The organism is Pseudomonas sp. HK3, assembly GCF_052920985.1.
This window is the reverse complement of the sequence record NZ_JBREXD010000003.1, coordinates 1090709-1503688: the sequence shown is the minus strand read 5'-3', so window position 1 is coordinate 1503688 and position 412980 is coordinate 1090709. Positions and strand designations below refer to the sequence as shown.

Annotated in this window: 342 protein-coding genes, 13 tRNA genes, 13 pseudogenes and 1 riboswitch (1 of these 369 running past the window's edge); of the genes and pseudogenes, 222 read left to right on the top strand and 146 right to left on the bottom strand. The window is 41.1% G+C overall.

Translation table 11 applies throughout. The annotated features are described in order from the left end of the window. A partial coding sequence (locus ACU6U9_RS22555) for a substrate-binding periplasmic protein (RefSeq protein ID WP_446737183.1) occupies positions 1–471 on the top strand: 471 nt, incomplete at its 5' end. Positions 472–606: 135 nt separating this feature from the next. Here the strand turns inward: ACU6U9_RS22555 and ACU6U9_RS22550 are convergent. From ACU6U9_RS22550 to ACU6U9_RS22535, 4 genes are all read right to left on the bottom strand, one after another. After that, a complete protein-coding gene (locus ACU6U9_RS22550) occupies positions 607–990 on the bottom strand; it encodes a RidA family protein (protein ID WP_446737217.1) in 384 nt (127 codons plus the stop codon). A gap of 198 nt (positions 991–1188) precedes the next feature. Then, positions 1189–2748 carry a BCCT family transporter gene (locus ACU6U9_RS22545; protein ID WP_446733694.1) on the bottom strand — a complete coding sequence of 520 codons (1560 nt, stop codon included), beginning with the start codon at positions 2746–2748 and terminating at the stop codon, positions 1189–1191. Between the two features lie 92 nt (positions 2749–2840). Beyond that, complete coding sequence (locus ACU6U9_RS22540; protein ID WP_446733695.1) at positions 2841–3833, bottom strand: dipeptidase; 993 nt, start codon at positions 3831–3833, stop codon at positions 2841–2843. A 13-nt stretch (positions 3834–3846) separates the two neighbouring features. Continuing rightward, positions 3847–5292, bottom strand: a complete 1446-nt coding sequence (locus ACU6U9_RS22535; protein ID WP_446733696.1) for an aldehyde dehydrogenase family protein — start codon at positions 5290–5292, stop codon at positions 3847–3849. 93 nt (positions 5293–5385) lie between these two features. Here ACU6U9_RS22535 and ACU6U9_RS22530 point away from each other — a divergent pair, with 93 nt between their 5' ends. The 5 genes and pseudogenes from ACU6U9_RS22530 to ACU6U9_RS22510 form a co-directional block, all read left to right on the top strand. Further along, positions 5386–6279, top strand: coding sequence for a LysR family transcriptional regulator (locus ACU6U9_RS22530; RefSeq protein WP_446733697.1), 894 nt, complete (start codon positions 5386–5388; stop codon positions 6277–6279). 239 nt (positions 6280–6518) lie between these two features. Further along, positions 6519–8240, top strand: coding sequence for a hypothetical protein (locus ACU6U9_RS22525; RefSeq protein ID WP_446733698.1), 1722 nt, complete (start codon positions 6519–6521; stop codon positions 8238–8240). After that, positions 8240–8986, top strand: coding sequence for a DUF3726 domain-containing protein (locus ACU6U9_RS22520; RefSeq protein ID WP_446733699.1), 747 nt, complete (start codon positions 8240–8242; stop codon positions 8984–8986). Before ACU6U9_RS22525 ends, ACU6U9_RS22520 begins: the two co-directional genes overlap by 1 nt. Positions 8987–9023: 37 nt before the next feature. Then, positions 9024–9758, top strand: coding sequence for a sulfite exporter TauE/SafE family protein (locus tag ACU6U9_RS22515; RefSeq protein WP_446737182.1), 735 nt, complete (start codon positions 9024–9026; stop codon positions 9756–9758). Between the two features lie 33 nt (positions 9759–9791). Beyond that, positions 9792–10072, top strand: a pseudogene (locus tag ACU6U9_RS22510) (integrase core domain-containing protein); the annotation flags it as partial. A gap of 93 nt (positions 10073–10165) precedes the next feature. Here ACU6U9_RS22510 and ACU6U9_RS22505 read toward each other — a convergent pair. The 4 genes from ACU6U9_RS22505 to ACU6U9_RS22490 form a co-directional block, all read right to left on the bottom strand. After that, positions 10166–10804 (bottom strand): single-stranded DNA-binding protein, encoded by a 639-nt coding sequence (locus tag ACU6U9_RS22505; RefSeq protein ID WP_446733701.1) that lies wholly within the window; start codon positions 10802–10804, stop codon positions 10166–10168. A 294-nt stretch (positions 10805–11098) separates the two neighbouring features. Continuing rightward, positions 11099–12307 carry a CDP-archaeol synthase gene (locus ACU6U9_RS22500; protein WP_446733702.1) on the bottom strand — a complete coding sequence of 403 codons (1209 nt, stop codon included), beginning with the start codon at positions 12305–12307 and terminating at the stop codon, positions 11099–11101. A 48-nt stretch (positions 12308–12355) separates the two neighbouring features. After that, positions 12356–12769 carry a hypothetical protein gene (locus ACU6U9_RS22495; RefSeq protein WP_446737181.1) on the bottom strand — a complete coding sequence of 138 codons (414 nt, stop codon included), beginning with the start codon at positions 12767–12769 and terminating at the stop codon, positions 12356–12358. Continuing rightward, positions 12706–13422: a DUF3413 domain-containing protein gene (locus ACU6U9_RS22490; RefSeq protein WP_446737180.1), complete on the bottom strand. Its 717-nt coding sequence runs from the start codon at positions 13420–13422 to the stop codon at positions 12706–12708. The genes ACU6U9_RS22495 and ACU6U9_RS22490 overlap by 64 nt, the downstream gene beginning before the upstream one ends. 349 nt (positions 13423–13771) lie before the next feature. On the opposite strand from ACU6U9_RS22490, the gene recA reads away from it, so the two are divergent. The 13 genes from recA (at position 13772) to ACU6U9_RS22425 (ending at position 41360) form a co-directional block, all read left to right on the top strand. Beyond that, on the top strand, positions 13772–14845 hold the full coding sequence (recA, locus tag ACU6U9_RS22485; protein ID WP_446733061.1) for a recombinase RecA: 1074 nt from the start codon (positions 13772–13774) through the stop codon (positions 14843–14845). Positions 14846–15264: 419 nt separating this feature from the next. Further along, complete coding sequence (locus ACU6U9_RS22480) at positions 15265–17106, top strand: Hint domain-containing protein (protein WP_446737179.1); 1842 nt, start codon at positions 15265–15267, stop codon at positions 17104–17106. 171 nt (positions 17107–17277) lie between these two features. After that, positions 17278–19188, top strand: coding sequence for a hypothetical protein (locus ACU6U9_RS22475; protein WP_446737178.1), 1911 nt, complete (start codon positions 17278–17280; stop codon positions 19186–19188). Next, complete coding sequence (locus ACU6U9_RS22470) at positions 19175–20188, top strand: hypothetical protein (RefSeq protein ID WP_446737177.1); 1014 nt, start codon at positions 19175–19177, stop codon at positions 20186–20188. The genes ACU6U9_RS22475 and ACU6U9_RS22470 overlap by 14 nt, the downstream gene beginning before the upstream one ends. A 1-nt stretch (position 20189) precedes the next feature. Continuing rightward, a complete protein-coding gene (locus tag ACU6U9_RS22465; protein ID WP_446737176.1) occupies positions 20190–22625 on the top strand; it encodes a hypothetical protein in 2436 nt (811 codons plus the stop codon). Positions 22626–22631: 6 nt separating this feature from the next. After that, entirely contained in the window at positions 22632–24086 is a 1455-nt protein-coding gene (locus ACU6U9_RS22460) for a hypothetical protein (RefSeq protein ID WP_446737175.1), read from the top strand. Next, a complete protein-coding gene (locus ACU6U9_RS22455) occupies positions 23977–26376 on the top strand; it encodes a hypothetical protein (RefSeq protein WP_446737174.1) in 2400 nt (799 codons plus the stop codon). The genes ACU6U9_RS22460 and ACU6U9_RS22455 overlap by 110 nt, the downstream gene beginning before the upstream one ends. A gap of 48 nt (positions 26377–26424) precedes the next feature. Continuing rightward, entirely contained in the window at positions 26425–26682 is a 258-nt protein-coding gene (locus tag ACU6U9_RS22450) for an MBL fold metallo-hydrolase (protein WP_446737173.1), read from the top strand. A 157-nt stretch (positions 26683–26839) separates the two neighbouring features. After that, on the top strand, positions 26840–27565 hold the full coding sequence (locus ACU6U9_RS22445; protein ID WP_446737172.1) for a hypothetical protein: 726 nt from the start codon (positions 26840–26842) through the stop codon (positions 27563–27565). 6 nt (positions 27566–27571) lie between these two features. After that, positions 27572–39577 carry a hypothetical protein gene (locus ACU6U9_RS22440; RefSeq protein WP_446737171.1) on the top strand — a complete coding sequence of 4002 codons (12006 nt, stop codon included), beginning with the start codon at positions 27572–27574 and terminating at the stop codon, positions 39575–39577. A gap of 144 nt (positions 39578–39721) precedes the next feature. Then, positions 39722–40195 carry a regulatory protein RecX gene (locus ACU6U9_RS22435; RefSeq protein WP_446737170.1) on the top strand — a complete coding sequence of 158 codons (474 nt, stop codon included), beginning with the start codon at positions 39722–39724 and terminating at the stop codon, positions 40193–40195. A 214-nt stretch (positions 40196–40409) separates the two neighbouring features. Beyond that, entirely contained in the window at positions 40410–40703 is a 294-nt protein-coding gene (locus ACU6U9_RS22430; protein ID WP_446737169.1) for a hypothetical protein, read from the top strand. A gap of 93 nt (positions 40704–40796) precedes the next feature. Beyond that, positions 40797–41360: a CBS domain-containing protein gene (locus ACU6U9_RS22425; RefSeq protein WP_446737168.1), complete on the top strand. Its 564-nt coding sequence runs from the start codon at positions 40797–40799 to the stop codon at positions 41358–41360. Positions 41361–41404: 44 nt separating this feature from the next. On the opposite strand, the gene ACU6U9_RS22420 is transcribed toward ACU6U9_RS22425, so the two are convergent. The 4 genes from ACU6U9_RS22420 to ACU6U9_RS22405 form a co-directional block, all read right to left on the bottom strand. Then, on the bottom strand, positions 41405–42703 hold the full coding sequence (locus ACU6U9_RS22420) for an NAD(P)/FAD-dependent oxidoreductase (RefSeq protein WP_446737167.1): 1299 nt from the start codon (positions 42701–42703) through the stop codon (positions 41405–41407). A 143-nt stretch (positions 42704–42846) separates the two neighbouring features. Then, positions 42847–43233 carry a hypothetical protein gene (locus tag ACU6U9_RS22415; RefSeq protein WP_446737166.1) on the bottom strand — a complete coding sequence of 129 codons (387 nt, stop codon included), beginning with the start codon at positions 43231–43233 and terminating at the stop codon, positions 42847–42849. A gap of 184 nt (positions 43234–43417) precedes the next feature. Beyond that, complete coding sequence (locus ACU6U9_RS22410; RefSeq protein ID WP_446737165.1) at positions 43418–43867, bottom strand: hypothetical protein; 450 nt, start codon at positions 43865–43867, stop codon at positions 43418–43420. 101 nt (positions 43868–43968) lie between these two features. Then, positions 43969–44172 carry a YgaP family membrane protein gene (locus tag ACU6U9_RS22405; protein WP_446737164.1) on the bottom strand — a complete coding sequence of 68 codons (204 nt, stop codon included), beginning with the start codon at positions 44170–44172 and terminating at the stop codon, positions 43969–43971. 218 nt (positions 44173–44390) lie between these two features. Here ACU6U9_RS22405 and alaS point away from each other — a divergent pair. From alaS to ACU6U9_RS22330, 15 genes and pseudogenes are all read left to right on the top strand, one after another. After that, positions 44391–47019: pseudogene (gene alaS / locus ACU6U9_RS22400) on the top strand (alanine--tRNA ligase). A gap of 147 nt (positions 47020–47166) precedes the next feature. Further along, positions 47167–48393: an aspartate kinase gene (locus ACU6U9_RS22395; protein ID WP_446737163.1), complete on the top strand. Its 1227-nt coding sequence runs from the start codon at positions 47167–47169 to the stop codon at positions 48391–48393. Positions 48394–48649: 256 nt separating this feature from the next. Further along, positions 48650–48835 (top strand): carbon storage regulator CsrA, encoded by a 186-nt coding sequence (gene csrA, locus ACU6U9_RS22390; protein ID WP_446737162.1) that lies wholly within the window; start codon positions 48650–48652, stop codon positions 48833–48835. A gap of 76 nt (positions 48836–48911) precedes the next feature. After that, positions 48912–49001: transfer RNA gene (locus ACU6U9_RS22385), tRNA-Ser, on the top strand. A 96-nt stretch (positions 49002–49097) separates the two neighbouring features. Further along, positions 49098–49174 (top strand) — tRNA-Arg (locus tag ACU6U9_RS22380). Positions 49175–49250: 76 nt separating this feature from the next. After that, positions 49251–49327 (top strand) — tRNA-Arg (locus tag ACU6U9_RS22375). Between the two features lie 292 nt (positions 49328–49619). After that, a complete protein-coding gene (locus ACU6U9_RS22370) occupies positions 49620–50201 on the top strand; it encodes a hypothetical protein (protein ID WP_446737161.1) in 582 nt (193 codons plus the stop codon). A gap of 122 nt (positions 50202–50323) precedes the next feature. Then, entirely contained in the window at positions 50324–51532 is a 1209-nt protein-coding gene (locus ACU6U9_RS22365) for an IS256 family transposase (RefSeq protein ID WP_446737160.1), read from the top strand. A gap of 596 nt (positions 51533–52128) precedes the next feature. Beyond that, the gene (locus ACU6U9_RS22360; RefSeq protein WP_446737159.1) at positions 52129–52758 is read left to right on the top strand and encodes a YjfI family protein; all 630 of its coding nucleotides are present in this window, start codon (positions 52129–52131) and stop codon (positions 52756–52758) included. 19 nt (positions 52759–52777) lie between these two features. Further along, positions 52778–53464, top strand: coding sequence for a PspA/IM30 family protein (locus ACU6U9_RS22355; protein WP_446737158.1), 687 nt, complete (start codon positions 52778–52780; stop codon positions 53462–53464). 127 nt (positions 53465–53591) lie between these two features. Continuing rightward, entirely contained in the window at positions 53592–54323 is a 732-nt protein-coding gene (locus ACU6U9_RS22350; protein ID WP_446737157.1) for a hypothetical protein, read from the top strand. 46 nt (positions 54324–54369) lie between these two features. Continuing rightward, positions 54370–56319: a hypothetical protein gene (locus ACU6U9_RS22345; protein WP_446737156.1), complete on the top strand. Its 1950-nt coding sequence runs from the start codon at positions 54370–54372 to the stop codon at positions 56317–56319. A gap of 59 nt (positions 56320–56378) precedes the next feature. Then, positions 56379–61719, top strand: a pseudogene (locus tag ACU6U9_RS22340) (DNA repair ATPase). After that, positions 61716–62249, top strand: coding sequence for a hypothetical protein (locus ACU6U9_RS22335; protein ID WP_446737155.1), 534 nt, complete (start codon positions 61716–61718; stop codon positions 62247–62249). Before ACU6U9_RS22340 ends, ACU6U9_RS22335 begins: the two are co-directional and overlap by 4 nt. A 33-nt stretch (positions 62250–62282) precedes the next feature. Next, positions 62283–62522 carry a hypothetical protein gene (locus tag ACU6U9_RS22330; protein ID WP_446737154.1) on the top strand — a complete coding sequence of 80 codons (240 nt, stop codon included), beginning with the start codon at positions 62283–62285 and terminating at the stop codon, positions 62520–62522. A 78-nt stretch (positions 62523–62600) separates the two neighbouring features. On the opposite strand, the gene ACU6U9_RS22325 is transcribed toward ACU6U9_RS22330, so the two are convergent. Together ACU6U9_RS22325 and ACU6U9_RS22320 are read right to left on the bottom strand one after the other, a co-directional pair. Further along, positions 62601–63179 (bottom strand): Maf family protein, encoded by a 579-nt coding sequence (locus tag ACU6U9_RS22325; protein WP_446737153.1) that lies wholly within the window; start codon positions 63177–63179, stop codon positions 62601–62603. Positions 63180–63278: 99 nt separating this feature from the next. Further along, entirely contained in the window at positions 63279–63863 is a 585-nt protein-coding gene (locus ACU6U9_RS22320) for a superoxide dismutase (RefSeq protein WP_446737152.1), read from the bottom strand. Between the two features lie 234 nt (positions 63864–64097). On the opposite strand from ACU6U9_RS22320, the gene ACU6U9_RS22315 reads away from it, so the two are divergent. Continuing rightward, complete coding sequence (locus tag ACU6U9_RS22315; RefSeq protein ID WP_446737151.1) at positions 64098–64832, top strand: hypothetical protein; 735 nt, start codon at positions 64098–64100, stop codon at positions 64830–64832. Positions 64833–64880: 48 nt separating this feature from the next. After that, entirely contained in the window at positions 64881–65780 is a 900-nt protein-coding gene (locus tag ACU6U9_RS22310; RefSeq protein WP_446737150.1) for an acyl-CoA dehydrogenase family protein, read from the top strand. Here ACU6U9_RS22310 and ACU6U9_RS22305 read toward each other — a convergent pair. Then, positions 65764–66204, bottom strand: coding sequence for a hypothetical protein (locus tag ACU6U9_RS22305; protein WP_446737149.1), 441 nt, complete (start codon positions 66202–66204; stop codon positions 65764–65766). The genes ACU6U9_RS22310 and ACU6U9_RS22305 overlap by 17 nt on opposite strands. A gap of 38 nt (positions 66205–66242) precedes the next feature. Further along, positions 66243–66770, bottom strand: coding sequence for a hypothetical protein (locus tag ACU6U9_RS22300; protein WP_446737148.1), 528 nt, complete (start codon positions 66768–66770; stop codon positions 66243–66245). Positions 66771–66882: 112 nt separating this feature from the next. Here ACU6U9_RS22300 and ACU6U9_RS22295 point away from each other — a divergent pair, with 112 nt between their 5' ends. From ACU6U9_RS22295 to ACU6U9_RS22285, 3 genes are all read left to right on the top strand, one after another. Next, positions 66883–67578 (top strand): DUF2846 domain-containing protein, encoded by a 696-nt coding sequence (locus tag ACU6U9_RS22295; RefSeq protein ID WP_446737147.1) that lies wholly within the window; start codon positions 66883–66885, stop codon positions 67576–67578. A gap of 85 nt (positions 67579–67663) precedes the next feature. Further along, positions 67664–69178 (top strand): fumarate hydratase, encoded by a 1515-nt coding sequence (locus tag ACU6U9_RS22290; protein ID WP_446737146.1) that lies wholly within the window; start codon positions 67664–67666, stop codon positions 69176–69178. 75 nt (positions 69179–69253) lie between these two features. Further along, positions 69254–69589, top strand: coding sequence for a 4a-hydroxytetrahydrobiopterin dehydratase (locus tag ACU6U9_RS22285; RefSeq protein ID WP_446737145.1), 336 nt, complete (start codon positions 69254–69256; stop codon positions 69587–69589). Here ACU6U9_RS22285 and ACU6U9_RS22280 read toward each other — a convergent pair. Continuing rightward, positions 69586–69879, bottom strand: a complete 294-nt coding sequence (locus ACU6U9_RS22280; RefSeq protein ID WP_446737144.1) for a hypothetical protein — start codon at positions 69877–69879, stop codon at positions 69586–69588. The genes ACU6U9_RS22285 and ACU6U9_RS22280 overlap by 4 nt on opposite strands. Positions 69880–70062: 183 nt before the next feature. On the opposite strand from ACU6U9_RS22280, the gene ACU6U9_RS22275 reads away from it, so the two are divergent. From ACU6U9_RS22275 to ACU6U9_RS22190, 18 genes and pseudogenes are all read left to right on the top strand, one after another. Continuing rightward, on the top strand, positions 70063–71175 hold the full coding sequence (locus ACU6U9_RS22275) for a hypothetical protein (RefSeq protein WP_446737143.1): 1113 nt from the start codon (positions 70063–70065) through the stop codon (positions 71173–71175). Between the two features lie 10 nt (positions 71176–71185). Beyond that, positions 71186–71815, top strand: a complete 630-nt coding sequence (locus tag ACU6U9_RS22270) for a tetratricopeptide repeat protein (protein WP_446737142.1) — start codon at positions 71186–71188, stop codon at positions 71813–71815. 9 nt (positions 71816–71824) lie between these two features. Next, positions 71825–73765, top strand: coding sequence for a FliG C-terminal domain-containing protein (locus ACU6U9_RS22265; protein ID WP_446737141.1), 1941 nt, complete (start codon positions 71825–71827; stop codon positions 73763–73765). Then, positions 73762–74559: a motility protein A gene (locus ACU6U9_RS22260; protein WP_446737140.1), complete on the top strand. Its 798-nt coding sequence runs from the start codon at positions 73762–73764 to the stop codon at positions 74557–74559. The genes ACU6U9_RS22265 and ACU6U9_RS22260 overlap by 4 nt, the downstream gene beginning before the upstream one ends. Then, complete coding sequence (locus ACU6U9_RS22255) at positions 74552–75232, top strand: OmpA/MotB family protein (RefSeq protein WP_446737139.1); 681 nt, start codon at positions 74552–74554, stop codon at positions 75230–75232. The genes ACU6U9_RS22260 and ACU6U9_RS22255 overlap by 8 nt, the downstream gene beginning before the upstream one ends. 426 nt (positions 75233–75658) lie before the next feature. After that, a pseudogene (locus ACU6U9_RS22250) lies at positions 75659–77291 on the top strand (CTP synthase). Positions 77292–77340: 49 nt separating this feature from the next. After that, positions 77341–78633 (top strand): phosphopyruvate hydratase, encoded by a 1293-nt coding sequence (gene eno, locus ACU6U9_RS22245; protein ID WP_446737138.1) that lies wholly within the window; start codon positions 77341–77343, stop codon positions 78631–78633. A gap of 237 nt (positions 78634–78870) precedes the next feature. Beyond that, complete coding sequence (locus tag ACU6U9_RS22240) at positions 78871–79182, top strand: FtsB family cell division protein (protein ID WP_446737137.1); 312 nt, start codon at positions 78871–78873, stop codon at positions 79180–79182. Continuing rightward, positions 79175–79870, top strand: a complete 696-nt coding sequence (gene ispD, locus ACU6U9_RS22235) for a 2-C-methyl-D-erythritol 4-phosphate cytidylyltransferase (protein WP_446737136.1) — start codon at positions 79175–79177, stop codon at positions 79868–79870. Before ACU6U9_RS22240 ends, ispD begins: the two co-directional genes overlap by 8 nt. Continuing rightward, the gene (gene ispF, locus ACU6U9_RS22230) at positions 79867–80361 is read left to right on the top strand and encodes a 2-C-methyl-D-erythritol 2,4-cyclodiphosphate synthase (protein ID WP_446737135.1); all 495 of its coding nucleotides are present in this window, start codon (positions 79867–79869) and stop codon (positions 80359–80361) included. The genes ispD and ispF overlap by 4 nt, the downstream gene beginning before the upstream one ends. A gap of 10 nt (positions 80362–80371) precedes the next feature. Next, entirely contained in the window at positions 80372–81433 is a 1062-nt protein-coding gene (truD, locus tag ACU6U9_RS22225; protein WP_446737134.1) for a tRNA pseudouridine(13) synthase TruD, read from the top strand. 6 nt (positions 81434–81439) lie between these two features. Beyond that, positions 81440–82178: pseudogene (surE, locus tag ACU6U9_RS22220) on the top strand (5'/3'-nucleotidase SurE). Then, positions 82175–82840, top strand: a complete 666-nt coding sequence (locus tag ACU6U9_RS22215; protein ID WP_446737133.1) for a protein-L-isoaspartate(D-aspartate) O-methyltransferase — start codon at positions 82175–82177, stop codon at positions 82838–82840. Before surE ends, ACU6U9_RS22215 begins: the two are co-directional and overlap by 4 nt. Positions 82841–82896: 56 nt before the next feature. Further along, entirely contained in the window at positions 82897–83793 is an 897-nt protein-coding gene (locus tag ACU6U9_RS22210; RefSeq protein ID WP_446737132.1) for a DUF368 domain-containing protein, read from the top strand. 263 nt (positions 83794–84056) lie between these two features. After that, complete coding sequence (locus tag ACU6U9_RS22205) at positions 84057–84791, top strand: peptidoglycan DD-metalloendopeptidase family protein (protein ID WP_446737216.1); 735 nt, start codon at positions 84057–84059, stop codon at positions 84789–84791. Positions 84792–84915: 124 nt separating this feature from the next. After that, a complete protein-coding gene (gene rpoS / locus ACU6U9_RS22200; RefSeq protein WP_446737131.1) occupies positions 84916–85905 on the top strand; it encodes an RNA polymerase sigma factor RpoS in 990 nt (329 codons plus the stop codon). 294 nt (positions 85906–86199) lie between these two features. Further along, the gene (locus tag ACU6U9_RS22195; RefSeq protein ID WP_446737130.1) at positions 86200–86577 is read left to right on the top strand and encodes a DUF3127 domain-containing protein; all 378 of its coding nucleotides are present in this window, start codon (positions 86200–86202) and stop codon (positions 86575–86577) included. A gap of 164 nt (positions 86578–86741) precedes the next feature. Next, positions 86742–87179, top strand: a complete 438-nt coding sequence (locus tag ACU6U9_RS22190; RefSeq protein ID WP_446737129.1) for a RebB family R body protein — start codon at positions 86742–86744, stop codon at positions 87177–87179. A 124-nt stretch (positions 87180–87303) separates the two neighbouring features. On the opposite strand, the gene ACU6U9_RS22185 is transcribed toward ACU6U9_RS22190, so the two are convergent. Both ACU6U9_RS22185 and ACU6U9_RS22180 read right to left on the bottom strand, forming a co-directional pair. Beyond that, a complete protein-coding gene (locus ACU6U9_RS22185; protein ID WP_446737128.1) occupies positions 87304–88248 on the bottom strand; it encodes a sodium-dependent bicarbonate transport family permease in 945 nt (314 codons plus the stop codon). A gap of 524 nt (positions 88249–88772) precedes the next feature. Next, complete coding sequence (locus ACU6U9_RS22180) at positions 88773–89072, bottom strand: hypothetical protein (protein WP_446737127.1); 300 nt, start codon at positions 89070–89072, stop codon at positions 88773–88775. A 558-nt stretch (positions 89073–89630) separates the two neighbouring features. On the opposite strand from ACU6U9_RS22180, the gene mqo reads away from it, so the two are divergent. The 6 genes from mqo (at position 89631) to ACU6U9_RS22150 (ending at position 96137) form a co-directional block, all read left to right on the top strand. Continuing rightward, positions 89631–91115 (top strand): malate dehydrogenase (quinone), encoded by a 1485-nt coding sequence (gene mqo / locus ACU6U9_RS22175; protein ID WP_446737126.1) that lies wholly within the window; start codon positions 89631–89633, stop codon positions 91113–91115. A gap of 56 nt (positions 91116–91171) precedes the next feature. After that, complete coding sequence (locus ACU6U9_RS22170) at positions 91172–92308, top strand: Re/Si-specific NAD(P)(+) transhydrogenase subunit alpha (RefSeq protein ID WP_446737125.1); 1137 nt, start codon at positions 91172–91174, stop codon at positions 92306–92308. 5 nt (positions 92309–92313) lie between these two features. Beyond that, a complete protein-coding gene (locus ACU6U9_RS22165; protein WP_446737124.1) occupies positions 92314–92598 on the top strand; it encodes an NAD(P) transhydrogenase subunit alpha in 285 nt (94 codons plus the stop codon). A 12-nt stretch (positions 92599–92610) separates the two neighbouring features. Continuing rightward, positions 92611–94020: an NAD(P)(+) transhydrogenase (Re/Si-specific) subunit beta gene (locus ACU6U9_RS22160; RefSeq protein WP_446737123.1), complete on the top strand. Its 1410-nt coding sequence runs from the start codon at positions 92611–92613 to the stop codon at positions 94018–94020. Positions 94021–94275: 255 nt separating this feature from the next. Further along, entirely contained in the window at positions 94276–95130 is an 855-nt protein-coding gene (locus tag ACU6U9_RS22155; RefSeq protein ID WP_446737122.1) for an SDR family NAD(P)-dependent oxidoreductase, read from the top strand. Beyond that, positions 95127–96137 carry a zinc-binding dehydrogenase gene (locus tag ACU6U9_RS22150; RefSeq protein WP_446737121.1) on the top strand — a complete coding sequence of 337 codons (1011 nt, stop codon included), beginning with the start codon at positions 95127–95129 and terminating at the stop codon, positions 96135–96137. Before ACU6U9_RS22155 ends, ACU6U9_RS22150 begins: the two co-directional genes overlap by 4 nt. 281 nt (positions 96138–96418) lie before the next feature. On the opposite strand, the gene ACU6U9_RS22145 is transcribed toward ACU6U9_RS22150, so the two are convergent. The 4 genes from ACU6U9_RS22145 to ACU6U9_RS22130 all read right to left on the bottom strand — a co-directional run bounded on the left by ACU6U9_RS22145 (position 96419) and on the right by ACU6U9_RS22130 (position 100717). Continuing rightward, positions 96419–98167, bottom strand: a complete 1749-nt coding sequence (locus ACU6U9_RS22145; protein ID WP_446737120.1) for a ricin-type beta-trefoil lectin domain protein — start codon at positions 98165–98167, stop codon at positions 96419–96421. Positions 98168–98305: 138 nt separating this feature from the next. Next, positions 98306–99754 (bottom strand): phosphatidylinositol-specific phospholipase C domain-containing protein, encoded by a 1449-nt coding sequence (locus tag ACU6U9_RS22140; protein ID WP_446737119.1) that lies wholly within the window; start codon positions 99752–99754, stop codon positions 98306–98308. 416 nt (positions 99755–100170) lie between these two features. Beyond that, complete coding sequence (locus tag ACU6U9_RS22135) at positions 100171–100542, bottom strand: hypothetical protein (protein ID WP_446737118.1); 372 nt, start codon at positions 100540–100542, stop codon at positions 100171–100173. Positions 100543–100641: 99 nt separating this feature from the next. After that, positions 100642–100717 (bottom strand) — tRNA-Arg (locus ACU6U9_RS22130). A 178-nt stretch (positions 100718–100895) separates the two neighbouring features. Between ACU6U9_RS22130 and arsS the strand changes: the two genes are divergently transcribed. From arsS to ACU6U9_RS22110, 4 genes are read left to right on the top strand one after another with little or no spacing between them, the layout of a single operon-like run. Beyond that, on the top strand, positions 100896–101858 hold the full coding sequence (arsS, locus tag ACU6U9_RS22125) for an arsenosugar biosynthesis radical SAM (seleno)protein ArsS (protein ID WP_446737117.1): 963 nt from the start codon (positions 100896–100898) through the stop codon (positions 101856–101858). Positions 101859–101864: 6 nt separating this feature from the next. Beyond that, on the top strand, positions 101865–102194 hold the full coding sequence (locus ACU6U9_RS22120; RefSeq protein WP_446737116.1) for a glycosyltransferase: 330 nt from the start codon (positions 101865–101867) through the stop codon (positions 102192–102194). Next, positions 102157–102540: a hypothetical protein gene (locus ACU6U9_RS22115; protein ID WP_446737115.1), complete on the top strand. Its 384-nt coding sequence runs from the start codon at positions 102157–102159 to the stop codon at positions 102538–102540. The genes ACU6U9_RS22120 and ACU6U9_RS22115 overlap by 38 nt, the downstream gene beginning before the upstream one ends. Before the next feature lie 35 nt (positions 102541–102575). After that, the gene (locus ACU6U9_RS22110; RefSeq protein WP_446737114.1) at positions 102576–103202 is read left to right on the top strand and encodes a TIGR04282 family arsenosugar biosynthesis glycosyltransferase; all 627 of its coding nucleotides are present in this window, start codon (positions 102576–102578) and stop codon (positions 103200–103202) included. Positions 103203–103258: 56 nt separating this feature from the next. Here ACU6U9_RS22110 and ACU6U9_RS22105 read toward each other — a convergent pair whose 3' ends face one another. The 4 genes from ACU6U9_RS22105 to flgA form a co-directional block, all read right to left on the bottom strand. Continuing rightward, entirely contained in the window at positions 103259–104032 is a 774-nt protein-coding gene (locus ACU6U9_RS22105) for a flagellar brake protein (protein WP_446737113.1), read from the bottom strand. Between the two features lie 58 nt (positions 104033–104090). Next, complete coding sequence (locus tag ACU6U9_RS22100; protein WP_446737112.1) at positions 104091–104576, bottom strand: flagella synthesis protein FlgN; 486 nt, start codon at positions 104574–104576, stop codon at positions 104091–104093. A gap of 12 nt (positions 104577–104588) precedes the next feature. Next, positions 104589–104894, bottom strand: a complete 306-nt coding sequence (gene flgM, locus ACU6U9_RS22095) for a flagellar biosynthesis anti-sigma factor FlgM (protein ID WP_446737111.1) — start codon at positions 104892–104894, stop codon at positions 104589–104591. 97 nt (positions 104895–104991) lie between these two features. After that, on the bottom strand, positions 104992–105699 hold the full coding sequence (gene flgA / locus ACU6U9_RS22090) for a flagellar basal body P-ring formation chaperone FlgA (RefSeq protein ID WP_446737215.1): 708 nt from the start codon (positions 105697–105699) through the stop codon (positions 104992–104994). A 169-nt stretch (positions 105700–105868) separates the two neighbouring features. Here flgA and ACU6U9_RS22085 point away from each other — a divergent pair, with 169 nt between their 5' ends. From ACU6U9_RS22085 to ACU6U9_RS22060, 6 genes are all read left to right on the top strand, one after another. Further along, positions 105869–106807, top strand: a complete 939-nt coding sequence (locus tag ACU6U9_RS22085; RefSeq protein WP_446737110.1) for a chemotaxis protein CheV — start codon at positions 105869–105871, stop codon at positions 106805–106807. Position 106808: 1 nt separating this feature from the next. Beyond that, positions 106809–107621 carry a CheR family methyltransferase gene (locus ACU6U9_RS22080; RefSeq protein ID WP_446737109.1) on the top strand — a complete coding sequence of 271 codons (813 nt, stop codon included), beginning with the start codon at positions 106809–106811 and terminating at the stop codon, positions 107619–107621. Positions 107622–107881: 260 nt separating this feature from the next. After that, entirely contained in the window at positions 107882–108274 is a 393-nt protein-coding gene (flgB, locus tag ACU6U9_RS22075; RefSeq protein ID WP_446737108.1) for a flagellar basal body rod protein FlgB, read from the top strand. Between the two features lie 49 nt (positions 108275–108323). After that, complete coding sequence (gene flgC / locus ACU6U9_RS22070; RefSeq protein WP_446737107.1) at positions 108324–108770, top strand: flagellar basal body rod protein FlgC; 447 nt, start codon at positions 108324–108326, stop codon at positions 108768–108770. 254 nt (positions 108771–109024) lie between these two features. Next, positions 109025–109813, top strand: coding sequence for a flagellar hook assembly protein FlgD (locus ACU6U9_RS22065; RefSeq protein ID WP_446737106.1), 789 nt, complete (start codon positions 109025–109027; stop codon positions 109811–109813). Between the two features lie 36 nt (positions 109814–109849). Next, the gene (locus ACU6U9_RS22060; RefSeq protein ID WP_446737105.1) at positions 109850–113605 is read left to right on the top strand and encodes a flagellar hook-basal body complex protein; all 3756 of its coding nucleotides are present in this window, start codon (positions 109850–109852) and stop codon (positions 113603–113605) included. A gap of 204 nt (positions 113606–113809) precedes the next feature. Here ACU6U9_RS22060 and ACU6U9_RS22055 read toward each other — a convergent pair whose 3' ends face one another. Next, entirely contained in the window at positions 113810–115018 is a 1209-nt protein-coding gene (locus ACU6U9_RS22055) for an IS256 family transposase (protein ID WP_446733082.1), read from the bottom strand. A gap of 384 nt (positions 115019–115402) precedes the next feature. Here ACU6U9_RS22055 and ACU6U9_RS22050 point away from each other — a divergent pair, with 384 nt between their 5' ends. The 19 genes from ACU6U9_RS22050 (at position 115403) to ACU6U9_RS21960 (ending at position 135214) form a co-directional block, all read left to right on the top strand. Then, positions 115403–116152, top strand: a complete 750-nt coding sequence (locus tag ACU6U9_RS22050) for a flagellar basal body rod protein FlgF (protein WP_446737104.1) — start codon at positions 115403–115405, stop codon at positions 116150–116152. A gap of 95 nt (positions 116153–116247) precedes the next feature. Further along, the gene (flgG, locus tag ACU6U9_RS22045; protein WP_446737103.1) at positions 116248–117033 is read left to right on the top strand and encodes a flagellar basal-body rod protein FlgG; all 786 of its coding nucleotides are present in this window, start codon (positions 116248–116250) and stop codon (positions 117031–117033) included. Between the two features lie 154 nt (positions 117034–117187). After that, a complete protein-coding gene (gene flgH, locus ACU6U9_RS22040) occupies positions 117188–117853 on the top strand; it encodes a flagellar basal body L-ring protein FlgH (RefSeq protein ID WP_446737102.1) in 666 nt (221 codons plus the stop codon). Positions 117854–117953: 100 nt separating this feature from the next. Further along, entirely contained in the window at positions 117954–119054 is a 1101-nt protein-coding gene (locus ACU6U9_RS22035) for a flagellar basal body P-ring protein FlgI (RefSeq protein ID WP_446737101.1), read from the top strand. A 30-nt stretch (positions 119055–119084) separates the two neighbouring features. Further along, positions 119085–119411: a hypothetical protein gene (locus ACU6U9_RS22030; RefSeq protein WP_446737100.1), complete on the top strand. Its 327-nt coding sequence runs from the start codon at positions 119085–119087 to the stop codon at positions 119409–119411. 128 nt (positions 119412–119539) lie between these two features. Further along, entirely contained in the window at positions 119540–120646 is a 1107-nt protein-coding gene (gene flgJ, locus ACU6U9_RS22025; RefSeq protein WP_446737099.1) for a flagellar assembly peptidoglycan hydrolase FlgJ, read from the top strand. A 2-nt stretch (positions 120647–120648) separates the two neighbouring features. Then, a complete protein-coding gene (gene flgK, locus ACU6U9_RS22020; RefSeq protein WP_446737098.1) occupies positions 120649–123627 on the top strand; it encodes a flagellar hook-associated protein FlgK in 2979 nt (992 codons plus the stop codon). A 45-nt stretch (positions 123628–123672) separates the two neighbouring features. Then, on the top strand, positions 123673–124911 hold the full coding sequence (gene flgL / locus ACU6U9_RS22015) for a flagellar hook-associated protein FlgL (protein ID WP_446737097.1): 1239 nt from the start codon (positions 123673–123675) through the stop codon (positions 124909–124911). Between the two features lie 77 nt (positions 124912–124988). Continuing rightward, positions 124989–125990 (top strand): UDP-N-acetylglucosamine 4,6-dehydratase (inverting), encoded by a 1002-nt coding sequence (gene pseB, locus ACU6U9_RS22010; protein ID WP_446737096.1) that lies wholly within the window; start codon positions 124989–124991, stop codon positions 125988–125990. After that, on the top strand, positions 125987–127114 hold the full coding sequence (pseC, locus tag ACU6U9_RS22005; protein ID WP_446737095.1) for a UDP-4-amino-4,6-dideoxy-N-acetyl-beta-L-altrosamine transaminase: 1128 nt from the start codon (positions 125987–125989) through the stop codon (positions 127112–127114). The genes pseB and pseC overlap by 4 nt, the downstream gene beginning before the upstream one ends. After that, positions 127095–127772: a class I SAM-dependent methyltransferase gene (locus tag ACU6U9_RS22000; RefSeq protein WP_446737094.1), complete on the top strand. Its 678-nt coding sequence runs from the start codon at positions 127095–127097 to the stop codon at positions 127770–127772. The genes pseC and ACU6U9_RS22000 overlap by 20 nt, the downstream gene beginning before the upstream one ends. Further along, positions 127753–128646 carry an aldo/keto reductase gene (locus ACU6U9_RS21995; protein WP_446737093.1) on the top strand — a complete coding sequence of 298 codons (894 nt, stop codon included), beginning with the start codon at positions 127753–127755 and terminating at the stop codon, positions 128644–128646. Before ACU6U9_RS22000 ends, ACU6U9_RS21995 begins: the two co-directional genes overlap by 20 nt. Continuing rightward, positions 128636–129391 (top strand): cytidylyltransferase domain-containing protein, encoded by a 756-nt coding sequence (locus tag ACU6U9_RS21990; RefSeq protein ID WP_446737092.1) that lies wholly within the window; start codon positions 128636–128638, stop codon positions 129389–129391. Before ACU6U9_RS21995 ends, ACU6U9_RS21990 begins: the two co-directional genes overlap by 11 nt. Beyond that, the gene (locus ACU6U9_RS21985; protein WP_446737091.1) at positions 129388–130656 is read left to right on the top strand and encodes an aminotransferase class III-fold pyridoxal phosphate-dependent enzyme; all 1269 of its coding nucleotides are present in this window, start codon (positions 129388–129390) and stop codon (positions 130654–130656) included. Before ACU6U9_RS21990 ends, ACU6U9_RS21985 begins: the two co-directional genes overlap by 4 nt. Positions 130657–130670: 14 nt before the next feature. Beyond that, positions 130671–131696 (top strand): UDP-2,4-diacetamido-2,4,6-trideoxy-beta-L-altropyranose hydrolase, encoded by a 1026-nt coding sequence (gene pseG, locus ACU6U9_RS21980; protein WP_446737090.1) that lies wholly within the window; start codon positions 130671–130673, stop codon positions 131694–131696. Continuing rightward, entirely contained in the window at positions 131650–132120 is a 471-nt protein-coding gene (locus ACU6U9_RS21975) for a GNAT family N-acetyltransferase (protein ID WP_446737089.1), read from the top strand. The genes pseG and ACU6U9_RS21975 overlap by 47 nt, the downstream gene beginning before the upstream one ends. After that, a complete protein-coding gene (gene pseI, locus ACU6U9_RS21970; protein WP_446737088.1) occupies positions 132117–133163 on the top strand; it encodes a pseudaminic acid synthase in 1047 nt (348 codons plus the stop codon). The genes ACU6U9_RS21975 and pseI overlap by 4 nt, the downstream gene beginning before the upstream one ends. 24 nt (positions 133164–133187) lie before the next feature. Continuing rightward, positions 133188–134498, top strand: coding sequence for an FAD-dependent oxidoreductase (locus ACU6U9_RS21965; protein ID WP_446737087.1), 1311 nt, complete (start codon positions 133188–133190; stop codon positions 134496–134498). Between the two features lie 2 nt (positions 134499–134500). Next, positions 134501–135214, top strand: a complete 714-nt coding sequence (locus ACU6U9_RS21960; RefSeq protein ID WP_446737086.1) for a class I SAM-dependent methyltransferase — start codon at positions 134501–134503, stop codon at positions 135212–135214. Here the strand turns inward: ACU6U9_RS21960 and ACU6U9_RS21955 are convergent. Then, positions 135204–136100 (bottom strand): methyltransferase domain-containing protein, encoded by an 897-nt coding sequence (locus tag ACU6U9_RS21955; RefSeq protein WP_446737085.1) that lies wholly within the window; start codon positions 136098–136100, stop codon positions 135204–135206. The two genes, ACU6U9_RS21960 and ACU6U9_RS21955, sit on opposite strands and share 11 nt — an antisense overlap. A gap of 9 nt (positions 136101–136109) precedes the next feature. Next, complete coding sequence (locus ACU6U9_RS21950) at positions 136110–138164, bottom strand: 6-hydroxymethylpterin diphosphokinase MptE-like protein (RefSeq protein WP_446737084.1); 2055 nt, start codon at positions 138162–138164, stop codon at positions 136110–136112. A 192-nt stretch (positions 138165–138356) separates the two neighbouring features. On the opposite strand from ACU6U9_RS21950, the gene ACU6U9_RS21945 reads away from it, so the two are divergent. From ACU6U9_RS21945 to ACU6U9_RS21920, 6 genes are all read left to right on the top strand, one after another. Next, positions 138357–138680 (top strand): flagellin N-terminal helical domain-containing protein, encoded by a 324-nt coding sequence (locus tag ACU6U9_RS21945; protein ID WP_446737083.1) that lies wholly within the window; start codon positions 138357–138359, stop codon positions 138678–138680. Next, complete coding sequence (locus ACU6U9_RS21940) at positions 138673–140694, top strand: hypothetical protein (RefSeq protein ID WP_446737082.1); 2022 nt, start codon at positions 138673–138675, stop codon at positions 140692–140694. Before ACU6U9_RS21945 ends, ACU6U9_RS21940 begins: the two co-directional genes overlap by 8 nt. 22 nt (positions 140695–140716) lie before the next feature. Beyond that, complete coding sequence (locus ACU6U9_RS21935; protein ID WP_446737081.1) at positions 140717–141973, top strand: flagellin; 1257 nt, start codon at positions 140717–140719, stop codon at positions 141971–141973. Between the two features lie 79 nt (positions 141974–142052). Then, complete coding sequence (locus ACU6U9_RS21930) at positions 142053–142451, top strand: flagellar protein FlaG (protein ID WP_446737080.1); 399 nt, start codon at positions 142053–142055, stop codon at positions 142449–142451. A gap of 217 nt (positions 142452–142668) precedes the next feature. Beyond that, positions 142669–146625: a flagellar filament capping protein FliD gene (fliD, locus tag ACU6U9_RS21925; protein ID WP_446737079.1), complete on the top strand. Its 3957-nt coding sequence runs from the start codon at positions 142669–142671 to the stop codon at positions 146623–146625. Positions 146626–146720: 95 nt separating this feature from the next. Then, complete coding sequence (locus ACU6U9_RS21920) at positions 146721–147482, top strand: substrate-binding periplasmic protein (RefSeq protein WP_446737078.1); 762 nt, start codon at positions 146721–146723, stop codon at positions 147480–147482. A gap of 33 nt (positions 147483–147515) precedes the next feature. Here ACU6U9_RS21920 and ACU6U9_RS21915 read toward each other — a convergent pair whose 3' ends face one another. After that, a complete protein-coding gene (locus ACU6U9_RS21915) occupies positions 147516–147878 on the bottom strand; it encodes a hypothetical protein (RefSeq protein ID WP_446737077.1) in 363 nt (120 codons plus the stop codon). A 185-nt stretch (positions 147879–148063) separates the two neighbouring features. Here ACU6U9_RS21915 and ACU6U9_RS21910 point away from each other — a divergent pair, with 185 nt between their 5' ends. Continuing rightward, positions 148064–149041 carry an LLM class flavin-dependent oxidoreductase gene (locus ACU6U9_RS21910; RefSeq protein ID WP_446737076.1) on the top strand — a complete coding sequence of 326 codons (978 nt, stop codon included), beginning with the start codon at positions 148064–148066 and terminating at the stop codon, positions 149039–149041. Between the two features lie 55 nt (positions 149042–149096). Here the strand turns inward: ACU6U9_RS21910 and ACU6U9_RS21905 are convergent, their stop codons facing one another. The 6 genes from ACU6U9_RS21905 to ACU6U9_RS21880 form a co-directional block, all read right to left on the bottom strand. Further along, the gene (locus ACU6U9_RS21905; protein ID WP_446733082.1) at positions 149097–150305 is read right to left on the bottom strand and encodes an IS256 family transposase; all 1209 of its coding nucleotides are present in this window, start codon (positions 150303–150305) and stop codon (positions 149097–149099) included. A gap of 192 nt (positions 150306–150497) precedes the next feature. Beyond that, positions 150498–150875, bottom strand: a complete 378-nt coding sequence (locus ACU6U9_RS21900; RefSeq protein ID WP_446737075.1) for a hypothetical protein — start codon at positions 150873–150875, stop codon at positions 150498–150500. Between the two features lie 269 nt (positions 150876–151144). Continuing rightward, positions 151145–153856, bottom strand: a complete 2712-nt coding sequence (locus ACU6U9_RS21895) for a beta strand repeat-containing protein (RefSeq protein ID WP_446737074.1) — start codon at positions 153854–153856, stop codon at positions 151145–151147. 296 nt (positions 153857–154152) lie between these two features. Continuing rightward, the gene (locus ACU6U9_RS21890; RefSeq protein WP_446737073.1) at positions 154153–154719 is read right to left on the bottom strand and encodes a two-partner secretion domain-containing protein; all 567 of its coding nucleotides are present in this window, start codon (positions 154717–154719) and stop codon (positions 154153–154155) included. After that, positions 154664–154999: a two-partner secretion domain-containing protein gene (locus ACU6U9_RS21885; protein WP_446737072.1), complete on the bottom strand. Its 336-nt coding sequence runs from the start codon at positions 154997–154999 to the stop codon at positions 154664–154666. Before ACU6U9_RS21885 ends, ACU6U9_RS21890 begins: the two co-directional genes overlap by 56 nt. A gap of 1 nt (position 155000) precedes the next feature. Beyond that, on the bottom strand, positions 155001–156728 hold the full coding sequence (locus tag ACU6U9_RS21880) for a ShlB/FhaC/HecB family hemolysin secretion/activation protein (RefSeq protein WP_446737071.1): 1728 nt from the start codon (positions 156726–156728) through the stop codon (positions 155001–155003). A gap of 800 nt (positions 156729–157528) precedes the next feature. On the opposite strand from ACU6U9_RS21880, the pseudogene ACU6U9_RS21875 reads away from it, so the two are divergent. From ACU6U9_RS21875 to ACU6U9_RS21860, 4 genes and pseudogenes are all read left to right on the top strand, one after another. Further along, positions 157529–158695, top strand: a pseudogene (locus tag ACU6U9_RS21875) (AAA family ATPase); the annotation flags it as partial. Between the two features lie 35 nt (positions 158696–158730). Then, positions 158731–159570: an AAA family ATPase gene (locus ACU6U9_RS21870; RefSeq protein WP_446737070.1), complete on the top strand. Its 840-nt coding sequence runs from the start codon at positions 158731–158733 to the stop codon at positions 159568–159570. Next, a complete protein-coding gene (locus ACU6U9_RS21865; protein WP_446737069.1) occupies positions 159570–160475 on the top strand; it encodes a hypothetical protein in 906 nt (301 codons plus the stop codon). The genes ACU6U9_RS21870 and ACU6U9_RS21865 overlap by 1 nt, the downstream gene beginning before the upstream one ends. Positions 160476–160605: 130 nt before the next feature. Next, positions 160606–161574 (top strand): annotated as a pseudogene (locus ACU6U9_RS21860) (IS30 family transposase). A gap of 83 nt (positions 161575–161657) precedes the next feature. Here ACU6U9_RS21860 and ACU6U9_RS21855 read toward each other — a convergent pair. From ACU6U9_RS21855 to ACU6U9_RS21840, 4 genes are read right to left on the bottom strand one after another with little or no spacing between them, the layout of a single operon-like run. Then, a complete protein-coding gene (locus ACU6U9_RS21855; RefSeq protein ID WP_446737068.1) occupies positions 161658–162386 on the bottom strand; it encodes a hypothetical protein in 729 nt (242 codons plus the stop codon). Between the two features lie 20 nt (positions 162387–162406). Further along, positions 162407–162778: a hypothetical protein gene (locus ACU6U9_RS21850; RefSeq protein ID WP_446737067.1), complete on the bottom strand. Its 372-nt coding sequence runs from the start codon at positions 162776–162778 to the stop codon at positions 162407–162409. Then, a complete protein-coding gene (locus tag ACU6U9_RS21845) occupies positions 162779–164701 on the bottom strand; it encodes a hypothetical protein (RefSeq protein ID WP_446737066.1) in 1923 nt (640 codons plus the stop codon). After that, positions 164670–165368: a contractile injection system protein, VgrG/Pvc8 family gene (locus ACU6U9_RS21840; protein ID WP_446737065.1), complete on the bottom strand. Its 699-nt coding sequence runs from the start codon at positions 165366–165368 to the stop codon at positions 164670–164672. The genes ACU6U9_RS21845 and ACU6U9_RS21840 overlap by 32 nt, the downstream gene beginning before the upstream one ends. Positions 165369–165597: 229 nt before the next feature. Here ACU6U9_RS21840 and ACU6U9_RS21835 point away from each other — a divergent pair, with 229 nt between their 5' ends. Next, positions 165598–165822, top strand: a complete 225-nt coding sequence (locus ACU6U9_RS21835) for a hypothetical protein (RefSeq protein ID WP_446737064.1) — start codon at positions 165598–165600, stop codon at positions 165820–165822. A gap of 6 nt (positions 165823–165828) precedes the next feature. On the opposite strand, the gene ACU6U9_RS21830 is transcribed toward ACU6U9_RS21835, so the two are convergent. From ACU6U9_RS21830 to tssA, 18 genes and pseudogenes are all read right to left on the bottom strand, one after another. Beyond that, positions 165829–166233 carry a DUF4150 domain-containing protein gene (locus ACU6U9_RS21830; protein ID WP_446737063.1) on the bottom strand — a complete coding sequence of 135 codons (405 nt, stop codon included), beginning with the start codon at positions 166231–166233 and terminating at the stop codon, positions 165829–165831. 7 nt (positions 166234–166240) lie between these two features. Further along, positions 166241–166855 (bottom strand): DUF3540 domain-containing protein, encoded by a 615-nt coding sequence (locus ACU6U9_RS21825; RefSeq protein WP_446737062.1) that lies wholly within the window; start codon positions 166853–166855, stop codon positions 166241–166243. A gap of 7 nt (positions 166856–166862) precedes the next feature. Further along, a complete protein-coding gene (locus ACU6U9_RS21820; RefSeq protein ID WP_446737061.1) occupies positions 166863–167948 on the bottom strand; it encodes a pentapeptide repeat-containing protein in 1086 nt (361 codons plus the stop codon). Beyond that, on the bottom strand, positions 167939–170686 hold the full coding sequence (locus tag ACU6U9_RS21815; RefSeq protein WP_446737060.1) for a DUF2169 domain-containing protein: 2748 nt from the start codon (positions 170684–170686) through the stop codon (positions 167939–167941). Before ACU6U9_RS21815 ends, ACU6U9_RS21820 begins: the two co-directional genes overlap by 10 nt. 3 nt (positions 170687–170689) lie before the next feature. Continuing rightward, entirely contained in the window at positions 170690–171670 is a 981-nt protein-coding gene (tssG, locus tag ACU6U9_RS21810) for a type VI secretion system baseplate subunit TssG (RefSeq protein ID WP_446737059.1), read from the bottom strand. Further along, on the bottom strand, positions 171643–173346 hold the full coding sequence (gene tssF, locus ACU6U9_RS21805) for a type VI secretion system baseplate subunit TssF (protein ID WP_446737058.1): 1704 nt from the start codon (positions 173344–173346) through the stop codon (positions 171643–171645). Before tssF ends, tssG begins: the two co-directional genes overlap by 28 nt. A 4-nt stretch (positions 173347–173350) precedes the next feature. Beyond that, positions 173351–173767: a GPW/gp25 family protein gene (locus ACU6U9_RS21800; RefSeq protein ID WP_446737057.1), complete on the bottom strand. Its 417-nt coding sequence runs from the start codon at positions 173765–173767 to the stop codon at positions 173351–173353. Further along, the gene (gene tssD / locus ACU6U9_RS21795; RefSeq protein WP_446737056.1) at positions 173767–174249 is read right to left on the bottom strand and encodes a type VI secretion system tube protein TssD; all 483 of its coding nucleotides are present in this window, start codon (positions 174247–174249) and stop codon (positions 173767–173769) included. The genes ACU6U9_RS21800 and tssD overlap by 1 nt, the downstream gene beginning before the upstream one ends. Before the next feature lie 16 nt (positions 174250–174265). Then, positions 174266–175960, bottom strand: coding sequence for a type VI secretion system contractile sheath large subunit (gene tssC, locus ACU6U9_RS21790; protein ID WP_446737055.1), 1695 nt, complete (start codon positions 175958–175960; stop codon positions 174266–174268). 7 nt (positions 175961–175967) lie between these two features. Next, positions 175968–179144, bottom strand: coding sequence for a type VI secretion protein IcmF/TssM N-terminal domain-containing protein (locus ACU6U9_RS21785; protein WP_446737054.1), 3177 nt, complete (start codon positions 179142–179144; stop codon positions 175968–175970). Between the two features lie 22 nt (positions 179145–179166). Further along, on the bottom strand, positions 179167–179391 hold the full coding sequence (locus tag ACU6U9_RS21780) for a hypothetical protein (protein ID WP_446737053.1): 225 nt from the start codon (positions 179389–179391) through the stop codon (positions 179167–179169). A gap of 1 nt (position 179392) precedes the next feature. Continuing rightward, positions 179393–180064, bottom strand: coding sequence for a DotU family type IV/VI secretion system protein (locus ACU6U9_RS21775; RefSeq protein WP_446737052.1), 672 nt, complete (start codon positions 180062–180064; stop codon positions 179393–179395). A gap of 9 nt (positions 180065–180073) precedes the next feature. Then, positions 180074–181453, bottom strand: coding sequence for a type VI secretion system baseplate subunit TssK (gene tssK, locus ACU6U9_RS21770; protein ID WP_446737051.1), 1380 nt, complete (start codon positions 181451–181453; stop codon positions 180074–180076). Between the two features lie 29 nt (positions 181454–181482). Then, the gene (gene tssJ, locus ACU6U9_RS21765) at positions 181483–182085 is read right to left on the bottom strand and encodes a type VI secretion system lipoprotein TssJ (RefSeq protein ID WP_446737050.1); all 603 of its coding nucleotides are present in this window, start codon (positions 182083–182085) and stop codon (positions 181483–181485) included. 48 nt (positions 182086–182133) lie between these two features. Beyond that, positions 182134–182646, bottom strand: a complete 513-nt coding sequence (locus ACU6U9_RS21760) for an Hcp family type VI secretion system effector (RefSeq protein WP_446737049.1) — start codon at positions 182644–182646, stop codon at positions 182134–182136. Between the two features lie 60 nt (positions 182647–182706). Next, positions 182707–184177: pseudogene (gene tssC / locus ACU6U9_RS21755) on the bottom strand (type VI secretion system contractile sheath large subunit). Between the two features lie 12 nt (positions 184178–184189). Beyond that, positions 184190–184672 (bottom strand): type VI secretion system contractile sheath small subunit, encoded by a 483-nt coding sequence (gene tssB / locus ACU6U9_RS21750; RefSeq protein WP_446737048.1) that lies wholly within the window; start codon positions 184670–184672, stop codon positions 184190–184192. Between the two features lie 14 nt (positions 184673–184686). After that, entirely contained in the window at positions 184687–186345 is a 1659-nt protein-coding gene (gene tssA, locus ACU6U9_RS21745; RefSeq protein WP_446737047.1) for a type VI secretion system protein TssA, read from the bottom strand. Positions 186346–186782: 437 nt separating this feature from the next. On the opposite strand from tssA, the gene ACU6U9_RS21740 reads away from it, so the two are divergent. The 12 genes from ACU6U9_RS21740 to ACU6U9_RS21685 all read left to right on the top strand — a co-directional run bounded on the left by ACU6U9_RS21740 (position 186783) and on the right by ACU6U9_RS21685 (position 210645). After that, positions 186783–188702 carry a Calx-beta domain-containing protein gene (locus ACU6U9_RS21740; protein WP_446737046.1) on the top strand — a complete coding sequence of 640 codons (1920 nt, stop codon included), beginning with the start codon at positions 186783–186785 and terminating at the stop codon, positions 188700–188702. Next, complete coding sequence (locus tag ACU6U9_RS21735; protein ID WP_446737045.1) at positions 188605–197499, top strand: hypothetical protein; 8895 nt, start codon at positions 188605–188607, stop codon at positions 197497–197499. The genes ACU6U9_RS21740 and ACU6U9_RS21735 overlap by 98 nt, the downstream gene beginning before the upstream one ends. A gap of 79 nt (positions 197500–197578) precedes the next feature. After that, positions 197579–199660, top strand: coding sequence for an integrin alpha (locus ACU6U9_RS21730; RefSeq protein ID WP_446737044.1), 2082 nt, complete (start codon positions 197579–197581; stop codon positions 199658–199660). Positions 199661–199819: 159 nt separating this feature from the next. Continuing rightward, positions 199820–201835 (top strand): integrin alpha, encoded by a 2016-nt coding sequence (locus ACU6U9_RS21725; RefSeq protein ID WP_446737043.1) that lies wholly within the window; start codon positions 199820–199822, stop codon positions 201833–201835. A 12-nt stretch (positions 201836–201847) separates the two neighbouring features. Further along, a complete protein-coding gene (locus tag ACU6U9_RS21720; RefSeq protein ID WP_446737042.1) occupies positions 201848–202588 on the top strand; it encodes a hypothetical protein in 741 nt (246 codons plus the stop codon). A gap of 289 nt (positions 202589–202877) precedes the next feature. Beyond that, positions 202878–203882: a hypothetical protein gene (locus ACU6U9_RS21715; RefSeq protein WP_446737041.1), complete on the top strand. Its 1005-nt coding sequence runs from the start codon at positions 202878–202880 to the stop codon at positions 203880–203882. Then, complete coding sequence (locus tag ACU6U9_RS21710; RefSeq protein ID WP_446737040.1) at positions 203879–204535, top strand: PGRP and LysM peptidoglycan-binding domain-containing protein; 657 nt, start codon at positions 203879–203881, stop codon at positions 204533–204535. The genes ACU6U9_RS21715 and ACU6U9_RS21710 overlap by 4 nt, the downstream gene beginning before the upstream one ends. Positions 204536–204568: 33 nt before the next feature. After that, on the top strand, positions 204569–206209 hold the full coding sequence (locus ACU6U9_RS21705; protein ID WP_446737039.1) for an OmpA family protein: 1641 nt from the start codon (positions 204569–204571) through the stop codon (positions 206207–206209). Then, positions 206169–207797, top strand: coding sequence for a hypothetical protein (locus ACU6U9_RS21700; RefSeq protein WP_446737038.1), 1629 nt, complete (start codon positions 206169–206171; stop codon positions 207795–207797). Before ACU6U9_RS21705 ends, ACU6U9_RS21700 begins: the two co-directional genes overlap by 41 nt. A gap of 16 nt (positions 207798–207813) precedes the next feature. Continuing rightward, positions 207814–208704 carry a formylglycine-generating enzyme family protein gene (locus tag ACU6U9_RS21695; protein WP_446737037.1) on the top strand — a complete coding sequence of 297 codons (891 nt, stop codon included), beginning with the start codon at positions 207814–207816 and terminating at the stop codon, positions 208702–208704. Positions 208705–208722: 18 nt separating this feature from the next. After that, the gene (locus tag ACU6U9_RS21690; RefSeq protein WP_446737036.1) at positions 208723–209607 is read left to right on the top strand and encodes a formylglycine-generating enzyme family protein; all 885 of its coding nucleotides are present in this window, start codon (positions 208723–208725) and stop codon (positions 209605–209607) included. Positions 209608–209775: 168 nt separating this feature from the next. Then, positions 209776–210645 carry a BspA family leucine-rich repeat surface protein gene (locus ACU6U9_RS21685; RefSeq protein ID WP_446737035.1) on the top strand — a complete coding sequence of 290 codons (870 nt, stop codon included), beginning with the start codon at positions 209776–209778 and terminating at the stop codon, positions 210643–210645. Positions 210646–210658: 13 nt separating this feature from the next. Here the strand turns inward: ACU6U9_RS21685 and ACU6U9_RS21680 are convergent, their stop codons facing one another. Continuing rightward, positions 210659–211816, bottom strand: coding sequence for an IS3 family transposase (locus ACU6U9_RS21680; RefSeq protein WP_446737034.1), 1158 nt, complete (start codon positions 211814–211816; stop codon positions 210659–210661). 179 nt (positions 211817–211995) lie between these two features. On the opposite strand from ACU6U9_RS21680, the gene ACU6U9_RS21675 reads away from it, so the two are divergent. Then, a complete protein-coding gene (locus tag ACU6U9_RS21675; RefSeq protein WP_446733082.1) occupies positions 211996–213204 on the top strand; it encodes an IS256 family transposase in 1209 nt (402 codons plus the stop codon). 134 nt (positions 213205–213338) lie between these two features. Continuing rightward, positions 213339–214448 (top strand): sterol desaturase family protein, encoded by a 1110-nt coding sequence (locus tag ACU6U9_RS21670; RefSeq protein ID WP_446737033.1) that lies wholly within the window; start codon positions 213339–213341, stop codon positions 214446–214448. A gap of 34 nt (positions 214449–214482) precedes the next feature. Here the strand turns inward: ACU6U9_RS21670 and ACU6U9_RS21665 are convergent, their stop codons facing one another. Continuing rightward, positions 214483–215289, bottom strand: a complete 807-nt coding sequence (locus ACU6U9_RS21665; protein ID WP_446737032.1) for a hypothetical protein — start codon at positions 215287–215289, stop codon at positions 214483–214485. A gap of 230 nt (positions 215290–215519) precedes the next feature. Here ACU6U9_RS21665 and yegD point away from each other — a divergent pair, with 230 nt between their 5' ends. The 4 genes from yegD (at position 215520) to ACU6U9_RS21645 (ending at position 219329) form a co-directional block, all read left to right on the top strand. After that, positions 215520–216887, top strand: a complete 1368-nt coding sequence (yegD, locus tag ACU6U9_RS21660; RefSeq protein ID WP_446737031.1) for a molecular chaperone — start codon at positions 215520–215522, stop codon at positions 216885–216887. 409 nt (positions 216888–217296) lie between these two features. Then, entirely contained in the window at positions 217297–217755 is a 459-nt protein-coding gene (locus tag ACU6U9_RS21655) for a hypothetical protein (protein ID WP_446737030.1), read from the top strand. Next, on the top strand, positions 217731–218864 hold the full coding sequence (locus ACU6U9_RS21650) for a hypothetical protein (protein ID WP_446737029.1): 1134 nt from the start codon (positions 217731–217733) through the stop codon (positions 218862–218864). Before ACU6U9_RS21655 ends, ACU6U9_RS21650 begins: the two co-directional genes overlap by 25 nt. Before the next feature lie 24 nt (positions 218865–218888). Next, on the top strand, positions 218889–219329 hold the full coding sequence (locus ACU6U9_RS21645) for a hypothetical protein (RefSeq protein ID WP_446737028.1): 441 nt from the start codon (positions 218889–218891) through the stop codon (positions 219327–219329). A gap of 251 nt (positions 219330–219580) precedes the next feature. Here ACU6U9_RS21645 and ACU6U9_RS21640 read toward each other — a convergent pair whose 3' ends face one another. Then, the gene (locus ACU6U9_RS21640) at positions 219581–222514 is read right to left on the bottom strand and encodes an EAL domain-containing protein (RefSeq protein WP_446737027.1); all 2934 of its coding nucleotides are present in this window, start codon (positions 222512–222514) and stop codon (positions 219581–219583) included. Positions 222515–222851: 337 nt separating this feature from the next. Between ACU6U9_RS21640 and ACU6U9_RS21635 the strand changes: the two genes are divergently transcribed. Continuing rightward, positions 222852–223433: an acyloxyacyl hydrolase gene (locus ACU6U9_RS21635; protein ID WP_446737026.1), complete on the top strand. Its 582-nt coding sequence runs from the start codon at positions 222852–222854 to the stop codon at positions 223431–223433. A 25-nt stretch (positions 223434–223458) separates the two neighbouring features. Here ACU6U9_RS21635 and ACU6U9_RS21630 read toward each other — a convergent pair whose 3' ends face one another. From ACU6U9_RS21630 to ACU6U9_RS21620, 3 genes are all read right to left on the bottom strand, one after another. Then, the gene (locus ACU6U9_RS21630) at positions 223459–224385 is read right to left on the bottom strand and encodes a DUF2279 domain-containing protein (protein ID WP_446737025.1); all 927 of its coding nucleotides are present in this window, start codon (positions 224383–224385) and stop codon (positions 223459–223461) included. A 236-nt stretch (positions 224386–224621) separates the two neighbouring features. Beyond that, positions 224622–224909 carry a YkgJ family cysteine cluster protein gene (locus ACU6U9_RS21625; RefSeq protein WP_446737024.1) on the bottom strand — a complete coding sequence of 96 codons (288 nt, stop codon included), beginning with the start codon at positions 224907–224909 and terminating at the stop codon, positions 224622–224624. A gap of 235 nt (positions 224910–225144) precedes the next feature. Continuing rightward, positions 225145–226131, bottom strand: coding sequence for a hypothetical protein (locus ACU6U9_RS21620; RefSeq protein ID WP_446737023.1), 987 nt, complete (start codon positions 226129–226131; stop codon positions 225145–225147). 531 nt (positions 226132–226662) lie between these two features. Between ACU6U9_RS21620 and ACU6U9_RS21615 the strand changes: the two genes are divergently transcribed. Beyond that, complete coding sequence (locus ACU6U9_RS21615; protein ID WP_446737022.1) at positions 226663–227013, top strand: nuclear transport factor 2 family protein; 351 nt, start codon at positions 226663–226665, stop codon at positions 227011–227013. Positions 227014–227020: 7 nt separating this feature from the next. Further along, entirely contained in the window at positions 227021–227464 is a 444-nt protein-coding gene (locus tag ACU6U9_RS21610; protein WP_446737021.1) for a MarR family winged helix-turn-helix transcriptional regulator, read from the top strand. A gap of 119 nt (positions 227465–227583) precedes the next feature. Here the strand turns inward: ACU6U9_RS21610 and ACU6U9_RS21605 are convergent, their stop codons facing one another. Next, positions 227584–227862: a hypothetical protein gene (locus ACU6U9_RS21605; protein ID WP_446737020.1), complete on the bottom strand. Its 279-nt coding sequence runs from the start codon at positions 227860–227862 to the stop codon at positions 227584–227586. A gap of 268 nt (positions 227863–228130) precedes the next feature. Here ACU6U9_RS21605 and ACU6U9_RS21600 point away from each other — a divergent pair, with 268 nt between their 5' ends. From ACU6U9_RS21600 to ACU6U9_RS21585, 4 genes are all read left to right on the top strand, one after another. After that, positions 228131–230173, top strand: a complete 2043-nt coding sequence (locus ACU6U9_RS21600; RefSeq protein ID WP_446737019.1) for a bifunctional 2',3'-cyclic-nucleotide 2'-phosphodiesterase/3'-nucleotidase — start codon at positions 228131–228133, stop codon at positions 230171–230173. Between the two features lie 101 nt (positions 230174–230274). Next, a complete protein-coding gene (locus ACU6U9_RS21595) occupies positions 230275–232458 on the top strand; it encodes a DUF6359 domain-containing protein (protein ID WP_446737018.1) in 2184 nt (727 codons plus the stop codon). Between the two features lie 480 nt (positions 232459–232938). Next, the gene (locus tag ACU6U9_RS21590) at positions 232939–233757 is read left to right on the top strand and encodes a 2OG-Fe dioxygenase family protein (protein ID WP_446737017.1); all 819 of its coding nucleotides are present in this window, start codon (positions 232939–232941) and stop codon (positions 233755–233757) included. Between the two features lie 3 nt (positions 233758–233760). Then, the gene (locus ACU6U9_RS21585) at positions 233761–234684 is read left to right on the top strand and encodes a lysine exporter LysO family protein (protein WP_446737016.1); all 924 of its coding nucleotides are present in this window, start codon (positions 233761–233763) and stop codon (positions 234682–234684) included. Between the two features lie 85 nt (positions 234685–234769). Here ACU6U9_RS21585 and ACU6U9_RS21580 read toward each other — a convergent pair whose 3' ends face one another. From ACU6U9_RS21580 to ACU6U9_RS21555, 6 genes are all read right to left on the bottom strand, one after another. Next, on the bottom strand, positions 234770–235651 hold the full coding sequence (locus ACU6U9_RS21580) for a mechanosensitive ion channel family protein (protein WP_446737015.1): 882 nt from the start codon (positions 235649–235651) through the stop codon (positions 234770–234772). 379 nt (positions 235652–236030) lie between these two features. Continuing rightward, positions 236031–236513 carry a 6,7-dimethyl-8-ribityllumazine synthase gene (locus ACU6U9_RS21575; protein ID WP_446737014.1) on the bottom strand — a complete coding sequence of 161 codons (483 nt, stop codon included), beginning with the start codon at positions 236511–236513 and terminating at the stop codon, positions 236031–236033. A 119-nt stretch (positions 236514–236632) separates the two neighbouring features. Beyond that, positions 236633–236781: riboswitch (FMN riboswitch) on the bottom strand. A gap of 272 nt (positions 236782–237053) precedes the next feature. After that, positions 237054–237821 carry a substrate-binding periplasmic protein gene (locus tag ACU6U9_RS21570; protein ID WP_446737013.1) on the bottom strand — a complete coding sequence of 256 codons (768 nt, stop codon included), beginning with the start codon at positions 237819–237821 and terminating at the stop codon, positions 237054–237056. 80 nt (positions 237822–237901) lie between these two features. Continuing rightward, entirely contained in the window at positions 237902–239191 is a 1290-nt protein-coding gene (locus tag ACU6U9_RS21565) for a sensor domain-containing diguanylate cyclase (RefSeq protein WP_446737012.1), read from the bottom strand. A gap of 736 nt (positions 239192–239927) precedes the next feature. After that, positions 239928–240023 (bottom strand): hypothetical protein, encoded by a 96-nt coding sequence (locus tag ACU6U9_RS21560; protein WP_446737214.1) that lies wholly within the window; start codon positions 240021–240023, stop codon positions 239928–239930. 27 nt (positions 240024–240050) lie between these two features. Next, a complete protein-coding gene (locus ACU6U9_RS21555) occupies positions 240051–240632 on the bottom strand; it encodes an HD domain-containing protein (protein ID WP_446737011.1) in 582 nt (193 codons plus the stop codon). Positions 240633–240950: 318 nt separating this feature from the next. Here ACU6U9_RS21555 and ACU6U9_RS21550 point away from each other — a divergent pair, with 318 nt between their 5' ends. Next, a complete protein-coding gene (locus tag ACU6U9_RS21550) occupies positions 240951–241136 on the top strand; it encodes a hypothetical protein (RefSeq protein WP_446737010.1) in 186 nt (61 codons plus the stop codon). Between the two features lie 6 nt (positions 241137–241142). Further along, positions 241143–241406, top strand: coding sequence for a hypothetical protein (locus ACU6U9_RS21545; protein ID WP_446737009.1), 264 nt, complete (start codon positions 241143–241145; stop codon positions 241404–241406). A 158-nt stretch (positions 241407–241564) separates the two neighbouring features. Here the strand turns inward: ACU6U9_RS21545 and ACU6U9_RS21540 are convergent, their stop codons facing one another. The 9 genes and pseudogenes from ACU6U9_RS21540 to ACU6U9_RS21500 all read right to left on the bottom strand — a co-directional run bounded on the left by ACU6U9_RS21540 (position 241565) and on the right by ACU6U9_RS21500 (position 255185). Continuing rightward, positions 241565–243940 carry an FG-GAP repeat protein gene (locus ACU6U9_RS21540; RefSeq protein WP_446737008.1) on the bottom strand — a complete coding sequence of 792 codons (2376 nt, stop codon included), beginning with the start codon at positions 243938–243940 and terminating at the stop codon, positions 241565–241567. Positions 243941–244016: 76 nt separating this feature from the next. Further along, positions 244017–246919 (bottom strand): annotated as a pseudogene (gene gcvP / locus ACU6U9_RS21535) (aminomethyl-transferring glycine dehydrogenase). A 194-nt stretch (positions 246920–247113) separates the two neighbouring features. Beyond that, positions 247114–247656, bottom strand: a complete 543-nt coding sequence (locus ACU6U9_RS21530; RefSeq protein ID WP_446737007.1) for an APC family permease — start codon at positions 247654–247656, stop codon at positions 247114–247116. Beyond that, positions 247649–248347, bottom strand: coding sequence for an APC family permease (locus tag ACU6U9_RS21525; RefSeq protein ID WP_446737006.1), 699 nt, complete (start codon positions 248345–248347; stop codon positions 247649–247651). The genes ACU6U9_RS21530 and ACU6U9_RS21525 overlap by 8 nt, the downstream gene beginning before the upstream one ends. A gap of 98 nt (positions 248348–248445) precedes the next feature. After that, complete coding sequence (locus tag ACU6U9_RS21520) at positions 248446–251142, bottom strand: response regulator (protein ID WP_446737005.1); 2697 nt, start codon at positions 251140–251142, stop codon at positions 248446–248448. A 163-nt stretch (positions 251143–251305) separates the two neighbouring features. Beyond that, positions 251306–251689, bottom strand: a complete 384-nt coding sequence (gcvH, locus tag ACU6U9_RS21515; protein WP_446737004.1) for a glycine cleavage system protein GcvH — start codon at positions 251687–251689, stop codon at positions 251306–251308. A gap of 120 nt (positions 251690–251809) precedes the next feature. Continuing rightward, positions 251810–252901 carry a glycine cleavage system aminomethyltransferase GcvT gene (gcvT, locus tag ACU6U9_RS21510; protein ID WP_446737003.1) on the bottom strand — a complete coding sequence of 364 codons (1092 nt, stop codon included), beginning with the start codon at positions 252899–252901 and terminating at the stop codon, positions 251810–251812. Positions 252902–253014: 113 nt separating this feature from the next. Continuing rightward, positions 253015–253812 carry a hypothetical protein gene (locus ACU6U9_RS21505; RefSeq protein WP_446737002.1) on the bottom strand — a complete coding sequence of 266 codons (798 nt, stop codon included), beginning with the start codon at positions 253810–253812 and terminating at the stop codon, positions 253015–253017. A 341-nt stretch (positions 253813–254153) separates the two neighbouring features. Continuing rightward, positions 254154–255185: a DUF3080 family protein gene (locus ACU6U9_RS21500; protein ID WP_446737001.1), complete on the bottom strand. Its 1032-nt coding sequence runs from the start codon at positions 255183–255185 to the stop codon at positions 254154–254156. 63 nt (positions 255186–255248) lie between these two features. Here ACU6U9_RS21500 and ACU6U9_RS21495 point away from each other — a divergent pair, with 63 nt between their 5' ends. Further along, entirely contained in the window at positions 255249–255839 is a 591-nt protein-coding gene (locus tag ACU6U9_RS21495; protein ID WP_446737000.1) for a 2-hydroxychromene-2-carboxylate isomerase, read from the top strand. A gap of 3 nt (positions 255840–255842) precedes the next feature. Next, on the top strand, positions 255843–256502 hold the full coding sequence (locus tag ACU6U9_RS21490; protein WP_446736999.1) for a class I SAM-dependent methyltransferase: 660 nt from the start codon (positions 255843–255845) through the stop codon (positions 256500–256502). A gap of 2 nt (positions 256503–256504) precedes the next feature. Here the strand turns inward: ACU6U9_RS21490 and ACU6U9_RS21485 are convergent, their stop codons facing one another. Further along, complete coding sequence (locus tag ACU6U9_RS21485) at positions 256505–256870, bottom strand: Hpt domain-containing protein (protein ID WP_446736998.1); 366 nt, start codon at positions 256868–256870, stop codon at positions 256505–256507. 159 nt (positions 256871–257029) lie between these two features. Here ACU6U9_RS21485 and recC point away from each other — a divergent pair, with 159 nt between their 5' ends. From recC to ACU6U9_RS21450, 7 genes are read left to right on the top strand one after another with little or no spacing between them, the layout of a single operon-like run. Beyond that, the gene (gene recC, locus ACU6U9_RS21480; RefSeq protein WP_446736997.1) at positions 257030–260302 is read left to right on the top strand and encodes an exodeoxyribonuclease V subunit gamma; all 3273 of its coding nucleotides are present in this window, start codon (positions 257030–257032) and stop codon (positions 260300–260302) included. Continuing rightward, positions 260299–261249: a UvrD-helicase domain-containing protein gene (locus ACU6U9_RS21475; protein ID WP_446736996.1), complete on the top strand. Its 951-nt coding sequence runs from the start codon at positions 260299–260301 to the stop codon at positions 261247–261249. The genes recC and ACU6U9_RS21475 overlap by 4 nt, the downstream gene beginning before the upstream one ends. Next, positions 261188–263902: an exodeoxyribonuclease V subunit beta gene (recB, locus tag ACU6U9_RS21470; RefSeq protein WP_446736995.1), complete on the top strand. Its 2715-nt coding sequence runs from the start codon at positions 261188–261190 to the stop codon at positions 263900–263902. The genes ACU6U9_RS21475 and recB overlap by 62 nt, the downstream gene beginning before the upstream one ends. Continuing rightward, positions 263899–265848 carry an exodeoxyribonuclease V subunit alpha gene (recD, locus tag ACU6U9_RS21465; RefSeq protein ID WP_446736994.1) on the top strand — a complete coding sequence of 650 codons (1950 nt, stop codon included), beginning with the start codon at positions 263899–263901 and terminating at the stop codon, positions 265846–265848. Before recB ends, recD begins: the two co-directional genes overlap by 4 nt. 12 nt (positions 265849–265860) lie before the next feature. Next, complete coding sequence (gene msrA, locus ACU6U9_RS21460; protein ID WP_446736993.1) at positions 265861–266481, top strand: peptide-methionine (S)-S-oxide reductase MsrA; 621 nt, start codon at positions 265861–265863, stop codon at positions 266479–266481. Continuing rightward, a complete protein-coding gene (locus ACU6U9_RS21455; RefSeq protein ID WP_446736992.1) occupies positions 266481–267197 on the top strand; it encodes an RlmF-related methyltransferase in 717 nt (238 codons plus the stop codon). The genes msrA and ACU6U9_RS21455 overlap by 1 nt, the downstream gene beginning before the upstream one ends. Further along, entirely contained in the window at positions 267172–267396 is a 225-nt protein-coding gene (locus ACU6U9_RS21450) for an RlmF-related methyltransferase (RefSeq protein WP_446736991.1), read from the top strand. The genes ACU6U9_RS21455 and ACU6U9_RS21450 overlap by 26 nt, the downstream gene beginning before the upstream one ends. 5 nt (positions 267397–267401) lie before the next feature. Here the strand turns inward: ACU6U9_RS21450 and ACU6U9_RS21445 are convergent, their stop codons facing one another. From ACU6U9_RS21445 to ACU6U9_RS21435, 3 genes are all read right to left on the bottom strand, one after another. Continuing rightward, a complete protein-coding gene (locus ACU6U9_RS21445) occupies positions 267402–268190 on the bottom strand; it encodes a glucosaminidase domain-containing protein (RefSeq protein ID WP_446736990.1) in 789 nt (262 codons plus the stop codon). 41 nt (positions 268191–268231) lie between these two features. Then, complete coding sequence (locus ACU6U9_RS21440) at positions 268232–268954, bottom strand: tRNA1(Val) (adenine(37)-N6)-methyltransferase (protein WP_446736989.1); 723 nt, start codon at positions 268952–268954, stop codon at positions 268232–268234. Between the two features lie 130 nt (positions 268955–269084). Further along, on the bottom strand, positions 269085–269459 hold the full coding sequence (locus tag ACU6U9_RS21435; protein WP_446736988.1) for a hypothetical protein: 375 nt from the start codon (positions 269457–269459) through the stop codon (positions 269085–269087). A gap of 268 nt (positions 269460–269727) precedes the next feature. On the opposite strand from ACU6U9_RS21435, the gene ACU6U9_RS21430 reads away from it, so the two are divergent. The 6 genes from ACU6U9_RS21430 (at position 269728) to ACU6U9_RS21405 (ending at position 274580) form a co-directional block, all read left to right on the top strand. Continuing rightward, the gene (locus ACU6U9_RS21430; RefSeq protein ID WP_446736987.1) at positions 269728–270495 is read left to right on the top strand and encodes a TatD family hydrolase; all 768 of its coding nucleotides are present in this window, start codon (positions 269728–269730) and stop codon (positions 270493–270495) included. A gap of 375 nt (positions 270496–270870) precedes the next feature. After that, the gene (locus ACU6U9_RS21425; protein ID WP_446736986.1) at positions 270871–271197 is read left to right on the top strand and encodes a hypothetical protein; all 327 of its coding nucleotides are present in this window, start codon (positions 270871–270873) and stop codon (positions 271195–271197) included. Positions 271198–271249: 52 nt separating this feature from the next. Further along, entirely contained in the window at positions 271250–272224 is a 975-nt protein-coding gene (locus ACU6U9_RS21420; RefSeq protein WP_446736985.1) for a DUF1329 domain-containing protein, read from the top strand. Between the two features lie 91 nt (positions 272225–272315). Beyond that, positions 272316–273413, top strand: coding sequence for a murein transglycosylase domain-containing protein (locus ACU6U9_RS21415; protein WP_446736984.1), 1098 nt, complete (start codon positions 272316–272318; stop codon positions 273411–273413). Then, positions 273410–274051 (top strand): class I SAM-dependent methyltransferase, encoded by a 642-nt coding sequence (locus ACU6U9_RS21410; protein ID WP_446736983.1) that lies wholly within the window; start codon positions 273410–273412, stop codon positions 274049–274051. The genes ACU6U9_RS21415 and ACU6U9_RS21410 overlap by 4 nt, the downstream gene beginning before the upstream one ends. Before the next feature lie 73 nt (positions 274052–274124). Beyond that, positions 274125–274580 (top strand): hypothetical protein, encoded by a 456-nt coding sequence (locus ACU6U9_RS21405; protein ID WP_446736982.1) that lies wholly within the window; start codon positions 274125–274127, stop codon positions 274578–274580. Between the two features lie 200 nt (positions 274581–274780). Here ACU6U9_RS21405 and ACU6U9_RS21400 read toward each other — a convergent pair. From ACU6U9_RS21400 to ACU6U9_RS21380, 5 genes are all read right to left on the bottom strand, one after another. Next, positions 274781–276128, bottom strand: a protein-coding gene (locus ACU6U9_RS21400; protein ID WP_446736981.1) for an IS1182 family transposase whose coding sequence is annotated in 2 segments (ribosomal slippage) — positions 274781–275563 and positions 275565–276128 — 1347 coding nt in all. Because the reading frame shifts where the segments join, the coding sequence is not laid out codon by codon here. A 74-nt stretch (positions 276129–276202) separates the two neighbouring features. Continuing rightward, the gene (locus ACU6U9_RS21395) at positions 276203–277183 is read right to left on the bottom strand and encodes a LysR family transcriptional regulator (RefSeq protein ID WP_446736980.1); all 981 of its coding nucleotides are present in this window, start codon (positions 277181–277183) and stop codon (positions 276203–276205) included. Between the two features lie 183 nt (positions 277184–277366). Next, the gene (locus ACU6U9_RS21390) at positions 277367–278635 is read right to left on the bottom strand and encodes an SO2930 family diheme c-type cytochrome (protein ID WP_446736979.1); all 1269 of its coding nucleotides are present in this window, start codon (positions 278633–278635) and stop codon (positions 277367–277369) included. Positions 278636–278727: 92 nt separating this feature from the next. Continuing rightward, positions 278728–280416 (bottom strand): parallel beta-helix domain-containing protein, encoded by a 1689-nt coding sequence (locus ACU6U9_RS21385; RefSeq protein ID WP_446736978.1) that lies wholly within the window; start codon positions 280414–280416, stop codon positions 278728–278730. Positions 280417–280508: 92 nt separating this feature from the next. Beyond that, positions 280509–281591, bottom strand: a complete 1083-nt coding sequence (locus ACU6U9_RS21380) for a helix-turn-helix domain-containing protein (RefSeq protein WP_446736977.1) — start codon at positions 281589–281591, stop codon at positions 280509–280511. A gap of 310 nt (positions 281592–281901) precedes the next feature. Between ACU6U9_RS21380 and tcdA the strand changes: the two genes are divergently transcribed. From tcdA to ACU6U9_RS21365, 3 genes are all read left to right on the top strand, one after another. Then, positions 281902–282681: a tRNA cyclic N6-threonylcarbamoyladenosine(37) synthase TcdA gene (gene tcdA, locus ACU6U9_RS21375; RefSeq protein ID WP_446736976.1), complete on the top strand. Its 780-nt coding sequence runs from the start codon at positions 281902–281904 to the stop codon at positions 282679–282681. Positions 282682–282690: 9 nt separating this feature from the next. Next, the gene (locus ACU6U9_RS21370) at positions 282691–283410 is read left to right on the top strand and encodes a spermidine synthase (RefSeq protein ID WP_446736975.1); all 720 of its coding nucleotides are present in this window, start codon (positions 282691–282693) and stop codon (positions 283408–283410) included. 407 nt (positions 283411–283817) lie between these two features. After that, positions 283818–285026, top strand: coding sequence for an IS256 family transposase (locus ACU6U9_RS21365; RefSeq protein WP_446733082.1), 1209 nt, complete (start codon positions 283818–283820; stop codon positions 285024–285026). 56 nt (positions 285027–285082) lie between these two features. Here the strand turns inward: ACU6U9_RS21365 and ACU6U9_RS21360 are convergent, their stop codons facing one another. Then, on the bottom strand, positions 285083–287011 hold the full coding sequence (locus ACU6U9_RS21360) for a VacB/RNase II family 3'-5' exoribonuclease (protein WP_446736974.1): 1929 nt from the start codon (positions 287009–287011) through the stop codon (positions 285083–285085). Positions 287012–287141: 130 nt separating this feature from the next. Continuing rightward, on the bottom strand, positions 287142–288983 hold the full coding sequence (locus tag ACU6U9_RS21355; protein ID WP_446736973.1) for a hypothetical protein: 1842 nt from the start codon (positions 288981–288983) through the stop codon (positions 287142–287144). Between the two features lie 81 nt (positions 288984–289064). Between ACU6U9_RS21355 and ACU6U9_RS21350 the strand changes: the two genes are divergently transcribed. The 3 genes and pseudogenes from ACU6U9_RS21350 to ACU6U9_RS21340 all read left to right on the top strand — a co-directional run bounded on the left by ACU6U9_RS21350 (position 289065) and on the right by ACU6U9_RS21340 (position 291256). Next, positions 289065–289817 (top strand): HesA/MoeB/ThiF family protein, encoded by a 753-nt coding sequence (locus ACU6U9_RS21350; protein WP_446736972.1) that lies wholly within the window; start codon positions 289065–289067, stop codon positions 289815–289817. Between the two features lie 20 nt (positions 289818–289837). Next, positions 289838–290516 (top strand): annotated as a pseudogene (gene can, locus ACU6U9_RS21345) (carbonate dehydratase). A 92-nt stretch (positions 290517–290608) separates the two neighbouring features. Next, positions 290609–291256, top strand: a complete 648-nt coding sequence (locus ACU6U9_RS21340) for a DsbA family oxidoreductase (protein WP_446736971.1) — start codon at positions 290609–290611, stop codon at positions 291254–291256. 54 nt (positions 291257–291310) lie between these two features. Here the strand turns inward: ACU6U9_RS21340 and trhA are convergent, their stop codons facing one another. Beyond that, a complete protein-coding gene (gene trhA, locus ACU6U9_RS21335) occupies positions 291311–291952 on the bottom strand; it encodes a PAQR family membrane homeostasis protein TrhA (protein WP_446736970.1) in 642 nt (213 codons plus the stop codon). Positions 291953–292113: 161 nt separating this feature from the next. Between trhA and mobA the strand changes: the two genes are divergently transcribed. Continuing rightward, positions 292114–292686 carry a molybdenum cofactor guanylyltransferase gene (gene mobA, locus ACU6U9_RS21330; RefSeq protein ID WP_446736969.1) on the top strand — a complete coding sequence of 191 codons (573 nt, stop codon included), beginning with the start codon at positions 292114–292116 and terminating at the stop codon, positions 292684–292686. A gap of 49 nt (positions 292687–292735) precedes the next feature. Here the strand turns inward: mobA and ACU6U9_RS21325 are convergent, their stop codons facing one another. The 8 genes from ACU6U9_RS21325 to ACU6U9_RS21290 all read right to left on the bottom strand — a co-directional run bounded on the left by ACU6U9_RS21325 (position 292736) and on the right by ACU6U9_RS21290 (position 309543). Beyond that, a complete protein-coding gene (locus ACU6U9_RS21325; RefSeq protein WP_446736968.1) occupies positions 292736–298855 on the bottom strand; it encodes an OmpA family protein in 6120 nt (2039 codons plus the stop codon). A 6-nt stretch (positions 298856–298861) separates the two neighbouring features. After that, on the bottom strand, positions 298862–300010 hold the full coding sequence (locus ACU6U9_RS21320) for a hypothetical protein (protein ID WP_446736967.1): 1149 nt from the start codon (positions 300008–300010) through the stop codon (positions 298862–298864). 112 nt (positions 300011–300122) lie between these two features. Continuing rightward, positions 300123–300584: a hypothetical protein gene (locus ACU6U9_RS21315; protein WP_446736966.1), complete on the bottom strand. Its 462-nt coding sequence runs from the start codon at positions 300582–300584 to the stop codon at positions 300123–300125. A 10-nt stretch (positions 300585–300594) separates the two neighbouring features. Next, complete coding sequence (locus ACU6U9_RS21310) at positions 300595–301599, bottom strand: isopeptide-forming domain-containing fimbrial protein (protein ID WP_446736965.1); 1005 nt, start codon at positions 301597–301599, stop codon at positions 300595–300597. Positions 301600–301651: 52 nt separating this feature from the next. After that, on the bottom strand, positions 301652–305185 hold the full coding sequence (locus ACU6U9_RS21305) for a hypothetical protein (RefSeq protein ID WP_446736964.1): 3534 nt from the start codon (positions 305183–305185) through the stop codon (positions 301652–301654). 1186 nt (positions 305186–306371) lie between these two features. Continuing rightward, a tRNA-Met gene (locus ACU6U9_RS21300) sits at positions 306372–306448 on the bottom strand. A gap of 76 nt (positions 306449–306524) precedes the next feature. Beyond that, positions 306525–306601: transfer RNA gene (locus ACU6U9_RS21295), tRNA-Met, on the bottom strand. A 170-nt stretch (positions 306602–306771) separates the two neighbouring features. Continuing rightward, positions 306772–309543: a DUF349 domain-containing protein gene (locus ACU6U9_RS21290; RefSeq protein WP_446736963.1), complete on the bottom strand. Its 2772-nt coding sequence runs from the start codon at positions 309541–309543 to the stop codon at positions 306772–306774. Positions 309544–309618: 75 nt separating this feature from the next. Here ACU6U9_RS21290 and ACU6U9_RS21285 point away from each other — a divergent pair. Together ACU6U9_RS21285 and sbcB are read left to right on the top strand one after the other, a co-directional pair. Continuing rightward, positions 309619–310756 (top strand): annotated as a pseudogene (locus tag ACU6U9_RS21285) (alpha/beta fold hydrolase). 88 nt (positions 310757–310844) lie between these two features. Next, the gene (gene sbcB, locus ACU6U9_RS21280; RefSeq protein ID WP_446736962.1) at positions 310845–312287 is read left to right on the top strand and encodes an exodeoxyribonuclease I; all 1443 of its coding nucleotides are present in this window, start codon (positions 310845–310847) and stop codon (positions 312285–312287) included. Between the two features lie 70 nt (positions 312288–312357). Here the strand turns inward: sbcB and ACU6U9_RS21275 are convergent, their stop codons facing one another. Both ACU6U9_RS21275 and ACU6U9_RS21270 read right to left on the bottom strand, forming a co-directional pair. Then, positions 312358–313248, bottom strand: a complete 891-nt coding sequence (locus ACU6U9_RS21275) for a hypothetical protein (RefSeq protein ID WP_446736961.1) — start codon at positions 313246–313248, stop codon at positions 312358–312360. Further along, positions 313175–314071 carry a hypothetical protein gene (locus ACU6U9_RS21270; RefSeq protein ID WP_446736960.1) on the bottom strand — a complete coding sequence of 299 codons (897 nt, stop codon included), beginning with the start codon at positions 314069–314071 and terminating at the stop codon, positions 313175–313177. Before ACU6U9_RS21270 ends, ACU6U9_RS21275 begins: the two co-directional genes overlap by 74 nt. Before the next feature lie 736 nt (positions 314072–314807). Here ACU6U9_RS21270 and ACU6U9_RS21265 point away from each other — a divergent pair. Further along, positions 314808–316178, top strand: coding sequence for a hypothetical protein (locus tag ACU6U9_RS21265; protein WP_446736959.1), 1371 nt, complete (start codon positions 314808–314810; stop codon positions 316176–316178). A gap of 23 nt (positions 316179–316201) precedes the next feature. On the opposite strand, the gene ACU6U9_RS21260 is transcribed toward ACU6U9_RS21265, so the two are convergent. After that, complete coding sequence (locus tag ACU6U9_RS21260) at positions 316202–316690, bottom strand: arylesterase (RefSeq protein ID WP_446736958.1); 489 nt, start codon at positions 316688–316690, stop codon at positions 316202–316204. After that, the gene (locus ACU6U9_RS21255; RefSeq protein WP_446736957.1) at positions 316677–316826 is read right to left on the bottom strand and encodes a hypothetical protein; all 150 of its coding nucleotides are present in this window, start codon (positions 316824–316826) and stop codon (positions 316677–316679) included. Before ACU6U9_RS21255 ends, ACU6U9_RS21260 begins: the two co-directional genes overlap by 14 nt. Before the next feature lie 178 nt (positions 316827–317004). On the opposite strand from ACU6U9_RS21255, the gene ACU6U9_RS21250 reads away from it, so the two are divergent. Beyond that, a complete protein-coding gene (locus tag ACU6U9_RS21250; RefSeq protein WP_446736956.1) occupies positions 317005–317895 on the top strand; it encodes an alpha/beta fold hydrolase in 891 nt (296 codons plus the stop codon). A 24-nt stretch (positions 317896–317919) separates the two neighbouring features. On the opposite strand, the gene ACU6U9_RS21245 is transcribed toward ACU6U9_RS21250, so the two are convergent. The 10 genes from ACU6U9_RS21245 to ACU6U9_RS21200 form a co-directional block, all read right to left on the bottom strand. After that, a complete protein-coding gene (locus tag ACU6U9_RS21245; RefSeq protein WP_446736955.1) occupies positions 317920–318381 on the bottom strand; it encodes a thioesterase domain-containing protein in 462 nt (153 codons plus the stop codon). A gap of 1 nt (position 318382) precedes the next feature. Then, positions 318383–319336, bottom strand: a complete 954-nt coding sequence (meaB, locus tag ACU6U9_RS21240) for a methylmalonyl Co-A mutase-associated GTPase MeaB (protein ID WP_446736954.1) — start codon at positions 319334–319336, stop codon at positions 318383–318385. A gap of 62 nt (positions 319337–319398) precedes the next feature. After that, entirely contained in the window at positions 319399–321537 is a 2139-nt protein-coding gene (gene scpA / locus ACU6U9_RS21235; RefSeq protein WP_446736953.1) for a methylmalonyl-CoA mutase, read from the bottom strand. Between the two features lie 139 nt (positions 321538–321676). After that, positions 321677–322081: a methylmalonyl-CoA epimerase gene (gene mce, locus ACU6U9_RS21230; protein WP_446736952.1), complete on the bottom strand. Its 405-nt coding sequence runs from the start codon at positions 322079–322081 to the stop codon at positions 321677–321679. A gap of 27 nt (positions 322082–322108) precedes the next feature. Continuing rightward, positions 322109–323413, bottom strand: coding sequence for a mechanosensitive ion channel family protein (locus tag ACU6U9_RS21225; protein WP_446736951.1), 1305 nt, complete (start codon positions 323411–323413; stop codon positions 322109–322111). A gap of 80 nt (positions 323414–323493) precedes the next feature. After that, positions 323494–324198: an acetyl-CoA carboxylase biotin carboxyl carrier protein gene (locus ACU6U9_RS21220; protein WP_446736950.1), complete on the bottom strand. Its 705-nt coding sequence runs from the start codon at positions 324196–324198 to the stop codon at positions 323494–323496. Next, the gene (locus ACU6U9_RS21215; RefSeq protein ID WP_446736949.1) at positions 324158–326374 is read right to left on the bottom strand and encodes an ATP-binding protein; all 2217 of its coding nucleotides are present in this window, start codon (positions 326372–326374) and stop codon (positions 324158–324160) included. The genes ACU6U9_RS21220 and ACU6U9_RS21215 overlap by 41 nt, the downstream gene beginning before the upstream one ends. Before the next feature lie 123 nt (positions 326375–326497). After that, positions 326498–328150 carry an acyl-CoA carboxylase subunit beta gene (locus tag ACU6U9_RS21210; RefSeq protein ID WP_446736948.1) on the bottom strand — a complete coding sequence of 551 codons (1653 nt, stop codon included), beginning with the start codon at positions 328148–328150 and terminating at the stop codon, positions 326498–326500. Between the two features lie 520 nt (positions 328151–328670). After that, positions 328671–328829, bottom strand: a complete 159-nt coding sequence (locus tag ACU6U9_RS21205) for a hypothetical protein (RefSeq protein WP_446736947.1) — start codon at positions 328827–328829, stop codon at positions 328671–328673. A gap of 153 nt (positions 328830–328982) precedes the next feature. Beyond that, positions 328983–330368, bottom strand: a complete 1386-nt coding sequence (locus ACU6U9_RS21200) for an MFS transporter (RefSeq protein ID WP_446736946.1) — start codon at positions 330366–330368, stop codon at positions 328983–328985. A 294-nt stretch (positions 330369–330662) separates the two neighbouring features. Between ACU6U9_RS21200 and ACU6U9_RS21195 the strand changes: the two genes are divergently transcribed. Together ACU6U9_RS21195 and ACU6U9_RS21190 are read left to right on the top strand one after the other, a co-directional pair. Beyond that, on the top strand, positions 330663–331523 hold the full coding sequence (locus ACU6U9_RS21195) for a DUF817 domain-containing protein (protein ID WP_446736945.1): 861 nt from the start codon (positions 330663–330665) through the stop codon (positions 331521–331523). A 48-nt stretch (positions 331524–331571) separates the two neighbouring features. Further along, a complete protein-coding gene (locus tag ACU6U9_RS21190; protein ID WP_446736944.1) occupies positions 331572–331994 on the top strand; it encodes a hypothetical protein in 423 nt (140 codons plus the stop codon). A 225-nt stretch (positions 331995–332219) separates the two neighbouring features. On the opposite strand, the gene ACU6U9_RS21185 is transcribed toward ACU6U9_RS21190, so the two are convergent. Further along, on the bottom strand, positions 332220–333410 hold the full coding sequence (locus tag ACU6U9_RS21185) for a hypothetical protein (protein ID WP_446736943.1): 1191 nt from the start codon (positions 333408–333410) through the stop codon (positions 332220–332222). A gap of 43 nt (positions 333411–333453) precedes the next feature. Then, the gene (locus ACU6U9_RS21180; protein WP_446736942.1) at positions 333454–333903 is read right to left on the bottom strand and encodes a type III secretion system chaperone; all 450 of its coding nucleotides are present in this window, start codon (positions 333901–333903) and stop codon (positions 333454–333456) included. A 421-nt stretch (positions 333904–334324) separates the two neighbouring features. On the opposite strand from ACU6U9_RS21180, the gene ACU6U9_RS21175 reads away from it, so the two are divergent. The 7 genes from ACU6U9_RS21175 to ACU6U9_RS21145 all read left to right on the top strand — a co-directional run bounded on the left by ACU6U9_RS21175 (position 334325) and on the right by ACU6U9_RS21145 (position 338322). Further along, entirely contained in the window at positions 334325–334816 is a 492-nt protein-coding gene (locus ACU6U9_RS21175; RefSeq protein ID WP_446736941.1) for a DUF523 domain-containing protein, read from the top strand. A 27-nt stretch (positions 334817–334843) separates the two neighbouring features. Next, positions 334844–335215: a MerR family transcriptional regulator gene (locus tag ACU6U9_RS21170; protein WP_446736940.1), complete on the top strand. Its 372-nt coding sequence runs from the start codon at positions 334844–334846 to the stop codon at positions 335213–335215. Positions 335216–335274: 59 nt separating this feature from the next. Next, positions 335275–335661, top strand: a complete 387-nt coding sequence (locus tag ACU6U9_RS21165) for a carboxymuconolactone decarboxylase family protein (protein ID WP_446736939.1) — start codon at positions 335275–335277, stop codon at positions 335659–335661. Between the two features lie 180 nt (positions 335662–335841). Then, the gene (locus tag ACU6U9_RS21160) at positions 335842–336768 is read left to right on the top strand and encodes a glutaminase (protein ID WP_446736938.1); all 927 of its coding nucleotides are present in this window, start codon (positions 335842–335844) and stop codon (positions 336766–336768) included. Between the two features lie 76 nt (positions 336769–336844). After that, complete coding sequence (locus ACU6U9_RS21155; RefSeq protein WP_446736937.1) at positions 336845–337294, top strand: GNAT family N-acetyltransferase; 450 nt, start codon at positions 336845–336847, stop codon at positions 337292–337294. Positions 337295–337377: 83 nt separating this feature from the next. Further along, positions 337378–337749 carry a VOC family protein gene (locus ACU6U9_RS21150; protein WP_446736936.1) on the top strand — a complete coding sequence of 124 codons (372 nt, stop codon included), beginning with the start codon at positions 337378–337380 and terminating at the stop codon, positions 337747–337749. A 9-nt stretch (positions 337750–337758) separates the two neighbouring features. Next, complete coding sequence (locus ACU6U9_RS21145) at positions 337759–338322, top strand: hypothetical protein (protein WP_446736935.1); 564 nt, start codon at positions 337759–337761, stop codon at positions 338320–338322. Between the two features lie 40 nt (positions 338323–338362). Here ACU6U9_RS21145 and ACU6U9_RS21140 read toward each other — a convergent pair whose 3' ends face one another. Next, a complete protein-coding gene (locus tag ACU6U9_RS21140; protein ID WP_446736934.1) occupies positions 338363–338536 on the bottom strand; it encodes a DUF6435 family protein in 174 nt (57 codons plus the stop codon). A 183-nt stretch (positions 338537–338719) separates the two neighbouring features. On the opposite strand from ACU6U9_RS21140, the gene ACU6U9_RS21135 reads away from it, so the two are divergent. The 9 genes from ACU6U9_RS21135 (at position 338720) to ACU6U9_RS21095 (ending at position 345308) form a co-directional block, all read left to right on the top strand. Next, the gene (locus tag ACU6U9_RS21135) at positions 338720–339214 is read left to right on the top strand and encodes a deoxyribodipyrimidine photo-lyase (protein WP_446736933.1); all 495 of its coding nucleotides are present in this window, start codon (positions 338720–338722) and stop codon (positions 339212–339214) included. Next, positions 339183–340076, top strand: a complete 894-nt coding sequence (locus ACU6U9_RS21130; protein ID WP_446736932.1) for a DASH family cryptochrome — start codon at positions 339183–339185, stop codon at positions 340074–340076. The genes ACU6U9_RS21135 and ACU6U9_RS21130 overlap by 32 nt, the downstream gene beginning before the upstream one ends. Beyond that, positions 340073–340249: a DUF2256 domain-containing protein gene (locus tag ACU6U9_RS21125; protein WP_446736931.1), complete on the top strand. Its 177-nt coding sequence runs from the start codon at positions 340073–340075 to the stop codon at positions 340247–340249. The genes ACU6U9_RS21130 and ACU6U9_RS21125 overlap by 4 nt, the downstream gene beginning before the upstream one ends. Further along, positions 340246–341829 (top strand): cryptochrome/photolyase family protein, encoded by a 1584-nt coding sequence (locus tag ACU6U9_RS21120; protein WP_446736930.1) that lies wholly within the window; start codon positions 340246–340248, stop codon positions 341827–341829. The genes ACU6U9_RS21125 and ACU6U9_RS21120 overlap by 4 nt, the downstream gene beginning before the upstream one ends. A gap of 330 nt (positions 341830–342159) precedes the next feature. After that, positions 342160–342888: a MipA/OmpV family protein gene (locus ACU6U9_RS21115; protein ID WP_446736929.1), complete on the top strand. Its 729-nt coding sequence runs from the start codon at positions 342160–342162 to the stop codon at positions 342886–342888. Between the two features lie 125 nt (positions 342889–343013). Beyond that, positions 343014–343319: a hypothetical protein gene (locus ACU6U9_RS21110; protein ID WP_446736928.1), complete on the top strand. Its 306-nt coding sequence runs from the start codon at positions 343014–343016 to the stop codon at positions 343317–343319. 30 nt (positions 343320–343349) lie between these two features. After that, positions 343350–344039: a helix-turn-helix transcriptional regulator gene (locus ACU6U9_RS21105; RefSeq protein ID WP_446736927.1), complete on the top strand. Its 690-nt coding sequence runs from the start codon at positions 343350–343352 to the stop codon at positions 344037–344039. A gap of 290 nt (positions 344040–344329) precedes the next feature. Then, positions 344330–344698, top strand: a complete 369-nt coding sequence (locus ACU6U9_RS21100) for a hypothetical protein (protein WP_446736926.1) — start codon at positions 344330–344332, stop codon at positions 344696–344698. A gap of 82 nt (positions 344699–344780) precedes the next feature. After that, positions 344781–345308, top strand: a complete 528-nt coding sequence (locus tag ACU6U9_RS21095) for a GGDEF domain-containing protein (protein ID WP_446736925.1) — start codon at positions 344781–344783, stop codon at positions 345306–345308. A 147-nt stretch (positions 345309–345455) separates the two neighbouring features. On the opposite strand, the gene ACU6U9_RS21090 is transcribed toward ACU6U9_RS21095, so the two are convergent. After that, positions 345456–345836: a VOC family protein gene (locus ACU6U9_RS21090; protein ID WP_446736924.1), complete on the bottom strand. Its 381-nt coding sequence runs from the start codon at positions 345834–345836 to the stop codon at positions 345456–345458. A gap of 178 nt (positions 345837–346014) precedes the next feature. Here ACU6U9_RS21090 and ACU6U9_RS21085 point away from each other — a divergent pair, with 178 nt between their 5' ends. Next, positions 346015–346911 (top strand): AraC family transcriptional regulator, encoded by an 897-nt coding sequence (locus ACU6U9_RS21085; RefSeq protein WP_446736923.1) that lies wholly within the window; start codon positions 346015–346017, stop codon positions 346909–346911. 304 nt (positions 346912–347215) lie between these two features. Here the strand turns inward: ACU6U9_RS21085 and ACU6U9_RS21080 are convergent, their stop codons facing one another. The 3 genes from ACU6U9_RS21080 to rlmE form a co-directional block, all read right to left on the bottom strand. After that, on the bottom strand, positions 347216–348862 hold the full coding sequence (locus tag ACU6U9_RS21080; RefSeq protein ID WP_446736922.1) for an FMN-binding glutamate synthase family protein: 1647 nt from the start codon (positions 348860–348862) through the stop codon (positions 347216–347218). Positions 348863–348887: 25 nt separating this feature from the next. Next, entirely contained in the window at positions 348888–349910 is a 1023-nt protein-coding gene (locus ACU6U9_RS21075; RefSeq protein ID WP_446736921.1) for an AraC family transcriptional regulator ligand-binding domain-containing protein, read from the bottom strand. A 190-nt stretch (positions 349911–350100) separates the two neighbouring features. Further along, complete coding sequence (rlmE, locus tag ACU6U9_RS21070) at positions 350101–350721, bottom strand: 23S rRNA (uridine(2552)-2'-O)-methyltransferase RlmE (RefSeq protein ID WP_446736920.1); 621 nt, start codon at positions 350719–350721, stop codon at positions 350101–350103. A 378-nt stretch (positions 350722–351099) separates the two neighbouring features. Here rlmE and ACU6U9_RS21065 point away from each other — a divergent pair, with 378 nt between their 5' ends. From ACU6U9_RS21065 to ACU6U9_RS21045, 5 genes and pseudogenes are all read left to right on the top strand, one after another. Then, entirely contained in the window at positions 351100–352713 is a 1614-nt protein-coding gene (locus ACU6U9_RS21065; RefSeq protein WP_446736919.1) for an NAD(P)/FAD-dependent oxidoreductase, read from the top strand. 13 nt (positions 352714–352726) lie between these two features. After that, positions 352727–353486 (top strand): annotated as a pseudogene (locus tag ACU6U9_RS21060) (TrmH family RNA methyltransferase). 785 nt (positions 353487–354271) lie between these two features. Further along, positions 354272–355207 carry a retron St85 family effector protein gene (locus tag ACU6U9_RS21055; RefSeq protein ID WP_446736918.1) on the top strand — a complete coding sequence of 312 codons (936 nt, stop codon included), beginning with the start codon at positions 354272–354274 and terminating at the stop codon, positions 355205–355207. Further along, positions 355208–356143, top strand: a complete 936-nt coding sequence (locus ACU6U9_RS21050; protein ID WP_446736917.1) for a retron St85 family RNA-directed DNA polymerase — start codon at positions 355208–355210, stop codon at positions 356141–356143. A gap of 732 nt (positions 356144–356875) precedes the next feature. Next, a complete protein-coding gene (locus ACU6U9_RS21045; protein WP_446736916.1) occupies positions 356876–357490 on the top strand; it encodes a hypothetical protein in 615 nt (204 codons plus the stop codon). A gap of 93 nt (positions 357491–357583) precedes the next feature. Here the strand turns inward: ACU6U9_RS21045 and ACU6U9_RS21040 are convergent, their stop codons facing one another. Further along, positions 357584–358504 carry a patatin-like phospholipase family protein gene (locus ACU6U9_RS21040; protein ID WP_446736915.1) on the bottom strand — a complete coding sequence of 307 codons (921 nt, stop codon included), beginning with the start codon at positions 358502–358504 and terminating at the stop codon, positions 357584–357586. 227 nt (positions 358505–358731) lie between these two features. Then, a complete protein-coding gene (locus ACU6U9_RS21035) occupies positions 358732–359763 on the bottom strand; it encodes a metallophosphoesterase (protein ID WP_446736914.1) in 1032 nt (343 codons plus the stop codon). A gap of 737 nt (positions 359764–360500) precedes the next feature. On the opposite strand from ACU6U9_RS21035, the gene ACU6U9_RS21030 reads away from it, so the two are divergent. Beyond that, complete coding sequence (locus ACU6U9_RS21030; protein WP_446736913.1) at positions 360501–361040, top strand: NUDIX hydrolase; 540 nt, start codon at positions 360501–360503, stop codon at positions 361038–361040. Between the two features lie 185 nt (positions 361041–361225). On the opposite strand, the gene ACU6U9_RS21025 is transcribed toward ACU6U9_RS21030, so the two are convergent. After that, on the bottom strand, positions 361226–361822 hold the full coding sequence (locus ACU6U9_RS21025) for a TetR/AcrR family transcriptional regulator (protein WP_446736912.1): 597 nt from the start codon (positions 361820–361822) through the stop codon (positions 361226–361228). 122 nt (positions 361823–361944) lie between these two features. Here ACU6U9_RS21025 and ACU6U9_RS21020 point away from each other — a divergent pair, with 122 nt between their 5' ends. The 3 genes from ACU6U9_RS21020 to ACU6U9_RS21010 all read left to right on the top strand — a co-directional run bounded on the left by ACU6U9_RS21020 (position 361945) and on the right by ACU6U9_RS21010 (position 364244). Beyond that, entirely contained in the window at positions 361945–362583 is a 639-nt protein-coding gene (locus tag ACU6U9_RS21020; RefSeq protein WP_446736911.1) for an HD domain-containing protein, read from the top strand. 161 nt (positions 362584–362744) lie between these two features. Beyond that, positions 362745–363062, top strand: a complete 318-nt coding sequence (locus ACU6U9_RS21015) for an MAPEG family protein (RefSeq protein WP_446736910.1) — start codon at positions 362745–362747, stop codon at positions 363060–363062. A 297-nt stretch (positions 363063–363359) separates the two neighbouring features. Further along, the gene (locus ACU6U9_RS21010) at positions 363360–364244 is read left to right on the top strand and encodes a lysophospholipid acyltransferase family protein (RefSeq protein ID WP_446736909.1); all 885 of its coding nucleotides are present in this window, start codon (positions 363360–363362) and stop codon (positions 364242–364244) included. A gap of 42 nt (positions 364245–364286) precedes the next feature. Here ACU6U9_RS21010 and ACU6U9_RS21005 read toward each other — a convergent pair whose 3' ends face one another. Together ACU6U9_RS21005 and ACU6U9_RS21000 are read right to left on the bottom strand one after the other, a co-directional pair. After that, positions 364287–365603: a DEAD/DEAH box helicase gene (locus ACU6U9_RS21005; RefSeq protein WP_446736908.1), complete on the bottom strand. Its 1317-nt coding sequence runs from the start codon at positions 365601–365603 to the stop codon at positions 364287–364289. 555 nt (positions 365604–366158) lie between these two features. Next, a complete protein-coding gene (locus ACU6U9_RS21000; protein ID WP_446736907.1) occupies positions 366159–367292 on the bottom strand; it encodes a GNAT family N-acetyltransferase in 1134 nt (377 codons plus the stop codon). A gap of 50 nt (positions 367293–367342) precedes the next feature. On the opposite strand from ACU6U9_RS21000, the gene ACU6U9_RS20995 reads away from it, so the two are divergent. Beyond that, positions 367343–367789: an HIT domain-containing protein gene (locus ACU6U9_RS20995; RefSeq protein ID WP_446736906.1), complete on the top strand. Its 447-nt coding sequence runs from the start codon at positions 367343–367345 to the stop codon at positions 367787–367789. 22 nt (positions 367790–367811) lie between these two features. Here the strand turns inward: ACU6U9_RS20995 and ACU6U9_RS20990 are convergent, their stop codons facing one another. From ACU6U9_RS20990 to ACU6U9_RS20975, 4 genes are all read right to left on the bottom strand, one after another. Beyond that, positions 367812–368558 (bottom strand): SGNH/GDSL hydrolase family protein, encoded by a 747-nt coding sequence (locus tag ACU6U9_RS20990; RefSeq protein ID WP_446736905.1) that lies wholly within the window; start codon positions 368556–368558, stop codon positions 367812–367814. Between the two features lie 2 nt (positions 368559–368560). Continuing rightward, entirely contained in the window at positions 368561–369139 is a 579-nt protein-coding gene (locus ACU6U9_RS20985; protein WP_446736904.1) for a uracil-DNA glycosylase family protein, read from the bottom strand. 63 nt (positions 369140–369202) lie between these two features. Then, entirely contained in the window at positions 369203–369643 is a 441-nt protein-coding gene (locus ACU6U9_RS20980) for an HU family DNA-binding protein (RefSeq protein WP_446736903.1), read from the bottom strand. 86 nt (positions 369644–369729) lie between these two features. After that, positions 369730–370836, bottom strand: coding sequence for an HD domain-containing phosphohydrolase (locus ACU6U9_RS20975; RefSeq protein WP_446736902.1), 1107 nt, complete (start codon positions 370834–370836; stop codon positions 369730–369732). Between the two features lie 316 nt (positions 370837–371152). Here ACU6U9_RS20975 and aspS point away from each other — a divergent pair, with 316 nt between their 5' ends. Together aspS and ACU6U9_RS20965 are read left to right on the top strand one after the other, a co-directional pair. Continuing rightward, positions 371153–372922 carry an aspartate--tRNA ligase gene (gene aspS, locus ACU6U9_RS20970; protein ID WP_446736901.1) on the top strand — a complete coding sequence of 590 codons (1770 nt, stop codon included), beginning with the start codon at positions 371153–371155 and terminating at the stop codon, positions 372920–372922. Between the two features lie 191 nt (positions 372923–373113). Next, positions 373114–373995 (top strand): M43 family zinc metalloprotease, encoded by an 882-nt coding sequence (locus ACU6U9_RS20965; RefSeq protein WP_446736900.1) that lies wholly within the window; start codon positions 373114–373116, stop codon positions 373993–373995. Between the two features lie 82 nt (positions 373996–374077). Here the strand turns inward: ACU6U9_RS20965 and ACU6U9_RS20960 are convergent, their stop codons facing one another. Beyond that, on the bottom strand, positions 374078–374617 hold the full coding sequence (locus tag ACU6U9_RS20960) for a hypothetical protein (protein ID WP_446736899.1): 540 nt from the start codon (positions 374615–374617) through the stop codon (positions 374078–374080). Positions 374618–374737: 120 nt separating this feature from the next. Beyond that, positions 374738–375442: a spondin domain-containing protein gene (locus tag ACU6U9_RS20955; protein WP_446736898.1), complete on the bottom strand. Its 705-nt coding sequence runs from the start codon at positions 375440–375442 to the stop codon at positions 374738–374740. Between the two features lie 129 nt (positions 375443–375571). Between ACU6U9_RS20955 and ruvC the strand changes: the two genes are divergently transcribed. The 13 genes from ruvC to nadA all read left to right on the top strand — a co-directional run bounded on the left by ruvC (position 375572) and on the right by nadA (position 384396). Next, positions 375572–376099, top strand: a complete 528-nt coding sequence (ruvC, locus tag ACU6U9_RS20950) for a crossover junction endodeoxyribonuclease RuvC (RefSeq protein WP_446736897.1) — start codon at positions 375572–375574, stop codon at positions 376097–376099. Positions 376100–376184: 85 nt separating this feature from the next. Continuing rightward, complete coding sequence (gene ruvA / locus ACU6U9_RS20945) at positions 376185–376796, top strand: Holliday junction branch migration protein RuvA (RefSeq protein WP_446736896.1); 612 nt, start codon at positions 376185–376187, stop codon at positions 376794–376796. 28 nt (positions 376797–376824) lie between these two features. Further along, positions 376825–377844 carry a Holliday junction branch migration DNA helicase RuvB gene (ruvB, locus tag ACU6U9_RS20940; RefSeq protein ID WP_446736895.1) on the top strand — a complete coding sequence of 340 codons (1020 nt, stop codon included), beginning with the start codon at positions 376825–376827 and terminating at the stop codon, positions 377842–377844. A gap of 2 nt (positions 377845–377846) precedes the next feature. Continuing rightward, positions 377847–378269, top strand: a complete 423-nt coding sequence (gene ybgC / locus ACU6U9_RS20935; protein ID WP_446736894.1) for a tol-pal system-associated acyl-CoA thioesterase — start codon at positions 377847–377849, stop codon at positions 378267–378269. Positions 378270–378279: 10 nt separating this feature from the next. Further along, complete coding sequence (gene tolQ / locus ACU6U9_RS20930; RefSeq protein WP_446737213.1) at positions 378280–378996, top strand: protein TolQ; 717 nt, start codon at positions 378280–378282, stop codon at positions 378994–378996. Beyond that, positions 378983–379417 (top strand): protein TolR, encoded by a 435-nt coding sequence (gene tolR / locus ACU6U9_RS20925; RefSeq protein WP_446737212.1) that lies wholly within the window; start codon positions 378983–378985, stop codon positions 379415–379417. Before tolQ ends, tolR begins: the two co-directional genes overlap by 14 nt. After that, a complete protein-coding gene (locus ACU6U9_RS20920) occupies positions 379417–380145 on the top strand; it encodes an energy transducer TonB (RefSeq protein ID WP_446736893.1) in 729 nt (242 codons plus the stop codon). The genes tolR and ACU6U9_RS20920 overlap by 1 nt, the downstream gene beginning before the upstream one ends. After that, a complete protein-coding gene (tolB, locus tag ACU6U9_RS20915; RefSeq protein ID WP_446736892.1) occupies positions 380142–381431 on the top strand; it encodes a Tol-Pal system beta propeller repeat protein TolB in 1290 nt (429 codons plus the stop codon). Before ACU6U9_RS20920 ends, tolB begins: the two co-directional genes overlap by 4 nt. A gap of 27 nt (positions 381432–381458) precedes the next feature. Then, positions 381459–381992: a peptidoglycan-associated lipoprotein Pal gene (pal, locus tag ACU6U9_RS20910; protein ID WP_446736891.1), complete on the top strand. Its 534-nt coding sequence runs from the start codon at positions 381459–381461 to the stop codon at positions 381990–381992. Continuing rightward, positions 381992–382744: a tol-pal system protein YbgF gene (gene ybgF / locus ACU6U9_RS20905; protein WP_446736890.1), complete on the top strand. Its 753-nt coding sequence runs from the start codon at positions 381992–381994 to the stop codon at positions 382742–382744. The genes pal and ybgF overlap by 1 nt, the downstream gene beginning before the upstream one ends. Before the next feature lie 200 nt (positions 382745–382944). Then, positions 382945–383020 (top strand) — tRNA-Lys (locus ACU6U9_RS20900). A gap of 75 nt (positions 383021–383095) precedes the next feature. Beyond that, positions 383096–383171, top strand: a tRNA-Lys gene (locus ACU6U9_RS20895). A 145-nt stretch (positions 383172–383316) separates the two neighbouring features. Then, positions 383317–384396: a quinolinate synthase NadA gene (gene nadA / locus ACU6U9_RS20890; RefSeq protein WP_446736889.1), complete on the top strand. Its 1080-nt coding sequence runs from the start codon at positions 383317–383319 to the stop codon at positions 384394–384396. Between the two features lie 20 nt (positions 384397–384416). Here nadA and ACU6U9_RS20885 read toward each other — a convergent pair whose 3' ends face one another. Beyond that, on the bottom strand, positions 384417–385844 hold the full coding sequence (locus ACU6U9_RS20885) for a M48 family metalloprotease (RefSeq protein WP_446736888.1): 1428 nt from the start codon (positions 385842–385844) through the stop codon (positions 384417–384419). 80 nt (positions 385845–385924) lie between these two features. On the opposite strand from ACU6U9_RS20885, the gene ACU6U9_RS20880 reads away from it, so the two are divergent. The 8 genes from ACU6U9_RS20880 (at position 385925) to ACU6U9_RS20845 (ending at position 391628) form a co-directional block, all read left to right on the top strand. Next, on the top strand, positions 385925–386164 hold the full coding sequence (locus ACU6U9_RS20880; protein WP_446736887.1) for a sulfurtransferase TusA family protein: 240 nt from the start codon (positions 385925–385927) through the stop codon (positions 386162–386164). A gap of 13 nt (positions 386165–386177) precedes the next feature. Then, a complete protein-coding gene (locus ACU6U9_RS20875) occupies positions 386178–387260 on the top strand; it encodes an AI-2E family transporter (protein ID WP_446737211.1) in 1083 nt (360 codons plus the stop codon). A 120-nt stretch (positions 387261–387380) separates the two neighbouring features. Continuing rightward, on the top strand, positions 387381–388259 hold the full coding sequence (gene dapA, locus ACU6U9_RS20870) for a 4-hydroxy-tetrahydrodipicolinate synthase (RefSeq protein WP_446736886.1): 879 nt from the start codon (positions 387381–387383) through the stop codon (positions 388257–388259). A gap of 20 nt (positions 388260–388279) precedes the next feature. Then, entirely contained in the window at positions 388280–388918 is a 639-nt protein-coding gene (bamC, locus tag ACU6U9_RS20865; protein ID WP_446736885.1) for an outer membrane protein assembly factor BamC, read from the top strand. Continuing rightward, a complete protein-coding gene (locus tag ACU6U9_RS20860) occupies positions 388918–389715 on the top strand; it encodes an MBL fold metallo-hydrolase (protein WP_446736884.1) in 798 nt (265 codons plus the stop codon). The genes bamC and ACU6U9_RS20860 overlap by 1 nt, the downstream gene beginning before the upstream one ends. 134 nt (positions 389716–389849) lie before the next feature. Further along, positions 389850–390623: a TIGR04219 family outer membrane beta-barrel protein gene (locus tag ACU6U9_RS20855; protein WP_446736883.1), complete on the top strand. Its 774-nt coding sequence runs from the start codon at positions 389850–389852 to the stop codon at positions 390621–390623. 84 nt (positions 390624–390707) lie between these two features. Then, complete coding sequence (locus ACU6U9_RS20850) at positions 390708–390929, top strand: hypothetical protein (protein ID WP_446736882.1); 222 nt, start codon at positions 390708–390710, stop codon at positions 390927–390929. An 18-nt stretch (positions 390930–390947) separates the two neighbouring features. Next, positions 390948–391628, top strand: a complete 681-nt coding sequence (locus ACU6U9_RS20845) for an FKBP-type peptidyl-prolyl cis-trans isomerase (protein ID WP_446736881.1) — start codon at positions 390948–390950, stop codon at positions 391626–391628. A 155-nt stretch (positions 391629–391783) separates the two neighbouring features. Here ACU6U9_RS20845 and ACU6U9_RS20840 read toward each other — a convergent pair. From ACU6U9_RS20840 to ACU6U9_RS20815, 6 genes are all read right to left on the bottom strand, one after another. Next, positions 391784–391860: transfer RNA gene (locus tag ACU6U9_RS20840), tRNA-Pro, on the bottom strand. Between the two features lie 64 nt (positions 391861–391924). After that, positions 391925–392001: transfer RNA gene (locus ACU6U9_RS20835), tRNA-Pro, on the bottom strand. Positions 392002–392005: 4 nt separating this feature from the next. Further along, positions 392006–392081, bottom strand: a tRNA-Asn gene (locus tag ACU6U9_RS20830). Between the two features lie 272 nt (positions 392082–392353). After that, positions 392354–392430, bottom strand: a tRNA-Pro gene (locus tag ACU6U9_RS20825). A 4-nt stretch (positions 392431–392434) separates the two neighbouring features. Further along, positions 392435–392510 (bottom strand) — tRNA-Asn (locus ACU6U9_RS20820). A gap of 133 nt (positions 392511–392643) precedes the next feature. Further along, a complete protein-coding gene (locus ACU6U9_RS20815) occupies positions 392644–393855 on the bottom strand; it encodes an HD-GYP domain-containing protein (RefSeq protein ID WP_446736880.1) in 1212 nt (403 codons plus the stop codon). 104 nt (positions 393856–393959) lie between these two features. Between ACU6U9_RS20815 and ACU6U9_RS20810 the strand changes: the two genes are divergently transcribed. From ACU6U9_RS20810 to ACU6U9_RS20785, 6 genes are all read left to right on the top strand, one after another. Next, entirely contained in the window at positions 393960–394787 is an 828-nt protein-coding gene (locus ACU6U9_RS20810) for a prephenate dehydratase domain-containing protein (protein WP_446736879.1), read from the top strand. Positions 394788–394830: 43 nt separating this feature from the next. Next, the gene (locus tag ACU6U9_RS20805) at positions 394831–396150 is read left to right on the top strand and encodes a deoxyguanosinetriphosphate triphosphohydrolase (RefSeq protein ID WP_446736878.1); all 1320 of its coding nucleotides are present in this window, start codon (positions 394831–394833) and stop codon (positions 396148–396150) included. 92 nt (positions 396151–396242) lie between these two features. Then, entirely contained in the window at positions 396243–397034 is a 792-nt protein-coding gene (lepB, locus tag ACU6U9_RS20800) for a signal peptidase I (RefSeq protein ID WP_446736877.1), read from the top strand. A 232-nt stretch (positions 397035–397266) separates the two neighbouring features. Then, entirely contained in the window at positions 397267–397647 is a 381-nt protein-coding gene (locus ACU6U9_RS20795) for a glutathione S-transferase N-terminal domain-containing protein (protein ID WP_446736876.1), read from the top strand. A gap of 83 nt (positions 397648–397730) precedes the next feature. Continuing rightward, a complete protein-coding gene (locus ACU6U9_RS20790; protein WP_446736875.1) occupies positions 397731–398627 on the top strand; it encodes an ABC transporter substrate binding protein in 897 nt (298 codons plus the stop codon). Positions 398628–398716: 89 nt separating this feature from the next. Beyond that, on the top strand, positions 398717–400522 hold the full coding sequence (locus ACU6U9_RS20785) for a response regulator (RefSeq protein WP_446736874.1): 1806 nt from the start codon (positions 398717–398719) through the stop codon (positions 400520–400522). A 14-nt stretch (positions 400523–400536) separates the two neighbouring features. Here ACU6U9_RS20785 and ACU6U9_RS20780 read toward each other — a convergent pair whose 3' ends face one another. The 6 genes from ACU6U9_RS20780 to ACU6U9_RS20755 form a co-directional block, all read right to left on the bottom strand. Beyond that, on the bottom strand, positions 400537–401217 hold the full coding sequence (locus ACU6U9_RS20780; protein ID WP_446736873.1) for a nitroreductase family protein: 681 nt from the start codon (positions 401215–401217) through the stop codon (positions 400537–400539). An 89-nt stretch (positions 401218–401306) separates the two neighbouring features. After that, positions 401307–401774, bottom strand: coding sequence for a hypothetical protein (locus ACU6U9_RS20775; protein WP_446736872.1), 468 nt, complete (start codon positions 401772–401774; stop codon positions 401307–401309). Further along, on the bottom strand, positions 401761–402969 hold the full coding sequence (locus ACU6U9_RS20770; protein ID WP_446736871.1) for a transglycosylase SLT domain-containing protein: 1209 nt from the start codon (positions 402967–402969) through the stop codon (positions 401761–401763). The genes ACU6U9_RS20775 and ACU6U9_RS20770 overlap by 14 nt, the downstream gene beginning before the upstream one ends. A 138-nt stretch (positions 402970–403107) precedes the next feature. Further along, a complete protein-coding gene (locus ACU6U9_RS20765; RefSeq protein ID WP_446736870.1) occupies positions 403108–404361 on the bottom strand; it encodes an ABC transporter substrate-binding protein in 1254 nt (417 codons plus the stop codon). Between the two features lie 96 nt (positions 404362–404457). Beyond that, positions 404458–404826 (bottom strand): hypothetical protein, encoded by a 369-nt coding sequence (locus ACU6U9_RS20760; protein ID WP_446736869.1) that lies wholly within the window; start codon positions 404824–404826, stop codon positions 404458–404460. Next, positions 404819–405370, bottom strand: coding sequence for a DUF416 family protein (locus ACU6U9_RS20755; RefSeq protein WP_446736868.1), 552 nt, complete (start codon positions 405368–405370; stop codon positions 404819–404821). Before ACU6U9_RS20755 ends, ACU6U9_RS20760 begins: the two co-directional genes overlap by 8 nt. 298 nt (positions 405371–405668) lie before the next feature. Here ACU6U9_RS20755 and ACU6U9_RS20750 point away from each other — a divergent pair, with 298 nt between their 5' ends. From ACU6U9_RS20750 to ACU6U9_RS20720, 7 genes and pseudogenes are all read left to right on the top strand, one after another. After that, the gene (locus ACU6U9_RS20750; RefSeq protein WP_446736867.1) at positions 405669–406340 is read left to right on the top strand and encodes a YEATS-associated helix-containing protein; all 672 of its coding nucleotides are present in this window, start codon (positions 405669–405671) and stop codon (positions 406338–406340) included. A gap of 49 nt (positions 406341–406389) precedes the next feature. After that, positions 406390–409098 (top strand): VWA domain-containing protein, encoded by a 2709-nt coding sequence (locus ACU6U9_RS20745; protein ID WP_446736866.1) that lies wholly within the window; start codon positions 406390–406392, stop codon positions 409096–409098. A gap of 2 nt (positions 409099–409100) precedes the next feature. Beyond that, positions 409101–409537, top strand: a pseudogene (locus ACU6U9_RS20740) (nucleoside deaminase). Positions 409538–409722: 185 nt separating this feature from the next. Then, complete coding sequence (locus ACU6U9_RS20735; RefSeq protein WP_446736865.1) at positions 409723–410559, top strand: AAA family ATPase; 837 nt, start codon at positions 409723–409725, stop codon at positions 410557–410559. 4 nt (positions 410560–410563) lie between these two features. Next, positions 410564–411748, top strand: a complete 1185-nt coding sequence (locus tag ACU6U9_RS20730) for a vWA domain-containing protein (RefSeq protein ID WP_446736864.1) — start codon at positions 410564–410566, stop codon at positions 411746–411748. Positions 411749–411963: 215 nt separating this feature from the next. Beyond that, complete coding sequence (locus ACU6U9_RS20725) at positions 411964–412491, top strand: AraC family transcriptional regulator (RefSeq protein WP_446736863.1); 528 nt, start codon at positions 411964–411966, stop codon at positions 412489–412491. Between the two features lies 1 nt (position 412492). Continuing rightward, on the top strand, positions 412493–412980 hold the 5' end (the start) of the coding sequence (locus tag ACU6U9_RS20720) for a hypothetical protein (protein WP_446736862.1). Its footprint extends 1405 nt past the window's final position; the window shows 488 of its 1893 coding nt (coding positions 1–488); it begins with the start codon at positions 412493–412495; its stop codon lies beyond the right edge, outside the window.

The following is a 412980-nucleotide window of genomic DNA, read 5'->3' as shown; positions in this document are numbered from 1 at the left end:
GATCCCGTGCTAAATGAGCAGTTCGTTTTTTTTCATCTAAAAACCACCCCTTTTGATTGGAACACGTTAGAGGATTTACAAGGCGTCATGATTGGTGGCGGTAGTGAATATAGCTACGGTGTCGCTTTTGATGAAGCGCTTGAATCTGGTAAAATCGTCATCGAACGAGTACCAACACAATATCAAAACTGGAGAAAATTATTGCTGGGGCGTATTCAAGTTTTCCCTGAAGAAATGAACGTAGGTTACTCATCATTAAAACAGCACTACCCTGAAGAGAAAGTATCCCTTGTCACGCATCACCCCAAACCGCTTTTGAATAATTTAAGTTATCTGCTGTTCCCTAAAAGCGCAAATAACAGCCCAGTGCTCATGAAAAAATTCAACGCAGCACTTAAATCATTTCGCGAAAGCGGCCGCTATAACCTCTATTTTAAATCTTTTCATAATGGCTATTATGACGAGAAATGACCCCAGCCCATCATATCGCTCGCAGGGGCAAACTCGTGCGATATTGAATCTGCTATTAAATATACTTTTGTAATCGGAAGCAGTGTTAGCTTTATTTCGATATTTTTTCACTAAAATACCGTGTGTTTTAGAGCGTTAATTTTGATTAGGTACCACCGCATAAGCGACAACTTCGCATAACATTTCTTCTCTTGCCAAACCTGCCACTATCATTGCAGCACGGTTTGGGAAAGGAGCTGCAAAGTACTCTGCATAAACCTTATTAAATACTGGAAGTTGAGACCTATCGGTAACATAGATAAGCACTTGAGTGACATGGTCCATTGTCAATTCAGCCGCTTCAATCGTATGCTTTAGGTTATCCATTGTTTGGCGTGCTTGGGCTTCTATACCGCCTTCAACAACTTTACCTTCTTGGTCAATTGGAATTTGAGCTGTCGATAGTTGCCCGTTAGCAATGACAGCCCATTCAAGTGGTGCTTTGGATGCGAAAAGGTCTGTTTTAACGGGTGTTTTGATTGGCTGAGCCATGGTCTTGGTGTGTCCTATGTGTTTTCTATAAATAGTGAACTCTGAAAACTGCAGAGTTTGCACCTAGAAAGGGAGCCGAGGCTCCCTTCTATTTATTGCTGTGCTTGTTATTGCCCTACCCAAAGGGCAAGGCTAAGCATTAATGGCTAGGCTCTTATAACTAGGCTCTCATAATTAGGTAATAGGTTATAAACCTTGTTCGTCTGCCATCTTCTTCGCAATTTGTGGTGCTGTCCAAAGTGATGGCAGTAGTACCAAAGAAACCGGTACGGCTGTGATCACGATGAAAGATTGCAAGGCTGAAATACCACCCGATCCAATCGATATAAGAAGTGCTGCGACAACACCCATCATGATGCCCCAGAAAACACGGATAGAGCTCTGTGGTTGGTCTGTCCCTGTCATAACCATAGATACTGCATAGGTCATAGAGTCACCTGTTGTTGCTACAAAGATAGTCGTCAAAATCAGGAACAATACAGAGATCAAGAAGCCCATCGGCAATTGTTCTGTGATAGCCAATAGTGCCGCTGGTAGGTTGAAACCTGTGAAAGGTTCAGAGATTACTCCAGGGTTTGCAATTTCAAACGCTAAGCCACTACCACCCACTATGGTGAACCAGAATGTTGTGATGATAGGTGCAACCACTGAGATCAATAGCACCATTTGACGAATGGTTCGACCACGTGAAATACGTGCAACAAACATGGCCATAAGTGGGCCGTAACCTAGGAACCAACCCCAAAAGAATACTGTCCACCAATCTAACCAACCAGGGCTTGCACGGAAGGTTGCCATTGGAATGAATTTATCAAGATAGATACCAAAAGACTGGATGTAGCTATCAATAATAAAGGCGGTTGGGCCAAACAAAAGAATGAAAGTCATCAAGACAACAGCAAGAATAACGTTGGCACGACTTAGAATTTGGATGCCTTTAGTCACACCACTTACCGCTGATAGGGTATAGATACTAATCAAAGATAATAGGATAACTAATTGCGTTGTGTAGGTATCAGGAATACCAAACAATTTTTCTAGACCGAAACTCACCTGTAGACCTAAAAAACCAATCGGACCAACTGTGCCCGCAACAACTGCTAATACGCAGCAAGAGTCAACAATGGCACCAAAAGGGCCGGTCATGACTTTATCGCCAAAGACAGGGTAAAGTAGGGTTCTTGGTTTAAGCGGTAGCCCTTTTTCATAATGAAGATACATAAAAACAATACCGGTTAAGCTACCCAGAATTGCCCATGCTAAAAAGCCCCAGTGCATAAAGCTTTGTGCCAATGCGTTGTAAGCAGCTTGTGCGCCCTCTGCTTCACCAAACAAGGGTGGTGCAGAGGTGAAATGAGCCATAGGTTCAGCTGCAGCCCAAAATACACCACCGCCTGCAAGCAGGGTACACATGATGATAGAAATCCACCTAAACGTAGATATTTCTGGCGCTTTGATACCTCCAAGTACAACCGCACCTGTGCGGCCAATGGCGAGGAATAAGCCAATAATAAAGGTGAGTAACAGCAGTATTTGCCAATAAGCGCCAAACAATTTGGTTGAAACAGCGAATGCTGAATTCACCCATGCCGACACCGTAGTGATGTCATATAATGCTGCAATTACAAAAAGTGCTAGGCCGCCACCACTGATAAAAAATACGGGTAAGTCTACTCCTGTGAGTAAACCAGTACCGCTGTTAGCAGGTTGATTAGACTGTAGGCCATCTTGAGAAACTCTACTCATGGTACTCTCCTGAAGGATATTTATTTTTATATTTATTGGGTTTATCCGTCGTTATTGAGCACGAATATCATGCTCAATAACTAGGGCTACCTTTAAGAGGCCTGAGGTGTTAACCCTTCATCAAAGAATCGTAACCAATTCTGGCCCATTATTTTTGCTACCTCAGTTTGATTAAAGCCTCTATTTAATAGGCCTTTAGTGAGATTTGGAAAATCTCGGCTATCCCTAAACCAAGTAAGAGGCTCCGGCCAATCCGCATTGGATTTAGACCCTTCTCCGTAATCCTTTGTTTTTGACCAACGACCATTTCGCATCCATTCAAGAATAGAAAGTGGTTGTTGCTGGCAAAGATCTGTCCCTATGCCAATATTGTCTATTCCCATTAAATCCGCTGTGTTAGCTATCATGTCGCAGAACTCATCAAGGCGGCAGTCTGATCCATTCTTAAGGTGGAAAGGATATAAACTGAAACCTAGTAAACCACCTGACTCAGCAAGGTTTTTAAGAACTAGATCTGACTTGTTGCGTTTTGCTTCATGGAAACTCAACGGATTAGCGTGGGAAATCACAATAGGTCGCTCTGATATTTCTATCGCATCAAGGGTGCTGCGTTCGCCGCTATGACTCATGTCGACTATCATGCCAACACGGTTCATTTCCTTGATTGCTTGTTTACCAAAGCGGGTGACACCGCTATCGACGGCCTCATAGCAACCGCAAGCCAGCAGACTTTGGTTGTTATAAGTCAGTTGCATGATCATAAGATTCAGCTCGCGCATTATCTCGATCATGGCAATGTCGTCTTCAATCGGTGAGCAATTCTGAGCGCCAAACATGATGCCAACACGGCCTGTTTGTTTGGCGATTCGAATATCATCAGCACAGCGAACCGGCATAATTAGGTCAGGATTACGCTCAAAATGCGTGTTCCACTCACCAATACGCAATAGGGTTTCGCGAATTTGTTCATGGTAAACAATGGTCGCATGTACCATGGTGACACCACCTTCTTTAAGCTGTAAGAAGATGTTTCTGTCCCAATTTGAGTATTGCAAACCATCGATGACGATAAGATCCTGATGCATGGTTCACCCCTTGTTATGCGCGCATATAAGTGGTTTTAACAACGGTGTAGAACTCTTTTGCGTAAGTTCCTTGCTCACGTGGACCAAAGCTTGAATCTTTACGTCCGCCAAATGGCACATGGTAATCTGTACCTGCTGTTGGCAGGTTGATCATGACGCAACCTGTTTTAGCATTGCGTTTAAAGTCGTTAGCGTATTTGAGAGAGGTTGTGCAAATGCCACCCGTTAGACCAAAGTTTGTATCATTCAGTGTGTTTAGTGCTTCTGCGTAATCAGCCACCTTGATGATGCAAGCGATAGGCGCAAACGCTTCTTCACGGTTGATTGTCATTTGGTTCGTAGTGTTAGTGAAAAGCGCTGGTTGCATGTAGTAACCATCTGCTTCTTCTGTTAATACTTCACCACCGTATGCCAATTCGCCGCCTTCTTTCTTAGCAAGCTCAAGGTAAGATAGGTTCTGTTCCATTTGACGAGCATCCGCAACTGCGCCGATATGAACACCTTCTTTAAGAGGATGGCCCACAACCAGTTTCTTCATGCGCTCAATCATTTTGGCAACAAACTCGTCATGAATACCTTCAGTGACGATTAGACGTGAAGAGGCTGTACATTTTTGACCTGTGCCACCGTAAGCACCACCAACAGCGCATTCAACCGCATTATCAATGTCAGCATCATCTAGAACGATCAGCGCATTTTTACTGCCCATTTCTAGTTGGCATTTGATCAGGTTAACCGCTGTTGCTACTGCAACTTTTCGTCCTGTTTCAAGTGAACCTGTGAATGTCAGTGCGTTGATATTTTTAGAGTGGATAAGCGTATCGCCTACTTCAGCACCGGGACCCATTACTAGGTTTACTGTGCCTGCTGGCAGACCTTGGCGAGAAAGGATTTCTGTCAACGCCCAAGCGCTCGCGGGTACTTGGCTGGCGGGTTTCCAAACGACTGAGTTACCGTATGCAAGTGCTGGTGCAATTTTCCAAGCGCCTGTAGCAGTCGGGAAGTTCCAAGGCGTGATGATACCCACCACCCCCACTGGCTCACGGCGAGTTTCGATTTCAACACCAGGGCGGACTGAATCAGCTGTTTCACCCATTTGACGAAGTACTTCAGCCGCGTAGTAGTGGAAGAATTGACCTGAGCGATATGTTTCGCCAGCGCCTTCTGCCAGTGTCTTACCTTCTTCACGGGCAAGCAATTCACCTAACTCGTCTTTACGAGCAATCAATTCATCACCAATGGCCATCAAAACTGAATATCTTTGTTCTAGACCACTTTTTTCCCATTCAGCTTGGCCTTGCTTAGCCGCTTCGATAGCAACCAGTGTTTGTGCTTTATCTGCCTGAGCATAAGTACCAATGATATCTTTGGTGTCGGCTGGACTAATGTTGTCTATATTATCTTTATTGCCATCAACCCATTCACCGGCGATGTAATTACGAAAAACTGAATCGGACATGATCTACTCCTATGCGGTATTGGCTTCATATTAGTGCTCATGGTTTAATAATAAAAATTAATAATTAATATTAAGTGATAAGATTTTTTTATTATGATGCCAGAACTTAAGATTACTCAACTGCGTCACTTTGTATGGGTTGCTGAACTCAAAGGCTTTCATGTGGCGGCTGAACGAGCCCATAGAACTCAGCCGGCGATTTCTTTGTCGATAAAAGATTTGGAAGCAAAGCTGGGTGAACCGGTGTTTGAGAAACACAAAACAAAATCGGCCAAAGCTGAACTGACACCATTTGGTAAATTGTTTTTACCTAAAGCAAAAGAGCTAATTGCTCATCATGATCGTATTACGCAGGACATGATGTTGATGGCAGATCATAAAGCAGGCCATATTCGATTAGCGTCTGTACCGTCCATTGCTAGTCAGGTATTGCCTGAACTATTGCTTGAATTTGTTGCAGATGCCCCAGAATTGAATGTCAGCTTTTTTGATGATAATTCAGATGCCGTGCTTAAAATGGTTGAAAAACAGCAGGTCGATTTTGGTATTGCCAGTTTGTTTCACGAAGAGGAGCACCCAGATAAAACCTTTAATGGTATTTGGGAAGACCAAATTGGCGTTGTTTGCCCTAAAGATCATCCGTTAGCAGAGCATAAAGGGGTTCACTGGAAAACCTTGTTAGAGCACCGATTTATTCGTAACGGAACCTCTCGTCTTTTAGAAGACACCGAAGCAAGCCCTTTATTAGGTCGCTCACAGTTTTACATTTCGAATATGATTTCTTTAATTGCCATGCTAGAAGCCGGTGTGGGAATTACGACCTTACCTCGATATGCCTTCCCGAAAGAGAGTAGCACTTTATGCTTCATTCCTTTGGATACCCCCTTTGTTGTACGAAAAATTGGTTTAGTACAGCTTAATAATAAGTCGTTATCGCCTGCAGCGAGTGCCTTGGTTGATTTCATTTTAAGCAAGGCAAAGCGCTAGTTGGCGAGGTTTGCTTAATACTAATCGAAGAAATGAAATAAGCGCATTTTAAAAAAAAGGCTCAAAGCTAGTAAAAGTAATGGTTTAAATGGTTTTGATTAGAAAATCTTATCTAACGATAGAGCTTTTTGATTTGATGACATAGGTTGCATGGTCAATGATGCAGAACATAAAGTGAAACATAAATGTCCATTCATAAGGACATATAGTGCAACCAATTCATATAGAGAGTGTTCACCATGACGACGCCTGCTGCAATTGAATTCTCATTAAAAGGGAACAATGCGTTGCCACTTAGGCCAATAGATCAAGTGATGAACTTGGAGCGCTTAGGCGCAATGCACCAAAGCCGCTTGAGCTTTATGCGTATTCTTGTTCGCCATGTCATGCGTGAGCGTTGGCAGATACATATGACGACTCAAGACCTGAATGACGAAGGTTATGGGACGGTTATTTATGAAGTTCAAACTCCTCATGATTTGTTTAGCTTTGTAATCTTCTCCGACTACTTATCCGCGGATGAACGAAATGACAGAGTAATTGCCTCAAAATGGGACTTAACCATGGCGTTGGTCGCAGGCAAGGTCGATGAGATGTATGTCGAAAATTTGCGTCAAAATGTTCCTAAGCAAGAAGCTGGCCGCGTTGATTCACGTGTGTTTGTCCTTTCTCGTGCTAACCGAAGCGCACGTAATTTTGATTATGTGGTTGATCAATTAGCAACAGGCGGCCAACCAGACATCAAAAAAATTGCCAAAGTAGGCTATCTCTATCGTACTACAGCTGTATATGGCAGCGGTAAATTGGGGATGGCAGATTGGGAGAAGGTCTCGACTCGCTGGCCTGATTTTGCAAGGCCTTTTTCTGCTGAGATGTTTGTTTGTTTTATGCTAAGAAATTTTAGCCTTTTTCAAGCAGATCATATTGCTCAAAAACGATCTCCCCAACACTATAACCCAATGAAACCAGAGATTAAGCGCTCTTTTGGTATTGGTAATTCGACGGGTTTAGGCATGGCACCTTACCTGATGAACCATCCATTGTTAATTAACCAATGGGTTGAAATGAGAGAACTTGCCTTGGCAAGGGTTAGGCAATTAGGCCTTTATGATGAGCAAGCTAAAGATAAGCTTAATCGTTTAATTAACCGTGTTCAGAATCATATGGCTGAAACCGAAACGGAAGACGAATGGCAAAGTCAGAATAATATTGATGTTTTAGCTGACCTTGATTTATTAAAGCAGCGCTTAGACGTTGGCTTAGACAGCTGGAATAGTTTGATACTTTGGAGTGAAGATAAATGCTCCTTACAAGGGCAAGAACTTTTAGTGTCATTATTACTTGAGCTTTACCCTGAGTTAGTGGATGACCTTGAAAATTATCATGGCTCTGAAGAGTTTTTAGATTTAGATCCGGTCATGCCCGTTCAGACGCTAAAGCAAGTAATAGAAACCCGTTATGCTTGGGCGCTTAAAATTGATTTTAGTGAGAGTGGTTCTCGCGATATTTTTTGGTATCGCTCAGAAGAAAAGATGGAACCACGTTTAGGTCAAGCAGCATCTGAAAAAGGCAAAGACAAACAAATGGCATTAGGGGTGGGTTATGCCGTGCGTAAATGTTACGACCAATTATGTGAATACATCACTGTTTACCCTGAACATTCAACTGCTCGTTTCATGGTAACGAAACCAAAGCTTAGGGGTATTGTTAGACGCATACAAAGTATGAACCGTTGTGTCTATGGTGATATTCAAGCCAATTTATTAGACAAAAATGTCCTACCTATGCATCTTCTGAGAGCTAAATTAGCCTTCTTTGGCGTAAGTAAGTTTGACCCAAGATCCAAGCTTTGGGTGCGTAATACCATGTTTCAAGGCGCCCCTCTTTTAGAAGATATCGGTACCAGTTTTAACGATGATTGGTTTATGCCCTTTTCGGCAAAAGCAGAGGAGAGTCTCTAATGCATGTTTCTATGAATGAGTTAAAAGCCGCATTGCGCCGCTGTTTTGAAGCGGCTAACTATTTTGTTGGTAACTATGAAGATGCTGCCAATATGATTTTATGGTTAGAAAAGCACGGGTTAAATGGTCTTCAAGAATTACAACGCACTTTGCACTATATAAAAGAAGATAGAAGCAAAGATATGAGTACTGTGATTTATGAAGACAGCACATCTGCCATTATTGATAGCCATGGACGCAGTGCTTTGAATTGTATTGCTTCTGCTGTGGACCTTGCTCATGCTAAAGCCCTTGAGTGTGGTATTGCCACTATCAGTGTACATAACTGTCATAACCGTAAATTTATTCTCAAAGCCCTAACAGATTGCGGACGTCGTGGTATCAGCGTGGTCGCTTATTGGCGTAACGGCAGTGATTCAGTCACTGAATACACTGCCGCCATTAATGCGGGCGCACGTTATCCTTCTTTTAGCCAAGCAATTACGAATCTTGAAAGCAATGATCAGGATAAGCAGGCTTTAACCATTATTTGTAGCTCTCGTGTAGACCTTACCTCATCGCTACAAAACTCAAGTGATCATCAATCTAGATTTCATATGAGCGCAAAAGAAATTGCTAAGATGAAAGAAAAAAGCATAGATAATGGTATCGAGATAGACGCTAAACTTTGGCAAGAAATTAACCAAATTGGTGCCGAAGTTTTGGTTGAGAATTCTGATCAATCAAGACAAGGTGCAGGTGCTTGACCTTTATAACTTATTAGCCAGTAAAAGAGTGTATTAGATGCTCTCTTTTGCTTCTCTACATTATGCGTCGATAGATTGTGTTTCACTTGTTATTGTTGCGTTAGGGATTCTTGTTCAAGCAAGAGTTGGTATAGGCTTTGCGCTAATTAGCGCGCCGATACTCTTTCTTATTAATCCTGCTTTTATGCCAGGACCAATATTAATCTTAGGCTTTGTTTTATCCCTATTGTTATTTTTGAGTGAGAAACAAGCTCTTTCCCTCGCTTTAGTACTGCCTGCTGTCATTGCTCGATTACCAGGTTCTTGGGTGGCTATCTTGGTATTAGCATACCTTCCTCAATGGTTATTAAGCCTGATGATAGGTTTAAGTCTTTTATGTGCTTCATTTTTTTCTCTCATGAAGGTTTCTATCACTTTAAACCGATTTAATTTGTTCTGCGCAGGGTTTATTTCGGGTTTTACCGGCACGATTACGTCAATTGGTGGGCCAGTGATGGCGCTAATGTATCAAAACCAAGCACCATTAAAGGCGAGACAAGCCTTGATTAGCTTTTTTCTAATTGGAACACCTATCTCAATTATCTTGTTGATTCTATCGGGCTCAATGAGCCAGGAAGCTTATATTTTGAGTATCAAAATGCTGCCTGGTGTTTTAATCGGTTTTTTATGTTCGCGTTATCATAGGTTCGCTTCAATTTTACCTTCTAAGAAAGTATTAATATTACTGTCGAGTATTTCTGCTCTCGTTATTATTTTTAAAAGTATCATTTGATTTTTTAAAAATCAGAAAAATGACTTTACGTCCGCTTTTGAAACTAGAGGCAGACCAAAAGGTTTAATGTTTCACTCAGATCAAGACTGTCATTACACCAACTTAAAGTACCAACAAACATTATGACCCTTACAAATTAAGCAAAGCATGAGTCATCGCGGAAACTGCTGGGATAATGCGCCTATGGAAAGATTTTTCGAAACGTTAAAACAGAATGGATGCTATCGACAGGTTATCAATCATTTTCTGAAACAAGAACAGAAGTGTCTCGATACATAACCGGTTATTACAGTCGTTACAGACCACATACTTTTACCTTTACACTCTTATTTTAAAGCACATACAAAAAAGCCCCATTTAATAGGGGCTTAGTAGCTATTCTTTACAAATTAAGTCTTAGGTAATTCCTAGAAAGGAATATCGTCATCAAAATCATCAAACGCATTGCTAGGCTGAGCTTGCGGCGCTTGTTGAGGAGCCTGTTGTGGGGCTTGGCGAGGCGCTTGTTGCGGCATACCTTGTGGCTGACCATAAGGTGCTGCAGGTGCTTGTTGTGGTGCCTGACCATATGCCGGGGCCGCTTGAGGCTGGGCATATTGTGGTTGCGCTTGCTGTGGCGCCTGTTGAGGAGCAGCTTGTTGAGGCGCTTGCGGCTTCATACCTTGGTTGGGTGCATAACCGCCACCCATGTTATTGCTATCGCCTGAGTTACGGCTGTCTAGCATGGTCATTTCGTTAACAATGATTTTGGTTGAGTAACGCTTAATGCCGTCTTTTTCGTATTCGTCGGTGCGTAGCTTGCCTTCAACGTACACTTTAGAGCCTTTTTTCAGGTATTCGCCCATAACTTCGGCTAAACGGCCAAACGCTTCAACGCGGTGCCATTCAGTCTTATCCACTTGTTGGCCCGTGTTACGGTCTTTGTAACCTTCATCGGTGGCAAGGCTTGCGCTGCACACTGCATTACCGTTTGGTAAGTAACGCATTTCAGGATCACGTCCTAATGTGCCAATGATGATGACTTTGTTGATAGACCCACGTGCCATATTTTTCTCTCCGTCAGTGTTCATGGGGCTTTCAGCCCGAACAACACATTAAATTCTGTTAGTCGCTGCAAAAAGCGTCCTGTCATAGCCACATATATGACGACAATCGGCGTTAACTTAGAGCGATTTGTGGGCTGATTATACGTGGCAATTTCATTTTTCGCGATGCCTATTCTAGGATCACATGCAGACCATCCCTCATATTGTCCACTCGCCTCAAAAAACCCTTATTCCATCAGGGTTACACTTAACAGCCCATTAGTTAAGCACTGACGATGAGCCCACTCACCTCACTCAAACAGAGGTGGTTTTTAGCTTTTTATTGAATAGCCACTGTTTAACCAGTAGTGCCGTAATAGGGAACGTGATGACATACAGCCACACCACATCAAATGCGATATCAAATACCAGCCAATAAGCGAGTGTTACTCCAATAGCGGAATCCAACTGATCCAGTGCGATGAACCAGTACTTTTTGTCTGCCGGCACATGCCCGGCTTCGATGCCAATGCGGCGCTTAAAAAAGGAATTGGGGAGTTCACCCAAAATATAGCCCACACCCGCAACAAACCCCAATAGCACTAGATGCCAGCCACTCAATAAAAGCGGCCCCAATAAACCTTGCCCAAATACAAATTCAAACAACATCTCTAATGGGTATAAACAAGCACCACCCAATGCCGTTAATGTCGGCACCAGTATTACACCGCGCCATGTTTTGTTGGCGCCAAACCAGTTACGCTGAATCGGAATAGCCAGCATGCTCAAATCATTGCGAGTAACCATCAGCATGTGCAAAACACCGCCAATAACCACAGGGATCTGTAAATACAGAGCCAGCAGTAATATATTTAAAGGCGACTGCCCACCAAACTGCTGTAACTCAAGTAAAGCAAAAACGGCAAAGCCTGTTATGGTCAAACATAAAATTTGGGCTAAAGAGCGGAATTTAAAAAAGGGCTTAGAGACCACCATATAAAAACTAAACACAAACAGCATGATCGCCAATAATATGTGGGCAACATACAAACCAAATACTGTTTCGCTCAACATTGCTCCTGCTAAAATAAAGACACTCCAAAAAACAGGCATGCCCAAATAGCTCAAGCTTTTATTACCATCATCACTATTGGTTTCAACATTACCAATTTGATTAAATACCGATAACCGCACACTGCCTGCTGCGATCATTAATAATATAAAGGCACAATAGTAACCATCGAATCCCCATTGCAGCATCATCACTGTCGGTGCCACTAAGTAAATGAGCATATCCATAAAGCCATCAAGGTAACGGCCAAATTCTCGCTCTAAGCCATATTTACGCGCCAGCATGCCATCAAGCGCATCTGCCGTCATGGCCACAAACAATAGCGCCATGGCAAAATAGAGGTGATATTTCATCGCGCACATTATCGAAAAAAATGTGGTGATCACACTCGACAGCGTTAGCAGGTCAATTCGATTCAAGCGCACGATAAATAAGGGGGACTTACTACTCATAATTTTTAACTACCAACACAGAGCACAACTTAAAAATGTTTTTCATCTTTAGCGGCTGGTTTTTTGTAATGTATTACGTAACGTAACGCGATCTATTTTACTATTATGTCGGCCGTCCACGGACATACATGCAATAACGTTCACATGAATATCAACAATACCGGCTGACGTTAATACGTTATCAACTTTGTTTTGCATTACACCTGAAAGTGGTTGTATACGTTGCTGTGTTGTTTCAACAAAAAGATGCAGTTCATCATCAACACTGATTAATGCCGTACGCGATATGCCTTCGATGTTGTCCAGTGCTTGCTCTAGTGGATAAGGTTGTATGATATTGCCATCAATTGATAACGTATCATTTACTCGTCCCGTTAACCAAAGCCGCCCTAGCCCATCTAAAAAACCAGAATCGCCTGTGCGATGCCAAACCGAATATTGATTACTTTGAACACCTGCCACACGTTGAATCTTGTTTTCCGCATTGTGCCTGTTGCAGGAGAATACATGGGAACATGACGAACCAATGAGGTAATACGTTGGTCGTATTGAGCATCGGCATAAAGGTGCAATATGTTGCTGCCTAAAAGTGCAATGAAAAATACTAGGAAGTAATATTTCTTGTGTTGACTAAAAATAGGGCGATGCGTGTTTAACCAAACCCACTTATCAATGTAAAAATATAGTGCATAGATACCCACTAAAAACCCGACAACAATTAACCAAGTAAACCAAGATAATTCAATGATTTGATTACCGCCTTGAATCAGCATTTCGAAAACAAAGCCTGTAATATGAAATCGATATTGGGCATATACAAAGGTATCTGCAATTAATAACACCGTGCCAATTGTGGCGACAATAATGGCCATATGACGAATGGCTTTGCTGGCTTTGGGAATAATTAAACCTAGCGGTAAGATAAGCAGAAGAAAAAACAACAAACTCATTAATGTAAAATGGCTAAATATCCCAGTAGAGATAAAAAATAAGGCTTTTACACTATCAATGGAAGGCATGTAGTGAATAAAACGCGTTGCGATAAGGCTCAGAATGATGCCTGTGATTGCACTGAACCCAACGCCCCAGTTTATGACCGTTTTTCGTTCGCCCATGGTGATCCTTAAAAATTTAATGACGGTTATATGAAAAGTGGGTGAATATTATAGATTTTTGCAGATATCTGCAGTGCTTTGTCTAACGTTAGGCTGAAATAATCTGTTTGTGAAAAGGGTTTGGGGTTTTGTATGTATGAGTTATGTATGAGCCTTGCTTACGGAACGTATTTTGATGAATTTAGTTTACTGGTGAGTGAAAAACATACAAATCTTTCTATGCTAAATCGTTCTAAATTAATTCTTGCGAAAATTAATCCATGTGTTTAAATACTGGTTATATTTACAGTAATTTAAAATTCTGCCTCGCAGACCTAAAACGGATAACGATAATAAGGTGAAGAAAAACATGGATCAAAATCGCCAAAAAGCCCTAGACGCCGCCCTTAGCCAAATTGAACGCCAGTTCGGTAAAGGCGCCATAATGAAAATGGGTGATCAACCACGTGAAGCTATTCCTGCAGTTTCGACGGGTTCTCTTTCTTTAGACATTGCGTTAGGCATAGGCGGTTTACCATACGGCCGTATTGTTGAGATCTATGGACCTGAATCTTCTGGTAAGACGACCATGTGTCTTTCTACCATGGCACAGGCACAAAAACAGGGTAAAACAGTCGCTATCGTCGATGCAGAGCATGCACTTGATCCGCTATATGCAGAAAAACTAGGCATCGATTTAGATAGCCTACTTGTTTCTCAGCCAGATACTGGCGAACAAGGACTAGAGATTGTTGATAGCTTAGTACGTTCCGGTGCTGTTGATATGATCGTAGTGGATTCGGTTGCGGCATTAACCCCAAGAGCCGAAATTGAAGGCGACATGGGTGACCACCACGTAGGTTTACAAGCACGTTTAATGTCACAAGCGCTTCGTAAATTAACTGCCAATGTTAAAAATGCTAATTGCATGGTTATCTTCATTAACCAAATTCGTATGAAAATTGGTGTGATGTTCGGTAACCCTGAAACCACAACCGGTGGTAATGCACTTAAATTCTACTCCTCTGTTCGTTTAGACATTCGCCGTACAGGCTCGGTAAAAAATGGCGATGAAGTGACCGGTAATGAAACACGTGTGAAAGTGGTTAAAAATAAAGTGGCACCGCCGTTTAAACAAGCTGAATTCCAAATCATGTATAACCAAGGTATTAACCGTGGTGCAGAAATTATTGATCTGGGTGTTAAGCTTGGCTTGGTTGATAAGGCCGGTGCTTGGTATGCATATAAAGGCGATAAGATTGGCCAAGGTAAAGCAAATGCTTGTGTTTATCTTCAAGAAAATCCAGCAATCCAAGAAGAAATTGAAGCCCAGATTCGCTCTCAATTATTAGTCGTGGCAGATACTAAAAAACCAGACGATAAAGAATCGAAGCCTAAAGCAAGTAAAAAAACTGAAGAGCCAGAAGTGAGTGAAGAAGCTTAATTGAGCTTTTCAAATCGTATAAAAAGGCCAGCAATGCTGGCCTTTTTATTTCATGAGATTTTATTTAATACATATAAAATAAGCACTTATAACGCTAGGTTTCCTCATAGCGTCCTCTCTTTCCTCCATTTTAGTATTTCTATAAAATTAATACCAAAGAACTAGATAGCTTAAGCATTGTTATAAGTGCTTTCTTTGGCATATGAATTTCTGCTAGTGTGCAAATCGTTCCTGCATCTAAGTGTTGCTTCCTCAGTAGTCATGTCTTTTCGACTTGTGATCTTATGCTTAAGGTTTCTACTTTCCTCTCGTACGCAATAGCGTGTACTGAATTGTAAATGGATGTGTTTGGTTGCTCTTTGAGTACACATCAAAAATGAACTTTATCAATATACGAAAATGACAAACAAGGAACCCTTATGCGCACAGTTCTGTTTTTATGTGGCCTTTTAATAACGATTAGTGCCTGCTCGAGTGGTGATTCAGCGGATGAGCCCACACTTAAATCCAGTGCAGGATCATCTCAACAAGTAACGAGCGTCCCAAAAAATGGAGGCAGGCCTTTTACACAAGAAGAAAAAGCAGACATAGCGTATCTGCAAAAACATGCAAAACCGTCCGCGCCTTACCAATTAGATATGACTCATCCTCAACAATATCGCCATGTGATCAATACGTTTAAGCGCAGTGGGATAACCGCTGATACTCACCCTCATCTTATGAGTCTATTAGCAAAAGCGAACAAGATGAAGACAGATGAACCTAGTCATCCTGTGTTGGCTGTTAATGAAACATTAGGTACACCACAAACCCTTAATTACATTAATTCGATGAATTTAACCGCTTCATCACCGAATACGTTTGATGCTAACGGTCTATCATCAGCAAATGGGGGAACAGATACCAGTACGGTAGTAATGGAACTTTATCTTACTGAAACGGGCCATGTGTATGCGACAAATCAAGATTCGCAGCATGCCGCTGGGGTTAACTTTAATGTACCGGTTAATGGTGCAGTGCCTACGGGAACGACAAATTCAACGACTAAAGCACAGGCTACTTTTGCATATGTGCCAAAGGGCAGTGCACCAGGTACGCCACCGATTGTCAGTTATTTTTATTCTGAAGATAGCGTTGACCCTACTACGGCCTGTATGACAAAACCGAATTATTGCGTGCGTGATAACGCAAACAACTGTGTTGTTGGAGAATATGAAACAAGTTGTACCAATACAAATCCAAATAATGCGACAGCTATTAAGGTTTGTTATTCCCGAGGTGGTCAGGGTGAGTGTGATTATTATAATCAGACGCCTAATCATCCAACAAACTTTATTTTTCCTTTAGAGGGAAGTGCCACATTTGCAAATGAGGTTGTGAGTCCTCCTGTTGGTATTGTAACGATAACGTTGCAAAATCCATCCCAGGGGGGCGGTTGTTATTTGGTTTTCCAAGAAGCGCAGCCTCTTGATTCAACTATTTGGACCGTGAGTGATCAAACCTTAAATTGGAATTACGCGGCAGCTTCATTCCCTGATCCTAATAGTTGTCTTGAATACTATAACAGCACAACAACATTATTAAATGTTTCCGTTGATGGCGTTGCTCTACAGGGAAGCGGTAGCGGTGCCCCACCGATTGGTGGCTTTCGTTTCACAAGCGATCGCAATCAAATAGGGCAGGATGGAATATATATTGTGCCCCCTATTGAAATTCAGCAAGGGTGTTTTGCCGAAGGGGCTGACATCTTAATGGCTGATGGTAGCTTAAAAAAAGTAGAAGACTTTACTGCTGATAAAACAGAGTTAGTGCGAGGTGCCGAAGGCAGTGTTCTGACTGTATTAGGAACGAGTAAGGGAATTGAATCAAAGCCAATGGTGCGTATCAAAACAGATGGCGGTCATGAATTATTAGTAACAGAAACTCATGCAATTGTACTCATTGATGGCGCCAAAGTGGCAATGGACGTTGTTGTTGGAGATAAAATTAATGTGCAAAAGGGCACTGCAAACGTTAGTCATGTTAGTCGCGAAGATTATGATGGAAAAGTCTATCATTTGATTTTAAGTGAGCGAAAAGCATCGTTAGCGGCGTCAGGGACGTTATACGCAAATGGAATATTGACAGGTGACTTACGCATGCAAGAGGCATTAATAGCCGCTGAATACGAGAAGCTATCCAGTGATCCTGATCATGTATACAAGCGTCTTCCAAAAGAATGGCATGAAGATTATCGACTTCATTTAGAAAGAAAAAAATAAGATCGATTTATATATCAAAGCGTAAAGTTGTTACGCGCTGATAGTGCTTACCTATGCAATCAAAATTGCAGCTTGTTGGGCCAATCATTTTTTGAATGATAAAAAGCTCTGAATTACAGAACCGTATGACTTTACACAGCGATCAGTCCCTAGATAAAGCGGAGAATGCTTATGGGAATGGATGTCCCCGTTGTTAATAAAGTGAGCTATGACGGTACGCAGGTTAAAGTTTGGTGGAGCAGTGTCACGTCTAGCAATGTTACCGGTTATAAAATATTGGTGGCGTCTAGTGATAGCGGAACTGTTTATGAGAGTGATTTAATCTCAGGTCGTCAATCAAATTTTGGTATGTTGTCTTTTTTGAAACCGCTCGATACTAATATTGTGTATACGCTTCAGGTGCAGTCACAGACTGCATCCGGGTCTGATCTTGCCAGTCTACAAGTGGCAATGTTAACACGGTTACCTGTTTTGCGTAGAGCTGTGTATAACGGGAAAAGTTTAGATTTTGAATTTGATCCTGTGCCAGAGACGGCGTCTGGCGGATATTCGTTACGAGTGACCTCTCAGAACACAGGTTCTACTTATACTGGATTAATAACTAACCCAAATGCTACTCAAGGAAAAATTGGTGCGGATGTTTTACCTCAAGGAGGATTAGATCGCGCTCAGCAGTGGGTTGTTACTGTGTGTGCAGAAGGGGCCGATTCCTGTGAAGCATGTACCGTCGATTCAGATCTCCCAATGCCCTTAACTGAATTGAGTGTTAATAATGTTTCTTATCGAGAAGATGGATCTTTGCTTGCAAGTTGGCAGGCATTGTCAGGTATTGATAATTATGTGATTCAAGTGGCTTCGTTTGCTGATGGCAGTGTTTATGAATTATTGGTGGCGGGTAGTGCTGCTACAGATGGAGCAATATCATTCCCTTTTCCACTTTATACCGAGCAAAATTATACATTTCAATTGTTGGGTTTAACGAATGGTGGTGTGGGTGTTGCCACATTAATGCAAAGTATTATTACGTCGGCTCCTCAAATTCAAAATGGGAACTATGATGGTTCATCTATTCATTTAACGTGGCTGGCATCGAGCAATATAGCTGTGACGGCATACCAGTTAAAAATAATATCCTTATCAACAGGTCAGACATTTGAAAATACGGTGTCAGGTTTAACCACGGCAACGGGCAGCGTGGAAACATCAGCCTTGGATGCGTCACAAGAATGGGTTGCTATAGTAAGTGCCACGGCTGATGGAATGATTGAAGGGCAAAGTAAGCAATATTCATTATTAGTATTGCCCATTACAATTAATGCCGTGTCTTATGATGGCACTCAGCTAATAACACAATGGACGAATCAGGATAATAGTGCAGTAATTGCATATAGGGCATCTTTGCTACGTGGCAACGATGTTGTGCAATCGGTTGAGGTGAATAATTCCTTAGCAAGTTCCACCGTCATCTCATTAATATCGGCACTGGTTGATTCCACTTACACTATTAAGATTTATGCCCTTGCTAACAACGGTGCATCAACCTCATCAATAAGCGATTCTTTATTGACACAAATGCCCGCCATTCAATATGCCGTCTATGAGGGTAATAAAGTGGTTGTTGCATGGGATACTTATAGTGGTGCTAGTCAATTTACGGCGGCTGTTTTTTCAAAAAAAGCAGAAACCTACTACGCAAAAACAGAAAATAGTGGCGCGGCTGTTAGTACAACAATAGATGTTCCTGGAACCTTAGGTGATCAAGCTGATTATTTATTTCAACTATCAGTCAGCACAGATAACGGCATCGTTATTCAAACACCTGTTACCGCATTATCAACCAATCTTGTTTCGCTTAATTCACTCGTATATGACGGAACCGTGATTACGGGTCAGTGGGACCCTGTGACTGATGCAGTAGCGACGATTATCGGTTATCAATTAAAAGTGGTTGCGCAAGGCTCTGGTACCACGTTTAAAGCTGAAAGTCATAACCCTCAACAAAGTACGTTAACAATTAATGATTTAGGTGGTGGTTTGTCTCCTGCAGAAACCTATAAAGGATTTTTAGTTGTCAGAAAATGAAAATAATACGAGCGCATGGGGTCTTAATAAAACATTACCTGCAGCTGTGCCGATATTATCTTATGCCAGTTATGATGGTGATAGTATTCAAGCGGGCTGGCAAGCCGTATCAGTAAGCGAAGATACGGTATCAGGTTACCTGATGCAGGTTGCATCAATTCAAGATGATGTGAATTATCAAATATTCATTCCTAATGTTGCGGCCACCTTGGGTGTGTTACCAATACCTCAACGCTTAAACCCTCAACAAAGTTACTATTTTTCTGTATCGGCTATTAGTGTTGATGGCGCAAAAGGCATGAGTACAGTTCAAGGTGTTATTACGACTCGCCCAGAAATTCACAGCGTTAACATTGACAGTGACAGTATTCATTTGACATGGAGCATGGCTCAGAACGTGATCGTGACAGGTTATAAGATAAAACTGATTTCGTTAAATAGTGGAGCAGCTTATCAAGCAAGTATAGAGGGGGGAACCAGTACTAAAGGTAGTATTTCAGTGCCTGCAGGTGGACTCGATCCTGATCAAAAATGGATTGTCCAAGTATGGACAAATACAAATAAAGCGATTGACTCGATTAGTGATTCCGTTGAACTTGTTGTCGAAACGCCAGTGATCACTCAATTACGTTATGACAGCTTAACGGTGGTAGCACAATGGACACCAGCCAAAAATAAAGCAATTAGTGGTTATATGTTAACAGTAACGGCGACGATGTCAGGTGCTGTAAATAGTGTCGTGGTTGAAGGCGCTCTTACTAATAGCGCGACGCTTTTACTTGGCGCGGCGTTACCTGCTGGTGATACATACTCAGCAGTGGTGATCGCATTAGTGAATTATGGGGTCGTTGAGAATAACACTGCAATCGTAATGACGACCAATAGTGATGAATTAGAGCTGGATATTGCAATACCAGTTATGACATCTGTTATTTATTCCGACGGCACGGTAGCGGCATCATGGACGCAAGTAAGTAACACAAACGTGACGGGGCTATAGTTTGGTTGTAACATCCGATATATCAGGAAAGGAATTTTCAGCGGATGTTAATGGGCGCAGTACTGTAAACGGAACGGTGTCTGTAGAGGGTTTGTTAGCAACAGATGAACGTTATCATTTTAGTTTACGTACAATTAACCCTAATGGTGTGTTGGCTTGTAGTGAAAACGCGGCCATTATTACCTGCTTACCTACCTTTATTGATGTCAGTTATGATGCTGGTGTCTTAGAGGCAAGTTGGGACGCAAACGCAGACGCATCGGCTATTTTAACAGGATTTATTTTAGCGGTTCGCCCGCCTGAAGTAATCATTCCCGTTAGTTCAAAAACGTTTCAAAACCCAGCTACAAGAGATGGCAGTTTTGATGTAACCACTGTTGCGTCTGGTAGTATGGTTGATATACGCGCAATAGCCGATAGCGGTGTTATATCAATTGGTGACAGCACCCTAATCGTGACGGATCAACCTGTTATTAATAGCGTTGTATATGACTCAGGTATTGTGTTCGCACAGTGGAGTGCAACAACGGATACCCATTATTTGTTAAATATAATGGATGAAAATGAATCGTGTATTGCGTCAATTCATACCATTGGTGGGCAGGTAACGATCGATGTCGAATTAGAGACATCTTCTACTTATAGCGCAGTGTTATATATTATTGACGCTGATACTGTTACGAGCATCGGGCCAGCGAGTGATCCTGTCGATATTATTTCAGGAATAGTCACCATAACAAGTGCAACCTATAATGGTAGTACGGTTACGGTTGATTTTTCTGCGCCACCTCAGTCGAGTATTACGTCAGGCTATGTTGTATATCTATATAAAAACGGTAACGATCCGGTTCTCGGTACGGTCACTGATACACAAGCCGTCTTTGCCGAAGTATTGGATGTTACGAAACAATATACTGTAACGATTCAAGCAACGGGTACAAATACATCGGGTCCAATTACACATCCAGCTCCTATTATTGCATCAATACCTCGTTTACTTTCTGCACGTTTGAACGGTGCAATATTAGATGCTTCGTGGGAATTATTGGAAGGTTTTAACGTAAGTGGCTATCACGTTCAATTACGTCAAGGCAGTAGTACAGTCGCCACGTTTGATTCGGTGCATAGTGCTCTTCAAGCAAGTGTCACCTTGGCCGCAGGCGAGCCTTATACTGTAAGAATAAAAGCAATTTCTGGTCCGACTTCTGGCCCATTTAGTGATGACTTTTCAGTAGAGAGTGATGGTTTTCAATATTACATTGAAAACGCCCAAGACACGGTTCAACCGTATGTATTTCGCACATTGAAAGGCTCACCACCATCCACACCCGCTGAAGCCATTTCTTTGTACCTGCCTGAAATATTTAATACCACACAAACTAATACGATTAACCCTGCTGGGCCTTTTACATTAACGCCAACAACCAGTACGCCGTATGTTTATGTGATTGAATTTTCAGATACCAGTGATATTTGGACATTTAATAACAATGCAATAAGGGGCCCATTACAAGAAAGTTATAAGCTTTTTTTACAAGCATTAGAGGCGGTTGAAGGTGGCATGACTGAATTTGGTCTTGACCTAGTGCGCGAAGTCATTGCGTTAGGAGTCCCCATGACATTCGATGAAACACTATTTTATCGTTACGGTTTTGATCCTGCTGATGGTTACTGTGATTTACAACCGGGCATGGCGCTGCGCTTAGACTCTGAAATTTATCAGTTTGTTGGGACATCAGGCAGTGCGACTCAGGTCAGTGGTTTTGTTTCTTCTGGTAGTAGTACTTATGAAATAGGCGCTTATATGGCCTCTAACGGTGAGCGTGAAACAGGGATGAATGCTTTTCTGTCTGCGGCAGGGCGACCAAATGTTTCCCCAAATAGCCGTGGTTCCGGAGGCGTGATTGACTTATATGCAACCAGTTTTCGCCGACGTTACTATCGCTTATTTTATCCTCAAAACCTTGTCTCCAGTGATAGTGAAGGTCAGGTAGGTATTGGCAGTAACGTTGCTGTTTTGGGGTGCAATAGTTGGACGGTGCTAAATGATGCGACGGTAAGCTATTTAGCCACGGGAAATTTTGACTCGGTGACAGCGGATATATCATACACTTTCTTTCGTGGGCGAATGGTCAGTACACCAATGTTATCGGTATTGCTAAATGATGTACCCCAGCAATTACCTGTAGGCACAACTGTGCGTGAATTAGTACAGCGTTATGCGCATATGCCAATGGCGCAAGGAACGCAGGTCAACAATGTTTACCTTGAGCGTTTGACTGGAAACCTAGTAAGCGCGGCACAATCAGACTTGGTACTAGATGTATCGCAGCGAGACCCCATATGTTTGACTGTTAATCCTTTTACTATTGTATTGCAGCATAAGGATGCCTATGACTTACCATTGTTAACTGGCGATCGTCTCACGATAGGTTGACACGTAATGACTACGATTCTTTTCAATAATGAAACGCCAGGTGATCCACTTTATTGGTCTGATGTTTCTGACGTTTTGCCATTAGTAAGCAACTATGCGCTTGGTTATTGGGTTGTCGGAACGGATATACCTAGTGAATTAACATTGGCTCAAAGTTGGAATGATTATCATGATGGTGTGTATCTTTTTTTAAAAAATAGGCCAAGTGATTTAGATAAATTCGAAACACAATTGTCGGCTTACCTTTCTTCTCCGGGCATGAATGCGGTTCGTTTTTTATGGATTGATAACCCCTCAGATGCTCGGTCTACATGGCAAAGCGCTGCATTGAGTGCGTCATTTACTAATAATAATTGGATTGTAAAAAATTTAATTAATTTTGATTTTATTAATTATGGTTTGACAATTGGGCGTGGTTGTTCAATAGCATTAAATGATACCGGATTTATATTTCAAGCGGTTAATAATATACCGGCGTCTTTAAGGTTTACCGCAGGGAATGGTGCTTATTCGTATAATGAAACGCGAGGTCAAATATCATTAAGTTTTTCTGGACTCAATACAGGTGCTTTTAATTTTAAAATTGCATTGGATTTCGATGTTCATGATGCCGATAAACCGTTACGAGAACTTGACGCAGGATTACGATATTTTGTTGATAATGTCGATTTTCCTGATACTGACTTATTGACCAGCTTTCGTTATCCAGTACTTGCCCCGGTTAATGATTTTTTTCTGTACGGTCAAATTGATGTTGTCAATTTAACGGTTGCCTCGCGTAGCTTTTTAGCATTTCAGGAGAATGAAGGACAAGACATCGCAATTCCTTCTTATTGGCGTACAGCACTGGGTCATACTTTGTATTTAACCCCTAAAAGAACACCTGATACATCTGGTGCTGCATTGGTATTTACATTGTTACCCAACGGAACAGGCTCGGTGGCAAGTGCACCTTGCTACCTTAGTTATGAGGGGGATTTTGGTGTAACAACGGCCTTATTACAGTCTGCGGTTGACGATGATGTGCTTGAACCTAAGGAGCGTTTAATGCCTGGAGCTTCGGGAATTGAATACCTCGGGTTTATGGATGTGGGAGATTATAATATTAGCTTTGTTTCGGGTCAGGCGGCCTATGCACCTAATTATATTTTACCCATTCAGGATATAGAACCCGTTTCATCATCAAGTATTGTTGGCCTGGAATCAAAAAACGGTTTATTAACCACATCATGGATTAACTTAACCGGCCCTGCTAATAATTCAGTTTATTATTTTGCTCAGCCTCATGATTCAGAATTTTATCAAGCACCACCACAAGGCAGTGGTCAAATCTCCATGGCTAGAGTGGCGGATGACGTTATTGACGATACCGATAGCCCTGTATTATGGCTACTTGAAATACCCCGCAAAAATATTAGCCCAGCCATTAGCCAGAGAAAGTTTCCCATCAGTTCCTTATAGTGGGTTACAAGAAAAAAGCTTGGAAGCTTTTCGTGCATTGGAAGCTCAGGTATTGAGCCCAGTGCGTCGCTCAGAAATTAATAATTTTACGAGTGCCACATCAAATAAAAAACGCACATTATTGGATATTTCAGATGCAGAGCCTGTCGGTGTTACACCACAAGGTTTATTAGGTAAATTTAGTGCTGACTTATTGAATTGGCACCAGTTAATATTGGCGCAGACCCCAAGAGTGATCCAGACAGCCTCATCGACATTAGAGAATATCGAACAGAAGCTTGAATGGGTTAATGTTGTTGGTCCGTTAAAAAGTGCATTCCAGAGCAATCAACTTTTTCTAGTTTTAAATGATCCAGTTAAGGTACTTGATAATGCATCTGTCACCTTTCGATTAACAGTAAGCGCTTTTACTGAGTTTTCTGATTCGGATGGGCCTGATCATCAACCAATACCCGATCATGTTATCACTGCAATCGAAAGTTCTGGCATTATTGATCAATATTATCAGGATGCATCTTCCTATGAGGCAGCATTGCAATCCGCATTACAACCCGCTGATTATCAGCAATATCGATCTTTGTTATTGTACTTTGGTGCGTTTGCTGACTTAAATGTAGATGATTGGACATTTCATGTCTCGCCTTATCACTGGTTATGGAGCACTGATGAAAGTAAAAACACCATTGCTGTTTTTAAATTTGGCGATCGAAGCTTATTAGATATGGCGGCGGATCTTTCTGCATGGACATGGCTGGACGGCGCTGGCGGAGATACAGGTGCAGCAAAAACACAAGAATCTTTATTAAGTATTATTAATAGCGGCATAGAGGACTCAAACTTAGGTCGAACAGAGTTAGATAATTTTAAAAATGTCGTCAGTAGTCCCTCTTGGAATGGCATCATTTTTCTAAATGTACCCTTTAATCTACAGGAATTACCACCACAGCTAGAAGGTCTCGCAGCAGGCATTGCTGCAGATGATTTTTTTGTGCATCACGTTGGGATTAATATCTCACCCGTGCATACGGAGTCAGGCACATTGGCGTTACAAAATAGTACGTTATTTGGTTTGATTGATTACCAAAGCTATGACGATATTAATTATACGGGTGTAGATTACGACTTTAAAGTACAGCGATTGTCTGTGTTGTTTGAAAACTCTCATATCCAAACGTTTAATTCTCTTGTTCAAGTTCAATTAAATACTCTATTTGGAGAGTCTTCGACACTGCGCTATGCCGATAATGGTAATAATATTGTTCTTAGCGGTGTTTATCAACGACATGATGATTCATCAAGTTATATTTTTGTGCAAAACGAGCCTAATATTTTCGATATGAAAAGTTTTGTGCTAGCAGAAATTGATATACAGAGGGTGCAATTTTTTACAGTAACGGACGATGCACCAAAAGACTCTGATCAAGACTCTACAAGTGTTAGTACTCAGTTTATTTTTAGCGGAATGATACGTTTTCAAGCATTAGAAGGCTTCGATGTTTTTTCATATGGCTCAGTAGATAACATTTTAGGCGGTTTAAGTTTTGATAGCTTAACATTGTCCATGTTGTTTGACTCTCAAATACCAGAAATAAGGCAATTTGTTTTTTCTGCGAACGATATCAATATTAATGTTAGCCAAAGTTTAGCTCGGGCTACCTCTATCGTGAATCACTTTCCTCTTGTTTTTAATTCTTTTATTCAGGGTTCATCATCAAGTACGCCTGGTGATTTAGGTTATATGGACGTGAGTTCCCCTCTTAATCAGGGGCGTATGGAAGAACCTTGGTATGGGCTGTCGTTTGACCTTGATCTTGGTACCTTGGGTGCATTAGCGTCCAGTGCAGGTCTAAATGTAACGTTAATGGCCGCATGGTCTACCGCTGGATTAATACAAAATGTCTATGTCGGTTTGAAATTACCAGGCTCTGTTAGTTCTCAAACTCGTATTCCGATCGAAGGGTTATTAAGCCTGAATTTTAAACAGATTGAACTGGTGGTGATCGAGCCAAAATTGATACCTGATAATGTACTACCTATTGGTGAATTTATTGAAAGTCATACCAATGATAAACATCTAAGTAGTCGGCGTATTTCAGAATCGATTGTAAATAAAGTATCAGGGCCATCGCCCGAAGGCACATCTTATATGCTTAAGTTTCGCGGAGTGTCATTTAATTTTTTAACATTAGCATTTCCACCTGGCGATATAGAGGTGTACTTATTTGGAAATCCAGACGATGGCGATGCAAATCTACTGGGTTGGTACGCCGCTTATGTTAACGAAAGTTAAGTTGTATATCGTTTCTTGAATTTTAGTAACCGTTAAGGGTGAATTTATATGAGTAATGCCAAGGTTTATTTTATTTGGGTTGGTCAAGGAGACTGTACCTTAATCCGATCTGATGACGATACCTTGGTACTAATAGACTGTGGGACCAGTGATAGCTTCGCTATTTATGAAGATAATGTAAAGACGTCAATTCAAGATGTATTGACAGAAACGGGTAAAACCCAAATTGATTATTTAATTCTTACCCATAGCGATAAAGATCACTGTAATTTAGTGAGTAAATTATTCGATATTACCAGTTTTTAAAACGACTTACTACGGTGGAACAATATCTCAATATAAGTCATATATCTATGATAAAACAACAAAAAAACCAAGTACAAAATTAGGTTTAATTAAAGACTTAAAACCACATTTCTTAAATCTATATGAAGATACTATTATTGACAGTACTGATTTTAAAATGTGGATTATCGGTGGTAATTACCCATATAGCCATGATGCTCCTGATACCCCTTTCAAACGTGATATTAATCTTTATCACAATACTAAGAATACAAGAACAATTTTTGATAATAATGGCAACAGCCTCATGGTTGTTATTAACGCCAATGGTTTTTTGATGATGTTTTTGGGTGATGCAACCAATGTTCAACAACAGTTTATTTATGATAAATCAGTAGAAAAAAGTGTGTCATTAAGTACCCGCTTGCTCAAAATGAGCCATCATGGTAGCCCAGATTCATTTAATTCTGATATGACAAATAAAGCTGTAAAGCCACTGGGGGTGAGTGCAAGTGCCGGTGTTACATTTGGTCACCCATCCCAACAAACCATCGATAGTATAACAACTGTCGGTAAGAGTGGTTTATTAAAGCATAACCTCGTGATGTACGATGATGATGAGGAGCAGTACGATAATTATGCTGATGTGAATGAATTTATTTTCAATACTATGCAAAAATTTCAAGAGAGTTCTATTTCAGTTCCTACATTAACTAAATCTGGTAAGCGTAATCGTGATTCTCATTCGGGAGAGCCTTATCTTGAAATGATCGGATCAAATTGGATTTTTGAGATCACCTCAAGTACGGCTGCAACAATCACTAAAGGAACAGATGCTGTGATTCTGACAACAAAAGGAACAACAGCAGTAACGTCAAGAAAGAAAAAGAGACGGGGGACGTAATACATTATGGCTACGGTAATTGATGATTTTCTTGAGAAAGTGCAGCTTGAGTATAATGCGAATCTAAAAACGATTACGCTGGGTGTTGATATTAACCAGCTAGTAGCCGATCTTTTAGAATATGCACAACAAGGCAATATGCCATTGATACAGGCGAATGTTGTATCCACCTCTACTCAGGTAACGATTACTGGGAATGGCTTTTTTGATAATTTAGGCGGTGAGGAGAACGGACAGCAACATGTTATTTTGATTGCTGATTTAATTAATGGAGGTTTAGGTCTTACCTTAACGGCTACACCACTTCAAACGGTTAATCTTAAACAAATATTCTCCGACCTTGCTGGCACCACTCAAGCTGAAGGTATGTACTTAGAAAATAATGACTCTCTATTTTATCAGCTTGATTATGAAACTCCGCAGTGGTTACTTACCGATATTACACCGGAAGAGGGTGTTGTTTACCCATCTATTGGGTTAAATTTTTCAGCTGATATAAATCTTAATAATCAATTTACACATATCGTCAATTTGACGGGTATTACAACGGTTCGCCTTGCTGGCCCGGTTTCTTTTCCTCGTGGCGGTGATACTCAGCTTTATCTTGATGCTGTCATTGCAGGCTTTTCAATGGCGCTGGGCACGATGAAAATGAATGACTTTCATTTGCTCATTCGTACTGTCTATTACTCCGATGACGCTTCACAAAATTTTACGGGAACTATTTTTACGGGTGTATTAGAAATAAGCGAAAGTGTGACAGCACGCATCGGTGTTGATACCCAGTTAACCTCATCAAGCGACCCGTCAGCTTCAATTTGGGCATTCTTTTCAGATTTCAATAAACCTTTAACGCTTTCAGATGGCTTGTCGGCCCTATCGGGGTTTGTGGGTGGCAATGCTAGTAATTTTGATATGCCTGACTCCGTTAGAGTATTGGGAGACTTTGGTTTAACCAGTGTTAATGTGGGTGTGAATCCTTTTGACCCTACAGATATTGAATTTGTATTTTTAGAGGTCGGTTCTGATAAGGTTTGGGATCCTCCTATTCCCTATGTAACCGTAGAGGACTTATTTGTACAGTGGCAAATACAACGACCATTTAATAATCTTACCCGCAGTCAATCGGGCGGGGTGGGTGGCAGCTTAGTATTTGGTAAAACAAATCCCGTGCACCTTGATGTGGTGGCTTTAATACCTGAATATATTATTAATGCGAATTTACGTGATGGGGATCAGATCTCTGTAGTGGATGCGTTATCTGAGTGGTTTCCAGATGCGGGTAATTTATCGCAAGACTTAATAATTGATGATCTTCAAATAGTTGCCAATTTTGATACCAAGGTTTATGAATTCGAAGGGAGTATACGACCGGTTCCCGCTTTTACGCTGAACCTTATTATTACTGAGTTGACACTAGATCGTGTCACATTAAGCACAAATTATCGTCAAGATAAACTGTATGGCACGGTGATGGCCGAGCTGCAGCTTTTTAATGCCCCTTGGGTTGTATCCGCATCTTATTTACCACCGCTTGATACTGGCTCAGGTAATTGGAGTTTTCTGGTGCAACTTGCATCCGGCAATGTAGTCGCATTGAGTGATCTGGTTGCGCAGTTCTTAAATTTTAATCCTGCTGATATTCCGGCCGTGAATATGACCGAATTGTATTTTAAATATAATTTGTCAGATTCTACGTATGATTTTAAAGGTGCGGTGGCGGGCAGTTGGACGCTGGATATTATTCCGGGTAAGCCTGCATTAAATGTGACAGCTGCAGTAGCTGTCTCAAGTTTTGTTGAGAACCAGCAAACAAAATATAAAGGAGAAATTGATGGCACTCTGGCCATTAATTCTTTAAACGTAGGTGTGGGTTATGCGTTTGATCCTACTAACACAAATTATAGTTTTATCATTGCTTATAAAAAATTAGCACTTTATGCCACGCTAAGCCGTACTACCAAAAAAATAGATAATGTAAATACGACCGTTAGTATTTTAAAAGTTAATTTAGGTGACTTATCGGTCGGGGATATTATTGAATATCTAGTAAATTTGGCGAACCCATATTCTACTTTTCAACTTACGACGCCTTGGGATATTCTGAATTCACTTAATTTTAAAAATCTACAATTGGTTGTGGATTTAACAAATAATACCGTTGGTGTCGAGTACCGGTTCGATCTTGAATTACTCTTTATTTATATCGAATCAATCGGTATTACTTATATTAAACGTAGCGATGGAAAAAGCGGCGTAGTAGTAAGTATTAAAGGCCGCTTTCTCGATATTAGTTTTGGTGATGAAGCAGGCGAGGATGACTTAACATGGGATTTATTGAATGATCCCGCCCCCGCAGTACCTGGTCGAGGTAATCAACTCTTTGATCTTAAGTACCTAGGATTAGGGCAGCATATTTCAATGACGGACTCTGCCAGTTTTGAATCGGTAGCGGATGTTATCGATGCATTAGAGCTAAACATGCTGCCTGTCGTTAATGATAATGAAAACCCTTTAAGTCAGCCAGCACAACATGGTTTGGTTTTTGATCAAGATAGCCATTGGTTATTTGGTACTCGTTTTACCATACTAGGCGGCATTGATTTCTCAGCAGTATTTAATGACCCCTATTTATATGGCTTATTACTGGAATTAAGTGGCGATGTGTCCGGTTCATTGTCAGGTTTGAAATTTGAATTATTGTATAAACGCATTACAGATAATTTAGGTGTGTATAAAGTTGTATTGCGTGTACCAGAAGCGTTTCGTCAATTAGAATTTGGCGAAGTGTCCGTCACGTTACCTGTTATTAAAGTTGATATTTATACCAATGGTAATTTCAAAGTTGATTTGGGCTTTCCTACGAGTGATGATTTTACAGAGTCGTTTGGCCTGCAGGTTTTCCCATTTATCGGCAAAGGTGGTATTTATTTTGGATACTTAGTGGGTGTCGCATCAAAAAGCGTTCCTAAAATCACCAATGGTGAATTTTCACCTGTTATTGAATTAGGCTTAGCGCTGGCTATTGGTGTTGGTAAAGAAATTAATAAAGGGCCGTTACGTGCTGGTTTATCTTTAACCGTGCAAGCAATATTGGAAGGTTCGTTAGCGTGGTTTCATGCGTATAACGATGACAAAGAGGTAGCACAGTATTACTGGGTACGCGGGACAGCAGCCATAGTTGGTAAACTGTACGGGGCCGTTGATTTTAAAGTTATTAAAGTGAGTGTATCCGTTACTGCAAAAGCCAGTGTCACACTCACTATTGAAGCCCATATGCCCTCTGATGTGTACCTAACGGTTGAGGTTAGTGTTAAAGCCAGTGTTAAAGTATTGTTTGTACGCATACATTTTAGTTTTAATTTGGATTTAGATTTATCATTTACAATTGGTAGTCATTCCTATGCGCCCTGGGTGGTTAATCCTGACGCGCCATTGCCTCATAGCACTCAATCAACGTTACGCCAGAACCATGCATTGCCATTAGGGCGTAAACAAAGTCTACATAAACGCGCTATACACTCCTTAAATCGATTGCAATGGCATACGCCTTTGAATCGTATTCCGGCCAAACATTTATCCTGTGATATGAATAAAGCTATAAAAGGTCGATTACGCGAACATCATATTGAAACATCAGTAATGAGCTTTCTTGCGGTCACTAAATATCTAGTAAGCCCAACACCAAGCCTTAATTGGGAACCGGTGTCAGTTTTTAATGAAATTCAACCCATACCGGTTTTAGTTTTACCTATGTTATCGGTTGCACAAAACAGTGATTTATTACCAGAAGATCGCGGTGAGGGTGATGTGTCAAATCAGGTTGTTTTAACATTTATGGTTGAAAATGGTATTCACCCTGATGCAAAAAACTTAAACGCGCAGAGCTTACAAAGCGCTGACCATGCTCACAGCACCAATAGCACAGAAAGTTTGCCTTTCAATTTATTAATTGAAGGTATGTTAGCTTGGTCTATTACAGCGATGATGAATGATTCGACGGTCTTAAGCGGCAATATTGATCGTGGTGAGCTACAAACCCTGAATATGATTTTAAATAATACAGATATAGAAGGTGATGGTTTTAGTATTGCCCAATTGCAACAATTTTTAGATAAAAATTATCTTTTTTCTATTGGCAGCTTTACCGCAGATACCGCGCATGTAAGTTCCACCAGTGGCACATTTATACCAGTGCTACCTCCTTTGACCTTAATACAAACGGGTCGTCCTGATATTGATTTTTCAAGCTATCGTGAAGTTGGGAATAAATACGAAGATGCGGTAGCGGAATATTTCTCACAAATGGAAATTAATTACGGTGTTGATAACGCGGTCGATCCGTTTTCTTTACTGACGGTTACACCTAGTTCCAATAGCCCAGAATCGCTTGCACAAATGGTGCAGCGTGATTATTTCATGATGGTTGCACGTAATGGAGCGCAAACAGCATTAGATTTAATGGACTCTCTACCTATGCCTGTATTGGCAGTAGATAGCCTTGCAAGTATTGCCGACGAATATTCCCGCATCGAAATGCAACATACAGTGGTGGCTGGTGAAACCGTTGTCACTCTTATGGAAACATATGATATGACTTTAACTCAGCTAAAGGATGTCAATCCAAGTATGAATTTTGATATTCCTCTTTTACCTGGAGTCATCATTATGGTACTTGAAGGCCCTACTGTTAATAGTATTGTAGATGCCAACCGTCATTTATCCGGGTTATTAAAGTCCGGTTCAATATTGCGTATTGACGGCGCTAATATCCAAGCAGAAAAAGAAATAAGCTTGAATGATATTGCTTCGAATATGGGTGTTAGTTTGTTTAATTTGGTATCAAACAATACACAATCAAAAAAATTATTGGCACAAAATTATGAATTTATATTGCCTGCTTTTACTTATCAAAGTGTGATCAATGATACTTTGAATTTTGTAGCGGCTTGGTTATTGGTGCGTAATGGCGAAATCCCAGCAGTAGAGTCTCAGCAATGGTTCTCCCTCGATTTTTTCGCTTGGTATGAGCAAGCGATAGCCGCACTTAATTATGAAGGTAATGATTACGTTGATTTTTCAAAAGAAATCTCAGTGGGAACGACCATTCTTGTACCACCTGTTTATTTACAGTCAGACTCATCACAGGCATTAACGTATATTAGCCGCGATGGCGACACCTTAAAACAAATTGCGGGTTATTTTTCCCTGATGCAAAACCCGACGCTTGGCTTTACTCAGTTTCGTGATCAATTATCCGTGACAGGTAGCCCTACATTTGAAGCTGTTTTACCAGTAGGTAGCGAAATTGGTGTACCACAATGGCAGCATCGAATTCAGAATATAGATTCATTTTCATTATTCACTGCTTCATTAGGCTTGGAAATTGATCAGATTATGAGTTCGCCATCGTTATCTGAAAGTGATTTATTACAAGCCCTTGCGGTAGTGAGTCTGCCCTTGGTGGAGTACACAATTCCTGATGCACAGCAAACGTTTGCAACGGTGGCATCAACATTTAATATGGACTTAGATGCATTAGCTCAGTCGATTGCGCCGCAAACAGGTTATTTTAATGAGTCCATTATTAAGGTGCCAAACGTTGCGACACTGCCCGTATCAGACTTGCTACTGCTGGTGAAGCAATACACGAATGAAGCAGCATCAACGTGTTCACGTTTTATGTTGCATGGTTTACGCTTGCCTTTACCCCCAGAGGATCCAAATACTGCACCGAATATGGAAAGCTTATATGGTATGTATGAGATGATCGGCCAACAAATTTCTATTGATCAATTTACATTACCTTATACGTTTTCTTTTACCTCACAGGATACCGTCAGCGACCCCATATCACCTAGCGGCATCAAACTCTTTAACACATACTTGGTTCAAGAGGGCGATACGCTAGCGTCTTTACTCGTGCAGTATCCAAATTTATTAGAGTATAATCCGGGTCTTGTTGCTGCAGATATTAAAGCGGGTTTATTGCTGTTTGTTACGTTAGTCGATGAGCTAAGTATCACAATTGATCAGACGTTCTTAGATGCTAATAAGGCATCACCTAACCTAAATTTACAGTGGCAAAATCCGGTATCAGCATTGCCGTTATCCGAGTCTAATCCGGTGCGGCATTCGTTAACACAGCCTATTCATTGGCAATCCCCCACAACCCCACCATGGGCAGGACAAGTAAGTAATGACAATGCTTCGCCGGGTGAGCCTACTTTGTGGTTATTTCCTAATAAATTATTAACAAATATTTCTAAACCAGTATGGGCTGCTAACAACTATCAATTGTTACTTGGTGACGTTGACGACTCGGGTGTTATGATAACTAGCCCGCTTGATTATTATGATTGGGCAACTGTGGTTGATGTCGCTATACAAAAAGTACCCGACACACCAGAACCCATTGACGTTAGTCAGTCCGTAAGCCAATCCCCACAAGGTAATACAAGTGGATTTTTATCACATACTTATCAGCTATTAGCAGGAGGCAACGGTACACAACAAACATTATTAAGTTTGTGGCAATACATCATTGATAATCCCGCAGAAGAAGCTGCACAGGTTGCATTACTTATTACGCCGAGCAATCAAAGTGATAACCCATCAGGTTTTGAATCACAAACGCTAGATCCGAATAAAACATTTGTGATTAAGGGCAATCTTTCCACATTATCAACAAGTGGTGGTAGCGGAGCAGTAACAGCAAAAGAGACATCGTTATTACGTGATGTTAATGGCGCACCTGTGGCGGCTTCTATCGACAATGTAGGTCAATTTTTACAAATGTTGTGGGAAGCCAGTGTTGTGGGCAGTGGTGGATATTTTCTTAATTATATTGCGGCAGATCAAGGGTTGCCGGCTGATATTTTTGATAACAATAATATAGCTAATTTACGTGTATTAGTGATATTGCCTTCACAAAGTGCACAGGTGAATCCGGTGCGCTCGTTTTATAATTTTAATAACTGTGCAGTCATGGGTGATAATATCACACTGGATTCGGCCAATGTATTTGTTGAACGCATTGATGGTTCTGAAACCATTACTGCGTCTACCGTACCTGCCGGTGTATATGCATTTGAAGGCAGTCTTTTAAATCCAGGTACAACACAACTGGCAATCGGTGCAGATGAATGGCGAACTAAAACATTATATAGCATGCTGGGTTACTCAATAGAAGGAGGTGGCCAATTTATACAAAGCAATGATGCCTTACCTGTCGGCCCAGCTGTACCACCTGAAAACCAGCAACAATTTAAACAATCGGCTGATGATGACGACTACCCTTGGTATTACCAGCAAAGTATTCCTGCTTATGAATTTGTCACACACTATAGCCTTTCACAAGCACCGCACTTACCTTTGGCGCATCAAAATCCTTACGCAGGCATTGCGCCTAATGCAAAATTAGCGGTTGATTTTTCAATGCATGATATTTATGGCAATGTGCTAACGCCACAGAATTCAATTGATAACTTGTCGTTGGACATTGGTTATACGGATGATCTTATTGCGGTATCGCAATGGCCGGGGACAACAAGTAGCTATGTGTTTACAGCTGATCCTTCACCAGTAAACAATGCAAATGTACGTTTAACATTAGCACTTCAAGTTGCAAACTATGTTATTGGTGCGGGCAGTAGTTATGCTGTTGCTCATAGTTGCGTGAGTGCCCATAAACTTAAATACAGCCAAATTTATTATCAGATAGAGCAAGCAGGTGTGAGTCTGTCTCTGATTAATTCTATTAAAGCAAATCCAGACTCAAGTGATGGTAGCTTTGCGTTAAACGTAACCATAGCGCGCCAATATATACAGTCGGTGTATACGTTTTTGTCTGCTGCTGCAAACATTATTCAGGCGTCTGCAATAGTATTAGATACTACCACGAGTTTGAATCGCCTAACCTCTACGTATCCCGTGACGGTATCTGAGCTTGGCAGTGTCAATCAGTATAATAATTTGGTAACACTTTTTGCAGACGTTCAAATACCTGCTTATACCGTATTTCCTCAACAGGGAACATTGGCATCGGTTGCAGTTAAAGCTGGGTTAACGGCTGCAAATATAGCTTCGCAAAATACAACCGTGGCTTTAAATGTCGGCGTGCAATTGATCACTCCTCTTCGCCAGTTTGATACCGAAGCGCATCAAACATTATTAGAGATAGCCACTAGGGCCTATACCAGTGTAGAAAATATCGGTATCAGTAACGCATCTACAAACGGTATTTTAACGGAAGGTGCAACAGTCGCTGTCGATGGTGTGACATTGACGGTGCAAAATAATGAAAACTTAAATGACTTAGTCACACGGTTTGCAGCGGAAGACGTTATGACTAATCCACAAACCATATGCGCGTCTAATGAAGCCGTGAAAAGCTTGATTGTTGATAGTAGTCAGCTCAACACAAATGTTTATGTTGTCCAAGCCGGTGATAATTTCGCTAAAATAGTAACCATGTTTACGCACTGGAGCGTTGATCAGCTAGGAACCGATTCACAATCTGTACGTAATATCTTTGTACAAGGTGCAAGTCTTTATTTGGGAGTAGGGACTTCTATTATTCCGCTTACTGGAGGTAGTTTTGCGTCCTATGCCTCTACGTATAATTTAACGGTAGAGCAGTTGGCCGAAGCGAATAAAGATAAAATACTGATAAACGGAGCATCTGTTTTATTACCCAATATGGCCGCGATTGATTCAGGTAGTGGTACTATTTCTGTGCCTTATAGTATTCCGCTGGGAGAAAGTTGGAATCATATTACTTCGAATCTAGGTTTAAATGACGCTGATGCAGTGGCGATGATGACCGCAAATCAATATACCCCTAATGTATTGAATGCCAATATCACGATTACCATTGGGACGGATTCAACCACTACAGGTTCAGATTCAACATTCTCTACAGTCTTAGCGGCATTAAATGAAAATGGCGCTCAATACGGATACGCCGATCTTTCGTTAGTGATAAAAGATGTTCAAAATTTAATGAGTGAGTGGGGGTGTTTAGCGGTCGCCATGCCATTGATTCCAGCGTCAAAATCATGGAACGATACAGCCGCTTATTTTAACGTTAAACCGGACTCGTTAGCGGTTGCCAATGCGGCTATGCAGCATCTTATTCAAGCCGGTCAATTAATTAGTATTGATGGTGTTGATGTTAGTACGGTATCTGGCGATACGTTTGCTAGTATTGTTGCCCGTTTTCAAGTAGAAAAAAATATAACGATCTCGATTGAACAAATCATAGCGTCTATTGGCAACGAATCTGCCTTTTTGATTTCAGGCAGTCCTGTAATATTACCGCCAAAAACAACACACTTAGACGCAATCTTGTATTCAAGTATGCCGGATCCTATTACTTACCCTTCATCTGTGTTTGAAATTAATACCCAAGTGATATTTGCACGTCAGAGTGACGAGTTACACCCTGACTTCTCTCCTGGATCGGCAGTTCAACAAGTGACAAGCAGTATCGCTCCACAACTTGGAGTTGATAACACAGGCAGCTACAGAGCAACCGGTTTTGCCTTAACCACTGAAACTATTTTCAACGGTTTAAAAGTAGCCGTCGGCCATGATATGGGGTCACAGTCGGCAAGTCATCTGCCTCATTTATTCGCCGTTAATTTTGCTTCTAATGGTTTCTCTCAGGTTTCTATTACGCCACAAGCCCCTGCCGTATTTGCAGTGAAACCGATTGTGAATAAAGAAGTGAGCGTTTCTAATGTGGCTGTTAGTCCTTTAAATAACGACGCTACCTTAGGAGTGGCGGTGCAAAAAGATTTTAAATCGGTCGATTTAGATTTATATGCCCAAGACTTAATGGGTGCCATAGAATGGATTTTATCTGCTGGTGCTGCGATACCCAGTTATGAACTTAATTCGACAGCTTATGAAAATATCATGGCGACAAAATCATTATTAGCCAATACGATTTCTCAAGGTTTAGCGGCTGTGTTAGAAGGGACAGACTCTTCGGGCTTACCTAATGCACAAGAGCGTTTACGACAATCATTAATGACTAACCTCAATGATGGCTTTGCAGTGAATGCAGTATTGCAGTACCCAACAATGGCACACTCGTTAGCATCGACTCGTGCTAATTTGTCAGGTAAACCCGTATCTGTTTTGAAGTCCAAATCACCTGGGGAGACCGACGGCGTATTTACATTAGTGTTAACGGCTACATCTAGTTTTGAAAGCATAGAATCCTTTTTTGGGGTTGACCTTGCCGATATTGTTGAGCAATTGTCGATTGTAACACCCCTTTTAAAAGTGGGAGCTACTTTGTACTACCCTGATCACGAGGCTTTTGTTGTACCCGATGAAAGTACAACTCTAAATGATGTAGCACAGTTTTTTGGCTTAAGTGATGCCACGCAAGTGGCACAATATAATCGTCAGATCCCTGGATTATTTGTGGCCAATACCGAAATATCCATCACGATGCCAGTCCCTGATTTTACGATTAGCAGTGGTAAAGTTTCATTAGATAGTGAGTTAGGGTATGTAAACTTTTTATTGACGGTGCCACAAGAAAAACATCATAAAGCGTTGTTGATGAATTTAGATTACCAAATTAATGAATTGGAATATGATATTACACCCGTTCAAGGCAGTGGCGGATTTTCTAGTTCTCAGTGGTTAAGTTTTGTCATACCCATCACAAACTTGAATAAACCCGCTGCGGTTGGTACCACGATGCTAGGGCAAGCAGATATTCCAATGGTATTGCGTGCTGTACCCGAGTCACCAATATTTAAAAATCAATCATTTGATGTTGGTGTTAAAGATTTACCAAGTGAGTTCCCTGATAATTTATTAGCGGCTAAGCGCTGGGTTTATCACCTTGAATTTGAACAAAATGTAGCGGCTCAAGATAGCAGTTTTATCATGGTTAATGTAAACCAGCTTGCTGTTGATACTCAGTCTGAATTGTTATCCCCAGAGCTAATGAATCTATTTAGAGATTTTGCTCAATTTAATACGGTGTATGCTTCGCTGCAAAACATATTATTAGACCTACTTGATCCTGCTGCTGTTTTATTGAAACAGCCGGTTTTAATTAATGCACTCAATACCTTTGATAGCTTGGTCGCTAATATTGCCCAAAGTTGGAGCGCTTATTGGACACATACCAATAACACTGCACTTGGACGAGTAGGGGGCGTCGAAGAAGAGCGTTCATTTGAAGTTATCCAAGTAGTGGATCCTCTAGTGATGCCGATTACATTACGGTCGTTAATCTTAACCTCTAAAAATAACAACGATGGTTACCCCTATGAGCAATACCCTGATATTGGTATTTGGGATAACGAAACACTCACCTACTTACCACTGATCAAGTTGCCAGTCGCGCAGGAGAATCCTACAGAGGTTGTCTATAACTACCCTGATAATATTAAAGCGTTTATGTTGTCTCGTTATCGTTATGGATTTAATGATCTAGACGCAGTAGACCAACAAAATATTTGGGCACAAATGGTGGTTAAGCGTAATCTTGAATTGTTACCAGCAAGGGCTGCCGAGGACGAGTTTGTGTATCAAACACCCGTCGTTAGTTTTTTGAAGGCACTTTATCCTGCGATGGTGAGAGAAGATATTATCAATACGCGAACCAATGCCACAGAAACACTGTCACAAGCCTTAACTTCAATATTTGATAACCTATTAGGGAATACGCCTGACGGGTTTTATGTAAAAACCACGGTGCGTTACGGTTATACTTTAGCTGTTCCTTCTGAAGCGTCTTCTAATACAGTTTTAACTGATCAAGCCATAACGAGTGAGCTACCGGTGCTTTATTGGCCTAAACGTCTTTATGATGCCAATTATCAAACGACATTACTGACTTCGATTGATACGTGGTTTAGCCACCATAGTCCTTCTCAAAATAATGCGGCTTATATTTTCGAGGTGACAGTTTATTCAAACCTCAATCCCAATTTGGCTCAGCCAGTGTTAGTACTTGACCGTGTCGCTTTTCCAATTTAGTTCTAGAAATACAGACTATTAGCTCGTGCCAAATCAAATGGCAGCAGGTATTATTGTTATGACTAGTAGCGTTGTGGCTTGTGGACTTAAGTCTTTCAATCTAAGTTTTCGGGTTGTTGTATATTTGAAAGTGGTTATGTATCTATGTTTCAGAGTAATAAAAAAAAGCCAGCGCAATTACTTGATGAAAAGGGTTTACGGCATAAAGTGATTGAGTTATTAGCCAGACGTGAATACAGCTATGGTGAACTTGAGCAAAAATTAATACCAGTTGCAGAAAATGAAGTGGCCATCTATACCGTGCTCGACTGGACGATAGAGATGGGCTTACAAAGTGATACACGATTTACTGAAATGTTCATTCGCAGTAAGGCGTTATCGGGTTATGGCCCTGTACGTATCCGTATGGAACTTAAACAAAAATACATACCAAGTGATCTTATTGAGCTAGGGTTTGATGAAATACAAGATCAAATCAACTGGTCTGAAGAGGTTGATCGCTTAATTGAAAAGAAAGCCAAAAACTTAGATTTAAGTGATATGAAGAATAAAAATAAAGTTATGGGTTTTCTACAGCGTCGTGGTTTTAATTTGGATCAAATTTTATGCTGGATTTGATCGCCTTTCAGAAGATTATACTTAGCCCCACTTTTATTACTGATAATCATATTAATCTTACTTCAAAAATAGACATCTGGGCGAGCTTAATCCTTTGGCTTTAATCATCAGTATTATTTTGATGAAACGTAATGAAGAGTAAAGATGTGGGAATACTCTTGATTTCAGTTTAGATAGGCCCAATATTGACTACATGAGTGAGGGGCTGAGTCGAATGAAGCTTTTATTATTTACATTATTATATTCGTTTTCTGGCATATTGTTTGCCGGTAACTATGTTGTTTCTGATGTCGCTATAAGTGAATCACTAAGTGCTGCATGCGCTAATGATGCTCTGACAGCCAAAGGAGATAAGCAAGATAGCAATGATGTAGATGATGTTAAAAGCCAGCAGATTGACACTCATTTATGGACCTTTCATTTTATTCAATTAGTGAGTGTTTACACTAAAACCAACCGTCAATTCCACTATTTCTATCATACTCGCGCACCGCCTTTCATCGCTTAAGCATCAATATATTTTTTATTTAATTGTAAGTACGGCCTGCATTTATTAATTGTGCAAGACTCTGTGGGCCGTAAAAATGTGTATATGAGGTTTATGATGAGACATTTAGAATTTAGCGAAATGGATAAGGTTAATGATTTTTCTTGGCCTGTCGAAAAAAATGATATTTCTATGGCATCGCCTGCAACATTGTTTTTTACTGATTTTGAAAAGACAGAGCCATTGGTAGTAGATGCATCTACCAGTGCAGACTTAGCAAGGCTTTTAATGTTAAAAGCGCATGTTAAGTTAAAACTAGTGGTTGATAGTGATTATAAATTCCTAGGCATTATTAGTCTTGAAGAGGTGAGTGATCAGCGTATTACGGCACAAATGACTAAAAATATTAAGCGAGAGGATATTACCGTTGCTGATTTGATGGTGCCTAAGATAAAGGTTAAAGGTTTTGATTTTTCTGACATTGCGCATACCGATATAGAATCGGTTATTTATCATCTAAAAGATAATGGGCAGCAGCATTGTTTAGTTTTGGACAAACAAACAAATAAAATAAGAGGGATATTCTCTGCAAGTGATATATCTAGAAAGCTTGGATTACCAATCAATGTGCAGGATAAATCAAACTTTTACAGAGTCTTTTCGGCTATTGCATCTTAAAATCTCAACCAGAGCATAGCGCGGCTATGCTCTGGTTGAGCCGTTTAATGTAATTTTAAACGGGGGCGAATAATTTTATTGATGCGTCCAGATAAACTCATTAATGCCGTTTTAAAATAGCCGTGCAAAGCCACTTGGTGTAAGCGATAAAGCGAAACGTATACAATGCGTGCAATTTTTCCTTCTACCATCATGCTGCCACTGCTTAAGTTCCCCATTAAGCTACCAACGGTACTATAGCGGCTTAAGTTCACTAGTGACCCCTTATCTCTGTAAACGTAATCTTTTGTGTCCCGTGCTTCACTAATACGGACTAGATTTTTGTAAACATGAGATGCCTGTTGGTGCGCAGCTTGCGCGCGAGGAGGCACAGGGTTGCCGTCTTTTTGTAGCATAAATGAACAATCACCGATTGCAAAAATACTGTCGTCACGAGTAGTTTGTAGAGACGGCTTAACCAAAAGTTGATTGGCTCGGTTAGTTTCAAGCCCAGATAAATCCTTCATCCAGTCAGGGGCTTTTACGCCCGCTGCCCAGATTTTTAATTCGGCTTTAATTAGATGACCTTCGTTTGTAATAAACCCGTCTTCTGTAACTTCTTTGATGAACGTATTTGTTTTAACTTGAATATTAATTTTTTCTAATTCGCGATGAGCCGCAGTTGATATGCGAGGGGGCAGTGCGGGTAAAATGCGATCGCCGGCTTCAATAATACTGACCAGTAGTTGATCTTCACCTAACTTATCTAAACCATAAGCAGATAACTCTGATGCAGTGTTGTGCAGTTCAGCCGCTAATTCAACCCCAGTGGCGCCCGCGCCAACGATGGCAATATTTAATTTATAATTGCCTTTTTGTGTTGCGGTATTATTTGCCTTTAAATATGTATTCAATAACTTTTGGTGAAACTTATCAGCTTGTGCGCGACTGTCTAAGAAGGAGCAAAACTCTTTAGCACCCGTTGTGCCGAAGTCGTTGGTTTGACTTCCTATGGCCAAAATTAAAGTGTCGTACTGTAAGCGGCGCTCAGGTAATACTTCGATCTGGTTCTCGTCATAAATGGGAGAAAGAATGATCTCTTTTGTATTACGATCAAGATTACTCATTCGTCCGATATGAAAATAAAAATGATGATTATAAGCTTGTGCTCGATAGCTAAGCTCATCTATTCCGCTGTCTAAGGAGCCTGTTGCGACTTCATGCAGAAGGGGTTTCCATAAATGAGTATTGTTCGCATCTACTAGTCGAATGTTTGCATGACCACGCTTACCAAATGTGTCGCCAAGTTTGGTCGCCAGCTCTAAGCCGCCGGCGCCGCCACCTACAATGACAATGTTTTTCATGGGGGAGTCCAAATAAAATAGTTTTAGAATGAACCCAGAGTTAGACTCATTCTAGAAATATCTTCGATGGTTACAATTGTAGCTCAATTGAAGCCCGCATTATAAACAATGGCTACTATTTCACAAACATGACAGAAATGAATTTATTTCACGAATTCAAAAACAACACAGGCAATAAGGAAGGCAATAAGGCCACTTACCCATATTTTATTTTCACGCTTAAATTCTGGTGCAGGCTGTTGCGAGTCGACCATTTGACCAAGCATATTTAGGTCATCCGAAGAAACCCATGCTCGGCAATAGCGATCACCCGTAAGATTGATTCTTATTTTTGAGTGTTTCTTTTTGTTTTGGCTTTCTTCAATTTCATAATTGAGTACTTGATCAGGCCCAATACGAAATTCGTTGTGGCGGTTGAATGGTTGCATGTGGGCTAATACAGTTATGCCGTCAATGCTTTTAAAGCACCAGTTCCCTGAACCTAAATGTCCCGATACAACTTCAATCACGCAAATACCCCAATAATCCACAGGCTACACAATATACTTAGAATAGTGGCTGAGAATAAAATAATTTTTTGAACAAGGCGGTTTAATTGCTTGAAATTCAAGTGGGCACGAAAAAACGGCTCATTAGCAAAGGGCCCCACTGCAAAACTAATCATGAGAAGCAATACACAAAGGGTCAGAGTGATACAAGCAATCACAGTCATCGTTACATGTCCGTTGGTATAGCAAGCTGAACTTCAGCACCGATAATTTTGTCTTTTTCGTCTCTGAATATCTGCCCTTTGACCGATGCGCTGTTAGATCCAGGCTTTACATCGAAAAGGTTTGGCAACAGAGTGCTGGGTAAAATACTGCCAGATTCTCCATTGGCAATTTCAGTAGAGCCCTCAAAATCAGGTTCGTAGCTTAAGTTGAGCTCTTCACTTGGTAATAGATTTTGCAGTTTTTCATCGAAAGTTTCTTCGCTTGTGTCATCAGTTGTAGGTTCACTTGGTGTATCTGACTTAAATGAGGAAAAGACGCTAGCGGTATCTTGGAACAAAGCTGCAGATTGTTTGGCCCAGTCATCAATGTGCTGTTCGGGGTCAGTATTGCTTGAAAATAGGTAAACTGCAGCCAGTGCACTCATAATCAATAATACAAAAAATACTTTCACAGATACCCACAATTTTCAGTTCGACAAGCCTCCATTATGAGTGTTGCCATGCTGTGTTTCAATAGAACAAGTGTGAGTAAATGTAAGCTATCACTCAGTTTTTAGTTAAATGCCGGCCCCGGAGAGACACCTAAGGCTTTTAACGTTTTTGCAAGAGGACAAAAACCAGTAAAAGCAGCTTGAAACATATTGATGCCGACAAATGCAGTGAACCATAGCCAGTTTTGGTTGTGGACTTGTGAAAGCCCAATGCTGAGTAAAATAAAGACACCGGCAATCGCAAACACAAGACGATCAATGGACATGGTTAGCTCCTAATATTAACTTAAGTATTATCTAAATTAGTACTTACTAATATATATTGCAAGATTATTTGCATAAAAACTGAAAACTGGATTTTCATTTCCACCACTATTCGCGGTCAGCTCTCGTCTGGCGTGAGGATTGCCGTTATACTAGCGCCCTTTTTTATTTATAATAATCAGCACTTAGCTCAATGCAGGTGCAGCCTGATGGACGAAGTATGAAAACCGCAGAAATAAGACAATCGTTTCTTGACTACTTTGCAAGCAAGCAGCATGACGTTGTTGCCAGTAGTTCTCTCATTCCAGGTAACGATCCTACATTGATGTTTACCAACGCGGGCATGAACCAATTTAAAGATGTGTTTTTAGGCCAAGATAAGCGCCCTTACACGCGTGCAACCAGCAGTCAGCGCTGTGTGCGAGCAGGTGGTAAGCATAATGACCTCGAAAATGTAGGCTATACCGCACGCCACCACACCTTCTTTGAGATGCTGGGTAACTTCAGCTTTGGTGATTATTTCAAGCAAGAAGCCATCAAGTTCGCATGGGAATTCTTAACCAGCAAAGAATGGTTGGGTCTACCAGAAGATAAGCTGCTGGTGACAGTTTACGCAGACGATGACGAAGCTTTCGATCTTTGGCACAAAGGTATGGGGTTGCCAAAAGATAAAATTATCCGCATAGGCGATAAAAAAGGCGAAAAATACGCATCCGATAACTTCTGGCAAATGGGTGATACCGGCCCATGCGGCCCTTGTAGTGAGGTTTTCTATGATCATGGAGAGCACATTTGGGGTGGCAAGCCAGGCACGCCAGAAGAAGATGGCGATCGTTTCATCGAAATCTGGAATATTGTTTTCATGCAGTATAACCGTCAGGCCAGCGGCGCTATGGATCCGTTACCTAAGCCGTCAGTTGATACCGGTATGGGTCTTGAGCGTATTTCTGCAATTATGCAGGGTGTGCATGCAAACTATGAAATTGACTTATTCCAAGGGTTAATTAAAGCCGCTGCAGACGTAACGGGCACCAAAGAATTAAGCAGCAAGTCTTTACTCGTAATTGCCGATCATATTCGTTCATGCAGTTTTTTGATTAGCGATGGTGTTATGCCGTCAAATGAAGGGCGTGGTTATGTACTGCGTCGAATCATTCGTCGTGCTTTGCGTCACGGTCATATCTTGGGTGCAAGTGACCTTTTCTTTTACAAGTTGGTGTCGGCATTAGTAACAGAAATGGGTCAGGCTTACCCAGAGCTTGCCAAAAATCAGCCTCATATTGAAAAAATTCTAAAACTAGAAGAAGAGCAATTTGCCAAAACCCTAGATAACGGCATGAAGTTATTAGAAAGCGCAATTGCCGATTTGAAAGGCGATACGATTCCCGGCGAAACCGTTTTTAAGTTATACGATACCTACGGCTTCCCTGTTGATTTAACCGCTGACATTGCCCGTGAAAAAGATTTAAAAGTAGATGAAGCAGGTTTTGATGCTTGTATGCAAGAGCAACAAGAGCAAAGCACGTGCGGCCTCTAACTTTAAAGTGGATTACACCGACACATTAAATCTTGACGGTGAAACCGATTTTACCGGTTATGACAGCCTCTTAAATCAAGGAAAAATCATCGCTTTATTTAAAGACGGCACACAAGTGGAAAGCTTGGCCGCTGGTGATGCGGGTATGGTGGTATTAGATAGTACGCCTTTCTATGGTGAATCAGGTGGGCAAGTTGGCGACAAAGGATTACTAACCGGCAGCGGTATTGAGTTCATTGTGACCGATACCACAAAAGAGCAGAAAAACCACTTACATCACGGTGAAGTGAAGACAGGTACCTTAAACGTAGGCGATACATTAAGTGCCAGTGTTGATGAGCATAAACGTCAGCAGACAGCGCTTCACCATTCGGCGACGCATTTATTGCACGCAGCATTACGTGAAGCATTGGGCGAGCATGTGCAGCAAAAAGGATCATTGTGCACATATGATCGACTGCGTTTTGATTTTGCCCACTTTGAAGCCATGACGGCACAAGAAGTATCAGCCGTTGAGAAAAAAGTGAATGAACAAATTCGTATCAATACACTCGTAAGTACAGAGCTTATGGATATTGAAGCGGCAAAAGCGAATGGTGCAATGGCATTATTTGGTGAAAAATACGATGACGAAGTGCGCGTATTAAGCATGGGCAGTGATGGCTTTTCGGTTGAGCTATGTGGCGGTACCCATGCAAAACGTACGGGTGATATTGGCTTCTTAAAAATTGTCAGTGAAAGTGGTGTTGCAGCGGGTGTGCGCCGTGTTGAAGCTGTGGTAGCCGAAGCGGCATACGATTACATCGCCAACATGGAAAGCACCATTACGGCCATTGCGACCCAAGTAAAAGGCAATCGCGATAGTGTATTGGATAAAGTAGAGGCGGCGGTGAGTAAAAACCGTCAGCTCGAAAAAGACGTACAACAGCTTAAAGCCAAGTTAGCATCGGGTGCTGGTACCGATTTAGCCGCAGGCGCAAAACAAATTAATGGCATTAATGTATTAGCGGCTCAATTGGATGGTGCAGATGTACCGGCCATGCGTGGCGCAATGGATCAATTGAAAAACAAATTAGCCAGTGCCGTTATTTTGTTGGCCAGCAGTGAGGGTGACAAGGTCACCTTAATTGCGGGTGTCACAAAAGACTTACTAGGTAAGGCAAAAGCCGGCGATATTGTAAAAGAGTTGGCTCCTTATGTTGATGGCCGTGGTGGCGGTAAGCCTGATTTGGCGCAAGCTGGTGGTAAAAAACCAGAAGGTATTCCGGCTGCATTGGCTGCATTTGAGCAGTGGGCAGAAGCAAACCTGTAAAACATGGGCGGTTTAATAAAAGAAAGACATCTTTTTTTGATTAAACGGTTCTTATGGTTTGCTGAGCTATTTTGCATAGTTCCAATACGGCGTTAATTAGTGTCTAATTAGCGCCCAAATTTTGTACCCTTATGAGAGCCTGAAACCATGGCATTGTACGTACACAAATACGGTGGCACCTCGGTAGGTAGCGTAGAGCGAATCGAAGGCGTTGCTAAGAAAATTAAAAAATTCAAAGATGACGGTCACGATGTTGTGGTTGCGGTCAGCGCCATGAGTGGTGAAACCAATCGTCTTATTGAGCTTGCCAATGGCATTACTGACCAGCCTACACCTCGTGAGATGGATGTATTGGTCAGTACGGGTGAGCAAGTTACAATTGCTTTATTAAGCATGGCATTAAATAAACTGGGTGTACCTGCTCGTTCGTATACGGGTTCTCAGGTGAAGATATTGACAGACAGTGCTCATATGAAAGCACGTATTCAAGATATCGACACACAAAAAATTAAAAGTGATCTTGCTGAAGGCCGAGTCGTTATTGTTGCAGGCTTCCAGGGTGTTGATGGTGAAGGTAATATCACCACACTTGGTCGTGGTGGCTCGGACACTACAGGTGTGGCGTTAGCGGCTGCGCTAAAGGCAGATGAGTGCCATATCTACACGGATGTTGATGGCGTATATACAACGGATCCTCGTGTTGTTGAAAAAGCCCGTCGCATGGACAAGATTACTTTTGAAGAAATGCTTGAAATGGCCAGCCTTGGGTCGAAAGTATTGCAAATTCGCTCTGTGGAGTTTGCTGGTAAATATAAAGTGCCACTGCGTGTTTTACACAGCAGTAAAGAAGGCAATGGCACCCTTATTACAATAGAGGATGATGAATCAGTGGAACAGCCAGTTATTTCCGGAATTGCGTTTAACCGTGACGAAGCCAAATTAACCGTATTGGGTGTGCCTGATATTCCTGGTGTGGCGTCTAAAATTTTAGGGCCTGTGAGCGCTGCGAATATCGAAGTTGATATGATTGTGCAAAATGTGGCGGCAGATAAAACCACTGACTTCACTTTCACCGTACACCGTAATGATTTTGTGAAAACAGAATCAATATTACGCGAAGTGGCTCAAAGCTTGGGTGCTCGTGAGGTATCGGGTGATAAAGGCATTACTAAATTATCGCTGGTGGGTGTTGGTATGCGCAGTCATGCTGGTGTTGCTAGTAAAATGTTTGATGTTTTGGCGCAAGAGAATATCAATATTCAGATTATCTCCACGTCAGAAATTAAAATATCGGTTGTGATTGATGAAAAGTATCTAGAGCTGGCCGTGCGTGCATTGCACACAGCCTTTGGACTTGATGACAACGATAAGTAAGTAGTTAAGAAGAACGTCAAGGATTAGGCACCTTCTAGTAAGAACGCGTTGGAAACCCATCGCACCCTAGGTCGTCGGCCAGTAAGCCTCTAATTTAGCGCTTTCCATAACTAAATATTCTGGAAAGGTTCGATATGAGGCTTTTAATTTTTCAAAGCTGGTCAATAATAAATCTTATGGATGCTCGTTTTGTATACAAAGCGGGGATTAAAGTGGTCAGCGTAAGCTGTACTGATCACATGTTCAGGAGAATAGAATGCTTATTTTAACGCGTCGTGTTGGTGAAACTCTTATGGTTGGTGACGAGGTAACAGTCACTGTTTTAGGGGTTAAAGGTAATCAAGTTCGAATTGGTGTGAATGCGCCAAAAGAAGTCGCTGTTCACCGTGAAGAAATTTACCAACGTATCCAAAAAGAAAAAGATCAACCGTCTGAAGACTGATTTTGCGCTAATGTATTAATTTCATTGAAATTTTTCTTTTAATTTCTCTGTAAAGTGGTAACATACGCCGCGTGTTGGAGAGATGGCCGAGTGGCTGAAGGCGCACCCCTGCTAAGGGTGTATAGGAGAAATCTTATCGAGGGTTCGAATCCCTCTCTCTCCGCCATCACAACTCTTTTTATTAATACCTTCGAGTAAAAATAAAAAGTGGCGATAGTTGACTAATATTTTAGTTTATCTATAATTCGCCGCCCCAAACGATGCGCTCATAGCTCAGCTGGATAGAGTACCTGGCTACGAACCAGGCGGTCGGAGGTTCGAATCCTCCTGAGCGCACCATCTTTTAGAACAGTAACTGATTCTGTTTTCAAGAGAGTTTGAAAGGTTATTTAATAATCTTAAATTTATCAGTCTTGCGCTCATAGCTCAGCTGGATAGAGTACCTGGCTACGAACCAGGCGGTCGGAGGTTCGAATCCTCCTGAGCGCACCAGATTCAAGAAAAACCCAACTTTAATAGAGTTGGGTTTTTTTATGCCTGAAATTTAACAGTAGGAAAAATTCGTGCTCAGGTAGGACAAGAACCTCCGGTAGGTTTGATCCGAGCGAAGCGAGTGTAGGCTCTAAATCGACTTTGTAACTTTCTTATAATTGTTGGTGCTATGGATTTAGATTGTAGATAATGAGTTTTTAGTACCTTGCAAGGTAGGGAAGCTTGCAAGGTCTTATGAATAAAATGTTATGTTTGAAATAGCTAGAATTTGAATTACTAAATAGGAAGAGGCATGAAAATTAGAATTGGACTCATTACTGCGGCATTAATTATTTTACAGGGTTGTTCTGCTGCATTAGTACCTTACACAAGTGACCCCGATAAGAAATTATCCTACGCATACTCTCTGATGAATCAAGGGCGCATACATCCGGCAGAAAGGCTTGGAAAGGAATCACTCAATGATTTCACTGAGCTAAATAATGAATTTGGAATGGCCGAATCACACGTGTTTTTAGCTAGTTTGTATAAAGGAACTGCAAATGCAACTAATCCAAAGTTTCATGTTAAGTTCCCTGATCACGACCCTAAAAACGGTAAAGCAATTTTACACGCAACTAAAGCGATTGAATTATTCACGAAATTAAATAAATTAATGCAAGTATCAAAAACTCAATTTGTATTAGCAAACTTTTATCTAGGACAAGAGTTAAAAGAGAAGGGTTGTAACCTCTATGATGCCAGTATAATCAATTACAATAAGGGGGTCGCATTAGACCCTAATACGGGATTTGCTATAAACAACCCAAATTTCAAAAACTTCCCGGATATGGTTGCAGCTTTCAAATTAGATTATTGCAATCAAGGGAGTTAAACATAACAAGGCCATCTACGGGATAAAACCCGTAATGGCAGGCGTTAAATTTAAAAGAGGCTGTAGATAAATCTGTGTAACTGCTTATCATCAAAGCCAGAAATGGCTAAGGATAGGCATCAATGAACAAAGAAGCACTAGAAGCCTTTGCCCGCGAAGCGGCAAAGGGTATTAAAACAGAACAAGACCTTAATGAATTTCGTCAGATGCTCACTAAAGTGACAGTTGAGCGGGCTTTAAATACTGAGCTTGATGAGCACCTTGGTTATGAACGGAATGAAGAATCCTCTAACTCCAATAGCCGCAATGGCACCACCAGTAAAACTTTACGCACCGAAGATGGCCAGTTTCAACTAGATACCCCTAGGGATCGCGAAGGCTCTTTTAATCCTAAATTAGTAAAGAAAAATCAGACTCGGTTTACCTCGATGGACGATAAAATTTTATTTTTATACGCCCAAGGCATGACCACACGAGAAATCGTTAAAACGTTTAAAGAACTGTATAACGCAGATGCCTCTCCAAGCCTAATTTCAAAAGTCACTGATGCGGTCATTGAAGAAGTGATTGAATGGCAATCTCGTGAATTAGATGCGGTGTATCCCATTGTTTATCTTGATTACATCGTGCTTAAAATTCGTCAGGACAAACAGGTGATCAATAAATCAGTTTACCTTGCCTTAGGCGTCAACATGGAAGGCCACAAGGAGTTATTGGGCATGTGGCTATCTGAAAACGAAGGGGCTAAGTTCTGGCTAAATGTTCTGACTGAGCTGCAGAATCGTGGTGTGAAAGACATTCTCATTGCTTGCGTGGATGGCCTGAAGGGCTTTCCAGATGCTATCAATGCCGTCTATCCAGAAACGCAAATTCAGCTGTGCATCGTGCACATGGTGCGTAACTCAGTGAAGTACGTTCCTTGGAAAGATTACAAAGCCGTCACCGCTGATTTAAAGAAAATTTACCAGGCCGCGACTGAGGAAAGTGCCTTGCAATCACTGTCTGATTTTAGTGAGAAGTGGGATGGTCAATATCCACAAATCAGCCGATCTTGGCGTAATCACTGGGAGAATTTAAATACGCTTTTTAACTATCCTGCTGATATCAGAAAAGCCATTTACACAACCAATGCCATTGAATCTCTGAACAGCGTTATTCGAAAAGCGACGAAAAAACGAAAAGTATTTCCAACAGAAGAGTCGGCTAAAAAAGTGGTTTACCTTGCGGTACGACAAGCTTCGGAAAAGTGGACTATGCCGATAAGAAACTGGAAAACGGCCTTGAACCGATTTATGATCATGTTCGAAGACCGTTTGAAAGATTACATTTAAAACTGGCGGTTACACAGAATGGCTTACATCCTCTACTTAATCCCCTGCATTTTGTCTAACGTCTAACGTCTAACGTCTAACGTCTAACGTCTAACGTCAAATCACATGTCCAATACCCTAATTAACGCCAAGCCAATCAAGTATTAGGATTACCTCCCTCAAGCGCTCAAACACACTAACTGCCAAGCCTTCAGATTTTAAACGGCCTGCACAGCATGCGGCTCTTCTTTTTTAAGGTAATTCTCAATTTTGCGGCCCGTTCGTTCGCGGAAATACAGATAAAGTGTGTTCAGCAGTTTCTGAGTAATCAAAGCGATATCAGGTCATAGTCTGATCTGTATCTAACAGAATTCCGATGTCATCATTGGGGTTGCTGCATTCTTGTATTAATCTATTCGGCCTGAAAGCGGGTGTGGCCTGCAATGATCAATTATCTGGCAGGCCCTTGTGAGTTCAAATCTGTGAGGCCTTTTAGATTGATAGTGGTGTATTAGCCTGTAGAAGGTTGGATTTCCTCAAAATGAGTGTTCCATGTAACATAGAAAACATTACATGTAATACTTGCTATGTTACATGTAAGTAGGTAAGGTGGGCCTATGAATATTAAATCATCAGCACATTATCAGCGTGAGTATCGCAAGCGTTTACGAGATCAAGGTCTAGTAAAGAAGGAAGTTTGGATACTTCCGGAGAATGCGCGGCAGTTGTCTTTTTATGAAAAGCGATTGCGTGAGCTCATTAAGGGAAATGAAAATAAAGGGGTAGAAGATATGATGGTCAATGGAAGTAGGTGGGAAACACCTAGTTTGTATAAAGCATTGTCTGAAGACGTTTTGTTTCATTCAGGTAAGGCGAAAGTTGAGCTGATTGAAGGCGTTGAGCAGGCGTTGTATATAACGATGGGAGAATATGGTGATTTACCCGTTTTTTTGACGGTATCCGGTGATCAACTCGTGGTAGAAGCTGTTTTATGGCCAGTCGCAGAAGTTAAGGACTTGGATGCGTTCAATGATGCCATTTTAAGAACTCAAAAGTACTTCCCTTTATCGTCTATTAGTCTGGATGGCGTTGAAGGAGACAATGATTATTACTATATGTTCGGAGCATTAAGCTCAAAATCGTTGCTGACCAATGTTGTTTTTGAGATTGAAATGTTAGCCACCAATGTTATACAGGCAGCTGAAGTGTATGGCGAATTCTTAAGCGAAGAAATTGAAACCGTGTAATAACCATTAGGGGAAAAAAATGAAAATTTGGATGAAAATGATTACCGTCCTACGTGGTGGAGCAAATGAGTTGGGCGAGGCAGCGGTAGATGCGCAGGCTCTTCGTATTCTTGATCAAGAGATTCGAGATGCCTCAGAAGAACTGAAAAAGTCAAAAGACAGCTTGGCTGATATAATCGCAAGACAAAAGCTGGCTCAAGAAAAAGCCAATGTTGTCAAATTAGAAATTGAAAAATATGAAGGTTATGCAATACAGGCTCTAGAGAAAAATGATGAGAGCTTGGCATTAGAAGTGGCAGAAAAAATAGCTGGGTTAGAGGCTCAGTTTGAGCAGAATCAAAATTCAGCAACTGAATTTCTGGCCAGTGCTGAGAGTCTTCGATCTGCAATCAATCAAGCGGATCATAATTTGAAGCATCTTAAGCAGCAAATTGATACGGTAAAGGCAACGGAGTCTGTTCAAAAGGCGCAGGCTGCGGTTGCTCAAAGGCACAGTGGTTCTAACTCAAAAATGCGGACAGCAATGGACTCTCTTGAAAGAATTAAAGAGCAGCAGGCATTAAAGTCGGCGAAATTGAGTGCTGCTCAGGAAGTATCCAGTGATAATCCTAGTGATTCATTGCAGGCTAAACTAGAAGAGGCGGGCATCGTGTCGGGTAGTAATACAGCGGCGGATATCCTAGAAAAGCTAAAGAATCGAAAGTAAATAATAGAATGACTGTCTATTTTATCGTATAAAAAATAGACAGTCATATTGTAAGATCAAAACTGTGAATTACGTGACCTAATTCTAGCTTAGAGACTGGTGAGCCTTTACGGTATCAGGTATTCTCTTGCCGGAAATAATACAGCATCATAAAATTCATGCTTTTAATACAGGAGGTATAAGAGTGTTTGCGATTTTATTAACGGAAGGCATGGACCCTTTCTATCAAAATATAACATCTTTCCCCACTGTTATTTTTACATTTCTCTTAATCATTGCTGCATTTTATTGGGCTATCGCGGTATTAGGCGTGGTATCACTCGATATTTTGGATTTTGATTTACCAGAAGCCGAAGCTGACACTGGTTTTGATAACGCCAGTGTACTGGCCGGCGTGATGATGAAATTTGGTTTATATGGCGTACCCGTTACAATCATACTGTCTTTCGTTGTCTTATTTGGCTGGTTGATAAGCTACTACAGTGCCTATCTAATCTTTAGCATAATCCCCAGTGGTTTTTTAGAATTCTTAGTTGGGATTCCCATATTTATTGGCTCTTTATATTTGGCTGTCTTAATAACCTCTGTGCTTATTAGACCGATGAGATCGTTATTCAAAAATGCGATTCAGGAAACCGCTAAATATGTTCTAGGGCAAACAGCAGTAGTAAGAACATCAAGAGTGGATGAGAACTTTGGTGAGGCTGTGATGCAAGATGGTGGCGCAGGCTTAATACTAAAGATAAGAAGTGAAAAAGGCACAACGTTTACCAAAGGTGAAAAGGTTGTTGTTTTTGAATACATAGCAGAAAAAAATGTTTACCGAGTGATTTCTCAAGAAGAGTTTAACGGTAAATAGCATAACTCATAATTAATTTTAATATTATAAAAAAGGAAGTAATGAAATGGCCGATCTAACAGTGCTTATGCCTATTTTGACGGGTGCCTCAATAGTATTCTTAGTTTTAATGGGAATGGCTATATTATTTAAATCATTTTATGTGAAAGTCGATCAAGGTACCGCTTTGATTGTCAACGACATGAGTTCATCACCTAAAGTGCATTTTACAGGTGCGTTGGTTTATCCAATTATCTATAAAAAAGAATTAATGAAAGTATCATTAATCACACTTGAAGTAGACAGACGTGCCAAAGACGGGTTGATCTGTGCCGACAATATGCGTGCCGATATTACCGTTGCATTTTATTTGCGAGTTAATGAAACAACTGAAGATGTTCTTAAAGTAGCCAAATCAATCGGTGCGAGCAGAGCATCTGATAAAGAAGCGGTAAACCAGTTATTTAACGCTAAATTTTCAGAAGCATTGAAGACAGTTGGTAAGCAAATAGAGTTTGTGAGCCTGTTTGAAAACCGTCAAGAATTTCGTGAGAAAATTATTGAAGTCATCGGCGATGACCTTAATGGCTATGTTTTAGAAGACGTGGCAATTGACTATTTAGAGCAAACGCCAAAATCATCATTAGACCCTTCTAATATCTTGGATGCTGAAGGCATCAAGAAAATCACTGAGCTAACGGCAAGACAAAATGTTCATACGAATAATCTTGAACGCGATGAAGAATTAGCGATTAAGAAAAAGAATGTTGAAACCGTAGAGGCCATGCTAGAACTAGAGCGTCAGCAGTCAGATGCAGAAGCGAAGCAAGAGCGTGAAATTACCACCATTCGTGCTCGTGAAGAAGCCGAAACCAAAAAAGTTCAGGAAGAAGAGCGCTTAAAAGCGGATGCAGCAACCATTCAAGTTGATCAAGAATTAGCGGTTAAAACTGAAAATCAACAACGTGAAATTCAGGTTGCGGAGCAGAACCGTCAACGTGCCGTAGCAATCGAAGAAGAAAAAGTAACTCGCGCACGAGACCTTGAAATCGTTTCTCGTGAGCGTGAAGTGGATCTTCAAAAAATTGAAGCTGAAAAAGCCATTGAGATAGAAAAGAAAGAAATTGCCAATGTGATTCGAGAGCGTGTAGTGGTTGATAAAACCGTTGCCATTGAAGAAGAGCGCATTAAAGAAGTTCGTGAAGTTTCTGAGGCGGATCGTGATAAGCAAACCAAAGTACTAGCAGCAGAAGCAAAAGCAGAAGAAGAAAAAATCAAGCAAGTTAAAGCGGCAGAAGCAGAAGAGGCGTCTGCGAAACACAAAGCAGTTGAAATTACGACGTTAGCACAAGCAGACTTAGAAGCCGTCACCAAAGAAGCGGATGCTAAGAAGAAAATGGCTGAAGGTGTTCAAGCTGAACGAGCAGCACCTGGACTGGCGGATGCTAAAGTTCAAGAAGCGAAAGCAGATGCACTAGAAAAAGAAGGTTTAGCTGAAGCGAATGTCATTATCGCAAAAGGTAATGCCGAAGCCGATGCACTGCTAGGCACAGGTAAAGCAGAAGCAGAAGTAACGTCGGCACAAGGCGATGCCGATGCTAAAGCCGCACGTGAAATTGGTTTGGCTAATGCAGAAGTGACTCGTGAGCAATTTAAAGCAGAGGCCGATGGCCTAGTTGATAAGTTCGAAGCGATGAACAATATGAGTGATGATGCTCGCTCCCATGAAGAATTCAGAATGGGACTTGAAGTCGCGCTGAAAGAAGCACTTGCAACGATCGAAGCTGGCAAAGAAATCTCGAAAGAAAATGCTTCTGTTCTAGCCACTGCGTTACAAAAAGCGAAAATTGACATCGTAGGCGGTGAAGACCACTTCTTCGATAACTTTGCTAAATCACTATCTATTGGTAAAGCTGTAGATGGTCTTGCACAAAAAAGTAATGTGATATCGAGCTTGATTAATAAAGTTGTTCAAAATAGTCCAAAAGCCACGAATGAAGATGAAGTGAAAGCTTAAACAGCATTTACGGCGCAATTATGCGCCTTTCATTCTATTAGCGAATAAAGGATTTTGAAATGGATCAGTCTGTTAAAGCAGGCGGCATCGACACGGGTGTAGTGGATGATGCTGTCGCTCAAGGAGGCGCATATGAAGTGATTCGTAAGCGTCTTGTTGAACAGGGTAAAAAATTAGAGCAGGAGACCACTGCTTTAAATGAATCTCGCCTTCAAGAGTTCGGTAATTCTGAACTAAATGTTGTTGCCAGAGTACGAGTTCGAACTGAAAATAACTGTATCGCTAGAGATATAGTACAAGTTGGCAACCAGTTACTGTTTGGCTATAACGTTTTTATCGGATTAAAAAAAGAAACCAAAATTGAAGATGTATTTTCATTGTTCAGCGTTACGCAGAATGATGAAAGTTATGAGATGACACCTGTTTCACTGGATAAATCTTTTTTACGCGAAAGCAGCTTCGTCAACGACTTTGATGAGTTGTATCGTTATTACAAGCATACAAAACTAGTACAGCTATCAGTAAAAGATGGCAAATTATTAGCCGCTTTTCAGATAGGTGAAAGACCAGAAGATTTACGTGTTTTCCGCTGGTCTGTTTCGGCCGATGGCACTGATATTCGTTACATTGATAATCGTGGTGAAAGAGACATTAAGCTACCGCCTTCTTATGATTTCGAATGGCTTGAAACTGCTCGTGAAGATACCGTTTTAGGCCGTTACCCACATGTTAATATATTAGATCAAATTTTTGTTGAAACCATTAATGGTGATTTAACGATAAAAATTGAGAATAACACTGAAAATGGTGCCGGAATTTACAGCGAACCTGTCGATGATGATACTCAGTCGATAGATGATGCATCTATATTTTATTCTAAAGTTGGCAGCTTAATTTTACTTAAAATTAAGCCATATAGAGAAGATATTTGGCGCTATTTTATTTTTAATACACTGACAGATGCGGTGCTAAGAATAGATGCGTTGGGTGAAGCATGTGTTCAACTGCCAGAAGACCACGGTGTAATATTTCCAGGCGGTTACTATTTACAAACGGGTGAGTTTAAAACGTTTGAAAATGAAATAGACAAATTAAAGTTTAAAAGGGCCATTAAGTCTCCTAATGGTGAGGATATCTTGTATGTATTCTATGAGCCTAACGAAGGGGCCGTGGGATTATTTGCATACAATTTAATCGAAAAAGAATTAAAGAATCCTATCTATGGGCATGGTTATGCGCTGGCTGAGAATGGTCAATTAATAATCTTTACGTCTGAGCATGAGCCCACTCGTGTGCATCCGATGCAAATTTGGCAAACCCCTTATATCAGTGATGAATTTGCAAGCCATGCGCCTGTTAGTCAGTCGTTTTTAGGAAAAATTGGTAATGCAGAGCTGGTGCGTGGTGTATCTGATTTGTATACCATATATAGGATGCTTGAAAAGCAGAGCGTATCGTCAAAGTTATATGAAGAAATCAGCAAAAGTGTTTCGAAAATATTCGATGATCATTACTGGCTTGAAAGTAATGAAACCAAAGAGTTAGCTGATATTGTTCGAGATATACTGAAAACATCTGAACTTGTGCTGGATGAATTTGAAAAAGTACAAAGTATACAAAAGCAGTCAGTGAAAACACTGCAGTCTGCACAGAAAAAACAGACAGATTTAATTCAAACAATTCGGCCAGATAACTGGCAGACGGCAGAAGAATTTGTAAATGCGTTAAGTGAAATTCGCCGTCAACGCGGTCACTTAATTACGATCAAAGAGCATCGTTATATCGATGTTGATAAAATTGATGCCTTAAATAAACAACTAGATGAAACAGAAGGCTCCTTGAGTCAAAAAACAGTTGATTTCCTTTCTGATGAAAAAGCGATAGAGCCGTATTTAGAAAAAATTGATAACTTGAATAAAGAAGTCGGTCTAGCAACTACAATATCTCAACTTAATCCATTAATAGAATCAATAGAGTCAACGGCGTCAGGCTTAGATCTACTGTCTGAATTAATGAGTAGTTTGAAAGTTGAAGATCCAACAGTACGAACTCGTATTATTGAATCGGTTTCACAGGTTTATTCAAAGTTAAATCAAAGTAAAGCCAATGCAAAACACAAACAAAAAGGGCTGGGCTCTGAAGAAGCGATTGCCCAGTTTGGTGCTCAGTTTAAGTTGTTTTCACAAAGTATTACAAATGCCTTAGGGTTATCCACTACGCCTGAGAAATGTGATGAGCAGCTATCTAGGTTGCTGGTACAGCTAGAAGAATTAGAAAGTCAATTTAGTGAGTTTGATCAATTTCTTTCCGATATCATGGATAAGCGTGAAGAAATTTATGAGTCATTTGAGGGGCACAAGCAGAGATTACAAGATGCCCAGCAAAGAAAGGCACAATCCATTTCAGATGCCGCTAATCGAATACTAGCAAGTATTGAAAAACGCTCACTGAAATTTACCAAGCCAGATGAATTAAATACGTATTTTGCTTCTGATGCATTGGTAATCAAAGTTAGGGAGCAAGCACAGCAGCTTCGTGAGCTATCTAACGCAGTAAAATCAGATGATATTGAATCACAGTTAAAATCTATTAAAGAGCAAGCATTACGTGCACTGCGTGATAAAACCGACATTTATGAATCTGGTGGTAATGTTATTAAATTGGGGCCAAGGCATCGCTTCTCAGTTAACACACAAGATTTAGATTTAACGATTATCCCCAGAGACGGTGAATTAAATGTACATTTAACCGGTACCAGTTATTTTGAACCAATATTAAACGAAGCGCTTTTATCACTGCGCCAATATTGGGATATTTCATTAGAATCTGAGACAAAAGAGGTTTATCGGTCTGAATACCTCGTTTCATCAATACTAACCTCTGCTAACGCCAGTGGTTCTGAAATCAATCAAGCTGACTTAGTGGGTAGTTTAATCGACCCCATTAAGTTAAATAAATTAGTCAGCGTTTTTGCATCCCCACGCTATAAAGAGGGTTATGAAAAAGGCATACATGATCACGACGCAGCAAAGATACTGGCAGAGTTAATCCCAGCGATTGATCGTGCGGACTTACTTACGTTTGATCCATTGTGCCGGGCGATTGCACAGATATTTTGGGTCAATCAAAAAAATACTGAGCGTACGCTTTCTGTATCCGATAAGCAGTCTAATACGATGCTCTCTGGTGACGATAAAAATAGTCGGTTACCGCTTGCCGGTTGGATAGAGCGAGCTCAGTCTGCAGAAAAAATGAAAACTGTTTTTTCAAATGATAAAGCTTTTACGTTACTTGCTGAAGAAGTGGCTGGTTGTATTGCAGAGTTTATTGATCAGCATCCGATTGATGTGACGCCATTAGATATTGATAGAGCATCAAAATATTTGGTGTCAGAGCTAGCAAGAGAACGACTTGAATTTATTGGCAGTAAATATGCAGTCCAACTGATAGATGAGCTAAAGCGCTCAATGGACGATAGCAGCTGGCGACAATACCAGACGTCATTAACAAAAATGATAGGATGGCCCGCTCAACGTTGGCAGGTATCAACGGCATGGTTAAATGCTCTGATTGAAAATAAAAACTTGCAGCATCTGTCTCGATATGTGCCTGAAGCCGTTGCGCTTTTAAACGCCGATGAAAGAATATCTAGGCGCTTTAGCGAAGTTGATCTTGAATTGAAAATAGAAGGATTACTGGGTGATCACTCGCGAATTGTGAATCAATGTTTATCATTTTCAATTGATGAATTTTTGCTCAGAATGGATCATCACTCAAAAGTGGTGATACCTGCTTATAAACATTATTTAAAATTAAGACAACAAATTATCAATGATGAAAGGTCTGCGCTTAAGCTCGATTCCTTTAAAGCAAAACCGCTCAGCTCGTTTGTGCGCAATAGATTAATAAACGAGTCTTACTTACCATTAATCGGTGATAACTTTGCGAAACAAATGGGCACAGTGGGCGATGAAAAACGAACAGACCTAATGGGTTTGTTAATGATGATCTCCCCCCCTGGTTACGGTAAAACAACGTTAATGGAATATGTTGCCAACCGACTGGGCTTGATTTTCATGAAAATAAATTGCCCGTCTTTGGGTCATGATGTGATGTCGTTAGACCCTGATCAGGCGCCTAATGCCACAGCAAGGCAAGAATTAGAAAAGCTCAACCTAGCACTGGAAATGGGTGAGAATGTCATGCTGTATCTTGATGATATTCAGCACACTCATCCAGAATTTCTTCAGAAGTTTATATCACTTTGTGATGGCACACGACGTATTGAAGGTGTGTGGAAAGGGCAAACAAAGACTTACGACATGCGTGGTCGTAAATTTAGTGTGGTCATGGCCGGTAACCCTTATACCGAGTCAGGCGAAGCGTTTAAGATTCCTGACATGCTTGCTAACCGTGCTGATATTTATAACTTAGGTGACATTTTAGGTGGGATGGATGAGCAGTTTTCATTGAGCTATATTGAAAACTCTTTAACATCGAACCCTGTTCTTGCGCCGTTAGCGACACGAGAAATGGCAGATATCTACAAATTGATTGATATGGCGAAAGGGATGAACGTAGCGGCTACGGACCTTAGCCATCAGTACAGTGGTGCTGAAATCAATGAAATCACCGAAATTTTCAAAAAAATGTTTGTGATTCAAGATGTTGTCTTAAAAATTAATATGCAATATATCGAATCAGCTGCACAAGATGATAAATATCGGGTTGAACCTGGGTTTAAGCTTCAAGGCAGTTACCGAAATATGAATAAAATGACGGAAAAAATATCGGCCGTCATGAATGAAGCTGAATTGATGCAAATGATTAAAGATCATTATTTGGGCGAAGCGCAGCTTTTAACCAACCGGTGCAGAAAGCAATTTATTAAAGCTCTCTGAGTTACGCGGAAACATGACTCAAACGGAACGTGCTCGTTGGGATCAAATTAAAAAAGACTTCCTTCGTAATAAATCACTCGGTGGTGATGACTCTGATGTGGGCGCTAAGGTAGTGACTCAGCTTGCAGATTTGGTTGAAGGCATTGGCCAGATCGGCAATGTAGCGTCAGCCAGTCTCCATAAGCAAAGTAATGTAGATTCTAATAACGCACTAACGGTTAAATCGATTAATGCTGCGGTTATGAATGCCCTTAATAAAATTCAGAAGATAACTGAGAGTAATCAGCCTTCAATTGAAATCGTGAATCAACCTGTACCAGGTATTGATAAAATACTAACCGTTTTGGCCAATACCATTGAACATAGTATTTATCCAATTGTTAAAAGTATGGATAAAAAAATAGATATAGACCTTAAAACCCATGAAAAAATGACGGATATATCTCGTCAATTACGGATGCTAGAGTCTGAGCTTTCTGTACCTAAGGTGAAAAAATGAATTGCCCAAAATGTCAGGGTTATATCTTAGAGCCCACAGAGTTAGAACCCGGTTTGATTGCGTGCGAATGCCCTAAGTGCAAAGGCAGTATTCTACCGCTTATGAACTACCGGTTTTGGTTAGACCAGACGGAATCCCATACAGCAGTGCAATCACCACTGCCTGTTACCGAGGATAATCAGCAAGCCATTGGTTGTCCTAAATGCAGCCGTTTGATGTCTAAATTTAAAATCGGTACGCAAACAAGTCATCGGATTGATGTTTGTAATAATTGTGATGAAGCTTGGTTGGATCAAGGGGAGTGGCATCTACTCAAACATTTAGACTTACACGATAAATTGCCTAAAATTTTTACAGATGCTTGGCAAAGAAATATTCGTATTAAACGCCAGGAAGAATTTGTAAATAATAAGTATATTGATTTATTAGGCGAGCAGGATTTCAATAAGCTATCCGGTTTTAAACAATGGCTTAATGATCATGAATACAAAGAACAAATGAAACAATATTTAATAAATAAAATCAATTAACAAACTAATTTTACTGAATAGTGAGAGTATCTTATGAGCAACAGTAATGATTATTTAGAAATGTCATTTCGTTCAATCAATTGTTTCGCTAATGACGGAAAACTTGATGTTTACGAATTAAATGAAATTGTCGGTATAGCACTTAAAGATGGTGTGGTAGATGATAATGAAAAACGTGTATTGGCCAGTATCATTGCAAGGTTAAATGCAGAAGAATTAGTCGGCGAGCTTGCAGACAACGTGGCCGAATTAAGAGCCGAGCACGGTTTTTAATCCTATTGTTTATCGAATAGTGGTTACAAAAAAGCCAGCATTAGCTGGCTTTAAATTGAGTAGGGGTCAGTTGTGAGGTTAAATCACATGTACTCCAAACTCACCCAACATTTTAATCAACTGAATTAAGGGTAAACCAATCAAAGTATTGGGATCATTACCTTCTAAGCGTTCAAACAAGCTAATACCTAAGCCCTCTGACTTAAAGCTGCCTGCGCAGTTGTAAGGCTCTTCTTTTTTTAGATAGTTTTCGATCTGCCCATCGGTTAATTCTTTAAAATAGACATAGAAGGGCTCAACAGTCTCTTTGTATTGATTTGTGCCGGCATTGAATACACATAAACTCGTATAAAAAGTCACCGTGCGGCCGCTGGCATTTTTTAGTTGCTCTATGGCACCTTCATGATTACCGGGCTTACCAATAATATGGCCATCTAAGGTGGCACATTGGTCACTGGCAATAATAATAGACTGTGGATGGCGCTGTGCTATGGCTTGTGCTTTTGCTTTTGCTAAGCGGGCAACCATGTCTTTGGGTTGTTCATCTTTTAACGGGGTTTCGTCGATGTCAGGACTGTCACAATCGAAGCTTAAATCCAGCTTTTCTAAGAGGACTTTACGGTAAGGTGAGCTTGAGCCTAAAACTAAACGGGCCATAGGAATCTGCCAAAAATGAAATTTGGCTAAGTGTACGGGATTTTGAGCAAAAAAAAACAGGCCCAAAGGCCTGTTCTTCTTTTTAGACTGGGGTCTAAATTACTTAGCCAAGTTTTCGTTCGCGAAGTCCCAGTTTACTAGTGCCCAGAAGCCTTTTAGGTAATCAGGACGTACATTGCGGTAATCAATGTAGTAAGCATGTTCCCAAAGGTCAACGGTCATAAGTGGCGTTAGGCCAGCTTCAGTGATTGGAGTTGCTGCATTAGACGTGTTTACGATGTCTAAAGAGCCGTCTGCTTTTTTAACTAACCAAGTCCAGCTAGAGCCGAAGTTGTTTACAGCAGAGTCGTTGAACTTAGCTTGGAATTCTTCAAAAGAACCAAATGCTGCGTTGATTGCATCTGCAATCGCGCCAGTAGGTACGCCGCCGCCGTTAGGGCTTAGGCTGTTCCAGTAAAAAGTGTGGTTCCAGATTTGAGCAGCGTTGTTGAAAATGCCGCCAGAAGACGTTTTAACGATTTCTTCTAGAGACTTGCTAGCAAGCTCAGTACCTTCAACTAGGCCATTTAGCTTAGTTACGTAGGTGTTGTGGTGTTTACCGTGGTGAAAATCAAGGGTCTCAGCGGAAATATGTGGCTCTAAAGCATCTTTTGCATAAGGTAGTGCTGGTAGTTCGAACGCCATGTTGGGCTCCCGTTATTATGGTTGGACTCTCATCATCAATACTTACGAGGTGTTATTCGTAAGTACCTAAAAATAGGTGAGTGAATAATAGCACTAGAACCACAGGCTTTCTATTGATCTGCTGGACTAATGAATTGCTCATTGTGAACAAATTAACCAAAACAGTGACACTGACTTGCCAAATATCAACTAACTGCCACAATAGCCAAAATTCAAGATAATTTTATAGCCCTTATGAATAAAGACAAAGAACCAGAACAGTTAGCATCCATAGCAATGAGCCGCGAAGAAATTGCGAGTCGTCAGCGTTCGACGGGTAAATTTAAAGCCCCCGCGTCCAGCGGTGGATCGTCCGGTGCCTCAAAAGTCTTATGGGCATTATCGGTCTTTTCCCTGATTTTTTGTGTGGGTTTATTGGTCGAACTTTATAACGTAAAAAAACAGTCTGAATTACAATTACAGGCACTCACGATTTTACAAGATAAATTAACATCGACGGATGAGCAGGCAAACTTATCTGTGGATGCAGTGAAAATTTTACTTAGAGAGCAAGACCATGAAATAAGAAAATTATGGGACCTTGCCAATAAGCGTAACAAAGTTGATATCAGTAAAAATACAGGTCGTCTTACAGCGCAAAGTAAACTGATAACCAAGCAAAGCAGTAAAATGGATGCCCTTAATAAAAACGTAGCTCAACTAGAAAAAAATACAGCCAAACAAATTCAAACGGGTTTAAAACCGATCAGCGCAGAAATGGAACAAACAAAAACCAATGTCTTATTACTTGAGACAAAATTGGATTCAGGTTTATCAGGCTTACCAAAAAACATTAGCAAAACACTTGATGAGCACGGTAAGGGCATCAAAGCAATGGATGCGACACGCTTGCAATTGATGCGTCGAATACAAGCACTTGAAAAAGAAATAAAATCACTTCAAACCCCCGCACCTGCTGCTCAGCCTTAATTGAGCAGTATGAAATAAAGCCCTAATAGGGCTTTTTTTGGATTTAATATGCATATGTCTTTCGAAGATCAGTTAGCTCTGCCCTGTTATAGCGATTTTGATGAATTCTCACGTGTGGTTTTATCCTATGATAAAACCAAGAGTCTTGAGGCGGTATTAATGCTCGGATTACGTTGCTCTAATTTGTCTCAGGCATTTGCGTTAGCTTATCGTTGTGCTTTGCAATCTTTGTTGCCGCAATTAAATCAAAGCCAGTGGGCCGCTATGTGTGTCACCGAAAGCCAAGGTAATCATCCTAGAAATATCCAGGCTCATATTAATCAAGATGGCAGTGTCACTGGCGAAAAGAGTTTTGTCACCATGGCAGGCTTGGCCGAGCAGTTGTTAGTGATCGCTAAAGCACAGGGTGAGCAAAAAGATGATTCGCGCCCAGTATTAAAAGCCGTGTTAGTCGATTATCAGCAAGCAGGGGTAAGTGTTGCGCAAATGCCCGCCATGAAAATGTTGTCTGATATACCCCATGGCATATTAACGCTGAACAACGCTGCGTGCGATATTTTAACGGGTGATGGCTATTCGGATTACAGCAAACTTTTTAGAGTATTAGAAGATGCCCATATTTTAATGGCAGCCAGTAGTTTTATCTTAAATCAAGCGTATCGAGCAGGGCAGGTTGATGTGGTGGCAAAAGCTTTGGCCATGGTTGGTTTACTTAATGGAATACCACTGGTATCAAATCCTTGGGTGCACTTGCAGCTTGCGCAGGGATTTGATCAGTTTTTACAGTTATGTGAGATGTTTGAGCAAGAACTCCCTAAATATAATGGGGCTGTTTCTGATGCGTGGTTTGTGGATAAAAAATTATTTTCGATTGCATCAGGTGCACGAAAAACGCGTACAGAAAAGGCATTGCATTGGGTAGCCGCTAAGTCTAGGGGCGAGGTGTAGAGACTAAACCACCTTGGTTTATGACGCCATTTGTATAATGGCTACCGTAGCTTGACTCATAATAGGTATTAACAGGAATATTATTTTGCACTTGTATGGTGGGGGCTCGGCGCTCTTCTAGCGTATTTTGATTCTCTTTTAACGACAGAATCTCTTCTTCACGGGCATCGGGAATAAGTGCAGTCGTTTCTCCCTGCATATCTAAACGAGTTTCATCCAGCTCATTCAAGTCTAAGCGGTTTAGCTCAATGCTTTGTGCCGTGGTGCGCTTATAGCGATAAGTGCTGCTGTAGTCATAATGATGTGGGCGTTCTTTTGCTTGATTAACGGCATCAATTAAATCATTGGCATAATAATTATCCATAGGTTCAACGCCATGGCTGTTTATACTGATGAATATTAAAATAAATAATAACGTCTTCATAAATATCTATTCTTATTGTTTGGTTAGATGCTAAACAGCTACGGCCTTGGTGTGCTGGTAATTGTACCATTCGTGGTTAAGTTATTCGTTCTTACTGTATCGCCACGAGGAAATTCGTGAAAAATTTCAGCTGTGAACTTTGCATTACTCTCTGGGATAGCTGGTGGGGCTTGTCGCGTTATTTGTGTTTCTTGATTCGGTTTTGTTTGCTCTAAATTCTTTTGCAAAGTTTGCGCTTGCGCGTCACCTGGAATATTGTCAGGCGTGCTGACTTTACCCGCGGCAGTAGGTTGCAGTGCGCCTTCTAGGCGTTCTTGTTCAAGTGCTTGGCTGCCAAGCTTAGGCAAATCAAATGACTGCGATGTAGTGCGGTTGTACCAATAACGATTGGCATAATTAACGTTCCGATCATTTTGCTTTGCCTCTAAAATAGCGGCGTTAATGTCATTGCCATAATAATCTTCTCCCATACGAATGCTGTCTTCAGCCAAAGCAAAGGGAAGTAATAAGCATATTGGGAAGAACAACAGCAATATCTTGCCACTTTTGATTAAAATTCGTTCCATGATGTGAAATTCCAGTCGCACTTATTTTGTTATTTTTTGTAATTATGTCATCATACCGGAATATTTAAAGCGTGTTACCTCTTCGCTAGTAAGAGGCGCATAGAGTCTAAAAATGATAAAAATAATAACGACCATTTTTGCAACACTCGTACTAATTTCTACGTCTGGCTGCTTACACATATACCAATCCATCGGACATAACTTTGGGGCTTATATCGCCACGGTTTCTGGTAAGGAGTATTCCCAAGTGGGCAATCGCTGGGATTATGAAAACAAAGCCTTGTTGTATGTTTATCGCCCTAATAGCGAATGGGCTGCCGACGAAATTGAAGCGCCAAGCTTTTATTTAGAAGACGAGCGTGTCTTTAATATTCGTGCCAATGGTTACACTTGGTTTGAACTTGAGCCGGGTGAATATGAAGTGGTCATGCGCCGCCCATTAATGGGCTTAGAAGGCATTGCAACAGATAGCTTTGAATTTGACCTTAAGCGGATTGCTCAAATGAACTTAGCGGTTGAAGCCGATAAAGTATATTTCTTACGTTACAGCGAAATTGACCCGCCACAACCCGAGCATCAAACCATAAAAGAAGACATCCCCTTAGGCGATGGCCCGCTCATGCTGGTATCAACAGAGTTAGCCCATACCGAATTAGCGGTGACTCGCATGCTGCCAGAAGGAGGGCGTTTCATTAAATCGAAAGGCCCACTTAGTGAAGATGAGCTTGAAGAAGTGTTCGATAGCCGTGTTATTGATTTAAGTAACGAAGAGCCAGAAGACACAAATACAATGAAATGGTGGTGGTAATCGCTTCTGCGGTTACGTCATTTTAAGCCACCATGCTACAATATCCCCACAACTATTATTAAATTGATTATTGAGAGACCCTGCCATGACTGTGATCAAGCAAGAAGATCTGATCCAGAGTGTTGCTGATGCCCTTCAGTATATTTCGTACTATCACCCACTCGACTTCATTAAAGCAATGGAAGAAGCCTACGAGAAAGAAGAGAGCCAAGGCGCGAAAGATGCCATTGCTCAAATTCTAATCAACTCCCGTATGTGCGCCATGGGCCACCGCCCAATCTGTCAAGATACCGGTATTGTGACCGTATTTTTGACCATTGGCATGGATGTAAGATTTGAAGATGCCACCATGGATGTAGAAGCCATGGCCAATGAAGGCGTGCGCCGTGCTTACTTGCTGCCGGATAATATTTTACGTGCATCTGTATTAGCGGACCCTGATGGCAAACGCGAAAATACCAAAGACAACACACCAGCCGTTATTCATACCAAGTTAGTACAAGGTAATACGGTTGATGTACATGTGGCAGCCAAAGGCGGCGGCTCTGAAGCTAAGTCAAAATTTGCCATGTTGAATCCATCTGACTCAGTGGTTGATTGGGTATTAGAACAAATTCCTAAAATGGGTGCCGGTTGGTGTCCACCAGGTATGCTTGGCATCGGCATTGGCGGTACGGCTGAAAAAGCCATGATGATCGCCAAAGAAGCACTGCTTGAGCCAATCAATATCAAAGAGTTGCAAGCTCGTGGTGCGCAAAACCGTTCTGAAGAATTGCGCTTAGAATTATATGAAAAAGTAAATAAGCTCGGTATTGGCGCACAAGGTCTTGGCGGTTTAACCACTGTTTTAGATGTAAAGGTTGCTGACTACCCAACGCATGCGGCAAATAAGCCCGTGGCGATCATCCCAAACTGTGCAGCAACGCGTCATGCACATTTTGAACTAGATGGCTCAGGCCCGGCTCAATTAGAGGCGCCAAAACTAGAAGACTGGCCTGAAATCACGTGGGAAGTAGGCGAAAGCGTACGTCGTGTTAACTTAAACACCATTACCCGTGAAGAAATGAAAGAATGGAAGCCAGGCGAAACGATTTTATTGAATGGTAAAATGTTAACTGGGCGTGATGCGGCTCATAAACGCATGGTCGATATGATCGAAAAAGGCGAAGAGTTGCCAGTTGATCTTAAAAACCGTTTTATCTATTACGTAGGCCCAGTTGACCCTGTTCGTGATGAAGTGGTGGGACCAGCTGGCCCAACGACTGCAACACGCATGGATAAGTTTACTCGTACGGTATTAGAAAAAACGGGCTTAATGGGCATGATTGGTAAAGCTGAGCGTGGCCAAATTGCGATCGATGCCATTAAAGACAATCAAGCGTCTTATTTAATGGCCGTTGGTGGTGCCGCCTACTTGGTATCACAAGCCATTAAAAACGCCGAAGTGGTTGGTTTTGCAGACCTAGGTATGGAAGCCATTTACGAATTTGACGTAGTGGATATGCCCGTAACGGTTGCCGTTGATGTGAACGGTACGTCTGTTCATAAAACAGGGCCGCAAGAGTGGTATGCAAAAATTAATGCGAAAGAAGTGAGCTAAACTTTACTGACATCGTATCAAGAAAGGGGCTTACGCCCCTTTTTTATTGGGCATTTAAAATCCAAGGAGCAAAAGATGTTATCGCAAGAAAGTTGTGAAGCGTGTCGTGCGGATGCGCCAAACGTGACGGATATTGAATTAACCGATTTTATGCCGGCCATACCTGAATGGCTTAATATAAATGAAGAAAGCGTTGCGAAGTTGCGCCGTAGCTTTGCTTTTAAAAGCTACAAGCAAGCGCTTAGTTTTACCAATGATCTGGCTTATTTAGCCGAGCAAGAAGATCATCATCCCGATATTTTATTACAATGGGGGAAAGTAACCGTTACATGGTGGACGCATAAAATTAATGGGTTACACAAAAACGATTTTATCATGGCTGCCAGAACAGACGCATTATACAAACACTAACGGCTGAGTCTTAATGTATCGACTTTAAGTACTCGACCTTCACAGCCGCTTGTGATTACGGTGAGTAACAGCCCACTTTTAAGTGCTTCAATCGCCATTAAAAAGCGTCTTTGCGCGACCGTGTCATACTCACTGTATACGCGATAAACATTAGATGGCTTACCGCCACAGTTGTGTATCTTATTAGCCGAATGAATATCAAACGGCGCTTCTTCATCATCGACTCTTTGTTCTAAGCCGCTCACTGACAAGCCTTTTACTGCACGTTCATTTCCCCAAGCATTGGTCATAAAAGCGCAGACGCAGAGAATAATCATTAGTCGATGTAAAAACATTGTTGTCCTAATTTCAAGTCATCTTATCCTTATCTAAGTATCGACGTAAAAGCTGAAAACTAAAGGATTTTAACAACTAAACATAGCGTGTACTCATGCTTGAGCTATGCTTTGTAATTGAGTGTATGGCGAAAATGGATGATGCCAAGGATGAAGCAGGACAACGGACTTTACTCGAATAAATATGTAATTTTATCGGCGCTATTCTTTATATTATGCGCCATATTTTCGTCGTATGCCTTTTCTGAAACCCGAGTAGTGACATCAGATGTTCCCGGTTTTGGATTGCCCCCTACCATGTATGCTGGCTTTTCTCGTCTATTAGATGACGAAAGTATCCTTGTACCCGAAGAGTTATTAGATGTTGATAAAAACATCAAACGTATCGCATTTTATTTTAATGGCGATCGCCTGCATCGAAAAATCCCAAAACAAGTTCACTTAATGATTGAGAATAAATTGCTTGGCAAGTTCATGGGGTTAGGCCGATTTGAAGTGATCGATTGCATTGAGTGTCGTACTACCCGCGTTAATTTCGAAGACTCTCGTATGCTGATTAGCCAGAGTGCGCAAAGTAATCAGGACTTACGTGATTTATCTAAAGATGTGCGAGCGGATGCTTTTTTGTTATGGAGCGCCAGTGTGCATGAAGACAAATTCACTATTAATTTACGATTAGTCAGCGCAAAGAGTAATGAACTGGTTTGGTTAAAAGAATATGCGAAAAAAACCACACGTGAACAAGAAGAGCTTGAATTTGAAAGTATCGAAATGGAAATGGTGGTCAGCTCATGGGGATTGGCCGCAGAGCGTGATGGCGTTGGAGCTGTCGAAGATGCCACGCTCAGTGGCGTGACCGCTTTTGGAATTCGACGCCGAGAATACACCACTTTAAATAAGGATGTGGAATACAGTTTGGGCGTTGAATATTTTAGGAACTTCTCAAGCAGTGATGAATTTGATGTCAGTGGTTTTAATTTAGAAGGGCGAATATTTGTTAATATTTCTGCGTTAAAGGATTGGGTTAATACCAAGGCCTACGTAGGAATCGGCCAAGCCTTTTTCAGCGGCAGTCACGGTTTGATGATGAAATTCGGTTTAGAGTTTCCATTTGTGACTAATGGCTTTATGGCGATTGGAGCCGTGTACTTGGTTAAAGAAGATGTTGAATGGGATAGTAATGCCGATTATGAAGACAGCTCTGAATTTGGTGGTGCTGGTTTGGACTTAACCCTCGGCTATCGGTTCTAAGGAATAAAATATGAAAACCATTTTATTACTCCTGTTTATAATGGTCACTTGTTTAAGTGGCTGCTCGATTGAACAGCTGGCCATGGAAAAAGATCCATTTATGGAGCAAAAACCAGCAGAAGACATCGATCCTTTAAATTCAGAGAGTGCGGAATACGCAAAAAACAATCATGGTGTTGTCAACATACACCGCCATGGTCCTGGTTATGATGTCATGATGATGCTGAATGCAGGCGAAAGCGATATTATCTTCAGCATGGATTTACCTGTAGGTGGCGCAACCTATATGCCAGAAATTTCAGAGCAAATGAAAGCACATCGAAAAAAAGGCAAGGGTTCTGATAACGCTGAAGAAGAGAATGATTTTTTTAATGAAAAAGCCTTATCACTTTTCTCTGATGCGACAAAACATATGCTCAGTGCACAGGCTTTGTTTTATCGTAAATCGTATTGGAAAGCACTCGAGCAAACGAACAAAGCAATGTCTCTAGTGCCTGCGTCTGCACAGGCTTATGCTTTGAAAGGCAGTATTTATTACAAAATGGGCCGTAAAAAAGAAGCCAAAGTATCATGGCAGCAAGCATTGCAATTAGACCCTTCTTTAACGGAAGTTAAAGAGAGTTTAAAGCTCGTTAAGTAGGGAATATCTATGCTGAAAAAATATGGATTATTATGGGTAGTGTTAGCCAGTTTATCGTTAATAGCGCAGGCCGCGACGAACACGCCTGTTGAAGTACAAACAAAAACCGATGACTTAGAAGAGCTACAGCTTAAATCACAACTAGAAGATAGTCTGGCTCGTGATATTCAGTCTTATCTTGGCCATAATCGATTTATTGTCAACGTGAAAGTAAACCTTGAAAAAATTCGCCAAGTTATTAAAACAAAATCAAAACAATCTACACCATTATCTAAAACATACCAACCTACTTTTTTGCCAAAGCTCACGTTTCCTAATGCAGTTGAAGATGACACTTATGAGGTAGAAAGCTTACCCGGGTTGCCCTTTGTTGATATTCCGGGCGATAAAGAAAAAGACGCTGAACTGAAGTTTATGCGAGAGCAGGTTGAACGTTTACAGCAAGAACAGCGTCAACCACGTTGGCAGGATAGAGAAAGCGGAGATGCAAGCGGTAATGGTGGCTCAGAAGAAACCGTAGGGGTATTTAATCGTATTGCTAAACTAATGGTTACATTAGCGGTTGAAGAAAATGTGAGTGCAGAGCAAGAAGCTTTTTTAAGAAATTTAGTTTACCAAAAAGCGTCGCTTAATGACTTACGGGGTGATGAGCTTAAAATTATTAGAACACAGTTTTCCAGTATCCCTATAACGGAAAAAGAAAAGGAACAAATGGCGTCGCCGTTTTCTGATGAATCAGCGCCGGCACAAAGTTGGATGGATGAAAATTTCAATGCGCTATTGTTAGGGTTGTTAAGTTTATTAGCATTACTGCTAATTAGTTTGATTGTGTTATCAATGCGTAAAAAATCACAACCAAGCGAAGCACAAAATATGTCATCCAGTGACATATCACATACACCTAATGTGTTAGCCACTCCTGAAGCGGAAGGCCCAGACAGTAAGCACGTCATGCAAAAAACTCGGCAAGATATTATATCGCTCGGTTTAGGTCAGCCTCAGCATGTTCAAGGCACAATGGACCAATTATTGAGCCAAGAAGAAAAAATACCCATGGCGGCGTCTATTTATAAGGTATTAGGTCGCAGCTTATTTCGGTCTATTTTTCCTAATATTGAACAATTACAGTTGCAAAGTATCATGGCTCACTTAGCCGATCAGCCGCCGGATGACGATCAGCAATTTCAAGACACTCAAGATTTTTATCAATTATTGCAAAAAGCCGTGCAAGAAACAGCAGAATTAAAATCGCACCCTTTTGAATTTTTAGACAAATTAAATGACAGCCAAGTTTTGTATTTGATGCAACATGAAGATGCTCGCATTCAAGCTTTGGTGATTAGTCAACTGCAAGCGCAGCAAGCCGCGCGAGTACTCAATCGCATTAATGAAAAACGCCAAGCCCAAGTCATTGCAGAGTTAGGCCAGTTTGAAACATTCCCGTTGGACACCTTTAAAGATGTCGCCGATCGTTTAGCTAAATCTGCATTAAACGTCCCTAGCTTTGAAAACGTTAATGCTGATGGTTTGCATATGTTAATGAACATGTTGGATAACATGAATTCAACCGAAGAGAACAAAGTATTAAAACGCTTAAAGCAAGATAAGCCGGATACGTTTTATAAGCTGCGCCAACAATATTTTACCTTTGCCGATGTTGTTAAAACCCCAAGACAAATTCTGAGTAACGCACTGCGTGAAGTGGAGCGCAGTTTCATTGGCCGTGCAATTTGTGGTACTCCTGATGATTTTAAAATTCATGTGTTGTCATCATTGACGCCCAAGTTGAAAGCCTTAGCAAAAGAGGACTTAAAGCGTTATGAAGGGCGCATTGGTGCCAAAGATGTGGAATCTGCTCGTAAAGCGATTGTGCATAAGTTGCGTGAGTATATTCATACGGGCAAATTCTCTATGGACGAACTGCAAGTCAAAAAGCAGGCTGAGTCATGATTAGTTTTAGTACGCTCATTGGTATCACAGCAGGTATTGGCTTATTTGTTTTGGCCATTGCCAGCAGTACAGATAACTACATGATGTTTTTAAATCTTGCCAGCGCCATGATGGTGATCGGCAGTACGTTTGCAGCATCGCTCATTAGCTTTAGTTTTTTAGAAGTGATGCACGCTGTGAAAGCCATGTTTCAAACGCTTGCGGCTGGGCATACGACACAAGTGCATTTACGCGACCTAGTAAAGCGCTTTGTGGAATTTAGCCGCATTTATCGTGATGGTGGTATTTCTGCTTTAGAAGACAGCTTAAACCAAAAAGAAAAAAACGATGATTTCTTGTCGTTAGGACTAGAGCTAATGGGCTCGGGTTACAAGCAAAGTGATATCCGTGTGATTATGGGGGATGCCATGGACAGCCATTGGCAGCGCCAAAGTCTAGAAGGTAAAATCCTTAATACCATGGGCATTTATGCACCCGGCTTTGGCATGGTGGGCACCATTGTTGGTTTGATTATCATGCTGGATAACATGGGCGATGATATGGCCAATCTAGGCAAAGGGTTAGCGTTGGCGTTAATTACGACGCTTTATGGAGTGTTACTCGCTAATCTTTTGTTTAAACCAACTGCAGCGCAAGTGACCGAGAAACAAGAGCAAGAGTATTTCCGTAATCAATTAATAACCGATGGCTTTGTCTTGCTGTCTGAGAAAAAGGACGCACTTGTCATGCAAGACCGGCTTAACGCGTATGTGAAACCCAGCAAGCGCTTCACCATAGTCGAAGCCGATGAGTGATAAGACTTACAAGCGGGGTTTAAGGCGTCGCCGTGCTACGTTTGATGCTGACGGTGAAGGTTGGTTAGTAACCTATGCCGATGCCATTACATTGCTACTGGCGTTTTTTGTGATGATTCTTTCGGTATCGGATCTTAACCAAGGCAAAATCGAAGCCTTAAAAGAAGGTTTAGCAAGCATCATTTCAGGCAAGCAAGCTGAAACCCCATTTAATGATATTAAAGACGCCTTAGATGACATAGTTCAGCAGCATGGCATGCAAGACAATGTGGCGGTTGATATCGATATGAAGGGGGTTAGGGTCGAATTCTCTAATTTCTCTTTATATCAGTCAGGCAGTGCGGCGATTAAACCCGAAGCCTTGCCCATGCTGGCTGAGGTAACAAGCGTCATTAAAGATACCAGTTCATCAACTCACCTCATCGAAATAGAAGGCCATACAGACGATGTGCCCATTCACACCGAGCGCTTTCCGTCGAACTGGGAGCTCAGCGCCTCGCGCGCCAGTAATGTAGTGAAATACCTTTTGGGCAAGGGCGTTGATAAAGAACGGCTGAAGGCGTCAGGTTACGCGGACTCTCGGCCTAAGGCTGTACTTGAGCCGGGGCAGACCTTTACAGAAGACGACAGAGCCGCCAACAGGCGAGTGGTCATTTATGTGAAGCGTTACTAGCATTAGCTTAAACGTATAATTTCAAATTTCAGTCCTTGTGTGAAAGCGTAAGGATTTTTTTTGCCGATCGTTTTTGATTCGCTAACATAAGCAGGCTTTCGATGTTCCTGGCCCATTATTTTTTAACACTTAATAGATGCCTAGAGACCGTTTTATGGCCTCGCTTGATGGCGTTGTTAAGATTAAGGCGCTGTTTAAGAGGTTGATTCACTGATGCTGGATGCCTAAAGTGGCTGGTTACTACTATTGCGCCTGAAAAATAGACTATTCTGAATATTATGAAAAAGATGAGCTCTAGGGCGCATGTTTGTTGTTTATTGCGCCAATATTGCATTATCGTCGTTTACGCTGATGGGCACTTCTGGTAGACTGCAACGCCATCTCGTTACGCACAAATCCAACTTCTTTTTTCGGATTCACCTATATATGTCGACTCGTTTTATATTCGTCACAGGTGGTGTTGTGTCCTCATTGGGCAAAGGCATCGCTTCCGCTTCTCTTGGCGCTATTCTAGAGGCACGGGGACTAAAAGTTACCATGCTCAAATTGGATCCATACATCAATGTGGACCCAGGCACCATGAGCCCGTTTCAGCACGGTGAGGTCTTTGTGACCGAAGACGGCGCTGAAACCGACCTAGACCTAGGTCACTACGAGCGCTTTATTCGTACCACTATGGGTCGTCGTAACAACTTCACAACTGGCCGTATTTACCAAGACGTTTTGGCTAAAGAACGTAAAGGTGACTACTTAGGCGGAACCGTTCAGGTTATCCCTCACATCACCGACGAAATCAAACGTCGTGTATATGAAGGTGCTGAAGGCGCTGACGTGGCCCTTGTTGAGATTGGCGGAACAGTTGGTGATATCGAGTCACTACCATTCTTAGAAGCCGTGCGTCAGTTAAAAGTCGAACTAGGCAGCAAGCGTGCGCTTGCTATGCACTTAACACTTGTGCCTTACATTGCCACTGCTGGCGAGACTAAAACCAAGCCAACGCAGCACAGTGTGAAAGAACTGCGCTCGATTGGTCTACAGCCTGATATTTTGATCTGTCGCTCTGATCACCGCATCGATTCAAGTTCGCTACGTAAAATTGCATTGTTTACCAACGTAGAAGAGCGTGCGGTTATTCCGCTAGAAGACGCCGATACGATTTACCGCATCCCTGGTCTATTACTGCAAACCGGTCTAGATGAATACGTTGTTGAAAAATTTGGCTTAGAGTGCGACGAAGCAGATCTAAGCGAATGGGATCAGGTGGTGGATGCCAAGTTGAATCCTGAAAAAGAAATCAACATCGCCATGGTCGGCAAGTACATGGAATTATTAGATGCTTATAAGTCTCTAATCGAAGCCGTTGATCACGCGGGTCTTAAAAATCGCACCAAAGTAAACATCGAATACATCGATTCTGAAATCATCGAACGCGATGGCTGCTCTATCCTTGAAGGTAAAGACGCCATCTTGGTACCAGGTGGTTTTGGCAACCGTGGCGTTGAAGGTAAGATTCGTACCGTTCAATTTGCCCGTGAAAACAAAATCCCTTATTTAGGCATTTGCCTAGGTATGCAAAGTGCTGTGATCGAATTTGCCCGTAACGTATGTGGCCTTGACGATGCACACAGTACTGAATTTGCCCCTAAAACCACCAACCCAGTTGTGGGTTTGATTACCGAGTGGACAACCGCTGAAGGTGAAACCGAAGTACGCACTGAAAACAGTGACCTTGGTGGCACCATGCGTCTAGGTGGTCAAGAATGCCGCCTTGAAGCCGGTTCTCTATCGGCTGACGCTTACGGAACAGACGTAATTACAGAGCGTCACCGTCACCGCTATGAGGTGAACAACAACTTCCTTGAAACTTTAGAGAAAAATGGTCTTCGCATTGCGGGTCGCTCTATGGATGGCAGTTTAGTTGAAGTGGTTGAAGTAATTGATCACCCTTAGGTTTGTGGCGTGTCAGTTCCACCCAGAATTTACGTCTACACCACGAGACGGCCACGGCTTGTTCTCGGCGTTTGTTGCTGCTGCGATTAAACAAGCTGGCAAAGCATAAATTTTTACGATTAACCGTTATTTGATTCGATATTGGAGATTATCTCACTATGGCTAAAATTATTAATATTAAAGCCCGTGAAGTCATGGACAGCCGTGGTAACCCAACCGTAGAAGCCGATGTTTCTTTAGAAGGTGGTTTTTTTGGTACAGCGTGTGCCCCTTCCGGTGCGTCTACTGGTACTCGTGAAGCGTTAGAGTTACGTGATGGCGATAAAAGCCGTTACATGGGCAAAGGCGTATTAAACGCAGTTGCTCACATCAATGGTGCAATCAAAGAAGCACTATTGGGTATGGACGCCACTGATCAACGCGCACTTGATACAAAAATGATCGAATTAGACGGCACTGAAAACAAAGAAAAATTTGGTGCTAACGCGATTCTTGCTGTATCCCTTGCGGCGGCAAAAGCAGCTGCCAATGCAAAAGGCCTTGAGCTATACGAACACATTGCTGAATTGAATGGCACAGCGGGTAAGTTCTCTATGCCGCTTCCAATGATGAATATCATCAATGGTGGCGAGCACGCAGATAACAACGTTGATATTCAAGAATTTATGGTACAGCCAGTTGGCTTTAAGTCATTCAAAGAAGGCCTACAAGCCGGAGCTGAGATTTTCCATAACTTGAAAAAAGTATTGCAAGAAAAAGGCTTGAGCACCTCTGTTGGTGATGAAGGTGGTTTCGCACCTGATCTTGCATCAAACGCCGACGCGCTAGCGATTATTAAAGTTGCCGTTTCTAACGCCGGTTACGAGTTAGGTAAAGACGTAACTCTTGCACTTGATTGTGCTTCATCTGAATTCTATAAAGATGGTAAGTACGATCTAGCGGGCGAAGGCAAAGTCTTCTCTGCTGAAGAATTCTCTGACTACCTAGCTGAGCTTTGTGACCAGTACCCAATCGTATCGATTGAAGATGGCCAAGACGAAAGTGACTGGGCTGGCTGGAAATACCAAACTGAAAAGCTAGGTGCTAAAGTGCAATTAGTCGGTGACGATTTATTCGTAACCAATACTAAGATTCTTAAGCGCGGTATCGAAGAAAGCATCGCAAACTCTATCTTGATTAAGTTCAACCAAATCGGTTCATTAACTGAAACCCTTGAAGCGATCAAAATGGCACAAGATGCTGGCTTCACTGCGGTTATTTCTCACCGTTCAGGCGAAACAGAAGACACGACCATTGCTGACTTAGCGGTTGGTACATGTGCTGGTCAAATCAAGACAGGCTCACTATGTCGTTCAGACCGCGTTGCTAAATATAATCGTCTTCTTCGTATTGAAGAGCAGCTTGGTGATAAAGCAGTATACAACGGCCTTAGTGAAGTAAAAGGTCAGTAAACGCTACTTGCGTTGTTGAAATGCAGTTAAAAACTTAGGTAGGTTGTTTCAAATGCAAACGTCGACCTAAGTGTTTTTTTACTCTGTTTCAACTGCCTACGTGATGCACAAAGTGTATCGTGAGTAGTGAACATAAAAGGGAAACTTAGGTTTCCCTTTTGTGCATTTAGAATGATGTAATGCACTATTGTATGAGGGTGCCTTGCGCCCGATCTATAATCGGATAACGATAATAATATGGCCTTTTCTGATTCATTTAAACAACACGCCTGGAAACCGTTTGCGTTAGTCATTTTTATTTGGCTGCAATATCAATTGTGGTTTGATGATACCGGTGTGTTCGCTAACTATGCTTTAAAAGATCAGATCGAAAGCCAAGAAGAATTAAATCGTGCCAGCAAAGCACGTAACCAAGTATTAGAAGAAGAAATTTGGGCCATTAAATCAGGTATGGATACGATCGAAGCAAAAGCCCGTAAAGAGTTGGGTATGGTTAAAAAAGATGAAACCTTTTTTATCATAGTCGATCCGGAAAACAAACATGAGTGATAAACTTTACGCTGTTGTTCCCGCCGCTGGGATTGGTTCACGCATGCAAGCGGATCGTCCTAAGCAATATTTATCCCTTCTGAATAAAACCATTTTAGAGCATACCCTTAATCAGTTATTAGGGTTTTCTGCGTTTAAAAAAATAGTTTTGCCCATTGCTGAGCATGATGAATATTTTGCCAAGCTTGATATTGCGCGCCACCCAAAAGTGGGTACGTGTCTAGGCGGTGCTGAACGTTTTGAATCGGTATTAAGCGGCCTTAAACACTTATTAGAAACAGGCGCAAGCGAAGATGATTGGGTGATGGTGCATGATGTTGCACGTCCTTGTATAACCCAACAAGACTTGCAGTCATTGTTTGACCAACGTAATCAACACGGTGCGATTCTAGGCATGCAAGTGCGCGACACAATGAAACGTTGTGATGACAAGGGACATATTGTAAAAACCGTTAGCCGTGAATATTTATGGCATGCATTAACCCCACAAATGGCGCCCATTGGTTTATTAAAAGCATGCATCGAAACCTGTATAACGAATCAACATAACATTACCGATGAAGCCAGCGCGTTAGAATATTGTGGCCATCAACCGATTATGGTGGCAGGCCACCCCAGTAACATTAAAGTGACGCGTCCTGATGATTTAATGATGGCGCAGGTATTCTTACAGGAAATTCAATTATGACCTTTCGTATTGGCCACGGCTTTGATGTGCATAAATTTTCAGCTGCCAAGACTGATGCAAACATTATGATTTGCGGTGTTGCCATTCCTTATGAATGTGAGTTAATCGCCCATAGTGATGGCGATGTGGCATTGCATGCGTTATGTGATGCGTTATTAGGCGCGGCGGCTTTGGGTGACATTGGTCATCATTTTCCTGATACCGACCCTGCTTTTAAAGGTGCTGACTCGCGCGTGTTATTGAAAACAGTATTGTCAGAAATTAAGAAAAAAGATTACGACATCAATAATGTCGATGTCACTATAATGGCGCAAGCGCCGAAGATGGCACCGTACATACAGCGTATGCGTGAAACCATCGCGAATGATTTAAACTTAGATGTCGACCAAGTCAATGTAAAAGCGACCACCACCGAAAAGCTCGGATTTGTGGGTCGTAAAGAAGGCATCGCAGTAGAAGCCGTCGCATTAATACAAAAAGCGCAAGGCTAAGGTAATGACCATGACAGATTTTACGCCAAACTGGCCAACAGCGTATCCAAAATTGGATGTGAGTGCTGAGTTCCGTACCTTAGACGAAGATTTCTTAGTTAGTGAAATTACCAATCGTCAACTGCATGACAGCGGTCCGCATCTTTATTTACAGATTGAAAAACGTGGTACCAATACTCAGTGGCTTGCGCGCCAATTAGCTAACCATGCAAAAATAGATTTAAAAGACGTGGGGTATGCCGGTTTAAAAGATCGTCATGCCATTACGCGTCAATGGTTTAGTTTACCCCTTAAAAATGCCGAGCCAGACTTAACCCACTTATTTGAAAAAGACGACTTTACCTTATTAGCCAAAGGTTATTATGGCGTTAAATTAAAGCGCGGTGCACTGGGTGGTAATGCGTTTCGAATCGTATTACGTAATGTGCAAGGCGAAAAAGCTAAGGTTAATCAACGTTTAGAATTAATTCGTAACCAAGGTGTGCCGAATTATTTTGGCGAGCAGCGCTTTGGCCATGATTTTGAAAACCTAAAACAAGCAGAGCAATTGTTTGAAACGGGCAAGCGCCCACGTAATCGTCAAAAAGGCTCTATGTATATGTCGGCGGCACGCTCATTTTTATTTAATAATATGTTGGCCGAACGTATTGAAACACATTGCTGGGACCAACCCATTGAAGGTGAAGTGTTTGGTTTTGCGGGTAGCTTGCGCGGCTTTACACAAGAAAATACATCAGAAGAGCGCGCGCGTTTACGCGCACAACGCATTCACCCAAGTTGTGCGTTATGGGGGAAAGGTGAAAGCTTGAGCAAGCATGCGTTAAGCGCACTAGAACAAAAGCAAGCGCAGCGCTTTCCAGTGTTAGCCGCAGGGTTAGAAAAACAAGGCATGAAACAAGAGCGCCGAGCAACGCGTATGTTGTTACCGGATTTATTCTGGCATTGGGTCGATGACTCAACCTTAGTGCTGCGTTTTAACTTGGCGTCCGGTTACTTTGCCACGTCCGTGTTGCGTGAATTGGGCAATATTAATGTCGCCCAGCGCGGTATTGAAAATGAGTCAATGGAATAAATATTGATGAAACTGTTACTAAGTAATGATGATGGTGTGCATGCTAAAGGCCTGACGGTTTTAAGACAATTTTGCCAACAAGCCGGTTGGGATGTGCAAGTAATCGCCCCTGATCGTGATCGCAGTGGCGCCAGTAATTCGTTAACACTCACCCGCCCATTGTCACCGTTATACCTTGCTGACGGTGCCATTAGCATCGATGGCACGCCAACCGACTGTGTTCACCTTGGCTTAAATGTGTTGTGCCCCTTATCAGCCTGAACGTGTCATTGCGGGTATAAATGCAGGCCCGAATTTAGGGGATGATGTAATTTATTCCGGCACGGTCGCCGCGGCAATGGAAGGGCGTTTTTTAGATTTACCGCCCCTTGCCATTTCATTGGCGGGTAAAAATCATTACGAAACCGCCGCTCAAGTTTTAATTGAGCTATTACCTAAATTGCATGCACTGAATTTACCCGCTCGAACCTTATTAAATATAAACGTACCCGATGTGCCGTTTGCTGAATTAGCTGGTACAGAAGTAACGCGTTTAGGACATCGCCAACGCAGTGATAATCCGGTGCATGCACAAAACCCTCGCGGTAAAGAATGCTATTGGATTAACGCACAGGGTAAAGCGGCTGATGCAGGCCCTGGTACCGATTTTCATGCAATAGAAAATAACAGAGTATCCATCACGCCCATACAAGTGGATATGACGGGTCATGAGAGTATTGATGTCTTAAAGGATCAACTGCTATGACGCCGTTGCAACTGCAAGGCATTGGCATGACCAGCCAGCGAACGCGTGATCGTTTAATCGCGCGTTTGATGGATAAAGGTATTAAAAATACACATGTACTTGAAGTCATTGCAAATACGCCGCGCCATTTATTCGTAGATGAAGCCCTTAGTCACAAAGCCTATGAAGATACGGCCTTGCCTATTGGTTATGGGCAAACAATTAGCCAGCCTTATACGGTTGCTAAAATGACGGAGATTTTACTCGAGGCCGGTGAATTAGATAACGTATTGGAAATTGGCACAGGTTGCGGTTATCAAACCGTGGTGTTATCTCAATTGGTCAGGCGAGTTTACAGTGTTGAGCGTATTGCGCCGCTACAAAAAAAGGCGAAAGAGCGCATGCAGTTATTGCGCGTGAATAATGTTCGCTTTCAGCACTCAGATGGCAACTGGGGCTGGCCTGACGAAGGGCCATACGATGCCATATTGTCGTGTGCGGCACCGGAAACCATTCCAATGGAATTAGTGTCTCAATTAAAGATAGGTGGCCGTTTGTTAATGCCAGTGGGCCCAGATGGCAAGCAAATGTTGCATCTACTTGTTCGTGAAGAAGACGGTGTGATCAAAAAAATAATTGAGCCGGTTAACTTTGTGCCCATGCTCAGCGGCACACTAAAATAACCGTACTGTTCGTCTATTAAATGCAATAGGCAATGATAGCGGTATTAAGGAATAGCATGATTGGTAATTTTTTAAGAGGCATGGCCATGGGCGCTGCCGATATTGTCCCAGGTGTTTCTGGTGGCACCATTGCATTATTAACGGGTATTTATGAGCGCTTAATTGACGCCATTAAAAGTGTTGGCTGGGATACGCTGGTTACATTAAAACAAAAAGGTGTCAAAGCGGCGTGGCAACAAATTGATGGCACATTCTTACTGAGCATTCTGGCCGGTGCGGCGACCAGTATTATTTTATTATCCAAAGTGCTGCATTATTTCATAGAAAGCCAACCAATTATGCTGTGGTCATTTTTCTTTGGCTTGGTTGTGGCCTCTGTCGCATATGTTATCAAACAAGTTGAAAGCTGGAATCTGGCTCGTGCTACCTTACTGGTATTGGGTACCTTGGTGGCGGGATTTATTAGCCTTTCGGCTCCTACCGAGATTGAAGTGACGTCAATAAGTCTATTCTTTGCCGGCTCTATTGCCATATGTGCCATGATCTTGCCGGGTATTTCCGGCAGCTTTATTTTATTACTCATGGGTTTGTATGGTTTTATCATCACGGCCATTAAAAGTTTTGATGTGACCAGCTTAGGCATATTCGCATCAGGTTGCTTGGTGGGCATCATGTTGTTTTCACGGGTGTTGTCGTGGTTATTACAACGTTACCACAGTGCGACTATGGCATTGCTCAGTGGTTTTATGGTGGGTGCGTTGATTAAGTTGTGGCCTTGGAAGCATGTATTAAGTTATCGACTCAACAGTGCTGGGGAACAAGTGCCATTTATCGAAAGACCATTATGGCCTTGGCTGCATAGCGAACCGCAATTTAGTGTGGCAATCGTAGCGGTAATCATTGGCTTTTCCATTGTGTTTGTTATGGATAATCGGCTTAAAGCCTCAAAATAGTATAAAAAACACACGCTAGTTAACCGAATGTAGAGACGACAAACATCAAATTCGCCAGCAGAAAATTGGCAAGTTATGAAAAGAAGTGTTACGAAATGTGAACTAACTCTTTTTTTTAGACGATTTTAAAATATAGAGGCGGTGTTTGAGACGACATGCCTATTAAAACAAAAAAGAAAATGGATGAGAGCCTAGTGCAAAAACTCAAGTGTCAAAAAATCCATCAAATTGGGGTATCCACTCAAATACCCGCGCTAATCATCATGGGCTTAATTTTATCTGTGCTCTCAGGGTGTACTGGATTTGTTTCGGTTGAACAGAAGTTCAATCCAGTTACAGAAGGTCGTAACACCCATATTGTGCAAAAAAGTGAGACTTTATTTGCTTTAGCATGGCGCTATGGCTGGGATTATAAAGCGTTAGCAAGTGCTAACAACATTGCTTACCCCTACACCATATACCCTGGTCAAAAGTTGACTGTTAGACATGGACAGTATTCGTCAGCCTCTCGGTCAGCCAGCAGTAGCAAAAGTTTGACGAAAAACAAGAGTACAAAAAGTAGCCATGGTCCAACGGCCTATAAAAACAGCCCACAAGCGCCAAAACCTGTGGTCAGACAGTCCAACCTGAATTGGAGCTGGCCTGCAAAAGGTGAGGTAATCGCCAAATTCTCAACGAAAGCACCCACCAACAAGGGGATTGATATCAGCGGTTCCTTGGGAGAATCTGTATTTGCGGCAGCGGCCGGTTCAGTTGTGTATGCAGGCAGTGGGTTACTTGGATACGGCAACTTGGTAATCATAAAACACGACGACCAATTCCTAAGCGCATATGCGCATAACAAAGAATTATTGGTCAAAGAGAACCAAGACGTTAAAGCTGGACAGACAATTGCCGAAATAGGATCTAGTGGCACGGATAAAGTGAAGCTTCACTTTGAAATTCGCCACAAAGGGAAACCGGTAGACCCATTAAAATATCTTCCTAGGGCGAGGTAATCGAATCGCCATAGCAGATCGGGTCAAAAAATTATTTTTTTTGTTGGAAAGTTGGAACAGCTTTTGAATAGACAAAGGCAAGTGACAACATAACAACAAATAAACATTGGCGGGGCACTTAGCTATGGCAGCTATCAAGGGATTAAAAAAACACGACGCAGAATCTGATTTAGCATTAGCAGATGCCAAAGAAGAAAAAGCGACGAAAGGAAAGAAAGTAGAAAAAGAAGAAGAGATTACAGAGATTGCACAAGACACCGAAGTACAAAAAAATCTAGACGCGACTCAGCTATATCTCAATGAAATTGGTTTTTCGCCATTACTAACCCCAGAAGAAGAAGTACATTTTGCACGCCTTGCTCGTAAAGGGGACGAAAAAGGCCGCAAACGTATGATCGAAAGCAACCTGCGCTTAGTGGTTAAAATATCACGTCGTTATGTGAATCGCGGTTTAACGTTACTAGACCTTATCGAAGAAGGTAATCTTGGTTTGATTCGCGCGGTTGAAAAATTTGACCCAGAACGCGGCTTTCGCTTTTCTACTTACGCCACGTGGTGGATTCGTCAAACCATTGAACGTGCCATCATGAACCAAACCCGTACCATTCGTTTACCCATCCATGTTGTTAAAGAATTAAACGTCTATTTACGCGCTGCTCGCGAACTGACCCAAAAGCTTGACCATGAACCAAGTGCAGAAGAAATTGCAGAGCTACTTGAAAAACCAGTGGCTGATGTAAAGCGTATGCTGGGTTTAAACGAGCGTGTCACCTCGGTGGACTCGCCACTGGGTTACAACAGCGAAAAATCAGTACTGGATACCATTGCTGATGAATCCATTAGCGATCCTTGCCAAGTCTTACAAGATAACGACATCAGCAGCAGCCTTGATCAATGGCTGGATGACCTGACTGAAAAACAACGTGAAGTAATCTCTCGCCGTTTTGGCCTTCGAGGTTATGAAACCAGTACGCTAGAAGAAGTAGGCCATGAAATTGGCTTGACCCGTGAGCGCGTTCGTCAAATTCAAGTAGAAGCATTAAAGCGCATGCGTGAAATCATGGAAAAACATGGCCTAAATGCCAGCGCCATTTTTGGTGTGCAAGAAGCGTAAAACGAACATACTCATCGATTCGAGTGTTTTCAACCCGCCCATGTTGGCGGGTTTTTTTATGTTTATCCGCTTCACCATGCGTTAAGGGGTATAAACAGCCTTTTATGTGTCATGCTGATTATTCGGTGCGCCAAATATACCGTCACTTCTTTCATTCAAAACAGGCTTTTAGTTATCTACCTGCTCGTTCACGCGACATAATCAACACAGAGTCTGTACCACAAACACAAGACTGACTTTTTCCAAGTCATGGGTTTGATGTTATGATGCGTACATTATTTTAAGGTGATGCATATGTCTAAAACGTTCGAAGCTCAAGGTGTGATTCATTCAATTGGTGCGACCACAGAATACGGCAATAATGGCTTTACTAAGCGTGAGTTTGTGATTCAGCTAAGTGGCGATGGTGAAAACCCAGATTACCCAAACTATGTGGCCTTAGAGCTAATTAAAGATAAATGCGCACTGATGGACAACCACAGTGTGGGCGAAGAAATAACGGTTCATTTCAATCTATCCGGACGCCTTTGGAACGCCCCTGGCAAGCCAGAAAAGTGCTTTACTAGCTTACAAGCATGGCGAGTGGAAAGCGGCGCACAAGCGCAGCAAGCGGCCCCTGCGTTTGATCAGTCTCAGCCGGGTCATGGCTTTGATGATGATGTACCGTTTTAACCCTGATTTATATTGATCATGTGATTAAAAACCAGCTTAGGCTGGTTTTTTTATTTGAAAAATCCTATAAATTGAAACGTACCGACTCAAAGCCGTTGCCTGATTAGCGGCAATTTTTTGTTATTTTAAATTCAGCCAGTTTTACCTTAAACATGGAGTGATAGATGGACAGTCATATTAAAATCCCGCTTAAGCACGAACACGAAGAGCCTGCTAGGCCTGATCAGATTGAGCAATTGAAAAAGATAGGTATTTCTGATGATGAGGTGCTTTCGCAGTTGGGCGTTCACCAAGCTAATAACATAATATCATTTGCCGAAGGCGCTAGGCATGTGATGGCACATTTCGATGATTCGTTTGCGTGTGTCTCTGCAACGCCTGAAGCATTAGAGGTTAATAGCGCTGTAACAGATGCAGTCACACAGGCAAATGTAAAAGTGTTGGCAGAAGCACCGGCGATGGCGATGGGGTCTTTATATCAAACAATTGGTAACTCTGTTGCAATGGCTGCTGCGAATGCGGTTTATGCTCAACAACAAGCCAATGTTTCTTATCAGGCGGCCAGTACACTGGGCGTCTCAAAGCTCATATCGGGTAATTAAAAGTAGATAAAAATGGAGCGTGATATTTTCGAATGCTATTTAGCCGATTTTAATCGGTCAAAAAACTCAGCTTCCAAAAAGGCTGAGTTTTTATGCTAATTTTTTAATTGTTAAATCGTTTAACTTATAAAAAATAGCCCGCCATTTGATGATAAAGAGGAATCCCCACAATTGCATTAAAGGGGAAGGTAATGCCAAGCGACATCAACATGGCCAAGCCAATATCCGCTTTTGGTATGGCCGTTTTAATAGCCGCAGGTGCGGCAATGTATGACGCACTGGCAGTCAATGTCGCTAATATCACCACAGAGCCTGTCGATAATCCCAAAGCAATTCCAGCACCTAGCCCAATAAATGACAAAAAGAAGGGTGCCACCAATGCAAAGGTAAGTAAGCGCCATTTTTTCCATGGCATAGGAGATAATGTTTCGGCTGCGGTTAATCCCATTTCTAATAAGAACAAAGCAAGCACTGCTTTAAAAGCATTCATGAATAGTTCGGTAACGGCGGCACCTTCACTTGGACCATACATGAAACCAATCACTACGCCACCGACTAATAACACCACACCGCGGTTAGTAAAGGTTTCACGCCATAATTCACTTTGCTGATGTGAGGTGGTGTCACTACTGGCATTTTGTCGACGATAAAATGCCAGTGCGATTAAAATAGCGGGCAGCTCCAGCATCACTAAATATAACGTCACTTGGGGTTCGATTGCTAAGTTCATGGTATCAACATACGCCAATGCCACCGCAAACGTACCAGCACTGACCGAACCATAATGAGCCGCTAAACTGGCCGCGTTAGCATGATCAGCTTTAGCGACTTTTAATAAAACCGGAATCACAATAAACGGAATAAATGCACCCAAAGATGCAACGGCTAATAACTCAAATACTAATGCCCATTCGAGTGATCCGTATAGCGCCATGCCGCCTTTTAAACCAATGGTTAACATCAGCAAAAGACTTAACGTGTCATACGCGGCCTTTGGTATTTTCAGGTCTGACTTCAAGAGTCCTGCAACTAAACCTAAAACAAAAAACATTACAACGATATCTGGCATAACTTATTATCCCTTCAAATAAATCAACAATACTAATGAATGCACTTTCTATAAGAATAAAGCCTTAACTTATCGCTAGCCAGTTAAACAACCCGCTTAATGATAAAACGAACGGCTTTAATTCGGGTGTCAGTCTTCGACAACATACTAACGAACAGTGCTAACGTTTACGTTTAATCAATAACACACTTGCTTGAACAGTAAACATAATGGCTAAGCACGTTATGACAATAAAAGAGGGTGTTGAGTAATTGTCTAATACAAAAAAGTGGAATACATAACTAAAAAAATAACTTAAAACCCCCAACCATGCGAACCCTAGCCAGAACTTACCCGGTAATGGCGCAGCCAGCCCGAGTCCCATTAATATAGGAAATAAATAGCCGACTAAATAATGTGTGTCAGGTTGATCAAGTAAAGATTGATGAAAAACAGCAAAAACATCACTTACCGTAAAGGCAACAAAAATAACACACAGCCAAGATAAAGGCGGCCATACGAGATACTCTTTAGCTCTCACAATATTATTGAGTGGCGTCTCGCACTCCAAAAATTAAATTAAGCTTTGGTTCTTTGAGCAAAATGCCTTGTTTCATTAATAAATTATGCAATTTCTTTTGATATTGTTTTTCAGAAGACTTCGCTTTATCTAAAAAGTCGTGTGTCTCAAAGCTAAAGCTAACTAACAGGCTGCCCGGGAATAAATCAAATTTCACGCTGTGACTAACGTCGCTTAACCCCTCTAATTCTTCTTTTGCCTGTAGTCGTATTTTCTCGATCACGAGTAGCAAACGATCATTTAGTTTTTTGGTGGTTTTGGACATTTTCATTGTGTAATTTACGCACAAGGGATGGGGTCGCGGATTATAGCAGGGCATGATTGTGCTAGATAGAAAAAGCCTGAGATCCGTATTTTTAGCCCAAAAGTGACGTGAGAGTGACTTTAATCTGACCAACGTCTCATTATGCCGAATCAATAACGTGACACCTTCGTTAATCAATAGGCTGCCAATGTATGTGCCTTTTTGTATTTAACTGGCGTATCTCATCTATTTTAAGTGTTTGTTTTTCATACAGAAATTTTGAGTAAATACTGAAACTGTACAATAAATATGCGTGTTTTGGCTCTTTATGCCCTGTCTTATAGTAACTATAAGAAATAGTGATATAGTACAAAAAATCCTTTAAAAACAATAACTTATGATCATTAGCAATAATAACGCCAGTCTTGTTGTGTTTGTCAATATTGAGATCTAAGTCGAACGAATGTATAAAACGATCGTTTTAATTCAATCGGTGGACCATAACAGCCAAAAGCTGCCATCGATAAGCGCGGATCTGCGCTGTTTGGATTCAGATTTTTACCTACAGGCGAAATCTATATGGCAACTAAAGAAATCGATGTGCTACTGGTTGGTGGCGGCGTCATGAGTGCGACTCTTGGGACTTTGTTAAACAAGTTAGACCCATCATTGCGTTTGACCATGGTGGAGCGCTTGGACCATGTGGCGCATGAGAGCACCGACGGCTGGAATAATGCCGGTACAGGCCATGCTGGGTATTGTGAGTTGAACTATACCCCTGAGAACAAGCAAGGTGAGGTCGAGATCGACCGCGCGTTAGCCATTAACGCTAACTTTGAAGTGTCTTTACAGTTGTGGAGCAATTTAATCGCCAGTGGCGACCTGCCTGCACCGACAAACTTCATTAACACCACACCGCATATTAGCTTTGTATGGGGTGAGAAAAACGTTGAGTTTTTACGTAAGCGTTGGGAGCAGTTGTCTCAACACCACTTATTCCAAGGTATGGAATACAGTGAAGATCACGATGTGCTACGTGAATGGATGCCGCTTGTGATGAAAAGCCGCAGCGCAGATGAAAAAGTAGCCGCCACTCGCATCCCGTTTGGCAGCGATGTGGACTTTGGTTCATTGACCCGTAACTTGGTTACGTCATTAGAAAAACGTGATCAATTTGAATTATTAAAAAGCCACGAAGTATCGGATTTAAAACAAAGCAGTGATGGTCGTTGGAGTGTGCGTCTTAAAGATCGTACAACGGGTGAAAACAAAACGTTTAAAGCGGGCTTTGTATTTTTAGGGGCGGGTGGCGGTGCGTTACCTCTGCTACAAAAATCCGGTATTCCAGAAAGCAAAGGTTACGGCGGTTTCCCTGTGTCTGGTCAGTGGTTAGTGTGCCAGGACGAAGAAACGATTAAACATCATCACGCTAAGGTGTATGGCAAGGCCGCAATTGGTGCGCCACCAATGTCGGTACCGCATTTAGATACGCGCATTATTAACGGTAAACCTGCTTTGTTGTTTGGCCCTTATGCGGGCTTCACCACTAAGTTTTTGAAAGCGGGCTCTAAGTTAGATTTATTTAAGTCTGTGCGCGGTAATAATTTATTCCCCATGATGAACGTGGGCATGAATAATATGGATTTAACCAAATATTTAATTGGTGAAGTCATGCAGTCACACGAAGATCGCATGAATGCTTTGCGTGAATATTTCCCGCAAGCCACCTCAGAAAAATGGACGTTAGCGCAAGCAGGTCAGCGTGTGCAAATTATTAAAAAAGATGGCACGCGTGGCGGTAAATTAGAATTTGGTACTGAGCTAGTTGCATCAAAAGATGGCTCATTGGCGGCGTTGTTAGGCGCATCCCCTGGTGCATCGGTTGCCGCACAAGCCATGATTGAAGTGGTAGAGCGTTGCATGGCTCAACGTTTAAATACCGATTGGCAAGCACGCTTAAAAGAGTGGGTGCCATCATATGGTGAATCTTTAATTGACGATGGCGAACTACTGGCTCGCATTCGTGAAAATACGCTGAATGTTCTTGGCTTAGCCAAAACATAAGAACGTTAAACTTAATAATAATAAATTTTAAATAATCAATTTTAGGAGTGTTGACCATGTTAATAGGGGTACCTAAGGAAATTTATCCTGGGGAAAACCGTGTTGCATTAATCCCATCAGGCATTGATGTATTATTATCAGCGGGTTTCGAAGTTGTTATTCAAGAAGGCGCGGGTGACAACTCACACTTTAGTGATGAAGCGTACCGTAACTGTGGTGCAAGCATTGCACCCAGTGCGCAATCTTTGTATGACCAGGCTGATATCGTATTAAAAGTACGTCAGCCACTTGACGAAGAAGTCTCACTTCTAAAAGAAAACAGCACATTAATTTGCCTGCTTGATGCATGGTTTAATTTGCCTTTAGTGAAACAACTTGCGGCGAATAACGTACGTTCTTTTGCGCTTGAATTTATTCCGCGTACAACTCGTGCACAAAGCATGGATGTACTTAGCTCAATGGGCGCCATCAGTGGTTACCGTTCAGTATTGTCTGGCGCGATGGAATTACCACAGTATTTCCCAATGTTAATGACAGCGGCGGGCACCATTCACCCTGCTAAAGTATTTATCGTGGGTGCTGGTGTGGCCGGCCTTATGGCGATTTCGACAGCGCGTCGTTTAGGTGCAGTCGTTGAAGCGTATGACACCCGTGCAGAAGTGCGTGAACAGGTCGAATCGCTAGGTGCTAAATTTGTGGAATTTGATTTACCACAAGAAGAAGGCACAGCCGCTGGCGGTTACGCCACAGAAAAATCAGAAGAGTTTTACAAAAAACAGCGTGAACAAATGCAAGCCAAAGTGGCACAGGCCGATCTTGTCATTACGACCGCTGCGATCCCTGGCAAAATGTCTCCGCGTTTAATCACTAAAGACATGCTGCACTACATGAAAAAAGGTTCCGTGATTGTTGACCTTGCCGCCGAACGTGGTGGTAACGTTGAAGGCACCGTTGCTGGTCACAAGGCTTATGTTGATGGCGTGACCATCATCGGTTACACCGATCATCCGGGCCGTGTGCCTGTGCATGCTTCTCAGTTGTTGACTAAAAACATCACTACTTTCTTATTGAACATGGCAGGCGAAGGTCAGCTTAAAATGGATATGGAAGATGACATTGTTGCCGCCACGTTAATTACCGAAGCGGGCGAAATCAAACACGAAGGCTTAAAAGCTCAGGCAGAGAAGGAATAAAAATTATGGAAATGTTTATCATGTCCCTAACCATTTTTGTACTAGCGATCTTCGTTGGTGTAGAAGTGATTAACAAAGTACCCCCTACCTTACACACACCATTGATGAGCGGTACGAACGCCATCTCTGGCATCGTGGTTGTAGGTGCCATCATTAGCTCTGGTGGTTCAGAACATACCACGGTTCTTTCAACCGTATTAGGCGTTGTTGCTATTGCCCTTGCAACAATCAACATTGTGGCAGGTTACATGGTAACTGACCGCATGCTGAACATGTTTAAAAAGAAATAAGGTAGCAGACTAATGGACGTATTAATTAATCTAGGTTACCTAGTTGCCGCGGTATTATTTATCCTTGGCGTAAAAGGTTTAACTTCTCCAAAAACAGCCGTACGTGGCAATAAAATGTCAGCGTCTGCCATGTTGATTGCTGTTATTGCAGCGTTACTTGATAGCAACGTAATCACTTACGAATACATTATTTTAGGTGTATTAATTGGTGGTGCGATTGGCGCATTTATCGCTAAAAAAGTGGCCATGACCGATATGCCAGAAATGGTAGCGACACTAAACGGTATCGGTGGTGGTGCTTCTTTATTGGTGGCTGCAGCGAATTATTTAGAAAGCCAAAAGCTTGCCGACATGGGTAAATTCGCAGTGACTTATGATTGGTCCGTTGCGGTTATTCTTTCGATCTTAATTGGTGCAGTGACCCTAACGGGTTCATTTGTCGCAGTTGGTAAATTGAAAGGTAAAATTGGCGACTCTAACAAAGTAAGCTTGTACAAGTGGATTGTAAAACTGTGCTTTTTAACCTTGATTGCCGGTGCAGTTTATTTTGCAGGCTTTAGCCAATTAAACTCTGATCTGTTGATTGTCGGTTTGATTGTTGTTTGTTTGATCTTAGGTGTGTGTTTGGTTATGCCAATTGGCGGTGCCGACATGCCAGTTGTGGTTTCACTTTTAAACTCTTATTCAGGCTTAGCCGGTGCAGCCGCAGGTTTTGTATTGGGCAATAATGGTTTGATCGTTGTGGGTTCACTGGTGGGCGCGTCGGGTATTATTTTGACCAGCATCATGTGTAAAGCCATGAACCGCTCACTGACCAACGTATTGTTTGGTGGTTCTATGTCAGCTCAAAGTGGCGTAACCAAATCTGAAAACGACGCGTTCTATGAAGGCAAAGTTAAGTTCTCAAATGCAGATGAGCTGGCCATGTTATTAGAAAGCGCACAAAAAGTGGTTTTTGTTCCGGGTTACGGTTTAGCCGTGGCGCAAGCCCAACACGCAACACGTGAACTTGCGAACATGCTTGAAGCAAATGGCGCTGAAGTGAAATACGCCATTCACCCAGTTGCCGGTCGTATGCCTGGCCACATGAACGTATTACTTGCTGAAGCAGAAGTGCCTTACGATCAGCTGGTTGAAATGGATACCATCAACCCTGAGTTCGCACAGACTGACGTTGCTATCGTATTAGGTGCAAACGATGTTGTGAACCCTGGTGCGGCACAAGACCCTAACTCGCCAATCTTTGGTATGCCGATTCTTAATGTTCACAACGCGAAAACGGTTGTGGTGGTTAAGCGTGGTTTATCACCAGGTTTTGCAGGTATACCAAATGAGTTGTTCATTCGTGACAACGCATTAATGGTGCCAGGTGACGCGAAGAAAGTATTACAAGATACAATTGGTGCACTGAAAGATCTTTAATTCAAAGCATTAATTAGCGCCCAAAAAGCCCCGTAAACATGAAGAATGTGTACGGGGCTTTTTTTTATGAAAAATCATTTTAAAATGTCTCGAATCTTATGATCTATGACTGGTTTTTGCCTGTCAGTTTGCATACTGAAAGGTTTGTCTAATCTTAAAAGCCTTAGTTTTTATATGCCTATTCAAGATTGTCTTGAAATCCATAGTCGCACTAGACAGTCTCTAGCAGGTTCTAACTAACTCTGAGATCGTGATATGAAACTAACCCCGAAGGGAAATAGGGTGTTAATAACCGGCGGTGCCAGCGGATTTGGCAAAGCACTTGCTATGACATTTGCACAAGCTAATTGGCAAATACTCATAGCGGATATTAATCCGAGCGAATCTGAAAAAACGGTAAAAGAGTTAAATGCACTGGGTGCTCAAGCCCATTCCGTTATTTGCGATATCAGCAAGCCTGACGATATTAGCAATATGTATGATACGGTGATGACGCTTTGGCAAGGATTAGATGTGCTGATCAATAATGCGGGCATATATTCTGGCGGCACAATCAATGAAGTAGACGAAGATAGCTGGTTAAATGTTATTGACGTTAATTTAATTGGTACTTTTCGTTGTTGCCACAAATTCTCACCCTTATTTCAAAAACAAAAAACGGGTCGTATTGTAAATATCGCCTCGCTTTCAGGCATTATTCCCACGCCAGGTTCCATTCATTACGCGGCAACAAAAGCCGCTATTGTGAATTTATCACAAAGCTTACGGCACGAATTACGATTATATAAAGTAGGCGTAACCGTGGCGGCACCTAATATTTTTCCTACCGATATTTTTACTAATGGTGTCATTCCTAATGGCTCAATCAAGCAATCATTACAAACCATGATGAGCTATTCGTCTGTGACGGCACAAGAGGTGGCTGAAAGTGTATATGATGCCGTAATGAACGATAAATTTTTAGTCACCACTGAAGAAAAAGGCGACGTAGGGCAATACCTTAAATACCTAGGCCATGCTTTTGATGATTCATTTGAGAACTTATCGTTTATCGCCACCAGTCTTGATAAAAAGTCCTCAATAAAAAGAAAAAGAAAGGAGCGCTCATGAATTCTGTACCGACTAAAATGCATGCATTACAGATAGACACTTACAGTGAAAAACTATCGTTTAAATACATTGAAAAAGACATTCCAAAGCTGGGTGACAATGAAGTACTCATTCGTATTTTAAAAGCACCGGTTAATCCTTCCGATTTAGCATTTGTAACCGGTAATTATGGTTTCAAAAAGGCCTTACCTGTTGTGCCGGGCATGGAGGGCTGTGGCGAAGTTATCGCAGCAGGCGCTCATAGCGATGCGCAATCATTATTAGGCTGCAATGTGGCATGTATTGCAGGTGAGGGTGATGGCACATGGGCAGAATATATGGTGGCAAGCCCTTATCAATGTATTCCATTTTCAGACAGTGTATCGTTAGAAAAAGGATCAATGTTAATGGTGAACCCCATGACAGCATTGGCATTAATTAGCATTGCAAAACAAGGTGGTCATAGCACGATTATTCAAAATGCTGCATCCAGTGCTTTGTCGAATATGATTCGATTTTTAGCCAAACAAGAAGGTTTACAGGTCATTAATATTGTTCGCTCTCGCCAGCAAGCAAAAGCCATGACTAAAGCGGGGATCGCAAATACGCTAAACTCATCCGCTAAAGATTATCATCAATCACTTAAAGCAGCATGTGAAGAACTCAACGCCAGTTTATTATTGGATGCAGTGGGTGGAGAGGCCACTGCCGATATTTTAGACGCCATGCCAGAGGCATCCACGGCGGTTATTTATGGTGGGTTATCAGGTGAACCGCCAAAAATTACAATTGAACATGTGATCTTTAAAAATCATAAAATCCAAGGTTTTTGGCTTGCACATTACCTTAAAGATACCCCAGTTAAAGAGTTACAAAGTCTAGGAAAGCAAGCACAAGTGTTAATGGCGCAAGATTTTGAAATACAAATTCAGTCACAACCTAAATTAGAATACGCCAGTCATTCTATTGCGACGTATGCGGGTAATATGTCACGGGGTAAGGTGCTGATTTCGCCACATCAAGATTGATTTTTGTAGTGAATTTAAAAAAAGTGAATATATAACACTTAAATAAGCGGATATTTGTTGATCACTCTCCATATTAATCACATGTATCCGCTTGTTGTATTTTTATTAACTCACCTTGATTAATCATGGCCTCTTAGTTAAATATTTCTCTTTTATCAAATAAATTTATCCTAATTTGATAAGTCAGCGTAACCTAGATAGGTTACGCCATTGAACTGATATTTCCAATCAGTTAGTGATAACGGATAAGTTTACTAATGGGATTTTATTGTTGACTAAGGTTATTGCCATGACCATTTTTGATTGTTCTCGTTATGTTTTGTCCATAGGGCAACTTTAGATCCGTTGTCACTGCCATAAGCATCTACTGCAATCCCATTATTTGATTTTGGTTGTAAACTATTACCGAATAATTGCCATTGTTGATTAATGTTGGTTTTATCACATTGCCACATGTGAAGGCCGCCACCTGAATATGCCTGCCCCATATTATCTAAGCAGTATTCTGGATTGGCTTGATTATGCAATAGTCCTGTTGCCTCATCTAACCCCCATTTTTGCCATGCCACATTAGCACAATCCCACAACAGGGCGAGCTTACCATTTGAAGGACTAGAGCCTTCAAAATCTAAACATTTATTTGAGTCGCCATTGCGTAACGCTTTATACACCAGATTTGAGTTTGTATTTCCTGTTGGTGTATTAAAAGTAAGATTAGCGGCCATAGCAAAATGGTCGGATAAATCATATTTAGTAAATACATCTGCATGAATGCTGCGTGGTGTTAATACCTTAGACTCTAAATGAACAGGTTTAAGGTGTGCAGTTGAATATAAAACATAATCTAGGTTTTCGGGTGCACCGTCCGTCCAGTTATTTACATTGCCATTATAAGTAAAAGGGTAGCCACCGTTGCGTGGTACTTCTTCAGCGTTTAAAACATTCAGCATGGTATTATATTCTTGCGGAAAATTTATATTATCGACATTAAGGTCGCCAGCAATAATGACAGGCTCTAATGAACTAATGTTTTTGCTGTCGATAAAATCACGCATTTGTTCAAATTGGTTTAAACGTGTAGCTTGGTTTTCAGGCTTTGTCCAAGCTTGAGTATGACTGCCAAAAATATGATAAGGGTTGCTACCCTTATTAATTTGGGCATATATGACGCCTTTTGCAGACATGCAGTCTTCAGCGTCGCAGTCATTAAATGTGATTTGTGATTCCGCATTAATTGGGTAGCGGCTGATAATTAATACACCCCCATCTTCAAGTGAACCAGAGCGGTCAACTACTTGAGTTTGATATGGATATTCTGTTTTAAGAGCATTCAAAAAAGTATTACGTCGACTATTATCAAATAATTCAGAAAAAACAATCGCGTCATAACCATTTAATTTATCTTTCAATAAATTTAGACGTTCACTGACACTTCGTGATACTAGCCCTGGTAATAGGGCCCAAACATTATAAGCTAAAACACTAAAATGATTGTTTGCGCCTCGTGTTACGGTGTCTTCTTTTGGGTGGATAACATAGTATAAATCATCACCGCTAGTGCGGGCGGCCTCGGCTTTAAATGCAATAGTTGATTCTTTCCCGGTAAAATTTTGTTTGACCGAATGAATATTTCGATCGTCATACCAAGGGGATGTTTGTGTTCCGTGCCAAATATTACTGAAATTCCAAGTGCCCGTTAGTTTTTGTTGCAACATGGCTGTACTGCCATCTTCCGCTGTGACAATGGTGTCAAAGTAATAATCTTTTCCCCATTTAATACCAACGTCGCGATTTGTTTCTAAATAGCGAACGGTGCCCAATGGTGGGACAGAGGTTGCGTGCTGTTGCCAATGCTCACCTTTAACCAAGGCTGAGCCTCGTTGAGTTATAGTTAGATCTAACGTTTGATAGGTATTATTGGTCAAATAAACATAACTTTCTGCCCAAGCGGAAGCACTTGATAATACGATCGCGATGGTTAATAACCTAGATACGACAGAAAGAAAAAATTTTGAAGCTTTGGTTTGCATAATTAGATCTCATTTGGGGCGTTATTATTGTTATATAAGGCTGAGCATAATAATTTTAATGTATAACTAAAATATTAATAAATGGTTACCATTAGGTGATAGCAAAGTATCACCTGATGGTACTTATGATATGACGAATTAATTCCCCCAATTCCATTGTTGGTTTAAACCATTATGGCTTGACCAAAGTCCAATTTTTGAGCCATTGTCATGGCCATAAGCATCAACAGAAATATATTCATTCGCTTTCGGGCTTAAAGCATTGCCGACAAAGTGCCATTGTTGATTTATATTAGCAGCATTACATTGCCACATATGAATGCCGCCACCAGAATAGGGTTGACCCATATTATCTAAACAATAGGCTGGGTTAGCCTTATTGTGTAATAACCCAGTGTTTGTATCATGTGACCATTTTTGCCAAGCAACACTCGCACAATCCCACAATAATGCTTTTTTACCATTAGTCGGAGTTGTGCCTTCAAAATCTAAACACTTACCTGTACGTGCATCACGTAATTCACGATATTTTGGAAGAGTATTTAATTTAATTACGTTTTCAATAAAACGCTTACCAGGAAAATCGGTCATCACCATACCTGCGACCCCCGAGTTATAACTTGCGCTTGCAATGTAATCAGCGGTCAGAGTGTTAGTACCTTCAAATGCAATAGTACAAATACCAATAAAACAACTAACACGGGGAAAGTCAGGGTAAGAACTATTCCACCCTGGTGTTGTAAGCCCTGTTGCTAAACGAGGAGCCGAGGTGCCAGGACTTGAATGACCGCTGACAACAAAGTAAGGGAAGGATCCATTTGCGCCACTTAAATAATTCATATAAATCGTATTACCATTACCATTTTTTGACTTATCTAACTGTTTTTTAACGGCGTTCCATTTGTCATACAGTGCCCAATTAGTTGACATCGAATAATCATCTTGTTTGTCAATAGCACCATAAGAAAGGCCGTATGCTTTACCATCTGGTGCCGTGCCAGAGAACTCTTGTAAAATAACAAATTGCCCACGAATATCATCAAGCGTTGGGTTTGAATGTGTCGGTACCCAGCGTTTAACACCATTAGCCGCTAAGTATGTATTGAGTGTTTGAGTGTAGCTCTGCGTGTTGTTTTCTGGTGTGTGTTCAGAGCGTAAGCGGAACAAAACAGTTTCAGAAGGGTTTGCGGTCAAAAATATATCGATGTCATTCAATACATCATTAAAATAGGTATCTTGCGAGATGACACCGTGATGCATACGCAATGTATTATTAATGTGACGAGTACGCATATCAAATACACGAATTCCAGATTCCAATTGTTGCGCTAACGTCATGGTTTGATTTTGCCAAATATCCCCTGCACGAATAGACATGGTGTCATGAGTGCCAGGCAGAGACAGCTCACTCACCCTTTTTGTGCCATCAACATTTGCCATCCAGCTAGGGTTAGAAGCCACTGCGCGGTAATCATGACTATACGCGTCATCATCATGTGCGTTTGCTATTTGAGAAAATCCGAGCAAGCCAGAAACAAGCCCTAATAAGGCTTTAGACCTTATTTTTTTTATAAAGAAAGTGTTCATTAAAATACCTGAGAATGTTTTTATTTTTATGTTGACACTTAACCCCGCGGATTATGTATCAGGCTGGCGTTAGAGCAGCATCAAGAAGGTAGCACGAATAATTGACGGGGAGGTTAGACGGTTAATGCCATGTGTAAATAATTGTTATTGAAAGTAGGTTGTATTTGCTATCAACCTACGAGTTGGACTAATGAATTGAATCCACGAGTCTATTCAGTAAGTTTTATTATAATAAAATTATGATCGTTTTTTGTATCGTTATTAGTAATAATTTCGAGAGTTAAAAGATAGGTAAATACAACGCGAGGCATGTGATCCATCGATGTAAAAACGGGTTATCGCTGAGTCATCAATGCCATGCTTGATCTAAGAGAATTAGATTACGAGTGATTTTTAGTATTAATGAATCGTGATGTTCACAAGCCTAAATACTGAGCAATCAAATAAGAATCCCCTTTGCCTTCTTCTTTGCCAAAATAGCTAACGGGTTCGCGTTGTTCATTTTCAATAGAGCCTATTTCACAATCTAATGCGAAGTTTTTTGCGAGGTCATTAAATAAGTTTATAGGGTATTTTAACTGAATATTTTTTTTCACGGTTTGGGTAATCCCCAATTGCCAGTCTTCGCAGTCATCACTGTCACATTCGTTGATAAGTGATACATTAGCCACGGCATTCTCATCAACGTAACGTTGTAACTTTGTCACAATAGCGGGAAGGTTTAGCTTAAGCTTGGTTTCTTGACTTTCTTCAAGGCGGTCGCAGGCGATTAGAACGTATATTTGCATTTAAGTACCTAGACAGAATGCCTTGATGGCATAAACTGGGATTGAGGGAACGACCTCTCGTTACAATACATATAAGGTCGAATACCAATAAAGAAAAGATGGTCTCCCCACCAGGACTCGAACCTGGAGCAGCCGCTTAGGAGGCGGCAGTTTTATCCTGTTAAACTATAGGGAGATCATCGCTATTTTACCCACACAATGAAAAAACTCAATGAACTCATGGAGTTAAATACACATTCATACATTGTTGATAGATTATGCAGGGGAACTTGGTCTTGTACATCGAGTCTCACAAGACTAAGGTAAAACCTATAAAAAGCGGCACACAGAGGCTGCGCGAGAGAGTTGAGACTATGCTGGACACTAAACCCCTGTTAATTGCTCGTGAGTTTCCTGCTATCAAGCGGCAAGCGCTGGATATCTTGCAGGTGAATTTAGGGTATTTATGCAATTTGAGTTGTACCCATTGCCATGTGAATGCTGGGCCACGTCGTACTGAATTAATGGATGAAGCCACAATTAACCTCGTATTAGAGGTGATTAAAACTCGAGGGGTGAAAACACTCGACCTAACTGGTGGCGCACCGGAGATGAACCCGCATTTTCGCTACTTAGTCAGCGAAGCTCGCAAGTTAGACTGTGAGGTGATTGATCGCTGTAATATCACTATTTTATGTGAGCCGGGTTATGAGGATTTAGCTCAATTTTTAGCCGATCAAAAAGTCATCGTTGTGGCCTCCCTACCTTGCTATACCCAAGAAAACGTCGATGCCCAGCGCGGTAAAGGCGTGTTTGATAACAGCATAAAAGGGTTACATATCTTAAATGAACTGGGTTTTGGTAAAGAAGGCAGCGGTTTAACGTTAGATTTAGTTTATAACCCTGGTGGCGCGTTCTTGCCGCCAGCACAGGCATCGTTGCAGCAAGACTATAAGCAGCGTTTGGCTGACGACTGGGGGATTGAATTTAATCAGCTGTATACCATTACGAATATGCCAATTTCTCGTTTTGGTAGCATGCTGGTTTCAAAAGGGCAGTTTAATGATTACATGCAATTATTGATTGATAGTTATCAGCCTCATAACCTTGATACGGTTATGTGTCGTAATACCGTGAGTGTGGATTATCAAGGTAATTTATACGACTGTGACTTTAACCAAATGCTGGATATGCCCACTGAAAATGGCGAGCACGAAGCACGACATATTCAAGATTTATTAAAAAGTGATTTGGCAGGTAATGATATTGCCGTTGCAGGCCATTGTTTTGGCTGCACCGCAGGGGCAGGTTCTTCATGTGGCGGGGCGTTATCTTAAGCTTTTATGAATCGTTATAATGTTTCTATTATCGTGCCTGTATTGAATGAGGGCGAGCAAGTATCCGACCTTATTAATCGCTTAACGTTACTTAATGAATATGTAAAAGAGATCATTATTGTAGATGGTGGGAGTGACGATGGTTGTGATGTTCAATTGGCTAAAACATTTAACGTTATTAAAAGCGAAAAAGGTCGAGCTAAGCAAATGAATGCTGGTGCGCAGCAGGCAAAAGGCACTTGGCTTGTGTTTGTTCATGCGGATACGCACTTTAGTGCATCGCATTTAAGGGCCATGGTTGATCAAGCCAGCTTGCATCAATGGTGGGCGTTTTAATGTAACGTTAAATGCGAAAGGGTTAAGCTTTCGTGTTATTGAATGGTTTATTAATCAGCGATCACGGTTAACCAAAGTGGCTACGGGGGATCAGTGTATTTTTGTGCGTAGGCCTTTTTTTGATGAACTAAATGGTTACACTAACATACCGTTAATGGAAGATGTTGATTTTTCTAAACGTGCAAGACAACACTCCTCACCTAAATGCTTAACCGCATCGGTTAAAACCTCTGCTCGGCGTTGGCAAAAAAAGGGTGTTATCAAAACTGTATTACTTATGTGGCAGTTACGCTTTTACTTTTGGCTGGGCAAAAGCCCTGAAGCGCTGGCTGAAAAATATAAATAATATCGTCCGTTCTCTTAATTTTTTGAAGTTGTATTATGCTTGATCATATTATCATTCAGTTTGCTAAATTTCCCCGCTTAGGGCGTGTAAAAACACGGTTGGCTCCGGATATTGGCGAGCAAGCGTGTCTTGAGTTACATCGTCAGTTGTTACAATTTACACATTATCATCTAAAGCATGTTACTCAAACATTGGGTGGTTTGAATGTATTATCACTCGATCAATTAGCAAATGATGCTCAGCTTGAGCATATTGCAAAATTAACGCCTTTGGTTATTCAACAAGGGGATGATTTGGGTGTGCGTATGGCCAATGCCATTAAATGGGGGCTAACGTTTGCGAAAAAGGTTTTAATTGTAGGCAGTGATTGCCCCGTTTTAACACTGGATTATTATCAACAAGCATTAGCAGAACTAAATCATGAATCGCATGTATTTATTAATGCAGAAGATGGTGGTTATGTTTTGGTCGGTGCGACACATGCTTGTGATGACTTGTTTGAAAATGTGCCTTGGGGCAGTGGTGATGTCATGGCGGTGACATTTGAGCGCTTAGGGGCTGCCAATAAAAAGGCCGCTATTCTAGGGCCACTTTGGGACGTTGATCGCATTGAAGATTTTGAACGCTTAAAGCAATTAAAACCAAACTGGCCTCAGTACTGACCTCAATAAATATACGGACGAGTCTATCGGTATATGTTTCATTCGCAACAACCATACTAGCTTGCTTCATTTGACTGTTGCGCTTCTTGCTCTTCTTTTTTACGCTCTTCAGCCGCTTGTTGTTTGCGTTGTTCTTCGTATTGCAATGTATTTACAAATTGCTCCACGTAACGCTGTTTCATACCGCTTAATGGCTGAAACGAAAAACCGCAAAAGGTAAGGTCTTTCTCTTCGTTATAGACTGCGTGGCGTGCATCTAAGCCGCAATCCATTGACTCATCACCCACATGCAATGTGCTTTCATCAAAATTGGTAATGGCTTTTAGGTTAGGCGATATATCGCCTTTAAAATAGGCTTTAAAGCCTGAGCCAGAAATATCTTGTAGGCGGCCTTTAAAAACCTGCTGATCTTCACTTGAACGAAATACAGCATAAACAGAATAGGTACGTGGCACCATGGCGCGATAGGCGTTACGGCGCTGTAAGTAAAGTAATTTACTTGGGAATTTTGCAATGTATTCTTGATTTTGCGGGCGGTACTTAAGGTCACCTTCAACAAAAAACTGAACCAAAATACCGCGAAAATCTGCAATTAACTCTAAGCGTTTACCGCGCTGCAAAATCTCATTGCCATTATCAGGAATCAGTTTGTCGAAGGCAAAGGCTTGTGACTTTAAATCGACTTTGGTGATGGCCGTTGCAAATGCATCATCAATGCCTTCAAAGCGAGCGGTTAATTTGGGCGCATAGCGAATTAGCCGTTGAATCGCACGGTAAATTTCTTCTGGGCTTTCTAAGTAGTTTTCTGGTTCTGCTTCAGCGTGTTCCATGACAAATCGTCTACTTGCTTGAATGTATTAATAGGTGGGCAGCCATTGTGGCACTAGGTTAGGCTTCACCTAGGCTTTGTCGCTGGCTTTGTCCTTTTGCCGCACCGCTTCCGTTATATAAGTTTGGCTCATTTTTGCTGCCATGCAAGATATTCAATAAGTTACGGTTTCTAAGCTGGCTGTAGTAGATAACAATACCATTGCGTTCATTTTGAATTATGACGTCTTCAAAGCCTTGTTTAAGGATTTGCCATTGGGCTGTTAGCTCACTGTGTGAATCGTTTGGATATGAGGAAATCAGGTCAAGTAAACCGTGTTCTGAGCCTTCAAATTCATGCTCAAGGAGGAAAGATAAGCGTGCGTTTACCTGGTCTTGGTAGGCTTTAAGGGCCGTTATTTTATGCTGGGCGGTACCTTCAATGGCAAGCATGTCTCGGTCAAGAAGTGCCGATGATTCTGCTTCAAGTACAGCTTGAAGCTGTTGCAGTGTGGATTGCTCGTTTTCAAATAACGCGTTCAATTCACTTAATGCTGGCACTGACATACGTATCCTTAATTATTTCAGGAGCCCATCAAACTTAATCATTTGCCCAGCAATACGCTCATAATCAATTTTGTACTCGTTATTGGCGAGTGCACCTTTGATGCGTTCGACTGCGGCGTCGTCGATGTCTGGCATTTTGGCCACTTCAGCTTCTATTTGCTGAATGGACTTACTCTGCGGGCTCAATTTAACACTAGCATCGGCAGAGCCTTTTGTTTCAGAGGTTTTAGGGCCTCCAGAGTCTGCTGCTGCGGTTTTTTCGGTATTGCGCGAGGGTGAACCGCCGCCAACACCTGTAGTGAGTTTATTAATGTTCATTTTTACTTACCTTTCTAACAAATAGAGTTCCTCGTAGACCTATAGCGGCAGGCTTGAGCAAGGCTTTAGTTTTTTTTTAATTTTTTTATCAAAAAACCTAAAATTGGACTAAAACCTCACCTGGCCCCACGACCCTTGCACGAATAATACGCTCTGATCGGCTATTCCTAACTCGTATTTGTCGGCCTTCTCGGCCATCACTGAGCGCCTCACCTGGCATTTTTACGCTCATTGAACCTTTACTAGCAATAATCATGACTTTATCCCCTTTATGTATCATCAATGCAGGATTAATCAGGTGGCTATTAAGTACAGTCTGCCCGGCGAGGGCTCTTTTAGATTGTTTACCTATAACCTGATCTTTTTTTAGATAGTACCCGTTTCGTAACTCGGCTAGGTTTTGCCGTTGTAGGTTGATTTGGGCCTCTGTAATGACCTGATCTTTTGAGACTGGCTGATTAAGCACCACCACCTGCGTGAATAAATTGACATCCGTTGGCACATTCAGTGCCCAAGGGCTGGTGTCTTGGCAGGCTACTTTTATGTGAGAGCGTCCCAGTTCGAGTGGCTGAGGGGCATCGATGTTTAAAGGTATTAAACAAGGGGTGAGATTAAGTCGGCTATCTAGGTAGTTGAGGTCAATAGTATAGCGGTAGTCCGACAGCCCCATTTTTAGCGCCATGTTATCAAGTTGGCTTGCCAGTGCCTGCTTAAGGCTGGTTTCAAGTTGTTCATACCATGGGCTGCTTATTCCACTTAGTGGTAGGCATAACAAGACCAATAAAATAAAAACTCTGTGTATCACCAAAATTTGTCCTATTCTCAATACAAGACAGCTTAATGCACGGGCATTGGAGCTGGGAGTGGCAGATTACTAACGCCGTTCCAATATATGGGGAATGCTGCAAAGGGCATGCCGCCAAAAACGAGATTAGAACAGCCAATTTGGGGTTGTTTTCATATGGAGTTTGTTTATGGCCGGGGTACTTGATTCCGTCGACCAAAGGACCCAACTGGTAGGGGCAAACCGTTTAGAACTGTTACTTTTTCGCTTAAATGGCCCGCAAATTTACGGGATTAATGTGTTTAAGGTGAAAGAGGTTTTACAGTGCCCGCGATTAACCATTTTACCAAAGAGTCATCGTGTGGTGATTGGCGTTGCGCATATTCGTTCGGGGACAATCCCGATTATGGATATGGGGTTAGCTACGGGCAACGTGACGGTGGGTGATCCTAAGCAGTGCTTTGTCATTATTACTGAATACAATACCGCGACTCAGGGCTTTTTAGTCTCAGGCGTTGAGCGCATCGTGAATATGAACTGGGAAGAAATCCATCCACCACCAAAGGGCACAGGCCGAGAACATTACTTAACAGCCGTGACCGAAGTGGAGGGGCGTTTAGTTGAAATTATCGATGTTGAGAAAATTTTATCTGAAGTTTCACCAATGGAAGAAAGCATCAGCGAAGATATATTAGCCAGTTCGCAATCGGGCACTGAACATGAAGCACCAAAAGTATTGATTGCTGATGATTCTAAAATTGCACGTAAGCAAGTGACGAAATGCTTAGAGTCATTAGGTGTTGAAGTGACAGCAATGAATGATGGTCATCAAGCGTTGGTCCACTTAAAAGAAATGGTCGAGTCAGGCGTTAATCCGGCTGAATATTACGCCATGATGATTTCAGATATTGAAATGCCTGAAATGGACGGCTACACACTGACAACGGCGGTACGCAGTGATGCAAATATGAATAAAATGCACATTATTTTGCACACATCATTAAGTGGTGTATTTAATCAGAGCATGGTTAAAAAAGTCGGGGCTGATGATTTTATTGCAAAATTTAACCCAGACGTTTTAGCGTCAAAAGTATCTGAAAGGGTAAAAGCATCTAGGAATAAAACATAATATGGACATTACCAAACCGGATTTTGCATTGTTTCGAGATTACTTAGAGCGCGTCTGTGGCATATTATTAGGGGACAACAAGGAGTATCTTGTTGCGAGCCGTTTACGCGCGATCATGGGTGAGTTAGAGCTAACGGCGCTTTCTGGGCTGGTGAAAAAAATAGAATCGGACTCTCGACTAAGGGAGCGAGTGGTCGATGCCATGACCACAAATGAAACACTGTGGTTTCGTGATTCGCATCCATTTAAAATCCTACAAGAAAAATTACTACCTGAGTTATGCACCAAACAAAAAAGTTTAGACTTGTGGTGCGCTGCGTCGTCTACAGGGCAAGAGCCTTATTCTATCAGTATGATTATTGAGGAATTTAAACGTGCGAACCCAGGTAAGTTAACCTCAGAAAAAATAGTGGCGACAGATATTTCGACCAGTGCGTTAGAACGAGCCAAGTCGGGCGTCTATGATCAACTGGCACTAGGGCGAGGTATGCCACCTGATTTATTGACGCGATATTTTTCTAAACATGAGGACAGCTGGAAAGTGAACGCAAATATCGCTGCCCGAGTACAATACCGAATGTTGAATCTGCTTAACCCTTATTCGACACTAGGGCGGTTTGACATTGTATTTTGTCGTAATGTTTTGATTTATTTTTCGGGTGACGTGAAGAAAGATATTCTCACTAGGATTCATGGAACATTAAAGCCTGGTGGCTATTTATTTTTAGGGGCCAGCGAAGCACTCAGTGGCCTACCAGAGCATTATGAGATGGTTCAATGTAGCCCGGGTATTATTTACCGTAAAAAAGCTTAATTACCTCATCATCTGTATTCGAAACCCTTAATACCTTGGTATTAAGGGTTTTTTTATGGCCAAGATAACAAGAGTGTATAGTCTTTTTAAGGATTATTTCATTTTCCGCTTTTTCACATAACGGCAAACATTGCCGCTTTTTAATATGGCTTAAAAACCTCTAAGTCATTGAAATATATGATAAAAATAGATTGGCATAGGCGTTGCTATATCTCTGCAAAGGCAAACAAAGTAGCACAGCCAAACAGTTAGAGGTTTCTATGTCAGCATTGGGTTTTAAAAATTCGTTAGGTATCCACCCTCAAACTATGCAGTTGCGTGCGTCGCGTGCCGAGATTCTTGCCAATAACTTAGCAAACGCAGATACCCCACATTTTAAAGCGCGCGACATTGATTTTAATGCGGTGCTCGAAAATGAAAGCAATCGCTCGTTAGAAATGAATAAAACCAATCAGCACCACCTTGAAGGCAATGTGCATACCGATACAGATTTAATGTTCCGTAACCCTTACCAACCCGCTATTGATGGCAACACGGTTGATACGCAAATGGAGCAGTCTTTTTACACAGAAAATGCATTACGTTACAACGCGTCATTTGAATTTTTAAACAGTAAGTTCCGAGGCTTAAAAGGCGCCATTAAAGGCCAGTAATTAATAAGGCAAATGATCTTAGTGAGCGCTAAGACAAGGAGAATAAAAAATGTCATTAACCAATGTTTTTAATATTGCCGGTACCGGTATGAATGCACAGTCAGTGCGTTTAAACACCACAGCCTCGAATATTGCCAATGCTGAAACCGTGAGTTCAAGCATTGATGAAACGTACAAAGCACGTAAGCCATGGTTCAGCGTGATTGATAAGCAATGGGATAACGTTAAAGGTCTAAGTGATAAATTAGATATACGCTCACAAATAGGTGACGGTGTCGAAGTGAAGGGCATTATTGAAAGCGATGCGCCACTTAAAAAACGTTATCAACCTCATCATCCAATGGCAGATGAAGAGGGTTATGTTATGTATCCCAATGTGAATGTCGTTGAAGAAATGACAGATATGATGAGTTCATCGCGCAGCTATCAACTGAATGTTGAAATGATGAAAACGGCCAAACAAATGTTACAGCGTACGCTGACACTTGGTCAGTAATTTATAAATGAGAGTTTAAAGTAATTAAAGTTTACTTGCTGGCGAAAGGTGTTACTGGCAAGTCAACTTGACCGATCATTTCAAGTGGGATCGTGATTAAGCTTCTTTCACAGGTCAACTAGAAAAAATTAATGCTGTAAAAAGACTCTGTAAATATAGACCAAAAGACGATTTGAAAATTATAAACGCCAGACGCCCACAGGGCGTCAGGCTTAAAATAGAAGTCACCAAAGAGAAGTCACCAGGAGTAAACCATGGCTGATGTAACTGGGGTCGGGACGTCGCAAACGGCACTTGATCAGTATGCAAAAAGTGATAATGAAACTGAAAAGTCGAATGAGCTGGGTAAAAACGACTTTTTAAAATTACTGGTTGCACAAATGAATAATCAAAACCCACTCGAGCCGCAAGACAACACAGAATTTGTTGCCCAGCTGGCGCAGTTTAGTTCGGTTGAGGGGATTGAAAATTTGAATAGTACAGTGGGTGACATGGCCTCGGAATTGAGATCCAGTCAAGCATTGCAAGCATCATCATTAGTGGGGCAGTCAGTTGTGGTCCCAGGTAATGAGCTTGGTTTCTTACTTAATGGTGAGGTCATTGCTAGCTATAGTGATATTCCTGCTACAACGTCGAATATTTCATTACAAGTGAAAAACAAAAGCGGGCAGACCTTAGAAACCATTAGTTTGGGGTTTCACGAGAAAGGGCCGATGTCATTACGTTGGGACGGTGCGAATTTAGAAATGGATGGTAAAATAGTTGAACTTGATCGCTCATTATTAAATCGCAAAGAATACTTTGTTGACGAAGAAGGTAATCAAATATTGGACGATGCTGGTAACCCCATTCCTGTGCCATACCCAGTTGGGGAATATAAATTTGAAGTGACCGCTTCAATCAATGGTAAAAGTGAAGCGGTTGATACGGCTATGAGTGGCAAAGTCGATAGCGTGACGTTGGGCACCAATAATCAAATTACCTTGAATTTAGCTGGCGGCGTCAAAGCACCGATGTCGGATGTAAAACAAATTTTAAATTAATTATCTAGCCCGTTAGTTTGGGCGAAGGAGTCAATCATGGCATTTAACATCGGCTTAAGTGGTATTAGAGCAGCCTCTATTGATTTAGAGGTCACCGGTAATAACGTAGCAAACGCGAGTACGGTGGGCTTTAAAGAGTCGCGGGCAGAATTTGCGGATGTATACACCACGAGTATTTTAGGCACAGGCACAAAACCTGTGGGCAGTGGGGTACTGGTTGATAATGTTCGCCAAGAATTCAGTCAAGGCAATATCAGTGGTACCGAAAACGCGTTAGATATGGCGATTGATGGCACGGGCTTTTTCATATTGAGTGATAATGGTACGGAGTCTTATACTCGTGCCGGTATTTTTGGTTTAGATAAAGACGGCTTTGTGGTGGCAAATAACAGTGCTCGCTTACAAGGCTATGAAGCCAATGGTGATGGGGTGGTAAATGGCGTACTGGGTGATATTCAAATTCGTATTGGTAATCAACCGCCTGCATTAACTTCCCGTGTTTCCGCTATTCTAAACTTAGATGCATCAGAATTAGTATTGCAAGAGTTAGGCTCGCGCATGGAGTCCACAGGTTTGGCCATTGCCACACCAGATTCAGGTATTGCTGACAACACAGCCTCTGTTCATGCCACACTGGCACAACCAACTACAGCAGGCACGCCATCAGCGTTTACCTTTGATGGGGCAGTGGATGCTGACTTGGTAGCAAATACGGCTGCTTTCTTTAATACAACGGGTTACCCAACAGTTGCAGAAGTAGCCACACTGACCATTGACCCGCAAGACGGTACCGGCGCACAAACCATTACCATTGGTGGGACGGCTCCGGCAGTGGGCGCAGTTGCACCGAGTACCTCACAAAGTGTGTTTATAAATAATTTAGTTGCCGATATTCAAAGCCAATTAGATGCGGCGTTTGGTCCGAATGAGTTTGAAGTGACGACGTCACCTGACCCTGCCCCTAATCCGCTTGTTGGTCCACTGCCGGTTGTCATTCAGCGCTCTGGTTATGACTCAACCATAGGTACCGGGTTTGCTGTGACGGGCAGTAGTGCAGATTGGGATGCACTTATGGGTAGCCCGCTGGCGGCAGGTGTGAACTACAGTGCCGGAATTGCAGGCAGTAATTTATTTGTGGGGTCAAACCCAATTGTTGCGGATTTAAGAAGTATTCCAGGTACATCAACCACCACTCGAACAGTCGCTACACCGCCTTTGGCGATGACCAGTACTATATTGGGTGGCCCAGGTTTACTCACCTCCACCGTAACACCGGGTGCCTCAATTGTTGGTGATTTTGGCGCTGCTGAGTCAATTGTATTCGATGTTGAGGTGACCGATTCAAATGGGACGACAACCCCAACGACAATTACACTGAATAATGCTTCTTTCTTAGCACTGCCAGTGGGTAACATTAATGCGGTGACCATTGATGAAGTACGACAGGTTATTAACGCACAGGTTGGGCCTGAATTTACTGTTTCTGGCGCAATACCGTTAACGTTAACCACAGCTGCGGGCCAAGGTAATGGCGCAACGGTAACGCTCGTGCCTGTTACCAATAACACTTACGATTTATCAACCATTGGTTTTGCACCAGGGGTTGGGCGATCAAACACCGGCGCACCTGACGTACTGGCTAATAATGAATTTCGCTTACAAGTCACAGGGCCAACGGCTGCTGATGGCTCGAATGCCTATGACATCATTATTACACCGAATACTTATGCATCACTGGATGATTTAGCAGCAGAAATCCAAGATCGTATTGATGACTGGACGGGGGCAAATGGCTTGCAAGGGCGAGTAAGCGTATCGTCAGTGGGCGGTCAACTGGTATTTACAAATACCGATGTTGGTTCAGGCTATGGTATTGCCATCACGCCCAGTAATAACCTAACCGGTGCTTTCGGTGCGGCTAACGCACAAGCATCGATTGATGCGTTAGGCTTTAACATTCCTGCTGATATGTTTGTTGCGGCCGGTACAGATACAATTGATCGCAGCAATAGTTTCCGTATTAATTTAACGGTACCAGCCCCTGATACAGAAGGACGTTCAGGTACCACCACTATTACGCTTGATGAAGAGTTCCGCTCTGTGCAGCAACTTGCGGCCTCAATTAATCGTCAAATTAGCTCACTTGATGCTGACGCGTACATTGGTGTACGTGCAGAGGCATTGGAAATTGAGCCAAAAGTGGTGCCGCCAGAGTACAAATTACAATTTGTGGCAACCGAAGACGGTGAGGCATCCATCATTAGTATTAGTGAGATCATTGCATCCGGTGACGATATCTCCGCCGCGCAGATGTACGGCTTGTTACAAATTAATGAGGATGACAACAGCTTACTTACGTTGGGTATTGAGGGGGTAAATAACGAGTACCCAGCACAAAGTGTAACTCTGACTGACCCAGATGGTAACGAGGTCGTGATTAAAACCGAAGCAAATGCAGAAGCAAACGCTATTGCCGCCATATTTAATCGCCAAGCAGGTGTTACCGCATCCGCATCCAGCACAATGACGTTGCCGTTAAGTGGTTATAATAATCCCGGCAATAACATGAAGTTAATTTTAAACGGGCAAGAGCTGACCGCCACCAGTTTAGAAGAAATTGCTGAAGAAATTAACTTACTGCAAACCACCACCTTGCCAGGCTTTAAAGCCGAGGTTGCCGATAATGGCGACTTGGTGATTAACAACAGCATTGGTCGTGATATTAAGGTTGAAATTAGTAGCCCAACTGTGACAGACAGTTTAGTGGTGAGAGGGTCCACTAATGCAGGTCCCGTTGTTCTAGGCGGCACCGCTACAGCCGATGTGGCTGCAGTAGTAGGGGGTAAAATTGACTTTATCTTAAACGAAGGCTATTTATTATCAGCACCTGTGCCAGCTATATCCGGTGTGTTTGGTGCGTTAACACCAGATGAATTTGAAGATTATGTACTAAATAGTTTTGACCCTGATGATCAAAATACCTATAACCATGCAACCAGCACCACGATTTACGACAGCTTGGGTAATAATCACATTATGACTCAATTTTTTGTGAAGGAACCGGTTGATCCAACGCGCCCGAACGAAGAAAATCTATGGGCTATGTATATACAAATAGATGGTCAAGACGTAGGCGATCCGGATGCAACACTGCCGTTTCCTGAAAATTTAGAGCCTACTCGTTTGCGTAACGAATTATTCTTTAACCCAGATGGCACATTAGATGAATCAGCAACCGGTGATTTGTTTGTCACAAACTGGGACCCATTAAATTCAAAATCATCACCAACTGGTGCGTTAAAATCGCTTAATGTATTAGAAGGGGGGCTGCCCTTAACCAATCCTGCCACCAATTCAAATTTTCAAATATCTTTAGATGGCTCTACTCAGTTTGGGAGTCCGTTTAGTGTGGCAGAGGTGAGCCAGAACGGATACACAACGGGTCGGTTAACGGGCTTAGAAATTGATGCCGATGGTTTTATCTTTGCTAGGTTCACCAACGGCCAAGCACAAGTACTTGGGCAGGTAGCATTAGCCAGCTTTAAAAATCCAGAAGGGTTAATACCGCTAGGTGATACAGCGTGGGGTGAATCGTTTGAATCAGGTGGGCCTACTGTTGGTTCACCACGAACGGGTACATTTGGTAATCTACGATCGTCCGCACTTGAAGACAGTAATGTGGATTTATCTGAAGAGCTGGTGGGTTTAATCATTGCACAGCGGAATTTCCAAGCCAGTGCAAAAACCATTGAAACCTCGGATACCGTCACGCAGACCATTATTCAGCTTTAGTGATGTGGAGCGTTAGATGTTGGATGGGAGATGTTAGACGGAGCTAAAGTATTGGTGACGCTTTTTAAATAACATATATGTTAGGTATGCTGAGTTTGAAAGTAATGCCTTAAAATTCCAAATACTGACAACTAAAGTCGGCAAGCAAGGATGCACCTTGCCGCTTTTAGTGAGGATGTAAGCCATTCTGTGTAACCGCCAGTTTTAAATGTAATCTTTCAAACGGTCTTCGAACATGATCATAAATCGGTTCAAGGCCGTTTTCCAGTTTCTTATGGGCATAGTCCACTTTTCCGAAGCTTGTCGTACCGCAAGGTAAACCACTTTTTTAGCCGACTCTTCTGTTGGAAATACTTTTCGTTTTTTCGTCGCTTTTCGAATAACGCTGTTCAGAGATTCAATGGCATTGGTTGTGTAAATGGCTTTTCTGATATCAGCAGGATAGTTAAAAAGCGTATTTAAATTCTCCCAGTGATTACGCCAAGATCGGCTGATTTGTGGATATTGACCATCCCACTTCTCACTAAAATCAGACAGTGATTGCAAGGCACTTTCCTCAGTCGCGGCCTGGTAAATTTTCTTTAAATCAGCGGTGACGGCTTTGTAATCTTTCCAAGGAACGTACTTCACTGAGTTACGCACCATGTGCACGATGCACAGCTGAATTTGCGTTTCTGGATAGACGGCATTGATAGCATCTGGAAAGCCCTTCAGGCCATCCACGCAAGCAATGAGAATGTCTTTCACACCACGATTCTGCAGCTCAGTCAGAACATTTAGCCAGAACTTAGCCCCTTCGTTTTCAGATAGCCACATGCCCAATAACTCCTTGTGGCCTTCCATGTTGACGCCTAAGGCAAGGTAAACTGATTTATTGATCACCTGTTTGTCCTGACGAATTTTAAGCACGATGCAATCAAGATAAACAATGGGATACACCGCATCTAATTCACGAGATTGCCATTCAATCACTTCTTCAATGACCGCATCAGTGACTTTTGAAATTAGGCTTGGAGAGGCATCTGCGTTATACAGTTCTTTAAACGTTTTAACGATTTCTCGTGTGGTCATGCCTTGGGCGTATAAAAATAAAATTTTATCGTCCATCGAGGTAAACCGAGTCTGATTTTTCTTTACTAATTTAGGATTAAAAGAGCCTTCGCGATCCCTAGGGGTATCTAGTTGAAACTGGCCATCTTCGGTGCGTAAAGTTTTACTGGTGGTGCCATTGCGGCTATTGGAGTTAGAGGATTCTTCATTCCGTTCATAACCAAGGTGCTCATCAAGCTCAGTATTTAAAGCCCGCTCAACTGTCACTTTAGTGAGCATCTGACGAAATTCATTAAGGTCTTGTTCTGTTTTAATACCCTTTGCCGCTTCGCGGGCAAAGGCTTCTAGTGCTTCTTTGTTCATTGCTGCCTATCCTTAGCCATTTCTGGCTTTGATGATAAGCAGTTACACAGATTTATCTACAGCCTCCTTTTAGTGAGTCACTACGTGCCTAACTATATAATGTTTTTCTAAAAAGAAATGAATACCATCTACCATCTACCATCTACCATCTACCATCTACCATCTACCATCTACCATCTACCATCTACCATCTACCATCTACCATCTACCATCTACCATCTACCATCTACCATCTACCATCTACCATCTACCATCTACCATCTAACGTCTAACGTCTAACGTCTAAACCGAACTTGGCACCGCCTTTGCAATTCTCTAATTAGAAAAACCGTTTGCCGCTTTTTAAAACCATAAAAAGCCAAGCGCCATGAATTAGGAGGATGTATGGATCGCGCGTTATATATCGCCATGTCCGGTGCCAAACAAAACACGCTTGGGCAAACAGCTGAAGCCAATAATCTAGCGAATGTTAGCACCACGGGTTTTCGTCGAGATTTTGAACACGCTCGATCCATGCCGGTATTTGGTGACTACTATCCATCCCGTGCGTATGCCATGGAAGAACGACCAGCCAGTGATTTTAACCCAGGCACACTCATACACACAGGCCGTGACCTTGATATTGCCATTGATAACCAAGGTTGGATCGCGGTGCAAGATGCAAACGGAGAAGAAGCGTACACCCGCCGCGGTGATTTACGCGTTGATCAATTTGGCCGATTAATAAACGGTGAAGGTTTGCAATTAATTGGTAACGCAGGGCCTCTTGTGATTCCGCCTTATGAAAAATTAGAAATTGCATCAGACGGTACGATCTCTGTTCAAGCTTTAGGTGATGAACCTTCGGTTATTGCGGATGTTGAACGATTGAAATTAGTGCTGCCCGACCAATCTGAAATGGAAAAAGGTGAAGATGGTTTATTTCGCATGCGTGGACAAGCCCCCGGAGCCGTGCAGCCACTTGATGCCAATGTACGCGTTGAATCTGGGCACTTAGAGCACAGTAACGTAAACGCGGTTCAATCGTTAACACAAATTATGTCATTACATCGCCAGTATGAATTACAAGTAAAAATGATGAAAACGGCAGATGAAAATGCACAAGTAACTCAACAAATTATGGAAATTCAATAATGACTATTTAATTTAGTGCTAAGAATTATCACTTGATTAAATGAGTAAAAATAATTTTAAAGAAGGTGCTGTTGATAAGCACCAAGGAGAGCATTATGCACTCGGCATTATGGGTCAGTAAAACAGGGTTAAACGCGCAAGATTATAATTTGACCACCATCTCAAATAACCTTGCTAACGTATCAACCACAGGCTTTAAAAAAGACAGAGCTGTTTTTGAAGATTTAATTTATCAAATACAACGCCAACCAGGCGCATTGTCGAGCCAAGATTCACGTCTACCTTCTGGTTTACAGTTGGGTACGGGTGTCAAAGTAGCGGGTACGCAAAAAATTCACACCACTGGCAGCTTACAAGAAACCTCGCAGCCATTAGATTTAGCAATAAATGGACGAGGCTTTTTTCAAATAGCCATGCCAGACGGCACCATTGGGTATACCCGTGATGGTACATTCCACATGGATGCAGAAGGGCAGATCGTCAATGCGGTAGGGTATTTACTAGAGCCGAATATCACCATCCCTGATCAAACCAATACGTTAACCATTAGCCGAGACGGTATTGTTAGTGTGACCCAATTTGGCGATACGACGCCCCAAGAAATTGGTCAAATTGATGTGGTGGATTTTATCAACCCGACAGGTTTGCAAGCCATGGGAGGTAATTTGTTTTTAGAAACCGCATCCAGTGGCGCACCCCAAGTAGGCGTGGCCAGTGAAGAAGGATTTGGTTCTATTGAACAAGGTTTTTTAGAAAATTCCAATGTGAAAGTAGTGGAAGAATTGGTGCAAATGATCACCGTGCAGCGTGCTTATGAAATGAACTCAAAAGTGGTGAGCAGTGCCGATCAAATGCTGCAATACCTTGCTCAGAATACGTAATTTAATGAACAAAACTGAGTTGAGTTTTAGCCCGAACTTAAAATTCGTTACTCGTACATTCAGGCTACTCACTTGGTTTGTGAGACACGTTTGATTCAATCTCTACAAGTAGGTTGGGCACAGCTCGACAATACATAAACAAAAGAGGTACACCATGAAACATGTAAAAATCAGTTTGATTACCATGGTGCTAACAGGATGCAGCACCGTATTACCCGTCGATGAAAAACCTGACGACCCAAGATTTGCGCCAGTGCCTGCGCAATCATTGACGCCGCCACCATCAACGGGTGGGTCCTTGTATCAGCCTAATTACTCCTTGTCGCTGTACAGTGATCAGCGTGCAAAACGTATTGGTGATGTGATTACCGTGATGCTGCAAGAACAAACACAAGCATCAAAATCGAATAGTTCAACATTACAAAAAGACAGCGAGCTTGGCTTAGGTGATGTGGCTATTTTTAATCGTACACCATCCATATTGTCGGCAACGGCAACCTCTGAACGATCATTTACTGGCTCGGGTGATGCAGACCAAAGCAATAGTTTACGAGGGCAAATAACAGTGACTATTAGTGATATTTTACCGAATGGGGTATTAGAAGTTCGTGGTGAAAAATGGCTGAGTTTAAACGAAGGGGATGAATTCATTCGCGTGCGTGGTTTGGTTCGCCCACAAGACATCGGCCCAGATAACACGGTGATGTCGAATAAGTTGGCAGATGCTCGCATTAGTTATGGCGGTACAGGTGCGGTGGCCAATGCCAGTAAACAAGGGTGGTTGTCTCGATTTTTCTCGAGTCCGTGGTGGCCGCTATAGTTGGATCATTTTTGAGAACACTTGCGTCTAATGGGGCGAGTTAATTGCAGGTATATTTGAGTGTGTCGATACGATGGCGCATTCATTAAATGAGGTTGTTATGAAAGTTGGTATATTGAGCGTCATAAACGTTTTATTGGTATGGCTATTAGCTATGCCTGCTCACGCCCAGCGAATCAAGGATCTGACCTCTGTTGAAGGGGTTCGCTCTAATCAGATGATTGGCTATGGCTTGGTCGTAGGCTTAGATGGCACAGGTGATAAAGCCCCGTTCACAAACCAAACCTTCATTAATATGATGAATGAATTTGGTATCTCAATTCCTGCAGGCACAGACCCAAAGCTTAAAAATATAGCTGCGGTTTCATTAACAGCCAGCTTACCTCCTTTTGCAAAACCTGGGCAAAGTATTGATGTGACGGTATCAAGTATTGGTAACTCAAAGAGTTTACGTGGCGGCACACTCTTGTTTGCGCCTTTACGGGGTGCTGACGGTCAAATTTATGCGGTGGCACAAGGTAACTTAGTTGTGGGGGGGTTTGGTGTCGATGGTGCGGATGGTTCAAGCATTACCGTTAATGTGCCCAGTGTTGGGCGTATTCCTAACGGAGCAACAGTTGAACGTGCTGTGGCCAATGGTTTTTCCCACGGTGACAGCCTAGTACTTAATTTAAATAGACCTGATTTTACCACCTCTAAACGCTTGTCAGATCGAATCAATGATTTATTAGGACCCGAAACGGCCTACGCGGTCGATGCCACATCAGTGCGTGTTAGTGCGCCTCGTGACCCTAGTCAGCGTGTGTCTTTTTTATCAATGATTGAAAATCTAGATGTGACACCAGGGGAAGCTACGGCAAAAATTATTATCAATAGCCGTACAGGCACCATTGTGATTGGCAAGCATGTACGCATTTCACCAGTGGCGGTCACGCATGGCAGTTTAACCGTGACAGTAAAAGAGAATATTGAAGTGAATCAACCGGGTGCTCTCGCCAATGGTGAAACAGTGGTTGCACCACAAACAGAAATTAATGCAGACCAAGAAGGAAACCCCATGTTTGTATTTGCACCGGGTGTATCGCTTGATGAAATTGTAAAAGCGGTAAATGAAGTAGGCGCTGCGCCGGGGGATTTAATGGCTATTTTAGAAGCGCTTAAACAGGCTGGTGCACTTAATGCCGAATTAATTGTGATTTAGCCCGTATCATTTAATCAATAAGGGTAACCCATGGACGTGCCTAGTAATAAGCAGCAAGCGTTAGATCATGTACTGGCGCTTGAAGGGGATATTCAGAAACTCGCACAAGCCCACAGTCTGGCCACGCTTGAGCATAAATTAAAAATGCGCCAACAAGCGCTTGAATTTTTATTCGAACACTTCCTAGCAGATATTAATCAAGACGATTTAATATTGTTAAAAGACATTCAAGTTAAAAGTCAGAATATGCTTGAAACCATGCAAGAAAATAAACACGAAAAAAGCGAAAAAATCATTAAGTATAAAAATACAGGCAAACGCATTCGCTTATATTCAGACATTGCCCAGCAAAAATAGTTTGCCGCTTACGGTAAACGTTGCCGCTTTTTACGCTTCTATTCAGAAATTTTCTCAACTAAAACAACATCTTATAGTTTTGGCCTAAGCCTTGCTTTGAATAGGTTAAATAGACAGAAGACGTTGCTATGAATAATATCAGCAATACCTACAATTATAATGACCTTGCGTCTTTAAACGCCATTACCAACATGGGCGAAGAAAAAGAAGCTGAGGCATTAAAACAAGTGGCTCATCAGTTTGAATCTATGTTTATTGGCATGATGCTAAAAAGCATGCGTGATGCGAATGCCACATTTGAAGAAGATAACCCGCTTAATAGCAACGAGTCTAAATTCTATCGTCAAATGTTTGATGATCAATTGGCACTTTCTATGAGCCAAGGTGAAGGCATTGGGTTAGCCGATAGTATATATAATCAATTAAAAGACCAATTTAATGTGCAAGAAAATAACGGAGAAGAACTGACGCGCGAAGAACCTATTCGTCAGTTTTCTGGGCCTAACGTATTCTCAACATTAAAACCGAATATGGATCTTCCTCAGTTTCAACAAACACAAAAATCCTATCCAATGACGGATGCCACATCCAATGTGCAATCACTGGACGATGCTGCTCATAAAGTCTCACCACTTAACCATGTGTTACCAGTACCGGTGCCTTCCACACAATCAAGTGAGGCAATAAAAACCCCAGAAAATAAAACGAACCCTGTTCAGTTAGGCCCCATTACTAAACAATCTGCTTTTGAAACACCACAAGAATTTGTGGATATATTATGGCCTGTTGCACAAAAAGTGGGTGAGGTAATGGGAGTCGACCCTAAAGCCATTGTGGCACAAGCGGCGCTAGAAACAGGTTGGGGAAAACATATTATTCATCAAAATGACGGTAAGAATAGCCACAACTTGTTTGGGATTAAAGCGGACCAACGTTGGGATGGTAATGTAGCAAAAGTATCAACCCTTGAATATCGTGAAGGCATTGCCAAAAAAGAAATAGCGCCGTTTCGAGTTTATGATTCTTATGAACACAGCTTGAAAGATTATGCTCAATTTGTAAAAAGCAGTGAACGTTATCAAGACGCTATTGAAAACGGAAAAAGCATTAAAGGCTACAGTGAAGGTTTGCAAGAAGGAGGTTACGCAACAGACCCACATTATGCGAAAAAAATCCAACGTATTGCCAGTGGTGAAATGCTCTCACAAGCCATTGACCAAGCCGGTCGAGGTTAGCCATGTCAAATTTACTCAATATTGGTATTTCTGGGCTGCGGGTGCATCAAACTGCATTGACCGTAACAGGTCACAATATTGCTAATGTGGATACCGAAGGCTATAGCCGTCAAGACGCGACCATTACGAATAGCAACCCACAGTTTCAGGGCGGAGTGTGGGTTGGTAGCGGTGCTATGGTACAAGATGTTCGTCGAATTTTTGATGAGTTTTTAGTGGGTCAATTACAAAAAGATACATCAACATTTAATTTCTTTGAAACACTCTCGACGAATGCTTCACAAATAGACAGTTTATTAGCTGACCCTGGCACCGGCGTACAGCCGGGTATTGAAAATATGTTTGGTGCATTCCAAGCTGTCATAGATGATCCAAGCTCGTTACCTGCACGCCAAGTACTTATTAGTGAATCACAGGGACTAGTTGATCGGTTTCATTCTATTAATGATCGCTTAAATGATACTAATGAAATATTAAATGGTCAGTTAGGTGCGATAGCAACACAAATTACAACATTGGGAGAGTCAATCGCTGAGTTGAATATACAGATACAATTTGCAACGGCCAGTGCGAATGGTAATTATCCAAATGATCTATTGGATAAACGTGATTTAGCAATAAAAGAGTTATCAGAATTAGTCAGTGTGACGGTAGTTAGCCAAGATAATAATTCATTAAATGTATTTATTGGTAATGGGCAACCGTTAGTGCTAGGAAAAGATTTTAATACGCTATCAACACAAACAGGTGCTGATGACCCCACACGAGATGCCATTGTATTTGAACGCGGTGGTGTCGTTCAGGATATCACTCGTGAAATTCAGGGTGGTGCAATTGGTGGGATTTTAGAATTTAGAAGCAGCGTATTAGACCCAGTTACGAATCGTTTAGGCCGTGTAGCTATTGCTCTTCAATATAATATTAATGAACAACACGGTCTTGGTATTGATATTAACGGTCAAGCCGGGGGGTTATTTTTTGATGACATTAATGATCCGGTTATTGCTCAGAGTCGAGTAGTGGGTAATGCTAATAATGAACAGCCAGATGATCGTAAAGTAGGGGTATATATTACGGATCCAAATAAATTGACTGATAGTGAATATAAAGTCGAATTTATAGGGCCTAATGATTATACCTTTAAAGTAACACGTATGAGTGATGGTGAAATATTATTATCCAACGCTTTAAGCACTGAATTCCCTGAAAGCTTTAATATCGAAGGGTTTGATTTAACATTTGAATCAGGCTCTTTTAAAGAAGGTGATCAATTTTATTTATTACCGACCAGAACTGGCGCAAACGACATTGAATTAGATATTGAATTGCCACAAGAAATTGCTATTGCCACGGCTGTGATGACAGATTATGACGTGGGTAATATCGGTGAAGCGGTTATTAGCTCGGGTGTTGTGTACGATACAAATACAGAAAGTTTTTCTGTGCCCGGGCAGTTGACACCACCTCTTATTATTCGGTTTACTAGCGATACCACTTATGATGTATTAAATAATTCTGACCCTGCAAATCCAGTACCGTTGTTTCCACCCATTAGAAATCAAACTTATGTGCCGGGTGTGGTAAATAATTTATTACCAAAAGACGAAAATAAAACGTCTATTTCGAGTTTAGGTGGATACTTGCCGCCCAGTCAGTTCTATCAGTCGAATTTAGATCCTATAAAAACACCAGGTAACGGTTTTTTTCCTGCACGGTTGAATATCAGTGACCCTGATCCAATTACTGGCGGGACAACAAGCCGTGGTATATTAACCATTCCCGCACAAAGTTCGGCAAAAGAAACAGCCAGAATATTAAGTGAGCAAAATGGAATTAAAGCAACAGCGGTGACTACGTTAGAATTATCTGACTTTAAAAGTGATCCGAATGATTTTTTAGATGCGCACTTATTTTTAAATGGTGTTGAATTAACCGATACACTGTCTGAAAATCAAGTTAAATATGATACTGATTATCCTCAGGTCGTACCGGACCCAGTAAATGCAAACTTTATTGCTGATCGCATTAATGCAAATTTCAATTTTCAAGGTATGGGAATAACGGCAAAAAGTGATGGTGCCGTCGTTACGATTACAGCATTAAACGGTGAAGACCTTTCACTTGAAATGCAAGGTGATCATGAGGACTACATGACGGTATCTAGTGGTGTGGATACCTACCTTAAATCAACAGGAAACGCATTGTCTCAACCTCTTTCAAAATTTGATGGGTATGATTTTAGTGAGGGAGGCCCGTTCACGTATGAATTTGATGTTCCAGGCCAAGGTAAATTTGAAATTGAATTAACGGAAGCATATGCAACACCTGCAGATTTATTAGCGGGAATCGAAAAAGAAATCACCAGAACGCAGTACTTTTATAACGGTGATATTGAAATCGATATTGATGAGAAAGGAAATATTAATTTCCAAACTAAGTTAGAAATGAGCCCATATGCAACCAACGGCAGTGCAAAGTTGACTATGGGTGGCCAAGTGAAAGTTGTACTTGATGAAGGTGTAACCATTAGCTCGGAGCCACCATTCAGTAACTTATTTGAAGCTGAACCTGAACCCTTACCTGTGTATTTAGGTTACGATTTAACCATGGAAGGAACACCCAAAGCTGGAGATCAATTTTTTGTTGATTTTAATGATGACGCTGTTACCGATAATCGTAATGGTGCATTTTTAGGTGACATACAAAATAAAGAAATTATTGAAGGTGATATGACCATTAGCGAAGCATATGGCCGTATGGTTGAAGAAGTGGGATCTATTACTGCACGTGCACAAATAAATACAGATAGCTCGAAGGTATTGTTACAAAATACACAAGATAGTGTTAATGCGGTAAGTGGTGTTAATTTAGATGAAGAGGCTGCTCGCCTTATTCAGTTTGAATTAGGTTATAACGCATCAGCACAAGTTATCAGTGTGGCAAGGGATATTTTTGATACTCTCATTGGCATTTTTAGGTAAGCGCTAAGATGAAACATTCAGATAGCGGATTAAATCGAGGTTAATATGCGTATTTCAACGATGCAGCAATTTAATACGGGCTTGCGCTCAATATTAAACAATCAAGAAGGCACGCTGAAAACTCAACAACAAATTTCAACAGGCCGGCGCGTGCTTACTCCTGCGGATGACCCAATTGCCTCCACACGTATATTGCAGTTACAGCAAGATATTAGTTTAAGAGAGCAATATCAAAGCAATGTTGATGCAGCAAAAAATAGAATTAACCTTGAAGAATCTATTTTGGAGGGGGTGACTGAAAATATAACCAGAATAAGAGAGCTCACGGTTAGCGCTGGTAATGGCTCAATGACATTAGAAAATCGGACTTATATTGCTGCCGAAATTGAGCAAAGGTTAGATGCATTACAAGATCTAATGAATACAAAAGATGCGAGTAATACGTACATATTTTCAGGTTTTAAGGGAGAGACATTACCCTTCGAACAGCGCCCTGGTGGTGGTGTGATATATCAGGGTGACGATGGTGAAAGAATTCTAAATATTAGCAATAGCACAAAAGTTCAAACGAATGACACAGGCAAGCAATTATTTGTCGACATAAAAAGTGCCGAGAATACATTTTATACCCGAGATAATGAGTCGAACATCGGCACAGGGTTTATTACTAATGGCTTTGTAAGTGACCAAGACGCCTACGACGAATTTTACCCTGAAGATATGATTATTCGCTTTAACCCTGATGGCTTTATTAGTCCACCGGGGCCTAATTACAGTGTTGTATCTAAATCAGATAATCGCCCTATCAATGGACTAACTGGCCAAGGGTACGTAGCAGGTACAGAAGTTGTAGTGAATGGCGCTAACTTTAAAATTGCCGGTGAACCAGAACCAGGTGATAGTTTTTTATTAAATAGTAGTAAAAAACAGGCTGTAACCGATACCGTGTCCGGGTTGGTTGAAGGTTTGAGGTCATTAGGTGATACGCCAGAGCAAAGTGCGGCACTTGATAATTTATTAGAAACCACGCTCAAAAATTTAGATTTTGCTCAAACCAGTGTGTCGGAAGTCAGGAGTGAGCTTGGCGGTCGTTTAAACACAATCGAAAACATCGATAATTTACACCAAGATGTAGACCTAGTAAGCCAAGAAGTACTCAGTAATTTACAGGATGTGGACTTCGCAGAGGCCGTTAGTAGATTATCCTTACAAAGTTTCTTATTAGAAGCCGCTCAACAAAGTTTTACGCAAATTAACCGGCTATCATTATTTAATACATTATAAGGTATGAATACCCTTAATTGGTTCAGTTGTTGCTTGATAATAAAAACGATCATAAATTGACAGCTTGAGAGGTCATCATGTTTGATGGTCAAACCATATTGATAACCGGCGGTACTGGCTCTTTTGGCAAAAAATATGCCGAAACCCTACTTGGCCGATATAAACCAAAAAAAATAATCATATTCTCTCGTGATGAACTCAAACAATTTGAGATGCAGCAAGTTTATAATCATGAATGTATGCGTTATTTTATTGGTGATGTACGAGACAAAGAACGTTTAATGCAAGCGTGTAAAGGTGTTGACTACATCATTCATGCTGCCGCTATGAAGCAAGTACCTGCCGCTGAGTATAATCCAACAGAATGTATTAAGACTAATATTGATGGTGCTGAGAATGTTATTCGTGCCGCTATTGATAATGATGTCAAAAAAGTAATAGCACTGTCGACCGACAAGGCAGCCAATCCTGTTAACTTATACGGGGCTACAAAGCTGTGCAGCGATAAATTATTTGTGGCTGCTAATAATATGGTAGGAGGTGAGGTTCCACGATTTTCAGTGGTACGATATGGCAATGTAGTGGGCAGCAGAGGCTCGGTTGTCCCTTTTTTTAAAAAGCTAATATCAGAAGGTGCGGATTCATTACCCATTACTGATTATCAAATGACTCGTTTTTGGATCACCTTGCAGCAAGGTGTCGATTTTGTAATAAAAAATTTCTCTCGCATGAAAGGGGGAGAAATTTTTGTCCCAAAAATTCCATCCGTTACCATGTTAGACCTAGCAAAAGCGATTTCAACGGATATGGCAACACATGAAATTGGTATTCGCCCGGGTGAAAAGTTACATGAAAAAATGTGCCCAAAAGATGATAGCTATCGAACCATTGAATTCGATGATCACTATGTTATTTCTCCTTCTATTAATTTTTATGATGGTTCGATTAATTACCTTTCGAATAATTTGGGTGAAGAAGGCAAGCCCGTTAAGCAGGGTTTTTCTTATGACTCAGGAACAAATGATTGGTTTTTATCGGTTGATGAAACCAAAGAACTACTTGTGGAAGCCGAAAAATGATTGCTTATGGTCGTCAATCAATTGATGATTCGGACATAGAGAGCGTAAAAAAGGTACTCGAAAGTGACTATCTTACACAAGGACCACTGGTTAACATATTTGAAAATAAAATATGTGATTATGTCGGTGCTGATTACGCTGTAGCGGTTAATAGTGCAACATCAGCACTCCACTTAGCATGCTTGGCGTTAGATATTGGTCATCATGATCATGTATGGACATCCGCCATCTCATTTGTTGCTAGTGCCAATTGTGCTCGTTACTGTGATGCAAATGTTGATTTTGTTGATATAGATATTAAAACCGGAAATATTTGCTTAGAGAAATTAAAAGAAAAGCTCATATCATCAAAGATAAATAGCACTCTTCCTCGCGCGGTTGTTGTCGTTCATATGGCGGGAAATCCAATAGATATGGTGAGTATTTATCAATTATCTAAACAATATAACTTTAATATAATTGAAGATGCATCACATGCCTTGGGAGCGACTTATCTTAATGGTAGTAAAGTTGGATGTATGAAATATTCAGACTTTACTATTTTTAGTTTTCATCCTGTAAAAATGATTACCACAGCTGAAGGTGGTATTGTCATTTGTAAAACACAATTAAGTGCACAAAGAGTTAAAGCACTGTCATCTCATGGAATTATAAAAAAAGATGATAATTTACCTTGGTATTATGAGCAAACAGAGCTCGGATATAATTATCGTTTAAGTGATTTACACGCGGCTTTAGGTATTAGTCAAATCGATCGATTAGATCAATTTGTTAATAGACGAAAACAGATTTCAAACCAATATACAGAAACTATCAACGCTAGCGATATTAGCCTTATTGAATACAACCAATATGGTCAATGCTGCCACCATTTGTATCAAATATTATCCAGTAATCAATTGGGTTTATATCAGCAGTTAAAGGCGTCAGGTTACCTTTGTCAGGTTCATTATATCCCGATCCCCAGTCAACCTTACTATAAAAAACTTGGTCAGGTAATGAGCGACTACTCTAATGCTGATAATTTTTATCAGCATGTTTTGAGTTTACCTGTTTATCCTACCTTAGCTGAGCATGATGTGAGAAAAATTATTGGTGTAATTAATGACGAATCAGGACGCTAAGCAAAAATCAGCGTTTATATCCGGCGAAGGCGATAGCTGGTTTGAACGCAATGCGCATTTAGATATTGATGAAAGAATCGAAAACGATTTGATTATTAAAGAAATTGATCGTTTAAATATTAAATCTAAAAAATGCTTAGAAATTGGTTGTTCAGAAGGTTGGCGACTGGCTGCTTTAAATAAAAAAAATGGATTTGAATGTTTTGGGATAGACCCTTCTAAAAAAGCCATCGAATATGGAGAGGATTTACATCCCCAGTTATCACTGGTACAGGGTACAGCAGATAATTTGCCATATTTAGATCAAAGTATGTCAGTCGTTATTGTGGGTTTTTGTTTGTATTTATGTGATAGAACCGAATTATTCAAAATTGCTTGTGAAATTGATAGAGTTTTATCAAATAAAGGGATATTGATTATTCTAGATTTTTATTCAGAGCAGCCTTATAAAAATGATTATACACATCTAAACGGTATTCATAGCTATAAAATGGATTACATGAAAATGTTTACTTGGAATCCAATTTATCAAATTATTTCAAATACAATTACGGATCATGATAATAATAAAGTAGTAGTTGATAAAAATGAACGTATTTCATTATGTAGTTTAAGAAAATCAATTAAAGATTCGTACAGTGAAAAACCAGAATTTTAAAATTAATAATTGGATCGATAAAATAGAATTGGGCAGTGCTCAATTTGGGCTAGATTATGGTGTTAATAACGGTAAAAAAATTAGTCAAGATCAAGCCTATTCAATACATGAATTACTTTGTAATAATAATGCTTGCTTGATAGATACTGCGCCTTCTTATGGTAATTCAGAAACTATTGTTTCGAGTATTATTAAAGAAGAATCAAGAATTATTACAAAGCTATTACCGTTGTCTCAATACAGCATAGAAGAGATTATACAGGGTATCGAAGTAAGTAAGATATTGTTTGGTCGTCATCTGTCCGGTTTTATGATTCATAATGCCAACGATGTATTTGATGATCGTTTTACCGAAATTATTGATTATCTTAGTGATATAAAACATTCAAATATAAAAATAGGCGTGAGTGTATATGACCCGCTAGAGGTGTTTGAAATTTCTAATAAATTGACCTTAGATATGATTCAAATACCGTTTAATATATTAGATCAGCGTGCGAATAATACATATTTTTTAGATTATGTAAAAAAACAGAATATAGAGATTCACGTTCGTAGCGTATTTTTGCAAGGATTATTATTGATGGCTGACAATACACCACATGCGCTTAATGCAGTTCTACCTTATCGAAACTTAGTCAATCAAGCCGCTTTATCACAAGGTTTATCGATGTATGAACTATGCTTATTTTTTGTATTTAAACAAAGTTGGATAAATAAAGTAGTGATAGGTCTGGATAATAAAGAGCAAGCCAATAGTCTTATTAATACGGTAAAAAAGTTATCAAATATTGATAATGAATATGATTTTTCAATATTTGCATGCAATGATATCAATATAATAAATCCAGCGAAGTGGCATTATGATCATTAATGCATTTTTACAAGCACGATTTAGCTCGACGCGGTTACCAGGTAAAGTTCTTAAAGTGCTTGCGGGTAAGACCATGTTGGAACATCAAATTGAAAGACTAAAGCGTTCTAAAACGATTAATACTATTGTAGTACTAACAAGCCTTGATAAAAGTGATGATGCAATCGAGAGAATTTGCAAAAAAAATAATATTCATTGCTTTAGAGGTGAACTAAACGATGTATTGTCTCGTTTTACAGCCGCGTTGGCAGTTTATCCTTGTGACAATGTCGTCAGAATAACAGGTGACTGTCCGCTGTTAGATTGGAATGTAGTGGATTCGATTATTAATGAACATCTAGAAAAAAATGTCGACTATACCTCAAATACAATTATTCCAACGTACCCTGATGGACTTGATGTAGAAGTAATAAAATCTGATTGTTTATTAGACGTTAATACACATCCACTAAAATCTTATGAAAGGGAGCATGTCACATATTCAATTTATCAAAATCCAGATTTATACACACTTCATAATGTCTTAAATCCGTTAGGTGATGAATCGCATCTGCGTTGGACGGTAGATGAACTAGTCGATTATGAGTTTATGTGTACGGTTTATAATGAGCTCTATACTGGTAAGCCGTTTTCAACACATGCAATAAGAATGTTACTAAGCGAAAAACCAGATATTTCAAATATAAATAAAGGGTTTTATCGTAATGAAGGGCTCAGTAAAACACTGCAGGGGCTTACTAAATGAGATACACAGAATCCAATGAACATTTAAGGCGAGCGCTTGAATCTATACCAACAGGCTCTCAAACTTTCAGTAAATCATATTATTCATTACCTAAAGGTGCCGCTCCTTTATTTATCGAAAAAGGGGAGGGTGCTCATGTATGGGATGTAGATGATAATGAATATATTGACCTTGTTAATGGATTGCTGAGTGTTTCTCTTGGATATTGTAATAAAGATGTAGACCAAGCGATTAAAGCGCAATTGAAAAAAGGGATTACATTCTCATTGCCTCACAGGCTAGAAGCGCAAGTAGCTGAAAAATTAATTGATATGATTCCATGTGCTGAAATGGTTAGGTTTGGAAAAAATGGCACAGATGCTACATCTGCCGCTATTCGGTTGGCAAGAGCATTTACAGGGAAAAGTAAGATTGCTATTTGTGGTTATCATGGCTGGCAGGACTGGTATATCGGTACAACTACACGAAATCTTGGAGTGCCTAGTGATACATCAAAATTATCAGTCTGTTTTCAATTTAATGATATTGATTCATTAATCGCATTATTTGAAGAAAATGAAGATATTGCAGCTGTGATTTTAGAGCCTATGTCATCTTCGATTCCAGATCTTTCGTTTTTAAAAGGTATTAAGTCTCTATGCGAAAAAAATAAAGCAATACTGATATTTGATGAAATGATTACAGGCTTTCGCTTTCATAATGGCGGTGCGCAAGCATTATTTGGTGTTACACCTGATCTTGCAACCTTTGGTAAAGGAATGGCAAATGGGATGCCTATTTCTGCTGTTGTGGGTCGCTCTGAGATCATGCTGTATATGGATAAAATTTTTTACTCAGGAACATTTGGCGGTGAAACGTTATCTCTTGCAGCTGCTAACTGTGTGATTGATATTTATAGACATAACCCGGTTGTCGAGCATCTTTCTTACATCGGTAAATTAATATTTGATGGTGTTATTGATCTGGTTAAGCTGCATAATATTAACTGGTTTTCATTGGTTGGGCATAATAGCTGGAAGATAATGTCAATCAATCACCAAGATGAGGTGCTAATTAAATCAGTTATTATTCAAGAGCTATGTGAAAAAGGTGTTTTGACTATAGGTACTCATAATATTAGTTATGCCATGACAAATAATGATGTTGAGCATGTTTTAGCAGCTTATGATCATGCATTACCTTTAATAAATAGTGCTATTAAAAAAAATTCGCTTGAACAATTATTAAAGGGTGAAAAAATACAGCCGGTATTTAAATTACGGTAATGTCAAATATAAATATGAATAGAAATAAAAGAAGAATAGCTATTCGATTAGATGCTGATTTTGAATTTGGTGTTGGTCATTTAATGAGATGTATTGCATTAAGTGATGCGTTATATCATGTATATGAAATATATTTTATTTTACGTAGTTCAAGCTATTCCTATAAAAATCTAATTGAATCTAGTGGTTACCATGTTTTTTTCATTAAAACGAATGATAATGAATTAGAAAATACCTTAACAGTCATAAATGAAATCGATCCTAGTTATATTATTGTTGATCATTATGAATTAGATTATTGCTGGGAATCAAATTTCTATGAAACATATAAAATAGTTGTGATCGATGATTTATGTGACAGAAAACATAAATGTCATTATTTGATTGATTCAGTATTTTTACGAAATAAGACTGATTATCTTGATAAGCTTAATCATGATTGTATTATTTTTTTAGGATCTAAATATGCACTCATTAAAGACTTATTTCAAAAATATCGATTGAAGTCGATAACGAATAGGAATACTACAAAATCTATACTAAATGTTTTAATTAGTTTTGGCGGAACGGATAATCTGAATCTGTCTGAGAACGCATATAAAATAGTAAGAAGTGTTAAAAATGACGTAAATATATCGATTGTAACCACATCGTCAAATAAGAATTTACCTTATTTAAAGTGTATTGTGGAAAAAGATGCTCAATGTAGTTTATATGTTGATGAAATTAATATGCCTCAACGTATGCTTGAAAATGATGTTGCAATAGGGGGGGTTGGTGGTTCGAGCTTTGAACGAACGCTTTTGGGATTACCTTGCTTGGGAGTTATCGTTGCTAAAAATCAATTTGAATTAGCACTAAGGTTATCAAAGTTCGGTGCGATTATAATAGGAGATATTGGCGATCTTGAAAATTCGATCAAAGACTTTTTACAACGAGATATGAGCTTATGGTACAAGCAATCAAAACATTGTCTTGATGTGACGGATGGTCTTGGAATATCACGAATATGTAATAATGCTTTTTGGTATAGCGCCTGAAATAGAACTGCATAATATAACCGAATCTGATAGTGATTTGCTGTATAACTGGCAAATAGAGCCTGATGCTAGACGTTATAGCCGTAATGAAAAGGCACCGAGTCAATCAGAGCATGTAGTATGGTTTATGCATTCTTTGATTAACGAATCTAGACGTATGTGGAAAGTATATTTTAAATATCAATACTGCGGTTATGCAAGATTAGATCGTTTGTCTGATTCAGAAGAGGTTTCAATATTAATCTCTAAATCATTTCACGGGCTAGGTATTGGCTCGCAAGTTATTGAAAAGTTAAAAGAATATTCTTTATTTGGCAAGTTAGATGCGAAAGTCGATAAACGTAATACTGCATCATTGTGTCTTTTCAAAAAAAGAGGGTTTAAGGCGACTTTAGATAATTTCTATCAATGGGTGAAGACATGAAATCAATTAAGATTAATGGCAAAGACATTGGCCGTGATTTTCCTCCATATGTAGTAGCGGAGCTTTCTGCTAATCATAACGGTAGTATTGATATTGCAAAAAAAATAATAGAACAAGCATCTGCAACAGGTGTTGATGCAATAAAACTCCAAACTTATACCCCTGAAACATTAACACTGAAATCTGAACATCCAGATTTTTTGATCAAAGGCGGTTTATGGGATGGTTACACGTTATATGATTTATATAAACAAGCGTATACGCCTTATAGTTGGCATAAAGAGTTATTTGACTTCTCTAGAAAATTAAATATCACATGCTTTAGTTCTCCCTTCGACCATACCGCCGTTGATTTATTAGAAGACTTAAACGCACCAGCATATAAAATAGCATCATTTGAGGTAATAGACTTACCGTTAATTAAATATGCGGCATCTACTAAAAAACCGTTGATTATTTCAACTGGTATTGCCAATTTAAAAGAAATAGAAGAAGCAGTTGAGGCAGCTAAAAGCGCTGGTTGTAAAGACTTGATACTGCTTCACTGCATTAGTTCATATCCTGCCCCGATTGATCAGTCAAACTTAAGAACGATTCCTGATTTATCTGAAAAATTTGGTGTAATTACGGGCTTATCTGATCACTCTATGGGGAATACTGCTGCGATTACATCTGTTGCACTCGGCTCTTGTTTTATCGAAAAGCACTTCAAACTATCTGAAGAGGGTAGTAGCCCAGATAGCAGTTTTTCAATAACACCTAATGAGATGAAGAATTTATGTAGAGATGTAAAGAATGCGTGGCTGGCATTAGGTAAGGCAGGCTATGAAACTAAAGAAGCAGAAAAATCGAATAAAAAATTCAGGCGCTCATTATATTTTGTTAACCCCCTACAACCTGGTGACACATTATCTATTACCGATATTCGAAGTATTCGTCCTGGCTATGGTTTGGCGCCAAAGTATATCGAAAATATTTTAGGAAAAAAAATGATAAAAGCAGCAAGCTTTGGTGATTCTGTTCAGTGGGACTACTTTGAATAATTCATTCATTTGAATGAGGTGTATATGGATACAACAAAATATGATGTAATTATTATTGGAGCTGGCCTATCTGGTTTAGTTGCCGCCTATACGTTATCTAGCTTTGGAATTAAGTGCTGCTTGTTAGATAAGAACGATAAAATCGGTGGCGGCAATAGCTCATTTAAGAATGAATTCGGTGATATTTTTGATTCGGGTTATCATGCATTAGATGAATCAAGATCACATATAACAACTGCTCTTTTTAAAAAAGTGGTTGGGAATTTTCATAGAAAAAAACTCAGCAGAGGCATTGTCTTAAATAGCCATGTATTTCCATATAATAGTGATATTAAGAGCTGGCCAAAAGAGCTCTCATCCCTACTTGATTTGAGTGATATTGATGATATCGGCACTAGTATATCAGCAGAAAACCTATCATCGGTTTACGGGCCTAGATTTATTGAATATTGTAAAAACAATATATTTCAATCCTACCCTTCAGAAGTAAGGGCAAGTATAGAGGGTAGGGATAAAAATAGAATGTTTGATTTAATTTATCCTTGGTTCTTTCCTAAATTGATGAAAAAATCTATTGATGGTGGTGAAGAATGGGCTCAATACCATGGGAAAATGAGAAATCAAGATCAGTTTGTTCTTTATCCCAAGGAAAATGGATTTTATGGGTTTGTAGAATCATTATACCGTGCAATTAATAAAGATTTTTGTGACATTTATCTTGGGTGCACTGATTTACAATTGAAGCTAAATAATGAAAATCACTGCGAAAGTATTTCATTTTTAGATAAGTCGTTGATAGCAGATCATTATTTTTGGTGTGCTCCGTTTTTCGGGTTAGCTCCGTTATTAAACATCAAATTGCCTAGTGGTGTTCCTCAAAGACTTGCATTAGGTAGTTTTAGGTTGAAAGATGACCTAAGCCAGCCTTACCATGAAATATTAGTGGGTGATATTAATCATGATATCAATCGTATATCGTTCCCTGGGTACATGCGATCAGAAAAAAATAACTTAATCCAAGTGGAGTTTTTATTCCCTGATGGTGAGTACCCAATCGATTCTGATTTTTGGAAAACGTCTTGGTTAAATAGTCTTAAAGATATGAATATTATTGATAATTATAATGTAGAATTATTTGACTTTGAGGTTTGTTATCGTGGAATGGTGACAAAACATCCGCTGGATGAGATTTCAAAAGAATATGATAAAAAATTCAAAGATTCGAATACTAATATATTCTTACCATTTGTGAATGCAGGCCCAGAGAATATAAATAGATTAATACCTGCTGTAATTAATAATACAATTGATTTTATTTATAAAAAAGGAATTTAATAATGACGATTCAAGATGAGTATTATCTTAATAAAGAAGGTGATGATTTTTTTAATAGAAACTTTAAAGGAAAAGAAGTTCCAGATTTGCGGTTTAATAAAACAACCATATTGGAGTGTATTAAAAAATCAAAAATTGAATTTGATAGTGTAGTTGAATTCGGTTGTAATTATGGTGACTTATTAAATTACTTTAAAATATCGGGTTGTAGTGATTGTGTGGGTATTGAAGCATCTAATCAAGCTATCGAATTTGGGGAAGAGCAATACGGTAATTCGGTTGATTTTTTTCATGGTGTAATTGCAGATAATGCCATATCAAATGATGCATCAAACGATGGTCGTTTTGATTTGGCCATAGTAGATGACGTTTTTAGTTGGGTGTCTAGGAATAGTATACTTTTTTCAATCTCAAATGTTGATAAAGCAGTAAAAGAGGGTGGGTTCATTTTTATTCGTGATTTTAAACCCCATAAATTTACTAAAAATAGAAATCATCATATTAAAGATGAAGAAGTTTTTAACTTTAAAGTGATTGGTTCCCACCTGCAAATATTCTTAGCAACAGGGATGTATGAGATTGTGAGTGAGAATATTTACTATGATAATGAAATGTCAGCGGGCTATCTATGTGATAACCCGTTTAACTATCGTTGGAGTGATGTTATTTTACAGAAAAAATCTACTGATTTTTTTGATGACGTGACTAAGGTTTAACTTCCTCAAATTTACTAGCAAAAATGCTATTTTCAATCTTTAAGCACGGTATACCCTTTATTATGGGGTATGCTGACATAGCTTCTGGGCTATATAAGCATTCATTCTCTTCAATTAAAGGAGTTTTGTACTTAGGGCACGCAAATTTCATTGTTGGGTTATCTGCATTGCTTTTTTTTGCGATAATAGTAATGGCTGTCGGATTAAGAGGGTTCATTACATGAGGGAATAACTCGTGTCTAATAATCTGATAGCCTAGATTTTTCGCAATAGCCTCTAAATTTTTGCAGTAACCATGAGTATCCATTCGCTCTCTTACTTGATTGTTTGATAGCTCGTACGAGGGCTCTAATAACACAAGATAATCACGTGTGACTCGATACAGTTCTTTTAATACGACCTCTTCACTTCCGCCATTGGGCTCGATTGAGTGGGATGTATAAACTATGTCAATTGAATTATCTTGAAATGGTATGTTGAATAAATCACCAACACAAATGTTAGCATTGTTAATGTCTAGTTTATTTAGCCATTGCTTCGCGTATGCCACTCTTGACCAACTTAAATCAAACCCATATGCCTCAGTGTCATAATTTAGCGCGTTAATAACGCCACCTAATGTAGTGGCCTCGCCAACACCTGCCTCCATAATGGTCTTAGCACTGCCTAAGGATTTAATAATTTCTGCAATTTCTGTTGAGTATTCGTGCTTGTGTATTGCAGTTTCTTTATCGTTCATTGCTTCTATGTAGCTGCCTGTTTGCATATCATAAGATATTTCGATGATTTCTCGTGGGCTTCGGTTTGATTGCTTATCAGACTTTAACAGCTGGCTAATGTTTTCACCGTTGTCATAACTAGCCTTTATTTCTCTTGGTGTTTTCATGTCATTACCCTAATGAAGGTTTTTTTCTGGAGAAGATTTACTTACATTTTCTTTTTCCGCTTCATATGGTGCACGTTCAAGCCAATCTTCTTTTAAATAATAGTCGCCACTATTGAGATGTTTATATATTTTTTTCTTTATATATTTTATGTAAGATTTGTAGTCTTCAAGCCACTGTTTAACAATAATATCTCTGCCATTATTATCGCTATAACTCACCAAGTAATAAAGTACAAGTAGTGGTAGTCTATTGATTGACATTGTATTTCGATATTGACCTTGGTTTTTTGAGGTTGACATAATTATTTTATATATTAGTTCTTTTATTGTTATGCATGTTTCTTCGCCTTTATTTCCATCAATTTCTTGTATTGTTTTTATGATTTGTTTGCATATATCAAAACTAACATTAAAGGTGTCTTTGGTTTTTGTATGTATGTTTTTTTTGTCAATATCCATTATTTTTGGTTTAAATTCGGCATCACATATTGGGAGGCTATCAGCTATTTCATTGAATTCTCTAACAGTAATGTGTTGAGTCCCCTTAATATCTGCACCATAAGAGCAATTGAAATATTTATTTGTCGATAATCCAATTAATGATTGCATAAGTTGCTTTGCTGAATTTAAAGCATGCGATGTCATGATATCGTTACCGTTCACATCTATATCATGAAGATGTGCTAGCTTTTTTATGTTCTCGCCATACGCTTCTAAATCTTTTAAATTATCAGGTAAGCCTTTTTGGTTAGATATATTGTCTTTTGTATGATGGTTTCCATTTGTATGGGCAAAATCTAATCCAATTAAGTACATGTCGGCTATAGTCGTTCTATTTATAAATGCAGTTGCACCATTTGTACATGTTAAACCACCAAATCTTAATATGAAGTCTGAACTGAAATAATTGGCAAGATCTGACGTTTCTTGTAAAAAATAATATACATTATTGAATAAAGCAGGAATGCCAGGGTTTGTCTCAATGCTGCAAACTAAATCAATGTCTTTTAATGAGTGTTGTTCATTTAAATGTTTTAAATGCTCAGTTGCTAGATTTTGAAACTCTAATTCAAAATGTAAATCAGGTTTTAATTTTACATTTAATATAGTCGTGAGACTGCTTCCTGATGTTATGATGAAAAATTTATCTCTGTATTTTATAAGCGTTTCTAAATAGGTATCAAGTGATGGTCCAGCACCAATGACTACTACATTGGTTTTATCTTTTCCTATTCTTGTTTGGCCTAAGTTTATAATTTTATTTTTCGAATTTATATTTTCATTTGTGTTTAATAAACGTTGACCATCAGGCCCGATACGCTCATATATGAGCTTACTCATGTTATTGAAATCTTTTATGATTTCTTTTTCAGCTTCGTATTTCTCATGTATTGGGTTGTGATTGTAAATAAGTGTGGACGCTGTAATAGAAGGGAATAGCTTGAATAACTGAATTTTCACTTGGTTTTGAAAAACTTCATCACTGATATCGTCGCCTTTTACGGTAAAGGATATTTGATGTTTACTTTTTAAACTTGTCAAAATTCCAGTCCAATCAACTGTATATAACGATTCTTTTAGATTAGATAAATTTCTCTCTATAATCGTTATATGCCAAAAATTGCCTTTGTTACACAAAAGTTCTATGTGGTGGCCAAGGCCAACCCCAAATACGACTAAATCTGTGCACACAGGTTGTAACTGAGTCGATTGTTGAAAATGTTCGGCATAGCGTGAAACACAATTAAAAAATGGATGTCTTTTAATTAAATTGTTGATGTTGAGCTTTGATGGGATTGGTCGGTATTCATAGGTGTCTTTTAGTGACAAGTATCGTGTTACTTCATTTGTTGCAAATTCATATGCCCCTTCTGGGTAGACCGTTCTGCCATTTATTACCTTATTAAGGCGTTTTGTTTTTGCATCCATTGTTAACGCTACGTTTTGCGTAGAGTTAGAGATAAGTGTGTAAATGTCGGGTAAGTGCTTTTCAAAAAACGCCAAATTCTTCTTGTAGCGTTCGGTGATCCTAGTCTGTGCATCATCAATATCTGTGGTGTTCATAGGGGGATTCTTGACTTATTCCATTTGATTTTTAACGAAGCATTTATTATGCCACCTCTTTTAGAGCTGATGCCGACTCCTTTAATCGGTTGAAATAAATTTCTAAAGGTATTCGAAAATAGGCCGTTAAAGATACTGTGATTGAAAATTAGGGTGCAAAAACCTTAACCGAAGTAAACAAAGGAGGCAGTCATGCCACAAATTATTAATACCAATATTGCTTCTTTGAATGCTCAAAGAAACTTAAATAAGTCGCAGTCTGCTAACCAAACGTCACTACAACGTTTATCTTCAGGCTTAAGGATTAATAGTGCCAAGGATGATGCGGCAGGTTTGGCGATTTCCACCCGCTTTAATTCTCAAATTCGAGGCTTGAATGTAGCTGTTCGAAACGCAGGTGATGGTATCTCCCTTGCGCAAACAGCTGAAGGCGCCTTGGGCTCAATGAATGACAACTTACAGCGTATTCGTGAGCTGGCGGTACAGTCAGCTAACGCCACTAACTCTGATGTCTGATCGTGACGCACTTCAATCAGAGGTGTCGCAGCTATTAGCTGAAGTGTCACGTACCGCAGATGAAACCGACTTTAACGGTCGAAAATTACTCGATGGTAGCTTCAGTGCTACTTTCCAAATTGGTGCGAATGCAGGCCAAACCTTAGAAGTGTCCATTGCTGAATTAACGGCTGAAAAGCTGGGTTCAGCTAGCACAGCTGGTGTTACGGCTATTGGTAGCGATCAAGCATTATCAAATGGTGATTTAATTATTAATGGTGTTTCAATTGCGGCTTCTAATGCCGGTGATGATACATCGTCTACGTCAAACGCAGCTGCGTCTGCTATCGCTAAAGTTGAGGCAATTAACCGTCAGTCTGATGAGACAGGCGTAACCGCATCGGTTAACGAAAATGTGGTTTCTGGTGCCGAAATGGCAGGTGCGGGTACAACGGGTGTGTTATCGCTCAATGGGGTTGATATCGCACTAACCACGACCGCTTCAAGTAGCCAAACCCGTGCGGGCGTGGTTGAAGCGATTAATGCACTTTCTGAACAAACAGGTGTCATGGCGGTGAATACCGACTCTGACTCTGGTGGTGTTCAACTTATTGCGAAAGATGGCCGAAATGTTCAAATATCGCTAAGTGGTACATTAACAGCGGCTTCGACAGGTCTTGCTGCTGATGCGACAACCCCAGGGAACGCTGTGACTTACGAAGGTGGATACACCTTAGTTGCCGATGCAGCAGTGGGTAAAGTTGTAATTGATGGTGGTAACGGTACTGGTAAAGGTGATTTAGCCAATGCTGGCCTAGTTAAAGGTACTTATGATCGTGGTGTTGCATCCAGTGTGAGTGCCGTGAATACAAGTAATTTGCAAGCCACTACGGTTTCTGACACCACAGCCACAGGTTTGGGTAACAAACTAGCCAGTGTGAATGATAATGCCACCTTGTTAGGAGGCGACAGTATTGTACGTGATTTGGCATCTAATGCGGCGGCCTCTGCAGTAGCCCTTGTTAATGACTTTGTGGTAACCACATTCACACCAGCAGGTACAGCAACATCAACCCTGGTTGCTATTGCCAGTGATACCTCTGTGGCATCTGCCGCGGATGTACTTAATAGTGTTGCAGGTGTGAATGCATTTGAGCGTATTGAGTTCCAAGTTACGGACTTTAACCCACTATCAGGTGGCAGCACGCTTTATATTGCTAACCAATCTATTTCATTACCTGGTGACATTTCTGGTGGTTCTTTTGTTGAAACTTCGGCGCGCTTACAGGCGTTGGTTGATGCGATTAACAGCACCAGTTTCTCAACAGATGTTAACGTCACGGCAGAGCTTAATCAGGCAAAAGACGCCATAAATATAGTGATGGATAATGGCACTGGCGTGAGTAAAAAAGTGGGCGTAAGTACGGGGGCGACATTAGCCGCAGAGACAGTTTCTGGTGCGCTTACGATTGTTGCTGGTTCGGCTGCTGCAGGTAATGTCTTTGTTGGTAACATAGCCTTTAATGCATCAGGCACGACGGACTACGTTGATATTGCTGCCCATACAGCAACCGCAGGTGCTGGTGGTATCTTTAATGGCGGTACATACACTGGTAGTAGCTACGGCAATGATGGCCTAGCTACAACAGGCACAAATGAATTAAGCGTAACGGTGGATGATGTATCGTTAGGTGCGATTACCGTGGCAAATGGTTCAACGGTAAGTGATACCGTTAATGAAATTAATACCGCATTTGGTGCTAACGGTGTGAATGCTTGGGAAGACATTACCCTTGTATTTGATGCTAATAATCTAAATGCAGGTGATACGATTTCTATCGGTGTCCTTGGTAGTGCCGCGAACGGTGTGAGTGTTGCTGCAACCGATGATGATGCCAGTGGTACTGCAGGCGTTGGCGGTGTCGATGCTAGTGAATTAGTTGACTCATTCAATAACACTGATTTTAGTGCGCAAAACATTGACGTTGCGGCATCATTAAATGCAGCAGGGCAGCTAGTTCTTAAATATCCGTAATTCGTCTGGTGGTGACTTAGGCATGGTCGTGTCTAACGGCGAAGGCCGTTCATTACAGCAGGCAACTACGGGTAACCTTGTTGGTGCAGTAGAGCAGAAACTATCAGGTGAGATTGCTTATTCATCAGCAAAAGGTGAAAAAGTTGAAATTACGTCCGCTGCTACTTCATCTGGTGAATTGTTCGCCGGCACATCAAATAGTTCTTCATTTGCAGGTGTGAATGGCCTAGATGATGGTGACGTGTTGATCAACGGCGTGAGTATTGGTGCAGCCAATGTGAAAGCCGATACCGCCAGTGCTGAGTTTGCATCGGATGGAACAAAAATATTGTCTAGCTCCAAGGAGCTATCAGCCATTGCTGTCGCCGCCTCTATCAATGATGTGTCTGCAGAAACGGGTGTTCAGGCAACTATCAACCCAACAGAAGTGGTTGGGGGTGACGGTACTAATAATAATGCAACGACACTGGCTGAGTTTGAAGTGGGTGATGCTGCTGAGATCTATATCAATGGGTACTCTGCTGGTACGGTAACGCTTCAGGACGACGGTACAGGTGCAATTGATACCGATCGTGCAAAAGCCGATGCTTTAAGTGTTATTAACTCAGTAGCTGGTAAAACGGGCGTTGAGGCAATTGATAACGGTGTGTCATTGAGTATGTCGGCAGAAGATGGTCGTAATATTTCGATCGCCATTGATGATAAGTCGGGTGCAAACGCATCGATCGGTGCCTTGTTCGGAATGGATGCCGCAAAAGCAGGTATTGGTGAGTCCACGTTTGGTAACGAGCCTGCGGATACCAACAATGGTATTAGTGCAGAGAGTGCCACTTACGAAACGACTTACGGCACAATCCGTTTAGAGTCTGCTGGTGAATTTACTATTGAAACTGGCGCAGAAGGGGCGGATGAGCTGGCCGCGCTGGGTCTATCTGAAGGTAAGTTTGGTGGTGCGGTTGATGGCCAGTTCCTAACAGAGATTGATATTTCAACCTTTGAAGGCGCAACATCAGCACTGACAGCAATTGATAACGCCATTGGTGCGATTGCGAGCCAGCGAGCTAACTTAGGTGCGATACAAAACCGTATGGAGTCGACTGTAAGTAACTTGGCGATTACGTCAGAAAACTTATCAGCAGCCAACTCTCGTATTCAAGATGCTGACTTCGCGGCCGAAACCGCTGAGCTATCACGTACGCAGGTGCTACAGCAGGCCGGTATTTCGATCTTAGCTCAGGCGAACCAGGGACCTCAGCAGGTGCTTTCTTTACTCGGATAAGTTAGGTAATACGCCAGTGTTAGGGTTCGCCCTACCACTGGCGGCGTAAGCAAGAACCTAATTTTAAGAGAGGTGTAATATGAATGAAATTAAAGCGCAAAACTCAGCAGTATTAGCTGCTCAGTCGCTCTCTTCAGCACCTCAAGTTCCAGTATCAAAGCCAAAAGCTGAGGTAAAAGCAGAAGCAGTTAAAGCGGAGCAGGAAAGCGGCAAGGTAATGCCCCCTAATGCGCAACAAACTGCCGAAGCAAGGAGCGTTGAGGTAAAAGAGGCGGTATCTAAGTTAAATGAGTATGTGCAAAAAACTCAGCGAGATTTAGATTTCCAGCTTGATGAAGACAGTGGAAAGACAGTGATTAGAGTCTATGACCGACAATCAGAGCAGCTGGTTCGCCAGATTCCTGATGAGGTTGCTCTAGAAATGGCAAAGAAATTGAATAGTGAAGAACCAACGTTGCTTTTTAGCGCTCAGGTTTAGCTACTCGTTTCACGCTAACACATCAGATAAGGGTGTTAGAGGATGTAAAACAAACCGGTTCAGCGTCTAGCTTAAACAGTGAAAACCAAGAACTAGCGCGTTATAGCTAAATCTTATAGCCCGAAATTAAAGTATTACCTGATACCGCCGTTAAATGGGGTATCGGGTTTTGCTTTATGTGACCCACAGATGTGAATAGACCAAAGTCGGAGGCTCCATGGCTGCTATTGAATCCTTAGGTATAGGCTCAGACCTTCTTACGAGTGATTTAGTTGATAGCATCATTAATGCTGATAAAGCGGCAGGTGAGTTGCGTCTAAATACTCAACAAGAAATTATTGACGCCAAAATTTCGGCTTATGGTGAAGTGCAAAGCAAATTGTATGATTTCTCGGAAGCCATTGTCGCGCTTTCAGACCCAACAAAAATAGGCGCAACAAACGCAACCTCTTCAGACGACTCTATTTTAACCGCAACTGCAAATTCGTCAGCGCCAGCGGGAACCTACAACGTAGAAGTACAGCGTACGGCTAAAGCGCACTCGTTAGTCTCTAAGTCATATTCAAGCGTGACGGAATCCGTTGGCAAGGGGACATTGACATTTAACCTTGGCACCACAAGTTACTTAGGTGGCGGTGGCTATGACGAATTTACGGCCAACCCAGATGCTGGTACTGCAACCATTACAATTTCAGATGGTAACAATAGTTTACAAGGTTTGAGAGACGCCATTAATAATGAAAACTTTGGTGTGAAAGCCTCAATTGTAAACGATGGTAATGGTTATGTTCTTCAGTTGACGAGTGAAAGCACAGGTGAAGACTTTAGTATGGAGATTATTGCTAAGGATGAAAACAATGCATTAGCGGCTTCAGGCTTGTCGGCTTTTGCTTATAATAAAAATCAAGACACACCAGGTTCTAATTTAACCGAAACCCAGCAAGGTGTTGATGCGTTAATTAGTGTAAATGGGTTATCGATTAGTCGTTCGAGTAACGAAATAACAGAGGTTATTGATGGTGTCACCTTAAGTTTAAAAGGTGAAGATGTCGGTAATAATGTGTCCATCACTATTGGTCCAGATGTTACGGGTATTTCTGAAAAAGTTCAGGCTATGATTGATAGCTATAATGAATTTCAAGACTTATACAAAAACTTAACCAAATTTGATGATTCGTCTAGCTCTGGCAGCTTACTACTTGGCGATAGCACGTTACGTTCAATCAATACTCAAATTAAAGGCATTATGACCAGTACAGTAGGCGGAATAACAGGTACGAATTTTCGGTCGTTCAGTGAACTGGGTATTTATACAGATCAAAATGACAGTTTTAAATTGAAATTTGATGCGAATTTATTTTTAAAAGGTTTAAACGAAAGTCGCGAGTCCGTTATAGGTGTTTTTGCAGATCAAGGTTTAACAACAGACGCAAATATTCGTTTTTTAAATGAATCGATTAATACAAAGCCAGGTGAATATGCTGTCAATATCACTCAACTTGCAACTCAAGGGGGTTATGAAGGTGGTAGCTTATCGTCACTAGACTTTATGTCGCCAGTATTAATCAATGAAGCAAATAATAGTTTTTCGATTAACTTAAATGGCCGCACAGCTGGTGTGACCTTAAGCCAAGGTTCCTATGCAACTGGAACTGAATTAGCATCAGAAATACAATCTCAGATTAACAGCACAAAAGATTTCAAAGACAGAGGTTACAGCGCCAGTGTTGCTTATGATGCTACCAATAAATCATTTAACATAACGTCTAACTCTTACGGTGCATCCTCACAAGTATACTTTTCATCCGTAGATAGTAATACGGCTAATACCCTTGGTTTTACCAATCGTGGCGAAGGTGAGTTTAAAGGTGTTGCACTAAGCACCTTGAATAATGAGTACTTTAATGGTTTTGGCCCTTCTACTATCGGTGGAAATCGTAGTATACCGGAAGATGAAGGCATTAATTTTTCAAGCTCTAATGCCTCGTTTTCTATTAGTTTAAATGGTGCGCCCGCTGAAGCGGTAACAGTAAACTTAAATGCAGATGGTTTAGATTTAAACGGCGATAATGTTTACGGTGATCGTAAAGATACGTTGCAAGCTATTCAAACAGCTATTGATGCAACCGCATTAAACGGCAGTGTAGTGGCGAGCTTTGATGATAGCGACAAATTAATTTTTACCTCAAGTAACCCAAGTGCAACAGACTCAATTGAGATAACAGCTGTCGGCGGAAATACCTCCGACTTATTGTTAGGTTTGGATGCAACCGATGGTCCTCAAGTCAATGGCAAAGACCCTGGTTTAACTTTTGGTTCTAATGTTGAGTTTCAAGTAACACTTGAAGGCACAGATAGCGCAAATACTGTTAGCTTACCTGCTGGTACATATTTAAATGGTAATGACTTAGCAACGGCTATTCAGGCGGCGATTAATACAGACCTTGCAGGTGACGCGAACTTAAGCAGTATGATTTTTGGTGCGACAACCGCAGAGGGCACACGTGATATTTCAACAAACATTGATTTTTCAACGACTAATGCGGGTTTTACATTAAACGTAAATGGGAATGAGCAAAATATTTTATTAGATGCAGATAGCGGTAATAATATTACAGATATACAAGCGAAACTAGATGCCGCTTATGGTGCTGGTGTTGTTACGGCACAACTAGGTTCTGGTAACGGGTTAGAGCTTGTGACCAATACAGCGGGTCATGAGCAATACATACAAGTTGTCAATGACGGTCAAGGTGCGGTAACCACAGGCGGTGCTGTGATCGGTGCTGGTCTCGATTTTAGTGGTGCAAATAATGCGACTTTTGATTTGGTTGTAGATGGCATTACTTTAAATGTTGATGTTAATACCAATGCCAGTACAGGAGATAAAACAGATTCGTTAGGTGCTGTTCAGCAAGCAATTGATTTAGCTATTTTAAATAATGGCCAATTCCAGGCGGGTGATATTGTCGCTAAGCTTGATGGTGCAGATCAAATTTATTTTGAAACCGTCTCAAGAAACGGCGTGAAAACAGCCGCCACATTTGGCAGTAACGCTGCAATTGAAATTCAAAATACCAATGCTAATGCACAAGCCTCACTTGGCTTGCCGGGTGTTAATACGTCATATAGCGGCGGTTTTGATGCACTTGGTATTAATGATGACATTACGTTTGGTTCTGATATTACAGCCGATGTTTCATACGAATATGATTCAGAAAGTGATAAAGGCAATTTAGTGATTAATATTGGTGGTACCGGCACGACTGTCGCATTTTCTAATGTTGATGCTGCCGCTATTTCATTCTTAGGTATACACGAACCAGATGGCACCGAAAATAGCATCGACACGGGAAAAGATGTGGAAGGCACAATAAATGGTGTTGAAGCGAAAGGTAATGGTCAATTTCTAACGGCTCAAAATGGCAATAAAGCGGCTACAAACGGCTATTATGTTGCTGATCAATCCGATGTTATTAATGGCCCTGTTGTCATTGATGGCACCAATGATACATTCACAATCGAATTAGATGGTTTCGAGTCTGTCATTACACTTGCACAAGGTACCTATGGCACAGGGGCGGCGTTAGCTACAGCAGTACAAGATGCTATAGATAACAATGCAGCTCTTAAAGCTGAAGGCTTAAAAGCAAAAGTAGATTTTACAAGTGATGCAACATCTGCGGCATTTGGCACAATTGGTATAATCTCTAATAGCACGGGGGCTAACTCTAGTGTGCTGATTAAAGATGTTTCAAATGCTGCTTCCACAGCATTAGGGTTTGTTGTTGGTCAGGGTGATGGTGAAGTGGGAAAAGCTCAAGATGGTAATATTGATGATGCCAGTGGTATTCGTTTAAAAGTTGAAGGTGGGGCGTTGGGTGGTAGAGGAAACGTAACCTATGTAACAGGTATTGCTGATCAGTTAAAAGATTTACTGCAGGGTATTCTTGATCCTAATAGAGGTATTTTGACCACAAAATTTGATACGCTCGATCAACAAAACCTAACACTAGAAGAAGATCGAGAAAGTTTTGAAGCACGTGTATCGGCCACAGAGGCACGATTAAAAGCACAATTTTTATATAACGATAGTATTATAGCGACGTTAAAGACAACTGAGAATTTTCTAACTCAACAGTTTGAAGCTATGGCTAATGCAAATAGAGGTTAAGAGCTCTAGATAAAATGGCAGTAATACAGGGGTTAAATTAACATTAATACTAATTAATCCCTGTTAATAATTGATTGGTATTAATTAGGGGATGCATGAATATTCGATTTATTTTTAGTTGTTTAATATTATTTAGCATCTCATTCGCATGTCAATCTAATGATTTATTAAAAGTTGCCATTCCACCTGCGGGTTATCCTCCATATATTATTATTGATGATGATCATATCAATGGTATTTTAATTGAAACACTGAAACATGCTGCTCAAGCATCTAATTTAGAACTAGAATTTATTTATGCGTCAGAACAGCATGCGCGAGATTTGTTGGATGCTAAAGAGATTGATGTGAGAATGGAGTCGCCGGGGTTTGTTGATAATCCTAAAAACTATCTTTGGAGCGACCCAGTCACCAGTATTAAGGATCTGTTTGTTTTTCATCGACTAACACCTAACGTATTTGAGCATGACGAATCACTAGCGGGATCAGAAATAAATACCCATATCGGTTATGCTTATCCAACTTTACAGTTACGATTTGAAAACGGTCAATTAAAAAGAAATGATTTTAAAACTGAAAGAGCCATGTTGTTTGATTTAATTGAAAATCAGAACGGTGTTAGTAAGGCTGCCGTAATGGATCAATATGTAGTGAAGTACTTAATGTTAAATATACCCACATTAAAATCAAATTTAGTGCTATCCAGGAGACACATTGATTATAAATATTTACATTTTCAATTTAATAAATCACTTAAGATGCGACAAATTCTAACTAAGCTTAACTTTGAAATTAAAAAATTTAAAAGAAGTGGTGCTGTTGATAAAATTATAAAAAAGAACGTAAGTGGCATATGAAAATATGCCACTCGATGCTTAAATTCGATATATTTATTTAGCCATAAGCGGGTTGCAGTTTTTGATTAAAACCTTACCTTCAAGTAAGGCACCTTTTGAATACTCTCTAAAATGGCAGGTGTTTGTTTCAGCATCATAACTTTCAAGCCATAAATTATCATTTTTCCAAGTGGCCATCATATGCTGATGGCCATCAGGTACGGTAACGGTCATGACACCGCCCCAGTTTTTAACAAATACTTGTTGAAAGTGAAAAAAGTACAAAGCGCTGCCGATAACAAAAATACACACAGCGACAATCCCTGCGGGTTTCCATTTGTTTAACTTAACACCTAATACATATAAAGATGTCATTGTAAGCGCAAGCACAAGTACCCAATAAAAATATGTAATCATAATCGTTCCTCCTGTGAATGTATGGCTATAGTAACCAATTAAAATATCTCTTGCACCTATCTGCATTTATATAAGCAATATTCATGTATTGCCTCGTCAGGTAAAACGCTGCGTCTTATTATTGTGTATTGAGACTCATGTATTAAGGCATTACTCTGGTGGCTAGATGGTATTAGGCAAGGTAAATGTTAAAACTTTCTGTTCTCGATCAATCAATTGCACGCAGTCGAAATCAAGGGACTCAAGCATTAAGTGAAACGTTAGAGATGGCGCAGTGGTGCGAATCACTTGGTTATGAGCGATTCTGGGTATCTGAGCATCATGCTTTTCCATCAGTAGCAGGTTGTGCACCTGAGGTTTTACTGGCGGCTATTGGCGCCGTGACTCAGTCTATTCGATTAGGTTCTGGCGGTATTATGTTGCCGCACTACAGCCCTTATAAAGTGGCTGAGGTATTCTCATTATTATCAAACTTATACCCAAACCGTATGGATCTTGGTGTTGGCCGAGCACCAGGAGCCGATATGGAGACTGCAAAAGCGCTTGCAACCGATGGTCGACCTAAATTTGAAGCATTTCCTCAATTGGTAGAGAGGTTAAGCGAATATTTATGGCAAGAGCAAACTCAGCCATTGGTTTGCCCTAAGCCTGCTGAAGATATTCCGCTTTGGATGTTAGGTTCAAGCCCTGATAGCGCAAATTTAGCGGCCGAGCAAGGTTTGCCGTATAACCTTGCTGCATTCATTAATCCTCAAGTACAACCCAGTTTTATGAGGCACTACCGCAAACAATTTAAACCCAGTATGTTATGTCATAAGCCATATTGCATGTTAACCATCAGCGTATTCTGTGCGCAAACTCAAGCGGAAGCAGAGGCTTTAGCAAAGGCATTCGATATAAATTTCTATCGATTTGTAACAGGGCAAACACAAGGTGCATTTTTAACCCCTGAAGAAACCATGTTATATCCAGTTACACCACAATTAGTGGACTTTATGAAAAGCAGAGCCCAGTTAAGAGCAGTTGGTACGCCAAGGCAAGTTAAAGAAAAAATAGTTAACATTGCCCAGCAGTTTGAATTAGATGAGGTGATGATAGTAACTAATATGTACTATCTTCAAGATAGAAAGCGAAGCTTTGAACTGGTTAAAAATAGTTTTTAAGCATATTTTTACAGTAGGCCCTGAGGATGTAAGCCATTCTGTGTAACCGCCAGTTTTAAATGTAATCTTTCAAACGGTCTTCGAACATGATCATAAATCGGTTCAAGGCCGTTTTCCAGTTTCTTATCGGCATAGTCCACTTTTCCGAAGCTTGTCGTACCGCAAGGTAAACCACTTTTTTAGCCGACTCTTCTGTTGGAAATACTTTTCGTTTTTTCGTCGCTTTTCGAATAACGCTGTTCAGAGATTCAATGGCATTGGTTGTGTAAATGGCTTTTCTGATATCAGCAGGATAGTTAAAAAGCGTATTTAAATTCTCCCAGTGATTACGCCAAGATCGGCTGATTTGTGGATATTGACCATCCCACTTCTCACTAAAATCAGACAGTGATTGCAAGGCACTTTCCTCAGTCGCGGCCTGGTAAATTTTCTTTAAATCAGCGGTGACGGCTTTGTAATCTTTCCAAGGAACGTACTTCACTGAGTTACGAACCATGTGCACGATACACAGCTGAATTTGCGTTTCTGGATAGACGGCATTGATAGCATCTGGAAAGCCCTTCAGGCCATCCACGCAAGCAATGAGAATGTCTTTCACACCACGATTCTGCAGCTCAGTCAGAACATTTAGCCAGAACTTAGCCCCTTCGTTTTCAGATAGCCACATGCCCAATAACTCCTTGTGGCCTTCCATGTTGACGCCTAAGGCAAGGTAAACTGATTTATTGATCACCTGTTTGTCCTGACGAATTTTAAGCACGATGCAATCAAGATAAACAATGGGATACACCGCATCTAATTCACGAGATTGCCATTCAATCACTTCTTCAATGACCGCATCAGTGACTTTTGAAATTAGGCTTGGAGAGGCATCTGCGTTATACAGTTCTTTAAACGTTTTAACGATTTCTCGTGTGGTCATGCCTTGGGCGTATAAAAATAAAATTTTATCGTCCATCGAGGTAAACCGAGTCTGATTTTTCTTTACTAATTTAGGATTAAAAGAGCCTTCGCGATCCCTAGGGGTATCTAGTTGAAACTGGCCATCTTCGGTGCGTAAAGTTTTACTGGTGGTGCCATTGCGGCTATTGGAGTTAGAGGATTCTTCATTCCGTTCATAACCAAGGTGCTCATCAAGCTCAGTATTTAAAGCCCGCTCAACTGTCACTTTAGTGAGCATCTGACGAAATTCATTAAGGTCTTGTTCTGTTTTAATACCCTTTGCCGCTTCGCGGGCAAAGGCTTCTAGTGCTTCTTTGTTCATTGCTGCCTATCCTTAGCCATTTCTGGCTTTGATGATAAGCAGTTACACAGATTTATCTACAGCCTCTAGGCCCTTAATAATAAGGCCGTTTATATCTTGCTCTGACATACCTTCAATATGAATTTTTGTCACAATATTGTCTGTTTTGGTATCCGTTAGATAGATCACAGAATTCTTTAAATCAATTGCGAGCTATCCATCTCCGTTATGGGTTCTAAATAATGCTGTTTTTAATGGCTGATAGGTAACAGACACATCTTTAATCGTCGTACAAATTAAATTTGCGTATTCATTTTTTTGATCTGTTTTTTTAAGGCCCATTATATGCTTTGGATAATCTCTCATATCAACTGAAAATCCAATTGATTCTTTTGTAATGCTATAGATTGTAATTGAGCCTTTATCTTTGAAGCTTATTGGCAGTACATCGCCGGTGTTTAAGTGTGACCCTTTTAATGACTTTATGGGCAGCTTTAATCGAGTAATCGTATTAGGTTGAATTTCAATATTGGCACCTAAATAATTTTGGTTTTGATTGCTAGGTGTTGTAGCAATAGCATAGGTACACATAAAGCTTGTTAGTAAGATTAAAAGGCATATTCGAAGCGCTATTGTCTTTGAATAAATTATTAAGGTATTTAAGTCTCTGTACTAAATAATGCGCATATCATAGTCGAGTGAACGTGCTTTACAATCTTAGTATGTATAAGTGTTTGGTAATCCGGATATTTATATTTTTCTTTAAATCGAAGTTTACTTGGTACACTGATGAAAAACTAAGAGTAGGTGGTGTGCCTGCCTCTTAGTTTTATAGTGTAAGTGGTGATGTATGCTAGAGATTAATAGCCTAATCTCCAGCCTTTTCTAGAATAGTAAAGATTAGGGCTTGAGCTTGGGGTTTTAATTGTTTTAACACTCTCGTCTTCATCCACCTGCCAGCTTGAATTTTCAATCAGGCCTAACGTGGTTTTGTAGTGAGGTTCAATCAGTGAGTTAATTGATGTTGACGACAAAAAGTTATAAGCATCAACAATAGCCGCACCTGATTGAGATGAGGTATCGATAACACGACTTTTAGAATTAATCCCAGCATTTGCAAGGTTAGCAATATAAATATCCCCATCAGACTCTGTACTAATAATGCCATTGTCTTTTATATCGATAACAATAGGGCTAGCAACCGACTGACCAATATTCAGTTTACCTAGTATTGTTAGGTTATTACTTGTGATGTTTACAGATGTCAGATCATTCGATACATAGTCATCAATCGCGTTAAATATGTACCCCGCATCTGATTGAATCAATACGTCGCCTTTAGCGTTTATCGCGCCTAAACCAATATTTCCGGTCTGTGATGTTAATGAAATGTTACCAAAATCAGAGTTTAATGTTGCAAGCTTGGACATCGTAATATCTGTAACAGCATTAAGGTTTATATCTAACCCTGTGGATGTAATATTTTTCTTAATATTGATGCTATTTGCATTAATATTGGCATTACCAACTAGAGTAATAGATTCGTTGAGGACTAAGTCGCTGGCACTAAAAATATTTAAATCTTGTAGCGCGATATTTGAGCCTATTTCACCAATAGTAATCTCATCACTGTAGATATTAAGGTCGTAGGTTCCATCGATTGTGCTATCACCAAAATTGACGATGACAGGTTCTTCTGCACTGCCAAATGTCATATCTTTATATAAGTTAATAGCATTCACATTTGAAAAGTTATATCCGAAGGTGGAGCCTATAAGTTTAATGTCACCATGTAAGTTGAGGGTGCCTGCTTGATCAATTATTAGGTCAGTTACTGTACCATTGGCACCAATGTTACCCAAACTCAAACTACCACTGCCGGTATCAAAAGTAATTGAGCCTACAGCATTCAAATTAACACCAGACAAGTTTAAGTCCTGGTTTTCGGTTGTAAATGCTAAGGGCTCTAGTAGTGTCCAATCCCAATTTCCTAATATACTTAAACCACGTTGACCAATAATGTTCGGGCGGTCAACCATGTGCAAAGTACCTTCACCATTGAGTGTTAAAGACGATAAAGGGTCGATATCACCAAATTTGTATAAATACACACTTTCATTGCTAGCATCGAGTGTTAAGTGTTTTGTACCATTAATAGATGGGGGCGCAATAGTTGAATTTAAGTAAACGAGGCCCGTTTTATTTTCAGTGTCAGTGTATTGTTTTTCATCAAGAAAATTGATGTTTCCCTTAATTGTTAAGTCGTTCTGTAAGTTGATCGACTTAGTAAATAGACTGATATTTTCACTTGAAATTAAATCACCCCATAGGTTTAAATTTGTTGAATAGACTAAATTATTAGCGTCAGATGAGTTTTTTATGGTGATATTTTTTGCATTAATATCATCGGCATCCACTGTATCAGCAATGATGGTGATATCGTTATTACTGGATAATGTTGTATTTTTTAAGTTAATTATATTTTTAGATTCAAACTTACTGTTCGTTTTTACTGAAACAGAGCCAAGTCCTGTGGCAATGATTGAATCTTCGGCTATATAATCGCCTGATAAAGACTGAGTTGTATTACTACTTGTTAACGGTGAATTTTCTAATGTTATAGCTTTTGCATTACGAATGCCATTTAGGTCGAATCCACCTGTACCGCTATTGATATTAATTGCTTTTTGATTACTGTTAATACTGCTTGATACAATAAGAGGACCGGACTTACTTGTTAAACTAAATGCGTCTGTGCTGCTATTTGATAGTTTAATAATGGATGAATTTATTAATAATGATTCAGTTTCAAAAAAAGACCCTGTAGCATTTAGTGTTGTGAATTTATTAATGTTAACGTTTTCAGCTGAAATATTACCTATACTAATTTCTGATGTATTAATATCATTACCAGTGAATATAAGGTCGTAATCAGATGCATTAATGTCAAAATTTTCAAGATTAAGCGTAGTTAGCCCTGAAATATTGAGATCCCCCGTAACATTGATTGTCGATCTATGATTAGCCTCCATATTGCTTGATGTATATGATGTTACGGATAATTTTTTTGTTTTTAAATTCCCGCTTATTGATAAGGCCGAATCATCATCATTGATATGTATATCTACGGAGTTAAAACTTTCGGAGTTTTCATCCATAGCCATATTTTTTAAGTCTATCTCAGTGAAATATTTATTGGAATTACCAAAAGTTATATTAGTACTTTCTGAACCAAGGGTATTGAATATAGGGTTTTTAAAGTTTATTTTGTCACCGATAAAGCTCGTGTCTTTTGAGACGTTTATAAGAGTATTCTCAGTATTATTTGAATCTATAGTAAATTCATCTAGGAAATTATAGTTTCCACCTAATGTTATGGCACCAGAGGTAATGTCTATGTTATTGATTTTACCTATATTATTTATATTGCTTTCAATTCCTCCCACTAATACGTTATCACCTTTGACTCTTAGGTTTACATTATGGTCAGATATTAATGAAATATCTTGAGATCTAAAATTGTTTCCTGCATCAATTAATATAGAATTTTGATCTGCGTCAGAAACACTCAAATCTAAATTCCCATTGAAGGTGATGGATTCTTTAGCTTTTAAATTGTCAGATATTGAAATGGAGCCATTATTATTGGTTGTACTTAATGTTATATTTTTTAGCCCACCGATGCCGCCAATTAAACTGTACTTGTTTTCTTGTCCAGTTAATTCTTTTGTAATTATATTAGATCCTGAGAGTTCTAAGTTCAGATCGGTACTGTAAATTCTTCCAGTAACGATAATGCTTTTATCAGACTCAATATTTAAGTTTTTAATGATGTTTTTTTCTGATGCTATAATGTCATTTTGTATATCTATTGCTTCATTGGCTGAAATTTCCTTATGGATTCCGCAGAAATTAAATTTGGGATTTTAACGTTTCCTGTAAACAAGCCCGATAAATCTGAGCTGTTTAACGTTACCATGCCATTGTTACTTACTAAGCTACCATGATCTGAAAGGCTGTTGTTTTTTATGGTTAGATTTTGATTGCTAGGGTTTATGGTGTCAGTGGTGAACCCTATTGCTAGCCCGGGTAGCGTAATAGAACCCGCTGATGTTTGAGTGTTTAATGATAGGAGTGCATCATTACCGGTCGAGTTATCTTGAACATTACCGGTTACGTCGATATTTTCGCTATAAAAGGCAATGTATTGTGTGTCATTAGCAATATCTAAATTGCCTAAGGTGATTTTTCCTGTACCTGCCCCTGAGGTAGGGTCTGTTAGTAGCACGTTATCGTCATTAAGCCCTAGTGAGAATGTGGTAGCTAAAAACCCTTGTGTATCAATGACTGCATTTTGTCCAAAGGTAAAGCCATTGTTGTTAACTAAAAAAACAATGACCATTGGCTTTAATTGTGCCGAGTATTTGTGATGCACTTAAATCATTTATTTGATTAACTACAACAGAGTCTGAGTTCATTTGATTAAATATAACACTTTCGTCACTGGCTATATTGAATGTATCCCATACCATTTCAGTATTATTTACATGTGATATATTAATATTTGTTGTATTGCCGTCTATACCTATTATTCCACCAGAGCTATCTGAATTACTTAATGTTGGTGATGCGTGAATGTACGAACTATTAACGCAAGCAACAGCGATTGCTAAAACAGTGACAGAGAATGGTAATTTCTTAGATGGATAGCTCATATTAAAATCCTCTATCAAAGTTAAATAGCACTTCGAATTTATTTGCGCTGGATTCACCTGCGTCTTTTAATGGCATGGCTAATTCAATTTTACTACTAAATTTACCGTCTTTTATAAATTCTGCATATCCGCCTATAGATGCCATTTCGGCTTCGCCTAGTACATCTCGGTTGGGCTCTAAGCGCTTTCCTTTGCCGTAATCAAAAAAAGCTGCTAATTTTAAACTGCTGATGGGTAAAATAAACTTACTGGCATTGGCTTTTCCTGAGATCTCTAAGGTGGCAATGGATGATCGATCACCACTAAAATCAGATGTGCTATAACCCCTTACAGAGCTTACACCGCCTAAATTTGACAATTCAGATGATAATAAAAGATCATCTGTATGTTGAAATCTCAACTTGGTGAGTAGTTGGTAAGGACCAATAGCTTGGTTGCGCATGAGTATGAGGTTGTATTTGGTAAAATCCATTGGCGCTTTATTTAGCGATGTACCGGTGCGGCTGATTTTTGCATCATTATTATCATGTGCACCTGCAACGCCTGGTAGCCCTCTGTGTATATCTAACTGTACGGCACTGGCAGATGGACTACCAATATGGTCATTCCATTGTAAGGTTGAAGTGACAGTGGCAATTGTCAAACTATCTTCAATTTGTGCACGATTATTTTGAAAGCTTGTGGCTTGTTTTTTACTTAAGGTTAAGCCGCCGTTTAGCTGCAGATTATTTTTTAAAATAAAATGTTTGCTGATACCTACATAGGTTGTGTCAGCTTCACCATCAATTTTTGCTAATTTAAAATCTCCCCCTACCGAGTACTGTGATTCTTGGTAGCCAAATCGTGTGATAATCCCGTGACGAAAAAATTGACTAAGCCAGCTGGTAGTGAAATAAGGCGACCACCTAAACGAATAATTAGCACCAATGTATAAACTGTTAGCGGGGTCTATTGTGGCCAGTAAATTTAAGCTAAGTCGATCGGCCATATCTGCGATGTTATATACATCAGCCGATAACATGCCACGCATGGACCCTGTGTATTCGCTGCCATAGTTATCAAAACTAAAATTAAAATCCGTTACTTTTTCTTCTGTAACAAAAATATCAATTTGTGTGTTACCAATATCATCCCCTTGCCTAAATTGAGATTTAACAGTGACACCAGGGTATTGGCTGAGCTCCAATAGTGATGATTCGAGCGTTGATATATGCGTAGGCTGACCAATGATATCTTGAAAAGGACGTGTTAAGCGTTCGCCAGAATAATGGTCTTGTTTATGGGCGGTAACTTTTTCAAGCTTCCCATACACTATATCTAGATAAAGCGTATTATTTTTAACACTTTGCTCAGGAAAATAGACTTTAGATAATATGTAACCTTTTGAGCGGTAATAATTAGTGAGCTGATCTGATAATTGATGGAGACGGTCAATGGTATAGCGTTGATTATTTTGCTTTAAATCGGCAGCGATTAAGGCTTCAATTTGTTCATGATTAATTTCGTTAGGCTGGTTTTCTTTTAATTTGGCGATATCAAAATTACGTATGGTAACGACAGGATTAGAATCCTCTCTGTTACTGCTTTGTACATCTTTGTTTTTGAATACGGCCGAATCATCACTCTCAAAATAGTGATTGATAGGCTGAGCATTAACATAACAGCTCATTGTACTAATAACAAAAAGATATAAGGGTAATTGATTTCGAACGGTTGGCCAGCTAGTCACATCACGATCCTGTAATTAGTACTAACGAACAAATATGAAAAGTGGAGAGATGATATAAAAAGCATCCTGCCTTTATGAGTAAGACGTCATATCTTACAAACGACTTTTCAGAAATCCTTGCTGTTAGTCGATGGATTTGCTATCAATGCCGCCTGAATATTCTCAACGCAATTTCATTAGCAAATCGTAAAATTTGACGCAGTATATAGACTGAAAATTTGCTTTTCAAACTAAATTACAAGGAGTAAGACGTGGTTAACATTGGAATGGAAAAACTCATTGAAAAGCTAAGCCCTTTGATGAAACTCTCGCTTGAAGAAGCTGCTCAGTTAGCGGTTTCGCAAGGGCATTTTAATATCGAAATTGAGCACTGGGTCCTTGCAATATCAAAACATCCCCATACCGATCTATTAGAGCTGATTAAAAAGAACCCTGATTCTGATGAAGGAATCCTTATAAATCAGCTTGTAAATACAGTGCATGACTTTCAGTCGGGTAATACTCGCTCTCCAGCATTTTCAAAAAATTTACTTGAAGCATTAAATGATGCTTGGTTGGTTTCGTCAGTTGAATTTGATCGCCAAGATATCACGTCAGGCCATTTACTTATTGCAGTACTAAAGCATGGTGGCTTGTTGCATCAGTTAGGTCGCTCATGCCCTGAATTTTATAAGTTGTCAGTTAATGAGATAGAAAGACTGGCAGATAAAGTTATTGGCTCAACAAGTGAAAGCGCTGTTTTAGCAGAGGCCGGTGCAAATACGATACAAGGTCAAAATCAAAACATACACGCGGCTCACCTAGATCGATACACGCAAGATTTAACGGCAAAAGCGGCTCGCGGTGAAATTGACCCAGTTATTGGCCGTGATGCAGAAGTCAGGCAGTTGATCGACATCTTGCTTAGACGCCGACAAAACAACCCCATTCTGACAGGTGAGCCGGGCGTCGGTAAAACAGCCGTTGTTGAGGGTTTGGCTAATCGTATTATTGGAAATGATGTGCCAGACCCGTTAAAAGGTATTCGTTTGTTATCGTTGGATATGGGCGCGCTTCAGGCTGGTGCCAGTGTTAAGGGCGAGTTTGAAAAGCGCTTAAAAGCCGTTATTGAAGAAGTGAAAACGTCACCAGAGCCGATTATTGTTTTTATAGATGAGGCTCATACGTTAATCGGAGCTGGTGGCAGTGAGGGCAAGGGAGATGCTGCCAATTTATTAAAGCCTGCGCTAGCCCGTGGTGAGTTTAGAACCATTGCCGCCACAACATGGGCAGAGTATAAAAAATATTTTGAGAAAGACCCTGCGCTGACTCGTCGCTTTCAAGTAGTGAAAGTAGATGAACCCGATGAAGATACCGCTATTGATATGATGCGCAGCATGGTGCACGCATTAGAGGAGCATCATGGTGTGAGTATTCTAGATGATGCTATTGAAGCCAGTGTGAAACTTTCATCTCGATATATCCCATCAAGACAGTTGCCCGATAAATCAGTTAGCTTATTGGATACCGCCTGTGCCCGGGTTGCACTTAGTCAGGGCGCGACACCAGAAGCCGTTGAAATTCAACAGCGTATTATTGAGCAAGCAATCACTAACCTTGCCTTGCTTGGCAAAGAGCAGGCCGCTATTGGCGGCTTAGAAGAAAAAATTGCTGAGTATGAAAATAAAAAATCGAAAGCTGAAAAGAGTCTTACTGAATTAGAAGCCAAATGGCAGCAAGAAAGTGAACTGGTAACAAAAATAAAAGAAGCCAGATTGAAAGCAGAAGCATCCAGTATTATATCGCCTATGTATGAGGCACTTAAAGTGCTGCAAGGACAGAGTCCTATGGTGCATCTTGATGTGAATGCTGAGGCGGTTGCATCTATCGTCGAAAGTTGGACAGGGATACCGGTTGGCAACATGGTATCAGATGAAATAGAGGACCTATTGATCCTAGAGGAAAAGTTAAAACGCAGAGAGTCGTAGGGCAAGACCATGCTATACAAAAAATAGCCCAAGCCGTGCGTATTTCACGATCAGGCTTAACCGACCCGCGTAAACCAGTTGGTGTATTTATGATGGTGGGCACATCGGGCACGGGTAAAACCGAAACGGCACTGGCATTGGCGGATTATCTTTATGGTGGTGAGCAAAATCTTATTACGATCAATATGTCTGAATTTAAAGAAGAACATAAGGTATCCATGTTATTAGGTGCCTCTGCGGGTTATGTGGGTTATGGGCAAGGTGGTGTGCTCACTGAAGCGGTACGTAAGAACCCTTATAGTGTTGTGCTATTAGATGAAATGGAAAAAGCCCACCCGGGAATTCAAGATGTATTTTACAATCTGTTTGATAAAGGCACGATAAAAGACGGCGAAGGTCTCGATATCGACTTTAAAAACACTTTAATCATTATGACAACCAATGCAGCAACCAATGCAATCTCCCAGTACTTTGGCAAAGATGATGTAAATGAAGAGCAGCTGCTCGAAGATATCAAACCAGAGTTATTGGAAGACTTTAGGCCTGCATTCTTAGGACGCTCGACAATCGTGCCGTACTTCCCGCTGACAGAGGATGTTTTACAAAAAATAATTGAAATCAACCTTAGCAAAATCAAGACACGCTTAAAGGAAAGATACAAAGCAGATGTCAGCTTTTCATCTGATACTATGCAATACCTGCTAGATAAATGTACTGACCCTGATACTGGTGCACGTAATGCCGAAAACGTCATAAATAAATCCATATTGCCAGCGGTATCTAATGCGTGTTTACAGGCATTGGTGGATGGTAATGAAATTAACCAGTTATCGGTTAAGTTGGTGAGGGGAGAGTTTGAGGTGGCTGTGGATTGATGGGAAATGATGATCTGATTATAAAGAAAGGAGTTAAATTCTATTTTTTAGAGTTTATAGGCTCACTTGTACTTTTTGTTTTTTTAGGATTTCCATTTTGGATGCCATTGATATTTATAGTTAACGATATGATGGCTAATAATAATCCTCTAATAATGTATATAGTGGGAAATAAGGGGAGTGCTATGGTTGTTGCTGAAACAATTATTAAGTATTCATTTTATTTTATTCCCAGTGCTGTTTTACTGTATTGGTATAAAACTAGCGATGAGAAAAAAAATAATATAATTGATTTTATGATTTCTTCAGATGACGAATATAAAACTAATATTAGCTGGAAAGCAAAAGGTATAACGGGGAATCCGTCTAATAATAAAAAATGGGTGTCAATTAAACCTGGCGTTATGACGTTTAAAAGTACTCATAAATACCAAGTTTTCACTTATCCAGTTTTTTTAGTTGGACTTGTTTATAGCTTGACTTATGCGTTTTCGAATGGCGGTGTGTTTTACTTTTTTATGAATTATGGTTTTTTGACATTGGTTGCTGCCCTAATGATAAATGGTTTATTTTATATTTTTGGGTTGAGTGGCCTAGTGGTAAGTATCAATAAAGGTATATTTCAGGTCGGTGTTGACACAATTAAGATTGAACAAGTGGAAGCAATACAAGTTTTAAGAAAACGCCAGTCTCATAGTGATGGTGGGGAGCTTTATAATGTTTATGAAGCCAATATCATATATTTAGGTGGTCAGCGTTATAATTTTTTAAATCATGGTGATTTATTCGAATTAACTGAGCAAATTAAGCAAATAAATAAATATTTAAGCGTCAAAGTGGTAGTTGACGAGAATACGATTGATGATATTAAAAAACATAATCAAGAAGCAATATTTAAAAAATAGCGATGGATATGAAGTATGGATTGTTATTTAGTTTCGTGAATTCAACTCGTAAGTGCAACATTAAGGTCTGAATGAGGAGTAAGTTAGGGTAACCTCTCTGCTTTTCGTTCCGGCAAGAATGACAGGCATTATGAGAAACTACTCCCAACTTACTGAAGAGCAAAGATACCAGATTTATGAAGATCACACACAGGGTATTTCACAAACTGAAATCGCTAAAAAGATTGGTGTTAATAAGTCGACTATATCCAGAGAGTTAAAACGAAATACCGGGCTGCGAGGGTATTGCCCTAAACAAGTACATCAGCTGTCTAAAACTAGAAAAGCCACTCGCTCGAAGGTACGCATAACCGTTCATCATTGGATGCGTATTGAAGTGTTGATTCGTGAAGACTGGAGCCCTGAGCAAATCAGTGAATGGTTATTTCTGAATGAAAGCATTCGGGTCAGTCATGAATGGATATATTTGTACGTTTATCAAGATATGCGTGAGGGTGGCGACTTACATAAACATCTACGCAGTCAAAAAAAGCGCAGAAAACGCTACGGTAGTTATAGCACGAGAGGACAGCTAAAAAACAGAGTATCCATTGACGAGCGCCCGCTAGTTGTTGATTTAAAAAGCCGCTTTGGTGATTAGGAGGCCGATACCGTAACGGGTCAGCAATCAGGCCCAAGGTTGGTGACATTGGTTGAACGAAAAAGTCGCTTTACTCTGATTGGGCTGGCAAAAGATAAAAGTGCAAAATCTGTAACACAAACGATTAATCGAATGTTAGAGGGTTTCCATGATCGAGTTAAAACAATCACTTATGAGAATGGAAAAGAATTTTCTGGCCATGAGTCTATCGCAAAATTTAGTGGCTCTAAGGCCTATTTTGCGCATCCATACAGCTCATGGGAGCGAGGATTAAATGAAAATACGAATGGATTATTAAGGCAGTACTTTCCAAAAGGATCGGATTTTTCAGTCTTAAGAGACTCAGATATTAAGATTGGAATGGAGAAACTAAATAATCGTCCAAGAAAATGTTTGGGGTTTAAAACACCAAATCAAGTATTTTTAAAGATCAACCCACCTGTTGCACTAGTGAGTTGAATCCGCGAATGAAAAGTAACTTAAATTTAATAATATATATTATTTTATTAACGTATATATTGGTATTGCAATTTCTTTATTATTTAAATGATTTCTAGAGATATGGATAGCTCATTTCCATTTTCATGAATATGGCAAGGAAATACTTTACCTGGAATTAATTTAGATAAATCGTTTTTATTTATTTTCTCAGTTAAGCTCACTTTTTGACCTGATAGCTTCCCACCATGCACTTCTCCTGTTAGTTCAAACATGTTTTCTTTATTATGAAATATAGGGTTTAATTCTAAAAGCTTGAATACAGTATTATATTTTTTTTGGTCAAAGGAGGGTGTTGTGTCATGGTCAATAATCATGTTACCGGTTTGGTCGTATGGATCAAGGTACGATTCTTGTTTGTTTGTAGGGTTGTAGTGTACCGTTATAGAATCACCATTACTAAAAATAAAAGACTTATCGATATCTATTTTTTTAAATTCTTTTAATACACCAGCATAAAATATATTTATATTATAATTTTCATTATTTTTTTCAATCAATCTGACTTCACCCGCTGTTTTTATTGGTTCCTTCATGCTTTTGTATGAAGAGTTGCTATCTTTCTTTATATTGTAATTAGAGAAAGCATTAATAAAAAATGGGATTATTACAAAATAAGAAGCAGCAAAAAAACCACCTTGCAGACCAAATAATACTGGAAATGCGGTACTTAAATGATCTGTTAGATTCAATTTAAATATGAATGTCATAAAAAGGGTATATACAACTATTGTTATTACTAGTGAAAGTAATAGGCTTGCAATAATTTTCATAATATATTTATCTTTTTTAATTATCTTTCTTCAATATTTACAAATGCAATATCAGGATTTTTTGAATTGTATAGTATTTCAACTAGCTCTCCTGCGGATGCTTCGTGAATAAAGTTTGGAGGTAAATGTTTGAAATTTTTTATACGACCTAAATATGATATTTGAGCATCATACAAAGCTTGTCGGTTTAAGAACTGACCACTGGTTTTTATATCTTTGATACAACCATAGGTAATGGTTTTGCATTTACTCCTTTGGAATACTGGAAATAATATATCCCATGCTTGATATAAAACAGCAGTTGCTGGAATTAAGGCAATAGGGCTTACAAATATTGAAAGAACAATGCAGCCGATTCCCACATATAAATATACAAATCCAAAAACTTTCATTTATCCTACCATTACAATTGTTGCTTTAACCATACTAATATTAGTTTTTGTAATCACTGTTTTTGAGTAGTTATTAATAGTAATATCATTTTTTTCAGCTTTTAGTTTTCCACCTTGGATTAATGGTCCGTGATGTGTTTCTGCTTTTGCCCCAAGAAAAACTTCGGCTGCAGCAGCTATAGTCAAATTTGCATACCCCCCATTATAGTTGTTTGCAACTAATGCTAATGCTGTGTGAGTTTCTGCGCTAAAGGTTGCAGAGCTTTTTGCTCCCATGTAAGTTTCACTGGTTGCACCAACTCGACTGGATGTTACGTCTCCTTGATTATGGGTTTCCATAACATTGCCCATAAGTGTAACGGTTTGGTCACCTGTAAGGGTTTCGGTAACATTACCATTGTGTATTGTAGTAATGTCACCTTTTATAGTTTCATCAATGTTACCTTTTATACTTGACGTGGTATTGCCTTTAATTGTTTCATCGGTATCACCCGTCATTACACTAGTAATATTGCCTGTATGCGCTTCATCTTTATCACCTTCTTGTAAGTCGAAGGTATTACCAATGGTTTTAGTAATTAAATCAGAATCGCTTGGCGATCCAGAAAAGCCAGAAGAAAAATCATTGAGCATATCGGAAGGAGCATTTGCGCCCGTATTATTTTCTACGTAACAACCGCCAAAGTTAAAGGTTTTATGGATGTTATTTTGTTTGTAGCCATTTGACCAATTATAAGCATGACCTTCATGGTAGTAATATTTATTACCAAAATCTTTTTGTATTAATCCAACATTTCTTTCGTCTGGCAGGCTAGCTTGAATATCTTTGTTTACACTTGGATTATTTGGGTCGTCAGCAGAATCTAATCCTGGAATTTCAAATACAGTATTGTCTGTGCAATCATCATCTGCATGGTTTTCAATGTGTTGTTGACCAAAATTATAGGTAGCGGAATAACCATGGTTAAAGTCAACACCTTCACGCCAGTTATATCGATTGCCATAGTTTCTATGAACATGGGCGTCGCCTTTGATTAGATCTAATCTCTCAGAGCTATTAGTCCCGTATTCATCTAGCGCCATGAACGGCGTATTATTAATATGTTCTTTAACAGTAGCAGGGTCTAAATCCGCTGTCATATGCAAAGACTGGCGAGACTTTAATGCGCCTGTGTACAGCATGCCGTCTGTGATGATAGCCGCATGGTGCGGATTCTCATGTGTGACAGGATGCAGTACAGATTGGGAGTTCTCAAGTGCGTTTAAAATATAGGGGCGGTTTGGGTTGCCACCAATAAAGCCGATTTGTACTTCGGTACCCGGTGTAAGTGGCATATCAAAATGGTTGCTACGAGCGGTGTGGCTGGCATGGCGAATCCAGTTTGATATCTTGTCTTCTTCGCCGCGCATAAAATCAAATGTGACTTGGTATTTGCCGACTTCATTGCGTTGCGCAAGTGTTTGGTCGTTTGCGGCAGAGTACACTCGGCCAGTGGTTGAAACCACATTAGGGGCTTTCATTTTACGTTCTGGGCGATACTGGGTGTCTTTTGGTATGCCTGTAAAGGTACATTCATAATAAGGTTCGGCTGATTTGCCTGCTGCAAGTGCAGGGTCATCTAGATTGTTACCGCTGTGCGTAACATGGGTAATGAGTACTTCATGCTCATCGCCACTTGGGGTTGCGATCGTTAATACAAAGCCCGGTGTAATACTAGGAATCCCTGTCGTGCCTGAAAAAACCACTTTATAAGCTGATAGCTCTTCTAATCGAATTTTAGCAAGTAAGTCAGCTTCGTCTTTGTTGTCTGCGCCCTCGTCAGCCATATTAACACTGGTTTTATCATCAGCTGGGTCACCGGCAATACCTTGAAAAAGCTCCATAGCTTGGTCAGGGTTTGTTCTCTGAAATAACGACCGCATCAGGCACTGAATTGTACTTGCGTCTAAGTGTACGAATGGTATTAAAACTATGGGTCGGGTTATTGCTTTGATCTAATTCAACGGTACCTATAGGTAATGGTTCATAGTTGGTGTCGTCAGCAAAAATTAAACGGCCGTCTTGATCATGGTCAAAGTAATAATAAATGCCCCAATGCTCAGCGACACGACTTACAAAATTAAAATTAGATTCACTATATTGGCAGATAAATTCTTTCGGCGGATACACCTGAGAAAGGCTTAGGTGATGATCGAGCATCAGGTCATTGCTGAGTTCATCGCTGATGACATCTTGTGCTGTTTTTTCAGTAAAAATATCATAGCTTTGGTTTTTACGTTGACGCCACAACGTTGGGACCATAATACCTGTGTAGAATTTATGAGTATTTGATTTTTCAAATAACTCTTCGACCTCATGAAACATACCTTTGACAGTATATGGGTCTCGGTTTGTGATGCCGTCAACGGTTAGAGTGATGTCTTCTTGAGTCAGTGACGAGTGATCCAGTGACTTGGCAATATCATTCTTTATTTTAAAGGTGATTTTAAGCTCAAAAAAGCTTGAGATGGACTCAGTACCTGAAATAGCGGTGATTTCTAATTCTTTGGTGTAGCTGTCAGATGCTAAAGAAAATATTGGTTGAGCCATATGTAATATCCTTATCCATAAATCATTGCTCGTGGCAACATTCGATTATAGAGACTTAGCTGTCTAAGTGTCTATGCTTGTATTTTTTTCTATTAGAAATTGAGCACTGGTTAAAACATTGCTATAAATATTCTATTGATTTGGTTAAAAAGTACTAATTATAAATGTGCCTACTGTATATTTCTTTGTTCATTTTATTACACTGATTCGATTACAAGGAGTAATCATTATGTATGAACTAAAAATATCGCTTAATGAGCAGACTGCAATCATTAAAACTCAAGATGCAAGTATTCAAGCGATTAGAGATAAGCTATCACACCCCATCGAAATAGAGGCATTTGGCCCTCAAATATTCTTCACTCTACTTGGTAAAAGAAGCCAAGTAACATTAACGCTAAATGACCCTGCTAATAATGAGATTGAGCATGAAAAATATGAGCTTACGTTCTAAATAACGTCACTTCAGAATAAGCACCTTTGTTTGTGCTGGGGCGATTGTCACGCCTGGCACATTCATACTGCTGCCGTTTTGTCCTGTCATTGATGTTAATCTCGCAGCAGGTTTTCCACCAAAAAATGTCGCCATGCTACCCATCAAAAATTTGGTTGGACCCATGATGCCACCAGAAATAAGGCCACCAGCCACACCGGGTTGATCACCATTGCTCATAGGGATTTGTGTGCCCACAGTGTGCGCAAAGCCACCTGCTATAAGTACTTTCATCGCCGCGCTTGAGGGCATAGCGGTCGCACCCATTGAAATATTTGGGTAGGGCAGAGGCACAATAGCAGGCCCAACAGGGGTTTTGCATACATCGGGCATACCCATGTTGGTACCGCCCATTTGACAATTAGCAAACATAATTTTTCTATCCCATGTGAATGCGTTCGCCGTTTATTTTCACATCACTTTTTGCGGTGATGTCAACTTGGCGAGAGCGTTGAATGAATGCATTTTTAATATTTTGAATAATATCAACAGCTGATACTTGCTCGATTCGTTCGATAATTCTAAAGCTGTCTTTTATGCGCTGAATCATTCGGTCAATATTTGATTCCACCGTACGAGATGAGAACTGGGCGGTATCACTATTCAGGTTGACAGAATCACTTTTCTGGTTAAATTGGCGAGCATTAACCGACATGGTTTGGTTATTAATGCCCAGCGAATTTGACTGCATACTAATAGAAGGGCTTTTAATATCGATACCAAATGGCGCCGACAGCATAGCAACCGATGCTTGAGTGCGTTCAAGTATGTTGAGTACATAATATGAATGATGGTTACGCACCGTGAGTTCAACGGTATCATTGACGATAGGATCAAACGCACAGCTAAAGGCTTTTTTTGCCGTCACGACATCCGTATTATCTAATTTGATTGTGATAATACCTTGATCGGTGTTGATAACTTCACCAAAAATATGGTCGTTATTGATGTCTTGTGGTCTGGTTAAAGCCAGTGCTATTTCATGTGTGTTCATAAATTCCCTATAGTACTTCCATCTTAGTGGTGGCTTTTTTAGGTTTCCAGGCTTGTGCTTGATCCAGCTTTTGGTCGGTACCTAAAGCCAGTGATTTACTGCTACCTGACCAGTTAGAACCATTGTCTATTATGCCGTGTAAGTTGGTTCTGAAAAGTGATGTGCTTCCAAAATCAGCGTGATCACATACTGACAATGACAAATCGGCATAACTTAAATCACTGCCTAAAAACAAGGTTCCCATGCATTGAGTATTGGTCAGTTGAGCTTGAATCAATTGACTCGACGAAATATTACAAGCTGTAAGGTTAGATCCCTGAAAACTAGCTTGTTCTAGCTGGCATTGTACTAATTTTGATTGTGTCAGTTGCGAACCCGTAAATAGGGCCATCGTACATTGTGCTTGAGTGAAATCGCAGTTGTTAAGCTCAGCATCAACAAAGGCTGTTTGCACGAGCTGGCTATTTTTAAATGAGCATCCATTGAGCTTTGCATTTCTAAATTGTGTTTGGGTCAAGTCCATATTTGAAAAGTCTTGGTTTTCAAGTTCAGGCTTCTCGAATATGGTGGTGTGCATAAGTGCATTGCGAAAATTCACATCGTCAAATATACATTCAATGTAGTTTGTGCGAATAAGGCGCGACTGAGTGAAATGGCAAGCCGACATTTCGCACTGTAAAAAACTAGTAAATTCTAAATTAGCCTGATTGAATTGGCATTCTTTCAGGGTGCCTTCAATAAAATTACTGTCTGAGCCATCATTTTCGGTAAAGTCACATTGGGTGAGAACAGGCTTAACCCAATTCGTCCCTCTGCTAATGCCTTGTTTAAATTGGCACTCTTCTAATTCGCACTCAATGAATGATGCCTCAATAATAGATGTATTATTGAATGAGCAATATTTGAAAATTGAACCGATAAAATTGATCTGCTCAATCGTACTTTTATCAAATTGACATTTTATAAACTGACAGTTGATAAAGTTCGCACCACCAAGATTAGCACCTGAAAATTGGCTGGCGTTAAACTCAAGGTTTTCAATCGGTAAGCCTTTTGCGATGAGTGCACTAATGTCTTTTAGTGTTACTGCCATTTCGAAGGCCTCCAATTTTCTAGTTTCGTCCCGTTCATATTTGATCGTGCGAAATCAGTGTTGTGTACATGGGCACCAAGGAACTCACAACCATATAAATTGGAATGGGATATATTAGCTTTCACTAGGTCAGCTTGCATAAAATTACTGTACATAAAATTATTATTACTAAGGTTTGCATGACTCAGTTTAGTTTTAATGAATAGGGCATCTTTACAAGTAGACTCATCAAAAATAGTTTGGCTCGCATTGGCATCACTGAAATCGGAGTTGTTTAGTGTGCAGACAATAAACTTACTGTGGGTAAGGTCTATGTCTTTAATCGTGCAGTTAGCCAAGATAGAGTGATAAAACTGCCCATTATTTAAGGTTGTCTTACTGATAAAACGACAATTACTTAGATCACTGTGTTTAACACTTAGATTATTCATCGCGCATTCAATGAAATTACAACTGATCAAAGTGCTTTGGTTTATTTGAATGCTGTCTAGGTTTGATTGCTGAAAGCTTGCTGATTCTAGCTGGCATTCATCAAATATACTTTGACTAAATGTAGTCTCTAAGAATGTTGCATCACCAAAATTAACTTGTTTAAAATGAGTTTGGTGGAATGTCATCTCAAGCATATTCAAACAATCAGCAAATGATATATGCTTGATATTACCGTAAGAGAAGTCAGATTTTGCGCATTCAATATTACTTGTGTCTGGTGTATCAATGATTGCGTAGTTAAAATTACACGCCCCGATGTTACTGTTATTCAGGTTAGTATTAATAAGCTTCGCATATTTAAAGTTACTGCGCGCTGCAATGGCATGGCTTAAATTAGCATTTGATAAATCTGCATGTGAAAAATCACATTGCTCTAAATAGCAGTACGAGAAGTCCACACCACTTAAGTTTTTGTTAGAGAAACTTAAGCCGGCTAAATCCATATATTTAAGAGATTCACCTTTTTCAATTAAAACATCGACTTTTTCTTGCAGAGTCGCTCGCTCGTTTTCTAATGGTGGGCGCCCTGTATCCATCATATGAGCCCCCATTTTATAGCCTTCAACTTGAGCAAGGAACCCTTCTTCTAGTTGCTTCTCTAGGGTATTTAAATCAATATTGGTTTGACCGCTAGCCATCACTGATTCCTTTATTCTTAATAGTGTTTCTTTTGGGTCAGCAGGGCGAGGCAGTTCAGGGGGTAAGGCAAGCCGACTTAATGCATTGTCGAGTTCATTTGCAATATGCTCATTACCCTGTGCAAGTGCTTCTTCAATCTGGTTTTCGAGTTGCAGTTTTGCTTTATTCTTTTGAAACTCTGCATATTCTTGACTGATTTTAGACAAATCATCGAATGCTCTAAAGTCCACTTTTTGTAGATCAACCTCCCCAGTCTTTTTATCCGTTGGCGCTAAGCGTTCTGTTATGGCCTCAAATTTCAACTGCCATTCATCTTTTTTGGCTTGACCAAATTCAGATAATTGCTTTTCTAATAAACTGGTATCAAGACCCTGTGCTTTTTGTTGGTCGATCAATGCTTGTAATTGTTGTTTTGTCTCATCAATACTATTTGAAATGGTTTCATTGAATTGCGCTTCAATATGCTCGGCCAGTAACATTTTAGGGTCAGAATCTTGTTGTGTTAAACGCGCCATTCCACAGGGAATACTTGTGGGAATCAAATCTTTGGTCGTGAGTGCATATTGCATATTTAAATCAGGGTGAATCCGGCCGATCAATGAATTTAAATAATCGGATTTGTCGCGTTTTGTATGATGATCCTCATACGCACATAAAATATGCTGAAACTCACTCGCATCGGTACTTTCAATTTTTATAGTGGAGCGGTAAACCAGCATGCCCAGTAATTGATTAGGGAAAAAGGCAACGGTATCAATGCTAGGCTTAAGCTCTTCTAAGTCTGATGTACTTAGGTTGCTAATTTCAGTGCCTTTTTTAACAACAAAGGTTTTTACTGTAAATTTGGGTATGCGCCCTTCGATAACAGAAATACGGTCATGAAAACCTTCTAATTCAAATGATTCGTCACCCTCAATCGGTGTCGACAAAATTTGATCTTCAGGAGCACAGTTAAATGCGGCGAAATTAAAGTCTTTAGGGTAACCTGGGAAGTCTTCTTTAAGCCATTGCTCATTATACGTTCCCATGTTCTTCAATCGCTGAGGGTGATCCGCCATTAATGTGCTAAATCCTGCAGGCTTTGGTCGTTGACTAAGAGAGGTCAGTAATTGGTTTGAATACTCAATATTTGGCATCTTAACGAGTTTACCGCCAAGCTTGGTTGGCACTTTATCGATACCTTGACCATTAGGGTTTACATCAAAACCTTTACCACCAAATGCATGCGGCCAAGTGAGAGGCATACTGACAAATGGGATTGGCTGTGATGTACCAGTTAAACCGCCCAGCCAATATCGATCACCGCTTGCATGTAAGGATTTACTCGAATTAGCAAATTTACAATGGATAGGCATCCCTTTAATAGGCTGACCATTAGGAGCCATAATATTCCCTGCAATGAAATATTCGGGTGATATCTTTGGTAAGCCTTCATCAATAAAAGGCGCGGGCAGTTCGCTCATTGCTTGGTAAGCATTAGAAAATAGCTCTGGATCACCACCGTTTAGCGGGAAATACAATTTTGTCGATACCACAAGGTAGTTTTCTTTTTGAAAACTAAACGTTCGGTAACCTGTTTCTAAATCTAATGGTTGAATAATATTCATGGCTTAATCCAGTAAACTAACCATTACAGATCGATGATTGTTTTCAGTTTGGCCTAAAATTGTCGTGATACCTAGCTGGTGCCAAGATTTACCAAGTGAAAGCTGATCATGTTTTGCATTTACGTGTAACTTAATATCAACAGTTAACGGTTTTTTTAAATAATGCTTAATTAATTGTTTTAACGTTTCGAGCTTTTCATTGTTCGAATGAATGCTGTCATATTGTGCTTGGTTTAAATTCAATAGCTCTATCGTGATTTTAAGAGTTTGGGTATGAATTTTTGAGCCTAAATGCGCATCACCTAATTGATGATTTAAACGTCCTAGCTGACAACGCAGTTCAGGTTTTATACTAATAAAACTGGGCTCAAATTCTTTTATATCCAAGTCATCAATATCAAGAAAATCGGATACAATCGACAGTAATCCATCTTTTGAGCGTTCTTTATTTGAGAACAATGAAAAATATCGAAGCTTAATCGCCTTGATGTCATCGCTATCTGTATTGGGTTCACCCATTAGGCTATAAAGTAAATTCCAATAACTACTTTGAGAGCGCTCAATCGTGTTTAGGTTTAACTTATATAATCGCCATGCCTGATACAGTTTTGGGAATAACTGCTTATGAATAATATCGAGAAACTCTCTAGGGGCTTCTAGTTCATCCCATTCATTATCAAGCAGTTCTTCGTTATAAAAATCAGGTAGCGGCGATGCCACACCATATAAGCCAGGCAACTGAGATATGATCTCATAGCCACGCTGTTTATCCAGCGCCCTAACTTCATGAATATCTTGGTCGGTATACCCTAAAGAAAGGGTAGGCCTTACTTCAATTTTTCGAGCTGGTCGTCTAGGTGAAACAGGGAATGTTTGGTTAACATTCTCTAATAAGCGATATGCTTGAAAAAACTCATACTGATGAGGCTGATCAAGTATGTCTTTTTCAAGACTGGCTAAAGACTCACTAAGTTTGGCTGCCATTGCAACTGCTCTCCAGTGTTGTCATTAATGAGCGTAAAATTGATGTAACTATTGATATCAGCGAACTGAGAATAAAGCTTATTTAATAGTTCACCGAATAAGTACATGTCGCCCATGCTTGCAAAGCCAGAGCCGTCAACGGTAAGAGAAATAGATTGGCCGCGTACTAAATAACCTCTTAATAGTTTTTCACTCGGCTCTACTGACATTCTCAATAATGAATCTATACGTTTTTCATTCGCGGCACGCTCTTTTGCATCCGTTTGGTTGGTTGGGTTGTATAGGTTCAGTAATACTTTTAAATTATTCAGATCCGCAAGAGGAAGATAGTTAACGGTTAAGTGAGCTAGAAGGTTCCATAATACTCGACCATCTGTTTGTGGTGGGATGTACTCACTGACAGCTGATATATTTGCAAAGCTAACTAAATCCGGTACATCGGGAGTATTAACATTAACGTCACCCACTTTCAGCATTTGAGTCAGGGGCCCATTAGAGCAGCGAATCCCAGCAGTCAATACTTCTCTGGTCGGCAGTTCTTTACCTTCAGGAAAGTTAACTCTCAAAATTGCTTGTGAGTGTGATTGATCCGTCGCTTTTTGAATTAATTCATATACGGGTTGAGTATTCTGTTGTTTAGAAGACAGCGAAAAATCTAAGTATTTCGTTTTTTCACTTGAGCGCCGATTTTGCCCTTGAACATCCAATACTGAATAAATAGTAAACTGATTATTTACATTTCTAACGGGTTTTAAGGTTAAATCACTTTGTTTGTGATCAAGAGGGATTGGCTCTGCCGTCGTATCGAATAAATTAACGGCAGGCGAACAAAATAGCTTAAAGCTATTAATATTAACTTGAGTTGTTTCTGTATTTTTATTGATTCTAAAGCGAAGTTTGAACGCTTTTGGTAGCGGTTTGTTTTTATCAAACCCAGATACATTTAAAAATAAAAATTTATACTTGTTAATGAAGTATTCTTGCAGTCTACGATAACTGTTTAGCTGAGTCTTACTTGTTTCAAGTAATGAAAAATCGTCATTCCAACCCATAGACTCTATTTTGGCATCGACTAAATTTTGAGTCTGATTACCATATACAATAGAAACAGAAGCCAGCTTATTGGTTAGTAGATAATAGAGCTGGCTAGCATTAACATAATCACCCGAAATATGCAGGGGCAGTTCGGAGATAAATACATCGCTGTTGGATAAACTGGTATTGTTTATGATGATATCTAATTCAGAATAACCACCAAACTGATTGAGCTCAACAGCATTGATGGTCAGAGGGTGAACATCAACATCGGTACATGTTTGAAAGCGACAGCTAACCCCCTGAATTTTTTGCGAGTCTATTTTAGATTTTGATTTTATAGTCACCGCATTATTTAAAATATTTCTAGGTTTAAACTCAATGATAGTGGTCGCTGGCATTTCTTTTAAGTAATCAGGTGCGACCAGTCTAAGTATTGATTGAGCAAATTCAGGAAAATCAGTATCCAATCTATCTTGAATACCCGCACTTAAATATGCCGTGCCTTGCAATATACGCTCAACATCTGGGTCGCTACTGCTACCCGCTAGATGTGGTGCTAATGCTGGATATTTTTTAGAAAATTCACGTGCATTTTCTTTTAGAGCTTGAAGCTCTGTTTGATAACTTTCTATTTTCATAATATTAAACTGTTGGCTCCACTACAATTTGGCCATTAGAAAATACTTTTATAGTGGCTAAAATATTGTGGGTAAATTGATTAGTGGTAGAGGTGCCGTTTAATTTCCAGCAATAGCACGATACATCGTTATTTTCTTCATCTAAAAACAAACTAAATTTTGATAGACGAGGCTCAAATTCTGTTAGTTGAAAACGAATCTGATCGGTTAGTATATCTAAGTCAGGTATACCGTGAGATTGAAATTGCCCCTGTAAATCGGGCAATCCCATATCTTTATCAATCAGCACATTACCTTGTCGACTGTTGAGGAGTCTTTCAATATCAACTAATAGCTGCTCTTCAAACGAGACGCTAGGCACCGAGCCTTGTTTGCTATTTTGCCAAAGCGTAACTCGTTTTAAAAAGCGTACTTGAGACATTACGCTGTGGCTCCAAAGCTATCTTCATACTCGATGCCATCAATCTCATGGCTCCAAATAATGCTGTCGTATATAAACGACACTTTTTCCATGTGGCCCTTTTGGTTGTTGGCCACATCAGATGTGTGCTCGACAGCAAATTCAATACCGGTAATTTGTGCATTTTTTAATATTTGACGATAATAAAGTTCTTCCATACCTGCACCGTCTAAACGATACCAGTCAAGAATGACTTCATTTAGTAATTCACCATCACTCAGTGCTTGATACAGCATTGGGCTAGTACGATCTATTTCTTTCAAAATAGTAATAGGCAGGTGAACCCGACGACCGTTAGGTAACCCTCTGTGATCGGTTGGTAGTTTTACGCTATGTTGAATACCTTGGATAACCACAAAACCTTCACGGCTATCGAGATCGCATTCACCTTCAATTTGGCCCTGATTTTCAGCCGTAATTTTCATGTAACCTGGTAATGCCATATTTTACTCCCTTAATTTATGCTTTTTCTAAACGACCACGTTCAGTTAAGGTGAAAGATTGCCCCATAAATTTAAAGTGGGGTGTAATACTAATCGAGGATAAAAACCAACCTGCTTTTTCTTCCATGTCTCTGACCGTTACACTGGCATTTCTTAATGGCCTACGAGATCGTACCGCCGGTGCAGGATTATCCATGTCTGAAACGTATTGTTTTAACCAGCGATTGATCGATTGATCAATCTGAGATCGAGTTAACCATGAGCCAATATTTTCTCGCTGCATTACTTTTATGTATTGTGAAAAACGACAGCTAATGAGCAAATATGGAATCTGAGTCACTAATTTTTGGTTTAATAAGGCATGCTTATCTTGCTCATTAAATGCCATCGCATGACAAGAAGGTATGGCCGTAAAACCAGCACGCCCAGTGCGTTTATGAATTGATAATGGGGTAAAACCATTATTAATTAGTTCATTCGTGCTGCGCTCTGAAATTAACACCTCTGTTGGAATCAAGGTGCCAAGTTGAGTTTGAGACGGATGCATCCTAATCTCATCTAATAAACCATATTCTTCGCCCGTGACGTTAACGAACCAACGATACTGACTAAAGCTATTAATAAATCGAGTGGCAAGGGCAAAGGCGCTGTTCCCCCATAGGCCAATCTTTTGCTTTGATGCATTCTCGTTAAACTCGAATCCTTCACCGCTTAAGCGGTAGCTTGAACGCAATAAAAATCGAGGTAAGGTTAAGCAAACATAACGACTATCTTGTGTTTCTCTAAAACTATTCCATTTTGCATAATTGGGTTGATCAAAGTGTGCGTTGATGTCTCGTATGCGTGAGAAATCTGAAAAGTTATCAACACCAAATAAATGCCCAGATGCCGCACTGATAAAAGGGCAGTGACTCATTGCAGCAATTTTAGAGACTGAACTGAGCAGGGCAATATCTTGTGCCCGGCTAGTGAAGTCATAATCCCCAATCATTAATGTATAAGGTCGCCCACCAAACTGACCAAATTCAGCAGCGTAGACGAGATCGAATAAACAGGACTGGGCAACATCTGGAGAATCTTCAAAGTCTTCCATTAATGCTTGTTTAGAGACATTAGCCACAATAAGCTCAATATTTTCTTTGTAGTCAATAAACGCTTCTAAAAAGCTAAGCGAGCGCCAGCTAGACTCTAATGCTCGAAATTTATCGTGCTGAATAATCAAGTTAAGTTGATTGTTGATGCGCTCATGCAGTTCCTGTTGCAGCACAAGACGCTGAGTGTAATCAAGCACATCGGGCACGGTAAACGCATAGTCAGCCAACAGCTCGAACAACTGATTATTACGAACAGACTCGTCACCCAGTTGACGATACAGCTGATAAGCTTGCGTCAGATAAGGCGTTGCCATTAATAAATGTTCAGGCTCAAAATCATCCACACAATAGAACGAAATATTGAGTTCTATTGCATCTTGCGATGCAGGATTTAAAAGATTCGGCAGTGTGAGGCCCAATGATACATTCATTGCCCCCATTAATTGATCAATACCGTTTTCAACATTGATTAATTCGCACTGCCCCATATCTTGGCTGCGTAAATCGCCTGATAAATCAGATAACACTAATAGTCGTAGCGGTAATTCGACCTGTTGATTCTTATGGTCTTCATACACTAGATTAATTCTATCGGTTACATTATTAGCTAGGTTCATAATTCATCTACCAACAATGAGCCGCTACTTCTGGTAGCTGTAATGGCACGCTATCTAACATTTGAATAACGGGACGTTGACCTCGAATTTCAAAGTTAATATCGATGAAACTCACACCAGAGTTTTCAAGTTGTGCCTGTTGATTAGGAAAGTCGGTTGATGAAAATATATGACGACCATCTTGGAACTCTTGCAAGAACTTACTGAAGCCTTTCACACCCGGATAGTTTTTCATGAGAGTCAGTTGGCCAATTTCAATTCTTAACGTTGTATCACCACACGTTTCTAATGCCCATTTAAAGGTGTGTTGAGTTGGGTAGTTATAGTTTGCAAGTGTTTGAGTACCGTCACTGCAATATAAATCAACGAAGGTAGCGTAAGGCTGAATACGCGCACCAGGGTTAGCGCCTGTTGGTAGGGCATTAACAGCCACATCAAATGAGTTACCAACAATAAACTTACCGCTCTCAGCTTGATTCAGTACTTCGAGTAGCTCTTCGCTTAAATTAATGCTGCGCTGTTCAATATTCGCTCGCACGATACCGCGTTTATATTTTTTCTCGATAAAAGGTGCAATCTCAGTGTCTAGGAAATTCCAAAGCACACCACCTTCACCAACAACAAGGTTACCCACTTGGTTACTGCTAACGCCATCAAGTGTGGCTAATACATCGTTTTGCCAGCGGTCTTGTATTTCACAGCTGCTTTCATTTTCCATGTAGTCGTAAATGGCATACATAGGGCCAACAAATAAATGCCAGAACACTTTAGAGGTTGAAACAGGTTTGCCGATCAACGCTTGCAGTTCTTTAATAGACATCCATGCGGTTGCCATTGAACCATTGCCGCTTTCAAGTGCATCAGGGGTTTGGAATAATTCGGTTACAGAGCTAAGAGACTGTGTACGCGAGTCTGACTTAAAGGCAATTTCAGCGAGTGCTTGCTTGTATGCATCAACTGCTACAACCGCATCTTCCAATGCTGAATCCAACTCTTCTCCACCTTTTTTACCTTTTGTTGCTTTTTTATGAATCTTCATGGCTTTTTTAGCCATTTTTCCGACTTTACCAAACTTACCCAATGCTTTTTTAATTAGCCTGGTATTGGGCTTGCCTTTACGACCGTCAGCAACAGAATAGGATTGAACATCTGCAAAAAAGGTCAGCTGTTCTTTAGAGTTAAAGCTAGCGCCTTCGAAGACAGACAGTTGCTCATTCATTGTGCCCAATAAAGAGAAGTAAGGGTTATCTGATGTAGCGAATCGCTCAAGCAATTGTTGCCATTCCTTTTTGTCTCGTTGCTGCATCTTGCCTTCGTCGAAGCGCTGTGCGAAAGAGATCCATGCTTCGACGTATTGACGCTCATAGTACTTATCAAAGTCTTCTTGAATTTCAGAAAGCTGTTTATCTTCACTGTTGGCCAGCTTAAATTCGGTTAAAAATTCTTGGATAAAAGCATAACCTTCAAGTGTGTAGGCGGCGTCAATAGTTGGCGGATTGACAACTTTATAGCTGCCCCCCCAAAAGTCTTTTAAGCGGTAACCATCAAAATCTTGAGAGTTAGCCCACTGCACAATCCAGTTGTAGTCACCATGATTATGCTTCACTAAATAAAGCAGAGCCGCTTGTAAGGTCTTTTTCTCATCAGAGAGGTCAACCAATGAATGACTCCAACCAACATAAGCAGAATAGACTTCATTGAATAATTCAGATTCTTCTGCATCAATAGTATTGTTTTGCACAAGCAAATATTCACTGCCTATTGGCATGATAGGAATATCGCTATCAGGGGATAAGCGGCTTTGAATCACGTTAATACGTCGAACCAAACCACCGGCCAGCGCACTTGTTTGCCCTTGCTCTAACTGATCAATAGACTGTTTCAGTTTACTGTCATAAGGTTTGATTAAATTTAAACGTACAAACTCTAAAAATTGATCCCTTAAGGTATCAACTTGGTTTGCTTGACCCAATAACGTGGTCCACGGCAAATATTCTTGTTCTTTATAAGCCGCCATAGAATCAATTAAATTTTTAAGGCGATAAGCCGAAACTAGCACATCACTAGGGCTTTGCTCTTTATCAACCGATATAGCGGTATCGCCATAGTTGGTATATATATCTTCAAGCACGGCTTTGTCAGTATTATAAAGTGCTGTTAAGCCAACAATAGAGCTAAAGGTGACAGCACCACTGATGCCAAGTGCATATTTTCTTGCGGCACTTTTGATACGTAACGCAGACGGTAAACTAATTAGAGAACCACGGTCAGCAGGTAGTATCTTGGTAAAGAAATCATGCAGGAATAAACCGTTTCTAACATTTTCGCCATCTTTTTCTTGTAAGCTAGAACTAAAGTAAAGACCACGAAAGTGGGGTGCTTCTTGGTAAGCATTGCCTTTTAATGCGGTTTTTATAAATACATGTAGGCCGCTACGGATAGACTCCATCGACCTTGGCAGGGTTAACAAACTTGCATCAGGATTCTCAGTTTGCTCCATCATTAGTAAGCGAACTTCTTTCAAACGATCCAATACGTTATCAAGTGCGGTATCTACAACGGTATCAACATCACTTGTTGTCGCTTCATTTAGATAGCCCATTGCCTGAGTTTTTAATTCTTCTGGTAAATACGCTGCCCATTCTTTAAAGCCGGGTATTAAATCAGATTTAGTAACCATTAAATAAACAGGCACTTTAACTTCAAGTTTGTCCATTAAATGATTAATACTATTACGAATCTGACGGCCTTCTTCAAGGATTTCGTCATCACTACACCCAAGTAAACGGTCAGCTGCAACAGCAAGTACAAGGCCGTTAAGCGGTTCTTTTTGGCGGTGCTTAGCGATCATACCTAATAAGGAGTTCCACTCCTTTCTGTCTCGCTCCATTCTGTCAGGTACAGCGTATCGACCAGCGGTATCAATTACGATACCTTCTTCGTATAACCACCACTCAAGGTTAAGCGTTGAGCCATCTTTATGTTCGGATAAATCAATAGATGGTAGTAATAGTTTTGAGTTTCTTAAGCTTGTACTTTTCCCCGACGTTGGGCGACCAAAAACCATATACCAAGGTAGCGCATAAAGAGGATCACCTTGATATTTAAGCTGTGAATTTTTCAGTGCCTTAATCGTTGTGTTCCAGCCTTGCTTTAAAGAACGGCTTAACTCGGCGCTGCTCATGCCAAGTTCGTCATCAACCTCATCATCTTGACCGATGCTTAAGCAGGCCTCTTACCTGAGCTTTTGCTCTTAAGCGTATGAAGAGTTTACGTAATAAGATAAAACTAAAATACAAACCAAAAATAACCGCTAATGCAATTAGGCCGGTTTCTAATGGCTGTTCTAATAAGTAGTTAACACTGAGAACAATGGCGCTCACAAGTAGTGCGACAAAGATCCACATTAAAATGCGTAAAAATGTTTTCATTTTACTTCACTAACTCCATGATGCTGTTTAAACCCTGACCAATCTGAAAGGAGTAAAAAATAAGCGTTGCAGCCACCACAATAAAGGGTGTAACAGCAAAGAAGGGTATTAAGTTAATTCTAGATTTACGTAAGGTGTTTACTTGATCATGTTCATGATAAGCGTCCGTAAATAAAGTCGATTTTTCAAATACTTTGTTAGCATCATTCGGCAGTAATAAACTTAAATTGAAAATTCGAATCTCTTCAATTTTTGGGCGATCTTGAGGGGAGAAATAACGCCCTTTATAGCCTAAGCTTAAACAAAGTAAATATATCTCGCGAACACTTCGATCATCACCTTGGCGGTTTAATTGATTGAGGCGTTCATAAAACTCATAACCTGAATTGGTTGTATTAAAAAAGTGACGCTGCAATGAGTTCTTTTGCCATAAGGAACGTGTTTGCCATTCAGAGGTTAAAATGCACTCATCAATATATGCAATGATCGGGAATAGAGCATCGGAGCATACTTTTTCAGGGAACCCTGATTTTACCGCACTCACTTGTGCATCCAGAAGACTACTGATCAACTCTGCTTTAAATGCTTCCCAGTTGTTTTCTAAAAAATCGATATCAGTTTTTATCTGATTAATTTTTAGTATTGGGTCAATATAAAAATCGACTAATCGCATGTTATGTCCCTATCGCTTTAAAATAACCAGTTCAACTGTAAGATCATCTGGCGCATCATCCCAATGCATAACAAGACTCTGATAGCGTACAATTGATTGCCACTCATCATCATGAATGTCGATACGTACATAACTGGCTTGGTCTTTTTTCGGTAAACCTGCTGGTGCAGTTGGTGAATGAATCAATCCAATACCTGGCAAAGAACGTTCAATTAGCACATCAATTGTATTTTTAGATGCAAGCTTAGCGGTAGTGAAAAGTGATTGGCTGAATTCATCCCATTCTTCTGTGCTATTGAGAATTAAGTAGAAGTCCGCTTTTTCAGCAAAGAAGTCTTTTGGAATATCGGCTTTAAATGCTTGGTCTTCACGGGCCATTTCAACTAAGAACTGAGGGCCAACGGATATTTCATTTAATAGACGATTAATTAAACTACGAATATTAGAAAAACATGGCCCTGTATTAAGGTGTGTATAGTCAGGCAGCAACTTTACGCCTTGGTTTGTTTCGCCGAGTAAATTCACATCATTTGTAAATGTACTAATTTCGCCGCTCAACTCTCTTAGCCCGCCATAAACAGCCCATGGTTGAATTTGAGGTGTTGATACTTCATGGGCTAAGCGGGGAACATAGCGCGAAAGTGCTTGCAAGCTCATGCGATAACGTAGCCCGTTGGCATCTAAATTAGAGCCCAGCATGGCCAAGCCAGTTTTCAATTGAATCGCACGGCCAGCTAACTCATCTTTTAATTCAGTGAGTTGCTTAATTAATTTTTGGCTGCCTTGAATATTTAAACAAGGTGGAATGTAATCGCTTATATACGCATAGTTTTCACCATCTAATGCTATTTGTGCAAATGGCATTAAGTGATATTCGGTGTATTTATCTTTTTCAGACTCAAGCACGATATCAAGTTTTAGCGTTAGCTGATGAACCTGTGCAGACTCGCCATGTATATAGCGATCATTGAGTTCGGTTGGATCAATAAAGGTAAAGTATCGGGTGCTTACATCAACTGCTTCTGATATGTCAGAAATTTTTGTTGTATTAGACGTAAAGCCAGAAATTTTCTTGAGTGCTAAATAAATAGTGTTGGGTGATTCAGGGTCAATTTCAGCACCCTCAATAGAACGTGAACTTACAAATGCATTGTCGCCTAGGTTGATGTAAGTACCATCTTCCATTAAAAATTCGGCATGCTGAATGTCTATTTTTTTAGATTGAAGTGCCTGAGTGGCAATATCAAGTTGTGTGAATCCCCACATCCAAGGCGAAACATGCTTTTTAAGGACGTTAATTTTTTCATTAACGTATTGTTCACTTTGTTGAAAGTGTTGTGGCTGTAAAAACATGCCATGATGCCAGAATATAGGCTGCGATTGACTCACGGTTTCGTCCTTAAAATTCTTTAAAGCGATTAAAAATCGCTTGAGGTTAATACGTTAATTTCTTCTTCTTTTAAAAGCGTGAATTTCTTCGTGCTTTTACGTCCCATTGAGATATCAATATAAATGTCATCTGGGATGGCTTTGGCTTCGTTAGCAATTAAACCTAAATTCGATAATGCTAAGTCCACAAACCCTCTTTTTGCAGGTTTAATAGGTATGCTAAATACCTTGATGTCTAGTTCTGTACTTAGACCATAGTAACCAGATATTAAAGCGACATACTTTGCACCTTGTGCTCTTGGCAAGGTGGCCACTTTTTCTTCACCAGGTTGTAAAATAATGCGTGAAAACTGCGCAATAGTGTCATCAATACGACCAGTATTGAGTAATTGCAATGCACCTTCTTTTGTTTCAGATAATCCTAAAAATGTATTAGGGTCACTTAATTGAAAAACACCTAAAGCAATAGAGTGAGGACGCCCACTAATGGCGTTTAAATCTGATGGGCTGACTAAGTGTAAATGAATGGCGCGATCTTCAAAAACCCAATCATCGGGTGCAACTTCTAAACTGGTTTTACCAGCACAAGCTGTCATTAATAACAAAACAGTAATAAGTGATATAACTTTCATAATATACCTAATAAAGCGGCGCTTTCGCGCCGCCTTACGTTGAGCGGATTAAGCTTGGCTAGCACCAAAGCGGTAAGCACCTTCGGTACCTCCAGCTTCGTGAGTCCAAGTAATCGCACCTGGGTTGATATGTAAAACTTCCATGTGTGCAAGGTGAGCCATAGATGGATCGCCAACACTTGGAAGAATCGTTTCAATATCAACTAGAACAGCATTTTCTAGTTCCATTACGTAGTAAAGTTCTTCTTCACCACTTGCAGAAATACGATACCAGTTGATTTCAACATTAAGTTGCTCACCAGTCGTTAATGCGTTGTGTAGCAATGGAGACGCTTTATCAATGAACTTAGTAATCTTCATTGGCTTCATTGCAGGCATGCTGGTGATTTGACCGCTTTGATCATTCGTTCCACGAGGAACGTTATGAGTGAAAGCCTGAATCATTATTTCATCTTCGTGGCCTTCTTGAGTCGCTGTGCCTACTGAATCTTCAGATAGTGCGCCAGAACTAATATCACCTTGGTTTTGACCTTCGATAGTCATATAGGCTGGAATTGCCATGTAATACTCCTTTTTTATGTTTAAGGTATGGTAAAGAAAATAGTTTCAGAAAACCTGCAACTACTCTTTATCCAACTTGCCAGCAAGAGATAATGTGAAGCTCGAACCCATATATTTAAAATGTGGACGAACATGCATTTCTACTCGATAGAAACCTGGGTTTCCTTCATCATCGCTTACTAAGATACGAGCTTCGCGTAATGGTTTACGACTGCGAACTTCTGGTGGTGGATTGTCTTGGTCAGCCACATACTGCCTAACCCAGTTATTCAATTCACGATCAAGATCGTTCTTTGTTTTCCAACTACCAATGTGTTCGCGTTGAAGCACTTTAATGTAATGAGCAAGGCGGTCAATCATGAATAAGTAAGGTAATTCAGTGCCAAGCTTAAAGTTTGTTTCGGCTTGCTTGTCTTCTGGCGAGTTGCCAAAAAATTTCGCTTTTTGACAGGTATTAGCCGAGAAGAACGTTGCGTTATCGGTACCTTTACGTGCAATTAAACCAATAAAGCCTTGTTCAGCTAGTTCAAATTCCTTGACGGTCAGAAAGCATGACCTCAGTTGGGCTGTACATTTTTGTTTCGCCGTTTTCTTGGTATTTATAAACGGGTAAATCAAGTACTTCACCGCCACTTTGCGGACCGATAATATTCGGGCACCAGCGGTATTTTGCAAAACTACGAGACATATTTGCGGCAAATGCATAAGACGCATTACCCCAGCATAGTTTTTCAAATTCAGTACCAATGCCTTCTTGGTAATTAAATTCTTTTACCTGGTTGTCTTCACCATATGGTGCGCGCAGCATGAATCGCGGTACAGTTAGAGCAACGTTACGAGAGTCATCTGTTTCACGGAAGCCATTCCATTTAACGTATTGCGGGCCTTCAAATATAGATTCAAGATCTTTCAGTGCAGGCATGCCCTGGAAACTGTCTAAACCAAAGAAACGAGGGCCAGCAGCTGTAATGAAAGGTGCATGTGACATAGCAGAAACAGATGCCATATCTTGTAGCAGTTTCATGTCTTGTGCGGTAGGGTTTATATTGTAACCACCAATGATGGCACCATAAGGTTTACCACCAAATTGGCCATACTCAGCTGAATATACGTGGCGATATAAACCAGAGCGGGTGACATCAGGCGCATCTTCAAAATCTTCAATTAGCTCATCTTTAGAGGTGCTAATCATTTCGATTGCGATATTCTGGGTGAAATCAGTACGGTCAACTAAGTATCTTAAACCGCGCCATGCACCTTCAATCTTTTTAAATTCAGGTGCTTGAATAACTTCATCAAGCTGCAAACTGATTTTTTCATCAATGGCGGCGATCATGTCGTCGACTAGTTTTTTCTCTACTTTATCAAAGTTACGAGAAGGCTTTAATAAGTCACCAATGAACGCTTCAACACCCTTACGGGCGGTTTCAAAGCCATCATCTTCCGGAGACATACGCGTCTCAGCCATGACTTGGTCTAATAAGCTCGTAGTAGGTGCATCTAATACGGACTCTTCTGTTTCGTAAGACATATATCGCTCCTATTATTCGGTCATGCCAAGTTCAGTCATCACTTGAGCGCGAGTATCATCGTTTTCAAGAATGGCTTGGATGGTTTTGCGAAAGGCTGGCACATTACCTAAAGGGCCACGCAAGGCTTGAAGGGCACGACGCAATTCAAGCAAGCTTGCAAGCTCAGGTACTTGCTCAGCTACTTTTGCAGGGTCGAAATCTTTAATGCTGTTAATCGTAAGATCAACATTGATGTCGTCTTCTGAGTTTTCTTCAAGCTTGTTCGCAACAGAAAAACCCATTGAAAGATTATGACTTTTTACAACATCGTTAAAATTAACTTTATTGATGTTAATAGGGTCACGATCTTCAATGACATCGTCATTTTGTTTGCCTGTGAAATCGTCTAATACAAGCAATTTCAGTGGTAATTCGACACTTTCAGTAGCACTGCCAGTATCGGATTTATAAGCGATATTAATTCGCTCTTTTGGGGCTACGCTGCCATCGGCCATAACCTTCTCCTTAGTTATTGTGAAATAAGTGCTGGGTTATACCAACAAAGCTGATCATAAGCGGCTTCTTTCTTTTGCTGTTTGTGCGCTAATTCGGTTTCGTCTAATTTGCCATAAGCATTAACGAGTAGGGCCAGTGCTTTTGATAAAAAATCACTTTCCCAATCTGCAACAGTTAACGTACGAACCTCATCCACTAAGCGTTCAAGCATCGGAATACCTACCTTTACTTGACCGTTAAGACAGGCGAGTTCTGCACAAGCCATTTTGATTTTAAATTTGTCGCGTTTTGTTTTTGCCGGCTGTTCATTTAATAAATCAAATGCATCCGCTAGTTTGCCCGCTAATGCTAGTTTTTTTGCATCGGCGATAGCAGGGGCCATATGATCTTCAGAGCCACTACTGGCTGCCCCGTTTGTCGTATCATTTAACGACTCAAGCCAGTTCTTACAGGTGTCACTAACAAAAGGCTCTGCATTAGAATATTGAAGATCAATAATTTTTGGCACGCGTTTCATAAATTCACGCAGTTCAATTTCAAGTGCCATTTTCGCTTTTTCATATTCAGCACCAAGAGCATCTAAACTTAAAATTATGTAGCGGTTGCCGTCAAACCAATATGGCATTTTATCGGCACTTTTCTCTGCAAGTTCAATGCACTCTAAAAATTCATTGGCATCATAAAGCTCAATTACTTTCTTAAGCTTATCGGCAGGAGGGGCCGGTAACTGTGTTTTTCCATCTTTAGCAGGTGGTAATTTATCTAAGCTCCCCCATAACGCCATACGAGAATAACGGAAGCGTTTAGGGTCAGACGCTTTAACCTGCGCATGATAGCTTGATAATTTCTTCAGAATATCCTGTGCTTGCTTAAATGCTTTTTTAGCATCTTGGTCACTTTGTATATCACCTACTGGCTCTGCAGCGGGTGTGGATACACTTTGTTTTTTGGCCACAGTCGGGGCAGGCTTTGTTGCAACAGACTGACTGGCGGGTGGCTCTTCATTATTCGGTACGTTAGTGCTCGGTATAATTTCTTCTACAGCTTCAGCTTGTGTTGCAGGCTGTGTAACGGGTTGGGTTGGTTGCTCTACTACAGCAGGTTGTGCCTTGACTTGAGTCTTTGCAATTTCGCGTAACCGTTTAAGTGGGCGATTTAAGTCTGCAAAATTAGGCGCGTTATCGGTCATTTTTTCAGCCAAGAAAAAATCGACATTTTTAACGGTGCTCGCAAGGGCTGCGATAATAGAAAAGTCAGCGTCTTTTGGTTCATTACTTTCTAGGTATGCCGCTGTTTTTTCAATAAGCCATTGTGCTGAATTCTGGCGGGCACGTAGGCGTTTTACTGGGGGGAACATATTATCCCAGTAAGTTTCTGATATTTTCTCAAGTAATGTGAAGCCATCAAGCATACCTTGATAACCACTTTTGAGCGTCAGTGCATAGGCGTAATAGCACGCAGTAGGAAAGTCTTTACTGATGCCCGACAATATATTTTTACAATATGCGGCAACATTGTCCCAATCTGTCGAGTCATTTGTTAATGACTGAGATTTGGCAATCTCTGATTCCAATGCCTCATAGTCTGATTCATATTTTGCATTGATACCGCATGCGTCTGAATCATTAATTGGCAATAAGGCGAGATCAAGAATTTCTTGACTTACATCCATGTAAATTTATTCCTAGCTAAACTTTCAAGGTACTTTAAAAAAATTAAATATATGTGGCTGCGGCGCATTCCACCTTCTTACACCGAAACTGTCAAGTGAAAAGGATTTAACGATAAGAAGTCTTACGTACTTTGAATTTTGTAAGAAAATGCTTACATCAAAAATAAAAACAAAGCATAAGTTTGAAGTGGTTCACACTTTGATACTCACTTGATTAGATTTGGTATTAGTCAGGATTCAAAATAGCCCTAGATATTAGTCTTTATATTCTAAAAATAGGCGATAAGTGCCATTTTTTTGATGCTCTTATAACCGGATTAATTTTATGAATGTTGAGTTTTGTGAACTGAACACGATTGCTCATATCTTCGTATAGAAAAATATAAGAGAAGGTGTAGACTTCGGCGTCTTAAGATTTAGGGTAATGGAAGTACTCGATGGCGATACAAAAAATAATTAAATGGAATTTATTAATTCTGACATCAATTTTTCTGATTGCGTGTAGTGATAGCGGAAGCGATAAACCAACAACTTCCCGTGAATTAGAAATTCCAAGTGGTCATGCCATTGTTGAAGGTGACGATGATAGCGCCTTGTTGACGTTGTATTTTATTAGCCCTGTCGATGGTCCGCTCTCTTATAGTAATTTTAATATCACGGCAGCTGAGAAGAGTGACTACGAACCTATATCTGGAACCATACAAGCTGAGAAGGGTAAAGAATACGCCTTTGATGTAGTCATTTTTGGTGACAACGAAATAGAAGGTGATGAGTCATTTGGCATTAATTTCAAAAACGATCAAAACGAATCGGTCAGCAGTATTGTCGGCAAGATCGAAAATGATGATTTCCCTGGTGTCTCTGTTACATCGCCACAGGTGCTTGAAGGTGATTCAGGTGTTGCTAAGTTAGTCTTTACTTTCTCTTTATCTGTTGCGGTTGTTGATGACTACTCTATATTAATTACGAGTACCGCCCCTGAAAACTTAACGGATTCACAGCGTAGTAATTACCCTTACATAGCGTTGCCAGGCGAAGATTACCAAGCGGTTAATCAGATTGTAACGTTCTCATCTGGTGAGCTCGAAAAAACACTTGAGGTTGAAGTGTTCGCGGAAAACATTGTTGAAGAAGATGAAGTTGTATTACTGGCGGTCGTTGATGCTAAAGGTACGCCAGTACTGGAGGATGTTTACGCTAAAGGCATCATTCGCTCTGATGAAACCAAAGAAGTTAACGGCTTTAATTTATCTTACGACGCGGCTATCGAGCTTAAAAACATAAATGAAGGGACGCCAGCAATTGACGGCCCTGATATTTGGATAAAAACCAGCCTGCCTATATCCGTTGTTTACCCCGAAAATATCATTCAAGAGCAAACACTTGTATTTAAAGTACTATCTAAGACTGAGGCGCAATCAAAAGGCTTTATAGATGAGGCTTCTGAGGATCATGATTATATAGATACATCAAACAAATATGATATTTGCTTCAATTCAGATGAAAGCACTAATAATGACGGCTGCCTGCTTTCAAATAAATATAATTTAAAGCCCAATGATACAAGTGTGACACTGGATTTCTTTGTAAGAGGTGATAAAAACCGCGAGCAAGATGAAGTCTATGTTATAGCCGTAAATAATGACCAGGGCGTTAATTTCACTAACATCAACGGCAAAATAATAAATGATGACTCCGAAAGGCTAGAAATAAAAGTTGGTGACGAGTTTGTTGATCTCATTAATTACACAAGCGCTAATAATATATATGAAGTAAATGAGCCTTCAGATATCGACATTGATGAAATTATAACACTAAGACTCAATACTGTTTTAGAGTCGGGCTATACCTTGCAATATAATGTAAAAGAGCATGAATCAGCTGAGTCAAATGTTGATTTTGTAAAAGTAGAAGAAGAATTACTAGAGTTTGAGATTAATACTGGGTCACAAATAAAATCGATACCTATTCGTTTATTGTCAGATAAAACCTACGATGGTGATAAATACATAAAAGTTACGTTTGATAATTCAAATATAGAGTCACTTATTATCAAAATAAAAGACTCAGATTTCCCTAAGGTAGGGATTACGCAAACAAATGGCGATGGTATTCCTGTTGAAGTGAATGGGGATTATGCTTTACTTTATGAGCATGATGAAACTAAGCCTAATGACCATAAGTATGATTACCGAGAATATACTTATTCATTAAGAATGTTGGGTAATTCGGTTGCCATAAGCGATATTCGATATAAAGTTGTTATTTCAACCCCTGCTAATGGTGACTTACCAGAAAATACGTGTATTTCTTCAAGTCGTTCAAATAAATTTTCTTTCTGCCACAATAGAGAGTGATGCTTCCGATTTTATCGTTGGCTATGGCGGCTCTGCATTTCAAGAAATAAAAAATGGTGATGCGCTCTACATCAATAGGGGGAGTCTTCAAACCAATTGGTCTATTAGGGTTAAAAACGATACGGATATAGAATGTATCGAGCAGTTTACAGTCAAGTTCATCCCCGACCCTGAAGATGGTAGCAATGCTCAGATTAATGAAGATTATGAATCGAATTTAGTTCGCTTTGGCATTAAAGATATTGATAAAGCAAATATTACTATTGCAAGTTGGCAAGCACCTGAGGGTGATGTAAATCAAACACAAAACTTTGTCATTACCTCTGATAAAGCAGTCTCTACTATCTTTAACGCTGGTTTATCGCCAAATCCAAGTGATATGTTAGGTTGTACGGCTTCTGATTTGTTGTCGGCTCAAGAGTTTAGTCGCTCAATCGCTTTGTCGCCATCGAGTTTAACGGTCAACTTTCCAGTTAATATTATTGGCGATCAAATAGTAGAGCCAAATGAAGAATGCCGATTAAATATCAGTGGCGATGATGCTGATCTGATAAATATTACATATCAAGATATCAACGGTGCTGCTGTATCGGATGAGAATATAAAATTTTCATCCGGTTTAATTATAAATAACGATCTCTTAGTCGTAGGCATGAATATACAAGACGCGGCAGAGCCCGCGGTGGATAAAACACAGGCAAGTATCGGTACTTATTCATGGGATAAAAAAATAGCACCAAACGTTGGTAAAATAGCAATTAAAGCAACACCTAAAAAATGCAATGAAAATCAAGACTGTGTCGATGAAGATGATACTACGCTCGGGGATCCTCTTAGCGACCCTGTAACCACACAAGAAATAGTTATTCACAATGGCACTGAAACTGGCATTACAGATGAAAACCCTGCGGCTGTTGTGCCTATCAATATTATTGGTGACACCGTTATCGAGAATACTGAAACCTTAATAATCGGACTCTCCCAAACAGATGGTCAAGAATATATTGAATCGTTATCACATTCTGAAATTACTCTGTCTATTAGCAGTGAGGATAGACTAACCGTTTATTTAGATGAAAATAATAATAACTGTAATAATGGCTCTGTTTCACTGATAAATGATGAAAAATCGTGTTCAAGAATATTTGATGTGAAATTTGATTCAAAAAACTCTGACCAAGTACTATCAAGTTTACAAGTAGCGCTGAAAATTAACGCCGACAATACATTGAAGATAAAAAATAGCTCAGTAAATAATGATTATATTGACGCTATTGTCTATGTTAAACCGACGCTTAGCTCAAACTTTTCTGAAGCCGTTATTAACGAAAATGGCGAAATTGTTATTGATGTTCTGAAAGATTCTACAGAACAATTTCCTTCTATAAAGATAGATTTCTTACAAGACGATGTTGTCGAAATTGATGAGCAATTAAAGTTAGACCTGATTAAAAAATCGGAGAACGATTTTTATATTATAGGAACAGAATCAGGCCAACATAGTATTGAACAAGCCGTCGATAATAATGATTTCATTAATCTTATCGTTACAGGATCAAGAGAAATAGCTGAGCCTGCTTCTCAAGTGTCACCTTTTACACTTACTTGGTCAGAAGATATTGATATTGCATCAATAGACGATCACCCAGCCCTTACTTATAAAATCGCAAGCGCTTGCATAGGGTTGATGACACTGGAATGCTTAGAAGAGGATTTTGATTACATACTTGAAAAAGATAGTTCAGGAAGCAGCTTAGCCCAGTCAAAAATTCGATTAGATAGTACAAATCAATCAATTAGCATGGATTACTTTCAATTAACAAGCACAGACAATTTAGTTGAACTGCCAGAAGCAATTGCTTTGACGTTACAGTCTGACTCTCCTCTTATTGCCAGTATTAAGCACAATAATGCCACAACTAATATCGCTAATGATGATATTAATGCAACTTTAGATGCGGATACAGGTGTAAGCTCGTTGGACTGGGACTTAGTTGTAAGCAGTGAAGAAACACTCACTGTAGTGGCGTCAAATGTCTCAACTGCTATCGGTGAAAAATGTGATATCAATGATTCAGCTTGTTCACAAACCAAGACAGTAACGTCACTTGCATTTGAAGGATCGGTAGCAACAAATGGCCCGACCATTATATTAGATGTGGTTAATTCATGTGTAGTTGATTTAAACAATAACAATAGGTGTGCGTTAGCCAGTACTGTTGTAGGCGCAAACCCTAGTGAACAAGATTATTCCTTTAGTCATGCAAATAACCAAATAATGCTTCATGAATACAAAAGTCCTTTCATGAGTGGTACACAGAATATTAACCTTTCAGTTAACGATGATGATTGGGTTGAAGAGGTAGAAAACATTGCACTTAGTGTTGAGCCTACAGACAACTCGAGTGCTTATATAACGCAAATCAATGATCAAATTTGGAATTATACTCAAGCTATCGTGCTAAATAGTGATGATGTTGCCAATGTCAGTTTAGCCAGAAGTACTGATGCTTCAACTTGTATATTTGAAATAGATACAAGGTTTACAGAAGATGCCTGTGTCAGTGCATTTGACTTAACACTAACAAATCCAATCGCAAAAGAAGTGTTAAGTTTAAATGCGAATTTAACACGCCAAAATGCAACAACCGCTAACTTTAATTTTAAGCGTAATCAAAGTGACGTAACGTATGATGCGACATTAATACGTACTATAGCGGCTACTAATAGTGATGTTTACGAATCAAATTCAGCGTTTAATTTACCCATTCATACAAATGGTCAAATAACACAAAGCGGTGTTTTTTCTACGTTAAAAGTGGCTTACGAATCGGATAACCGTGTTGAAATCGATGAAACGCTGAATTATAAATTAGATAAAAAAACCAGCAGTGCCCTTTATTCTGTGACCAATGGCAATTCAAGCTATGTGATTAATGAAACCATCAAAAACAATGATTTTATTGATCTAAAGGTCATCGGCAGCAATGAACAAAGTGAGCCCGTTGCCAGTATTAAACCCTACCGTCTAGACTGGGGCAGTGTCTTAGAGTTACCAGCAGAGAGTTTGCCGTCTGTTGTGTTTAATGTAGAGGCTTGTACGGGCACTGAAGCGTTAGAGTGCATGGATACTGTTACTGACTTTACATTAAACACCAGCGCGAAAACAGTGACCCTGCCTCTTGGTGTTCAAACACTTGAAGTGGATTACTTGACTGTCCAAGCCATTGATAATTTGGTTGAACTCCCAGAGGTATTAAACCTGGCGCTCAGCACGGATTCGCCATACATAAAAACCATCACCAATACCAATGGTACTGTAGATAATTTAGCCGATGATAAAGCGATAACACTTGCCGATAATACGGATTCATTATCATGGGCGCTGAAAATAAATAGCCAAGAAAAGTTAGGGGTAAGGGTTAATAATCAACTGGCAACATTGAGCGAGACCTGCGGTGTTGATCAAGGTGAGCATTGTTTGGTTAAAACATTAGGACGATTAATAGTAGACGGAACGGTAGCCAAAAATGGCCCAAGTATCAGCCTAAATGTTGCTAATACTTGCAGCCCAGATGCTAATAATACTAACCGCTGTGCAATTGAAACCAGCGACTCTTCAAATAATGATAGTGAAAAAGACTATGTATTCACGACAGGTAAAGGCACTCATATTGTTCATACCTATGATGAGGTTTACGCTTGGAATGATAAAGATATTCAAGTAACCGTATTTAATGATGAATGGGTAGAAGTAAGTGAGAATATAACGCTAGCCTATACAGCAACACAGGGTAATAGCTATATATCAAGCCTGCCTGATGATCAGGCCATTACGCTAACAAGTGATGATACGACAGTAATTTCTATATCAAGAAATAATACATCCAGTTGTGTATTCTCAAGTGATACTCAATTTAAAGAAGAAGAATGCGATATAAAAACCAGCCGTTATGATCTAGCACTGACACACTCCATTGCAAAAGAGGTCGCAACGATTGACGTAGAACTTGATCTATCCAGCAGTACGAATACATTGCTCTTTAAACAAAATGCCGTCGATACAGAGGGTTTTGACGTAGGGGCCAGCATTAATGCTGTATTTGCGGTGCCTGATGGGAATAAAAAGCTGTATTTACCGGTACATACACGTAATACGATTACGACAAAAAATACAGCGGATGCGCCCAATAACTTTACCTCTTATGCCACTTTTAGTTACTTAGATGATACAGCCGCAGAGCCTAAAGAGACGCTAGGTTTGAAACTCGCAGCCAATGCTGGTTCCTTATATACCATTGCACTAGGCAGTGCTGGTGTGGCGAGTGAAACAATAATAGACAATGACAGTGTGAATTTTTGGTTAACCACAGCCAGCAATCAAACGGCAACTGAAAATGATACTAACGACACCAATACAAATACTAAGTTAACGTACACCCTTCATTGGAATGATACGGTGCCCGCTGATATAGAAAAACTTAAATTTGATTTTAAGCCATTAGCTAATAAGCAAACCACAGCAATCTTAGATGAAGATTATACAATAACAGAGAGCAGCAATTTAATTACCATTGAAGATAACGGCACAAGAATAGAATTCGATAACGGCGCTACCGTTACTTCAGCGGGCAGTGTCAATATCATAATTGAAATCATTGGTGATCAATTAGTAGAAGTACCTGAAACGATCAGCGCCACATTAAGTATCTCAGATACATATACAAGTGAGTTAGCGGCAGTAGGGGCTGATAATGTAGCGGTTGATATTACCATTCCAAATGATGATTTAGTCACGGTGACTTTATATGGCGTTAACAATGTAAATGAAGGCGATGGAGCCGTCGTTGATGCAACAAAACCCTTTAGTTACTCAATCGATAAAAGCATCGCAGCCAATGTGCCAACAATCGAAGTTTACATGGATGCATCTACCTGTGTGTCTGGCGCTACGATCAACTGTGCTGAATATACTTATGCAGACTCAATCCCTGAGTCGAATGATTACTCATTTGGAGCCGTCGCGTCTACACAAATGATAACGGTGCACAACGGACATGCTGGTATTGAGACCCCCAAATCGGCAACAGACCCAAGTACAGGCGAAATCATTAAAACAGACGTGCCATTGAGTTTTGTAACAGATGATAGAGTTGAAGCCCATGAGACACTAACGATAAAATTCAATAAAGGTGACAATAGCGGTACCGCCAATACGAACGTAGAAGGCCGCGCGTTTATTAAAACACTGGTTGATGCTGCGTTACCTGTGCCAAGTGCCTTAGTTAATGTATTAAGCATGAGTACCCAGATTAAAAATGATGACAAGATCAAACTTTATATAACTCAAGAAGACACTTGCACGTTAGCTGAAGAAAACAATGAACCTGTATGTAATTTTGAGGTTAATTGGTTTGATCCTGCGTTTGATGTGCAGCCAGTGATTGATTCGGTGGGGTCATCGAATACTGCTGAAGGAAGTCTTACTAATTTAATAACAAACGCACAAACAAAAGATGCTGTGGCTGACACTGCAGCAGAGATCCCCCAATATGATGATTGGGAGCGTTGGAAAGATTATTCTAAAGTTGTTACCGCTAGAACAAATGCGAAAACTGCACGAGATAAAGCCAAGATTGAGAGGGATGAAGCAGATGTAGTTATCGGTATTGCGAAAAATACTCTAGTTGATGCTGAATTAGCGTTAACGATTGTAGATACAGCATCCTCTTTGGAGGTCGCTAATTATGCTAAAAATGCTGCGCAAGCTGCGCAAGCTGCTGCAGAGCAAGCTAAAAATGCATCCTTAGCTGCACTGGACGCAGCTCGGGCAGCCTTAGGAGCGGTTTCGGCTGCTACTAGCTCCAGTGGTCCTAATAAGGATTATTATGATGCATTGGATGCCGCAAACGCTGCATCCGCTGCAGCACAGGCAGCAAGTATACAAGCAAGTGTTGTTACTGATATTGCCAACGAAGCAATTGTTTTAGCCAAAGATGCCATTGTAGAGGCATTAAAAACTGCCATAAACCCAGTAGTTGACAACGACACAGGCGAAATCAGCTTAACCATGGTGTTAGCAGGTACAGCCACAAACACGGCCACTGTTGTTAGTGACAGTGACGACACCACAACAGATCCGCAAGATTACAAAGTAGAATTTGAAGATACCAGTGGTGGTAACACGACCGAGCAAGGCAGCACACGCGTTATCTTAAAAAATAGTGCAATCAAGATGGAAAACCTACCAAGACGTTTAGCCATAAACGTGCAAAACGATAAATTCATGGAGCCAGATGAAACCATGAGTTTAGCTCTGTCAGCCATTAATGAAGCAGATGCACATGAATACATTGCTGTGTTTGCAGGGTTAAACTACAGCTCAACTATTTCAAAAAATGATGTAGCAACCATTACTGTGAGTAATTCGACAGGTGGTACGAGCGGCCTTGAAGATAATTCATCCCCTGCTGATCTAGAATATGCAGTATCATTATCGAATCCGATTGCTAAAAACGCCCCCAGCATGAGCTTGCAAGCAACGTTGGCAACAACTGACGCAAATGGCAAGGTAATAGGCACGAATACTATGTCAGCTGATGATACAGATTATGTCATTACTAATCTTAATATTCATGAGCAAGGAGATAGTGAAACGTTAACGTTTATGACTCCAATCACGCTAACCATTAATGCAGACAACGTCTTAGAATTAGACGAGTTAGCTCGATTAAACTTAGCCCTGACGGAAGATACAGGAACGCTTGCGGGATTAACTCAAATTAATTACACAATCAAAAACGACGATGCTGTAATCATTAATGTTACAAGTAATACAATGGGTGATGAAAGTGTCACCTCAAATGAAATTACCTATACCTTATCCAGTGCTAATAATGCTGCAGTTAATGAATTACTTATAGCCAGTAACTACCCAACATTTGCTTTGTATCATAGTGTTTCAAGTACGCCGACGGCCACAGTTAATTCTGATTTCTTGGCTCCAAATGATTTTTATATTCATACACGCGGCACAACACAAAATAACAACCAAATATTTACGCAAACTCTCTGGGTGGACGATGATACTGTTGTTGAAAAAAACGAAGCCGTTACTCTCACGTTTTCAGAGAATGCAGCCACAGCCAATGACGTGACCTTTAAAGTCAATGATGCCGCTATTAACATGAACACGCTGACTTATACAATCAACAATAACGACTATATTCAAATCGATTATCGATGTGACAGTGTAACCTGTAGTGGCGGTGCCCTAAGTGAAGCGGACACTACTACAGTTAAACCCTATATTATGAACGCTTACGAAACAGAAGGTTTAGACAGTGCAACAGACCTCACGGTTGCCTTTACACCTGCCTCAGTTAATACGGGTGACGCAGAAATATCACATGATTACACACTCGCCTCTGTTGAGTTGCCGATAAGTGTGACAGCGAGTTACCTTAATACCGCCAATATGCTTTTAAATTCAGCTATTACAGTTGTCAACGACCGTGCAATTGAGAAAACAGAAACCTTTAATCTTGTATTGCCAGACAGTTATTCCACGGCAGCTACGTCATTTATTAAAACATCTTTTTCTCAAACACAATTTACCATAACCAATGATGACTTCTTAAAGGTGAACCCTGTAAAAGTCGAACTCACCAGCAACACCACAGATCAGACATATGACCTACAAGTGTGTAAACCCAGTGGCGAAGACATTCAAGGCGGTGATTTTGAATTAACCACCACGTTATTAAATGTTCAAGATCATTTAGGGAATAAAATAACCAGCGTCGAAGGTTTAACTTGCGCCGATATCGGCCTTCAAAGTGGCGTCGACGCAACATGTACAGACTCAATAGACAGTAAGATTGCTCAAATCCCATACACCCTGGTTGCTAGTGACATACCAGAATGCACAGGAGAGCCTTCAACCACTTACAAAACAGTTTCACTATTCAACTTAGTTGGGCAGGCCAGTATGAAGCCCAACAAATGGTTTAACCTTGAAGTAACCAATATTGATGAGCGATGTGACACCGGAACAGCATCAAAGAACTGCACTGATGCCACTGATGTTATCGTACTAAATAGTAAGCTTAGTAACGTATTAGACACAGGCTTAACGCAATGCCTAAAAGGTAAAGACAAACGCTGGGCAGTAGACTGCGCTCAAGTAGAAAATGGATCTGAGGCAGGCACCGTTGACTACAGAAAACAAGACGCACAACAAACCGACAAAACAATCGCCAGTGATTTATATCCAGACTTAGCCTACACCTTCGTGAATGGCACAGGCGAACCTGTCCCCGAAGAACCAACTGCAGGTGAAGTATGCGTACAAGATAATAACACCGGCTTTATATGGTCTGGCACAATTTTAGATTCAAGCAATAGTTATAAAAATATTCGTACCTACACAGCGATTGATAGCATCGCAGAAAAACCAGATTACGATTGTTACTCAACTACTGAGTCAAAAGGCTTAAATAATGCAGATGGCAAAATCTGGCAGCTACCCTCAGTGCAAGATTTAATGACCATTATGGATATTGAAAACCTGAAGACTGCACGGGATTTTGGAGTCAGATTTACAGATTTATTTGGTGAAAATTTAGATGAAAATAATGTTAGGTTCTATAAAAGTAATGATGTTGATGATACTGCTCGTTACTGGACTTCCACAGGTTGCGGGTTTTCTCATTATTTTATATTGAACTTTCTAAATGGCGAGCTCGCTTGCGCGGCTAATACAGAAGAACATTCTATTATGATGGTATATAAATAAAACTGGAACTCAAAATATGATGGGTTAGTGTAGTTTAACTCATCATCAATATTATAAAATTTTCAGGAATGAATGCAGAATGAATGAAATAAACACCTCAAATATTCTATTACCCATATTGTTATCGCTTGTACTCACTGCGTGCGGTGGTTCAGGTTCAAGTGGTCCAGCGGATGCGGATGGTGATGGTGTGCCAGACACCAGCGATGCGTTCCCGAATGACCCTAAAGAATCGAAAGACACAGACGGCGATGGCGTCGGCGATAATGGCGATGCCTTCCCAAATGATCCAACAGAAACCCTAGATACCGATAATGATGGTGTGGGCAATAATACTGATGTTTTCCCTAACGACCCAACTGAAACAAAAGACAATGACGGTGATGGCTTAGGCGACAACCAAGACCCAAATGATGATAATGATGCAAAGCTGGATAGCGAAGATCCTTTTCCGTTTGACTCAACCGAATGGGAAGACATTGATAACGACAACATAGGTGACAACAAAGATTTAGATGTAGGCAGTAGTAATGAAGCATCGGCTCAACTAGATAGTTTCTATAAAACTGGTCGAGCTACCTTGTTTGTTGGGTCTGATACTGATCCTATTGCATTTGCAGCTGCAAACGTACAGGTTGTAAATGCGGGCGATGTAAACGGTGATAACAAAAATGATTTACTCATAGGTGTAGGTGAAGAGTCTGGTCGAGACGGTAAAGTCTATTTATTTTTTGGTAGTGAAACTCCATGGCCTGAAAGAATTGATTTATTTGATATACCTGAAACAATAGATCACATTATTTTAAATGGTGGATTAGATGGTGCTTATACTAATTTAATTGGTATAAGCCTTTCAGCATTAGGTGATGTGAATGGTGATAGTATTGATGATTTTATTTTAGGTGGAATTGGCTATGAAATAGATGCGTCATATATTTTTTCAGGTGAGGCTTACTTAATTTTTGGTCGAAAAACCTGGATGGAAGATGCTGGCGAAGATAAAAATATCACCATGGCAGAATTAAAAAGTAAATATGCAATAACATATCAAGGTCAACAAAATTCAGGGGATTTTGGGGAGAGAGTTATTTTTGCAGGAGATGTGAACGGAGATACTTACAATGATTTTTTAATTGCTGAGTATGGTTACAGTTCAGTAGCCGATTTTGATAATGCTTCAGGTCGTGTTCACCTTATGTTTGGTGGGCAACACTTACAACCTCCTGCAACTGAAGCTGGGGATATCAGAAATGTAAATACACTACCAAACTCTGAGCGTACTGTAATAACTACCAGTCGCTTAGGCTCTGATCCTGCGCGTATAACAACAAGAGAAACGCTGGTGGGCGACGAAGTGCTGGGCATAGGCAACTTCGATAACGATGCCAATGGGTATGATGACATCGCAATCACCTCTATTCATCGCCAAAAAACCTACGTTTTATTCGGCCAAGCAACCTGGCCAGCCAGCATTAATCTTCCCACCATTGAAAATGGCAAAGGATTTATCTTTCAAACACCAGCTGGTATTGATGACATTGGCATGGGTAAACACATTGCCGCAGGCGATTTAAACGGCGACAACATTCCAGAGCTTATCATCGGCCAAACCAAAAGTGTTGATGCGGCCAAGCCTAATAAGCTGGGCGACGTGGTGATTTTAAAAGGCGGCGTGGGACAGTGGCCTGCTACGTTAAGCCTTGATAACCTCACTAACTTTTTTGGTACCGTGTGGAGCACCAGTGAAAAATTGGCACTGGGCAGTGGCTTAGCGGTACTGCCTGATAATAACAACGATGGCTTTGGCGAGCTATTAATCGCCGCCCCAAAACCAGAATCAACGGGTGAAGGCTTAATTTTCAAAGTAACAGGTAATGCCAATCTAGGTGCAAAAGAATTAAACAGCACCACAACCAATGCAGGCGTTGAAATTATCCGCAACCTCAGTGATGAAGCCGCAGGGGAAAATATGCGAGTATTAGGTGATTATAACGGCGACGGTATCAACGAATTTGTGATTGATATTCAAGATGCTTCAACCAACGGCAAAGGTGACAACGTAAGCGATGATAATACTGACCCTGTGCGCAGTGAAAACGGCTTGTTTTATGTGATACAGGGTTACAGCACTTTATACCCAGAAACAGAAGCCACGCAATAAGTTATTTGCAATGTAGGATGGGTTAGCGCAGCGTAACCCATCAGCGCGATGAAAACATTTTACTCATTCACTCGCAGGTGTGAGTTCGTACGAGTCAGTTATGCACTGCGGTTTAACAGCAATAATGATAATGAATAAATTTTAGAAATGGATTTAAAAATGAATGAAATAAACACTTCAAAGATTCTATTACCCATATTGTTATCGCTGGTACTCACTGCGTGTGGTGGTTCAGGTTCAAGTGGCCCAGCCGATGCGGATGGTGATGGTGTACCAGACGCCAGCGATGCGTTCCCGAATGACCCTAAAGAATCGAAAGACACAGACGGCGACGGCGTTGGCAATAATACCGATGTTTTCCCCAGCGACCCAAATGAAACCAAAGACAATGACGGTGATGGCTTAGGCGACAACCAAGACCCAAATGATGATAACGATGCAAAGTTAGATAACGAAGACCCTTTCCCGTTTGATGCAACCGAATGGGAAGATATTGATAGCGACAATATTGGTGATAACAAAGACTTAGATACCGATAGCAATAACCCTTCGTCCGTCCAACTAGATCGTTTTAATCAAGAAAATCGTGCCACCTTATTTATTGGGCCAGAAACCTTACCCACAACAAACACCCATTCAAATGTACAGGTCGTTAACGCAGGGGACGTTAACGGTGATGGTATGGATGATTTATTAATCGGTGTGGGAGAAGGAAGCTTTCTAAGTGGCAAAGTGTATCTTGTTTTTGGTAGAGAGACTGCTTCGCCAGAAAAAATTGATTTATCAAATATCCCTGATTCCATAGCGCATATAAAATTTCTTGGAATGCCCTCGCCTAATTTCCCAAACTTAATAGGTGTTAGTATTACGGCATTAGGCGATGTAAACGGTGACAACATAGATGATTTTATTATGGGCGGCCCAGGTTATGAAACGGGGGGGGCATTTTCATATACAGGTGAAGCGTATTTAGTGCTTGGCCGTAAAACCTGGTTAACCGATGCCGGTGATGATAACACCATCACTATGGCCGAGCTAAAAAGTCAATATGCCATCACCTACCAGAGTCAGATAGACGGTGGTGCTTTAGGCGAAAGAGTGGCACTGGCTGGTGATGTGAATGGCGATAACATTAACGATTTTTTAATTTCAGAATATGGCTATACCGATAACGGCAACGATAATGATTACACCGGTCGTGTGAATATTATGTTTGGTGGTCCTCATTTACAGCCACCGACCACGCCTACATCCGGTATTAAAAATATTGATGCACTGCCTGCTACTGAACGCACCGTTGTGATAACTGATCGTTTAGCCACTGACCGAGTTCGGACTATTTCTCGTGAAACCATTATCGGCGACGAAGTGCTGGGCATAGGCAACTTCGATAACGATGCCAATAGATATGATGACATCGCCATCACCTCTATTCATCGCCAGAAAACCTATGTTTTATTTGGCCAAGAAACCTGGCCTGCCAGCATTAATCTTCCCACCATTGAAAATGGCAAAGGCTTCATCTTTCAAGCCCCAGCTGGTATTGATGACATCGGCATAGGCAAACACATTGCCGCAGGCGACTTAAATGGCGACAACATTCCAGAGCTTATCATTGCCCAAACCAAGAGCGTTGATGCGACCAAACCTAATAAGCTGGGTGACGTGGTGATTTTAAAAGGCGGCGTGGGGCAGTGGCCTGCTACGTTAAGCCTTGATAACCTCACTAATTTTTTTGGCACAGTATGGAGTACCAGTGAAAAACTCGCACTGGGCAGTGGTTTAGCCGTACTGCCTGATAATAACAATGATGGCTTTGGCGAATTATTAATAGCCGCCCCAAAACCAGAATCAACAGGCGAAGGCTTAATTTTTAAAGTTGCAGGCAACGCCAATCTAGGTGAAAAAGAATTAAACAGCACCACAACCGATACCGGTGTTGAAATTATCCGTAACCTCAGCGATGAAGCCGCAGGGGAAAATATGCGAGTATTAGGTGATTACAACGGCGACGGCATCAATGAATTTGTGATTGATATTCAAGATGCTTCAACCAACGGCAAAGGTGACAGGACAAGCGATGATGATACTGACCCTGTGCGCAGTGAAAACGGTTTGTTTTATGTGATACACGGCTATAGCAGCTTATATCCAGAAGCCGTATCTGCAGAATAATGAGAGGCAAAAATGTTTAAAAATCGTAATCATTTTACTGCACCACTGTTACGTATGATCGTGATAGCATCTTTGCTGCCTTTATTATGCGCATGGGTAGATCCTGTAGATATGAGCGAAGATGTTAATGGTACATCAAGTATTACAATTGGTGGTGAGACAGTCGAAAGCTGTACTAGCAACATAATGCCCAGTGCGCCTCAGTGTCATCGCTGGAACTTAGTCTGGGCGCCAGTGGTTGATAGCGGTACGAGTCAGTTAACCCTTCAAGCTGACTGGGCGCCTCATGTTGAAAGCGTTACAGATGAGTGGCGTTTACCTACGATTAAAGAATTGACGAAATTAATTACTTTTGGTGAAAAAAATACAGGCACTTTAATAGAATCCCCAACCATAAAAAATTGGTTCACTGACAGACCATTTTGGTCTGATAATGCTACCAATTTTTTTAATGGTACAAAAACCGTTTGGTTAATATCCTCTTCTTATCGTGATATAGATGACAATATTGGGGATGATATCAGTGGGGCAAAAGGGCAGGCGCAAGTATTTGCAATCAATATAATTAATGGCGAAATTAAAACTTTCGAACCAGGTTACAAAGCCCCAGTAGCCACGGTAGAACAAGATGATCAGCTTAAATTGTGTGCATCGCTTAAAAATACCGGTGAATGTGAATACGGTATGGGAGTTGAAAACATAGTATTTGCGTTAAAAGTGAGAACAAAAACAGCTAAATATTTATCACTGTAGCTATATACAAAAGCTGTAAATTGTCTTGTTTTGAAGTGATGCTATGGTCTTATTGATAATAGCCACTACTAAGATTGTTAATTTTTAGTTATGTAGGTCAGGCACTGCCTGACAAAATTTGAGATCGGCGGGCAATGCCCGCCCTACAAAATCCCATACCACCTAGCTCACATATTCAGCATAAGAATCTAGTTATGCGCTCTAATATCTATACAATATAGATCATTTAAATCACACAGAGCCAAGCTGCCAGTTTATGTGGTCTTATCTCTAATATTCAAGGAAGAATATGCTCGCGCTTAAATATTCTCATCAGCTCTCATGGGGTGAACTCAAGTTCATCGAAGACCCAATGCTCGCCATTCGCACCGTCGAGATGGAGCATGGTAAACGCATCGGTGGTAAACACATTCAAAACGCCCACCTGCACGATTTGCCTGATGAAGACGACAGGCGCTACGACCCATATCGCTTTATAAAAACCAAACTCGAAAATGGCGAAGTATTTTTAGTTAATCACAGCACCACAGCGCCAGCCATTATCCAGTTAGATATAAACAGCGATGGTCAGCCAGAATATGACTTTCGCCACAGCACCAACCCATTCTTCCGCAGTGCCTTTGGTGCCGCGTTAAGACATATCCCCATACCCAAACCCATGGGTGTATTACGGGATGAGCCAAAACCAGCGCAGCCACAACAAGAGCGACAAAAGGTAGAGCGCGAAAAACACGTCATATTGCTCAACCTAGAAGGCCAAAATGATCGCCCATTACCCCTAAAACACAACATAACCCTATATGTTGAAAACACCACACAAAGCACAGTGGCCGTTAGACAGCTATCAGAAGTCATCTACAACCCATACAGCCGAGTATTCACCACCGAAAAAGGCGACGGGCTAAAAGTGTACGCCATATCAGACGGCTTGCTCGAAGTACGCAAAGACCTAAACAAAAATAAAAACGTAACCGAATCCGAATCAAAAGACTTAATAAAACCACTAGATGAAACCGGGCAAGAAACCCGCGCCGATGGGGCGACACTGCACCACTTTACCTACCCAATCGCCAATAACTATATTGAAATCGAATTACTTGATGAAGATGACGAGCCAGAGGCGGGTGTTCAATACAATATACTCAATAAACTCGGGCAAACCATCGCCAGAGGTCACCTAGATGAAAATGGCTATGCAATAGTAGAAGGCATCGATGTCGATGATGCTGAGGTGTATTTTCCTGGTGTCGAAGACGATGCAATCTATGATAAAGCACAAGGAGATCAGGCATGAAGCATAAGGTGATACAAGGCGAGACGCTTTCCTCAATCGCTAAGCACTACGGATTTGGCTCTGTAGATGTAATTTACAATCATAGCGACAATGCCAACTTTAAATCTCTTCGGCCAAATCCTGACATCATCCATGTGGGTGATGAAATCTTTATCCCTGAAATAAATCCTGCTAAGTATCAAATTGAACTTAATAAAAAAACAACGTTTGTTCGTAAACATCCTAAAGAAACATTATCTTTAATGTTAAGTTTTGAAGAAGATGAAGAAACACAGGGAGCAGACATTGATGCCATTCTCATTGTAGATGATGTTGAATATACATCTAAATCCGATGCTGATGGGTTAGTGGAGTGGAAGTTACCTAAAACATCAACACGTACAGGTATCGTTAAGCTGTTCCTAGAGCCTGACCAAAATGAAGCGACCCATGCTTTTGAAGTGAAACTAGGAGATTTAAACCCTGTATCTAAAAATACAGGTATACAAGCAAGATTAAATGGACTTGGGTTTGATTGCGGAAGAATAGATAACAAGTTGAAAGACAAATCAGAAACGGCTATTCGGAAATTCCAAGAGGTAAATGGCCTAACCGTAGATGGTATTGCAGGCTTAAAAACGCAGCAGGCTCTAGAAAATAAATACGGTTGCTAAGTTAGCCATTATTAATTTATACGGATATACATTATGAATAAAATAGCGACCTACCCTGTTGCCACTAACAATACGAATACTATTACGTTACCTGATAATAAAATCTACGATCTACTGTTCTCACCTAATGATATGCAGCTGATTGCTTTAGATAAAAAGGCGTTTGATAAGCTTAATGTTATTGAAGAAAAGCTAGATGGGGTCGCGTCTAAGCTTGAAGAATCTCGAGCCGATTGGAAGAATGAAGACAACACTAAAATGCTTGCAGCACAAACAGAAGTTCGCAAGCAGCTTATGGCCAGTGCAAATATCAAACACCCGGATGATGACGATGCAAAAGATATTTCTGCCATAGTAACAGGCGACAGTTTTAAAGAAGTGGTGCGGTTTTCACGTGACGGCCAATCCATTGCTAAATATTCACTGGTGCCGTCGGAATTTTTTAAAGAATTAAAAGATCGAAGCAAAGATAAAAGAGGGCCCAGTGTATTTTTTAAATTGCCAGTCGATGCAATAAAAACTGTAAAAAATCAGGCAAAAAAGGGGCAAGCTGAAGATACGCTCAGTGCTTTACGTTATACACCAGATGATGAAGCGGGTGATTCGTCTAAAAAAGTAGGCGAGCTAAATACTGAAAAAGTAAAAGAAGCGTTTGGCAAAGTTAAAACCAGCATTAAAAAGGAGTGGTCTATAGCGGATGTTTCTACTACAGGTCAAATTGGCTCTCGGTTATATACACGCTTCATTCCCGGCTTGCATAGTTTTTTGAATGACGATCAATTTGATATGTTGGATAAATGGATTGCCCATGTTAACAAAGATGCGAATGTTAGTGTTCACCAGTATGAAAAATATCAAGCCGATGCCGTAAAAGAATTGGATAAAAGCGACGCTGGCAGTGATGAAAAAGATGTAAAAAAAATATTCTTCCCAGAAAGCTGGGACAAGGTTAAGCGATTAGTAAAAGACACTTGGGGTGATAACTCTGAAATTTATAAAAACGTTGAGAGATTAGACTATAAAAAAGTCGATAAAAAGTCAGAACGTAAAAGCATTCGAGATGAAATTGAAAAATTAATATTACCCAGTACCATTTGGGATGGCAGCGCGGGTGCTCAGCTTATGCGCTACAGCGCAGGGGCTTCAATAAAAGCAGAGTTTGATATTCTAGCAAAAGGTAAGCTGGCCATTGGTGCAGAGGCTAAATTTGATGCGGCATTGGCCGAAGCAAAAGCCCAAGGCAGTTTGTATTTTCCGGATAATAATGGGCATGCATTAAAGCCCACTATTATGGTAAAAAAAGAAAAACTGGCCTTTAAACCCACTTCAAATACCTTTAAGCTGAATGAATCTTCCCCTTATTTTTCTGTAGACAGCAGCCTTTTAACGCCATCGGGAGCCAGCAATATTTTAAGCTGTTTAAAAAAATGGGACGAGATTGCCGAATATGTAGCGCGTGACAGTACGCAAAAGAAACATTTATACGTTCAAGTGGTCGGACATGCCAGTAGCACGGGGTCAGCAGACTATAATCACAAACTGGGTTTAAGGCGTGCCAGTATTGTGGCAGACGTTTTCAGCATGCAAAATCAACAATGGTTAAACCATTTTAAACGGGGTGTTTGGGGTGAAGATGAATTGGAGTTTTATAATTTACTCGAATCTCATACTTGATGGTAAAATTAAAACTAATCAAACCGTAAATTGGAATTCTATTGCAACTCTTAACAAAAAAGTGGCTTTAAATACGCAACTTAAAGCACTGGTGCCTGAACTTGAAAGCTATCGTGCATCACTTATACCACAGTTAGAAAAAACCATCTTCATTAGCAAAGATGACTGGTTCACCCGGCGTAAAAGCGCTAACCCAAACATTGAAGCCCCTTATAAAATTGAAGAGATCATTCAGAGCTACACCAATAATTTAAGAAGCTATGCCAAAAAAGACAGTGGCAGCCATCTTAATCTTCATAAAATACAATTGCATTCCACACCCTTTATCAGTGAAGGTGAATCGGATTTAAAAGTGGATGTTCCCAATGAAGTATTTGAAAATCGTCGCTGTGAATTCATCGCCTATGAGTTAGATACCGAAAAAACCACAACGGTTAAAGAGCCCACTGAAATTGATTTGGGGCATTTGCGTTGTCAATTAGAAGGGCACATATCAGCTTGGGCGGGAGCAAATTTACAGTTAGGGGCTCAGATCGCAGTGGCTGTGCCTAAAGGTACGCTAGCGCTAATGGCCATGGGAAAAGAGTACCATGCCACAGGCCAAGTGGGCGATGCCAAATACAAAGCGAAAGCAGCGGCCGAAGCTGAGGCCGTAGCCAAAGCGTTTGCAGGAGCAAAAGCCGAAGCCGGATTGAAAGCCAGTTTAGATTGGAAAGCTCCCAAAGCCACGTTTAAACCTTTGGGCAGTATTGGCTATACCGTCACGGCGCTGGCAGGCTTGGGTGGTACCGCTGAATTTAAAGTTGGGTTTGATCGAGAAAGTAATCGTTTTGTCTTAAAAGTCCATGCTGAAGCAGCTTTGGGGCCGGGCATTGGCGGACAACTGGATATCGTTGTGGGGGTAGGCCAGTGTTATGAATTTATTCAACTGGTGCACGGAGAGTTAGACAAACACGATTATAATTTCATTGATATGTTTGAACAAAAGGGTGATGAATCCGATTTAGACGTATTTGCCATATTCTCTGCTTGGTCTTGGAAGCTACTTAAGAATGGACATTTAATTTCGGCCGGTGCAACCGCAATAACCGGCGTCATTGCTCAATCCTCGGTGGAGATCTTAAGCGACGTACGACAGCTCGAAAGGGAGTGGAGCTTAGGCGAAAAACAACAAGAGAATACAGATGAATTGATTGAGGCGCTTAATAGCAAGCCAGAGTTAATTCAATACTTATCGCCAGAAACCAAAGGGCGGATACTGTATGACTTGATACATGCACCAGTGGACTATGTAGAAAAATTATCCAATTTGGTGAATCTTGATATGAATAAAAATCGAGAAGAAGCAGGCAAAACCTTGATTCTTAACGGGATTAAATCTCGACGGGATTGGCAAGAAACCTTAGAGCATCTAGCAGAAAAAAAGAATAATCAGTTTAAACCGAGCGTGACCCCTAATGCCAGCCTAGAGATCAAAGCACAGCGAGCCCTTGATAATGAAAACTTATTGAGACAAAACCTATTGGATGATGAAGATGATTGGAATGAAATTAATGAATTTATTCAAACCTTGCCCACTCGAATATAAACATAAAGATTAAACAATGATGAATCTATTAAATAAAAAAATCATTTTGATTGCAGTTGTGATCAGTGTATTAGTGGCCAGTGTCGGTTATTTTGCTAATGACCGTTATGAAAAATACCAAGCTGTGCAACTACTAAAAGCCCGTACCTTGCAGCAAATGGTCTTTGTAGAAGGGGGCACGTTTATGATGGGGGATGTGGGCTATATTGATGAAAATGGTGATAAACAATTCTTTGCACCAAGCCCTAAAGTATTCCCTGTGCATAAAGTGACGCTGACCAGTTATAGCATGAACGCACTAGAAACTACGTTAGGTGATTATGATATTTATGCAGATTATGTTGGCAAAGATACGGTGCAAGTAGGTTATCGAATGCACTTTTCAAAACAACACCCTGCCTGGGGCATGAACTGGTACGACGCTCGTGAATATTGCCAATGGTTAGGGCAAGAAATTGGCTACGTAATGGATTTACCCACCGAAGCCCAGTGGGAGTATGCCGCTCGTAGCCGTGGTTTGGCCGTAGCTTATGCCACTAATAATGGTGAGTTTGAGCGTGGCATTAATATTCGAGACTCAAAACAAAATGATTTTGAAATGCCGGTAGGCGCTTGGCCGCCTAATCCACTGGGTATGTACGACATGACAGGCAATGTGAATGAGTGGACAGTGGATTTATGGCATCCATATACGGAAGAAGCAAAAGTTGACCCTATGTATGATGATGGTGAAACCAAAAAATATGCAGAAAGCAGAATGTCTCGCGGTTTCGGTATCATAGGCGCCAGCGGTGGCATTAAGTTGTATAAACGTATGCTGGACGACCCTGAAAACACGGGGGCGGGTAATGGCATTCGTTGTGTTGTGAATCATCCAGAACCATTGCCTAAGCAGTTAAAAGATTAAATAATTTCAATAAAAATTATGAATCTATCAAATATAAAAAATATATCGATTGCAGTTTTGGCCAGTGTATTACTGGGCGGCGGTGGCTATTTCTCCTTCGACCGCTATGAAAAATATCAAGCCGTGCAAGTGTTAAAAGCCCGCACCTTACAGCAAATGATCTTTGTAAAAGGCGGCGACTTTATGATGGGGGATGTGGGTTATATTGATGAAAACGGTGACAAGCACTATTTTGCCGGGGATGCGGATGTATTCCCAGTACATCAAGTGACACTGACCAGCTACAGTATGAGCTCGTTAGAAACTACCTTCGGGGATTATGATGTTTTTACAAATTATGTTGGAAAAGACATGATTGCTAAAGGGTCGAGAGATAGAGCTCATAAACAACCTGATTCTCCTGCTTGGGGCATGAACTGGTACGACGCACGTGAATACTGCCAATGGTTAGGGCAAGAGATTGGCTACGCAATGGATTTACCTACCGAAGCTCAATGGGAATACGCGGCACGCAGCCGTGGCTTGGCCGTGGCCTATGCCACCAATAATGGGGAAGATGAGAGAGGCATAAATATCCGCAACCCTAGTGAGTATAAATTTGCAATGCCCGTGGGCTCATGGCCCCCAAACCCGCTAGGCATGCATGACATGACAGGGAGTGTGAATGAATGGACAGTGGATAATGCACATTCTTATACAGAAGAAGCAAAAATAGATCCCATTTTTGATGAATACATTGCTAAGAGGCCTAAAGTCACCAGAGGTTTCGGCATCATAGGCGCAAGCGGTGGCATTAAACTGTATAAGAGAATTATGGATTCACCAGAAAACACGGGTGCGGGCAATGGTATTCGCTGTGTGGTAAATCATCCTGAGCAATTGCCTAAGCAATTAAAAGACTAAATAGTTTCAATAAAAATGATGAATCTATAATCGGTTAATTTAACTGGAAAACTAAAAGGCATATTTTGTTTGGGTTTACCTGAAGCGGTTGTATCGCTTATTTTTTATGTGTGATTTCGTTACATACTCCAAATAATTATAATACTCACGCTATTAGTTGGTAATAAAATGAATTTATTTATGGTTGTTATGAATAATAAGTTAAATATATTTATGTTATTTATTATTGTTATCTTAATAAATGGATGTGATAAAAACTCAATAGATGGTGAAGAAAAAGTAATCTCGGTAATCGATAGAGAGCCTCCAAATATTTCGTTAATCGATGATGAAAATATATATTTAACTGTAGGTTCTTTGTATATAGATCCGGGAGCTGTAGCTAATGATAATGTCGATTTAGATGTCAATATTTCAGTACGTGATGACGTCGATGCATCAAGAATTGGACGTTATGTTGTTACTTATAAGGCTGTAGATCAGGCTGGTAATTTAGCTTTATTGAATAGAAATATCTATGTCCTAGATCCAAAGGCTTTTGTCACGACTTGGAAAGTAGGTGAATCTCCATATAAAGAAGGTAACCATCTAAAAATTAATACAATAACCTCGGATCAAAATTACAATATAGACTGGGGAGATGGTTTTGTTAGCGAAGGTGTTGCCGGTTCAATTAGTCATCATTATGTAGATTCAGGAATATACACAGTGATTATTACAGGCGATTTTAAAAATATTAAGGTCGGTCATTATGAATCTCATAAATTATTAACTATTGAGCAGTGGGGGGATATTAAATGGACGACAATGGATCATGCCTTTTCGGGTTGTCATAATCTAAAATTAAATGCAATAGACTCGCCAAATCTTGAGTTAGTAAACAATATGCGAGCTATGTTTAATATGGCAGAAAATTTCACCGGTGATGTTAGTAATTGGGATGTATCTTCCGTAGAGACAATGGTAGCTATGTTTATGAGAGCATCATCATTTAATAGTGACTTGAGTAGATGGGATGTGTCTGTAGTGGTCAAGTAAATCTGGCCACAGTTTAAGAGGCTTGAAAGAATAATCCTTCTGCCTCATTTGGAGTCTTCCCATTATTATGCTGGTGTGGTCTCAACTGAGAATAATAACCTGCGATATAATTTGTTATCGAATATTCAGCCTCAGCAAAATTGCTATACCCATATTTCGGCATCCATTCTGTTTTTAAGCTTCTAAAAAATCGCTCCATTGGTGCATTATCCCAGCAATTACCTCGACGACTCATGCTTTGTTTTATCTGGCAGCGCCATAGTGTTTGCCTAAACTTTCTACTGGTGTAATGCATACCTTGATCGGAATGGAACATCACTCCTTTAGGTTGCCCTCGGCTTTCATAGGCATGTTGTAAAGCTTTACTGGTTAACTGACTATCTGGCGATAATGAGAGCGCCCAGCCAATTAGCTTGCGGGCGTATAAATCCATTACCACAGCTAAATAAGCCCATCTTTTCCCGATCCAAACATAAGTGACATCACCACACCAAACTTGATTAGGTGCGGCCACATTAAACTGGCGATTAAGTAAATTGGGCACTGCAAGGTGCTCGTTATTTGCTTTCTTGTACTTCGGCGCAAAAGGTTGTTTGCTAATTAAATCCAAGTACTGCATGGCTTTTCTTGCCCTGTAGCGGCTTAATTTAATACCTGATTGAGTCACCATCGTACTGATTGTTCTAGCGCCCGCAGAGCCGTTACTTAGCCTGAACATTTCCCGAATTCTACTATGCAACTCAATCGTTTTAGAGGTAAGTTTTTCTGGGTGACTTAACCAATATTTAAAACTACTGCGATACACTTCAAATACATTGCATAGCTTCGTAACGGCGTAGCTCTCTTTCAGCTTCTGGACTAACGAGAACCTCTCATCGAGTCCGACATCAAGAGAGCGGTAGCCTTTTGTTAGGATTTCTTTCTCTTCTTCAATGTCTTTAATTCTCTTTTCCAGCTCACGAATTTTGATTTGATCAGGGGTCATTGGGGATGCTGCTGGTATTCCACCATCACGTTCAAGTTTGAGCTGTCTTGCCCACTTATCGACGGTGGATTTACCGACATTCATTAACTCAGCAGCTTCGCGTACAGAATAATTTTTATCAACGATTAGTTGTGCAACTTCTAAACGAAATTCGGGTGTAAAATGCTTTCTACCTTGCTTACTCATATGTCACCTAAGATACTTATGAGGTGATGATATCACCTCTATTTAGGTGGCCAAAATCACTGTACCACTACAGTCCTCGGTAACTGATATGAGTGGCATGTTTTATTCTGCATGAGGCTGTAGATAAATCTGTGTAACTGCTTATCATCAAAGCCAGAAATGGCTAAGGATAGGCATCAATGAACAAAGAAGCACTAGAAGCCTTTGCCCGCGAAGCGGCAAAGGGTATTAAAACAGAACAAGACCTTAATGAATTTCGTCAGATGCTCACTAAAGTGACAGTTGAGCGGGCTTTAAATACTGAGCTTGATGAGCACCTTGGTTATGAACGGAATGAAGAATCCTCTAACTCCAACAGCCGCAATGGCACCACCAGTAAAACTTTACGCACCGAAGATGGCCAGTTTCAACTAGATACCCCTAGGGATCGCGAAGGCTCTTTTAATCCTAAATTAGTAAAGAAAAATCAGACTCGGTTTACCTCGATGGACGATAAAATTTTATTTTTATACGCCCAAGGCATGACCACACGAGAAATCGTTAAAACGTTTAAAGAACTGTATAACGCAGATGCCTCTCCAAGCCTAATTTCAAAAGTCACTGATGCGGTCATTGAAGAAGTGATTGAATGGCAATCTCGTGAATTAGATGCGGTGTATCCCATTGTTTATCTTGATTGCATCGTGCTTAAAATTCGTCAGGACAAACAGGTGATCAATAAATCAGTTTACCTTGCCTTAGGCGTCAACATGGAAGGCCACAAGGAGTTATTGGGCATGTGGCTATCTGAAAACGAAGGGGCTAAGTTCTGGCTAAATGTTCTGACTGAGCTGCAGAATCGTGGTGTGAAAGACATTCTCATTGCTTGCGTGGATGGCCTGAAGGGCTTTCCAGATGCTATCAATGCCGTCTATCCAGAAACGCAAATTCAGCTGTGCATCGTGCACATGGTGCGTAACTCAGTGAAGTACGTTCCTTGGAAAGATTACAAAGCCGTCACCGCTGATTTAAAGAAAATTTACCAGGCCGCGACTGAGGAAAGTGCCTTGCAATCACTGTCTGATTTTAGTGAGAAGTGGGATGGTCAATATCCACAAATCAGCCGATCTTGGCGTAATCACTGGGAGAATTTAAATACGCTTTTTAACTATCCTGCTGATATCAGAAAAGCCATTTACACAACCAATGCCATTGAATCTCTGAACAGCGTTATTCGAAAAGCGACGAAAAAACGAAAAGTATTTCCAACAGAAGAGTCGGCTAAAAAAGTGGTTTACCTTGCGGTACGACAAGCTTCGGAAAAGTGGACTATGCCGATAAGAAACTGGAAAACGGCCTTGAACCGATTTATGATCATGTTCGAAGACCGTTTGAAAGATTACATTTAAAACTGGCGGTTACACAGAATTTTGAACACTACCCTAATGCAGGTTATCTCCGTTTATTCACAGCCCTTGACTACTGACTAACCCTACCGTTTCAGTTATTCTTGCCCTTATTTTTAAACACATATGGCAAGTACATGCTTAATAAAATCTTCAAAGAAGGCCACTTACAAATTGGCCAAGGTCAGGTGAGTGGTTATATCGCCTGTTTTTTAGGTATATTAGGTTTTTTAGGCGTGATTGCCTTTCACTTTCCTGAATACCTGACCACACCTGAGCTGCGTAAAAACTATGACGTTGCTACTTTACGCATTGTTCTATTTTATGGCTTAGTAGTGGCGGGCAGCTTGGGTTTACTCAATTTTGTGCGTAATAAAAACAAGCGTTTGGGTACAGTCGCGTGGGTATTTGTGGCAGGTGCTATTTTATTAGGCGGGCATCGTGTACCGGTGGGTGATTTCCCAGATAATACGCCTTATATCGGCTTAGATTGGTTTATCTTAGATTTACTTGGGTCGACTTTGATCTTTGTATTTATTGAGAAAATACTTCCTTTTCGCAAGCAAGCTATATTCAGGCCTCACTGGAAAACCGATTTTGATCATTTTTTTATTAATCATTTATTAATCGGCTTTGCATTATTGGTGGTCAACCAGTTTGTTAACCAAGCGCTTGGCTGGGCGATTAATGAAGACACCCAAGCGTTTATTTCGTCGCTTTATTTTCCGATTCAGCTATTTTTAATTTTATTGGTTGCCGATTTAGCCCAGTATGTTTTTCATCGTATTTATCACGAAGTACCTTTGTTCTGGCGCTTGCATTCGGTTCACCATAGTGTGAAACACATGGATTGGTTAGCGGGTTCTCGTCAGCATATTATCGAGTTGCTGATTACACGTTCAATGGTGTTAGCGCCCATTTTCTTATTGGGGTTTGATAAAACAGTGATTGATACGTATGTGATTATTGTCGGCTTTCAGGCGGTGTTTAACCACGCCAATGTGAACATTAATTTTGGGCCGCTTAAGTACATTATTGTAACGCCGCAATTTCATCATTGGCATCATGCTTCTGATGAAGCGGCCATTGATAAAAACTATGCGGCTCATTTTTCATTTATCGATTATTTATTGGGTACGGCTGTGCGTGGCCAAAAAGAGTGGCCTGATCATTATGGTGTAAAAGGGGATTACGTGCCGGATGGTTTTTTAAAGCAGCAGGCGTTTCCGTTTACTTATAAGGGTTAAATTTTACAGCGGCCAGTTGGCCGCTTTTTTTATGTTAAAATGTCAGATTCAGGCCCGTAAAAAAGCCATTAATCGTAGTTGAGCCCGCTGACCATTTTTTGTAACCAGCCGTCACGCCAAAGTATTTATAAGCTCCCGCACCTTGCCAGTTTATACTGAATTGATGTTCGGATAATTGGCCACCGTTATAACTTGACCATGTTGGGTAATATTCCAAGTGCACATTACGGTGGACTCTTAACCGTATTGGCATGGCAAATACTTCACCTTGGTGGGTTTGGTTGCCGTTCATTTTGCCTTTTCCTAACGCAAAATCCCAACTGAGATTATTCCCTAGGCTCATACGGTAATGAATTAATGTATTGCTCAGGGTGAGCTTATCGCCGTCTTCATTGAGTGTGTTTTCTGAGTAGCTGAGGCCAAACATACCATACCCTAATTCAATGCGGTTTAATTGTGCACTGATATCATCGTCTGCGTTAAGCCAGTGGGACGTATAGCCAAAGCTAGGTAAAATAGGGTCACCTTCTTGGCGAAATAAAGAGCGACCACTTGTTTTACGGTGTTCTTGATAGCGCATTTGGCTATTGATCCCTCCTTTAGCCACCACTTCGGCGGTGCTGCCCACGACCTCTGCGGTAATATCAAATACTATCTCGGCTACGACTTCGGCAATGGCGCCAGATATTGAGGATGAACCGGAATCACGGCTTGATGTGCTATGGTTTGATGATCGCTTTTGGGCAGGCTTCGTCGCCTCAGCTTCTAAGTTATCAAGTGATCCTGCCATAGTCATACTTGAAAATACGAAGGGTAATAGGATTAAAACCTTAGATGACATGCCATTCCTTTTTATGTCAGCGTGCATTTGTTAAAGGTATGACTTTATTTATGAGGTTCAATTCCCCTATTAAGTCAATAATATATAGGACAATCTGTTTTGTTTTGTTTTGTATTGTGTGCAGTGGGTGAATTATAGTCAATCTCTTTAATTGGTGGCTGCATCTCTGGCTGAAATTTACGTAATATGCTAATTTGCGCCACTTTATTGATATAGGCAAAGAGGTCAGCATGATCACAGGCTTTGACTTTGGTACATCTAACTGTGCTATGGGCGTGTTATCTGAAACACAGCAGGTTAAATTGTTGCCGTTAGAGCAATCAAAAGCGTTTATGCCTTCTACTTTGTATGCGCTTGACCGTGAGCTCATCGCAGAACAAGTTGCACTGCAAATATCAAATCCACAAGATAAACAGCACTTTATGGAGTCACGCCGAAACGCGTTGAATCGTGCCCGTCGCGTGCGTCATGAAGAAGGATTTGCCACAGATGAAACATGCTTATTTATGGGCCAAGCCGCACTTGATGAATACTTTGCTTGGCCAGGCGAAGGCTATTTTGTTAAATCGCCTAAATCTTTTTTAGGGGCCAGTGGGCTAAGTGATTCGGCGATTCATTTTTTTGAAGACATTGTTACCGCCATGATGATGGCTGTTAAACAACGCTCGCAGCTTACAACCCAGCAAGATATAACCCATACAGTAATAGGGCGCCCCGTTAATTTTCAAGGTTTAAATGCTGAAAAAAGTAACCAGCAAGCCATTGCTATTTTAACCACAGCGGCAAAACGAGCGGGTTTTAAAGACGTTGAGTTTTTATATGAACCAATCGGAGCGGCATTAAATTTCGAACAAGACTTAACGCAAAATAAAACAGTATTAGTTGTCGATATTGGTGGTGGTACAACGGACTGTGCCATGGTGCGAATGGGACCGGATCATCGTCATACAAATGAGCGCCAACAAGACTTTATTGGACACACGGGTGAGCGTATAGGCGGTAATGATTTAGATATTCAATTAGCCGGTCAGCAGTTTATGCCATTATTTGGCATGTTATCAAATCTTAAAAGTGGTTTGCCAATGCCAACGCAAACATTTTGGGATGCGGTACGTACAAATGATGTCGGTGCACAAACCGCATTTAACGATAAGGCTAATACGCATCTATTGCAGCAATTATTACGAGAGACAAGCGAGCCTGCTTTGTTAACACGCTTTATTAATATGCGTAATGATAAACAAAATCATCATGTGGTACGCAGTGCAGAACAAACAAAAATAGCGCTGTCTAATGATATGAATACGGTTGTTGATTTAAGTTATTTAGAGTCGCAGTTTGGCTGCCAGGTTTCACGTGATCAATTGGCGCAGGCGATTGATCGTCCAATGAATAAAATGACAGACCTAATGCTAGATGCAATCAAACAAGCCGGTACTCAGCCAGATTTAGTGTATGTGACAGGTGGTTCTGGTCAATCACCCATTATTCGTCAAGCAATACAGGAAAAACTGGGTGATATTGAAATTGTCGACGGTGATCACTTCGGTAGTGTGGCATCAGGATTAACGGTTTGGGCAGGCCAAATATTTAAGTAGTGTGCTTTGGTGATACATTGTTTTATACCTATGTAGGTTGTTATTAACGTATATAGGTATCAATATCGACGTTGAATCCACTCTTTTACTCTGCTTGTTTAATGTATCTAGCGGCTATCTTCATTTCTTTTTATAACGTTTTATGTTTTTTAACATAGTCTATATATCCCACTATTTAGCTTAATTCTAGCCATAGACTTGATAAGTCAGTTAGATGTTTAACGGCTTACTAGCAAATTTCAATATTAATACAATAGTCCAATTTAGGGTTTTTAATGTATTTCTTAAAATACATTAAAAACATAGGTTAAAAATGCAGATGATTTATGACAAAACCCTAAATTGAACTATTGTTGGAAAAACATATTCCCTTAGTATATCAATGAACACTGGTATTAATGAGGGATGTATGTCTTTAACAAATGGTCATTACTATGGCGTTTCGATTGAAACGGAAGAATGTGAATACGAGCTTGATGTCGAGGTCAACGAAGATAATAACCATATAGATGGTAAACGAACGCTTTGTAGTGACCAGCAGCCTGAAGCACCGGATGATTCCATCGAAGGTCAAATTAAAGATGGCATTGATAAAATTAAAAAAGGTGGTTGGAAAACGGCACTCTCTCTTGCTAAAAAAGCCGCGACGGATTATTTACAGGATGAAAAACAAAACCGTTCTGAAAAACCAGATGCTCATTATAAAGACCCAATGAACCCTGAGTATGCATTTGAATTAACCAGTAGTGACAAGGTCACATATTCTCCTATCCCATTATTAGCGGATAAAGAAAAAAGAATACAGATGTTTATCAGTATCGTTGTGGTAACTCCTATGGTGTATTGTTACGTAAATCTGATGATGTGATATGTGATGTGAGCTTTACTTATCCCTCACATGAATATGCCTCTAAGCATTACCCAGAGCAGCATGTAGGTCATAGTGTACCTGACTGGCGTCGTGAAGATGACGTGCTACATAAAATGCGTATTCATTATCTTTCGAAGGATAAATCAAAAGCAGAAGCAGCAGCCAAGAGTGCCGATTTTGATAAAGAAAAAGAAGCGTATTATTCAGTTGACCTATCCTCTACTCGTTCGAATGAAAAGACACGCTTTAGTTTTCCTGATCTTAACTTAGATGAAATTACATGCAGTATTGGCATGAGCTTTATTCATGGTTGGTATTTACCAACAAAAACAAAACTAGGTCGCCAAATTCAATACAACTGGGATGCACTGCGCGTATCGGTTACACAATCTAATAATATTATTAGCCGAAAAGTTTGCATGATTAGTACTAGAGGTCGTGAATTAATTAACTCAATGAATAATCAATTCGAGTTAATGGATGGTGGCTATTTAGCCGAAGTAACAGAAGGGCATTACGAGTTACAGGTCGGTATATATAAAAATGAAATGCTGACCTATCCATTTGAAGTGATTCGGGTTGATTCAACCGATACCCGTTCAAAAGATCAGACCTATTATGTATTGAAAACACCTGAAGACGATTATGCCAAAATAAAATATTGTCAGGATTCATTTCAGCTTGATTTCCGCTACCCATTAAGTCACTTAGCTCGAGAAAAAGGATCTGTTGAGCAGTTTAAAATCAGCTGTAAAGTCATGCGTGATGGTAAAGCATGGCCTGATTATGAGATGAGTGAGTTTGATGCAAGCGGCATGGATGACGAAATTGATGTACGCAATAACCCTCGGTGGGCAAAAAACTCAGTTTTATTACAAATTCCCTTTGGTAGTACCCGTGAGTACCAAGGTCGTAAAGCAGTCCCTGATGGAATATACACTGTGCATATTGATGTTGATGGGGCTGAACGAGATCAAGTTAAGTTTGAAGTTAAAGATGGCAATTTAACAACCCAAGGTATTTCGTACCCACAAAACCTAGCCATAGCGGACTTTGATCTTCCTGAAGAGCATCATGGTTATTATTTATTCCCATTAACTAAATAGCGCTTAATAATTGAGGTTTGTACTATGAAAAAAGTTGAAATATCGGCAAGATTTATGTCAGGTTTTGTTGGTTTGGTCGTCTGTTATGCGCTATCAATTTACTTCTTTTGGGATAGTCAAATCTCAATTAATGGCTTTCGAGTTGACCCAGAGCACAGTCGTGTCACAAAAGCCCTCTACTTTGCACTTGGTCGTGATAATGCAAAGCCTGTTGGGGTTGTGCTTGCATTTTTGAGTGTGCATGCAAGCTGGGCTTGGCGTTATCTTGCTGGTGATATAATTGAGCGATTATGGCGTAAATTTTTCTTGTCTAAACAAGATAATATCTCTGTATCAAATCATGATATTGAGATGCCTAATAAAAATATGATCCATGGTAAAAAGGAACTGTCTCAATCTTTAGATGATGCAACCTATTTACCTGGTGCTCCAGTGAAACGAGATGATCGAAAAAACGAAGTCTAATATAATGATATTTGGTGTCTCGTTAAACGACATTAACGAATCACCAAATATCGAAGTACAAGATAGCAAAGACAGTGTTACTTATATTGAAAAAAAGACTGGGAAAAAAGTAACCATAAATAAAGTATCAACAACACTTAATATTAATTGTGATTAGAAGATATAGTTTTCTATGATATAAAAATTATATCTAGATATTTATATCTTTCAATTGATTAATTTATGATGGTTTTACTAAGATTGTTGTTATTTTATTTTTTATTTAAGTCATCCATTATACGTTGTTCAACAGTATCTACCGACATAGGACGGCCTAATAAAAAGCCTTGTCCTAGTGTGCAATGCAGACTTTTTAGCACGTTATACTGCTCAATTTCTTCAATCCCTTCTGCGACAATCTCCATATTGAGATTATGCGCCATGGCAATGATGGCAGATACAATTGATAATGAATTTTTATCGGTTAATAAACTATTAGTAAATTCATAGTCAATTTTTAATATATCAAATTTAAATTTACGCAGGTAACTCATAGAAGAATAACCCTTACCAAAATCGTCCAGTGAGAGCTTAACCCCCATAGCTTGTAATTTTTTAAAAGAAGATTCAATTTCAGGACTATTCTCCAGTAAAACCCCTTCGGTTATTTCTAACTCAAGGGCACTGCCATCATTACCTGATTGTTCCAATGCTAGGTTTATTTGATTAATCAGGTTAGGAGAACGAAATTGCCTTGGTGATAAATTAACCGCCATACTAAACTGTGTATTAAAGCGTGTATTCCATTTTTTTAAATTATTGAGCGCTTCATATAAAACAAATAAGCCAACGTTTTCAATTTCACCATTTTCTTCAATTATTGGGATAAACTCATTAGGTGAGATATTGCCAAGGGTAGGGTTGTTCCACCTAAGTAACGCCTCGAAGCTGACAATTCTATTTGTTCTGAATTCAATTTTCGGCTGATATACCACATTAAACTCATTATTAGTGAGTGCGCTTGATATGTGGTTTTCAATTTCTAACTTCCTAGCACTTAACTTATTTAGATTACTTGTGAAGAATGAATAAGTACCTTTACCTTCCGTTTTTGAAAAATGCGTTGCTGAATCGGCATTCTTGAGCAGTACCTCTGGTGACTTACTGTCTTGCGGATAAAGCGATATACCAATGCGTACGCTAATAGAAAGTGAGTGATCATCAATTTTTACGGGCTGGTCAAAGTTATCTAAAATCCGTTTTGAACTAATGGCTGCATCTGCCTCATCCTGAATATGAGGTAAAATAATTAAGAACTGATCACCCCCTAAGCGTCCGAGAATTGAACCGGCCTGAATTGAATTTGATAATCGAGATGCAATATTTTTAAGTACACGATCACCTATTTTATGACCTAATGTATCGTTAATGTGCTTGAAATCATCGATATTGACTGAAAGCATTGCAATCATACTGCCAGATTGATTGCTTATTATTTGAGAAAATCGGTCTAACATTAAAAAGCGATTAGGTAGATCGGTAAGTTGATCATGGTAAGAATAATGATCAAGAATATCCATATGCTTTTTTATGTTTCTTTTAAGTGAATAATTCCAAAGTAATATAAGAATAATAATAATACTTGAGATAATGACTACTTGAATGACCAGTGTGTAATCAGTCATTACAGGGTTACTTAATGCGAGCCACTTGTTAGTGATTTCTTTTTGTTGTATTTCATTAATGCTATCAAGGCCTTTTTGCAAGATATTGACGAGAATTGGCCAATCCTCACGTACGGCAAAATGTAATGTTTGCGTTTCGTCTGAAACCGAGGCCGCCACTCTTAAGTTATTTAAATTTAGTTTTCGAATCCAATAAGTTGCTGAGGCAACATTGCCTACGAAAGCATCGACGTCTCCACCAGATACCGCTAATAATGACTGTTCAAGTGTGTCAAAGGTGATTGGTTTGATATCTGTATTTTTAAGCAAATAATGGTGGTGAGATGTTTTTGCCTGTGTCGCGACTTTTAGATTTTTAATGTCATCTAAACCCATAATAAACGACGATTTATCTTGGGTGACAATAACACGATGAAAGTTTAAGTAAGGCTGTGTGTATGTTAAATATTTAAGACGAGCATCGGTTTTATCTACCGCAGGTAATACATCTATACTGCCTTGCTTGGAGGTTTTGATGACTTCTTTCCAGCTTAGGCCCTTGGTGACCTGCATATTTAAATTTAAGCGTTGATTGAGCAAGCGAACATAGTCAGATGCCATACCTTGATATTCTTCGGCGGCCATAAACTCAAATGGTGCAAATTCTGGGTCAATACCGAGTCGAATGCGAGGGTGTTCATCGATCCATTTTATTTCTTCTTGTGTCAGTTCTATTTCTTTTAGATTCTCAAGGTATTCAATGGGTAGCCACTTGGCACGTAGATGAATGATTTCACTTTCGGGTATGGTTTTGAGTGCTTTATTTAATATTTTAGCGAGTTCAGGTTTGCTTTTGTGAACGGATATGCTTTCGGGGGAGTTTTTTTTATCATAAATACTGGCGAATTTAAGATTGCTCATTAAGTACTTATTTCGATAATAATAACCGGCGCCTAAAAAGCTAATAGTCGCATCTGCTTTGTTGATCGATATTGCATTTAAAGCATCGAGCATGTCATCAACATAAATGGGCTTAATTGATGGAAATTCTTCAAGAATTCTTTTTGTATACTGGTAGCCCCTCACTAAGACAACACGTTTGTTTTTTAGATGTTGTTTTCGATGAATACTATAATCATGAGCTTGTGTAATGATGACCAGTGATTTAAATATATAAGGGTCAGTGAAATTGAACCATTGCTCGCGCTCAGGTGTGTTGACCATAGTTGCAACCACATCAACTTCACCACGTTGTGCTGTGGGGTAAATCGTTTTCCAGGTTGTTTCTGTATGAGACTTAAAACTGACCCCTAAACGCTGTGATAATAAATCAAATACATCAATAGAAAATCCCTCTAGCTCACCTTTGTCGCTCATAAAACTATAAGGTGGAAAGTTACCATCAAAAGCAACGCTGATATGGGTTTGATTGCTAAGCCATTTTTGTTCTGATGGCGTTAAATAGTCAATGTCTGAGCTACTATGACAAATCTGAGGGATAAGTGCTGCAATGATTAGCCATAAGTAGTGCGCTATCTTCATGCTCGTTTTGCCCAAATTTATTATTTATTCTATTTAGTCTAACTAATAGTAGTCTTGGATACTGCAGCTGGCCTGTACTTAGGCTGATATAGTCTATTTGAGTGCTTATATTGGGTTAAGAAGTAGCTCTATTCCGCCACAGATGCTCTATTGTGGTAAGTGCTTGAGCTTATCTATTAATTCATACGTTTAATGTATGATAAGTAAATAGCGAAATAACAAGAGGTTCAATTTTTTTATTTCAAATAGCTATAAAAAATAATCATGAAACAAGGTAGAGGCACTATTTAGCAGCTAATCTAATTATAACTATGTAGTAAGTTGTAAAGGATTGCTTATGTATTGCTTCCGTCGTTCTCTTTGTTTTGCATCTATCGTATTCATTCTTTTTAGTAGCCATTCATATGCCAGTTTTTTAGAACATGATGACGGGTTAGGTTTCTCTTTTGGGGATACTTATGCGCATCAAAATATTAATACATTAAGCACAAGTGAAATTTTTTATTTTAATAATATATCGGCTATTCAAGCTATTTTACCCAGTTTTATTAAACCAATGTATGAATTAAATTTTGGTGTCTTGAAAAGCAGTGGAACTCAAAGCTGGTTGGTGGGGGTTGGGCCTAAACTGGGTTTGACGTTTACAAATGATTTATATCTGACCGCTGGTTTTCGTTTTGTGTATTTAGATGAATATAAATTCAGAACAAAAGATAATAATCATATGCGACATTATGGCGGGCATAGACAGTTTCAATACTATTGGGATCTTAATTATAGCGTCAACTCACACGTCACAGTTGGTTACCGCTGGTTGCATATGTCCAATGGGATGCAGGTTTTACCTGAATCACTTAAATATGACCATAACCCGGTTATTGAAACGCACAATCTTGTCTTAACATTTGATTTTTATTAATACAAGATTTAGCGTGCTTTAGATTTTAGCGGCGCGGGCCAGTTCGATTTTTTATATCACTATCAATATATAGGTTAGGAACCTGATAATACTGAAAGAAACTATTCATTTTTTGGTAGACTTTATGTGGGTCACGTTTTATTTTTTTGAAGATGAGTTCACTTAAATTAATACTGATAGCTGAATAAAGACTCGTGGTGCGTTCATCAAAATACGGGGCATCTTCTTTTTTAAAGCCTCTAGAGTAATAGCCGAGGTGTAATTCAAAATAGCGTAGGTAACTATTCTTAAATGTGTCTAATCCAGCCGGTTTAAAAGCCATAATATATTTATACCCTGTGTAGTCTGTCATAGGGTGAAGGCCTTTCATGGCTTTACTGGGTAGGTATTCAACTCTTAAGTCCATCGTATCTTTTAACCATGGCACGGTATTTTTATAGTAAGAAAATCCTGAGCCAATGGTGTTCATTAATAAGTCATGATTTGAGAACCCATGATCGCTTGAAAACCCATCAAAGAGCTCGACATAAAACATAAGACTCCAGCCTAAAAGTGCACCATAAAGGGCTGAGTCATGGTGATTGTTGTTTTTTGTTCTTAAGCGATAAGCTAACCATTCTGACATGGCGTAGGTGGTATATAAATGACCCACTTTATCGGCGCCACCACTGCCGGTATCCATACCAAACCAGCCCTCAGAATTCATTTTAAATTTTGAGCTGCCCCAATCCCAACTGAACATTCCTAATAACGTTATCCCCGATACTAAGCCACCCACTTCCCATTTTGCTGATTGTGTTGCTGAGCTAAAGGTTAATTCATTAAGGCGATTGTCATCGTCTTTGATAAGGCTTTTGTCAATATTGAATGAGGGTATCGCGGGCGATGGCTCGGCACTAAATGCTGCTGGTGATAAGAGTATTAATAGGGGAATAAAAAGGTAGCGATGCAATGACTTCATAATAAATGGAACTGGCTTCAAAAAATGCGACGATGATAGTGAAGATCAGATGCCATGTATACACATTATGATGGCTATTTAATGTATCAAGCGATTGCTAAGTGTTACTTTTATTGCATAAATAATAATCATAACTAATCCATTTAAGTCAATCAGCAAGTCAGCCATTGAGTCAATTCAGTTATGTTGAATTTAATAGCGTTTTATGAGACTAGCCGTAATGCTCGTTATTTATGCGAAAATTCTTCACGACACTCATATGATCCCATTTCGAATTCGCGGCAAATCCAAGGGCGATTTTCATAAATGGTACACATGAACGTCTCCCTATCTAAGGCTGAGCACCAGCCATCATCTAGGCGTAACATGGTTTCACCACCCCATTGATCGTAAGCAATGTATTTTTCCGGCACTCCAGTGTCGGTAATAATCATGACTTCTAAACGACAGCAGCTGGCTTTGCATTTTGAGCATGAAATCTCTTTGGGGGAAATATCTTTAATGGGAATGGTCATGAATACTTACAATCTGTTTGATGGCCATATGGTACGCTAAATTGGTACAACTTATCAGAACCAGTTTGAGCTAACTATTCAGGGTAGAGTAAGGTTTGCGGTATAAGGCGGGTTAATAATAGTCATATGTTAAGAAGCTTATCCATTTAAAGACTAACTAACTAGGTAGCTAGCCTTTAATGTTGTTGAGTATGCGAGTTGAGCTCGCTACCGTTTTATTGGCACATCGACTAAATCAGCGAAGGTGCTTCTTAATAAAGTGCTCAATTTTTTCAAGTTCAACATCAACAATGTTTTCGAGTGGTTTAAATGGTGTGCCATCGAAATATCGAGCAGCCGTCCCTGGGCCGTCAGGGCTGCCATGGTCTGTATCAATAGAGTCACGCCATCTTATCGCGTGTGTACGCCACTCCTCTGTATTAACCAGTTCTGGGGCGGTAAACCAAACGTCCCAAGTTAATATATTGCCAGTTTGAAGCATGTTGCCTGAGCCTAAGTTAAAGACATCCATGACTAACTTGTTAAATTCATCCACAACTGGGTGATTCACTTTTGTAATCTCACCAATTTCGACACCTAGGTTCGCAACATCCCATGCTTCATCACTGTGTTTAGCAAAATCGGGCACTTTGAACTCGGTGGTTTCACCCATACGCAAAGGGAATATTGGCTGTAGTGCATCACCTGGGTTATGGGTTTTCACCCTGATGGCGTGTGCTTTACTAAAGGGAAATGGCAAATTTACCTTTTTAAAGAAATCCCAGATCAGTTTAACGTATTCTTTTTGATGGGCGCTGGGGCTAAACCAAATTTTGCCGATGACCTCCATATCCACTGCGAGTTGCTTGGTTGATTCATTCACCCAGCCCCTTTGTCCCGTTACGGTTACTTCTACATTCAAGGTACCAAACGAAGGTGAATAAGTCCCTTGTTGAGGGCATATAATCGAAAATACACGGCCTTCATCGGTATAACCGAGTCTTGAAATATCAGGCGCAAACATCTGAAAGCAGCGCTTGGGATCAGATTGGCCTTTTTCAGTCTCCCAACTAAATTCGGGCCATTGAACCGCTTGTTGGCGTTGGAGCTTGTCAATATTCGCCATGTTATCGAGCATCGGCAACGATGATAAATTTGGGTTGGGGTAGGCAAATAGTGTATTCGATTCTTCGAACCCGCCAACCCAGCCAGGTACGGCATCCGTATTGGTTTTAGTGGTCATGATTTTCCCTTATATTTTGAAAATTAAAAGGTGATTACTTGAGCATAATTAATCTATTTCGGCATCTAATACTGGCTGACGTGAAATGACTCGCTTTAATATTGCTTATGTTAAACCTATGAACATGCTCATTGGACTCATTGCCAAGTTTATAAATGCATTGAAGTTAATGTGCTATGACGTTTTATTAATCGTTTATGTTTAACACTAAATTGGCCAAGCAGCCTGATTTAGGCTTATTAGATAAGCATACTTTACTGCATTAAACCATCAGCCAAAAAATTGAGTTTTTAAACATAAACAATTGATTCTATGTTCGATGCTCATAATTAAATGATCGTCTTATATTCCATTTTTTGAACTATCAAAAACGCACCTTATCACTTTTATTTTGTTAAAACCCATATAGTCAATATGGTTGACTATGTGGGTTTTGCATGCTGTACTGAGATAACTCATTCAGATTTAAAGGAATAATACTCATGAATATAACGGCTGATAGTACTCATAAAAAACAACCCCATCTGATTAATGACGAGGTTATGTCAGTTTTACAAACAGTACGCATTGGGTACTGAGCATTCAGATATTAATATGCTGGATGCTGCTTTTCATGAGCACTTCCGTGTTGTTGCGATGACGAAAGATGGCTTGCAAGTGATCAATAAAAAAGATTACCTTTCTCTTATTAAAGCTAAAAAAATTGGTGGGAATCAGCGTGAATTATCCATTCAATCTATCGCAGGAAGTGAAAACGTTATGCAAGTTAATTTAACGCTTACAGGCGAAAAACAAGTTTTCAATGATCAAATAGGCTTAATAAAAGAAGATGAAACGTGGGAGATTTTACATAACACAACTCAGGTAAAAGAGCGGGAATAACGTTAAAATGGAACAATCATTATCCAGCATTCGAGATACACATCTTGGCAGAATGCTGCTGAAATTAGAACGCCAATTTACTCGTCAAGTGTTAGAAAAGCTCGCGTCGGATGGTATTACGGGCATCACACTCCGTCATTTTGTTGTTATACCGTATGTTGATGATAAGGGTATTCGAGCCACCGAAATTGCGCGCCAAGCTGGCGTGAGTAAACAAGCGGTCAGTAAATTAATTGACGAATTAGTAGACAATGACTATTTAGAAATTAAAGCAGACCCAGCTGATAAACGAGCATCCCTTGTTTTTATTAGTGAGAAAGGACGTGAATTTTTACAGTTGGCTATTGCTCATACCAAAAATATTGAAAAAAAATGGGCAACAAAAGTAGGTGAAAAAGACTTTGCAACGATGAAGTTAGCCATGAGAAAAATACTATTGAATGATGATTGATTCTGACTGTGCGTTAGATTCTGCATGATAGAGTCATATTTTGGTGGGTTGTAACACATGAGGCTAAGATACTTAACCACATTGGTATAGTGGTTAAGTTGTTCGCTTATTTGGGTTATTTAAAGCTTGGCGATTTCAAATTCTAAAACTGTTTTGGCATCTGAACGCTCGATTATTTTTAGTAAGGTAGTTTGAATGGTTTCGTCTTTTTTGGCATTCCCCTTACTGGTGAATTTTTGATCTTGAGCCGCATCGCCTTCTTCTGCAATAAAGCTAACAACAACTTCAGTGGGGCATTCAACAGATTCGCCAAAATAAGCCAATGAAATTTGCGGATAACCTTGAAACCCCTTTTTAACTTTTTTAGCAATTAATTTTGTTGATTTATCTAAATTCATATTTTGATCCCAAGGCCGTATCGTGTCATCAATCAGGGCAAATACCCGAATGTATGCTGTATTGTGGTGCTACTTTACGGATTTTTTCATGATAAGTACCGTCTTTAACATTATTTTTTTCGAGACGAGGCGTGCTATGAGCGGTGTTTTTACGGGTGTGTTCCGTTTTGTTTTTGTGTGTATCTTTTTTTGGCAATAAATTTTTAATCTAGCTGTCACAGTTTTTGCTTAGGATCTCCCGTAGTTGACCAGACGGACAGGAAATCCCATGAGACAAACGAATAATACGCTTCATAAAATAGCATTATGCGCTTCGCTTACCATTGGGCTAAGTGCATGCGGCAGCGGCAGTAATAGCAAGGTAGATGATAACCCCCCCAAAAAAACCATCGAACCAGAAGTTGAATCGAATCAGGTGCTTCTTCGGGTCATGGAAACCACTGACTTGCACGCCAATATCATGAATTATAATTATTATAGCGGTAAACCGGATGACTCGGTCGGCTTGGTAAAAACGGCAAGTTTAATTAAAGCGGCGCGCGCTCAGGTTAAAAACAGTGTACTGGTTGATAATGGTGATTTACTACAAGGCAGCCCGTTAGGGGATTATGTCGCAAAAATACAAGGCTTAGAAGAAAACGAAGTCCACCCTATCTATAAAGCCATGAACTTATTAGATTACGACGCGGCCAATATTGGTAACCATGAGTTTAACTTTGGCCTGCCGTTTTTAAAACAAGCTATGAACGATGCAAACTTTCCTTATACTTCCGCGAATGTCTTCTTTGATGACCATGATACGGATGATAGCAACGATATTCCTTACTTTAAACCTTATCTAATCAAAGAAAAAAATGTATTAGACACAGATGGCAACGCGCACCAATTAAAGATTGGTTATATTGGTTTTGTGCCGCCACAAGTGATGCAGTGGGATAAAAATAACTTAGAAACACGAGTAAAAGCCAAAGATATTGTCGAGATGGCTAACTATTATGTGCCAATAATGAAAGCCGCTGGTGCTGACATTGTTATTGCTATTCCCCATTCTGGTTTAGAGGTTTCTGAGCGTTTAGGCGGTGATGAAAATGCCAGTTATCATCTGTCAAAAGTAGTGGGAATCGATGCCATTATGTTTGGCCATGCCCATCGTAATTTTCCGGGACACAGTAGTTACGATAACTTAGAGGGTGTCGATAATGTTAAAGGCACGATTAATGGTGTGCCTGCCGTAATGCCTGGTTACTGGGGTAAATACCTAGGTTATGTTGATTTAACATTGCAAAAAAATGCGGACGACGTTTGGTCGGTGACAGGGAGTGAGTCGGTTTTAAAACCTATTTCGCAGTCTAATCCTGATCGCAGTGTTACCTCTCTAGTTGAATCTCATGCGGGTATTATTGAAGCTGTTCAGCATGATCATGAACTTGTAAATACTTGGGTTAGTGAGCCGTTTGCAAAAATTTCAAAACCTATTAATAGTTTTTTTTCGTTAGTACAAGATGATCCATCTATTCAAGTGGTCACCGATGCACAGGCTTGGTATGTGACCAGTATTGTGAAAGGCACTGAGTTAGAAAATTTACCGATACTGTCTGTGGGTGCACCGTTTAGAGCGGGTCGTGGAGGTTCTGATGATTTTACCGACTTAAGCGCAGGGGATGTTTCTTACGGTAATGTGGCGGATTTATATATTTATCCTAATACCCTTAAAGTTTTGAAGTTAACCGGTGATGAAATCAAGCAATGGTTAGAAATGTCAGCGGGGCAATTTAATACCATTACCGCGGGCAGCCAAGATGCAGAGCTTATTAATGTTAATTTCCCTAGCTATAATTTTGATGTAATTGATGGTATCGACTATGAAATCGATATTAGCCAAGCACCTCGCTATGATACGTCGGGTAACTTATTAGATGCCAATACAAACCGTATAAAAAATATTCGCTATCAAGGTACTGCGATTGACCCACAACAAGAATTTTTAGTGGTCTCTAATAATTACCGTGCAGCAGGTGGCGGTAACTTTCCTGGTATTGTGAGTGAAAAAATTGTCATCGACGCGCCTAATGAAAATCGTCAAACCGTCGCCGATTATTTAATTCACAGCACGCAGCAAAACCCAGATACAGGGTTTGATCCTTCAGCCGATAATAACTGGTCATTTACGCCGCTAGCGAATACGCAGGTGGTATTTAATGGTTCAAGTAAAGACGCTGCCAAAACGTTTGCAGGCCAAAATCCTGCACTGATTTATTCACATTTAAATGACGACGGCTTTGGCGTTTATCGTTTGGATTTGAGTCTTTAACGTATTTTTTCAGACCTCACTGGTGGCATGCGGAGTTAATATGCTGTGCCATTAGTCGTCTTAATTTGAAGTAGCTGATAATTTTTTAAAAGGAATGTCTGATGACAATTAAAAAAAATATATTAACTGCACTGGGATTGGGGCTAATAAGCCTAAGTAGTCTATCTTATGCAGCCGATTACGAATGGAATGCAAGTGCACCGGTCAAGGTGCCAAGTGCTCAGCACAGTAATGGTAAAACGGTTTTATTTGATGTGTCCCATGGGGGGACAGAAGGGAATGCCGATTGGGTTATAGATGGCGGCTTTTCAGATTTTGCCGATGCGCTTGTATTAGAAGGTTACCGTGTTGAAGAGTACCGAGGTATTGATTTAAATAATGATGGCTTAATTTTATATTCAGACGACCTGAATACGCCTAATAACAATCAAATAAATGAAGCTATTATCACTTACGCGGCCATTGCCCACGCAGACGTTTTAGTGTTAGCCGAAACTAATCGCCCGTTTAAAATCAGCGAGTATCAAGCTCTTGAACAATTTGTAGCAGCCGGTAAAGGTATTTTCTTTATTGGTGATCATTACAATGCTGACCGTAACTTAAATACCTGGGACGCCACCGAAGTTTTCAACGGCTACAACCGTTCTACTCTCGCTAAATATAACTATGCGGGTGAATATGGTGACTTACGTAACCCGGGCAATAGTGAAGGCTGGTTAGCGCAAAACTTCGGTATACGATTCCGTTTTAATGCGGTGGATTATTTAGCTGGGGTCAGTGATGTAACTGCACCAGTACACAGTGAAGGTATTACCCAAGGTGTTCAACCTATATTGATGGCCGCGGGTGCAACGTTAGCGATTACCGACCCAAGCAAAGCAAAAGGTTTGGTGTATTTATCGGCACAAGATAATGCGACAGCATGGAAGTATGCAATCGATAGCGGCTTATATTATGGCGGTCGTGATGAAGGACCCTATGTTGCGGTTGCAAAACCGGGTTTAGGTAAAGCGGCATTTATTGGTGACTCTTCTCCTATTGAAGATGCCAGCCCTAAATATCGTCGACAAGACAGTGGCGCTACGAAAAAAACCTACCCAGGTTGGACAGACCCAGGTGATGCGGCAACCTTAAGTGTAAATATTATTAACTGGTTAGCGACACAAGAAAGCTACACTGCATTTGATAACAACAATGGCCATACAGCAGGGGAGCTTACACCTAATGCAAAAGCGCCAATCGAAATGGACGACCCAGACAACGGTAATCCATGGAGCACACCCGGTAATGGTTACAATCCTTGGGATACGTCAACATTTGCTAACGGATCATTTGGTGCACCACTGCCTGTAAATGGTGGCTCGCCCACCGATCCAACAACACCAACCACAGCATTGAGTGTGAGCGAAGCTTTAGCCAGTAATAACGGCACGGCTATGCAGCTAATTGGAACAGTCACTCAAGCGGTCAATGGGGTTTACGCCCTGCAATTGAATGATTTGCAATCGCCTGATGCGTTTATTTATGTGAAGTTAGAAAGCCAATTTCGTGATGAGTTTAATCCGCAATTAAACCCAGAAATTATTGGTGAAACTATTTTAGTAACCGGTATTAAAAACGACTACTTGTCCCAGCCGGGTATACGGAATGTCTCGGATATCGAAATAGTGGCAGGTGCATTAAGCGTTAGCCAAGCATTAGCACTGGCTAACGGCAGTGAGGTTATATTAGAGGGTATTGTTAGTGCAGAATTAAATGGTATTTATGCGCTGCTATTAACCGATAATATTGATGCGAATATTAGCATTAATGTAAAGCTTGAAAGTAATCAACGTGCACAGTTTAACCCACAACTGAATCCAGATATTTTACAGCACCGTATTCGTGTTACCGGTATTCGCAATGACTACATGTCACAACCGGGTGTACGCAATATAAGTGAAATTATCGATTTAGGTTCAGCCACTGAACCAGATGGTGGTAATAATGGTGGTGAAAACTATGTATCGGTTACTGATGCATTAGATGCAACCACCGGTACAGAACTCATATTGACAGGTTTTGTCGTGGGAGAGGTCAACGGTATTTATGGCTTGCTGTTACAAGATGTTAATGATGGCAGTCAGCAAATCCATATCAAGCTAGAATCTGAATTCAGACAACAATTTAGCCTACAGCTTAATCCTGAAATTGTTGGGTCTCAGATAGTTATCTCAGGTAAACGAGGCAGTTATATGGGGCAACCTGGGGTGCGTTATATTGAAAGTATGAGTGTATTGGATTAAGTTGGTTTTTAAAAATAGGCAGCCCTTGGTTGCCTATTTTTATAAGTTAATGACTGTATAGAATTATATGTTATGAATTGTAATTTTAGATAAAAATTATCTTTATTTTAAGAGTATTAATACTAATAAATAATAGCACTATAATACAATAGTTTTAGATTGAATGATTACTGAATAATAAATAATTAAAGTAGGATTTTTTGTTTTTTATGTGAGTTTTAATTAACTCAGGCACTTGGCGTATTTGTTGTTAACGCCATGCTTACGGTTTGACTATAAATGGTTTTTTCTATAAAAAATGCTTGTATTTATCATGCGTTATTGATGTATATTTAAGTTTTTTGCTTTTTATATTCATAGCGTTTTTTTTAAACATAGAGTTACATATTTTATAATTGTAAGTAATGTTATAAGTCAATAGTGAAGCATGCTTAAGGCATGCTTTATTTTTTTAATCGTTTAATACAGGAGGTAGTAAACATGATCATTGATAAAAAGATGAAAGAACGTTTTTCACATGAAGATTTAGATATAAATCAAGAGAAACATAATTTAGAGGTGAATGGTTTTTCTCATTATCAATCAAAAATAATTTGTAACCCATTTCAAAAGCTTGAGTTTGAGTTGGAGTTTGAACAATTAGAAAATGATCCGTATGCGCCTACTGGTGTCAATCGATACAGACGTTATGGAAATGGTGTCATACTTCCTTGGCTTGATGAAAAGAAAATACAGTGGATGCCAACCATTATTAAAGATAAAGCACGGTATTCAGGGTATAACCAAGGTTCTAATAACCCTGAACATAATGATATGCGCTACTTTAGAGCCCTTAGTGGTGATATAAAATCGAATGAAGTTTTAAATCAACTTGTTTTTGATAACTTTATGTGTACTTTTTGGCCATCGTCAAATCAAAATCTCCCTATTTACTTTGGCGTACACTTTGTTAAATTACAGGCATGTAATAATGGGGACCTAGGGATTAGTTCACCAAACTGCTTTCATCAAGATGGTGAGCCATTCACTTTTGCACATCTATTCAGTCGAACTAAAAACGCTCAAGGTGGAGTGAATTATATTGGGAAAACAAGTTCAAGAAATAAACCGTTAGGTCAAGTTAACGACAACGATATTATTGACAGTTTTACATTAAAGGGTTTATTAGAAACCTTCGCTGTTCATGACCCTCTCGTGTCACACTATGTGTCTCCTATTTTTAAAGATGATGATACGGACTTACCAGCAGAAAGATGTATGATACTCATCGACTTCTCTCAGATGAAGCAGGTAATTTAATTAATGCAAAATATAATATATTCAATTCTTCCAATATTATTAGCTCTTATTTCAGGTTATTTATTAGGTAAGTTGTTACCTAATAAACTACCTGCATTGGCTGCAAAGGTTATTGGACCTTTAGTCTGGTTTTTACTTTTTACTATCGGTATGGAGTTCGGAGAAATATTTAAAGATCCCGAAGCAGCTGGTGACATAATCTATACGGCGGGAGTATTTGCAATATTAACAACATTTGGTGCTTGCTTACTTATCTATATTTTTTCTAAGTCAAATAAACCGAAAGAAATAGATAATATAGAAAATAAAATAACCAATATTATGGCGCCAATAAAAGAATGTGTTATTGCATTATCTATGGTTTTTTTGGGCGTGATACTTTCATTAGTTATGCCTGAAAAATATAATATTATTCAAAATTTATCAATTTCAGATATCTTGTTATATGCATTGATTTTTTTCGTGGGTATTGAAATAGTATCAATTAAACTGTCGTCAGCATGGCGGTCAGTTTCAATTATTTTTATACCGATGCTTGTGATAATAGGGTCTATTGGTGGTGGCGTTATATCCTCGTTTATTGTTGACGAAAGCTTAATGACATCGCTTGCTATATCAAGTGGTTTTGGCTGGTTTACTTTATCTGGTGTATTAGTGTCAAGTAAAATTGGAGCAACCTATGGTGCAATAGCACTGCTGACGGATCTCTTTCGCGAATTATTAGCGATAATATTAATGTATATATTTGGGCATAGTTTTGCCAAAGAATGTATAGGGGCAGGTGGTGCTACATCGCTAGACTCAACTTTGCCAATTATTAAGCAAACTTGTAGTAAAGATGCGATCCCAATAGCATTGGTTAGCGGTTTGTTATTAACATTATTGGCCCCAGTATTAATAACATTTTTCTTGTCAAATAGTCATTAATTGGCATTAAGATATGCAGTATCGATGAAAAAATCAGGCAGCATTGGCTGCCTGATTTTTTAGTGCTAATGAGAAGAGGCAGGTATTACCCGGCTTTATCACCTGAATGTTCATTTGTATTAACGCTAATAGGTTGTTTAAACGTAAGCGTTCGGTAAGGGAACGGAATTTCGATACCGGATGCATCAAGGGCTGATTTAATAGACGCAATGACCTCGTCGCGAGATGCTCGAATATCTAAGGGTTTAGAGCCTGTCCACCACGTTACTTCAAAATTAATAGACGAACTGGCAAATTCATTGGCGAATATTTCGATAGGTCGAGTATCACTTATAACCGTTTTGCAGTCAGCAACGGCCTTTTCAATGACTGATCTTGCGTCATCCACATTTTCGCCATAACCAACGCCACAAATAATCGTGGTTCTACGCTGTTCAATGTCGGTTCGTATTGTAAGTGGGTTTTTAAATAACATGCTATTAGGCAGTATGACTAACTCACCATCTGTTTGGCGAATGTGTGTTTCGCGTACGAGTATCGCCTCGACAGTGCCTTCGTATCCTTCGCAGGCAATAAAATCATTTATACGCATTTCTCGACGAAGCAGAATGATGATACCAGCTAAAAAATTCTCAAATATATCTTTAAAGGCAAAACCAATCGCAACAGAGCCAATACCTAAACCAGCCAGCATCTTCGTAGGAGTTAGGTCTGGAAAGGCGATAATAGCCGCAATCATGAGGCCAAGAATCCAAATGGTGAGTGATGAGAACAACACGAGTAAATTGATCAAGCTTTTGCGCAAGTGTGTTTTTTTAAGAATACGCTGCGTAATGTTTTTTGCTAATCGAGCAAACGCGTATGTTATTAAAATGATGACCACAGAAATCAATAGTTGAGGCATGACCTCAATGGCGCTTCGAGCAATATCTTGCAGTTGAGCGATCAGAATCTTAATAGGTTCCATCTATGCTTCCTTATAGGTGATTAACGACAAAGATAAACCACAGCATACTCTGTCATACATATAAATATGCAGTGTCATCCTAGTTATTTTTATGGATAACTTCCAGCCATTAAAAAGTAGCCATATATCGCCTAGGCTAATAAACCGATTTTTGTGTATATCATGGTTTTTATAAGCTATGTGTGGATTGCCATACGCACGAGGTTCTAAGAATAAAAGTGAAATTAGGTCTTGTTTAAGACTGGGAAAATACTTGATCTAGTGTAATTATAAAAAATAATAGGTGCTAGAAGTGAAAGCAAAAAAATGGCCACTACATTCAGATAGCGGCCATTTTTATGAGTGTATCGTAATTAAGCATAACTAAGAAAATTAACGGTTATAGAGCTTGTTTGGCTCTTGCAGTTAATTGAATCGCTTGATCACATGCATTGGCTAACTCGGCACCTTTTTTTATGAAATGATGACTGAAATATTCGTTATGTTCGGCATGCTCATGAAAATTATGAGGGGTCAGAACAGCTGTTAATACGGGTATTTCAGTTTCGAGTTGGATTTGCATTAATGCATTACATACTGTTTGCGCGACAAAGTCATGGCGATAAATACCACCATCGACCACCAATGCACTGGCTGCAATGGCGGAATATTGACCGCTTTTGGCAAGCAACTTTGCCTGCAATGGAATTTCATACGCACCCGGTACGGGGATCACATCAATGAGTGATACGTCATAACCGCGTGAGGCTAATTCTTTTTTAAACCCATCTAAACTATTGAGAACGATATCTTCGTGCCAAGTAGCATGCAAAAAAGCAATGCGTTGAGTAGCAGGTGTGAATTTCGTTGAGCTCTGATTCATTATAAAATCCTATACATATAAAGTGAATCAGGGCGAACGGGCAGGCAATATGCCATATAAAATGGCATACCTATTATATTGACGGCGCACAAATATGCGGTCTATTTAGGTTTTGTCTGACACGCTCTCTATCATCCGGACTGTAACCGTCGGCTCTGGAGTCACACCAGATCTGCTGACCCTAAAAGATCACTCTTAAAGGCGCTCGCGGGCTTAGAATGAATTCTTTACCGCCGGTGGGGAATTTCACCCCGCCCCGAGAACGAAATCGAAATAATTCGACGCAGGGAATATACTTGCTTTTACTTGGCTTTGTCAAAATCTGTTGCTCAGTGTTCGTGGATTAGTATGTCCCAAAATACGTGAATACTAAAACGATAGATTAAAAGGGGTGTTTAGAGGAATGGAGGATGTTATCGCTTAGATAAAATAGCGCTTCTTCTCGCGGATCTATGGTCAATATGCCTAATATTGGTCTAGTTGCGTATGCGTATGCGAATCGTTAAGTAAATAAATTTAATTTATTGGCTGGTTATTTTATTAAGGCTGTGTTGTCACATAGTGCTCAACAATTTTTTGTATTTCACCTGATTGCTTTAAGTCTATTATTATACGGTTAAATTGTTGAATGAAATCAGCCTTGTATTTGAATACTTCATTTTTTTGGGTAAAGCCAAGATACCCATGGTTCGTGTTGACTATCATGCCTCGCTTTATTAAAGGATACGGTTTTATATCAATCAATTGATCGGTTATGTAAAAATCAATTCTGCCTTTTTCAAGTTTTATTAGATTTTCATGATTACTATTTGCTTCCTCAATTGTGATTTTTTCAGATTTAACGGCCTTGCCAAAGTTATCTCCGCCCATGGAAAATGGATTGTAACCTCTGGTTAAGCCAATTTTATAGCCATAAAAATCTTCTGGCCATTTGGTTTTGTCTTCTAAATTTTCAGACTTACCGAAAACAGCAACATTTTCTTTTAGTATTGACTCTGAAAACAACATCCAAGGCGTTCTTGCCTCAAGATAGTAAGGGGGGAATAGTGCTAAGCCTTTGCCGACTTCGATATATTTTATACCTCTGCTCCAGGGAATCATTTGTATTGTAATGTCGTAGTCTGGCATATTAGAAAAGGCTAAATTTAAGACATCTACGTAGATGCCTTTTGGTATACCATTTACCTCGTAAGAATAGGGTGGATAGTTTTTATCACCATAAATTGTGACTTCTTCCTTTGCTAAGGCAAGGTTTTGACTAAGTACACCGATAATCAGTACTAGAACTCTAAAAACGACTTTATCCATTGTAGTGTTCCTTGAATAAATCATGAAGCCAATAGCTATAAACCTAAATAACAAGTGTTATAACACCCAAAATTCTATGATTAATCGAGATATACTTTATTTCGGCCTGATTTTTTTGCCTTATACAGTGCATTATCTGCACGAATAAATAAGTCATCGAACTCTTCGTCAGTTTCTTTAATCATAACTAAGCCAATACTGACGTTTACACTTATTGTTTCATTTTTTTGTTCATTCACCACAAATATATGTGGTGTATGGCAAATACGTTGAGCAACAACCTTTGCTTTTTCCAAGGAGGTGCTGGGTAAAATAACTGAAAACTCTTCGCCGCCAATTCGGGCTAAAATATCTTCCTTACGTAAGTTTTTAAAAATACTGACGCCCATGCTGATCAATACTTGATCTCCAATAGGGTGGCCATAGTTATCATTAATATTTTTGAAGTGATCAATGTCAATTGAAATAACCGCCATATCTAGACTATGGCGTTTAGCACGGCTAAATTCGTTTGCGGCATGTTCAAAGAAATATCTGCGATTATATAAGCCAGTTAACACATCAGTATTAGCTTGTTTTTTGAATTCTTCTTTTAATAAATACAGTTCAGTCACTTCAGTTGAGAAACCAATCAGTGCGTGTGAATTTTCATTGATTTGATAGGGCATTTTTATACTGAGATAATGATGAATGTTGCCTTCAGGATCTACAGCTACTTCGTTAATGGTTTGTTTTTGGTTAGTTTCAAAAACCAGTTTATCGGATTGCCAAAAGTGATCGGCCATTTCTTTGCCAATCACATCTGAGTCGAGTGCTCCAATAATAGCATCGGCTGATTGACCGAACATTTCTGCCGTTTTATTGTTCACATAACGAAAGTGACGTTGATCATCTTTCATATAAATATAGGCATCTACATTATTTAAAACGGCCTCTAATAAGTGGTGCTGTTCTTTGACTAAAGCTTCTAGTTTTTTTTGTTTAGACATATCGGTAGAGATGCCGCACATACCAATGATTTCGCCTTTATCATTGGTTAGGGTTTTTTTAACAGTGTGATATGTTTTTAATTCCCCTGTAGATTTAATCAAATTTTCTTCTTCTGAATGAATTAACGTATCGTTAGTTAATACTTTTTCATCATTTATTTTTAACTGATTGTATATTTTCAAATCGAAAAAGTGACTGTCATCTTTACCGATAATGTCTTCAGGTGTGGCGTTAAACATTTCTGCGGTTATATCATTGACATAGGTATAGCAACCTTGCGTATCTTTTGTGAAGATATAGCTACCGATATTATTGACAACGTCTTCAAGCACTTTTATTTTGATTAATAGCGCTTCTTTCGTTAGATCTTTATTTGGCATTAATACTTCCTATTGTGAAGATATACCCTAACGTTTTGGCTTAATTTAAATCGTGTACTTATATAATCACAGATTATTTATAAAGTCTTAATGATTGAAAATAATACGGTAGTTCCATAACCAAAATACACGGACTTTAATAAAGTATGATACCCATAATATTTATTTGTTAGTTATAAGAACCGATTTAAATATAACAATTTAAATCACATTTATGCGTGCTTATATGTTGTCCGATAAAATCGGTTTTCTTATTTAAACCATTGATTAATAAGCTATTTTATGAATCCTTTCCTATGAAACATTAATAAATAGGTGCTTACATTTTCTGTAAATGAGCCCCCTTTGCTTAGTTACTTATCTTTAATAATAGCTTGATTTTTTTAGGTCTTTTCAAATATACAGTATATCTGTTTTTTATTGCGGTTAAGTAAACGGCTGATTCAAATTTGAAGTAAGGTAGGCCGCTTATTGAGATGGTTGGCGAACGGGGTCTGACGTTAGATTTTTTATATAACAATTGATAGGCGCTTTGAAGACGCTTGCCCCAATGTGGTTGGATTTTATAAAATAAGGCGTTTTTGATTGGTGCATTAGGGTAGCGATTAATATAATTAGGCCGTGTTCTTCAATGAACCTAGAGGGTTTTACCACAGAAGCGGGCTTTTCAGGTCAAGTGCATATAAGCGCGAGTTTAGAAAGTTGGCAGGTGTGAGCTCCAAAGAGTATTAAATAACTAAGCAATATAGATGTTTAATGTTTGATAATCATGATCTGCGATATTACGAAGGCCGACTATTCTGTTTAAGCGCCCAGTTAAATCGTCATTTATGACCCCTGAATTGTGCCTTGAATTGGATTAAGATTTTAACCAGCCTTGTGAAACGGCGTAGGCAATTTTCTCTTTAAACCAAGCGTGAACATCTGAGTTAAGGTCTGCAATAAAGGCATGGGCCTTTTCTACTTGTGATACGTGAATGCCATTTTCTATCCAAGCTTTACCTTCACTTTGAATGTTCAATAAAAAAGGTAGCACTCTGTCCATGACTTTAAGTAGTTTGGTCTCTTCGCTTTCGCCGTATTCCTGCTCGTCCCACAGCGTTAATAATTGAGAGATTGGATTGCCCATATGGTTTTGCAATATCTCAATGCCTTTGCGTTCTTCTTTATCCGCTTGATTGCGTTCATTGGAATACAAAAATGTATCCCCTGCATGAATTTCACCAAGGTCATGTACCAGCGCCAGTTTGATTAGCTTTTCTTGGTCATATTTGAAAGGCAGGTACTCAGCCATTGCCCAGCAGGCCATGGCGAGGTGCCAAGAGTGTTCTGCGCTGTTTTCGTAGCGGGCCGAACCCGTTACATAGCTTTTACGGTTGACCAGCTTTAGCTCGTCTAGTGCGTAGAAGAAATCGGTGATGGAGTGGATGGTTGCAGACATGTTGGATTCCAAAAGCGTTTTTTCTATGTTACTTGATGCCGTGTAATAAGAGAAAGGAGAGGTTATGTATTGGGGTGCAGTGATCAAGTATTTAGTCCCCTAGGATCGCCTTGATTCTGCTGATTTCTTTGTGCGAGGTGGTCAATCTAAAGGATTAGGGGTGAGAAGCCTTATGAATGTCAATAATAAGTTGAAATTAAAATAGCGGGGGATATTTTAAAAGTCTTATAAATCAATAGCTTATAAAATGTACCGATCTGGAGTATACACTGGTTCTGTGCTATATTTTGATAGTCTAATTGGATAAATGTGATTGCCATGGCTTGTGCAGGAACAGTTAAAAAAATGACATCAACCGCTGCTAAGTGTGCCTATGTTCGACGCACTCGTGTGGGTAATTATCTGTCAAGTTGTATGCTTGAAGGACTTACAGCTAAAAAATCCACTGATTGCACGACTAAAGAAGATGTTATCGCTAAGTTTCGAACTAAAAAATCAGCTTAATATCATATGGATAAATATGGTACAGGTGAAGACCCGTTATGTTATCCAGACTCCAAGGTATTAATTAATCACCTAGATATCTATGATCAAAATGAACTTGATCAAGCTGAAACTGAAATTACAGACTTTACCGCATCTGAAATAGAATTCTCCCTACCTCCTTACGATTTACCTTATCTTTGCAAAATACATGAAACGCTTTTTTCTGATATTAATGCTCGGCGTTGTTTTCATAGAGTGCAGACTCTGTTACGTAGCTTTTACGGTTGACTAGTTTTAGTTTGTCTAGGGGGTAGAAAAAGTCGGTGACGGAATGAATGGTGGGCGAGGGCATGATTGTTACCGAGTATTTTTAAGGGAGTATCGAGAGTCACTGGTATTAAATCAATGACTCTACCTCGCTTGATTATGGCCCTCTTGATTATTATTTAAAATATCGAGACAGAGCCTGATGCTTGAACTGTATCCTCATCAGGATTGTCTAGATTTGGTGATATTCCTGTGAGTGAAGAATTATCAGTAGGGTCGCCAATGGCGATAGTTTTTCCATCCATGCTGATGTCAATAGCAGTACCAAACTTAAAAGAATTATCGGGATTTGCAGATTTTAGGTACGCACTTTCCTCCCATAAGCCCTCTTGCAATTTATAAATATAGGCTGCGCCAGCGAATACTTTTGACGCCGAATCGTCCGTCGGTAGATTGACTCCTTGCAGAGGGCCTCTTTGACTTGGAGCGCCTATAGCTAGTAACGTCCCATCAAAATTTAAGGCCATATCTTGTGAGAATTTTAGGGTGTTGTAGTTATTCGGGTTACTTGGCTTAATAGAGGCATTAAACTCCCATTGATTGTTTATATTGCTATATAAGCTTACTTCCCCTTTATTGTCATAGCTGCTATAAGAGCCCAGTGCTAGCTTTTCGTTATTTCCACTTAAGCTAATCGACATCCCTAAAGCAAAGTTTCGAGTAAAGCTTGTTGGTGAAAATGTTTGTACTTTTTCCCATTGATCATCAGCGTTAAGTGTATAGCTGAAAGCAAGTCCGGTATTCTTTATAACAGTATCATCACCGCTAATATGATCACTATACGGAGCGCCAACAAAAATTTCAGTTCCGTCATGATTGATTTCAACAGATTCACCAAAGTTAATATTTTCACCGATTGAATATTCATTTATATAATCTTGTTGATACCATGCATCATTCTTTTTTTTGAAAATATAAACGGCTTCTAAAGGATTGCTTAAGGGGCCTGAAAAGTTAAGCTCGCTGCCAGGAGCGCCGACTACGAGTGTATTGCCATCAGCGCTTAACTTGCTAGAAGTACCGAACAATTGAAATTTGTATGAGTAACTTGGTTTTATATAAGCGTCTTGTTGCCAAGTTGAATTTCTATTTTTATAGACATATACGGCGCCAGTTAAAATCTTATCGTTATTAGCGATACTATTTATTCCTAAACTTGAGCTGTTTTCTTTGTAACTTCCTATAGCAAGAGTATTACCATCTGAACTTAAGCTAACAGAGTTTCCAAACCCGTCATTGTTCTCTGGTTCAGGGGCTTGTAGTTTTTGTTCTTGTAACCATGTGCCATCAATTTTTCGAAATAGATAAACAGAGCCTGGGATCCATTCTTCTCTAATGTTTGCTTCATCGATAGTGAAATAGGGAGACCCTGGAGCACCAATTGCTAAAACTGTTGCGTCAGAGTTTAGGCTAATTGCTTTCCCTAAAAGTTGACGCTCTTTAGATTCAGTTGTTTTGATATAACCAATAGCCCCAAGCATATTTCCAGCATATAATGTAGTATCATCGGTACAGCCAATAGGGTTACAGCTTTGCAATATATATTTAGCATCAACTTTGGATGCTAATGAAACGTTAACAGTATAAGTGTTGATGCCTTTCTCAATATTACTGGAAAGAGTGGTGTAGTTTTCGTCACCAACTTGTTCAAGGATATTGTAATAGGTTGCATCAGGGGCATCTAACCATTCAAAGATAAATTTTTTAATTCCAAATTTTAGTTTAGCTTGTGCAGCAATTAAGGGCATTTTCTCTTCTGCATAAATCGTAATGCTTACGGGTAGGGTATTGCTAATACCTGAAAGATCACTGATAGATAGAGTTGGAATTGTAACTGTTACATTATTATCAGTGCCATCAGGAATAATAACAATTTGATGGTTGTTGCTATTGATTTCTTCTGTACTTACTAAGGAGGCATTGGTAATGGTGATACTATTGAAATTAATACCTGTGATTGGCTCATTCGAATAGAGTTGTAGTGTTATATTTTGAACTGCGCCTAAAGTGTTGTATGCAGAAAATTTACTTTCCAGCGAAAGTTCAGGAGCTAGGGTATCAACTGCCTTTATGATAAGTATAGAAGAAGCCAAGTTTTCTTTACCATTTCTATTTTTACCAGCAGCAGCTGGAACACTTATTTCGATATCCTTACCTTTGTTATTTGGTGTAATGATGATTTCAAATTCAGAGCTAAGCTCGCTTAAGTTTACACGACCAGTTCTGAAACTTGCATTTTTAACTGTTGCTTCTGCAGGATGAAAATCATAGATGGGCTCGCTAAATACAAACTGAACTGTAAATGGCTCATTAGATTTATTAATTTCAAATGATTTTTTTTTAGAAGTGATATCAATAGTTAAATCGTTTGATTTACTTTCAGTGGGAAGGCTTTCTTGTTGAGGGGTAATTGGATCCTTACCTCCCTCACAAGCTATCAGTAGTAAAAGGAATATAGTAGAAAGGAATGTTTTTATAATTAATAAATTATTCATGGCGAGTCTATAGTGGTTTATTTAAAAACGGCCCGAAGGCCGTTTCACTAAATCATCGAGGTACGAGGTGATTTAATTACTCCTCATACTCCTCAATCGCAGGACAGCTACAAATCAGATTACGATCACCATACACATCATCAATGCGGTTAACGGTTGGCCAGAACTTGTTTGCATACACAGCTGGTAGCGGAAAGGCCGCTTGTTCGCGGCTGTAAGGACGTGTCCATTCGCCTGCGATGTCTTGTTACTGTATGGGGGGCATGCTTCAACGGATTGTTGTTCGGGTCTAGCTCGCCCGATTTAACCGCGTTTACTTCCGCTTTGATGGCCACCATGGCTTCGATGAAGCGATCCAGTTCGGCTTTGCTTTCCGATTCAGTCGGCTCAATCATGAAGGTGCCTGCAACAGGGAAGCTCATGGTCGGCGCGTGGAAGCCGTAGTCCATTAGACGTTTTGCAATGTCCACTTCGGTGATGCCGGTGTCGGCTTTGATTGGGCGTAGGTCAACGATACATTCGTGAGCCACACGATTGTTTTGGCCAGAGTAAAGAATCGGGTAGTGCTCGCCCAATTTCTTGCTTAGGTAGTTACCGTTCAATAAGGCCATTTGTGTGGCTTGGCGTAAACCCTTCGCACCCATCATGTGAATGTACATGTAAGAGATTGGCAAAATAGAAGCCGAGCCGTAAGGGGCGGCGCTGACTGCGCTTTGACCAATGGACTCATCATCTATTTCACGCACACTGTGGTTAGCAATGAAAGGCGCTAGGTGTTTTGCAACACCGATAGGGCCCATACCCGGGCCGCCGCCGCCGTGTGGAATCGCGAAGGTCTTGTGCAAGTTCATGTGTGACACATCGGCACCAATGTAACCCGGTGCCGTGATGCCTACTTGCGCGTTTAAGTTGGCACCGTCCATATACACTTGGCCGCCGTGTTCATGAATTAACGCACAAATTTCTTTCGCGCCGTCTTCGTAAATACCGTGAGTTGACGGGTATGTCATCATTAAGCACGACAGGCTCTCGCTTAGTTCTTCGGCTTTTGCTTTTAAGTCTGCAAAGTCAACGTTGCCTTGCTCATCACATTTGGTTACTACCACGCGCATGCCGGCCATTTGGGCGGATGCTGGGTTAGTTCCGTGGGCCGATTGTGGAATCAAACAGACATTACGGTGACCTTCACCACGGCTTTCGTGGTAATGCTTAATCGCCATTAGGCCCGCGTATTCACCTTGTGCACCTGAGTTAGGTTGCATACAAATGGCGTCAAAACCGGTGATGTCACGTAACCATGTATCTAGGTTTTTAATGAGCTGCTCGTAACCGGGTGTTTGTGCTTTTGGTGCGAAGGGGTGAATGCCACCTATGGTTGGCCAAGTGACAGGAATCATTTCAGCCGTGGCGTTTAGCTTCATGGTACAGCTGCCAAGGGTGATCATGCTGTGGTTCATGGCAAGGTCTTTGGTTTCAAGACGCTTCATGTAGCGCAGCATTTCGTGTTCTGTTTGGTAGCTGTTGAATACTGGGTGCGTTAGGAACTCGCTGGTACGTTGCAGGTTTTCAGGGATCGAGCTTTCAACTTCGTCATCCAGCATGGCGATGTCGATGTCGGTGCGGCCTGTGATGACTTGGTATAACGCTTCAAGGTCGCCGCGCGTGGTGGTTTCACCAATGGAGAAACCCAATACGCCATCAACGTCTACTTGGCTTTGAGTACGCAGGTTAAGTTCAGCGGCGTCAGGCGCGCGCTAATATTTCGTCTTTATTTGGCACTTCTAGTGTTAGCGTATCAAAGGCGCTTTGGTTAACAATGATTAAGCCTTCGATGTCGGCATCGGTAATGGCTGCGGCCATGATTTCAGTCATACGGTGAATACGGTTGGCGATGCGGATAATACCGTCACGGCCGTGGTATACCGCGTAAAACGACGCAAGGTTTGATAGTAATACCTGTGCTGTACAAATGTTCGACGTGGCTTTTTCACGACGGATATGTTGTTCACGGGTTTGCAGTGCCATACGCAATGCGCGGTTACCGCTGGCATCAATGGATACACCAATTAAACGGCCAGGGATGGCGCGCTTAAATGCATCTTTAGTCGCAAAGAAGGCTGCGTGTGGGCCGCCAAAGCCCATTGGCACACCAAAGCGTTGGCTGTTACCTAGGGCAATGTCTGCACCTAGCTCACCTGGTGATTTTAATAATGCCAATGCCATAAGGTCAGTAGCCATGGCGACTAAGGCGTTGTTAGCGTGCAGTTGTTCAATCAGTTCGGCGAAGTCATTGATGTTGCCGTCTACGGCTGGGTATTGCAGTAGGGCACCAAAACATTCTACGTCGGCGGCGGTTTCGACTGGGCCAATGTGCAGCTCCCAGCCAAAACCGTCGGCACGGGTTTTTAATACGTCGATGGTTTGCGGTAGGCAAAGCTCATCCACAAAGAACACGTTTGATTTGTTTTTACGCACTTGGCGCTTGATCAACGCCATGGCTTCGGCGGCGGCGGTGGCTTCGTCTAGTAGTGACGCGTTGGCCAGTTCCATGCCGGTTAGGTCGATGATCATTTGCTGGTAGTTTAATAACGCTTCTAAACGACCTTGGGCAATTTCAGGCTGATATGGGGTGTACGCGGTATACCAACCTGGGTTTTCTAATACGTTACGGGTAATGACGTTGGGTAGACGAGTATCGTGGTAACCCATACCAATGAAGCTTTTATAGACTTTGTTTTGGTCAGCCAGCGCTTTTAGGTTGGCGAGTGCTTCGGCTTCTGGGATGGCGTCGTCCATTTGTAAGAACGGCTCACGTAGAATCGATTTAGGCACGATTTGCGCGGTTAGGTCGTCTAATGAATCAGCGCCTACCTCGGCCAGCATCGCATTGATGTCGGCGACGTTTAGGCTTAAGTGACGGCCAATAAATTCATTGCGGTTTTCAAGTTCGCTTAGACTAGGGTGTGACAATGTCGCCATGGGAAGTGCCTTTTCGTCAGTGTGCTGCTAAGGCTGAGCCTTAGCAGTAATCAGCTAGTAATAATTGCGCCGGATTGTATCAGTGAGGCAGGAACTTGTCAGTGGAATTACCGCCAGAAAGCAGGGTTTACCGTCGTTTGCAAAGTCTGCTCATGTTGGCGTGAATGACGTGCAATTAATCACAGAGGTACTCATTAGTGCGTGGCTATATTTGCACCAGAAAACAGCTGAAAGAGCTGTACACTCAAAAAAACTAAGCACATAGCTGCGCCTAAGTAGGGCACCCAGACTTTGACGCTAGAGGTATCGGTGTCACTTGGTGTGCGCAGTAATTTGATAAGCGAGATGTTCACCAGTAAAAATACCATGATGATGATAAAACTGGTGACTTTTGCCAAGGTGGTTAAATTTAGGTTAGTAGCCAGTATCCAAACCACAAGGCCCAATAATAGAGTCGCTATATAAGGGGTTTTACGGCTGTGATGGAGTGTCGAAAGCCAAGCTGGCGCCATACCTTGTTTGCCCATACCGTAAAGAACCCGTGAGCCCATAATGATTTGCACCAACGCACCGTTCACAACGGCGGCTAAAGAAATCAGGCTAATAAGCCAAGCGGCTTTTTCACTGTGTTGTTTCATAATGTCGGCCATAGGGGCTTTACTGGCGATTAATGTCTCGAGCGGCAGCTGTAATATGGCGGCTAATGCAATGGCATAATAAAAGAGGCTGCTAACCACAATTGCGGTAATGATGGCTTTGGGCAGCGTGGGCTCTTGGGTTATTAACTTCTTCAGCCATGTTGACCATGTCTTCAAAGCCAATGAAAGCATAAAACGCTAAAAAAGCCCCTAGTAAAATCCCAAACCATATGCCGCCATCGTTCATGGGTGGAAGTAATTCAGGTAATCGCTCTGGCAATGTTAGAAAAGAAGGGGCGCTGTAAATTAAGATAATAATTAAACCTATGATGCCCAGAATGGTGGTCACAGCCGTTACCATGACAGACTCTTTCACTCCCCAAACCGCAAGCAATGTCATGCTAGTGAGCAAGACAGTCATGGCCCAAAAATCTGAGATATTTACAAATACTTGTAGGTAGCCAACAAACCCGTTGGTGATCGTAGCGGCGCTGACGACCCCAGTTAATATTACCATCCAACCCACTAGACTGGAGAGTTGTTTCATGCCAAAAGCGGCTTGTATATAAACGGCCTCCCCCGCACTTTTTGGGTAGCGCGCACTTAATACCGCATAACTGTAACCACTCAAACCGGCTAATAGTGCCGCAATCAAAAATGAAATCGGTGCGTAGATTCCTGCCGTGATGGCTACTTTACCCACCAAGACATAAATGCCCGCACCTAAAATGGTGCCAAGACCATAAAGTGTGAGCATAGGAAAACTAATCGTGCGTTTAAGTTCAGTCATAAGGTACAAGCGTTAAGTGTTAATAATATGAATTGTAAGGTAACAGCAATAACCGTAAGTGAGATACATCAGTAAAGTTACGATTGATAACGTATTTTTTATTGTTGAGAAGGGATTGGCAATAACCACGCAATCAGAATGCGCTCTAGCAAAGTCTGTTCAATGGGTTTTGGAATGAAGTCATTCATGCCTGCATCAAGGCATTTTTGTTGATCGCCTTTTAACGTGTTGGCAGTGATGGCAATGATAGGTGTTTCCATATGAGTATCGCCTCCTTTACCCGCTCGTATTTGCTGAGCTGTTTCAAAGCCGTCCATTCGTGGCATCTGGCAGTCCATCAAAATTAAGCAGTAGGGTGAATGTGTGCGTACATTTAATTGACTAAGGGCATCTAGGCCATCTGCAGCGACGTGTACGGTAAAGCCAAAATCTTCTAATAAATCAGTGGCGACCAATTGGTTAATGGGATTATCTTCGACCAATAAAAGCTCAGTATTACTAAGCAATGATAGGTGATCTTTAAGGCTTAAAATGGGCGATGGCTCAGCAATTTTTAAACTGCTTAAGTAATCATGGGTTAATAGAGGGCTTGCTTGTTTTAATGCATTGCCATTATCACCAATGACACTGAGCGCTAAAAATAAATCAGCAGTGTTAACGGGTTTTGAAAAATGCGCACTGAAACCAATGTCGGCCATAAATTGATTGTCGTTGTCCATCAGCATTGAGGTCATCATTACTAGGTGCATACTGCTGAAACGCGGGTCTTGTTTTAACAGCGAGCCCAGTTCGGTGCCGTCCATGTTTGGCATTTGCATATCCAGAATACCAATATCAAACATCGCCTGACCACTTAATACGCGTTGTTCACATATCACTAATGCTTGTTGGCCGGAGTTAGCTTGAACAACGTTAATCCCCCAGTGGGTTAATTGGTCTGAAAGAATACTCAAATTAACCGAGTTATCATCAACAATTAAAATCTCAAGTTGGCTGACATTAAAGTTAGGTGCGACAATTTCACCCGTGGCAGATTTACCCAATAAGATACTGCCATAAAAACGACTGCCTTGGCTGAGCCGGCTATGCAGTTGGATTCCCCCTCCCATGGCAACGGCTAAACGTTTAACAATGGCAAGGCCCAAACCTGTTCCACCATATTGACGAGTAGTGGAGGCATCGACTTGTGAGAACGCATCAAACAGCTGTGCTTGTTTGTCTTCGGCGATGCCAATGCCGCTATCTTCAACACTAAATTCCAGTTGCCATTTGTCTTGGGAATAAGATACGAGAGCGACACTTAATATCACATGACCCTCATGGGTAAACTTGATGGCGTTGGCTAATAAATTAGTAAGGAGTTGGCGAATGCGACCAGGGTCACCTTTAACACGCGTGGTTTGAACATTGCGCGTATCAAGCACGAGTTCTAAGTGTTTATTTTCAGCGAGCTGAGCCAAGCTATCGACGAGCTCGGCTAACATTTTGTTTAAGTCGAAATCAATTTCTTCTATGTGTAGCTTGTTAGCTTCTATTTTAGAGAAATCCAAAATATCGTTTATGAGGGCAAGCAGCGATTGTGCGCTTGAAAGAGCGATTTTTACTCTTTGTCTTTGCTGATGATTCAATGGCGTGTTATTAAGAAGGCCCAGCATACCCATGACCCCATTAAGCGGGGTACGAATTTCATGGCTCATGCTGGCAAGAAAATCCCCTTTAATTCGCGTAGCCGCTTCAGCTTTTTCTTTGGCTTCGATCAGGTCGATTTCTTTATTTTTTTGGTCGGTAATATCTTGGTTCGTACCGACCACCCTCACGGGGTTGTTATAGTGGTCATATTCGATAATAGAATGAACCTGAATATAACGAATAATATTGCTTGGAGTGATAATGCGAAACGTTGAGCTTAGGTTATTTTCGTTTTTGATCGAGTTATTAAATTCATCTAGCGTGTAATGTTTGTCTTCTGGGTGAATACGGTTTTCAAATAACTCGAATGCATTGATATTAGGTTGTGGGTCGCTTTCATTAAAGATGCGCCACATTTGTTGATCCCATTGCAGGGTTTTTTTGCTTAAGCTATATTCCCAAATTCCTACCGATGCACTGTCGGCTGCTAGCTGTACCCGTTTTTGTTTGAGATGCACTTCACCCATACTGTTGCGAATTAGCCTTAGGGTTGGTTTAAATATGTAAATATATTCAAGTATTAAAACCAGTAATCCAAATAACCATATAGCAATTTCTGTTTTGTAGCTGTCATAAAGGTGATCCTTCGCTTCGTCTTCATAGGCGCTCACAATCACGTTTAATATAAATAATAAGTAACTCACATTTTCGATATCGAAATGACTTAATGGCTTATTTTTTAATTGTTTGATGTTTGAAACATTTAGGATATCAAGTGCACTATTAGCATATGCCTGGACGGCTTCATGCAGTGACGGGTCACCATCAAAGTAGAGCTGGCGTATTTTTTTTGAGTGAGTAAGTGAGATTAGACCTTGATGGCTATTAAGCATTAAATTAGCGGACTCACGAATGACACTTCGAGTATTCTCTGTCACCGTGCCATTGTTTTGTAATTGAGAGATATAATGATGCACGCCCAAAGCAATACGTTGAGAGAGCATACGTTGGCGGCCAGCTTGGTTGACCAAGCTAGCATCGTATTCTTGAGCGTTAAGCAGATAGCTCATTGTGATCATTGATGCGCTAGAAATGAGGGCGATAATGCTTAGCGCGGCAATAATTCTAAAACGTGATCGAGCAATAATGGGGTTTATTTCAGCCACAACTTGCCTATTAATAGTGGTTTTGCGACCAATTGATCGCATCTACTAAATACTAGACCAAATTTATCAAGGTATATGGGAAATGACTAAGCACAGGCAGGTATAACAAGTTATAGCAGACATAAAAAAAGCAGCCTAAGCTGCTTTTTTTATATTTGAGTGTTTATTCGCACTCAGCCGCGTATTGGTCTGCGGTTAGTAGTTCCGCTAATTCACTTTCTTCTGAAAGCTTCACTTTGAAAAACCAAGCATCGTCATATGGCTCGCTATTGGCTTTTTCTGGCTCGTCGGCTAGCTCTTCGTTGATCTCAATGATCTCGCCAGACACAGGAGCATAAATGTCGCTAGCCGCTTTCACAGACTCAACCACAGCAATTGAGTCATCTTTATTTACTTCATTGCCCACTTCCGGCAATTCAATAAATACTATATCGCCTAGTTGTTCTTGTGCGAAATCGGTAATACCAACAGTGACAATGCCGTTGCCTTCATCGCGAATCCACTCGTGAGAAGCGACGTATTTTAGTTCGGCTGGGATTTGAGCCATATTGTGTTCCTTAAATGGGTGTTAATTATGGGGCTAGTTTAGCTCGAATAAATTTTTTTAAAAGGGGGGAGCGCCTATCTACCGATGCGTTCCCCTAATTTAATCAACAGATTGAACGAATTATTCGTAAACTTTTTTGCCGTTACGCACAAATGGCATGCTTACCATGCGCACAGGGACGGCTTTACCACGCATGTCGATTGCGCATTCAGTACCAGCATCAGCGGGTACACGGGCCATGGCAATTGAAACCTGCAAGGTTGGGCTGAAGGTGCCGGAGGTGACTTCGCCAGCTTTGTCGCTGGTGGTAAAAATCACTTTTTGATGGCTGCGCATTACGCCGCGGGTTTCAAGCACTAGGCCCACGAGCTTGTATTCGATACCCGCTTCTTTTTCGGCTAATAATGGTGCTTTGCCAATGAATTCACGGCCGTCTTTAAGGGCCAGTGTCCAGCCCATGCCGGCTTGCCAAGGGCTGATGGTTTCATCCATGTCATTGCCATAAAGGTTCATACCAGCTTCAAGGCGCAAAGTATCACGGGCACCAAGGCCAGCAGGTTTAACGCCGACTTTGATTAACGCATCCCAAAAGGCGGTGGCTTCTGCTTCTGGGATCATGATTTCTAGCCCGTCTTCACCGGTATAACCTGTGCGACCGATGAACCAATCACCACATGACAGGCCTTGGAAAATAGACAACTGTTCAATAACGGCGGCTTGTTCTGAGCTGGCGGCTTGTTTGGCTTTTTCGATGGCTTCTGGGCCTTGTACTGCAATCATAGCCAGTTGTGGGTGCTCGGTTAATTGCGCATCGAACTTAGCAATGTGTTGGTTCATCCATGCTAGGTCTTTTTCGCGGGTGGCACAGTTAACCACGACACGGTAACCGCCCAGTGCATCGGCACGGTAGACGATTAAATCGTCAATCACGCCGCCTTTCTCGTTCAGCATACCACTGTATAGCGCCTTGCCTTCTTGTTTTAACTTAGCCACATCGTTGGCCAGTAAAAATTGTAAGTAAGCGGTGGCGTCTGGGCCAGTGATGTCGACAACCGTCATGTGACTCACATCAAACATGCCAGCGTCTTCACGAACGACATTGTGTTCCTGGATTTGAGAGCCGTAATGGATCGGCATATCCCAGCCACCAAAGTCGACAATTTTCGCGTCAGCGGCTAAATGTGCATCGTATAAAGCGGTGCGTTGACCCATGGATATAATCCTAGTGTTGGTTTTGGTGTTAAATGAATAAAAAGCGGCATTATACCTAGGCTTTGACAAAGGCGAAACGCAGAGTTTTCATCAAAAGATGAATAGGGTGCTAATTAAGGGGTAGGTGCGATGTTCCAACGGCCAATACCAACGCCACGATCGATAAACTCGGTGGCTAAGCGGCCCGTACTGGAGTCGGTTCCGGTGACATTAAGATTAGTGCTAGTTGGTACATTCATAAAAAAGCCTTTGCTGGCAATTGGGCCTTGGCCCCAGTTTAATGCGTTTTTTTGAAAAGATAAGAAAAAGTCAGCAGTGCCTGCAGTGCCATCGCTACTGCCTACGTTTAGGCTCTGAATATTAGCAAGCGAAACACAGTCAACGCCATCGGTACAGCTGCCTGCATTGTCACCAATATAGGTGGCGCGGTTATTAGTAGCTGAACCACCGGCACCCGTAAATAAACTGGCGGCATTACCATTAATGGTCATACCGATGTTGCCGCTAAAATTGGTGAAGTCACCCTGTAAAACGCCTTTTGCGTCTTCAAAGCCAATGCGAAAACCCATCATGTTGTTTTTGCTGGTGGTGACGGTGTTATCAATGGCCCATTCAAAGTAAGGGTTGGTAAACTCAAATGGCACAATGGTGTTTGTTGCTGTGTCTATGTAGCCAAGGGAGATATTTGTTGCGTTAAAGTCAGTGCCTACATTGACGCCATTATCATAACCGGCCCCTAAAGTAAGGCTGTCGGCGTTGGCTTGAATTTTAACGTCTTGGCCAAACGTGATACGGCTGATTTTGTTGTTATTGACTAAGCGAGACTCCATTTCTATATATGCTTGGCCCACGGTCTGCTCCAATTGAGCATCGTCCATAGGTTGCAACTGTGCCGTTGCGTGATGATTCACAGCAAAAACGCCTGTTAGCAGCAATGATGTATATGAAATTAGTATCTTCATGGGTTTTTTATTATTTTTATCCCGTTTTGGTCCGTGGCGGCCAAAAAATCAGGTATGCAGATTAGCGCAAACTAGGCTCTTGTCAAAGTCCATCTATGGGCTTTTTTTATGTAACAACGTGTTACTGGCACTTATGTCCATGGAATAAAAAAATATTTGGGTCATACGTACCACTTAGATTGTTATTCTGTTGTTTTTTAAGCGAAAAAACTCATGCATAAGCATGATGAGGCAATCATTCGCTTAATCTTGGCGTTCTCCCATTTTGCTAATAATGACAAGCAAAGGGTCTAACTGGCTTGTCCTGGCATGGATTGGCATTGATTCAAATGGCGTTGCCATGCTCTGACATGCTCACGCCAGTGTGTTTGAAACTGAACCCAAGGGCTGCCTTTATGTATAAATAAGCGTTGATGAAAAGCACCCATAGCTGGGTGTTGCGCCATCAGCGGCGAGAGTTGTTTTTCTAATGATTGGCCAAAGCGGTTAAGCTGGCTAATCCAAGGTTGCACTTGCTGGCTAAACCATAATCGAAATACATTAACTAAAGCGGTCTTTTTAATTGATTGCTGGTTGTACACACATAAGCCCTTATGTTGATTCATAGCTTCGGTCAGGACGACCAAAGACTGGCTGGCTAGATGAATCTCTTGCAACCAATGGCCTATTTGTTGGCCCTGTTGCAGGGTATTCAAAGAGGACTCTAATAGAGTGTCATCCAAAGGTGTATTTGGCCATTCGGGGGTTTTAAGTTGTTCTTGTAGTGTCAGCCAATAATTTAATCCCTCTACGCCATTCGCAGAAAAGTGCTCTCCCATTGGCCAAAAGTGAGCCGCATGAAATAGCTTTGAAAACTCATCATGAAATAAGGCATTAGCAAAATAGATATGCTTATTGGCTTGGTAAAACGCAATGGCTTGTTTAAGCGCATCTGCGTTTTCTGCGCTGAGTTTTTCAGTTTCTAAACATTGTTGTGCCAATGGAATAAATTCACTTATGTAAATAAAAATTTGGCTGGGCAGCATAACTTTGCCCAGTGGTCCGTTGCGTTTGGCCACTAAACTATTTACCGGACACTGATATAGTTTTAAAAATTGCAAAAGACTAATGCTAGGAGGTGACAGTGTCTGTTGGCGTTGTTTTTTATCAGGTATGTTAATAACAAGCAGGTCAAAATCTAATACGTTAATATCGGTGTCGAATATGTTACCAATGCGTTGGCTGTAATCGTGCCAGAGGTTTGTACTTGTATTATCTGTACAGCCCTGTAGTGTTGCTAATATAAGTATGCATATACATGTTAAAATACTAACGCGGCTCATTGACAGCGTTTACCTAGGGTATGTTTCGATACCCAACTTTAGACTCCATAAGGAATAATTACCATGACTAAAACGCTGGATTTTTACTTCGATTTTGTCAGTCCTTACAGCTACTTGGCTTTGGCCCAATTACCAAAGGCGATTGCCGGATTAGATGTACAGGTCAATTACAAACCTGTGCTTTTAGGCGCATTGCATCAAGCGCAAGACATGCCGTCGCCTGCGTTTATTCCAAACAAGGCTAAATGGATTCATCGTGATTGTCATCTTTGGGCCGAGCATTATCACTTACCGTTACAATGGCCCAAGCAATTCCCATTTAACACATTGTTTTTGTTACGTACTTGCTTATACCTTCAACAAACCCAGCCACAAGACATGCCGATTTTTATTGAAAAAACCTTTAATGCGATTTGGCAAGAGGGTTTAGATGTGAACAGCGAACAAGCCGTGGCAGAGCACTTAACCAATATAGGCTTGGATGTGAACGCTATTTTAGCGGGTTGTCAGCAGTCGGCGGTTAAAGAAGCGCTAAAACAAACTGTAGCGGATGCCCATGAGTTGGGTTTATTCGGTGTGCCTGCTTTTAAAGTAGGTGATGATGTTTTCTTTGGGCAAGACCGCCTTATGTTTGTTAAAAATGCATTAGCTTGATTTATGAGTAAACAAACGAGCTGTCCTCTGTGTGAACATGATCAACACAGCATCTTTCATCAAGATGATAACAAGCGTTCAAAGCGGACCTATTTAAGGTGCCACGAATGTCATTTGGTATTTGTACCGCCTGAATTTTATTTGTCGGCGGATGCAGAAAAAGCCGAGTACGATCAACATGAAAATAATATTGCAGATGAAGGTTATCAACAATTTTTAAATCGTTTGTGGTCACCACTTAAAGAAGTGTTACGACAAAACCAAACGGTACTGGATTTTGGTTGCGGCCCGGGGCCACTACTTGCAAAAATGATGCAGCAAGATGGTATGAAGGTGAGTGTGTATGATCATTTTTACCACCCTGATCAAACAGTATTACAGCCAAATTATTATGATGCCATTACATCAACCGAAGTGATTGAGCATTTGCATCAACCCAAAGACGTGTTTGAAAAATGGTTGTCTATGTTGAAGCCTAATGGCCATTTAGGTTTGATGACAAAACGGGTAAAGGACAAAGCAGCATTTGCCACATGGCATTATAAAAACGATTTAACCCATGTGTGTTTTTTTAGCGAGGCATGTTTTGAGTGGTTAGCACATCGATATCAACTCACGTATCGATTTGTGGTGAATGATGTGGTTATTTTTCAAAAATCGTGAGGTCAGTCAGTTGGCAGTTGTTGTGCCTGCTTGACTGACGCAACTAAAGTTTCCATGACGGGGGGGATATTTGTTATTTCTTCGTTAAGGTCGTGGTTACCTTCTTTAAGCTTGCGATCAATACTTGTGCAAATGGCGTATATTTCATCGGCCGCCAAGTTGCCTGTCACCCCTTTAAGTGCGTGATTAATTTCATTCACTGCTACCCAGTCTTCTTGGGTGACAGCCTCAATAATACGATTCCCATCTTCTAGATGGCTGGCTTCAAACATACCCAATAGGCGTACATAGAGCGTTTTCTTGCCTCCCAGTTGAGATAACGCTTGTTTCAGGTTCAAGCCAGGTAAGTTATCAGGCCAATCAGACACGTGAGTCTCCTTTATGCTACGTATGTAATTAGTTTGGTTCAGCTTATTAGAATGTCAAACCTTGAAGTGTGCCATTTGTGGGTACTTTACGGGCTCTTTGCTGGTGTTTTGTTAGTATCTGTTTTTAAATAGCCGTTTCTATTAAGTGGGCGTTTCTTCATGCTGTATTTGTATCAGTCTAACAAGGTAGAGCGTTTGCTGGCACAGCTGGTGGCTTTACTGTTAGAGCAAGATGTGGCGCCGTTAGAGCATGAAACCATCGTGGTTGAAAACCCGGGCCTTGCCCATTGGTTAAAAATGCAGCTAGCTAATAGCTTGGGCATTGCCGCTAATTTAGAGTTCCCAATGCCTTCGCGGTTTTTTTGGCAAGTGCAGCGCCAATTAATGCCGGATTTAGCCCAAGAGAGTGTTTTTAACAAAGACAGCTTAACGTGGCTCATTGTTGAAAGCCTGCAAAACGAAGCGCTTATGGAGCAAGAGGCGTTTCAACTATTACAAAGTTATTTAAGAGCTAATGATAGCGATACCGCATCTGATACCGCTTTAAAGTATTACCGGCTCGCTACCACTATCGCCGATTTATATGACCAATATTTAGTCTATCGGCCAGACTGGATTGAGCATTGGCAGGATCAAGCATTCGAAATTGAGGGCGAGGCTCTCACGGATCATCGCTGGCAAGGCATCTTATGGCACCACTTAATTGAAAAAGTAAAAGCAAAAGACTTGTCTGATCGCCATCGCGGCAACATGGTGACCGATTTCATGGCGGTTTTGGCACAAGCCGGCAGTGGCGAGCTACCTAAGCGTGTCATCTTTTTTGGTTTTACCACCCTCCCTAAACATCAAATAGACGCGCTGCAATTGTTATCCCAAAAGATGGATGTGCATTTGCTCACCCCCAATCCTTGCCAGTTTTACTGGGGCGATGTGATGAGCGAAACGGTACAAGCCAAGCTTCGAGCGCGCAATATTCAGTTGCCCATGGCCGATGCCGGTAATGATCTATTGGCATCCCTTGGCAAGCTAGGCCAAGACTTTCAACGATTGCTATTAGAGGTGCCCGATATTCAAGAGCAATCGTTATTTTTAGAAAGTGGTGCTCATAATCTGCTTGAACATATTCAAGATCAAATTTTAAATTTGCAGCAGCCAAGCGATGCCATTGTATTAGGCGACATTGACGACAGCATTCAAATTGTGGGTTGCCATAGCCCCATGCGTGAAATAGAAGTACTGCACGATCATTTATTACATGTATTTGAAAACACCACCGTAGCACCGCAAGATGTGGTGGTGATGATTCCTGACGTTGCCAGTTATGCGCCGTTTATTGATGCGGTATTTAATAGCCAAGCATTTAATACGCGTATTCCTTATTCGATTTCGGATCGACCACTGCAAGCAGAGCATCCCATATTAAATGGGTTTATTTTATTACTGGGTTTGCCGCAATCGCGTTTACAGTTTAGTGATGTCATTACCTTGTTAGAAATTCCCGCCATTTATGCGGCCTATGACTTAGCTGAATCGGACATTCCTACTTTAAAGCAATGGCTAATAGATGCGGGTGTACGTTGGGGGTTTGATGGTGAAAGTCGTGCACAAATTGGTTTGCCTAATTGGCAGCAAAATACCTGGTTATACGGTTTTAAACGTTTGTTAATGGGTTACGCCATGAACACCAGTGAGGCGGTTTATGGCATTGTGCCCGTGCCAAATGTTGAAGGGCTAGATGCGGCATTACTTGGGCCTTTGATGGCATTTGTGAATCATTTACATGCGTTTTCAGTTGAGGCCAAAAACGCGAGAAAACCGGAGCAATGGACGCCTTTTATTCATGATTGGTTACAACGCTTTTTTGCGCCAAGCGATGAAGAGTTGAATGTATTAGAGCATGTGAACGTCGCGCTTGAAAACTGGGTGCAAGGTATTCAAGCCGTTAAGTTTGATCAAGACATTGAGCACACAGTGTTTGCTGACGGTTTAAAAGTACGACTACAACAAGCCAATGGTTCGCAACATTTTATGGTGGGAAAAGTGAATTTTTGTACGTTACTGCCCATGCGAAGCATTCCATTTAAAGTGGTTGCCGTACTCGGGCTTAATGACAGTGAATACCCGCGCAGTGTCATTCCTAATAGTTTAGATTTAATGCGTTTTAAACATCGTTTAGGGGATCGTAGCCGACGTAATGAAGACCGCTATTTATTTTTAGAGGCCATACTGTCTGCGCGTGAATCCCTGTGGTTAAGCTACAAAAGTAAAAACCAAAACAATGATGAAGCCATGACACCGTCTGTTGTGCTGGCTGAGTTATTAGACTATCTGTCAGATGGCAAGGCTTCTCAAAATAATGAGGCCAATAATACGGCCCCGCAAAACTTGATTAAACAACATCCATTACAGCCGTTTAATCCGATTTATTATCAAAAAGAATCACGTTTTTTTAGCTTTAATCAAGATTGGTTAGGCGCTATTGAAGAGACGAACAATAGTGCATTAAGTGACTCAGCTATTAAGGATATGGTTCAGCCTGAACATTCAAACGCGCAATTAAACGATGATATATTGCTTGAGCAATTAATTCAGTTTTACCAAAACCCTGCGCGCTTTTATCTCAACCAACAACTGGATATAAGTTTGTATCAATATACAGAGGTGGTCGAAGATAATGAGCCGTTTATGTTGGATGGTTTAACGCAATTTAAAATCAAGCAACATGTGTTACAAGATCATCTCTATGGTTCAAACACCAGTAAGCGCGCAGCAGAAGGTGAATTGGCCTTTGGTGAAATAGGCCAGCAGCATTGGCAAGGTTTAGAGCGACAACTGCAATCTATGCTGAACGCCTATGCGCCTTATAAAACCGCCAAATTAAGTGTGCCGTTAGAGGTGAGCATACATCTTGATGATGCATTTCCACGACTATTGGGCTGGCAGTATAAAATATTTGACCAATACCATGTGGTATTGGTCCCCAGTAAATTAAAAGCAAAACATTTGATTCAGTTAATGCTAGAGCAAGCGTGTCTGTCGGCTATGGGTTATCAAAAACACAGTCGTCTAATTTGCCAAGACAACATGGTGAGTCTACTGCCGATGTCAGCGGATGATGCGAAACAATATTTGAAAAATCTCATGCAAATATTTTTGAATGCCACACTCAAGCCGTTGGCGTTATTGCCTGAAACCGCTTGGCAATTAGTGGCGCCATTAAAAAAAGGTGCACGCACCTCGCAACAGGATAAAGCGCAGAGTGTATTTGAAGGATCAACAGGGCCGTTTGGTGTCAGTGGTGAACGAGACGATCTACATGTGCGACGTTGTTTTGGTGATTTAACCGACATTCCTCAAGATACGGTTAACTACGCGCATGATCTTTTTGCCATTTGGGTCGAGAGTGAATTATTTGAGGTGGAAACGCTATGACGACAAACGCCTCAAATGACACGCAAGTATTAGATGTTACCCGTATTACACTCAATGGTGTTTCATTAATTGAAGCCAGTGCAGGTACCGGTAAAACATACACCATTACCAGTTTGTATTTACGTTTAGTGCTAGGGCATGGTTGCACATCATTAAGCCCAGAAAACATTTTAGTGGTGACCTTTACACGGGCTGCCACCGAAGAGTTACGTAGCCGAATTCGTGGACGCTTACGCCAAGCCTACTTAGCGTTACAAGATAAAGCGAATGATCCCCTTATTGATCAAATTAAACCTGAGTTATCAGATATTACTCAGGCGTTGCAAAAATTAAAAGATGCACAGCAATTAATGGACTTGGCGTCTATTTATACGATTCACGGTTTTGCGCAACGTTTGTTACGCCAAAATGCGGTTGAAAGTGGCATTAATGGTGAGTTCGAATTGCTGCTTGATGAAACCGAATTATTAGAACAAGCCATTCGTGATGTTTGGCGCGCAAACGTTTACCCATTAAATGGTGCGATGTTGCAACTGGTATTAAGTGAGTGGAAAACCCCTGATTTATTATTAAAAAATATACGCGCTCTTATTTATAAGCATGCGCACTTTCATTTAGGCAATGCTAATAATACCGTCAGCTTTGAAAAAGCAAATGAACAATTATTACAAAGCCAACGTGGTTTTAACGAAAACTGGCAAACAAGCCGTGATGAATTCATGGCTCAAATTATGAATCACCCATTATTGCATGGCACGTTTTCAAAGGGCGTGAATAAACGTACTGGTTTGATTCAAGCGTATCTTGATGCACCGCATACCATTAAGACAAAAGATATTGTAGATGCATTACAGGCGTTTACACCGCAAGGGCTAACTAAGTCGGTTGAAAAAAGGAGGCGAGCCGGTTGCTCATTTATTATCGGCGCAGTGCGAGGCGCTAATTGAGCACATTGAAACATGTGAGCAAGCGAAAGTGCAGGCGGTAAGGCAATTGCGTATTGATTTTTTATATGCATTACGATCACGCTTAGACGATTTAAAGCAGCAACAGCAAGTGTTATCAACCGATGACTTACTGAGTTATGTGAACGGTGCATTGAATGGTCAAAACCGAGAGGTTTTATTGCAACATATTCGCCAGCAATATCCGGTTGCGATGGTCGATGAGTTTCAAGATACCGACGCGCAGCAATATCAAGTGTTTCATTCTATCTATTGCGATGATGCGGTCAGGCAGCAGTACGGATTATTTATGATTGGTGACCCCAAACAGGCCATTTATAAATTCCGTGGCGCCGATATTTTTACTTATATTGAAGCAAAGCAACAAGTAGATGGCCAGTATACGCTTGATACAAACTACCGCTCGACACATGCCATGGTATCAGCGGTGAATGAAATATTTACTCAGCACCAACATCCTTTTATCTACGACGACAGTATTCCATTTTTAAAAGTTAAATCGAACGATGCTGCGGCGCCTCTTGTGATCAACGACGAGACTCAAGCTGCGTTAAGTTGGGTCGTGATTGATGATCAAAATGTTCAAAGTAAAAGCGCACTCAATCACGCGTGTGCGCAAAGCTGCGCCGAACAAATCAGTGTTTTACTTAATGGTGGTCAACAACAAACCATTACAGTGGGCACGGCCCCTTTAAGTGCCAATGATATGGCTGTGCTTGTGCGTAATCGTCAGCAGGCGGCCATGATTAAAAACAGTTTGGCTGAGCGTGGCATTAGCTGCGTATATGTGGGCCAAGAAAGTGTGTTTGACAGCGAAGAAGCACATGCATTATTTGCATTATTACAGGGTGTACACAGTTTAAGTGAGCGGCAATACCGCAATGCCATTGCACATCCCACTTGGGGTTTATCACTGGCTGACTTTAAACGATTTAACCAAGACGAAAACGCATGGGAGGCACAGTTAGAGCAACTTTACCTTTGTCACGAAATTTGGCAAAAACAAGGTGTCATGGCCATGGTTATGCATTGGCTGCATAGCCGAAAATTACCGAATGCTTGGTTGCTGCTTGCGGATGGTGAGCGTCGCCTGACCAATACCATGCATCTAGCAGAATTGCTGCAACATAGCGCCACCGAAGTACAAGGTATGCAAGGTTTGTTAACGTGGTTTACGCAGCAAATTATGCAGTCACAAGATGGTGGCGACCAAAAACAATTGCGTTTAGAAAGCGATGCAAACTTAGTGCAAATAGTCACGATTCATAAGTCGAAGGGGTTAGAATATCCCGTGGTCTTTTTACCTTTTAATTGGGATGGCAAAGAGTCAAGCGATGAATTGTTTTACGATGAAAGCACTAAGCAATTAGTCTGTGACTTAGCCGATGATTTTCGGCCTCAGCGTGTGCAAGAAGGGTTAGCCGAAGAAGTGCGCTTACTCTATGTGGGCCTGACACGAGCCGCCAGTAAGTGTTATGTCACTTTACCGGAAGTCACCGGCAATAAACGCTTAGATAGCAATGTGCATTTGAGTGCACTGCAACATGTTTTGTTTGAGAGCGCGCAGGATTCGCGTTTGCCAGCTTTACAAACATTAGTAAGTACGAACGCTAATGCGTTTGATATCTCACCGTTATTAACGTCTGTTACGCATTTTAATCAAGTAAAAACGGACGAACAATTGTCAGCACGATCCTTTAATGGGCGTATTAAACGTGATTGGCAATTGTCGAGTTTTTCTAGTTTGGTGCGGCATGTTCACGCACCGGTAAGTGCGCGCTTTGATTTAGATGATGAACCAACCCAGAAAGAAATATTAACCCAAGAGCAGCAAGCATTATTAGCCGGCCAGTTTAGTTTCCCCCGTGGTGCTCATGCGGGTAATTTTTTGCATACCTTATTAGAAGAAATCGACTTCACCGCCTTGCCAGATAATATCGATGAGTTAATTGAAACCTTACTTGTACGTTTTGGTATTGATTTGTTTTATGCTGATGCCGTCAAGCCTTGGTTGCACACCATGTTGCATGCACCATTAACTCAGCATGATGCCTTATCCGATAGTGATGCATTAAGTTTATCGTCATTGACTGAGAAAATGAAAAAAGTAGAAATGGAATTTTATTTTCCAGTTGAAACGCTTAATGCTCGTGATTTTAATCAATTATTAAATCAATCACCGTCTGTGACTTCGCCTGTACGAGATTTAGATTTCAGTCAGTTAAAAGGTATGCTCAAAGGATTTATTGATTTAACGTTTGAGTGGCAAGGTCAATTTTTTATTTTAGATTATAAGTCTAATCACTTAGGCAATGATCATAGTGCTTATGATCGAGCATCGATGGACGGCGCAATGGCCGAACACAGATACGATGTGCAAATGGTTATTTATACATTAGCGCTACATCGTCTGTTGTCATTACGTTTACATGACTACGATTATGATCGTCATATTGGTGGTGGCTATTATTTATTTTTACGCGGTTTAGATGAATCAAATGCTGAAACAGGTCAGTTTTTTGCTAAACCCGATAAACAATTAATTATACAATTAGATCGTTTAATCAAAGGTGAAGCCTTGAGCGATATTGTATTAGCTGAGCAATCAGAACCCGAACAAGGTAGCTTACTATGATAACGTTGGCCCAGTACCTTGTGCGCTTAGAGAACAAAGAAGCCCGTTTACTTGATCAGCAATTCGCCCACTTTTTACAAGCATTTGAGCCGGCCAATCATGCATTGGCCGTCACCGGGTTTGTGCTGAGTGCACACCTTGGTAAGGGGCACGTGTGTTTGGATTTTTCACAACCACATGAATATTTAACCCCAGCTGAATTGCAGTGGATCAAACAATCTTTAGCTGACAGCAGCGTGGTCTGCATGATCAATACTCATGCAGATACGATGTGCGATCTGGTAAACGATGCTCAGCAGCCATTGATATTTGATAACAATCGCTTGTACTTACAACGCTATTGGTTGTATGAAACACAATTAGAACTCGCCATTAAACAAAAATTGGTGCCTAAAAATTGGGATTTAACCAGTCAGCAAACCTTTATTGCGCAATTGTTTGAACTCTCAGCGAATAACAATGAAGTAAATTGGCAGGCGTTAGCCGCCTGTATCGCGGCCAGACAAAGTTTTTCTGTGATCAGTGGCGGGCCGGGTACAGGTAAAACCACCACTGTGATTCGCTTGCTTGCGTTATTGATTCAACTGTATCAAACCCAATTGCACAGCCACCCCATTATTAAATTAGTGGCGCCCACAGGTAAAGCGGCCATGCGTTTAACCCAGTCCATTAGTTCGGCTAAACAGGATTTAGCGGTGGCTGACACGGTTAAACAATTTATACCCGAGCAAGCCAGTACCTTGCATCGTTTATTAAAGTCAGATGGCAAAGGCGCATTTAAATACAATGAATTTAATCCACTGCATTTAGATGTGTTAATTGTGGATGAAGCCTCTATGGTGGATTTACCGTTAATGGCCAAGTTATTGGCTGCATTACCCGCCCATGCGCAACTGATTTTACTGGGTGATAAAGATCAACTTGCTTCGGTAGAAGCGGGCAGTGTATTAGCGGATATTTGCGACAGTGAGGCACAGCATGGGTATTCCCATAATATGGCTAAGGTATTAACGGATTTAACCCACATGAATCTTCAAACCGAAATAGAAGCCGATGGTGCATCGCTGCGTGATCATATTTGTCACTTACGTAAAAGTTATCGCTTTGATGCCAATAGCGGTATTGGCCATTTATCCGTTGCGGCCAACAGCGGCGACTTCAATGCGTGGCAAAATGTGGCGGCGAAAGGGTTCAGTGATATTAATTTGGCTGAATTAAATGAAGAGAATTTTGAACAATTCGTGCGACAAGGGGCCAATATTTATCGTGAATATATTCAACATATTCACACGCTGGCTTCTGGAGAGGGGCTTGATGATGCGCAAGCCCATGATATTCATAATGTCTTCAGCCGCTTTCAAATCTTATGCGCCTTGCGCGATGGGCGCTTAGGTGTTTCGGGTTTAAATGAGGTGATTGAAGGGCGCTTAAAGCACATTGGTGTGATTGACCCCAACCAAACTTGGTATGTTGGCCGCCCCATCATGATAATGCAGAACGATTATGGCCTAAACCTGTATAATGGTGATATTGGGTTAGTACTGCCTCAATTAGGTGAGGACGGTAAACTAAGGGTAAAAGTGGTGTTTATAGGTGCTGACAAACAGGTGCGCTGGTTGCAGCCTTCTCGTTTACCGGCCCATGAAACGGTGTTCGCCATGACGGTGCATAAAAGCCAGGGGTCTGAATTTGAGCACTGTGCGCTTGTCCTACCGGACCACAATACGCAAGTGTTAACCAAAGAGTTGATTTATACCGGCATTACTCGAGCTAAAAAACAGCTAACCTGTATAGGTAAAAATAGCATTATTCAACAAGCGCTCATACGTAAAGTACAACGAGCCAGTGGCTTACGTCAGCGCTTGTGGCAAATAGAATCGAGCCCACAGGTCAGCGCCGAAACACAGGCGTTACCAGCAGATGATTCACAGTTTTCATTATTTTAATAGGTGATATCCATGGGTATGCAAACCATGATTACAAAAGACCAAGCATTACCGGGTCGTACTGAGAAAATGCCCATTGTTGCTAAACACGCGGTAAATGGTCGCAGCTTAGAAGGGCCTTGGCCGGCCCATTCTAAAAAAGCGTTTTTTGCAGTGGGCTGTTTTTGGGGAGCAGAGCGTTTATTTTGGCAGTTGCCGGGTGTCTATTGCACCGCAGTTGGCTATATGGGCGGCTTCACTAAAAACCCAACGTATGAAGAAGTGTGTTCAGGTCACACAGGGCATACTGAAACGGTAATGGTGGTGTTTAATCAAGAAGTAACGGACTTCTGGACATTACTTGAAACATTTTGGCAGTGCCATAACCCAGCCCAAGGTATGGCGCAGGGCAATGACAAAGGCACTCAATATCGTTCAGCTGTTTTTTGGGAAGACGATATGCAAAAAATGTTTGCTGAAAAGAGTAAGCAAATGTACCAAGAGAACTTAAGCAAAACCGGTCACCCAGCCATTACGACTGAGATCAGCAAGGCGCGTGAATTTTATTTTGCTGAAAATGAACACCAACAATACTTGCATAAGAATCCAAATGGTTATTGCGGCTTAGGCGGCACAGGTGTGTCGTTCGTTTAATGCACTCTAATAATCCACATGCAAATGGTTACGATATGCAGGCTTTGGCTCAGGCGTTGCCTGAATTAAAGCCGCATTTATTGCGTAATAAGTATGATCGTTTAACCATTAATTTCTCAGATGCTCTTGCGGTCAAGTTGTTAAATAAAGCGCTGCTCAAAAACGAGTACGGTTTACAAGATTGGGATATTCCGCCGGGCTTTTTATGCCCGCCTATCCCTGGTCGTGTTGACTATTTATTTCATTTGCAAGAATACCTCGAACAACATCATTTTTTTAGCGCCAATAAAACCGCGCCCAGTGTGGTTTCTGGTTTAGATATCGGCACTGGTGCCAATGTGATTTACCCATTATTGGCAAATCGATCATTTAATTGGCATATGGTGGGTAGCGACATTGATGATGTTGCATTAAGCAGTGCAAAGCAGAACCTTGATAAAAATGCGCAATTAGATTTATCCATTACGCTTAGAAAGCAATCATCAAATGAGCATATTTTTAAAGGCATTATTCAAGCGGATGATTATTTTCATGTCACACTGTGCAACCCGCCTTTTCATGAATCACAACAAGCGGCTATCGCAGGCAGTGTGCGTAAAAATAAAAATCTAAATACTAATAAGAAAAAGCGTGCGTCAAATGTAAAAAAAATAGATCAGACAGATGCATTAAATTTTGCTGGGCAAAGTAATGAGTTATGGTGCAAGGGGCGGTGAAAAACGCTTTATTACCAATATGGTATTAGAGTCAAAACTATTTGCAAAGCAAGTAGGGTGTTTTACATGCTTGGTATCAAAGAAAGAAACCTTACCTTCTATTGTTCAACAATTGAAAAAAGTATCGGCTTTATTTGATGTGATTGAAATGGCACAAGGCAATAAAATCAGTCGCTTTATTGCCTGGCGCTTTGAGTAACCCTTTTACGGGTTACTTGAGATTGAGCGATTATATTGCTGTAAGCTATTTTGCTTGATCATAAGTTGAATTTCATCAACATAAGCTTCTCTGCGAATACTGTAGCTCCATAAACCATTGGCAAGATTGATTCCTGTGATCATATTTTCATCTTCACGTGCTTGTGTGCGTAATGTACGTAATTTTTCATAGGAAAATTGCGAGTTTAAGTTACGCATATAGCTTTCAATGGAGTCTAAAATGCTATCAAACTTGGCTACTTCATGGCGTTGTTTTCCATGGCGACCACTAGGGATAATGCCGCAGCCTTTTACATAGCACCATTGGCCAAAGAGATTATTACCTTCCTGAGCAAAGCGTGAGGTCCCCCAAGCTGACTCATTAGCCGCTTGAGCCAGTGCTAAAGAAGCTGGGATAATATCGACGCGCTTAATGAGTTCATTAATCGCTTCTTGATGATTGCTTAATTCAATTTCGTATTTTTCTTTTAGTTGGCTTAGCGATTCAGTTTCAGCGCTGCTTAAACTCGGTAAACTTGACTGCAATTTAAAAACCAAGCGACGTTCTTTTAAGATGTTGTCGTTTGCATGCTTTACCTTAGGTAATAGATATGCAAAAAAGTCTTCTTTTTTCTTTGTTACGTCAGTGTAATTCGTGAAGTCGGGGAGCTCTCCGTGAAATGATGACCCCGCGTGTTTAGTTTGAGCGGTTGTAAATGATGTAGGAAAGAAAACGCCAGAAAAAAAACTAATGATTAACAATAGTGTTAAAAGACTGCTCAATACAATTTGCATACACTGCCCTCGATAAATACTAAGACTTAGAGTCTATCAGTTCACAGTTTCAAATAATAGTCAGCTAATATGGCCGCAAATTCGGAGGTATACTGTGGATTGTTAGGCTGATAAATAGTAATGCTGTTTTTACTTAAAGATAGATTTTTTTGTTTGCTGTATACCCAGACACCTAGCTTACTGGGTTTATTTTGACGTGCGATAATGTCGTATTGTTTTATTAGATGAAGCTGATTGCTTGTTGCATTGGGTAAAAAATTTAAGTGTTCATGTTGAGGGAGTAATAACCAAGCTTCACCTTTTGGTGCAAGCAATGTATTGATGCTTTGGCACAGGTCAGAAAAGCTTAAACTATCATTATGACGAGCCAAATTTCGCTGTGTATTATTGCCTGTTAAATGCTGGCTAAAAAATGGCGGATTACAAATAATCCGGTCGTATTGGTGTTTATCGCTATTAACTTGGAATTGTTGAATACTGTGTTGATGCAGTGCAATACGTGAAGCAAATGGGCTGTTGGCAATGTTTTCGCTGGCTTGTTTGGCCGCGTCATTATCCAGTTCAACCGCGTCAATGTGTGCATGGCAGCGCTGAGCCACCATAAGGGCTAATAAACCCGTGCCAGTGCCTATGTCCAAAACTTTACGGGCACTACTAACATCACAAAGTGCCCCAAACAGGCAGGCATCTAAGCTAACCTTCATGGCGCATTTATCTTGCGCTACAGTAAATTGTTTAAATTGAAAACCAGTGGTGCTCGACAAAATAGATCCACAAAAAAATGATCATTATAAAGAGGCAATGAGAAAAAGGTAAGCAGTGGATGCATGTAAAAACGGGCGTTCATAATGCGCACCCGTTAAGTGTGTCTATGGTGTTATTCTCAACCGCGAATTAAGCAACGCAGTGAGCAAGTTCTTGTGGATGTAAAATATAAAGCACCCACGCGATGGCGGTTGCGTAGCATAAATTCGTTACAAGCTCGCTGTGTGGGTCTTCAAGAAACGCACGTTGAGATGCCAAGCCTCGAATACGGCTGGCCAGCTCTGGGTGAAATGCTAAATACTTATCCCATATGATTTGGTGAGTTGATGTATCAATGCCATATGGGCCTAGGCCTTTGTGGTTATATTGTTTAGTGTTATGGGAGTGCTGTTTTTGAGTGACAATCGCAACCAGTAAGTTTTCGACAGCGGTGCCTGCTTTGCCCAAATATTCGAGCGTGGGGTGGATGATTTGGTCTCGTAGTTCTTGTTTGCTGATATCCATGGCTTACCTCCTCGGGCGCCCTAGGATCGGCTAATTATTGACTTCATTAATATGAAGCAAAAACCCTGCCTAATCCCTCAATATCAATAACAATACCCTTAATTAGGGATGTCGCTGTGCTATTAATATTATCGACCAATCCTTCAGCTTACTTAAGCTTTTTTACTTGGCCCATGTATAGAACATAGTTCCAACAGGTTAAACTGCAAGTATCGTTAAATTGTATACGTGTAACCGCTGTGTTTGGTTGCGTGTTTCAGAGGAATATATGGGTTGGATTGATAGCCATTGTCATTTAGATTTTACCGACTTTGATCAAGCGTCACTTATGCCACAGTTAATTAATAATGGCTGTGAAGCGGTGCTTGTGCCTGCAGTACAGTCCCAGTATTTTAATCGAGTGGTAGCACTCAGAACGGCCTACCCTAGCTTGGTTAAGATAGCGCTTGGGTTGCATCCTTTTTTTATAGATAAGCACACAGAAGGTGACCTTGGATTACTGGAGCAAGCAATTATTGAGTTTAAACCTGATGCACTTGGCGAGTTTGGATTGGATTTTATGTTGCATGAGGACTCTTTTGATCAGCAGTTTTATTGGTTTCATCAGCAATTATCATTGGCCAAACAACATCGATTACCGCTGGTTATTCATTGCCGTAAAGCCCACGATAAAATAGCCAGCGAGGTAAGAAAATCAGGCTTTAATCATGGGGGGTTCATCCACGGGTTTTCGGGTAGTTTGCAGCAAGCAAAGCGCTACATTGACTTGGGGTTTGTTGTGGGGTTAGGTGGCGCCTTAACTTATGATCGCGCTCGCGCTATGCATAAAATGGTGGCCGCGTTACCTGATGATGGCTACACCCTGGAAACGGATAGTCCAGACATGTCTCCATCCTTTGCTAAAGGGCAAATTAATACGCCTTTAAATGTCCCTCCAATCGCTGAACATATAGCCCGTTTGAGAGACCAGACCGTTGCGAATGTGGTCAAAAATAGTACTCGTAATGTGTATCGAGTATTAAATTCAAGTCTCTAAAGAGGCCGTTTTTATCCGCTTTTAATATCCCATTTTGGTGTTTTTATGGCGTTATTTAGTCTAGAAATAGCCATGAATGCGATAAATTTTTCCTTTGCTATTATTTAATTACTGTCGTGTGATTAAGCTTTTTATACCATGAGTATGCAGTCCATCATGATGGTCGTTTACTTATAGGTTATACCGAGGTAGTGAGCGATTGCTCACATTACTGGTACCATGGTGCATCAATCGTGAGGTGGCTTTCTGCTACATATATGTACTATAAATCTAATCCTTATGTATTATTTATGATAAAATGCGCCACCGAAAAAAGCAGAAAACGCCTAATGCAGCCGCTTGGCCGGATCGGCATAAATATAAAAAGGAGCGATCGTGAACCGCACTATTAGCTTATCCATAATACTACTGAGTGTTTTAACCGCCTCGTCGGTTTGGGCAAAAGTTACGCCACAGCAAGCTGCTCGATTAGGAGTTGACCTGACACCAATGGGGGCTGAAAAAGCCGGTAACTCATCTGGTACTATTCCCGCTTGGAAAGGCGGTATTACACAGCCTATTGCTGGTTATGAGAAGGGTCGTTTTCACCCTGATCCTTATGCATCAGATCGTGTACAGCATGTCATTACGGCAAAAAACTGGCAGAAATATGAAAATCAGCTGACTCAAGGCCAAATAGAGTTACTAAAACGCCAACCCTGAATACAGCATTAACGTATACCCAAGTCACAGAAGCGCGGCATATCCGCAATTCGTGTACGACGCCGTTAAGAAAAATGCGGTGACGGCAGAGCTACAGCCATACGGTACCGGTGTAACCGATACGATTATGGCAAGCCCATTCCCTATTCCCGCCAGCGGGGCTGAAGTATTATGGAACCACACTCTGCGTTATCGCGGTTTAGGTTGGCAGTATACGTCATCTACATTGAACACTACTGAATCTGGCGATCAAGGTATTACAACTCGTGAATATGAGTATTACTTTGCCTATTCAGAACCCGGTATTACCTTACCTGAAATCGATAACAAAATTTTCTACTTAAAACGCAAAACATTAGCGCCAGCAAAAATGTCAGGCCAAATGACATTAGTGCATGAGACCCTTGATCAGGTCCGCTCTCCACGTAAATCTTGGATCTATATGCCGGGCCAACGTCGCGTTCGTCGTACGCCTGATTTATCGTATGACACGGCAGATATTGACAGTAATGGTATCCGTACCATTGACCAAGTTGATATGTTTAATGGCGCGCCAAACTTATACGATTGGACATTAAAAGGGAAACAAGAAAAATACATTCCATACAATGCGTATAAGTTACACGGCGGTCACTTACGTATTTCGGATATTGCGAAAAAAGACTTCATTAACCCAAGTTTAGTTCGTTATGAGCCGCACCGTGTTTGGATGGTTGAAGCAACTTTACGTACAGGTATGAACCATATTTATACTAAACGTCGTTATTACTTTGACGAAGATACATGGCAAATTGTGTTGGCTGAAGAATACAATGAAGACGGTAATTTAGTGCAAGTAACAGAAGCGCACACCATTAATTATTATAATGTGCCGATGATCTACTCAACTCTAGAAGTGACTTACGACCTCGAAGATGGCCGTTATTTTGCTGAAGGCCTTGATAACGAGCGTTCACCAATTAATATGGATGTTGATTTTGGTCGTCGTGATTTTAGCTCTTCTGCATTACGCCGAGAAGCTCGCTGATATAGCCGCTTGTGTTTGAGCATAATCAAAACCCTAGGCAGTCCCTAGGGTTTTTTTATGTTATAAAGGTTTGAAAGAATTAGGTGTATTTATGTGGTTCATGTTTAAAAAAACCATTGTCTCTTCATTATGTGTGTTGTGTTTTGTTGTCTCAACCAACGTGCACTCGAATGGCAGTGTACTGCCAGAAAATTTTGCGGCTTTACCTGACGATGTGCAGGCTTTATTACTGGAATATGCGTTTTTTAATAATCAGGTAAACGAGCACTGGGGTGATCAAGCTAGCTTCTCATCGCAAAAAGCCTATGTGAAATATTTAGACGATTACTTGAGTCGAGCCACTGTTGATTTTGATCGTGGTATTTTGACGGTTGAAACCCTTGCCACCAGTGAGCCTAAAAAGCAGCTTAAAAATGCCATTGTTACTACGTTGCTCACGCCGGATGATCCTGGTGAAGTGGATTTGTTTTCAGCCAGAAAAATAGCGGCTAACGGTAAACCTTTTTTGTTAGGGCAAGTACTTGATCAAGATGGGCAAAATATTGCCTTTGAATGGCGCGCGCAAAAGTTTGCTCAAATCCTGATTGATAATAGCTTACAAGTGACACAAACAGACCGCGGTGTTCGATATGCTGTGAATATTGAAATGGTGAGCAACCATACCCAGGTGGCGGCTAATAATGTGCGGGGTTGGGTGACGCAAGCCAGTAATCGATTTAACCTACCTGAGTCTTTAATATTGGCGATTATTGAAACCGAAAGTGGTTTTAATCCATTTGCGGTGAGCTATGCCAATGCCTATGGTTTAATGCAAATTATCCCTTCGACAGCCGGTGCTGACGTATTCCAAAAGGTTTTAAAGAAGTCAGGTCAGCCGAGCCGAGACTATTTGTTCAATGCGCAAAACAATATAATAGTCGGCAGTGCTTACTTAACTATTTTACGTGATAACTATTTATCAAAAATTGAAAATCCCACCAGCCAGTTGTATTGCATTATTAGCGCCTATAACAGTGGTGCTGGCAATGTATTTAAAACGTTTCATCGTAGCCGTAAGCAGGCAATTGCGCGCATTAATAGTTTAAGTGTTGATGAAGTACTATGGCGATTACGCAATCATCAACCTAGTAAAGAGGCCAGACGCTATGTTGAGAAAGTATTGGCCTATCAGAAAAAATATTACCAATGACAGATATCGAATTATTACGCCAACAAGTTAAAACATTATTTAACAGCGATCTTATTACCGAGAATATTCCGGATGTAGATTTGCAGTTGTTGTTATTACAACCGCCAAAAGAAGAGAATTTTAGCCCTGCGCAAATTGAAGCAATTTGGAGCAACATGCCTTATTGGGCGTTTGTTTGGTCCAGCGGTCGAGCATTGGCTAATTACGTATTAATGAACCCTTATTTAGTGAAAGACAAAGTAGTGGCGGACTTTGGCGCTGGTAGCGGTATTGTTGGCCTTGCGGCATTAAAAGCAGGTGCCAAGCAGGCCTGGGTTGTGGATATCGATCAAGCCGCATTATTAGCCTGTCATGAGAATGCTAAGATTAATAACTTGGATGTTAAAACAGCGTGTTCATTAGAAGAAATAGATACTATTGATTTAATTTTAGTGGGTGATGTTTTATATGACCCTAGAAATCATGGTTTAGCTAAGATCTTGTTTACCCAAGGTAAATCCGTAATCTGGGCTGAAAGCCAAGCGCAAACTAAATTGAGCCAGTATGGCCCTGTGGCGAGCTTATCGAGCGAAACCATACCGAATATTGGTGGATTTGATGAGCATAAACACATTCACATCTACCACCATGGGTTATAAGCAGATGAATATTTGTGCCATTGACCGTTAAAACCTGTCTATACTTTATGTACTTAGAAAGGGGTTATGGGTTATGCACTATAAAACCGTAAAAGATGTGGTTGATCACAGTCGTCAGCTTCATCAGCAAATAAGCAATCTTTATCAAGAGATGGGTCAAGACCAAACTCAAGAACGGGTAAAGATGTTATTGGTTTATCTACAGCGACATGAAGAGCATTTAGAAAAAAGCTTAAACCAGTTTGAACACGATAAGTCACAAAAAGTGTTAGATAATTGGTTTCAATATGCGCCAGATCAAAATATTTCAGAGCTATTGGATAACATCGAAATCAATAACCATATGACCACAGACGAAGTGGTCGAAATGGCTTTAAAGTTGGATGATTATTTTATTGAGCTTTATGAAGGCATGGTTGAAAACGCGACCTCATCAGCGGTTAAATCGGTATTTGAAAACCTGCTAGACATGGAGAAGCAAGAGAAAATTCGTACAGCGAGAACCGCTTTAGCCATCAATGATATATAAAAAAAGCCGCTATGCGGCTCAGACTGCTGATAAACCCCAGTGTTTTCACTGGGGTTTATTCATTTCAGGGCAATTTAAGCGCCTCCTTGCTCAATTTATTCTCACCTCATATATCTCAATTTAATATTCCACCCACACTTATCGAGCTTTAGTTTGGCCTGATAAGGCTTTTCTGACAGGCATTTTTAATGCAAAGCGCTTTACGCTGCCATTAATGCGATCTTTTTCATATTTTGCGCAGCGGCCGTCATTAAGCACTGCATTTGCACTTTGTGTTTGCCTCGAAATTGCGCGTAGCGATAGCCGTGTAATTGTTTGGCATCTGCAAAACTTCTTTCCACCGTTTCCTTTCGCCTTGCGTAAAGTAGTTTGCCTTTGTCTGTTAAGCGGTGTTCGTTGATTCTATCCTTGCTGCCTTCCCAAACATGCCGCGTGATCACTTTTGTGTGATTTTGACTTTTGGTACAGCGCGTTAAGTCTGGGCAGTGTTGGCATGCGTTTGCGTCGCTATGATATTGGCGATAGCCTTCTCGAGTGGTGGTGCGATAAAAAACATTCTGTCCTTGTGGGCAGGTGTAGAGATCTTGTGTTTCATCGTAAACGTATTGGTTTTTGTAGAAATACCCTTTTTTATGCGTGGGTCGTCTGTAGCCCATGACACCATAAAGGTTTCTATCTTCGATGCCTTTGCATAACGCTGCGGTAAAATACCCAGCATCCAAACCCACATGCTGAAGATTAAATCCAAAACGTTGCACCTGTCTGTCGAGTCTTGCTAGATACGGGACACTGTCGTGAACATTACCCGCTGTGACGTGTACGTCGGTAATGATGTTGCAGCGTGCATCAACTGTGCGATGGTCTAAATAGAAAAACCCCTTTGGCTTGTTATCACGCACCATGTAGCCACTGTCTTTGTCTGTGGTGCTTTGTTTGATGTCTCTCGATTTATTGGGCGTCTCTGACCGCGACGCCAAGGGCTTTGTTTCCGTGATCTAGCCTGTCTTGCTCAACCGCTTTATCCAGCTCATCCATATACGCTTGGCGTTCAGCTTGTGCTTGCACTTTAATGTGCTTGTTTTTATTGGCGTTGGCTTTCAAATGAGTAGAGTCGGTATAAAGGGTGGTTCCGCCCACCAGCTTCTTCTTCATGGCTTGCAGCACGATTTCATCAAAAATCTGCTGATAGACATCGGATTCTTTAAACCGTCGAATACGGTTTTGGCTTAAGGTGGAGGCATCGGGAATCTTGTCGGTTAACCCAAGACCTAAAAACCACCGATAGGCCACGTTAACCTGAACCTCGCGGATTAATTGGCGCTCGCTGCGCACGCCAAATAAATAGCCGATGAATAATAATTTGAACATCAAAGTGGGATCTAACGCCGGTCGGCCGTTATTGGGGCTATAAAAGTCTTTGACTAAATCGTGAATAAAACTGAAATCCACTTTCTGCTCAATCTTGCGCAGAAGATGGTCATTAGGCACAAGCTCGTCAATGGAAACGAACTCAAGTTGCGACTGTGTTTGGGGGCGGTCATTTAGCATGGCCCTATTATAAAAAATCCTCACCTAAAAAGGCGAGGACTTTGTCAGCAGTCTGAGCCGCTATGCGGCTTTTTTTATATTGAGTGGTTGTCCATGTATTTTTTAATACTCAGCAGCTGCTCAGCATTGCTGCAATTTTCACATTCATTCATCAGTAACTCCAACTCTTTAGAGGCTTGAATGAAGAAGTCGATAAAGCTGCGCACTTTTTTAGGTTGATGTTTACCACTAGGGAAAACCAAAAAAAGAGGTTCTTGTTCAATTTGCCACTGGGGTAAGATAGGCACTAACTTACCGTCTATTATTTCTTTATACGTCATAAAGGTTGATGAAATTCCAACACCTTGTCCAGCAAGCATATGCTGTTTGTGTATTTCATGATGGTTCACCACAACCGAACTGTGCTTTTTAACTTCAAGGCGTTCATTGGTTGTGTTGTTAATAAAAACACTGCTGTGGCTGTAACCATTACGCGAACCAAATTCTACCCAAGGTATATCATTAAGTTGGTCAGGATGATTGAACGGACCATACTGCTCAATATACGCAGGGCTTGCACAAATGACAGGGTCAGTGTCATCGATTTTTCGAGCAATTAGACTGGAGTCTTCTTGTTTACCAATGGCAAATCCCACATCAAAACCATCTCTAATAAGGTGAACATCACCATCATTAAATATTAATTCTATATCTATTAGTGGGTATGCTTTTTTAAAACCAGCCATCCAACGGCCCATTATATCAATGGCAAAACCAACGGGTGCGGTAATACGAAGATGGCCACTGGCGTCTTTTTGTTTATCAGAGATGCGCTCATGAATATCGACGATCTCTTCAAATAACGGTTTGTATTGTTCGTAATATTGTAAACCCACATCAGTGGGGCGAACCTCACGGGTGGTACGTTCTAATAATCTGACACTGAGTTTGTCTTCAAGGTCGGTAATCATTCGGCTGACACGAGATTTAGGCATGTTTAGGTTACGCGCTGCGGCGGTAAAGCTACCTTCTTGTACTACCTTAATAAAAACTGACATCTGGTTAAGGTCTAACATGGCTTTCCATCAACTTTAGTTTGACTAAATGATGGATGAAAAAGTGTGAAAAGGCCAGTAATCAGTGCTTACCATCTAAAGTAAGGGGAGGTGATAGGTGATTTTAGGTGTGTGCAGTGACGAAGTATTCATATGTGAAATTATAAGCCAGCCTAATGACTGGCTTATAATATTTTTTCTAGATTAGAATGTTAAACCACAGTCATCTTTGTCCATGTTATCAATCCATGCTTTAACCAATTTAACCCCTTCTGTGTGGATGGTATCTCGTCCTAACTCTGGCATCATATTGCCGCCAGTAACATTCATGCGATAAGGCAGAAAAGATTTATCTGAACGCCCAGGAATGACATCTAATGGGTAGCCATCAGCACCCGATGCCACTGCTTTTTTGCACACACCAAATGATCTTTTGTCTGGATCAAAGTCACGATTAAATTCTAAGCGTAACCCACTATCACCTGCTGGCCCTGAATAATTAACTTCTTCAAGGGTTAGGTTAGAGCGGTGACAATGTGCACAATTAATATCTAAATAACTGCGCGCAGCTAGATTTAATTCCTCGGAGTTGAGTGCTTCAATCTCGACGTTATCATCCAAATTGGCTGCGGTATCGATTGTGTTTTTATCCGTAGGTGCTCCCGTTAAGATGCCAGCCTCTTCCCACTTAGTTAACTGATTCTTTATTTCACCGCTGCCGTAATCATAATCCCAATTTAAAAAACGTGCTTTTGGACCAATAGGCTTGAAAATGGAAACACGATCATCATCAGGGCCTTGGCGAATAGGGCTAATAGTATGGCAGTTAGTGCATTCATTTTTAGTGGGTACACCATAATTAAACGTTAAGTTCTCCCCTTTATGGGTCGTACTGGCAGCAATGGATGCGCCATAACTTAAATACTGTGCGTCGTTTTCACTTGACCAATAATAGGGAACAGCTTCCCAGCCATTGGTGCGGTGAATCAGTAAACGCGTTTCAATAATGTGCTCGGCACCATCTCGATTAGCTGTGTCTTTTGGAATGTTAAATGTTTTTACTAGTACGCTACCAACAGGAAAGTTCATGACTTCATGGTCGGAGTATGTGGCACTTGTATTAGGTGGTACAAAGACAAAACGATATTTGCTGGAATAATCAGTAAACAACTGAGTGTTTAGTTTATAAGGCAGGCCTGGAATTTGTGCATTACTGGTTGGATCACTTGGGTTAAGAAATAAATTATAGTCTGAAAGATTCTGACAATTAGCTTCTAATAATGCATCCCAGTTTACGTCGCTAGAGGCACTGGTACATACCGCTGGGTTTTGTCCGGTTACCGTGACTTCTTGGAATTTAATATCCCACGCATCGCTGTCGTCGCCAGATCCTGAGCCGCAAGCACTTAACAGAGAACTTACAACAATAACTGACGACCATGCTATAGGTTTAAGGTGACTCAAAGGTTTCATGGTTACGACCTTTTATCCATTTACAGGTATAAATATTATTTGGGTGAACAAGTGACTGAGAAAACTCAGATGAGCTTTCTCAGTTTGAAAGGTTAAAGGTTACACGTCGCAGAACCCGCGTCGTCGCCGCCAGTGCCGCAACCGTATTTTGTACCATTAATGGTGACAACCGATGCATCTAAGCGAGCTGGTGAAGCGTTACAGGTCATAAGAGTATTGGTATTAGAGTCAATCTGCCCAACTCGAAGCGTAGCGTTTGGCGTATCGTAAGTGCCAGAGCCTTCTACCGACTCTTTAAAGTTAAGCGGGGTGCCAGCAGTAGGGTGTGTCTCTGCTGGGTTGGTGCCATAAACATAACCAATGTTTAACTTAGCACCGTTATCGTTTTGATTGACACTGCCTTCGATGCACATCGTATTATTATAGACGCCAGGATTAATCCCCATTGGAGCTAACAAATTAGCATTGGTCAGCAATTCACCGATGCCATCGTATATGACAGCTGGGTGATCAACGGCGGCACCTGAAAAGTTTTGTCCTTGTAAATAACCGATCGAAACTTTGGCTAACAAAGAGCTGTCTGGGTTTTGATCTGGATCTGATGCGTTATTTTTATAGTTATTATTGTGAATATAAATATTGTTGGTAATAGGGGTCCAACCATTTGTCAGCGTTTGAGCGTATTTTGTGCCATAGTTTGCAACATCTTCATCAATTAAGAAGTAACTGGTGAGTGCAATGGCTTGACCGTTATTATCATCAAACTGATTATTAAAAATCTCAACCCCGTCAGATGCCAATACTAATGCCCCCGTTCCTTGAGGCACATAACCGACGAAGCCAGAACCCGCATTTACTAAATTATTAGAATAACTATGATTTTTAAATAGACGGATGTTACTGCCAAAGGCTTTATCTAAACCATCTAGATCAAATATTAAAAGGCCACCTGTATTATCAAACGCTACATTGTCATAAACGTCAGCATTTGCAGAGTTTTCAATTTCAATCCCCGCCACGTTGTGTTCAGCCACATTATGACGCACGACAATGTTTTCTGATTGCCCAACATAAATACCGGCGTCAGAAGAGCCTTTAGAGTAACTGTATTCCACTAAAACATTTTGAGAACCGACAGGGTATAAGCCATAGATGCCGTTTAGGCCTTCCTTTTCGGCTTCAGATGTTAATGTGTTCTCCCAAATGGTTGCTACGTAGTTAAAATGAACACCGTTTGCTTGGTCCACTTTAATGCCATTTTTAGCCGCTTCATATACAGAGAAATCACGCAATACAATGTCATTGGCACCGCTGACTTTTATGCCGTCATCTGCGGTTGAATCAATAAAATCTAATTTTGTCTGGTCAATACCATGACCCACAAGTGTTAAGCCATTTTGTGACGCACTAATGGCGATGGGTTTCGTCACGATGAACGTACCTTTAGGCAGAACAATGACATCATTTACACCAGCATCGTTTATGGTCGCTAGCAATACATTAGTGATGTCATCACCACTATTACCAGGAACAACGGTGGCATTTTGAGGGAACGTGTAGCCCGATGCGCTGCATTCATCGGCATTGAAACAGGTTGAGTTTTTGATTGCAGTTAAATCAACAACGGCTTGTGTTTTACTTGCTGCCATTGACATGGTGCGAGCAAATGGCCCGTCAACTTTCGGTGTGGTTTTATCACTACTGCTGCTACTGCCACAACCTATAAGAGTTATGCTCGCTGCAATCGCAGTGGCTAATTTGAGTTGGTTTATTATTTTCATTATTACCCTCTATTTTTACGATTTCGTCGTAATGACAGGGTAATAAGGCTGGCGCAATTAAGGCAGGTGATATTTGGCCGCGTGGCCAAATGTCACACGTTTAATGAAAACGATTTTTGTTGATAGGCTTTACGATAGTAGCTGGGAGTTTGCCCGATCCATTTTTTAAATGCATGGCGAAAATTGGTAACATCACTAAAACCAATTAAATTTGAAATAGTATCGATAGGAATATTGGTGTTGGTTAGGTATTCAATCGATAACTGGCATCGGACCTTATTTAAAATCTTTTGATAAGAAGTGCCAAAATTGGCCAATTGACGACGTAAGGTACGGGCACTGACGTTAAAGGCACTCGCGAGCATATCGATATCGGGGTAATCCCCTACACAGCTAATTAAAATTTGTTGAATTTCATTTACCAATGAACTGTCTTGTTTAAGGCTAGCAATCAGTTCATTACAGTAAGGCAAATAGTCATTTAAATTTGTGTGGTGTTGTTGTGTTCGTTCTCGTAAAAACTGTGAACGTTCCAGTGTCCAGCTATTTTGCTTGGCATTAAAGTCAATCGGGCAGCCATAGATAGCTTCGTACTCTGCACGATTGATTTCATCATCAAAGGTGAACGACATACTGTGATACGCTAAATCATCACCAAAAATAGTGCGAGCAATTTGCATGCGTGATGAATTACCCAGGGCGACAAAAAATAAAAATGTCGCATCGTCAATGTTTTGTACATTGTACATGGTGTCACACATGAGCTTGTCTTTTGTGGTTCGGCCCCGCTTTAATATATTACCTAGTAGGGGGTAATATTTGTTTTCAAGCTCAATCGCTTGCTCTAAGCATTGGCTTGAAGCAATGGCATAACCTAAGACACCTAAATCTTGTACTTGGTAGGTTGAGCCAATGCGAGTGCCTAGAATTGGGCCAAAGCGCTGTGCGCAAAATTTCATGGCGGCCAATACTTTGTATGTCGGGACGCTAGGCTCTTCTAAATCCTGCATAGTTAAACCAATGTGTTTCAACAGGTCGAGACTAAACAACGGCTCATTACTGCTCAAATAATGAACAATATTGCGTAATTCAAATGCGGGGTAGGGCTGGTCACCTAATACAGATAAATGACAATCTGTATTTGAATAAATGTTCATATGTTGCTTTTCGGTCATACCTGCCACGATTACGGCTTATGTAGTGGGTTATTGTTGTTATGCTCAGGATCGAACGTGACATATTAAAGAATGAACAGTTGTTCGCAATAATAAAATGGTTCAAGGCACTGAAATTCAACGGGCTGGCCATTATCCACACTTTCTAAAGATTAAATGTTACGTAGTGTTATCTATTAGTAACCGAATGTTATTAAAAAGAGGCTTAGTCTGTAAGTGCCATTAAATAAATGAAGAGATTTTACGCAAACTCTTTGGCTTTGAGGTTTGGCTGATATAATGCCGTCCTTGCTGAATATGGGTCGAAAATGTGAGTTATGAAGATCGTTTTGCTGGTATTGCCCGTTTGTATGGGTTACCGGCTCTTGAAGTGTTTCAACGCAGTAAAATAGCGGTAATTGGTGTGGGTGGCGTTGGCTCGTGGGCAGCCGAAGCGTTGGCGCGTACAGGGTTTGGAGAAATACACTTAATTGATATGGACGACATATGTATCAGCAACACCAACCGTCAGCTGCATACGCTTAAATCCACCGTGGGACAGCTTAAGACCGATGCAACGGCCGCGCGTTTAGTGGACATTAACCCTGAGCTTATAGTTAACCCCATTATGGATTTTTTAACGCCTGCAAACATGAGCCAATACTTAACCGGAATGGATTACATTGTTGATGCGATTGATTCACCCAAAGTAAAAGCCGCCCTTGCAGTGTGGTGCCGTCGCAATAAAGTACCTTTGATCATGACAGGTGCCGCAGGAGGCCAGACAGACCCAAGCCAGATTACAGTTGGTGATTTAAACAAAACCCATAACGACCCTTTAGCCAAAAAAGTACGCAGTATTTTACGTCGTGAATACGGTTATTCTCGCAACCCTAAGCGTAATTACTCGATTCACTGCGTGTATTCCATCGAGCAGCTAAAGTATCCGCAATCAGACGGTACTGTTTGCATGCAAAAAAGCTTTACGGATGGCCCGGTTAAAATGGACTGCTCTGGCGGCTTCGGTGCAGCCACTATGGTGACGGCCAGCTTTGGCTTTGTTGCCGCGGCAAAAGTGGCTGAGAAACTGGCTAAAACGGCCGAGGTATAAGACACAAACATGGCTGTGATTTATAGCAAGCAACAAGGCCAAGACTCTTATGAAGTGCGCAGTGCCGGTTCGAGCGTGCGTTTGTACAGTAATGGCGTATTGCATAGCCAGTATAATCCGCTGCACCCAATATCCGGTGCGATCTGGGATTTATTAGTGTTACCCGGGTTTTTCTTAAGTGAGCCTCCGCGTCATGTTTTAGTGTTGGGGTTGGGTGGTGGCACTGTTGTACATTTAATTCGGTATTTTTTCCCGCTGTGTAAAATCACCTGTGTTGAGCGTGAAGCGTTGCATATTAAAATGGCTAAGCGGTTTTTTAAAATACCAAAAGATGTCAGAGTGATTCATGGTGACGCATATGAAGTGTTAGCTGATATGAATGAGAAATTTGATTGGGTACTAGATGATGTTTTTCAGCATGCATCTGGTGAACCAGAGCGTGAAGTAGAATTTGATAAAGTCTTTGCGCTGTATAAAAAGGCATTAACCAATAATGCAGTATTGAGCATGAATACCATTGGCTTGAATCAATTAAGGCAGCTTAAGCAAACGAAATATGGTTTTGATCATGGCTATGTTATGCGTCATCCTTTATATGATAATGCGATTGTCAGCTTTTATAACAAAGGTCGTTCGAAAAGCGAATTTTTTGACGAATTATTGACGTACAACGTGCTAGATACTCGTCGAAAAACCTGTCGCCTACAAGTGAACATGCGAACGTTATAATAGAAGCATAATGCAAGTGAAAAGGTGAATGGGAGTTTGTATTGCGGTGTAATATAAACGAATTCGTTTTGTTCTATTTAAAAAAGGCGAGCTATGAAAAATCATAGTTCGCCTTTTTTAATGTGTTAATGATTTAAATGGTTAAGCTGTTTTTATATGCTTCATGTTATTTAAAGTATATGTATTACCATGCCTCCAAACGATTAACGTTTTTTAATTCAAATCCTATTATGATAACCAGATCTGTAAAGGTACATTTAATAAGCCCATCTAAAAGCGAAGTCTAAACACGCCTCGCTTTTAGATGTTGAAAATATGAGATAATAAGGCTCAATATTTTTGAGGCTGTAGATAAATCTGTGTAACTGCTTATCATCAAAGCCAGAAATGGCTAAGGATAGGCAGCAATGAACAAAGAAGCACTAGAAGCCTTTGCCCGCGAAGCGGCAAAGGGTATTAAAACAGAACAAGACCTTAATGAATTTCGTCAGATGCTCACTAAAGTGACAGTTGAGCGGGCTTTAAATACTGAGCTTGATGAGCACCTTGGTTATGAACGGAATGAAGAATCCTCTAACTCCAATAGCCGCAATGGCACCACCAGTAAAACTTTACGCACCGAAGATGGCCAGTTTCAACTAGATACCCCTAGGGATCGCGAAGGCTCTTTTAATCCTAAATTAGTAAAGAAAAATCAGACTCGGTTTACCTCGATGGACGATAAAATTTTATTTTTATACGCCCAAGGCATGACCACACGAGAAATCGTTAAAACGTTTAAAGAACTGTATAACGCAGATGCCTCTCCAAGCCTAATTTCAAAAGTCACTGATGCGGTCATTGAAGAAGTGATTGAATGGCAATCTCGTGAATTAGATGCGGTGTATCCCATTGTTTATCTTGATTGCATCGTGCTTAAAATTCGTCAGGACAAACAGGTGATCAATAAATCAGTTTACCTTGCCTTAGGCGTCAACATGGAAGGCCACAAGGAGTTATTGGGCATGTGGCTATCTGAAAACGAAGGGGCTAAGTTCTGGCTAAATGTTCTGACTGAGCTGCAGAATCGTGGTGTGAAAGACATTCTCATTGCTTGCGTGGATGGCCTGAAGGGCTTTCCAGATGCTATCAATGCCGTCTATCCAGAAACGCAAATTCAGCTGTGCATCGTGCACATGGTGCGTAACTCAGTGAAGTACGTTCCTTGGAAAGATTACAAAGCCGTCACCGCTGATTTAAAGAAAATTTACCAGGCCGCGACTGAGGAAAGTGCCTTGCAATCACTGTCTGATTTTAGTGAGAAGTGGGATGGTCAATATCCACAAATCAGCCGATCTTGGCGTAATCACTGGGAGAATTTAAATACGCTTTTTAACTATCCTGCTGATATCAGAAAAGCCATTTACACAACCAATGCCATTGAATCTCTGAACAGCGTTATTCGAAAAGCGACGAAAAAACGAAAAGTATTTCCAACAGAAGAGTCGGCTAAAAAAGTGGTTTACCTTGCGGTACGACAAGCTTCGGAAAAGTGGACTATGCCGATAAGAAACTGGAAAACGGCCTTGAACCGATTTATGATCATGTTCGAAGACCGTTTGAAAGATTACATTTAAAACTGGCGGTTACACAGAATGGCTTACATCCTCATATTTTTTTGCGTAATGTGAATTTATACAAACGATAAATCCAATTTACGCCCTTGGAGATCTAAGTTTTTAATGGTCACAGTCACTTCTTGGTCTAACTGATAGCTTGTGTCATCGTTACTATGACGCAAATAGACTTTATCAAAGTTTAAGCGTTTCTTGCTTTTACGCAGGTCGACAAACCCATCAATGCCAAAATCAACTAATTGAACGGTACAACCACCAATATTGGTTTGCACAATTTTACCGGCAAATTCTTTTTGCGGTAAGTTTTCAAGAAATTGTAGTTTCAACCAGTTTTCAGCCAAGCTAACGGCCTGACGACCTGAGATTAAGCCTTGTTGTAAGCGCTCAATCATTGCATCGTTTATTTCAGGTGCTTTCTGTTTATTAAGGTGACTTTTAATAACACGATGAATTAATAGGTCATTGTATTTACGAATAGGCGAGGTAAATGTGGTGTAGCTATCAAATCCCATTCCGGTATGCGGTCCCGCTTCTTGTTTGAATTCACTGCGTGTCAAAAAGCGACTTAAGATGCTTTTAATCGGTAACTCAGGTGCTTTTGCTTCAACGGCTTTAATGAAGGCTTTATAGCCTTCGGCAGTGGTGAAGTCACCTTCAAACGCAATACCGTGTTGTTCGATAATGGTTTTGATATCACCAATACGCTCGGTACGAAAACCGGGATGGTGGATGAAAATACCTGTGTTTAATGTTTGTAAGTGACGCGCGCAACAGATGTTAGCGACCAGCATGGCCTCTTCAACTAATTTTTGGGCACTGTTACGGTCGGCTTTGTAGATGGTTTGTAACTTGCCATTGTCGCCTACTGTTAAATAGTAGTCGGGGCGATCTTCCATAATTAAATTATGTTCTTGGCGGTATTGGTTTAATGCAGTTGTTGCTTGGTGTAGCTGGGTAAGGTGTTCGCTTAATGACGGTGCAACAACAGATTGGTCGCCATCGATGAACTGGGTTACCTGAAGGTAGCTTAATTTACCCTGTGAACGAACTAATGCTTCTTTAAACTCAAAGCTGGTTACCGCACCTTGTTTATCTAATTGAATGTCACACACTAGGGCTAAGCGGTTTTTATTTTCTAATAAAGAACATAAGCCGTTTGAGAGTTCTTGTGGCAGCATAGGTAAGCTGCGACCAGGAAAATACAACGAGTTACAACGGCGTGCCGCTTCTTGATCAAGGTTGGTGTTCATACCAAACCAACTACTTGGGTCGGCAATCGCAACACTTAATAGCCAGCCATTATTATTGGCTTGTGCAAATAATGCGTCATCCATGTCACGAGTATGCTCGCTATCGATGGTGACATATGGAATGTGTGTTAAGTCTTCACGGCCTGCTGCCATGGCATCGATACTTTCTTCAGCTAGCAAGGCAAGCTCTGAGAATGTGGTCTCTGGCCATTCGTGGCTAAGTTTGAACTTCTCAATGGCGTATTGGCGTTCGAACCCAGAGTCGCTTAACTGACCAATTTTTTCAATGACTTTGCCTTGTGGCTTGCCGCTATTAAATGGGTGGCGAGTGACTTCGCATTTGACCCATTCGTTGTCGGCAATACCTTCACAGGCATCTGGTGGAATGTATAACCAGTGAGTATTGCCATGGCTGTCAGGTTGAACAAATTGGGCTTTACCACGTTTTTGAAAACGACCAGTGCAGTGTTTGAATTCTGTACTGATGAGTTTTTCTGGTACGGCTTGGACTTTGTCTTTGTCATCCGTGGTCTCGGTGAACTGGATAACGTCACCTGGGAACACTTTTGCCATTTCATCTGGGGCTAAAAAGAAGGATTCACCCTCATCAGTGACAACAAATCCAAATCGGCCTTGGCTTCCACGAACGGTGCCTTGCTTTAATTTGGTTTCTTGTTGAGTCTGAATATCGGATTTCAGCGCTTTGAGCTGAGCTAAGCTATCGGAATTAAGCATGATATTACTGCAAATAAAAAAATTACCCACATGTTATCACTTTGTTTTCTTATAAGGTACAGCTGCAAGGTTGATAGGGAGTCAGTGTGAAGATTTAGTTTTAGTTGATGCTCCGTAAGGTCAGAGCTGTCTATTCTTCCACCAAATTTGAGCTATATGTCGTACCAGTTGGTGTGATGACTTCAATTTGTTGTGCAACTTTTAACCCGACCACTGTGTCTGTTAGGTCGAATTCTTCACCATCCGCATTGAGCATGATGGTTTTGACTTCGGTGCTGATACGTGAGGTGCCAGTGAAGACGACATGATTGTCAGAAAGCATATGTATGGTGTCGAAATCAGGTAGCCATAATCCAAAGTCTATGGTTAAAAACTCATAGTTACTGGTTGCATTGCCCGTATCCAGCTGGGCAATAGATAGGTTTAAACCAGCATCATAGCCAATGCAATACAGAGTATTGTTGAACATTTGGCTTTTACGTAAGCCTCTAACATCACTATTAGGTAGACCCGGAATAGACGGCATGGGGTTAAGAATTTCAATTTCGGGCTCTTGTCTTGGAAATGCACGACCCCCTTGGCAACTCGAGTTAACAAAATAAGGAAAACTATAGTCATACGAGGCAATACTTTGGCTGTTATAAGGTAAACGTAGACTGTTGATTTGGGTGGTGTAGCCACTAAATGACTGACGAGTGACATTGCCATTACAGCTAAATATGAGCTTATTGAAGCCTCGTTCGGTGACTTCAAAAATACTGCTATTACCTGCATCATCATCTGCCACGATTAAGCTGGAGTAGGGGGCAAGTAGTACTGTGCTTAAACGGCCAGTTACCTCTTCGCAGTCTTCTAGTAACACTCGATAGCTGTTGTCTCCCCCGTCGAGGTTTCGATAAATCATTACGCCTGAACGGCTCACCACAAACTGCCCAAGACCAGGGCGATCATCTTCTAAGCTTACTTGTTCTAAGCTGTATTGATTGGCTGCCCCTAAGCTCATTTTATAAATGTTGGTTGGTGTGGGTGCCGTTGTTTCTGTTGTGGTAAGGGCTTGAGTAAATGACCCTGATACAAAGGCGGCCGCCGCAGTGTCCGGTGTTGTGTCATCCGTTGCCGGAGTCGGAGCAGTCGGTGTTACGGTAGCACCTACTGGGCCCGTACAAGTGGGCGCTTCTTCGTCTGTAGTATCGGTTGTTTCTTCTGTGGTATCGGTTTCTGGTGTCTCTGGGTCGGCGACGGTATCGTCGGTTTCATCTGTTGTATCGTCGGTTTCATCTGTAGTGTCATCTTCAGTCTCATTGGTGGGGCAAGGCACGCCAGTGTGATGATCAATTATCTCTTGGTGATCAACTTCTTCCATCATATCAAGTGCTTCGTAATCAATGCTGATGACGTATAAATCATTGGTGTCGTTCCAGCGGCTATCGGGTGGAAAATAATCTCGCCCCAATTGGGTCAAGGAGCTGCGGCCGCTGTTACCTTGTTCATTGAGGCCCGTGGGGGCGCTGACGACGGTGCCAGATCTTAAATCCACGAGTAGATTGAAGTAGTCATTAGTGGTGTCTGTATCAAAGTTACGATGAAACAGTGTCAGCATAATGTAGTCTGGATTCATCACCATGATGTCTAAAGGAACGATGTTTTCTTCTGAGGCAAAGCTTAAATTGCCAGTTAAATCTAATTCAAGAGCGGCTGTGTCTAAAAACGTAATGGGAGTGATGACGTTATCAGCATCAAGTGCGTAAAGCTGCTGTGTAAACTGCTGGCTGGTGGCTAATTGCTTGTTAGTACCAAGAGGAACGATACCAATGAAAAAACCGACATAATCGGTCGGTAATACTAAGCGTGAGACAGGTGGAGTCGGCAGCGTCGGTACATTTAGCGTAGTGGTAATTGTGCCACCACCGCCTCCGCCACCACCACCGCAACCTGCCAGTGTGATTAATATGATCAGACAAATAGATTTCATGTATTAGCTATCGGCCAAGGTGAAAAATGTTAAAGTGCTAATGATCAGTTTTTTATGTATTTAGGTTGGAGTCATCGCATTATGAATGACCATGAATTGGAACGTTATAGTCGTCATCTTTTATTGCCTCAATTAGATTATGATGGTCAGCAAGCTTTATTAAATAGCCATGTTTTAATATTAGGGCTAGGAGGCTTAGGTGCTAGTGCATCTCAGTATTTAGCAGGCTCTGGTATTGGTCGATTAACCTTGTTAGACCCTGATAGCGTCGAGTTATCGAATCTTCACCGGCAAGTAGTGCATAACGAAAACACGCTTAATATGAACAAAGCGCAGTCTGCTAAGCAGCAGCTAGAACAATTAAACTCGTCTATTGCCATTGAAGCCATTGATCATTTATTGGATAACCCTGAGCTACTTGATTTAATCAAGCGTGTTGATGTGGTGGTTGATTGTACCGATAACAGTACCTCGCGTATGCGGCACAACCAATTCTGCGTTGAAACTCAAACGCCCTTAGTAAGTGCAGCGGCCATTCGATTTGAAGGGCAGCTTATGGTGGTGGATACGAATAATGCATCATCACCCTGTTATCAATGTGTTTACCCTGATTTATCAGAACAACAAGATACCTGTAGCCAGTCAGGTATACTGTCACCCGTGGTCGGGTTGATGGGTGTTATGCAGGCATTAGAGGCCGTGAAATTAATTTCAAAGATCGGAGCCTCATCCATTGGTAAATTAATCAACTTTGACGGGTTGGATTTATCAATGCGGACATTTTCTGTTAGTAAAAACAAGAATTGCCCTGTTTGTCATAAAAAAAATAAATGATGTAACAGCATCGTTAAAATATGTATGCGGAATGTGATGCGGAGGCATTTGTGGCAAAAGAAACTAAATCCTTACAAAATTTAATCGAAAATAATCGCATTTGGTCAGAGATAATTAGTGAAAAGGACCCAGATTTTTTTCCAACACTTGCTAAGCAGCAAGCACCCGATTATTTATGGATTGGCTGCAGTGATTCCCGCGTACCAGCCAATGAAATTGTTGGATTAATGCCTGGTGAGTTATTTGTACACCGAAATGTGGCCAACATGGTCGTGCATACCGATATGAACTTACTATCGGTTCTTCAGTATGCGGTTGAAGTATTAAAGGTGCGCCATGTGATAGTGGTTGGGCATTATGGCTGTGGTGGTGTGAAGAGCTGCGATGAATAACCAAAAATTAGGGTTAATTGATAATTGGTTATTAGAAATTCGTGACCTATACCATCAGAAACGTAGCCTGTTTAAAGGCCTTCAGTCAGAAGAAGAAAAAGTTGATTTATTGTGTGAGCTGAACGTCGTTCGGCAAGTCTATAATCTAAGCCATACCTCTATTGTACAAGATGCTTGGGCTAATGGTCAGGAGCTGTCCGTACATGGCTGGGTGTACGGTCTGAGTGACGGTAAGGTAAATAATCTTAATGTTACTATTAATGAAGCTGCACAATTAAATGAAGTGTATCGGTTAGATTTAGAGTAACGTCGATGAGATTCATTGTTGCTTAGTCAGCCCTAGTGAAACGGGTGAGATTGGCGTTCAATAGTGTCCATTGAGTGTGTATGGAGCCTGTTATGAAAACACTAAGAATTGATATTGTCAGTGATGTGGTTTGCCCATGGTGTGCCGTGGGTTATGCAAACTTGTCTAGAGCACTAGAGCGTCTTTCTAGTGATATAAATGCCAATATTCAATGGCACCCATTTCAGTTAAACCCTTATATGGCACCAGCAGGTCAAGCAATTGATGAGCACCTGAGTGAAAAATATGGTTTAGGTGAGGCTCAGCTAAAAGAAAACCAGCAACGTTTAGTTGATGTTGGCCAAAAAGCAGGGGTCACATTTAATTTTGATCAGCGGTCTCGTATTTTTAACACACTTGATTGTCATGTTTTGCTGGATTTTGCTGAAACGCAAGATAAGCAAACTCAATTGAAATTAGCGTTATTTGATGCATATTTTAATAACGGTTTAAATGTCAGTGATCAAGCCGTATTGATTCAAGTAGCACAGTCAATTGGCCTGGAAAAAGAGGCTGTTGAAACAGCGCTGGCGGATGAAGCATTAAAAGAAAAAGTAAAAGACGAAGAGAATAAATACAAATCCATGGGCATTAATTCCGTTCCGGCTTTTATTATTAACAACGAATATTTGATCAGCGGTGGCCAGCCAGTTGAGAGTTTTGTGCAAGCACTGACAGAAATCTCAGCAAAACAAGATTAGTCCTTATCGATAAACGTTGCGCTTTTGTCATGCAAAAGGGCAACGTCTTTACCTTTATAAGTACACGCCAATACTCACAAAATGGCATGCAGCGCCTGCTAATACAAAAATATGCCACAGGTCGTGAAAATTAAACTGTGTATGTAGGTTCGGCCATTTAGTGGCGTATACCACGGCGCCTACGCTGTAACTAATACCACCTGCTACTAGCCAGTTTATTGCGCCAGCTGAAAGCGATTCACTTAAAGGCTCATACACAAATAAGCTTATCCAACCCATTGCCAAATACAGTAACGTGCTAAACCAGCGCGGAGCATGTAGCCAAAATATTTTCTTGAGTATGCCGACAAATGCGATTCCCCAAATGATCCCAAACATGATCCAAGCTTGAGAATCCTCCAAGCCAATTAAGCAATAGGGCGTATATGATCCAGCTATCATGACATAGATCGCCATATGATCAATTCGCTTAAGTGCACGAACACCGGCTTCACTTATATCCATTAAGTGATAAACCGCACTTGAGGCAAACATCATAAACATGCTTAAACCAAATACGATATAGCTGGCAAGATACAGCCCCCAGTTTAATTCAGGTAAATTTGTCAGCATATAAGTTAGGCCGACTAAGGCCATTAGCGCGCCGAATAAATGGCTGAGACCAGAAAATGGTTCTCTTAGGTGACGTTTGAACATATTTTAGGTAAACACTTGTTCGCTGAATTTGGAGGCATTAAACGCGTATTGGCAATGTCTGTCAAGATACGGCTCAAGGCATGATATTACCAATGAAGTGATACCTTACAGGTGGAAGCTGTGGGAAAATAGCAAAACCCAATATTAAATTGAGAAAGCCAATGCTTAAAGTGAGCGGCATTATTTTATGTGGTGGTCTGAGTCGCCGCATGGGGCAAGACAAGGGTTTGATGGCGTATGATGGTCAGCCAATGGTGTCGTGTGTCGCCGGAGGTTTCGATGGTGCCCAGGAGCTGCTGTTAAACTGCAATCAACACCAGGCCCAATACCAGTCTTTAGGTTTTGATACGTTTGCTGATCATAAATACGGCGATATTGAGCCCCATGCAGGGCCTTTGCTCGGTATGCTAAGCGCCATGGAAGAAGCAAAAAATGACTGGTTATTATTTAGCCCTTGCGATACGCCAAATATCCCTGAAAACTATTTACACGTTATGGCGCAGCATGCCAGCGATCAGTTGTCGTTTGCGTGTGTTGCATTTGATGGTGAGCGCCAGCAGCATTTGCATCTATTACTGCATAAAAAATACAAAGAAAGTTTGATGATGTATTTACTATCGGGTCGAAGGCGTACCAGTGAGTGGCTCGAAGGTATCAAACCAATTACGGTGAATTTTTCAAAATATAAAAGTGCGTTTGAAAATATTAATACAATGGAAGATTGGCCAGCTTAACGCAATAAAGTAAAACGAATAGCTGGCTTAAGATAGAAAAGGGTGTGACTTAGTTGAAGTACGCTTTGAGTGCTCTTAAATTGTCTTGGTCGGCTTTGATGCGCAGTTTCAAGTAGATACCCTGTGCGCTGTAACCAGCGTCATCAAAGTCACTGTCAATAAAGCCTGCAAAGTTATAACCCACGCTCACCCAAGTATTAAGCTGCGGTGTGTAGCCAACACTCAAGCCAGCGCTGTGGCGACTGTCTTTTAATTCGTAATCATATAAGCGCTGGCCTTGTAATCCCCAGTCCCATTTCGGCATGAAGTGGCGGCGTACTTGGGCGCCAATTAAATCAATGACACCTGAATAGTCGATGTTCTCAATTGTTTCATCAACGTACTTGAAACCGTATTGAGCGCTTAATTGGGTTTTACTCCAACGCATGTTGATGTGAGTGTTGTTCACCACGCGGCGGCTGATTAAATTAGCGGACGTTGTGTTAGCCACTGAATCTATATCTTCTTCAATGTATTTCGTCTGGTTTAACCAAGCTAAACCAAATGCCAATGGGCGTAAGCCAATATCAAACTCAACTTGTTTAAATTCGGTACGTTCGGTTTTACCGTCGTCTAAGCGATACTCACCATTTAAACCGAAAGCAAAACCTTGGCCAATTGGACGGTAAATACCGCTCGTGGCGTTCCATTTTTCATTGGCATCGCTTTCACGGTATTCAATGCGGTTAGTCCACTGCCAAGTCGGGCTGCGATAGCCCCAGCCTGTATTAATGGCGTAAAAATCATCGCTGGTTTGTGCAAAGTTCAGCACTCTGTCGTCTGTTTTCTCTAATACGTTGTTTTCTAAATCTTGGCTTTGGTCGTAACCAAAGCTGATTTGCCAATGCTCATTTAAATTCACTTCTTGATTCACGCCATGTACGGCAAACAGTCGATCACCATCTTTACTTTGTTGTTGCTCAACACTGTTACTCACTTGCATGCCTTGCCAAGGTGTTGCACGTAGACCTGCAACGCTACGCATAGGCGCATCGCTTTCAAAACCGGTTTCGTGTATCGCAAATAACGTAACTTGATCATTAATACGGAAGTCACTGCTTAAGCGCAGCAAGTCGTAAATGTCATCGTTTTGTTTTAGGTTTAATTCAACGTCTGCGCCGAGTAACCAGCGGCCGTTCATCATGGTATAAGAATGGCCTGCTAATAGTTGTTGAATAGATTGCGTGTCGCCAGTGGCGGTGGTGTTTTCACTGACGCGTCCGCCTAAATGGTAGCGACCAAATTCATATTCGTTGTTAAATTTCATTTCAGCCATGGATAAACGTTGATCATTACCCAGTTGGTTTTGGTCACTGATGAGAGCATTAATATATTGTTGTGATGTTAGGTAGTAAGTACCTTCAACACCGAGCTTTTCAGTACTGCTTTCACTGTTATTTAATTGATCTAAACCAAAGCCTGCTTCCTCGGTACGGATATACGCTTTGGTTTGTAATTGTTCGCCGCGATAATCAAGGCTTACATAGTTTGCATTAGCGTTGGTTTTAACGCCGTTGTTTGTTTGTTCTGTAATGGCTGTTTCAGCTTTAATTTCTAATTGATCCGTGAGCTGTAAGCGCGCATCTAAACTGTTTAATGTTTTGCTGTCATCGCCAAGTTCTTCACTAATAATAGTGGTACCAACTTCAAGCGACTTATCAAGTACATGGACAGCCGCACGGCCACCGTAGGTTAGGTCATTGGTGCTGTCGTCTTGTGTTTCATAGCGGGCAATAATATAGCGAGGGTTTAAGTTTTCATCTGTACTTTGTACGGGAGACTTAAAGAAAATAGAGCCATCAATGTAGTCAATGCTGTAGTCACTGTCTTTGGCTAATTCTATTTCACTTACAATCACTTCACTTCTAAAGCGGTCACGTACTTGTAAGCTAATGGTTTCACTATTACTGATAATGTCTTTGTTGGAAAGTTTGTACAGACCAGACGTGCCGTCGCCTCGTAACTCATCGCGTGCAAAGCGCTGTGCAGACTCAGTCACAAATGCATTGAAACTAACAATGTCACCTTGGAATACGGACTGAATACCATGGAACTTTCTTAAATAAGTACTTAACTCTGTTTTATTCAGGTCGGTGCTGTAGTCACCAAATACAGTGTAGAAGCGTTCTTTTTCGATACGTAAATACAATTTACCTTCCATTGATGCATCGAGTTTTTGCGTACTGTTATCGCCATACAATGTGTAGTACTTGTTTGGGTCTAGTAGTTTTTCAAAGGGGGTGGTGGTTTCTTTATTACTGTCATAGGCGGCCGTTAATAACCAGTCACCGGCAATTTGGCCCTTGGCAAATAACGCTAAACGGCCATCGGTATAAAAACCATCTTCCTGATCATGGGATTTTGCATTTTGAATATGCCCACTAATGGTTTGATAACCAATGGTTCCTTCACCCAATGCAATTAACATCCAGTCACGGGCTTGTGGTTTTAACCAAACACGCACTTCATCTTCTTGGCCATTGGCAAGTGGGAAACGAATCACTGCTTCGCCTGCTTGAGTCGTGGGCTCTAATGTAATGTATGCAATGCCGTCACCGCTGATTTCATAGTTGGGTTTGAATTCGTTACGGTTGATCTGCGCTTTATCTTTATTTGGGTTCAGTGCTTTATACGGGCTATCAATGGTGAACTCACCTTGTAAGCCATTACGCACTGGGTAACCATCTTTATCAAATAACTGCACGGCTATTACTGGTGCAATCACACCGTCGGCCACTGCCTTTGTTTCTTCTTTTACTAATTCAACACGAGTAGGGGAGCCAGCATAATGCAGTTGGAATTCTTTACGATTAATGATGTTGTCATTTTCATCAACTAAAGAGGCAATGAATGTATTGTTGCCTTCTTTAATATCTACACCGCCCCATTGACTAATAGCCGATTGATTTGCAGCGTATTTTTCACGCTTCGAAAAATTCAGCTCGCTTACTGGTGAGCCATTTAACGTTAAACGAACACGCTGATTAATTGGGTGTTTAACGGCTATTTTAGTTGATGGAATATTGGGTAAAAAGCCATCGCTTGGCCATAGCCACTCAAATGTATTATCCGTTTGCGCTAGATATGCTTTATCAAATTCTGGCATGGTAATGGTGTTGTGGATTGGGCCAGATGCAGTGGCTTCTACTGGAAAGTCAAAGCCGCCAGGTGCCACACCGATTGTGGCAACCATTTGATCACCACTGTCCGCTTTCGCGATGTGCATGGCGTTGTTGCCAGATAATATGTTGACCTCTACACGGCGGTTTTGTGAGCGTGTATTTTCATTCATGTTGCGTGCAATCGGGTTTTTAGCCCCAAAACCGGCAACGCTTACTTGGTCTGGTGTGAGGGCAAGCTCGGTCATTAAATAATTAGCAGCGCTGCGAGCTCTTGCAAGTGATAGCTCATAGTTGTCTTTGAAAATATGGCGACTACGACGAGCAATTGGTACGTTATCGGTATGGCCCGCTACTTCAATTTGTAAATCCTTTAGGCCTTTTAATTTTTCAATAACAACGGCCATTGCTTGCTTGTCGGCTTCACTTAGGTCTTCACTGAACGAGCCAAACTTAGGCGCTTCTTCAGGTTTGTGAATTTGATTGTTAGCAGGAACAAGCGCCAGCAAGGCTGATGTCAGAGCAAGAGGCGTACGCTGATTATTTTGGCTAGGGGAATTAAACATTGCCACTGAACGTGTGGTTAATTCGCCGGGTTTCGCATCTTTACCAATGTAGGCTTCAAATTCTAAAACGTGCTGCCAATCTTTACCTGGGTCATTGAGTGAAAACAACAATGTTTGCGCATCGTATTTTTTAGGTTCGCTAATAGAAGTACCATCTAGTGTGGCCGAATTAGGTTTATAAATCACACCTTCAGGTATCATGACTAAGCTGCGTAAATCTTTAAGGATAACTTCGCTGCCATTAAGTACTAAGCGATACAGTATTTTTTGTGCAACAGGGCTATTTGCCGCCAGTGATTCACGTTCTGTTTTGGTGATAGGCGCAAGGCGACTGCTTAAGCGCTGAGTGACTTCACCTTTGCTTGGTGGCTTAAGTTTTACTACAAAGTCTGTACGCCACATGGTGCCAGGAGCAAGATCGACAAACTGACTGTATTCACGACCTGCATGTTGACCGTAATCGTCACACGCCATTAGGTCTAAATATTTAGGTAAGGTTTCAGTATCCAGTTGAACAACGTGGGTGCCTGGTTTTTGATCTTCAATATGCCATAAACCATCTTCATCGGTAACGACATAAGTGCCGTTCTCTAAATAGATTCGAACACCTGAAATGCCTTCTTGTTCGGCATTACCCTGACAATCGCCTATATAAACACGGCCAAATAATCGGCTGTTGTCGCTGAATAAATCTTCTTTTATTTCAACATCTGCGATGGCTGTATTACTACTTAGAATCCCTTCACCGGCTACGTCTTCTTGATCTTCAATCCAAGCGCTGTTGGTTGCTTTGCCTGTCGGTGTGTTGACACCAATACGAGCCACATAACGCAGGTTGAGTGTTTCGTTTACAGCAACGTTTGCTAATGTGAATGTTAAATTTCGGCCATCACTGCTGATGGTGGGATCAGCTACTTTAACGCCGTCAATACTGGCACTGCCGGCAGCGTAACGAAAACCTTGAGGCAACGTATCTTTAAGCGCCACGTTAGTGCCAGGGATTTCTGTATTTTGCAGTTTGATGTTGTAGCCAACTAATTCGCCGACACCGGCTTGTGCTTTATTGGCTGTTTTAGTTAGTAGAACACTGTTGTCTTTCGGGTCTAGCGGGACATCCATACGGAAGGTAATACCCGAATTAAATATCCGGCCACGGCTACCATCGGTGTCGAAGTTAAACGGACCGTTAGGAATATCAGTGAAGGCTTTTTCGTCAGCAATAGGGTAATCGTGATAGGCGCTTTCGCCAATTTTCACAACATATTCGCCGCCATCTAAAACAGGGAATGCAAAACCACCATATGGGAACGTGTAGGTGTAAGTATTGCTATCAGCCCCGACCACAGAGACTGTACCACCAGTAGTGACGGTACTCGGAAAAACACCGCCTTCATCGCTTAAAATTTGAGCCGGTGTAATGCCGTCCTTATCGTAAAGCGTAACCGCAATACCGTTTATGTATTCACCGGTATCAGCGTTTACAACATAGCTGCTAGGGTCAAATAGGGCGCCTGCTTTTACTAAGTCTAAGCTATCGAATTGGTCTTGATAGCTGGCTTGAATGCTTGAGTTATTAGAAACAGACAATGCGCAGTTGTGTGCAATCGGTGGGTTCTCTGCACTGTTGACGGTTTGAATATAGCCGGTAAATAATCCCGTGCTTGCGCCTGTCTCGGTTAATTGGATGGTTTCTTTATCGGCACTGCTTTCTGTTAGAAGAGTAACAATAATTTTTTCAACTTGAGTAGGGTCTTGGTTTTGATCTAAATCTTCAAGGTGAACAAAAATAGTGTCGCCCACTTTAAAATAATCATCACTGTTTAAAGATAATGTATTAGGCAATGTTAATAGTTGCCCTTGGTAATTTTTAGGCACGGGTTGAGTGTCTAAGTTTTTACCGGATGCGTCATTGGCGCATTGACCCTGACTAACAAGGAAGTCGCCCGATAGTGACTTACCATTAGAACTCGCACGAGTAGTGACAGCATTGCTAAATGTACCATCCGCACTTAATAAATTTTGGCTGATGCCTTTTAAACTTGAAGACGGCGGGTTAGCAGCTGCTTCTTTCGCTTTTGCCGCGGCGTACTGCGTCGAAAAATCAATGCTGTTGTGCATTAATGTAATGACGGACGGCGTACCAGCCCCCGACTCGTTACGGGCAGTGATAAAACTTTCGCTGTCTTGTGCTTGGTAATCATTACCACGGAATTGGTAATCAACATAGGCGGTATTGTTAACAACGGTATTTTCAGGTGTATCAGCAAACGCCGATTGTGGCGCGGTTAATGTAAAAAAACTACTTATCAAAGCAACGGCAAAAACACCGCTCTTTTTAATCAAAGATGCAGTGCTTTTGGCTTTGCTTCGGCCCAAAGCGCGAGGTGCGCTTTGGGCGAAGGTTGCACAGCTAGGCTGTGCGTTTTTGTTAAGACTTAAAATCACTAAGGCTTATTCCACGATCGCAGTGAAGTCGATAGTAATTTCATCGTCTTTAGCGAAAGTATCAACATTAACGGTTAATACGTTTGCAGTGCTTGCATCTGTATCTGTACCAGCGCCAGTGAAATTAACCGCAACGTTGCCCAATGTGTTTTGAACAAGGTCAAGGTTTACATCTCCTGATGCTGAATCGGCGTTACCGATGTCAGCTAGGTCTTCTACGAACGATACGTTCGTAGCTGCAACGCTACCGCTGTTTTTAGCTTTAAGTGTGTACTTAACCATGGCACCAGGAATCGCTTTAGGGATGTAAGCGGCAGGCATGTTAGGGCAAGCACCCGCTGAGAAATCACCAGTTGAAGCACTTGTTAGAGCGGTTTCACAAAGTGGGTCGTTGATAACGGTTACGTCAATTGTGAACTTAGCTGCATCAGTACCGTCGTCAGGGTCAGTGAATTTAGCAGAGCCCACTTCGAACGCTGTGTTTTTAGTTAATGTATCTTTTACGATTACAAACTGTTTAGTGCCAGCAATAAAGGCATCGTTGTTGTTATTAACTAAGTTTGTTGAACCATCAGGTTGTTTCGCATTTACAGTCAGTGCAATAGACGCAATATCTTTGTCTACAAACGTACCAGGAACTGCAGTATCAACAATTACATATACTTCAGCAGTGCCATCAGCCGCTAAATTTGTTACGGCAGTAGCTGTGTCTTCTGCTACTTGGTAACCAACAGTAGTACCGCTTTCAACAAAGAGAGAAATATTCGCGTTTAGATCAACGGTATCATTTAGATTGACAGGCGTACCTAGATCAAAGGGTTGTGATCCAGTGGCTAAGTCAGCAGATACTAGTTCAAAACCTAATAGATCATTTGATGTGCTGGTTAATGTGTAGTTTGCAATGTAACCACTGCCATTTGGCGTGACTTTAACTGTTTCAGTTTCATCCATTGTTAAAGTGAAGTTCACTTTAGTATCAACTTTGAATGTCGCTGTTTGAGTTAAATCTGTTTGTGCAACCGTGTTAACGGTATAGCCAAGAGTTACTGTGTTTGTAACATCAGTACCAGCGATGGTGCCTTCAGCAAACGCTTGGCCACTTAGGCCAAAGCTTGCACTAACAGCCAGTGCGGTTAGGGTTTTATTTAGTTTCATAGGTTTCTCCTTTGAAATCCTTTTTACTTTTGTTTTTAAAGTGAGTTTTGGTGTTTAATTCGTGTATTTTGTCGGTTATGCGATACAACGGCGTAACCAACCCCTAGTTTTGTTATTTCACTTGCACCACGTACTGCACACTGCCTTCCTTACCTGCAGGTAAAGCACTGCTTAATGTCCAGCGAACGTGGGTGTAATCTTTTGCTGTAGCGGGTACTTTCTTGCCGCTCACTTCAACAAACAGTTGCTCTGGGTTGGCGAATTTTTTGCCACCATCCACAGAAAATACAACCTTGGTGTTTGCGCCACGCGCGCTGTTATCGACATAAACCGTGTTTTCTGGAACCGGGTTATTTAATACGATGTCAGCAGCGGGCTTGTCACCTGTATTTTTAAATGAAATGCGATAGCCCACTTTATCACCGGGTATGATGTTATCGGGTGTAACCCATTCCATTTTGCTGGTGCCGTTATCTTGTTGCTTCTCAACAACCTCGAACATTGACGTTTCTAATTCAACTTGTGCAAATGCAAACGTCGGAAGCAAACATAATGTGGCTAGAATCTTTTTCATTTTCTTTTACCTACTGAATGACGGTAGTGAATTGAATCGCAATAGCAGGATCACCTGCATTGATATTGCCTAGATCAACCGTGATGGTATTGGTATTGGCGTCATAAGAGGTGCCATCGGCATCGGCATTACTTGCTGTTTCAGCGACACCGCCAACCGTTACTGTGCCGGTAATACCGTTTTTAAGTTTTAATTGTGTTGGTAAAGGATCACTTACAACAATGTTATTAGCTGCGCCAGTACCTGTTACCGTAACCGTCAGTGTGTAGTCAACTTCAGCGCCCGGAACGGCTTTACTACCGCCACCGCCTAATAAGTCACGGGTTGCAGAAATGGCTTTTACGATGGCCACATCAATGTCGCTGACCACAAACGTGGAAGTAACTGAGGCGATAGCCACTGCGTTTACCGCATCAGTGCTGCTGTCACCACCGCCGATAACAACGTCACCCGCATTTGGGTTGTTTTGTCCATCATTAGCAAATGTTGAAGAAACCGCAGACACATTTAAATTAGCAAGAGCCGCATCGGCCAAAGAAGCTGGAATATTAGATGTTACCCAAATAGTGAGCTCACCATCAGGTGCAATTGAAGGGGGATTCGCGTTGTTATAAAGGGTGTCGACAGCTATATCTAAAATGCCGTCGCCATCATCAACATAAAAGCTGCTTAATGTGACGTCGAAATCATCACCTGAATCTTGGGTGACGACGATTTTGAAACCTTCATCGCCGTTACCATCATTTTTAAGTTTGAACTTCATTGCAGCGTCGTTTTGAGGCGAGCTGATACTGATGTTGCCCGCGTCGAGTTTAGCCACTGTGCCTTTTACTAATTCTTGTACTTTAAAGGTAACCGTACCGGAATTAGCCGTAACCGTACCGGCACCTGCGTCATAAGAAACAGTTGCTTGGTTTGAGATAGGCGCGCCTGCACTGGTACCTGCTGCGTTTGCATGAGTAATGGCCAGTAATAAACCGCCTAATACTCCCCCAATTTTTTTGAGCTTGATCATGTGGGCTTTCCTGTTTTTAAGATCCATATGGTTTGTTTATTATTCATACTGCTTACTGCAATCGTACTTGGTAATTAAAATTAAATTCGGGTGTTTCTGAGCCGTCTTTCTTGGCTTTTTTATAGGTGCCAGAAGGCTTTATGCGAATATAACGAACCGTTGGGTCATAGCCGTCACCACTATCGACAGGCTCGTAATTGAAATCACTGCCGTCCTGTGAAAAATAAATGCCATCGTTTGCAGCGCTTAAACCGAGAAAATTAAATACCAGCTGGCTTTCATTTGGATTGGCACCGTCTTCGAAGCATATTGGGCCGGCACCTGTGCCTGGGCCGCGATTTAAACAGGTTATGTCGCCAATATAAAGCTCGGAATTGGTTGTTATTTCATCTTGTAAGGTGATGGAGTTATCGTCACTTTCACCGCGTCCGGTGTTCACTGCATGGATCGTGTATTTCAACTCAGCCCCAGGAATGGCTTTAGGCTTATTGCCTGCGCTTAGTGGCCCGCTTATTGGGTCATTGATGACTTGAATGGTTTTATTTAATGCAATGCTTGGTAAAAAGGGTATGACAGTGAAGCCCTTAATGTTGGTATGCTCAACATCGCCTTCGACGCCTTCAGCGGATGTGATGCTAATTGTCCAGCCGCCTAATAATTCGTCTGTTTCGGCGAGTGTAAACGTCTTTTCAAATCGTTTACTTGCTGATGCGAGATCATCGCTGGGGTCATCTATAGCAACCATCAAATCATTGCCAGAAAAGTTATAAAAGCTGCCATCGGATTTTTGTAATCTGATATCGGTTTGGTTGATATCAAAGGCCCCAAATGGGTCAGAGACATCGGCGCGAATAGATAGAGTGGTATCTGGCTGACTTTTGGTAATTAATGTGGCGCCACTGTCGTCAGAGTAATCACCATTCGTATCACTAAATGGCGCTGACCAAACAGCAATATTGTCTATATTGATAACGGTCGATGCATTGATGATGAGGGCGCTGTAACCATCTGCTTTTCTTGAATTATCTGTGCTGGCTAGCGTATACAGTGTGATGCGTCGGTTGTTATTGGATTGATTATTATAACCGTCATTTCTGATGGTAAGAACTAAGCCCTTACCGGCTGCGACTGTGTAGTTATCACTCAGGCTATTATTTTTTTCAAGAACGGTGGTTACATCATCTATACGACCACGAAGAATTGAGACGTTAGTTAATGTTTTATTCGCCAATAAAACACCGTCAGTGTCTCTAAGCGTGAATGTAATGGTAGCAAGCGTGTAGCGATTACGATTGCCACTTATTTTTGTTTCAACAGTGATGTCGGTTAAATTAAATGTGAGATCACTTTGTAATTGAGGACCAAGACTCCATGAGCGCTGGCCTTCTGCTGATATGTCAGTGGTTCCAACGGCTGGGCGTGCTCTTGATAAACCAGTGGATGTATCAAGATAAAGTTGTTTATTACCAGTAGAAGCAGGCGTTCCATCTACGACCTCTAATGAATCGGACGTAATTGTCCAATCCTTAGAGCCTAGATCAAGCAGGCTCGACATATTGATTATTGTGCCTGCTGGTGTGCCTGGGTCGATGGTTAAGCGTAATGTGACTGTCGGTGTTTCCCCAGATACAAATGCAATGTTAGAAATATCAAGGTAACCGCTTCCATTACTGCCACCGACGCTCAAGCTATTGTCGGTTGCATTATCAGGCGTTGTAATTACTTGAAATTGACTAATAAATGCAGGGACATCAGCCGTGACTTGCAGATTGGTGATATCGAGTGCATCTTTTTCTTCTAGGGTGATGATCACGTCAATCGTATTGCCCGCTTCTAATAAACCGCCATCGGAATCACTTATGACAATTGTTGATGGTGATAGGTCAGGTTCAACAACGGTTATGTCACCGGTATCAACAATCCAGTCGTTACTGTTGTAAGAAATGGTTGCTTGGTTTTGTAATGATGCGCCACGAGGGGCCGTTTGATTAACCGTAACCTCAAAGATAATTTCGGCAGTGCCATTAGCTGCTAGAGATATATTTTGGATATCCAAATAGCCTGTGCCATTTGCACCACCTGTATTAGATGAGTTGACAACGGCACTGTTTGGTTTAGAAATAATTTTAAAGTTTTTACCATCAGGGTAGCTTGTGACATTTGCAGGGAGATCATCACGTAATTGAATACCGCTGGTCGCAAGGTTACTCGCATCATCAATTGTGATTATGTATTGCAGTGTATCGCCTGCTAATAATATATCGCCGCTTAAATTGTTCGGGGTTTTACTGGATGCGGATAAGTCCACGGCAGGTGTCGAGTTAATGGGCACGCTTAACGCGTAGTTGTCATTTTCGGCGTGGTTATCAAAGATGTCGTAGGGTGCCGTATCATGATCAACAGCAACGGACCAATTGGCGGTTTGCCCAGATGTGCCGGCTACATCCAGTTTAAGGTCGAGGTAATCACTCCAGCCACTGCGTAATTTAGGCTGATAAATACAGCTTAACTGTTGACCGGCTTGCGAGCATTGCCAATCTATATCACCCTGATTGCCATTAAAGGATAGCTGGGAAGGCAGTGTGGTGGTGAATCGCACGCTTTGAGTTGGAACATCGTTAGGGCCATTATTAGATACTGTAAATTTTTTGGTCACAGTTGAGCCTTGTAGCCAGCCGGTAGGGTTAGAGGTAGTGACACCTAGATCGGCTACGGGAATGTTCGAAACTTTTATGACTTCTGCGCTGAGTAATACCCCATCTTGGCGTGCTGTATAAGTGGTGCTAACAGACGTTGCGCCTTCTGTTAGGTAAGCCGATATATTATACGAGTCGATATCCACACCATATGTGGTTCGACCGCCTTCAATGTTTGAATAAGAATCAAACTGGTTGCCTAGATTATTACCTCCGGATGAATCAAATAAGTCGAAGCCTTGGAAGGTTAGCCCCTCACCGTCATTACCAATCGTGTCGTCACCTTCCCAGGTAATATGAGCATGCTGACCTTTAGGGTTTGCGGGTAGCTTAAAATTACTCGGCACGAGAGTTAAAGATGATACGGCTGCGCTTTGTTGGAAGTACTGAAACCCTTCATAAATATTAATTACGCTGAAATCTTCGCTCTCATCTTCATATATGACAAGCAGTGACCACCCACCGAGGACAGTCTGAGTGTTACAGCGGGAGTTGTTAGCAAATATGCTCAAATTGCTCATGCTGTAAGTACTATTACGGGTATTTTTGACAAGGTTTGTTACGTCAGCTGAAGCACCATAGTAGTAACTGGTACCACTGCTGTCGGTATATGTTCGGTTTGCTGTGATTGTTTGGCCATTAAACGTAACGGTACTGTCAACGAATGTACTATTTGACGAAGAGCCAGCCCAGTAAAGATATGCACGTTTAATTTTTGCTGCAAAAGGCAGGGTAGTAAGAGGGTTTGACGACGAAGTGCTAAGAGAGCATGCATTTTGACTATTGGATGCGGTACGAAATGACCCACCGGTAAGCTCAAACGACAAATTGCCAGCAAAACTTTCGCGAAGAGCGACGGTCGTGCCAGCAAATGAGTTTGTCGTATGCATACTGGCTTCCTACTAAAATGGCCGCCCACAAGATAAAACGAGCAGATTTTAGGCCTTTAACATAGAGGTACATTTGTACTGCTCGGTTCAAATTATTACCTTTTGTAATGACAGGTTTTAATTATGTAACTGGATGTTATTTGTCCTAACCAACCAAGTCAACAATGTGACCTACATCACTATATGAAAAAAACGGGCCATTTAAGTTGTTATTTTTAAAAGAAAAAACAACCGTTTGGTGAATCTTGGTTCATTGGCTCAATATGACTATTATTGGTATCTTTGCTTACTCAATAGAGCTAAATTATTAATTTAAAAGGTTAAAATGGGACAATCCTTGAAAAGAGTCAAAAACGTGTAAGGCAGAAGTTTTTTTGGCTTTTTTCTAAAAATTTGATGAAAAAACATGAGTGTCATTTGCTTGACGCTTTTGAGGTGAGAATCTGAATTATTTAGTCTTTTTAAGCGGGTTTTTATTTGGGGTTATTTCTCAAGTAAATGATAGTCATTTGCGCATGGTGACTGGTTTTAGCACCGATGCGGTTTATATGTTGGTGTTTGTTTTTAGTGATAATAAAGGCCATTTTGGTTTTTAAAATTAGGGTCGTTTTTGAGTGCATTAAATGGCAGTAGATTAGCCGAAATATATATGAGTTAGGCATGAATTTTCTTGTTTTTCTGTTGCGGGTTAACATTAAAGATTACACATATTAATGACGCTTATTCATTGATTCGCTCGTAGGTGGGTTTTAGATACTGAGGGTCATTTGTTTACTGTTTTAGTTATTTGGTATGAATATAAGTAAAAGGTTGGTTATTTCCCTCAGTTTATTGGGTGATAAGGCTTAGTGGTGGTTTTTTAGGTGTTTTAATTTAGCGGTAGCGCTTTGGATTTAGGGTAGGCCATTTGCTGTAAAGATAGTTGGGTGCTTAGGGTGAGTCCTGAGCTTTGGTTATTTGTGCTTAGATGAAGTTGCGAGGTTTAATAAGTTACATGCTAGGGTGGGCGCATATAAGGTTTTTTGTGACATAAAACGAAAAAAACCGACTTAATTGCTTAAATAGGATTTTTAGAATTTGGTTGCGGGAGCCCGAAGTTTTTGAGAATGAACCGATGATCTTTGGGTTTTTGTCGATTAAAAACGAAAAAATCCGATTTAATTGCTTAAATCGGATTTTTAGAATTTGGTTGCGGGAGCCGGATTTGAACCGACGACCTTCGGGTTATGAGCCCGACGAGCTACCAGACTGCTCCATCCCGCGTCAATTAAACGCTAAGCTACTAGTCTTACCTTTTTATATTTTGGCTTGTTAAAAACAACAAGTTTCAAAGTAAAAATGGTTGCGGGAGCCGGATTTGAACCGACGACCTTCGGGTTATGAGCCCGACGAGCTACCAGACTGCTCCATCCCGCGACTATATCCGTTTCTGGTTATTCAAACATGACTTGAATGACGGATTGCTTACTCGCCTTGGCTATTGCCTCAGCGAGGTTGCGCATATTACGGAGTTGGACCGTACGTGTCAAACCTTATTATCGAAAAACCCTAATAAATTCAATTACAAAGCGTTACGTAACCGATTATTAAGCACGTTCAATTTGTGAATTCAGCGTACCGAAGAAGCGCTGGTGCAACGTGGTGTAATCCCCGCCCTGTGCTTTGACTGCAAACCAACGGCACTGCAAATTTTCTAATTGAGCTTCTAAGCTTGGTAGGCTTTGCCCCATATTTTTTTGTAAGCGTTCGACTTGTAAAGCCATTCGTGCGGCTTGTTCGCTTGCTGGGCTTTCGGCTTCTAGTAAAATTTCTAGCTCTAAGCACAGCTTTTCAAGGGTGTCAGTGCTATTGGGTTTATCGCTATTTAAGCGTGTTTGCAGAATCGCTTTAACCTGAGCGGGTAGCTCCGTGGACTCTAAATCCCCTGACAGTGCGGCACTGTCGACATCACCTTGTTGCTCTGCCTGGCCTAGGCTTTGCGCGAGTTGTTGCGCGTTGATCCATAGGTTGTGCTGAGCTTGACGCTTTTGTTGCTTGATAGTGTGATTCAACTGTTCTTGTAGCTCGGATAAATTCTTAGTAATGGCTTGTTTTACTTTAGCAGGCAGTTCAAGGGCATAAAATGCTTCATTAATGTCACTTAATTGTTGTTTAGATTCACTGCTGATGTCGCTAATCGCTTGCTTGGCAGACTCAAGTAGCTCATTGGCTTTGGCAATGTTGTCATCAAAAAACTGTTTACGAGCTTGGCCGGCTGACTTTCTTTTTTCGAACAAGGCATCACACTGCTCACGGAAGTGATTCCATAATTGGCGCTCAGCGCGACCAGCATTGCCTTTGTCTTTCCATTGGGTTTGTAGTGCCTTACAGGTTTCAATGGCTTGGACAATGTCTTCGTGCTCATGCAAAGCCGTAACGTCATCGATTAACGCTTGTTTAGCGGCGGCATTTTGTTTGAAGTGTTCAACCAATTTGCCATGCAGTTGCTGAGTGGCCTCGTGAAAACGTTGCATGATGGCTTTTTTATCGGTGTGATCAACTGGCGAGAACGTTTTAAATTCATCATGTGCTTTGTCTAAAATTTGCTGCACGGATTTCCAGTTTGCATTGTCCCAGTCGTTAATATTAAAAAATTGCTCTAATTGTTCGCAAATAATGGTGCGCTGTTCAAGATTGTAGGTGCGTACTTTGCTCATTTCTGCAAAGTAAGCTTGGCAAGGTACATACGCTAAATCAGATGCCTGCTTAAATGTTTGCCAAAGCGCCTGTTGTTGTTTTTGATCAGGCAAACTGCCTAATGTTTTCCATTGATCTTGTAATTCGCGAATAGCACTGGCTTTGTCTTTTGGATTGATGTCGGCATCAATTAATGCATTCATGTCATCACACAGTTTTTCAAATTTAGGTAGCGTAGCAAAACCCTGCCAGTCTTTTAGTTCATTAAGCGTTAACGATAGTGATTGGAATTGCGCTTGTAATGCTTTTGTTTTTTGATTGTCTGCTTGCTCTAGGTGCTTGCGGATACTGTTTTGTAATTGTTTTGCTTCTTTTAATTGGCCGTTATCAATAGCGTGTTCAAAATTTTGAATGGCTTTGTTGATATTGCTAATGACTTGTTTTTCATCTTTCTGTAACGCTTCAAGTGCTGATTCGATCTCACTTTTAAGGGTTAAAACACTATTAAGTGTGCTGCTCTTCGGGAAATCGTCAGGCCAGCTAATGGATTTAATCGCAGATGAAATGTTTTTTTGTTGTCGCTTTAATTCACTTAATGATTGATTGCGCAGTGCAATGGTGACAGGTTCTAAATCAATGCTTGTATTGTTTAAGAACGCTAAGCTGGTTTGTAAGTTGGTAATGGGTTTTATAAATGCTTCAAATTCAGCTTTGACTTGTTTGTCAATTTTACTGTTTAAGTTACTGGCTGTTAACCAAGATTCGTTCACGTTGTGTAATGTTTGAGTTAAGACATCTAATGATGGCGCAGATGACTTACACAAACTATGCAGCTCTTTTAATTCATTAATGGCATTAAGTTGTAATACTTGTGCTTGTTTGTTTGCGGCTTGTGCTTGCTCAATGTCAGCTTGTTGTTGCTGGTGATCGGCGAGTACTTGCTCGCATTGTGTAATAGCGCGCTCGAATGTTTCTTGTTGATTGGTGCTGGTCTCACTGTTTTTCCAAGATTGTTTAAGCAGTGCAATTTGGCCAGCATAGGTTGGGCTAAAGGCTTGTTGAGTGAGTTGCTGAGCCGTGTGCAGTAATTGTTCTATTTGTGCGTCTGCCTTTGCTTTGACGTCTTCTTGCTTGGCAAGATTGGCTAGCTTTTCTTTAACATGGCGAACCAGAGTTTTATCTTTATTTAAAAATTGTTGTTCAATCGCTTTTAAGGTTGTTTTTGACTCGATGTATTGAGCGGCTAGTAGGCGGCTCTTAGCACTGACTGACTGTTTGATGAATTCAAATAGCGTGTTTTCATCTTTAATTTGATTGATGGCCGCTTGAGCTAATGTTTGATCATTGGCAAATGTGGCAATAGTCATTAGCTGTTGTGGGTCTGTAATGCTGGTTAAGGCTGTAATTTGAGCCTCAGATTGGTCTGCGTTAAGTGCTGTTTTTAAATATTGAGCAATTGCTGCTTGTTTGATGGGTTCTGCTTTCTCGTTGAATAGGCTCGCTAAAAAATCGAGGTTATTGATTAAGCTAATGGCTTTAAGGCGCACTGTATCGGCGGGGTCTTGTTTTGCCAGCCCCTCAATGATTTGGGCATCATTGAGTTGATCAAGTGCCTGTAGACGCACCGCTGAATCTTGATGTTGCCATTTAGGTGCAAATAGATTTTTTAAAAACGTTGCCATGGTGTCCGCCTAACAAGTGCCAATATGACTGGCTAAATACAAAATAAAGGGGGCTCATTCTACTGACAGATTCAAATGAGGCAAGCTTTGTACACAGGTGCCAGTTTTCCTTGGGCTCTGGTAATTTTTAGTCGCTTATACGACAATCCATATATAAATAAAAACAACAATAAAATGAAGCCTATTTTCATGCTACGAATTCTCAGCTTTATACTCATGTATCTCGGCCTATATGGCTGTACAGCCATGGGCACGCAAACCCTGCCTTACGATGTATTGGCTGAAAAATACACAAATGAATCCAGCCGCTACGTGGATGTCAACGGGCTCACGATCCATTATCGCGATGAAGGCAGTGGCCCGCCATTGATCTTACTGCACGGTGTTGGCTCTTCTTTGCATACTTGGAACGCTTGGGTTGATCAGCTTAAAGGGCAGTATCGTATTATCCGCATGGACCTTCCCGGCTTTGGTTTAACGGGCCCGGATACCGCCCCCAACAAAGAAACCGCTGGATATATGGTGGATATGTTGGACGGCTTTGTACAAAAATTAGGCATCAATCGATTCTTTTTAGCGGGTAATTCGCTGGGTGGTTATTACGCTTGGAACTACGCAGGTGCCTATCCAGAAAAACTGTATAAAGTCGGTTCTCGTCAGTGCCAGCGGTTATCCGCAAGATATGCCATTTTGGTTGGGGCTTGCTTCTTTCCCCGGAGTTCATTGGATTACGCCCCATGTAATGCCTCGATTCATGCTCAACTGGACCGCCGAAAGTGCGTACGAGCACGAAGACGTGCTCACCGATGAGGTGAGAGAGCGCTACTTTGATATGAGTCAGCGTCGTGGTAACCGTGAATCTTATATTTCTCATTTCCGGCAGTTACGTGCCATGAGTGATGACGACACGTTGGGTGCAAAAGTCAAAGATGTGTTAGTGCCCACTTTGCTTATGTGGGGCGAAAAAGATGAATGGATACCACTTGATGTAATGCGTTTGTTTCATCGTGATTTGGCCTATAGCGAGTATGTTGTGTACGAAGGCGTGGGGCACTTACCCATGGAAGAGGTGCCTGTGCAATCAGCACGTGATGCAAATAACTTCTTTATGTCTGAGTTACAACAAGAGAAGCACCACCCGCAAGAGACGGGAATTAAATTCTATGATGGTAAATATGGCCAACCCCTGATGACCCAAACGGTAGACGAGTAGCCCTAGTTCTTAGGGTTTTGGCTTGCGTGTCATTATGCGTGTTAGAATGCCGTCTGATTATTTTTATTAAGTGACCGTCGGCATTTTTATGAGTGAATCCATTTTTTGGTACGATTTTGAAACCTTTGGTGTAAGCCCTGTATGGGACCGCCCATCGCAATTTGCCGGTATTCGCACCGATCTAGACCTCAATATTATTGGCGAGCCTGAAAACGTTTACTGTCGCCAAGCAGACGATTATCTCCCTCATCCTATAGCATGTTTGATTACGGGTATTAGCCCGCAAACGTGCCAACAAAAAGGCATGCGTGAAACCGACTTTATTGCCCGTATCAACGATGTATTCAGTGTACCTGGCACCTGTGCGGCGGGTTACAACAGTATTCGTTTTGATGATGAAGTGACACGGCATACTCTTTATCGCAATTTCTTAGATCCATATCAGCGTGAATGGCAAAACGGCAACAGTCGTTGGGACATTCTTGATATGATGCGTTGTGCCTATGCACTGCGGCCTGAAGGCATTAACTGGCCTAAAGGTGAAGACGGCAAGGTCAGTTTTAAATTGGAAAACCTAAGTGCTGCTAATGGCATCGTGCATGAGAACGCCCATGACGCCTTGAGCGATGTTTACGCCACTATTGGTTTGGCTAAGTTAGTAAAAGAAAAACAACCTAAGTTGTATCAGCACTTATTTAATTTACGCCGTAAAGACGCGGTTGCACCGTTATTAGATGCGGTGCATCAGCGCCCAGTGTTGCATATTTCCGGTATGTTGGGTGTTGATCGAGGTTGTGCGGCAATGATGGTGCCGTTGGCCGTGGATGCAAAAAATAAAAACGCGGTGATGTGTTTTGATCTACTGCAAGACCCAACAAATTTATTTGAATTAAGTGTCGAGCAAATTCAACAGCGATTATTCACCAGCAAAGAGCAACTTACTGCTCAAGGTGTTGAGCGAATCGCGCTTAAAAGTATTCACATTAATAAATGCCCAGTGGTCTTACCAGGCAAAATGGTCACGCCTGAGATTGCTGAAAAATGGCAGCTTGATGGCAATAAAATGCGTGAACATTTAGCCATTATTAAAGACTATCAAGCGCGTGGGCATAACATTACGCAAAAGTTACAAGCGGTTATGCATCGTGAATTTGAAGCGCAAACAGATCCTGATGCCATGTTGTATACAGGCGGTTTTTTTAGCCCTTCTGATAAAGCCGCTATGGCGCAAATTCGTGAGGCGCATCCTGAAGCACTTGATGATATGCCATTTGCGTTTCAAGATCGGCGCTTAGAAGAAATGCTCTTCCGCTTTCGAGCACGTAATTATTTAGAAACACTAAATAGTGAAGAGCGTGAAAAGTGGGAAGAGTACCGCACTCAAAAATTACTGGGTCCAAGTCATGGCAACGTTTTAAATTATGAGATGTTTGCTACGGCGATTAATGATGCTGCGAAAACAGCGCCGGTAGAACAGCACGAGTTGCTGCAAGAGTTGGCGACGTATGCGGAGAGTATTTATCCGTATTAAGGTGATTCTGACGGTTGTAAATTACAAAAAAGGGGCATCAATCGATGCCCCTTTTTTATGGTGTAAGCGACTAGTCAGCGCAGTCGTTAAAACAAATATTTGAAATTTCAGCTTCAAAGAATTCATCTGCTTGTGCAAAGAAAGGCAAGATACGCATAATAGACGCTTTATATGTACCTGGCTCGGTAATATTAAAGGTTTTCGTGGTCCACTGACCGTTTGTCCCATTTAATGCATTTGCAGGCACTATAGCTGGGCCATCACCAAACAAGCCTTGTCGTGACATATCTAAAAACATGGCCCATTGGCTGCTGCCACTGGCGCGATAAGTAATGGTGACATTCTTAGGGTTGGCTAAATACTTTGTACGCTCAAGGGTTGGGGCATCTGTACTCAAGCCATTAAACGATACGCTGCCGAACAAATTATTATCGGACTTGGTCCAGCCTCTCATTGTCCACAGTGAGGTGTGATCGTCACGAATAAGACGACTTGAAATGGACTTTCCGATGACGTATGTTCCTGCTTTTTTGCCGTTTATATCCATATTTAGAATGTCTTCATAAGTAATGGGTTTGGCAGAGCGACCATAAACCGAGATATCACATGAGTCGCCAGGCATTAACGTGTCACATGAATTATGGCTGACCTTAAAATGGTTGCCGGTTTTAAATTGAGTATTCGTAATATCAAATTTTTGAGTATCCGATTTATTTTCAAGTGTTATGGTTAAGTTATGTGGCTCAATTAATGGGCGTTCGCCAAGATCATAGGCTGTTGCAATGCTGAGACCTTGCTGTTTTGCATTGCTCAGTGCAAGCCAGTCAATGTACTGGCTTGACGCGGCCCAGTGAGTGCACGATACAAGATAATTTAAGTTTTTCTTTTTATAGCCTAATAAAAAACTTTTCTTTAGTTGTGCCGTATACGATAGGCGCGCCTGTCGAGCGATTGCTTGCATCGATGGAACATATTGGTACCGGTGAATTTGGCACGTTTGTTAAGCACAGTTGGCGAGACAGCGGCGTGTTTTTCATACCGGTGCACGATTCAACAGGGGACACTATAAATGTTTTAACGGTTATATCGTTTGAGCCGTTGTCGTAGTAACGACCGGCTACATCAACTTTAACATCTCCCGCGTTTTCTAATTTATTAATAAGGTCACTGTTGGCGAGTGTGAGTGCTTCGATACCATCTGGAACCTCGTTCACTGTTGCAATTAATTGATGCCCTGTATATGGATGTGACTGAGTTGTAACAATGGATTCACCTTCGGATTGTGTGCCATCTGGTAGCGTGAATACAATTTTAACCGGGAAACCTGGAATAGGAATCGGGATTGGGAATAGATCATCGCTAGGGTTGAAGTCTGAGGCATACTCGGTTGTTGATACCTCTGCATTATTAATAAATAATGTGCCATTTGCTGATAAGTTTGAACGGGCTGACATTCCACTTGTATTATAAACCCCGGGTTCTAGTTTGGTGTTTTCTGACATAACGGAACCGTTTACGATAACGGACTGATCTGTGACTGGCGCTGTATTTAAGAAAGGCGGAGGAAATATGATGCTTTGCGATTGGCAGTCAGGTGAAAATAAAATTTGGTTGTTGCCTATATAACTACCATTACATAAATGTTGATCGTTCGAGTCTTGAACGGAAACCAAATATGTATAGTGTTCCTCTGCTTGTACAGTATTCAAACTTAATGCGCCTATTAACATTAAGCTTGCTGTGAAAGGCGAGAATGTATTTCGGCTGATCAATCTATCCATCATTCAATATCCTGTGTTATGTGAGTCAGACCTGCTGAGCTGCAGGTGGACTTTTCTATGGCAATAACAGGGCCAGAAATAAAAATATATTTTAAGAAAATTGATGTTCTAAAACAGAATATAAATTGATTTCTTTACACATTAATTTTTGAAAATTCTACGACTTTAATACTAAATAATTTTTTATAAAATTATATGTTTATCCATCTTTAGTGTGTTTATATTGGCGATAGATCGAAAAGGTAAGTGGCTATATATGAGCTTATTTAAAGTATTATTAAAACGTATTCTTTGATTGATATTTGATCGAATGGCTGTGTGTTAATGTTTATTTTGGATTGAACAAAAATAAAGGCTAAATTGTGTACACAAAATGGCCATTATTTGCCGTCTTGGTTTGGCGGTTGCCTCAAGCGGTTAATCATTGCCGCAATGATTACATTATGAATAAAATGACTGTTTGTAGAATAAATATCGTGTGAAAAATTGGATAGCATCAGTAGAAAATACTTAGGTTGTTTTATTGATCAATACTTTTTATACCTGTTTCTCATGAATAGATGAGTTGGACAATAAATACTATGGGAATTTCATGTTTGCTTAGCTGTTAATGATATAAACCACGGTTTATTAAATATGTTTGCTTCTTTAAGTCTGGCGGGTTCAGGCCGATATTGTCTAAATACAGATTAATAGCAGGATGATGTCGCTATGAGGTTTGTGATTAGGCGTATGACCTATGGTTACTAATTCATCTTCACTTAGTCAGCTGATTCGTCAGGTGGCCGTCGCTCCTAATTCAGTTATGAAACCGCAGGTTGACGGTCCTATGTTGCAAGCGAATCCGGCAGCATCATTATCTACTCATTTAGGGTTTGCGGGTGTGAGACAAAGTGTTACCAGTGATGACTTTGTTGGTTCTGGTTTACATTTATCGCTAACACTGAGTTCTGGTCAAGACATCACTCTAAATATAGAAAAAAGTGTTGGTGGTGGCCTTAAAGATGTTCGCTTACAAACAAGTGGTGTGCTGAACGTTGATGATGAAGAAAAGCTTGAGCAATTTTTAACGGAGTTAAGTCAATCAGTTGATGCCATATTTTTAGGCGAAGCAGGTCGTGACGGGCTATTTGATTTTGCTAATATGAAAGGCGTTAATGATGTGGCTCTTACTATTCAGCAAGACAAGGGTAACCTAAAGCAACGCTTAGAATTTGAGAAGCAACATACTGAATATGGTCGTAAAGAAGTAGAGGGCGAGTGGTCTCGCTATAACCATTTAACCGGCGAACAAGAACAGCATAATTTTGCGTTAAGTAAACAACCTCGTGATGTTACCACGGCTTATGGTCAAATGGATTACCAATGGGTCGTTGATCAAGTGAGTGCAGGAATGGGGGTTTTAGGCAATGCTCATACAGGTGATAGTTCGACTCAAACACGGGTAACCGACTTCTTTGTTTCTGCGATTCATTCATTGTTTAATGAATCGCAAAAAGGCCATCAGTTATTACAGTCGCTAGGTGCATCCGCACATGCGTCAAAAGCACTTATTGGACAAACGATTCGAGGGTTAAGTGATCAGTCTGTGTCGGCTAATAATATGCCGGGCACAGTGATGCAACAAGGCCATGATGAAGCACAAAAAATGAATGGTTTAGCCGATTTTAAGGCCGATTTTTCATCTAAGCGTGATACACAGGGGCGAGTTAATGCAAATGGTGAGTATAATTTATCAATGAGTATCAGTCAGGTAAGTCGAACATTGCAAGGAGCCACGCAAGACGATAGTAGCCAAACGCAGTTTAGGCGTTTGTTATTAAAATATGAAAGCCAAGGTCAAAAACAAGAATATGAATACAATTGGAAACACGATGATATTTTAATTAATCGATTCACAAATGGTGCACTTGAGCAAACGTATTTTAAATTAACGGATTTACAGCAAGGGATATTAAGTACACATAATGGTCGGCGTGAAGAGGTCTCTGAGTTCATGCAGCGTAAAGAATATTTAGCGAATAACCAGAATGCGCCAACCATACAAAATCGTTACATCAAACCGAATGTTTATACCGAGCAAGCACATAATGTTAACTACACGGTTTAGAGAGTATGGTTAACATATTATTTTTACAGTAACGGCTCAATACTTGGCCATAAATACTCAAGTATTAAAGGTTGTGATTTGACGGTTGGGTGTAAGCCGTCTGGTTGAATGTATTCACTGCGATTGGTGTCTGTGATGATATCTTCGAGTGGGGCAAGCATGAACGGCACATAACCAACAATATTGTTATGGGCTAACGATTCAAAACTCTTACTGAACATCTCGCTGTAACGACGACCATAATTACTGGGTACTCGAATCCCTACAAGCAATACTTTTGCATTAGCACGTAACGTTTTATCAATGATGCTTTGTAAATTTGACTGCATCTGCGCAACAGATAAACCGCGTAAGCCATCATTAGCACCTAAGCTTAGTATCACTAACTTAGGTTGTGTTAAGCGTAATAACTGATCAATTTGGCTTAGGCCTTCGCTGCTGGTTTGCCCACTAATGCTCGCATTATGAACAGTGACGTTAATATTGTGATTGTTTAGTTTAGCCTGAAGCAAGGGTTGGCCAGCTTTGTTCTATTTTAATACCGTAACCCGCGCTTAAACTATCACCTACGATTAATATGGTATTTTTAGTTTGGCTAAAAACAAGTGAGCTTGTGAGCAGTAATAGGGCAAACAACAGCTGTTTCATGATGAATCCTCAAAAATAAGTGAATCATATTAATACCCATATTAAGCCTTCGCAACGGCTCTTATCTATGCGCGTTAACATCAGCGATAAAAGTGTGTGAATAGGATATATCCAAATGCCTCATAAATGCGTATATTGCGCGGCTTATCTATAGTTGTTGCCACCCTAAGAGATATTTATGTCCGTAACGCTTGAACCTTGGTCTTTTCATATCAAAACCGATTTCTCACTTTGTGGCTGGCGTACGCGCTTTAGTGGCAAGCCTGTGATCGTTTTTCTGCATGGTAATGGCTTTAGTGGTTTAACGTACAAGCCCATGCTGGACATTCTGGCGCAAGACTTTGATCTCATCATTCCTGACTTACCAGGCCATGGTGATAGTGGTCATGGTAATGAATTTAATGTGTGGAACGACACCGCAAAATTTATGTCCAGTGTATTAAATAACCTGTCTCATCAAATTCAAGCCACTACGCCTATTTTTGGTCTAGGCCACAGTTATGGTGGTGTGATTACGGGTTTAATGTCAGGTAGCGATGATCGACGCTTCAAAAAAATCATGTTATTGGACCCAGTGATTTTCTCTAAAGGTATGTTGAACGTGATGTCGGCCAGTAATTTATTTGGCTTGTTAGATAACACCCCATTGGCGAAACAAGCTCGTAACCGCATTACCACTTGGGGTTCAAGACAAGAAGCGTTTGATTATTTTCATGAGCGTGGTGCGTTTAAAGGTTGGCGCGCAGATGCATTACAAGCGTATGTTGATCATGCACTAAAAGATTGTGAAGAGGGCGTAACCCTTAAATGCCCACCGGCACTTGAAGCTAAGATTTTTAGTAGTTACCCGAAAAAGCTTTGGTTTAACCTGCGTAAAGTTAAGCAGCCATGCAAAATTTTAGTGGCAGAGGAATCATTTCCGTTTATTGCCCGCTCAGTTGAAAAACTAACCCAGTTGCGTTCGTATACGTCTGAACGTGTCGAGGGTGGTCACTGCTTCATGCAAGAAAACCCAGAAATGGCTGCTGAACACATTAAGCAGTGGTTCATAGGTACGCGCGTTTTTTAAGCTCGATTATCAATATTGGCAACGCTATTCAGATAGAATGGCGTAAGTGCCTTCAAATTCAACGGCCGTTTTACCAGAGCATTCAATCACTGCATTGAGTGTGATGCGTGAGCGGCCTTTGTGTTTAAAGTGATCAATAAATTGCTCAAGAGTCGCTTGGCTAGGTGCTTTACAAATGGCGCGAATATCGCCTTGTACTGGTGCTTTGTATTCGATGCAACCCTTGGTTACGACCTGATTACACTGAATACCTGCTTCTAACGTTTTTAAATGGGCCATGCCCCAGCATGCCATAACCGCCGCATTATATAAGCTGCCACCAAATGCGGTTTGTTTATCATTGATATTAGGGGCTAAAGGCGCTCGTAAAATTAATGTTTCACCGTCGTAACTTTCAACGTCCATTTTCATGAATTGAGTAATGGGCAAGTGTGTCTCGAAAAACTGGGATAACTGTGTGCTGACGTTTTGATCATCGACCGACATGCTATAACAACTTAATAATATGTTGCGCGGCATTATACGGGGTGATCTTCTGATCTAAAACATCTTGTTGCAATTGCGGCAGCTGACTTTTTACGGCGTCATTTTGTTTGAGCTTTAGTTCTAGCATTTCTTGAATCAGTTTTTTTAACCAATCACGGCTTTGCTTTGCGCGATGGTGTTCAAAGTGACCATTGTCTTTGGCTTGAGTTTCAAACTCAGCAATCATTTCCCAAACATCATTTATCCCTTGATTCTCTCTGGCAGAGCACGCTTTTACCTGCGGCTGCCAAAAACTTTCTTGGCTTAATAAATGAAGAGCGTTTTTATAATGACTTTGGGTTTGTTTAGCAAGGTTGACGCTTTCACCGTCGGCTTTGTTAATGACGAGCGCATCCGCTAATTCCATAATGCCGCGCTTGATCCCCTGGAGTTCGTCACCCGCATTGGGCAACATGAGCACTAAGAAAAAGTCCACCATGGCGGCCACTTCATATTCGCTTTGGCCAACTCCCACGGTCTCTACCAAAATCACATCAAAGCCTGCGGCTTCGCAAAGTAGCATGGTTTCACGGGTTTTTTGTGCAACGCCGCCTAAGGCCCCTTCAGATGGGCTAGGGCGTATGTAAGCGTCTTGCTCGCGGCTTAATAATTCCATGCGGGTTTTATCCCCCAAAATGCTGCCACCTCTTAATGGTGAGCTAGGGTCTACAGCCAGTACTGCGACCTTTTTGCCTAAGCTCAGAAGGTGTAAGCCAAACGCTTCGATAAACGTGGATTTACCTACGCCCGGAATACCAGTAATACCGATACGAATGCTGTTGCCTGTGTCTGGCAATAATTGATTCAGCAGTACTTGTGCTTGTTCTCGGTGATCGTCACGCTTGCTTTCAACCAAGGTAATGGCTTTTGCGAGGGCGCGGCGGTTGCCGGATTTTATGTCGTCTATGTTTATCATATTATGTGAGACGATGAATGCGAAACGTAAGAAGGTTGATTACGTCTCACATCTTACATTTCTCATCTCTCCTGATTTATCGCATCAAGTACTTTACGAGCACTCACCGGAATTTTTGTACCTGGGCCAAAAATACCTTTTACGCCCGCTGCGTATAAAAAGTCGTAATCTTGTTTAGGTATAACACCGCCCGCGATCACCACAATGTCTTCGGCACCTTGCGCTTTAAGTTCGGCAATTAAATCCGGTACTAATGTTTTGTGGCCAGCTGCAAGTGATGACACACCAATGACATGCACGTCATTTTCAATGGCTTGTTTAGCCACCTCGCTTGGGGTTGAAAACATGGGTGATAAATCAATATCAAAACCGACATCTGCAAAGGCTGTAGCCACCACTTTTGCACCGCGATCGTGACCGTCTTGCCCCATTTTACATACCAGCATACGTGGGCGGCGCCCGTGTTTTTCAACAAAGGCCTCTATGTCTGTTTTGATTTGTTGCCAGTCTGCATCATTTTCATAACCTGCACCGTATACACCACTGATGGTACGAGACTGTGCTTGATAACGACCAAATTCTTCTTCCATCGCGTCTGAAATTTCTCCAACAGTGGCACGTAAGCGTGCGGCTTTTACGCTTAAGTCTAGCAGATTTCCTTTGCCGCTTTTTGCGGCTGCGGTAATGTTAACCAAAGCCTGCTTAACGGCCGTGGAATCACGGCTGGCACGAATGGATTTAAGGCGTTTGATTTGTGATTCGCGTACCGCGACGTTATCTACTTCTAAAATATCAAGGTCGTCTTCATTTTCTAACTGATGTTTGTTAACACCAACAATCACATCTTCACCGCGGTCAATTCGCGCTTGCTTACGTGCGGCGCTTTCTTCGATGCGCAGTTTAGGTAAACCTTCTTCAATGGCTTTGGCCATGCCGCCTTTTTCTTCGATTTCTTCAATTAACTCCCAAGCGCGATCGGCAAGTTGCTGAGTTAATGATTCCATCATGTAAGAGCCACCCCAAGGATCCGCCACTTGTGGGATGCCAGTTTCTTCTTGAATAATAATTTGTGTATTACGGGCAACGCGAGCGCTGAATTCAGTTGGTAATGCAACGGCCTCATCTAATGCGTTGGTGTGCAGTGATTGTGTGCCGCCAAATACGGCGGCCATGGCTTCGATGGTGGTGCGCACTACATTATTGTATGGGTCTTGCTCGGTCAGTGACCAGCCAGATGTTTGCGAGTGGGTACGCAACATGGACGATTTAGGGTTGGTGGGATTAAATTCCGCCATGATGCGGTTCCATAATAATCGGCCGGCACGCAGCTTGGCGATTTCCATGTAAAAGTTCATGGAGATGCCCCAGAAAAACGATAAGCGCGGGGCAAAGGTATCGACATTTAAGCCCGCATTAATCGCGGTGCGCACGTATTCACGGCCGTCACTTAATGTGTAAGCAAGCTCAAGCGCGGCATCGGCTCCGGCTTCTTGAATGTGATACCCCGAAATTGAAATGCTATTGAATTTCGGCATGTGCTCAGAGGTGTAACCAATAATATCGCCGATGATTTTCATCGATGGGGCGGGCGGATAAATATAGGTATTACGCACCATGAATTCTTTTAAGATATCGTTTTGAATGGTGCCGGATAATTTATCTTGTGAAACACCTTGTTCTTCTGCGGCCACAATATAGTTAGCAAGAATCGGTAACACTGCGCCATTCATCGTCATGGATACCGACACTTTATCTAATGGAATCTCATTAAATAAAATTTTCATGTCTTCGACAGAATCAATGGCGACACCGGCTTTACCCACATCACCGGTAACGCGTTCGTGATCAGAATCATAACCACGGTGTGTGGCTAAATCAAAAGCAACCGACACACCTTGGGCGCCTGCTTTTAAGTTTTTACGATAAAACGCGTTGGACTCTTCAGCCGTAGAAAACCCAGCGTATTGGCGAATAGTCCATGGACGGCCAGCGTACATAGTGGCCATTGGGCCGCGCACATAAGGCGCCATGCCGGGAAAGGTGTTGTTGTACTCAAGGTCTTTTACGTCGTCTTGTGTGTACAGTACTTTAATTGGCACGCCTTCCGGTGTGTGCCATTCCATTTCCTCGGGTGTCATGCCTTTCATTTGCTTAGTCGCAAGTGCGGCCCATTCATCGTAGGTGTATTTTTTATCTGTCATAGTATTCGCTTCGCTCAGTAAGATGTTTGATGAGAGATGGTCGTTTATCTTCATCAAACACTTGACGCAATCATATACATTTCATTTAACTCTAACGTCTAACGTCTAACGTCTAACGTCTAACGTCTAACGTCTCGGCTCAGCCAATTGGCTGGTTTAATTCAATCAAAACACCGTCACAACTTTTAGGGTGAATGAAAATCACCATACAATTGTGTGCACCTAAATAAGGGGCTTCACTTAAAAATTCATATCCTTTGGACTTTAAACGAGCAATGTCTTCTTCAATATTGTCTGAACGAAAACAAAGGTGGTGCATGCCGCCGCCTTTTTTCTCGATATATTTTTGAATTGGACCTTCACCATTTAAAGGGTGTACTAATTCAATACTGGTGCTTTCTAACGGAAAAAACGCGGTGCTGGTTTTTGCGCTTATCACATCTTCTTTATGATCAAACGTTAAGCCGAAGTCATTCATAAAGCGTTCAATCGCTTTATCTAAGTCCGGTACAGCAATGGCGATATGGTCTAGTGCAATAATCATTGTGTCAGCTCAATATAGGGTACGATATCAGGTAATGTTTTGTTCATTTAAGATTTTAACTTCCCGCTGAGGGAAAGGGATCGAAATATGGTGATCTTTTAATGTTTCAAAGATAGTAAGTAATAAATCACCACCGACTCTATTCTTTCCGTCGTCAATGCCTTCCATCCAAAATTCGACAAACATATTGACACCGTTATCACCAAAGCTATCGATTTCACAATCGGGGCGTTCTTCAAACGGAATGTCTAGGCCACTAATGACTTGGGGGTGTTTGGATACTTCTTCTTTTATGAGTTCGACCATCGTACGTATGTCTGTAGAATAAGCCACGCTAAAATCAACGCGATAACGCTGTTTTGGGTCTTTATGAGTCCAGTTAATCAGTGAATTAGATATAAAGGTTTCATTGGGAACAAGAATATCTTTGCCATCATATGTTTCTAAAATTGCGTGACGCATTTTAAATTCTCTAACGAACCCTTTTCTACCATCATCAAGTTCGACAAAATCGCCAATCGTGAGGGATTTATCTAATAATATAATAATCCCAGATATAAAGTTCGAAGCGATGGATTGCAAACCTAATCCAAGTCCGACACCAAGTCCCCCACCAAATACCGCCAATGCGGTTAGGTTGATCCCCATGATGTTCAGTAGTAGTAGGGCAACAACAAAAAATAAAGCGACTTCAAATAATTTACTGAAAACTTCACGGGTGGACGCATCTAGTGATTGTTGATTGCGGATGATGTTTTTTCCAACGTTATTTGATCCATGACTTAACCAAAAAATCAGTGAACCAAAAAAGAGCATTCGCAATAACCCATAGAGTGACACGCTAATGTTACCGGCACTGATGGATATGGCTTCAAGTTCGGTAATTAAGGCAGGCAGTACACCTTGTAAATGTAACAAGAGCACAGGTAAGCCAAACCATAATAATAATTGTGACATAACATAGCTTGCTACAAACTCTTTTATAATCGAGTAGAAGAGCAGTAATATGGCAATGGACATGGATAGGTCGATTAACCAGATTGCATAATCGAGTTTGCCAAATAATTCACTGGCCAGTCTTAAAAAAATAATGGCAATTAAAGGAAACAGCAGGCTTGTAGCTCTAATGCCCTTATTGATTTGCGTATTTTTAGCCAAGGTAGAGCTGAGTTTTTTTACAACTCGTTTTTTAATCAGCGCAACATAAATCCAATAAGCCACACAGTAGCAGCTTACTAATGTGACAAGTTGCACATACGTTGCCTGATCAAACAAAGCGGACTCAACTATGAGCTTGCCTTGATTGAAATAACCGAGTAGTAATTCAGGCATTAAACTTGGCTCCGCAGTCAGTTATTGAATTCAGTATTGATGTTATATGGTATGCCATGAGTTATTTCCTTGGTAGTCCATTAGATGGTAATCAAAAACACATCGGTTTGCTCACGACGACGAGCTTGTATTTCATCCGGTGTTTCAATGACCACTTTCTCGTCTGCTACAATCTTAAATAATGGCTGGCCTTTTTTAATGATGGTGCCATCTTCATTGATCAGCACTTTTTCGATTGTCCCTGCAAACGGCGCATTTACTTTGTTGAACATCTTCATAACTTCAACAATGTACAGAGGCTGGCCAGCTTCAAAGTGATCGCCTTCTTGAATAAACGCTGGCATTCCCGGTGCTTCACAACTGTAAAACATGCCACCAGAAGCGGCTAATATTTCATCGCCTTTTGCTGTTGGCGGTGGCACAAGTACCTTCATCATATTCTTTTGTAAGGTTTCATCAAACAATGCATCTGGAATATAGATGCTGAGGTCTTCATTAACATCTAACGCGTAAAAGTTGGTTTCGTTGGCGATGTACGGCAGGAGGGTAAAAATCTCAACGCCAGCTTGGTATCCTAGGTGTGCTGCTTGTACATGATGCCAGATGTCACCGTGAAACCCTTCTGGTGCTGGGCCATTAATAATTTCACTTAATTCAATATAGTCTAGGTCTTCATGACCGTGCTCGGCTAATTGGGTTTCTAGTGAATCATAGAAGCTTAAAGCATCTTGGAGTACGTCATTATCATGATCCCATATCATGGTTGCTGCTGGGTCTTTGATCATTAAAGTTCATGTTCAAGAAATGGTAGGTGTCGGCTAAAATGCGAATAGGGTTTTCAAGCCACATGACTTGATTGTCCGGTTGAATGGCAAAATTATGCTGTTGAATGCTCAGCCATCCAGAAAGCACATGAGGTTCAGCAAGTAGACGTTCAATCGGGCGTGTCAATAATAACTGTTTACGTACTAGAATTTTTTGTAAGCTTACTCTTTCGTCAGCGTCTTTTATTTCAGCGTCTTTTATTTCAGCTAATTTTTTTGCACAAATTTGTTGATATGCATAGGGCACATCAAGGTCATTGCTTTGATCTTTTAATAAGCCAACCGCAGTCAAGTAAGGCACAATAAATTTAGTGGTTGGGCGGGCATTGATATTGTTGCCAATAAACCAATTTACTAGGCCATAGTGGAACGCTAGGTTGGTGGATAAATCTTTGCCTAGTAAAACCGTGCTGCGCAATAGTTCTGCCATGGCATCGTATGTGCCTAAGCGGTTTTCACCTACGGTTAATAACAAGGCGATGTTTGAGTCATAGGCGCCTGCTAGGTGGTACTTCATGAATACGTCAGTATCAGGGTTGTGTAGGCTGATACCTTGGTCGTCGCGAATTTCACCTTTTTGTGCGTCACTCCAGTATTCAATGACGCCACCAGCATGGGGCGCTAACGCTTGGTTAGTGGCATTTAAGCGGGCTTCAACAGATGCATTATGACGTAATACACGAGTGGGTTTTGGTAAGCGTGAACCATGAGCGGCTAAAAGCACCATCGCTTCAACTAGACTTTCGACAACAAAGTATTCGTTTGCGTTATCTGGATTGGTGAATTTTAAGCTGTAGCACAGTTCGGTGACGCGATGCTCAACTTGGATGCGGGTGTTCATTTCCATAAAGAAATGTTTGTCGCGATCCACAATGCATTCGAAGGTTGAAACGCTGTCTAGTCCAACAGCCTGTGCAAAGCGTTCGGCTTCTTCTTCCATTTTTTGCAGAGTTTTAATATCTTGATTTAAAACGACTACTTCACTATCACGACCTTCTTTTACCGCTGAGGTGAGTGCGTTTTCTAGGTCTTCGGTAATGACGGAGACTTCTAATAGCTTTTGCTCGTGCATTTGCAAAGAGCAATCACGGCCACCTAAAGCCAAAGCCCAATCGCCATTACCAATGACTTGGATTTCTTGGTGGCGGGTGGTTTCAATGTTTAGCTCGATTAAAATATTTTTATTATCACCCTTACCCGTGGCTTTTACTTCGTTAAGAATCTCTAATACTAACGAAGGCGCAAGCTTAGCCACTTGATCAAGCTGTGCCGCTAAATCACCTTCAAATGAAGCTGGATTTGGTAAAATACGCTGGCCTTTACCGCCGCCGCCGCCAATGCACTTGAGGCGCACGCGATTCGCTGGGTACTGCTTACCAATTTCGATTACTTGCTGTGCAATAGTGGCTTGCAGCTCTTCAATCGAATATAAATCAACGCCCTTGTTATAGCTTGCGGTCAGTACGACATCGGCCTTGTCTTCTAAGGTTTTGCATGCATCAAATTTTATTTGGTCTAATGATAGCTTTTCTTTTTTAACCAAGGCTAATAATGCTTTTTCATCTTTGTATTTTTTAAGTAACGTGAGTGCTGTCGCGTTATCTAAACCAGGCGTGACACTTACGCCTACTTTTAGCGCGGTCCGTTTGGCTTCGTCTTTAAGGCCTGCATCGTGAACGGTTTTAGAGCAGGGGCCGATAAAATTTAAACCGGCCTTTTCCATGGCGCTTACCATGGATTCATCTTCGGCCATAAAGCCATAACCCGTAAAAATACTGTTGTAGTGATTGTCTTTGGCTATTTTAATAATTTGTTGAATACGAATATTTCGTTCGTTTTTATCTGCGCCAGTATAGTCAGGTACGCGGTGAACACGGCTTGGATCGGTTAGCTGGCGTAGTTCTGGTGCTAAAGCGTTTTGGTATACGATGCTGTCTTTTTCAGACAACAAAATACCGTAATGCTCAATGCCCATTTCGGTAAAGACATCCATCGCTTCAATACGAATGGGGCCTCGGCAAATAATTAAAGGGCGAATATTTGAACAGTTAAAAGATTGCGCCCATTCGCTAAAGGCATTTCCTAATTGACGGTCTTTATGAATCAATGGGTTATTTAAATAATGTTCGTTTGACATATTATTTCGCGAGCTAGCTCGCGCCTACAAATTTATTTATATACAAGAGAACAAACCGCGTCTCTAAATGGTCATCTATTATTGTGGAATCGCGCGCAAGCGCCTTCCCACAAGTTAGTCGGCTTAGAAAAACTCTCGCTGAACGGCGTTAAACGGCTCCGGTGTGTAATGCCTTAAATGAAACGCCATGTTTTCTCCCAACACTTTGCGTAAGTCACTTGGCATAACAATTTGTGAAATACTGCCAAGGCTTAATGCTTCGTTAGGGTTCATTAGTTCAGCTTCGTAACGCTTACCGAGTAGAGTTTCTTGTTCTTTGCCCCATTGCGCGTTTTGTTCGCCCGATTTGACGGCACCACGGATGGCACGTAATTCATTTTTATAAACAAATTCCACACCAGCAGGGCCCATTACGGCAGCACGGGTAGTGGGCAGTGCGATGACAAAGTCAGCACCCGTTGGGTAGTTGTTGTAAGAGGCATAGGCGCCGCCAAACGCATTACGAATAATTAATAAAAAGCGCGGTGTGCGTAAATCTATAATCGCATCCAGCATGGCGCGGCCTGCTTGCACAATCCCTAGTGATTCTTGTTCTTTTCCCGGTAGGAAGCCAGTGGTGTCTTCCATGAAAATAACAGGGATATTGTAAAGATTACAAAAACGAATGAAGCGTGCGTTTTTATAGGCTGCGGCAATATCAATTTGACCAGAGGCCACAGATGAATTGTTTGCCACAAAGCCAATCACATTACCGCCCATTCGGCCAAGTGCACAAATGGTGTTACGCGCGCGGTCTGGTTGTACTTCCATAAAGTCGCCATGATCACACAATTGCTGAATGATAATGCTGACATCCAATGGAGTATTAAAACCGCTTGGGCTGTTGAAGGCTTTTTTCAACAGAATATCGATGTCCCATGTTTTACGATCAATGGGGTCAGAGGTTTCTTGGTAAGGTGCAAACTCGCTGTTGTTATCGGGTAGGTAGTTTAATAAACGTTTTACTTTTTTAAGTGCCGCTACTTCGTCTTTTACGACAAAATCGGTGACGCCACTTTGGCTGTGTACACCTGGCCCACCTAACTCGTCAGGGGTGACGTCTTCACCTAATACGCTCTTAACAACACCGGTGCCGGTTAAACCAAAAAACGTATCGTTAGGTTGAATCATAAAGCTGCCTTGGCGCGGTAAATACGAACCGCCACCCGCGTTAAAACCAAACATACACATAATTGAAGGGACCACGCCCGAAATTTTACGCAGTGCCGTAAACGCTTCAGCATAACCATCAAGGCCACCAACACCGGCAGGCACATAAGCACCGGCGCTGTCGTTTAAACCCACTAATGGGATACGGCGTTTACCGGCTAGCTCAAATAAGCGAGCGAGCTTTTTACCGTTGGTGGCATCCATCGAGCCCGCACGAATGGTGAAGTCATGGCCGTATAGAGCAACATCGCGGCCGTTAATTTTGACCACAGCGGTGACAATGCCTGCACCGTCTAAGTTTTTACCCCAGTTTTGAAACAGAACTTGTGGGTCTTCGTCGGTTAAAACTGAAATACGCTCCCAAATGGTCATGCGGTTTTTACTGTGCTGTCGGGTGATGGCATCGACACCGGGAGCGGTTTTTGGACGGTTAATTAGGTCGTAGCCTTTCTTTAGGCTCTCTTCATATAGGCCCGGTTCATAGCTGGCTTGGCCTGGAATACTAAACTCCACTTCCTGAGCATTAGCGAACGGGTTAGTTAGTGTGGCTGTGGTGGGTTTTGTCATGTGGCGGTATCACCTAAAAATGGGCTGACAAACAGGTAAAACTCGATTGGAATAATCCATACTGTGTTCGAGCGGGGCCGGTTCGTCAATTATGGTTCTTATAAATTGGCATGGATCATATAAGGGAATGTCTAGTAAGTGAATAGCTCAATCTCCCTTCTAAATTAGCATAAATGTTCCTCTACTCGCTTAATATAAGGGTTTAACTCTAGTATTAGAGTAAATGGCTCACAAAAAAGTTAAATATAAATAGACATTATCGCTCACTCTAGTCACCTATATGCCCTAAAGAAATAGACATAAATCATCACAATTGATTGTGTACAGTGAAAAATGACAAAGATATAAGCTCATAAAATGATGAGTGAGGGTTGGAAGTGATGGGAACTAAAACATTTAAGACAAGATTAACGTAAGAGTGTTTAGGACAAGACCGTCGTTAATTATCAGGTGTATAAATATAAGATTGGCCCGCTAACTGATCTAGTGAGCCTTTTAATTATGTTTGAATGTGACTGAGTTAGCTGTTACCTGCATTGGGCAGTAACTTGTTGGAAGGTTGTTCAATAGAGGCTTTTGCATGTTGGCCTGATTTTAACTGAGCATCAGATGATAGTTGCCATGTTAGTCCGGCAGCGAAGATAACGCCGCAAGCTATAATAAGTTGTAATTTAATCATGAACGCCTCAGCTACCAAATGGTGTGGTTTCAGCATACGGCGTGTATCGAGTAAAACTCAATATGGGAAAAGGCAAAATAATGGGTCTAATTAGACAATATTTTGAGTGAAGGCTTGGTGTGACTAAGTTACGTCAGCAGCCTTCTCATTTATCTATTTAATTTCGCCATCTTTGTCTGATTTTGATTCATCGCAGGGATCAGCGCTTTGCGCTGTGTGGTTATCGATGATGTCATGATAATCCATATCAACATCGGCCCATTCTCGTTTTAGTTCGCTTTCAGGTACGGCTTCGTCTGTTTCTTCAGCGCGAGGGTCAAGATTGTAAGCTTCTGGTGTGGTCATGCCAGCAACGGCTTGGAACTCTTCGTTGTTTTGTGCCATGGCGGGTAGTACATGGGATTTACGACGAGCAATCAAAATAACGCAAAAGAGTGTAAAGCTGCCGCCCATAAATACAAACAAATATTGATGACCAAAAATGCTCATAAAAGCAGACGCAATAGGGGCACCGATGGCTGAACTCATGCCATAGGTAATAAGCATGGCGCTGCCAATATCAACAAAGTCAGAGCTATCTGCATTGTCGTTGGCATGGGCTAAACAGATTGCGTACATGGTCATGCTGAAGGCGCCCCACATAAATGCCAGTGCAGTTGAGGTGGTGCCAGCATAGGCATCTTGAAACGATGCAATGAAGGTAATAAAGGAAATAATCGCTCCGGCCAATGCGATGAAAATTAAAATTAAGCGTCGGTCAAATTTGTCGGAAAATCGGCCCAGTGGAATTTGGAACAATGCACCACCAAATACCACGGCCGACATGAAATTCGCTAACTGAAATGTAGTGAAGCCGCTGTCATTTGCATAAATGGGGGCCAATGCCCAAAACGAACCAGTGATGAGGCCCGTGAAAATGGAGCCGATTATGCCAATGTGAGAGTGCCTCCAAACTTTGGCGAAATCGACGCTCACTTTTTTAATGGGGGTTGGTGCCAGTGATAGCGTCAAAGATACAGGAATCACTGAGAGCGATAGGAAAATCCCCGCCAAAGCAAACAGCAGTAATGTGTCTACATTGCCTAAATTTAATAGTTGTTGGGCAAGGGTAATCATGACTAAGTTCATCATGGCGTAAAATGAGAGGATCGCCCCACGATTTTTTGAAGCGGCGCGTTCGTTTAGCCAGCTTTCAATGATCATATAAATACCTGCGACCATGGCTCCGATCATAAAGCGAAGGAGCATCCATCCAATAAAGCTTTGACTCCAAGCAAAAAGTAAAATAAATACGGTATAACCTGAAGCAAGCACGGCAAAAGTACGAATATGACCGACTCGTTTTAATACAAAAGGCGTCATTAGGCAGCCAGCAACAAACCCGACAAAATAACTTGAGCCAGTTAAACCCACTTGAAAATCAGAAAACCCTAATTGATTTGCATAAATCGGTAATAACGTTAGCAGTAAACCGTGACCCAGCAGGACAAAGGCGTCAGAAATTAGCAGTGCTGCAAGCGGGGTAAGAGAACGAATCATGAAGTACCAGGCAGTCTTAAGAAATGAATCACGTGGGCTTAGTATAAGGCAGACACAGCAGAGATCCAGAAAATTGAGCAATTGAATGACGGGTTTTTATACACAATAGTGGCGTTATATATAAATGAGTGAGATCAACGTAAACTTTACCTCAATTTTCAGAGGTCTAGTCAATAATATGATTGAGGGCAGTCAGGGTTTTACATTCGGCAGAGAGGTCGCCTGCCTGTGAGTATATAAAAAACCTTCAGTCAGTTGCTAATTTTTTGTATTAGGGGGCTTACCGATTTATTGATGATATTAATTTCATCATCACAAGGTGTCGCACTGGCCATTATCATTCACGAGGTGTTAAGTTTGAGTATAAAAGTGTTTATCCACGAATTTTGGCTGTTTGGGTTAAAGCAAGCATATGCCAGTATATTTGGTGGTTTTTTATTAGCTGTAATGATTATTACGAGCGTTTGGTATCCTTTAGAAAGTATCCATCGTTATGACTTTATCTTTTTATCGGCGATTGCGTTTCAAGTATTTTTGTTGGTTTTTAAACTTGAAACAATAAGAGAGTCATTTGTGATTATCGTGTTTCATATCGTGGCAACGATAATGGAGCTCTTTAAAACATCAGATTCCATTGGTTCATGGCTTTACCCAGAGGAATATTTCTTTGGTATTGGCAATGTGCCGCTCTTCACTGGTTTTATGTATAGCGCAGTGGGCAGTTATATTGCGCGTACTTGGCGAATATTTGAGTTTGAATATTCATATTATCCACCAAAGATAGCCAGTATTATTTTGGTCAGCTTAATATATATAAACTTTTTTACGCATCATTATATTTGGGACTTTAGATGGATTCTGTTGGGTTTCACTGTGTTATTGTTCTACCGAACCACTGTTTATTATAAAATTATACAGACACACCGTAGGATGCCTATTTTACTTGGCTGGTTTCTTGTTGCCTTGTTTATTTGGTTTGCTGAAAATATTGCAACGTATACCAATATTTGGATTTACCCTAATCAAGCGACTCAGTGGCATATGGTTCCAATAGAAAAGCTGAGTTCATGGTTTTTGCTTATGCTGTTAAGTTTCGTATTGGTGTCATTAATAAATAATGTTGTGCCTCCTAACGCTAATAAAAATGTGAATTGATATTATGTTAAATGGTTGTCATGACATGGTGATAAAAAGGATGCGTTTATGAATTTTAATTTCTTGATCATAGCGGGCTCGCTTAATTTTTTAGCAGCGGCTTTGCATGTTGGTGTGGTTATTGGCGGCCCAAGTTGGTATCGATTTTTTGGTGCAGGGGAGTCAATGGCTACAATGGCAGAAAGTGGCTCAATGAAACCAACCGTTATAACGCTTGGTATTACGGTTGTGTTAGCGGTTTGGGGGTGTTATGCATGGTCGAGTGCAGGGTTATTACCGCGAATGCCTTTCGTCTCGTTTGTGTTACCTGCGGTTACGGCTATTTATTTATGCCGAGGCATAGGAGGCATAATTGCTCCATTTATAACAAATCACCCTCAAGTAAAACAAAATAGCACAACTTTTTGGATTTGGAGCTCTATTATTTGTTTGGTGATTGGTTTTGTTCATTTAATGGGGCTTATTGTTTGATGGGCTGCGTCATAAAATTTATGTTTGTTCGTTATATTTAAATTTTAGCGTAACCTTTAAACATCGATGCAATAAATTGGGTTGGATATAATTAATGGCTAGCCCAATAAATAGAAGTATTTTGATCTGAATGATTATAATTAATATAGTTCATAACGGATCCCCTCAAGCTGACAAACCATATTTTGATCAGCTTGAGGTCAATTAAGTGACGATCAATATTGATTATTCATCCGCTGTATAACTTTCATATAGCTCTGTAAATAATGTAGTTGCGGCACCATGGCCTAAAGAATTAGACGCATCATCTAACTCACCTTCAATTAATACGGGTCTAGGATTTTGGCCTGTATATTTAAGAGCACTTTCTATGTTTTCAACTGGGCTATGAAAACCAATTGCTACCAACATCGCAGTTGTTGCAGCTAACCGGGCGCCTTTACTATCACCAACTGACTCATCATGAAATGATACTACTTGAGTGAATCCTGACGCTTGTGCTGCCTCAGTGGCTTCATGCGCACCTGTATACGGGTGCGCATCTCCTAGTAATGCATCCCAAACCATAAGAACTTCTGATGGTGACCCCGACATATGGCCAGCTAAGGGTTCCGTCGTATTGGTGACTTTTTCGGTAGAAATACTGGCTTCTTGCCAGCTGACCACAGGGATAGCATCGTCTTCACTCACTCCTAGGGTTTCATCTGCTAAAGCCCCTAAACCATGTAAGCCTTGTCTGCCAACTAAATCACCAGATGTTCTTACACGCTCATTACTTTTATTTGGACCAACAACCTTTGAATCGCCGAGTGCCTTCATTTTATCTACATTTTCAGTGGATAAACCTGAGATATTATTTTGTAAAATACTCCTTAATTCATCTGCACTGCTTTCTGATCTACCTTCTACGCCAGTGGTTGCACCTGTATCTGCAAGCAAGGCGCCAATATCACCCATCAATGCAACAAGTGATATACGATCGGTTGCGGTATCCGTACCCGCTACAAGTCTATCTAATGTATTACCTAAATCTTGAATGGTTTTTCCACTCATCAACCCTTGGTTTCCTAATATTCTTGTACCTAATGTTTGTTGTAACGTTGTATCTAAGCCCGCATATAATGTTTGAAGTACTACGGCCGCTGACGATAGCTCATGTTTAAGAGTATCAGACGGGTTGTAAAACATGCCTCGAGCTGCGGTTGTTGCCTCAAGTGTTAATGCTCTAGTCTCTGTGTTTATCCCTGACTTTGAAGACGGTGAGACAAAGCTTAATGACCGATGTTCAGGTGTCGAGCCGTTTGCTAAATTGGGTTGTGGATTTGAAGCTCTTAAATTAGCTTGGTTATTTCCCCCTTGAATGGGTGGTTGAATTTGAGCAGTAGAGCCACCTGTAACAGAGCCTGGACCTGGCATATTGAATTCCTCATAATATTTGTTTTTTTAGTACTATTATTGTCTACACGCGCAAAAAAGATTGCATGGTAGGCGCTTTATTTTGATCAGTATCACAAGCTGAGTCTGTCAGGGACTCCAGTTCATTTAACGTATCAACATAATTGATGATAATATTTTCAAAAAGTGTTTTATCTAATCGTGAAATTTCTTCTCGATAATTCAATACAAGGCAATTATTGGCTTTATCAATTGCGAGCGTGGCGCCTTTCGTATTTTCGAGAAATAAATTATGTTCAAGAGCTCGTTGTAATAAAACATTTGATGATGAATGGAGCTGGCATAGGACACCATATAGGTATACAAATGGATCATTCTCATAAGATGAAATACGAACTTCAGTACCACAGTCATGTTGAATAAAATAATGGCCATTTTCATTAAAATGTATGCCATTTGTGGTTTGTAATATATTCTCAAGCCATAGTTTTACAGTTTGTTTTTTGTTCGACAAGTTAAGGTCCTTATGATGGATATTTACCATGTAAAATACTGATAAAAGTAAATTTCATATTTATAGAAGAGACTGATTTTCATAAGTGATTATTGGGTCTGGTCTTTAAAATATGATTAGTTACTTTATTTTGTAATTAGATCGCATTAACCATAGGTGACACGGATACAAATAAAGTTTCATAAATAAATATAATTAATGTGTAATCTAGTTTTGAGTGTATTTATGGCCTAAGACAAGTGATATTGTCGATTTGCAGCTGCTTTAAGGTGAGGCTGACTTCGGTTTAACTATATTTTATTATTGTATAAGTGCTTTAGTGGTTGGCGGTTGTGTATCGATAAATATATAAAAGTTGCGATTGTTAATATCATTAACGACATATAGCAGGCTTTTATTACGAGTAAGTTGGGGTGGTAAAATGGAACGCGTTCTTATAAGTGCTTGCCTATTGGGCAATAAAGTCCGTTATGACGGCAATGCATTATCCGTTTCTATCAATATTTTTGATGAGTGGATCGCGGAAGGCCGAGTAGTATCAGTGTGCCCTGAAGTTGATGCTGGTATGAGTATACCCAGAGCATCAGCAGAAATATTAAAAGGGGATGGTCATGCGGTTTGGAAAAGTACCGCTTCAGTTGTAGAGAGTACAGGCACAGATGTAACTGAATATTTTAAAAAAGGAGCTGAAATAGCCTTAGCATTATGTCAAAAACATAACATCAAAGTGGCAGTGTTGACTGATAATAGTCCATCTTGTGGCAGTACAGCCATATATGATGGTAGCTTCACAAACAAAAAACTGGATGGAGTTGGAGTGACCGCTGCATTGCTGAAAAAACATGGTATTTTGGTTTTCAATCAGCACAATGTTGTCAGTGCGAATGCTGCGTTACACGGAGAATTACTTTAATGCTTATGTGTTAGTTGTTGAGAGAATATGAATATAAAACAGTTTTCAGAAGCCGTAGATATATCTGCACACACTATCCGTTATTACGAAAAAATCGGGTTGTTAAAAAATATACGCCGGAATTCGAGTGGTCATCGAAGCTTTACACATAAAGACATTGAATGGATTCACTTTGTTAAGCGGCTTAAAGACACAGCAATGCCGCTTGAAATCATTCATGAATATGCTGACTTTAGAGCTCAGGGTGATACGACTAATGAACACCGAATGAAAATACTAGAAAGCCACGCAAAGTGCTTAAAAGATAAAATAGAACAGGAGTCAGGCCACCTTAAACGTTTAGAAGAGAAAATTGAATACTATAGACGTGTTTTGCAGGAAAATAGTTGCTTGACTTAGAGTGAACTCTAAGTAGTAAGGTTGCTGTGCGAAATAAAATTATCGACACAGGAGTCTTTATGAACAACCAACGCTTTGAATTAGGTATGAATAAACTGAATGAAATTGACGGCGAAGCTGGTCAAAAAGTCATTGAAAGTTTAGAGACGATTTCACCTGATTTAGCAAAAATGATCATCGAATTTGGGTTTGGGGAAATATATCAACGTCCAGGACTTGATTTAAAAAGCAGGGAGTTAGCAACGGTAGCGGCCTTAACGGCATTAGGCAGCTGTCAGCCACAACTCAATGTGCATATTAATGGGGCTTTGAACGTTGGTTGCCAACCGCAAGAAATCACTGAAACCATCATACAGATCGCTCTTTATGCCGGTTTCCCTGCTTGTATAAATGCTATGTTTGTTGCAAAAGAGGTGTTTATTGCACGCGGTGTGATTAACGGCTAATAAACAAGCATTGCTAAGCGAGTGTGAATCTAGAGTGTATGACACAAAAGAGTATTTTCATTGATTTCCTTCTTTTTAGTTATGGTATTTGGCCTCTTATTAGCGGCCAAATATGCTAATCTTCTAGTTTATAGTGTGACGTAATCCAACCTTATATAGACACTCTTTGGGCCAGAATACATGACCAATACGATTGATTACCAAAAAATTTTTCTTGAAATAGCATCTGAGTTTGATGATGCCGATGATTTTGGTGCCGTGGCGGCGTACATCCCTGAGCTAGGTAAAGTGGATCCTTCAAAATTGGGTATTCACCTTACAACCGTTGGTCAGCAAGAATATACATTTGGTGATGCGGATGAGAAATTTTCAATTCAAAGTATCGCAAAAGTATTATCGCTGACATTAGCTTTAAAAATTATGGGTAAAGACCTATGGGAGCGCGTAGGCGTTGAACCATCAGGCTCTGCTTTTAATTCCTTAGTACAGCTTGAGTATGAAAAAGGGATTCCGCGTAATCCGTTCATTAATGCAGGCGCTATTGTTATTTGTGATATTTTGGTAACGTGTTTAAAAAACCCAAAGCGAGAACTGCTTGAATTTATTCGTACTACATCGGGTATCAATAGCATCGATTACTCGCTAAAAATAGCGGATTCAGAGAAAAAAACAGGTTATCGGAACTATGCCCTTGGTAACTTTATGAAAAGTTTTGGTAATATTCATAACGATGTAGACGTGGTTTTGGATTTATATTTTCATTTGTGTTCTATCGAAATGACGTGTAAAGAACTGACACAAACGTTTCTTTTTCTTGCATCAGGTGGTGTAAACCCTATAACGAATGACGTTATTATTAGTCAAGAGCGGTCGAAAAGAATAAATTCAGTCATGCAGATGTGCGGTTTTTATGACGAAGCAGGTGAGTTTGCATTTAAAACCGGTTTACCGGGAAAAAGTGGCGTAGGTGGTGGTATTGTTGCCATTCATCCAGGGCAATTTTGTATTGCAGTTTGGAGCCCTAAGCTTAATGCCAACGGTAATTCTTATAAGGGCATGAGGGTACTTGAAGCGGTTACTACTAAAACGCAATCGTCTATTTTTTAATGCTGACTGGTTAAATAAAAGCACTTATAAAAGTACTAAAGATAAAGGGCATAATAATACTTAAGGAGAGCCTTTTGTGAATATCCAGCGATATCATCATATGCCCACCGAACAAATGATGGCCTTGCTTTTAACAGCAGACCCAGATAAATCGGAAGTATTGTCATACTTACGTCACTCAATTATCTTAGTGTGTAGTGATGACCAATTGTGCATTGGCATTGCAGTACTGAGTACATTGAAAAATACATTTGAGCTTAAAAATATTGTCGTTGCTGATCACCATCAAGGAAAGGGTATTGCTAAGCAAATAATTGCGGATGTAAAACGAATTGCAAAAGAACTTGGGGCTAAGCGTATAGAGGTTGGGACGGGTAATTCAAGTCTGTCGCAATTAGCGCTTTATCAAAAATGCGGCTTTAGAATGGATCATATTGAACCTGATTTTTTTAAGCCATACCCAGAACCTATTTATGAAAATGGAATACGTTGCCTTGATAAGGTCTGGTTATCGGCCGAGCTTTAATAACATTCGATTAACAATGATGATGTTTAAATGTGAGTAAACAATACATCTGTTTAATAACGAGTCAATAATAAAGGACGATTATGCGAATTTTAACGAACATATGTTCAGATGACTTACAAAAAAGCAAAGCATTTTATGTTGAACTGCTTGGATTCACCGTTAAATATGATAGTGATTGGTATGTACAGTTATGTTCACCTGAAGACTCCGAAATTGAATATGGCATTATTCAACGTGATCATGAACTTGTGCCTAAAGAATACCAAACTTCACCAACGGGTATGTATGTTACGTTTGTTGTTGATAATGTTGATACCATTTATGAAAAAGCACTCAAAATGGGATTAACCATCATACAAGCCCCTAAAAATGAATTTTATGGTCAGCGCCGTTTTTTAGCCAAAGACCCTAATGGTTGCCTCGTAGACATCTGTTCCCCGTGGGAGGCTTAAGTCATTTCTATGGGTGACACTGTCTTAATACAACATAAAAATTGGACTGCGCTTTTACGTCTTGTTAATTGTAAAATAATAGCTATTTTATTATTTCTAGCGTGTTTATTACTAACGGCTAGTACCACGGGTGATGAATTATCACAGGTGATTCGTGGTACAAGCAGTGATGATGAATTATATGGTACATCATTAGGCGATGAGATTTATGGCGGAAAAGGGGACGATACTATATACGGCGGTGCTGGTGCTGATATCTTATATGGCGGTTTAGGTGCGGATCAATTTATGATTGATGCTGCTGATTTAAACACAGTGGATACCATAAAGGATTTTAATCCCGATGAAGGCGATAGCATTGTTTTGAATTTTCGTAGCGCTTCTATTAAAGACATGCGGATTCCTAAAGAATTAGGCCCCGAGAGCGTCAAATTGGATAAAAACGGAAAGCTAAAAATACTCATGAGTAGCCAACAATGGCTAACGCTTATTCATCTGCAAGATGCCAACCTGTATTTTGAAGTTGAGAATGAGTCAAATTTCATTCGCTTTGTGTTAAAAAAAGATTTTTAAGCTACCAGCCTTCAATGCTTATATGAACCATCATAACCTTTTATTTTGAAGATTCCATTCTCTCAATTTCTTCACGAATTGCTTCAGCCTCACTTGTAATCAACGAGTAGGCTTTAATATCACCGTTTCTTTGTGCATTCATGGCTTGTTCTAGCTTTGTCATATAGGCTTTTTTTAGCTTTTTAACGGGATCTTGCTTGAATAATGAAAACATTTGATGGCCTTTAATGATGAGTTTTATGCTTTTACGTCGCTATTTACGTTTTAGATTCACGACTGTTAGTCTTAATTGGCATATTAGCGATACTTACGGATGCTCTAAATGAACCAAATCTGCTAGATAGCCGTAATAACGGCAGACATGAAATCATCATAGCCCATGGTTTAAGAGATGTTTATGAATAAAGCCGTTTATTGGTTCACACAGGATCTGCGCTTAAGCGATAACAAATTGCTCAATGCGCTATTGGGCTCAAGCAAACACATGGCATTTGTTTATGTGATCGACCCAACTTGGTTTGAGCCGCGTAACTATCAGCATAAGTCCATTGGTCTACAGCGTTGGTTATTTTTATGTCAATCTCTAAGGGATCTTAATCAACAGCTTATCAATAAGGGTCATCACTTATGGCTACTTGAAGGTGACCCCAGTGAACAAATACAGAATGTCATTCAACGCAATAATATTGACTGCCTAGGTGTCGCAAACCAAGTGGGCTGGTATGAGCAACAAGCGGTACGCAAAATTCGTCATGGCTGTCCTAGTCTTGATGTGCAATCACAATGGCACACTACGCTGTTTAATGAAGATTCGATGATGGATGATATGCCCATGTCATCGTTTTCTCGGTTTAGGCAGTATGTTGAAACAACACGATATACCCGTTGTTGAAACAATAAAATGTGGACCAATATCATGGCCAGCAATAATAACAGATAGTTTAGTTGATCAGATCCCGCTGAATTTTGAACAAAGACTTAATCAATATACACAACGGTTTAAATTCAATAACAATAAAGAGGTGCAGGCTAATACCTTTTTCGGTGGTGAACATAACGCGATTAGGCATTTGCATGATTACTTTAGTACCGATGCGGCTATGCGCTATAAACAGACTCGTAATGCATTAGACGGTTGGGCATCATCTACAAAATTGAGTCCTTACTTAGCTTTGGGGAACCTCTGCCCACGGAAAATTTGGCAGTATTTAAAGCGCTACGAAGCACAAAACGGTAAAAACGAATCAACCTATTGGATTGGGTTTGAATTATTGTGGCGCGAGTATTTTCAATGGTTATTGCTGCAAAAAAGTCGTCAGTTTTTTATGTTTCAAGGGCATGCTAACGAAAAACCATTAACCAGTTATTACAGCGAACGATTTACTAAATGGTGCCAAGGTAGTACGCCTTATCCGTTGGTGAATGCTTGTATGCGTCAATTAAATGCAACGGGGTATATATCAAATCGTGGCAGACAAATTGTAGCCAGTTGTTTGGTTAATGAACTATCCGTTGATTGGCGTTTTGGCGCGGCCTATTTTCAGCAACAACTCATTGATTATGACGTGGCATCAAACTGGGGGAATTGGCAATACATTGCGGGCGTGGGTGTTGACCCAAGAGGTGGTCGCCATTTTAATTTAAATAAACAAACTCAAATGTATGACCCTAATGGTGACTTTGTAAAAAAATGGGGCGGACAAAATACCGTGCCGATTGATTCTGTAGACGCAGCCGATTGGCCTATATTATGAAAAACAAAGCTAACTTGCCCTCAAAAATTTGTGTGGTCTGTGAACGCCCTTTTAATTGGCGTAAAAAATGGGCTCGTGACTGGCAACAAGTAAAATATTGCTCAAAACGATGTGCAGGGCAAAGGGCTATTATTCGACCACATCAACATCACAGCGACCCTATCAATCTATGAAATCATCCTATCAAACGCTTCGATTAATCTTGGGTGACCAACTTAATGCTCAGCATTCTTGGTTTCAATCAAAAGAGGGAGATGTACTTTATGTCATAGCCGAGTTACATCAAGAAGCCCGCTATGTACCGCACCATATACAAAAAATCAGTGCGTTTTTTTGTGCAATGGGTCAGTTTGCAAACGCACTGCGTCAGGCGGGTCATAATGTTGAGTATTTAGATTTGGATCAAACTCAGCCATACGCCTCTTTACCAGACTTAATTGAGTCTATGGTCATTCAATATGGGATTACACAATTTGAATACCAATTACCGGATGAATACCGGTTACGAGAGCAATTGGCATCCTTCTGCTCACAGCAGTCAATAGAATGCACAGTTTATGAAACCGAACACTTTTATTTAAACGAACAAACATGCCAAGGGGACTTTACCCGCGGCAAACGCCATAGAATGGAAGCGTTTTATCGTAAGATGCGTAAGCGCTTTAATATTTTGATGGATGGAGATCAGCCTGTAGGAGGGCAATGGAACTTTGATGCTGACAACCGTAATAAACTAAAACCCAATGATTTTGCAAGTGTGCCTAAGCCTCTGATGTTTGCAAATGATGTCAGTGATATTGTTGCTCGTATTAAGCGCCACGGCATTAAAACCATCGGTGTTGAGACATCTGATTTGTTATGGCCAGTGAATCGTCAGCAATCTATCGAATTACTCGCATTTTTTTGCAAAGAATGTTTGCCACGTTTTGGTCAGTTTCAAGATGCAATGACCGGGTTGCTGGATCAAAACCAAGGCAAAGAGGGCGAACAAAAACAGTGGAGCTTATTCCATTCTCGATTGTCATTTGCATTAAACAGTAAAATGATTACCCCTATGTACGTCATACAATATGCAATTTCTCATTATGAGAAAAATAAACAAATCATTACGCTTGCTCAAATCGAAGGCTTTGTACGTCAAATACTCGGTTGGCGTGAATTTGTGCGTGGTGTGTATTGGGCCAATATGCCTGAATACGCGTCGCTTAATGCGTTATCAGCTGAACGCAACTTACCAATCTGGTTTTGGAATGGTAAAACTCATATGAACTGCCTTAAACATGCAATTACGCAATCATTAGAATTTGCTTATGCGCATCATATTCAGCGTTTAATGATCACGGGTAACTTTTGTTTGTTAGCGGGCATTGAACCAAATCAAGTCGATGAGTGGTATTTAGGTATTTATATTGATGCGATCGAATGGGTTGAAATGCCGAATACTCGAGGCATGAGCCAGTTTGCAGATGGCGGTATTGTGGGCTCTAAAGCCTATGCAGCAAGTGGTAATTATGTAAAAAAAATGAGCGATTATTGTGGCGATTGCCGATATAACGTTACGCAAGTCACCGGTGCATCAGCCTGCCCATTAAATTCAATGTACTGGCGATTCATGCAGGCCCATCACGATGATTTTGCTTCAAACCCAAGAAACAAAATGGTGTATGCCAATTGGTTGAAAAAAGACGCTTCACAACGTGATGCTATTTTAGATCATGCCAATACATGTCTTAGCAATCTCGAAAACCTCTGATAAAAGCAATTCTGCTCTAAGAGTTAATTATTCGATGATCACACGTAGACGGCTAATAATGGCGCTACTTTAGGCCATAAGAGCGATCAACTTTATTCGATTTATCATTTTAAGTGGCGGGATTTTTTCTAATTGTACCTGTATTATGGATTCTTTATATGCGGTGTTATTTGACTGCCTTATTATGCGGGATTTTTAGGATTTAAATGAACTCTCACTCTAAAACAACAATATTGCTTTGTGCTTTCAGTTTATCTTTGTGCAAAACGGTCTTTGCTGATCAAAGTACATCTCCACTTACAGTGCTTCCCAGTGTGACAGATTACACGAATGGTGATGGCTGGTCTGGCGGGGTTGGTTTTCAAATTAGAAACGGCTGCGGTCTATCGTGGTGCTAAGCATTATCAGATGTCTTTGAAACCAGAAGGCGCTGTACAGTGGCGAAAAGGGGATCATGTTCTTTTCTGGGAAGGGTTTGATATTAACTATACCGAGCTTGGTTTACGTAGCCTTATTCAAACGAAGTGGCTGATGGAGGTAGGTGCACGTCATGAAATCGTGATTCCCTCTAGCCGAAGTGAACAGGCGGATATTATTAATTTGCCGCATCGAGGCTCGCATATATTGGGCTTTGTTGATACTAAACATGGGATAGATGATCGCTGGGGAAACTGGGTGTCGGCTCGATTGTTAATGGGATCAAATCTATACGGTTGGCAAGCTAAAGTATCAGTTGGGCACGCTTTCTCTGGTCATACGGATAACACAGGCACCGATATCGTGATGTTCTCGACGTTCGCAGACAAAAATAATATCAATAATTATTTTGGCGTCTCAACGTCAGACGGCGTTGCCTCTGGATTAACCCCTATTGATTTAGACGGTGGCTACCGTTCGTCTGGGCTCACAATCACGTATCGTGACAATATGAGCGCGCGTATACAAGTAACCGCAAAGGCGGGTATCGAATATTATAGTGATGAGATTAGTAAGAGTGATCTTGTGGGTAGTGATACAGAAACCCATGCTGAATTATCCGTTATTTGGGTTTTTCAGTAAGTGCATTACGCTATTTGAATTGAAGTGTTTAAATTAATAATTCCCCCTCTACTGACACTCGTTGTCAGTGGTGTTTTATATACTGTTTCTACTGAATAACTCAGTACACAACAGGGAACAAAACAATGGCAATTTTAGAATTAGTAACGTTTAAGTTGGCACAGGGTATTACCGAGCAAGATTTTTTAGTTGAAAATGAGCACTTAAACACTTGGGTGAAAACACAACCGGGTTTTGAGTATCGCGCACTAGCAAAAGCAGAAGATGGCAGTTGGACCGATACCGTGTTCTGGCAAGATATGGCATCGGCCAAGGCGGCTCAAGAAAATTTTGGTCAAATAAAAAGTTTAGAAGGCATGCTGAAGATGCTCGACATGGAAAGCGTTAAAGTGGACCATCAGCAAATACATACGATGCAAGCACCCGCTTAGTCAGCGCTGAATGTTACGGAGGCGTAAATTATGCGTAAGTCAGAACGCCTATTTCAATTGGTTAACTTACTGCGTGGCCGCCGTACCGCCATCACCGCTGAACAATTAAGTGATGTAATGGAGGTCTCGGTAAGAACCATTTACCGAGACATTCAAGCATTGACCTCATCGGGTGTACCAGTCGATGGGGAAGCCGGTATCGGTTATATGCTAAAGCCGGGTTACCAGCTACCGCCATTGATGTTCAACTTCGATGAAGTACAGGCCTTATTGTTAGGTGCGCGTATGGTAGAAGCCTGGACAGACCCCGAACTGGCAGCCGGTGCTCAGCGAGCGGTGCAAAAGATTCGAGCGGTATTGCCTGAACCGTTATTGATGGAAGCCGATCGTCAAACGTATCGTGTGCCAGCATTAACACCGCAACAGCAATTAGGTGATACCCATCGCGCCATCCGCCGTGCATGTGAGCAACAACAGATTATTGACCTGCAATACGAAGATGTAAAAGGCGTTCAAAGTCAGCGCCGAGTTTGGCCGCTGGGCATGTTCTTTTGGGGCGAACGTTGGACGTTAGTCGCATGGTGTGAAACACGCAGTGATTATCGTAACTTTCGATTTGACCGCGCCCTAAAGATTGAACCAACAGGTGAATTTTTCCCAGCCGATACTGAGCGCAGCTTGCAGCATTATATTGCGACCATGAAAGCTAGCCACTCTTAGAAACGCTATTGGTTTTTTCTGCTTAGTCTGTGGATTATATACAGCACATTTTATTCATTATATTTGCCTGCTTATCATTGAGGGATATGTTTAATTGAGATAAAGGATTAGACCTATGCAGTCTAATTCTTATTTTTTTATCCCATTAAATGAAAGTCGGTTGTTTTAGTTTACATATAGTGAAAAATCAGCCGATAAGGTTTAGAACATGTGGTGTATTGACGGATATTAACTATTGTTAGGTAAAGCCGCAGATGGAATTGTTACTGGCATGATGAAAAGGAATAATCGTGGAATTCATAGACAAACTACTTGATGGTAGTTTCATGCCTCATGGTCACTGCCTTCTTTGGCGTCCAGACCTTCTATTTTTACATGTGGGCGGTGATATCTTAACCGTGATTGCTTATGCATTGATCCCCCTAGCTTTGATTCATTTGGTGCTTAAACGAACAGACCTTGCATTCAATTGGATTTTTATTATGTTTGCCACGTTTATTTTTCTGTGTGGTATCACCCATTTCATATCGTTAATTAATATATGGCATGGTTATTACTTTATTGAAGGTATTGCGAAGTTCTCAACTGGGCTTATATCGGTAGCAACCGCTATCATGTGTTGGAAATTGATACCTAAAGCACTATCGATTCCCCAATAATGATCAATTTAGAACCAAACATGATCAATTACTTATCGCCCAGCAAGAGCTCATTAAATCCAATCAACTGTTAGAAGAGCGCGTGTTTCAGCGCACCAAAGACTTAGAACGTATTGCGCAAACAGATGCATTAACGGCCGTACTTAATCGAGGTGGTTTGGTTGATCGTTTAACGGCTGAGATAGATCGTACGACTCGGTATGAACACGGTTTAAGTCTTTTGATGATCGATCTTGATCACTTTAAAGCCGTTAATGATAATCACGGGCACCCAGCAGGTGATTCCGTATTGTCAGAAGTAGCGGCTATTTTAACGAAAGTGTGCCGCAGTAGTGATGGCATTGGTCGCTATGGTGGCGAAGAATTTTTAATTGTGTTGCCTGAGACAGCCCTTGTTGAGGCACGAGACTTGGCAGAACGGATTCGCTTAGCGATTATGCAGCATTCGTTTTGTGATTCATTGGTACTGAACTTATCTTTAACTTGTAGCATAGGCGTGGCTGAATTCGAAGCGGAGCAAACCCTTCAAGATTTACTTCAAGTGGTTGACGAAGTGCTTTACAGCGCTAAAAATTTAGGCCGTAACTGTGTGGTGGTTGCCAATGCTTAAACATAATCTGGGTGTGTTATTACAATAGCCCTGTTTGTTTTCATTAAAACCTGCCTTATTTAATTATCCTTTTTAGCCAGTTATATGAAATCAGGTTAGATATTTTTTTCAATATCTAACCTCTCTAATAAAAAGCGGCTTATTCAATTATTTGGCGGTTATATCATCCTCAACAAATACGCGAATTCTGTGATTATCTGGGTCCACGATAACAAATGTTATACCAAAAATAAGACGAGTAGGCGGTTGTATAAACTGAATACCTTGGCTGTGCCAATTATGATAAAGAGCCATTAATGTTTCTTGATTGTTCACGGCTATGGAAAGTTCTGCGCCACCACCTTTAATGTCAGAATAGGGCACTGTGTTATCTCGTTGCTTGAGCTCAAGCATCGTACTATGTTCTAAATTAAAAGATACAAAGCTAGGAGAGCGTTCAGACGCTTTACAGGTGAGTAAGTTTTCATAAAATCTTTGGCTTATTTGAATGTCTTCAACGTAAAGAATAATAGAGTCGATTGTTAGCATAAGTAATCATTATTTATAAAGAGTGAATACTTATCTTAATGTGTTGGACTGTCAGCATATGTCAGTAGTCTTAATTTAAATACCCGTTATTCGTTAATATGTTTGATATTGAGCAATTTTGATCAAGTATCTCGGCCTGATGCATTTTATTATGGTGGCACCAAGGGGAGTAATAAATATGAAAAATCGTCAAGACCGCTTCGTTGAGGTTGCCAAGTATATAGAATCTCACTTAGATGATGATTTGGATGTAGAGGCGCTTTGCCAGCTTGCTGCCATCTCTAAATATCATTTTCATAGACAGTGCTCGGCATTTTTTGGTGTGCCTGTGATTACATTTGTAAAAATGCTTAGGCTTAAAAGAGCGGCTTATCAATTGGCCTATAGAGATAGTAAAAAAATTATAGATATTGCATTAGGTAATGGTTATGACAGCCATGAGGCATTTTCTCGTTCATTTAAAAACGTCTTTCAACAAACACCCACGCAGTTTAGGTGTTTGCCAGACTGGACCGCTTGGAATATTCAATACGAACCCATACTCGAACTAAGAGCTAAAATAATGGATGTGAAAGCGAATTTTAAAGTCGAAATTATTGATTTTCCTAAGATATTAATTGCAACAATGGAGCACATAGGTGTGCCAAGATTATTAGGTCAAACGATTAAAAAATTTATCACTTGGCGTAAAGATAATGGATTATCACCCAATAAAAGCCGCACCTTTAATCTTGTGTACGATGACCCTAGCATAATCGCTGAACAAGATTATCGGTTTGATTTAGCATGTGAAGTAAAGCAAGCCGTTGATGAAAAATCAGGTGACATAATCAACAAAGTGATTCCGGCTGGTCAGTGTGCACGTATTCGATATACAGGCAGTGATGATGCCATTGGCCTAGCGGTTGATTATTTATATTCAAACTGGCTGGCTGATTCCGATTATGATGTAAGAGACTTCCCTGTTTACTTTGAACGTATTCGCTTTTTTCCTGAGGTCAGTGAGCATGACATGGTGACGGATATCTATTTACCTATTGTTTTAGAAAGCGTCGATAAAATTGGCTTGCCATAAAAAACACCGTTTGATGTAGCACCTGGCCCGATATCAATGACATGGCATACTCGGCATCAACGTGCCCCCAAATATTGTGGTTAAGAGAAAAAGTGCTCAGTGTGCGGTAAAACGGGTCATATTCTCGATTGCTCGCTAAACCTTTTTTGTTTTGAGTTAGGTTGTTACTCATCGGATGCGAATAAAAACTGAAGATAGTGACGCTAAAGCAGAGGGTGATATGACAGTTGTTAAGAGGGCGCGTATTTTTAATACATGATAAAAATACGCGCTTTTTCGCAGGTTATTTTGATGAAATATCGATTTACACCACTTTTAAGGCTAACTCAGGCGCACCGAGAACATGATTGTCAGCGACATAATATTCGTCACTGCTGGCACTGTTCCACCAGTTTTTCCAGGGCTCATTAATTGGCTGGCTATTGATAAGCGCATTCTCTTTTAGCACCGGCACAATGGCCCCCATCGACATACTTAAGGCATTTGGTGTGCGTCGTTTTAACATATTTGGCGTTAATGCTTTCGGGTCGTCTAATCCCATACTGCCGACTAATTCATAAAAGTTATGCAGTGTATTGTGTTGAAAGTTAGCGACTCGTTGGCTTTTCTTTTTAACATCCAGTGCGCGCCCGCGGGCACTGTCTTGTGTGGCGATTCCTGTTGGGCAGTGATTAGTATTACAACTGCGTGATTGAATGCAGCCAAGTGCCATCATCATAGTGCGCGCGGCGTTAACGGTATCGGCACCGGCGGCCAGTTTACTTAATAAGTCAAAACTGGATGCGGTTTTACCAGACGTTATCAATTTTATTTTATCACGCAGTCCACAGCCAATTAATGCACTGTTAATTAAGTATACGGCCTCGAGGCAGGTCATCCCTAAGCGGTTACTAAATTCAACTGGGGCGGCACCTGTGCCACCTTCGGCACCGTCAATGGTGATAAAGTCCGGCAGAATATTGGTCTCTAACATGGCCTTACAAATACTTAAAAATTCTGCAGGGTTGCCTACACATAGTTTAAACCCAATAGGTTTGCCTTCACTTAATGTGCGCAGCTGTGTAATAAAATTCAGGAGTGCTTTAGGTGAGCTGGCCATAGGGTGATTAGCGGGTGAGATACAATCTTTATCTTGTGGTACGCCTCGAATTGCGGCGATCTCATCATTGATTTTAGATTTTGGTAATACGCCACCGTGGCCGGGTTTAGCACCTTGGCTTAATTTAATTTCGATCATTTTTACATTAGAGAGTGTAGCGGTTTGCTTGAATTTAAGAGCATCAAACTCCCCCTCGTGTGTACGGCAACCAAATAAGCCAGAACCAATTTGCCAAACTAAATCACCACCGTGTTTTAAGTGGTAAGGGCTCACGCCACCTTCGCCGGTATTGTGATAAAACCCACCAATTTTGGCCCCAAGGTTTAACGCTGCGATGGCATTAGGGCTGAGTGAGCCATAGCTCATGGCGCTTATGTTTAGATACGCGGCGTCATAAGGTTGTGTACAATCATCGCCGCCAAAGGTAATGCGTTTGTTTTCGTCTTTTACGGTTTTAACATGCAAGCTTTGCCACAGACTTAGGTAGTTGTCTTCTAATAAATTGCGCTGTGTACCAAAGGCAATGGTATCGCGCTCGTTTTTCGCGCGCTGATATACTAATGAGCGTTGCTCGCGATTAAAGGGTAACTCTTCTGTGTTACTGGCAATAAAATACTGTTGAATTTCAGCACGAAATGATTCTAAAAAATAACGGATATAAGCCACAACCGGATACAAGCGGTTAAGTGTGTGTTTGCTTAAAAATACATCATGCACACCAACAACAGTGTACAGAGCCGTAAGTGCAAACAAGGTATATGAGGCCGTACTCGGGTCTAACCAGACCCAACAAGCGGTTAACGCATTACCCAGTGTGGCTATGAGCAATAATGTTTTTTGCATGATGGTCATAAACAAACTCTTTCTTTTAGTGACTTTACTTACTGCGCATTAATTTTTGTTGTCGATATTCTTTAGGAGTGTACCCGCTCCATTGTTTAAAGGCACGGGTAAAGGCGCGTGGCTCACTGAAATTTAATTGTTTTGAAATTTTAGCAATGCTAATCGCGCGGTTACCTAATAATTTATTGGCCAGCTCTTGGCGTAAGTTATCTTTAATCTGTTGGTAGTTACTGCCTTCGGCATTTAGTTTGCGCCTTAAGGTTTGTTCGCTCATCGACAACGACTTAGCCAATGCGTGGGAGGTTGGTAGATCTAATACGTCGTCTTCTTTAAATGGACGCGGATCTAATTGCTGTTTAATGAGTGCGGTTAAGCTTGTGTCTTCACCGGGAATCGTCAACATATCAATGGGCGCGCGGCGTAAAAATACCTGTAAGTCACCTTGTGACTTTATCAGTGGTTCTTGCAGGTATTTTTTATGAAAAACCAAACGATTGTATTTACTTTTTAAGTGGGTCGAACAGCGGAAGAGCAACTCAAATTCGTCACGATCCAGCGGCGTGTAATTAATATACGCGCCCAATAACTTAATAGGCTTGCCTATGTACCAACTGGCAAAGCGATGCCAGATAACATGCCAGTATTCTGCATAAAAATGCTCAAAATCCAGTTCGGGGCGACGAAATTCACTGGTGAAGTAAACGTGATCGTCTTCGATATCCAATGACATGTGTACTTCGTCGGTGATTTGATTATAAAAGCGAATGGCTTTTTGCAGTAACTCTTCAAGCGTTTGGCTGTGGCTGACCCATTCGGCCATTAGCTCAAACGTGCCCACTTTAATTGGCTTCTCGGTAAAGCCCATGAACTCATCATTTAGCTCTAAGGCAATACCGGCGTAAAGTTTGGCGACTAGGTCGACCCCAAAACGGGCCTTTGGGTCTTTAAGGGGCTTTTCAGGAATGCGGTATTTTTTAAGCAGGGCTTTGGTGTCGATGCCTTTGGCTTTGGCACCGCCGATTGCTGTGAGAATGTAGTGGGTGCCAATACTTGCCATATGTGCCTTTGCTCAGGTGTGTTGTGTGCGGGACTTAAGTTTTTTATTGTCGGTTGCGACACTCAACGTATTTGGAGTATATCGGCAACCTCCCACACGAACGAGTGTCTACCCAAAGCATTCGCGGTGCTCATGGGGCACGCAACCCTCGCGCCCGATAGCAACGTTAACACGACATGGCCAACCGCTATTAGCCCTTAAAGCCTTTGCCTACAATATACACTTCGCGTGAGCGAGGGCGTGAGGCCGCTGGTTTACGAATCAATACTTTATCAAACGAGGTGCGCACATCTTTAAGGTACTCTTCATAACCCACCCCTTGGAAGACTTTCGCACAAAAACCGCCGCCGGGTTTTAATACATTACGCGCCATATCTAGGGCGAGCTCTACTAAGTACATAGACGAATATTGGTCGGTGGCATTTACGCCACTAATGTTGGGTGCCATGTCTGAAATCACCACGTCTACCACATCATCACCTAGGGTTTTAAGAATCTCTGCAAATACCGTTTCTTCGGTGAAATCCCCTTGAATAAAGGTGACACCAGCTAGGGCGTCCATTGGCAAAATGTCGGATGCAATAGTACGGCCTTTATCGCCAACCCAAGGTGCTACGATTTGTGACCAACCACCGGGTGCAGAGCCTAGGTCCATGACCACGTTACCTGGGCGAATGAGCTTGTCTTTTTCGTTGATCTCGATGAGCTTATAACTGGCGCGCGAGCGGTAGCCGTCAATTTGTGCCCGTTTTACATAAGGGTCGTTGACGTGTTCATCCAGCCATTTTTTACTGGTTTTTGATCGGGCCATGTAATTGTCTACCGTACTGCTGATTCGTCTAATTGCTGCGCATTGTACGCTTGATGTAAGGGTAGGGCAAAATGAGGTGATGGTGCGTATGTTTTGTATATGCTGACACTTGTTTTATCGGACGCAGCGTTGCATGCCCCATGAGCTATGCGATTGTTTTGGGTACACCCTCGTATATTTAGGAGGGTGCTCAGTGTGCCCCGCGAACGAAGAGGGTGTATTGGGCATGCACGCGACCCGCTTTTAGCTCGTTACCCTTAAGCCATACAAATAGCCTTTATCACCTGACAATAAACCCGCCAATCGCTACAATAGCGCCTATTATTCGATACACCACATTAAAACCTTTGCCGGAGACACCGGCCAGGAACACGCCTTATGATTCGCATGACAGAATTAGCCTTGCCTCTTGATCACCCACAGGAGGCCATCGAAGCCGTTTTACTCAAACGCCTTGGTATTCCAAAAGCAGATTTAATCGACTTTATTGTATTCAAACGCAGCTACGACGCCCGTAAAAAGAACACCGAGATCAAGTTCGTTTACATCTTAGATGCCAATATCAAAAACGAAGCGGCTGTCTTAGCTAAATTTACAGAAGATGCCCACGTTAAACCGTCACCTGATACTAATTATTACCCTGTGCCATCAGCCCCAGCGGATTTAACTGAGCGCCCAGTGGTCATTGGTTTTGGCCCGTGTGGTTTGTATGCAGCACTCACACTGGCGCAAGCCGGTTACAAGCCCATCGTATTAGAGCGCGGTAAAGAAGTCCGTGCGCGCACCAAAGACACATGGGCGTTGTGGCGTAAGCACGAGCTAAATACTGAGTCTAACGTGCAATACGGTGAAGGCGGTGCGGGGTTATTCTCTGACGGAAAACTGTACAGCCAGATTAAAGACCCTAAATTTTATGGCCGCAAAGTCATGCACGAATTTGTGCGAGCAGGCGCGCCAGAAGAAATCATGTTTGTGAGCAAACCGCACATTGGTACCTTCCGTTTAACCGGCGTGGTCTCGAAAATGCGTGAAGAGATCAAAGCCCTTGGCGGTGAAGTGCGTTTTGAAAGTAAAGTATCGGACATTCAAATTGAAGACGGCCGCATTACCCAAGTGGGTTTAGAAAGTGGAGAGGTGATCAACAGCCGCTACGTGGTATTAGCACTTGGCCACAGTGCCCGTGATACGTTTCGTTTGTTACATAAAAAAGGCGTGTTCATCGAAGCCAAACCGTTTGCCATTGGTTTTAGGGTAGAGCACCCGCAATCATTAATTGATAACGCGCGGTTAGGTAAATACGCTGGGCACCCAGAACTGGGTGCGGCGGATTATAAAGTGATTCACCATGCTAAAAATGGCCGCGCGGTTTACAGCTTTTGCATGTGCCCAGGGGGCACCGTGGTGGCGGCTACTTCAGAAGAAGGGCGCGTGGTCACCAACGGTATGAGCCAATATTCCCGTAACGAGCGTAACGCCAACTCCGGCATTGTGGTGGGCATTCACCCAGAAAAAGACTTCCCAGGTGGCCCGCTAGCGGGTGTTGAGCTGCAAGAAAAACTCGAAAGCCACGCGTTTGAAATGGGTGGTCGTGATTACAGCGCACCTGGGCAATTAGTGGGGGACTTTGTGAAAGGTCGTGCCTCAACTAAGTTAGGTGATGTTGAACCCTCCTATAAACCGGGTATTAAGTTAACCGACCTAGCCGATGCGTTACCAAGCTACGCCATCGAAGCCATGCGCGAAGCCTTTCCTGCATTTGGTAAAAAAATCCGCGGCTTTGATAGACCCGACGCCATTTTAACCGGCATTGAAACCCGCACCTCAAGCCCAATCCGTATCACCCGTGACAACGACACCTTGCAAAGTTTAAACACGCGCGGTTTATACCCAGCCGGTGAGGGCGCAGGTTACGCAGGTGGTATTTTATCGGCAGGTGTTGACGGCATTAAAGTGGCCGAAGCCTTAGTGCGCGCGATATGCTGGCGGATTTAAAGGGTGATGCACAATGAAATTAGACGACGCTAAAAAACTGCATCAAAAAAAGTACCGCACCCAATTAGGTTACTACCTAGTAGAAGGTGAACACCTCGTGCTTGAGTTGCAAAAAGCGGCCAAGCAAAACGGGCAGCATTTTAAAAATACGCAGTTATATGTGACAGAAGAATACCAAGAATGGGCCAACGCATTGGATGCGGATTTTAAAATCTTCACCATCAGCAAAAAACATATGGCTCAGCTAAGTGATACTAAAACCCCGCAAGGCATTATCGCTTGTGTGCCACTGCCGGATTTAACGACGGATTTGAAACAAGCCCAAGCGGTTAAAACATCAGACGAAAAATTTATTTATCTGCACGAAGCACAAGACCCAGGTAACCTTGGCACCATCTTAAGAACCCTTGCTTGGTTTGGTGGGTTTACCTTATTGCTGAGCCCAAATTCGGTCGATCCATTTAATCCAAAAGTGGTGCGTTACCAGCATGGGGGCGATTTTTCATGTGCCTATGGAGCTAGACGTAGAACTAACTGATTTGCAAAATCGCTTTAACAGCTTTGCCTATTTAGATATGCAGGGCGAGAAAATAAACACACCAAAATTTGCGGAGTTTGAATGTTATTTATTTGGCAACGAAGCCCGCGGTGTGCCCCGTAATGCGCTGGCGGCTTTTAACGCCACGGCGTTTACCATTCCTGGCAGTGGGGCCATTGAATCACTGAATTTGGCTTCGGCGGTTAATATGAGTGCCTATCAGTTATCTCTATAGAGAGGCGTTGTCGGTTTAGGTCATTTTAAGCCGTTCGGTTTTGGCTAAACCACCGTAGGATGGGTTAGATTGGAACGCAGTGAGAATCGTAACCCATCATAGTTCTATTCTGTTTTTTATACATGTGCGTTTTTTTAGAGTGAATTATATGAATGTTCACAATCTGGCCAATTAATGCCAGCACGGTTTTTCTTTTCTGGGTGCTTTTTGTAAAGAAATTAGCCCTGACCCCCTAAGTTCATCATGAGCTTGTCGAAGGGCGCGCCTAACTATCCACGGCAGGAACCTTATATATTGAATTCGATTTTGGTTATTGCCGTGTATAAATGACGCACTTTGTTATCGTTTCGTATTTGGTTTACTGTTGGTTCTGCAACACGTTTGCATATCGTCATACTCGCGCAGGCGGGATCACCGAAGGCAACTCTAATCCATTTTACGGATGTGCATTTTATGGGTGGCGTGAATTATCTGAATTTTCGAAATGAGGCTAATTGAGGAAGATCAAGCACTTTGACTACCCAGTCCGAAATGCAGTACTTTGTTTTCTTGATATAATTCATTTTCTTAGAGTATTATGTGGTTATCTTTACGCGTTTATGAGCTTCGGCTCTAGTCCGGTGTATAGCCAGACTCTAATTTATTGGGTGGATTTAGTTGCGATGAATGCCTATCTGGGTTTCATCTTCGTTCCTCAGCTAAATCCCAGATAGGCATTCATCGCTATATCTGAGGTAAAGATACCTATTTAAAATTATAGGTTCATAATTTATTGAGATCTAATATTGAAATTCAATGACACAAGGAAAGAGCACCTCGCACATATTTCATTAGAAAAAAGTCGAGTAGATCTTAGTTCTCCAATTATTTTTCTTTGTGGCGGTTTGGTTGATCAAACTGAAGTGGAGGCAACATCAATTCGGAGTGCATTTCTATCACATATTTCAAAAGTAGGCTGTGATACTGCAGATCAAGTTACATTGGCTGAGAATTTTAAGGACTGGATTCATGATTCAGTATATAAAGACCTTCTCGATTTTGAAAATGATATCGCCCTAATCTCATCACTAATTGTGATTATTTTAGAAAGTCCAGGCGCATTAGCTGAACTTGGTTTATTTGTCCGGAATCACTCTCTTAACCAGAAACTCATAATATTTGTCAATGATGAACATTATGGCTCCCAATCTTTTATTTCCTTAGGTCCGTTGAGATATCTGGAAGCACTCAAGAAAAATACGGTATGTGCTTATCCTTGGGATGTTAATGATTTAGATGAATCTTTAAAAGATAGTCTACCTGAAATGCATGATGATTTATTAAACTCGATGAAAAAGCTGGATAATTCTGAAGCATTTGATATTAATAATGAAGGACACATTTCATTTGTATTGTATGAAATAATTCGATTATTTAAAGCTTTAAAAATAACTGAAATTGAATCCTATAGTAATGAAATAGGGATAACTATAAAAAGAGAAAAATTGAAGAGACTTCTTTTCTTATTGCAAAAATTTGAACTTATTTCGATGCGAAAGCGGGGGCATGATGAGTATTATTATGCTGTAAAAGATATAGATAAAATTCACTTTGGAGGGCGCCTTGATAAAAATAAGGTCAAAGTATCTGCAATGCAGTATTACGCCTTCAATGAATCAGAGTCTAGAAGGTTTAGTTTTATAAAGTGGCTTGCGAACAAGGATAAAGAGGTTGCAGCTTAGATGGATATATATAAAAACCTATCTGAAGCTTTATTAATAGATGAAGAAGAAATAATTGATTATATTGCTAGGGCTCCATATAGATATAAAGTTTATCAAATACCTAAACGGAATATGAAGGGGAGTCGAACGATAGCCCAACCAGCTAGAGAACTAAAGATATTTCAAAAATTATCCCTTGATTATCCTCTTTTAAATTTACCTGTTCATGATTCTGCTTTTGCGTATAGAAATGGTATTGGTATAAAGAAAAATGCAAAAATGCATTCTCATAATCAGTATTTGTTGAAAATGGACTTTGAAAATTTCTTTCCCTCAATTACTGATGATGATCTCGTAAATCATATAGTAAAGTATCATGGTTCTATTGGAGAAAGGGATGAAATAGCTATAAGAAAAATTTTTTTCTGGAAGAAGAAAGGCGACAAGGAAAAACGTTTGAGTATCGGCGCACCGTCCTCGCCATTTATTTCAAATACAGTGCTCTTTGAATTCGACGAAATGCTTGATCATATTTGTAAGTCGCTAATGGTTACATATACAAGATATGCTGATGATCTGACGTTCACAACAAACGAGAAAGGGGTTTTGTCAAGAATCCCAAAATTAGTTGAACAAGTGCTTGAAACTATTAAGTATCCAAAATTAAAGATAAATTCACCTAAAACGATATATTCATCAAAAAAAAGTAACAGGCACATTACAGGCTTAGTTATATCTAATGATAATCAGGTCTCTTTAGGGCGTAAGCGAAAAAGGTATATACGTTCACTTGTGTTTAAATTTGATAACAATGAACTTTCTTCCGAAGAGGTTCTTACTTTAAAAGGTTTGATTTCCTTTGCAAAACATGTGGAACCTTCTTTTTATATGGCATTAATTGGCAAATATAAATTTAATGTCATTACACGTATTTTGAAGTTTGAACCTAAGTAGTTGTTTGGCTGGGAAAGCAAGGTTAGAACATCTCCCGGCGATTTATTGTTGGATGGTACTGTGCTTATTCAACTTACTACAAAGCATAATCCTATCAGAACCAACCCAAACCAAACATGAATCGATACTAACATGCGGCATCCGAGAGCCGCATAACTAAAACTGAGGGGAATATATAAGGTCGGCGGCGTGAGGCTAGCCGCGAAGCAGGGTACGGGATGCAATCCCGAAAAGAAAAGCCGTTCTAGCTTTGCCGCTTCAGAATTCAGCGCTTTGAATAATTCAAACAAAGCACCGCATAAAATGGATGCCATCCCCGATAAAAGTACTTGGGGGGACGTTCATTCGCGGGTAAGATTGCAAATCGGGTGCGGGGTAATATGCCCCATATGCAAATCGGGCGCGGGGCACCCTCGTACAAAAGTTGATCTTCTCTCTTCGATAGGCTCAGGGCCGACTAAACCTCCCGTCGAGTATGACGCAAAAAGATTATCAATAACTATTGAGAACTTATAGCCCTTCACACACTCCAAAGAGCGCACATTCGAGCAAAAGGCTTAGATTTACCTTTGGTGATTCTGACTGCACGGGTATGACAAATGTAAATCAACCAATTTTAAAGAAGTTAAGATCATTTTAAGCAGACGCAGGCGAGTAGCCCATGCGCAAAAGATGATGTTAACTTAGCAAGCACTCGAAAGTCCCATACATTGATAATACAAAGGATACAGCATGGAATTGACCAATACGCGCACGGTTAAAGTGGCGGCATATTTACTCTTGGTGTTGGCGCTTACGCAGGCGCTTTATACTATTCTGTACATCGCTAAAGTGGATGTGCCGCGGCAACTACTGTGGGGGTTAGAAGGTGTGCTGTTCACTGTGCTTGTGGCGTTTGCAGGTGCGGCAATGGTGCAGGCTAAACACCACCATGTTGGCTGGGCTGCGGTTGCGTTCAGTGCGGTACTTAACGTTGTGCAGGTGAGCGTTGGGCTGACGATGTTTGGGCCGCTGCGTGAAGCAGCCAGTCAAAATGAGTCACTGGGTGCGGTGGCAGGGGCGGTGGTTGCCTTGTCCTTTATGATTTATTTTGCAGCAAAACTTTTATTAGGTTTGGCTGCACTTGTTTTTGGACTTGCCAGCGTGAATGCTGGTGACAAAAAATTGGGCGGCGTGACGGCGTTAGTGGGTGTGGTTGCCATGCTTTCAAATGGGGTGCTGATTATGTTTGGACGTGATGGCTTTTTACCGTCACCTGTTGCGGGTGGTTCGGGTGTTTTGGCGACCTTGCTTTTGGCGGTTTGTTTGATCAGCCTTGCACGTAAAGATTCCGTGTCTCCCAAGTAGGCCTTGTGATGTCATTGTCCAGGTTTTAGAGTCTGCTTAACCAATAAGGTTAGGGCGTAATGCGCTGTGCTTTTTGGCTCAGCATATTCATTTTTAATGACGATAGCGTGATTCGTTGTGCTTTAGAAACTCAAGGCCCGCTTGGAATCCTAACGAATAGTCTTGCTCAAGTGAGTCGGCTTTACTGCCAACCAATTTACTTTCTAAGGGCTGCTGCGGAAAAATCTGCACGATTTCTACATCACTGGGTGGGCGCTTAATAAAGTTTAGCGTGGCTTGATAGGCGTTCTCGTGATGAGTAATGAGCTCTAATACTTTTGGGCAGCGATTCGCATTGCAAAACATAGATTTTAACTTGTGTACCCAGGGGGATTGTACGTTAGCGTCTTTGGGCATGGTGCGAATCACAACGATGCGTTTGGCACCACGCTGGTAGGCTTCTTCTACTGGAATAGGGGCCGCGACTCCGCCATCAATATAATACTCGTCATTAATTTTCACCCCTTTTTTATAAAGAATCGGCAGGGCGCTAGACGCTTTTAATATGGTTAACCAGTTTTCTTTATTGGGCAAAAAAAATGCGGCACTGCGATCGTCTGCTTTTGTGGCTGTGAATAATAGTTGTCTGCCAGCGAGGCGCGCTTGTCCGTGGTGAATATTGAGACGGTGTTCAGATTTTTCAACTTGAGCAAAATACCAATCTAAATCCACAGCGTGTTTGCCAATGAGCGCACGTGAGAGGTTGAAAAATTTAGGGTCGCTTGAGAGCGAGGTAATGGATTGACGGCCATACCCTTTTTGGCAGGTCATGTAGCTAGATAAATTTTGTGCACCTGCGGAGGTGCCGATTAATAAGTCAAACGGATTGAAGCCTGAGTGTAGCCAGCTGTCTAAAACCCCCGCGGTGAAAATGCCACGCTGACCGCCACCCTCAGCGACCAAGGCTGTATTGTTTAATGCAATGGTAGGTAAGCATGGGCTAGGTTGTTCAAATCTTGCGGTTGCATATTGCATAAACGGTATACTGAATGAGTGGCTAGGTGGTTACAGTATTCGGATTAATGCAATAACTGAAATTGATCTTATTTGTTGATGTGATAGTTTTTATCTATGGTGGCTGATTGGCTGATTGGCTGATGAGGCGTGTCGAGTATGGTCATGTGGTAAACGGTGAATCCATTCCATTAGTTTAAACCCAATGAAATAGATCCAGTAAAAAACTATCAACCCGCCCAGAAATATTACTTCTGAACAACCCGCGTATAAGCCAGCTCGTGTTGGCCAGCCTCAACCGTGTAGGCTTTAATGGTCAGTTCATTCCCCACAAAGTCTAAGCGGAAAAACCCTTTGATTTTATCTTGCTGCCAAAATACGGCATTGCGATCTTCATCACGAAATGAACGGGTTTTAGCGCCAGCGCCAGAAACAATAAATTCAGTGCTGCCGCAGTTGTCACGTGGCTTTAAATACTGCAAGTCATGGTCGTGACCAGTAATTAATAAATCCACGTTATCGCACACCGATTGCTCTAAAAAGTTGTGCCATACAATGCCTAATAGGGGAACGTTGTCATATAGCCCAGCATTTCCGTGACGACCATTGGAGATGTAAGGGTGATGGGCAAAGGCGATGCGCCAAGGTGTTTGGCTGGTGGTGAGCTGTTCTTCAAACCAAGCTTGTTGCTTCTTTTTATAGGGGATTTGAAAGTACTCAGGGTTTAAGTCACTTAACGCAGCTAATGGGTTGCTGTCTAAGGCAAATATATCGACCAGTTTGGCTTCGCTTGCCACGGGTGCAGCAAAGCGATAATAGCGTGCTGGCATGTTCCACTTTTCACTATAGCGATCTGCTTGATAGTGATATTCCACTTGGTGTTCACCCTTGTTGTTATTCAAACCTAAACCGTCAATGGTCGAATTATCATGATTGCCAAGAGCCATATAAAATGGAAAGTCGAGATTTTCATACGGGTATTCAAATTTGGTCAGCATTTGCTGATCTTGTGCGCTATCAATACCTACTTTATAAATGTTATCGCCAAGGCCAATGGCAAAGTCACAACTTTTTTCAGCACAAACGGCTTCTATTGCGCGGCTTACTTCATATTGCGCTTCTTTACCTGTACCCATATCGCCAATGGCAATAATACTGACTTGGGCATTAGGCGCAGGGATGGGGGTGGGCAAGGGTGAAGGGTCATCTGACATAGCCAAAGATAAGCTTGGTGCTAATAGGCTAGATAATGCAAGAGTAGGTAAGATTTTATTGTTCATATTGTATCCTCCATGATCGGAGCTCACACACTAGCGAGAAGTTATTGCAATAAAAATACCCTAATACGACAGATTCATGTCATGCAGGCACACATAGTTTAAAATTTGAAGTGTGTCTCGAACGTCTGTACTAAAAAGCAGGTGCTAACTTAAATAAGGCACTTATAGGTAGTGCAAGTATTACCCAGTACGCTGACTCTTCATTAAATGATATTATCCGCTAATTAAACATTGGGGAGTTAAATACAGGGATAAGTATGAAATCATTTATTATTAATGCCATTAGTGCTGTTATTGTTTTTTACTATCTAGATTTGTTTTCGGATTCAATATTTCGCTCTATTATTTTACCTTTGGTATTTCTCTATTTTGTATTTAGGTTAATCGCAAAAGTCATTACGGTGTTTTTTAATAAACCTATGTATACGAAACCCACTAAGGCTGAGATAAAACTTGCCCGTGATTTGTCCAGTCGAATAAAGTAGCAATAAATTCCTCGTGGAAATTATTTGTGTCGGTCGGGCATTGCTCAACAGAATATTTGTGTCAAGGCGTAACAGATAGATTATAGTTTATTCCAAAAGACATTTTCTATAAGGTTTAGGGCTCTGCTATCACTTCGTCGGGCGGTGCTCGACCTACAATTTAATAAAGTGAAAAACTGTTATAATCTCACCCTTAAAATTAACACATATTTTTTTGATTCAAATACTCATCACCATTAATAGACCTTATTTATGCGCCTGCTAAAAACCGCGTTTCACCCTGATATCTCCCCAAGCCATACCTTGCCAGAGAGCAAGCATGTAATGATTGAACGTCATGCAGCGCGAGGCATCGTCATTAAAGGTGATGATATTTTATTGTTATACACCCAGCGTTATCACGATTACAGTTTGCCCGGTGGCGGTATTGACGAAGGGGAAGATGAAGTGGCCGGTTTGATGCGTGAGCTGCAAGAAGAAACCGGTGCGCAGGGGGTGCGCAATGTGAGGCCGTTTGCCCGCTATGATGAGTATCGGCCATGGTACAAAGCTGATGCCGATATTATCCATATGATTTCGCACTGTTATGTGTGTGAGATTGATGATGAGCTTGGGGATACAGCATTTGAATCACATGAAGTGAGCAATGGCATGAAACCTATGTGGATGAATATTCATGATGCCATTGCCCATAATGAAAACGTGATGGCCAATAGCGATAAAAAAGGCCTGTCGATTGATCGTGAAACCTTTTTGTTAAAAGTGATTGCTCAGGAATTAATAGCGGGTTAATTGGTTTAGTGAATAAGATGTCGCGCGTTTGAGCCCCGCAACACAATTTGTAGGATGGGTTAGTGAGGCACAAGCGTAACCCATGAATGGTTTTAGCACGAACTGGACGAGTTAGGCGGTTCGTTTTCCAGCTAACTTAGCTACTAATCAATCAGAGAATTAAGGGGTTAAAGTTCTTGATCGAATCACCCCAAATTGCCAATAAGCTTCTTCAAAGTCTTAGCCGCAAACCCTTTAGGCAAAACGGCCTGAGAGGTTGTGGCTAACTGATAACACCCTTCAATACTGGCCAGTATCATGCTTGCTAATTCTTTAACCTCTTTTTTATTGAGTGATAATGCTTTCTCGTCTTTTACATCGGTAAGCAGCGCTTCTATTTGTGCAATGTTTGCCTGAACGGTGTCTTGGTAGATTTTTTGTACTTCTTTTAGCCTAACGGCTTCGGCACTGATGACTACCCATGCCGATACAGCGGTTGTGTCTGAGTCTGCACCTAAGGCCAATGCGGCATCAATATAAGCATGTAGGCGCTCAGTGGGCGTATTTGCCTGTTCTAGATAAGCATTAAAGCGATCTTGAGCTGAATTGTTAAGGTTGTTAATCAATGCCACCAATATTTCTTGCTTAGTTTTGAAATGGTAATGAATAAGCCCAGATGACAGGCTTGCGGCCTTTGCGATGCTTTGAATAGAGGCTTTTTCATAGCCTTTTTGCGCCATAGAAACCTGTAACCCTAGTATGATCTGCGCACGCCTTTCTTCTTTATTAGAGGGTCTGCCCATGGTTGTGTCTCAAATTAGTATTTAGGTTATTTGACCAAATTACTTGACGAAATGGAAGTCTGGGGTGTATTTTCTATAAATTGGTTGATCAACCAGTTTACATAAGCTAAAGGAATCTAAGCATGGGCGTTAGAAATACAGACCCGTTAATTGGCTTAAGGCAGCAGTGGTTAGCTGTAGCAAGTGGTTGGGGAGCAAGCTTAGAGCAACAGTTACGTGTATTTAATGTGTTAGTTTCCTCATATGCAGCCGCCAATAGGCACTATCACGATATTAGTCATATTCAGCATATGTTGAAATTGTCGGATGAAATGCAGTACGCAATTGACGATCAACAAGCATTTTATTTTGCCATTTGGTTTCATGATGCGATTCAGGTACAGGGTAAAGATAGCGAAAGGCTCAGTGCTCAACTAGCAACGCAAGAGCTTGCAAACCTTGGTGTGCCCAAAACCATAATGGATAAAGTTAGCAATTTGATATTGGCAACTAAGCATCATAAAAGCCGTGATGATAATGATATCGCTTTATTTTTAGATATCGATCTTAGTATTTTGTCTGTAAGCCGTATTCAGTATCAAGCATATGCTGATGGTTGCCGTAAAGAATACAGAATACCTGATTTTATTTATCGGCTAGGGCGTAAGAAGTTTCTGCGTTCATTAAAAGAAAGAAAATATATTTTTAACACTAAGATGTTTCAAGAAAGTAAAGAGAAAATAGCCAGAAGCAATATTGAATGGGAATTAGCCTCGTTATGAATGTGACGAATTTAGTTTTAAATATGCCATGCTTATCGATTGATGCATAAATTGATATTACCAGTGGGAGGAGGCTTATACAGGAATCTTTGACTAAAATTTTTTTAGTTGTTATGGTCTTTACACTCAAAATAATAAGAATAATAAAAAAGGGCCTAATCATGGAAGTATTTTCATGGGTTGTCATTATTGCCGTTTCGTGGGTCACTTTATTAGCGGGCAATATCTCAAGGATTAGGATTAAAGAGATCGTTGGCACTGGTGATTGCGGAAAATTGCCACTTAAAAAAGCTATTCGAGCACACATCAATGTTTTAGAGTACAGCATTCCATTTTTTTTGATTATGTTTGTTTTGTCATCTAATGGCACGACTGAATTTACGTTAACGGCTATCGCTTCTTTATTTTTCACTTCTCGATTTTTACACGCATTAAGTTATTACGTTTCTAGTGATGTTATTAGGCAGGGTAGGGCTTGATTAACCTATCTCGCCATCATCATTGCATTAGTCATAAGTATTATCGATATTCTCTAAAAACGTATTTTTATAATATTTATTATGGATTGTAGTTAACAATGCATTGTGACGTTATGCAATTAAGGCGTTTAAGAAATTGATGTATAAGTTAAAGGTTACACGACTACCTACCGATTTCACTCGACTTTGCACATGTTCAAGTAGGCTTTGTTCTTAACGCTGTCGAATTATTACATGATCATGGTGTTGATTCACTGTGAATCACATGCTTTCAACTATTTATCAAGGAGATGGGTTTTGAAATCTGCATTCGTATATTTAATGATTGGTTTAATCCGATTAATATCGTTTTTACCGTTGTCTATGGCACATGGGCTTGGGTGGTTAATCGGTTCGACCATGTGGTATAGCCGTGGCAGTTCATCGAAAGTGGTTATGCGTAACCTTGAGCTCTGTTTTCCGGGTCAAACTCTTGAAGAGCGTAAGAAAATGGCAAAAGTGAGTTTGATTGCTTTGGGTAAAACCTATGGTGAAATGGGAATGTCTTGGATGTGGCCGATCCCTAAGGTCAATAAACTGATCACTCAAGTTGAAGGCATGGAACATCTACAAAAAGCACTTGATGACAAAAACGGTATCATTCTTGTCGCTCCGCATTTAGGGAACTGGGAACTGTTAAACCATTTCTTTCGTCAGTATTTATTTATGACGGTTATGTATAAGGCGCCTAAAATTCCAGCGCTTAATAAATTCATTTTTAATACACGCAAACGCGTTGATGTGGGTTTAGTACCTGCCAATAAAGATGGCGTTTTATCACTATTTAAACTACTGAATGAAAAAGGTGTGGTAGCTGTATTGCCCGATCAAGAGCCGAGCATAAAGAGTGGCGTATTTGCCCCGTTTTTTGGGCAGCAGGCTTTGACAGGTAAACTCATTGGCGAATTAGCGAGAAAAACGCCAGCCTATTTGTTGTGTTGCTATGCTAAGCGTTTAGATAATGGGAATTATGGTGTGGTGCTAAAGCCAGCCAGTGAAGATATACGTAATGATGACTTATTGGTTTCGGCAACCGCGCTTAATAAAAGTATTGAAGAATGCATATTAGATTGTACTGAGCAGTATCAATGGGGTTATAAGCGTTTTCGCAAGCAACCTGACGGTTGCAAGCTTTATCAATAATATCAAGTCGCGCATCGCGCGACAGTGGCATTTTTAATGTAATTACCCCCAAATGTTTTTGTTTTTTCTATTTTCATCTTTATTATCAGCAGGCTTCTTTATAGACGCCTTTTTTACGCCGGTATCATTTGGTTTGCTGTGAACCCTAGGGGCTTTAGGTTGAGGCGGTTTGCTTTTACGCACAAAATTTAATACTGAAACCGGCACTACTTTACGCACCACAAAGCCTTCAATTTCTTTACGTTCGATAATATGGTTCAAGCGACTTTCGATGGCGCATAGGTTTTTAAAGTCGCCCATGGCGACAAACGAAATGGCTTCGCCTTTTGAACCCGCACGACCTGTACGACCAATGCGGTGAATGTACTCTTCTGGCTTAAAGGGTAAATCGTAATTCACCACGCGACTTAGTTCGCCAATATCAATCCCCCGTGCCGCCACGCCGGTAGCCACTAAGTACTTAAGTGTTCCGGATTTAAAGTCAGCCAAAATCTTTTCGCGCATGGCTTGGCTTTTATCACCATGAATGGCCTCAGCTGTGATACCACGTTTGGCCAGCTGGTCGACCAGTTTGGCCGCGCCGTGTTTTTTCTCGATAAAAATAAGCGCTTGGTCCCATTTTTCTGTAGTAATCAAATGGCTTAACAAAGCCGATTTAGTGTCTTTATCCACCGTAATTAGCCACTGGTTAATACTGGGGGCGCTGCTTGAATTAGGTGAGGTGCTGATCTCAAGCGCAGGGTTACGCATGCTGCTATCAGAAAAATCACTGGCCAGAGCACGTACGTCATCGGTCATGGTGGCTGAAAATAACAGGTTTTGGCGTGTTTCAGGCAGGCGCTCAATGATTTTATTAATGTCACCCACAAAGCCCATATCGACCATGCGATCGGCTTCATCTAATACCAACACCTCTAGCTCATCAAAATGCAGTGCCCGTTGATGGGCTAAATCCAATAACCTGCCTGGTGTGGCTACGAGTATGTCGACCCCTTCAATTAAGCGCTGCTTTTGTGGCTCGGTATCGACGCCGCCATACACAGCCATGGTACTCAGATTCAAGTGTTGGCTGTACTGGGCAACATTATCCGCGACCTGTACTGCTAACTCACGAGTAGGGGTGAGAATTAACGCTCGGATGCGCTTCCCCCGTAATGTTCGCTCTTGGTTAAATAACTCTAAAATAGGTAATACAAACGCCGCTGTTTTACCGGTGCCAGTTTGAGCCGTGGCGATTAAATCCTTACCAGACAGAATAATAGGAATGGCTTGTTTTTGAATAGGCGTAGGCGTTTTATAACCTAGTGCTTCAATAGCTTGAACAATAGGATTGCATAATCCCAGATTTGAAAATGGCATATAGGCTCGGGCGGGATATTAAAAGGAATAGGTGGAGTATAGCAGTAAGGGGGTAGAGTGGCTTGTTTTGTCTTTGATGCCGTTATGTGTATGTTCTCTTTGTTTTATCATGCCTGTGTAGAATTGTATAAAATAGATGTTAGTTACTGTATTTGTCTTTTTGATCTGTTGTAGTGTGAGGAGCAACAGGTTCCTTACGCTCACGAGGTATAGGGTTTCGCGCTCGATAAATCTATTCATTTTGGGCTAAAAGGAAGGGGCACTAAAGTCATGGTAAGAGTGTCTAATTTTGGTGACTAAAGACGAGAAAATTATGAGGGTATGACCTGCAATTAAATTTTGACTGCTGATATAACTTACATTTAGCCCCACAGTTTCATAGTAATATTTAGTTTCGATGTAGATCGTAAGTTGGAAAAGTCTAATGCCTTGCGATGCTGAGCTTCAATTACAATATTATATGAGCTAAATTACTAGCTAATGTCATAATTAGTCAAAGAAAATATTTCAACTTTTTAGAGGTCGGAAAGCGCTGTGCTTTCCTCTCTACGGCCATTACAAACAAGCCCCATCCCTAACCTCAGTCATACTCTGCTCATTAAACGGCAAAGCCTCATAACAATCCTGTTTATACTGCGCTAATGATTTTGCTTCTTCCACCACAAAATGCCCAACCGCTTCATGAAAACCTTCATGCTGTAGATGATGCAGGGAGCTTGTATAGATGGGTTCAAATCCGCGGCTGATTTTGTGCTCCCCTTGGGTGCCTGGGTCAAAATGTTGCAGCCCATTTTTGATGCAGTATTCAATGCCTTGGTAATAACACAGTTCAAAATGCAAATTAGGAATATCGGCCATAGCGCCCCAGTAGCGGCCATATAAATTTTTATCATCTTGAAAATAAAGCGCACAGCCAATGGGTTTTGATGCATGAAACGCCATGACGATTTTAACTTGATCGGCCATGTTGCCTGCCAGTGCATGAAAACTATCAAGGGTTAAATAGCCTTGCATACCACGCATGTTATATGTGGATTGGTAGCACTGATAAAAAAACTGCCAAAGCTCGTTAGTCATGTCTTGTGCGTTTAGCCATTTTATTTCGATGTTATTTTGGCTGATTGACGCGCGCTCTTTTATCACGGCTTTACGCTTTCGGGATTTAAAGCGGGATAAAAAATCATCAAAGTTTTCATAGTCATAATTAAACCAATGAAACTGTACGCTTTTGCGTTCGTGCCAGTTATGGTTAATGAGTAATGCTCGGTCTTGCTGATTGCAAAATAATATATGGGCGCCGCTTAAATTGTGTTTTTGGCAGTGCTGTTGAATCGTTTGGGTTAAGCGCTCGCCACAAATAAGTTGATTGTTTGGACTAATAATTCTTGGCCCGCTAGCGGGTGTGAATGGGGCGGCTATAATTAATTTAGGGTAATAATTGAGTCCGTGCTGTTGGTAGGCTTCGGCCCATGACCAGTCAAAGACGTATTCGCCATAAGAATGCTGTTTGATAAAGCTGGGTAATGCGCACGATTGCTGTTCATCGTATAAAAAATGACCTTGCCAGCCGGTTTGTTTATTAATTGAACCGCCAGACTCTAGTGCGCGTATAAAGTTTTGCTGTATAAATGGATATGAGCCTTGCCAAAGACGCGCGGGGGCTTGATCAATTGAATTTAGCCATTGCATGTTTAAGGCCCTTATTGGTTAAATAGCCATAAGTTTTAAGGAGCAACATTATGTACAAATTAGATGAACAGCTTCAACAAGATACTGTGCGTTTAGGTCAGTTTAAGCTTTGCGATGTATTATTAATGAACGATTCGCAATTTCCGTGGGTGATTTTGGTGCCTCGTCGCAGTACGACCAGTGAGTTATACCAGTTATCAACAGAAGAGCGTTACCTTCAATCAGATGAGTCAGCTTATGTGAGTCAGCGTTTAGATGACTACTTTGAAGCCGATAGTATGAACATTGCGGCGCTGGGTAATGTGGTGCCTCAGTTACATATTCATCATGTGGTACGTAAAAAGAGCGACCCATGCTGGCCGAAGCCAATTTGGGGCGCTATTAATCCTGTGCCGTATTCAAAAGATACGCTGGAAAAAATGGTGGATGAATTAACGCTTTTATTCAGTGATAAGTTTGTAACACCGTCTGATAATGATGGTGATGCACTTTACTGAGTAGCGCAATCCTATTAAATCTTTAACGCCGTAAATGCTGAAGTATTTGCGGTGTTATTTGTTCAGCCCACGCTTTGTAACCCAGTGCACTTGGGTGATAACCATCTTCTGCCATCATCTCTTTTGCGACCACTAATTTACTGCCCACATAGTGGCAACCTTCGTTGCGCTGACACAACCGCTGCAATTCAAAATCCAATAAATAAGCGCGTAACCCTAATAAATATTTAAATGGCGCAGGCAGTGCAGGAAACTGCGCCATAGGAGGAACCTGCGTAAAAAGCACGATTTTGATACCTTGGTTATTTAAAGCCTGAATACTGTCTTGAATGCCATGGTGCCATTGTTTGATCGACGTAAGGCCTGTCGTGTCATTGACGCCCATGGTAATAATGGCAAAATCCGCTGAACGTTTATTACGCTTAATACATTCGTTGATACCACCAAATCGTATGCCATTTTGCCCTGTGATCTTGCACTCAACACTCATGTTGTTTCTAGTGGACAGTTCATTACTTAATGCATAGCAAAGTTGTGCGCTTAGCCCTTGTGATAATTCTTTTACGCCGACGCCAGCAACCGTTGACTCCCCAAAGTGAAGAAAGGTTAATGTTGGTTCATGTGTGCCGTGACGTACGCATGTGTCACCTTGCGCTTCTGGTAAGCGCAGAGCGGTCTTTTTGATGTAGAGTGCTTGTGGCACACACAATAAAAAAAGAGGCGTTAGTAAATACCAACTTAGCTGGAGCAAATAACGGGCATAAAGCATGGTTAACGTAATCGTTGTTGTAAGTAGGGCAGTATATCCTGATTAAACCATGAATGTTTTTTGAGCCAAATTTGATTGCGAGGGGAAGGGTGCGGTAAACAAATTAAGCCGTGCGGTGCGTTTTGAGTATGCCGCACTCGCTCTGTTAGAGTCGGGTGCTGTTTTAAAAACTCAGTGCCTGCTAAGTAATGTTGTTGCGCATATTGGCCAATGAGCAGAGTCGTTTCGATATTAGGTAGGGTTTGCAGTAATTGAGAGTGCCATTGTGGCGCGCATTCTTTTCTGGGTGGTAAATCGCCGCTTTTTCCTTTACCTGGATAGCAAAACCCCATTGGCATGATGGCCACTTGTTGTGGGTCGTAAAACTCGCAGTCGCTCATCTGTAGCCATTCACGTAAGCGTTTACCACTTGCATCGTTCCATGGGATGCCGCTTTGTTGCACTTTGAGTCCAGGTGCTTGGCCAATAATTAATAAACGTGCTTGTGTGCCGGCTTGTACAACTGGCTTAGGTGCAAAGGGCAGGTGATCTGCGCAGACGGTGCATTGGCTGATTGTTTGGAGTAGAGGAATAAGTGCCATGGCTAAATAATAGGCATAAAAAAACGGGTCAAACTGAGTTTGACCCGTTTTTTTATAAAATGCTTACTCAGCCATTTCTTTTAGTTTTTTCAGTGGGCGAATTTTAACTGCGATAGATGCAGGTTTCGCTTTGAAAACAGTCTCTTCACCAGTGAAAGGGTTGATACCTTTACGGGCTTTTTTAGCTGGTTTTTTAACAGCTTGAATTTTTAGCAGGCCAGGAAGAACGAATTCACCCACAGCGCGCTTTTTAACGTGACGCTCAATTACATCGCCTAGATTGTCTAAAACGGCTTGAACCTGTTTTTTAGTCAGTTCAGTGTTTTCTGCAATTTCAGTTAAAATTTGAGTTTTGTTATAACGGTCAGCAATCGCAGTCATTTTCTTTGCTGGAGCTTTAGCCGCTGCTTTTACCGGTGCTTTTGCAGGTGCTTTTTTTGCTACTGCTTTTTTAGCCACTGGTTTTTTTACTACTGCTTTCTTTGCTGTTTTCTTAGCTGCCATAGCTGTGTCCTTGTTGTTTTTGTGCTTAGTTAAAGGAATATACAAACAACTAAGACAGGCAGGCAAGTAAAAAAGTAAAAAAATGCCTATTTTTTAGCTTTTTTTATGTGAAGCTGTTTTACGGCTTGATTAAAGTGGTCTACCCAGATAGGGCAAAAAAGCGAACCGGCTTGCTGATTAATTTCAACAATGGCTCTAACCATGGGGCGTTGTTGGGTCTGTTTATGGGCACGGGTTTGGGTGATGGCTTCAAATGTGTCCACAATGGCCAGTAATTTTGCGCCTTCACATATTTCGTTTTCTTTGAGTGCACTGGGGTAGCCACTGCCATCGAGTCGCTCGTGGTGGTGCAGAATAATTTCAGATGCGCTTGCCCATACATCAAAGCTGTTGATGAGTTGGTGAACAAGTTGTACGTGGCTTTTTACCCATTGCCAATCCTGGCGACTCAAAGAGCTGGCTTTATCTGCCATACCCTTTGGGAAAAACGCCATGGCAAGGTCATGCAAATATAACGCGGCTTGCAGCTGATGAGTTTCGATTGGGTTGCCAGCTAGGTGGTTCATGTACATGGCCAGCTCGAACATACGTTCTGTGCGACCAGGTCCATACGGGCTGCGTTGATCAACCAATAAGCTCAGTTGTAAGAAAAAGGCCACTTCTTCGTTGATTTCTTCTTGGGTGAAGTAAAGTTTGTTCTCCACTTCGGTTATCTCCTCAGTGGGTGTGGTTTCAGGTGCTAGGTACTGAAGCGTCACCACAATTTGTTCGTCGTAATCACTGCCATTTAAGGTGGCAAGCTTGCTAATTAGGTCGGCCGCTTTACCGTAGGATTGTTCATTAAAGTCATCAATGCCTGTGATAAATTTATCCAGTTCATTAAATGTGATATCAAGGCTGAGTAATAAAACGTCTCCGAGTGAGGGCGTATACAGGTTCTGCTGTTTTCTTAATGTATCTAGAATGTCTTCAATCGCTTGCAGCAATGGCAGATATTGGCTAATACCCATAATACCAAGGTCGCCTTTCACCGTGTGCACGTCACGAAAAAGCAGGTTAATGATGTCGACACTGTCAGGCTTGCCTTCAAGATTAAGCAGATGGTCATTACAGCATTGACGCTTTTCTTCTAGCTCATCTTTTAGATCATTGACGATTTCAGCATCAAAATTGGCGATTGTTACATTTGCCATGACATCTCCTTGTATAAATAAAGCATAGCAGGGCCACACAAGATGTCGGAATTTCGTGCAAAATGGGTATAATGCTCGCCTTTTGATAAATCAGATTATATTGAGGCGTGTTTAACCTCGCTATAAGAATGAAGTGGCCGTGGGTCACACAGAGGTAAATAGCCGATTAAGCAGTGATATCCCTGCTATCGGTGAAGGCGGTAAACCTCGTGAATGCGTTTGTTCACATATCCGCACCATTTGCACTTATTAGGGATTGGCCCTTTTGTGCGACGAATAATCGACATATTTAATAAGATAGACTTGGGAATTCAGTATGCGCAGCCATTACTGTGGTGAAATTACAGAAAAATTGGTCGATGAGACCGTAACATTTTGCGGCTGGGTACACCGTCGTCGTGACCACGGTGGCGTTATCTTTCTTGATGTACGTGATCGTGAAGGTTTGGTTCAGGTCGTATTTGACCCAGACACGGTTGATGCCTTCAATGCCGCGGACAGTGTCCGTAGTGAATACGTGATCCAAATTACCGGTCTTGTGCGTGCACGCCCAGCCGGCAGTGAAAACGAGAACATGACCACGGGTAAAATTGAGATACTTGGTAAAGAAATTACCATTCTTAATAAAGCCAATACGCCTCCGTTCCCACTGGATGATTACAGCCCAGTCGGTGAAGACGTGCGTCTTAAGTACCGTTATATGGATTTACGTCGTGACGAAATGCAGCACAACTTGCGTTTCCGCCACAAAGTGACCATGCAAATTCGTAATATTCTGGATGATCAAGGTTTCTTAGACATCGAAACCCCAATTCTAACGCGCGCTACCCCAGAAGGTGCTCGTGATTACTTGGTGCCAAGCCGTACTCACCAAGGGTCGTTCTTTGCATTGCCACAGTCGCCACAGTTGTTTAAACAGCTATTGATGGTGTCGGGTTTTGACCGTTATTACCAAATTGCTAAATGTTTCCGTGATGAAGATTTACGTGCAGACCGTCAGCCTGAGTTCACTCAGATCGATATGGAAGCGTCGTTCATCGAAGAAAAAGACATTATGGGTTCCGCTGAAAGCATGGTTAAAGCCATCTTTAAAGAGCAGTTGAACATTGATCTTGGCGAATTCCCGCACATGCCTTACAGCGAAGCCATGAGCCGTTACGGTTCTGATAAGCCTGATTTGCGTATTCCTATGGAATTAGTAGACGTGGCTGAATTCCTACAAGACATCGAATTCAAAGTATTCGCAGGCCCAGCAAAAGACCCTAAAGGTCGTGTTGCCGCGCTTAAAGTACCGGGTGGCGCTGAGCTGTCTCGTAAGCAAATCGATGAGTACACCAAGTTTGTTGGTATTTACGGTGCCAAAGGTTTAGCTTGGATTAAAGTGAACGAAATCGAAAAAGGCGTTGAAGGCCTACAGTCGCCAATTATTAAGTTCATCGGCAATGATAATACCATGAAAATCATGGAAAAAATCGAAGCGAAGAACGGCGACATCGTATTCTTTGGTGCCGATAAAGAAACCATCGTAAACGAAGCGTTAGGTGCACTGCGTGTTAAATTGGGTCTAGACCTAAACATGCTATCCAAAGAATGGGCACCAATGTGGGTTGTTGATTTCCCAATGTTTGAAGAAACCTCAGACGGCGGCCTAACAGCCATTCACCACCCATTCACTGCACCTTCTTGTACGCCAGAAGAACTTAAAGCCGACCCAGCCAATGCATTGTCTCGTGCCTACGACATGGTATTGAACGGTTGTGAGCTTGGTGGTGGTTCGATTCGTATCCACGATCAAGACATGCAAAAAGTGGTTTTCGAAATTCTGAAAATCTCTGAAGAAGAGCAGCGTGAGAAGTTTGGCTTCTTGCTAGACGCGTTGCAGTTTGGTGCGCCGCCACACGGTGGTTTGGCCTTCGGCCTTGATCGCATGATCATGCTAATGACAGGCTCTGAAAGCATCCGTGAAGTAATCGCGTTCCCTAAAACGCAATCAGCAGCATGTGTGATGACTATGGCACCCGGTGTGGTTGAAACCAAAAACCTACGTGAAGTGGGTATTCAGTTGCGCGCCAAAGAGACTAAATAATACAAAGGCGTTTTTAACGCCTGCTATGTGTTTAGTTAAAAAAAGAAGCCCTAGGGCTTCTTTTTTTTGCCTTAACGCTTCGTTTGTAAGGAAGCACTACCTAAAACAGAGTGTTTCAAAAAAACAACTGAGTTTAATAAGAATCAATTTGTTAGGCTTATTATTTCCATTTTTGAATTAACGGATTAATTATGCGCCAATCAATCATAGCTATCGTTATGGCGGTGTTTTTGAATGCCTGTGGTGGCAGTTCTCAAGATGAGCCTGAAGACGATATTGTGAATAGTAATGTTTTACGTGTTCCAGTGGTTGTTCATGTTTTGTATGAAGATGATGATCCTGAGACCAATATCAGTGATGAGAAAATACATTCACAAATAGCCGTCTTGAATGAAGATTTCCGAGCTAAAAACCCTGACATAGTAAATGTGCCAAGTGAGTTCAAAGAATTTGTCGCCGATACGGAAATAGAATTTTATCTGGCCACAACTGATCCAGATAACCAGTTAACCACAGGTATTACCAGAACATTATTCCAAGGCGACAGAGATATATTTTTTAGTAATGGTGGTGGCCATGACGCATGGGACTCTGAGCGCTATTTGAATATGTGGGTATACGATAACCGTGATCGCAATGGTGTTGTTAATAATCCTGGTTCAGGGCAATTTCCTGGGCATGATCCGTTGACAGATGGTGTGGTTATTTCTTACTTGGCGTTTGGCACGGTTGAACCCCTACATGACGGTTTTGAGCGAGGCCGTACCGCCGTTCATGAAATTGGTCATTGGTTAAATTTGTATCATATATACGGGCGCAGTGGCGAAGATGATGGCACCTGTGATGGTGGTGATTTAGTGGATGACACTCCAAATTCTAAATCGGCTTATGGTGGTAATCCAACGCACCCATCGGCCAGTTGTGGTAGCAATGACATGTTCATGAATTTTATGGATTACTCAAGAGATGAGTCGCTTATCATGTTTACTAAAGGTCAGAAAAAACGCATGCGTGATACCTTGAGCGCAACGGGTGGGCGTGCCGCATTGTTTAATTATATTTCTCAAAAGTAAGCATTGTCGGTGATGGTTGTTTGATTGGATGCATTAAAATCGAATTTAGTTTTTTTGCATCCTGCAGGATTATTGATTATGACTAAACGCCGTTAAATATAACCGCTGGCGGGTTCATTAAAAAAACAACAGGCTTTACTTGCTCAACCCACGCGGTATTCAATGTCACTTCTTCATACTGCCAATAAATTTCATTATTCTTTTCTATGCGATAACGCCATTGGTATTTGGCTTGTACCCAGCTGTTATTTGAGTCTTTGTTTAAATTCGCAATATGGCTTATTTCACCTTCTTCATCTTCATAGGCAAGATGAAATTGCTGTTCAGTGTGTGAAATTATAAAGCGATCTAATTGAGCGCGGCCATCGGGCAGTAGGGTTTTGCTTATGATACGGCCAGCGTTTTTCTCGCTTAGCCGTTCAGCGTTGATGCTCTCAAGCGGTTCTGTTGTGAAATCCAGCGCATGCTGATCAAGTACACACGGCATGTCGAACAGCATGAATTCTGGCTGTGATGCGATTGGGTAAATGTCTGCGGTGCTGGCAATCGCGGCTTGGTGTTCTGGCCGGCGTTGGCTTTTATCCCATTGCTTTAAAACTAATTGAAAAACGAGCGTACTCATAATGTCTGACGGAGCCTGTGTCGATTGCAGTTTGCTTTGCCTATTATGCATCAAATAAGTGGAAACAAAAAAGAAGCCCTTGGGCTTCTTTAAATATCAGGCGATGAGCTTAAATAGCCGTTAGATTTTCTCAATCAGTAACGTGCCCACATACTTACCGCTGTTGAAATGCTTGCCGTCTTCAAAGTCACTGTCCGCACGGTCTGAGCTGAGTAATGTGATGGGCAAGCTTTGTGAGCTAGTATCGCTGTTGCTTGACGTAAAGCGGACACCGTTATCGGTACCTGCATCGTACAGCTTAAGATCAATGGTTTGGCTCTCAATCCATTGGCCCTGTTCGTCTTGTAACGCTAAGCCATGCACGCCCACAAACCAGTCTGGGCTCGGTGCAATCATACTTACAAGGGTCAGCAATGGATAAGTGGTCGAAGTTTTAAAGTCAATGCTCACGCTGCCGCTGCCTGAGTTAATTTTGCCGGCTTGTATGCGCCCTTGGCTGTAACCGGATGTTTTAGCGGATTGAATTTCGGTATTGAATGCAGAAGTACTGCCGCTTTCGGCCATGCTTTCAATGCCAGCCGTTGCTGGTTGGCTATCCGGTGCCCAGAACACAACTTGCTCGTTATGAACCGTGCCCACTAATGGCGACCAATGAGCGCCGCCTGGGTAGTTAGTCGGAAAATCTGTGCTGTTCCATTGTGTGGTAAAGGTTGCTCGGTAAGACACATCACCGGTTGTATCGCTTTCGACGGTGTCGCTGCTTGAGCCGCAGCCTGCAAGGGTAAGTAAACTGCTGCCAATGACGGCTAAAAATAGAGTTTTCATGGGCGGTATCCATAGTTTGTTGTAACTGTTAAGAAGCGTAAAGAGAAGGAAAGTTCCCATGATGCAAGCCAGCACTAGGTAAATGACAAGAACTGGGTAAAATAGCCCTACGTTTATTTGAGCACGATTATGTCCATTATTTTAGGAATTGACCCCGGTTCGCGCCTAACAGGCTTTGGTGTGATTGAAGCCCAGGGCAGTAAATTGCGTTATATCACCTCGGGTTGCATTCGCATTGATATCTCTAAAGATCTCGCATTTCGCCTAAAGCAGATCTTTACCTGTGTGACGCAAATTATTGAGGAAAACACTCCCAACGAATTTGCCATTGAGCAAGTGTTTATGGGGAAGAACGTCGATTCGGCACTTAAGCTTGGTCAAGCACGGGGCAGTGCGATTGTGGCCGCCAGTATGAAAGACCTTCCAGTATTTGAATATGCGGCCCGCTCAGTTAAGCAAGCGGTTACTGGTCGAGGGGCGGCGGATAAAGAGCAAGTGCAGCACATGGTTCAAATCTTATTGAGCTTACCCGGTAAACCTCAAGCTGATGCGGCCGATGCCTTGGCCATTGCCATCACCCATGCTTATTCATCACAAAATCTTGTAGCTCAAGCGGGTGGCAGTAAGCAAAAAAATGGTCGCCTAAAGGTGTTTTAACACCCGTAGCTAGCCATCGCCCTAAGGATTGGGTAACCTATACTGATTATAAATACAGTATTCACAATAATAAGCAGCGCTTTCTATGATTGGTCGTATTAGTGGCACCCTAGTTGAAAAACAATCCCCTGAGTTATTAATTGATGTCAATGGCATTGGCTATGAGGTGCTTGCGCCCATGACCACCATTTACAAATTGCCAGAGCTAGGGCAGCAAGTGTCTTTGCATACTCATTTTGTGGTGCGTGAAGATGCGCAGCTGTTGTATGGTTTTTCGGATAAGCAGCAGCGATCTCTCTTTCGCGCGTTGATTAAAGTCTCCGGTGTGGGTCCAAAGCTTGCCTTAGCAATTTTGTCGGGCATCGAAGCGCAATCGTTTGTGCGCTCTATTCATGATGGCGATACCGCTACTCTAGTACGCATTCCGGGCATTGGTAAGAAAACCGCTGAGCGTTTAGTCGTCGAAATGAAAGATCGCCTAAAAGAGTGGCAAGTTGATAGTGACTTGCCATTGATGGCGGCCGCGAATCCTCAGCCTATGGATCAAGTCCATTGGGTACAGGAAGCGGAAGGTGCGTTGATTGCGCTAGGTTATAAACCTACCGAAGCGGCAAAAGCCATTTCGGCCATTAAAGTACCAGTCACCTGTGCAGAGGATTTAATCCGTTTTGCATTAAAAGGCATGTTGAAGCAGTAGTTAGAGACAGTCATTAAGAGAAACAGCCATGATAGAAAGTGATCGCTTTGTGAGTGCTGAGCCTGTAGAGCTCGTTCAAGCAGAGACACCACAAGACCGCGCAATACGTCCGACAAAATTAGCAGACTATGAAGGTCAGCCTGCGGTGCGTGAGCAAATGGAAATTTTCATTGGCGCCGCTAAAGCCCGACAAGAAGCACTTGATCATACTTTGATATTTGGCCCGCCGGGCTTAGGTAAAACGACGCTTGCCAATATTATGGCTAATGAATTAGGAGTCAGTATTAAGTCAACGTCAGGACCGGTACTTGAAAAAGCAGGCGACCTTGCCGCGTTGCTGACCAACCTTGAAGAAGGGGATGTATTGTTCATTGATGAAATACATCGCTTAAGTGCCTCGGTTGAAGAAGTATTGTATCCCGCCATGGAAGATTACCAATTAGACATCATGGTCGGCGAAGGCCCTTCTGCGCGTTCAATTAAAATTGATTTGCCGGCGTTCACATTAATTGGTGCAACTACACGTGCGGGACTATTGACCTCACCATTACGTGACCGCTTCGGTATCGTACAGCGTTTAGAGTTTTATAATGTGGCGGACTTAACCGGTATCGTAAGTCGCAGTGCCAGTTTATTAGGCGTTGAAGTCGATGATCATGGCGCAAAAGAAATTGCCGTGCGTGCACGTGGCACGCCTCGTATTGCGAATCGATTATTACGACGAGTGCGCGATTACGCCGAAGTAAAAGGGAATGGCGTCGTCACGCAAGACATAGCCGACCTTGCACTTAATATGTTGAATGTTGATACACACGGTTTGGACCACATGGACAGACGACTGCTATTGGCCATGATTGAAAAATTTGGCGGTGGCCCAGTGGGGGTTGATTCATTGGCGGCAGCCATTAGCGAAGAACGCGATACGATTGAAGATGTACTAGAACCATACCTTATTCAGCAAGGTTTTATGATGCGAACGCCAAGAGGGCGAGTTGTGACGGAGCATGCTTATACCCATTTTGGTTTAACAATAAACACAAGCGAGTAAGTGTGAGCGATTTTAATTGGCCTGTTCGAGTGTATTTTGAAGATACCGATGCTGGAGGGATTGTTTATCACGCTCGATACTTGTATTTTCTTGAGCGTGCACGAACTGAATGGTTACGCCAATTGGGTTTTAATCAATCAATATTAAAACAACAAAATATGTTGTTCGTTGTTAGAGATATGGCCATTAAATGGCAAAAGCCAGCGATCTTAGATGATGCGCTAACGGTCAGTGTTAATATTGTATCGATCAAAAAAGCGTCACTCAAAATGCAGCAAAAAATTACAGTCGGCGACGAACAAAAACTACAAGCTGATGTCACTATAGCGTGTATTAATGCTACAAATAAAAAACCAATGGCAATACCACAGGCCATTTTAGAACTCATTACGATAAGTGGTGAGAAAGGAGTTAAGTGTGAATGAATCCATGACCATGTGGTCGTTAATCTCCAATGCCAGTTGGGTTGTGCAAGGCGTTATGCTGATACTGCTTGGCGCTGTGTTTGCTTCATGGGTGATTATTATTCAGCGTCAGCGTGTATTGAGCGCTGCAAAAAATAGCTTTGATAAATTTGAAGATCGTTTTTGGTCAGGCATGGATTTAAGCCAACTTTATAAAGAGATTAACCAAGAACCGCCGGCGTTTGGTGTTGAAAATATTTTCACAGCGGGTTTTCGTGAGTTTAGCCGTTTACGCCAGCAAAGCAGTGCGGACCCAGAAGCCGTAATGGAAGGTACACAACGTGCCATGCGCGTTGCAACCACTCGTGAGTCAGAGTTGTTAGAGTTACATTTACCATTTCTAGCAACCGTTGGTTCCACCAGCCCGTATGTGGGTTTGTTTGGTACCGTTTGGGGCATTATGAATAGCTTTAGAGGCCTCGCTAATGTGCACCAAGCAACACTTGCAACAGTAGCACCGGGTATTGCAGAGGCTTTGATTGCAACAGCAATTGGTTTATTTGCGGCGATTCCGGCGGTGATTTTTTATAACCGCTTTACAACGAAGGTTGATCAAGTGATCAGTAATTATGAAACCTTTGGTGAAGAGTTTATTAGTATTTTACATCGCCAAGTTTATAAAAAAAATAAAGTGCTGCCGGAAACGCCAGTGCCCCCTGTTACAGCAACGGTAGATAACAATGGCTAGGCAGAAACGTCGCCCAATTGCTGAAATGAACGTGGTGCCTTACATTGATGTTATGTTGGTGTTGTTGGTTATATTCATGATTACAGCGCCTCAGCTTACTCAAGGAGTGAGGGTAGATTTACCTAAGGTCGCTAGTGAACCGATTAAATCGGATAAAAACAAAGTCCCTTTAATTGTCACCATTAAAGATAATGGACAATATATTCTTGAGCGTGGCCGCAAAGAAGATAAAGCGGTTAATCTTGAGTATGTGCACAAATATGTGACCAAAATTTTAAAGCAACAGCCCGATACCGACGTATTGGTACGTGGTGATCAATCTGTGGCTTACGGTAAAGTGATCGCCTTAATGAGCACCTTACAAGCAGCGGGTGCACAAGGGGTCGGTTTAGTAACTGAAGCGCCGGAGCCTGGTCGCTAATGCAGTTGCACTTTACTGATCCCACTAGCTTTAAGATTCCTATTATTGGCTCAGGGCTTATGATTGTCGTTTTGTTGTTCCTGTTGAGTAATCAATGGATTGGCGAACAAGAGCAGGTGGTGAAAAAGCCGCAGCATATTGCGGCCCGCATTGTGCAACTTAATAAGCCTAAACCTAAAACGGCTTCAATTAAGAAAGCTCAAAAAAAAGCCATTGCAAAGAAAACCAAGCCAGTCAAAAAAACAACGCCTAAGCCCATTAAAAAAGTAGTAGAAAAGGCGAAGACTGTCGTCAAAAAAGAACAGACGCCACCAAAGCCATTACCCTTGCCGGGCACTGACTTTCTAAAGGTGCTAGAAAAAGAAGAAGCTTTAAATGCGACAGCGCAAGCTAAGCAAAAGGAAGAGCAGGCTAAAAAAGCGTTAGAAGATCAGCAGCAAGTGACGGATTATAGTAGTCAGATAAATGCATTGATCCAATCGGTATGGCGTTTCCCACCTAGTGCCAAACACGATGAAGAAGTTGTATTAAGAGTGTACCTTGTGCCAACAGGTGAGGTGACAGAAGTGCTTTTATTGCAATCTAGTGGAAATGATGCACTAGATAGAAGCGCAGAACAGGCGGTATGGAAAGTGAGGCACTTTCCTGTCCCTAAAGATGCCGTATTATTTGAAAAACAATTTCGACAAATTGTATTAAAACTGAAACCGGAAAATGCTCGATTATGATGCGTAAATCGCTTTTTATAGTTAGTTTGTTGTTCAGTGTGTTTGCCAAGGCTGAACTGACCATTGAAATTACCCAAGGTATTGCGAGTTCAATACCTATATCCGTTGTGCCGTTTCAAACGGTATCGCTGTCATCTTCTGGTGCTGTGATTGATGATGTTGTACGTAATGACTTAGAAAGGTCAGGGCATTTTTCGGTGCTTGGCCCTAAAGATATGCTGAGTCATCCTCATACCGAGAGCGATTTATATTTTCGTGACTGGCGTTTACTGAAGCAAGAATACGTTGTAATGGGTGTCATTACGGAATTAGCAGGTGATCAGTATCAGATTCGTTACCAATTATTTGATGTATTTAACGAACGAGAGCTGCTTACTCAGACATTAAAAGGGACTGAACAGCAACTACGTGACGTAGCACACCGTATTAGTGACGCAATTTATGAACAATTGACGGGTATCAGAGGGGCCTTCTCAACTAAGATTGCTTATGTGACAACTAACCCTGAGAGAACGCGTTTTAATTTATCAATTGCGGATAGTGACGGAGCCAGAGAAAAAATCATACTTACGTCAAAGTATTCCATATTTTCGCCTGCTTGGGCGCCTGATGGAAAACGCATAGCGTATGTAATGATGGAAGATGCAGGTAGTCGTGTTTATGTGCAGGATATTACAACAGGCAAAAAACAGCTTATCAGTTCAAACCGAGGGTTAAATAGTGCGCCTGCATTTTCACCTGATGGTAATAAACTTGCTGTGACGCTTTCAAAGGATGGAAACCCCGAGATTTACGTGGTTAATTTAACAACACGTAAATGGCTTAGAGTGACGAATCACTATGGTATCGACACTGAGCCAAACTGGATGCCTGATGGTAAACATATTATTTTTACCAGTGGTCGCAGCGGCAGCCCACAAATTTATCGTAAAAATATTGAGACTGGTTATGTAGAAAGGCTAACGTTTGAGGGCAATTACAATGCCCGTGCGCGCCTGGCTCAAGACGGCCGATTCCTTGTTATGGTGCATCAGTCTCAGCAAAGTGGTGAATTCCATATTGCCTCTTTAGATTTAACGCGAGGTTTGTTGCAAATTTTGAGCTCTGACACATATCTTGATGAATCGCCTAGTGTTTCTCCAAATGGAGTTATGGTAATGTATGCCGCAAAGCATAATAAACGAAGTATCTTGGCCGCGGTATCGGTCGATGGTGATGTGAAGTTCTTGGTGCCATCTAAAAGTGGTGATGTAAGAGAACCCGCATGGGGCCCGTATTTAAATTAACTCACACATTAAAAATAAGGTAAAAAAATGCAAAACATGGGAAAAATTTTCGCAGTATCTCTTCTTTCTTTAGCAATCACTGGTTGCGCAAGCAGCGGCGGTACAACTGATGAAGCGGCTACTACAGATACGTCAATTGAAGAAAGCCAAACTCAAGCCGTTCCTGGTTCTCCTGGCCTAGATGTTGTTACAGAAGAGCAAGCTGGCATGGCTGCAAACCCTTTGCTTGAGCAAATGGTTGTCTATTTCGGCTATGATCGTTCTGAAATTCGTCCTGAGTTTAAAGACATTCTAAATGCACACGCTGAATACCTAGTGGCGAACCCACAGGCAAGCGTTTCATTAGAAGGCCATTGTGATGAGCGTGGCACAGTTGAATACAACCTTGCACTAGGTGAGCGTCGTGCTAATACTGTTAAGCGTTACTTGGTTGTTCAGGGTGTAAACCCAAGCCAACTTGAAAGCGTAAGCTTCGGTGAAGAGCGTCCAGCAATGGTGGGTTCTGATGATTCAGCTTGGTCTAAGAATCGTCGCACTGAAATCAACTATCAAGCGCGCTAATGTTTAAACTAGCATCTTTCAAATGGGCTCCTTTGGCACTGTGTGTCATGGGAGCTAATTTTGCTAATGCTGATACTTGGTCGTCTTTGGATAATGCCAAAGGCGTCCCAGTTACGTCAGTTGCCCAAGCACCTGCTGCAAGTAATAATGCAAATAAGGGGTTGAGCACTGCGGCGAGTCAAATGCTGTTCTCTGAAATAGAGATGCTTAAGCAAGAGATTCAGAGTCTACGTTCCACTGTTGAAAAGCAGGGGTATGAGCTTAATAAGTTAAAAACCGAACAAAAACAACGCTATCTAGATCTTGATCGTAGAATGAGTCAGATGTTAGAAGGTCAGAGTGCCTCTACTGCTCCTGTAGCAGGTGTGACAGTCGGTGACGGCCAAGCAGAATACGATGCTGCCTTTTCATTAATGAAACAGCGCAAGCTAGATGAAGCGGCTATTAAATTTAAATCCTTTCTACAAGCGTTTCCCAAAAGTGAACTTGCGGTTAATGGTTATTATTGGCTAGGCCAGATTTATTATAATCAGGGTAACCTCGAAGAAGCTCGAAAAGCGTTCACCATTGTTGTTAATCAATATCCAAATCATCAAAAAACGCCCGATTCAGCCTACAAGTTAGGGGTTGTTTTGCATCGCGTAGGTGATACGGCTAAAAGTAAAACCTTACTTCAGTCTGTTGTTAGTAAATATTCAGATTCTGCCTCGGCTCGTTTTGCCGCTAAATACCTTAAAGATAATTTCAAATAATTTTTTAATTACGCTGATTAATGCCTTTTCCTGCGTGAATGGTTATTTAAACCCTTTGCGACCCCTCGCTTTTGATCCTTTGTGCTTATTTATTGCCGCTGTAGCCCTTTAAATATAAGGGGGTGTGTAAAAATATAGAAAAAAGTCACGTAAGGGGTTGTTTTATATCTGAAAAATAGTATTATTTGCGCCCGCTTTGGGGGTCGTTAGCTCAGTTGGTAGAGCAGTTGACTTTTAATCAATTGGTCGCTGGTTCGAATCCAGCACGACCCACCAAAGCGAAATAAGCGTAGATAAGTTATTGAATTTGTTGACAAAAAATATTTTCAGTATAGAATACGCACCGAGCTTGGGTCGTTAGCTCAGTTGGTAGAGCAGTTGACTTTTAATCAATTGGTCGCTGGTTCGAATCCAGCACGACCCACCATTATTTAAAAAGGCAGAGTATAACTACTCTGCCTTTTTTTATTTGTGCCACAGAATTTTATTGTTCAGCCAAACAAGCTATTTAGCAAAGTCATCCTTATGTTAAAATGCTGGGCTGCTTATCTAACACAGATGTATTTTCCGTTATGACACAGTCAACCATTGCAACCGATCAAGTGGTTCATGCTTGGGTACAAGACCATTTAGAGCACGGCGTTCAGCAAGACATGAATGCCGAGCAGATGTCTGCTTATGTGAAACGCATAAAGCAGCTATTGGTTGAGAAAAACGCCGTCCTTGTTGCTCACTATTACACTGATCCTATTATTCAAGCGTTAGCAGACGAAACCGGTGGTTGCGTGGCTGACTCTCTAGAAATGGCTCGATTTGGTCGTGATCATAGCGCCCAAACACTGGTTGTTGCCGGTGTGAAGTTTATGGGTGAGACAGCCAAGATCTTAAGCCCTGAAAAAACCGTGCTCATGCCTACCCTAGAAGCGACTTGTTCGTTAGATATAGGTTGCCCTATTGATGAATTCAACGCCTTCTGTGATCAGCACCCAGACCGTAAGGTCGTTGTTTATGCGAATACATCGGTAGAAGTTAAAGCACGTGCTGATTGGGTTGTGACCTCCAGTATTGCACTTGAAATTGTGCAGGAGTTAATGGAGCAAGGTGAAAAAATTATCTGGGGGCCTGACCAGCATTTAGGGAATTATATTCAGCGTATGACCGGTGCCGATATGCTGATGTGGAATGGCTCTTGTATTGTCCATGAAGAGTTCAAAGCCAAAGGTCTTGAGGATCTTAAGAAGGTTTACCCTGATGCGGCTGTACTTGTTCACCCTGAGTCGCCAGAGTCAGTAGTAAAAGTCGCGGATGTCGTGGGCAGTACCTCGCAAATTATTAAAGCGGCGCAAACCATGGATAATCAAACGTTTATTGTGGCAACAGATAAAGCGATCTTTTATAAGATGCAGCAAATGGCGCCGGGTAAGGTTTTCATTGAGGCGCCTACTGGTGGTACCGGTGCAAGTTGTAAAAGCTGTGCTCACTGCCCTTGGATGGCGATGAATGGCTTGGATAACCTAGAGTCATGCTTAGACCAAGGCTTAAATGCAGTTGAGGTAGATGATGAAGTTGCAGCTAAAGCTATGGTCTCATTGAATCGTATGCTCGATTTTGCAAAAGAGCATGGTGTGCAGGCCCAGGGTCGTAGCTTCTAATGTATTCAACTAAAGGCGACTTAAAACTTTAAGTCGTCTTTGGCGCTTGATATATCTCTTGCGCGCTGTTCGATGCGCGCTGATAGTAAAAAATTCCCTTTTGATAATTCTAATGCGATTTTTAATTGCTGCAGTGCTTTTTTACTTTGTCCGGTTAAAAACAAAAACTCGGCGCGTGCTCGATGCAATGCAATGATGTTGTCTGCTTTTCCTTGTGCTTCAGATAATTGTTGCCAGATATAAGGGTCATTTGGACGAATGCGAGAATGGCTTTGCAGTACATCGGCGGCGTCATGATATTGCTCTGTGTCCATCAGCATGCCCACATAACTCATGGTAAGTGGGTGGTTGTCTGGGTTAAGGCTTAACTGTTCTTTTGTATGGTCGATTGCGTCTTGTTTTTTGCCTGTGTGGAATAAAATACGAGCATACAGTGCTTGATAGGTGATGCGCTGAGAATCCGTTTCAAGCAAGAATTTTGCGTGCGTTAAAGCGTCTTGGTATTTTTTTTGTTCGGCCAGTAATATGGCCAATGCATAGCGAATAATGTGTCGTTCTTGTGGGTCATTTACTTTTTTAAGTTGGCTTTGATAGTGCGCTAAATTATGGCTTTGTTTTTTGTACTGTAAAAGCGTGTAGGTGCGCATAAGTTGATATTCGATGTCTTCAACGTTTGCAGTTACTTTCATGGCGTCGACGCGGGCTGCCGCGTCACTGATGCGATTCTCAGTCACGGGGTGGGTTAGCAAAAATTCAGGTGGGCGTTCACTGTATTTATGAGCTTCGTACATTTGTCGAAACATGTCAGGCATGCCGTGAGGGTTTATTTCTGCGCTAACAAGTGTGTGCATGCCAAGGCGGTCGGCTTCACGCTCCCAGTCGCGGCTGTAGTTTAAAGACCATTGGGTTGCTGCTGCTTGGCTGGTCATTAGGCCTGCAAAGCCGGCCTCTGTGTTGTTGGTTGCCAGTAGCATGATGCTACCGAGTAGTGTTGCCAGTGCAATGGGTGTTTGCTTGCGACTTTCATCTATTTGCCGAGCAAAGTGGCGCTGACTTAAATGGGCGAGTTCGTGTGCAAGTACGGCTGCAAATTGTGCTTCATTTTTTGCGTGTATGAATAAACCGGCGTTGATGCCAATGACACCACCAGGGACGGCAAACGCATTTAATTGCTTGTTGTCTAGAATAACAATTTCGAGTCTGCGATCGCTCACTTGACTATTACTCGCAAGGCGATAAATAAGGTTTTCTGTGTATTCGGTTAGTTCTGCATAGTGCAGTGATGAAACTTGTGATCTTAAGTTACGAAGCCAAGCTCTGCCTAGTGTATGCTCTTGTCCAATTGAAATAAGCCCAGACGACGCATCGCCTAAGCTAGGAAGGTCGTTGTTGGCACTAAGGCTTGGAAAACTCGCTAGGAGTATTAAACAAGCTAAAATGTAAGGCATACACTTCCTTATAGATTAAGTTCGCCAGTTAAAAGCTTTTAGAATAATATTAGCCCGAATTCTAGTTATTGGGCGTGTAAATGGTATCACAGTCATTCGATATGTTATTAGACGTTAGTGGTCTGCGCTGTCCAATGCCGTTATTGAAAACGAAACAAGCATTAAGTTCCATGTCGTCTGGCCAAGTTGTGAAGGTCGTTTGCACGGATGCTGGATCTTGGCGAGACATACCTGCGTTTGTTGAATTAACCTCTCATGCTTTGTTGTCTTTAAAGCACAGTGATGAGCAATTTATTTTTATGATTCAAAAAGGAGAATAGACTTAATATGTCTATGATGCGCCTAATTAGAGGCTGGGTAGAGCAGTATTTTTCAGATGAAGAAGCACTTTTTCTTTTGCTGTTGTTGGTTGTTGGTTTTGTCATTGTACTAACGCTCGGTACTGAGTTAGCACCGGCTATCGCCAGTGTGATTGTTGCTTATTTATTGCAAGGGCCTGTACTTGCGCTTAAGCGATACGGTGTAGGCCATACGTTGGCCAGTGTGATTGTGTTTATGGTGTTTATTGTGGCGTGCTTAGCCATCATGTTTATTATCGTGCCGGCTGTGTGGGGGCAGGTGACGCAATTATTTACTGAGTTGCCTAATATGCTTTCTAAGGGTCATGATCTTATGGTGATTCTGCCTGAGCGTTACCCGCAATTATTTGATCAAGACCAAATTAAAACGCTGACTAAAACCATTGGAGAAGAGGTAGGGCGTGTTGGTCAATTAGCCTTGTCCTTTTCTTTATCAAATTTACCCAATGTAGTGGCGATTCTTATATATCTGGTTTTGGTGCCTATTTTGGTTTTCTTTTTCTTGAAAGACGGGAACATGATGGTTCGTTGGTGGGTGTCTTTGATGCCATCAAAGCGTGTCTTGATCGGTCAAGTTTGGCGTGAAATGGATGAGCAGTTTGCTAACTATATTCGAGGTAAAGTGGTCGAGATTGGAGCTGTCGGTGTTGTGACGTATGTGGCGTTTGCCATTATGGACCTGCGCTACGCGGCCTTGCTGGCTATTTTAGTGGGTCTATCAGTGGTTATCCCTTATATCGGTGCAGCGGTTGTCACCATTCCGGTTGTTATGATTGCATACTTTCAATGGGGGCTCAGTTCCGATTTTTATTATCTGGTGGCTGTGTATTTCATTATTCAGGCGCTGGATGGCAATGTATTGGTACCACTACTATTTTCTGAAGCGGTTAATTTGCATCCTGTTGTGATTATTTTGGCGGTTCTGTTGTTTGGTGGGCTGTGGGGGTTATGGGGGGTGTTTTTTGCAATTCCACTCGCAACCATATTCAAAGCAGTCCTGACAGCTTGGCCAAAAGGCGTTCAAGCGGTTCAGCAAGAGCCTGATACTCAGGCATAACGTTCAAAACACTGATTTAAAGGGGGTTATCCCCCTCATTATGGTCTGGCGGGCCTTGCCACAAACGGGCTGCGCCAGTACCATTGCGCTCTATTTTTATATCGTTCTCGGAGAAGGTACATGATCACCGGAAGCATCGTAGCTTTAGTGACACCAATGGAAGCAACAGGGGCTGTGGATTGGAATGCCCTGAAGAAATTGGTGGAGATGCACATTGAGAAGGGTACAGCCTCAATTGTTGCAGTTGGCACATCAGGCGAGTCCGCTACGCTAGACCCTCAAGAGCATCTTGAGGTGATTGGCCAGGTTGTAAACTGGGTTGATGGTCGTATTCCTGTTATTGCTGGTACGGGTGCTAACTCAACCGCTGAGGCAATTCACTTGACCAAAGAAGCTCAGCGCTTAGGTGCGGACGCTGTTTTGTTAGTGACGCCTTACTATAATAAGCCAACTCAAGAAGGTTTATTTTTGCACCACAAGGCCATTGCTGAGGCCGCAAGTATCCCTCAAATTTTATATAATGTACCGGGTCGAACGGCTTGTGATATGTTGCCTGAGACAGTTGAGCGCTTGGCCCAGTTTGAAAATATTATTGGTATTAAAGAAGCCACGGGTGATATTGATCGTGCTCGTGATGTAATTGCGCGTGTTGGTGATCGTATGGCGGTTTATTCTGGCGATGATGAAACCGCTTATGAATTAATCCTAGCCGGTGGTAAAGGCAATATTTCTGTGACGGCAAATGTTGCGCCAGAGCAAATGGCAAAACTATGCGCGTTAGCATTAGAAGGTAAAGCGGAAGACGCTAAGGCGATGAATGATGAGTTAATGTCATTGCACGGCGCTATGTTTTTAGAGTCTAACCCGATTCCTGTTAAGTGGGCATTGCATGAAATGGGCTTAATTGGCCCTGCCATTCGTTTGCCTTTAACCCCGTTATCAGAGCCAATGCGGGAACCTTTGCGTCAAGCATTGGGTCAATGGAAGCTCATTAAATAATTATAAGATTGGAGTACCTGATGCGCTTAGGTGTGTTGTTTGTTTTGTTCCTTGCGTTAAACGGCTGTAGTTGGTTATTCCATGATCGTAACGATGACTACTTAGCGAGTGAAGTAAAACCTAATATCCAAGTACCAAAACAGGTTGCTGATGTTTCTTTGAAACCTCAGTTACCGATACCGGATGTTAAAGAGCCATTAAAGATTACTGAGTTTGTACTACCAAGACCTAACAAGCTTGAGCTTACCGATTTAGATGCGTCACGTTCGACGAGTTTATCTGAATTGAGCCAAGTAACATTAGAAACCGATCTTTTAAAGGATGGTAATGGTACGCCGATTTTACGTCTTAATATTGAGTTTGCGCGTGCTTGGGCTGAATTAGGTGAGGCCCTTAAAAAGGCTGATATTAAAATCACTGATTTAAATCGCAGCATTGGTACGTATTACATCGAATTGACGAAGCCTGGTAACCCTGACGATGTTGGCTTTTGGGTCGGATTGTTTGGTGGTGAGCCTGAACCTATTCAAGTGCTATTACAGGTTAAGTTGAACCAAGCTCGATCAGGTGTGTATGTCGCGATTCATGAAGATGCTGATAATCTTGCTGAAGATGCACAAGCACAAACGTTGTTGGAAAAGATTCAAGAAAAACTCTAGTGCGATTTTGTAGTATTGGCAGTGGCAGTAAAGGTAATGGCACCCTAATTCAAAAGGGTGACACCTGTATTCTTATTGATGACGGTTTTACTTTGAAAGAAGTTGAAAACCGTTTAGCGCAAAAAGGGCTCACGCCTTTGAATTTAAGTGCTGTGCTCATTACACATGAGCACGGCGACCACATTAAGGGGGTTGGCCCCCTTGCTCGAAAATATCGAATCCCCGTTTATTGCTCCCACGGTACATCTTTACATGAAGGTTTAGGTGTTATCCCAAGTCTAAAGGTTATTGATAGCCATAGTGATTTTACGATTGGTGAGTTGACTGTATCTCCTGTGGTGGTGCCTCATGATGCTCGTGAGCCGACACAATTTGTCGTAACAGATGGCGAATTTACAGTTGGCGTTTTGACCGACCTTGGCAGTCTTACGCCTTATATTATTGATAAGTATCGTTATTGTCATGGTTTGTTAATCGAAACCAATCATGATGTTGCGATGCTCCGAAGAGGGCCTTATCCGCCAAAATTAAAAGTGCGCGTAGAAGGGTCTTTAGGGCATTTAAATAATGAACAGGCTGCGCAATTCTTAATGCAAGTGGAGCAGGAGCAATTGCAGTATGTTGTTGCCACGCATATAAGTGAGCAGAATAACCAAGCAGAGTTGGCGATTCAAAATATTTGCTCTGCTTTAGGGTGTGACCCGCAGTGGGTGATAATGGCAAATCAAGAAACTGGTTTTGATTGGCGTCAGCTTGCGCCTGTTGAGCAATTTAATAAGAAAAAAACGCGCGTATAGTGAGAATCCGCACATATGTCTCATAGTTTGGCTGTGTTTTATGTGTAGTTGTGATTAAATTTGGCCAAATCTATTGATCATGGTAGCGTTAAGCCTTGATTGATATGACGATTACTTTTTGAAGGAAGATAAAAATGAAAAAAATCCTTGCTGCAGCTGTCGTTGCTGCTACGTTGCCCCAAGCTGCTAGTGCGCTGCCTTTAGTTGATTTTTATGCAGGTGGTTATTATTGGGATCAAACGGTATCAGGTGATGCGGGTTCAGGTTCTAATCAAGCTGATTTAGACGATGATTTAAATTTGGATGCTGATGGTCAAAATGTTTTGTATTTTGCATTCGAACACCCAGTACCTGTTTTGCCAAATATCAAAATTAAAACGACCGACATGAGTTCAGATGGTAATGGTCAGGTTTCAAGTGGCTTCAAATTAGGTGACGGAACTACAGTTGTTGGTACGGCTAATGTTGCTTCAAAATTAGACTTGTCGCATACCGATTACACGCTTTACTGGGGTCTGCCTCTGCCAATCGTAACACTGGATTTTGGTTTTACAGCGCGTCAGTTTGATGGTTCTATGGAGATGTCTGGTGATTACGCTGCATCAGCGCCATTGGATGTAACTGTGCCAATGCTTTATCTAAAAGCGGGTGCTGATATCCCTTTGACAGGACTTTCTTTCGGCGGTGATGTGAATGTTATTTCTTATGAAGATAGCGGTATTACGGACTTTGATTTAAACATCACATATGTATTGCCAGTCATTCCTTTATTGGATGTCGGTATTACGGCTGGTTACCGTAGTTTTGATCTGGAAATTAACCCAGATGATTTCGGTGGTAGTGATGATGATTTGAACGCTAAAGCAACGATTGCGGGTCCATACCTTGGTTTGAGTCTTCATCTTTAAGTTTTAGTATTCATTTTAAAGCCAGTTCGCTGGCTTTTATTTTAGTTGTATTGTGGACCTGATTTTACTAAGTTGGTTTGGCTTATGTTGATTGTAAGGTTTAAAAGGATAGTGCTTGCGTGCTTATTGGTTGGTTTGTTTGGCTGTGGTAATGATATTACGCGGTTAAGTGACGATGAGCTGAGGCAGAAAATACACGGATGTGATTATGCGCTGGATTTAACGGTAGCAGAACATCAAGTCTGTGAGAATTATCATCGAGAGTGTAAGCGTCGTTTAAACGAAGGGCGCTTTGTTTGTACATAAATAGAAGAGAAATAAGATATGCGTAAATTACCTATGGTTGCCATTGTATCTGCTGCGTTGTTAGCAGGTTGTGGCGAAAAAGAAGTGGCTTTAGAAAGCAATGTAGACAAAATGAGCTACGGCATTGGCATGAGCATGGCTCGTAGCGTGACTGGTCAGCCGATTGACATTAATACAGAAGCCATGATTGCAGGCCTTCAAGATGTATTGAATGAACAGCCAGCGCGTTTAGAAGAAGATGTAATCCGTGAAGCGTTTGCGGCTGTGCGTGAAGAGCAAATGGCTAAGCAGCAGCTAGAATCTGAAGGTATGCTAAAAGAAGGTGCTGACTATCTAGTTGAAACGGCTAAGAAAGACGGCATTAAAGCGACAGAAAGTGGTTTGCTTTATGAAGTGCTAGCGGAAGGTAAGGGTGATATGCCATCTGAAACTGACACAGTTGAAGTACATTACCAAGGTACTTTGATTGACGGTTCTGTTTTTGATAGTTCAATTGAACGTGGTGCGCCTGCTAAGTTCCCAGTTAACCGCGTTATTGCTGGTTGGACTGAAGCATTGCAAATGATGAAGGTAGGCGGAAAGTGGCGTTTACATATCCCTGCTGAATTAGCTTACGGCGCGCAAAGCCCAAGCCCTAAAATCCCAGCAAACTCTACTTTGGTATTTGAAGTAGAATTATTGTCTATCGAAAAATCTTAATTTTTATTTTCGGTATATTGAAGGCCCTAGCTTGCTAGGGTTTTTTTATGCCTAGTGTTTAGAGTTGAGTAGAACGGAATAAATTATAATAAGGTGAGTGTAAAAGATATTTAAATGAATAGTGAGTATTAAGAAAAAACTATAGAGAAGTGTAATGGTCGGAGCAGAGAGATTCGAACTCCCGACCCTCTGGTCCCAAACCAGATGCGCTACCAGGCTGCGCTATGCTCCGAACAGATATAAATAACAAATTTTATTGCTAGATATTTAAAGAGTGTTGCTAGGGTAAAAAAAGATGGTCGGAGCAGAGAGATTCGAACTCCCGACCCTCTGGTCCCAAACCAGATGCGCTACCAGGCTGCGCTATGCTCCGAAAGTGGCTCCTCGAACTGGACTCGAACCAGTGACCAATAGATTAACAGTCTACTGCTCTACCAACTGAGCTATCGAGGAACTACAGTGCGGTCTCGGCGTTGCCTTGACTGCGGGGCGTATACTATGTGTGTTAGTGTTAATGGTCAATACCTTTGTCTTAATATCTTGTAAATTTAGCGTAGATATAATCTTGTTATTTGCTGTTTTCTTCAAAGGTTTGAGTTTGTATTTCTATAATTTGACTGAGTAGATATTTAGGGTGCAGTGTGTGAATAATATAAGCTAAGAGTAGTTTGTTTTTCTATGAGGATGTTTGATGCTAGGATATCTATTAACTTGATGTTTTAAATTGGTCGGAGCAGAGAGATTCGAACTCCCGACCCTCTGGTCCCAAACCAGATGCGCTACCAGGCTGCGCTATGCTCCGAAAGTGGCTCCTCGAACTGGACTCGAACCAGTGACCAATAGATTAACAGTCTACTGCTCTACCAACTGAGCTATCGAGGAACTACAGTGCTGTCTCGGCGTTGCCTTGACTGCGGGGCGAATATTATTGACGAATGCCTGTTTGGTCAACCTTTTTTTTAATTTTTTTTAAAGTAAATACAATGACTTAGAAGGACATAGCTCTAAAGGGGGGTTAGATCATGAAATCTTTTAGGCTTATGCCAAAATCATGAGGGTCTAATACTTGAGTAATCTTATCCTTTGAAGTGTCTTGGCTTAAATCTCGGACTACAACTTGGGTATAGGCGTTTGTTTTGAGGTTGTAGATCACCTTAATCACAGGCTTTAGGCTGTCGCTGTTTTCTTCTATGACCACGCCAGCGGTATCGTTACTAAGTTTCACAAATGATCCCACGGGATAAACGCCAATGGCTTTAATAAAGCTATGGACATATTGAGTGTCTAAGTGTGGTCCACACCATTCCATCATTCGTTTAAGTGCATTAGATGGGGTCATGCCTTTGTGATAAACCCTGTCAGCGGTAATAGCGTCGTAGATATCGGCCACGGATGCCATTCTTGCCTCAGGTGAGATCTCTTCTCCTGTTAATCCTAGAGGATAACCCCCTCCGTCCATTCTCTCATGATGCTGAGCCGCCACATTGATGGATACTTGTGAGAATCGTGCATTCCTCTGTAGTATTTTCTGGCTGAAAGCCGCGTGCTTTTTCATGATGTTGTATTCATCATCCGTTAGCTTATCGGGTTTATGCAGGACGGCATCCGGGATTAATATTTTTCCAATATCATGCAGTAGCGCGCCTGTTACGCATTGATGAAGATAGCCACGTTCTAGCTCTAGGTGTTTGCCTAGTATGGACATAAGCACCGCGACATTAACGCTGTGCTCCATCAAGTAATTGTCTTTTTGACGAATGCGGGACAGGCAAGCCAGCGCATTTTGATTGCGCACGACAGAATTCATAAAGTTGTCTGCCATGTCTTCGAAAGGTGATACATCAACCGCATGCCCTGATTTGGCAGACGTCATCGCACTGTTTACAAGGCTAAGTGCTTCAGTGTGAAGTTTTGCTGCTTTTTCGAGCTCTTTATCAATGCTTGTTGATTTGGTGTCGCGTTCGGTCTTTGCTTTGTTGGCTATATCGATGATTTGTGTATCAAGCTTTTTTTCACTGGCCTCTTTAGTGATGGCGTCTGAGCTGTCGTTGCCTTTTTCGGTGTCGATGTAGAGCTCTTTAATGCCTCGTTTGATGAGCATCTTTATGGTTTCTTGATCCGGAATACGGCCTTCACGCTCATGTTCATGCAAACTTAGGCCGTGCTGTGCGATATTAGCCACATACATGCCGGGTTTCAGTTTGTCTGTTGCAATTTTTTTTAGCATAGGAATATTTAGTTGGATTTTATATGAGTATAGAAGAGCTAGAACACATATCGAATTTAACAAAAGCTGTTAGTATTTAATTAAGTTATAAAAAAGGGGTGGGCATGTACAAAATAGCATTTCAAGGGCAGCTTGGTGCCTATAGTCATTTGGCTTGCACGCATGTGAATCCTGAGGCACAAGCGGTTCCTTATGATCGTTTTGTGCAGGCTATTGCGGCGGCTGAGTCGGGTGATGCCCGTTGGGCGATGATTCCACTAGAAAATTCGAGTGCGGGACGTGTAGAGGAAATTTATCGCCAGATACCTAAAACACACTTGAATATTGTGGCGGAACATTTTCAGCCAGTATCCCATTGTCTGATGGCGTTACCGGGTGCAAGTCCTAGCTGGGTTACGTCCCATCCTCAGGCCTTGGCACAATGCCATGATAAAATTATTAAACTTGGGCTTGAGTCCCGTGCTGAGTTTGATACCGCTGGGGCGGCAAAACTGTTGTCGCAAAGCGGTGATTTAACGGGCAGTGTGTTGGCATCTGAATTGGCTGCACAGCTCTATAATCTTGAAATTATTGAGCGTCAATTTGAAGATATTACGGGCAACACCACGCGATTCATTGTTTTGATGAAAAACCCTGAATTACCGGTATATCGACCTGACGTTGAATATATAACCTCTATTTTATTTACATTAAGAAATATCCCCGCCGCGCTTTATAAGGCATTAGGGGGCTTTGCGACTAACGGTTTGAACTTAATTAAAATTGAAAGTTATTTAAACAGTGCAACCTTAAAGAGTAGTCAGTTTCATATTGATGTAGCACAGCATGTTGAGTCTGAGGCCATGCAGCAAGCGATCGAAGAGTTGAAATTCTATGCGTCCGAATATCGTTTATTAGGTACCTTTGAAGCCCACCCATTTAGGATTAAGTAATCACGGGTACTTTGAAACGAATACACAACAATAGAGGTGAGCAGTGGATTGGACTACGTTATTAAACGCAAAGCGTTTTGGTGTGCTGGATGAGTCAGAGCTAAATGAATCACGGACACCTTTTCATAAAGATCACGATAGGGTTATTTTTTCTAGTAGTTTTAGGCGCTTAGAGCGTAAGACACAAGTTCACCCATTAAATGATAATGATCATATTCACAGTCGTTTGACCCATAGTTTAGAAGTGAGCTGTGTTGGGCGCAGTTTAGGCGCTCAGGTGGGTGAGATGTTGCAGTCGAGCCTGCCATCTCACATTAGTCCTGCCGACTTGGGGGCAATTGTTCAGGCCGCTTGTTTGGCACATGACATTGGTAATCCTCCTTTTGGTCACACAGGAGAAGACGCCATAAGGCATTGGTTTCGTGATAGCAAAAACGCGGCTTATTTATCCGGCCTCAGTGCAGAGCAAGTCAAAGACTTCCAAACCTTTGAGGGTAACGCACAAGGGTTAAGAATATTAACACAGCTAGAATATCATCGATTTGATGGTGGGATGCGTTTAACTTATGCGACTTTGGGCAGTTTTTTAAAGTACCCATGGCACAGTGGCTATCAAGACCCGCTCAAAGGTGAAAAATTTGGGGTTTACCAATCAGAACTGACGTTTCTAAATGAAATAGCCGAAGAGGTCGGTCTAATTAAGCTGGATGATGACCGTTATTGCCGCCACCCTCTTGTGTATTTGATGGAGGCCGCCGATGACATTTGTTACGCCATTATTGATTTAGAAGATGGCGTTGAAATGAATCTGCTGCAATACACCGAAGTAGAAGGGCTTTTATTAACATTAATTGGCGATGACGTGCCTGCTTCTTATTATAAAACCACGTCTGAGGACCCTGCCCGTAGACGTTTGGCTATTTTACGCGGTAAAGCCATTGAGATTATGGTGAATTCCGTTGCTCATGCGTTTGTGGCACAAGAGGGTGTGCTATTGAATGGCCAGCTCAGTGGCGATTTAATTTCGTTGGCCGATCCTAAGGTGGCGCAATGCATTGCTCACGCAAAGGGCTTGGCTAGAGATAAAATCTTCAAAGACCCGAAAAAAGCACTTATCGAAATAGGGGCTTACACCACGCTTGGTAGCTTGCTGGAAGCCTTTCTCACCGCGATTGATGAGGTGTTATCTGGAAGTGAGGTGAGTTATAAGTCGCAGCGTATTTTGGATCTCATTGGCAGGCATGCCCCACAGGTCGGTTGGGACAAGTACCGCGCGTATTTGCGGGTCGTGGATTATATAGCAGGTATGACAGATGGATACGCTGTGGAACTCGCACAAGCAATACGCGGTCTTAGATACTAATCTAGCGCAAAATATTTATAGGTGAGATTCTGCGCCAGATTGGTAGAATGGCCCTGTTTTTTGCATATACCTAATATAACAATGAGAGTTTCATGGATATCGATTTTCCCCTGATTTTAGTCTTGGCTACCTTTGTCACAGGCTTAGTGGCTTTAGCTGATAAAGTGTATTTTTCTAAAAAGCGTTTTGCGCTGGCTGATCAAGTTGAACAGCAAGGTGGTTCAGGCGAACAATTAGCATTGGTTAATAAAGAGCCTTGGGTAATTGAAAACAGTAAAGGGTTTTTCCCTGTTTTAGCCTTAGTGTTGGTGTTGAGGTCTTTTTTAATTGAGCCATTTCAAATCCCATCCGGTTCGATGGAGCCTACGTTAATCAAAGGCGATTTTATTTTGGTTAATAAGTTTTCTTATGGTTTTCGTTTGCCAGTAATTGGCACAAAAGTGATTGAAGTTGATGACCCTAAGCGCGGTGATGTGATGGTGTTTATACCACCTCATGACCCTAGGTACTTTATCAAGCGTGTTATTGGCTTACCTGGTGATCACATTCGTTACAGTAACAAGCAACTTTATATTAATGGCGAGCAAGTGCCTCGTGAGCTTATTGGCTCGCTTCCGCAGAATGCCCCGCGCATCAAAACGTATAAAGAGTTCGATTACCCCGTTCAGCAGTATGTAGGTATCCCAAGTCGAGGGGATGGCGATTGGATTGTGCCGCAAGGTCATTATTTTATGATGGGCGATAACCGTGATAATTCTGGTGATAGTCGATTCTGGGGCTTTGTGCCGGATGAAAACATCGTAGGTAAAGCATTTGCAGTCTGGATGCACTGGGAAGATTGGAGCAACATTCCTGGTTTTTCTCGTAATAAAATGATTCATTAAAATGTGACTACACTTATAAGACTCAAAGGAGGCTTAATAAGTGAAAGCAAAAAAGGTATGTAGGCGCTGTTTGATGGCTCGATGGGTCACATTTTATTGTCTTTGTATTGGTTCGCTGGTGGTATTTGCACTGAATCGAATAATACTGGTTTAATTCTGTCTAAATGGGCTAGTATTTTCAGTTTTGAACAGTAGAATAGCGCCAAACCTATGAAGCTGGCTTGGCGTTTTTATGTATTGGTACCGAAAATTTTTGGCATCTTGCTCTTCAGTTATAACACCCTCAATAAAGCGCAGCTCAGTCGAGCAAAAGAAAGTGGATCGTCAGGCGTGCTGTATGACGCTTTACGATTGTCAGCAACGTCCCTTCAGCAATCGACTTCAACGTCACCTTAAGCACTTAAATGTGCCTGTCACAGTTAAAAACCTTAACCGTTGTCATACCTACCAAAAAGAATTATTAGCAGGCGGTGGCCGAGCCCAAGTGCCTTGCTTACGTATTGAAAGTGACTCGGGTAGTCGCTGGCTTTATGAGTCTGAGGACATAATTCGTTATTTAAATCGCAAATTTGCACCAAAATCTGATTCTAAGAGATTAGAGCGAGCGCATTAATTAAGTATTAGGCATAATACTCTACTACTATTGAATCAAGGATCGGATAATTGGGAGTTGTAAATTAGAGCATGGGACGCTCAGTGAGCCATATCTTAAAAATAATAATGTTCTTGAGCATTATGCTGTCGCCCCTATTGGCTTTAGGGAGTACGGTAGGCTTAGTTGTGGATGCGCCAAGTGAACAAATTTCTGCTTTTAAACAGCAATTAGACGCTCAATTACCAACCGATAATATTCAAGTCATCAGTGTTTCGCAATTAAGCGCCCTTGATGAATCAAGTGTCGATAAGTGGCTTACCTTAGGGCCCAATGCACTCAATAAGCTGTTATCAGAATTTAAGGCGCTTAAAGGGCCTGTGCTTGCTCTATTTCTACCTGAATCCGCTCGTATCAAAATAAGTGAAGAATACTCACAACCCTTTACAACCCTTGAAAATGCCCCAGATATGCTCAAGCAACTGTCTCTCATTCATGCACTGGTGCCCCAAGCTAAACAGGTTGGCGTGTTCTATTCGAGTCAGTTTAAAGTAGATAAGGCAAAACTTGATCAAGCTGCGAAACGTATTGGCCTTAACTTGCACTGGGCTGAATTAAAAGATCCGTTAGACTGGGACCGCCATGCGTTAAAGATACTCGCTGACGTTGATCTAGTATTGGGCGTTAATGATGATGCTTTATATAACACGACGACGATCCGTAGCATTTTGATGCGACTGTATCGTTCAAGTAAAGCGTTGATTGGCCCTGATAAAGGGTATGTGCGAGCTGGAGCGGTTGCCAGTACGTATTCAGGTATTGAAGAAACGCTCTTAGCGGCATCCAGTTGGATTCGTGGTGATTTAGCCACAACATCCGTATTAAATAATCCATATTTTAATGTGAGCGTGAATGCACAAGTGGCGCGATCATTGAATATCATGGCAGATGATACTGACTCCTTAATTCAAAAAATTAAGGAGCGCACCGATGAAAGGTAAAGGCTGGAGCCTCTACACCCGAACATTGATTTTGGGTTTAGGACCTGCATTAATCTTGTCATTTGTTTTTAAGCGGTTACTTTATCAATGTGCGGATTCAAGACGTTAAACACGAGCTTGATAATAAAGGACAGCTAATCGCGGTACAGTTAGCATCCACGGCTGACTATTTTGTTTTAACCGGTAACCCTTCCATCATATCGCCTTTAACCCGTGTTTTGCTTGATGATAAAGATGTTGAGTTTATCGAAATAGAAGACATTGCTGGCGGATTGTTATTCAGCCAAAGCGATATGAAATTCAGCCAAAATCCAGCCCGAGCTGAAAAAGGTCTATTGCGCTGGTATCAGGCTGACATTATTCAATATGATGTTTTAGCAGACGATGACGATTGGTTCGCGAAGCAAAAACAAGAAAAAATATTGGGTCAGGTTCGAGTCGGGCTTTCTACTAGCTTTGTCGAGCATCGCCAAAATGAAATCATCTTAAATGCCTTTTTAATTGCTACTGTTGCCATGGGAATTTGTGGTTTAGTCGCATGGTTGAGTGGGGCGCGATTGGCAACGCCAATTTCAAGGTTGTCTGTGATCGTAGAGCGTATGGCACAAGGAGATTACAGTGCTCGTACCGCAGAGACAGCGACCGGTGAAGTGAAGCAACTACAAGAAGGCGTCAATACGCTTGCAAAAGAACTGCAAAAATCCGAAGAAGTTCAGCAGCACTATGTCGAAAGCTTGATTAAAGAACGTGAAGCGTCCGAGCAAGCAAATAAAGCAAAAAGTGAGTTTTTAGCGGTTATGACTCACGAACTGCGTACTCCCATGAATGGTGTTTTGGGGATGTTGCAGTTGATGCAGTCAACGTTGATGTCGAAAGAGCAAGAAGAGTATGTTGAGATTGCACTGTCATCGGGTGATCACTTATTAGGCTTGATTAATGATATTTTAGATTTTTCTAAAATAGAGCAAGGCAGTATAGAGTTAGATCAAAAGTTTTTTGATTTACACCACAGTCTACGCAGAATTGTCGATAGTTTTAAAACCGTGGTTTCGAGTAAAGAATTGAAATTTGAAGTGGATATTTCAGCGGTAGAAAACCTATACGTGAAGGCAGATGAAACTCGACTGCATCAAATTCTCGTCAACCTATTGGGTAATGCCGTTAAGTTTACTAAAAAGGGATATGTGGGTTTAAGTATTGGTGATGTTGAGCGGATTAATGATCAAATAAAATTCTGTATCATCGTCAGCGATTCCGGTAAGGGGATTAGCGAAGACAATATTGAACGGATATTTGATGCATTTCAGCAAGAAGATGCCTCAATTTCACGTCAATACGGTGGCACTGGTTTAGGGCTAGCAATATCAAAGCAATTAGTTGAAAAAATGAATGGTGCTTTGATTGTTCAAAGTGCAACGGAGCAAGGTTCAAGGTTTATTTGTCAGTTCACTTGGGAGCTTGCGAGTAAAAAAATGGATGTGCGTCCTATTGTTCCCGAAGAACTAGAGCTCGAAAGCTTCATGTCCCGGGTACTGTTAGTTGAAGATAACGTTGTAAATCAAAAAGTAGCTTTAAAGATGCTAAAGGATTTTGGCTTGTACTGCGACTTAGCAGAAGATGGCGTACAGGCGGTACATTTGGCGCGACAAAATCAGTACGACTTGATTTTAATGGACTTACAAATGCCTAATATGGATGGCTACCAAGCGACAAAAGCACTGCGTGAAGAAGAAGGGTTAAACAAAGTTACCCCAATTGTCGCGTTAACAGCTAATGCACTTTATGACGTTAAGAATCAGTGCTTACAAGCGGGCATGAATGACTTTTTAGCAAAGCCCTATAAGAAGGCTTTGCTGCACCAACTGCTTACCCGTTGGCTTAAAGTAAAAGTGTAGTGGTTTGTTCTGTCTTATTGCTTGATGGTGAGAACGTCACTTAACGGCGCTCTGTTGGTGCGGGCTGTATTTGCTTTGACGCTGGCGTCCTCATAACCAAAACTCATTCCAAATAAAATGCCTAGCTCGTCATCCATTTCAAAAAAGTCTCGTACAATATCTGGGTAATAAGCCGTGCTGGCTTGAGCGCAGCAACCAATGCCATGAGCCGTAAAAAGCAGCATGAGCGTTTGTGCGTACATACCTACATCAACCGCGATAGATGGGCTGAAATCTTTCTTCATGGCAATAAAGAGTACATGAGGCGCATCAAAGAATTCGTAATTGCGGGCGGTGGCTTTCATGCGTGCAATTTTATCATTACGCTCGATGTCCATTGCGCCGTATAGCGCTTGGGCACACTCAACTTGGCGTGTGCGCATGACCCCTTCAAATTTGGGTAACGCTGAAAAATCAGGGTTCATGTTTTGCCCGCGCATGAAAGCATTATGCATGTTTTGTTTTAATGACTGGCACGCATCCCCCGTGGCCAATAACACTTGCCAAGGCTGTACATTACAATTTGAAGGGCTAAGCTGCGCGGTTTGTAGAATCTGTTCAATGAGTTTCTGAGGGATAGAATCAGGTTTGTAGCCCCGGATAGATCGACGTTGGCGAATTATATTTTCTAACGAGGTAACAGTGTCAGCATTCATGGTGGCATCCGTATTGTTATTATCGTTACATGAGCATATCAATGATGCTTACTATTCACCAATGGCTCAAATTGACAGAATAAATGACTTTACTGAGCCACAGTTTCGTTATTAATAATGATGAGAGGGTAGCTGGGCATCCACGCGATGGGCTTAATATTAATTTTTATACTCTCTGGTTTTACCCCAAATTTAGGGAGCTCATGCTGAAATTGAATATCCATAGAATGCCCTTGTAACACACCGGCTCTTTTAATAGATGTAATTTCGACATTGGATACCAATACACTAATATTAAACGCCACCCAAGCTTGAGGCCAAGGCCCGTGCTGATTATCTTCTAAGTGGAAGGCACACTTCAAAATGGGACTAAACCCCGTTTCATCAATGTCCTTCGTTAATTTAGATAATGTAAGAGATAGCTGATGGATATCTTGATAAGCGAATTGCTGACGCTCTTTTTCGGGAATGTTAGCGAAAAACTCTGTCTCATCATTTTCGCTACAACCCAATAGGGCAGTAGTCAATATCAATAACAATCGCTTAAAGTTGGCCATATGTTTTCTGTAGACTTAACACTTTATTGACGTAGTCCCGAGTTTCGGAGCTCGGCATTTGCCTAACTAGTGTACGCAGCACATCATTCGCCGCCATTTCGTTGATACGATTAATAGAACCGCTAATACTAGATTGTCCGGTGAGTGTGCGCATGACACTGCTTGTTCCTGCATTATAGGCCGCTATCGCACAGTACAATCTTGATTTCGGATTCTCAATATCTTGTAAGTATCGATAATATAAAATGTGTAAGTAAGCGGCCCCTACTTGAACATTTTGTTTTGGGTTATATAAATAGCTAGGCGAAAGTACTCTGCTTTTACTAAAGAGCATATTGGTTGCATCTTTGCCTGCAGAGTGCGGCACAATTTGCATTAACCCAAATGCTGGAATTTGCGAGCGTGCTAATGGGTTAAATGAACTTTCCGCATGAATAACGGCAAATATTAACGACGGTGGTAAGTTATAGTTTTGAGCATAATCATAAATGAAAGACTTGTAGCGTTTTGCTTTCATACGAATACGTTTTTCAGGCAATGCAATAATATAGGTAGTGCGATCATTGAACGCAAACGCTAAGTTTAATGAAGCAACCGCTGGGTAGCGAATATAAGCAGACTTTGTTAATTTTTTCGCCATGCGCTCAATGGACTTGATAGACGGTCTTTCATCTTTAAATAATTCAGATAACAGTAAATCTTGGCCTAACCCTCCAAGGTCTTGTGCGTATCGAATGCCCGAAAGTAACTCCATTTTTTGATTAATTGGATCTTTATTAATCGCACTTTCTAGATTCATGCCAAGTAATTCAACGAGGGTTGTTTTTAAATTTTGTTGCATCTCACGATAGTTGAGTACTTTTCCCGTGTGAATACTTGGCATCGTGATTTGTATTTCATTTGCTTTAAAGTCAATGGCCCGCTTTTTTTGGTAGTCGTCGCTGTAAATAACCAAGCGTGTTTTGCTGCTGACTTCAGCGTCAGGCCAATAATGTCTTAGCTCAGACCGATACTCAGTCATTGCTGTTTTAAAATGAGAGCTAAGTTGTTGTGCAGATAGCTGAGTATCAGATGCCTGATTGTTGTTATTGCTTTGTGGTTGTTGATAACCTTTAGGAATAACTTGTACCGCAGAGCTATTTGCTGAGGGTATTAGGAACAAGCTAATCAACATGACGGGCAAATACTTTTTCATATTTTTAAAGGCTCAATTAGTTATCTTATAAAACTAGATAGAATGCTTTGTGGATGCAAAAAAAAAGGTGGCTTGTGCGTAAACGATATAACGATGATGCTCATCACTGTGAATTAGTTGGCGTTTTTTGAGTCAGTTTTAGTGGGTGTTATCAATACCGTATTGAATTAATAGCGCCTGATAATCACGACTTTTTAAATATATTTTAAGATAACGATTAAAGTCACTTATCACTTCTTGTGCCGCAGGGTGTTGCTTAATCATGCTGATGTGCAGTGGTTTAACCTCTAGACTGGTAGTGGTCACTTGCAAACTATTTTTGAGTGTTGGCGTTCGTTCTAAATAATACTGAGCAACGCTTCGATCAAGTAAAGCAAAATCTAAGTCTTTTGCAGCGACACTGCGAAAAAGCGTACGATATTGTTTGACATAGCGTCTATTGTGATATTTTTGAATCTGAGGGCTATAGGCGTAGTCATCAATTAACCCTAATGATAATGATTGTGAAAGCGCTTCCTCTAATGTGCTCAGTTTAAAAGAGGACGCCTGATGCTTGACTCCAATTAATTGGTTGTATAAATAGGGTTCACTGAATATTAAGTACTGCTCTCTTTGTGGGCTTTTCCACGCAGCAACGCTGATGTCATATTCACCTTGTTTCATTCCGCGCATTACTTTTTTCCATGAGGCGAACGCCATATCGACCTTATAGCCTGCACGGCTGAGAACGGCGCTGACGATTTCAACGCTGACGCCTTGCCCTGGGAGGCTACGTGCAATAAAGGGTGGCCATTGTGTACCTGCAATGGTTAATGTCTTAATAACCTCAGGGTATTGCTGACAAACTTGAGCCAAGGTTTTGTTTAACCCTTGGCTGTTAATTTTGACGGCATAATCATCTTTAAAGTTTTTTAGTAAGCTAATGCCTAGGTAGGCCGCATCATAAATTAGCCACTTATCGTTAACTAAGTGCACACGTAAAGTAAATTCTCGGGTTTCTTGCGGTTGTGCTAACGCCATAACGATTGCCGCCTTTGTTCGGTTCTCGTTAAAGTCTTTTTTTATCTCGTGCCAAGAGGTTGGCTGCCATTCAAGAAGGGTTTGGGCTTGAGTGGTTCTAAATTGGCGTTTAAAGCATTTAAGAAAGCGTTGTTTTTGCTGGATGCTGGCACGCTTCCAGTGACGACCTAAAATAAGCTGGCTCATATTTAATATATCAATATAAGGACTAATATGAGTCCCTATTAGGTTTTCATAATCACCTAGGTGGTGATTAGAAAGCAGCTCAATATCAGAGAACATGCTATCTAACGAATGGCTTATTTGAATATCTGGGTTACTTTGGGCGCTTAGTGAAAGCAGCAACAAAATGATCACGCCTAACTTGCCCATTTAACCCATATCCTAAAAGTATTTACTAGGTTAAAGATAGCAGAGCTGAAAGGCTTCGTAGGGGCAGAACCGTAAATGTTTGTAAAAAAAGCAGAGCTAGTGGGCTTGGCATGTATTGTCTTGTAGATATTGTGCGTCGAGCATTAACGCTGAAAAACCTTGCATTAATACGGCTCGGCTTTTTAAGCTTTCATGGTACATAGACATATTCGGATATTGGCTTTCTGGTGTTGCCACATAGTGTTTTAAGCGTGAAAGAGAGCGCTTAAACAATATCCTTTGCCTAGCGCTATTTAATGCTTGTTCTTGCTCTGACAATGAAGGGTAGTTTTTAACTAACGTTTGCAGTTCGATTTTATCTTTAAGTAGCAGCAATAAGTCATCACTGTGACCAGAATGGTCATTATCTGCATGTGCCACCAAGGCTATATTCAACCCTAGTAGCAGTAAAAACACTTTAATCATCTAAACAAATACCGATTTGACTCACACCTTGATCTTTACTTAATGGCAGTAGTTTTTTAACCATATCTGCGTGGCTTGTCTGGCTAGTAAGCAATTCATACAAGGCGTGTTCAAAATCATACTGCCTTAACCATAATTCGCTTTCTGCTTGAGTAATACCTTGCATATCAAGTACTTCTGATAAGCGTTCGTGGGTCATTGTTTGGATATTTTCAGCATCTAAGATGCTGCTATCCAGTACGGCTTGTAGGCAGCTTTGTAAATTAACCATGGCGTCCATTGCGGGATAAACACCAAAATGTTCATAGGCATCGGGGTCTGGAATTAAGTCGTTTAATGTATCGATTTGATTCTCCATGTTCTTTAGGCTGGTGAGCTGGCCACGTAGAAACTCCCAAACCTTATTCAGAATTTTACGGCTTTGTTTGAAGTCGTCTTCTTTATGTTCGATTTCACAAAAAAGTTGAAAATTAGGCATGCTGCGTTCACATAGTGAGGCGCAAAAGGCCAATTGTTGCCAATGATTTAAAGCGGGAAAATCCATAAAAACTCCATTTGTCTCGAGCTTAATTATAGCTACTTACGTGTTTTATCTATAGCGCTAGCTGAGCTCATAATGAAAATACTAAACATTAATTGGCATTTTTTGTCTATTTTGTGTGAATGATTCATAAGTCATTGTTTTTTTGCGCATTTGAAAAATCCGTCTAGGTTTATAAAAGGGATGCAGGTTTAGCAGTACTGTAAGAATCACAGTAATAGGAGAATCCCAGTGTGGGCTTAATAAAAGCTTACTGGGCTGTTAAATCATTAGAGCCAGCTCTAATGGACGAGAGGTAGAAATGGCTAATCATATTTTCATATTGGCAACCGTTATGCTGTTAGCGGGCATTTTTGGTGGCCTAGTTAATTACTATATGTACGGAGACCACGACCCGGACGCAACCAGCTTACCCCGTTGTTTGGTAGTGGGTATTGGCGCAGCCTTTTTGGTTCCCGTTATTCTAGACTTAGTAAATAGTGAACTGATATTGGAGACACAAGGTGATCCGTCTAGGTTATTAATCTTCACGGGTTTTTGTTTAATATCTTCAATTGCCAGCCGTTTTTTCATTACAAATATGTCAGATCGTATTTTAGATGCGGCGCGCCATGCTAAAGAGCAGTCAGACAGCGTGCATCATGATTTACGCATTATTAAAAATGAATTATTGCCACTTATTGATACAGAAACAGAGCAGGATCTTGAGCCGGATGAAGAACCTGCAATTATGGATTACAGCGAAGATTTAGACGTAACCAGTTCAAAAGCCTTAAAAATGCTGTCAACTGGCCGATATATATTTAGATCTCTTGCGGGTTTATGTCGTGAATCGAACAATGACGAATCCACAATGTTGCAAACATTAAGCGTATTAGTGTCTCGTAGCTTAGCAGGGAAAGTCAGCGGTAAAAATGGTGTGCGCTGGCACATTACTGAAAAGGGTCGTCGTGTACTGGAGAGCCAGATGTAGTTTGGCATCTCTTTTGACACCAAGGATAAGTACTTAGGATAAGCCGACAATGATTTACCAAATTAAACAGCCATTGATGATTGTCGGTTTTGTTTTAAATCTTATTGTGAGTACACCTGCGATAGCGGCTGATGAAAACATAACGCCAGGGCCTTCCGCTCAGACGGCACCAAAAACTACCCCTGATAATACGAAATCACCGACTCCAGCCGCCAATTTAAAATCGCCTCAAAAAATTGAAGGTTTAAACCTTCCGCAAAATGCTAAAAGTACAATTATCCCCACCAGTAAAGCCACAGATGTTCGCGTTATTATTGATATATCGGGCTCAATGAAGCAAAACGACCCAGATAACTTGCGGATACCCGCCCTTAATTTAATTGTTGAAATGATTCCAGAAGGGGCAAAAGCCGGCGTATGGACGTTTGGTCAGTGGGTGAACATGCTGATTCCCCCTGCCGTTGTGAATAAAAAATGGCGAGAAGACGCAAAAAAAAGCGCTCAAAAAATAAACTCTCATGGTTTAAGAACAAATATTGGCCAAGCAATGGAGCAGGCCACATGGCAGCTTGAACGCGATGGCGAATATGAGCAGCATGTTATTTTATTAACAGATGGCTTAGTTGATATCGCCGCTGATAATGACCCACAGCAACAAGCCAAAAACAGCGCAGAAAGACAGCGTATTGCCACAACGATTTTGAAACAGTATCAGGACTTAGGCATTAAAATACACAGTATTGGGTTATCGAGTAACGCCGATAAAGTATTACTCGATAAGTTAGCGCTAGAAACCAGTGGCAGCAGTGTTGTCGTTAATACCCCAGAAGAGCTTGTTAAAGCATTTTTAAAAGCATTTGAAAAAGCGGCGCCAGAAGTAGCAGAACAAGTGCCACTTGCGAACGATAATACGTTTGACATTGATGCCAGTGTTGAAGAATTTACCGCCCTCGTTTTTCGTAAAAAAGGCTCGAACCCCATGCAATTGACATCGCCGTCAGGGACGGTGGTCAGTCAAATTAAACCTATGGAGAATGCCCGTTGGTTTGGTGAGTCCGTTTATGATCTAGTGACCATTACGAAACCAGAGGCGGGGAAATGGAAAATAGAAGCCGAATTAGATCCTGATAATCGTGTCACGGTTGTGAGTGATTTGAAAATGGAAATTAAAAATTTACCCAACTCACTTTTTCCTGGGCAACAAGTGGATTTTGAAGTTTACCTGCACGAAAGTGGCAAAGTCATCAGTGATCCTGATTTCTTAAAACTCATGACATTTGAAATGACTATGACAGCTGAATCGGGTCGCAGTGGCACTAAAATGATCAGCGATCCTGCGAAAATCCCCACGGATGGTCGTTATAAAGAAAGTATCTCGCGATTATCAAAAGAAGGGCAATACGAGTTAAAAATTGAAGTAGACGGCAAAACTTTTAAGCGTATGCGTAAAGAATACATACAGGTACGCCAGCCAATTGGTTTTGAAATTCGTAAAATTGAGGTAGGCAAAACAGAAGCCTACGCAGTTCGAGTCATCCCGCAGGTGGCTGATGTGGAGGTCGCCAAAACGCGAGTCATTGCCAAATTAAAAGGGCCTGATCAATCCTCTATTATTCAAGCTATGCCTTGGATTGAAGAGGGGGTGTGGGAAGCCGTTATTGCTCCGGACAAAGGCCCTGGTGAATATGAAATCGCCATGAACATAAAAGGCAGCATGGGCAAAAACCAAGAATTTCGGGTGAAACCAGATCCTATTAAACTCATGTTTCCTATTCCCGCTGATTTTACACATGAGTATTTAGCAGAAAGCCAAAAACCAGAGGCACCACTACAAGAACCTGAAGCCGAAAAAGAGCCTCAGGATAAAGAGGCACAAAAAGAACCTGAAAGTGATGCGCAAGAAGATGTCGTAGAAGAAGCACCTACACCGGAAGAAGAACCGACTGAACCTGCGGTGCCTAACTTAGAAGAAAAAATGAAAGCTCAAGAGGAGGAACCTCCCAAAGAAGAGCCCGCTGCACCTGTTGAGGAGGTTGTGAGTGAAGATGTCACAGAAGAGGAGCCAGAAGAAATATTAGAGCCCATACCTTACTGGTTATACGCTGTGATACCCGTTTCTATTTTAGTACTGGGTGTGGGTGGCTTTTTGGTTTATCGCAAAATCATGAATAAGAAGGTCGCGACGACTCAAAATGACACAGCTAAAGAGAGCACGGATAAACCAGAGGTCAGTTTAAACGATGGTTTAGACGATGAAGATTTTGATGAAGACTTCGACCTAAGTGGTGATGGTGAAGATGAGATGGCCATTAATGTAAATGATGTGCCTGATGAAAATGAATCAATGCCAGAAATGGATGATCTTGGCGATATAGGTGACTTAGATATAGAAGAGCCAGAGCCAACGGCTCAAGCAGCCCCTGTTGAAGATGATATCCCTGATTTTGATGAAAATTTTGATATCGATAACAACCCTGAAATTGATCAAGACAAGCAAGAAACCGCCAGTGCAATTGATGAACTCGATAGCGTACTGGATAGTTTAAGCGATGAAGATGAAGAGAATATCCCGCAATTAGATGAGGCGATTGATGAAGAACCGGCAAGCGATGAATTTGACTTAGGCTCTCAAGCAAGTGAAGCTGACACAGCGGAAGATGAAGACGATAATTCTATTGATGCCGCATTGGCTAATTTAGAAAGCGAATTGGATGATATTGATGTTGACGCGCTGATCGACAACGATAAAAAAGAGTAAATATGGATACATTCATGCAAGCGGCCATTGATGAGGCCAAGCTGGGGTTACAAGAAGGCGGCATTCCGATTGGATCGGTACTGGTTCATAACGGTGAAATTATTGGCCGTGGGCACAATCGTCGTATCCAAAAGCAAAGCTGTGTATTACATGGTGAAATGGACGCACTTGAAAACGCAGGCAGGCTGAGTGCAAGCATTTATCAGGCGTCGACGCTCTATACCACATTAAGCCCATGCTCCATGTGTTCCGGCGCTATTGCTTTATATGGGATTCCTAAAGTAATCATTGCTGAAAACCAAACTTTTATGGGAGAAGAAGCCTGGTTGACCAATAAAGGGGTCGAACTCGAGGTATTACAAGACGAAACCTGTATTCGACTGATGAAGGATTTTATTCAAGATAAACCATACTTTGGAATGAAGATATCGGGGTTTAGTCCTTTATTACAGCCTCCTTCTTAAAGCCCATGTCTATTCGTTGGGCTTTTTTGTATCAAAAACAAACACGAAAATTGATCTATTTTGCTAGCGAAAGCGTAAAATCAAGCCATGTACAAGGGTGTAAAATCCCTTATCCTGAGTTACCATTCGGTACATTAATATCGCTAAATTGAGCAAAAATATGAAGTTTACTGGTACAGAAGAATACGTCGCCACGTCCGAGCTACAAATGGCCGTTAACGCCGCTATCACGCTGCAGCGTCCATTATTGATTAAAGGTGAACCTGGCACAGGTAAAACCATGTTGGCTGAACAGTTGGCAGAAGCATTAGGCACGCCTTTAATTCAATGGCACATTAAATCAACAACCAAGGCGCACCAAGGTCTATATGAATACGATGCCGTTTCGCGTTTACGTGATTCTCAATTAGGCAACGAAAGTGTAAAAGACATCTCAAACTACATTAAAAAAGGTAAGTTATGGGAAGCGTTTACAGGTGATAAGCCGCCGGTACTTTTGATTGATGAAATCGACAAAGCCGATATCGAATTCCCCAATGATCTATTGTTAGAACTGGATAAAATGGAGTTTTTTGTTTACGAAACGCAAGAGCGCATCGTGGCAAAACATCGTCCTATTATCATTATTACCAGTAACAACGAAAAAGAATTACCGGATGCATTCTTACGTCGTTGTTTCTTCCATTACATCGACTTTCCAGATAAAGACACCATGCAACGCATTGTCGATGTGCATTACCCAGATATTAAAAAATCTCTATTGGCAGAAGCCATGGATGTGTTCTTTGATTTGCGTAAAGTGCCAGGCTTAAAGAAAAAGCCTTCAACATCAGAATTGGTCGATTGGTTGAAGCTTTTACTCGCCGATGATGTTGACCCCGCAACATTACGCAGCAAAGAAACAGCGATTCCGCCATTGTATGGTGCCATGGTTAAAAATGAACAAGACGTCGAGTTGCTACAAAAACTAGCATTCATGTCTCGTCGTAAAGGCTAAATCTATGTTGGTTGATTATTTCCAAACCATGCGCGAATACCGAGTGCCATGCTCGATTCGCGAATACTTGGATCTCATAGGCGCGCTGCAAAATCATTTAGCATTTGCAGATTTGGATGATTTTTATCAAATCAGTCGTATCTGCTTAGTAAAAGACGAGCGGCATTTTGATAAATTCGATAAGGCATTTGCCCACTATTTTGAAGGCATCGATCGGCTGGATGAAATTTTGACCAGCGCGAAAGGCATTCCAGAAGACTGGATGAAGTCAGAATTTGAGCGTTTGTTTAGTAAAGAAGAGCTAGAAGCCATTGAATCCCAAGGTGGGTTTGATGAGCTTATGAAAAAATTCCGAGAACGCTTAGAAGAGCAAGAAAAGCGTCACCGTGGCGGTAATAAAATGATCGGCACAGGTGGCACCTCACCGTTTGGTGCCGATGGTTTTAACCCTGAAGGTATGCGTGTTGAGCAAGGTCGTAGTCGCCATAAAAAGGCGATTAAAGTCTGGGAACAGCGCAATTACCGTAATTTAGATGACGATGTTGAGCTGGGTATTCGCAACATTAAAGTGGCATTAAGACGCTTACGTAAATTTGCACGTCAAGGCGCGGCTGAAGAGTTAGACCTTGATGACACCATTACCTCAACAGCAAATAATGCCGGCTTTTTAGATATCAAATTAGTACCAGAGCGTCACAACGCGGTGAAAGTGTTGTTGTTCTTTGATATCGGCGGCACGATGGACCCATTTGTTCGGATTTGTGAAGAGCTGTTCTCTGCGGCTAAAACCGAGTTTAAACATATGGAAACGTTTTATTTTCACAACTGCTTGTATGAGAGCGTGTGGAAAGATAACCGTCGTCGCAGCAATGAGCGTACTCAAACTTGGGATATTCTCCGTAAATTCACCAAAGACTATAAAGTGATTTTTATTGGCGATGCCATGATGGCACCTTATGAGGTGACGCATGTTGGTGGTAGCGTAGAGCACTGGAATGACGAAGCCGGTTCGGTTTGGCTTGAGCGCATGAAAGATCACTTTTCTAAAGTAGTGTGGCTTAACCCAGTACCTGACTCTCAGTGGGGCTGGAGTGGTTCACTAAACGCCATTCGCGATATCATGAAAGATGATATGTATCCTCTGACCATAAACGGTCTTGAAGATGCTATGCGTGAATTAAGCCGATAGTATTTTATGTAAGCCATAAAAAGGGAACCATCGGTTCCCTTTTTTATTGGCTAAAATGTGCCGATTTACAGTTTTTGACTATTTAATATACGTTTTGGTACTCTCGACTCACTAACCTTGGTTGCATCCTGTAAAACCCTAGGTAACAATACGCCAAGACGCAGCATTCTCAAAAAAAGCGTCCTTATAATAAAAATAAAAAATAAGGGTCAACCGTGAAGGCAATCCAATCCATTGCAAGTAGCTTCGTGCTATTTCTTTCTATATTTGCGTCATTTTCATTATTTGCGGCTGAGCAAGCGGGTTTAGATACTGAAATAGAAGAATTAAAAGCGGAAGTCATTGAATTAAATCGCGAGCTTTTTGATCTAGAAGAGCAGTTGCTTTATCCCGCCACAACCTCATTTGCTGTCTTTGTTTCAATGGATGCTGTCCCCGATTTTGAAATTCAATCCGTTAAACTTAACTTAGACGAGCAAGACGTGACCTCCCATGTATATCGTGCAGAACAAGTGGAAGCATTACGTCGTGGCGGTATTCAAAAAATCTATGTCGGTAACTTAAAGCCAGGTCTTCATTATTTAAAAGCTGAAATCATGGGTAAAGATCGTGATGGTCGCTCAGTGAAGCGCATGGTAGTAGCCGATTTTGGTAAAGCCCGTGCCAGTAAATATTTAGAAGTAAAAATCAGTCATAACCCAAATCAAAATAAACCAGACTTCGCCATTGTTGAGTGGAAGTGATATGCGTTGGTTTATTTGGCTATTACTGCTAGCCCCTATTGTTCATGGGGCCGACTTATTACCTGACGAACGGCGTTCGATCGCTCGTGATCCTATTTATGGCCAAGCATTGTATAGCTTACATGCAGGCGAATATGACAAAGCGCTGGGCTTGAATTATAAATTACGCCAACAAGGCCGTAAGGGCTATGGCAAAATTCTAGACGTCCATGCGGCAACGGCTCAATTAGGTTTGGGTATGAGCCAGCATGCACAAAAGCAATATAAAAAATTACTAACGGACAACAGAGTCAGCTTTTTACCGGCTCCTGCGCGTGCGCAAGCTTGGTTTTATATGGCAAAGCACTTTTACAATAAAGGGCTTTGGGCCAGTGCATTAAGTTCGATTCGTAAAGTAAAAGGCTCATACTTAGCCGCCGATTTAAAAGATGAATATCACTTTTTAGCAACCACCTTAGAATTATTTAAAGGCCAACCAAGCAAAGCGGA

What these genes read in the sequence shown, in the direction of transcription:
- ACU6U9_RS22545 (WP_446733694.1), bottom strand. Translation starts at nt 2,748, where the DNA reads ATGAGTAGAGTTTCTCAAGATGGCCTACAGTCTAATCAACCTGCTAAC.
- ACU6U9_RS22540 (WP_446733695.1), bottom strand. Translation starts at nt 3,833, where the DNA reads ATGCATCAGGATCTTATCGTCATCGATGGTTTGCAATACTCAAATTGG.
- ACU6U9_RS22535 (WP_446733696.1), bottom strand. Translation starts at nt 5,292, where the DNA reads ATGTCCGATTCAGTTTTTCGTAATTACATCGCCGGTGAATGGGTTGAT.
- ACU6U9_RS22530 (WP_446733697.1), top strand. Translation starts at nt 5,386, where the DNA reads ATGATGCCAGAACTTAAGATTACTCAACTGCGTCACTTTGTATGGGTT.
- ACU6U9_RS22525 (WP_446733698.1), top strand. Translation starts at nt 6,519, where the DNA reads ATGACGACGCCTGCTGCAATTGAATTCTCATTAAAAGGGAACAATGCG.
- ACU6U9_RS22520 (WP_446733699.1), top strand. Translation starts at nt 8,240, where the DNA reads ATGCATGTTTCTATGAATGAGTTAAAAGCCGCATTGCGCCGCTGTTTT.
- ACU6U9_RS22515 (WP_446737182.1), top strand. Translation starts at nt 9,024, where the DNA reads ATGCTCTCTTTTGCTTCTCTACATTATGCGTCGATAGATTGTGTTTCA.
- ACU6U9_RS22505 (WP_446733701.1), bottom strand. Translation starts at nt 10,804, where the DNA reads ATGGCACGTGGGTCTATCAACAAAGTCATCATCATTGGCACATTAGGA.
- ACU6U9_RS22500 (WP_446733702.1), bottom strand. Translation starts at nt 12,307, where the DNA reads ATGAGTAGTAAGTCCCCCTTATTTATCGTGCGCTTGAATCGAATTGAC.
- ACU6U9_RS22490 (WP_446737180.1), bottom strand. Translation starts at nt 13,422, where the DNA reads ATGGGCGAACGAAAAACGGTCATAAACTGGGGCGTTGGGTTCAGTGCA.
- recA (WP_446733061.1), top strand. Translation starts at nt 13,772, where the DNA reads ATGGATCAAAATCGCCAAAAAGCCCTAGACGCCGCCCTTAGCCAAATT.
- ACU6U9_RS22480 (WP_446737179.1), top strand. Translation starts at nt 15,265, where the DNA reads ATGCGCACAGTTCTGTTTTTATGTGGCCTTTTAATAACGATTAGTGCC.
- ACU6U9_RS22475 (WP_446737178.1), top strand. Translation starts at nt 17,278, where the DNA reads ATGGGAATGGATGTCCCCGTTGTTAATAAAGTGAGCTATGACGGTACG.
- ACU6U9_RS22460 (WP_446737175.1), top strand. Translation starts at nt 22,632, where the DNA reads ATGACTACGATTCTTTTCAATAATGAAACGCCAGGTGATCCACTTTAT.
- ACU6U9_RS22455 (WP_446737174.1), top strand. Translation starts at nt 23,977, where the DNA reads ATGACGTTATTGACGATACCGATAGCCCTGTATTATGGCTACTTGAAA.
- ACU6U9_RS22450 (WP_446737173.1), top strand. Translation starts at nt 26,425, where the DNA reads ATGAGTAATGCCAAGGTTTATTTTATTTGGGTTGGTCAAGGAGACTGT.
- ACU6U9_RS22445 (WP_446737172.1), top strand. Translation starts at nt 26,840, where the DNA reads ATGTGGATTATCGGTGGTAATTACCCATATAGCCATGATGCTCCTGAT.
- ACU6U9_RS22440 (WP_446737171.1), top strand. Translation starts at nt 27,572, where the DNA reads ATGGCTACGGTAATTGATGATTTTCTTGAGAAAGTGCAGCTTGAGTAT.
- ACU6U9_RS22435 (WP_446737170.1), top strand. Translation starts at nt 39,722, where the DNA reads ATGTTTCAGAGTAATAAAAAAAAGCCAGCGCAATTACTTGATGAAAAG.
- ACU6U9_RS22430 (WP_446737169.1), top strand. Translation starts at nt 40,410, where the DNA reads ATGAAGCTTTTATTATTTACATTATTATATTCGTTTTCTGGCATATTG.
- ACU6U9_RS22425 (WP_446737168.1), top strand. Translation starts at nt 40,797, where the DNA reads ATGATGAGACATTTAGAATTTAGCGAAATGGATAAGGTTAATGATTTT.
- ACU6U9_RS22420 (WP_446737167.1), bottom strand. Translation starts at nt 42,703, where the DNA reads ATGAAAAACATTGTCATTGTAGGTGGCGGCGCCGGCGGCTTAGAGCTG.
- ACU6U9_RS22405 (WP_446737164.1), bottom strand. Translation starts at nt 44,172, where the DNA reads ATGTCCATTGATCGTCTTGTGTTTGCGATTGCCGGTGTCTTTATTTTA.
- ACU6U9_RS22395 (WP_446737163.1), top strand. Translation starts at nt 47,167, where the DNA reads ATGGCATTGTACGTACACAAATACGGTGGCACCTCGGTAGGTAGCGTA.
- csrA (WP_446737162.1), top strand. Translation starts at nt 48,650, where the DNA reads ATGCTTATTTTAACGCGTCGTGTTGGTGAAACTCTTATGGTTGGTGAC.
- ACU6U9_RS22370 (WP_446737161.1), top strand. Translation starts at nt 49,620, where the DNA reads ATGAAAATTAGAATTGGACTCATTACTGCGGCATTAATTATTTTACAG.
- ACU6U9_RS22365 (WP_446737160.1), top strand. Translation starts at nt 50,324, where the DNA reads ATGAACAAAGAAGCACTAGAAGCCTTTGCCCGCGAAGCGGCAAAGGGT.
- ACU6U9_RS22360 (WP_446737159.1), top strand. Translation starts at nt 52,129, where the DNA reads ATGAATATTAAATCATCAGCACATTATCAGCGTGAGTATCGCAAGCGT.
- ACU6U9_RS22355 (WP_446737158.1), top strand. Translation starts at nt 52,778, where the DNA reads ATGAAAATTTGGATGAAAATGATTACCGTCCTACGTGGTGGAGCAAAT.
- ACU6U9_RS22345 (WP_446737156.1), top strand. Translation starts at nt 54,370, where the DNA reads ATGGCCGATCTAACAGTGCTTATGCCTATTTTGACGGGTGCCTCAATA.
- ACU6U9_RS22335 (WP_446737155.1), top strand. Translation starts at nt 61,716, where the DNA reads ATGAATTGCCCAAAATGTCAGGGTTATATCTTAGAGCCCACAGAGTTA.
- ACU6U9_RS22330 (WP_446737154.1), top strand. Translation starts at nt 62,283, where the DNA reads ATGAGCAACAGTAATGATTATTTAGAAATGTCATTTCGTTCAATCAAT.
- ACU6U9_RS22325 (WP_446737153.1), bottom strand. Translation starts at nt 63,179, where the DNA reads ATGGCCCGTTTAGTTTTAGGCTCAAGCTCACCTTACCGTAAAGTCCTC.
- ACU6U9_RS22320 (WP_446737152.1), bottom strand. Translation starts at nt 63,863, where the DNA reads ATGGCGTTCGAACTACCAGCACTACCTTATGCAAAAGATGCTTTAGAG.
- ACU6U9_RS22315 (WP_446737151.1), top strand. Translation starts at nt 64,098, where the DNA reads ATGAATAAAGACAAAGAACCAGAACAGTTAGCATCCATAGCAATGAGC.
- ACU6U9_RS22310 (WP_446737150.1), top strand. Translation starts at nt 64,881, where the DNA reads ATGCATATGTCTTTCGAAGATCAGTTAGCTCTGCCCTGTTATAGCGAT.
- ACU6U9_RS22305 (WP_446737149.1), bottom strand. Translation starts at nt 66,204, where the DNA reads ATGAAGACGTTATTATTTATTTTAATATTCATCAGTATAAACAGCCAT.
- ACU6U9_RS22300 (WP_446737148.1), bottom strand. Translation starts at nt 66,770, where the DNA reads ATGGAACGAATTTTAATCAAAAGTGGCAAGATATTGCTGTTGTTCTTC.
- ACU6U9_RS22295 (WP_446737147.1), top strand. Translation starts at nt 66,883, where the DNA reads ATGATAAAAATAATAACGACCATTTTTGCAACACTCGTACTAATTTCT.
- ACU6U9_RS22290 (WP_446737146.1), top strand. Translation starts at nt 67,664, where the DNA reads ATGACTGTGATCAAGCAAGAAGATCTGATCCAGAGTGTTGCTGATGCC.
- ACU6U9_RS22285 (WP_446737145.1), top strand. Translation starts at nt 69,254, where the DNA reads ATGTTATCGCAAGAAAGTTGTGAAGCGTGTCGTGCGGATGCGCCAAAC.
- ACU6U9_RS22280 (WP_446737144.1), bottom strand. Translation starts at nt 69,879, where the DNA reads ATGACCAATGCTTGGGGAAATGAACGTGCAGTAAAAGGCTTGTCAGTG.
- ACU6U9_RS22275 (WP_446737143.1), top strand. Translation starts at nt 70,063, where the DNA reads ATGATGCCAAGGATGAAGCAGGACAACGGACTTTACTCGAATAAATAT.
- ACU6U9_RS22270 (WP_446737142.1), top strand. Translation starts at nt 71,186, where the DNA reads ATGAAAACCATTTTATTACTCCTGTTTATAATGGTCACTTGTTTAAGT.
- ACU6U9_RS22265 (WP_446737141.1), top strand. Translation starts at nt 71,825, where the DNA reads ATGCTGAAAAAATATGGATTATTATGGGTAGTGTTAGCCAGTTTATCG.
- ACU6U9_RS22260 (WP_446737140.1), top strand. Translation starts at nt 73,762, where the DNA reads ATGATTAGTTTTAGTACGCTCATTGGTATCACAGCAGGTATTGGCTTA.
- ACU6U9_RS22255 (WP_446737139.1), top strand. Translation starts at nt 74,552, where the DNA reads ATGAGTGATAAGACTTACAAGCGGGGTTTAAGGCGTCGCCGTGCTACG.
- eno (WP_446737138.1), top strand. Translation starts at nt 77,341, where the DNA reads ATGGCTAAAATTATTAATATTAAAGCCCGTGAAGTCATGGACAGCCGT.
- ACU6U9_RS22240 (WP_446737137.1), top strand. Translation starts at nt 78,871, where the DNA reads ATGGCCTTTTCTGATTCATTTAAACAACACGCCTGGAAACCGTTTGCG.
- ispD (WP_446737136.1), top strand. Translation starts at nt 79,175, where the DNA reads ATGAGTGATAAACTTTACGCTGTTGTTCCCGCCGCTGGGATTGGTTCA.
- ispF (WP_446737135.1), top strand. Translation starts at nt 79,867, where the DNA reads ATGACCTTTCGTATTGGCCACGGCTTTGATGTGCATAAATTTTCAGCT.
- truD (WP_446737134.1), top strand. Translation starts at nt 80,372, where the DNA reads ATGACAGATTTTACGCCAAACTGGCCAACAGCGTATCCAAAATTGGAT.
- ACU6U9_RS22215 (WP_446737133.1), top strand. Translation starts at nt 82,175, where the DNA reads ATGACGCCGTTGCAACTGCAAGGCATTGGCATGACCAGCCAGCGAACG.
- ACU6U9_RS22210 (WP_446737132.1), top strand. Translation starts at nt 82,897, where the DNA reads ATGATTGGTAATTTTTTAAGAGGCATGGCCATGGGCGCTGCCGATATT.
- ACU6U9_RS22205 (WP_446737216.1), top strand. Translation starts at nt 84,057, where the DNA reads ATGGGCTTAATTTTATCTGTGCTCTCAGGGTGTACTGGATTTGTTTCG.
- rpoS (WP_446737131.1), top strand. Translation starts at nt 84,916, where the DNA reads ATGGCAGCTATCAAGGGATTAAAAAAACACGACGCAGAATCTGATTTA.
- ACU6U9_RS22195 (WP_446737130.1), top strand. Translation starts at nt 86,200, where the DNA reads ATGTCTAAAACGTTCGAAGCTCAAGGTGTGATTCATTCAATTGGTGCG.
- ACU6U9_RS22190 (WP_446737129.1), top strand. Translation starts at nt 86,742, where the DNA reads ATGGACAGTCATATTAAAATCCCGCTTAAGCACGAACACGAAGAGCCT.
- ACU6U9_RS22185 (WP_446737128.1), bottom strand. Translation starts at nt 88,248, where the DNA reads ATGCCAGATATCGTTGTAATGTTTTTTGTTTTAGGTTTAGTTGCAGGA.
- ACU6U9_RS22180 (WP_446737127.1), bottom strand. Translation starts at nt 89,072, where the DNA reads ATGTCCAAAACCACCAAAAAACTAAATGATCGTTTGCTACTCGTGATC.
- mqo (WP_446737126.1), top strand. Translation starts at nt 89,631, where the DNA reads ATGGCAACTAAAGAAATCGATGTGCTACTGGTTGGTGGCGGCGTCATG.
- ACU6U9_RS22170 (WP_446737125.1), top strand. Translation starts at nt 91,172, where the DNA reads ATGTTAATAGGGGTACCTAAGGAAATTTATCCTGGGGAAAACCGTGTT.
- ACU6U9_RS22165 (WP_446737124.1), top strand. Translation starts at nt 92,314, where the DNA reads ATGGAAATGTTTATCATGTCCCTAACCATTTTTGTACTAGCGATCTTC.
- ACU6U9_RS22160 (WP_446737123.1), top strand. Translation starts at nt 92,611, where the DNA reads ATGGACGTATTAATTAATCTAGGTTACCTAGTTGCCGCGGTATTATTT.
- ACU6U9_RS22155 (WP_446737122.1), top strand. Translation starts at nt 94,276, where the DNA reads ATGAAACTAACCCCGAAGGGAAATAGGGTGTTAATAACCGGCGGTGCC.
- ACU6U9_RS22150 (WP_446737121.1), top strand. Translation starts at nt 95,127, where the DNA reads ATGAATTCTGTACCGACTAAAATGCATGCATTACAGATAGACACTTAC.
- ACU6U9_RS22145 (WP_446737120.1), bottom strand. Translation starts at nt 98,167, where the DNA reads ATGCAAACCAAAGCTTCAAAATTTTTTCTTTCTGTCGTATCTAGGTTA.
- ACU6U9_RS22140 (WP_446737119.1), bottom strand. Translation starts at nt 99,754, where the DNA reads ATGAACACTTTCTTTATAAAAAAAATAAGGTCTAAAGCCTTATTAGGG.
- ACU6U9_RS22135 (WP_446737118.1), bottom strand. Translation starts at nt 100,542, where the DNA reads ATGCAAATATACGTTCTAATCGCCTGCGACCGCCTTGAAGAAAGTCAA.
- arsS (WP_446737117.1), top strand. Translation starts at nt 100,896, where the DNA reads ATGCTGGACACTAAACCCCTGTTAATTGCTCGTGAGTTTCCTGCTATC.
- ACU6U9_RS22120 (WP_446737116.1), top strand. Translation starts at nt 101,865, where the DNA reads ATGAATCGTTATAATGTTTCTATTATCGTGCCTGTATTGAATGAGGGC.
- ACU6U9_RS22110 (WP_446737114.1), top strand. Translation starts at nt 102,576, where the DNA reads ATGCTTGATCATATTATCATTCAGTTTGCTAAATTTCCCCGCTTAGGG.
- ACU6U9_RS22105 (WP_446737113.1), bottom strand. Translation starts at nt 104,032, where the DNA reads ATGGAACACGCTGAAGCAGAACCAGAAAACTACTTAGAAAGCCCAGAA.
- ACU6U9_RS22100 (WP_446737112.1), bottom strand. Translation starts at nt 104,576, where the DNA reads ATGTCAGTGCCAGCATTAAGTGAATTGAACGCGTTATTTGAAAACGAG.
- flgM (WP_446737111.1), bottom strand. Translation starts at nt 104,894, where the DNA reads ATGAACATTAATAAACTCACTACAGGTGTTGGCGGCGGTTCACCCTCG.
- ACU6U9_RS22085 (WP_446737110.1), top strand. Translation starts at nt 105,869, where the DNA reads ATGGCCGGGGTACTTGATTCCGTCGACCAAAGGACCCAACTGGTAGGG.
- ACU6U9_RS22080 (WP_446737109.1), top strand. Translation starts at nt 106,809, where the DNA reads ATGGACATTACCAAACCGGATTTTGCATTGTTTCGAGATTACTTAGAG.
- flgB (WP_446737108.1), top strand. Translation starts at nt 107,882, where the DNA reads ATGTCAGCATTGGGTTTTAAAAATTCGTTAGGTATCCACCCTCAAACT.
- flgC (WP_446737107.1), top strand. Translation starts at nt 108,324, where the DNA reads ATGTCATTAACCAATGTTTTTAATATTGCCGGTACCGGTATGAATGCA.
- ACU6U9_RS22065 (WP_446737106.1), top strand. Translation starts at nt 109,025, where the DNA reads ATGGCTGATGTAACTGGGGTCGGGACGTCGCAAACGGCACTTGATCAG.
- ACU6U9_RS22060 (WP_446737105.1), top strand. Translation starts at nt 109,850, where the DNA reads ATGGCATTTAACATCGGCTTAAGTGGTATTAGAGCAGCCTCTATTGAT.
- ACU6U9_RS22055 (WP_446733082.1), bottom strand. Translation starts at nt 115,018, where the DNA reads ATGAACAAAGAAGCACTAGAAGCCTTTGCCCGCGAAGCGGCAAAGGGT.
- ACU6U9_RS22050 (WP_446737104.1), top strand. Translation starts at nt 115,403, where the DNA reads ATGGATCGCGCGTTATATATCGCCATGTCCGGTGCCAAACAAAACACG.
- flgG (WP_446737103.1), top strand. Translation starts at nt 116,248, where the DNA reads ATGCACTCGGCATTATGGGTCAGTAAAACAGGGTTAAACGCGCAAGAT.
- flgH (WP_446737102.1), top strand. Translation starts at nt 117,188, where the DNA reads ATGAAACATGTAAAAATCAGTTTGATTACCATGGTGCTAACAGGATGC.
- ACU6U9_RS22035 (WP_446737101.1), top strand. Translation starts at nt 117,954, where the DNA reads ATGAAAGTTGGTATATTGAGCGTCATAAACGTTTTATTGGTATGGCTA.
- ACU6U9_RS22030 (WP_446737100.1), top strand. Translation starts at nt 119,085, where the DNA reads ATGGACGTGCCTAGTAATAAGCAGCAAGCGTTAGATCATGTACTGGCG.
- flgJ (WP_446737099.1), top strand. Translation starts at nt 119,540, where the DNA reads ATGAATAATATCAGCAATACCTACAATTATAATGACCTTGCGTCTTTA.
- flgK (WP_446737098.1), top strand. Translation starts at nt 120,649, where the DNA reads ATGTCAAATTTACTCAATATTGGTATTTCTGGGCTGCGGGTGCATCAA.
- flgL (WP_446737097.1), top strand. Translation starts at nt 123,673, where the DNA reads ATGCGTATTTCAACGATGCAGCAATTTAATACGGGCTTGCGCTCAATA.
- pseB (WP_446737096.1), top strand. Translation starts at nt 124,989, where the DNA reads ATGTTTGATGGTCAAACCATATTGATAACCGGCGGTACTGGCTCTTTT.
- pseC (WP_446737095.1), top strand. Translation starts at nt 125,987, where the DNA reads ATGATTGCTTATGGTCGTCAATCAATTGATGATTCGGACATAGAGAGC.
- ACU6U9_RS22000 (WP_446737094.1), top strand. Translation starts at nt 127,095, where the DNA reads ATGACGAATCAGGACGCTAAGCAAAAATCAGCGTTTATATCCGGCGAA.
- ACU6U9_RS21990 (WP_446737092.1), top strand. Translation starts at nt 128,636, where the DNA reads ATGATCATTAATGCATTTTTACAAGCACGATTTAGCTCGACGCGGTTA.
- ACU6U9_RS21985 (WP_446737091.1), top strand. Translation starts at nt 129,388, where the DNA reads ATGAGATACACAGAATCCAATGAACATTTAAGGCGAGCGCTTGAATCT.
- pseG (WP_446737090.1), top strand. Translation starts at nt 130,671, where the DNA reads ATGAATAGAAATAAAAGAAGAATAGCTATTCGATTAGATGCTGATTTT.
- pseI (WP_446737088.1), top strand. Translation starts at nt 132,117, where the DNA reads ATGAAATCAATTAAGATTAATGGCAAAGACATTGGCCGTGATTTTCCT.
- ACU6U9_RS21965 (WP_446737087.1), top strand. Translation starts at nt 133,188, where the DNA reads ATGGATACAACAAAATATGATGTAATTATTATTGGAGCTGGCCTATCT.
- ACU6U9_RS21960 (WP_446737086.1), top strand. Translation starts at nt 134,501, where the DNA reads ATGACGATTCAAGATGAGTATTATCTTAATAAAGAAGGTGATGATTTT.
- ACU6U9_RS21955 (WP_446737085.1), bottom strand. Translation starts at nt 136,100, where the DNA reads ATGAAAACACCAAGAGAAATAAAGGCTAGTTATGACAACGGTGAAAAC.
- ACU6U9_RS21950 (WP_446737084.1), bottom strand. Translation starts at nt 138,164, where the DNA reads ATGAACACCACAGATATTGATGATGCACAGACTAGGATCACCGAACGC.
- ACU6U9_RS21945 (WP_446737083.1), top strand. Translation starts at nt 138,357, where the DNA reads ATGCCACAAATTATTAATACCAATATTGCTTCTTTGAATGCTCAAAGA.
- ACU6U9_RS21940 (WP_446737082.1), top strand. Translation starts at nt 138,673, where the DNA reads ATGTCTGATCGTGACGCACTTCAATCAGAGGTGTCGCAGCTATTAGCT.
- ACU6U9_RS21935 (WP_446737081.1), top strand. Translation starts at nt 140,717, where the DNA reads ATGGTCGTGTCTAACGGCGAAGGCCGTTCATTACAGCAGGCAACTACG.
- ACU6U9_RS21930 (WP_446737080.1), top strand. Translation starts at nt 142,053, where the DNA reads ATGAATGAAATTAAAGCGCAAAACTCAGCAGTATTAGCTGCTCAGTCG.
- fliD (WP_446737079.1), top strand. Translation starts at nt 142,669, where the DNA reads ATGGCTGCTATTGAATCCTTAGGTATAGGCTCAGACCTTCTTACGAGT.
- ACU6U9_RS21920 (WP_446737078.1), top strand. Translation starts at nt 146,721, where the DNA reads ATGAATATTCGATTTATTTTTAGTTGTTTAATATTATTTAGCATCTCA.
- ACU6U9_RS21915 (WP_446737077.1), bottom strand. Translation starts at nt 147,878, where the DNA reads ATGATTACATATTTTTATTGGGTACTTGTGCTTGCGCTTACAATGACA.
- ACU6U9_RS21910 (WP_446737076.1), top strand. Translation starts at nt 148,064, where the DNA reads ATGTTAAAACTTTCTGTTCTCGATCAATCAATTGCACGCAGTCGAAAT.
- ACU6U9_RS21905 (WP_446733082.1), bottom strand. Translation starts at nt 150,305, where the DNA reads ATGAACAAAGAAGCACTAGAAGCCTTTGCCCGCGAAGCGGCAAAGGGT.
- ACU6U9_RS21900 (WP_446737075.1), bottom strand. Translation starts at nt 150,875, where the DNA reads ATGTGTACCTATGCTATTGCTACAACACCTAGCAATCAAAACCAAAAT.
- ACU6U9_RS21885 (WP_446737072.1), bottom strand. Translation starts at nt 154,999, where the DNA reads ATGAGCTATCCATCTAAGAAATTACCATTCTCTGTCACTGTTTTAGCA.
- ACU6U9_RS21865 (WP_446737069.1), top strand. Translation starts at nt 159,570, where the DNA reads ATGGGAAATGATGATCTGATTATAAAGAAAGGAGTTAAATTCTATTTT.
- ACU6U9_RS21855 (WP_446737068.1), bottom strand. Translation starts at nt 162,386, where the DNA reads ATGAAAATTATTGCAAGCCTATTACTTTCACTAGTAATAACAATAGTT.
- ACU6U9_RS21850 (WP_446737067.1), bottom strand. Translation starts at nt 162,778, where the DNA reads ATGAAAGTTTTTGGATTTGTATATTTATATGTGGGAATCGGCTGCATT.
- ACU6U9_RS21845 (WP_446737066.1), bottom strand. Translation starts at nt 164,701, where the DNA reads ATGCGGTCGTTATTTCAGAGAACAAACCCTGACCAAGCTATGGAGCTT.
- ACU6U9_RS21840 (WP_446737065.1), bottom strand. Translation starts at nt 165,368, where the DNA reads ATGGCTCAACCAATATTTTCTTTAGCATCTGACAGCTACACCAAAGAA.
- ACU6U9_RS21835 (WP_446737064.1), top strand. Translation starts at nt 165,598, where the DNA reads ATGTATGAACTAAAAATATCGCTTAATGAGCAGACTGCAATCATTAAA.
- ACU6U9_RS21830 (WP_446737063.1), bottom strand. Translation starts at nt 166,233, where the DNA reads ATGTTTGCTAATTGTCAAATGGGCGGTACCAACATGGGTATGCCCGAT.
- ACU6U9_RS21825 (WP_446737062.1), bottom strand. Translation starts at nt 166,855, where the DNA reads ATGAACACACATGAAATAGCACTGGCTTTAACCAGACCACAAGACATC.
- ACU6U9_RS21820 (WP_446737061.1), bottom strand. Translation starts at nt 167,948, where the DNA reads ATGGCAGTAACACTAAAAGACATTAGTGCACTCATCGCAAAAGGCTTA.
- ACU6U9_RS21815 (WP_446737060.1), bottom strand. Translation starts at nt 170,686, where the DNA reads ATGAATATTATTCAACCATTAGATTTAGAAACAGGTTACCGAACGTTT.
- tssG (WP_446737059.1), bottom strand. Translation starts at nt 171,670, where the DNA reads ATGGCAGCCAAACTTAGTGAGTCTTTAGCCAGTCTTGAAAAAGACATA.
- tssF (WP_446737058.1), bottom strand. Translation starts at nt 173,346, where the DNA reads ATGAAAATAGAAAGTTATCAAACAGAGCTTCAAGCTCTAAAAGAAAAT.
- ACU6U9_RS21800 (WP_446737057.1), bottom strand. Translation starts at nt 173,767, where the DNA reads ATGTCTCAAGTACGCTTTTTAAAACGAGTTACGCTTTGGCAAAATAGC.
- tssD (WP_446737056.1), bottom strand. Translation starts at nt 174,249, where the DNA reads ATGGCATTACCAGGTTACATGAAAATTACGGCTGAAAATCAGGGCCAA.
- tssC (WP_446737055.1), bottom strand. Translation starts at nt 175,960, where the DNA reads ATGAACCTAGCTAATAATGTAACCGATAGAATTAATCTAGTGTATGAA.
- ACU6U9_RS21785 (WP_446737054.1), bottom strand. Translation starts at nt 179,144, where the DNA reads ATGAGCAGCGCCGAGTTAAGCCGTTCTTTAAAGCAAGGCTGGAACACA.
- ACU6U9_RS21780 (WP_446737053.1), bottom strand. Translation starts at nt 179,391, where the DNA reads ATGAAAACATTTTTACGCATTTTAATGTGGATCTTTGTCGCACTACTT.
- ACU6U9_RS21775 (WP_446737052.1), bottom strand. Translation starts at nt 180,064, where the DNA reads ATGCGATTAGTCGATTTTTATATTGACCCAATACTAAAAATTAATCAG.
- tssJ (WP_446737050.1), bottom strand. Translation starts at nt 182,085, where the DNA reads ATGAAAGTTATATCACTTATTACTGTTTTGTTATTAATGACAGCTTGT.
- ACU6U9_RS21760 (WP_446737049.1), bottom strand. Translation starts at nt 182,646, where the DNA reads ATGGCAATTCCAGCCTATATGACTATCGAAGGTCAAAACCAAGGTGAT.
- tssB (WP_446737048.1), bottom strand. Translation starts at nt 184,672, where the DNA reads ATGGCCGATGGCAGCGTAGCCCCAAAAGAGCGAATTAATATCGCTTAT.
- tssA (WP_446737047.1), bottom strand. Translation starts at nt 186,345, where the DNA reads ATGGATGTAAGTCAAGAAATTCTTGATCTCGCCTTATTGCCAATTAAT.
- ACU6U9_RS21740 (WP_446737046.1), top strand. Translation starts at nt 186,783, where the DNA reads ATGGCGATACAAAAAATAATTAAATGGAATTTATTAATTCTGACATCA.
- ACU6U9_RS21730 (WP_446737044.1), top strand. Translation starts at nt 197,579, where the DNA reads ATGAATGAAATAAACACCTCAAATATTCTATTACCCATATTGTTATCG.
- ACU6U9_RS21725 (WP_446737043.1), top strand. Translation starts at nt 199,820, where the DNA reads ATGAATGAAATAAACACTTCAAAGATTCTATTACCCATATTGTTATCG.
- ACU6U9_RS21720 (WP_446737042.1), top strand. Translation starts at nt 201,848, where the DNA reads ATGTTTAAAAATCGTAATCATTTTACTGCACCACTGTTACGTATGATC.
- ACU6U9_RS21715 (WP_446737041.1), top strand. Translation starts at nt 202,878, where the DNA reads ATGCTCGCGCTTAAATATTCTCATCAGCTCTCATGGGGTGAACTCAAG.
- ACU6U9_RS21710 (WP_446737040.1), top strand. Translation starts at nt 203,879, where the DNA reads ATGAAGCATAAGGTGATACAAGGCGAGACGCTTTCCTCAATCGCTAAG.
- ACU6U9_RS21705 (WP_446737039.1), top strand. Translation starts at nt 204,569, where the DNA reads ATGAATAAAATAGCGACCTACCCTGTTGCCACTAACAATACGAATACT.
- ACU6U9_RS21700 (WP_446737038.1), top strand. Translation starts at nt 206,169, where the DNA reads ATGAATTGGAGTTTTATAATTTACTCGAATCTCATACTTGATGGTAAA.
- ACU6U9_RS21695 (WP_446737037.1), top strand. Translation starts at nt 207,814, where the DNA reads ATGATGAATCTATTAAATAAAAAAATCATTTTGATTGCAGTTGTGATC.
- ACU6U9_RS21690 (WP_446737036.1), top strand. Translation starts at nt 208,723, where the DNA reads ATGAATCTATCAAATATAAAAAATATATCGATTGCAGTTTTGGCCAGT.
- ACU6U9_RS21685 (WP_446737035.1), top strand. Translation starts at nt 209,776, where the DNA reads ATGAATTTATTTATGGTTGTTATGAATAATAAGTTAAATATATTTATG.
- ACU6U9_RS21680 (WP_446737034.1), bottom strand. Translation starts at nt 211,816, where the DNA reads ATGAGTAAGCAAGGTAGAAAGCATTTTACACCCGAATTTCGTTTAGAA.
- ACU6U9_RS21675 (WP_446733082.1), top strand. Translation starts at nt 211,996, where the DNA reads ATGAACAAAGAAGCACTAGAAGCCTTTGCCCGCGAAGCGGCAAAGGGT.
- ACU6U9_RS21670 (WP_446737033.1), top strand. Translation starts at nt 213,339, where the DNA reads ATGCTTAATAAAATCTTCAAAGAAGGCCACTTACAAATTGGCCAAGGT.
- ACU6U9_RS21665 (WP_446737032.1), bottom strand. Translation starts at nt 215,289, where the DNA reads ATGTCATCTAAGGTTTTAATCCTATTACCCTTCGTATTTTCAAGTATG.
- yegD (WP_446737031.1), top strand. Translation starts at nt 215,520, where the DNA reads ATGATCACAGGCTTTGACTTTGGTACATCTAACTGTGCTATGGGCGTG.
- ACU6U9_RS21655 (WP_446737030.1), top strand. Translation starts at nt 217,297, where the DNA reads ATGTCTTTAACAAATGGTCATTACTATGGCGTTTCGATTGAAACGGAA.
- ACU6U9_RS21645 (WP_446737028.1), top strand. Translation starts at nt 218,889, where the DNA reads ATGAAAAAAGTTGAAATATCGGCAAGATTTATGTCAGGTTTTGTTGGT.
- ACU6U9_RS21640 (WP_446737027.1), bottom strand. Translation starts at nt 222,514, where the DNA reads ATGAAGATAGCGCACTACTTATGGCTAATCATTGCAGCACTTATCCCT.
- ACU6U9_RS21635 (WP_446737026.1), top strand. Translation starts at nt 222,852, where the DNA reads ATGTATTGCTTCCGTCGTTCTCTTTGTTTTGCATCTATCGTATTCATT.
- ACU6U9_RS21625 (WP_446737024.1), bottom strand. Translation starts at nt 224,909, where the DNA reads ATGACCATTCCCATTAAAGATATTTCCCCCAAAGAGATTTCATGCTCA.
- ACU6U9_RS21620 (WP_446737023.1), bottom strand. Translation starts at nt 226,131, where the DNA reads ATGACCACTAAAACCAATACGGATGCCGTACCTGGCTGGGTTGGCGGG.
- ACU6U9_RS21615 (WP_446737022.1), top strand. Translation starts at nt 226,663, where the DNA reads ATGACGAGGTTATGTCAGTTTTACAAACAGTACGCATTGGGTACTGAG.
- ACU6U9_RS21610 (WP_446737021.1), top strand. Translation starts at nt 227,021, where the DNA reads ATGGAACAATCATTATCCAGCATTCGAGATACACATCTTGGCAGAATG.
- ACU6U9_RS21605 (WP_446737020.1), bottom strand. Translation starts at nt 227,862, where the DNA reads ATGAATTTAGATAAATCAACAAAATTAATTGCTAAAAAAGTTAAAAAG.
- ACU6U9_RS21600 (WP_446737019.1), top strand. Translation starts at nt 228,131, where the DNA reads ATGAGACAAACGAATAATACGCTTCATAAAATAGCATTATGCGCTTCG.
- ACU6U9_RS21595 (WP_446737018.1), top strand. Translation starts at nt 230,275, where the DNA reads ATGACAATTAAAAAAAATATATTAACTGCACTGGGATTGGGGCTAATA.
- ACU6U9_RS21590 (WP_446737017.1), top strand. Translation starts at nt 232,939, where the DNA reads ATGATCATTGATAAAAAGATGAAAGAACGTTTTTCACATGAAGATTTA.
- ACU6U9_RS21585 (WP_446737016.1), top strand. Translation starts at nt 233,761, where the DNA reads ATGCAAAATATAATATATTCAATTCTTCCAATATTATTAGCTCTTATT.
- ACU6U9_RS21580 (WP_446737015.1), bottom strand. Translation starts at nt 235,651, where the DNA reads ATGGAACCTATTAAGATTCTGATCGCTCAACTGCAAGATATTGCTCGA.
- ACU6U9_RS21575 (WP_446737014.1), bottom strand. Translation starts at nt 236,513, where the DNA reads ATGAATCAGAGCTCAACGAAATTCACACCTGCTACTCAACGCATTGCT.
- ACU6U9_RS21570 (WP_446737013.1), bottom strand. Translation starts at nt 237,821, where the DNA reads ATGGATAAAGTCGTTTTTAGAGTTCTAGTACTGATTATCGGTGTACTT.
- ACU6U9_RS21565 (WP_446737012.1), bottom strand. Translation starts at nt 239,191, where the DNA reads ATGCCAAATAAAGATCTAACGAAAGAAGCGCTATTAATCAAAATAAAA.
- ACU6U9_RS21555 (WP_446737011.1), bottom strand. Translation starts at nt 240,632, where the DNA reads ATGTCTGCAACCATCCACTCCATCACCGATTTCTTCTACGCACTAGAC.
- ACU6U9_RS21550 (WP_446737010.1), top strand. Translation starts at nt 240,951, where the DNA reads ATGGCTTGTGCAGGAACAGTTAAAAAAATGACATCAACCGCTGCTAAG.
- ACU6U9_RS21545 (WP_446737009.1), top strand. Translation starts at nt 241,143, where the DNA reads ATGGATAAATATGGTACAGGTGAAGACCCGTTATGTTATCCAGACTCC.
- ACU6U9_RS21540 (WP_446737008.1), bottom strand. Translation starts at nt 243,940, where the DNA reads ATGAATAATTTATTAATTATAAAAACATTCCTTTCTACTATATTCCTT.
- ACU6U9_RS21525 (WP_446737006.1), bottom strand. Translation starts at nt 248,347, where the DNA reads ATGACTGAACTTAAACGCACGATTAGTTTTCCTATGCTCACACTTTAT.
- gcvH (WP_446737004.1), bottom strand. Translation starts at nt 251,689, where the DNA reads ATGGCTCAAATCCCAGCCGAACTAAAATACGTCGCTTCTCACGAGTGG.
- gcvT (WP_446737003.1), bottom strand. Translation starts at nt 252,901, where the DNA reads ATGGGTCAACGCACCGCTTTATACGATGCACATTTAGCCGCTGACGCG.
- ACU6U9_RS21500 (WP_446737001.1), bottom strand. Translation starts at nt 255,185, where the DNA reads ATGAGCCGCGTTAGTATTTTAACATGTATATGCATACTTATATTAGCA.
- ACU6U9_RS21495 (WP_446737000.1), top strand. Translation starts at nt 255,249, where the DNA reads ATGACTAAAACGCTGGATTTTTACTTCGATTTTGTCAGTCCTTACAGC.
- ACU6U9_RS21490 (WP_446736999.1), top strand. Translation starts at nt 255,843, where the DNA reads ATGAGTAAACAAACGAGCTGTCCTCTGTGTGAACATGATCAACACAGC.
- recC (WP_446736997.1), top strand. Translation starts at nt 257,030, where the DNA reads ATGCTGTATTTGTATCAGTCTAACAAGGTAGAGCGTTTGCTGGCACAG.
- ACU6U9_RS21475 (WP_446736996.1), top strand. Translation starts at nt 260,299, where the DNA reads ATGACGACAAACGCCTCAAATGACACGCAAGTATTAGATGTTACCCGT.
- recD (WP_446736994.1), top strand. Translation starts at nt 263,899, where the DNA reads ATGATAACGTTGGCCCAGTACCTTGTGCGCTTAGAGAACAAAGAAGCC.
- msrA (WP_446736993.1), top strand. Translation starts at nt 265,861, where the DNA reads ATGGGTATGCAAACCATGATTACAAAAGACCAAGCATTACCGGGTCGT.
- ACU6U9_RS21455 (WP_446736992.1), top strand. Translation starts at nt 266,481, where the DNA reads ATGCACTCTAATAATCCACATGCAAATGGTTACGATATGCAGGCTTTG.
- ACU6U9_RS21450 (WP_446736991.1), top strand. Translation starts at nt 267,172, where the DNA reads ATGAGTTATGGTGCAAGGGGCGGTGAAAAACGCTTTATTACCAATATG.
- ACU6U9_RS21445 (WP_446736990.1), bottom strand. Translation starts at nt 268,190, where the DNA reads ATGCAAATTGTATTGAGCAGTCTTTTAACACTATTGTTAATCATTAGT.
- ACU6U9_RS21435 (WP_446736988.1), bottom strand. Translation starts at nt 269,459, where the DNA reads ATGGATATCAGCAAACAAGAACTACGAGACCAAATCATCCACCCCACG.
- ACU6U9_RS21430 (WP_446736987.1), top strand. Translation starts at nt 269,728, where the DNA reads ATGGGTTGGATTGATAGCCATTGTCATTTAGATTTTACCGACTTTGAT.
- ACU6U9_RS21415 (WP_446736984.1), top strand. Translation starts at nt 272,316, where the DNA reads ATGTGGTTCATGTTTAAAAAAACCATTGTCTCTTCATTATGTGTGTTG.
- ACU6U9_RS21410 (WP_446736983.1), top strand. Translation starts at nt 273,410, where the DNA reads ATGACAGATATCGAATTATTACGCCAACAAGTTAAAACATTATTTAAC.
- ACU6U9_RS21405 (WP_446736982.1), top strand. Translation starts at nt 274,125, where the DNA reads ATGCACTATAAAACCGTAAAAGATGTGGTTGATCACAGTCGTCAGCTT.
- ACU6U9_RS21395 (WP_446736980.1), bottom strand. Translation starts at nt 277,183, where the DNA reads ATGTTAGACCTTAACCAGATGTCAGTTTTTATTAAGGTAGTACAAGAA.
- ACU6U9_RS21390 (WP_446736979.1), bottom strand. Translation starts at nt 278,635, where the DNA reads ATGAAACCTTTGAGTCACCTTAAACCTATAGCATGGTCGTCAGTTATT.
- ACU6U9_RS21385 (WP_446736978.1), bottom strand. Translation starts at nt 280,416, where the DNA reads ATGAAAATAATAAACCAACTCAAATTAGCCACTGCGATTGCAGCGAGC.
- ACU6U9_RS21380 (WP_446736977.1), bottom strand. Translation starts at nt 281,591, where the DNA reads ATGACCGAAAAGCAACATATGAACATTTATTCAAATACAGATTGTCAT.
- ACU6U9_RS21370 (WP_446736975.1), top strand. Translation starts at nt 282,691, where the DNA reads ATGGCTGTGATTTATAGCAAGCAACAAGGCCAAGACTCTTATGAAGTG.
- ACU6U9_RS21365 (WP_446733082.1), top strand. Translation starts at nt 283,818, where the DNA reads ATGAACAAAGAAGCACTAGAAGCCTTTGCCCGCGAAGCGGCAAAGGGT.
- ACU6U9_RS21360 (WP_446736974.1), bottom strand. Translation starts at nt 287,011, where the DNA reads ATGCTTAATTCCGATAGCTTAGCTCAGCTCAAAGCGCTGAAATCCGAT.
- ACU6U9_RS21355 (WP_446736973.1), bottom strand. Translation starts at nt 288,983, where the DNA reads ATGAAATCTATTTGTCTGATCATATTAATCACACTGGCAGGTTGCGGT.
- ACU6U9_RS21350 (WP_446736972.1), top strand. Translation starts at nt 289,065, where the DNA reads ATGAATGACCATGAATTGGAACGTTATAGTCGTCATCTTTTATTGCCT.
- ACU6U9_RS21340 (WP_446736971.1), top strand. Translation starts at nt 290,609, where the DNA reads ATGAAAACACTAAGAATTGATATTGTCAGTGATGTGGTTTGCCCATGG.
- trhA (WP_446736970.1), bottom strand. Translation starts at nt 291,952, where the DNA reads ATGTTCAAACGTCACCTAAGAGAACCATTTTCTGGTCTCAGCCATTTA.
- mobA (WP_446736969.1), top strand. Translation starts at nt 292,114, where the DNA reads ATGCTTAAAGTGAGCGGCATTATTTTATGTGGTGGTCTGAGTCGCCGC.
- ACU6U9_RS21320 (WP_446736967.1), bottom strand. Translation starts at nt 300,010, where the DNA reads ATGAAACTAAATAAAACCCTAACCGCACTGGCTGTTAGTGCAAGCTTT.
- ACU6U9_RS21315 (WP_446736966.1), bottom strand. Translation starts at nt 300,584, where the DNA reads ATGAAAAAGATTCTAGCCACATTATGTTTGCTTCCGACGTTTGCATTT.
- ACU6U9_RS21310 (WP_446736965.1), bottom strand. Translation starts at nt 301,599, where the DNA reads ATGATCAAGCTCAAAAAAATTGGGGGAGTATTAGGCGGTTTATTACTG.
- ACU6U9_RS21305 (WP_446736964.1), bottom strand. Translation starts at nt 305,185, where the DNA reads ATGCATACGACAAACTCATTTGCTGGCACGACCGTCGCTCTTCGCGAA.
- ACU6U9_RS21290 (WP_446736963.1), bottom strand. Translation starts at nt 309,543, where the DNA reads ATGGCAACGTTTTTAAAAAATCTATTTGCACCTAAATGGCAACATCAA.
- sbcB (WP_446736962.1), top strand. Translation starts at nt 310,845, where the DNA reads ATGAGTGAATCCATTTTTTGGTACGATTTTGAAACCTTTGGTGTAAGC.
- ACU6U9_RS21275 (WP_446736961.1), bottom strand. Translation starts at nt 313,248, where the DNA reads ATGCAAGCAATCGCTCGACAGGCGCGCCTATCGTATACGGCACAACTA.
- ACU6U9_RS21270 (WP_446736960.1), bottom strand. Translation starts at nt 314,071, where the DNA reads ATGATGGATAGATTGATCAGCCGAAATACATTCTCGCCTTTCACAGCA.
- ACU6U9_RS21265 (WP_446736959.1), top strand. Translation starts at nt 314,808, where the DNA reads ATGGTTACTAATTCATCTTCACTTAGTCAGCTGATTCGTCAGGTGGCC.
- ACU6U9_RS21255 (WP_446736957.1), bottom strand. Translation starts at nt 316,826, where the DNA reads ATGAAACAGCTGTTGTTTGCCCTATTACTGCTCACAAGCTCACTTGTT.
- ACU6U9_RS21250 (WP_446736956.1), top strand. Translation starts at nt 317,005, where the DNA reads ATGTCCGTAACGCTTGAACCTTGGTCTTTTCATATCAAAACCGATTTC.
- ACU6U9_RS21245 (WP_446736955.1), bottom strand. Translation starts at nt 318,381, where the DNA reads ATGTCGGTCGATGATCAAAACGTCAGCACACAGTTATCCCAGTTTTTC.
- meaB (WP_446736954.1), bottom strand. Translation starts at nt 319,336, where the DNA reads ATGATAAACATAGACGACATAAAATCCGGCAACCGCCGCGCCCTCGCA.
- scpA (WP_446736953.1), bottom strand. Translation starts at nt 321,537, where the DNA reads ATGACAGATAAAAAATACACCTACGATGAATGGGCCGCACTTGCGACT.
- mce (WP_446736952.1), bottom strand. Translation starts at nt 322,081, where the DNA reads ATGATTATTGCACTAGACCATATCGCCATTGCTGTACCGGACTTAGAT.
- ACU6U9_RS21225 (WP_446736951.1), bottom strand. Translation starts at nt 323,413, where the DNA reads ATGCCTGAATTACTACTCGGTTATTTCAATCAAGGCAAGCTCATAGTT.
- ACU6U9_RS21220 (WP_446736950.1), bottom strand. Translation starts at nt 324,198, where the DNA reads ATGATCAAAGACCCAGCAGCAACCATGATATGGGATCATGATAATGAC.
- ACU6U9_RS21215 (WP_446736949.1), bottom strand. Translation starts at nt 326,374, where the DNA reads ATGTCAAACGAACATTATTTAAATAACCCATTGATTCATAAAGACCGT.
- ACU6U9_RS21210 (WP_446736948.1), bottom strand. Translation starts at nt 328,150, where the DNA reads ATGACAAAACCCACCACAGCCACACTAACTAACCCGTTCGCTAATGCT.
- ACU6U9_RS21205 (WP_446736947.1), bottom strand. Translation starts at nt 328,829, where the DNA reads ATGATTAAATTACAACTTATTATAGCTTGCGGCGTTATCTTCGCTGCC.
- ACU6U9_RS21200 (WP_446736946.1), bottom strand. Translation starts at nt 330,368, where the DNA reads ATGATTCGTTCTCTTACCCCGCTTGCAGCACTGCTAATTTCTGACGCC.
- ACU6U9_RS21195 (WP_446736945.1), top strand. Translation starts at nt 330,663, where the DNA reads ATGATATTAATTTCATCATCACAAGGTGTCGCACTGGCCATTATCATT.
- ACU6U9_RS21190 (WP_446736944.1), top strand. Translation starts at nt 331,572, where the DNA reads ATGAATTTTAATTTCTTGATCATAGCGGGCTCGCTTAATTTTTTAGCA.
- ACU6U9_RS21185 (WP_446736943.1), bottom strand. Translation starts at nt 333,410, where the DNA reads ATGCCAGGTCCAGGCTCTGTTACAGGTGGCTCTACTGCTCAAATTCAA.
- ACU6U9_RS21175 (WP_446736941.1), top strand. Translation starts at nt 334,325, where the DNA reads ATGGAACGCGTTCTTATAAGTGCTTGCCTATTGGGCAATAAAGTCCGT.
- ACU6U9_RS21170 (WP_446736940.1), top strand. Translation starts at nt 334,844, where the DNA reads ATGAATATAAAACAGTTTTCAGAAGCCGTAGATATATCTGCACACACT.
- ACU6U9_RS21165 (WP_446736939.1), top strand. Translation starts at nt 335,275, where the DNA reads ATGAACAACCAACGCTTTGAATTAGGTATGAATAAACTGAATGAAATT.
- ACU6U9_RS21160 (WP_446736938.1), top strand. Translation starts at nt 335,842, where the DNA reads ATGACCAATACGATTGATTACCAAAAAATTTTTCTTGAAATAGCATCT.
- ACU6U9_RS21150 (WP_446736936.1), top strand. Translation starts at nt 337,378, where the DNA reads ATGCGAATTTTAACGAACATATGTTCAGATGACTTACAAAAAAGCAAA.
- ACU6U9_RS21145 (WP_446736935.1), top strand. Translation starts at nt 337,759, where the DNA reads ATGGGTGACACTGTCTTAATACAACATAAAAATTGGACTGCGCTTTTA.
- ACU6U9_RS21140 (WP_446736934.1), bottom strand. Translation starts at nt 338,536, where the DNA reads ATGTTTTCATTATTCAAGCAAGATCCCGTTAAAAAGCTAAAAAAAGCC.
- ACU6U9_RS21135 (WP_446736933.1), top strand. Translation starts at nt 338,720, where the DNA reads ATGAATAAAGCCGTTTATTGGTTCACACAGGATCTGCGCTTAAGCGAT.
- ACU6U9_RS21130 (WP_446736932.1), top strand. Translation starts at nt 339,183, where the DNA reads ATGTTGAAACAACACGATATACCCGTTGTTGAAACAATAAAATGTGGA.
- ACU6U9_RS21125 (WP_446736931.1), top strand. Translation starts at nt 340,073, where the DNA reads ATGAAAAACAAAGCTAACTTGCCCTCAAAAATTTGTGTGGTCTGTGAA.
- ACU6U9_RS21120 (WP_446736930.1), top strand. Translation starts at nt 340,246, where the DNA reads ATGAAATCATCCTATCAAACGCTTCGATTAATCTTGGGTGACCAACTT.
- ACU6U9_RS21115 (WP_446736929.1), top strand. Translation starts at nt 342,160, where the DNA reads ATGGTGATGGCTGGTCTGGCGGGGTTGGTTTTCAAATTAGAAACGGCT.
- ACU6U9_RS21110 (WP_446736928.1), top strand. Translation starts at nt 343,014, where the DNA reads ATGGCAATTTTAGAATTAGTAACGTTTAAGTTGGCACAGGGTATTACC.
- ACU6U9_RS21105 (WP_446736927.1), top strand. Translation starts at nt 343,350, where the DNA reads ATGCGTAAGTCAGAACGCCTATTTCAATTGGTTAACTTACTGCGTGGC.
- ACU6U9_RS21090 (WP_446736924.1), bottom strand. Translation starts at nt 345,836, where the DNA reads ATGCTAACAATCGACTCTATTATTCTTTACGTTGAAGACATTCAAATA.
- ACU6U9_RS21085 (WP_446736923.1), top strand. Translation starts at nt 346,015, where the DNA reads ATGAAAAATCGTCAAGACCGCTTCGTTGAGGTTGCCAAGTATATAGAA.
- ACU6U9_RS21080 (WP_446736922.1), bottom strand. Translation starts at nt 348,862, where the DNA reads ATGACCATCATGCAAAAAACATTATTGCTCATAGCCACACTGGGTAAT.
- ACU6U9_RS21075 (WP_446736921.1), bottom strand. Translation starts at nt 349,910, where the DNA reads ATGGCAAGTATTGGCACCCACTACATTCTCACAGCAATCGGCGGTGCC.
- rlmE (WP_446736920.1), bottom strand. Translation starts at nt 350,721, where the DNA reads ATGGCCCGATCAAAAACCAGTAAAAAATGGCTGGATGAACACGTCAAC.
- ACU6U9_RS21065 (WP_446736919.1), top strand. Translation starts at nt 351,100, where the DNA reads ATGATTCGCATGACAGAATTAGCCTTGCCTCTTGATCACCCACAGGAG.
- ACU6U9_RS21050 (WP_446736917.1), top strand. Translation starts at nt 355,208, where the DNA reads ATGGATATATATAAAAACCTATCTGAAGCTTTATTAATAGATGAAGAA.
- ACU6U9_RS21045 (WP_446736916.1), top strand. Translation starts at nt 356,876, where the DNA reads ATGGAATTGACCAATACGCGCACGGTTAAAGTGGCGGCATATTTACTC.
- ACU6U9_RS21040 (WP_446736915.1), bottom strand. Translation starts at nt 358,504, where the DNA reads ATGCAATATGCAACCGCAAGATTTGAACAACCTAGCCCATGCTTACCT.
- ACU6U9_RS21035 (WP_446736914.1), bottom strand. Translation starts at nt 359,763, where the DNA reads ATGAACAATAAAATCTTACCTACTCTTGCATTATCTAGCCTATTAGCA.
- ACU6U9_RS21030 (WP_446736913.1), top strand. Translation starts at nt 360,501, where the DNA reads ATGCGCCTGCTAAAAACCGCGTTTCACCCTGATATCTCCCCAAGCCAT.
- ACU6U9_RS21025 (WP_446736912.1), bottom strand. Translation starts at nt 361,822, where the DNA reads ATGGGCAGACCCTCTAATAAAGAAGAAAGGCGTGCGCAGATCATACTA.
- ACU6U9_RS21020 (WP_446736911.1), top strand. Translation starts at nt 361,945, where the DNA reads ATGGGCGTTAGAAATACAGACCCGTTAATTGGCTTAAGGCAGCAGTGG.
- ACU6U9_RS21015 (WP_446736910.1), top strand. Translation starts at nt 362,745, where the DNA reads ATGGAAGTATTTTCATGGGTTGTCATTATTGCCGTTTCGTGGGTCACT.
- ACU6U9_RS21005 (WP_446736908.1), bottom strand. Translation starts at nt 365,603, where the DNA reads ATGCCATTTTCAAATCTGGGATTATGCAATCCTATTGTTCAAGCTATT.
- ACU6U9_RS21000 (WP_446736907.1), bottom strand. Translation starts at nt 367,292, where the DNA reads ATGCAATGGCTAAATTCAATTGATCAAGCCCCCGCGCGTCTTTGGCAA.
- ACU6U9_RS20995 (WP_446736906.1), top strand. Translation starts at nt 367,343, where the DNA reads ATGTACAAATTAGATGAACAGCTTCAACAAGATACTGTGCGTTTAGGT.
- ACU6U9_RS20990 (WP_446736905.1), bottom strand. Translation starts at nt 368,558, where the DNA reads ATGCTTTATGCCCGTTATTTGCTCCAGCTAAGTTGGTATTTACTAACG.
- ACU6U9_RS20985 (WP_446736904.1), bottom strand. Translation starts at nt 369,139, where the DNA reads ATGGCACTTATTCCTCTACTCCAAACAATCAGCCAATGCACCGTCTGC.
- ACU6U9_RS20980 (WP_446736903.1), bottom strand. Translation starts at nt 369,643, where the DNA reads ATGGCAGCTAAGAAAACAGCAAAGAAAGCAGTAGTAAAAAAACCAGTG.
- ACU6U9_RS20975 (WP_446736902.1), bottom strand. Translation starts at nt 370,836, where the DNA reads ATGGCAAATGTAACAATCGCCAATTTTGATGCTGAAATCGTCAATGAT.
- aspS (WP_446736901.1), top strand. Translation starts at nt 371,153, where the DNA reads ATGCGCAGCCATTACTGTGGTGAAATTACAGAAAAATTGGTCGATGAG.
- ACU6U9_RS20965 (WP_446736900.1), top strand. Translation starts at nt 373,114, where the DNA reads ATGCGCCAATCAATCATAGCTATCGTTATGGCGGTGTTTTTGAATGCC.
- ACU6U9_RS20960 (WP_446736899.1), bottom strand. Translation starts at nt 374,617, where the DNA reads ATGAGTACGCTCGTTTTTCAATTAGTTTTAAAGCAATGGGATAAAAGC.
- ACU6U9_RS20955 (WP_446736898.1), bottom strand. Translation starts at nt 375,442, where the DNA reads ATGAAAACTCTATTTTTAGCCGTCATTGGCAGCAGTTTACTTACCCTT.
- ruvC (WP_446736897.1), top strand. Translation starts at nt 375,572, where the DNA reads ATGTCCATTATTTTAGGAATTGACCCCGGTTCGCGCCTAACAGGCTTT.
- ruvA (WP_446736896.1), top strand. Translation starts at nt 376,185, where the DNA reads ATGATTGGTCGTATTAGTGGCACCCTAGTTGAAAAACAATCCCCTGAG.
- ruvB (WP_446736895.1), top strand. Translation starts at nt 376,825, where the DNA reads ATGATAGAAAGTGATCGCTTTGTGAGTGCTGAGCCTGTAGAGCTCGTT.
- tolQ (WP_446737213.1), top strand. Translation starts at nt 378,280, where the DNA reads ATGTGGTCGTTAATCTCCAATGCCAGTTGGGTTGTGCAAGGCGTTATG.
- ACU6U9_RS20920 (WP_446736893.1), top strand. Translation starts at nt 379,417, where the DNA reads ATGCAGTTGCACTTTACTGATCCCACTAGCTTTAAGATTCCTATTATT.
- tolB (WP_446736892.1), top strand. Translation starts at nt 380,142, where the DNA reads ATGATGCGTAAATCGCTTTTTATAGTTAGTTTGTTGTTCAGTGTGTTT.
- pal (WP_446736891.1), top strand. Translation starts at nt 381,459, where the DNA reads ATGCAAAACATGGGAAAAATTTTCGCAGTATCTCTTCTTTCTTTAGCA.
- ybgF (WP_446736890.1), top strand. Translation starts at nt 381,992, where the DNA reads ATGTTTAAACTAGCATCTTTCAAATGGGCTCCTTTGGCACTGTGTGTC.
- nadA (WP_446736889.1), top strand. Translation starts at nt 383,317, where the DNA reads ATGACACAGTCAACCATTGCAACCGATCAAGTGGTTCATGCTTGGGTA.
- ACU6U9_RS20885 (WP_446736888.1), bottom strand. Translation starts at nt 385,844, where the DNA reads ATGCCTTACATTTTAGCTTGTTTAATACTCCTAGCGAGTTTTCCAAGC.
- ACU6U9_RS20880 (WP_446736887.1), top strand. Translation starts at nt 385,925, where the DNA reads ATGGTATCACAGTCATTCGATATGTTATTAGACGTTAGTGGTCTGCGC.
- ACU6U9_RS20875 (WP_446737211.1), top strand. Translation starts at nt 386,178, where the DNA reads ATGATGCGCCTAATTAGAGGCTGGGTAGAGCAGTATTTTTCAGATGAA.
- dapA (WP_446736886.1), top strand. Translation starts at nt 387,381, where the DNA reads ATGATCACCGGAAGCATCGTAGCTTTAGTGACACCAATGGAAGCAACA.
- bamC (WP_446736885.1), top strand. Translation starts at nt 388,280, where the DNA reads ATGCGCTTAGGTGTGTTGTTTGTTTTGTTCCTTGCGTTAAACGGCTGT.
- ACU6U9_RS20855 (WP_446736883.1), top strand. Translation starts at nt 389,850, where the DNA reads ATGAAAAAAATCCTTGCTGCAGCTGTCGTTGCTGCTACGTTGCCCCAA.
- ACU6U9_RS20850 (WP_446736882.1), top strand. Translation starts at nt 390,708, where the DNA reads ATGTTGATTGTAAGGTTTAAAAGGATAGTGCTTGCGTGCTTATTGGTT.
- ACU6U9_RS20845 (WP_446736881.1), top strand. Translation starts at nt 390,948, where the DNA reads ATGCGTAAATTACCTATGGTTGCCATTGTATCTGCTGCGTTGTTAGCA.
- ACU6U9_RS20815 (WP_446736880.1), bottom strand. Translation starts at nt 393,855, where the DNA reads ATGCTAAAAAAAATTGCAACAGACAAACTGAAACCCGGCATGTATGTG.
- ACU6U9_RS20810 (WP_446736879.1), top strand. Translation starts at nt 393,960, where the DNA reads ATGTACAAAATAGCATTTCAAGGGCAGCTTGGTGCCTATAGTCATTTG.
- lepB (WP_446736877.1), top strand. Translation starts at nt 396,243, where the DNA reads ATGGATATCGATTTTCCCCTGATTTTAGTCTTGGCTACCTTTGTCACA.
- ACU6U9_RS20795 (WP_446736876.1), top strand. Translation starts at nt 397,267, where the DNA reads ATGTATTGGTACCGAAAATTTTTGGCATCTTGCTCTTCAGTTATAACA.
- ACU6U9_RS20780 (WP_446736873.1), bottom strand. Translation starts at nt 401,217, where the DNA reads ATGAATGCTGACACTGTTACCTCGTTAGAAAATATAATTCGCCAACGT.
- ACU6U9_RS20775 (WP_446736872.1), bottom strand. Translation starts at nt 401,774, where the DNA reads ATGGCCAACTTTAAGCGATTGTTATTGATATTGACTACTGCCCTATTG.
- ACU6U9_RS20770 (WP_446736871.1), bottom strand. Translation starts at nt 402,969, where the DNA reads ATGAAAAAGTATTTGCCCGTCATGTTGATTAGCTTGTTCCTAATACCC.
- ACU6U9_RS20765 (WP_446736870.1), bottom strand. Translation starts at nt 404,361, where the DNA reads ATGGGCAAGTTAGGCGTGATCATTTTGTTGCTGCTTTCACTAAGCGCC.
- ACU6U9_RS20760 (WP_446736869.1), bottom strand. Translation starts at nt 404,826, where the DNA reads ATGATTAAAGTGTTTTTACTGCTACTAGGGTTGAATATAGCCTTGGTG.
- ACU6U9_RS20755 (WP_446736868.1), bottom strand. Translation starts at nt 405,370, where the DNA reads ATGGATTTTCCCGCTTTAAATCATTGGCAACAATTGGCCTTTTGCGCC.
- ACU6U9_RS20750 (WP_446736867.1), top strand. Translation starts at nt 405,669, where the DNA reads ATGGCTAATCATATTTTCATATTGGCAACCGTTATGCTGTTAGCGGGC.
- ACU6U9_RS20745 (WP_446736866.1), top strand. Translation starts at nt 406,390, where the DNA reads ATGATTTACCAAATTAAACAGCCATTGATGATTGTCGGTTTTGTTTTA.
- ACU6U9_RS20735 (WP_446736865.1), top strand. Translation starts at nt 409,723, where the DNA reads ATGAAGTTTACTGGTACAGAAGAATACGTCGCCACGTCCGAGCTACAA.
- ACU6U9_RS20730 (WP_446736864.1), top strand. Translation starts at nt 410,564, where the DNA reads ATGTTGGTTGATTATTTCCAAACCATGCGCGAATACCGAGTGCCATGC.